This window comes from Mesorhizobium sp. CO1-1-7 (genome assembly GCF_020164885.1).
Lineage (GTDB): Bacteria > Pseudomonadota > Alphaproteobacteria > Rhizobiales > Rhizobiaceae > Mesorhizobium > Mesorhizobium australicum.
Genome location: NZ_JAIUHA010000008.1, coordinates 1 through 374,144, shown reverse-complemented (window position 1 = coordinate 374,144; position 374,144 = coordinate 1). Strand labels below are relative to the sequence as shown.

361 protein-coding genes, 3 tRNA genes, 2 pseudogenes and 2 riboswitches are annotated in these 374,144 nt (G+C 63.4%); of the genes and pseudogenes, 194 read left to right on the top strand and 172 right to left on the bottom strand.

Annotation, left to right across the window (positions count from 1 at the left end; genetic code table 11):
• Positions 1-206: 206 nt before the first annotated feature.
• The 3 genes from ybgF to ftsH all read left to right on the top strand — a co-directional run bounded on the left by ybgF (position 207) and on the right by ftsH (position 4,772).
• A complete protein-coding gene (gene ybgF, locus LB516_RS20075) occupies positions 207-1,295 on the top strand; it encodes a tol-pal system protein YbgF (protein WP_224720241.1) in 1,089 nt (362 codons plus the stop codon).
• A gap of 58 nt (positions 1,296-1,353) precedes the next feature.
• Positions 1,354-2,721, top strand: a complete 1,368-nt coding sequence (gene tilS, locus LB516_RS20070; protein ID WP_224720246.1) for a tRNA lysidine(34) synthetase TilS — start codon at positions 1,354-1,356, stop codon at positions 2,719-2,721.
• Between the two features lie 122 nt (positions 2,722-2,843).
• Entirely contained in the window at positions 2,844-4,772 is a 1,929-nt protein-coding gene (gene ftsH / locus LB516_RS20065) for an ATP-dependent zinc metalloprotease FtsH (RefSeq protein ID WP_015315275.1), read from the top strand.
• Positions 4,773-5,049: 277 nt separating this feature from the next.
• Here the strand turns inward: ftsH and LB516_RS20060 are convergent, their stop codons facing one another.
• Entirely contained in the window at positions 5,050-5,508 is a 459-nt protein-coding gene (locus LB516_RS20060) for a hypothetical protein (RefSeq protein WP_015315276.1), read from the bottom strand.
• 295 nt (positions 5,509-5,803) lie between these two features.
• Positions 5,804-6,661: a hypothetical protein gene (locus tag LB516_RS20055; RefSeq protein WP_224587058.1), complete on the bottom strand. Its 858-nt coding sequence runs from the start codon at positions 6,659-6,661 to the stop codon at positions 5,804-5,806.
• Positions 6,662-7,028: 367 nt separating this feature from the next.
• Here LB516_RS20055 and glmM point away from each other — a divergent pair, with 367 nt between their 5' ends.
• From glmM to LB516_RS20015, 8 genes are all read left to right on the top strand, one after another.
• On the top strand, positions 7,029-8,384 hold the full coding sequence (gene glmM, locus LB516_RS20050; protein ID WP_224720240.1) for a phosphoglucosamine mutase: 1,356 nt from the start codon (positions 7,029-7,031) through the stop codon (positions 8,382-8,384).
• 251 nt (positions 8,385-8,635) lie between these two features.
• A complete protein-coding gene (locus tag LB516_RS20045; RefSeq protein ID WP_015315279.1) occupies positions 8,636-9,496 on the top strand; it encodes an outer membrane protein in 861 nt (286 codons plus the stop codon).
• 208 nt (positions 9,497-9,704) lie between these two features.
• The gene (locus tag LB516_RS20040; RefSeq protein ID WP_224720239.1) at positions 9,705-10,562 is read left to right on the top strand and encodes an outer membrane protein; all 858 of its coding nucleotides are present in this window, start codon (positions 9,705-9,707) and stop codon (positions 10,560-10,562) included.
• Positions 10,563-10,819: 257 nt separating this feature from the next.
• A complete protein-coding gene (locus tag LB516_RS20035) occupies positions 10,820-11,995 on the top strand; it encodes a phosphoserine transaminase (protein ID WP_015315281.1) in 1,176 nt (391 codons plus the stop codon).
• A 65-nt stretch (positions 11,996-12,060) separates the two neighbouring features.
• Positions 12,061-13,662, top strand: coding sequence for a phosphoglycerate dehydrogenase (gene serA, locus LB516_RS20030; RefSeq protein WP_015315282.1), 1,602 nt, complete (start codon positions 12,061-12,063; stop codon positions 13,660-13,662).
• A gap of 514 nt (positions 13,663-14,176) precedes the next feature.
• On the top strand, positions 14,177-14,785 hold the full coding sequence (locus LB516_RS20025; protein ID WP_224526737.1) for a gluconate 2-dehydrogenase subunit 3 family protein: 609 nt from the start codon (positions 14,177-14,179) through the stop codon (positions 14,783-14,785).
• A gap of 2 nt (positions 14,786-14,787) precedes the next feature.
• On the top strand, positions 14,788-16,554 hold the full coding sequence (locus tag LB516_RS20020) for a GMC family oxidoreductase (protein ID WP_140791716.1): 1,767 nt from the start codon (positions 14,788-14,790) through the stop codon (positions 16,552-16,554).
• Positions 16,551-17,762: a c-type cytochrome gene (locus tag LB516_RS20015; RefSeq protein WP_224720238.1), complete on the top strand. Its 1,212-nt coding sequence runs from the start codon at positions 16,551-16,553 to the stop codon at positions 17,760-17,762. Before LB516_RS20020 ends, LB516_RS20015 begins: the two co-directional genes overlap by 4 nt.
• Before the next feature lie 13 nt (positions 17,763-17,775).
• Here LB516_RS20015 and LB516_RS20010 read toward each other — a convergent pair whose 3' ends face one another.
• A complete protein-coding gene (locus tag LB516_RS20010) occupies positions 17,776-18,672 on the bottom strand; it encodes a DMT family transporter (protein ID WP_224591618.1) in 897 nt (298 codons plus the stop codon).
• A gap of 211 nt (positions 18,673-18,883) precedes the next feature.
• On the opposite strand from LB516_RS20010, the gene LB516_RS20005 reads away from it, so the two are divergent.
• Both LB516_RS20005 and LB516_RS20000 read left to right on the top strand, forming a co-directional pair.
• On the top strand, positions 18,884-20,182 hold the full coding sequence (locus tag LB516_RS20005; protein WP_015315287.1) for an adenylosuccinate synthase: 1,299 nt from the start codon (positions 18,884-18,886) through the stop codon (positions 20,180-20,182).
• A gap of 76 nt (positions 20,183-20,258) precedes the next feature.
• The gene (locus LB516_RS20000; protein WP_224720237.1) at positions 20,259-22,016 is read left to right on the top strand and encodes a hypothetical protein; all 1,758 of its coding nucleotides are present in this window, start codon (positions 20,259-20,261) and stop codon (positions 22,014-22,016) included.
• Positions 22,017-22,056: 40 nt separating this feature from the next.
• Here the strand turns inward: LB516_RS20000 and LB516_RS19995 are convergent, their stop codons facing one another.
• From LB516_RS19995 to LB516_RS19980, 4 genes are all read right to left on the bottom strand, one after another.
• Positions 22,057-22,356 carry a CcdB family protein gene (locus tag LB516_RS19995; RefSeq protein WP_015315289.1) on the bottom strand — a complete coding sequence of 100 codons (300 nt, stop codon included), beginning with the start codon at positions 22,354-22,356 and terminating at the stop codon, positions 22,057-22,059.
• Positions 22,356-22,598: a type II toxin-antitoxin system CcdA family antitoxin gene (locus tag LB516_RS19990; RefSeq protein ID WP_140822558.1), complete on the bottom strand. Its 243-nt coding sequence runs from the start codon at positions 22,596-22,598 to the stop codon at positions 22,356-22,358. The genes LB516_RS19995 and LB516_RS19990 overlap by 1 nt, the downstream gene beginning before the upstream one ends.
• Before the next feature lie 151 nt (positions 22,599-22,749).
• Positions 22,750-24,570, bottom strand: coding sequence for an ABC-F family ATP-binding cassette domain-containing protein (locus LB516_RS19985; protein ID WP_141906743.1), 1,821 nt, complete (start codon positions 24,568-24,570; stop codon positions 22,750-22,752).
• Position 24,571: 1 nt separating this feature from the next.
• Positions 24,572-25,231, bottom strand: coding sequence for a thiamine diphosphokinase (locus LB516_RS19980; protein ID WP_140662666.1), 660 nt, complete (start codon positions 25,229-25,231; stop codon positions 24,572-24,574).
• Positions 25,232-25,317: 86 nt separating this feature from the next.
• Positions 25,318-25,432, top strand: a riboswitch (TPP riboswitch).
• Between the two features lie 43 nt (positions 25,433-25,475).
• Here LB516_RS19980 and thiB point away from each other — a divergent pair.
• The 4 genes from thiB to LB516_RS19960 all read left to right on the top strand — a co-directional run bounded on the left by thiB (position 25,476) and on the right by LB516_RS19960 (position 30,640).
• Positions 25,476-26,474, top strand: coding sequence for a thiamine ABC transporter substrate binding subunit (thiB, locus tag LB516_RS19975; protein ID WP_141906742.1), 999 nt, complete (start codon positions 25,476-25,478; stop codon positions 26,472-26,474).
• A gap of 78 nt (positions 26,475-26,552) precedes the next feature.
• The gene (gene thiP / locus LB516_RS19970) at positions 26,553-28,172 is read left to right on the top strand and encodes a thiamine/thiamine pyrophosphate ABC transporter permease (protein ID WP_224720236.1); all 1,620 of its coding nucleotides are present in this window, start codon (positions 26,553-26,555) and stop codon (positions 28,170-28,172) included.
• Positions 28,165-28,941 carry a thiamine ABC transporter ATP-binding protein gene (gene thiQ, locus LB516_RS19965; RefSeq protein WP_140720024.1) on the top strand — a complete coding sequence of 259 codons (777 nt, stop codon included), beginning with the start codon at positions 28,165-28,167 and terminating at the stop codon, positions 28,939-28,941. The genes thiP and thiQ overlap by 8 nt, the downstream gene beginning before the upstream one ends.
• A gap of 229 nt (positions 28,942-29,170) precedes the next feature.
• The gene (locus tag LB516_RS19960; protein ID WP_023784820.1) at positions 29,171-30,640 is read left to right on the top strand and encodes a M48 family metalloprotease; all 1,470 of its coding nucleotides are present in this window, start codon (positions 29,171-29,173) and stop codon (positions 30,638-30,640) included.
• A gap of 16 nt (positions 30,641-30,656) precedes the next feature.
• Here the strand turns inward: LB516_RS19960 and LB516_RS19955 are convergent, their stop codons facing one another.
• Positions 30,657-31,520 (bottom strand): RNA polymerase factor sigma-32, encoded by an 864-nt coding sequence (locus tag LB516_RS19955; protein WP_015315297.1) that lies wholly within the window; start codon positions 31,518-31,520, stop codon positions 30,657-30,659.
• Positions 31,521-31,821: 301 nt separating this feature from the next.
• On the opposite strand from LB516_RS19955, the gene LB516_RS19950 reads away from it, so the two are divergent.
• From LB516_RS19950 to LB516_RS19940, 3 genes are all read left to right on the top strand, one after another.
• A complete protein-coding gene (locus LB516_RS19950; RefSeq protein WP_140616657.1) occupies positions 31,822-32,595 on the top strand; it encodes an amino acid ABC transporter substrate-binding protein in 774 nt (257 codons plus the stop codon).
• A 135-nt stretch (positions 32,596-32,730) separates the two neighbouring features.
• Positions 32,731-33,411, top strand: a complete 681-nt coding sequence (locus LB516_RS19945; RefSeq protein WP_027141826.1) for an amino acid ABC transporter permease — start codon at positions 32,731-32,733, stop codon at positions 33,409-33,411.
• Positions 33,408-34,178 (top strand): amino acid ABC transporter ATP-binding protein, encoded by a 771-nt coding sequence (locus LB516_RS19940; RefSeq protein WP_015315300.1) that lies wholly within the window; start codon positions 33,408-33,410, stop codon positions 34,176-34,178. The genes LB516_RS19945 and LB516_RS19940 overlap by 4 nt, the downstream gene beginning before the upstream one ends.
• Before the next feature lie 78 nt (positions 34,179-34,256).
• Here LB516_RS19940 and LB516_RS19935 read toward each other — a convergent pair whose 3' ends face one another.
• The 7 genes from LB516_RS19935 to LB516_RS19905 all read right to left on the bottom strand — a co-directional run bounded on the left by LB516_RS19935 (position 34,257) and on the right by LB516_RS19905 (position 42,300).
• Positions 34,257-34,838 carry a CarD family transcriptional regulator gene (locus tag LB516_RS19935; RefSeq protein ID WP_015315301.1) on the bottom strand — a complete coding sequence of 194 codons (582 nt, stop codon included), beginning with the start codon at positions 34,836-34,838 and terminating at the stop codon, positions 34,257-34,259.
• Between the two features lie 369 nt (positions 34,839-35,207).
• Positions 35,208-35,546: a ferredoxin FdxA gene (fdxA, locus tag LB516_RS19930; protein WP_015315302.1), complete on the bottom strand. Its 339-nt coding sequence runs from the start codon at positions 35,544-35,546 to the stop codon at positions 35,208-35,210.
• A 229-nt stretch (positions 35,547-35,775) separates the two neighbouring features.
• Positions 35,776-36,162 carry an RNA-binding S4 domain-containing protein gene (locus LB516_RS19925; RefSeq protein ID WP_224526687.1) on the bottom strand — a complete coding sequence of 129 codons (387 nt, stop codon included), beginning with the start codon at positions 36,160-36,162 and terminating at the stop codon, positions 35,776-35,778.
• A 10-nt stretch (positions 36,163-36,172) separates the two neighbouring features.
• On the bottom strand, positions 36,173-39,547 hold the full coding sequence (locus tag LB516_RS19920) for a helicase-related protein (protein WP_224720235.1): 3,375 nt from the start codon (positions 39,545-39,547) through the stop codon (positions 36,173-36,175).
• A gap of 326 nt (positions 39,548-39,873) precedes the next feature.
• The gene (locus tag LB516_RS19915; RefSeq protein ID WP_140720034.1) at positions 39,874-40,092 is read right to left on the bottom strand and encodes a hypothetical protein; all 219 of its coding nucleotides are present in this window, start codon (positions 40,090-40,092) and stop codon (positions 39,874-39,876) included.
• A gap of 196 nt (positions 40,093-40,288) precedes the next feature.
• Positions 40,289-41,014, bottom strand: coding sequence for an acetoacetyl-CoA reductase (gene phbB, locus LB516_RS19910; RefSeq protein WP_015315305.1), 726 nt, complete (start codon positions 41,012-41,014; stop codon positions 40,289-40,291).
• Between the two features lie 107 nt (positions 41,015-41,121).
• Positions 41,122-42,300 carry an acetyl-CoA C-acetyltransferase gene (locus LB516_RS19905; protein ID WP_015315306.1) on the bottom strand — a complete coding sequence of 393 codons (1,179 nt, stop codon included), beginning with the start codon at positions 42,298-42,300 and terminating at the stop codon, positions 41,122-41,124.
• Here LB516_RS19905 and LB516_RS19900 point away from each other — a divergent pair.
• The gene (locus tag LB516_RS19900) at positions 42,287-42,514 is read left to right on the top strand and encodes a hypothetical protein (RefSeq protein WP_140662680.1); all 228 of its coding nucleotides are present in this window, start codon (positions 42,287-42,289) and stop codon (positions 42,512-42,514) included. The two genes, LB516_RS19905 and LB516_RS19900, sit on opposite strands and share 14 nt — an antisense overlap.
• 81 nt (positions 42,515-42,595) lie before the next feature.
• Complete coding sequence (gene phaR / locus LB516_RS19895; RefSeq protein ID WP_140662681.1) at positions 42,596-43,204, top strand: polyhydroxyalkanoate synthesis repressor PhaR; 609 nt, start codon at positions 42,596-42,598, stop codon at positions 43,202-43,204.
• Positions 43,205-43,224: 20 nt separating this feature from the next.
• Here the strand turns inward: phaR and LB516_RS19890 are convergent, their stop codons facing one another.
• Positions 43,225-44,367 carry a citrate synthase gene (locus tag LB516_RS19890; protein WP_224720234.1) on the bottom strand — a complete coding sequence of 381 codons (1,143 nt, stop codon included), beginning with the start codon at positions 44,365-44,367 and terminating at the stop codon, positions 43,225-43,227.
• 93 nt (positions 44,368-44,460) lie between these two features.
• On the opposite strand from LB516_RS19890, the gene LB516_RS19885 reads away from it, so the two are divergent.
• From LB516_RS19885 to LB516_RS19860, 6 genes are all read left to right on the top strand, one after another.
• Positions 44,461-45,549, top strand: coding sequence for a citrate synthase/methylcitrate synthase (locus LB516_RS19885; RefSeq protein ID WP_224720233.1), 1,089 nt, complete (start codon positions 44,461-44,463; stop codon positions 45,547-45,549).
• A gap of 218 nt (positions 45,550-45,767) precedes the next feature.
• Positions 45,768-46,898 carry a patatin-like phospholipase family protein gene (locus LB516_RS19880; RefSeq protein WP_140616664.1) on the top strand — a complete coding sequence of 377 codons (1,131 nt, stop codon included), beginning with the start codon at positions 45,768-45,770 and terminating at the stop codon, positions 46,896-46,898.
• Positions 46,899-46,990: 92 nt separating this feature from the next.
• Entirely contained in the window at positions 46,991-47,167 is a 177-nt protein-coding gene (locus tag LB516_RS19875) for a hypothetical protein (protein WP_181171150.1), read from the top strand.
• A gap of 536 nt (positions 47,168-47,703) precedes the next feature.
• Positions 47,704-48,879 (top strand): efflux RND transporter periplasmic adaptor subunit, encoded by a 1,176-nt coding sequence (locus tag LB516_RS19870; protein ID WP_224720232.1) that lies wholly within the window; start codon positions 47,704-47,706, stop codon positions 48,877-48,879.
• Positions 48,880-48,959: 80 nt separating this feature from the next.
• On the top strand, positions 48,960-52,136 hold the full coding sequence (locus LB516_RS19865; protein ID WP_224720231.1) for an efflux RND transporter permease subunit: 3,177 nt from the start codon (positions 48,960-48,962) through the stop codon (positions 52,134-52,136).
• Between the two features lie 96 nt (positions 52,137-52,232).
• Positions 52,233-52,391: a DUF3309 family protein gene (locus tag LB516_RS19860; RefSeq protein ID WP_015315312.1), complete on the top strand. Its 159-nt coding sequence runs from the start codon at positions 52,233-52,235 to the stop codon at positions 52,389-52,391.
• Positions 52,392-52,455: 64 nt separating this feature from the next.
• Here the strand turns inward: LB516_RS19860 and LB516_RS19855 are convergent, their stop codons facing one another.
• Positions 52,456-53,415 carry an SDR family oxidoreductase gene (locus LB516_RS19855; protein WP_015315313.1) on the bottom strand — a complete coding sequence of 320 codons (960 nt, stop codon included), beginning with the start codon at positions 53,413-53,415 and terminating at the stop codon, positions 52,456-52,458.
• Positions 53,416-53,504: 89 nt separating this feature from the next.
• The gene (locus LB516_RS19850; RefSeq protein ID WP_015315314.1) at positions 53,505-53,711 is read right to left on the bottom strand and encodes a DUF680 domain-containing protein; all 207 of its coding nucleotides are present in this window, start codon (positions 53,709-53,711) and stop codon (positions 53,505-53,507) included.
• Between the two features lie 109 nt (positions 53,712-53,820).
• On the opposite strand from LB516_RS19850, the gene LB516_RS19845 reads away from it, so the two are divergent.
• Positions 53,821-54,735 carry a LysR family transcriptional regulator gene (locus LB516_RS19845; RefSeq protein WP_224720230.1) on the top strand — a complete coding sequence of 305 codons (915 nt, stop codon included), beginning with the start codon at positions 53,821-53,823 and terminating at the stop codon, positions 54,733-54,735.
• Here LB516_RS19845 and LB516_RS19840 read toward each other — a convergent pair.
• The 3 genes from LB516_RS19840 to LB516_RS19830 all read right to left on the bottom strand — a co-directional run bounded on the left by LB516_RS19840 (position 54,693) and on the right by LB516_RS19830 (position 57,090).
• The gene (locus tag LB516_RS19840; RefSeq protein ID WP_224720229.1) at positions 54,693-55,874 is read right to left on the bottom strand and encodes an MFS transporter; all 1,182 of its coding nucleotides are present in this window, start codon (positions 55,872-55,874) and stop codon (positions 54,693-54,695) included. The two genes, LB516_RS19845 and LB516_RS19840, sit on opposite strands and share 43 nt — an antisense overlap.
• A gap of 98 nt (positions 55,875-55,972) precedes the next feature.
• Positions 55,973-56,281 (bottom strand): DUF1244 domain-containing protein, encoded by a 309-nt coding sequence (locus LB516_RS19835; RefSeq protein ID WP_224720228.1) that lies wholly within the window; start codon positions 56,279-56,281, stop codon positions 55,973-55,975.
• Positions 56,282-56,292: 11 nt separating this feature from the next.
• The gene (locus tag LB516_RS19830; protein WP_224720227.1) at positions 56,293-57,090 is read right to left on the bottom strand and encodes an N-formylglutamate amidohydrolase; all 798 of its coding nucleotides are present in this window, start codon (positions 57,088-57,090) and stop codon (positions 56,293-56,295) included.
• Between the two features lie 286 nt (positions 57,091-57,376).
• Here LB516_RS19830 and LB516_RS19825 point away from each other — a divergent pair, with 286 nt between their 5' ends.
• Both LB516_RS19825 and pyk read left to right on the top strand, forming a co-directional pair.
• Entirely contained in the window at positions 57,377-57,823 is a 447-nt protein-coding gene (locus LB516_RS19825; protein ID WP_174361986.1) for a DUF1036 domain-containing protein, read from the top strand.
• Positions 57,820-59,253, top strand: a complete 1,434-nt coding sequence (pyk, locus tag LB516_RS19820) for a pyruvate kinase (protein WP_023773940.1) — start codon at positions 57,820-57,822, stop codon at positions 59,251-59,253. The genes LB516_RS19825 and pyk overlap by 4 nt, the downstream gene beginning before the upstream one ends.
• Here the strand turns inward: pyk and LB516_RS19815 are convergent.
• The 4 genes and pseudogenes from LB516_RS19815 to ykgO form a co-directional block, all read right to left on the bottom strand.
• A pseudogene (locus LB516_RS19815) lies at positions 59,223-59,725 on the bottom strand (hypothetical protein). The gene pyk and the pseudogene LB516_RS19815 sit on opposite strands and share 31 nt — an antisense overlap.
• A 52-nt stretch (positions 59,726-59,777) precedes the next feature.
• Complete coding sequence (locus LB516_RS19810; protein ID WP_015315322.1) at positions 59,778-60,845, bottom strand: alpha/beta fold hydrolase; 1,068 nt, start codon at positions 60,843-60,845, stop codon at positions 59,778-59,780.
• 93 nt (positions 60,846-60,938) lie between these two features.
• Complete coding sequence (locus tag LB516_RS19805; RefSeq protein WP_224587025.1) at positions 60,939-61,586, bottom strand: tetratricopeptide repeat protein; 648 nt, start codon at positions 61,584-61,586, stop codon at positions 60,939-60,941.
• 109 nt (positions 61,587-61,695) lie between these two features.
• Positions 61,696-61,821 (bottom strand): type B 50S ribosomal protein L36, encoded by a 126-nt coding sequence (ykgO, locus tag LB516_RS19800; RefSeq protein WP_006327841.1) that lies wholly within the window; start codon positions 61,819-61,821, stop codon positions 61,696-61,698.
• A gap of 242 nt (positions 61,822-62,063) precedes the next feature.
• Between ykgO and LB516_RS19795 the strand changes: the two genes are divergently transcribed.
• Positions 62,064-62,483, top strand: a complete 420-nt coding sequence (locus LB516_RS19795; protein WP_015315324.1) for a lysozyme inhibitor LprI family protein — start codon at positions 62,064-62,066, stop codon at positions 62,481-62,483.
• A gap of 12 nt (positions 62,484-62,495) precedes the next feature.
• Here the strand turns inward: LB516_RS19795 and LB516_RS19790 are convergent, their stop codons facing one another.
• The 10 genes from LB516_RS19790 to LB516_RS19745 form a co-directional block, all read right to left on the bottom strand.
• Positions 62,496-63,572, bottom strand: a complete 1,077-nt coding sequence (locus LB516_RS19790; protein WP_140616675.1) for a 5-(carboxyamino)imidazole ribonucleotide synthase — start codon at positions 63,570-63,572, stop codon at positions 62,496-62,498.
• Positions 63,569-64,066: a 5-(carboxyamino)imidazole ribonucleotide mutase gene (gene purE, locus LB516_RS19785; protein WP_023773946.1), complete on the bottom strand. Its 498-nt coding sequence runs from the start codon at positions 64,064-64,066 to the stop codon at positions 63,569-63,571. Before purE ends, LB516_RS19790 begins: the two co-directional genes overlap by 4 nt.
• A 98-nt stretch (positions 64,067-64,164) precedes the next feature.
• Positions 64,165-65,076: an anti-sigma factor family protein gene (locus LB516_RS19780; RefSeq protein WP_224720226.1), complete on the bottom strand. Its 912-nt coding sequence runs from the start codon at positions 65,074-65,076 to the stop codon at positions 64,165-64,167.
• The gene (locus tag LB516_RS19775; RefSeq protein ID WP_041163301.1) at positions 65,073-65,612 is read right to left on the bottom strand and encodes a sigma-70 family RNA polymerase sigma factor; all 540 of its coding nucleotides are present in this window, start codon (positions 65,610-65,612) and stop codon (positions 65,073-65,075) included. The genes LB516_RS19780 and LB516_RS19775 overlap by 4 nt, the downstream gene beginning before the upstream one ends.
• Before the next feature lie 417 nt (positions 65,613-66,029).
• On the bottom strand, positions 66,030-67,235 hold the full coding sequence (locus LB516_RS19770) for an aminotransferase class V-fold PLP-dependent enzyme (protein ID WP_140662709.1): 1,206 nt from the start codon (positions 67,233-67,235) through the stop codon (positions 66,030-66,032).
• Between the two features lie 25 nt (positions 67,236-67,260).
• Positions 67,261-67,722 carry a RidA family protein gene (locus LB516_RS19765; protein WP_015315331.1) on the bottom strand — a complete coding sequence of 154 codons (462 nt, stop codon included), beginning with the start codon at positions 67,720-67,722 and terminating at the stop codon, positions 67,261-67,263.
• A gap of 37 nt (positions 67,723-67,759) precedes the next feature.
• Positions 67,760-68,554, bottom strand: coding sequence for an amino acid ABC transporter ATP-binding protein (locus tag LB516_RS19760; RefSeq protein ID WP_015315332.1), 795 nt, complete (start codon positions 68,552-68,554; stop codon positions 67,760-67,762).
• Positions 68,555-68,559: 5 nt separating this feature from the next.
• Entirely contained in the window at positions 68,560-69,210 is a 651-nt protein-coding gene (locus LB516_RS19755) for an amino acid ABC transporter permease (RefSeq protein ID WP_015315333.1), read from the bottom strand.
• Between the two features lies 1 nt (position 69,211).
• A complete protein-coding gene (locus tag LB516_RS19750) occupies positions 69,212-69,877 on the bottom strand; it encodes an amino acid ABC transporter permease (RefSeq protein ID WP_015315334.1) in 666 nt (221 codons plus the stop codon).
• A 73-nt stretch (positions 69,878-69,950) separates the two neighbouring features.
• Positions 69,951-70,781 carry a transporter substrate-binding domain-containing protein gene (locus LB516_RS19745; protein ID WP_174361987.1) on the bottom strand — a complete coding sequence of 277 codons (831 nt, stop codon included), beginning with the start codon at positions 70,779-70,781 and terminating at the stop codon, positions 69,951-69,953.
• A 170-nt stretch (positions 70,782-70,951) separates the two neighbouring features.
• On the opposite strand from LB516_RS19745, the gene LB516_RS19740 reads away from it, so the two are divergent.
• Complete coding sequence (locus LB516_RS19740; RefSeq protein WP_140662711.1) at positions 70,952-71,740, top strand: IclR family transcriptional regulator; 789 nt, start codon at positions 70,952-70,954, stop codon at positions 71,738-71,740.
• Positions 71,741-71,769: 29 nt separating this feature from the next.
• Here the strand turns inward: LB516_RS19740 and LB516_RS19735 are convergent, their stop codons facing one another.
• Entirely contained in the window at positions 71,770-71,973 is a 204-nt protein-coding gene (locus LB516_RS19735) for a YdcH family protein (RefSeq protein ID WP_015315337.1), read from the bottom strand.
• Between the two features lie 238 nt (positions 71,974-72,211).
• On the opposite strand from LB516_RS19735, the gene LB516_RS19730 reads away from it, so the two are divergent.
• The 4 genes from LB516_RS19730 to LB516_RS19715 all read left to right on the top strand — a co-directional run bounded on the left by LB516_RS19730 (position 72,212) and on the right by LB516_RS19715 (position 75,717).
• A complete protein-coding gene (locus tag LB516_RS19730) occupies positions 72,212-72,391 on the top strand; it encodes a YdcH family protein (protein WP_015315338.1) in 180 nt (59 codons plus the stop codon).
• Between the two features lie 333 nt (positions 72,392-72,724).
• Positions 72,725-73,978, top strand: a complete 1,254-nt coding sequence (gene ispG, locus LB516_RS19725) for a flavodoxin-dependent (E)-4-hydroxy-3-methylbut-2-enyl-diphosphate synthase (RefSeq protein ID WP_140616683.1) — start codon at positions 72,725-72,727, stop codon at positions 73,976-73,978.
• Between the two features lie 5 nt (positions 73,979-73,983).
• Entirely contained in the window at positions 73,984-74,838 is an 855-nt protein-coding gene (locus LB516_RS19720; protein ID WP_224720225.1) for a lytic transglycosylase domain-containing protein, read from the top strand.
• Positions 74,839-74,964: 126 nt separating this feature from the next.
• Positions 74,965-75,717 (top strand): Stf0 family sulfotransferase, encoded by a 753-nt coding sequence (locus LB516_RS19715; protein WP_224720224.1) that lies wholly within the window; start codon positions 74,965-74,967, stop codon positions 75,715-75,717.
• Positions 75,718-75,730: 13 nt separating this feature from the next.
• On the opposite strand, the gene LB516_RS19710 is transcribed toward LB516_RS19715, so the two are convergent.
• Entirely contained in the window at positions 75,731-78,070 is a 2,340-nt protein-coding gene (locus tag LB516_RS19710) for a response regulator (RefSeq protein ID WP_224720223.1), read from the bottom strand.
• 111 nt (positions 78,071-78,181) lie between these two features.
• Positions 78,182-79,099, bottom strand: a complete 918-nt coding sequence (locus tag LB516_RS19705) for a polyprenyl synthetase family protein (RefSeq protein WP_140712667.1) — start codon at positions 79,097-79,099, stop codon at positions 78,182-78,184.
• A gap of 222 nt (positions 79,100-79,321) precedes the next feature.
• Between LB516_RS19705 and LB516_RS19700 the strand changes: the two genes are divergently transcribed.
• From LB516_RS19700 to LB516_RS19690, 3 genes are all read left to right on the top strand, one after another.
• On the top strand, positions 79,322-80,083 hold the full coding sequence (locus tag LB516_RS19700; protein ID WP_224720222.1) for a biosynthetic peptidoglycan transglycosylase: 762 nt from the start codon (positions 79,322-79,324) through the stop codon (positions 80,081-80,083).
• A 141-nt stretch (positions 80,084-80,224) separates the two neighbouring features.
• Positions 80,225-80,407, top strand: coding sequence for a 50S ribosomal protein L32 (gene rpmF, locus LB516_RS19695; RefSeq protein WP_008834724.1), 183 nt, complete (start codon positions 80,225-80,227; stop codon positions 80,405-80,407).
• Between the two features lie 251 nt (positions 80,408-80,658).
• Entirely contained in the window at positions 80,659-81,060 is a 402-nt protein-coding gene (locus LB516_RS19690; protein ID WP_023773963.1) for a hypothetical protein, read from the top strand.
• 9 nt (positions 81,061-81,069) lie between these two features.
• Here LB516_RS19690 and LB516_RS19685 read toward each other — a convergent pair whose 3' ends face one another.
• From LB516_RS19685 to LB516_RS19675, 3 genes are all read right to left on the bottom strand, one after another.
• Positions 81,070-81,501, bottom strand: coding sequence for a GlcG/HbpS family heme-binding protein (locus tag LB516_RS19685; RefSeq protein WP_224720221.1), 432 nt, complete (start codon positions 81,499-81,501; stop codon positions 81,070-81,072).
• Between the two features lie 161 nt (positions 81,502-81,662).
• A complete protein-coding gene (locus LB516_RS19680) occupies positions 81,663-81,896 on the bottom strand; it encodes a hypothetical protein (RefSeq protein WP_023773965.1) in 234 nt (77 codons plus the stop codon).
• Positions 81,897-81,972: 76 nt separating this feature from the next.
• Positions 81,973-82,494, bottom strand: a complete 522-nt coding sequence (locus LB516_RS19675) for a winged helix-turn-helix transcriptional regulator (RefSeq protein WP_015315348.1) — start codon at positions 82,492-82,494, stop codon at positions 81,973-81,975.
• Positions 82,495-82,586: 92 nt separating this feature from the next.
• Between LB516_RS19675 and LB516_RS19670 the strand changes: the two genes are divergently transcribed.
• The 5 genes from LB516_RS19670 (at position 82,587) to LB516_RS19650 (ending at position 85,365) form a co-directional block, all read left to right on the top strand.
• The gene (locus LB516_RS19670; RefSeq protein ID WP_224720220.1) at positions 82,587-83,423 is read left to right on the top strand and encodes an alpha/beta fold hydrolase; all 837 of its coding nucleotides are present in this window, start codon (positions 82,587-82,589) and stop codon (positions 83,421-83,423) included.
• Positions 83,424-83,511: 88 nt separating this feature from the next.
• On the top strand, positions 83,512-84,168 hold the full coding sequence (locus tag LB516_RS19665; protein ID WP_140662725.1) for a glutathione S-transferase family protein: 657 nt from the start codon (positions 83,512-83,514) through the stop codon (positions 84,166-84,168).
• A 5-nt stretch (positions 84,169-84,173) separates the two neighbouring features.
• Positions 84,174-84,497: an ArsR/SmtB family transcription factor gene (locus tag LB516_RS19660; RefSeq protein ID WP_015315351.1), complete on the top strand. Its 324-nt coding sequence runs from the start codon at positions 84,174-84,176 to the stop codon at positions 84,495-84,497.
• A 13-nt stretch (positions 84,498-84,510) separates the two neighbouring features.
• Complete coding sequence (locus LB516_RS19655) at positions 84,511-84,882, top strand: nuclear transport factor 2 family protein (protein ID WP_140720079.1); 372 nt, start codon at positions 84,511-84,513, stop codon at positions 84,880-84,882.
• A gap of 18 nt (positions 84,883-84,900) precedes the next feature.
• Positions 84,901-85,365, top strand: coding sequence for an SRPBCC family protein (locus tag LB516_RS19650; protein ID WP_015315353.1), 465 nt, complete (start codon positions 84,901-84,903; stop codon positions 85,363-85,365).
• A 26-nt stretch (positions 85,366-85,391) separates the two neighbouring features.
• Here the strand turns inward: LB516_RS19650 and LB516_RS19645 are convergent, their stop codons facing one another.
• The 3 genes and pseudogenes from LB516_RS19645 to LB516_RS19635 all read right to left on the bottom strand — a co-directional run bounded on the left by LB516_RS19645 (position 85,392) and on the right by LB516_RS19635 (position 87,217).
• A complete protein-coding gene (locus LB516_RS19645; RefSeq protein ID WP_010911936.1) occupies positions 85,392-85,655 on the bottom strand; it encodes an ArsR/SmtB family transcription factor in 264 nt (87 codons plus the stop codon).
• A 31-nt stretch (positions 85,656-85,686) separates the two neighbouring features.
• Positions 85,687-86,946: pseudogene (locus LB516_RS19640) on the bottom strand (MFS transporter); the annotation flags it as partial.
• 76 nt (positions 86,947-87,022) lie between these two features.
• Positions 87,023-87,217 (bottom strand): DUF1192 domain-containing protein, encoded by a 195-nt coding sequence (locus LB516_RS19635; protein WP_015315356.1) that lies wholly within the window; start codon positions 87,215-87,217, stop codon positions 87,023-87,025.
• A gap of 122 nt (positions 87,218-87,339) precedes the next feature.
• On the opposite strand from LB516_RS19635, the gene LB516_RS19630 reads away from it, so the two are divergent.
• From LB516_RS19630 to LB516_RS19620, 3 genes are all read left to right on the top strand, one after another.
• Positions 87,340-88,350, top strand: coding sequence for an NAD(P)H-quinone oxidoreductase (locus LB516_RS19630; protein WP_224720219.1), 1,011 nt, complete (start codon positions 87,340-87,342; stop codon positions 88,348-88,350).
• A gap of 199 nt (positions 88,351-88,549) precedes the next feature.
• Positions 88,550-88,690, top strand: a complete 141-nt coding sequence (locus LB516_RS19625; RefSeq protein WP_013892619.1) for a DUF1127 domain-containing protein — start codon at positions 88,550-88,552, stop codon at positions 88,688-88,690.
• Between the two features lie 359 nt (positions 88,691-89,049).
• A complete protein-coding gene (locus LB516_RS19620) occupies positions 89,050-89,745 on the top strand; it encodes a DUF1013 domain-containing protein (RefSeq protein ID WP_015315358.1) in 696 nt (231 codons plus the stop codon).
• Between the two features lie 64 nt (positions 89,746-89,809).
• Here LB516_RS19620 and LB516_RS19615 read toward each other — a convergent pair whose 3' ends face one another.
• From LB516_RS19615 to LB516_RS19600, 4 genes are all read right to left on the bottom strand, one after another.
• The gene (locus LB516_RS19615) at positions 89,810-90,529 is read right to left on the bottom strand and encodes a helix-turn-helix transcriptional regulator (protein WP_224720218.1); all 720 of its coding nucleotides are present in this window, start codon (positions 90,527-90,529) and stop codon (positions 89,810-89,812) included.
• A 72-nt stretch (positions 90,530-90,601) separates the two neighbouring features.
• Complete coding sequence (locus tag LB516_RS19610; protein ID WP_224720217.1) at positions 90,602-90,895, bottom strand: hypothetical protein; 294 nt, start codon at positions 90,893-90,895, stop codon at positions 90,602-90,604.
• A gap of 64 nt (positions 90,896-90,959) precedes the next feature.
• A complete protein-coding gene (locus LB516_RS19605) occupies positions 90,960-91,550 on the bottom strand; it encodes a DJ-1/PfpI family protein (RefSeq protein WP_224526626.1) in 591 nt (196 codons plus the stop codon).
• 84 nt (positions 91,551-91,634) lie between these two features.
• Positions 91,635-91,802 carry a hypothetical protein gene (locus LB516_RS19600; protein WP_015315361.1) on the bottom strand — a complete coding sequence of 56 codons (168 nt, stop codon included), beginning with the start codon at positions 91,800-91,802 and terminating at the stop codon, positions 91,635-91,637.
• A gap of 265 nt (positions 91,803-92,067) precedes the next feature.
• Here LB516_RS19600 and LB516_RS19595 point away from each other — a divergent pair, with 265 nt between their 5' ends.
• Together LB516_RS19595 and LB516_RS19590 are read left to right on the top strand one after the other, a co-directional pair.
• The gene (locus LB516_RS19595; protein WP_140663007.1) at positions 92,068-93,021 is read left to right on the top strand and encodes a ring-cleaving dioxygenase; all 954 of its coding nucleotides are present in this window, start codon (positions 92,068-92,070) and stop codon (positions 93,019-93,021) included.
• 116 nt (positions 93,022-93,137) lie between these two features.
• Complete coding sequence (locus tag LB516_RS19590) at positions 93,138-93,299, top strand: hypothetical protein (protein ID WP_015315363.1); 162 nt, start codon at positions 93,138-93,140, stop codon at positions 93,297-93,299.
• A 26-nt stretch (positions 93,300-93,325) separates the two neighbouring features.
• On the opposite strand, the gene LB516_RS19585 is transcribed toward LB516_RS19590, so the two are convergent.
• The 7 genes from LB516_RS19585 to tkt all read right to left on the bottom strand — a co-directional run bounded on the left by LB516_RS19585 (position 93,326) and on the right by tkt (position 102,909).
• Positions 93,326-94,042, bottom strand: a complete 717-nt coding sequence (locus tag LB516_RS19585) for an SGNH/GDSL hydrolase family protein (RefSeq protein WP_015315364.1) — start codon at positions 94,040-94,042, stop codon at positions 93,326-93,328.
• 146 nt (positions 94,043-94,188) lie between these two features.
• Positions 94,189-94,932 (bottom strand): DUF899 domain-containing protein, encoded by a 744-nt coding sequence (locus LB516_RS19580; protein WP_224526624.1) that lies wholly within the window; start codon positions 94,930-94,932, stop codon positions 94,189-94,191.
• Between the two features lie 172 nt (positions 94,933-95,104).
• A complete protein-coding gene (locus LB516_RS19575; RefSeq protein ID WP_140663001.1) occupies positions 95,105-96,130 on the bottom strand; it encodes a class I fructose-bisphosphate aldolase in 1,026 nt (341 codons plus the stop codon).
• Positions 96,131-96,275: 145 nt separating this feature from the next.
• Positions 96,276-97,472, bottom strand: coding sequence for a phosphoglycerate kinase (locus LB516_RS19570; RefSeq protein WP_140616701.1), 1,197 nt, complete (start codon positions 97,470-97,472; stop codon positions 96,276-96,278).
• A 154-nt stretch (positions 97,473-97,626) separates the two neighbouring features.
• A complete protein-coding gene (locus tag LB516_RS19565; RefSeq protein WP_140616702.1) occupies positions 97,627-99,507 on the bottom strand; it encodes a potassium/proton antiporter in 1,881 nt (626 codons plus the stop codon).
• 186 nt (positions 99,508-99,693) lie between these two features.
• Entirely contained in the window at positions 99,694-100,704 is a 1,011-nt protein-coding gene (gene gap, locus LB516_RS19560; RefSeq protein WP_015315369.1) for a type I glyceraldehyde-3-phosphate dehydrogenase, read from the bottom strand.
• Positions 100,705-100,917: 213 nt separating this feature from the next.
• On the bottom strand, positions 100,918-102,909 hold the full coding sequence (gene tkt, locus LB516_RS19555) for a transketolase (RefSeq protein ID WP_224720216.1): 1,992 nt from the start codon (positions 102,907-102,909) through the stop codon (positions 100,918-100,920).
• 261 nt (positions 102,910-103,170) lie between these two features.
• Here tkt and LB516_RS19550 point away from each other — a divergent pair, with 261 nt between their 5' ends.
• The 4 genes from LB516_RS19550 to LB516_RS19535 all read left to right on the top strand — a co-directional run bounded on the left by LB516_RS19550 (position 103,171) and on the right by LB516_RS19535 (position 105,706).
• Positions 103,171-103,443: a DUF4164 domain-containing protein gene (locus tag LB516_RS19550; RefSeq protein WP_015315371.1), complete on the top strand. Its 273-nt coding sequence runs from the start codon at positions 103,171-103,173 to the stop codon at positions 103,441-103,443.
• Between the two features lie 11 nt (positions 103,444-103,454).
• Complete coding sequence (locus LB516_RS19545) at positions 103,455-103,820, top strand: cell division protein ZapA (RefSeq protein ID WP_015315372.1); 366 nt, start codon at positions 103,455-103,457, stop codon at positions 103,818-103,820.
• 208 nt (positions 103,821-104,028) lie between these two features.
• Complete coding sequence (locus LB516_RS19540; RefSeq protein WP_015315373.1) at positions 104,029-104,688, top strand: peroxiredoxin; 660 nt, start codon at positions 104,029-104,031, stop codon at positions 104,686-104,688.
• A gap of 145 nt (positions 104,689-104,833) precedes the next feature.
• Positions 104,834-105,706 carry an MBL fold metallo-hydrolase gene (locus LB516_RS19535; protein WP_140616705.1) on the top strand — a complete coding sequence of 291 codons (873 nt, stop codon included), beginning with the start codon at positions 104,834-104,836 and terminating at the stop codon, positions 105,704-105,706.
• Between the two features lie 85 nt (positions 105,707-105,791).
• On the opposite strand, the gene rpoH is transcribed toward LB516_RS19535, so the two are convergent.
• Together rpoH and LB516_RS19525 are read right to left on the bottom strand one after the other, a co-directional pair.
• Entirely contained in the window at positions 105,792-106,703 is a 912-nt protein-coding gene (gene rpoH / locus LB516_RS19530; protein WP_015315375.1) for an RNA polymerase sigma factor RpoH, read from the bottom strand.
• 189 nt (positions 106,704-106,892) lie between these two features.
• A complete protein-coding gene (locus LB516_RS19525) occupies positions 106,893-107,948 on the bottom strand; it encodes an RluA family pseudouridine synthase (RefSeq protein ID WP_224526620.1) in 1,056 nt (351 codons plus the stop codon).
• Between the two features lie 26 nt (positions 107,949-107,974).
• On the opposite strand from LB516_RS19525, the gene LB516_RS19520 reads away from it, so the two are divergent.
• The 4 genes from LB516_RS19520 (at position 107,975) to LB516_RS19505 (ending at position 110,129) form a co-directional block, all read left to right on the top strand.
• The gene (locus tag LB516_RS19520) at positions 107,975-108,358 is read left to right on the top strand and encodes a fimbrial protein (RefSeq protein ID WP_224526617.1); all 384 of its coding nucleotides are present in this window, start codon (positions 107,975-107,977) and stop codon (positions 108,356-108,358) included.
• A 36-nt stretch (positions 108,359-108,394) separates the two neighbouring features.
• Positions 108,395-108,802 carry a VOC family protein gene (locus LB516_RS19515; RefSeq protein WP_224526614.1) on the top strand — a complete coding sequence of 136 codons (408 nt, stop codon included), beginning with the start codon at positions 108,395-108,397 and terminating at the stop codon, positions 108,800-108,802.
• Positions 108,803-108,891: 89 nt separating this feature from the next.
• Positions 108,892-108,966, top strand: a tRNA-Glu gene (locus LB516_RS19510).
• A gap of 797 nt (positions 108,967-109,763) precedes the next feature.
• Positions 109,764-110,129 carry a hypothetical protein gene (locus tag LB516_RS19505; protein WP_224526611.1) on the top strand — a complete coding sequence of 122 codons (366 nt, stop codon included), beginning with the start codon at positions 109,764-109,766 and terminating at the stop codon, positions 110,127-110,129.
• 101 nt (positions 110,130-110,230) lie between these two features.
• Here the strand turns inward: LB516_RS19505 and LB516_RS19500 are convergent, their stop codons facing one another.
• Positions 110,231-110,446, bottom strand: coding sequence for a hypothetical protein (locus LB516_RS19500; protein ID WP_140720378.1), 216 nt, complete (start codon positions 110,444-110,446; stop codon positions 110,231-110,233).
• 273 nt (positions 110,447-110,719) lie between these two features.
• Here LB516_RS19500 and LB516_RS19495 point away from each other — a divergent pair, with 273 nt between their 5' ends.
• The 8 genes from LB516_RS19495 (at position 110,720) to phoB (ending at position 121,847) form a co-directional block, all read left to right on the top strand.
• The gene (locus LB516_RS19495) at positions 110,720-110,956 is read left to right on the top strand and encodes a hypothetical protein (RefSeq protein WP_140712703.1); all 237 of its coding nucleotides are present in this window, start codon (positions 110,720-110,722) and stop codon (positions 110,954-110,956) included.
• Positions 110,957-111,563: 607 nt separating this feature from the next.
• Positions 111,564-116,114, top strand: coding sequence for a PAS domain-containing protein (locus tag LB516_RS19490; protein ID WP_224720215.1), 4,551 nt, complete (start codon positions 111,564-111,566; stop codon positions 116,112-116,114).
• Positions 116,115-116,644: 530 nt separating this feature from the next.
• Complete coding sequence (gene pstS / locus LB516_RS19485; protein WP_224720214.1) at positions 116,645-117,700, top strand: phosphate ABC transporter substrate-binding protein PstS; 1,056 nt, start codon at positions 116,645-116,647, stop codon at positions 117,698-117,700.
• A 66-nt stretch (positions 117,701-117,766) separates the two neighbouring features.
• Positions 117,767-118,750 carry a phosphate ABC transporter permease subunit PstC gene (pstC, locus tag LB516_RS19480; RefSeq protein WP_224720213.1) on the top strand — a complete coding sequence of 328 codons (984 nt, stop codon included), beginning with the start codon at positions 117,767-117,769 and terminating at the stop codon, positions 118,748-118,750.
• Between the two features lie 3 nt (positions 118,751-118,753).
• Positions 118,754-119,605 carry a phosphate ABC transporter permease PstA gene (gene pstA / locus LB516_RS19475; RefSeq protein WP_015315385.1) on the top strand — a complete coding sequence of 284 codons (852 nt, stop codon included), beginning with the start codon at positions 118,754-118,756 and terminating at the stop codon, positions 119,603-119,605.
• Positions 119,602-120,405, top strand: coding sequence for a phosphate ABC transporter ATP-binding protein PstB (pstB, locus tag LB516_RS19470; RefSeq protein WP_140509733.1), 804 nt, complete (start codon positions 119,602-119,604; stop codon positions 120,403-120,405). The genes pstA and pstB overlap by 4 nt, the downstream gene beginning before the upstream one ends.
• Before the next feature lie 25 nt (positions 120,406-120,430).
• Complete coding sequence (gene phoU, locus LB516_RS19465) at positions 120,431-121,138, top strand: phosphate signaling complex protein PhoU (RefSeq protein WP_224720212.1); 708 nt, start codon at positions 120,431-120,433, stop codon at positions 121,136-121,138.
• A 19-nt stretch (positions 121,139-121,157) separates the two neighbouring features.
• Positions 121,158-121,847 carry a phosphate regulon transcriptional regulator PhoB gene (phoB, locus tag LB516_RS19460; protein ID WP_010911896.1) on the top strand — a complete coding sequence of 230 codons (690 nt, stop codon included), beginning with the start codon at positions 121,158-121,160 and terminating at the stop codon, positions 121,845-121,847.
• A gap of 2 nt (positions 121,848-121,849) precedes the next feature.
• On the opposite strand, the gene LB516_RS19455 is transcribed toward phoB, so the two are convergent.
• Positions 121,850-123,085: an ROK family protein gene (locus tag LB516_RS19455; protein WP_140662981.1), complete on the bottom strand. Its 1,236-nt coding sequence runs from the start codon at positions 123,083-123,085 to the stop codon at positions 121,850-121,852.
• Positions 123,086-123,350: 265 nt separating this feature from the next.
• Between LB516_RS19455 and xylF the strand changes: the two genes are divergently transcribed.
• From xylF to LB516_RS19435, 4 genes are all read left to right on the top strand, one after another.
• Positions 123,351-124,391, top strand: a complete 1,041-nt coding sequence (gene xylF, locus LB516_RS19450; protein ID WP_224720211.1) for a D-xylose ABC transporter substrate-binding protein — start codon at positions 123,351-123,353, stop codon at positions 124,389-124,391.
• A 236-nt stretch (positions 124,392-124,627) separates the two neighbouring features.
• Positions 124,628-125,980, top strand: coding sequence for a sugar ABC transporter permease (locus tag LB516_RS19445; protein WP_224720210.1), 1,353 nt, complete (start codon positions 124,628-124,630; stop codon positions 125,978-125,980).
• A 10-nt stretch (positions 125,981-125,990) separates the two neighbouring features.
• On the top strand, positions 125,991-126,815 hold the full coding sequence (locus LB516_RS19440; RefSeq protein WP_224720209.1) for an ATP-binding cassette domain-containing protein: 825 nt from the start codon (positions 125,991-125,993) through the stop codon (positions 126,813-126,815).
• Positions 126,816-126,955: 140 nt separating this feature from the next.
• Complete coding sequence (locus LB516_RS19435; protein WP_140662975.1) at positions 126,956-128,578, top strand: CHASE domain-containing protein; 1,623 nt, start codon at positions 126,956-126,958, stop codon at positions 128,576-128,578.
• A 91-nt stretch (positions 128,579-128,669) separates the two neighbouring features.
• Here the strand turns inward: LB516_RS19435 and LB516_RS19430 are convergent, their stop codons facing one another.
• The 6 genes from LB516_RS19430 to LB516_RS19405 form a co-directional block, all read right to left on the bottom strand.
• Positions 128,670-128,915 (bottom strand): YMGG-like glycine zipper-containing protein, encoded by a 246-nt coding sequence (locus LB516_RS19430; protein WP_015315393.1) that lies wholly within the window; start codon positions 128,913-128,915, stop codon positions 128,670-128,672.
• A gap of 82 nt (positions 128,916-128,997) precedes the next feature.
• Entirely contained in the window at positions 128,998-129,324 is a 327-nt protein-coding gene (locus tag LB516_RS19425) for a hypothetical protein (RefSeq protein WP_015315394.1), read from the bottom strand.
• A 164-nt stretch (positions 129,325-129,488) separates the two neighbouring features.
• Positions 129,489-129,665, bottom strand: a complete 177-nt coding sequence (locus LB516_RS19420; protein ID WP_181171156.1) for a hypothetical protein — start codon at positions 129,663-129,665, stop codon at positions 129,489-129,491.
• A 133-nt stretch (positions 129,666-129,798) separates the two neighbouring features.
• Entirely contained in the window at positions 129,799-130,833 is a 1,035-nt protein-coding gene (locus LB516_RS19415; protein WP_224684102.1) for a sensor histidine kinase, read from the bottom strand.
• Positions 130,834-131,020: 187 nt separating this feature from the next.
• A complete protein-coding gene (locus tag LB516_RS19410) occupies positions 131,021-131,185 on the bottom strand; it encodes a DUF1328 domain-containing protein (RefSeq protein ID WP_010911886.1) in 165 nt (54 codons plus the stop codon).
• Positions 131,186-131,391: 206 nt separating this feature from the next.
• On the bottom strand, positions 131,392-132,186 hold the full coding sequence (locus tag LB516_RS19405; protein ID WP_015315397.1) for a response regulator: 795 nt from the start codon (positions 132,184-132,186) through the stop codon (positions 131,392-131,394).
• 216 nt (positions 132,187-132,402) lie between these two features.
• On the opposite strand from LB516_RS19405, the gene LB516_RS19400 reads away from it, so the two are divergent.
• Both LB516_RS19400 and LB516_RS19395 read left to right on the top strand, forming a co-directional pair.
• Positions 132,403-132,606, top strand: a complete 204-nt coding sequence (locus LB516_RS19400) for a NepR family anti-sigma factor (protein WP_140616734.1) — start codon at positions 132,403-132,405, stop codon at positions 132,604-132,606.
• Positions 132,607-132,610: 4 nt separating this feature from the next.
• Positions 132,611-133,162, top strand: a complete 552-nt coding sequence (locus tag LB516_RS19395; RefSeq protein WP_010911883.1) for an RNA polymerase sigma factor — start codon at positions 132,611-132,613, stop codon at positions 133,160-133,162.
• A gap of 45 nt (positions 133,163-133,207) precedes the next feature.
• On the opposite strand, the gene LB516_RS19390 is transcribed toward LB516_RS19395, so the two are convergent.
• A complete protein-coding gene (locus LB516_RS19390; RefSeq protein ID WP_140789866.1) occupies positions 133,208-133,657 on the bottom strand; it encodes a response regulator in 450 nt (149 codons plus the stop codon).
• 72 nt (positions 133,658-133,729) lie between these two features.
• Between LB516_RS19390 and LB516_RS19385 the strand changes: the two genes are divergently transcribed.
• The 3 genes from LB516_RS19385 (at position 133,730) to LB516_RS19375 (ending at position 135,425) form a co-directional block, all read left to right on the top strand.
• The gene (locus LB516_RS19385; RefSeq protein ID WP_140789810.1) at positions 133,730-134,491 is read left to right on the top strand and encodes a Crp/Fnr family transcriptional regulator; all 762 of its coding nucleotides are present in this window, start codon (positions 133,730-133,732) and stop codon (positions 134,489-134,491) included.
• Between the two features lie 120 nt (positions 134,492-134,611).
• A complete protein-coding gene (locus LB516_RS19380; RefSeq protein WP_015315401.1) occupies positions 134,612-134,938 on the top strand; it encodes a YqjD family protein in 327 nt (108 codons plus the stop codon).
• Positions 134,939-134,948: 10 nt separating this feature from the next.
• A complete protein-coding gene (locus LB516_RS19375; RefSeq protein ID WP_224720208.1) occupies positions 134,949-135,425 on the top strand; it encodes a hypothetical protein in 477 nt (158 codons plus the stop codon).
• A gap of 23 nt (positions 135,426-135,448) precedes the next feature.
• On the opposite strand, the gene LB516_RS19370 is transcribed toward LB516_RS19375, so the two are convergent.
• Positions 135,449-136,981, bottom strand: a complete 1,533-nt coding sequence (locus tag LB516_RS19370; protein WP_224720207.1) for a sensor histidine kinase — start codon at positions 136,979-136,981, stop codon at positions 135,449-135,451.
• Between the two features lie 145 nt (positions 136,982-137,126).
• Here LB516_RS19370 and LB516_RS19365 point away from each other — a divergent pair, with 145 nt between their 5' ends.
• Complete coding sequence (locus LB516_RS19365; RefSeq protein ID WP_015315404.1) at positions 137,127-137,327, top strand: hypothetical protein; 201 nt, start codon at positions 137,127-137,129, stop codon at positions 137,325-137,327.
• A gap of 29 nt (positions 137,328-137,356) precedes the next feature.
• Here the strand turns inward: LB516_RS19365 and LB516_RS19360 are convergent, their stop codons facing one another.
• On the bottom strand, positions 137,357-138,277 hold the full coding sequence (locus tag LB516_RS19360; protein ID WP_015315405.1) for a diacylglycerol/lipid kinase family protein: 921 nt from the start codon (positions 138,275-138,277) through the stop codon (positions 137,357-137,359).
• Positions 138,278-138,563: 286 nt separating this feature from the next.
• Here LB516_RS19360 and LB516_RS19355 point away from each other — a divergent pair, with 286 nt between their 5' ends.
• A complete protein-coding gene (locus tag LB516_RS19355) occupies positions 138,564-139,868 on the top strand; it encodes a PRC-barrel domain-containing protein (RefSeq protein WP_015315406.1) in 1,305 nt (434 codons plus the stop codon).
• A 65-nt stretch (positions 139,869-139,933) separates the two neighbouring features.
• On the opposite strand, the gene LB516_RS19350 is transcribed toward LB516_RS19355, so the two are convergent.
• Positions 139,934-141,493 carry an alkaline phosphatase family protein gene (locus LB516_RS19350; RefSeq protein WP_224720206.1) on the bottom strand — a complete coding sequence of 520 codons (1,560 nt, stop codon included), beginning with the start codon at positions 141,491-141,493 and terminating at the stop codon, positions 139,934-139,936.
• A gap of 226 nt (positions 141,494-141,719) precedes the next feature.
• Between LB516_RS19350 and LB516_RS19345 the strand changes: the two genes are divergently transcribed.
• The 4 genes from LB516_RS19345 to LB516_RS19330 all read left to right on the top strand — a co-directional run bounded on the left by LB516_RS19345 (position 141,720) and on the right by LB516_RS19330 (position 144,784).
• Positions 141,720-142,652 carry a VOC family protein gene (locus tag LB516_RS19345; RefSeq protein ID WP_224720205.1) on the top strand — a complete coding sequence of 311 codons (933 nt, stop codon included), beginning with the start codon at positions 141,720-141,722 and terminating at the stop codon, positions 142,650-142,652.
• A 4-nt stretch (positions 142,653-142,656) separates the two neighbouring features.
• Positions 142,657-143,277, top strand: a complete 621-nt coding sequence (locus LB516_RS19340; RefSeq protein ID WP_224720204.1) for an alpha/beta hydrolase — start codon at positions 142,657-142,659, stop codon at positions 143,275-143,277.
• Between the two features lie 2 nt (positions 143,278-143,279).
• On the top strand, positions 143,280-143,579 hold the full coding sequence (locus tag LB516_RS19335; RefSeq protein ID WP_015315410.1) for a GNAT family N-acetyltransferase: 300 nt from the start codon (positions 143,280-143,282) through the stop codon (positions 143,577-143,579).
• Positions 143,580-143,725: 146 nt separating this feature from the next.
• On the top strand, positions 143,726-144,784 hold the full coding sequence (locus LB516_RS19330; RefSeq protein WP_224587899.1) for a dipeptidase: 1,059 nt from the start codon (positions 143,726-143,728) through the stop codon (positions 144,782-144,784).
• Between the two features lie 6 nt (positions 144,785-144,790).
• Here LB516_RS19330 and LB516_RS19325 read toward each other — a convergent pair whose 3' ends face one another.
• The 4 genes from LB516_RS19325 to LB516_RS19310 are packed head-to-tail and all read right to left on the bottom strand — an operon-like array spanning position 144,791 to position 149,501.
• Positions 144,791-145,051, bottom strand: coding sequence for a hypothetical protein (locus tag LB516_RS19325; RefSeq protein WP_015315412.1), 261 nt, complete (start codon positions 145,049-145,051; stop codon positions 144,791-144,793).
• Positions 145,052-145,053: 2 nt separating this feature from the next.
• A complete protein-coding gene (locus LB516_RS19320) occupies positions 145,054-146,286 on the bottom strand; it encodes an aminomethyltransferase family protein (protein ID WP_224720245.1) in 1,233 nt (410 codons plus the stop codon).
• A 43-nt stretch (positions 146,287-146,329) separates the two neighbouring features.
• Positions 146,330-147,895 carry a phytoene desaturase family protein gene (locus LB516_RS19315; protein ID WP_224720203.1) on the bottom strand — a complete coding sequence of 522 codons (1,566 nt, stop codon included), beginning with the start codon at positions 147,893-147,895 and terminating at the stop codon, positions 146,330-146,332.
• Positions 147,882-149,501 (bottom strand): phytoene desaturase family protein, encoded by a 1,620-nt coding sequence (locus LB516_RS19310; protein WP_140874879.1) that lies wholly within the window; start codon positions 149,499-149,501, stop codon positions 147,882-147,884. Before LB516_RS19310 ends, LB516_RS19315 begins: the two co-directional genes overlap by 14 nt.
• Before the next feature lie 343 nt (positions 149,502-149,844).
• Between LB516_RS19310 and betI the strand changes: the two genes are divergently transcribed.
• The 3 genes from betI to LB516_RS19295 are packed head-to-tail and all read left to right on the top strand — an operon-like array spanning position 149,845 to position 152,990.
• Positions 149,845-150,558 (top strand): transcriptional regulator BetI, encoded by a 714-nt coding sequence (gene betI, locus LB516_RS19305; RefSeq protein ID WP_140662953.1) that lies wholly within the window; start codon positions 149,845-149,847, stop codon positions 150,556-150,558.
• A 42-nt stretch (positions 150,559-150,600) separates the two neighbouring features.
• A complete protein-coding gene (locus tag LB516_RS19300) occupies positions 150,601-151,683 on the top strand; it encodes an ABC transporter substrate-binding protein (RefSeq protein ID WP_140616746.1) in 1,083 nt (360 codons plus the stop codon).
• Complete coding sequence (locus LB516_RS19295) at positions 151,680-152,990, top strand: flavin monoamine oxidase family protein (protein WP_224720202.1); 1,311 nt, start codon at positions 151,680-151,682, stop codon at positions 152,988-152,990. The genes LB516_RS19300 and LB516_RS19295 overlap by 4 nt, the downstream gene beginning before the upstream one ends.
• Here LB516_RS19295 and LB516_RS19290 read toward each other — a convergent pair.
• The 3 genes from LB516_RS19290 to LB516_RS19280 are packed head-to-tail and all read right to left on the bottom strand — an operon-like array spanning position 152,954 to position 155,815.
• Positions 152,954-154,027, bottom strand: coding sequence for an ABC transporter ATP-binding protein (locus LB516_RS19290; protein ID WP_140874881.1), 1,074 nt, complete (start codon positions 154,025-154,027; stop codon positions 152,954-152,956). The genes LB516_RS19295 and LB516_RS19290 overlap by 37 nt on opposite strands.
• A gap of 52 nt (positions 154,028-154,079) precedes the next feature.
• The gene (locus tag LB516_RS19285; RefSeq protein WP_015315421.1) at positions 154,080-154,901 is read right to left on the bottom strand and encodes an ABC transporter permease; all 822 of its coding nucleotides are present in this window, start codon (positions 154,899-154,901) and stop codon (positions 154,080-154,082) included.
• Positions 154,898-155,815, bottom strand: coding sequence for an ABC transporter permease (locus tag LB516_RS19280; protein WP_140712737.1), 918 nt, complete (start codon positions 155,813-155,815; stop codon positions 154,898-154,900). The genes LB516_RS19285 and LB516_RS19280 overlap by 4 nt, the downstream gene beginning before the upstream one ends.
• A 268-nt stretch (positions 155,816-156,083) precedes the next feature.
• Between LB516_RS19280 and LB516_RS19275 the strand changes: the two genes are divergently transcribed.
• Positions 156,084-157,502 (top strand): aminotransferase, encoded by a 1,419-nt coding sequence (locus LB516_RS19275; protein ID WP_224720201.1) that lies wholly within the window; start codon positions 156,084-156,086, stop codon positions 157,500-157,502.
• A gap of 112 nt (positions 157,503-157,614) precedes the next feature.
• Here the strand turns inward: LB516_RS19275 and LB516_RS19270 are convergent, their stop codons facing one another.
• Positions 157,615-158,817: an aromatic ring-hydroxylating oxygenase subunit alpha gene (locus LB516_RS19270; RefSeq protein WP_224720200.1), complete on the bottom strand. Its 1,203-nt coding sequence runs from the start codon at positions 158,815-158,817 to the stop codon at positions 157,615-157,617.
• A 454-nt stretch (positions 158,818-159,271) separates the two neighbouring features.
• Here LB516_RS19270 and LB516_RS19265 point away from each other — a divergent pair, with 454 nt between their 5' ends.
• On the top strand, positions 159,272-159,679 hold the full coding sequence (locus LB516_RS19265) for a hypothetical protein (RefSeq protein ID WP_224720199.1): 408 nt from the start codon (positions 159,272-159,274) through the stop codon (positions 159,677-159,679).
• Between the two features lie 130 nt (positions 159,680-159,809).
• Here the strand turns inward: LB516_RS19265 and LB516_RS19260 are convergent, their stop codons facing one another.
• Positions 159,810-161,897, bottom strand: a complete 2,088-nt coding sequence (locus LB516_RS19260) for an ATP-binding protein (protein ID WP_224720198.1) — start codon at positions 161,895-161,897, stop codon at positions 159,810-159,812.
• Positions 161,898-161,975: 78 nt separating this feature from the next.
• Positions 161,976-162,749 (bottom strand): response regulator, encoded by a 774-nt coding sequence (locus LB516_RS19255; RefSeq protein ID WP_224684117.1) that lies wholly within the window; start codon positions 162,747-162,749, stop codon positions 161,976-161,978.
• A 45-nt stretch (positions 162,750-162,794) separates the two neighbouring features.
• Between LB516_RS19255 and LB516_RS19250 the strand changes: the two genes are divergently transcribed.
• Positions 162,795-163,496 carry a response regulator transcription factor gene (locus tag LB516_RS19250; protein WP_140874884.1) on the top strand — a complete coding sequence of 234 codons (702 nt, stop codon included), beginning with the start codon at positions 162,795-162,797 and terminating at the stop codon, positions 163,494-163,496.
• A 73-nt stretch (positions 163,497-163,569) separates the two neighbouring features.
• On the opposite strand, the gene LB516_RS19245 is transcribed toward LB516_RS19250, so the two are convergent.
• A complete protein-coding gene (locus tag LB516_RS19245) occupies positions 163,570-163,737 on the bottom strand; it encodes a hypothetical protein (RefSeq protein WP_015315429.1) in 168 nt (55 codons plus the stop codon).
• A 711-nt stretch (positions 163,738-164,448) separates the two neighbouring features.
• On the opposite strand from LB516_RS19245, the gene LB516_RS19240 reads away from it, so the two are divergent.
• Complete coding sequence (locus tag LB516_RS19240; RefSeq protein WP_224587925.1) at positions 164,449-164,904, top strand: L,D-transpeptidase; 456 nt, start codon at positions 164,449-164,451, stop codon at positions 164,902-164,904.
• Between the two features lie 103 nt (positions 164,905-165,007).
• Here the strand turns inward: LB516_RS19240 and LB516_RS19235 are convergent, their stop codons facing one another.
• Both LB516_RS19235 and LB516_RS19230 read right to left on the bottom strand, forming a co-directional pair.
• Positions 165,008-168,091, bottom strand: a complete 3,084-nt coding sequence (locus LB516_RS19235; protein ID WP_015315432.1) for an efflux RND transporter permease subunit — start codon at positions 168,089-168,091, stop codon at positions 165,008-165,010.
• Positions 168,088-169,467 carry an efflux RND transporter periplasmic adaptor subunit gene (locus tag LB516_RS19230; protein ID WP_140789826.1) on the bottom strand — a complete coding sequence of 460 codons (1,380 nt, stop codon included), beginning with the start codon at positions 169,465-169,467 and terminating at the stop codon, positions 168,088-168,090. Before LB516_RS19230 ends, LB516_RS19235 begins: the two co-directional genes overlap by 4 nt.
• A gap of 146 nt (positions 169,468-169,613) precedes the next feature.
• On the opposite strand from LB516_RS19230, the gene LB516_RS19225 reads away from it, so the two are divergent.
• Positions 169,614-170,147 carry a TetR/AcrR family transcriptional regulator gene (locus LB516_RS19225; protein WP_015315434.1) on the top strand — a complete coding sequence of 178 codons (534 nt, stop codon included), beginning with the start codon at positions 169,614-169,616 and terminating at the stop codon, positions 170,145-170,147.
• 54 nt (positions 170,148-170,201) lie between these two features.
• On the opposite strand, the gene LB516_RS19220 is transcribed toward LB516_RS19225, so the two are convergent.
• The 6 genes from LB516_RS19220 to LB516_RS19195 all read right to left on the bottom strand — a co-directional run bounded on the left by LB516_RS19220 (position 170,202) and on the right by LB516_RS19195 (position 176,378).
• Positions 170,202-171,278, bottom strand: a complete 1,077-nt coding sequence (locus LB516_RS19220) for an ABC transporter ATP-binding protein (RefSeq protein WP_224720197.1) — start codon at positions 171,276-171,278, stop codon at positions 170,202-170,204.
• Positions 171,275-172,204, bottom strand: a complete 930-nt coding sequence (locus LB516_RS19215; RefSeq protein WP_224720196.1) for a PfkB family carbohydrate kinase — start codon at positions 172,202-172,204, stop codon at positions 171,275-171,277. The genes LB516_RS19220 and LB516_RS19215 overlap by 4 nt, the downstream gene beginning before the upstream one ends.
• Positions 172,204-173,226 (bottom strand): SIS domain-containing protein, encoded by a 1,023-nt coding sequence (locus LB516_RS19210; protein ID WP_041163308.1) that lies wholly within the window; start codon positions 173,224-173,226, stop codon positions 172,204-172,206. Before LB516_RS19210 ends, LB516_RS19215 begins: the two co-directional genes overlap by 1 nt.
• The gene (locus LB516_RS19205; RefSeq protein ID WP_224720195.1) at positions 173,223-174,068 is read right to left on the bottom strand and encodes a carbohydrate ABC transporter permease; all 846 of its coding nucleotides are present in this window, start codon (positions 174,066-174,068) and stop codon (positions 173,223-173,225) included. Before LB516_RS19205 ends, LB516_RS19210 begins: the two co-directional genes overlap by 4 nt.
• A complete protein-coding gene (locus LB516_RS19200) occupies positions 174,068-174,952 on the bottom strand; it encodes a carbohydrate ABC transporter permease (protein WP_140720142.1) in 885 nt (294 codons plus the stop codon). The genes LB516_RS19205 and LB516_RS19200 overlap by 1 nt, the downstream gene beginning before the upstream one ends.
• 187 nt (positions 174,953-175,139) lie before the next feature.
• Positions 175,140-176,378, bottom strand: a complete 1,239-nt coding sequence (locus LB516_RS19195) for an extracellular solute-binding protein (protein ID WP_224720194.1) — start codon at positions 176,376-176,378, stop codon at positions 175,140-175,142.
• A 216-nt stretch (positions 176,379-176,594) separates the two neighbouring features.
• On the opposite strand from LB516_RS19195, the gene LB516_RS19190 reads away from it, so the two are divergent.
• From LB516_RS19190 to LB516_RS28905, 4 genes are all read left to right on the top strand, one after another.
• Positions 176,595-177,809 carry an ROK family transcriptional regulator gene (locus tag LB516_RS19190; RefSeq protein ID WP_224720193.1) on the top strand — a complete coding sequence of 405 codons (1,215 nt, stop codon included), beginning with the start codon at positions 176,595-176,597 and terminating at the stop codon, positions 177,807-177,809.
• Between the two features lie 105 nt (positions 177,810-177,914).
• Positions 177,915-179,525: an inorganic phosphate transporter gene (locus tag LB516_RS19185; protein WP_140662928.1), complete on the top strand. Its 1,611-nt coding sequence runs from the start codon at positions 177,915-177,917 to the stop codon at positions 179,523-179,525.
• Positions 179,526-179,614: 89 nt separating this feature from the next.
• Positions 179,615-180,448, top strand: a complete 834-nt coding sequence (locus LB516_RS19180) for a CorA family divalent cation transporter (RefSeq protein ID WP_263492585.1) — start codon at positions 179,615-179,617, stop codon at positions 180,446-180,448.
• 13 nt (positions 180,449-180,461) lie between these two features.
• Positions 180,462-180,638 carry a CorA family divalent cation transporter gene (locus LB516_RS28905; protein WP_263492584.1) on the top strand — a complete coding sequence of 59 codons (177 nt, stop codon included), beginning with the start codon at positions 180,462-180,464 and terminating at the stop codon, positions 180,636-180,638.
• 63 nt (positions 180,639-180,701) lie between these two features.
• On the opposite strand, the gene LB516_RS19175 is transcribed toward LB516_RS28905, so the two are convergent.
• Together LB516_RS19175 and LB516_RS19170 are read right to left on the bottom strand one after the other, a co-directional pair.
• Positions 180,702-181,862, bottom strand: a complete 1,161-nt coding sequence (locus tag LB516_RS19175) for a patatin-like phospholipase family protein (RefSeq protein WP_140616764.1) — start codon at positions 181,860-181,862, stop codon at positions 180,702-180,704.
• Positions 181,855-182,643, bottom strand: a complete 789-nt coding sequence (locus LB516_RS19170; RefSeq protein WP_224720192.1) for an acetoacetate decarboxylase — start codon at positions 182,641-182,643, stop codon at positions 181,855-181,857. Before LB516_RS19170 ends, LB516_RS19175 begins: the two co-directional genes overlap by 8 nt.
• A gap of 244 nt (positions 182,644-182,887) precedes the next feature.
• Between LB516_RS19170 and LB516_RS19165 the strand changes: the two genes are divergently transcribed.
• Together LB516_RS19165 and LB516_RS19160 are read left to right on the top strand one after the other, a co-directional pair.
• On the top strand, positions 182,888-183,676 hold the full coding sequence (locus LB516_RS19165; protein WP_224720191.1) for a 3-hydroxybutyrate dehydrogenase: 789 nt from the start codon (positions 182,888-182,890) through the stop codon (positions 183,674-183,676).
• A gap of 65 nt (positions 183,677-183,741) precedes the next feature.
• Complete coding sequence (locus tag LB516_RS19160) at positions 183,742-184,521, top strand: phosphodiesterase (RefSeq protein ID WP_140712769.1); 780 nt, start codon at positions 183,742-183,744, stop codon at positions 184,519-184,521.
• Here LB516_RS19160 and LB516_RS19155 read toward each other — a convergent pair.
• Both LB516_RS19155 and LB516_RS19150 read right to left on the bottom strand, forming a co-directional pair.
• Positions 184,508-185,152 (bottom strand): hypothetical protein, encoded by a 645-nt coding sequence (locus tag LB516_RS19155; protein WP_224720190.1) that lies wholly within the window; start codon positions 185,150-185,152, stop codon positions 184,508-184,510. The genes LB516_RS19160 and LB516_RS19155 overlap by 14 nt on opposite strands.
• A gap of 27 nt (positions 185,153-185,179) precedes the next feature.
• Positions 185,180-185,527 (bottom strand): hypothetical protein, encoded by a 348-nt coding sequence (locus tag LB516_RS19150; protein ID WP_224720189.1) that lies wholly within the window; start codon positions 185,525-185,527, stop codon positions 185,180-185,182.
• An 88-nt stretch (positions 185,528-185,615) separates the two neighbouring features.
• Between LB516_RS19150 and LB516_RS19145 the strand changes: the two genes are divergently transcribed.
• A complete protein-coding gene (locus tag LB516_RS19145; RefSeq protein ID WP_224526478.1) occupies positions 185,616-186,611 on the top strand; it encodes a Bug family tripartite tricarboxylate transporter substrate binding protein in 996 nt (331 codons plus the stop codon).
• A gap of 20 nt (positions 186,612-186,631) precedes the next feature.
• The gene (locus LB516_RS19140; RefSeq protein WP_224720188.1) at positions 186,632-188,605 is read left to right on the top strand and encodes a tripartite tricarboxylate transporter permease; all 1,974 of its coding nucleotides are present in this window, start codon (positions 186,632-186,634) and stop codon (positions 188,603-188,605) included.
• On the opposite strand, the gene LB516_RS19135 is transcribed toward LB516_RS19140, so the two are convergent.
• Positions 188,602-190,074, bottom strand: a complete 1,473-nt coding sequence (locus tag LB516_RS19135) for a class I adenylate-forming enzyme family protein (protein ID WP_224720187.1) — start codon at positions 190,072-190,074, stop codon at positions 188,602-188,604. The genes LB516_RS19140 and LB516_RS19135 overlap by 4 nt on opposite strands.
• Positions 190,071-191,126: a phosphopantetheine-binding protein gene (locus LB516_RS19130; RefSeq protein ID WP_224591452.1), complete on the bottom strand. Its 1,056-nt coding sequence runs from the start codon at positions 191,124-191,126 to the stop codon at positions 190,071-190,073. The genes LB516_RS19135 and LB516_RS19130 overlap by 4 nt, the downstream gene beginning before the upstream one ends.
• Before the next feature lie 283 nt (positions 191,127-191,409).
• On the opposite strand from LB516_RS19130, the gene LB516_RS19125 reads away from it, so the two are divergent.
• From LB516_RS19125 to LB516_RS19105, 5 genes are all read left to right on the top strand, one after another.
• On the top strand, positions 191,410-192,738 hold the full coding sequence (locus LB516_RS19125; protein WP_015315453.1) for an NAD(P)H-dependent oxidoreductase: 1,329 nt from the start codon (positions 191,410-191,412) through the stop codon (positions 192,736-192,738).
• A gap of 2 nt (positions 192,739-192,740) precedes the next feature.
• Entirely contained in the window at positions 192,741-193,769 is a 1,029-nt protein-coding gene (locus tag LB516_RS19120) for a thiamine pyrophosphate-dependent dehydrogenase E1 component subunit alpha (RefSeq protein ID WP_140616772.1), read from the top strand.
• Positions 193,769-194,767: an alpha-ketoacid dehydrogenase subunit beta gene (locus LB516_RS19115; protein ID WP_015315455.1), complete on the top strand. Its 999-nt coding sequence runs from the start codon at positions 193,769-193,771 to the stop codon at positions 194,765-194,767. The genes LB516_RS19120 and LB516_RS19115 overlap by 1 nt, the downstream gene beginning before the upstream one ends.
• A gap of 3 nt (positions 194,768-194,770) precedes the next feature.
• Positions 194,771-196,174, top strand: a complete 1,404-nt coding sequence (locus LB516_RS19110) for a pyruvate dehydrogenase complex dihydrolipoamide acetyltransferase (RefSeq protein ID WP_224720186.1) — start codon at positions 194,771-194,773, stop codon at positions 196,172-196,174.
• A 110-nt stretch (positions 196,175-196,284) separates the two neighbouring features.
• On the top strand, positions 196,285-196,653 hold the full coding sequence (locus LB516_RS19105) for a hypothetical protein (RefSeq protein ID WP_015315457.1): 369 nt from the start codon (positions 196,285-196,287) through the stop codon (positions 196,651-196,653).
• 11 nt (positions 196,654-196,664) lie between these two features.
• On the opposite strand, the gene LB516_RS19100 is transcribed toward LB516_RS19105, so the two are convergent.
• Positions 196,665-197,636, bottom strand: a complete 972-nt coding sequence (locus tag LB516_RS19100; protein ID WP_140720164.1) for a sugar-binding transcriptional regulator — start codon at positions 197,634-197,636, stop codon at positions 196,665-196,667.
• Between the two features lie 260 nt (positions 197,637-197,896).
• On the opposite strand from LB516_RS19100, the gene LB516_RS19095 reads away from it, so the two are divergent.
• From LB516_RS19095 to LB516_RS19070, 6 genes are all read left to right on the top strand, one after another.
• Complete coding sequence (locus LB516_RS19095; RefSeq protein ID WP_015315459.1) at positions 197,897-198,883, top strand: ABC transporter substrate-binding protein; 987 nt, start codon at positions 197,897-197,899, stop codon at positions 198,881-198,883.
• 92 nt (positions 198,884-198,975) lie between these two features.
• Positions 198,976-200,679 carry an ABC transporter permease gene (locus LB516_RS19090; protein ID WP_140720166.1) on the top strand — a complete coding sequence of 568 codons (1,704 nt, stop codon included), beginning with the start codon at positions 198,976-198,978 and terminating at the stop codon, positions 200,677-200,679.
• A complete protein-coding gene (locus LB516_RS19085; protein ID WP_140874912.1) occupies positions 200,667-201,746 on the top strand; it encodes an ABC transporter ATP-binding protein in 1,080 nt (359 codons plus the stop codon). The genes LB516_RS19090 and LB516_RS19085 overlap by 13 nt, the downstream gene beginning before the upstream one ends.
• Positions 201,746-202,912, top strand: coding sequence for an MBL fold metallo-hydrolase (locus LB516_RS19080; RefSeq protein WP_140720386.1), 1,167 nt, complete (start codon positions 201,746-201,748; stop codon positions 202,910-202,912). Before LB516_RS19085 ends, LB516_RS19080 begins: the two co-directional genes overlap by 1 nt.
• Positions 202,909-203,664 carry a 5'/3'-nucleotidase SurE gene (locus LB516_RS19075; RefSeq protein ID WP_224720185.1) on the top strand — a complete coding sequence of 252 codons (756 nt, stop codon included), beginning with the start codon at positions 202,909-202,911 and terminating at the stop codon, positions 203,662-203,664. The genes LB516_RS19080 and LB516_RS19075 overlap by 4 nt, the downstream gene beginning before the upstream one ends.
• Before the next feature lie 108 nt (positions 203,665-203,772).
• Positions 203,773-204,906 carry a DUF930 domain-containing protein gene (locus LB516_RS19070; RefSeq protein WP_224720184.1) on the top strand — a complete coding sequence of 378 codons (1,134 nt, stop codon included), beginning with the start codon at positions 203,773-203,775 and terminating at the stop codon, positions 204,904-204,906.
• A gap of 10 nt (positions 204,907-204,916) precedes the next feature.
• Here LB516_RS19070 and LB516_RS19065 read toward each other — a convergent pair whose 3' ends face one another.
• Positions 204,917-205,591: an HAD family hydrolase gene (locus LB516_RS19065; protein WP_140712791.1), complete on the bottom strand. Its 675-nt coding sequence runs from the start codon at positions 205,589-205,591 to the stop codon at positions 204,917-204,919.
• Positions 205,592-205,699: 108 nt separating this feature from the next.
• On the bottom strand, positions 205,700-206,341 hold the full coding sequence (locus LB516_RS19060; RefSeq protein WP_140616780.1) for a hypothetical protein: 642 nt from the start codon (positions 206,339-206,341) through the stop codon (positions 205,700-205,702).
• 192 nt (positions 206,342-206,533) lie between these two features.
• On the opposite strand from LB516_RS19060, the gene LB516_RS19055 reads away from it, so the two are divergent.
• From LB516_RS19055 to ptsP (LB516_RS19035), 5 genes are read left to right on the top strand one after another with little or no spacing between them, the layout of a single operon-like run.
• Positions 206,534-206,971 (top strand): transcriptional regulator GutM, encoded by a 438-nt coding sequence (locus LB516_RS19055; RefSeq protein WP_015315467.1) that lies wholly within the window; start codon positions 206,534-206,536, stop codon positions 206,969-206,971.
• A 53-nt stretch (positions 206,972-207,024) separates the two neighbouring features.
• A complete protein-coding gene (locus LB516_RS19050; RefSeq protein WP_015315468.1) occupies positions 207,025-207,792 on the top strand; it encodes a PTS glucitol/sorbitol transporter subunit IIC in 768 nt (255 codons plus the stop codon).
• Positions 207,793-207,808: 16 nt separating this feature from the next.
• Positions 207,809-208,807, top strand: coding sequence for a PTS glucitol/sorbitol transporter subunit IIB (locus tag LB516_RS19045; protein ID WP_015315469.1), 999 nt, complete (start codon positions 207,809-207,811; stop codon positions 208,805-208,807).
• A 26-nt stretch (positions 208,808-208,833) separates the two neighbouring features.
• Complete coding sequence (locus tag LB516_RS19040) at positions 208,834-209,214, top strand: PTS glucitol/sorbitol transporter subunit IIA (protein WP_140662903.1); 381 nt, start codon at positions 208,834-208,836, stop codon at positions 209,212-209,214.
• A 56-nt stretch (positions 209,215-209,270) separates the two neighbouring features.
• Positions 209,271-211,256 carry a phosphoenolpyruvate--protein phosphotransferase gene (ptsP, locus tag LB516_RS19035; RefSeq protein WP_224720183.1) on the top strand — a complete coding sequence of 662 codons (1,986 nt, stop codon included), beginning with the start codon at positions 209,271-209,273 and terminating at the stop codon, positions 211,254-211,256.
• Between the two features lie 22 nt (positions 211,257-211,278).
• Here the strand turns inward: ptsP (LB516_RS19035) and LB516_RS19030 are convergent, their stop codons facing one another.
• Positions 211,279-212,079 (bottom strand): hypothetical protein, encoded by an 801-nt coding sequence (locus LB516_RS19030; protein ID WP_015315472.1) that lies wholly within the window; start codon positions 212,077-212,079, stop codon positions 211,279-211,281.
• Positions 212,080-212,251: 172 nt separating this feature from the next.
• Here LB516_RS19030 and LB516_RS19025 point away from each other — a divergent pair, with 172 nt between their 5' ends.
• Positions 212,252-213,271 carry a sugar-binding transcriptional regulator gene (locus tag LB516_RS19025; protein WP_051041246.1) on the top strand — a complete coding sequence of 340 codons (1,020 nt, stop codon included), beginning with the start codon at positions 212,252-212,254 and terminating at the stop codon, positions 213,269-213,271.
• Here LB516_RS19025 and LB516_RS19020 read toward each other — a convergent pair.
• Genes LB516_RS19020 through LB516_RS19010 form a run of 3 tightly spaced genes read right to left on the bottom strand, consistent with a single transcriptional unit; the run spans position 213,258 to position 216,436 of the window.
• Positions 213,258-214,109, bottom strand: coding sequence for a TIGR01459 family HAD-type hydrolase (locus LB516_RS19020; protein WP_015315474.1), 852 nt, complete (start codon positions 214,107-214,109; stop codon positions 213,258-213,260). The genes LB516_RS19025 and LB516_RS19020 overlap by 14 nt on opposite strands.
• Positions 214,106-215,380 (bottom strand): FGGY-family carbohydrate kinase, encoded by a 1,275-nt coding sequence (locus LB516_RS19015; protein WP_224526437.1) that lies wholly within the window; start codon positions 215,378-215,380, stop codon positions 214,106-214,108. Before LB516_RS19015 ends, LB516_RS19020 begins: the two co-directional genes overlap by 4 nt.
• A 15-nt stretch (positions 215,381-215,395) precedes the next feature.
• On the bottom strand, positions 215,396-216,436 hold the full coding sequence (locus tag LB516_RS19010) for a class II aldolase/adducin family protein (protein ID WP_224720182.1): 1,041 nt from the start codon (positions 216,434-216,436) through the stop codon (positions 215,396-215,398).
• A 179-nt stretch (positions 216,437-216,615) separates the two neighbouring features.
• Here LB516_RS19010 and LB516_RS19005 point away from each other — a divergent pair, with 179 nt between their 5' ends.
• The 9 genes from LB516_RS19005 to LB516_RS18965 all read left to right on the top strand — a co-directional run bounded on the left by LB516_RS19005 (position 216,616) and on the right by LB516_RS18965 (position 225,699).
• Positions 216,616-217,398 carry a DeoR/GlpR family DNA-binding transcription regulator gene (locus LB516_RS19005; protein ID WP_224720181.1) on the top strand — a complete coding sequence of 261 codons (783 nt, stop codon included), beginning with the start codon at positions 216,616-216,618 and terminating at the stop codon, positions 217,396-217,398.
• Entirely contained in the window at positions 217,395-218,774 is a 1,380-nt protein-coding gene (locus LB516_RS19000; RefSeq protein ID WP_224720180.1) for an FGGY-family carbohydrate kinase, read from the top strand. The genes LB516_RS19005 and LB516_RS19000 overlap by 4 nt, the downstream gene beginning before the upstream one ends.
• On the top strand, positions 218,771-220,315 hold the full coding sequence (locus LB516_RS18995) for a sugar ABC transporter ATP-binding protein (protein ID WP_140616788.1): 1,545 nt from the start codon (positions 218,771-218,773) through the stop codon (positions 220,313-220,315). Before LB516_RS19000 ends, LB516_RS18995 begins: the two co-directional genes overlap by 4 nt.
• Positions 220,312-221,310: an ABC transporter permease subunit gene (locus LB516_RS18990; RefSeq protein WP_140712807.1), complete on the top strand. Its 999-nt coding sequence runs from the start codon at positions 220,312-220,314 to the stop codon at positions 221,308-221,310. The genes LB516_RS18995 and LB516_RS18990 overlap by 4 nt, the downstream gene beginning before the upstream one ends.
• 80 nt (positions 221,311-221,390) lie before the next feature.
• Positions 221,391-222,329: an ABC transporter substrate-binding protein gene (locus LB516_RS18985; RefSeq protein WP_015315481.1), complete on the top strand. Its 939-nt coding sequence runs from the start codon at positions 221,391-221,393 to the stop codon at positions 222,327-222,329.
• Between the two features lie 133 nt (positions 222,330-222,462).
• Positions 222,463-223,356 carry a sugar phosphate isomerase/epimerase family protein gene (locus LB516_RS18980; RefSeq protein ID WP_224720179.1) on the top strand — a complete coding sequence of 298 codons (894 nt, stop codon included), beginning with the start codon at positions 222,463-222,465 and terminating at the stop codon, positions 223,354-223,356.
• A 127-nt stretch (positions 223,357-223,483) separates the two neighbouring features.
• The gene (locus LB516_RS18975) at positions 223,484-223,837 is read left to right on the top strand and encodes a cupin domain-containing protein (protein WP_015315483.1); all 354 of its coding nucleotides are present in this window, start codon (positions 223,484-223,486) and stop codon (positions 223,835-223,837) included.
• A gap of 267 nt (positions 223,838-224,104) precedes the next feature.
• The gene (locus tag LB516_RS18970; RefSeq protein ID WP_224720244.1) at positions 224,105-224,575 is read left to right on the top strand and encodes a DUF2231 domain-containing protein; all 471 of its coding nucleotides are present in this window, start codon (positions 224,105-224,107) and stop codon (positions 224,573-224,575) included.
• Between the two features lie 239 nt (positions 224,576-224,814).
• Entirely contained in the window at positions 224,815-225,699 is an 885-nt protein-coding gene (locus LB516_RS18965; protein ID WP_224720178.1) for an MBL fold metallo-hydrolase, read from the top strand.
• Between the two features lie 59 nt (positions 225,700-225,758).
• Here LB516_RS18965 and LB516_RS18960 read toward each other — a convergent pair whose 3' ends face one another.
• On the bottom strand, positions 225,759-226,628 hold the full coding sequence (locus LB516_RS18960; RefSeq protein WP_224599241.1) for an SDR family oxidoreductase: 870 nt from the start codon (positions 226,626-226,628) through the stop codon (positions 225,759-225,761).
• Between the two features lie 103 nt (positions 226,629-226,731).
• Between LB516_RS18960 and LB516_RS18955 the strand changes: the two genes are divergently transcribed.
• Positions 226,732-227,622, top strand: a complete 891-nt coding sequence (locus LB516_RS18955) for a LysR family transcriptional regulator (RefSeq protein WP_224720177.1) — start codon at positions 226,732-226,734, stop codon at positions 227,620-227,622.
• A gap of 64 nt (positions 227,623-227,686) precedes the next feature.
• Here the strand turns inward: LB516_RS18955 and LB516_RS18950 are convergent.
• Both LB516_RS18950 and LB516_RS18945 read right to left on the bottom strand, forming a co-directional pair.
• Positions 227,687-227,763: transfer RNA gene (locus tag LB516_RS18950), tRNA-Arg, on the bottom strand.
• Positions 227,764-227,849: 86 nt separating this feature from the next.
• Positions 227,850-229,013 (bottom strand): M20 aminoacylase family protein, encoded by a 1,164-nt coding sequence (locus tag LB516_RS18945; protein ID WP_140616792.1) that lies wholly within the window; start codon positions 229,011-229,013, stop codon positions 227,850-227,852.
• 237 nt (positions 229,014-229,250) lie between these two features.
• On the opposite strand from LB516_RS18945, the gene LB516_RS18940 reads away from it, so the two are divergent.
• Both LB516_RS18940 and LB516_RS18935 read left to right on the top strand, forming a co-directional pair.
• Positions 229,251-230,417, top strand: a complete 1,167-nt coding sequence (locus LB516_RS18940) for a D-alanyl-D-alanine carboxypeptidase family protein (RefSeq protein ID WP_015315489.1) — start codon at positions 229,251-229,253, stop codon at positions 230,415-230,417.
• 67 nt (positions 230,418-230,484) lie between these two features.
• A complete protein-coding gene (locus LB516_RS18935; protein ID WP_224720176.1) occupies positions 230,485-231,594 on the top strand; it encodes a CobW family GTP-binding protein in 1,110 nt (369 codons plus the stop codon).
• Between the two features lie 4 nt (positions 231,595-231,598).
• Here LB516_RS18935 and LB516_RS18930 read toward each other — a convergent pair whose 3' ends face one another.
• From LB516_RS18930 to LB516_RS18910, 5 genes are all read right to left on the bottom strand, one after another.
• Entirely contained in the window at positions 231,599-231,841 is a 243-nt protein-coding gene (locus LB516_RS18930) for a sulfurtransferase TusA family protein (protein WP_015315491.1), read from the bottom strand.
• Positions 231,842-231,851: 10 nt separating this feature from the next.
• Positions 231,852-233,183 (bottom strand): murein L,D-transpeptidase family protein, encoded by a 1,332-nt coding sequence (locus tag LB516_RS18925; protein WP_140712819.1) that lies wholly within the window; start codon positions 233,181-233,183, stop codon positions 231,852-231,854.
• 243 nt (positions 233,184-233,426) lie between these two features.
• Positions 233,427-234,377 carry an acetyl-CoA carboxylase carboxyltransferase subunit alpha gene (locus LB516_RS18920; RefSeq protein WP_140616795.1) on the bottom strand — a complete coding sequence of 317 codons (951 nt, stop codon included), beginning with the start codon at positions 234,375-234,377 and terminating at the stop codon, positions 233,427-233,429.
• Between the two features lie 98 nt (positions 234,378-234,475).
• On the bottom strand, positions 234,476-235,393 hold the full coding sequence (locus LB516_RS18915) for a site-specific tyrosine recombinase XerD (protein WP_140712821.1): 918 nt from the start codon (positions 235,391-235,393) through the stop codon (positions 234,476-234,478).
• A gap of 36 nt (positions 235,394-235,429) precedes the next feature.
• Positions 235,430-235,582 carry a hypothetical protein gene (locus LB516_RS18910; protein ID WP_015315495.1) on the bottom strand — a complete coding sequence of 51 codons (153 nt, stop codon included), beginning with the start codon at positions 235,580-235,582 and terminating at the stop codon, positions 235,430-235,432.
• Between the two features lie 212 nt (positions 235,583-235,794).
• On the opposite strand from LB516_RS18910, the gene LB516_RS18905 reads away from it, so the two are divergent.
• The 4 genes from LB516_RS18905 to LB516_RS18890 all read left to right on the top strand — a co-directional run bounded on the left by LB516_RS18905 (position 235,795) and on the right by LB516_RS18890 (position 239,396).
• Positions 235,795-236,406 (top strand): shikimate kinase, encoded by a 612-nt coding sequence (locus LB516_RS18905; protein WP_140823989.1) that lies wholly within the window; start codon positions 235,795-235,797, stop codon positions 236,404-236,406.
• Positions 236,403-237,539 carry a 3-dehydroquinate synthase gene (gene aroB, locus LB516_RS18900; protein ID WP_224720175.1) on the top strand — a complete coding sequence of 379 codons (1,137 nt, stop codon included), beginning with the start codon at positions 236,403-236,405 and terminating at the stop codon, positions 237,537-237,539. Before LB516_RS18905 ends, aroB begins: the two co-directional genes overlap by 4 nt.
• A gap of 1 nt (position 237,540) precedes the next feature.
• Entirely contained in the window at positions 237,541-238,431 is an 891-nt protein-coding gene (locus LB516_RS18895) for an HlyC/CorC family transporter (protein WP_141906886.1), read from the top strand.
• A 161-nt stretch (positions 238,432-238,592) separates the two neighbouring features.
• Positions 238,593-239,396, top strand: a complete 804-nt coding sequence (locus LB516_RS18890; RefSeq protein ID WP_015315499.1) for an alpha/beta hydrolase — start codon at positions 238,593-238,595, stop codon at positions 239,394-239,396.
• Positions 239,397-239,465: 69 nt separating this feature from the next.
• Here the strand turns inward: LB516_RS18890 and LB516_RS18885 are convergent, their stop codons facing one another.
• The 3 genes from LB516_RS18885 to LB516_RS18875 are packed head-to-tail and all read right to left on the bottom strand — an operon-like array spanning position 239,466 to position 244,302.
• Positions 239,466-241,010 (bottom strand): SpoVR family protein, encoded by a 1,545-nt coding sequence (locus LB516_RS18885; RefSeq protein ID WP_140712827.1) that lies wholly within the window; start codon positions 241,008-241,010, stop codon positions 239,466-239,468.
• Positions 241,011-241,019: 9 nt separating this feature from the next.
• Positions 241,020-242,333: a YeaH/YhbH family protein gene (locus LB516_RS18880; protein WP_015315501.1), complete on the bottom strand. Its 1,314-nt coding sequence runs from the start codon at positions 242,331-242,333 to the stop codon at positions 241,020-241,022.
• Positions 242,334-242,352: 19 nt separating this feature from the next.
• Complete coding sequence (locus tag LB516_RS18875) at positions 242,353-244,302, bottom strand: PrkA family serine protein kinase (RefSeq protein WP_140720200.1); 1,950 nt, start codon at positions 244,300-244,302, stop codon at positions 242,353-242,355.
• 290 nt (positions 244,303-244,592) lie between these two features.
• Here LB516_RS18875 and LB516_RS18870 point away from each other — a divergent pair, with 290 nt between their 5' ends.
• Positions 244,593-246,146 carry an acetolactate synthase large subunit gene (locus LB516_RS18870; protein WP_224720174.1) on the top strand — a complete coding sequence of 518 codons (1,554 nt, stop codon included), beginning with the start codon at positions 244,593-244,595 and terminating at the stop codon, positions 246,144-246,146.
• A gap of 41 nt (positions 246,147-246,187) precedes the next feature.
• On the opposite strand, the gene LB516_RS18865 is transcribed toward LB516_RS18870, so the two are convergent.
• Complete coding sequence (locus LB516_RS18865) at positions 246,188-246,490, bottom strand: BolA family protein (RefSeq protein WP_015315504.1); 303 nt, start codon at positions 246,488-246,490, stop codon at positions 246,188-246,190.
• A gap of 179 nt (positions 246,491-246,669) precedes the next feature.
• Between LB516_RS18865 and LB516_RS18860 the strand changes: the two genes are divergently transcribed.
• The 4 genes from LB516_RS18860 to LB516_RS18845 all read left to right on the top strand — a co-directional run bounded on the left by LB516_RS18860 (position 246,670) and on the right by LB516_RS18845 (position 251,338).
• Positions 246,670-247,299, top strand: coding sequence for a J domain-containing protein (locus LB516_RS18860; RefSeq protein WP_032922426.1), 630 nt, complete (start codon positions 246,670-246,672; stop codon positions 247,297-247,299).
• A 123-nt stretch (positions 247,300-247,422) separates the two neighbouring features.
• Positions 247,423-248,409 carry a cobaltochelatase subunit CobS gene (gene cobS, locus LB516_RS18855; RefSeq protein WP_140616804.1) on the top strand — a complete coding sequence of 329 codons (987 nt, stop codon included), beginning with the start codon at positions 247,423-247,425 and terminating at the stop codon, positions 248,407-248,409.
• Between the two features lie 11 nt (positions 248,410-248,420).
• Positions 248,421-250,319: a cobaltochelatase subunit CobT gene (gene cobT / locus LB516_RS18850; RefSeq protein ID WP_140616805.1), complete on the top strand. Its 1,899-nt coding sequence runs from the start codon at positions 248,421-248,423 to the stop codon at positions 250,317-250,319.
• A complete protein-coding gene (locus LB516_RS18845) occupies positions 250,316-251,338 on the top strand; it encodes an esterase-like activity of phytase family protein (RefSeq protein ID WP_224684023.1) in 1,023 nt (340 codons plus the stop codon). The genes cobT and LB516_RS18845 overlap by 4 nt, the downstream gene beginning before the upstream one ends.
• A gap of 138 nt (positions 251,339-251,476) precedes the next feature.
• Here the strand turns inward: LB516_RS18845 and LB516_RS18840 are convergent, their stop codons facing one another.
• The 3 genes from LB516_RS18840 to rpmB all read right to left on the bottom strand — a co-directional run bounded on the left by LB516_RS18840 (position 251,477) and on the right by rpmB (position 253,296).
• The gene (locus LB516_RS18840; protein ID WP_224720173.1) at positions 251,477-252,157 is read right to left on the bottom strand and encodes a spermidine synthase; all 681 of its coding nucleotides are present in this window, start codon (positions 252,155-252,157) and stop codon (positions 251,477-251,479) included.
• 2 nt (positions 252,158-252,159) lie between these two features.
• Positions 252,160-252,843, bottom strand: coding sequence for a queuosine precursor transporter (locus tag LB516_RS18835; RefSeq protein WP_224720172.1), 684 nt, complete (start codon positions 252,841-252,843; stop codon positions 252,160-252,162).
• A gap of 156 nt (positions 252,844-252,999) precedes the next feature.
• Positions 253,000-253,296: a 50S ribosomal protein L28 gene (gene rpmB / locus LB516_RS18830; protein ID WP_010911765.1), complete on the bottom strand. Its 297-nt coding sequence runs from the start codon at positions 253,294-253,296 to the stop codon at positions 253,000-253,002.
• A gap of 257 nt (positions 253,297-253,553) precedes the next feature.
• Here rpmB and LB516_RS18825 point away from each other — a divergent pair, with 257 nt between their 5' ends.
• The 3 genes from LB516_RS18825 to LB516_RS18815 are packed head-to-tail and all read left to right on the top strand — an operon-like array spanning position 253,554 to position 255,989.
• Positions 253,554-254,342, top strand: a complete 789-nt coding sequence (locus LB516_RS18825) for a DUF3108 domain-containing protein (RefSeq protein ID WP_015315511.1) — start codon at positions 253,554-253,556, stop codon at positions 254,340-254,342.
• Between the two features lie 43 nt (positions 254,343-254,385).
• Positions 254,386-255,318: a DMT family transporter gene (locus tag LB516_RS18820; RefSeq protein WP_224720171.1), complete on the top strand. Its 933-nt coding sequence runs from the start codon at positions 254,386-254,388 to the stop codon at positions 255,316-255,318.
• Complete coding sequence (locus tag LB516_RS18815; protein ID WP_224720170.1) at positions 255,315-255,989, top strand: lysoplasmalogenase family protein; 675 nt, start codon at positions 255,315-255,317, stop codon at positions 255,987-255,989. The genes LB516_RS18820 and LB516_RS18815 overlap by 4 nt, the downstream gene beginning before the upstream one ends.
• Here the strand turns inward: LB516_RS18815 and LB516_RS18810 are convergent.
• Positions 255,986-256,414 carry a cupin domain-containing protein gene (locus LB516_RS18810; RefSeq protein ID WP_224720169.1) on the bottom strand — a complete coding sequence of 143 codons (429 nt, stop codon included), beginning with the start codon at positions 256,412-256,414 and terminating at the stop codon, positions 255,986-255,988. The genes LB516_RS18815 and LB516_RS18810 overlap by 4 nt on opposite strands.
• Positions 256,415-256,430: 16 nt before the next feature.
• The gene (gene gloB / locus LB516_RS18805) at positions 256,431-257,198 is read right to left on the bottom strand and encodes a hydroxyacylglutathione hydrolase (RefSeq protein ID WP_224684026.1); all 768 of its coding nucleotides are present in this window, start codon (positions 257,196-257,198) and stop codon (positions 256,431-256,433) included.
• A 189-nt stretch (positions 257,199-257,387) separates the two neighbouring features.
• Between gloB and LB516_RS18800 the strand changes: the two genes are divergently transcribed.
• Positions 257,388-258,173 carry a class I SAM-dependent methyltransferase gene (locus LB516_RS18800; RefSeq protein ID WP_015315516.1) on the top strand — a complete coding sequence of 262 codons (786 nt, stop codon included), beginning with the start codon at positions 257,388-257,390 and terminating at the stop codon, positions 258,171-258,173.
• A 137-nt stretch (positions 258,174-258,310) separates the two neighbouring features.
• The gene (locus LB516_RS18795; RefSeq protein ID WP_224720168.1) at positions 258,311-260,134 is read left to right on the top strand and encodes an ABC transporter ATP-binding protein/permease; all 1,824 of its coding nucleotides are present in this window, start codon (positions 258,311-258,313) and stop codon (positions 260,132-260,134) included.
• Positions 260,135-260,257: 123 nt separating this feature from the next.
• Here LB516_RS18795 and LB516_RS18790 read toward each other — a convergent pair whose 3' ends face one another.
• The 3 genes from LB516_RS18790 to metX all read right to left on the bottom strand — a co-directional run bounded on the left by LB516_RS18790 (position 260,258) and on the right by metX (position 263,382).
• The gene (locus LB516_RS18790; RefSeq protein WP_140616813.1) at positions 260,258-261,193 is read right to left on the bottom strand and encodes a glycosyltransferase family 2 protein; all 936 of its coding nucleotides are present in this window, start codon (positions 261,191-261,193) and stop codon (positions 260,258-260,260) included.
• A 283-nt stretch (positions 261,194-261,476) separates the two neighbouring features.
• On the bottom strand, positions 261,477-262,091 hold the full coding sequence (metW, locus tag LB516_RS18785) for a methionine biosynthesis protein MetW (protein WP_015315519.1): 615 nt from the start codon (positions 262,089-262,091) through the stop codon (positions 261,477-261,479).
• A 121-nt stretch (positions 262,092-262,212) separates the two neighbouring features.
• Positions 262,213-263,382, bottom strand: a complete 1,170-nt coding sequence (gene metX, locus LB516_RS18780) for a homoserine O-acetyltransferase MetX (protein ID WP_224599186.1) — start codon at positions 263,380-263,382, stop codon at positions 262,213-262,215.
• Between the two features lie 117 nt (positions 263,383-263,499).
• Positions 263,500-263,577: riboswitch (SAM riboswitch) on the bottom strand.
• Between the two features lie 137 nt (positions 263,578-263,714).
• On the opposite strand from metX, the gene hisC reads away from it, so the two are divergent.
• Both hisC and LB516_RS18770 read left to right on the top strand, forming a co-directional pair.
• Entirely contained in the window at positions 263,715-264,824 is a 1,110-nt protein-coding gene (hisC, locus tag LB516_RS18775; RefSeq protein WP_224720167.1) for a histidinol-phosphate transaminase, read from the top strand.
• A 23-nt stretch (positions 264,825-264,847) separates the two neighbouring features.
• On the top strand, positions 264,848-265,783 hold the full coding sequence (locus tag LB516_RS18770) for a prephenate/arogenate dehydrogenase family protein (protein ID WP_181166418.1): 936 nt from the start codon (positions 264,848-264,850) through the stop codon (positions 265,781-265,783).
• Here LB516_RS18770 and LB516_RS18765 read toward each other — a convergent pair.
• Together LB516_RS18765 and LB516_RS18760 are read right to left on the bottom strand one after the other, a co-directional pair.
• Positions 265,780-266,712, bottom strand: a complete 933-nt coding sequence (locus LB516_RS18765) for a sugar kinase (RefSeq protein WP_224642113.1) — start codon at positions 266,710-266,712, stop codon at positions 265,780-265,782. The two genes, LB516_RS18770 and LB516_RS18765, sit on opposite strands and share 4 nt — an antisense overlap.
• 3 nt (positions 266,713-266,715) lie before the next feature.
• The gene (locus tag LB516_RS18760) at positions 266,716-267,714 is read right to left on the bottom strand and encodes a DUF2125 domain-containing protein (protein WP_224720166.1); all 999 of its coding nucleotides are present in this window, start codon (positions 267,712-267,714) and stop codon (positions 266,716-266,718) included.
• Positions 267,715-267,849: 135 nt separating this feature from the next.
• Between LB516_RS18760 and LB516_RS18755 the strand changes: the two genes are divergently transcribed.
• Positions 267,850-268,371, top strand: a complete 522-nt coding sequence (locus LB516_RS18755) for a gamma-glutamylcyclotransferase (RefSeq protein WP_015315525.1) — start codon at positions 267,850-267,852, stop codon at positions 268,369-268,371.
• A 127-nt stretch (positions 268,372-268,498) separates the two neighbouring features.
• Entirely contained in the window at positions 268,499-269,446 is a 948-nt protein-coding gene (locus LB516_RS18750) for an aldo/keto reductase (protein ID WP_140823975.1), read from the top strand.
• Between the two features lie 66 nt (positions 269,447-269,512).
• On the opposite strand, the gene LB516_RS18745 is transcribed toward LB516_RS18750, so the two are convergent.
• Entirely contained in the window at positions 269,513-270,301 is a 789-nt protein-coding gene (locus LB516_RS18745) for a lysophospholipid acyltransferase family protein (RefSeq protein ID WP_015315527.1), read from the bottom strand.
• A gap of 77 nt (positions 270,302-270,378) precedes the next feature.
• Entirely contained in the window at positions 270,379-271,284 is a 906-nt protein-coding gene (locus LB516_RS18740) for a LysR family transcriptional regulator (RefSeq protein WP_015315528.1), read from the bottom strand.
• 103 nt (positions 271,285-271,387) lie between these two features.
• Here LB516_RS18740 and LB516_RS18735 point away from each other — a divergent pair, with 103 nt between their 5' ends.
• Genes LB516_RS18735 through LB516_RS18725 form a run of 3 tightly spaced genes read left to right on the top strand, consistent with a single transcriptional unit; the run spans position 271,388 to position 273,126 of the window.
• Entirely contained in the window at positions 271,388-271,939 is a 552-nt protein-coding gene (locus tag LB516_RS18735) for a carboxymuconolactone decarboxylase family protein (RefSeq protein WP_015315529.1), read from the top strand.
• 58 nt (positions 271,940-271,997) lie between these two features.
• Positions 271,998-272,468 (top strand): DUF1348 family protein, encoded by a 471-nt coding sequence (locus tag LB516_RS18730; protein WP_140616821.1) that lies wholly within the window; start codon positions 271,998-272,000, stop codon positions 272,466-272,468.
• 25 nt (positions 272,469-272,493) lie between these two features.
• On the top strand, positions 272,494-273,126 hold the full coding sequence (locus LB516_RS18725) for a pyridoxamine 5'-phosphate oxidase family protein (RefSeq protein WP_140712857.1): 633 nt from the start codon (positions 272,494-272,496) through the stop codon (positions 273,124-273,126).
• Positions 273,127-273,132: 6 nt separating this feature from the next.
• Here LB516_RS18725 and LB516_RS18720 read toward each other — a convergent pair whose 3' ends face one another.
• From LB516_RS18720 to ftsE, 3 genes are all read right to left on the bottom strand, one after another.
• Positions 273,133-273,858, bottom strand: a complete 726-nt coding sequence (locus LB516_RS18720) for a YdcF family protein (protein ID WP_140616823.1) — start codon at positions 273,856-273,858, stop codon at positions 273,133-273,135.
• Between the two features lie 109 nt (positions 273,859-273,967).
• The gene (locus LB516_RS18715; RefSeq protein ID WP_140712859.1) at positions 273,968-274,954 is read right to left on the bottom strand and encodes a cell division protein FtsX; all 987 of its coding nucleotides are present in this window, start codon (positions 274,952-274,954) and stop codon (positions 273,968-273,970) included.
• Entirely contained in the window at positions 274,947-275,606 is a 660-nt protein-coding gene (ftsE, locus tag LB516_RS18710; protein WP_010911739.1) for a cell division ATP-binding protein FtsE, read from the bottom strand. The genes LB516_RS18715 and ftsE overlap by 8 nt, the downstream gene beginning before the upstream one ends.
• 189 nt (positions 275,607-275,795) lie before the next feature.
• On the opposite strand from ftsE, the gene LB516_RS18705 reads away from it, so the two are divergent.
• The 3 genes from LB516_RS18705 to LB516_RS18695 all read left to right on the top strand — a co-directional run bounded on the left by LB516_RS18705 (position 275,796) and on the right by LB516_RS18695 (position 277,649).
• The gene (locus LB516_RS18705; RefSeq protein ID WP_140712861.1) at positions 275,796-276,440 is read left to right on the top strand and encodes a cadherin-like beta sandwich domain-containing protein; all 645 of its coding nucleotides are present in this window, start codon (positions 275,796-275,798) and stop codon (positions 276,438-276,440) included.
• A gap of 175 nt (positions 276,441-276,615) precedes the next feature.
• Positions 276,616-277,158: a hypoxanthine phosphoribosyltransferase gene (gene hpt / locus LB516_RS18700; RefSeq protein ID WP_224720165.1), complete on the top strand. Its 543-nt coding sequence runs from the start codon at positions 276,616-276,618 to the stop codon at positions 277,156-277,158.
• Between the two features lie 119 nt (positions 277,159-277,277).
• Entirely contained in the window at positions 277,278-277,649 is a 372-nt protein-coding gene (locus tag LB516_RS18695; protein ID WP_224720164.1) for a response regulator, read from the top strand.
• On the opposite strand, the gene LB516_RS18690 is transcribed toward LB516_RS18695, so the two are convergent.
• Complete coding sequence (locus LB516_RS18690; RefSeq protein ID WP_140712863.1) at positions 277,650-278,597, bottom strand: DMT family transporter; 948 nt, start codon at positions 278,595-278,597, stop codon at positions 277,650-277,652.
• 219 nt (positions 278,598-278,816) lie between these two features.
• On the opposite strand from LB516_RS18690, the gene LB516_RS18685 reads away from it, so the two are divergent.
• Positions 278,817-279,674, top strand: coding sequence for a LysR family transcriptional regulator (locus LB516_RS18685; protein ID WP_015315538.1), 858 nt, complete (start codon positions 278,817-278,819; stop codon positions 279,672-279,674).
• Between the two features lie 40 nt (positions 279,675-279,714).
• Here the strand turns inward: LB516_RS18685 and LB516_RS18680 are convergent, their stop codons facing one another.
• Both LB516_RS18680 and LB516_RS18675 read right to left on the bottom strand, forming a co-directional pair.
• A complete protein-coding gene (locus LB516_RS18680; RefSeq protein WP_140616828.1) occupies positions 279,715-282,312 on the bottom strand; it encodes a TIGR02302 family protein in 2,598 nt (865 codons plus the stop codon).
• Between the two features lie 211 nt (positions 282,313-282,523).
• The gene (locus tag LB516_RS18675; protein ID WP_140662836.1) at positions 282,524-283,465 is read right to left on the bottom strand and encodes a threonine/serine dehydratase; all 942 of its coding nucleotides are present in this window, start codon (positions 283,463-283,465) and stop codon (positions 282,524-282,526) included.
• Positions 283,466-283,515: 50 nt separating this feature from the next.
• Here LB516_RS18675 and LB516_RS18670 point away from each other — a divergent pair, with 50 nt between their 5' ends.
• Positions 283,516-283,818 carry an ArsR/SmtB family transcription factor gene (locus LB516_RS18670; protein WP_015315541.1) on the top strand — a complete coding sequence of 101 codons (303 nt, stop codon included), beginning with the start codon at positions 283,516-283,518 and terminating at the stop codon, positions 283,816-283,818.
• A 17-nt stretch (positions 283,819-283,835) separates the two neighbouring features.
• On the opposite strand, the gene lysA is transcribed toward LB516_RS18670, so the two are convergent.
• From lysA to argH, 3 genes are all read right to left on the bottom strand, one after another.
• Positions 283,836-285,104: a diaminopimelate decarboxylase gene (gene lysA / locus LB516_RS18665; RefSeq protein ID WP_140662834.1), complete on the bottom strand. Its 1,269-nt coding sequence runs from the start codon at positions 285,102-285,104 to the stop codon at positions 283,836-283,838.
• A gap of 70 nt (positions 285,105-285,174) precedes the next feature.
• The gene (locus LB516_RS18660) at positions 285,175-285,381 is read right to left on the bottom strand and encodes a lipoprotein (RefSeq protein WP_023770782.1); all 207 of its coding nucleotides are present in this window, start codon (positions 285,379-285,381) and stop codon (positions 285,175-285,177) included.
• A 94-nt stretch (positions 285,382-285,475) separates the two neighbouring features.
• The gene (gene argH / locus LB516_RS18655; protein WP_015315544.1) at positions 285,476-286,876 is read right to left on the bottom strand and encodes an argininosuccinate lyase; all 1,401 of its coding nucleotides are present in this window, start codon (positions 286,874-286,876) and stop codon (positions 285,476-285,478) included.
• Between the two features lie 34 nt (positions 286,877-286,910).
• On the opposite strand from argH, the gene tlpA reads away from it, so the two are divergent.
• On the top strand, positions 286,911-287,588 hold the full coding sequence (gene tlpA / locus LB516_RS18650; RefSeq protein WP_140720238.1) for a thiol:disulfide interchange protein TlpA: 678 nt from the start codon (positions 286,911-286,913) through the stop codon (positions 287,586-287,588).
• A gap of 65 nt (positions 287,589-287,653) precedes the next feature.
• Here tlpA and LB516_RS18645 read toward each other — a convergent pair whose 3' ends face one another.
• Together LB516_RS18645 and LB516_RS18640 are read right to left on the bottom strand one after the other, a co-directional pair.
• Positions 287,654-290,107, bottom strand: a complete 2,454-nt coding sequence (locus LB516_RS18645; protein ID WP_224720163.1) for an EAL domain-containing protein — start codon at positions 290,105-290,107, stop codon at positions 287,654-287,656.
• A gap of 162 nt (positions 290,108-290,269) precedes the next feature.
• Positions 290,270-291,304, bottom strand: a complete 1,035-nt coding sequence (locus tag LB516_RS18640; RefSeq protein WP_224599169.1) for an endonuclease/exonuclease/phosphatase family protein — start codon at positions 291,302-291,304, stop codon at positions 290,270-290,272.
• Positions 291,305-291,540: 236 nt separating this feature from the next.
• Between LB516_RS18640 and LB516_RS18635 the strand changes: the two genes are divergently transcribed.
• From LB516_RS18635 to LB516_RS18615, 5 genes are all read left to right on the top strand, one after another.
• Positions 291,541-292,893 (top strand): extracellular solute-binding protein, encoded by a 1,353-nt coding sequence (locus LB516_RS18635; protein WP_224599160.1) that lies wholly within the window; start codon positions 291,541-291,543, stop codon positions 292,891-292,893.
• A gap of 155 nt (positions 292,894-293,048) precedes the next feature.
• On the top strand, positions 293,049-293,933 hold the full coding sequence (locus tag LB516_RS18630) for a carbohydrate ABC transporter permease (protein WP_015315549.1): 885 nt from the start codon (positions 293,049-293,051) through the stop codon (positions 293,931-293,933).
• Between the two features lie 7 nt (positions 293,934-293,940).
• Positions 293,941-294,855, top strand: coding sequence for an ABC transporter permease subunit (locus LB516_RS18625; protein ID WP_224720162.1), 915 nt, complete (start codon positions 293,941-293,943; stop codon positions 294,853-294,855).
• A 14-nt stretch (positions 294,856-294,869) separates the two neighbouring features.
• Positions 294,870-295,970 carry a sn-glycerol-3-phosphate import ATP-binding protein UgpC gene (locus LB516_RS18620; protein WP_015315551.1) on the top strand — a complete coding sequence of 367 codons (1,101 nt, stop codon included), beginning with the start codon at positions 294,870-294,872 and terminating at the stop codon, positions 295,968-295,970.
• A gap of 32 nt (positions 295,971-296,002) precedes the next feature.
• Positions 296,003-296,812, top strand: a complete 810-nt coding sequence (locus tag LB516_RS18615; RefSeq protein WP_224642096.1) for a phosphodiesterase — start codon at positions 296,003-296,005, stop codon at positions 296,810-296,812.
• 43 nt (positions 296,813-296,855) lie between these two features.
• Here the strand turns inward: LB516_RS18615 and LB516_RS18610 are convergent, their stop codons facing one another.
• From LB516_RS18610 to LB516_RS18590, 5 genes are all read right to left on the bottom strand, one after another.
• Positions 296,856-297,938, bottom strand: a complete 1,083-nt coding sequence (locus LB516_RS18610) for an ABC transporter ATP-binding protein (protein WP_224720161.1) — start codon at positions 297,936-297,938, stop codon at positions 296,856-296,858.
• On the bottom strand, positions 297,935-299,515 hold the full coding sequence (locus tag LB516_RS18605) for an ABC transporter permease (protein WP_224720160.1): 1,581 nt from the start codon (positions 299,513-299,515) through the stop codon (positions 297,935-297,937). The genes LB516_RS18610 and LB516_RS18605 overlap by 4 nt, the downstream gene beginning before the upstream one ends.
• A 171-nt stretch (positions 299,516-299,686) precedes the next feature.
• Entirely contained in the window at positions 299,687-300,694 is a 1,008-nt protein-coding gene (locus tag LB516_RS18600) for an iron ABC transporter substrate-binding protein (protein WP_224720159.1), read from the bottom strand.
• Between the two features lie 121 nt (positions 300,695-300,815).
• A complete protein-coding gene (locus tag LB516_RS18595) occupies positions 300,816-302,168 on the bottom strand; it encodes a hypothetical protein (RefSeq protein ID WP_224720158.1) in 1,353 nt (450 codons plus the stop codon).
• A 9-nt stretch (positions 302,169-302,177) separates the two neighbouring features.
• The gene (locus LB516_RS18590; RefSeq protein ID WP_015315557.1) at positions 302,178-303,227 is read right to left on the bottom strand and encodes a hypothetical protein; all 1,050 of its coding nucleotides are present in this window, start codon (positions 303,225-303,227) and stop codon (positions 302,178-302,180) included.
• Between the two features lie 443 nt (positions 303,228-303,670).
• Between LB516_RS18590 and LB516_RS18585 the strand changes: the two genes are divergently transcribed.
• From LB516_RS18585 to LB516_RS18575, 3 genes are all read left to right on the top strand, one after another.
• Positions 303,671-304,222, top strand: coding sequence for a sigma-70 family RNA polymerase sigma factor (locus LB516_RS18585; RefSeq protein ID WP_015315559.1), 552 nt, complete (start codon positions 303,671-303,673; stop codon positions 304,220-304,222).
• A 1-nt stretch (position 304,223) separates the two neighbouring features.
• Positions 304,224-304,862: an NrsF family protein gene (locus tag LB516_RS18580; protein WP_224720157.1), complete on the top strand. Its 639-nt coding sequence runs from the start codon at positions 304,224-304,226 to the stop codon at positions 304,860-304,862.
• A gap of 164 nt (positions 304,863-305,026) precedes the next feature.
• Positions 305,027-307,009, top strand: a complete 1,983-nt coding sequence (locus LB516_RS18575) for a PAS domain S-box protein (RefSeq protein WP_224720156.1) — start codon at positions 305,027-305,029, stop codon at positions 307,007-307,009.
• Positions 307,010-307,021: 12 nt separating this feature from the next.
• Here the strand turns inward: LB516_RS18575 and LB516_RS18570 are convergent, their stop codons facing one another.
• The 7 genes from LB516_RS18570 to LB516_RS18540 all read right to left on the bottom strand — a co-directional run bounded on the left by LB516_RS18570 (position 307,022) and on the right by LB516_RS18540 (position 312,559).
• Positions 307,022-307,900, bottom strand: a complete 879-nt coding sequence (locus tag LB516_RS18570) for a 3-hydroxybutyryl-CoA dehydrogenase (protein WP_015315562.1) — start codon at positions 307,898-307,900, stop codon at positions 307,022-307,024.
• Between the two features lie 209 nt (positions 307,901-308,109).
• On the bottom strand, positions 308,110-309,039 hold the full coding sequence (locus tag LB516_RS18565; protein WP_140662810.1) for an electron transfer flavoprotein subunit alpha/FixB family protein: 930 nt from the start codon (positions 309,037-309,039) through the stop codon (positions 308,110-308,112).
• 20 nt (positions 309,040-309,059) lie between these two features.
• On the bottom strand, positions 309,060-309,809 hold the full coding sequence (locus LB516_RS18560) for an electron transfer flavoprotein subunit beta/FixA family protein (protein ID WP_140787732.1): 750 nt from the start codon (positions 309,807-309,809) through the stop codon (positions 309,060-309,062).
• Positions 309,810-310,042: 233 nt separating this feature from the next.
• A complete protein-coding gene (locus tag LB516_RS18555) occupies positions 310,043-310,843 on the bottom strand; it encodes a rhomboid family intramembrane serine protease (RefSeq protein WP_140712902.1) in 801 nt (266 codons plus the stop codon).
• Between the two features lie 31 nt (positions 310,844-310,874).
• Positions 310,875-311,456 carry a cob(I)yrinic acid a,c-diamide adenosyltransferase gene (locus tag LB516_RS18550; protein ID WP_224720155.1) on the bottom strand — a complete coding sequence of 194 codons (582 nt, stop codon included), beginning with the start codon at positions 311,454-311,456 and terminating at the stop codon, positions 310,875-310,877.
• An 18-nt stretch (positions 311,457-311,474) separates the two neighbouring features.
• Positions 311,475-311,666 carry a twin transmembrane helix small protein gene (locus LB516_RS18545; RefSeq protein ID WP_015315567.1) on the bottom strand — a complete coding sequence of 64 codons (192 nt, stop codon included), beginning with the start codon at positions 311,664-311,666 and terminating at the stop codon, positions 311,475-311,477.
• A 26-nt stretch (positions 311,667-311,692) separates the two neighbouring features.
• Positions 311,693-312,559 carry an SDR family oxidoreductase gene (locus tag LB516_RS18540; RefSeq protein ID WP_224720154.1) on the bottom strand — a complete coding sequence of 289 codons (867 nt, stop codon included), beginning with the start codon at positions 312,557-312,559 and terminating at the stop codon, positions 311,693-311,695.
• 58 nt (positions 312,560-312,617) lie between these two features.
• Here LB516_RS18540 and LB516_RS18535 point away from each other — a divergent pair, with 58 nt between their 5' ends.
• Positions 312,618-313,469, top strand: a complete 852-nt coding sequence (locus LB516_RS18535) for a YihY/virulence factor BrkB family protein (protein ID WP_015315569.1) — start codon at positions 312,618-312,620, stop codon at positions 313,467-313,469.
• Here the strand turns inward: LB516_RS18535 and LB516_RS18530 are convergent.
• Together LB516_RS18530 and gluQRS are read right to left on the bottom strand one after the other, a co-directional pair.
• Positions 313,439-314,341 carry a DMT family transporter gene (locus LB516_RS18530; protein WP_140662803.1) on the bottom strand — a complete coding sequence of 301 codons (903 nt, stop codon included), beginning with the start codon at positions 314,339-314,341 and terminating at the stop codon, positions 313,439-313,441. The two genes, LB516_RS18535 and LB516_RS18530, sit on opposite strands and share 31 nt — an antisense overlap.
• 149 nt (positions 314,342-314,490) lie before the next feature.
• A complete protein-coding gene (gene gluQRS, locus LB516_RS18525) occupies positions 314,491-315,366 on the bottom strand; it encodes a tRNA glutamyl-Q(34) synthetase GluQRS (protein ID WP_224720153.1) in 876 nt (291 codons plus the stop codon).
• A gap of 75 nt (positions 315,367-315,441) precedes the next feature.
• Here gluQRS and LB516_RS18520 point away from each other — a divergent pair, with 75 nt between their 5' ends.
• Positions 315,442-316,083 (top strand): DNA-3-methyladenine glycosylase family protein, encoded by a 642-nt coding sequence (locus LB516_RS18520; RefSeq protein ID WP_224720152.1) that lies wholly within the window; start codon positions 315,442-315,444, stop codon positions 316,081-316,083.
• 128 nt (positions 316,084-316,211) lie between these two features.
• On the top strand, positions 316,212-316,769 hold the full coding sequence (locus LB516_RS18515; protein WP_008874122.1) for an HNH endonuclease: 558 nt from the start codon (positions 316,212-316,214) through the stop codon (positions 316,767-316,769).
• A 157-nt stretch (positions 316,770-316,926) separates the two neighbouring features.
• On the opposite strand, the gene LB516_RS18510 is transcribed toward LB516_RS18515, so the two are convergent.
• Complete coding sequence (locus LB516_RS18510) at positions 316,927-317,445, bottom strand: disulfide bond formation protein B (protein WP_140720265.1); 519 nt, start codon at positions 317,443-317,445, stop codon at positions 316,927-316,929.
• An 84-nt stretch (positions 317,446-317,529) separates the two neighbouring features.
• Complete coding sequence (locus LB516_RS18505) at positions 317,530-318,114, bottom strand: YqaA family protein (RefSeq protein WP_140720267.1); 585 nt, start codon at positions 318,112-318,114, stop codon at positions 317,530-317,532.
• 178 nt (positions 318,115-318,292) lie between these two features.
• Between LB516_RS18505 and LB516_RS18500 the strand changes: the two genes are divergently transcribed.
• The 3 genes from LB516_RS18500 (at position 318,293) to LB516_RS18495 (ending at position 319,867) form a co-directional block, all read left to right on the top strand.
• Positions 318,293-318,377: transfer RNA gene (locus LB516_RS18500), tRNA-Leu, on the top strand.
• A 93-nt stretch (positions 318,378-318,470) separates the two neighbouring features.
• Positions 318,471-318,824 carry a DUF6538 domain-containing protein gene (locus LB516_RS29160; protein WP_411969406.1) on the top strand — a complete coding sequence of 118 codons (354 nt, stop codon included), beginning with the start codon at positions 318,471-318,473 and terminating at the stop codon, positions 318,822-318,824.
• A complete protein-coding gene (locus tag LB516_RS18495) occupies positions 318,821-319,867 on the top strand; it encodes a tyrosine-type recombinase/integrase (RefSeq protein WP_224720151.1) in 1,047 nt (348 codons plus the stop codon). The genes LB516_RS29160 and LB516_RS18495 overlap by 4 nt, the downstream gene beginning before the upstream one ends.
• Before the next feature lie 2 nt (positions 319,868-319,869).
• Here the strand turns inward: LB516_RS18495 and LB516_RS18490 are convergent, their stop codons facing one another.
• From LB516_RS18490 to LB516_RS18480, 3 genes are read right to left on the bottom strand one after another with little or no spacing between them, the layout of a single operon-like run.
• A complete protein-coding gene (locus LB516_RS18490; RefSeq protein ID WP_224720150.1) occupies positions 319,870-320,940 on the bottom strand; it encodes a serine/threonine-protein kinase in 1,071 nt (356 codons plus the stop codon).
• Positions 320,937-322,007 carry a serine/threonine protein kinase gene (locus LB516_RS18485; protein WP_224720149.1) on the bottom strand — a complete coding sequence of 357 codons (1,071 nt, stop codon included), beginning with the start codon at positions 322,005-322,007 and terminating at the stop codon, positions 320,937-320,939. Before LB516_RS18485 ends, LB516_RS18490 begins: the two co-directional genes overlap by 4 nt.
• The gene (locus LB516_RS18480) at positions 322,000-323,046 is read right to left on the bottom strand and encodes a PP2C family protein-serine/threonine phosphatase (RefSeq protein ID WP_224720148.1); all 1,047 of its coding nucleotides are present in this window, start codon (positions 323,044-323,046) and stop codon (positions 322,000-322,002) included. The genes LB516_RS18485 and LB516_RS18480 overlap by 8 nt, the downstream gene beginning before the upstream one ends.
• A gap of 842 nt (positions 323,047-323,888) precedes the next feature.
• On the opposite strand from LB516_RS18480, the gene LB516_RS18475 reads away from it, so the two are divergent.
• A complete protein-coding gene (locus LB516_RS18475; protein WP_224720147.1) occupies positions 323,889-324,524 on the top strand; it encodes a recombinase family protein in 636 nt (211 codons plus the stop codon).
• A gap of 112 nt (positions 324,525-324,636) precedes the next feature.
• Here the strand turns inward: LB516_RS18475 and LB516_RS18470 are convergent, their stop codons facing one another.
• Positions 324,637-325,521 (bottom strand): DUF429 domain-containing protein, encoded by an 885-nt coding sequence (locus tag LB516_RS18470; protein WP_224720243.1) that lies wholly within the window; start codon positions 325,519-325,521, stop codon positions 324,637-324,639.
• Positions 325,522-326,418: 897 nt separating this feature from the next.
• On the opposite strand from LB516_RS18470, the gene LB516_RS18465 reads away from it, so the two are divergent.
• From LB516_RS18465 to LB516_RS18455, 3 genes are all read left to right on the top strand, one after another.
• Positions 326,419-326,781, top strand: a complete 363-nt coding sequence (locus LB516_RS18465; RefSeq protein WP_224720146.1) for a hypothetical protein — start codon at positions 326,419-326,421, stop codon at positions 326,779-326,781.
• A 29-nt stretch (positions 326,782-326,810) separates the two neighbouring features.
• On the top strand, positions 326,811-328,046 hold the full coding sequence (locus LB516_RS18460) for a hypothetical protein (protein WP_224720145.1): 1,236 nt from the start codon (positions 326,811-326,813) through the stop codon (positions 328,044-328,046).
• A 335-nt stretch (positions 328,047-328,381) separates the two neighbouring features.
• Positions 328,382-329,338: an SEL1-like repeat protein gene (locus tag LB516_RS18455; protein WP_224720144.1), complete on the top strand. Its 957-nt coding sequence runs from the start codon at positions 328,382-328,384 to the stop codon at positions 329,336-329,338.
• A gap of 1,216 nt (positions 329,339-330,554) precedes the next feature.
• Here the strand turns inward: LB516_RS18455 and LB516_RS18450 are convergent.
• From LB516_RS18450 to LB516_RS18440, 3 genes are all read right to left on the bottom strand, one after another.
• Positions 330,555-331,214 (bottom strand): hypothetical protein, encoded by a 660-nt coding sequence (locus LB516_RS18450; RefSeq protein ID WP_224720143.1) that lies wholly within the window; start codon positions 331,212-331,214, stop codon positions 330,555-330,557.
• A 432-nt stretch (positions 331,215-331,646) separates the two neighbouring features.
• Positions 331,647-331,979, bottom strand: coding sequence for a hypothetical protein (locus LB516_RS18445; protein ID WP_224720142.1), 333 nt, complete (start codon positions 331,977-331,979; stop codon positions 331,647-331,649).
• Between the two features lie 106 nt (positions 331,980-332,085).
• Positions 332,086-332,580 carry a MarR family transcriptional regulator gene (locus LB516_RS18440; protein WP_210161499.1) on the bottom strand — a complete coding sequence of 165 codons (495 nt, stop codon included), beginning with the start codon at positions 332,578-332,580 and terminating at the stop codon, positions 332,086-332,088.
• Positions 332,581-332,600: 20 nt separating this feature from the next.
• Between LB516_RS18440 and LB516_RS18435 the strand changes: the two genes are divergently transcribed.
• Positions 332,601-334,136, top strand: a complete 1,536-nt coding sequence (locus LB516_RS18435; RefSeq protein ID WP_224720141.1) for an FAD-dependent oxidoreductase — start codon at positions 332,601-332,603, stop codon at positions 334,134-334,136.
• Positions 334,137-334,337: 201 nt separating this feature from the next.
• Here the strand turns inward: LB516_RS18435 and LB516_RS18430 are convergent, their stop codons facing one another.
• The 5 genes from LB516_RS18430 to LB516_RS18410 form a co-directional block, all read right to left on the bottom strand.
• Entirely contained in the window at positions 334,338-335,618 is a 1,281-nt protein-coding gene (locus tag LB516_RS18430; RefSeq protein WP_140616852.1) for a GNAT family N-acetyltransferase, read from the bottom strand.
• On the bottom strand, positions 335,618-337,018 hold the full coding sequence (locus LB516_RS18425) for an oligosaccharide flippase family protein (protein ID WP_224720140.1): 1,401 nt from the start codon (positions 337,016-337,018) through the stop codon (positions 335,618-335,620). The genes LB516_RS18430 and LB516_RS18425 overlap by 1 nt, the downstream gene beginning before the upstream one ends.
• A 180-nt stretch (positions 337,019-337,198) precedes the next feature.
• Positions 337,199-337,396 (bottom strand): DUF1127 domain-containing protein, encoded by a 198-nt coding sequence (locus tag LB516_RS18420; RefSeq protein WP_140662794.1) that lies wholly within the window; start codon positions 337,394-337,396, stop codon positions 337,199-337,201.
• A 58-nt stretch (positions 337,397-337,454) separates the two neighbouring features.
• Positions 337,455-337,952 (bottom strand): hypothetical protein, encoded by a 498-nt coding sequence (locus LB516_RS18415; RefSeq protein WP_140616855.1) that lies wholly within the window; start codon positions 337,950-337,952, stop codon positions 337,455-337,457.
• A gap of 426 nt (positions 337,953-338,378) precedes the next feature.
• Positions 338,379-338,651, bottom strand: a complete 273-nt coding sequence (locus LB516_RS18410; RefSeq protein ID WP_023770749.1) for a DUF4242 domain-containing protein — start codon at positions 338,649-338,651, stop codon at positions 338,379-338,381.
• 214 nt (positions 338,652-338,865) lie between these two features.
• On the opposite strand from LB516_RS18410, the gene LB516_RS18405 reads away from it, so the two are divergent.
• Positions 338,866-341,451 carry a helix-turn-helix transcriptional regulator gene (locus tag LB516_RS18405; protein WP_224720139.1) on the top strand — a complete coding sequence of 862 codons (2,586 nt, stop codon included), beginning with the start codon at positions 338,866-338,868 and terminating at the stop codon, positions 341,449-341,451.
• A 56-nt stretch (positions 341,452-341,507) separates the two neighbouring features.
• On the opposite strand, the gene secA is transcribed toward LB516_RS18405, so the two are convergent.
• A complete protein-coding gene (gene secA, locus LB516_RS18400) occupies positions 341,508-344,240 on the bottom strand; it encodes a preprotein translocase subunit SecA (protein WP_140720276.1) in 2,733 nt (910 codons plus the stop codon).
• A 261-nt stretch (positions 344,241-344,501) separates the two neighbouring features.
• Here secA and LB516_RS18395 point away from each other — a divergent pair, with 261 nt between their 5' ends.
• Positions 344,502-345,437, top strand: coding sequence for a peptidylprolyl isomerase (locus LB516_RS18395; protein WP_140874999.1), 936 nt, complete (start codon positions 344,502-344,504; stop codon positions 345,435-345,437).
• A gap of 62 nt (positions 345,438-345,499) precedes the next feature.
• On the opposite strand, the gene LB516_RS18390 is transcribed toward LB516_RS18395, so the two are convergent.
• Positions 345,500-346,099, bottom strand: a complete 600-nt coding sequence (locus tag LB516_RS18390) for a TetR/AcrR family transcriptional regulator (RefSeq protein WP_224720138.1) — start codon at positions 346,097-346,099, stop codon at positions 345,500-345,502.
• 221 nt (positions 346,100-346,320) lie between these two features.
• On the opposite strand from LB516_RS18390, the gene argJ reads away from it, so the two are divergent.
• The 5 genes from argJ (at position 346,321) to LB516_RS18365 (ending at position 349,499) form a co-directional block, all read left to right on the top strand.
• Positions 346,321-347,562 carry a bifunctional glutamate N-acetyltransferase/amino-acid acetyltransferase ArgJ gene (gene argJ, locus LB516_RS18385; RefSeq protein ID WP_140662785.1) on the top strand — a complete coding sequence of 414 codons (1,242 nt, stop codon included), beginning with the start codon at positions 346,321-346,323 and terminating at the stop codon, positions 347,560-347,562.
• A 29-nt stretch (positions 347,563-347,591) separates the two neighbouring features.
• Entirely contained in the window at positions 347,592-348,344 is a 753-nt protein-coding gene (locus tag LB516_RS18380; RefSeq protein WP_224720242.1) for a GNAT family N-acetyltransferase, read from the top strand.
• 8 nt (positions 348,345-348,352) lie between these two features.
• On the top strand, positions 348,353-348,775 hold the full coding sequence (locus tag LB516_RS18375; protein ID WP_224586943.1) for a (deoxy)nucleoside triphosphate pyrophosphohydrolase: 423 nt from the start codon (positions 348,353-348,355) through the stop codon (positions 348,773-348,775).
• Positions 348,776-348,895: 120 nt separating this feature from the next.
• Positions 348,896-349,210, top strand: a complete 315-nt coding sequence (locus tag LB516_RS18370; RefSeq protein ID WP_140662782.1) for a hypothetical protein — start codon at positions 348,896-348,898, stop codon at positions 349,208-349,210.
• A 109-nt stretch (positions 349,211-349,319) separates the two neighbouring features.
• Positions 349,320-349,499 (top strand): Flp family type IVb pilin, encoded by a 180-nt coding sequence (locus tag LB516_RS18365; protein ID WP_140787759.1) that lies wholly within the window; start codon positions 349,320-349,322, stop codon positions 349,497-349,499.
• 20 nt (positions 349,500-349,519) lie between these two features.
• On the opposite strand, the gene LB516_RS18360 is transcribed toward LB516_RS18365, so the two are convergent.
• Positions 349,520-350,392 carry a methyltransferase domain-containing protein gene (locus LB516_RS18360; RefSeq protein ID WP_224586945.1) on the bottom strand — a complete coding sequence of 291 codons (873 nt, stop codon included), beginning with the start codon at positions 350,390-350,392 and terminating at the stop codon, positions 349,520-349,522.
• Positions 350,393-350,457: 65 nt separating this feature from the next.
• On the opposite strand from LB516_RS18360, the gene LB516_RS18355 reads away from it, so the two are divergent.
• The 4 genes from LB516_RS18355 to LB516_RS18340 are packed head-to-tail and all read left to right on the top strand — an operon-like array spanning position 350,458 to position 352,876.
• Entirely contained in the window at positions 350,458-351,270 is an 813-nt protein-coding gene (locus LB516_RS18355) for a ComF family protein (protein ID WP_140713097.1), read from the top strand.
• A 25-nt stretch (positions 351,271-351,295) separates the two neighbouring features.
• A complete protein-coding gene (grxC, locus tag LB516_RS18350) occupies positions 351,296-351,565 on the top strand; it encodes a glutaredoxin 3 (RefSeq protein ID WP_127280365.1) in 270 nt (89 codons plus the stop codon).
• Positions 351,566-351,575: 10 nt separating this feature from the next.
• Positions 351,576-352,454 (top strand): carbon-nitrogen hydrolase family protein, encoded by an 879-nt coding sequence (locus LB516_RS18345; RefSeq protein ID WP_015315594.1) that lies wholly within the window; start codon positions 351,576-351,578, stop codon positions 352,452-352,454.
• Complete coding sequence (locus LB516_RS18340; RefSeq protein WP_023770735.1) at positions 352,451-352,876, top strand: DUF1178 family protein; 426 nt, start codon at positions 352,451-352,453, stop codon at positions 352,874-352,876. The genes LB516_RS18345 and LB516_RS18340 overlap by 4 nt, the downstream gene beginning before the upstream one ends.
• A 4-nt stretch (positions 352,877-352,880) precedes the next feature.
• Here the strand turns inward: LB516_RS18340 and LB516_RS18335 are convergent, their stop codons facing one another.
• A complete protein-coding gene (locus LB516_RS18335; RefSeq protein ID WP_224720137.1) occupies positions 352,881-353,366 on the bottom strand; it encodes a MarR family winged helix-turn-helix transcriptional regulator in 486 nt (161 codons plus the stop codon).
• A gap of 100 nt (positions 353,367-353,466) precedes the next feature.
• Between LB516_RS18335 and LB516_RS18330 the strand changes: the two genes are divergently transcribed.
• A complete protein-coding gene (locus LB516_RS18330; protein ID WP_224586950.1) occupies positions 353,467-354,357 on the top strand; it encodes a DMT family transporter in 891 nt (296 codons plus the stop codon).
• Between the two features lie 76 nt (positions 354,358-354,433).
• Here the strand turns inward: LB516_RS18330 and ubiG are convergent, their stop codons facing one another.
• Both ubiG and LB516_RS18320 read right to left on the bottom strand, forming a co-directional pair.
• A complete protein-coding gene (gene ubiG / locus LB516_RS18325; protein WP_224720136.1) occupies positions 354,434-355,183 on the bottom strand; it encodes a bifunctional 2-polyprenyl-6-hydroxyphenol methylase/3-demethylubiquinol 3-O-methyltransferase UbiG in 750 nt (249 codons plus the stop codon).
• A gap of 202 nt (positions 355,184-355,385) precedes the next feature.
• Positions 355,386-357,224 (bottom strand): CHASE3 domain-containing protein, encoded by a 1,839-nt coding sequence (locus LB516_RS18320; RefSeq protein WP_224720135.1) that lies wholly within the window; start codon positions 357,222-357,224, stop codon positions 355,386-355,388.
• Between the two features lie 243 nt (positions 357,225-357,467).
• Between LB516_RS18320 and LB516_RS18315 the strand changes: the two genes are divergently transcribed.
• From LB516_RS18315 to LB516_RS18280, 8 genes are all read left to right on the top strand, one after another.
• Entirely contained in the window at positions 357,468-358,721 is a 1,254-nt protein-coding gene (locus tag LB516_RS18315; protein WP_015315600.1) for an aspartate kinase, read from the top strand.
• A gap of 81 nt (positions 358,722-358,802) precedes the next feature.
• The gene (ptsP, locus tag LB516_RS18310) at positions 358,803-361,073 is read left to right on the top strand and encodes a phosphoenolpyruvate--protein phosphotransferase (RefSeq protein WP_140662767.1); all 2,271 of its coding nucleotides are present in this window, start codon (positions 358,803-358,805) and stop codon (positions 361,071-361,073) included.
• A gap of 10 nt (positions 361,074-361,083) precedes the next feature.
• Complete coding sequence (gene prfA / locus LB516_RS18305; protein WP_015315602.1) at positions 361,084-362,163, top strand: peptide chain release factor 1; 1,080 nt, start codon at positions 361,084-361,086, stop codon at positions 362,161-362,163.
• Complete coding sequence (prmC, locus tag LB516_RS18300) at positions 362,156-363,034, top strand: peptide chain release factor N(5)-glutamine methyltransferase (protein ID WP_140787777.1); 879 nt, start codon at positions 362,156-362,158, stop codon at positions 363,032-363,034. The genes prfA and prmC overlap by 8 nt, the downstream gene beginning before the upstream one ends.
• Positions 363,035-363,337: 303 nt before the next feature.
• Positions 363,338-364,330: a DUF4167 domain-containing protein gene (locus tag LB516_RS18295; protein WP_015315604.1), complete on the top strand. Its 993-nt coding sequence runs from the start codon at positions 363,338-363,340 to the stop codon at positions 364,328-364,330.
• Between the two features lie 218 nt (positions 364,331-364,548).
• Positions 364,549-367,155 (top strand): ATP-dependent chaperone ClpB, encoded by a 2,607-nt coding sequence (clpB, locus tag LB516_RS18290; protein ID WP_224720134.1) that lies wholly within the window; start codon positions 364,549-364,551, stop codon positions 367,153-367,155.
• A 58-nt stretch (positions 367,156-367,213) separates the two neighbouring features.
• Entirely contained in the window at positions 367,214-367,579 is a 366-nt protein-coding gene (locus LB516_RS18285; protein WP_015315606.1) for an MmcQ/YjbR family DNA-binding protein, read from the top strand.
• Between the two features lie 147 nt (positions 367,580-367,726).
• A complete protein-coding gene (locus LB516_RS18280; RefSeq protein WP_224720133.1) occupies positions 367,727-369,211 on the top strand; it encodes a L,D-transpeptidase family protein in 1,485 nt (494 codons plus the stop codon).
• Positions 369,212-369,263: 52 nt separating this feature from the next.
• Here the strand turns inward: LB516_RS18280 and LB516_RS18275 are convergent, their stop codons facing one another.
• Positions 369,264-369,896, bottom strand: a complete 633-nt coding sequence (locus LB516_RS18275) for a TMEM175 family protein (protein ID WP_140616877.1) — start codon at positions 369,894-369,896, stop codon at positions 369,264-369,266.
• 254 nt (positions 369,897-370,150) lie between these two features.
• Between LB516_RS18275 and LB516_RS18270 the strand changes: the two genes are divergently transcribed.
• Positions 370,151-371,716, top strand: a complete 1,566-nt coding sequence (locus LB516_RS18270) for an MFS transporter (protein ID WP_224720132.1) — start codon at positions 370,151-370,153, stop codon at positions 371,714-371,716.
• 3 nt (positions 371,717-371,719) lie between these two features.
• Here the strand turns inward: LB516_RS18270 and LB516_RS18265 are convergent, their stop codons facing one another.
• Positions 371,720-373,690 (bottom strand): M23 family metallopeptidase, encoded by a 1,971-nt coding sequence (locus LB516_RS18265; RefSeq protein ID WP_015315610.1) that lies wholly within the window; start codon positions 373,688-373,690, stop codon positions 371,720-371,722.
• Positions 373,691-373,892: 202 nt separating this feature from the next.
• On the opposite strand from LB516_RS18265, the gene LB516_RS18260 reads away from it, so the two are divergent.
• A partial coding sequence (locus tag LB516_RS18260; protein ID WP_224644085.1) for a hypothetical protein occupies positions 373,893-374,144 on the top strand: 252 nt, incomplete at its 3' end.

The window sequence follows — 374,144 nt, the reverse complement described above, 5'->3', positions numbered from 1 at the left end:
CCCCCCCCCCCCCCCCCCACGGCACAGATGGCAAAAATACAACACATCTTTGCGAAAGGCGGTCCTCGGGCCGCCTTTTTCATATCCTGACACCCGAAACAAAATTTGGCCGAAGTCTCGCGCCCTGCTATGAGCCGAGGGCGCTTGGCTGGTCTCACATCGATTGGAAGGCGCGAACAAGCTAACGATTGGACGGCGAGAGACACATGCATTTGAGATCGGTTCTGAGCGGCACGCTGGCGCTGCTGCTCCTATCAGGCGTAACCGCTTCGGCGAGCGGTACAGGGCAATCAGCCGAGACCGGCTTTTCCTTTCATCTGCCGACACTCGAGTTGCCCAGCCTTTTCGGCGAGAAGAAAAAGCAAGATCAGGTCCAGCTCGCCCAGTCGAGCGGCGCCGGCGTGACCGGGCTCGAGGACCAAATGCGGCAGCTGACCGGCAAGGTCGAGGAACTCAATTTCCAGATCCTGCAGATGCAGGAGCAGATCCGCAAACAGCAGGAAGACAACGAGTTCCGCTTCCAGCAGCTTGAAGGCGGCTCGCAAGGTGGACAACCGCCGGCGCAGAAGAAATCAGATGCCACCACCGGGACCAACACCGACGTGGCCTCGGCCCCGGCAACCCAGGCGCCGGCCGATGCCGGCGCCGCGCCGGGCGGCGATCAAGGCGGCAAGACGGTCGAGGACGTCATCGTCGAATCACCCGACGGTGACCCCGGCAAGGTGATCCCCGGCAAGGGAGCGCCCGAAAAGACCTTTGGGTCCATCACTGTCGACAAGAACGGCAATGTGATCGATGCCGGCGGCAGCACGCAGGCAACCGCGCCGGCACAGGACACGGCACCAGCCGCCAGCGCGCCGGCCAAAGCCGGCAAGTCCGGCGGCACGGTGGTCGCCGCGCTGCCCGCGACCAACAATCCCGAAGAGCTCTATCGCAACTCCTACCAGTTCATCCTGTCGGGTGACTACGGCACCGCCGAACAGGGTTTCCGCGATCATATCTCGCGCTTCCCCAAGGACGCGAAGGCGGCGGACGCGCATTACTGGCTGGGGGAATCGCTGCTTGGCCAGCAGAAATACCGCGATGCGGCGGAAGTGTTCCTCGCCGCCAGCAAGGATTATCCCAAAGCCAAGAAGGCGCCCGACATGCTGTTGAAGCTGGGCGTGTCGCTGGTCGGTCTCAAGCAGCACGATGTTGCCTGCGCCACCTTCAGCGAGGTCGGCAAGCGCTATCCCGATATTTCCAGCACACTCAAGGAACGCGTCAAGCAGGAGAAGGCCCTGGCTGCGTGCTGATTTTTTCTGGGGGTCTCGTAGTCCCAAAACCGGGACCGCTTTTTGGCGACATGGATTGATGCTCGATACGGGGCCTGATCTTTCGACCGGACTCTTTTCGCATATCGATTTTTCCAACGGCGCCGTAGCGGCCGTATCCGGGGGCAGCGACTCGACTGCGCTCCTTCTCCTTCTCAAACAGCATCTCGACAAAACCGCGCCGTCCGCGAAGCTGCTCGCGGTCACAATCGACCACGGCTTGCGGCAAGGTTCGGCTGATGAGGCGCGGACCGTGGCGAAGCTTTGCGCGGATCGCGACATCGCCCACCGCATGCTGGCCTGGTCCGGCGCCAAGCCGTCGACCGGCCTGCCGGCGGCGGCGCGCGAGGCGCGCTACCAGCTGCTGGCCAGCGCCGCCCGGGCGGAAGGCATCGGCCTGATCGTGACCGGACATACAGCGGACGACCAGGCCGAGACGGTGCTGATGCGGCGCGATCGCAACGATGCGACCCGCGACGAGGGACGGGGCCTCGCCGGCATGGCGCCCGCCACCCTGCATGACTGGCGCGACTGGATCGTGCGACCGCTTCTTAGCGTGCGGCGCCATGCGCTGCGCGATTTCCTGCGGCGCCAACAGGTCGGTTGGGCCGAGGACCCGACCAATGCCGATGAAGCTTTCGAGCGCCCGCGCATGCGCGCAGCCCTTGCCGGGGAGGCCGGCGCGCAGCGCATGAACGACGCGCTGGCGTTGGCCGCGCGGCAGGCCGGCGACCGGACGCGGCTTGGCGGTGAGGCCGCCCGTCTGATCGAGCGCTTTGCCAGCCAGCCGGCGGCGGGCCTCATCCGGCTCGATCCGGCCCTGCTCGGCGCCGGCGCCGATCGGGCGGCGATATACGCACTGCGCGTTCTCCTGGCGACGTCAGGCGGGATTGCCTTCCTGCCGGACCAAGCCCGCGGCGAGGCGTTGTTCGCCCGGCTGAAAGCCGGATTTCTTTGCGCCACATTGTCGCGGACAGTGGTCGACTTTCGGCGCGCCGGCATCTTCCTGCGTCGGGAGATGCGCGATTTGCCGGCGGCGGCGGCAACGATCGACGGCGCCATCTGGGATGGGCGCCGCCAAATCACATTGAACGACGCCGGCGGCGCATTGTTGATCGCGCCATTCGGGGCAATGGCGGCGAAGCGGCTGGCTGTAGGCCGGGACGAAACCCCGCCAAGCCTGCTGCGCGCGGCATTGGCGGCGGAACCAGGCTGGCTGCAAGCCGCAGAGAAGGTGGGTGCGGAGCCCGATTGGCCGACATCGCAAGGGTTCGCGGCCTCGCCGGTCGTTGCTCCCTTTGCCCGCTTCCTGCCGTCCTTCGACCTGGCCCCGGCTCGCGCCGTCGCCGGGTTGATCGGCGCGGCACCGCTTCCCGCCCTGCCATTGCGTGGCCCTAGTGCCGGTTGATGCTGGGCGAAAGCTTAACCCAGACATGCTGTTCTGCTTGGCAAGGGGGTACGCTCTCCCTATGTTAGGCCCAAGTTTCCTCTCATGATGCTGTCCGCTCGCGGACGCCAACGGGACAATTGATGAATCCGAACTATCGCAACCTCGCGCTCTGGGCGATCATAGCGGTCCTGCTCATCGCCCTCTTCAATCTGTTCCAGACGCCGCAGACGCGCGGGGCTTCGAGCGATGTGCCTTATTCGCAGTTCCTGCAGGACGTCGCGGCCGGCCGGGTCAAGACGGTGACCATCGCGGGCGCCCGCATCACCGGCAACTACACCGACAATTCCAGCGGCTTCCAGACCTATTCGCCCGGCGATCCCCAGCTGGTCTCGCGGCTGCAGGACAAGAACGTCACCATCAATGCGCGGCCCGAGACCGACGGCTCCAATTCGCTGTTCGGCTATCTGATCTCGTGGCTGCCGATGATCCTCATCCTCGGCGTGTGGATATTCTTCATGCGCCAGATGCAGTCCGGCTCCGGGCGCGCCATGGGCTTCGGCAAGTCGAAGGCCAAGCTGCTTACCGAGGCGCATGGCCGCGTCACCTTCCAGGACGTCGCCGGCGTCGACGAGGCCAAGGAAGACCTCGAAGAGATCGTCGAATTCCTGCGCGATCCGCAGAAGTTCCAGCGCCTCGGCGGCAAGATTCCGCGCGGCGTGCTGCTGGTCGGCCCTCCCGGCACCGGCAAGACGCTGCTTGCCCGTTCGGTCGCCGGTGAAGCCAACGTGCCGTTCTTTACCATTTCGGGTTCGGATTTCGTCGAGATGTTCGTCGGCGTCGGCGCGTCCCGTGTCCGCGACATGTTCGACCAGGCCAAGAAGAATGCGCCCTGCATCATCTTCATCGACGAAATCGACGCCGTTGGCCGCCATCGCGGTGCCGGCCTCGGCGGCGGCAATGACGAGCGCGAGCAGACGCTGAACCAGCTGCTGGTCGAGATGGACGGCTTCGAGTCCAACGAAAGCATCATCCTGATCGCCGCCACCAACCGGCCCGACGTGCTCGATCCGGCGTTGCTGCGTCCAGGCCGTTTCGACCGCCAGGTGGTGGTGCCGAACCCAGACATCGTCGGCCGCGAGAAGATCCTCAAGGTGCATGTGCGCAACGTGCCGCTGGCGCCCAATGTCGACCTCAAGGTCGTCGCCCGTGGTACGCCCGGCTTCTCCGGCGCCGACCTGATGAACCTGGTCAACGAATCCGCGCTGATGGCGGCGCGGCGCAACAAGCGCCTCGTCACCATGGCCGAGTTCGAGGACGCCAAGGACAAGATCATGATGGGCGCCGAGCGCCGCTCGTCGGCCATGACCCAGGCCGAGAAGGAACTGACCGCCTATCACGAGGCCGGACACGCCATCCTGGCGCTCAACGTGCCGTCGGCCGATCCGCTGCACAAGGCGACCATCATCCCGCGCGGCCGCGCGCTCGGCATGGTCATGCAGTTGCCGGAAGGCGACCGCTATTCCATGAGCTACAAATACATGGTCTCGCGCCTCGCCATCATGATGGGCGGCCGCGTTGCCGAGGAGTTCAAGTTCGGCAAGGAGAACATCACGTCCGGTGCTTCCTCCGACATCGAGCAGGCGACCAAGCTGGCGCGCGCCATGGTCACGCGCTGGGGCTTCTCCGACAAGCTCGGCCATGTCGCCTATGGCGACAACCAGGAGGAAGTGTTCCTCGGCCATTCGGTGGCGCGCACGCAGAACATTTCGGAAGAGACCGCGCAGATCATCGACGGCGAGGTGCGCCGCCTGATCGACGAGGCCTATTCGACGGCGAAGTCGGTGCTGACCAAGAAGAAGAAGGAATGGATCGCGCTGGCGCAGGGCCTGCTCGAATACGAGACGCTGTCGGGCGAGGAGATCAAGCAGCTGATCGCGGGCAACAAGCCCTCGCGCGACCTCGGCGACGACACGCCGCCGAGCCGTGGCTCGGCCGTGCCGAAGTCCGGCGGCCGCCGCAAGAAGGGTCCCGAGCCCGAAGGCGGCATGGAGCCACAGCCGTCAAGCTAGACCAGAGCGGTTCACCGTTTCACGGAACGCAGAACCGCTCTGTTCTTTGACGCTATCCCCGACGCGCTTTAAGTCTTTGCTTCTAAGTATGTCGTCGCCCCCAAACCACCTTTGGGCGACATCGCATCAGGAGGCTGGCCGGACGTACATTTGGAACGTCAACCTCAGGCTAGCCCGAGGTCCAGATGTCGCCCGACAGCAGATCCTCGGGACAGCCTGAGGATAACGGCCACGTCTGCGGGAAAAACGGTGAACCGCTTTCCGCCGTTATCGCTTTTTATGATTCAGCTTTCAGCCGCGCATTGCACAGGCTGTAATAACCACCGCCCTTCTGGATCCAGCGAAGGCCGTTCAACGTACCTGCCTCCTTGTTGCCATGGTAACCCTGCAGGCAGGTCTTCATCCGTGCCTTCGCGGGCTTTTCGGTCTCGAACTCGGCGGCGAGGGTGGTCGGGAATGTTACGCCCGCTGGCGCTACAGTGGGGGCAAGTGCCGCGCTGGTTTCCTTTTTCGGCTGCGGTGCGGTTTCGACCTTATCCGCGCTGACACTCTCCGCAGCCGACGTCGCGCATTTCTCCTTGCGGAAAGCGGCCCAGTCCATGCCATTCAGAGTGCCGCTCTCCTTGGCTGTCCGATAGGTCTCGCCACATTCCTTCATCGTCAATGCGCTTGCAGGGGCGACGCCGCAAGCAACCAATGCCGTCACAGCCAATACCGCCAATTTTAAACTGGGCATAAGATCCTCCTGGTTGATGACAAGTTCAGACGTCTTTTGTATACTGTTTGTTCCTGATATGTTCAATCAGAATTTTCATGAGTTACCAATCAGCCTCGCGGCGAGAGTGTAAGCGAATTGATGATGCAGGCAGCTTCCGCGATATGCAGACGCGAGCAAGACCCTGGCGTCTTCGTGCGCAACAAAAGGCCCGCGAAGCAGATGCATCGCGGGCCTTTGCCTGGCCTTGCCAGATTTCATCTAATTCAATTCACCGTCATGCCCCATCGATCCCGGGGGGGATGCTATGCGCGGCTCAGCCCTTCAGCTTGGCATTGCAGAGGCTGTAGAAGCCGCCGCCCTTCTGGATCCACTTCAGACCGCCGAGTGCGTTGGCGTCCTTGAGGACATAGTACTGGTCAAGGCAGGTATGCATGCGGCCTTTTCCGGGGGTCTCGCTGGCATATTTCGCCGAGATCGCGGACGGGAAGGTGACGCCCTTGGGGGCAACCGTCGTCGGCTTTGCGGGTTCCTTGGTGTAGCTCGCCTCGCTTGGAGCGGGCACGCTGTCGTCATCCGAGGCACTGGCGCCGCATTCGGCCTTGCGGAAGTCGTTCCACTTCATGCCCTTCAGCGTGTTCGCCGTCTTGGCAGCCTGGTACTTGGTGCTGCATTCGGCCATGCTCAGGCCCTTGCCAGAAGCTGCGGCCGTCGTGGTCGCAGCCTTGGTGGTCGCCGGCTTGACGGTGTCGGCGGCGGCGGATGCGCCAGCGGCGCATTCGGCCTTGCGGAAGTCGTTCCACTTCATGCCGTTCAATGTGCCGGCGGCCTTGGCCGCCTGGTACTTGGTGCTGCATTCCTTGGCGGTCAGGCCCTTGGCCGTGCTGTCGCTGGCCGCTGCGGCGGCCTTGGTGGTCTTGGCCGGCTTGGCTTCGGCCGGCTTGCTTTCAGCAGCCTTGGTCGTGGCCGCCTTGGTGTCGGTGGTGGCGGCGGCGTCAGTGCCGCACTGTGCCTTGCGGAACTGGTTCCAGGTCGCCCCGGCAAGTGTCCCAGCGTCCTTGGCGGCGTTGTACTTCGTGCTGCACTCGGCCATCGTCAGCGCGTTGGCTGGCGCGGCCAGGAACAACGTCGCGACCGCGAGGCCGGTCAGAGTAGCAATTCGGTGGATGAGCATAGCGTTTCTCCGTGGCTGCAGCCCATTATACGTCCCAGCGAATCAATAACGCTCAACGGTCGGTTGCGCCAGATGCCAAGCGGCTTATATATCGCCGAAATCGCTTTCTAACGACAAGGTGATGAAATCATTCGGCCTGACTGCCGCCGAGGCAAGAATTCTCGGGATGTATCCGCGCCGAATGGCTGGCAAAACTGGTATATGTGACGCCACAGCGTCTCCGTGCTAGGCTGCGGCCATGTTGTGTGCAACGCACAACAATGATTTTCTAAGGATTGGTAACATATAATCACACAATGTGATCGAGGCACGACGGCCAATTGTGGCATGACGTGCCGGCTAAGGACAACCAAGGAAACTGACTGGCATGGCAGGGAATTACTTCGGCACGGACGGCATTCGCGGGCGCGCCAACAAGTTTCCGATGACCGCGGAAATCGCCATGCGGGTCGGCATGGCCGCCGGCCTTTCGTTCCAGCGCGGCAGCCATCGCCATCGTGTCGTGCTCGGCAAGGACACCAGGCTGTCCGGCTATATGATCGAAAACGCGATGGTGGCCGGCCTTTGCGCCGCCGGCATGGACGTGTTTCTGCTCGGACCGATCCCGACCCCGGCGGTTGCCATGCTGGTGCGCTCGCTGCGCGCCGACATTGGCGTCATGATCTCGGCCTCTCACAATCCCTACTACGACAACGGCATCAAGCTGTTCGGCCCAGACGGCTACAAGCTGTCCGACGAGATCGAAGAGCGCATCGAGAGCATGCTCGACAAGGATATCGAACTGGCGCTCGCCGATTCCGACGGGCTTGGCCGCGCCAAGCGCGTCGACGGCGTGCATGACCGTTACATCGAATTCGCCAAGCGCACCTTGCCGCGCTCGATGTCGCTTTCGGGTCTGCGGATCGTCGTCGACTGTGCCAATGGCGCGGCCTACAAGGTGGCGCCCGAGGCGCTGTGGGAACTGGGCGCCGAAGTCGTGGCCATCAATGTCGAACCCAATGGCTTCAACATCAACAAGGAATGCGGCTCGACCCATCCCGCCGATCTGCAGAAAAAGGTGCACGAAGTGCGCGCCGACATCGGCATCGCGCTTGATGGCGATGCGGACCGGGTCGTCATCGTCGACGAGAACGGCGCCATCGTCGACGGCGACCAGATCATGGCGCTGATTGCCGAGTCCTGGCACCAGAGCGGGCGGCTGGCTGGCGGTGGCGTCGTTTCGACGGTCATGTCCAATCTCGGCCTCGAGCGCTTTCTCGGCGACATGAAGCTGCAATTGCATCGCACCAAGGTCGGTGACCGCTATGTCGTGGAGCATATGCGCGCGCATGGGCTCAATGTCGGTGGTGAGCAGTCGGGCCACATCGTGCTGTCCGACTTCTCGACCACCGGCGACGGGCTGGTCTCGGCACTGCAGGTGCTGGCCTGCATCAAGCGGCAAGGCCGCCCGGTCAGCGAACTGTCGAAGAAGTTCGAGCCGGTGCCGCAACTGCTGAAGAACGTTCGCATCGCCGGCGGCAAACCGTTGGAGGAAGCCCCGGTCAAGGCCGCGATCGAGGACGCCCGCCATCGTCTCGGCAAGGCCGGGCGGCTGGTCATCCGTCCATCCGGCACCGAGCCGCTGATCCGTGTGATGGCCGAGGGCGACGATCCGCAACTGGTCGAGGCCGTCGTCAACGACATCGTCGAGGTCATCTCGGAAACCCGCAGCAGCGCCGCCTGATCCCCGCCAGCCTCGAAGGCGTCACGCCGCCGCCTTCATTGCATCGAAGCCCGCCCCTCCGGCGGGCTTTTTTGTTGGCAAAGGATCGGTCTCTTTCTGTCGAAATCCTTGCCAGATCTCCGGGATTCTGGAGATTCGTGGTTAATCGACAGGGTTAAACGCCTTTTAACTTTTGCAATTCATTATCCACGCCTGAAAGCCAATCTTATTCGGACGCGATCGCCGTTCCGAGGTTTCTAGGGGTGACAAGCATGTTCAATACAGCAAGAAAGGCCCTGTTCGCGCTGCTGTTCGCGGGCTTGGCCTGGCCGGTGTTCGCAGCTGACCTGCCCGAGCCGCAAGTCGAAGAAGCGCCGCCGCCGGTCTATGAGCAACCGGTCGATGTCGGCGGCTGGTATATCCGTGGCGACCTCGACTATCACAAGTCGAAGGTCGGTGACATCGACTACATCACCTACGGCGCCGCGCCTTGCCCGTGCGGGCCTCCTGTCGGGGTCGCCGGGAGCAAGTCCTTCGACTATGGCAAGCTCAAGGGCGGCTTCTCGCTTGGCGGCGGCGTCGGCTACAAGATCAATGAACACTTCCGCACCGACCTGACCGCCGACTACTGGTTCAAGTCGAACTTCAACGGCGGCACCTCGGATCTCACCACGGTCTCGGTCGAGTCGTCGAAGATGAGCGCCTTGCTGCTTCTGGCAAATGCCTATGTCGATATCGGCACCTGGCACGGCATCACGCCCTATGTCGGCGCCGGTATCGGCGGAGCGCGCGTCAAATGGGATACTGTCTACGACCCGACCCCGGGCGCAACCGAGTCCAACCCCGGAACATCCAGCTGGCGCTTCGCGTACGCGGTAATGGCCGGCGCCTCCTACTGCTTGACCGACAAAGTCATCCTCGATGCTGGTTACCGTTTCTCCCATATTCAAGGCGGTCGCATGTTCGAGTATGGTCCAGCCGGCGCCACGCCGGGCGCCGGGCCGGGCTTCGATCACGGCTTCAACACCCACGAGGTGCGCGGCGGTCTGCGTTACCAGTTCGGCGGCAACAACGGTTGCGCCGCGCCGGTGGTGGCCTATCAGCCGGAGCCCGAGCCGATCTACACCAAGTAATCGCTTCGAAGTTTCCAGGAATTCGTCGACCGCCCGGCATCAGCCGGGCGGTTTTCGTTTGAGATGAGCCGAGGTCAGCCCGTTCGAAATCAATTCGCTAACCCTCTGTTAGCCTTAACCGGCACTTAACCACTATGGCTAACAATGGCTCATGAAACGTTGGCCGCCGTTGCTTGTTTGACGGTGCCGAATTCGGGAGCCGGGGACCATGATACCAATATCGCGTATGGCGCTGGCGCTTGCCGCACTGCTGTTGCCGCTGGCGCCTGCAATCGCCGCCGACTACGATCCGCCGATCTATGTCGACCAGGCGCCGGATTATGTGCCGGTCGAGGTCGGCTCCGGCTGGTATTTGCGCGGCGATGTAGGATATGCGTTCAGCCATCCATTCGATCACGAGGAGGTCTCGAGCGGGCCTCTGAACAGCTTTACGTCCGAGAGCAGCCTTTTTACGGGCAGCGTCGGCATGGGCTATCACGTCAACGACTATCTTCGTGTGGAACTGAATGGCGGGATTCTGCCGACCAATAAATTCGCCGATCACCAGAAACTTTCCACCACCTGCAAAGGCACTACGCTCGTAGATGACGGTTTCGGAACGATCAATTCCGCGCCCGCATCGCAGTTGTGCGATCAGGTCGACAATGGCAATAACAAAGCGTACAGTCTCATGGCCAATGGCTATGTCGACCTTGGCACTTATGTTGGGATCACTCCCTATATCGGCGGCGGCATCGGCCTTGCGTACAACAAATATTACAAGAGCATCGGCGCGAAGGATTGCGTGGAAACACCGGTCAACTCCGCCGGAACTGGCGGGTTTTTCTGCAATGATCCCGCAGGGTATGATGGCCAAACCGATACGGCTGCCAAATTCAACTTCGCTTACTCGATCGGCGCCGGGCTATCTTATCAGGTTACCAAGAACGTTTCCGTCGATCTGGGCTATGAGTATTTCTCGGTGCCGGACGGCAAGTATGTCGCCTATGACAATGGCGCCTTCAACATTCACAAGGGCATAGACTACCAGACGGTCAAGCTCGGGCTACGCTACGACCTCTGGTAAGGTTTGGGAAAGACGGGGCTTTGACGGCGGATCCCTGTGGTCCGCCGTTTGCGTTTGAATCACGAAATACTGCTTGCGGGCCTTCTTCTCGATGCATGTCGTAGCCCCAAAACCGCCGCGCACTTTTGGGCGACATGCATCCGGTATCCCGGCAGCGACAAAAACTTTCCTCTTGACGCCCGATGCCTGAACGCATATCGCCGTCCGTGGGCCACCCCTCCCCAACGAGGGGCCACTATCTGGAAGGATAGACCACGATGACGACGCTTACGAAGCCCGGACTCCGTCCGGCAAATCCCAATTTTTCCTCTGGTCCCTGCGCAAAACGTCCCGGCTGGTCGGTCGAGGCGCTGAAAGCTGCCGCGCTCGGCCGTTCCCACCGCGCCAAGATCGGCAAGACCAAGCTCGAGCAGGCGATCGCGTTGACGCGCGAGATACTCAAGGTCCCGGCCGACTACCGGATCGGCATCGTGCCGGCTTCCGACACAGGTGCCGTCGAGATGGCGCTGTGGTCTCTTCTCGGCGAGCGCGGCGTCGACATGGTCGCCTGGGAAAGCTTCGGCTCCGGCTGGGTCACCGACGTGGTCAAGCAGCTGAAACTCGCCGATATCAGAAAGATCGAGGCCGGTTATGGCGCGCTGCCTGATCTGACCAAGATCGATTTCGATCGCGACGTGGTCTTCACTTGGAACGGCACGACCTCGGGCGTGCGCGTGCCGGACGGTGACTTCATTCCCGCCGATCGCAAGGGCCTGACCATTTGCGACGCTACTTCCGCGGCCTTCGCGCAAAGGCTCGACTTCGAGAAGCTCGATGTCGTGACCTTCTCCTGGCAGAAGGTGCTGGGCGGCGAGGGCGCGCATGGCATGCTGATCCTGTCGCCGCGTGCCGTAGCGCGGCTGGAGAGCTACAAGCCTTCATGGCCGCTGCCGAAAATCTTCCGCCTGACCTCGGGCGGCAAGCTGATCGAGGGCATTTTCAAGGGCGAAACCATCAACACGCCGTCGATGCTTTGCGTCGAGGATTATCTCGACGCGTTGAACTGGGCTAAGTCGGTCGGCGGCCTCGATGCGCTGATTGCCAGGGCGGATGCCAATGCCGCCGTGCTCGACCGGTTCGTGGAAAGATCATCCTGGCTCGGCCATCTTGCGGTGGCCCCGGCGACACGCTCGAACACGTCGGTCTGTCTGTCCTTCACCGACCCCGATATCGCGGCGCTCGACGCTGATGGACAGGCGGCGTTTGCCAAGGGCCTGGTCTCGACGCTCGACAAGGAAGGCGTCGCCTACGACATCGGTTCTTATCGCGATGCCCCGCCGGGATTGCGCATCTGGTGCGGCGCAACCGTCGAGACCTCCGATCTCGAAGCGCTGCTGCCTTGGCTCGACTGGGCCTTTGCCAGCCAGAAGGCGTCGCTCAAAGCGGCCGCCTGAGAGTTTCCGTGGCGGCCCCGAGGGCCGTCCGTTCCCGGGTCAATTTCATTTTCAAGGAGGCCGCCATGGCGCCCCGCGTTCTCGTCTCTGACAAACTCTCTCCCACCGCCGTGCAGATATTCAAGGATCGCGGCGTCGAGGTCGACTATCTGCCCGACCTCGGCAAGGACAAGGAAAAGCTGCTCGAAGTGATCGGCAAGTATGACGGTCTCGCCATCCGTTCGGCGACCAAGGTCACCGAGAAGCTGATCAACGCGGCCACCAATCTCAAGGTCGTCGGCCGCGCCGGCATCGGCGTCGACAATGTCGATATCCCGGCGGCAAGCCGCAAGGGTATCATCGTGATGAACACGCCCTTCGGCAATTCGATCACGACGGCCGAACACGCCGTGGCGATGATCTTCGCGCTCGCCCGCCAGATCCCGGAAGCCAACGCTTCGACCCATGCCGGCAAATGGGAGAAGAACCGCTTCATGGGCGTCGAGATCACCGGCAAGACGCTGGGCGTCATCGGCTGCGGCAATATCGGTTCGATCGTCGCCACACGCGGCGTCGGGCTGAAGATGCACGTCGTCGCCTTTGATCCGTTCCTGTCGGACAAGCGGGCCGAGGAGCTCGGCGTCGACAAGGTGGAACTGGACGAACTCTTCGCCCGCGCCGACTTCATCACGCTGCACACGCCGTTGACCGACAAGACCCGCAACATCATCGATGCGGCGGCGATCGCCAAGATGAAGAATGGCGTGCGTATCATCAACTGCGCGCGTGGCGGGCTGGTGGTCGAGGCCGACCTGGTCGCGGCGCTGAAGAGCGGCAAGGTGGCAGGCGCCGGCATCGATGTGTTCGAGGTCGAACCGGCGGAGCAGAATGCGCTGTTCGGCATGGAGAACGTGGTGGCGACACCACACCTTGGCGCCTCGACGGCGGAAGCGCAGGAGAATGTCGCGCTGCAGGTCGCCGAGCAGATGGCCGACTACCTGATCAAGGGCGCGGTCTCCAACGCCATCAACATGCCCTCGATCACGGCGGAAGAGGCACCGCGGCTGAAGCCTTTCGTCAAGCTCGCCGAAGTGCTGGGCGCCTTTGTCGGCCAGGTCACCGAGGATCCGATCAGCGAAGTCGAGATCCTGTTCGACGGCTCGACCGCGACGATGAACACGCGGGCGCTGATCAGTGCCGCCCTGGCCGGACTGATCCGGCCGCAGGTCGCCGACGTCAACATGGTGTCGGCGCCGATCATGGTGAAGGAGCGCGGCATCATCGTCGCCGAGGTCAAGCGCGACAAATCTGGCGTCTTCGACGGCTACATCAAGCTGACCGTCAAGACCGAGCACATGACGCGCTCGATCGCCGGTACCTGCTTTTCGGACGGCAAGCCGCGCTTCATTCAGATCAAGGGCATCAATCTCGACGCCGAGGTCGGCCAGCACATGCTGTATACGACCAATGCCGATGCGCCCGGCATTATTGGCCTGCTCGGCACTGTCTGCGGCGAGAACGACGTCAACATCGCCAACTTCCAGCTTGGCCGCAACCGGCCGGGCGGTGACGCTATCGCACTGCTCTATCTCGACGCCCCGTTCCCCGAGAAGGTGCTGGAGCAGGTGCGCGGCCACAAGTCGATCGATTCGGCAAAGCGGCTGCGGTTCGATGTGGGCGGGATCTAGCTCCCCCACGCCCTCTGAGGTGACAAGCCATACATCAGACGCCCCGTTTGCCGGCATGCATGCGGGGCGTCTCCACGACCGCTGGAGCCGCCCGAGGGCTTGCGTCGTTGCGGGCGCCGCCGCAGGCGTCGCGCCAACGGCGTCCTTGCGTCAAGCTGCTGCAAGATATCCTTTTTAGCCGTCAGTACATTAGCGGATGTAGATAAGCATAAGGTCTGGCCCAATCTAACGATTTTGTGATCTGCTTGACGATCCCGGTTTCTTTCCGCACGCTGCGGTCAATTGATGGATGCGATCTAAACTTAACTGAGTTGGTCATGATTTTGCGCGTAACATCCGGCGCGCCTCTGTTGCTGCCGGGGTGCCTTCGATGGATCATCGCAATACTGTCCGACTGAGCCGGCGTCTTTTTCTGTCTTCGGCTGCGATGTTTACAGTGACGGCAACATCGGCAGGTTTTGCCCGATCCTTGTCTGGCTCGCTGCCCTGGGCGCCGCTGTCTTCCGATCCTCCTATGCAGGTGGTGTCCGGCGGCTGGCAGTTCTTCACGCCGCAGGAAGCCGCGCTGGTCGAGGCTATCGTCGACCGCATCATCCCCGCCGACGATCTGTCGATGGGCGGCAAGGAGGCCGGCTGCGCCGTCTATATAGACCGTCAGTTGACGGGCGCGTTCGGAACGTCGAGCCGGCTCTACACAAAAGGACCGTTTCTGCCGGGATTGCCCACGCAGGGCTACCAGGGCGAGGCAAACCCCGCCCAGCGCTACCGCTCCGGCCTCGCCGCCATCGACGCTTTCCTGAAGCAGCGCGATGGCAAGACATTCGCCGAACTCCAGCCGGCCGATCAGGATACGTTCCTGGCCGCGATGGAAGCTGGAAAGGTCGACTTGCCCAATGGAGTCAAGGCTGCCGGCTTCTTCGGACTTCTGCTGCAGAACACGATGGAAGGGTTCTTTGCCGATCCGGTGTATGGCGGCAACAAGGACATGGTGTCGTGGCGCATGCTTGGTTTCCCCGGCGCGCGCTATGACTACCGGGATCACGTCAGCAAGCACAATCAGCCCTATCCGCGGCCGCCCGTCTCGATCGAGGGCAGCCCGGAATGGCTCGTAAAAAGGAGCTGACCATGACGACGATACTGCCCCGCAAGGACGTCGTGATCGTCGGCCTCGGCTGGACGGGGTCCATCCTTGCGCATGAACTGACCGATCAGGGCCTGGACGTGCTGGCCATCGAGCGTGGTCCCTGGCGCGACACGGCGACCGATTTCAACATCGGCTATGCGCAGGACGAGTTGCGCTACAGCGTGCGGCGCGACCTGTTCCTGCAGCCAGCAGTCGAAACCATGACGATGCGCAACGACCCTTCGCAGACGGCGCTGCCGATGCGCGATTTCGGCTCGTTCCTGCCCGGCAACGGCGTCGGCGGCGCAGGCGTCCATTGGAACGGCCACACCTGGCGGTTCTGGGACTCCGACTTCCAGATCAAGACCAACCTGACCAAGAAGTATGGCGCGGCGCGGATCGCCGATCTCCAGGTCGAGGACTGGGGCGTGACCGGCGCCGAGATGGAGCCGTATTACGACCAGTTCGAATATCTGGCGGGAATCTCGGGCAAGGCCGGCAATATCAAGGGACAGATACAGGAAGGTGGCAACCCGTTCGAGGATCCGAGGTCCCGGGACTACCCAAATCCGCCAATGGAGATGACCTACGCGCCGACCCTGTTCGCCAATGCCGGCAGGTCCATGGGACTGCACCCGTTCCCGACACCGTCCGCAAACATGTCGCGGCCCTATGTCAATCCGCTCGGCATCACCATGGGGCAGTGCACCTACTGCGGATTCTGCGAGCGGTTCGGCTGCGCCAACTATTCCAAATCCAGCGCCCAGACCACCATCCTTCCCGTGCTGATGAAGAAGGCCAATTTCGAGGTGCGCACCGACAGCGAGGTGCTGCATGTCGATCTCGCCGCCGGCGGCAAGTCCGCGCGAGGTGTCACTTACGTCGATACGTCGGGGCAGGAATTCTTCCAGCCGGCCGATCTCGTGCTTCTGTGCGCCTACGGCCTGCACAATGCCCGGCTGATGATGCTGTCGGGCATCGGCAAGATCTACGATCCCGCTACCGGCGAGGGCACCGTCGGGCGCAATTATTGCTACCAGACCAATGCCGGCGTGCAGGTGTTCTTCGACGATAAGAACTTCAACCCGTTCATTGCCGCGGGCGCGCTCGGACAGACGATCGACGACTATAATGGCGACGCCTTCGACCATGGCGGCCTCGATTTCGTCGGCGGCGCGGGCATCAACTGCATTCCCACCAATGGACGTCCGATCGGGACGAGGCCGACGCTGCCCGGCACGCCGAAATGGGGTAGCGCCTGGAAGAAGGCGACCGTCGCGGGCTACAAAAGCACGCTTGGCTTCTCCTCGCAGGGCAGCAGCTATGCGACGCGCACCAACTACCTCGACCTCGATCCGACCTACAAGGATCGCTTCGGCCGGCCGCTCATGCGCATGACCTTCGATTTTCCCGACAATGATATCCGAATGTCGAATTATCTCTGCGACCGGATGGAGGAGATCGCCAAGACGCTTGGGGGCAAGCAGTACAATGTCGGCCGCCGCAAGAAGGGCTGGGACAGCGTCCCTTATCAAAGCACCCATAATACGGGCGGCGCCATCATGGGAACGGACCCTAGGAAGAGTGCGGTCAACAGCTTCCTGCAAAGCTGGGATGTGCCCAACGTCTTCGTCATCGGCGCCTCGGCCTTTCCGCAGAATGCCGGCAAGAATCCGACGGGAACGGTCGGCGCGCTCGCCTACCGCGCCGCCGACGGCATCCGCAATCACTATTTGCGTAATCCCGGCGCGCCCTTGGTGCAGGCATGAGGACGCTCGCCGCCGCCGCCGGCGCCGCCGTGCTGGCGATCACGCCGGCGCTCGCCGCCGACCAGGCCGACCAGATCATCCGTGGCCAGTATCAGGCCGTGCTCGGCGATTGCGCGGGCTGTCATACCAGGCCGGGCGGCAAGCCGCTGGCCGGCGGCCTGCCGCTCGAAACGCCTTTCGGCACACTGGTGCCGCCCAACATCACGCCCGACCACGAGACGGGCATCGGCAATTGGTCCGAGGCAGATTTCCGCAACATGATGAAGACCGGCGTCGGCCACAATGGCGTGCGGCTCTATCCCGCCATGCCTTACCCCGCCTATACCAGGATGAACGAGCAGGACATTTCCGACCTGTGGGCCTACATGACCACGGTCGACCCGGTTTCGAACAAGGTCGAAGCCAACCAGCTGCCGTTCCCGCTGAACATCCGGCTGGCGATGTGGGGCTGGAACCTCCTCAACTTCAGCGAGGCAAGCTTCCAGGCCGACCCCTCCAAATCGGCGGAATGGAACCGCGGCGCCTATATCGTCCAGGGCGCCGGGCACTGCGGCACCTGCCACACGCCCAAATCGTTCCTTGGAGCGGACCAAGACAGCGGCTTCCTGCAAGGCGCCTCGCTGCAAGGCTGGTTTGCCCCCGACATCACCAACAATGCCCAATCCGGCTTGGGCAAATGGTCGCAAGACGATGTGGTCGCCTACCTCAGGACCGGCGTCAACGCGCATTCGATCGCATCCGGTCCGATGGCCGAGGCGATCGAGAACTCGACTTCCAAAATGACGGATCCCGACCTCAAGGCCGTGGCCGTCTATCTCAAGAGCCTGGGGCCGGACACCGGCAATGCGCAGGCGACCAAGCCCGACGAGGCGCGGATGGTGGCGGGCGCGGCGATCTATCATGACAATTGTTCGGCCTGCCATGGCGGCGATGGCGCCGGGGCCGGAGCGCTTTTCCCGGCGCTTGTCGGCAACTCGATCGTCGCGCAGGGCAATCCCGAGACCCTGGCCCGCATCGTTCTCGCCGGAAGCCAGGCCGTGCACACGGCCGGCGCGCCGACGACGCCTTCGATGCCCTCATTGGCATGGCGGCTGAAGGACCAGGAAATCGCCGACGTGCTGACCTATGTGCGCGGCAGCTGGGGCAATTCCGCTCCGGCGGTCTCGTCGGACGATATCGCGGCGGTGCGCAAGGAATTGGTGAAGTAATCCGGGGGCGACCTCAGAAGCCGGACGCCATCTTGCGCCCGCTGTACTCGGCGAGCCCGATGCCGCCCAGAACGAGGACCAGCGCCAGCGCCTGATAGAGCTGGAAGGTCTCGCCGACGATCAGCACCGAAAGCAGCGTGCCGAAGATCGGCACCAGATTGATGAACAAGCCGGCGCGGTTGGCGCCGATCAGTTCGTTGCCCCTGATATAGGTTATCTGCGAGATGACCGAAGCGCCGATCGCCGTGTAGACGATGACCGCCCAGCCGCGGGCGTCGGGCACGATCACCTTGCCGACGGCGGCTTCCCACAGGAAGAAGGGCAGTGAGGTGATGAGCGCGGCGAACGACATGGCCAGCATCAGGCTTTGCCAGCGCATCGCCGGCTTCAGCCGTAACCCGACCGAATAGCTGCTGTAGAGAACGACCGCGACGAGCATGATGGCGTCGCCGAAATTGAGCTCCAGCGTCAGCAGCCGGCGCGGATCGCCATGGCAGGCGGTCAGGATGACGCCCAAGACGGTCAGCACCACGCCGGCGATCTGCGCCCAGTTCACGCGCAGGCGGAAGAAAACGAAATTGGCTGTCATGATCAGGATCGGCATCGCCGCCTGTTCGATCGAGACATTGATCGCCGTGGTGTAGTTGAGGGCGGTGTAGAAGATGGTGTTGAACAGGGTGAAGCCGCTGGCGCCAAGCGCCGCCAGCACGAGCCAGTGCCGGCGCACGACGGGCCAATCCTCCTGGATCGTGCGCCAGCCGATCGGCAGCAGGATCGCCACGGCCAGCATCCAGCGCAGGAAGACCAGCGTCATCGGCGAGACGTGGCCGACCGCCAGCTTGCCGGCCACCGAATTGCCGCCCCACAGCAAGGTGGTGAGCAGCAGGAACATGTAGGCGTTTCGATGCATCGCTGGCTTCCGGCCGCGGGATGGGCCGCGGTGTTTGCCGGCCTATTGCCCCGGTCAGCCCAAGTAAATGATGTCAAAGCCGAAAATTGTTGTGCCTCAGGGCATTTTCGGCGGCAAAGAAAGGTCGCACTCGCGAGGTCTTGACGCTATAGAGGCCTGTCGTTTCGAACCATATTCAAGCCGCGCGGCGGCGTCTCAAGGGAAAAGAAACATGGCCAATGTGGTGGTCGTCGGCTCGCAGTGGGGCGACGAAGGCAAGGGCAAGATCGTCGACTGGCTGTCGGAGCGCGCCGATGTCGTGGTGCGTTTCCAGGGCGGCCACAATGCCGGCCACACGCTGGTCGTCGACGGCAAGGTCTACAAGCTGTCGCTGCTGCCTTCGGGCGTCGTGCGGGAAGGCAAGCTGTCCATCATCGGCAATGGCGTGGTCTTCGATCCGCATGCTTTCGTCGCCGAGGTGCAGAAACTGAAAGGCCAGGGCGTGGACGTGACGCCGGATCGCCTGAAAATAGCCGAAAACACGGCGCTTATCCTGTCCGTACACCGGGAGCTGGACGGGTTTCGCGAGGATGCCGCTTCGAATTCCGGAACAAAGATTGGCACGACCCGACGCGGGATCGGCCCCGCCTACGAGGACAAGGTGGGGCGGCGCGCGGTGCGGGTGATGGATCTGGCGGATTTGGAAACTTTGCCCCTGAAGGTCGACAGGCTGCTGACGCACCACAATGCGCTGCGTCGCGGGCTCGGCCATGACGAAGTCACGCATGATGCGATCATGCAGGAATTGACCTCGGTCGCGAACGACATCCTGCCCTACATGGACCGCGTCTGGAAGGTGCTCGACGACAAGCGCCGCGCCGGCGAGCGCATCCTGTTCGAGGGCGCGCAAGGCACGCTGCTCGACATCGACCACGGCACCTATCCCTTCGTCACCTCGTCCAACACGGTCGCCGGCCAGGCCGCCGCCGGCTCCGGCGTCGGCCCGGGCGCCATCGGCTATGTTCTCGGCATCACAAAGGCCTACACGACGCGTGTCGGCGAAGGTCCGTTCCCGACCGAGCAGAAGAACGAGATCGGCGAATTCCTCGGCACGCGCGGCCATGAATTCGGTGTCGTCACCGGGCGCAAGCGCCGCTGCGGCTGGTTCGACGCTGTGCTGGTGCGCCAGGCGGTTGCCGTCAACGGCATCAAAGGCATCGCGCTGACCAAGCTCGACGTGCTCGACGGGTTGGATGAGATCAAGGTGTGCACCGGCTACAGGCTGGACGGCGAGACGATCGACTATCTGCCGGCAAGCCAGGGCGCCCAGGCTCGCGTGGAACCCATCTACGAGACCTTGGAAGGCTGGAAGGGCACCACCGCCGGCGCACGCAGCTGGAACGACCTTCCGGCCCAGGCCGTCAAATATGTCCGATACATAGAGGAGTTGATCGGCGCGCCGGTCGCGCTCCTCTCCACCAGCCCGGAACGGGACGACACGATACTTGTGACTGATCCGTTTCAAGACTAGTTTCTGAAGCCTTTCCGGGCATCGCGGCTGATTTGCGGGGGCCGGCGCGGAGGCAAAAATACAGGTCGACTGAAGCATGGCAGATTTCGTTGCTGTTCTGAAAAACGCGTTCGAGAAGCACGGCGACGAGACGCCTGAGAAGCGTACGCGCATCTATAACAGCGTGCGCGCCATGCTGGCGAAGAAGCTGGCGGAATATTCGCCGCCGCTGGCTTCCGAGGCCATAGACAAACAGAAACGCGCGCTGGACGACGCCATCGCCGGCGTCGAGCGGGACTATGTCAAGAGCGTACCGGAGACCGATCCGCTTGCGGAACTGGAGCACATCTTTTCCTCCATCGACCGTAACAAGAACCAGTCGAACCACGTCAAGCAGCCGGTCAAGGCCGAACCGGCTCCCGCTCCGTCTCCGTATCGGCCCGCTCCTGCCGCGGCCAGTCCGGAGCCATACAAACCGGCGCAGCCCGTTGCCAATGCCGAGCCCCACCGGCCTGCTCCAGCCGCCAAGGTCGAGCCAGGCTGGCAAAGGCCGGCGCCGGTGCAGCCCGCTCCGGACTTTTCCGAGAAGACCTTGCCGGGGATGGACGCGGATCGGAACGACGACCAGGACGACGTCTTTGCCGATGACGAAGCGCCTGCCGCCACCGACACTTTCGAGCGTTTGCGGCCGGCCGAACGCAAGCGCAGCTATGGCGGGCTGATCGCCGCCGTGGTCGCACTGCTGGTCGTTGCCGGCGGCGGCTACGGCATCTGGCTGAACAAGGATGCCTTCGGCAAGATGCTGGGCCTGGAGAGCAGCAAGGTTGTTGCCAAAACCGAGCCGGTGAAAACGACGCCGGCCAAGCCGGCGACCGATGCCGCGGCCACGCCGCCGGCGCCCGCGACCGGCGCGGAAGGCACGAAGTTCACGCAGCGGCTGACGCCTGAAGGCGGCGAGACCGACCCCGGCCCAGCCGGCGGGCAAAGCGGCGTAGGCGAGGGCGAATCCGTCGCCGCGCTGACGACACCGCCAACGGCAACGAATGCGCCGGCCACGGCAGCGCCGGCGGTTCCCGCGCCGGCTGCCAATACGCCGGCTGCCAATACGCCTGCTGCCGGTACGCCCGCGGCAGGCGCGCCAGCCGCGACCACGCCCGCGGCGGGCACCCCGCCCGCGACACCGCCCACCAACGGAACCGTGCCCGCGGCCCCGGCCGATGCCGCCGCCACGCCGCCGCCCGCACCGGCAGCCGCAACGCCGCCGGCGGCACCGGCTCCGGCCGTGGCGCCAACCTCGGTTCCGGTCGGCCAGAAGGCGATCTTCTATGAGGAGCGCACCAGCACCGCGCAGGGTTCAGCCGAGCCCGGCAGCATCGTTTGGTCGCTGGTGCAGGAATCGCCCGGCGGCGACCTGCCGCCAGAGCCTGCGATCCGTGCCGAGGCGACCATTCCCGGCAAGGACATCCAGTTGCGCATGACCATCCGTCGCAACACCGACCAGACCCTGCCGGCCAGCCATATCATCGAGATGATCTTCCTGACCCCAGACGGGTTCGAGGGCGGCGGCGTCGACAATATATTGCGCGTTGCCATGAAGAGTTCGGAACAGGACGCCGGCAGCCCGCTGATCGGCATCCCGGCCAAGATCGCCGACGGCTTCTTCCTCGTCGCGCTCAACGACACCAAGGCCGACGAAGACGCCAACATGACCCTGTTGCGCGGCCAGGACTGGATCGACGTGCCGGTCGTCTACAAGACCGGACGGCGGGCACTGCTGACCATGGAAAAGGGCATTCCCGGCGAGAAGGTGTTCGACGAGGCGATCAAGGCCTGGCAGGCCAAGACGGCGGGCTGAGACGGCGGGTTGAGACGGGCGGCGTGACGGTCGCCTCCGTTCAGAATCCTTGGAACAGCATGTCGAGCGCGGCAACGATGTCATCGTGATGCTTCGCCAGGTTCAGCCGACTTTCAACCAATTCGCTTGCGGGAACGGTGGCGATCAGGTGTGTCGCCATGACCAGCTTCCGTCCATTGATCTCGAAGATCGGATGAAGCTTTCGCATTGGCGGCGGCACCGTTGCGACCGGCAGAAGCGGAACGACAACCCGCGTCTTGAAATTGTCGAGCAGGTCGGATTGGACGTCGAGCAAATAGTTGTCTTCAACGCGACCGGCGAAGACATCATAGCGGGGCATCAGAACTGCCGATACTCTTCCAATGGGATGCCGTTCTTGTCGATGTAGTCGTTCCACGCATCCATCGTGGTACGGTTCTCAAGCTTCCACAGCCGCCCCTTTTCAGCTGCCACCGCCTCCGCGATGCCGGCTTCCGCAGCGCGCGAGACATTCACGTTAAGCCCCTTGGCTTCCCGCATGAGGTTCGAGTCGATCGACAGATTTGCTGGCTGACGGATCGCATTCAAGGCAATCTTACGCATAATGGCCTCCGCAACATGCGCATAATGTATGCGCATTCCGATGTGGAGGCAATGCTCAGGCGCAGCAAGGAGCGCCCCACTATGGCTCCGGGCGCTCGTCGCTTCAGTCGACAAATCGTTGTCAATCGATCGGCCTACGGCCGACCGCTCTTCACCCTTCCATCTCCTCGCGCAGCATCTCCAGTTCCAGCCATTCTTCCTCGAGCGCGGCCAGCGTCGCACGCTCCTTGTCGAGGGCGGCGATCGTCTTCTGGAACGAGGCCGGGTCGCGTTCGTAATAGGCCGGGTCGGCGATGTTGTTCTCCAGCCGCGAGATCGACGCGGTCACTGCCTCGATCTTCTTGGGTAGGGACTCCAGCGCGAACTTCTGCTTGAACGACAATTTCTTCGCCGGCCCTTTTGGCGCCGCCGGATCGCTCTTGCCCGGTGCCGGCGCATCGCCGGCTTCCGCCTTGGCGCGCGCCTTGCGGTCGTCAAGCTTGGTGCCGCCGCGCTGCGCCAGCATGTCGGAATAGCCGCCGGCATATTCGACCCAGCGGCCGCCGCCGTCCGGCGCGATGATGCTGGTGACTGTGCGGTCGAGGAAATCGCGGTCGTGGCTGACCAGGATGACGGTGCCGGCAAAACCGGCGACCAGTTCCTGCAGCAGTTCCAGCGTCTCCATGTCGAGATCATTGGTCGGCTCATCGAGAACCAGGAGGTTTGCTGGCCGTGCCAGCACGCGCGCCAGGATCAGCCGCGCCCGTTCGCCGCCGGACAGCTCGCGCACCGGCGTGCGGGCCTGTTCCGGCTTGAACAGGAAATCCTTCATATAGGACACGACATGGCGCTGCTCGCCATTGATGACGAGGTTCTCGCCGCGCCCGTCGGTCAGATATTGCGCCAGCGTCTCTTGCGGGTCGACCGCCTCGCGCTTCTGGTCGAGCGTGGCGATCTCCAGATTGGTGCCAAGCCGTATCGAACCCGCGTCCGGCGCCAATTCGCCGGTCAGCATCTTCAGAAGTGTCGTCTTGCCGGCGCCGTTCGGCCCGACAAGGCCGACGCGGTCGCCGCGCTGGATGCGGGTCGAGAACCCCTTGACGACGGTGAGGTCGCCAAAGCTCTTCTCGATGTTCTTGGCCTCGATCACCAGCTTGCCGGATTCGGCGGCGTCGCTTGCCACCATTATCGCGGTGCCTTCGGCGCCGCGATGGCCGCGAAAACGCTGGCGCATGGTCTGCAACTCGCCTAGGCGCCGCATGTTGCGCTTGCGCCGCGCCGTCACCCCGTAGCGCAGCCAGTGCTCCTCGCGCACGATCTGGCGGCCGAGCTTGTGCTGTTCGCGCTCTTCCTCTTCCAGCACCAGGTCGCGCCATTCCTCGAAATGGCCAAAGCCCTTGTCCAGCCTGCGCGTCTGGCCGCGATCGAGCCAGACTGTGGCGCGCGACACGCGCTCGAGGAAGCGGCGGTCATGCGAGATGACGATGAGCGCCGAGGAGGTCCGGACGAGCTCTTCTTCCAGCCATTCGATGACAGATAAATCAAGATGGTTAGTCGGCTCATCAAGAAGCAGGATGTCGGGCTCCGGCGCCATGACGCGGGCAAGCGCGGCGCGCCTGGCCTCTCCGCCGGACAGGTCGCCAGGCCGTTCTTCGCCCGACAGGCCGAGATGCTCCATCAGATAGCTGGCGCGGTAGGGATCGTCGGCGGGCCCGAGCCCGGCCTCCACATAGGCGCGCACGGTTGCAAAGCCGTCCATGTCGGGCATTTGCGGCAGATAACGCACCGTCGCCGAAGGCTGGCGGAACACCTCGCCGTCCTGTGGTTCGATCAGGCCGGCGGCGATCTTGAGCAGCGTCGACTTGCCGGACCCGTTGCGGCCGACCAGCGCGATCTTGTCGCCGGCCGAAGCGGTCAAGGCGGCGCCGTCGAGCAGCGGCGCGCCGCCGAAGGTCAGTCTTATCCCGTCGAGATTGAGAAGAGGCGGGGCCATGTCAGCTTTCGGGCAATGGATAGGGATGGGCGAGCAGCAGCGCGCGGCCATGGCCGAGCGCGATGTCGAGGCGGCCCCCGGTCTTGCCGAACTTGACCTCGTTGGAAATGGTCAGCGACGAACCGAACGCCACCTCGACCTTGTCGAGCGGCCATTTGGCGCCGGTGACGGTCAGGCCGGAGAGTTCGGAGAAGCCGAGAATCGAGAACAGCGTGCCGTCGGCATAATCGAAGCCGGCCCTGCCGGGCAGCAAGGGAACACCTTCCTGGGCGCCGCTGGTCAGAAACACATCCATTCCGGCTTCGGCCAGCCGCAGGCCAAGCGCCAGATGCAGGAAGGCGTGGTCGGCGCGCTTGCCGCCGAAGGCGCCCGCCAGCACAAGGCGGGTCGCCCCGCGCTCCAGTGCGGCCGCGATCGCCAGTTCTCCGTCGGTCTTGTCCTTTTCCGCCGGGAAGGTTTGCCGCGGCACGGCGGCGAGGTCGGCGGGCAGATCAGCCGGGACCGAGTCGAAATCACCCACCCACAGTTCCGGCACGAGGCCCAGCATCCGCGCATGGCCGATGCCGGCGTCGGCGGCGATGACGCGCGAGCCTTCGACCTGGCGGTCGAGCCGAGGCGTGCGGATGAGGTCGCCGCCAAGCAGGATGGTGAATGTGCTCATATCCCGTCGCCTTACCAGCCCGGCACGGGAAACGGAAGGCGGCAAAGTCCCACTTGCGCGGGTCATCGGCCCGGCCTATGTGTCGAAACGCTCTAACGGGGTGCCGGACGCGAATTTCGCGGGCCGGCTGAGAGGCAGTGTCGCCAACCCGCTGAACCTGATCCGGTTTGTACCGGCGGAGGGATTAGACGTTTCGGACACTCCGACGCCTCAATTCCTTTCAACGCAAACGAAGGAGGCGCCGATGCGCACGCTTTTATATTTTCTGATCGCCGCCACGGCAGTGACCCTGTCCGGGCCGGCCTTGGCCAAGGATAAGCTCACCGTCTACACCTATGAGAGCTTCACCGCCGACTGGGGTCCAGGTCCCGTGGTGAAGAAGGAATTCGAGGCAGAATGCGGCTGCGATCTCGAGTTCGTCTCGGTCGCCGATGGCGTGGCGCTGCTCAACCGCGTCAAGCTGGAAGGCGCTTCGACCAAAGCCGACATCGTGCTCGGTCTCGACACCAATCTCACCGCCGATGCCAAGGCCTCGGGCCTGTTCGCGCCACATGGCGCAATAACGGACGTCAACGTGCCGGGTGGCTGGAGCGACGATACTTTTGTTCCCTTCGACTATGGCTACTTCGCCGTCGTCTACGATACCCAGAAGCTGAAATCGCCGCCGAAAAGCCTGAAGGATTTGGTCGAGGGTAGCGCCGACGACAAGATCGTCATCCAGGACCCGCGCACATCGACGCCCGGTCTTGGCCTGCTGTTGTGGGTGAAGTCGGTCTATGGCGACAAGGCGCCGGAGGCCTGGGCCAAGCTCAAGACCAAGGTGCTGACCGTGACGCCGGGCTGGAGCGAGGCCTATGGCCTGTTCACCAAGGGCGAGGCGCCGATGGTGCTGTCCTACACCACCTCGCCGGCCTACCACATGGTCGCCGAGAACACCGAGCGCTATCAGGCGGCGTCGTTCGAGGAAGGTGAATATCTGCAGATCGAGGTCGCGGGCATCACCACGGCCGGCGCCAAGAATCCGCTGGCGGAAAAGTTCATGGCCTTCATGACCGGGCCGAAATTCCAGGACGCCATCCCCGAGACCAACTGGATGTTCCCGGCCGGCAAGACCGACAAGCCGCTCAACCCCGCCTTCGACAAACTGGTCAAGCCGACCAAAACCTTGCTGTTCAGCCCGGAGGAGGTGGCGGCCAACCGCAAAGCCTGGGTCGATGAATGGCTGGCGGTGATGAGCAAGTAGGTTTTGTGGGCTAATCTCGTGAGATGAACGCTCTACGGCGACGCTCCACAAGCTTCACCCAATCGTTGACGGTGCGGCGTGCAAACCCGCTCTGATCCCCGCATCACAGCCGGCGTGATAGGGCTCGCCGCCATCGCCATTTTGATCGGCGGCGCGTTTGCGGGGCTGCTTGTCGAAGGCGCTCGCGATTTTTCCGGCGCTTGGGCTGCGTTCGATCCCTACCTGTTCCGGGTCGTGCGCTTCACGCTCTGGCAGGCGGCCCTGTCGACGCTGCTCTCGGTCGGGCCGGCCCTGTTCGTGGCGCGGGCGCTGTCGCGGCATCCACGGTTTTTCGGCCGTGCCTTCATCCTGCAGCTCTTCGCCGTGCCGCTGGCGCTGCCGGCGATCGTCGCGTCGCTCGGCATCCTGGCGCTCTATGGCCGCGCCGGCTATTTCTCCGGCTTTCTCAGCGCCGTCGGCGGCCAGGGTTGGCCGGGCATCTATGGCCTGTCCGGCATTCTCGTCGCCCATGTCTTCTTCAACCTGCCGCTGGCCACCCGCCTGTTCCTCGAGGCGCTGCAGACCATTCCCTCCGACCAGTGGCGGCTGGCGAGCCAGCTCGGCATGGGGGCGCCGCCGGCATTCCGGCTGATCGAGTGGCCGATGCTGCGTGCCGCGCTGCCCGGTGTCGCCGGACTTGTCTTCATGCTGTGCATCACATCCTTCACCATCGTGCTGACGCTCGGCGGCGGGCCGGCCGCGACGACGCTCGAAGTCGGCATCTATCAGGCATTGCGCTTCGATTTCGATCCCGCGAGGGCTGTCGCGCTGACAATGCTGCAGATCGCCTTGACCTTCATCGTGGTGCTGGCGTTGACCCGACTCGGAGCCGACGTCGTCGGCGACATCAACCTGCCGGTCGCGCCGCGCCGCTACCTCTCCGTCAACAGGACCGAAGCCTGGCTGAACGCGACGCTCATCGTGTTGGCCTTGCTGTTCGTTGCGGGGCCGATGGCGACAACCGTGGCGGCCGGCCTTGGCGCCGACCTCGGCCGGCTTGCAGGCGAGGCCACTGTCCGTCAGGCGACGCTGACCAGTGCCGTGCTCGCTTTCCTTTCGGCCTTGCTTTCGGTGATGCTTTCGCTGGCATTGACCATGGCGCGCAGGGCGCTGGCGTCGAACCGCCGCTTCGGGGCAAGGACACTGCTCGAACATGCCACCGATACGGGCGCCGGGTTTGTCCTGGTCGTGCCGCCGATCGTCGTCGGCGCCGGCTGGTTCCTGTTGCTGCGCCATGTCGGCGATGTCTTTGCCATCGCGCCGCTCATGGTCGTCACCGTCAACGCTGTCATGGCGATGCCTTTTGCGCTGCGCGCCATCCGTCCCGCCTATGACGCGGCAAGCGAGCGTCACGAGCGGCTTTGCGCGCAGCTCGGAATTTCCGGCTGGTCAAGACTGTGGCTGGTCGACTGGCCGACGTTGCGGCGCCCGCTCGCCACCGCTTTTGCCTTCGCCATGGCACTGTCGCTCGGCGATCTCGGCGTCATCGCCCTGTTCGGCAGTGATTCCGTGCAGACCTTGCCCTACCTTCTCCTGGCGCGCATGGGCAGCTACCGAACCGAGGACGCCGCCGGCTTGGCGCTGCTGCTCGGCCTTGTCTGCCTGGCACTGGTGCTGGCAGCGGACCGGCTGGGAAAGGAGACGGCCCGCAATGTCTGACGGGGCGGCTGGCGGCAAAGGGGTTTCGGTGCGGCTGGACAAGGTTTCGTTCAGCTATGGCGAGGCGTCGTTCGCCTTCGATGCCGAGTTCACGGCGGGGCAAATCACCGCCATCATGGGACCGAGCGGCTCCGGAAAGTCGACGCTGCTCAATCTGGTGGCCGGGTTCGAGCCGCCGCGATCCGGCCGCGTGCTGATCGGCGGGGCCGATGTCAGCACCGCGCCACCGGCGGCGCGGCCAGTGTCGATGGTTTTTCAGGAAAACAACCTTTTCGCGCATCTTTCCGTCGAGCAGAATGTCGGGCTCGGCCGTTCGCCATCGTTGCGGCTGGCCGAAGCCGATCGCGCTGCGATCGCCGATGCGCTTGCGCGCACCGGCCTTGCCGGCAAGGAGAAGCGGCTGCCGCGCGAACTTTCCGGCGGTGAGCGCCAGCGCGTCGCCCTGGCTCGCGTGCTGGTGCGTGACCGCCCGGTGCTGCTGCTCGACGAGCCCTTCGCTTCGCTTGGGCCCGCCTTGCGAGACGATATGCTCGACCTGGTTGCCGGCCTGCATGCCGAGCGTGGCATGACGGTGCTGTTCGTCACGCATCAGCCGCAAGATGCCCGCCGCATCGGTCAGAGGCTGGTGTTTCTCGAGAACGGCGCCGTCGCCGCTATCGGCACGGCGGATGATTTCTTTGCCGGGGCTGGTCCGGAGGCATTCCGGCGCTATATCGGAGCCGGTGCCGGGGATTCCTTATCACGAGATATTGCCCGGAAGCGGACATAATTTACGCTCAAACCGGCTCGATGCGATGTGGCGCTTGCTTGCCATGACTGGAGTAGTGTGGCTAGGTCCGCTCGATACCGGTCCGGCACAGGCCGTGATTTGCCTACAGCTTCCGTCGCATGCTCCGAGGGGCGCGTGACGGATACTGTAGCAGTTTGTTTTGCGCATGTGGTCATGCGCAGGGACCTGAAAGGAAGCCGTTCTGGCGATCGGCGTTGACAGGCTACGAATGAACCCGCTGGCGCGCTTTCTGGCGCTGGCCGGCTTTGCCGTGGCGCTGGCAAGCTGCCAGATGTTCACGCCTCCGGAAGTCCAGGAATCAGGCTTCCAGCCATCCGACAAGCCGATCACGGTCGACAATGTCGCCGCCAACAACAAGCTCGCGGAGCTCGCCAAGGCGCAGCATCCGCGCATCCTGGCGACCTATGGCGGCGAATATTCCGATCCCAAGCTCGAACGCATGGTCGCCAAGGTGGTCGGCAATCTGACCGTGGTGTCGGCGAACCCAACCCAGACCTATCGCATCACCATCCTCAATTCGCCCAACGTCAACGCCTTCGCGCTGCCGGGCGGCTATCTCTACATAACGCGCGGCCTCTTGGCGCTGGCCAATGATTCGTCCGAGCTCGCCGCCGTCATCGCGCATGAGATGGGCCACGTCACCGCCAATCATGGGCTGCAGCGCCAGCAGTTGGAGGCCGAGGAAGGTCTGGCGACCAAGGTCGTCTCCGATGTGCTTGGCGACAGCCCGACCGCCAAGGCTGCACTTATCCGCGGCAAGCTCAGGCTGGCGCAGTTCTCGCGCAACCAGGAGCTTGAGGCTGACGCCATCGGTATCAAGTCGATCGGCGAAGCCGGCTACGATCCCTATGCCGCCGGCCGCTTCCTGCAATCGATGTCGGCCTATACCGATTTCCGCTCGATCAGCGGCGCCACCGACGCCAGCCTCGACTTCCTGGCGACGCACCCGAACACGCCGCAACGCATCGATTTGGCACAGCGGCACGCCCGCCAGTTCGGTGCGCCAGGCTTCGGTACACGCGACCGCGATTCCTTCCTCGCCGGCATAGACGGCCTGCTTTACGGCGACACGCCGGAAGAAGGCTATGTGCGCGGCGAAACCTTCCTGCATCCAGGCTTGGGCGTGTCGTTCACGGTGCCGGACGGTTTCATCATCGACAATTCGGCGGCGGCCGTGACGGCGACCGGTCCCGGCGACATAGCGATCCGCTTCGACGGCGTTTCGATCGACAAGAACCGCGCCCTGACCGACTATATCAGAAGCGGCTGGGTGGCCGGGCTCGACGACAGCACCGTCAAGCAGGAAACCATCAACGGCAATGAGGCGGCGACCGCCCATGCAGGCGCCGAAGGCTGGCAGTTCGATATCGCTGTGATCCGCGCCGGCGGCCAGGTTTACCGATTGCTGACCGCGGCCCCCTCGGCCAGCACCTCGCTTGAAACGGTGGCGCGCTCGGTCAGCGGTTCCTTCCGTATCCTCAGCCCCGCCGAGAAGGCGGCACTGAAGCCACTGCATATTCGTGTGCTCACCGTGCAGCCGGGACAGACCATGGGATCGCTTGCCGCGCAGATGGTTGGCGTCGACCGCAAGCTCGACCTGTTCCGCGTGCTCAATGCGCTGTCGCCGGGGGCCGCGGTTTCGGCCGGCGACAAGGTCAAGATCGTCACCGACAAATAAAAGCCCGAGCGGGAGATCAGGCGGCGGTCGCCATGAATTCCGGATTCTGCTTCACCAGCGCGACCTTGAGCTTTTCCATGGCGCGCGCCTCGATCTGGCGGACACGTTCCTTGGAGATGCCGAGCGTCTCGCCGAGCGCCTCGAGCGTGGCCCCCTCGTCATTCAGCCGGCGTTCCTCGATGATCCTGAGTTCACGCGCGTTGAGTGCGTGAAGCGCTTCCTTCAGCCAGAGCGAGCGGCGCGCGACATCGATCTTGTCGCCGACAATTTCGTCCGGCAAGGGATCGTCCGAGACCAGGAAATCCATCCGCTCGGTGCCGCCCGCATCGTCGGCCAGCGGCACGTTCAGCGAAGAATCCGGAGCCGACAGCCGTGAATCCATCATCGCCACATCAGCCTCGGATACACCAAGCGCAACCGAAACCTCGCGGTAGAGATTTGTGTTGGAGAGCGGCTCGGCGCCGTTCGCGAGACGCGCACGCAAGCGTCTGAGATTGAAGAACAGGGCCTTTTGCGCCGAACTGGTGCCACCACGCACGATCGACCAGTTGCGCAGGATGTAGTCCTGCATCGAGGCGCGGATCCACCACGTCGCGTAGGTCGAGAAACGCACCTCGCGCTCCGGTTCGAAACGGGCGGCGGCCTCGAGCAGTCCGACATGGCCCTCTTGAACCAGATCGCCGAGCGGCAGTCCGTAATGGCGGAATTTCGAGGCCATGGAAATAACCAGCCGCATGTGGGCGACGGTGATGCTGTGCAGCGCGTTCTGGTCGTTGTCTTCCTTCCAGAGCAATGCCAGCCGATGCTCCTCCTCGCGCTCGAGATAGGGCGCCTTCATTGCCGCGCGGACCATGATCCGTCCTGCCGTGTCTTCCATCATAAGGCGCTCCGTGGCTCGGCGAGGCAAATGGCAGACACCGGCTTGAAATGACGGCGGCGTGCCCTACAACAGCCAAAACTGTCATGCGCGAGAAAGGTTCCGCCGGTGCGGGCAGGGCGAGCGCTAGCGTCCGCGCAGCTGTCTGCAACTTCCGAGCCTGCGAATGAATTCCTTCCGGAGAATTTGATTTCTGGAAGACGCTCTCTTTGAAATTTCATTCCTTATTTTTTCGACCTGCATCTGTCATTTTCCAGCCCTCACAACATGCCGGGTTACCGGCCAAGGACGGGATCACAGAAAAATGAAATGGCTCAAGTCACTCATCATCGCCGGAACGTTGCAGGCCCTGGCCGTCGCATCGGGCCACGCCGGCGCCAATCTCGACCAGATCAAGCAGGCCGGAATCATCAAGGTCGGTACGGAGGGCACCTACGCTCCCTTCACCTACCATGACGCTTCCGGCGCGCTGGTTGGCTTCGATGTCGAGATCGCCAAGGCGATCGCCGATAAGCTCGGCGTCAAGGCTGAGTTCCTCGAAGGCAAGTGGGACGGGCTGATCGCCGGCCTCGACGTCAACCGTTATGATGCCGTCATCAACGAAGTCGGCATCACCGACGCCCGCAAGGCCAAGTACGACTTTTCCGATCCCTATATCGCGTCCAAGGCAGTGCTGATCGTGCGCGGCGACAACACTGACATCAAAACCTTCGCCGACCTCAAGGGCAAGAAGTCGGCGCAGTCGCTGACATCCAATTTCGGCAAGCTGGCCGAGTCCAATGGCGCCGAACTGGTCGGCACCGACGGCTTCGACCAGTCGATCCAGCTGCTTTTGACCGGCCGTGCGGACGCTACCATCAATGACAGCCTGTCGTTCCTAGACTTCAAGAAGCACAAGCCCGACGCCAATGTGAAGATCGCCGCCCAGGAAGAGAATGCCGATTACTCCGGCGTCATCGTGCGCAAGGGCGATCCGGAGCTGGTCGCGGCCATCAACAAGGCGCTGGCCGACATCAAGGCGGACGGCACCTACCAGAAGATCGCCAACACCTATTTCGGCCAGGACGTCTCGAAGTAATTCACCAAGCGGGGCCGGCTGTCGCCCTGTGACGTATCCAGCGGCGAGTCGTCTTTGACGGCTCGCCGCTTTTGTCGTGATATGGCTGGGGCATTCGCTTCGATGACGCTCCCCGTCCATTCCGGAGGATCTTTCGTGCCGCACTGGCTGCAACTGATGCTGGACTCGCTGCCCTCGCTGCTGTGGGCAGCGTTGATCTTTACCGTGCCGCTGACGTTGCTGTCCTTCGTGCTCGGCCTGACGGTAGGGCTGGGCGCGGCGCTCGGCAGGCTGTTCGGCCCGAAGCCGCTGGTGGCGCTCGTGCGCTTCTATGTCTGGATCTTCCGCGGCACGCCGCTCCTGGTGCAGCTCTTCCTGATCTTCTACGGCCTGCCGTCGGTCGGCATCCTGCTTGACGCCTTCACGGCGGCGCTGATCGGCTTCACGCTCAACATCGGGGCCTACACGTCGGAAATCATCCGGGCGGCCATCGGCTCGGTGCCCAAGGGCCAGTGGGAGGCCGCCTATTCGATCGGGATGACCTGGAGCCAGGCGATGCGGCGCACCATTCTGCCGCAAGCCGGACGGGTGGCGGTGCCGCCGCTCTCCAACACCTTCATCTCGCTGGTCAAGGACACGTCGCTGGCCGCCGCCATCACCGTGCCGGAAATGTTCCAGGCGGCGCAACGCATCGTCGCCACCACCTATGAGCCGCTCATCCTCTATGTCGAGGCGGCGATCCTCTATCTGGCGATGAGTTCGGTACTGTCGGCCTTGCAGACGCGACTGGAGGAGCGGCTCAACCGCTATGGCGGCTTCCTGGAGGCACGCTCATGATCAGCCTCACCAACATCGAAAAGCGTTTCGGCGACAATCTCGTGCTGAAGGGGGTGACTGTCGCCATCGCCGAAGGCAGCGTCACCGCGCTTGTCGGCCCTTCCGGCGGGGGGAAAAGCACGCTGCTGCGCTGCATCAACCTGCTGGAGATCCCAACTTCGGGCACGGTGCGGATCGGCGACGAGACGCTTGAGTTCCGCCCGGGCGGGAAGGTGCCGGCGGCGGACATAAGGCGTCTGCGCCTGCAGACCGGCATGGTGTTCCAGAATTTCCAGTTGTTTCCGCATCGCACCGCCATCGAAAATGTCATGGAAGGCTTGGTTACGGTGCTCAAATGGTCGCCGCAGAAGGCACATGAGCGGGCACTCGCGCTGCTGGAGAAGGTCGGCATGGTGCATAAGGCCGATGCCTGGCCGGCGACGCTGTCGGGCGGCCAGCAGCAGCGCGTGGCGATCGCCCGTGCGCTGGCGCCGTCGCCGAAGGTGCTGCTGTGCGACGAACCGACTTCGGCGCTCGACCCGGAGCTGGCGCAGGAGGTGGTCGATGTGCTGGGTCAGCTCGCCAGCGAGGGAACGACCATGGTGATGGCGACGCATGATTTGCGCCTGGCCTCCAAGATCGCCCAGGAGGCGGTGTTCCTCGACGCCGGCGTCATCGTCGAGCAGGGGGCATCCGCCAAGCTGTTCGGCAATCCGGAGCGCGAACGCACCAAGCGGTTTATCGCCACGCTGAAGCAGGAGGCGGCGGAGGAAGAGGGAGGCGCATAGGCGCGACAATCGCGGCCTTCCCCAAAAACAAAAACCCGGCGCGAGGCCGGGTTTTCGTCAACTTGAATGCGAAAAAGCTCAGGCAGCTTCTTCCTGCTCGGCTTCCTCATTGTCGGCCTTGGCGCCACGCTTGGGGCCTTTGTTGAGGTTGACCTCGATCAGGCGCACGGCTTCGGTTTCCGACATGCGGTTGACGGCCGCGATCTCGCGGGCCATGCGGTCGAGTGCCGCCTCGTAGAGCTGGCGTTCGGAATAGGACTGCTCCGGCTGGTTGTCGGCGCGATAGAGGTCGCGCACGACTTCCGAGATCGAGATCAGGTCGCCCGAATTGATCTTGGCATCATATTCCTGGGCGCGGCGCGACCACATGGTGCGCTTGACGCGGGCGCGGCCCTGCACGACCTTCAGCGCGCGCTCGACATAATCCTCTTCCGACAGCTTGCGCATGCCGATAGAGGTCGCCTTGGCGACCGGCACTTTCAGGCGCATCTTGTCCTTCTGGAAGTCGATGACGAACAGTTCCAGCTTGTGGCCGGCCACTTCCTGCTCGTCGATCGAGACGATCTGGCCGACGCCATGCGCCGGATAGACGATAAACTCGCCGGTCTTGAAACCGTGACGTGCAGCTGTGGACTTCTTCTGCGGGGTGATCGTTGCCATTACGCCCTGAACTCCTTGTTGTGGGCCGGCGGCGGTGCCGGCTGAACTCACGTGATCGGGGTCACCGATCATTAGCCGCACAACAGATGAACCCACCGGAAAAGCCGGGACCGGCAAACCGCAAGAATTGCGACCGCCTGGCCCAGATCGCTCTGGTCCGGAATGGGATTTTCACCTTTCAGTGATTTGGGGCGTCTGCGCCATAAATCGACGTTGTGTCACCGGCATGTTTCGCTGATGTAACACAAAAAGTCGGAAGAATCAAGGTTTTGCTGCGTAAGCGAAGGCCACAACCAATCGCCGCCTGTCAAGGCGGTTAATCCGGCGTGCCTGTTACGCTGCGTCATACAAGCCTTTACAGCGGTGTTGTCAATCGCCTTCGCCGGGCTCGGCGGAGAAGTATTTCTCGAATTTGCCGGCCTCGCCGTCGAAGCTCTTGGCGTCGGCCGGCGGCTCCTTCTTGGCGGTGATGTTGGGCCATTTATCGGCATATTCGGTGTTGATCTGCAGCCATTTGTCGAGGCCGGACTCGGTGTCGGGCTTGATCGCGTCGGCCGGGCATTCCGGCTCGCAGACGCCGCAGTCGATGCACTCGTCGGGATGGATGACGAGCATGTTCTCGCCTTCGTAGAAGCAGTCGACCGGACAGACCTCGATGCAGTCCATGTATTTGCATTTGATGCAGTTGTCGGTCACGACATAGGTCATCGGTCGGCTCCGGGACGTCCCGTTTTTGTTGGCTTTTTCCGTGAGGTAACGCCTTTATCGGCTGCTTGCAAGGGTAGCCATTCCCAGTGGCGCCAGAGTTTGGGAATTGAATTTCAGATCGGCGGTGCCGCGACGGTCCCGCATCCCTCACCGACGTTGGTTTGCCGGTGCAAAATCCGCTTTTGGTTGCCGTTGCCGCGGGAGCGCACATCTGCGTCGATCGGCAGGCTCAATCTTCGTCGCGCAATCGGTCGGTCTGGCGACGCTCTTTTTTGGTGGGGCGGCCGCTGCCTGCCTCGCGCAGCGCCGCGATAGCATCGGGCGGGGCGTCGCCCTTCAGTGCGGTCGGGGGCGACATGTCTTGATAAAGGGTGCGGGCTTCCTCGGACGGGCCACGCCGCGCGCCAGCGCCGAGCACCTTCCAGACGAAAATACGCCGGTCGAGCGTGATGGTCAGCACGTCGCCTGGCTTGACCAGATCGGAGGCCTGCGCTGCTTTGTCGCGATTGATGCGCACGCGGCCGGCGACCACCAATTTGGCCGCCAGCGAGCGCGATTTCACCGCGCGCGAGAAGAACAGCCATTTGTCGATGCGCTGACGGCCTTCAGCAACCATCGAAGCGAGTTTACTTCTTCAATTGGTCGCGCAAGGCGGCGAGTTTGGCGAAGGGCGAGTCCGGATCGAAACGCACCGGGCGCTCCTCGCGCGGCTTGGGCTGGAAAGCGGGCTTTCCGCCGCGATCGGCACCCTTGCCTTCCGGCCTGCCGCCCTTCCAGTCTGGCCGGCCTTCGCGGCGCTCGGGACGCTCGCCCTGCGGGCGGCCGTCGCGGCGCTCAGCGCCCTCAGCTTGCGGCTTGGGCTTGTACTTCGAGCGGTCGAAGCGCGGCTTTCCGGCGCCGTCGAGGCGCCCTTCGTGCGCGGAACGGTCCGCGGGCGCGGCTGTTGCCTGTTCGCCGCCGGCCGGCGCGTTGCTTCGGCCGCGCGCCTGTCCGTTTTGCGGCCGGTTGTTGCGGCCGTCGCGATGACGCGGACGCTGATCGAAGCGACCTTGGCGCCACAGCAGGATCGGCTTTGGCGCTTCGGCTTCCGGCACGGGTTCGCCGGCGGCTTCCGCCACGGCAGCCCATTCGGCGGCTTCCGTCGACGCGGAGGCTTCGACGGCGGGCTCCGCCGCTGCGGTTTCCTCCGTGGGTGCCGCGTCTACCTCGGCAGTTTCAGGTTCGGCCCGCGGCTCAACCGGCGCCGGCTCGGCGGCTTCAACAGCGGCTTCTACAGGTTCCTCCGCAACTTCAGCGGTGGCTTCCGCCTGCTCTTGCGCGACAGCTTCCACCGGCGCATCGGCGGCGACTTCGGCTGGAACCTCCGTCTCCACGTCGGTTGCGGCATCCGGCACCAGTTCAACTCCCTCGGCGGCCGGCGAAGCCGCCTCTTCCGCCGCCTTGGTTTGTTCCGCGCGGGCTGCTTCTTCGGCTGCCTGCCTGGCCGCGGCGGCTTCCCGCGCGGCATTGTCCTGCGCTTCCAGCCGTGCCTTGACTTCCGTGGCCGGCTTCGGCTCGGCGCGATAGCCAAGACCCTTGAGGATCTCTTCCATGTCGTCGGCGGTGGCGCCAAGGATCGACATCATCGGCGGCGTCACCATGAAGGACTGGCCGTCATAGGCGCCGTCCGGACGCTGGCCAAGGCCGGGCTTCCAGTTGGTCGCCGGGCGGATCAGGTCGGCCAGCCGCTCCAGAATGTCGATGCGCACGGCGCGGCGGCCGAGATTGCGGTAGCCAGCGAGCTTGTAGAAGGCCTTGTCGAAGGCCGGGTCGATGACAACAGAGGTGCGGCCCGACGCCAGCGCGTGGACGACGTCGCCGAAGCCTGGCTTGTCCTTGCCGTCGTTCTTCAACGCCCACAGCAGCGTCACCAGCCCGGCGGGTGCCGGCTTGATCAGCGCGGGCACGAACACGTGGTAGGCGCCGAAGCGGACGCCAAGCCGGCGCAGCGCCGCGCGGCCTTCCTGGTCCAAGGATTTCATCTCTTCGGCGATGTCACGACGGTTGATGAGGCCGAAATTCTCGACCAGCTGGAAAGCGATGCCACGGCCGATGCCGGAAATCTGCTCGGCGTTTTTCAGATCGACCAGCGGCTTCAACAACGACTCGATCTGGAAATTGACGAAGCGTTCGGCGCGCGCCGCGACCTTGTCGCGCGCCGGGCCCGTCAGCTGTTCGTCAGCCAGCAACACCAGGCGCGGCTTCAGCGCGTCTTCGCCCGAGACCAGCGTGCCTATCGGCGCGCCGATCCAGCGCAGCGTGCCGTCCGAACCGAGCGCGAGATCGCCATTGGCGCAGGCGCCGAAGCGCTCCGCGCGTGCCTCGAACTCGGCGGCAAGCGCCTTTTGCGCGGCAGTGCGCACGGCCTTGGCGTCTTCGCCGCCGGCGGTCTGGTCGGCGGTGAAGCGGAACCCTTGCAACTCGCCGACATGATGGCCTTCGACAAGGACGGTTCCGGTAGGACTGATTTCGGCTTCAGGCATGGTATTTTCTCTAAGGCGCCGCATGAGGACGGAAGTCCTGCGGTCTACGAAGCGTTTCGTCAACCGCTCATGCAGCGCATCCGACAATCTGTCTTCGATTTCGCGCGTCTTTTCCTGCCAGTGTGCCTGATCGGCCAGCCAGCCGGGCCGGTTCGACACGAATGTCCAGGTGCGGATCTGGGCGATGCGGTGCGACAGCGTGTCGATGTCGCCCTCGGTGGTGTCGGCGCGGCGCACCTGTTCGGCCATGTAGTTCTCGTCGACATGGCCCTGCCGGGCGAGGTCCATGTAGATCGAGGCGATGAGGTCGGCATGCTGGGCAGGCGCGATCTTGCGATAGTCGGGCAGGGCGCAGGCTTCCCACAGCAGCGCCACGCGCTTGGCGTTGGTGGCGAGCGCGCGGATGTCTTCGTCGCGGGAGAGATGTTCGAGCGCTTGCGCATCGACGGCCGGCAGCGCGCGTGTCAGGCCCTCGACCGGGGCGTTGGTCTCGATCGAGCGCTTCAGCGCATCGAGGCTGGCGAAATCGAATTGGGCGGTGCGCCACTGCAGCACCTTCACCGGGTCGAAGTCATGGCCCTCGATCTTCTGGACGAGGTCCTCGTCCAGCGGATCGACCTGGCCGGTGACGCCGAACGTGCCATCGCGCAGATGCCGGCCGGCGCGGCCGGCGATCTGGCCGAGCTCCGCCGCCGTCAGATTGCGGTACTGGTAGCCGTCGAACTTGCGGTTCTGGGCGAAGGCGACATGGTCGAGGTCGAGGTTGAGGCCCATGCCGATCGCGTCGGTGGCAATGAGATAGTCGACATCGCCCGACTGGAACAGCGCCACCTGGGCGTTGCGGGTGCGGGGCGACAGCGCCCCGAGCACGACGGCCGCACCACCCTGCTGGCGGCGGATGAGTTCGGCGATGGCATAGACCTCGTCGGCGGAGAAGGCGACGATCGCGGTGCGCCTGGGCAAGCGGGTCAGTTTCTTGGAGCCGGCATAGGCCAGATGCGACAGCCGCGGCCGCGTCACTACCGAGACGCCTTTCAGCAAGCGCTGCAGGATACCGTGCATGGTGGCGGCACCAAGCAGCAGCGTCTCCTGACGGCCGCGCAGATGCAGGATGCGATCGGTGAAGATATGGCCGCGTTCGAGGTCGCCGGCCAGTTGCACCTCGTCGATGGCAACAAAGGCGGCGTCGGTTTCACGCGGCATGGCTTCGACGGTGCAGACCGAATATCTGGCGCCCGGCGGCTGGATCTTCTCCTCGCCGGTGATCAGCGCCACTTTGTTGGCACCGACCTTTTCGCAGACGCGCGTGTAGACCTCGCGGGCCAGCAGCCTCAGCGGCAGGCCGATGACACCGGTTTCGTGCGCCACCATGCGCTCGATGGCGAGATGGGTCTTGCCGGTATTGGTCGGCCCAAGCACGGCGGTCACGTCGCGGCCCGACAGGATCAGCGGCTCGGTGTGTTTCGGCTGGATGTTCATCGGCTCGGAAATAAGGCTTTCTGGCCTCTCGTGGTCGGGAGCGTGCCAGGACGGCGCGTATGACAGCCGACACATAGGGATTTCGGGCGCGAAGCGAAAGCAGAATGTTCCGGCAGGGTTCCGGAGACGCCCGCCTCACTCCGCAAATCAGCCCCTGCTTAACAGTTGGAACGAGTCTGGAACGAATCAGCGACGAATCGGCGACGAATCGGCGACTCCGTAAGATTCAGCTTTTGTTCACGGCTAGATATGGATTTCGTGACCAAGAGTCTCACCACATGCTGAATCACCGAACTGGCCCGTTTTATGCTGGGCGGGTCCTGCCGTTAACTTTCGCCGGGAACGATGAGGGCGATTCGGTGCGCGCCCGTTAAACTTATGAAACTGTTAATCTTTCTAAACTCGACGTTAAAGAATAGCAGCTTATCCCAGCCATTAATCTTAACATTGGGCTCAAAGCCGGAACGAATCGGCGACAAAGCAGCGCCGGCCGTATTTTCTCTTTTTGTTCCCTCAATATCTTGTCTTGTGAACAGCTTATCCACCGAGAATCCACAGGCTTAATCACAGGGTTCGCGCAGACGCGCCTACCGGCATTAACCTTTGCGTGCCGGATTGGGGCATTGCGTCACAGCGGCGTCTTCCAAGAGTCAGGCGCCATTTGGAAGCGGACCGATTTTCCGGTCCGCTTATCGCAGGGCACGCATGGATCCGCAGCGTTGGACTGCGCGAGCAGACGTCTCAGACGAAGTATTGGCCGCCATTGGCGGTGAGGGTCGAGCCGGTGATGAAGCCGGCATCTTGCGAAGCGAGGAAGACCACGCAGCGCGCGATCTCTTCCGGTTCGCCAAGGCGGCCGACCGGAATTTGCGGGATGATGCGCTCGTTGAGCACCTTTTCGTCGATTGCCTTGACCATCTCGGTGGCGATGTAGCCAGGGCAGATGACGTTGACGGTGATGCCCGCGCGGGCACCTTCCTGGGCGAGCGCCTTCGAGAAGCCGATGTCGCCGGCCTTGGCGGCGGAGTAATTGACCTGACCGGCCTGGCCCTTCTGGCCGTTGATCGAGGAGATGGTGATGACGCGGCCGAACTTGCGGTCGCGCATGCCGCCCCACAACGGATGGGTCATGTTGAAGACACCGGACAGATTGGTATCGATCACCTCTTTCCACTGCTCGCGGGTGATCTTGTGGAACATGGCGTCGCGGGTGATGCCGGCATTGTTGACCAGCACCGAGACAGGGCCGAGGTCGGCCTCGACTTGTTTGATACCGGCCGCGCAAGCGTCATAGTCGGCGACCGACCATTTGTAGACCGGAATGCCGGTCTGCGCCTTGAACTTCGCCGCCGCCTCGTCGTTGCCGGCGTAGTTCGCGGCAACCGAATAGCCGGCGTTCTTCAAAGCGATCGAGATCGCCGCGCCGATGCCACGCGATCCACCCGTGACGATTGCAACCTTGGTCATGCATTTCCCCTTTTTGAAATTGCCCTGTTGTCGGGCTTGGCAGGCACTGGATTTGCTACAGGCACCACATGTGAAACGGGCGGCTTGCGCCGCCCGTCCAAAGTCTATCAGAAAGCCTCCACGCACATGGCGACGCCCATGCCGCCGCCGATGCATAGGGTGGCCAGTCCCTTCTTGGCGCCGCGCCGGCGCATTTCGAAGACCAGCGTGTTGAAGATGCGGGCGCCCGAGGCGCCGATCGGGTGGCCGATGGCGATGGCGCCGCCATTGACGTTGACGATCGAGGGGTCCCAGCCCATGTCCTTGTTGACGGCGCAGGCCTGTGCGGCGAACGCCTCGTTGGCCTCGACAAGGTCGAGATCCCCTGCCGACCAACCGGCCCGTTCCAAGGCCTTGCGTGAAGCGGGAATGGGTCCGGTGCCCATGATCGCCGGATCGACGCCGGCGGTCGCCCAGGAGGCGATGCGCGCCAGCGGGGTGATGCCACGCCTTGCGGCTTCCGCTTCGCTCATCAGCAGCGCGCCGGCGGCACCGTCATTGATGCCGGAGGCATTGGCGGCGGTCACCGTGCCATCCTTGTCGAAGGCCGGCTTCAGCTTGGTCATGGCATCGATCGTGGCGCCGTGGCGGATGTATTCGTCCTGATCGACAACCGTATCGCCCTTCTTGCCCTTGATGGTGAAGGCGACGATCTCGTCCTTGAACTTGCCCGCCTTCTGCGCGGCCTCGGCCTTGTTCTGCGAGGCCAGTGCGAACTGGTCCTGGTCGTCGCGGGTGATCTGGAACTGGCGGGCGACGTTCTCGGCGGTGTTGCCCATGTGGTAGCCATTGAAGGCGTCCCACAGCCCGTCCTTGATCATGGTGTCGATCATCTTGTAGTCGCCCATCTTGACGCCGGCGCGCAGGTGCTCGGCGTGCGGCGACAGCGACATCGATTCCTGGCCGCCGGCAATGATCACCTTGGCGTCGCCGGTGGCGATCTGCTGCATGCCGAGCGCGATGGCGCGCAGGCCCGAACCGCAAACCTGGTTGAGGCCCCAGGCGGTGGTCTCCTTGGGCAGTCCGGCAAGGATCGAGGCCTGGCGGGCCGGGTTCTGGCCTTGCGCCGCGGTCAGCACCTGGCCGAGGATGACCTCGTCGATCTCGGCCGGTTCGACCCCGGCACGCGCCAAAAGTTCCTGCACGACGACGGCGCCGAGCTCATGCGCGGGCGTGGCGGCGAAGGCGCCGTTGAAGGAGCCTACAGCCGTGCGCGCGGCGCTGGCAATGACAATGGAAGCGGACATTTTCTTCTCCAGACTTCAAGGGTGTTGTTGTGCCGTTGAGGACTTTTTTGCCCTTTCCCAACCCCAAGTCAAACCGGAAATCGGCATGGCGCCGATGCGCCGCAAGCGGGCCGCGCATCGCGGTGTCGGCGGTCCGGTCGCTGCCGCGCAGCATATTTTGCCTGCTATGCAGCATTATGTGATCCCGCAGTGCACAAACTGCTTGGAATTATGAGGCTTTTGCGCATATCCTCGAAAAAGGCGCAATCGTTACCGGCTGCTTACTCAGGCGCGCCGGTGTCCGGGGAGGATGCAGATGGCCGCAAAAGACGACCCTATCATTATCAAGAAATACGCCAATCGCCGCCTCTATAATACGGGGACGAGTACGTATGTGACGCTCGAGGATCTGGCCGAGATGGTCAAGAAGGGCGAGGAGTTCACCGTCCAGGACGCCAAGACCGGCGACGACATCACGCATCCGGTGCTGACCCAGATCATCTTCGAGCTGGAGAACAAGGACGGGCAGAACATGCTGCCGATCCCGTTCCTGCGCCAGCTGATCGCCTTCTACGGCGACCAGATGCAAATGATCGTGCCGAGTTTCCTCGAGCAATCGATGATCGCCTTTTCCAAGGAACAAGAGCGGTTCCGCGAGCAGATGAAGGGCGCCATCGGCAAGTCGCCACTGGACGTTATGAAAATGGCGACACCGATCAAGGCGCTGGAAGAACAGACGCGCCGAAACATGGAAATGTTCCAGAACGCGATGCGGCTGTTCACGCCTTTTCCGCCCGCGGGCCCGGCACCGGCAGCGGCCCCCGCCGAGCCGGCCAGGAAGGACGCGCCGGAGAAGTCCGACGATCTGCAGCAGTTGAAGGACCAGATCGCGGCCATGCAGCGCAAGCTCGACACGATGTCATGAGCGCATAGCGCTCACGCGATTTACGGCAGCAATCCCTCATAGCGGCCGCGCGGCCGGATGATGCTGCCGCTCACGATCTGTTCGACCAGATGTGCCGCCCAGCCGACGCTGCGTCCAAGCGCGAAGAGGTGGAACGGTGCATCGCGCGGCAAGCCAAGGCTGCGCGCCAGCACGGCCAAGGCAAAATCGATATTCGGTTGGGCGCCGGTCGCCGCCATGGCGGCGGTTTCCAGCGACCGCAATGTTTCATCGGTGTTGTCGAAGGCCGCCAGAAGCGCCGTGGCCCGGGGATCGCCCTCGGGATAGAGCTGGTGGCCGAATCCCGGCAGTGGCCGGTCGTGGCCAAGCCAGCGCCGGATCGCGGCATCGGCACCATGCCGTCCCGCGTCTTCGGCGAGTTGCATTACCGCTTCGCCGGCGCCGCCGTGGCGGGGACCTGACAGTGTCGCCAGGCCGGCCAGCAGACAAGCGGCGGGCGAGGCTCCGGTCGAGGCGGCGACGCGGGCCGCGAAGGTCGACGCATTGAGTTCGTGATCGGCAAGCAGCACAAGCGCACGCCGGATCGCATCCGCGCCTTCATCGTCCACCGACCAGCCCCGCGCCAATCGCTGGTGCACCGGTTCCGGCCCCGCCTCGGCACCGAGAGCGCTGGCCAGCACACCGATCGCGCGTGCGGCATCAGTGCACAGCGAGGCAGCATTTCGTCCAAGCGAAGACCGCGCCTGGCCGGCAAGCAAAGCGAGTTGCACGAACGCCTGGGCGCGGCCGGTCGGGCGCGGCGCATCTGGTGGCGATGCTTCGAAATGGACCGGGCCGGACAGAGCCCAGAGCAGTCCAGCGGTTTCTTCCAGCGTGGCATGGTCGGACAGCGCAACGGCATTCCGGCCCCGATAGATGAGGTTGCCGTGCCAGACGGTCGAAATCGCGGTGACGAGCGACGGCTCCCCCCAGGCGATCGCGCTTTCGGCGATGGCCGAGGGGCTGCGCCCGCGCGCCCTTCGCGTTGCCAGCGCCGCGATGTCGTCGGCGCGGTACTGGCTGCGGCGCGGATCGGCCCGATCCGGGCGCATGCCGATGCGACCGCGGCTGACATAGGCATAGAGCGTCTGCGGCCTCACCCGGAGCCTTTCCAGCGCCTCTTCCCGCGACAACCATTCGGACATGTCGAGCTCAGATATTGATTCTATTGATCAAGATTGATGCTTATGGCGCCCATCCTTATCTCCCACCAGGAAAAGCTTCAAGGAGACAAGGCCATGGCGAACGGGCTCGATGATGTGGTGGCGGCCGAAACCGTGCTGTCCGACGTGGATGGCCTGGGCGGCCGCCTGACGATCCGAGGTCATTCGCTTGTGGACTTGGCTGGACGATGGAGTTACGCCCGGGTCGTCCGCCTGCTGCTGGACGGCTTTTTCGACGATCTGCCCGGTGACGCCGAACTGGCGGCAAGGTTGGGCGAGGCACGCGTCGAGGTCTTCGACCGGCTCGCGCCTTCGCTGCGCCTGCTGGCGCCACTCGAAATCTACAGCGCCATGCGCGCTGGCATGGCCTTGCTGCCGGATGGCGAAACGCTGGCGGACGCCTTGCGGCTGATCGCTGCGCCGGCGGTGCTGACGCCGGCCCTGCTGCGCCTGCGGCGCGGCGAGCAGCCGATCGCACCCGACGGCAAGGCGGATCATGCCACCGACATGTTGCGGATGCTCAGGGGATCGGTCCCGTCGCCGGCATTGGCAAACGCGCTCGACACCTATCTGGTGACCGTTTGCGATCATGGCCTCAATGCCTCGACCTTCGCCACCCGCGTCGTCGCTTCGACGCTGGCGGGCCTGACATCGTCGGTGCTAGCCGGGCTTGGCGCGCTCAAGGGGCCGCTGCATGGCGGCGCGCCCGGCCCGGTCATCGAGATGCTCGACGCCATCGCCGCGCATGGCGATGCGGCCACCTGGCTGCGCGACGAGATCGCGCATGGCGAACGCATCATGGGCTTCGGTCACCGCATCTACCGCGTGCGCGATCCGCGTGCCGATGTCCTGAAAGCGGTGGTGCGCAAGCTTGGCGGTGAGGGCGACACCGGCAGGCGGCTGGCTTTCGCCGAGACGGTCGAGCAAACCGCGCTCGACGTGCTCCGGGTCGCCAAGCCGCAGCGTTCGCTGCAGACCAATGTCGAATTCTACACCGCACTGGTGCTGGAAGCGGCAGGGTTTCCGCCCGAGGCGTTCAGCAATGTCTTCGCAGCCGGGCGCGTTGCCGGCTGGGTCGCGCACGCGCGCGAGCAGCAGACCACCGGACGGCTGATCCGTCCGCAGTCACGCTATATCGGGCCTGTGCCGGACCTCGTCGCCTAGCGCCCATTTGCCTGGCTTCATGCCTGTTTCGAAAGCCGCGGTCTCTCCGCATGCAGCGATTGGCTTTCGCATGACCGAAATTTCATGTGATCACGCGAGCGTGTTCGTGTTCTTGCCTTGGTCCATTCTTATATGCTGCACTGCAACATAAGCTGGCGATAGCTGCTTCCTTCGAACGATGTCGGGGCAGGCCGGCGAATCAGGATGACAGGAACGCCATGACGAAGAACGGCAAGGCGGAGGAAAAGAAGAAGATCAATATCGCTCTCCAGGGCGGCGGCTCGCATGGCGCCTTTTCCTGGGGCGTGCTCGATCGGCTGCTGGAGGATGGCAGGCTGGAGATATCGGCGGTGTCCGGTACCAGTGCCGGCGCGATGAACGCGGTGGCGCTGGCTGACGGTTTTGTCAGAGGCGGGGTCGAGGGCGCGCGCAAGAAGCTGGACGATTTCTGGCGCGCGGTGGCGGCGAAGGGACGGTTCAGCCCGGTGCAACGCATGCCGTGGGATGTCGCCTGGGGCAATTGGTCGATCGAGAACACGCCGGGCTATGTCTTCTTCGACACCATGTCGCGGGTATTCTCGCCCTATGTCGCCAACCCGCTCGGCCTCAATCCGCTGCGCGACGTCGTCGCGCGGGAGATCGATTTCGGGAATGTCCATGCCTGCAAGCCGATGGAACTGTTCATCTCCGCCACCAATGTCGAGACAGGGCAGTTGCGAGTGTTTTCCGATGGCGAGATCGATCTCGACACAGTGATGGCCTCGGCCTGCCTGCCGCAATTGTTCCGTGCTGTCGAGATCAAGGGCGTGCCCTATTGGGATGGTGGCTATGGCGGCAATCCGGCGCTCTATCCATTCTTCAAGACGGCGGCGACCGAGGACGTGCTTCTGGTGCAGATCAACCCGGTGGTGCGCGAGGGAACACCGAGAAGCGCCAACGAGATCCAGAACCGCATCGACGAGATCACCTTCAATGCCGGGCTGCTGCGCGAATTCCGCTCGATCGCCTTCGTCAAGGAACTGATCGCCGCCGGGCGTCTGCCGCATGGCGAATACCGGGACATCCGCATGCACCGCATCGATGCCGACGAGGCGTTCAAGGGCCTGTCGGCATCCTCGAAGGTCAATGCCGAATGGGCCTTCCTGACCTATCTGCGCGACCTCGGCCGCACCGCCGCCAGCGACTGGCTTGAAGAGAATTACGCTGCCGTCGGCAAGCATGCCACGCTCGATCTCTCGGGCGAACTCGACGACGGTTTCAAGCCGGTCCGCGGTCCAGCACCGGGCCGTCGCGTGAAGGAGTTTCTCGCCGTTCGCAAGAATCCGGAGGCAGAGCGCCGTCGGGCCTGAGCCCGCCGGCGGCATGGCGGGGTCTCCGCAGCAGCGCGTAGTCCAGCGCTGCTGGCGTGACAGCAACCTTGGCGTGCGGAAGAGCCGTCATCATGCTGACGCCTGTTGCCACCAACGGTCAGATGACGCCGGGCGGAAGACGTCCGAAGGGATCGGGCGCAATGCTCGACCCGAATTGCGAATGGGACGAAACACACCCGGTGTTCCCGCACCTGTCTCGTGCCGAGCCCTATGTCGCGCGTATCGCGACGCGATGGTCCAAGGCGTAAGAATGCGGGCGCGTTGAGTTTTTCAGCATCAGGTTCGACCTCGGGGCCTTGGCGGCGGCAAACCTGACCTGAAAGGTTGCCGTGCCTTTTTTCGAACAATTCCAGCCGTTTAGTCGAGTGTTATGGTGTCTCGACCATTGCCCCTCGCCGATCACACTGACGCGGATCGTCGGTTTGTGCCTGCACTTCGATCGGCGACGCAATGCGGATCGCGGCTATATTTCGGAGACGGCCGGACGGGCCTGTGGCGAGCCGCGCTGGTCTCCGGTGGACGATGTTTCAGAGCCGGATCGTGAGCCGGCGGCCGGCTTCACCAAGTAGCCTGGCAAGTGACGAAGTACCGTTTCATGGCGGCCACACCTTGTTCGGCTACGCAATGCTGCTGCAACTTTGGGGCTATATTGCGATGCAACTTTGATGTAGAAGCGCGCTCGCCGATCACGGCAATTTGAACACGGTCGAGCGCGCACCCATATCGGCGACGCGCCCGCGTCATCAGACGCGGTGCTGGCCGAACCCGCAGTGGAAAAATGACGATGCCTAAAATCAGGTTTCACAAGCTTGCAGCCATTGTTGTGCTCATCGGTTTCGCGGCGTGGATGGCGACAGGCGAGTTCTCGTCGGTCGGCAGCGTAGCGGCGAACAAGGCCAAGGCAGCCGAAGCCGAGCAGGGCAAGACGCCGGACGCGAGCAAGCCGAAGACGGCGGAAGCCGAACCGAAGGCCCCGCTGCGTACCGTCGCTGTGGTGACGCCGCCGCGAAAGACCTATGCGCGCGCCATCCGCATTTCCGGGCTGACCGAAGCCGACAAGCGCGCGGTGCTGGCAACCCGCGTCGCCGGCGTCATCGACAAGCTGCCGGTCAAGCAGGGCGACCACGTCAAGACCGGCGACCTGGTGCTGATGCTCGCCGCCGAGGAAAAGATCTCGATGGTCGACAACGCCAAGCAGCTTGTGGCGCAGCGCAAGGCCGAACTCGACGCCGCCGAGCGTCTGGCCAAGACAGGCAATTTGCCGAAGCTGCAGCTCGACACCGCCCGCTCCAACCTGACCCAGGCGCAATCCCAGCTGGACACCGCACAGGCCGAGCTCGACCGCAACGAAGTGAAGGCACCGTTCGATGGCGTCATCGACCGGGTGCCGGTGGAACTCGGCAGCTCCGTCATGCAGGGCGGCGAGGTGGCGACGATCCTCAAGCTCGACCCGGTGATCGCGCGCGGCGAAATCAGCGAGCGCGACCTCGGCTATCTCAAGATCGGCGACAAGGCCAGCGTTCGGCTGGTCAGCGGCCAGACCGTCGAAGGCACCGTGCGCTATATCAGCCGCGACGCCTCGTCGGCGACCCGCACCTTCCGTGTCGAGATTGCCATCCCCAATGCCGATGGCTCGGTGCCGGCCGGCATGACGGCCGAAATCCGGCTCAGCGCGCTGCCGACCGACGCGGTGCTTTTGCCGCGCTCGGTGGTGACGCTCGGCGACAAGGGCGACCTCGGCATCCGCGCCGTCGGAAACGACAACAAGGTGGCGTTCTTCCCGATCGATTTGGTCGACGATACGCCGACCGGTCTCGTGCTTGGCGGCATCCCGGCCGATGCGCGCATCATCGTTGCCGGCCAGGAACTGGTGAAGGAAGGCGACGAGGTCCATCCGGTCGAGGCCGATCAGGCGACCATCAAAAAACTGATCGGCGAAGCCACCGCCGGGACGCAGTAGCGCATGGGCGCCGGCGCCGGGCCTTGTCCGGCGACAGCATGTCCGTTCGCCACTCCCGAAAGCAACAGCAGGCATAAGTCATGGATATCGTCAGACTCGCAATCAACAATGCCCGCCTGACCATCTCGGTCCTGGTCTTCCTGCTGATTGCAGGCTGGGTCGCCTATCAATCGACACCGAAGGAAGCGGAACCCGACGTTCCGATTCCGATGATGTATGTCAGCCTGATCTATCAAGGCATTTCGCCGGAGGATTCCGAGCGTCTTCTGCTGCGGCCGATGGAAAGCAAGTTGAAAAGCCTGAAGGGCCTCAAGGAGATGCGCTCGGCCGCCTTCCAGGGCGGCGGCTACGTTCTGGTCGAGTTCCAGCCGCAGACGAACCTGGCGACGGCACTGCAGGACACACGCTCCAAGGTGCAGGACGGCAAGGCCGACCTGCCGCAGGCGGCCGAGGAGCCTGTCGTCACGGAGGTCAACATTTCCGAATTTCCGGTGCTCGTCGTCACGCTGTCCGGCGAATTGCCCGAACGCGTGCTGGCGGCCGCGGCGCGCGAACTGCGTGATCGCATCGAGGAAGTGCCCGGCGTGCTCGAAGGCTCGTTGCAGGGCTCGCGCGACGATCTGGTCGAGGTCGTCATCGATCCGATGAAGCTGTCGTCCTATGGCCTGCAGCTCGACCAGCTGATCGGCGCGGTCGGTGCTTCCAACAGCCTGGTCGCCGCCGGCAACATCGAGGGCTCTGAAGGCAAATATGCCGTCAAGGTGCCGTCGCTGATCGAGACACCCGAGGATGTGGCGGCACTTCCCGTGGTCGCCGGGCCCAATGCCGTGGTGCAGGCCAAGGACATCGCGACGATACGCTCGACCTTCGCCGACGCGACGACAATCACGCGCCTCAACGGCAAGCCGGCCATCGCCATCGAAGTCAAGAAGCGCATCGGCGCCAATCTGATCGATACGCTGACCAAGGTCAGGGAGGTGTCCGATGCCTTCGTCAAGACCATGCCCGAGGGCATGCACGTCACCTACACGCAGGACAAGTCGGTCTTCGTCAACCAGCTGCTGGGGGACTTGCAGAACCATGTGATGATCGCCGTCATCCTGGTGTTCATCGTCATCCTCTACGCGCTGTCCGGCCGTGCCTCGCTGCTGATTGGCCTGGCCATTCCGTCGTCCTTCCTAATCGGTATCCTGCTGCTTGCCATGATGGGCTACACGATCAACATGATCGTGCTGTTCAGCCTCATCTTGGCTGTCGGCATGCTGGTCGACGACGCCATCATCGTCACCGAGTTCGCCGAACGAAGGATGAGCGAAGGCATGCCGAAGCAGGAAGCCTTCGCGCTTGCCGCCAAGCGCATGGCCGGCCCGGTCATCGCCGCGACGATGACGCGTATCGCCGCCTTCTCGCCGCTGTTGTTCTGGCCCGGCATCATCGGCGATTTCATGAAGTACATGCCGATCACGCTGATCGTCACGCTGTCGGCCTCGATGCTCTATGCGCTGGTCTTCGCGCCGACGCTGGGCGCTATATTCGCCAAGGCGCCGCAGCATCAAGAGGATGGCAATCGCGACGGCTGGTACATGGCTGTCGTCAAGCAGGCGGTGCGCTTTCCCATCACCGTGATGGTGCTCACCGTCGTCTTGCTGACCGGTATTTTCGTTGGCTATTCAAAGTACGGTGCCGGCGTCGAGTTTTTCCCGAGCGTCGAACCTGACTACGGCCTGCTTTACGTGCATGCCCGCGGCAACCTTTCGCTGGCCGAAATGGATACGGCGACCAAGATCGCCGAGAGCCGGTTGCTCGGGTGGCCTGGCGTGAAGTCGGTCTACACCCGCGTCGGCAAGACGCAGGGCGGCGGCCAGGACGTGCCCGAGGACGTCGTCGGCGTCATCCAGTACGAATTCATCGACTGGCGCGAACGCAAGTCCGCCAACCAGATCCTAAGCGATCTGCGCGGCGTGATGGCCGGCATTCCCGGGGTCGACGTGGAGGTGCGCGTGCCGGAAGCCGGTCCGCCGACCGGCAAACCGATCCAGATCAGGCTATCGGCCGTCGATCCAGCCGGCCTCGACGACAAGGCGCGCGCCGTCGCGGCGCGTATCGCCAAGGTGCCGGGCGTCATCGATATTTCCGATGGCCTGCCGCCGCCCGGCGTCGACTGGGCTCTCGAGGTCGACCGCGCCAAGGCCGCGCAATACGGCATCAGCCCGACTTCGGTCGGCACCGTGGTGCAGCTGGTGACGAACGGACTGAAGCTCTCCGAATACCGGCCTGCTGGTGCCGATGACGCCGTCGACATCCGCCTGCGTCTTCCGGAAGACCGGCGCACGCTGTCGACGCTGGACGAGCTCAGGGTGCAGACCTCGCAAGGGTCGGTGCCGATCTCAAACTTCGTCGTGCGCAAACCCGAGCCGACGGTCGGCATCCTCAACCGCATCGACGGTGCCCGAACCGTGGTGGTGCAGGCCAATGTTGCCGCCGGCCAACAGGTCGCGGCAGTCCAGCAGCAGGTCACTCGGGCCGTCACCGATATGAATCTGGGCAGCGGAATACGCTGGAAGCTCGCCGGATCGAACGAGGACAGCGCGGAAGCCAGCGCCTTCCTCAGCAAGGCCTTCGGCGCGGCGATCTTCCTGATCTTCCTGGTGCTGCTGGCGCAGTTCAACAAGTTCACCAGCGTATGGCTGGTGCTGTCCTGCGTGGTCATGGCGACAATCGGCGTGTTCCTTGGACTGCTGATCACGGGCGAGACGTTCGGCATCGTCATGTCGGGCATTGGCGTCATCGCGCTGGCCGGCGTGGTGGTGAACAACAACATCGTGTTGATCGACACCTACGACCGGTTGCGTGAGGAGGGCTGGGACAAGATGGACGCGGTGCTGCAGACCTGCCGCGAGCGTGCGCGACCGGTTGTGCTGACGGCGGTGTCGGCGATTCTCGGCGTGCTGCCGATCGCCTTCGGCCTTGGGCTCGAAATCTTCCATCACGAGACGACGATCAATGCGCCGTCGACGCAATGGTGGATTTCGCTGTCCTCGGCGATCGTCTTCGGCCTGTCCTTCGCCACCATTCTGACGCTGGTCGTGACGCCGTCGATGCTGATGGTGTTCACCCGCGCCAAGATCAAACCCGGCGCGCGACGCGGCTTAATCAGCCGTCTCTTCCGGCGCGGCAAGGGCGAGATCTCGTCCCAAGGGCCTCTGGCAGATGTCGGCGCCGAGCCGGCAGTCAGCTTCCCGAAGGCGGCGGAATAGAGCGTTTCGCAGGCCAAGCAACAAAGGCCGTCCGGGAACAACCGGGCGGCCTTTTGCATTGTTCCCTCGAATGCAACCAGACGGCGAGGGCTCAAAATGACGATCAGCACACTTCTCGTTATCATCCTGATCCTGATCCTGATCGGCGCTGTGCCGGCATGGCCGCACTCGCGCTCTTGGGGCTACGGACCATCGGGCATTGTCGGCGTCATACTGGTCGTGGTGCTGATCCTGCTTGTGCTGGGCAGGATCTGACCGGCAACGATCCGCCGTCGGACCCTTACCGAGCGCAGCTGTTCTCACCTGCCAGCAAGCTCGATCAGGCGGCCTGGCGACGGGCGGGCGCGACGGCGATGCCGATATCCTGCAAGGCTTTGTTCACCGCCTGATCGAGCGGCGTATGCGGGATTTCGCCGATGATGCCTGCCAGCCGCGTCGAGATCAGCCGGTGCGGCTCGAAGCGCAGGTATGACATCGAGACGATCTCGCGCCACATCGCCACGAACGGGCTGCCGGCGCGCAGCACCCACCAAGGCATGGAAGTCATCTTGAGTTGATGGCCGACGGCGTTCTCGGCGGCCACCTTGATCTCGAGATCGGTGACGGCATGGCCCGGAAAGTTCAGCGCCTCATAGAAGCCGAGCTTGTCGAGATTGCGGGCCAGCGCGACGAAACCGACGGCGAAATCCGGCAAATAGGCCCATTCATGCACGAGGTCGGCCGGACCGGGCGCGGTGTAGATGCCCTTGTTGATCTTGGCGGCGACGATCAGGTCAAACCAGGAGCCACTGCCGGTGCCGCCGAAGAAATCGCCGGCCCGCAGAACAATGGTGCGCACCCGTCTGGCCTCGGCCTCACGGCGGAACAGATCCTCCATGGCACAGCGGATGCGGCCCTTCTCGGTCGTCGGATGGAACGGCGTGTCTTCCGTGATCACCGCCGGCATGGGCGAGCCGTAATTGTAGACCGTGCCGGGGAAGAGATGCTGCGCATCGTTGGCATGGCAGGCGGCCATGACATTTTCGGCCATTGGCAGGCATTTGCCCCAGTCGGTGTAGATCGGGTTGAGGCCGTTGAAGATGATGTCGACGCCCTCGGTGGCCTGGATCAGCGATTGACGGTCCAGCGCATCGCCGGCAACCGCCGTGGCGCCCTCGAGCTCGGCCGGCACCATGCCGGTACGGGTGACGGCGCGGACGTCGAAGCCGGCGTCGATGAAGGCCTTGGCAACCACGCGACCGAGCCGGCCATTGGCGCCGAGAATTGCGATCTTGGTCATTCTTCGTCTCCTTATTCGTTTTCAAGTGCGGGATTTGCCTAGAAGCGACGGGACGAGCCCGCCGCTTCTGGATTTTCGAGGACCACCGTTCAGCGGCTGCCGAAGAGGTCGCGGTTGCTGCCCTGGACGACAGGCTTCTGATTGGTCGCCTCGGATTTGCTGATCGACGAGGTGGTCACATTGTCGGTGGTGGCGACGGTCTGGCTGGCATTGTCCGAGCCAAACTTGTCGCTGCCGGCGAAAGCCGTGTTGGCGGCGATGAAGAGGGCGGCGGTTGCGAGTGCGATCTTGGTCATTTGGATTGCTCCTGGTTGGTTGTTGCAGTCCGTGTTTGCAGGGTGAATATGATTGCTTCATCAATGAATTAAAATTGACTATGAATGCAGTTTCGATATTCATTATTGAATGGACGACATTGACTGGAACCTGATCAAGAGCTTTGTCACCGTGGCGGAAACCGGCAGCCTGTCGGCCGCGGCGCGAAAGCTGTCGGCAAGCCAGCCGACGCTTGGCCGTCACATCGGGGAGTTGGAACAGGCGCTCGGCGTCACGCTTTTCCGGCGCGGGCGAAGCGGCTATGCGCTGACCGAAGCGGGAGCCACGCTGTTCGAGCGCGGCAAGACGGTGAGCGAGCAGGCAAGCGCCTTTTCACGGCTCGCGCTGGGTTCGGTCGAGGCGATCGAAGGCACTGTGCGCATCGCGGCCAGTGAGGTGGTAGCGGCCTATGTGCTGCCCGACATGATGGCGCGGCTCGGCATCGACGAGCCCGGCATCGAGGTCGAGATCGTTGCCTCGAACCAGGTCGAAAACCTGCTGCGCAGGGATGCCGACATTGCCATCCGCATGGTCAAGCCGGCGCAGAACGAACTGGTGGCGCGCAAGGTCTGCGATATCGAACTCTGCGCCTGCGCGGCCATATCCTATCTCGACAGGTGCGGGCGCCCGCTGGGGCCGGCCGACCTCGTCAATCACGCCCTGATCGGCTTCGATCGCAGCGACGAGATGATCCGGGCCTTTTCCCGGTATGGCATCCCGGTCACCCGAAACAGCTTTCGTTTCAGGGCCGACAATCAGATCGTGCTCTGGGAAGCGGTGCGGGCGGGAAACGGCATTGGTCTTGGCCAGGAGCCGCTGGCAGACCTCGATCCGCTGGTGGAGAAGGTGTTGCCCGGCCTGCCCTTGCCTGCCCTGCCGGTATGGCTGGCCATGCATCGCGACGTGCGCACCAGCGTGCGCATCCGCCGCGTGGCTGATTTTCTCCACGAGGAATTGAAGCACTATTCGGCGGGCGCGGCATCCGGAGCGAATTCGGCGCGGTGAGCCAATCCGGCCATCAGCAAGACGACGATCAGCAGAGCCGACATGGCGATGAAGATCGGGCCGAAACTGGAATGCTCGGCGACGAAGCCGATCGCAGACGGCGCCACCAGAATGCCGGAATAGCCCATGGTGGTGACGACGCTCATGCCGGTGCCCGAGGACATGCCCTCCTGGTTGCCGCCGGCCGAAAAGATGATCGGCACCATGTTGGCGATGCCGAAGCCGCAAAGCGCAAAGGCTGATATGGCGAGCCAAGCCGAAGGCGACAGGCCGGCGATCAGCATGCCGGCGGCCGCGACGATGGCCGAGCCGCGCAGTGTCATCACCGCGCCGAAGCGGTTGCGGACGCCATCGCCGAAAAAGCGCATGATCGCCATGACGCCGGAGAAAGCCGCATAGGCAAGACCGGCGACGGCGAGGTCGGCGCCGAGTTCCTGCCGCAGATACAGCGCCGCCCAATCGAGCACCGCGCCCTCTGAAATCATCGTCAGCAGGGCCATCAGGCCGATGAGATAGACCAATGGGTTTGCCGGCAGAGAGAATTTATGATGCTCGGCCGCCTGCGGCTTGTTCTCGGCCACGATGTGGGGCACCGCCGCCGCGATTGCCGCGAAGGCAAGCGCGGTCACCACCGCGGCATGGGCGAGGTGGCCATAGGTCTGGATGGCGAAGCCGCCGAGGGCGCCGCCGGCGAAACCGCCGAGGCTCCAGAAGCCGTGCGACGAGGACATGATGGCACGCCCCAGCCGCCGTTCCACCACCACCGCATTGGCATTCATGGCGACATCCATGCCGCCGATCGAGCCGCCGAATATGAACATGGCGATGGCTGCCAGCGGCACGTTGGGCGCCAGCGCCACCACCAGCAGGCCGAGGCTGCCGCACAGGCCGAACCAGCGCAGCACGGTGCGCGAGCCGTGTTTGGAGATCAGGTGGCCGCACCATGTCATGGCGGTGACCGCGCCGGCGCCGAACAAAAGGATCAGCAGGCCGAGCGTGAATTTCGAGATGTCCAGCCGGGTCAGGAAGACAGGAATCTGCGGCGCCCAGCTGCCGGTCAGGAAACCATTGGCGAGGAAAATGGCCGCCACGGCCCATCGCCCGCGAATGGCAGTCTGCAGGGCGTTCGAAGCGTTCATGGGACGAATCCGGTCGGAAAATGGCTTTGCGCGGCAAATTAGATCGATTCAATTTCCAGTCAAGCGCCGTTGTGGGAAAGCATTTGGGCCAAACGGACTCAGTGATCCTTGGGGCGCCGCGCTTCGAATTCCGCCTTCTTGGCGTCCGAAGCCTCTGTCTGGTTGAGCGCCTGCCATTGCGCATAGGGCATGCCGTAGACGATCTCGCGCGATTGGTCCTTGTCGAGTTCGACGCCTTCGGCATTGGCTGCTTCGCGGTACCAGTTCGACAGGCAGTTGCGGCAGAAGCCGGCGAGGTTCATCAGATCGATGTTCTGCACGTCGCCCCGTTCACGCAAATGCTCGACCAGTCGCCGAAAGGCGGCGGCCTCGAAGTCGCGCTTCTGTTCGTCGCTGAGTTCGGTCATCGAAACCTCCGTCATAGCGGCCCGGTGCGCGAGCCGAACATCTTTACCGCATGTATATCGGGATGGCGGTCGATCGCGTCAACGATCGGTGCGAGCCGCCCGGCCCAGGCGAGAATGCCCTTCTGGTCCGCTATCAGATCCTGGCGGATTTCGATCAGCGCGTGGGCATAGCCATTGACGATGGCGTGCCTGAACATGGTGTCGCCGCGCAACGCGCCATCATACGGTTCGTTGTCGCCGACGACGAGTTGTTTGTCCTCAGCCAGCATATCGATCAGCGGTCGCGCCACCCGGTCGTCCTTGTCCCACAGGATACCGACATCCCACGGACGTTGCTTGCCCTGCATGGCAGGGGTGAAGGAATGCACCGAGAAGATGAAAGGCGCTTGCCCTGAAGCCTGCGCGACTGACGCAATCATGACGCCGACCGCGTCGTGATAAGGGCGGTAGAAGCGATCGAGCCGCCTTTCGCGTTCCTCCTGCGCCAGGGGATAATTTCCGGGAATGATGGTGCCGTCGTAAAGCTGGCGAATGAGTGTTGGATCGTCCTCGCCTCGGTTGGGGTCGATCAGCAGCCGCGAGAAATTGGCGAGCACCGCCGGCGCATCGAGCAGGGCCGCCAGTTCGCGCGTCACCGCTTCGACGCCAATGTCATAGGCGATATGGCGGTCGAATTCGGCCGCCGGCAGCCCCAGGCTGCCATATTCTTCCGGCAGGTCGCGGCGGGCGTGATCGGCCAGAAGCACGATGCCTCGCTTGCGGTCGCCCTCGACGATGTCGAAGGGCGCGAAAACTGTGGATCGGGTCATTGGCGGAAAATGGTCGTTCGCTGGCCTTCGGGGAGGATGCTATCGTCATTCCACGAAGACGACGTGTACGCAATGCCGTTGTTTAGCCAAGGTTTCCCGGGAAATCTGGCACGGGGCGACGGTCGTGCGCCGGGAGCCTTCCTAAATCGATTGGAATTGGTCAAAACGGCGCGTTGACATGCGCCCGGACTTTTCCGAAAAGGGGCGCAGAGAGATGCTGATGTGGTTCTTGAGGGGTTTTAGGATGGGTTCCGACGGCGGGCAGCGCGCGCGCTTTGCCTTAGCCATGCCGCTCCTGACGCTCGCCGTGGGACTGTCAGCGATGGTCACAGCTTCACCGGCGCGCGCCGACTTTCGCGTCTGCAACGCCACGCAGAACCTGGTCGGCGTCGGTATCGGCTATCGGGCCAAGGCCGGCTGGATCACCGAGGGCTGGTGGCACATCGAGGGATCGAGTTGCAAGACGTTGATCGAAGGACCGCTGTCATCAAGGTTTTACTATCTTTATGCAGAAGACGCCGAGCGCGGTGGACGCTGGGACGGCCCGATCAACATGTGCGTGGCTGAAAAAGAGTTCAAGATTGCCGGCGTAAGCGACTGCGTCGCCAGGGGCTTTCAGCGCGCCGGATTCCAGGAATATGACACGGGCGAGCAGGCAAGCTGGATGGTCCAGCTCACCGACGAGCCCGCAACGGGAGGCGCTCCAGCCGCCCCGGGAACGAACAGTCAATGAGACGTAGCCGCAAGGTCAAGATCCTAGCCACAATCGGTCCGGCATCTTCCTCCGAGGAGATGCTGAAAAAGCTGTTCGAAGCCGGCGCCGATGTGTTCCGCATCAATATGAGCCATACCGATCATGAGCTGATGCGCACGCTGGTCGCCCGCATCCGCGCCGTCGAGGAAAAAGTTGGCAGGCCGATCGGCATCCTGGCCGACCTGCAGGGCCCGAAGCTGCGCGTCGGCAAGTTCGCCAATGGCAAGGAAGTCTTGACGCTGGGCCAGACCTTCACGCTCGACGACAATCCCGAGCCCGGCACCTCGACAAGGGTCTACCTGCCGCATCCTGAAATCCTGAGCTCGGTCGAGGCTGGCCATCGCCTCCTGATCGACGACGGCAAGCTCGAACTGAAGGCGGTAAAGAGCGACGGCAAGTCGATCGTCTGCACCGTTATTGCCGGCACCACCATTTCCGACAAGAAGGGCGTCAGCCTGCCAGATACCGACCTGCCGGTCGGCGCGCTGACCGAGAAGGACCGCAAGGATCTCGACGCGGTGCTCGCCACAGGCGTCGACTGGGTCGCGCTGTCCTTCGTGCAGCGGCCGGAAGATCTGGCCGAGGCGCGCAAGATCGCCCGTGGCCGCGCGCTGATCATGGCCAAGATCGAAAAACCGCAGGCCGTGGCCCGGCTGGCCGAGATCATCGAACTGTCCGACGCGCTGATGGTCGCCCGCGGCGATCTCGGCGTCGAAATGCCGTTGGAAGCGGTGCCCGGCATCCAGAAGCAGATCACGCGCGCCGCGCGCCGCGCCGGCAAGCCGGTGGTGGTCGCCACGCAGATGCTGGAATCGATGATCACCGCCCCTGTGCCGACCCGCGCCGAAGTGTCCGACGTTTCGATCGCCGTCTTCGAAGGCGCCGACGCGATCATGCTGTCGGCGGAATCGGCAGCGGGCGCTTATCCGGTCGAGGCGGTGGCGATGATGAACCGCATCGCCGCCAAGGTCGAAACCGATCCGACGTATGCCGGCATTATCAACGCGCAACGCTCCGAGCCGGAAGCGACCGGCGCCGATGCCATTTCGCTGGCCGCCCGCGAAATCGCCGAAACGCTGAAACTGTCGGCGATCATCACCTACACGGCATCGGGCACCACCGGCCTGCGCGCCGCGCGCGAGCGTCCGCAGGTGCCGATCATCGCGCTGTCGCCGATCCTCAACACGGCGCGACGGCTGTCGCTTTTGTGGGGCACGCATTGCGTCGTCTCGCCCGATGCCACCGATCTCGATGACATGGTCAACCGCGCCTGCCGCATCGCGCTGGAAGAAGACTTCGGCAAGCCGGGCGACCGGGTCATCATCACCGCAGGCGTGCCGCTGCGGACTCCGGGATCGACCAACATGCTGCGCATCGCCTATGTCGGATCGGAAACAGCCGGCCGGTAGTCGGCCGCCAGCGTCGTTGCAGTCCCCAGCGCTCTTACCGCGGCTTCCGCGTGGTTTCTTCGCTGGAGGAACCGTCGCGCGCGAGGAATGGGGTCATGCAGATACTGATCCGGGCCGAGCATCTTTCGCCGGTTGAGTTCGGTCTTATCGAGCAGATCGAAATCCACTTTCGCAATCGTGCAACGCCATCCGGCGTTGCGCGAAGCCCAGCTTCTTTCATGGTGTCGAGCAACCGCTCTCGGGCGCAATAGCCATGATAGTCGAAAGCGATCAGGCCGTTCGTCACATAGATATGGTTTCCTGAAAAACCTTCGTCAGGAATGATCCGTTCGCCGTAAAATCCCTCCAAAGGCGGATGCTTGAGGAAGGTGCCGGCGAGAATGGCGCATGCGCCGTGACCGAAGAAGATGCGATCCGGCAGCGCCCATCGCTTTTCCGGATTTTTCTTTATGCCGTGTTTCAGGACGTACATGCCGCTCTGATCCCAATGGCGGGCTGCGATAGCCGTTTTCGGATGGCACGCATCAGGTCGGCGCGAGCTCCGCTTCAGGTTCCTTGATGTCGGCGCATTTGCCCGTGCCATATGTGTCGCTGGCAATCCGTGCCTCCACCGTCCTGGCGATTGCTTCCAGATCGATATCCTTGCCGCCGACTTTCTCGATGGCGCCGACGACGAGGTCGGAAGCGATCCAGTCCGGCTTATGACCGAGATTATGCACCCAGACGAGCTCGGCACCCGGGATGTCGCGCACTAGGCCGACGGAGTGGATCCGGGCATAGACGACCTTGTCGCGGTCGCCGGAGATGACCACGGTCGGGGCCGTGATCTCTTTGTAGTGCGGTGCGGCGGCGAGCGCATAGCGATAGAGGCCGGCAACGTCGGTGGCGTTGGCACGAAAGGCCGACGGCCTCAGCACCAGCGGGATCGAGGTTGCGGCGAGATAATTGTCGGGCACCTTGTTGGGTGAGAAGACGCAGGTCGTGGCGTCCGCCATCCACAGCGTCCCGGCAGGATAGGTCAGCGTCTCGGAAAACAGCCGGCCGATCACCGGAATGGTGGTCAGGTCGTAGTACCAGGACGTCGCGCCGCCCGGCCAGGGATGGGTCGCCGGCGCCAGGAAGACCAGCCCGAGCGTCTTGTCCGCATGCTCGCGGCCGAAAGCCGCCGTCACCACGCCGCCGAAGGAATGGCCGACGATGATTGCCTTCTTGATGCCGAGACGGTCCATTAGGGCGGCGATGGTTGCGGCTTGCGCCGATGGGTCCTCATTGTTGCCTGGACCGCGGCCGGACCAGCCAAAACCAGGCCGGTCGAAGAACAGCATTTCGGCGCGGCCTTCAAGCAGCGGCCTGAGTGGCAGCATCTGGTCTTTCAAATTGGCGCTGGCGCCATGGATGAAGACGATCGGCGGCAGATCCGCACTGGCTGGGGCGGGGAGGTGGACGTAGTGGATGCGGGCACCGTCGATGTCGGCGAACGCCCCGACCGAAGGACCGCGGCGCTCGATCAGCCACGAGCCGGCGCGGGTGACGCCGACCAGGGCAAGGACAAGCGCCATCAGGAAGGCGAGCGCGGCATAGATCAGGTTCATGCAGGGATATACGGGGATGGAGGGGGATAAGTTGTGGGGTAGGGCAGTAGGGCTGGCTCCAGCGCCAGCGCCTAATGGCTATTTCCTGATCTATCAAATGCCTTCGCCGGCAAGCTCTTCCGACAGGGTCGCGACCTGGTTCTGGGCGCTGCGCATCATCGGGTAGATGGCCAGCACCTTCTGCCAGGCCTCGAGCGCCGATTGCTTGTGGCCGGTCTCGGCCATGATCTGGGCCAGGCCCGACAGCGCGCCAAAATGGCGTGGCTCGAGCTGCAGCGTGCGGTCGATGTCGGCCATCGACTTGCCGTAGTTCTTCATCATGAAATGCACGGTGGCGCGACGGTTCCAGCCTTCGGCGTAGCTAGGCTGCAAGGTCACCACCTGGTCCAGGAAATCGAGCGCGACGTCGAATTTCTGATCATTCATCGCTTTTTGCGACCACTGCATCATCAGGTCGATCGAGGCGCTGCCGGACTGGAACCATTCGTTCCAGATGCTGCCGGCAATGCGCTCGGCGGCCTTTTCGTTGCGCTCGCGCTTCAGGTCGGAGAACAGTTTGTCGAGCCGGGCCTGTTTCGTCATCGGCGTGGCCGGAGTGTCCGGAGCCGCTGGCTGGGCATCGGCGGGCGCCGGCTGACCATCCGCGGCCGCCACCGCGATCGGCCGATCACCGGCTTGGGCCGGCAGGGGGATGACGCCGGAAACCAGCAAAGTCGTCAAGAATACAAAAACAATCCGCATCGCCCGAGTTTAATCCCGGGCGGCGGAACATCAAAGTGATTTTAGCGTGGGAAGGTCGGCTGGCCGACAAGCATCAATGGGCGGAGACGAGAAGCCTCCGGCCGAAAACTCAACCCTGGCGCGCCTTGTAGCGCGGGGCGGTCTTGTTGATGATGTAAACGCGGCCCTTGCGGCGAACCAGCTGGTTGTCGCGGTGACGCGCCTTCAACGCCTTGAGCGAATTCTTGATCTTCATGGTCTTGCCTGTCGGTCTGGACCCGGTTCGGGGTCGAATTTTTAAGGCGCGCCAGAAGACGCGCCTTTTGAACGGTGGGTGGCTCATAAACGAGGAGACTTGCCCATGTCAACCGTAAGTCAACCGCAAGCGCGCTCCGCGTCCCGATATCATCAAATATCCGCCATGTCGGCCCCGTGGCATTGCGCGGCCATGAGCCGGCTGGGATGATGTCGTCCATCGCAAGCGATTTGGGAACGACCATGCGCCGAATATTCCTCTCCTCCTGCCTCGTCATCCTGGCGGCGAGCTCGGCTGCCCGAGGGCAAGAATGCGACCGCTCCGACGACAGCCAGCAGATGATGAATATCTGTGCCGGCGAGGACTATCAGGCGGCCGACGCCAGGCTCAATGCGGCCTATCAGGCGCTGATTGGCTCCGATGATGCCGACGGCAAGAGATTGCTTCAGGTGGCACAACGCGCCTGGATCAGCTTCCGGGATGCCGAATGCGCGCATAACACCGCCGCCAGCCAGGGCGGGTCCATCCATGCGATGGAGGTCTCGCAATGCCTGACCAGGCTGACCAATGATCGCATCAAGCAGCTCGCCGCCTCCGCCAATTGCGAGGAAGGCGACGCAAGTTGCGCCAGCCCCGACGCGGACAGCGACGAGGTGCAATAGGCGTGTCTGGTATCAGCCGCGGCGGCTGATGCGGGTGAAATGACCCATCTTGCGACCGGGCCGGGCCTCGGCCTTGCCGTAGAGGTGCAGCATCAGGTCGGGTTCGGCGAGCAAGGCGGGAACGCGCAGCACGTCGTCGCCGATCAGGTTCTCCATCACGCAATCGGAATGACGGTTCGAGCTTCCCAATGGCAGGCCGGCAATGGCGCGGATATGTTGCTCGAACTGCGAAACGATGCAGGCGGCTTCGGTCCAATGGCCGGAATTGTGGACGCGGGGCGCGATCTCGTTGGCCAGCAGGGAGCCGTCGGCTAGTACGAAGAACTCGACACCGATGACGCCGACATAGTCGAGCGCCGACAGGATTTTCGTCGCCGCGTCTTTCGCGGCCCGCGCGGTCGCCGGCGCAACGCCGGCCGGCAAGGTCGATGTGTGCAGAATACCGTCGCGGTGCACATTCCAGGCTGGATCGTAGGCGGCGACAGTGCCGTCCAGCCCTCGCGCGGCGATGACGGAAATCTCGCGCTCGAACTGCACGAAGCTTTCCAGGATCAGCGGCACATTGCCCATCGCCTCGCAGGTGCCGGCGAAACCGCCGGCTTCCATGTTACGGAAGACGCGCTGGCCCTTGCCATCGTAGCCCATGCGCCGCGTCTTGAGGATGCCGCTGCCGCCGAAGGCCTTCAGCGCCGCCGCCAGCTCGTCGTCGGTGCCGACTTGATGGAAAGCGGCGGTGGCGATGCCGATGCCGTTGAGGAATGTCTTTTCGCTCACCCGGTCCTGTGCAACGTCAAGCGCGCGCGGCGGCGGATAGACCGGCACTTTGGCGGCAAGCGCGGTTGCGGCGGCCACCGGCACGTTCTCGAACTCGTAGGTGACGACGGCGCTTGCCGCCGCTAGTTCGGCAAGCGCTGCCGGATCGTCATAGGCGGCCGTAATCTGCCGGTTGGCGACCTGTGCCGCCGGGCAATCCGGTTGAGGCTCCAGCACGATGGTGCGGTAGCCGAGCCGGGCGGCGGCCATTGCCAGCATGCGGCCAAGCTGGCCGCCGCCAATGATGCCGATGGTCGATCCGGCGGGCAGGCTCACGGCGTGTCCGTCGGTTCGGCCGCGACCTTGGCGGTCTGCGAGGCGCGCCACGCATCGAGGCGCTGGGCAAGCTTGTCGTCGTTGAGCGCCAGCACGGCGGCGGCCAGCAGGGCGGCGTTGGCCGCACCAGCCTTGCCGATGGCCAGCGTTCCCACAGGAATGCCGGCCGGCATCTGGACGATCGACAGCAGCGAATCCTGGCCCGACAGCGCCTTCGATTCCACCGGCACGCCGAACACCGGCAGTGGTGTCATCGCCGCCGTCATGCCGGGCAGATGCGCGGCGCCGCCGGCGCCGGCGATGATGACCTTGTAGCCGGCGGCCTTGGCGCCCTTGGCGAACTCATAGAGCCGGTCGGGCGTGCGGTGCGCCGAAATGATCAGCCGTTTGTGGGGAACACCAAGCGCCTCCAGCGTCTCCGCTGCCTGGCGCATCGTCGCCCAGTCGGATTGGCTGCCCATGATGATGGCGACATCGGCGCGTTGATCGTCCAAGCTTCTGCTCCCCGGCGACAAAGGCGCGCCTTAGCGGAATTCGCGCGGGGCCGCAAGGATTCAGGCCATCGGCGAGATGCCGACGGCCACATTCCGGCTCATACCGCCGCCTTGCGGAAGCGAGCGACGAAGTCGTCGAGTTCGGGGCGCTCCATGTCGGAGATCGCCCAATAGGAGAAGGCGCCCTCGCTCCAGTGCACCATCGAAAAACCACCGGAGGAAAGATCGTCCGGCTGGGTGGTCTTGCCGCCCTGCTGCGGTTCGGCGACCAGGGTGATCAGGTGCTCGCGGTGGCGGTAGACCAGTGCCGGTACCGGCCGGCCTGATATCACCTCGACCCGGCCGCCGATGAGGGCGAAGCCCTCCTGGGCAAGGTCCGGCGCCGGCGGCGAGACGCCGATGCGGGCGTCGAGCCACGGTTTGACCGTATGGCGGTCGGAGGAGACGATGTCGATCGGGCTCGCGGCGAGCAGGCTGCGGCGATGGCCGCTGGCGACGGCCGCGGCCAAGCCGTCTTCGGCGCCGTTGAACATTACCCATTGCGTCGCGCCGCTGGCCAGCACCGCGCTGATCATGATCGATGCCGCCATGGCGCGCCAGTCGAACGAGCCGAAGCGGCTTGCCCTCGGCGATCTCCGCGCCAGCGAAGGACGCGTCCCGGCTTCACGCCGCTGGCCGACGCCAGCGCCGGCGATCAAGCCCGGCAGCGCCGACGGCGTGCCGCGCTGCGGCTCTGCTGCCTCGGCTGTCGCCGGCTGCTCGGTGCTGGCCATGCCGATCGCCGCGATGCGGGCCCGAAAGGCGTCGCTCACGTCAGGGCGCGGCAAGCGGCTGACCGCGCCTCGCAGGGCAAGGATGCGGGCATGTTCGGCGGCAAGCCGGGGATCGGCGGCGATGCGACGCTCCACCGCAAGGGCCGCCGCCGCATCAAGCTCGCCATCAACAAGGGCGTGGATCATCAGTCTGACACCTTCGGGATCATTGGGCAGTCCATCGTCATGGCCGGTCATGGCGCTCTCCCCAGTTCGGACGCCAGCAGGCCGCGGGCGCGGGCCAGCCTAGACATCACCGTACCCATCGGCACGTCGAGCATGGCCGCTATCTCGCGATAGCTGAGGCCGTTAATGTCGCGCAGCACCAGCGTTTCGCGAAACGGCTGCGGCAGGGCAGCGATCGCAGCCTCCAGTGCCGCCGTGTCGGCCCTGGCGATCAGGCTCGCTTCCGGACCATCCTCGTCCGGCAGGCTGGTGCCATGGGCGGCCGCCATGTCGTCGAGATCGCCGAGGTCGCCGACGGCCATCATGCCGCGCGGCCGGTTGCGCGCCATCCAGGTGTAGGAGGTGTTGCGCACGATGGTGAGCAGCCAGGCACGCGCATTGCCGCCGGCGTAGCCTGATATGCCGGCATGCGCCTTGATGCAGGCGTCCTGAACGACATCCTCGGCGTCGGCGGCATTGCCGGTCAGCCAGCGGGCAAGCGCCAGCGCGTCGCCGAGATGCGGCAGCACTACGTCGTTGAAACGCTCTGCCAGGGCCCTGTCGCTCAAAGCAGCACCATGATCCTCTCCGGAGCGGACAGGCCGTGCCGCCTCAAGATGCGACAGCGATTTTGCCTGGCTTGCAGGAGCAAAGCCCCCGGAAACGGGCAAAGTCGTCTGCCTTGCTGAAAGTGAATTCATCTGCGTCACCAGTGTCAAGCGCTATGAAAGGAGGGGCGCTATGAAAAGGAGGGGCGCCATGGAGAAGGGATTGATGACGATCATGCTCGGCAGCGCATGACGGCGGCTGACGCCGCAGCCGTGTTCGCTGTGCTCGCGATGATGGGGCATGCCAGTCTCCTCAACGCCAGCCGTGGCGTATGTCGAGGAGACTTGTTGAAGAGAGGATTTATTCCCGCGTGGGCAAATTCCGGCTGTTCACAGTCGCGTGATCAGCCGATGCCTTCGGCATGGTCGGTTTAGCGATCAATCCGGCCAGCGCAAGACGCCTGACGAATCCTTGCGGGCGACCTTCATCGCGTCGGCCGGGCGCTCCTTCGCCGTCAGCACGGCGCGCAGACGTTCGGCGACAATCTCCGCCTCGCCGGGGTGAAGGTTGCAGGGGTCGAGGAAGAAATGGCCGCGCTCGACCTCGTGGTTGCGCACGATGATCGGCGGCGAGCCGGCGGCAAGGGCCGAGGCAAGACCGGCGGCGGTGAAGCGGCTCTCCGGCGTGACGAATATCTGCAGCCGGTCGAGCGGATTGGCGGTGGGGTCGGGAATGATGATGGCGGCGATGCCGGGCAGTCCCTGCAGCGCGTCCTTCCACAGGTTCAGTGCTGCTTCCTCGCGCCGGCGGATGCCGGCATGGTCGCGCTTCTCCCAGGCTTCGAGTGCCGCCATGGTGCCGGCGATGCTTTCCTTGCCGACCTTCATGGCGCGCGCAACGCCGCGGTTCTGCAGATAGGCGGCCCGCACCAGATCCTTGCGGCCGGTGACGATGCCGCTGGTCGGCCCGCTCAGGAATTTATGGCCGCTGTAGATGACGACATCGGCGCCGCGCGCCAGAAAACCGCGCAGATCATACTCGGACGCGGCGTCGACGATCACCGGCACGCCCTTGGCGTGGCAGATATCGCAGAATTCCTCCAGCGACAGCATGCCGTATTGCACCGTGTGGTGGGCCACGACGTAGAGGGCCGCCGCCGTGCGCTCGTTGATCGCCTCGCTTACATGATAGTCCTGGGTCACGCTGACCGTGCCGGCGGGCACCACCCTGGCGCCGGCGACGCGGACCGACTGGTCGATCGGGGCGCCGTAATTGACGATGTGGCCGAGCTGGATGACGACCTCCGACTTGAGGTCGCCAGTGTCGTCGGGCAGGCGCTCGATGGCGAGCAGGCTGGTTCCGGTCATCGCACCGGCGATCGCCATGGTGATGCCGCTGGCGCAGCAGGCGGTGATGAAGCCGGCCTCGCCGCCGGTGAGGCGTGCGACGACCGTGCTCGCGGCGCGCTGCAGATCGTCCATTTCCACCCATTGCGAGGCCATTTCAGCCATGGCGGAGATCGCTTCCGGGACGATGATCGAGGCGCCGAGCGCGGTCATGGTGCCCGAGACGTTGATGATCGGCCGCAATCCCAGCCGTTCGCGGATGGTGGTGTTGGAGCCGGTGTCGGAAGAGGTTTTCATGTGAGCTAATCCCGTGGGTGGCAGGTCAGGCGGCGATCTCGACGACCGCTTCGATTTCGACGGTGATGTTTCCAGGCAGCGAGCCGACGCCGATCGCCGAGCGGGCATGGCCGCCGATCTTGTCGAAGACATCGGCGAACAGGTCCGAGCAGCCATTGACCACTTTCGGGTGGTCGCTGAAGGTCGGCGTCGCGTTGACGAAGCCGAGCAGCTTGACGACGCGTACGATACGGCCGAGATCGCCGGCGGCGGCATGCATGACGGCAAGCAGGTTGAGCCCGGTCAGCCGGGCATGCTGATAGGCCTGCTCGACCGTCACGTCCTCGCCCACCTTGCCGGTGCAGAGCGTGCCGTCGGCGCGCAGGGGCCCCTGGCCGGAGAGGAAGATCAGCCGCCCGCTCTCGGCATGGGTGACGAAGTTGGCGATCGGCGTCGGCGGCTCGGGCAACGTCAGGCCGAGTTCGGCGAGCCTGATATAAGGCGTCATGGATGAAGGCTCCTTGGGCGGCTTTGGCCGCCTGAGTTTAGAAATGCGAGGCTCGGAAGCGCGCCAGGAAAGTACGGAGGCGTTCGTTGCTGGTCTCCGCCGCGAGGATCTCCTTCGGCGGCCCGACGGCGCTGACGCCGCCATCGGCCATGAAGACGATGCGGCTAGAAGCGTCGCGGGCAAAGGCCATTTCGTGGGTTACCATCAGCATGGTCATGCCATCCTCGGCGAGGCTGCGCACCACGGCCAGCACCTCGCCGACGAGTTCGGGATCGAGCGCGGAGGTGATCTCGTCGAGCAGCAGGATCTTCGGTTCCATGGCCACGGCGCGGGCTATGCCGACGCGCTGCTGCTGGCCGCCGGAGAGTTCGGCCGGCAGGCTGTCGGCCTTGTGGCCAAGGCCGACGCGCCCGAGCCAGTGTTCGGCGATCGATCGTGCCTCGGCGTCCTTTTTTCCGCGCACCTTGGTCAGACCCAGCATGATGTTGCCGGCCGCCGTCAGGTGAGGGAACAGGTTGAAGCTCTGGAACACCATGCCGGTCTCGGCGCGCATGGCGGCAAGATCGCGCTCGCTGCGGCGCTGACGCGTTCCGGCCTCGCGAAAACCGACCTCCTTGCCGTCGATGCGGATCGAGCCGCTGTCGTAGCTCTCCAGGAAGTTGACGCAGCGCAGCAGCGTGGTCTTGCCGCTGCCGGAAGGGCCGATGACGGTCACCACCTCGCCGCGCTTCACCTGAAGGCTGACGGAGCGCAGCACCTCGACGGCGCCGAAGGCCTTGGAGACATCGCGCACGTCGAGCAGTGCCGGACTGGCGTTTGGGGCTTCGGACATCGTTGCTATTCCCGGATGAAGGAGAAACGCCGCTCGAGCCGCCGGCTGGCGAGCGAGAGTGCGTAGTTGACCGCGAAATAGAGGAGCGCGCCCAGTATATAGAGCGGCATCGCTTCATAGGTGCGGCCGATGACCTGATTGATGGCTTGCATCAAATCGGTGATGCCGAGCAGCGACACCAGCGCGCTGCCCTTGACCGCGTCGGTGACGCCATTGATCCAGGGCGGCAGGAAGCGCCTGAAGGCCTGCGGAAAGATGACGTAGGTGAGCCTCTGGCGAAAGGTCAACCCGATCGCCATCGCGGCTTCGGACTGTCCCTTCGGGATCGAGCCGACCGCGCCCCTGAGGTATTCGATGACCTGCGCCGTCTTGAACAGGGTGAGCGCGGACACCGCGGCCCAGAACGATGGCAGATGCAGCCCGATCGCCGGCAGGCCGTAATAGACGAAGAACATCAGCACCAGGATCGGAATGCCGCGAATGGTGTCCGAGAAGATGCGCACCGCCCAGCGCAAAGGGGCGGGACCATAGATCAGGCCGACGCCCAGCAAGACGCCGGCGATAAGCGACAGCACCACCACCAGCAGCGAGACCCACAAGGTCACGGCGAAGCCCTGGGCAAGGAAGGGCAGTGCGTAGAGGATCTGGCTCAGCATGTCAGCGCGCCGCCCTGAACCGGCGCTCGACGAGCCGCAGCCCGAAAAGCAGCGCATAGCCGGTTACCAGATACATCGCCGTCGTGACCAGGTAGACCTCGACGATGCGGAATGTGTTGAAGTTGATCCATTGGGCGCCGAAGGTGAGTTCGGGCACCGAGATGACCGAGGCGATCGAGGTGTCCTTGAACAGCGAGATGAAGGTGTTGGAGAGCGCCGGCAGCGTGATGCGCAGCATTGTAGGCAGGCGCACGTGCAACAGCCTCTGCCATGGCGTTAGGCCGATCGCCTTGCCGGCATCGAGCTGGCCGCGCGGGACAGCCTCGAGCCCGGAGCGAAACACCTCGACCAGATAGGCGCCGCTATAGACCGACAGGGTCAATACAAACGAGGTCGGTGCACTGTAGGCCAGGTCGACCACGGTCGGCAGGCCGTAGAAGACGAGATAGACCAGCAGGATCAGCGGCACGTTGCGGATGAATTCGACATAGGCGGCGATCACCGCCCGCACCACGCGTCCGGCCGAGACGTACCAGACCGCGAGCACCAACCCGATGACGACGCCGATGGCGATCGAGATCACGGCAAGCTCGAGGCTGAGCAGCAGGCCGCCCCAGAGCTTGTCGAAATGCCGCCAGATCAGGTTGAAATTAAGGGCATAGCCCATGCATCCGCCTCGGTGTGAAGGACGTCGAGTCGATTACGGAAGGGCAACAACGCCACCCTTCCGTAATCCGGGATCAGATGACCGGGAAGCCGGGGTGACGCGCCGGCGGCTCCTGGCCGAAATAGTCCTTGAAGGCGGCGTCATAGAGCGCCGATTCGTGGCCGAACATGGCGATGGTGAAAGTCTGGTTGACGAAGGTCAGCCAGTCCAAATCGCCTTGCCGCAGCGCGGCGCCGTAAAGCATCGAATACCAGCTCTTGCCGGCATCGAAATACTTGTCTGGATTACGCGAGGCGAGCCAGCGCACGGTGGACAGGTCGACCGCGGCGGCGTCGGCACGCTTGGACTCCAGCGCCTGCAGCACGTTCGCCTGCGTGTCGATCTGCAACACCTGGGCCTGCGGCAGAGCATAGTGGACCGAGCTTTCGGCGTCGACATTCTGCAGGATGGAAATGCGTGTCGCTGAACCACCGGCCAGCAGCTTGTCGAAGGTCTTGTTCTCGGCGGTCGGCAGGGTCAGCAAGGCAACGCCTTCGACATAGTAGGGCCGGGAGAAATTGATCAGCTGCGAGCGCTGCGCCGTCATAGTCATGAACTGAATGGTGATGTCGACCTTGTTGGTGGTCACGTTGGGAATGCGCTGGGCCGGATCCTGCATGACGAACTCGACCTTGGTCGGGTCGTCGAAAAGGCCCTTGGCGAGAATGCGGCCCATGGTGATATCCATTCCGACCAGTTCGCCGGCATCGTTCTCGAAATGCCAGGGTGCGTTGGTGCTGCCGGTCCCGACAATCAGCTTGCCTCTGTCGAGCACGGTGCGCAGCAGGCTGTCGGATGCGGCCTGTGCGGCGGCCTTCTGCGCATCGACGGCTGCCAGCACGCCGGCCGTGGCAAGTCCCGCCATTCCCAATTTCAGAAAATCACGTCTTCCGGATGTGTCGTTCACGGCGACCTCCTTTCGTGTTGTGTTCCCCTATGCACAGGCCATACACGCGGCAGTGATTATCAAAGATTGTCTCTTACAAGAGACGCATGTATCCTGTACAAGACAGATACTAGCACCGGGAATCGACAATGCAAGATAGTAGTGTTTTGGCTGCTTCGGCCGACGAGAAGGCGCCGGGCTCCCGTGAGAAGGGCCTCAACCGGGTCCTGGAAATCCTAGAGTTCCTTCACACGACGCAGCGTGCGATCGGCATTGGCGATCTCGCCAAGGGCGTCAATGCGCCGCGTTCGACCACCTACACGCTGGTGCGGTCTCTGGTCGATGCCGGCCTCCTTGAAATGGCCGGCGACGGCAATCGCGTCTATTTCGGCAAGAAGCTCTACCTTTACGGAATGGACTATGTGCGCGGCAACGACCTGTTGCGGCGCGGGCGCCAGGAGGTCGACCATCTGTCGCGCGAGACGGGCGAGACCTCGGAATTGTGCATGCTGCAGAGCGGCCGCTATACGATCGTCCATTCCAGCCCTGGTACCAGGCCGTTCCGCATCAGTTCGGCCACCGGCCTGCAGATACCGCTGCCCTGGACCGCGTCTGGCCGGCTATTGCTTGCGGGGCTGGATAGAGTTGCGATCGAAGCCATGGTGTCTGATGACGATCTCGTGCTGCCTGACGGGCGCAAGCTGCGGCTCGACGATTTCATCGCCGACATCGCAAAGGCAGGGGTGACCGGCTACTGCGTCACCTCGGGCCTGGTCGACGCCTATACGAAATGCCTCGCCGTGCCGGTCTTTTCAGCGCCAGGCAAGGTCGAGGCGACGATGTGCCTGGTGGTTCCGATCGATACGTCGGAGGAGCGGACCGCCGATCTCATCGGCCTGCTGCGCGGCCGCGCCGCCGGGCTCTCGATCGGCGCATAGGCGGAAAGTGCCGGCGGCGCGATTCCGTCTCAGGCGATGATGTCTGGAATGATCCTGTCTTCCAGCTTCATCAGTCGGTCCTTGAGGAACAGCTTCTTCTTTTTCATGCGCTGGATCTGCAGCGGGTCGCAATTCATGGCGATCATCGCGTTGATCGCGGCATCGAAATCGGCGTGTTCCTGCTTCAGCCGGGAAAATTCGAGGCGAGTATCGGCCTGTTCCTGATCGGACATTCTCTACCGTCTGCACGTCTGCGGCGCCCAAAACTGGGCCTGGTTGGGCGGGGGCGGCAATTTCTGCCACCGGCGCGCAGCCCATATCACATTTCACGTTGTCGTGGAATGCTACCACGCAGCATTCGACATCGCTGCTCGATGGTGGCACACTGTCATTGTGCCGTCACAGATACGACCTGCGGTGGACGTGCCTTGGCGGCTGCAATCGAGGAAACCATGAAAGGGAGAACCAATCATGTCTCTTGCATCCCATCTTGATGAGTTGCAGCGGAAACACGGCGACATCGAACGCGAAATCGATGACGCGATGAATCACCCGTCGGTTGATGACCTCGAAATCGGGAATCTCAAGCGACGCAAGCTGGCACTCAAGGATGCGATTGAGAAACTGAGGGCGCAACCAACCACGCATTGATCCTCACCTGACATAGCCGCTCACCACTGGCGGTCTTCCTTGCCGGCGGCGCCAGCCGCCGGTGCAGTGATTGCGATTTTCAGCGCTGCACCATAAGCGGAAACTAATATCCTTCGGACCCATCTTGCCCGCTTGGCCGCTGCCAGCTCGTGTGCTGTTTCAGGTCCCGGCCGGGACCAATTGCTGCCAGTGGCGACCTGTCGCCATTGACAAGCCATCTTTGCTCCTCCACCTCATGCCGGACTTCAACGCATCGGCCCCGGCTTGTGCGTCCAGGTGGACGCACGCGCTTCAGAGAGACGCATAGCGCTCCAGAGACAAAAGGCTGCCGGCATGACCGGATATTTTTCTTCTCCCTTCCCCCGCCGCACCTCGGTCGGCGTCGATGTCGGCGGCGTGGTCGTCGGCGGCGGCGCGCCGGTGGTCGTTCAGTCGATGACCAACACCGACACGGCCGATATCGACCAGACAGTCGCGCAGGTCGCGGCGCTGCACCGCGCCGGCTCCGAGATCGTGCGCATCACCGTCGACCGCGATGAAAGTGCCGCCGCCGTGCCGCGCATTCATGAGCGGCTGCAGCGGCTTGGCATCAACGTGCCGCTGGTCGGCGATTTCCACTATATCGGACATAAGCTCCTGGCCGATCATCCGGCTTGCGCCGAGGCGCTGGCCAAGTACCGCATCAATCCCGGCAATGTCGGCTTCAAGGACAAGAAGGACCGGCAGTTCGCGGCGATCGTCGAGATGGCGATCAAACATGACAAGCCGGTGCGCATCGGCGTCAACTGGGGCTCGCTTGACCAGGAGCTTCTGACGCGGCTGATGGACGACAACCAGGACAAGGGTTTCCCGCTGACGGCGCAGGAAGTGACGCGCGAGGCAATCGTGCAGTCGGCGATCCTGTCGGCCGAGATGGCCGAGGAAATCGGTCTTGGCCGCGAAAAAATCATCCTGTCGGCCAAGGTCAGCGGCGTGCAGGACCTGATCGCCGTCTACACCGAGCTTGCAACCCGTTCCAATCATGCGCTGCATCTCGGCCTCACCGAGGCCGGCATGGGCTCCAAAGGCATCGTCGCGTCTTCCGCGGCCATGGGCATCCTCTTGCAGCAAGGCATTGGCGATACCATCCGCATCTCGCTGACGCCGGAGCCCAATGGCGATCGCACCCGCGAGGTGCAGGTGTCGCAGGAACTGCTGCAGACCATGGGTTTTCGGCAGTTCGTGCCGATCGTCGCGGCCTGCCCGGGCTGCGGCCGCACCACCTCCACCGTGTTCCAGGAACTGGCGCAGAACATCCAGGCGGACCTGCGCAAGAACATGCCGGTGTGGCGGGAGAAATACCCGGGCGTCGAGAACCTCAAGGTCGCGGTGATGGGGTGCATCGTCAACGGTCCCGGTGAATCCAAGCATGCCGATATCGGCATTTCGCTGCCCGGCACCGGCGAGACGCCGACCGCGCCGGTCTTCGTCGACGGCAAGAAGGCGGCGACGCTGCGCGGGCCGTCGATCGCGGCGGATTTCGAGAAAATGGTCGCCGACTATATTGACCAGCGCTTCGGTCGGGGCGGCAAAGCCGCGGCAGAGTAAGCCAGATGCGGCGTTTCCCGTGGGTGGCGCTGATTTTCCTGTGTGGTATGGCCTGGTCGACGCTTGCCCAGGCGGATCCACCGCAATCGGCCAAGCAGCGGCTGATCGACAAGGTCTGTAACCTGATCCAGGCGCATGCCGACCAGAACGGCCTGCCCCGGGATTTCTTCGCCCGCCTGATCTGGAAGGAAAGCCGGTTCGATCCCAACGCCGTGAGCCCTGTCGGCGCCGAAGGCATTGCCCAGTTCATGCCGAGCACCGCCAAGATGCGGGGGCTGGAAAATTCCTTCGACATCAACCAGGCAATTCCGGCGTCGGCCAGATATCTCGCCGAAATGAAGGCCGGCTATGGCAATCTCGGTCTGGCGGCCGCTGCCTACAATGCCGGCGAGAGCCGGGTGTCGCGCTGGCTGAATTCCGGTGGCTTCCTGCCGATGGAGACGGAAAGCTATGTCTTCGACGTGATGGGCGAGCCGGTCGACAAGTTCACCGACCGGGCCTATGCCGGCAAAGTCGAGCCACTCGACGCCAAGCTGGATTTCGCGGTCGCCTGCCGCAAGCTGCCGGTGATCATGTCCAGAACCGTGGCGATGGCCTCAATCAATATCAAGCCATGGGGCATTCAGGTGGCGGGCAATTTCCGCCGCAGCGCCGCGATCAGCCAATGGCTCAGGGTACGGGGCCGTTTTCCGGCCCTGCTTGCCGGGCATGATCCGGTGGTCAGCCGAGTGCGTACGCCGATCGGCCGGCGCGGCATCTACGCGGTCCGGATCGGCGTCGACGACCGCGCCGCCGCCAATGTCATCTGCCAGAAACTGCAAAGCATCGGTGGCGCCTGCGTGGTGGTGCGCAACCGGTAGCCGAGGAGGGTTGGGCTGCACGGGGCACACGCCGTTGGAATGTGCCCATCGTATCCAGCAACGATTTCAGCTATAGCGGCGCCGGGCCGGTGGGCTGGCCCGCCTTCGACAGCTACTGGGACAGCGATGTTCGACGCGTACATTATCTGCGGCACGCCCAGAACCGGCAGCACCTTGCTGTGCAAATTGCTGGCGGCCACTGGAACGACCGGCGATCCACACTCATTCTATCGGCGGGAGGATGTGTTGGAGTGGGCCGAAGAATGGAACCTGCCGCCTCGCGACACGATGGGCGAGCTTGAATTCCAGCTTGCCTATCTCAATGCGGCGATCGATGCCGGCAAGGGTGGTACGGAAATCTTCGGTCTTCGCCTGATGCGAGAAAACCTGGACGAGCTTTCAGCGATCCTCGACCGGATTTTTCCGGGGCTTGTGTCGGACAAAGCGCGTTTCGAAAGGGCTTTCGGTCGCGTTCTCTACGTGCATCTGTCGCGTGAGAACAAGCTTGCGCAGGCTGTCTCCCTGGTCAAGGCGGAGCAGACCGGCCTTTGGCACGTCGCTCCCGATGGAACGGAGATCGAAAGGGTCGGATCGCCAGGAGAACCGCGGTACGATTTCCAGCGTATCAGGGACGAAGTCGCCGAGCTTGAGGCCTATGACGCAGCGTGGAACACATGGTTCGCCGAGCAAGACATAACGCCACTGCGGATTGGCTACGAGCGGCTTTCAAGCAGCCCGGCGGCGACACTGATTTCCATCTGTCAGGCCTTGGGCGTACAGTCGCCGAACGCCGGGGATGTGAAACCGGGTGTCGCGAAGCTCGCCGACGCGACAAGCCTCGACTGGATGCGCCGCTACCATCTGGACGCAACCGTCTGACGCCGGACGGAGTTCAGGCCGTCTTGGCCACCACCGTTTCGCTGAGCCAGGTGCCGATCTTGGCGCCGAGGCGATCGGGCGAAACGGGCTTGGGCAGATAGTCGTCCATGCCGGCCTCGATGCACTTGTCGCGGTCGCCCTTCAGCGCATGCGCGGTGACGCCGATGATCGGAATGTGGCCGCCCGACGACGCCTCGATCGCCCGAATGGCGCGTGTCGCCTCGTAGCCGTTCATTTCCGGCATCGAGACGTCCATCAGAACCAGCCTCGGATGCAGCGACCGGTACATCTCGACCGCGGTGCGGCCATTGCCTGCGATGCGGTAGCTCAAGCCCAGCCCATTGAGGATTTGGCCGAACACCATCTGGTTCACGTCATTGTCCTCGGCGATGAGGATGTCGATCGGGCTGTTCGGCGCGGCATTCGATTCCGACACTGCCGCGATCGGCATGGCGGGGCCGCGGATAACCGTGAAGGCCGGCGGAGCCGGCTGAGGCATCGGTTGGATCGGTTCGCGAATGAAGTGCGCCTTGCCGACCTGCGAGCGCGCCTTCTGGATGACCGAGATGACGGTGCCGAGCAGGACCGCCGAGCGCGCCGGCTTGGTCAGATGCGCTGATATACCGAAGTCGATGATCATCTTGCCGAAATCGACCTGGTCGACCGAGGTCAGGATAACGACCGGAATGGTGGACAGCCGGCTGTCGGCGGCGATGGCCCGGGCGACATCGGCGCCGTTCATGCCGGGCATCTGATAATCGAGGATGATGCAGTCGACGCTGGCGCCGAGCTGGCAGGCGCGATCGAGGAAGGCGAGGCCAACCGCGCCGCTTTCGGCGGCGGCGCAGTCGAAGCTCCAGCTTCTGAGCTGTTCGAGCAGGATCTCGCGGTTGACCGGATTGTCGTCGATGACCAGCACACGCGCGCCGGTTACGTCGACCGGCACGATGGCGTCCCGCGCCTCGGCGCGGTGGACCGGCAGCGGCACGGCGAACCAGAAGACGGAGCCGCGGCCGATCTCGCTCTCGACGCCGATCTTGCCGGCCATCAGATCGACGAGGCGGGCGGCGATGGCCAGCCCAAGGCCGGTGCCTTCGTGACGACGGGTCGACGAGCCATCGACCTGGGCGAACTTCTCGAACACGTTCTGCAATTTCTCGGCCGGGATGCCGATGCCGGTGTCCTCGACGCGCAGCTTGAGCTGGACGACGTCGTTGACGGTTTCGCCGCCGACATCGATCAGCACATGGCCCTTCTCGGTGAATTTCACCGCATTGCCGATCAGGTTGGTGACGATCTGCCGGAAGCGGCCGGCGTCGCCGACGACATAGGCCGGCAGCCTGGGGTCGACGCGCACGATGAGTTCCAGGTTCTTCTCGGCGACGCGCGCCGAGACAAGCGTCGCCACGTCCTCCACCGCTTCCGAGAGGCGGAAGGGAGCGGGGTCGAGCGTCAATTGCCCGGCATTGATCTTCGAGAAGTCGAGGATGTCGTTGATGATGGTGAGCAGCGCGTTGCCCGACTTGACGATAACGTCGGTGAACGTCTTCTGGCGCGGGTTGAGCTCGGTCTTGGCCAGCAATTCGGCCATGCCGAGCACGCCGTTCATCGGTGTGCGGATCTCGTGGCTCATATTGGCCAGGAATTCCGACTTGGCGCGGTCGGCGGCCTCAGCCTTGAACAAGGATTCGGCCGACTGGGCAAAGGCGCGACGGATCGCCTGTTCCATCGGGCGGAAGATCCAGAAAGCGACGATGCCCAGGACGGCAAACAACAAGCCGCTTGCCCACAAAAGCAGCCGGTCGCTGGACGCGTCCGCCTGATGGCGTTCGTCGTCCATCGCGGTGCGGACACGCACCAGCATGGGCTGAACGAACAGGTCGTTCTGGTTGCGGATCTCGCGAGTGCTCCATTCATCGGTCTTTTGCGCCACCGACATCAGGTTGAAGTTGCGAACCATGTCACGCGGCGACCAGAACAGGTCGCCATTGACCGAAGCGGCTGCGAGCTCGCTGACGGTCTTGGCCGACAGGCGCGGGCGGATCGCGGCGAGCTGGGCGGTCAGGGTCTCGATCTCGCCGGTCAGCCGCTCGGAATGGTCGCGCGCCGAAGCCGTCAGCGCATCGCGCGTCTCGATCCGCCAGGCGGAACTGGTTGTCTCGGCGAAGCTGGTGGCGTTGCGCAGATCGCGGGTGAAAATGACGAGATTGCTGCTCAGCGCATCGATTTCATGGCGCAAGGAATTGACGCGATTGAGCGCAACCATGATGGCGGCTGAAGCCAGCGCGAAAACCAACAATCCTGAAAGATAACGTATCCGGACGGACCGGATAAAAGAAGAATATTCCGGCATGCGCAACCCCAACACATACGCATCATTCTAAGGATTGGGATTACGCTTCATTTACATTAAGATTTCGTTGGTGGACCGCAGGTGCGCCGCGCAACCGACATGAGCCTGCCGTCAGCTGTTACGGGTTGCGACGAAGATCGCCGCGGCTTTCAGCAGGGCAGCCTTTTCGCCATAAGGTTCGAGCAGCGCGTGCGCCTGGCCGACGAGGCCGTCGAGCTGCTTGCGTGCCCAATCCGCGCCGTGCAGGGCCACCAGCGTACCCTTGCCCGCGGCGGCATCCTTGCCGGTCGCCTTGCCCATCTGCTCGGCGTCGGCCGTCAGATCCAGCAGGTCGTCGGCGAGCTGGAAGGCCAAGCCGATCGCCGAACCGAACTCGGCAAGCCTTTCCAGGTCATCCGACTGTGCGCCGGCCAGGATCGCACCCGCCTCGCAGGCGAAGCGGATCAGCGCGCCAGTCTTCATCGCCTGCAGTGTTATGATGCCGGCCTCGTCCGGTCGCACCTGCTCGGCTTCGAGGTCTAGTTTCTGGCCGCCGACCATGCCACCGGCTCCTGCGGCGCGGGCGAGCGCCAGCACCAGGGCTGCGCGCCGTTTGGCCGGCAGCGCCGTCGCTTCGCCGGCGATGATGTCGAAGGCAAGCGTCAGCAAGGCGTCGCCCGCGAGGATGGCGGTGGCTTCGTCAAAGGCCTTGTGCACGGTCGGCTGGCCGCGGCGCAGGTCATCGTCGTCCATCGCCGGCAGGTCATCGTGGATCAGCGAATAGCAATGCACGCATTCGAGCGCCGCCGCGACGCGCAACGCCGCTTCGCCATCGGCGGAAAACAGGGCGGCACTTTCCATGACCAGGAAGGGGCGCAGGCGCTTGCCGCCGTTCAACACGCCATGGCGCATCGCCGCCATCAGACGATCGGGCCGAGCGATCTCACCCGAAAGCGGTCGGTCGTCGAGCAAGCGACGCAGCATCACCTCGACGGCGGCCGCGCGCCTGATGAGCGCCATTTCGAACGCCATTTCGTCGTCATTCGTCATGGCCGGGACCGGTAGCCGACACTCAGACGTTGCGCAAGAAGGCAAGCGCCATTATGCCGGGGCGGTAAGAGCCCGTTTGGAAACTCATCTCCTGCGGTCATCTGAAGGCGTTTTCCGCGCTTCCGGTGTTCACGTACTCGAATGTACGCTCCGCTCCGGTTCTCGAAAACACCCTCACATGACTCACGGGAGCCAGTTTCAAAGCGAGTTCTCTGGCATGGGTTGGGCGGCTTGGCGGAACCGATCGTCGATCATGAGACCGAAAAGCTGGACATGGCGACGAGATCGCGAGGCGTGAGCCGCCGCAGTCTCAGGCGCTGGGTCCGGCGCGGCATCGTCGTGGCCGCCGTGCTGGCGCTCATCCCGGTGGTGCTGACCTTTCTCTACCTGCCGTCCTTCGTGCATCCAGTGTCGACGCTGATGCTGAAGGATCTCGCGACATTCTCCGGCTACGACCGGCGCTGGGTGTCGATCGATGATGTCGCGCCTGTGCTCGCCCATTCCGTCATCATGTCGGAGGACGGGCAGTTCTGCTTTCATCGCGGCGTCGATCTTGGCGAGCTCAGGGGGGTCGTCGATGATGCGCTGGCCGGCGAGGCGACGCGTGGTGCCTCGACCATCACCATGCAGACGGTGAAGAACCTCTTCCTGTGGTCGCGGCCGCTGGGCTCGGTGCGCAAGGTCGTCGAACTGCCGCTGGCCGTCTATTTCGACGCGGTGATGTCGAAGCGGCGCATTATGGAGATCTATCTCAACATCGCCGAGTGGGGGCCCGGCATCTACGGCATCGAGGCGGCGGCGCGGCACCATTTCGGCATTTCGGCAAAGCAGCTGTCCAGACGGCAGGCGGCCCTTCTCGCCGTCACGCTGCCCAATCCGATCGCCCGCAATCCGGCAAAACCAGCGCCGGGCTTGAGAAGGCTCGCCAATCTGATCGAGCGGCGCGCCGGCCGCTCCGGCGCCTATGTCGGTTGCCTGGACTAGCCGGTATAAAAAAGATTCACCACAGTGCTGGCCAAAACGGTGTCAGGCGTGTATAGGCACCCGACTTTCTCAGATTTAGGCCCCGACATGGCCCTTTCACGAGGGCGGGCGGGGCTTTTGACCATGTAGTGGAGCATATCCATGGCCGTTCCGAAACGCAAAACCTCTCCGTCCAAGCGCGGCATGCGCCGCTCGGCCGACGCCCTCAAGGCCCCGACCTATGTCGAGGACAAGAACTCCGGCGAAATGCGCCGCCCGCACCACATCGACCTGAAGACCGGCATGTATCGCGGTCGCCAGGTGCTGACGCCCAAGGAAAGCTGAGACCAGCTTTTCCCAAGCAACCGAGTTACAAAAGACCGGCTTCTGGCCGGTCTTTTTGCGTTTTGGCCTTGCCGTGCGCGCTGGCTACTTCAAGCGCTGAGCTTTTTTGTCTCGTCTTTCATGTCGGCCGGGCAACCGGCTGACATGGTTGTTGCATCCGGTATTCGACCGTGTTTGCGGCCGCGCACGAAAAATCTTGACGCCGTGCCTGTGGGGCATTCTACAGAAGGTGCCCCATATGGAGACGCCAGATGTTCGGTGCCGTCCCGCTTTTGATCGTGCCTTTCGTGCTCTACAATCTCGGCCTGCTCGGTATATTCGGCGGCGGCGACGATCCGTGGGCGAGCGAGATGTTCTCGTTCCGCATGATGTCGGGCGGGGTGTTCTCGATGACGCTCGGCGACCTGATCGTGCTGATCGGGCTGATTTTTCTGTTCCTTGAAATGGTGAAGTCGGCGCGCACGACCACCGCCTCGATCATGGACCATCTGTTGTCGACGCTTGTCTTCGTTGCTTTCCTGGTCGAGTTCCTGCTGGTGAAGGGTGCCGCGCACTCCATCTTCTTCACCCTGATGATCATCGCGCTGTTCGACGTGCTGGCCGGGTTCGCGGTGTCGATGCGGTCGGCCAGCCGCGACATCAATTTGAATTAGACCGGAGCCTCAGCCCGGATCGGCGGCGAAGCCGGCGGCTTCGATGCCGGCAATCGCGGCCGCCTCGTCATTGTCAGACGTGTCGCCGGAAATGCCGACAGCGCCGATGACACTGCCTGCCTTGTCGCGGATCAGCACGCCGCCGACGACCGGCAGCACGCGTCCACCCGACACGTCGGAAATGCCGGCAACCAGATGCGGGCGCTCCTTGGCGAAGGCCTCGACCTTGCGCGAGCCCATGCCGATCGCCAGTGCGCCATAAGCCTTGCCGGCCGACATTTGCGGGCGCAGGAACGAGGCGCCGTCCTGGCGCTGGAAGGCGACCAGGTGCCCGCCGGCGTCGAGCACCGAGACGCCGAGCGGCTTGAGCTTGAGATCGGCGCCCCTGGCGAAGGCGGCATTGATGATCTCTACGGCTTTTTCGAGCGACAGCGCGGTCATGGCAATCTCCTGTTGAACAGCCCAATCATCGCCGGCCAGCCGGACCAGGCAATCCCGCTTTCGGTTGAAATTGCTTCCCGCGAAGCAGCGGGACGAAGGCGTGCCTGTCGGATGCGTTACGACCGCTCGATCCAGGACGAGGCATTGGCGGAGAGACGGGGCTATTTTTTCTTGGCGCGGGCCGGCTTCTTGGCAGGTGCGGCAGGCGCGTTGGCTAGATCTTCGGCTTCCTTGGCCAGCCGCAGCGCCCGCAGCTTGTCGGTCTTGGCCTTGCGGGCATCGCTCTCGGCGACGTATTCGGCCATGGCTTTCTGCCGGACCGTCGCCGCCTCTTCCTGCTTCTTGAAGCGCAGGTCGGCACGCGCGCGGGCAGTGTCCCTAGAGTTCTCAACCAAGAGCGTATCCAATCCCGTGAAGTGTGATTTCCGTCCTTTGTAGCAGAGCCGGCCTTTCAACGGGGAAAATAGTTGGTCAGACGGCCGGGCTGGCGTTGCGGGCCTTTTCGGCAACCACCGCTTCATAGGCGGCCTGCAGCGTCGCGCGGACGGAGGAGCCGGGCGCTGTGTCGAGGGGGGTGCCGAGATGCTCATGGCGCAATTCGTCCATGAATTTCTCCCACATTGGAGGTCCGCCCTTTTCCAGGAGTTCGGCGCGGATCGAGAGTTCCTCGCTTGTCGGCAGCCAGACGCGGCCCCAGGCGCCGAGATGGGCCAGGATGGGCACCAGCGTGATGGCCATCTCGGTCAGGCTGTAGATCGCCTTCTGCTTATGACTGGGGTCGTCCGCCTTGGTCAGCATGCCGAGCTCCATCAGCCGCTTCAAACGGTCGGCGAGGATGTTGGAGGCGATACCCTCCATCGAGCCGTTGAGCAGCTCGCGAAAATGGCGCCTGCCGCCGAAAATCATGTCGCGCAGGATGATCAGGCTCCAGCGGTCGCCGAACACCTCGAGTGAAAGGTTGATCGGGCAGCCGGACCGGCGATCGAGGGTCATTCCATTTTCTCCGCAAAACCGGTTGCATTATCGTATCGGTTTTATTATCGTGCAACCGATTGCAAAATGCAAGCAGATGAGGAGGCCATGAGATGACGAGCAAAGACCGTCCCGAGATCGTATCCGAAGCGTTTGGCGATCCGGCGGATCCGACGCTGCTGCTGATCATGGGCGCGATGGCCTCGATGCTGTGGTGGCCGGAGGCGTTTTGCCGGAAGCTCGCGAATGCCGGCCTTTACGTGATCCGCTACGACAATCGCGACACCGGTCGGTCGACCAAATATCAGGTGGGGCAGCCGTCCTACACTTTCGACGACATGGCTGACGACGCGATAGCCGTTCTCGACAGTTACGGCATCGGCAAGGCGCATGTCGCGGGCATGTCGATGGGCGGCATGATCGCGCAGTTCGTCGCGCTCCGGCACCCTTTGCGCGTCGCTTCGCTGACCGTGATCAGCAGTTCGCCCGTGGGGACCGACACGTCGCATCTGCCGCAAACGACCGATGCCTATATGGAGCATTCGGCCGATGGGGCCAAAGTCGACTGGGCGGACCGCCGCCAGGTCATCGACTTCATGGTCAGCGATGCACGCGCGATCGCCAGCACCGCGCATCGGTTCGACGAGGCCGGGATGAGGGCGTTCATCGCGCGGGATTATACCAGGTCCGGCGGCTTGCTCAGCGCCACCAATCATTTCATGCTCAAGGGCAATGACCAATGGAAGGGTCGCCTGCACGAACTGGCGGTGCCGCTTCTGGTCATCCACGGCACGTCGGATCCGATTTTTCCGGTCGAGCATGGCGAGGCCTTGGCCCAAGCAGTTACCGGCGCGAAACTCCTTCGTGTCGAAGGCGGCGGTCACGAACTGCATCCGGATGACTGGCCTGATATAGAAGCCGCCATTGTCGAGCATGTCCGATCCAGCTGAGACTTCGTGGGCGAGCCTTGACGAGCGAGGCCTGCCGCAATAGTTAAGTAAATGCTTCAGTGTTTCCACAGAACAGATGAGCACAAGAATGTCCCTGACGCTGCATTTCCATCCGCTGGCCTCCTTTTGCTGGAAGCCGCTGATCGCGCTCTACGAGAACGCCACGCCTTTTGCGCCCGTCATCGTCGACCTAGGCGATGAGCAATCGCGCGCGGCCTTTCTGAAGGTTTCGACGACCGGCAAGATGCCGGCGCTGCGCGACGACGCGCGTGACCGGACGGTGCTGGAATCGACCATCGTCGTGGAATATCTGGCCGCGCACTATCCGGGACCGATTGACCTCGTTCCCGAAGGCATCGACCTGGCGCTGGCGGTCCGCCAGGCCGACCGCTTCTATGATTTCTATGTGCAGGAGCCGATGCAGAAGATCGTCGGCGACAGGTTGCGGCCGCAGGACAAGACCGATCCATTCGGTGTCGAGCAGGCGCGGAGCCAGCTGCGCAATTCCTACGCCATCATCGAACGGGAGATGCTGTCGAGGGAATGGGCTGTGGGCGATATCTTCACCATGGCCGATTGCGCGGCGTCTCCGGCGCTCTTCTATGCCAACAAGGTCGAGCCGTTCGGCGACAGCTATCCCGCCGTGAAGCGCTATCACGACCGCCTGCTGCAGCGCGCCGCCTTCACCAGGGTGATCGAGGAGGCGCAGCCTTACTTCAAGTTCTTTCCCTACAACAACGGCTGATCGCGATGCTGCACGATCCCGCCCAACTCGACCTGATGTTCCAGGCGCTCGCCGATCCGGCGCGGCGGCAGATGGTCGACCGGCTATCACGCGGCCCGGCGTCGGTGAGCCAGTTGGCCGAGCCGCTGGCGATGTCGCTGTCGGCGGTCGTCCAGCACCTCAATCTCCTGGAGGCGAGCGGCCTCGTGCGCACGCAAAAGGTCGGACGGGTGCGCACCTGCCAGATCGAGCCGAAGGCGCTGCGCGCGGCCGAACACTGGATCAACGAGCGGCGCCTCTCATGGGAACGCCGGCTGGATCGGCTCGGCGATTTTCTTGCGGAGAATTGAAGAGGAGCATGCCATGTCAAAGAGCAAATCCGACCTCGTCCGCGGCAATTTCGCGGCCTTTCAGGCCAGCGACCGCGCCGTGATGGAGACAGCGCTGGCCGGCGACTTCACCTTCACCAGCCCCTATGACGACGCCATCGATCGCACGACCTATTTCGAGCGCTGCTGGCCGAATGGCAAGCTGTTCCGGTCGATGACGATTGAGCGGATTTGCGAAGACGGGGCTGCCGCCTTCGTTCTGTATGGCTGCGAAACGGTGGACGGAAAATCCTTCCGCAACACCGAGCTACACGTGTTTCGCGGCGACCGGCTGCGCAGTGTCGAGGTCTATTTCGGCGCTGCCTATCGCAACGGTGTCTTCATTCCGCCGAACCAATCGAGTTGACCAGCGAGGACCCAAGCCATGACCGAACGTTCCGTCGTCCACTCCACCTTCGTTATCGAGCGCCTCTATCCCGCGGCGCCATCGAAGGTCTTTTTCGCGCTCAGCAATCCGGACGCCAAGCGGCACTGGTTCACCGATCCGGGCAACCCGATGCCCAGCCGATACGAACTGGACTTTCGCGTCGGCGGCAAGGAGATCAATGCCGGAGGGCCGAAGGATGGGCCGATCCACGTCTACACCGCCACTTACTGGGATATCGTGCCCGACCAGCGCATCGTCTACAGCTACGACATGCTGTTTGGCGATATCAGAATTTCGGTGTCGCTGGCCACGATCGAACTTTTTGCCGAAGACAAGAGCACGCGCCTGGTGCTGACCGAGCAGGGCGCTTTCCTGGATGGCCATGACACGTCCGGCACACGCGAGCATGGGACCGGGGTGTTGCTCGATCTTCTCGGCAAGTTTTTGCGGATAGAAACCTGATCGTTGTGGCCGCTGACCGAAGAGGATCAGGCTTCCCAGAATTGATCGAGCCAGATGTTGAGTCTGAGGAAGCCGGCATTGCTCACCGTATAGACACGCCGCGTCCCTTCAGCCTTGGCATTGACCAGTCCGGCGTCGAGCAACACTTTCAGATGCTGTGATACCGCCGGGCGGGAGACTGGCAGCCCGGCCGCCAATTCGTTGACGGTCTTCGGACCGCGTCGAAGTTCTTCCAGAAGATGGCGCCGATTGGGATCGGCGATCGCCATGAAGGCGTCGGAAAACATCATGCCTCATTTGTGAGGCAAAGTTTTTCAAATCTCAACTGTTTGCTTCTGCTTTTCTTCTCGGATCGAGCCGCAATGCTTCGGGGGTCACCGAGCGGTCGGCCGGCTGCGTCTTGAAGGCATCGCGATCTCCGATCGGCACCGGCGCGCGGCGGCTGATGCGCAGCAGCGTGTAGCCGGCCAGCGACAGATGCGCGAAGGCTGTCGCCAGGAACAGGCCCTCCGGGCGCATCCAGCCCATCAGGGCGGCGGCCAGCAACGGCCCGATCATGGTGCCGAAGCCGTAAAGCAGCAGCAGCCCGCCCGACACCTTGACGAAATCTTCCGACCGGGCGTGGTCGTTGGCATGCGCTACGGCGATCGAATAGAGCGTGTAGGCGAAAGCGCCGTAGGCGGCGGTGAAGACGAGGACGAAGACCGCCGAGCGCGGCTCGAACAGGAAGATGAGCAGCGCAAACAGCGCCGCGCCGAAGGCGGCACCGGCCAGCACGAAACGCCGGTCGGTCTTGTCGGAGAGGCGCCCGGCCGGAAGTTGCATGGCGGCGCCGGCGACGACCACCAGGCTCATCATCAAGGCGATCTCGGCGGTGGAGATTCCGATGCGGGCGCCGTAGACGGCGCCGAGCGTGCCCCAGGCGCCGTTGGCGATGCCGATCAAAAGGCAAGCGATCGCCGACACCGGCGAGTTGGCGTAGAGTCCCTTGACGTCGAGCTTGACGTCCTGCAGCGGCTTGGGATGCGAGGCGGTCGACACGGCCGTCGGGATCAGTGACAGGCAAAACAGGATGCCGGTGATCATGAACAACGACGCCGATTTCACGTCGCCGCCGGCGACGATCATCTGGCCGCCCATGATCGAGGCATAGGTGACCATCATGTAAAGGCCGAAAACGGTGCCGCGGTTCTCGTTGGTGGCTTTCTCGTTCAGCCAGCTTTCGATGACCATGAAGGCGCCGGCCATGGTGAAGCCGGTAAAGGCACGCAGCAGGATCCAGACATACTCGTCGATGATCAGGCCGGTGAGCAGTGCCACGATCGCGCCGGACGCGGCAAAGGCGCCGAAGGCGCGCACATGTCCGGCGCGGCGCACGATGCGCGGCGCAAAGAAACAGCCGGTGACGAAGCCGCCGGCCCAAGCCGTGCCCATCAGGCCGAGCGAAGCGGTCGAGAACCCTTCCACCTGGCCGCGCAAGGGCAGCAGCAGCCCGTGCAGTCCCGATGCAGCCAGAAGAAAGGCGGTGCCGCGAAGCAGGGAAAGGATCGGTCTGTAGGCTGCGAGCATTTTTTGATCCGGCTGGGGACTGGGCGGGGACGCAGGTTTGAAGGCAGTCGCATTCGGTTTTCGGCGGCGGGCGGTTACCTCAGCGAACTTATCCGCGACGGAACAGCGCCTCGGCAGCCGACTTGGTGGTGTCCTTGGTCTTGAGTTCGGCCTCCAGCCGGGCGATCTCGTCGCGCAGGATGCCGATGCGCTCGGACAGTTCACCGACGGAAAGCAGCGACAGGTCTTGCCCGATCTCGTGCGGACGTGCCTTCTTCTTGGGTTCGTCGTCGAAGATCGCCATGGCTGCTCCTCCTCCGCCAGACCAGATTGGCCATTTGCCTGATTTGGCAATGAGCATACATAGGGCAAGGGCGTCGATGCAAACAGCCGGTAAGAGTGCGGCGAGGAAAGACGGAAAACTTCATGGCGAGCGGACAGAAAATTCCGGCACGGATGACGGCGATCGTTATCTCGGAGCCGGGTGGCCCACGGGTGCTGAAACCGGAAACGCGCGACGTACCGCAGCCCGGCCCCGGCGAAATCCTGATCAAGGTGCATGCCGCCGGCGTCAACCGGCCGGACGTGCAGCAGCGCAAGGGGGCCTACCCGCCTCCGCCCGGTGCATCGGACCTGCCGGGCCTCGAGGTGTCGGGAGAAGTGGCCGCTCTTGGCGACCAGATATCGCGCTGGCGCATCGGGGACAGGGTCTGCGCGCTCACGCCCGGCGGCGGCTATGCCGAATATGTCAGGGTTCATGCAGGCAGCGTTCTGCCACTGCCGGCGGGCTTCACCCACACGGAAGCGGCGGCGGTGCCGGAAAACTATTTCACCGTCTGGCACAATGTGTTCGAACGCGGCGGCCTGAAGAAGGCTGAGACACTGCTCGTCCATGGCGGCTCGTCCGGCATCGGCACCACGGCGATCCAGCTCGCCTCGGCCTTCGGCGCTTATGTGATCACCACCGCCGGATCCCAGGAGAAATGCGACGCCTGCCTGAAGATCGGTGCCGACCGTGCGATCAATTACCGCGAGCAGGATTTCGTCACCGCGGTCAAGGAGGCGACCGAAGGCCGAGGCGCCAACGTCATCCTCGACATGGTCGGCGGCGACTATGTCCAGCGAAACTACGAGGCTGCCGCTGTTGAGGGCCGGATCGTGCAGATCGCGGTTCAGGCAGGTGCTGTCGCCAGTGCCGATTTTTCCAAGGTCATGGTCAAGCGGCTGACCCATACGGGCTCGACGCTCAGGCCGCGCACAGTCGAATTCAAGGCGGCGATCGCGGCGGCGCTGGAGGCACAGGTGTGGCCTCTGCTGGGCACGCGCAAGGTGGCACCGGTGATGGACATGATCTACCCGCTTACCGACGCATGGCGCGCGCATGAGCGGATGGAGGAGGGGGAGCATATCGGCAAGATCGTGCTCGACGTCGGCTAGGGCGTCGGCATTTTCGACTTGGGCTGACCGGCTCGACACGGTCTGGCCAGCTCCCTTGTCTCCTGCTTACAAGATGAACAGAAGCTTAATGGTGCAATGCAGCATTTGCATCATTGCTATGCAAAATCGGCTGTTCAAGTCCCGCCCGATGATCACTATTTGAGCATCATCGAAACGAACCCAATTCAGGAGGACTACCATGAACCCGATCCGTGCTTTCCGTAACTGGCGCATGTACAACGAGACCGTTCGCGAACTGAACCGCCTCAACGCCCGTCAGCTCAGCGACCTCGGCATCAACCGCGGCGACATCGAGCGGATCGCCCGTCAGGCGATCTGATTGCAAGCGCGACCCGCCGCAAGGCAGGGTCGCAATGCAGAGCCGCCGCAGACGCTTGTCGTCGCCGGTTCCAAACCCGCTGGACCCTGTCCGGCGGGTTTTGTCTTTGGGGGATTGGATTCATCTCGGCTTCGGCGTGATATGCCATGGCGATCCGCGGCAAATGCGGTGGCAGGGTTTGGACCGCCGTGGCAAACGTTAGCCGCCACCGCGTGCCTTGGTTGGCCACGTCGTTCCCAGCTCTTCCAAAAACGTTGCGAAACGACCTGAGAGCAGTTATACAGGCCGCGAATTTCCCATTTTGGTGGCTCTAAACCACCGCCCGCGCGGGAACGCGGGCGAACGAGAAGGATTTGCACATGGCCAATACGCTGCTTATGCCCAAGGCGACCGCCGTCTGGCTGGTCGACAACACCGCGCTTTCCTTTGAGCAGATCGCGCAGTTCTGCGGGCTGCATCCGCTCGAGGTCAAGGCGATCGCCGACGGAGAATCAGCGCAAGGCATCAAGGGCATGGATCCGATCATGACCGGCCAGCTGACCCGCGACGAGATCGCGCGCGCCGAGAAGGATCCGAACCAGCGCCTGAAGCTTTCCGACCCCAAGGTGCGGGTACCCGAATCCAAGCGCAAGGGTCCGCGCTATACGCCGCTGTCGAAACGTCAGGACCGGCCGAACGCCATCCTGTGGCTGGTGCGCAATCATCCCGAACTGAAGGACGCGCAGATTTCGCGCCTCGTCGGCACCACCAAGTCGACGATCGAGCAGATCCGCGAACGCAAGCACTGGAATTCGGCCAATCTGCAGCCGATGGACCCGGTGACGCTGGGTCTCGCCTCGCAGATCGACCTCGACATGGAAGTCAACCGCGCCTCGCGCGGCCGCGAACAGGCTCAGCCGGTCGGCGACACGCTGCTGCCGGCGGCATTGACCGAGCGGTTGGTGCCTGCACCGGAGAAGCCGAAGGATGAGGACGCGGAGCTCGATGCAAACGCCGTCTTCGCCAAGCTGTCGGCGCTGAAGTCGAAGGACACCGATACGGACGACGAGGAATAGACTTTTCGCCAACGCAACAAAATAGCCCGCTTCGAGCGGGCTATTTTGCGCGGCCCGGCAAGTCTCAGCTTCGCGCCGCGCGGTCGGGCGCCATGCCGTAGTCCTCGCTGCGCTCCACCGCCCGGTAAAAATCGGCAAGCTGCTTGCCGCGCTCCGGCTTGAAGATCCGGCCGGCGATGACCACGGAGGCAATGCGGTCGATGCGGAAGGCGCGGAAATCATCGCGCATCTCGCACCAGGCGACCAGCGTCCACACCTTGCCCCAGAACCACAGGCCGAGCGGCCTGATATCGCGCGCGGTACCGCGGCCGGCTTCGTCCGAGTAGTCGATGGTCAGCACCTGGCGCTTTTCGACCGCGCGCTCGATCAGGTCGATCGCCTCGCGGGCGGCATCGCTGACCACCCACATCGGCGTGTGGATCTCGATGCGGGCGATGCGGTCTTTCTCGGCATCGGGCAGCACGGCACCGATCTTGACCAGTGCCTCGTCGGCGGCCCGCGCCATGGCGGCGCCGCCAAAGGCGCGCACCATGCGGGCGCCGGCTACCAGCGCCACGATCTCGTCACGCGTGAACATCAGCGGCGGAAGGTCGAAACCCTCCCTCATCATATAGCCAACGCCAGCCTCGCCGTCGATCGGCACTCCGGTCGACTGCAGGTCGGCTATGTCGCGGTAAATGGTTCGCTCGGAAACCTCGAGCCATGTGCCGAGCTTCTGGGCGGTGACAAGGCGGCCACCACGCAGATGCTGCACGATTTGAAAGAGCCTGTCGGCGCGGCGCATCGTTTGCTTCCCCAGTGTTTTTCCCATGCATGCCGTGGCTCCCTGACCGGATCCACTTCCACATGACATGCATTACGGCTTCAGCCCTTCGCGCTTGCGCTGCGCGGGGACGAATTCCGCGCCGAAGGACAGTTTCCTCGTTGTCGGCGTCTTCGCATCGAGAACGCGCCAGAAGGGAGCGACGTCGCTGAGCGTCATGCCGCGCTCGAGATCCTCCTTGGCAGCCTCGGCGACCGTGCGCAGATGATAGCCCATGGTGACCGGGCATGTCACTTCGGCGCCATGCTCGATGGCAAGGGCCGTGCGCAGCGTGGGCTTCACGCCGTTGATGCCAGGCGCGTTCAGCCTGTCGTTCCAGTTTTTCATCGATCGTCCTCGGCCGGCCATGCGCATTGTCCCACCATCGCACGCACCTCCTGACAGCATACTGTCAGGAGGCTTCAGCATACTCCTTGGCGAACAGCGTCCGCATCCGCGCGAGTTCGCTGCCTTTTTCCGGGTAGAGCGTCTGCAGGAAGGCAAGGGCGAAAGTGCCGGGCGCCGAACCTGGCGCGGACACGATTTTGCCGTCGGCCACGGCATGTGGCACATCCTGATAATTGCCGTCGCCGGCATAGCCGGACTCGTGACGGCTAATCCAGTCACGGCCATTGCTGGTATGCCTGGCGTTCTCGAACATGCCGGCTCGGGCCAGCGCCAGCGTTCCCGCACAGATGCCACCAACGATACCGCCGCGCGATGCGACAGCCATCAGCAGTTCGGCAGCATCCGGCGGCGCCTTGTCCGCCCAGTGGTCGGAACCGATGACCGCCACGGCATCGAGATCGGTATTCTCATTGATGCTGGCCGAGCGGTCTGGCATCAGCTTAAAACCGCTGATTCCGGTCACCGGCTTGCCGTCGGGCGTCAGCGACACGGCGCGAGCGCCGAACCATTCGACCGCCGAGGCCGCCAGCAGCCCATATTCCCAGTCGGCAAAACCTTCGATGAACAGAAAGCCGATTGTCTTCTGATCGGGCATGAGCTCGCTCCATCCCTCGCGCGCCGGACTTGATATCTGGGTGCTGACGCGTGAGCATCCAACCGCTGCGTTGAAAATTTCGTCTCAATTGCCGTGATGGCGACGCTCGGCATACATGTCCGGCCAGCCGATATCCTTGCGAATGTCTGCGGGCAGCGCGTTCATGAACCGCTGGGTCCGGATCTCGTTGCGCATCGTGCGGATCTTGCCGACATAATGCTGCATGCCGCGCAGAATGGTAAAACCGTTCATGACCAATCTCCTCTCTCTAACCGGAGACACTATCGCACACCCCTCCTGACAGCAGTCTGTCAGGAGGATGGCAGGTCGTGTGGCGACTGTTCCGTTCTTGTCGTGACGGGTCACGCGAGCGCGGATTGTTCACTAAGGCAGGGCTAATCGAGGCAGTATTGTTCATAGCTTGGCGACGGACTGTCGGGATAGGCGGCCTTCAGCGAAGTGACCGGAGTTCTGATATGAAAGGAGAAAATTCTTCCCCAAAAACAGGGAGACCACCATGAGCTTGCAACTGACAGGAATTCACCACCTGACCGCCATCACCGCCAATGCGCCCGGCAATCTTCACTTCTACACGAAGGTGCTGGGGCTGCGGCTGGTCAAGAAGACAGTGAACCAGGACGATACCTCGGCCTACCACCTCTTTTATGCCGACGGCGAGGCAACGCCGGGTACCGACCTCACCTTCTTCGACTGGCCGATCGGCCGCGAACGGCGCGGCACACACAGCATCGCGCGGACCAGCCTCAGGGTCGGCAGCCAGGAGAGCCTTGGCTGGTGGAAGCAGCACCTTGCCAGCGAGGGCATCGTGACAGGAGAGATTGCCGATATCGGCGGCTACAAGTCACTGGATTTCGAGGACCCCGAAGGCCAGCGCCTGCGGCTCGTCAGCGATGGCGGCAAGGGCGGCAGCCATCCCTGGGCGCAAAGCCCGGTGCCGGCCGAGCATCAGATCCGCGGACTGGGGCCGATCGTTATCAGTGTTCCCGACATCACCAACACCGAGGCGGTGCTGGCCGGGGTGATGAACATGCGCAAGGTCCGCGACTATGCCTCGCCTGATGGCGAGGGCCAGGTCCACGTCTTCGAAATGGGCGCGGGCGGGCCGGCGGCGGAGCTTCATGTGGCCGTGCAGCCCGGGCTGGCACCCGCGAGGCAAGGCGCCGGTGCGGTTCACCATGTCGCCTTCAGGGCGCCGGACGAGGAGACGCTGCATCAGTGGACGGCGCGCCTGGCCGAATTCCGGCTGCCGTCAAGCGGCGAGGTCGAGCGCTACTACTTCCGCTCGCTCTATTTCCGTGAGCCGAACGGCATCCTGTTCGAGATTGCCACCGACGGGCCAGGGTTCACAGCCGACGAGCCGCTGGAGACGCTGGGCGAAAGCCTTGCCCTGCCCCCGTTCCTGGAGGCAAAACGCGCATCGATCGAGGCTGGCCTCAAGCCGCTGAAGTAGATTGCTGCGCGGTCAAGGCGTGCGTCGCGTTCCGCTTCGGGTTCGCGGCGCCTTTTCTTCCCCGGAGACCGAACGAACCGCTTTGACAGGCGCAAGCGTTGCTGGTCAAAGGCAGCATGACGAAACTCCTCGCCCTTGTCATCGTCGGGTTCATGGTCATCCAGCTCATCAAGCCGCTCGGCTGGCCGGGGCTCAGGCGCCGCGGCGATTTCTGGAAATTGGCATTGCTCGCCATGGCGGCGATCTCACTGGCGGCCGTGCTCGGGCACCTGACATAAGGCCTGGCGACAGCTGCGGTCGCTCTTCAGCCGGCAAGCACTGGGCCGACGAGATGTTCCGCCCAGGCCCGGTAGCCGGCCTCCGAGGCATGAAACCCGTCGGAAGCAAAACCGGCCTCGGGGTTGGTGATCGGCAGGCGCGGCGCCGGCACCGCGCCGCGCTCCAGGCAGAGGCGCTCGCCCATCCGGTTCATCGCGGTGGCGCGGATCTCGAGGATCTTGCCGAGCAGCGATGGCATGGCTGGTGCACGCGTGAACTCCAGCACCGGCGACCATACCACGCGCGCCTCCGGCCATTTGGCGCGCAGCGCGTAGAGGAGGCCGCCGAACTCCTTCTTGAAGCGCGGCACGGAATGAAAATTCTTGGTGTCGTTGGTGCCGATGGCGAGCACGATATGCGTCCACGGATCAGCCGACAGATTGGGCAGGACATGGTCGCGGATCTGACCAGATGTCGCCGAATTGAAGCCGGCGGCACGCCAGCGCACAGCGCCGCCGGTGCGCTGCGCAATCATGACGGCAAGCTGCGCGGCAAGCCCGTTTTCGGAATTGCCGATGCCGACCGAGGCGGCGGAGGAATCGCCCAGCACCAACAGCGAGATCGCCGGAGCCTGGCCTGAGATCTCGTGCATGACCGGTCCCCGCGCCGGCAGCATGCGCGAGGTGCGGCGGCGGACACCCAAGCCCTGCCAGACATAGATCGGGAAGGCGAGCCAGGTGAGGAAAGTCGGAAAGCGTCGCATCGCTGGTCCATTGAACTGGTTTGCGACCAGCATTTAACGCATGTCGCGAGAGAGGTGAACGAGCATCTCCGGCCAAAACAGGATCGCCTCGAACGCTCTACCCGCTTGTTTTACGCAATTCCGAAGGCGCTCCGCACTTTTGCTGGTCAGCCATCGTGGCAATCGCGCTCCGCTTGCGGCTCGCCTGCATATTCGTCATGCAGCCGCACCCAATCCATCAGGTTGCGGTAGAGGCCGGTCTCATCGCGGCCCTTCGGCGTCAGGTCCAGATAGTGGTAGGCGCCGATCAGTTGTTCGCCGCCGCGGGCACGCGAAACGAAGGTCAGGAAAATGTCGCCGTTCTCGTCCCTGTAGAAAACGCTGGCGCCCGGAAGCTCCTTCGATGTCCGGGCTCGGGTCTCGAAATTGTATGTGGTGTCGCCAGCCGCGATCTGCCTGTCGGTGAAGGAAACCTGCATATCGAAGTTGAAATCAGACGCATAGGACGACACCCAGTCGAACTTCCAGCCCATGCGCTGCTTGTAGGCTACAAGCTCGTCCAGCGGCGCGCGCGAGATCACGACCAGCGATACGTCGTGGTGCATGAGGTGCTGGTTGGCACCGTCGATATGATCGGCAAGAAAGGAGCAGCCTTCGCAATGGTTCACGCAGCCCGGCCCGAACATGAAATGGTAGACGATCAGCTGGCTGTTGGCGCCAAACAGATCGGCAAGTTTCTTCGGCCCCCTTTCGGTCTCGAAGACGTAGTCCTTGCGAATTTTCAACCAGGGGAGTTCGCGCCGCTCGGCCGCGACGCGCTCGCGAAGCCGCGTCAGTTCCTTCTCGCGGGCCAGATGTGCCTTATGAGCCTCGAACCATTCTTCGCGCGAAACGACCTTGTTGCGATGCATGAACTTCTCCCTGTCTGCACCCCAAGGACGTACGGGATGGGCTCGCCCCGACATCGCCGCTGTCAGGAATGCTCAGAGAAAATAAGAATTCGAATGCCTTGACCCAAGGCCGGTGCGCCAAACAAAACCCGGGCACGTCTGCCCGGGTTCGAAGGGACGGATAGCAGGGGCTTCAGGCAGCCTGTTCCAGGCTCGCCTTCCATTTCCCAAGTGCCGCCAGGTGGTTCATGTGGGCGCGGTGGGTGAAGGCGGCCTGGCCGGCGGCGATGTTCGAGGCCTTGCCGCTCCATGCCTTCTGCGGGGCGGCCTGCAGCGCGCGGCCATAGGAGAAGGTCAGCTTCCACGGATGCGGGCCGATGGCGTTGATGGCATTGAGGTTGGCGGTCGCCTCCTCGTCCTCCTGACCGCCGGAGAGGAAGGCAATGCCCGGCACCGCGGCCGGCACCGTCTCGCGGAACAGCTTTATCGTCTTCTCCGCGACTTGCTCAGGACTGTCCACCGTGCCCGACTTCTTGCCAGAAAGCACCATGTTGGGCTTCAGGATCGTGCCTTCGAGGACAACACCGGCAGCGTGGAGCTCGTCATAGAGTTTTATCAGCGTCGCCTTGGAGACCTCAAAACAAGTGTCGATGTCGTGAGCGCCGTCCATCAGCACTTCGGGCTCGACGATCGGCACGATGCCGGCCTCCTGGCAAAGTGCGGCATAGCGGGCAAGCGCATGGGTGTTCGAGTTGATCGAATTGACCGAAGGCACGCCCTTGCCGGTGTCGATGTCGATCACCGCGCGCCATTTGGCGAAGCGGGCGCCGAGCTTGTAATAGTCGGCAAGCCGCTCGCGCAAGCCGTCGAGGCCTTCGGTAATGGTGTCGCCGGGAAAGCCGGCCAGCGGCTTGGCGCCGGCATCGACCTTGATGCCTGGAATTGCGCCCGCCGCCTTGATGATGTCGACCAGCGGCGTGCCGTCGGCGGCCTTCTGGCGAATGGTCTCGTCATAGAGGATGACGCCGGAAATGTATTTGGCCATCGCGTCCTTGGCGCGGAACATCATCTCGCGGTAGTCGCGGCGGCTGTCGGGGGTAGATTCGACGCCGATGACGTCGAAGCGCTTCTTGATCGTGCCGGAGCTTTCATCGGCGGCCAGCAGGCCCTTGCCGTTGGCCACAATCGCGGCGGCAATGTCTTCGAGACGTTCGCTCATCATGCTTCTCCTAACCGGTTGGTATCGGCCAGCAGGACACTACCGCCAAAGGAATGACGCCGGAAAGCTCGAATCGAGCGAAAGTGGCCGGCGCTGCCGCCAGCTCCCTTCGAGTTGATCGAATTGCCGGTGGGCCGTCGTGCCCTCAGCGCTTCAGCACGTCCACGCCGGGCAATGGCTTGCCTTCCATCCATTCCAGGAAGGCGCCGCCGGCGGTCGAGACATAGGTGAAGTCGTCGGCGACACCGGCGTGGTTCAATGCAGCCACGGTATCGCCGCCGCCGGCGACCGAAACCAGCTTGCCCGCCTTTGTGCGCGCCGCGGCATGCTTGGCCGCCGCCACCGTGGCGTGATCGAACGGCTCGATCTCGAAGGCGCCGAGCGGTCCGTTCCAGACCAGCGTCGCGGCGCGGTCGATCCACTCGCCGATCGTCGTCACGGTCTTGGCGCCGACATCGAGGATCATGCCATCGGCCGGCACGTCGGAGATGGCGATGGTCTCGCAGGCCGCACCCGCCCTGAATTCCTTGGCCACGACGCCGTCGACCGGCAGGATGATGGCGCAGCCGGCCTCCGCCGCTTCGATCATGATCTGCTTGGCGGTCGGAGCCAGGTCGTGCTCGCACAGCGACTTGCCGACATCGGTGCCGCGCGCGGCGAGGAAGGTGTTGGCCATGCCGCCGCCGATGACGAGAGCATCGACCTTCTTCACCAGGTTCATCAACAGGTCGATCTTCGTCGAGACCTTGGCGCCGCCGACGATGGCAACGACCGGACGGACCGGGTTGCCCAGGCCCTTCTCCAGCGCCTCGAGTTCGGCCTGCATGGTGCGGCCGGCGAAGGAGGGCAAGAGGTGCGCCAGCCCTTCAGTCGACGAATGGGCGCGATGGGCGGCGGAAAAGGCATCGTTGACGAAGATGTCGCCATTGGCGGCGAGCCGTTCGGTAAAAGCGGGATCGTTCTTCTCTTCGGCCTTGTAGAAGCGGGTGTTTTCCAGGAGCAGCACGTCGCCCTTGTCCATTGCGGCGACAGCGCTGCCTGCCGTGTCGCCGATGCAGTCGGAGGCGAATCCAACGGGACGGCCGAGCACCTCAGCCGTCGCCCTGGCGATCGGCTCCAGCGAGAATTCAGGCGAGGGACCATCCTTGGGCCGACCGAAATGGGCGAGCAGGATGACCTTGGCGCCCTTGCCGGACAATTCGGCGATGGTCGGCGCGATGCGTTCAATGCGGGTGGCGTCGGTGACCTTGCCCTCAGCGACGGGAACGTTGAGGTCGACGCGCACCAGCACGCGCTTGCCGCTGATGTTGCCGATATCGTCCAGTGTCTTGAAGACAGCCATGCCGGTTCCCTTTCGTCTGAAATCGCCGGGACCATACCTCGCATCAATGACGATGCAAGGCTTGGCTGGGGCCGGGTGCGAAATTTTGAGGCGGACGGGGACATAGTCCGTGAAGACCGCCCGGCCTATGTCAGGGGGCGAACGGTCGCCCGCGTCAGCTTTCGGCCGACGCTTTCTCGACCGGGGGCTCAGGGGTGTCATCCGCCTGTGTGGCCCCCCGCGCCTCAGCCGGCTTGCGCCAGCTGCGGATAAAGGCGGCGAGACGGTCGCCGATCTCGCCGGCGCTCAGGAAGACAGGTACGCGCGCCACCGGCGCGGTCGGCTCGAAGGACAGGCCGAGCCCGGTGATTTTGCCCTTGTCGTCGACGTCGCGCACAATCAGCTCGATCGGACCAAGCAGCACGCGGTCCGCATATTCGGCATGGCCGCCGAGCCGCGCCGTGACCAAGGCACCGACGGTCTGTTTCTGCTCGGCCTCGCTGAGACCGGGCGCATAGGCGGCTTCCAGTTCGGCGGCGGATCGCGCCGGATCGACGGCGAATGCGCCGAAGAAATCGGCATCTTCCGGATCGACGACGGCGCGGCTGGCGAACAGCTTGTCGAGCAGGCGGGGATAGCGATCGGGCACGAAGATGTAGACTTGATCGCCGGCGGCGAGCCGGCCCATGTCCTGGAAACGCATCGAGCGGCCGTCACGCAGCACCAGCGAGGGCCGCGCCCAGCGCGGGATGCGTTCGCCGCGCGCCACCGGACTGCCCGGCGCCACACGATAGGCAAGGAGTTCGTGATGCGCGGAGCCGGGCAGTTCCAGTTCGACCTTGTCCAGCGGTCCGAGCCGGGCCGGCACGATTAGGCCGAGGCGCCGCGCCAGCGGGCCGACGGTCCAGCCCTGGATGACCAGGGACACCAGAACGATGATGAAGGCGGCGTTGAAGATGGTGCGGCCGTTTTCCAGCCCGCCGAGCAGCGGTGTGATGGCGAGCAGGATGGACACGGCGCCGCGCAGGCCGACCCAGGAGACGAAGGCGACTTCGGGACGCGGCAGGCGGAACGGGACCAGGCAGAGCCAAACCGCGACAGGACGGGCGACGAACATCAGGAACAGGCCAAGCGCTATCGCAGGCACCATGATCGCCGGGAACTGCGAGGGCGTCGCGAACAGGCCGAGGATGAGGAACATGATGATCTGCGCCAGCCACGACATGCCGTCCTGGAAGCGCTTGAGGATGGTGACAGCGCGGATGTCGGAATTGCCGGCGATGAGCCCGGCGATATAGACCGCCAGGAAGCCGGAGCCGCCGATGGCACCGGCGGCGGCAAAGACCATCAAGGACAGGGTCAGCACGAAGATCGGCAGCAGGCCATGGTCGAGGTTGAGCCGGTCGACAAGGCGCACGATGGCGAGGCCACCGAGCACGCCGACGATCGCGCCAAGCCCCATGTTGATGAGGAAGCCGAGGATGAGATTGGTGACCAGGACATTGGCTTCGGGGTTGGCGTGGGCGGCGATGATCTCGACCAGCGTGATGGTCAGGAAGATGGCGATCGGATCATTGGTGCCCGATTCCACCTCAAGCGTGGAGCGCACGCGCTCGCGCAGATTGATCTCGCCGGCGCGCAGCAGGAAGAACACCGCCGCCGCGTCGGTCGAGGCGACGGCTGCGCCAAGCAGGAAGGATTCCAGCCAGCTGAGGTCGAGCAGGTAGTAGGCGGCGGCGCCGAACAGGCCGGTGGTGAGAAGGACGCCGAAGGTCGCCAGCGACAGGGCTGGTCCTGCCGCCTGCCGCAGGGCGTTGAGCGGCGTGCCGAAACCGGAATCGAACAGGATGACGGCGAGCGCCAGTGAGCCGGCAAAATAAGCGATGCGGGCATTGTCAAACTGAATGCCGAGCCCGTCGGTTCCGGTGGCGAGCCCGATGCACAGAAACAGGAGCAGGAGCGGAGCGCCGAAGCGAAAGGCGATCAGGCTCGAAAACGCCGCGGCGACAACAAGCGCCGTGCCGACCAGCGTAACGAGATAGATCGCATGCTCCATCCGTGATTTGCCCCTCGAATTCCTCTGCCTCCTGGCTTCACGGCAGAGTGGGGCGAAGGCGTGACCAGTGCAAGGCGGGAGGGTGGTTTTTTGCCCGGCGCCGCCGATTTTCGCGTTGCTGCTCCGGCAAATGAAAACGCCCGGACGAGGCCGGGCGTTTCGAGTGTCGGGAAGATCGATCTTCGATCAGGCGATGGTCTTGCCGAAAGCGACCGCGGTGTCGCCCATGCGGTTGGAAAAGCCCCATTCATTGTCGTACCAGGACAGCACCGAAACGAAGTTGCCGTCCATCACCTTGGTCTGGTCGAGCGCCATGATCGAGGAGCGCGGATCGTGGTTGAAGTCGATCGACACGTTCGGGTGATGGGTGACGCCGAGGATGCCCTTCAGCTTGCCGTTGGAGGCGGCGATGACCGCCTCGTTGATTTCCTGCACCGTCGTCGAGCGCTTGGCGATGAACTTGAAGTCGACGACCGAGACGTTCGGCGTCGGCACGCGGATCGAGATGCCGTCGAGCTTGCCCTTGAGGTCGGGCAGGACGAGGCCGATCGCCTTGGCGGCACCGGTCGAGGTCGGGATCTGCGACAGGGCGGCGGCGCGGGCGCGGTAGAGATCCTTGTGCATGGTGTCCAGCGTCGGCTGGTCGCCCGTGTAGGAATGGATCGTCGTCATCATTCCCTTTTCGATGCCGACCGTCTCATGCAGGACGGCCGCCAGCGGCGCCAGGCAGTTGGTGGTGCAGGACGCATTCGAGATGACGATGTGGTCCTTGGTCAGCTTGTCGTGGTTGATGCCGTAGACGACGGTCAAGTCAGCGCCGTCGGCGGGCGCCGAGACCAGCACGCGCTTGGCGCCGGCGGTCAGGTGCGCGGCGGCCTTGTCGCGGGCGGTGAAGATGCCGGTGCATTCGAGCGCAATGTCGATGCCGAGTTCCTTCCACGGCAGCTGCGTCGGATCCTTGATCGCGGTGACCTTGAACTTCTCCTTGCCGACGCTGATCTGGTCGCCGTCGACCGACACTTCATGCGGAAAGCGGCCGTGCACGCTGTCAAAGCGCAGCAGGTGGGCGTTGGTCTCGACCGGACCGAGATCGTTGACGGCGACGACATCGATATCCTTGCGGCCGGACTCATGGATGGCGCGCAGGATGTTGCGGCCGATGCGGCCAAATCCGTTGATGGCAACTCTGACAGTCATTTTTCTCTCCCGGGGAGCTGGAGGGCAGACGATTGATCCGCAGCTTCATAGCGGCGGACGGGCAAAGAATCCAGCCGCAGCGGGCTGGATTTAAATCGATTAGGTTGGGCCAGCCTGGCAAAACCGCTTTTCACGCGATCTCGCCGGGTATTTTGTTTCGTGCATGTCGTTATCTCAAGACCGCGACACACTTTTGGGCGACATGCCGGGGCCTCATCCGCCGTGCAGGCGGGCTTCCGCCGCCTTGGCGGCCGCCTCGGCGGTGATGCCGAAATGCGGATAAAGCTGTTCGATCGTACCGCTCGCACCGAAGCCGGTCATGCCGATGAAGATGCCGTCCGAGCCAATGAGATGATCCCAGCCCTGGCGGATGCCGGCCTCGATCGCCATCTTGATCGGTGCGTCGCCGATCGTCTTCTTGCGATAGGCGTCGGTCTGCTTGTCGAACAGTTCGAAGCAAGGCACCGAGACGACACGGGTCGGATGGCCATGTTTTTCCAGAAGGTCGCGTGCGCCAAGCGCGATCTCGACCTCGGAACCGGTGGCGAAGATCGTCACGGCGGCCTCGCCGCTGGCGGCGGCGAGCTCATAGGCCCCTTGGCTGCTCAGGTTCTTTTCTGTGAACGCGGTGCGCACCGTCGGCAGGTTCTGGCGGGTCAGCGCCAGGGTCGACGGCGTCTTTTCGGATTCGAGCGCGATCTGCCAGCATTCGGCGGTTTCCACCGCGTCGGCCGGACGGAACACATTGTGGTTGGGAATGGCGCGCAGGGCCGCCATGTGCTCGACCGGCTGGTGGGTCGGCCCGTCTTCGCCCAGACCGATGGAATCATGGGTCATGACGAAGATCGAGCGGATGCCCATCAGCGAGGCAAGCCGCATCGAGGGGCGGGCGTAGTCGGAGAAGCACAGGAAGGTGCCGCCATAGGCGATAAGGCCGCCATGCAGCGTCAGGCCGTTGATCGCGGCAGCCATGCCGTGTTCGCGGATGCCGTAATGGACATAGCGCTGGCCGTAATCGTCCGGCGTGATGTTCTTGGTCTGGCTGGTCTTGGTGTTATTGGAGCCGGTCAGGTCGGCCGAGCCGCCGATGGTTTCCGGCACCGCGCCATTGATGACTTCCAGCGCCATTTCCGACGATTTGCGGGTCGCGACCTTCGGCTTGTCGGCTGAAAGCTTCTTCTTGTAGTCGGCGATGACGGCGTCGAAATTCGCCGGCAGCTTGCCACTGGTGCGGCGCTCGAACTCGGCCTTCAGCTTCGGATCGGCCTTGGCCAGACGGCCTTCCCAATCCGTGCGCGCCTTGACGCCGGCCTTGCCGGCGGTGCGCCAGGCATCGAGAATGTCAGCCGGGATCTCGAAGGGCGGCGAGTCCCAGTTGAAGAACTTGCGCGCGCCAGCGATCTCGTCTGGGCCGAGCGGCGAGCCGTGCGCCTTGTTGGTGCCGGCCTTGGTCGGAGCACCGAAGCCGATGGTCGTCTTGCAGGCGATCATCGTCGGCTTGTCGGAATGGCGGGCGGCCTCGATGGCATAGGCGATCGCTTCCGGATCGGTGCCGTCGATGTGGCTGGCGTTCCAGCCGGAGGCCTGGAAGCGCGCGACCTGGTCGGTGTTGTCGGCGAGCGACACCGGACCGTCGATCGAGATGTTGTTGTTGTCCCAGAAGACAATCAGCTTGTTGAGCTTGAGGTGACCGGCAAGGGCGATGGCTTCCTGGGAAACACCTTCCATCAGGCAGCCGTCGCCGGCCAGCACATAGGTGTAGTGGTCGACAAGGTCGTTGCCGAACGCGGCGTTCATGATGCGCTCGCCGAGCGCGAAGCCGACCGAATTGGCGAGGCCCTGGCCCAGCGGGCCGGTCGTGGTCTCGATGCCGGTGGCGTGGCCATATTCGGGGTGGCCGGCGGTTTTCGAGCCCAACTGGCGGAAGTGCTTGATCTGGTCGATGGTCATGTCTTCGTAGCCGGTCAGGTGCAGCAACGAATAGAGCAGCATCGAACCATGGCCCGCCGACAGGATGAAGCGGTCACGGTCGGCCCAATGCGGGGCCTTGGGATCGTATTTCAGGAAGCGGGTGAACAGCACTGTGGCAATGTCGGCGCAGCCCATGGGCAGGCCGGGATGGCCGGAATTCGCCTTCTCGACGGCATCCATGGAGAGAAAACGGATCGCATTGGCCATCCGGTCATGTTGTTCACGCGACGTCATGGTACCTCCAGGGTGGGGGTTTGGGGGCTTGGGAGAGCCCTTGAAAAGGGTGCGCGACACATAGCAGGCGCGGGCTTTTAGTCAACAAATCGGGTGCAGATTTGCCGGTCTTGTGATGTCGGCGGTGGACCTACTTTAGCGTTAGCGGGGGACAGTCGCGAGAGCTTTATTGACGTTGCCTTCACCCGGTGCCTAATGTTTCCGGGATAACGCGTTCTGAACGCGAACGATTCGGTGATGGGCAGGGCACAGGACGAAGCCATGACCGGGGAAACCACGCTCAAGGAAGTGATCGCCAGGCTGAGCAAGGCCATCGAAGGGCTGGAAAACGCCGTCGCGGCCAAGCTCGAGCATGAACGCGACTATTCGGAAGCCGAGGCCGAAGTACAGCGGATGAATGCCGACCGCTCGCGATTGGCGCAGGAACTCGACAATTCCGAAGCGCGCGCCGAACGGCTGGAAGACGCCAACAAGGAAGTGTCGCGACGGCTGGTGACCGCGATGGAAACCATCCGCGCCGTGTTGGACAGATAGGAGCTGGCCCGATGGCACAGGTCACGGTTTCAATCGACGGCAAGCAGTACCGCATGGCCTGCGACGAGGGCCAGGAAGAGCATCTGATTGATCTCGCCGAGCGTTTCGACCGCTATGTCTCGCACCTGAAGGATTCCTTCGGCGAGATCGGCGACCAGCGGCTGACCGTCATGGCCGGCATCATGGTGATGGACGAGCTTTCCGAGCTGCAGAAGCGCGTCAAGGGCATGGAAAGCGAAGTGCTGACCTTGCGCAAGACGCGCGACGAGGCGCTGACCAAGGCCGACAAGAGCGACAGCGTGCTGACCAGCGCGCTCGGCGCCCTGGCGCAGCGTATGGAAGATTTGTCGGCGACGCTGGCAATCAACAAGGCCTGAGGCGTCTTCGCTGATCCCTGCCGCTTGTCTCATGCCCGATACCACGACGTATTTTTGGCCTGATCCCGCGTGTGGGGAAAAATTTTTGCCCATCGAGTGAATGGCCGTCATCTCCAGCGTTTAATCAGTCGCGCTGCGGTGCTACGATCAGGTGCCGGGCGCCGGGCGGCGAAGATCCGGCCACATTCACAAGGGGTAGGGATAGGTCATGAGTCTTCGTATCAACGATATCGCGCCGGACTTCACCGCCGAGACCACGCAGGGAGCCATCAAATTCCATGACTGGATCGGCGACGGCTGGGCGATCCTGTTCAGCCATCCGAAGAATTTCACGCCGGTCTGCACGACCGAGCTTGGCACGATGGCCGGGCTCGAGGGCGAGTTCAAGAAGCGCAACGTCAAGATCATCGGCATTTCGGTCGACCCGGTCGAAAGCCATGGCAAATGGCAGGACGACATCAAGACGGCGACCGGCCATTCGGTGCATTACCCGCTGATCGGCGACAAGGACCTCAAGGTCGCCAAGCTTTATGACATGCTGCCAGGCGGTGCCGGCGAAACTTCGGAAGGCCGCACACCCGCCGACAACGCCACCGTGCGCTCGGTCTACGTCATCGGGCCGGACAAGAAGATCAAGCTTGTGCTGACCTATCCGATGACCACGGGGCGCAACTTCGACGAGATCCTGCGGGCGGTCGATTCCATGCAACTCACCGCCAAGCATCAAGTGGCGACGCCGGCGAACTGGAAACAGGGTGAGGACGTCATCATCACCGCCGCCGTTTCCAACGAGGATGCGATCAAGCGCTTCGGCGCCTACGAGACCATCCTGCCCTATCTCAGGAAGACCAAGCAGCCCTCCGCCTGAGCCAGCACGCCGGAATGGTTTCCGGCGTTTTCCGCTCCTGCGAACCAAGTCATGCTTGACTGGTTCGTCAGGGCGGACAACCATGCTCACGGTGGGTTCCGGCGGAGAAAATCGTTCCTGCCGGCTAGGTCTGGGGAAGCCGGACGTGCAGATAACTTTGGCGAAGCCGCTGGTCAGCGGCTTTTATGACAAGCCGACCGGGGCCATCCAGTATGTCGTCGCTGACCTGGCGACGAAGCGATGCGCCATTATCGATCCAATCCTCGACTTCGATGAAAAATCCGGCGCGACGAGTACGATGAGCGCGGATAGCTTGCTCGATTTCATTGGGGAAAACGGGCTGGAGCTCGAGTGGATCCTCGATACCCATCCCCACGCCGACCATTTCTCGGCGGCGCATTACCTGAAACAGAGGACCGGCGCGCCGATGGCCATCGGCGACAGGGTCGTCGACGTCCAGGCACTGTGGAAGGTGATCTATAACTGGCCGGACCTTCCGGCTGACGGCTCACAATGGGACAGGCTGTTCGCCGAGGGCGAGACCTTCCGGATCGGAACCCTTCCGGTCAAGGTGCTGTTCTCGCCTGGACATACATTGGCATCGATCACCTATGTGATCGGTGACGCCGGCTTCATCCACGACACCCTGTTCATGCCCGACAGCGGCACGGCAAGAACGGATTTTCCCGGTGGAAGCGCCGCGCGGTTGTGGCGCTCGATCCAGGGCATCCTGGCCTTGCCGGAGGAAACCCGGCTGTTCGTCGGCCATGATTACCAGGCCGGCGGGCGCGAACCGATGTGGGAAAGCACGGTCGCGGCGCAGAAGGCGACCAACATCCATCTTGTCGCCGCGCGTACAGAGGCCGAGTTCGTCGCGCTACGCGAGGCGCGCGATCGCACATTGCCGATGCCGCGGCTGATCCTGCATGCGCTGCAGGTCAACATCAATGGGGGGCGGCTGCCAGAGCCGGAAGCCAATGGTCGGCGCTACCTCAAATTTCCGCTGGATTCGCTTTGAGGCAACCGTGGCCCGGCTACGGCGTACAAAAAGGGCGGCGCCAGTTTCCTGACGCCGCCCTGCTATTTCTAGGCCGAAGCCGGCTTTAAGCCGCCGGCTGTGCCTCGATGGTGCGTAGCGCCTGCATCTGGCGCTTGGCGGCGGCCTTGACCGCATCCTGCACCTTCTCGAAGGCGCGTACCTCGATCTGCCGCACGCGCTCGCGGCTGATGTCGAACTCGGCCGACAGTTCCTCGAGCGTCAGCGGCTCCTCGGCGAGGCGGCGCGCCTCGAAGATGCGCCGCTCGCGATCGTTGAGCACGGCCAGAGCGCCCGACAGCATGCCGCGCCGGTTTTCCAGCTCGTCCTGCTCGATCAGCATCTCTTCCTGGCTTTCGTGGTCGTCGACTAGCCAGTCCTGCCATTCGCCGGACTCGCCTTCCGTCGCCCGGATCGGCGCGTTGAGTGACGCGTCGCCGGACAGACGGCGGTTCATCGACACCACTTCGGCCTCGGAAACGTTCAGCCGCGTGGCGATCTCGGCGATCTGGTCGGGCTTGAGGTCGCCATCGTCCAGCGCCTGGATCTTGCCCTTCACCTTGCGGAGATTGAAGAACAGACGCTTCTGGTTGGCGGTCGTGCCCATCTTGACCAGGCTCCACGAGCGCAGGATGTATTCCTGGATCGAGGCCTTGATCCACCACATGGCGTAGGTGGCGAGGCGGAAACCGCGCTCGGGTTCGAATTTCTTGACGGCCTGCATGAGGCCGACATTGCCTTCCGAGATCACTTCGCCGATCGGCAGGCCATAGCCGCGATAGCCCATGGCGATCTTGGCGACGAGCCTCAAATGGCTGGTGACGAGCTTGTGCGCGGCCGTGGTGTCTTCATGCTCGGCGTAACGCTTGGCGAGCATGTACTCTTCCTGCGGCTGAAGCATGGGAAAGCGGCGGATTTCTTCCAGATAGCGGCTGAGGCCGCCTTCACCGGAAACGATACTGGGTAATGACTGGGCCATGATAGCGCCCCCTCTCTATTGGAGTGATGCCCCCGAAACGCGGCAGGCATGTGACGCGAACACCAAAAGGCTCGCTCGCGACAACAGATCTTATACAGGAACAAACCAGAAAAGACAGGCATTTGTTCAACACGAAACAGTGTGTCACGCTGAAGTGAACAATGCCACTCAGGTTTTTTGATGGCAGGTTCAGAGCTTGCGAAAGCCGCCGACGAGTTCCTCCATGTCCCCCGGTAACGGCGCCTCGAACCTCATCGTTAGATGGGTAGTCGGGTGCCGAAATGCAAGGAGCCATGCATGCAAAGCTTGCCGGGAAAATGCCTCGACCTGGCGTTTCAGCGGTTCGGGCAGCCGATTGGCCTTGGTGCGGAAGGCTAGCCCGTAGTCCGGGTCGCCAATCACGGGATGGCCGATATGGGCCATGTGGACGCGGATCTGGTGGGTGCGACCGGTTTCCAGCCGGCATTCGACGAGGCTAGCGGCAGCGAATTCCCGCTGGCCCTCGCCGAAACGCTCCTGCACGGCAAAACGGGTGACCGCGTGGCGTGCGTCGTCGCGGCCTTCCGGCACCACGGCGCGGCGAACCCGGTCGGAGGCGCGGCCAAGCGGTGCATCGATCGTTCCGGTCGGCCTCTGCGGTATGCCCCAGACCAGCGCCAGGTAGGCGCGCTCGAGATCGCCGGTCAGGCCGTGGTCGGCGAACGCCTCCGACAGAGCCTTGTGGGCACGGTCGGTCTTGGCGACCACCATGACGCCGCTGGTCTCCTTGTCGAGGCGGTGGACGATGCCCGGGCGGCGCACCCCGCCAATGCCAGACAGGCTGTCGCCGCAATGATGAATCAGCGCATTGACCAGCGTGCCGGTCCAATTGCCGGCGCCGGGGTGCACGACGAGCCCCGCCGGCTTGTTGATGACGATCAACTCGTCGTCTTCGTAGAGCACGTCGAGCGCAATGTTCTCGCCCTGCGGCTGCGCCGGCTCCGGTTCCGGCATGGCTACGGACACATTTTCGCCCGCGCGCATCTTGCGCTTGGTTTCGTCGACCGGCTTGCCGTCGATGACGACGGCGCCTTGCCTGATCAGCATCTGCACGCGACTGCGTGACATGTCCGGGCCAAGGGCTGCCGCCAGCCACTGATCGAGCCGTTGGCCGGCCGCATCCGCGCCGGCGACCAGCAAGGTGGGCGCGGCCTCTATCAACAGGTCCTCTATCAATTCGGAGGCCTCTTCGCTATGAGCGCTCATCGAAAAACCATTCCGGAATGTTTGCCATGGCCCGGCCCGATGCCGATGAAGAGCAGGAAAAGCCGCTCGCCCCCGAAGTCGACAAGCTGCGCGGCAAGCTCATCCGCTTCATGGCCATCAATCTCGGCCTGCTCTTTCTGGCTCTTATGGTGGTGATCGCGGCGATTGTCTACAAATCACGCAAGGCAACGCCGGTGAGCCCGCCGCTGGCCGGCGACGTCCAGGTGCCCGCTGGCGAACCGCTCAGCGGAGACATCGTGCTGCCGGTTGGCGCCAGGGTGGCCGGTCAGTCACTGTCGGGCAACCGCCTTTCGATCGACGCCGAGCTTGCCGACGGCAGCCGTGCGATCTTCGTCTACGATATCGCCGAGCGCCGCCTGATCGGCCGTTTTGCGATCCGCAACAAATAGGCCGGCGCCAATGCGGCAAACACATTTGCCACGGACATGACCGGCTTCGCCGAACATCGTCGTGTCGCGACAGTGGCGCTGGTCGTCGCCAGCTATGACGAGGCGATCGCCTGGTATGTCGAGCGGCTGGGTTTTACGCTGACGGAGGATGTCGATCTCGGCGGCGGCAAGCGGTGGGTCACGGTCGCGCCGCCCGACGGGCAGGGCGCCAGGCTGCTGCTGGCCGAGGCGTCCGACGAGACGCAGAGGAAAAGCATCGGCAACCAGACCGGCGGCCGGGTTTTTCTCTTCCTCGAAACCGACGATTTTGCCGGCGACCATGCAGCGATGCTGGACAAGGGCGTCGAATTCCGCGAGGCGCCGCGTCACGAAGCCTATGGCACGGTGGCGGTTTTCGCCGATCTGCATGGCAATCTGTGGGACCTGATCCAGCCGAAACGGTAACGCGGGGCGGCTTTTCATTCGATGCGGCAAAGCCGCCGAACCCCAGTTGCTTTTTCCCGGCCGTCAGCCTATATGGCCCCTTCTTGAGCGCGCCCATCGTCTAGCGGTCAGGACACCGCCCTCTCACGGCGGGAACAGGGGTTCGATTCCCCTTGGGCGTACCAGGCAACGTTCCTGTCGTTGACCTACAGGCAATCCTGCAGTTTCGGACCCGTCCCGCATGGGCTCCGCATGCCTCGAAAGAGCGCGCAAAGCCTGCGAGAGCCCGGGGCTTCCCATACCCCGAATCCACCCAATTTAAGTCAAGCCGCGACGCTTGAAGGCACTGCGATCTCTGATACTTGCGGTGCGGGGATAGCTTTCGCGGCAACGCGGGTTTTGGTCGGGTAGAGTTTGGAATGGCCTCTGTTGGGACGACATGCACGCACTGCCATGGCGGTGGAAAGGTTTTCGACTGCTCGAGATGGCGTGCCTCAAAAGGGTATTGCTGCCCGCACGGGACACATCAAAGCGGTTGCCCGGGAAAGACCATGATATGCGCGCAGTGTGCCGGGCTTGGAACGATACCAGAAACCGAGTTCAGGGCCGTCGCGTAGGCCGTCCTATCGCGACAATCATGGACGTCGCGGCCATCTATTCCTAGCCTTGCGGGTGGGGACGGCAGGCAGGTTAAGGTTTGGTTTACCAATAGCCTGTCTACTGGGGACAATTCGCTTTCGGCCTGCGGCCACGGATGTACTGGCGCAGTTGTCGAGGCGGAAAGGAAAGGTCGGCTCTGTGCCGGCCTTTTTGCTTTTTCGGGCTACATGGCTCGCATCGGCCAGGCGCCAGGGCGGCTTCGCAGTCGGCTTTCTTCGAACAACTTTTTGGCAAGGGATATTGTCATTGCCCATGTCGGCTCTACCATCGATCCCAGCAGTCCGGCGGGTTGTTCGGACTGTCGTGACGATGAGGGCTTGCGATGAAACGTGTTGCAAAACTGGTGATTGCGGGTGTGATGTCGGCAGGTGTCGGATGCGCATCTGCCGCAACGCTCAACACCATGGACGATGTCGGGACCGCGATCCAGTCCTGCTGGACACCGCCTGCCGGTGCCGGAGATTCGACTGTAACCCTGAGTTTCAGTTTCAAGCGCGACGGCACTCTGATAGGGCCGCCGCGACCAACCGCCGCCAAGGTGGCTGGCGACGACAAGGCACGTAAGGCGTTCATCGATGCGGCAATAGCGGCGGTGAAGAATTGCACGCCGCTGAGTTTATCGCCGGAGCTGTCGCAAGGGATTGCCGGCAACGTGTTCACGCAGCAATTCGTTTCGCCCAAGCAATAGCGGTAACGCCCAAAGAACGCCTGCCATGGACCGGGCATCGGCACGGGTGTTCGTCGAACCGGAGAACCGGGTCGGGTGTCGTTTCCCCCGATCGCCGCGGATCAATGGCTCAGGCGCCGTGCTTCGGCATGCCGTGCCAGATCCGGGGTCTCGAAGACGTAGTCGCTCCAGGCCGATTCCGGAATCTGCCCGGCCAGATAGCACTCCAGTAACAGGTTTTGCTCGGGGTTGAGCGGCCGTGGGGCACGCCCGTGATCCAGCCCGAGGGAGTGAAAAAGGTTTCTTGTCAGCTCCGATACGGTGAAATGCATCGACATCGCGCGTTCTCCTTTGCGCCTCAACGCAGCAGTACGGGCAAAGGTTTCAGTGCCGGACACCGGTAACGCCTGATTGATCGCAGGCTCGACGCATCGGCCCGCCGACGGCCGCCCAGCTCCAGTCGATCGAGGCCGGCCAGCGGACGGTGCGTGTGCTCGGCCCCGCCTTTTTCCCGGCTGAATGACCCACGAGTGTTCTCGCGGGAACGGCCGTCTTCGGAACAGGGGCCCGCTTCCCGGCGTTGTGGTCGATATCAGGCAGGGAGGAGCGCCATGGCCACGTTCAGGGAAATGCGGGTACTGGAGATCGTCGAAGACGGCTCCCTGACTACCGACCAGAAGATCGGCGAATTGCGCAAGATCGAATCCGAGGCGCGCGGGCTGCAGCGGGCGGCGTCGGAGAGCCCGATGGGCGACGATGACGGCTGGCAGGACGATCTGCGCCAGGTTCGGCTTGCTCTCGACAAGCTCGGCGCCAAGGAACCGAGGAAGGGCGCGGCAACGCTATAGAGCCGAACCGTTCCAAAGCACGCCGCGTCGAAGCGGATTCAGGCGCCGCGCTTTAGGTCTTTGTTTTTATGCATTAGTCGCAAACCATGCGAACTCTTTGGCCGGGAGCGCTTACGTTCCTGCATGCCAATTGTTTTTCGGGGCCCGATGACGGAGGAGAGGACGTTGTCGCCCTGGTTTGAGACCGTCTGTGAGGCGCAGGCTTAACGACCCTGCGCTCGTAAAACCGCCCAGGAGGCTGGGGTGGACCCGGAAAGGCGCTGTTGTCGACCTGCGGCTGGTAGTCGACATTGGGCGGCGGCCGGTCCCAGATCCGCCTGGCGTCGAGCGGCCGCGGAATAACCACCGTGCCGTCATAGCTGCGAGAGCAGCCGCCGAAAAGCAGCGCCACGCCCAGCAAGAAAGGCCCTATCCGTCCGTACATTAGCAACACCCCTGTGCATGCTTATAGCGCGGCCTTGCTCCGCGCCACAACCGGACGGAATAACGCAGCAGGAACAGGCCGGTTGCGCCGTTAAGGTTAGCGGATCGTTAATGCTTCTGCGGCACATTCCGCCGACGGACCGCGGAGGGAGGGTTCGGCCTTGATTTTCGGGGTGGGGACAGCATGGCGGAATCGGACGAAGCAATCGGCGTGCGCGGCAAGCGCAAGCCCGGCAAGGCAGCCGCGCATGGCGGCGATGGGCCATCCGGCGTCGACATGGATTGCGCCGCCGCGCTGCGCCAACTCGTCGAAGCGGGCTCGGACTGGATTTGGGAAACCGACGCGGAGCTGCGCTTTTCCTGGCTTTCCCAAGATTACCAGGCGGCAACCGGTATCGATCCGGCAATGGTGCTTGGCCGGTTCCGCTTCGATTTTCTCAACCAGGTCCTGAAGGGCAACCGCGGTGCGGCGGCGCATCTGGAGGATTTGCAGGCGCACCGGCCGTTCCGCGACTTCGTCTACGAACTGAAGGGGGGCCGCCCCGACTGCCGCTGGGTGCTGACGTCAGGCTTCCCGCGTTTCGACAGCGAGGGAAAATTCGTCGGCTATCGCGGCCTGGGCCGCAACGTCACCGCGCTGGCCAGCGCCTTCGAGGCCATGCAGCCGGCGGCTGGCGGCGATGCCGTCCAGCATCTCGCCGATCTCGAGCGGACGATGGATGCCATGCATATGGGCGTCGTGCTTCTGGACGCCAGGCTCGATACGCTCATCGTCAACAAGGCCTATCGCGATCTCTCCAGGATTCCGGACGGGGCCGTGACGGTAGGCGCGCCGTTCAGCCTGCTGATGGAACTCAATCGCCGCAACGGCATCTATGGCGACATCGACGAAGAGCAATGGCAGCGCTACCTCGCCACGCGCATCGAAGAGATCAAGGCCGGCACCGTCGCACCTCGGGAGTTTGCCCACACCGACGGGCGCACCATGATGTTCTCCGTCACGGCTCTGTCGGGAGGCAAACGCCTGCTGACCTACTATGAGGTCACCGAGGTCAAGCGGCGGGACGCCGAGATCGAGAATGCCAACGCCAAGATAGCCGAGACTTTCGCCAATCTCCGCACCATGGTCGATCAGATGCCGATCGGTGTTCTTGTCCTCGATGCCGACATGCGTGCCGAGGTCATCAACCGCGCCTTTTACGATTTCTGGCAGATCGACGCCCGGCGCGCCGAGACCGGCTGCAGCTTCCGCGATCTGATGGAAGCCAGCCGCGACATCGACCCGTATGGTTCGGACGACGCGACATGGCACCGGCATGTCGCCGAACGCGAGGCTGAAATCAGAGCCGGCACAGCTGGAGCGAGGCAGTTCCCGCGCAATGACGGCAGGACGCTGATCTCGTCGATGGCGCCGCTGGCCGGCGGCAAGCGGTTCATTTCCTATGTCGATGTCACCGACATGAAGGATCGCGAGGCCGAACTTGCCGAAGCGCTGGAAAAGGCGCGGCTGGCGGAAGCAGTAATCAACGGGGTCAAGGATCCGATCTTCGTCAAGGACGACAATCTGCGCTTCGTCTTCGTCAACGAGGCCTTCGCGGCGCTGTTCAAGCAGGCGCCGCAAGCCATGCTTGGCAGGCCGGGAAGCGATTTCCTCGGGCCGGACGAGGTCGCGCTGTTCGAAAGCAGCGAACGCGAGGTGCTGGCCGGCGGACAGCAATACGAAGTGGAAGAAAGCTTCGAAGCCGGCGGCGCCAGCCGTTCGCGTATTGTCAGGAAGAACCGCGTCCGCATGGCAAGCGGCCGCGACTATGTCGCCGGCTTTCTGTTCGACATCTCCGACATGAAGCGGCGCGAGACCGAAGCCGAAGATGCGCGCAAGCATCTCGCCAGCGTGCTGGAATCGCTGCCGGCGGGGGTCATCATCTACGACCGCGACGACAAGTTCGTCTTCGCCAACCACAGGCTGCAGGATACATTGCCGGCGCTGAAGCCTTTCTGGCAGCCCGGCCGCACCTTCCGCGAAGCGCTGGAGTTCGGCCATTCGGTGGGTTATTTCCGTTCGAGCGGCGATCCTGGGATCGACAGCCTGTACGAAGGCGATTCCGAACGCTGGCTTGACGGCATCCTGGCGCGTTACCGTCTGCCGAATTCCTCCTATGAGCGCCTCAATGCCGATGGCCGCTGGTACCAGGTCTACGACATGCGCACAGGCGACGGCACGTTCATCGGGGTGCGCGTCGACATCACCGACCTCAAGAGCCGCGAGGCGGCGCTTCATGACTCGATGCGCCAGATCGATCTCTTCCGCCATGTCATGGACGAGTTGCCGGTAGCCGCCTTCATCAAGGCGCAGGACCTGAGCATCGAATTCGTCAACAAGGCCTGGTGCGCGCTGACCGGTCTCGCCAAGGACGACGTCATCGGCCGGACCGACCGTCAGCTGTTCAGCGGCGAGGAAGCAGAGGGCTTCAGCCAGGACGATACCGATGTCGTGACGAATGGCAATGTGCGCGAGGTCGAGGAGCCCGTCACTCATCGTGACGGAACGGTGCGGCAGTTGATGACGCGCAAGAGCCGCCTGGTCGCCACGGACGGATCGGTGCATCTGGTCGGCTCCAGCACCGACATCACCGATGTCAAGGCGCGCGAGCAAGCTCTGGAAGAGAGCATGCGCGAGAACGAGGTGTTCCGCAGCCTGATCGACAACGTACCGGTGTCGATCTACGCCAAGCGCTCCGATCTCAGGCAATTCTATGTCAACAAGGGCTGGTGCGATCTCACCGGCTTCAGCAAGCAGGAGGCGATCGGCAAGACCGACGTCGAGATCTTCGGGCCGGATGGCGAGGCCTTCGTGGCCAGCGATCTCGCCGTGCTGCGTACCGGCGAGACCCAGGAGATCGAGGAGACGGTGCGCCTTCCAGACGGCAGCGTCAGGCATCAGTTCGCCCGCAAGGGCGCAATGATCGCCTCTGACGGTTCGCTCTACCTGATCGGTTCGACCACAGATATTACGGAACTCAAGCAGCGCGAGGCAGAGCTCAGCGAGGCGCGCCGGCGCGCCGTGCTCGCCGACCGCGCCAAGTCGGAGTTCCTCGCCAATATGAGCCACGAGATCCGCACGCCGATGAACGGCGTGCTGGGCATGGCTGAACTCCTGGCCAAATCCAATCTCGATCCGAAGCAGAAGACATTCACCGACATCATCGTCAAATCGGGCAACGCGCTGTTGACCATCATCAACGACATCCTGGATTTCTCCAAGATCGATGCCGGCCAGCTGGTGCTCGACCCGGCGCCCTTCAATCTCGCCGAGGCGATCGAGGACGTGGCGACGTTGGTGTCGACACGGGCCAAGGAAAAGGATCTCGAGCTCATCGTGCGCATCGAGCCGCGGCTCGAAAGCCTGTTCATCGGGGATGTCGGCCGCATCCGGCAAATCGTCACCAACCTGCTCGGCAATGCGGTGAAGTTCACCGATGAAGGCCACGTGCTGGTCGACGTGACCGGCGAACGGGTTCCAACGGGAACCAGGCTGACGATCTCGGTCACCGATACCGGCATAGGCATCCCCGAGGAAAAACTGAAACTGGTGTTCGAGAAATTCAGCCAGGTCGATACGTCCTCGACAAGGCGCCACGAGGGCACCGGGCTTGGCCTTGCCATCACCTCGCGGTTGGTCGACCTGATGGGCGGCGACATTGGCGTCGAGAGCGCCGAAGGCAAGGGGTCAACCTTCTGGTTCACCGTAACGTTGCCAGGGGCCGGGCAGCAGAGCGGGCAGCGCATCACGCCGGTGGACGTGACGGGCGCACGCGTGCTGATCGTCGACGACAACGCCGTCAACCGCGCCATCCTGACCGAGCAGATGACCTCGTGGACGTTCGATTCCTGCGCGGCCGAAAGCGGCGCCGAAGGTCTCAAGGTGCTGATCGCCGCGGCAGCTTATGGCGTGGCGGTCGACTGCGTCGTGCTCGACTACCAGATGCCTGAAATGAGCGGCGCCGAAATGGCGCGTATCGTGCGCAACACCGAGGGCCTCGCGGACACGCCGATCATCATGCTGACATCGGTCGACCAGTCGCTTGCCAACACCAGCTACCGCGATCTTGGCATCGACGCCCAGCTGATCAAGCCGGCGCGCTCCTCGGTGCTCCTGGAAACGCTGGTCGCGACCATCCAGCGCCATCGCCACGCCACCAGCGGCCACGCCGTTCAACCGCTCGCGGGCGAGGCGCCCGAGGCGTCCCGGCCGCCGCCCCTGGCACCATCCGAGCAGCGCGCACAATTGCAGCCGCCACAGGTTCGCCCCAGGCTGCCTGCGACGGCCGGCGGGCACAGGCTGGATATCCTGGTAGCCGAGGACAATGAGGTGAACCAGATGGTGTTCACGCAAATCCTCGGCGAGACCGGCTATGGTTTCGAGATCGTCGGCAATGGCCGCAAGGCGCTCGACGCCTTCGGCACGCTCAATCCGTGCATGATCCTGATGGACGTCTCGATGCCGGAGATGAGCGGTCTCGAAGCGACGGCCGCGATCCGCCTGCTGGAGCAGGAGACCGGCACGCATGTGCCGATCGTCGGCGTCACCGCGCATGCGCTCAAGGGCGACCGCGAGCGCTGCCTGGAGGCAGGCATGGACGACTATCTGCCCAAGCCGATCAGCCCCAGGGCCCTGCTCGAGAAGGTCGAGCGCTGGGTCGGCGCCGGCCGTCAGGTCCACCGCAACGCGGGATAGAGCCCGCGTCGCCTGAATTGCAGGATCCGGGGAGGCAACAAGGAATCAGCGGAGATTCGCTGCTACCGCTGCGTGCAATGACTATGGTGCGATCGCGCCATATCAAAGGCCGTGTCCAGCCGGAACAATAGCGAAATCGAATTCCGCTCTTCTCAGTTACGGGCGGGAGCAGCGACCGCCTGCAAGAAACAGTGTCACTCTACCCCAACGGACCTGTTTTTGGCGATGGCCCGGCCATGACACGCTCTGGCTGCGAGCAACGCGCTCCCGTCCGGATTTTCTTCATTTGGGAAAAGCCTGGTCGAGTCCGGGGTGATTCCAGCCGTCGAACGGCTCAAGCCCCTGATTCCGGCGGCAAACTCGGACCGCGCCGCGAGCGCCCGAGATCAGCGTCTTTCGCGTTACCGGCAACGCGTTACCGGGCTGACATGAAACTGTCATGCGACTGTTATAATCGAAGGCTATTGGCCTCAGCGGGCGCCGGCAAGAAGTGGCGCCGAGAGACCATCTTCCGAACAGGAGCAGGCCACATGAGACATTTCATCCGCTCGGCGGCCGTTGCGATTGCAATGGCTGCGGCGTCCACCCTCACCCTTTCCGCAGCAATGGCAGCTGACCTTTCCGGCGCCGGCTCGACCTTCATCTATCCGGTGTTCGCCAAATGGGCCGACACCTACAAGAAGGATACCGGCATCGGCCTCAACTATCAGTCGATCGGCTCGGGCGGCGGCATCAAGCAGGTCATCGCCAAGACCGTGACCTTCGGCGCCACCGACAAGCCGATGTCCGACGCCGATCTGGAAAAGAACGGCCTCGTGCAGTTCCCGATGGTGATGGGCGGCATCGTGCCGATCGTCAACCTCACGGGCATCAAGCCGGGCGAACTCGTCCTCGACGGCAAGACGCTGGCCCAGATCTATCTCGGCGCGATCACCACATGGGACGATGCCGCGATCAAGGCCCTGAACCCGGACCTTAAGCTGCCGTCGACCGCTATCGCCGTCGTTCATCGTTCGGACGGCTCGGGCACGACCTTCAACTTCACTGACTACCTCGTGAAGCTCTCGCCCGACTGGAAGGACAAGGTCGGCTCGGATACGGCCGTCGAATGGCCGACCGGCGTCGGCGCCAAGGGCAGCGAAGGCGTTGCCAACACCGTCAAGCAGACCGACGGCGGCATCGGCTACGTCGAATATGCCTATGCCAAGCAGAACAATCTCTCCTACTCCAAGATGCTGAACGCCGCTGGCAAGGTCGTCGAGCCGTCGCTCGAATCCTTCGGCGCGGCTGCTTCGAACGCCGACTTCAAGGGCGCCAAGAACTTCAACGTCATCATCACCAACGAGCCCGGCGACGCCACCTGGCCGATCGCTGCCTCGACCTGGGTGCTGATCCACAAGACCCCGGACGATGCCGCGGCCACCGGCGAAGCGCTCAAGTTCTTTGCCTGGGCCTACAAGGACGGCAAGGAAACCGCCAAGGCGCTCGACTACGTGTCGATCCCCGACAGCGTCGTCGACCTGATCAAGGCTTCGTGGAAGGCCGACATCCAGGCCGGCGGCAAGCCTGTCTACGCCGGCGAGTAATATCTTTCTGGAGGAGCGCCGCCCCGCGGCGCTCCTTTTCATTCAACACAAAGAGCCGAGCTTGACATGAGCGCAGCCCAGGAAGCCTTGCCAGCCGTTCGAGGTTCACGTGACGCCACCGTCAGACGGTTCGCGTTGACCGATTCGATCTTCCATGGGCTGACCCGCGCCGCCGCCATTCTCGTGCTGGTGCTGCTCGGCGGCGTCGCCATCTCATTGTTCGCCGGTTCCTGGCAGGCCCTGTCGACCTTCGGCTTCTCCTTTCTGACCACCGAGAGCTGGAATCCCGTCACCGAGAAATTCGGCGCCTTGGCGCCCATCTATGGCACCATCATCACATCGGCCATCGCCATCCTGATCGCCGTGCCGCTCGGCATCGGCATCGCCATTTTTCTCACCGAGCTTTGCCCGCGCCCGCTTCGGCGCCCGATCGGCATGGCCGTGGAACTGCTGGCCGGGATCCCCTCGATCATCTACGGCATCTGGGGCCTTTTCGTGCTGGCACCGTTCCTGCAGACGACAGTGCAACCATTCATCATCAGCGTGTTCCATGGCATTCCCGGCCTTAGCAGCCTGTTTGCCGGTCCGCCCTACGGCATCGGCCTGCTGACCTCGTCGCTGATTCTCGCCATCATGGTGCTGCCCTTCATCACCTCGATCACCAAGGATGTGTTCGACACGGTGCCGCCGGTGCTGAAGGAGTCCGCCTACGGCATTGGCTGCACGACCTGGGAAGTGACACGCCGCGTCGTCATCCCCTACACCCGCATCGGCATCATGGGCGGCGTCATGCTTGCGCTCGGCCGTGCACTCGGTGAAACCATGGCGGTCACCTTCGTCATCGGCAACGCCCACCGGATCAGCGCCTCGCTGTTCGCGCCGGCAACGACGATCTCGGCAACCATCGCCAACGAATTCACCGAAGCCGTCGGCGATCTCTACACCTCCTCGTTGGTGGCGCTCGGTCTGATCCTGTTCGTCATCACCTTCCTCATCCTTGCCATCGCCCGCTACATGCTGATGCGCATCGATGCCCGTACCGGAGTCTGACCGATGTCGACAGCCGCATCGCTTCACCAGAGCCGCAAGCGCAAGAACGGTGTGATGATGACGCTCTGCGTCATCGCCGCCGGCATCGGCCTTGCCTGGCTGGCACTGATCCTCGGCGCGCTGCTCTATAAGGGCCTGTCGGGCGTTTCGCTCTCAGTGTTCACGGAAATGACCCCGCCGCCCGGTGATGCCGGTGGCCTGCTCAACGCCATCTACGGCAGCATCGTGATGACCATTATCGGCATCGTCGTCGGCACGCCGATCGGCGTGCTGGCCGGCACCTACATGGCCGAATATGGCCGCTTTTCGAAGCTCACCACCGTGGTGCGCTTTATCAACGACATCCTGCTGTCGGCGCCCTCAATCATCATCGGCCTGTTCGTCTACGAATTGATGGTGCGGCCGATGGGGCATTTCTCGGCCATCGCCGGTGCCGTGGCACTGGCCATCCTGGTCATTCCCGTCGTGGTGCGTACCACCGAGGACATGCTCAACCTTGTGCCGAACGCTTTGCGCGAGGCCGGCACGGCGATTGGCGCGCCGCGCTGGGTGGTGATTCGTTCGGTGGCCTACCGCGCGGCGATGTCCGGCATCGTCACCGGCATATTGCTGGCCATTGCCCGCATTTCCGGCGAGACGGCGCCGCTACTCTTCACAGCGCTCAACAACCAGTTCTGGTCGAGCAATCTCAATGCGCCGATGGCCAGCCTGCCGGTGACCATCTTCCAGTTCGCTCTCAGCCCTTACGAGGAGTGGCAGCAACTGGCGTGGACCGGCGCACTCATAATCACATTGACGGTTCTCGCGCTCAGCATCTTTGCGCGCAGCCTGACCGGACGCAGAGAGGACAAATGAGCCAGATGTTGTCTCCAGACATGACGATTGCGACAGAGGCAGCCGCCAAGGCGAAGATCGAGGTCAAGAACCTCAATTTCTACTACGGCCAGTCGAAGGCGCTGAAAGACATCACCTTGTCGCTGCCCGAGCGCAGCGTGACGGCCTTCATCGGACCGTCGGGTTGCGGAAAGTCGACGCTGCTGCGCGTCTTCAACCGCATCTACGAGCTCTACCCCAAGCAGACCGCCGAGGGTCAGGTGCTGCTCGACGGCCAGAACGTTCTCGACCGCTCGCAGGACCTCAACCTGTTGCGCACCAAGATCGGCATGGTGTTCCAGAAGCCGACGCCGTTCCCGATGTCGATCTATGAGAATATCGCGTTCGGCGTCCGGCTCTATGAGAAGATCGGCAAGGCCGAGATGGACGGCCGTGTCGAGCAGGCGTTGAAACGCGCCGCGCTGTGGAACGAGGTCAAGGACAAGCTCAATGCCAGCGGCCTCAGCCTGTCGGGCGGCCAGCAGCAGCGGCTTTGCATCGCCCGCACCGTGGCGGTCAAGCCGGAGGTCATCCTGCTCGACGAACCGGCCTCGGCGCTCGACCCATTGTCGACCGCCAAGATCGAGGAATTGATCGACGAGTTGCAGGCCGACTACACGATCGTCATCGTCACCCACAACATGCAGCAGGCCGCGCGCGTGTCGAAGCAGACGGCTTTCATGTATCTGGGCGAGCTGGTCGAATTCGACAAAACCGAGAAAATCTTCACGTCGCCTCGCGAGAAGCGCACGCAGGACTACATCACCGGCCGCTTCGGCTGATCTCACGCATACGAGGACCAGGATCATGGCCGAACACACAGTCGCAGCCTTCGACGAGGATCTCGGACAGATCAGCAGGCTGATCAGCGACATGGGCGATCTCGCCGGCACGATGGTCGGCGGCGCCACCAAGGCGCTGCTGAATTCCGACAACGCGCTGGCACAGCGCGTGGTCTCCGACGACGCCATCATGGACGCGCGCCAGCGCGAACTCGATGATCGCGCCATCACCCTGATCGCCAAGCGCCAGCCGATGGCCGACGATCTGCGTCATGTCGTCGGCTCGATCCGCATGGCGGGCGATCTCGAACGCATCGGCGACCTTGCCAAGAACATCGCCAAGCGCGTCGGCTCGGTCGGCCTCACCGCCACGCCGCGCGACCTGTCGCATTCCATCGACTCCATGGCGCAGCTGGTGCTGATCCAGGTGCAGGGCGTCGTCGAGGAATATGCGGCCGGCGATGCCGCCGCCCTCGCCAAGCTCAGGAATGACGACGAACGCATCGACGTCAAATACACTTCGGTCTTCCGCGAACTCCTGACCTACATGATGGAGGATCCCCGCAACATCACGGCTTGCACGCATCTTTTGTTCTCCGCCAAGAATCTCGAACGCATCGGCGACCATGTGACCAACATCGCCGAGAATGCGTATTATGTGCTGACCGGCACGCAACTGCCCGCCAACCGTCCGAAGCAGGACGAGACGGCGATGTCGGTGCCGGCGGCTTGACGGCAGGGATGATCGATCGATGATCGCGCCACGCATCATGGTGGTGGAGGACGAGGAGCCGCTGGGCGTGCTCCTCCGCTACAACCTGGAGTCCGAGGGTTACCAGGTCGAGGTGGTGACACGCGGCGACGAAGCCGAGATACGCCTCCAGGAAAACGTGCCCGACCTCCTGGTGCTCGACTGGATGGTGCCGGCGGTTTCCGGCATCGAACTCTGTCGGCGCCTGCGCATGCGGCCCGAGACGGAGCGATTGCCGATCATCATGCTGACGGCGCGCGGCGAGGAGAGCGACCGCGTGCGCGGCCTCTCGACCGGCGCCGACGACTATCTGGTCAAGCCGTTCTCGACGCCGGAATTCATGGCCCGGGTCAAGGCGCTGCTGCGCCGCGCCAAGCCGGAAGTGCTGTCCAGCGTGCTCAAGGTCGGTGACATCGTGCTCGACCGCGAATCGCACCGGGTCTATCGCAAGAAGAGCGAGATCCGGCTCGGACCGACCGAGTTCCGGCTGCTCGAATTCATGATGCGCCATCCCGGCCGCGTGTTCTCGCGCAGCCAGTTGCTCGACAATGTCTGGGGCGAGACGATCTACATCGACGAGCGCACCGTGGATGTGCATGTCGGCCGCCTGCGCAAGGCGGTCAACAATGGCCGCATGCCCGATGTGATACGCACCATCCGTGGCGCGGGCTACGCAATCCGCGAGGATTGAGATCAGGCCACGTTCTTGCCGGATCTCACCTGCACGCCCGGCGCGAAGATCTCCTGGTCGACGAAGGTGAGCGCGCGCATGGCGCAGCCCTCGCGGATCAGCGGCAATTCGTTCGGCTCTGTATCGAAGGAAATCGACGTCGAATGCTGGCCGCCGGCGGTCTGGGCGATGGCCTCACGCAAGGCCGGCTCGATCAGATCGAAGGCGGCGGCGCTGACGCCGACCATCGCAACCGGCGCCGGATCGATCAGCGCGAACAAGCTGCCAAGGCCATAGCCCAGCGCCTCGCCGGCCTTGCGATAGGCCTCGCGCTCCGGTCCGTCTCTTTCGCGCGCCGTGGCCGCCAATGCGCGCATGTCGGCGTCGCTGACGTCGACCGGTTTGGCGTCCTCACCCATCTGTCCTGCATTACGCCAGATGGCATAGTTGCCGGCATAGGCCTCGACGCAGCCGCGCCGCCCGCAGCGGCAGAGCGCGCCGCCGGGGCGATGGATCATGTGGCCGAACTCGCCGCCTGAGGAATGGGTGCCGGTGAACAGCTCGCCCTTCAGCACTAGGCCCATGCCGATGCCGTGCGAGAGCAGGATGGCGATGAAGTCGTCGCGGTAGCGCTCGGGGTCGCGCCAGCGCAGCGCCACAGCCATCATGTTGCAGTCGTTCTCCATGGTGGCGGGGATGCCGAATTCGGCTTCGAGTATATCGGCGAAGGCAATGTCCGTCTGCGGCGTGATCGGCGACCACAGCATGGCGCGCGCCTCGGTGTCGGTGATGCCCTGGATCGCCAGCGCGATGCGGGCAATGCTGGCGACATCGAGGTCGGGATCCTCGAGGCGGCGCCGGACGATGGCCACGCATTCGCCGATCAGCGCCTCGCGCGACATGGTCAGCGTGTCCAGCCGGCGCTGCTCCTCCGATATCACCTGGCCGGCGTAGTCGATGACGGCGACGGAGAGGAAATTCAGCGACAGCACCACGGTCATGACCGCCGCGGCCTCGGGGTTGAGACAAAGGCCCACCTGCGGCCGGCCGCGTTTCAGTGAGCCGGCCTCGTTCGGCTTGCCTTCGCTCAGGATACCTTCGCCGATCAGGTCGGCTGATATCGCCGATATGGTCGAGTGGCTCAGGGCGGTGGTGGCGGCGATCTCAGTGCGCGAGGGCTGGCCACCCCGGCGCACGGCTCCAATCACCATTGCGCGGTTGCGCCGGCGCAGATCGTCGTGGCGGATTCCGACCGACATGATTTCCCTCCCCGTCGCCGCGGTTCTTGACGCCCCCTCGAACACCTCCGGCACGGGTCGAATACTGGCAGAAGCGGCTGGGGCTGTCATTTATTTATTGCGGGGCTCGAAAAAAGGCTTCCGGCACCTCAAAATCCGTCAGAATCGATGTTGACAGTGTTCCGGCGATGGACCAGTGTTTTTTCGAGGCTCGAAAAAATTAGGGCCTTTGTGCCGGCCTTAGGGCCAGTTTGGTCGCGCCACACGCGGGCGCAGGGAGGATATCATGAAGAGATTCACAGTCGCCATTCTGGCGGGTGTCGCCATGTCGCTGACGCTGGCGTCGGTCGCGCAGGCAAAGGACAAGGTCATCGGCGTGTCGTGGTCCAACTTCCAGGAGGAGCGCTGGAAGACCGACGAGGCGGCCATGAAGAAGGCGATCGAGGCCGCGGGCGACAAGTACATTTCCGCCGATGCGCAGTCCAATCCCGGCAAGCAGCTGACCGATGTCGAGAGCCTGATTTCGCAGGGTGCCAATTCGCTGATCATCCTGGCGCAGGACGCGTCGGCCATCGGCCCGGCGGTACAGAAGGCGCTCGACGAGGGCATTCCGGTCGTCGGCTATGACCGCCTGATCGAGAACAAGGACGTCTTCTACCTGACCTTCGACAACAAGGAAGTTGGCCGCATGCAGGCCCGCGAAGTGTTCAAGGTGAAGCCTGAGGGCAATTACGTCTTCATCAAGGGCTCCGGCGCCGATCCGAATGCCGACTTCCTGTTCTCGGGCTCGATGGAATTGCTGAAGACGGCCATAGACAGCGGCAAGATCAAGAATGTCGGCGAAGCCTATACGGACGGCTGGCTGCCCGCCAACGCCCAGAAGAACATGGAACAGTTCCTCACCGCCAACGACAACAAGGTGGACGCCGTGGTCGCCGCCAATGACGGCACCGCCGGCGGCGTCGTCGCGGCGCTGACGGCGCAGGGGCTCGCCGGCACCGTGCCGGTCTCCGGCCAGGACGGCGACCACGCCGCGCTCAACCGCATCGCGCTCGGCACCCAGACCGTGTCGGTGTGGAAGGACGCGCGCGAACTCGGCAAGAACGCCGCCGAGATCGCCTCGCAACTCGCCGACGGCAAGAAGATGACCGACATCGCCGGCGTGAAGGACTTCACGACGCCTGGCGGCAACACCGTCAAGTCGCTGTTCCTGACCCCGGTGGCCATCACCAAGGACAATCTCAACCTCGTCATCGACGCCGGCTGGATCAAGAAGGACGAAGTCTGCACGGGCGTTGCCGCGGGCAGCGTCGCGGCCTGCAACTGAGCTTGATCGCCTGAAAAGTCGGAAACGCCGCGGCGTGGAACGGTCAGTGTTCTGAACACTGGCCGTTCCAATTTTCTTGTCTTCGCAATTCCGGACAAAAACCCTTACGCACTTTTCCTGGAATTGCTTCCAAGCCGCGGCGTTTTCCCGACAAGATTTGTGTTTCCGCCGCTGGCGGCTAACTTCTGGGCTCTGGTCCGGCTCCGCGTCAGACGGCAAGCCGCTGGGAGGACATCATGACCGACACGACCTCAACCTCGCAGGCCGATACGGCGCGTGCGTCGGAACTCGGCGCGGTCGCGCGTTTCCTGAAGGCGACCGAGATCGATACCCGCATGCTCGGCATGATCGGCGCGCTGCTGCTGATCTGGGTCGCGCTGCATATGATTTCGAGCCTGCGTCTTGGCGTCAATCCGCTCGATTTCGACAGCCGCACGTTCCTCACGCCACGCAATCTGTGGAACCTGTCGGTGCAGACGTCCGCGGTCGCCATCATGGCCTGCGGCATGGTGCTGGTCATCGTCATGCGCAACATCGACCTGTCCGTCGGTTCCGCCGAGGGCTTGATCGGCATGGTCATGGGCTTTGCGCAGGTACATTTCCTGGTTCGGTTCGTAGGACTTGAGCTCGGCAACCCATGGATCTGGGTCCTGGCACTGGTCATCGGTCTGGCGCTCGGGCTTTTGATCGGCGCCTTCCAGGGCTTCGTCATCGCCTATCTCGAAGTGCCGGCCTTCATCGTCACGCTGGGTGGCCTGCTGGTCTGGCGCGGCGCCGCCTGGTGGGTCACGTCAGGCCAGACGGTGGCACCGCTCGACGCCACGTTCCAGCTTATGGGCGGCGGACCGGCCGGATCGATCGGCGCCACCTGGAGCTGGGTCGTCGGCATCGTCGCCTGCCTGGCCGTCGTGTTCGCGCTGTTCAACGGGCGGGTCCAGCGCAAGCGCTTCCGCTTCCCCCTGCGGCCGATCTGGGCCGAGACGCTGCTCGGCGTCGTCACCTGCGCCGTCATCATGGGCGCGGTCTGGCTAGCCAACTCCTATCCATGGCCGATCGGGATCGTGAACCGGTACGCGGCCGCCAACAACATCACCGTGCCGGAGGGCGGGCTGTTCATCGCCCACGGCATCGCCATACCGGTGCTGATGGCGGTCGCCGTCGGTCTGGTCATGACCTTCATCACCAACCGCACCCGTTTCGGCCGTTATGTCTTTGCTATCGGCGGCAATCCGGAAGCGGCCAATCTCGCCGGCATCAACACGCGCTGGATCACCATGAAGGTGTTCATGATCATGGGCGTGCTGGCCACGATCGCCGCCGCCATTTCGTCGGCCCGGCAGAACTCGTCCACCAATGTGCTGGGAACATTGGATGAGCTGCTGGTCATTGCCGCGGCCGTCATCGGCGGCACCTCGCTTGCCGGCGGCTCGGGAACCATCATCGGCGCCATGCTCGGTGCATTGCTGATGCAGTCGCTGCAGTCGGGCATGGTGCTGCTCGGTGTCGATTCGCCGTTGCAGAGCATCGTCGTCGGCGCCGTGCTGGTCATCGCCGTCTGGCTCGACACCGTCTATCGTAAGCGGGTTTAGGGATACGACCATGGCTGACAAAACCGCTCCCGTAAGGGCCCTCACAACTGCGCCCACTGGCACGCCGCTGGTCGACATGCGCAACATCTCGATCGCCTTCGGCGGCATCCGCGCCGTCGACGACGCCTCGATCGATCTTTTCCCCGGCGAGGTCGTGGCACTGCTCGGCCACAACGGCGCCGGCAAGTCGACGCTGATCAAGATCCTGTCCGGCGCCTACAAGCGCGATGCGGGCCAGATCTTCGTCAATGGCGAGGAGGCAGCGATTTCCAACCCGCGCGACGCCAAGAAATACGGTATCGAGACGATCTACCAGACGCTGGCGCTGGCCGACAATGTCGATGCCGCCGCCAACCTGTTCCTCGGCCGCGAACTGATGACCGCCTGGGGCACGCTCGACGACCTCGCCATGGAGGCCGAGGCGCGCAAGGTGATGGGGCGGCTCAATCCCCGCTTCCAGCGCTTCAAGGAGCCGGTGATCAAGCTGTCAGGCGGTCAGCGGCAATCGGTGGCGATCGCCCGCGCGATCCTGTTCAATGCCCGCATCCTGATCATGGACGAGCCGACGGCGGCACTTGGGCCCCAGGAAACCGCCCAGGTCGGCGAGTTGGTCAGGCAGCTCAAATCCGATGGCATCGGCATCTTCCTGATCAGCCACGACATCCACGACGTGTTCGAGCTGGCCGACCGTGTCTGCGTGATGAAGAATGGCCAGGTGGTCGGTACCGCCCGCACGACTGACGTCACGCAGGACGAGGTGCTTGGGATGATCATCCTGGGCAAATGTCCTCCAGGTGCCATACCGGGGCCGGGCGCGCTGAAGATCGCCGCCTGAGGCCGGTCAGGCCGCTTCGGGCACGCCCCGTTGCCGGTCACGTGATATGCCAGTGATCACGATGGTGTGGCCTGACCATTGTGTTGGCCCGGCGACTTGCCCATAAAAGGTCCTGTTTTGCTCATGGACCGCATCATCCGTTGAAGAAGCTTTTTCCAATCGTCGCGTTCATTGCCGTTGCACTGATCAGCATGACCATGGCGGGGTTCGCTTATTTCGCGACGCAGGAAGCCGCCCGCATCAAGTTCGAAGGGGCGGCCGATGACGCCCTCAACCGGATCGAGAGCCGCATCGACCTGCACCTGTCGCTGCTGCGCTCGACACAGGCCCTGTTCGACGCACGCAACGGCGATATTTCCCAGAACGAGTTCAAGGCATTCTTCAAGGCGCTGGATGTCGACAACAATTTCGCCGGCCTGCGAGGCATCGGCTTCCTGCGGCTGGTCAGGACGGGCGACGAGGCAGCGGTGGAACGCGACACCCTCCACGATTTCGGCGCCAGTCATCCGGTCTATCCGGATACGACGCAGGCCTGGCGCACGCCGATCGCGCTTTTCGAGCCGCTCGATCCGTCCAACCAGACCATCATCGGCTACGACATGTTCAGTGAGCCGGTGCGGCGTGCGGCGATCGAAAAAGCCATGGCCGACGACCAGCAGCATGCGAGCGGGCTGGTCCAACTCGGCCAGGGCACGGGCGTGGCGCAGACTTTCACGGGCTTCCTGGTCTATGTGCGGCTCAATGTGGAAACCGCACCGGAGGTCATCAACGCATCGCGGTCCTCGACCGCCGGCTTTCTCTATGCGGCCTTTCGGGCCCGGGACCTGTTCCAGATCGCGCTCAGCCGTGCGCCGCTGCTGCCGGTCAACACCGAGATCTATGATGGAGCGGTGAACGGCGACAACCTGTTGTTCCGCTCGGAGACGCCACCGGCGTCATCCCTGGGAGACCGGCTGCTGGTCACCCGCAAGATGACCGTGGCGGGACGCCCTTGGACGGTATTGTTCAGGCCAACCAGCGCCTTCTCGCAACCCTCTTCGCGCGCCATCCCCGTGATGCTGGGGCTGTTCGGCCTGCTCCTGGCAGGCGCCATCGCGCTGGTGGCGCGCTATCAGGAGCGAGCCTATGACGCGGTGTCGGCCTTGCACGAGACGACGGAAAAAAGCCTGCTCGAAAAGGACCTGATGCTGCAGGAGATGAAGCATCGCATCAAGAACTCCATCACCAGGGTGCTGGCGATCGCGCGGCAGACGGCTTCGCGGGCAACCGACGTCAATGAGTTTTCCGCTTCCTTCTCGGCCAGGCTGCAGGCGATGGCCGCCTCGCAGGATATGTTGACGCGCTCGCGCTGGCAGAAAGCCGACCTTGCCGATCTGCTGCGCATCGAGCTTGGCCAGGTGTTCGGCAAGGAATTGCCGGACGGGCTCCTGTCAGGCCCGGAGGTGCTGCTCGATGAAACAACGACGCAGGCGCTTGGGCTGACCTTTCATGAACTCGCCACCAACGCGCTGAAATACGGCGAAGCCGGCAATTTCGTTGGCGCTCTCAAGGTGAACTGGTCGCTGGAAGGGCGGGGGCGCGAGCGGACGCTGGCGCTGAACTGGCGGGAGGCGGGGAAGAAGAGGGTAGAGGCGCCATCGCGGACGGGATTCGGCACCAAGCTGATCGATCTCAATGTCACGCGCGAGCTGCGCGGCACGATCAGACGCGATTTTCAGGCCGATGGCCTCAAGGTGGAAATCAAAATTCCACTGGCCGGCTGAAACCCACCCGTCAGCGGCCCTAGCGGCCGACTCCCAGCCACGAAAATCCGGAGGCCCAGGGGCCTCCGGATTTTGACTTGTTATCGCTGAATCAGTTGCAGCGGGCCGTGTAGATCCGGCCGCGATGGTCGCGATACTGGCAGTAGCCGTTGCGCAGGTTGCGAACCAGCAGGCCGGAACCGGCACCGACGGCCGCGCCGATCAAGGCACCCTTGCCGCCGCCGACCAACCCACCCACGCCCGCGCCGATCAAGCCGCCGCCGACGACGTCCTGCTCGGTCGAGGTACAGCCGCTGACGGCAACCACCGCAACCATGGCAATAAGTATTTTCCGCATAGAGTCACTCCTCACTTGTGTCCACACTTTGGTAAGCTCCAACCGCCATTTAGCACGAAACGACGGCCTTTGCTGCTGCAATTTATTGTTGGCTAAGGTCGTCTTTTTCTGGGCGGTTCGTGTTCGATGCCATGACGACGTTGGATACGGCCAACGAAGCGTCAAGACTACCATCTGGCCGCACCTTCCAGACAATCTGATCGTAGTCGTCCTCCAGGGCGGGATCGACCGCGAGGCATTTGGCGACGACATGCTGCGCCTGCCCCTGCACGTCGCCCATCGCGAAGGGGCGCTCAGCGGTGCATTCGTCAGCAGTCGCAAAAACACTGACAGGGACCTGCAATTCCCGACATTCGGCCATCGTGTTCGAGCAACCGATCACCAGCAGCAACGCGGCTATGTGTTCCATGACAGATGTTCCTCTGGCCGCATTAACGGCCGGCATCGTCAAAAAGTTCCTGTCATTCCAACAGCGTTACGCGAATAGTTCGGAGAAAACTGCGGCTCCTCACGCTGCGGCGTTAGCCTGCCCGGCGACTTCAATTGGCGCGACGGAGAGGAGAGCAGATTTAGTCAGGTCAACTGCCAGAAAATGGCCAGCACCATGATCGCGGCCGCGGCAAGAACGATCCCCTTCATCAACCCCCTACCTGCTTCAGGGAGTGCCTCCATGGAGGGTTCGGATTCCAGAAATTCGCCCATCGAAACACGGGCGGCTTGTTCCAATCTGTTCATGTCGGCAATCGTCAAGACATTCCTCCCGTACCGTGCTTCGAGCCTGCCAACAATCTCCGAAGGCGGGGCAGGTTCCGACGGTATCTGGGAAAAACAGCATCCGCGCTTATGGTGAACAGCCGGTTAAGGATTGTTGTTTGCCAGGCTCTCACTGCGTCTCGAAATTGCTGTGCGGCACGACAAGGCGATATTCGAGATGGCCCTCGCCGATATCCAGGTTCGCGGTTCCGTTCAGGGATGCCGGCACCACCCGCTCCAACGCAACGCTTCCGAAGCGCCGTTGACCGCCGCCACCGCGATTGGCTTCTATCGTTTCGGCCCATGTCAGCGACAGCGCAACCTCCCCCGTGGCAGCAGCGTCGAGTTGGGCGGTAACCTCGACGAAGCCATCCGGCCGGGACAGGGCACCGTAGCTCAACGAGTTGACGGCAAGTTCATGCATCGCCAGCCCGATATGCAGTGCGGCGTTGGGATTGAGGTAAGGATTGGCGCCACGAAAACGGAGGCTGTGCGACGGGTTCGCGCCATAGCGGCCGACCTGGCCCGCCACCAGTTCATGAAGGGCTGCCCCTCGCCAATTGGAGGATGTCACCAGATCCTGGGAGGAGGCCAGCGACTGCAGCCGGCCGCGGAAGCGCGTCAGGAAATCGCCGATGCCGTCGGAATAGCGGCCGGTCTGGGTCGCGATGCTCTGGATGATCGCCAGGAGGTTCTTCGAGCGATGGCTGACTTCCCGCAGCAGCGTCGTCAACGTCTGTTCACGCCGCTTTTGCTCGGTCGTCTCGACCATGGTGGTGACGACGCCCTGTACATCGCCATCGTCGCCTCGGTCGGCATCGACCCAAATCTGAAACCAGCGAACGCCATTCTCGACCGGAACACTGATTTCAAGGCGCTGGGGATTGCCGGTCGCGATCACATCGCGCTTGGCGGCGCCGATGCGGTCGGTCTGCGCCGTCGGCAAAATGCCGTTGCCATCGACATCGTCGGAGGCCCAAGGGGCGCGCATGTTGCGGGCCCATACGGTCTTCATCTCACGATCCTGATAGAGGACGGAAATGCCGGCATTGTGGAGCGCGTGGAGAAGAGCCCGGCCAAGCTGCATGCCGCTCTCGGCCGGATGCATGGCGATCACTTCATCGCCCCGTGCGCCTTCCTCTCTATCTGAAGTCCTCGAGCGCATCGGTCAACCTGTCCACCCCAACTCAGACTGAACCGCTCACCTGCCACATCGGTTCCAAATGAATCGGGACAACCACCCTTCCTAAAGCGGTCCGCCGGACGGCGTCCAGTAAAGGACACCGCCCGGCGGTGGCTGGAAACCGTTTGAGGGGTGCGGCTTCCAGTGTTCCTCTATTCAGCCGCCAGGCTCACGCCCGTCTGAAAAGGCCGGCCAAAAGCGAAATGACCAGGAACGCGAGGAAGATGAAGAACAATATCTGCGCGATACCGGCGGATGTGCCGGCGATGCCGCCGAAACCAAGCGCGCCGGCAATAATCGCCACGACGAGAAATACGAGCGCCCAGTAAAGCATGGTTCATCTCCTTCCAATGATACGGTGAAAACGTGGGTAAATGCGGTTTGTTCCACCATTCGCCGAAAAAGCCGATGCTTGCAAACCGTTCCAGGCAGCGCGGGCTGGAAATTCGCTGGCGGCCGATCCGGCTTGTCAAGAAGGCCACCGAATGCATCGCACCCAGTGGCCTTTTATGTCCTTGTCCGGCTCGCGGAGGCCGCGATTTATGCAGCGGCCTTGGCCTGCCGGTCGAAGAAGAGCGCCTGGCTGATCAGCGCCTTCACCATGTCGGGATTGAACGGCTTGGTCACGAGGAAAGCAGGCTCCGGACGCTCTCCGGTCAGCAGACGCTCGGGAAAAGCGGTGATGAAGATTACCGGCACCGATGTTGACGAGAGGATTTCGTTCACCGCCTCGATGCCCGAGCTGCCGTCGGCGAGCTGGATGTCGGCCAGCACCATCTTCGGTCGGGTCTTGCCGAACATCGTCACCGCTTCGGCATGGGTGCGCGCCGTGCCCACCACCCGATGGCCGAGGCTCTCGACCATCTCCTCTATATCCATGGCAATGAGCGGCTCATCCTCGATGATCAGCACGTCGGTCGCCACCTGACGGGAAATCTCGTTGCTTGCCTGGGCAAGCAGCTCGGAGAACTGCTGGTCGCCGACATCGAGGATCTCGGCCGCCTCGTCCTCGCTGAAACCTTCGACGGCAACCAGCAGGAAGGCCTGGCGGGGAAGCGGCGCGATCGCATTGAGATTGGCGGCCGCGCGCTGTTCCCAGCCCGCCTGTGTCTGCTCTTGCGGAACGCGGATGGCAACCGATGTGAAGAGCTTGGCGAAAACCTTGTATAGTGCGATCCGGTCACTCGACGCCTCGGGGAAGATGTCGACATCGGCAATGATCGCCTCAAGCATCGCGGCGACCAGCGCGTCGCCGCTCTCCTGCGATCCCGAGACGGCACGCGAAAAGCGCCGCAGGAACGGCAGATGCGGAGCGATGGTGGCGGACAAGCTCATAATAGACGTCTCCCTCAGATGACGCGTTGAACGGATTCCAGGCTATGCCGATTGCAAGCCCCGTGGGAACAACGCCGCTTTTCTGAAAAAGTTCCGCCGATATGGAACGAATCACCGGCAATGGCGTTTTAGTGCCGGGATGGGCAACCAGACGAGGGTGCCGCTTGCCTTGTGTTGTGTTGTGAGCGGCTTGAGTTCTGGGAAATAAAGGGCGAAATGAAGGACATGACCAAAGATATTCTGGCTGGCGTCACGGGCAGGCGCCGGAACGGCGACGGCGATCCGTTAGGGCCGAATTCCGAAATCGGACGCAAACTCAAACAATATTACGACGAGCTGGTCTCCGACAATGTGCCGGATCGCTTCGCCCAGTTGCTCAGCCAACTGGAACAGGCCGAACCCGCACAGAAGAAGGACTAGGGACATGGCAGCGGTCTCCCAAGGCTTCAAGACCGATCTGCTTGGGGCGATCCCGAGCTTGCGGGCCTTTGCCGTGTCGCTGACGCAGAATGCCGACAAGGCCGATGACCTCGTTCAGGAAACGTTGGTCAAGGCCTGGGACAAGCATGAAAGCTTCCAGCCCGGCACCAACCTCAAGGCATGGCTTTTCACGATACTGCGCAATGAATTCTATTCGCAAATGCGCAAGCGCGGTCGCGAGGTGCAGGACAGCGACGGCATCATGACGGCCCGGCTTGCAGTGCACCCGGCCCAGCACGGCCAGCTCGACCTCAAGGATTTTCGCGGGGCACTCGAGCAATTGCCGGAGGACCAGCGCGAAGCCATCATCCTGATCGGCGCATCGGGTTTTTCTTATGAGGAGGCCGCCGAAATCTGCGGGTGCGCGGTCGGAACGATCAAAAGCCGCGTCAGCAGGGCCCGCACGCGCCTGCAGGAAATCCTGAAAATCTCAGGTGAGGACGAGTATGGCCCCGACGCGATTTCGGCTCAGGTCACGGGAACGGCTGCGCATTGAAATGCGGGGCCGCATAACGGCGATTCGGACGTTGTCGCGTCAGTCTCAGCCAGGGGAGCCGCGACCATAGGCCAGCGCCACGGCCTCGACGAGGTCTTCGCCCGAATAGGGCTTGGTGACCAGCCTCACCCCCGGGAAGGACGCCTTGATCTCATCCGCATCCGAATAACCGGACGCAAACACGAACGGGACGCCGGTCTCACGAAGGCCTGCGGCAAATTCGAGCGTCGAGGCGCCACCCAGCATCAGGTCGACAATGGCCGCGTCGAAATCCTTCGCGACCTTCCGGCCATCGACCTCGGCCAAATCGCGGGCAACCACCACCTCGCCTGCACCGTGGTCACGGCAGAGTTGCTCGACATCCATGGCGATGAGGAACTCATCCTCCAGGACAAGAATGCGCAATCCATCAAGTAATTGGGGCACAGGCAATTGCTCCTTGAAACGCCGGGAGTCATGATCGCAATTTGGTGTGTTGTCATTTAAAAAAGACATCCGCCGACAGGCCGATCTCGGCAACACGCAAAAACAGACCTGCTCACGGCAGGCATTCGCAAGGGGGTCGAAATGCCGAGCCAGACCGGGCGCTCTTCCTCAAGCCGTCAATACCCCTGCGAGCAATGCCCGTTGCGGTCCCTGCCGGTGTTCCGGGAGTTCGAGAAGCCGGAGCTGGCCTTCATCAGCAAGTTCAAGAAGGGAGAACTCGCGGTCGACAAGGGTGCCACGGTTCTCGTGGAAGGAAGCCACAGCGCGCATCTCTACACTGTGCTGTCCGGCTGGGCGTTCCGCTACAAGCTGCTGCAGGACGGCCGCCGGCAGATCCTCAATTACCTCATGCCCGGCGATCTCATCGGTCTGCAAGGCAGCGTCATGGGGGAAATGCAGCATTCCGTCGAGGCGCTGTCGCCAATGCTGCTTTGCGTGTTCGAACGCGACAATCTGCTCGAGATCTACCGCAACCATCCGGGCCTCGCCTACGACATCACCTGGATCGCTTCGCGTGAAGAGCGGATGCTGGACGAGAACCTGCTCAGTGTCGGCCGCCGCAGCGCAATCGAACGCGCCGCCTATCTTGTCGCCTTCATCGCCAGCCGCGCCAAGGTCGTGGGCCTGAACGGCACGCAGTCCATCCAGATACCGATCACGCAGCAGCACATCGCCGATACGCTTGGCTTGTCGTTGGTTCACACCAACAAGACAATCCGCAAGCTGATGGACCGTCAGCTGATCGTCTGGCGCGACGGCGGTTGCGGTGTCGTCGACATTGAAGGTCTGAAACAGCTCGCCGGCTGGGAGGGGCTGTCCGAGGGCCGCCGGCCGCTGATCTGACCGACACCTTGCCGGGGCGGATCGGGTGCGCGTGACCGGGTTTTCGGGTAGTTTGTCCCGACATCGGAACCTTGAGACGCAAGGCGCGTTTGAAATCGAGCAATCACAAGGAGTTAAGCAATGGCCACCGTCGCAGGGAAGACAGCCAACGAAGCGCGGACGAATCCGGATCTGGAAGCCGACATCAGGCAGTTGAAGGCCGATATCGACAAGCTCACCAAGCAATTGGCCAAGACCGGTGAACACGGCTACGGCACGGCGCGGCGCGCGGCGGCCGAAGGCGTCGAACAGTTGCGCGCCCAAGGGGAGGCCGCCTTCGACAGCTTGCGCGGTAATGCCAGGGATATCGAGGCGCAGATGGTGGCAAGCGTACGCGAAAAGCCGGTGACGTCGCTGGCTATCGCCGCGGGCGTCGGCTTCCTGTTCGCGCTGCTCACGCGTCGCTAGTTCCGCCGAGATGGGACTGCTGGCATCGTTGCTCTCGGGTTTCGCCTCGGGCGAAACCGTGGCCGCCATACGTCGAGCACGGACGGCGGCCATCGTCTATATGCTTGCCGCGCTGGCGGTGTTTTGCGGTATCGGCTTCCTAGTCGGCGCGGCCTATATCTGGGCATCGGCCCGTTATGGATCGCTGGCGGCGGCGATTGGTTTCGGTGTCGGCTTTCTGGTCATCGCAGGCCTTGTTCTTTTGACCCATCGGCTGATGTCGGGCACGCGGATGCGCCGCGAGGCTAGGCGGCGCAAGACCGACATGAAAGCGATCGGCATTACGGCCGCGCTCGCTGTGATTCCGGCATTGCTCAAAGGTGGGCTCAAGGGAAAAGGTGGGCTCGGGGTTATTCTTGGTCCGGCCGTGGCACTCGCGGCCTATGCCATCTACCGCGAGAATGTGAAGTCCGACACCGACCACCACCCGGATGCCGGCGAGGGGTAGTCGCGCCGGCGGCCATGCTCACGTCATCTCGACAGATCTTCCAGCGGCATCGATATTTCGGCGAAGACCCCATCGCGCCGGAATTCATGAGTTACTTCGCTCGAAATCACCTTGGCCAGGCTGCGCCGGATGAGGATCGAGCCGAAGCCTTGCCGCTCGGGCGGCGCGACTTCAGGACCGCCGCTTTCGCGCCAGGTGAACACCAGGCGCCTGTCACCATTCTTGCCTTGGGCTTTCCAGTCGAGATCAACCTTGCCTGACGCAACCGACAGTGACCCATACTGCAGCGCGTTGCTGGCCAGTTCGTGCAAGATCAGCCCGAGGCCGACGGCCTGATCGGGCGACAGCAGCAGATCGGCGCCCGAGATTGCCAGCCGCGGCTGGGCGGCGTTGTCGAAAGGCCTGATCTCGATCTGGACGAGTTCGCGGATGCCGATACCGCGCCACTCGCGGTCGGACAGCAGACCATGGGCGATACCCAGGGCCTGAAGCCGCGCGCTGAAGGCTTCGAGGAATTCGCTCGGCTGGCGGGCATGGCGCACGGTCTGTGTCGCCAGCGCCTGGACCGTCGCCAGCGTGTTCTTGACCCGGTGGTTGAGTTCACGCAGCAGGAGCCGTTGCCGTTCGTCACCGAGCTTGCGTTCCGAAATGTCGTAGTTGACGCCGAAAATCAGCGTCGGCTTGCCTTCGCCATCGCGCTCGATGACACGGCCGCGCGTGGCCACCCATCGCGGTGGATGGAAGCCATTCACCCGGTATTCGCCAAAATAGTCGTCACTGCCGGTCAAGGCGTCACGAAAGCTGGTTTCGGTCTGGTGGACGTCGCGTGGATCGATGGCTGTCAGAACATCGCGGGCCCGCAACCTTGTCGAGCGCGGCAGGTTGAACAATTCCGGCAATCGGACGTCGCAGTCGATGACGTCGGTGCGGACGTCCCAGGCCCAACTTGCCAGCGAAGCAGCATCGAGGGCGACGGCGCGCCGCTTTTCCTCGCGCGCGAGCGCGGCTTCGGCGACAGCGCCGGTGCGGGTCGCGTGCTTCAGGGTGAACAGGCTGCCGGCGAGGCCGGCGAGCGTTTTCAACTGGTCCAGCTTGGACCGGGACGGGTGGGCACACGGCTTGCGGTGCATGACGCACAGGGTTCCGATCCGCGCTCCCGCGACAATGATCGGGACGCCGGCATAGAAGCGCACATGATGCTTGCCGGTCACCAGCGGATTGGCGTGGAAACGCTGGTCGGCCGCTGCGTCCGTCACCACCATCGGCTCATCGCCAGCGGCGATGGCGTGCGCACAGAAGGAAATGGCTGTCGTAATCTGTGTTTCTTCCATGCCAGAACAGGATTTGCACCATTGCCGATCGAGGTCGACAAGTGTGACCAGGGCGATTGGCGCGCGCATCACGGCGGCGGCAAAGCCGCCGATGCGGTCGAAATCCGGGTCGGCCGCCGTATCCAGCATCTCAAGCCAGTGCAGCACGGCCAGCCGGTGCTCGTCCTGCACGGCGCGCGCAACCTCGGCCGGCAGACCGGCTGCTGTTTCCACCCTGCTATTCAAACCAAGTTCCCGTGACTTGTCTTGATGTCCTTGCCGTCGCCGGCCCGGGACAGCCCTGCAGCCGGAACCATCCTTGCGAGGGACCGTTACCCGAGCGTGATTTGCCGATCGCGTCAGCCGACGCGAAACCAGACGAGGACCCGCCATGGCCAGGAACATTCCCGAAAACAAAGCGCGTCAGGGGCGGTGGGGCTGGCATGGGTTCCGAATCCTGATCGCCGGACTGCTCCTGGTGCTCGTCGCCTGGGGCGTCGCCGAGATCTACGGCGTGTTGATCAAGGCGCCGAACAGCGACGAGCAACATGTCCCCACGCCGCCGAGCACCGGTCCGGCGCCATCCGGCTGAAGTCAGCACCCTGATGGCTTCATACAGCATCAGGCGGCTTTCACCTGGGCGACGCTGGCCGGCACCAGCACATTGAGCGCTCCAGGTTTGATTTCGATCGTCGTCTCACGATCGAGCCTGACCAGTTCGCCGTCCATGACGGCACGGAATTTCCTGCCGCCGGAATGAATTTTGAGGGTCACCCTGTCGGCCTGGTGGATTTCGACATGTTCGTTGTCACGCCACTTGCCGCGCGCCACGTTGAACAAAAACTTGACCAGTTCGGCGCGCTGCTGCGCTACCGTGACGTAAATGCCGAGCACGCCACCGGCCGGATTGTCGGCATAGGGCAGGTGACCTTCGCCGAAGAGATTGTTGGTCACGCCGAGGCCGGATATGCGGGCAGTCATCTCCGCTTCACCGATGCCGAGCGTGACCTTCATTGCCGGCGGGTTCTTGATCGTCGCCCAGGCTGCCTTGGCGGAAGCGCCGATCTTGCCCAGGCGTGAGCCGAATTCCATGCCCTGGCGCAGCTGCACCATCTTGGCATGCATGCCGATCGAGAACTGATGAACGAAAGGCTGGCCATTGGCCGTAGCCATGTCGACCGCGATGACTTCGCCGTCGGCGAAGGATTTCAGCGCCGCATCGAGCGACTGCGGAATACCAAGGCCGCGCGCAAACAGGTTCATGGTGCCGGCCGGCAATATGGCGAGCGCCTTTTTCCTGCCCATCAGCCTGGCGGCCGCGGCCGAGATGGTGCCGTCACCGCCTCCGGCGAGCACGACGTCGACGGTGCGGCGCGACGCAGCGCTGTCGAGGGTGTCCACGACGTCCTTGCCGGCAACGATGTCGATGCTGAGAGAGTGGCCCGCCGATTCCAGCGTCTGACGCATCCGGTCCGAAAAGGCGGCGAGATCGGTGGTGCGCAAGGTGCCGCCGTCCCGGTTCAGCACCGCTGCGAATTTCATGCCCCGCTCCGCTGCTCACTTCAAACCGGCCGGGGTACCCCAGCCGACGGCTGAAACGCGTCAGACCGGGAATAGTTCCGGCAGGGCGGAAACTCCGGCCAGACCCAGGTTTTCGGCAATGGGCAGTCAGATCCGCTTCTTGGGTTTTGGCTTCGGCCATCGCGGTTTTTGTCGGAACAACAGCATGGTCACGACGTTGTGAACCTGCAGAGATGTCGCGTCCGATCCCCAGCGAGAGATTCAACCGGGCGCGGCATGACGAAATCAGGCACGAGGAGAGACTATCATGATCCGCACCCTTTTAGCGACGACCGCCCTTGCGACAATGGTTGCAACCGGCGCCTTCGCGCAGAGCGCTGCAACCCCAGCCCCCGCGAACCAGCCCGCCGCCCAGGAGCCGGCCGCGACGGCGCCGGTACCGCGCGCTGAAGGCAGCATCGTCACCAACATCATCGGCGAAACCGTCTACAATGGCACTGGCGACAATGCCGAGAATATCGGCAAGGTCACTGACGTGGTCTTCGACAAGGACGGCATGGCGAAATCCGTCGTCATCGGCGTAGGCGGTTTCCTTGGCGTGGGAACCAAGAATGTCGCCTTCGACTACGACAAGCTGCAATGGGCCGAGAAGAACGGCGATCGCTGGCTGGTGGCGCAGACCACCAAGGATGAACTGAAGGCGCATCCGGAGTTCGACAGCAAGGCTTACGCGCCGGCCCCGGCCGCAGCGACGACCGCACAGGCGCCGGCCACATCGACCGACACCGCGCAGCAGTCCACGAACGCCGAGCCGGTCAAACAGGCTGATGGCAACCTGGCCACAAACATCATCGGTGAAAATGTCTACAACGGCACCGGCGATGACGCCCAGAAGATCGGGGATGTGAACGACATCGTGCTGACCAAGGAAGGCAAGGCGCAGTCGCTGATTATTGGCGTCGGCGGGTTCCTGGGCATGGGCGAAAAGAACGTGGCTTATGATTTCGCCAAGGCGCAGTGGGCACAGAAGAACGGCGACCGCTGGCTGGTGGCGCAGACCACCAAGGAAGAGCTGCAGGCGCAGCCGGATTTCAACCGCAAGGCCTATGATCCGGCGCCGGCAACGACGGCATCCAATGAACCGGCGCCAACCGCGCCCGCAGCGGCGCCGTCCGCCGCGACAGCTCCCGCCGCCGCTCCGGCGGACAAGACCGCGGCGGCGCCGGCTGACGCCACGGCTCCTGACCAGACACAGACCGCGGCCATCGACAAGTCCAAGCTTACCGAGATGCCGGTTGGAGAGATCAGGGGCGACGACCTGAAGGGCACGACGGTCTATGGCGCCAACGACGCCAAGGTCGGTGAGATCGGCGATGTGGTGCTGACGCCCGACAAGAAACCCGACGCCGTGATCGTCGATGTCGGCGGCTTCCTCGGCATTGGCGAGAAGGAGGTCGCGGTCGGCATGGATAATTTGAAGTTCATGACCGACAAGAACGGCAAGAAGTACCTTTATACGACCTTCACCAAGGAGCAACTCGAGAAGCAAGCGGCTTACGACAAGGGCTCCTACGCCCAGAAGCGGGACGAGCAGCGTCTGATCGTCCGGTAGGCAAGGATTCTTCGTTAGGCAAGATGCTTCGATAGGCAAGGATCCAGGGCGGTAGGGTAATCCCCCTACCGCCCTGCTTGCGATCTGGAATATCCAGCCACCCCGTTTTCCGTCAGTTCCAAAAGGGCAAGCGACTGGTCGAGATGTTCGGCCCGCCAGGCGAGCAGCCTTTCGGCGAATTCCAGCCGGGTCGAACGATGTGCCGGGCTGCCGGCGAGGTTCTTCAATTCGCCAGGGTCGTCCTCCATGTCGAAAAGCAGCGGCGGCAGGCCGCCGCCAAAATGCACGTACTTGAATTTCTTCGTGCGGATGACAGCGAGGTTGCACTGGCGCGAGGTGATGCCGAAGTGCCGTTCGGCTTCACCGCCGGCGATCGAGCGAAAGTCGAACTCCCAGTGCGCGGCGTCGCGCCAAATGGCGGGCGTTCCACCGCTCAGGAAGGGTTTCAGCGAGCATCCGTCAAGGTGCGGTTCGGGAGCCACGCCGAGCAGGTCGATGAGCGTAGGCAAAATGTCCACCGCTTCGGTGAAGCGATCGACAGCGCTGCCGGCAGCCTTGCGGTGGCGTGGATCGCGGATGATCAGCGGGATATGGTAGCTGCCGTCGAAATAGCCGCCCTTGCCCAGCATGAAGTGGTCGCCCATCATTTCAGCATGGTCGGAGGTGAGCACGATGATGGTGTTGTCCCACGCGGCTTCGGTCTTCAGCGCTTGCCACAGGCGGCCGAGCTGCGCGTCCACCTCCGAGATCATGCCGTAATAGATCGCTCGGATGCGGCGGAAATCATCCTCGCTCCAGTCGTGCACTTTCCCCGTGGCGCCGGGGCGGAACTTCGCTCGTTTTTGGCGATCGAGATCATAGGCGACGTAGGGGTGGCCCTGAGATTCGGCGCGCCAACTTTCCGCGCGGTGAAAAGCGGGGCCGTCCGCGGGATCGTATTGAGTGTTGTACGGTTCCGGTACGATGAAGGGCGGATGCGGGCTGATAAAGGAAAGATGCGCAAACCACGGCGTGGCCTCGTCCTGCTCGCTCAGCCAGCGGATGAACTCGCCGGCAAGGAAGGCCGTCGGCGTCTGGTCCCTGGAGTAGACGGGTGGCGCTTCGGTCACCGCACCGTCGACCTCGCCCACCGGACGATGAATGTCAGGACTTCCAGCGCCGGCATCGATGCCTTGCTGCTTCAGCCAGGACAGCCACTGCTTCTGATGTTCGGGCAGCAATTGGCGCGCCGTGAAGCCGGGCAGAACACCCTCATAGCTGTGCAACCGCGGATCGGCCGGTGCAAGCTGGCGCGGATCGAGCGACACATCGGTATAGCCGAACAAGGTCGGATCGTAACCGACGCTGCGCGCGGCGAGCGCAATATTGCCATGGCGGGCGTCGAGCGGCGTGCCGTTGCGGCAGACACGATTGTTCATCTGATAGAGGCCGGTGTAGAGGCAGGCACGGGCCGGTGAGCAAGGCGCCGCGCCGCCGTAATGGCGCTTGAACAGCACGCCGTCGGCGGCCAGCGCATCGGCATTCGGCGTCTTCACCTGGGGATGCCCGACAGCCGACAGGCAATCGCCGCGCCACTGGTCGCAAGTGATGAGAAGGACATTTGGCCGCCTGCCTTTTCCAGTCACTTGCGCTTACCCCTCTCCAGCACGTCGAATGCGCACATGGAACCGATTCCATCCACCGCGCAAGACCAGGGCTGTTTGCTAAACGGTGAACAAGGATCTTGGGATTGTTCACTTTTAAGGCACAGTCCATCCTGTGTTTGCAGCCTTTGCCATACTCGCTCGTATCCTCATATTGGCCAGGAGAGCGGCGAGGGCCGCACAAACACCAAGGGAAGGAGCAGAGACCATGCTCGACCAGATCAAGGGCCTGCATCACGTCACCTCGATGGCCAGAGATGCACGGCAGAACAATGATTTCTTCACCCACAAGCTCGGCCTGCGCCGGGTCAAGAAGACCGTCAATTTCGACGCGCCCGACGTCTACCATCTCTATTATGGCGACGAGGCCGGCACACCCGGTTCGGTGATGACCTATTTCCCGTTTCCCAACATCGGCAAGGGCCGTCCTGGCGTCGGCGAAGTCGGCACCACGGTCTATTCCGTGCCGGAAGGCACGCTCGCCTCTTGGGAAAAACGCTTCACCGACGAAGGCGTAACCAATGTCGCCCGCGAGGAAAGCTTTGGCGAGAAGCGGCTCGCATTTGCCGGCCCGGACGGCGATGGCTTTGCACTGGTCGAGGACAAGGCCGACGGCAGAGCGCCCTGGGTGAAGGGCGGTATTGCCGCGGACGAGGCGATCCGCGGCTTTCACTCGGTTTCGCTGAGACTGAAGGATGGCGGCGCCACCGAGGAGCTGTTGAAGTTCATGGGTTACGAGGAGGTCGACAAGTCAGGCAATGTCAGGCGGCTCGCCGTCAAGAACGGCAATGGCGCCGATTTTGTCGATATCGAAACGCTGCCGACCGCACCCTTCGCCGATCTCGGCGCCGGCTCCGTTCATCATGTCGCCTTCGCCGTCGAGAGTCGCGCCAAGCAGCTCGAAGTGCGCAAGGCGCTGATGGATACGGGTTATGGCGTGACGCCGGTGATCGACCGCGACTATTTCTGGGCGATCTATTTCCGCACGCCGGGCGGCGTGCTGTTCGAAGTCGCCACCAATGAGCCGGGTTTCGACAAGGACGAGGACACCGCCCATCTTGGCGAGGCGCTGAAGCTGCCGACGCAGCATCAGCATCTGCGGCCGTATCTCGAACAGCATCTGCAGAAGCTGGAGGGCTGAGACGATGAGCAAGGACGCTTACGCCCACAGGGTGCTGCCTGGTTCGCCGGGTGGTCCGCTGCTTTTCGTCTTCCATGGCACAGGCGGCGACGAGAGCCAGCTCGTCTCGCTGGGGCGCGATCTCGCGCCCCAGGCCACCATCGTCTCGCCGCGCGGCGATGTGTCGGAGCAAGGTGCCGCGCGCTTCTTCCGCCGCACCGGCGAGGGCGTCTATGACATGGACGACCTGGCGCGGGCCACGGCCAAGATGGCGGGCTTCGTCCAGGCCCATGTCGAGGCGGCGAAGCCATCGGCCGTGCTGGGCCTCGGCTATTCCAATGGCGCCAACGTCCTGGCTTCGCTGGTGTTCGAAACCCCTGGCCTGTTCGACGCCACGGTGCTGATGCATCCGCTGATCCCGTTCGAGCCGCAGGTGAAGGGCAGTCTTGCCGGTCGTCACATCCTGGTGACCGCCGGCAGGCGCGATCCGGTCTGCCCGCCGAACCTGACGGCGCGGCTCGAAGCCTATTTGCGCGCCGACGGAGCCGATGTCACAGTGGAGTGGCACGAAGGCGGGCACGAGGTGCGGCCAAACGAAATCGAAGCGGCGCGGCGGCTTTTCGCCTCCATCGCCCAAGGAGTGTAGAGATGCCCGATCAATTGCCAGAGATCGAACTTGAAGATCGCGGCTCCAAGGGTCGCTACGTGCTGCGCGGCGCCGGCGGCGCCGAGGCGGAGATGACCTTCACCAAAATCGGCGAGCACCAGCTGATCATCGATCACACCGAAGTGCCGGACGCCTTTCGCGGCCAGGGCGCCGGGCTTCGGCTCGTCACCCGTGCCGTCGAGGACGCACGGGCGGCAGGCAAGAAGATCATCCCGCTCTGCCCGTTCGCCAACGCCCAGTTCCGCCGTCACCCGGAATGGGCGGATGTGCTGAAGCAGTAGCCCCGCAAGCACAAAGCGGATGTGTAGGAACAGAGCTAAACGGGCGGCCATTGCCGTCCCGTTGGCTTTGTAATTTGCCCCGGCGGCACATCTTGCCTAGATATGATATATCGCCCTGCCGACAAACAGACCGAATGATCCCCCATATGACCGAAACAGACCTCGTCCCCGTCTTTGACGGCCACAACGACACGCTGCTGCGTTTGCACCAGGCGAAAGACGCGGACGTCGAGAAGCTGTTCATCGAAGGGAAATCGGGCGGCCATATCGACTTGCCGCGCGCCAGGGCTGGCGGATTCGCCGGCGGCATGTTCGCCATCTTCCCGCCCCCGGTCGAGAAAGCGCGGCGCAGCGCCGTGCCTTCGGCGCCGAGCGACAGCGAGCCGCTGCCGCCCGAGGTGCCGCGCGCCGATGCGCTCAACTCGACGATTGCGATGGCGTCCATCCTCTTCCGGCTGGAGCGCGCCGGCGCATTGGCGATCTGCCGCAGCGCCGACGATGTGCGCAATGCCATGGCGCAAGGCACGATCGCCGCGGTGTTCCACATCGAAGGCGTCGAGGCGATCGATCCCGAACTCACCATGCTCGACGTACTGCATGCCGCGGGCCTGCGCTCGCTCGGCATCGTCTGGAGCCGGCCCAATGCGTTCGGTCACGGCGTGCCGTTTCGCTTTCCGTCCTCGCCGGACACCGGTCCGGGCCTGACCGATGCCGGCAAGGCGCTGGTCAAGGCCTGCAATGAACTGAGGATCATGATCGATCTCTCGCATCTCAACGAGAAGGGTTTTCGCGACGTCGCAGCGCTTAGCGATGCGCCGCTGGTCGCCACCCATTCCAACGTGCATGCGATCTGCGGCCATTCGCGCAACCTCACCGACTGGCAGCTCGGCGCGATCCGCGACTCCGGCGGCATGGTCGGGTTGAACTTCGCCACCGGCTTCCTGCGCGAGGACGGCCGTATGAATGCCGACACCAGCCTCGACATCATGGTGCGCCATATCGATTCCCTGCTGCAGGCTTTGGGCGAGGATGGCGTCGGTCTCGGTTCGGATTTCGACGGCGCCATGATCCCGGCGGTCATCGGCGACGTTGCCGGCCTGCCGAAACTCATCGATGCGCTGGCGGCGCGCGGTTTTGGCCGCGCGCTGATCGAAAAGATTGCCTACCGCAACTGGCTAAGCATGCTGGAAAGAACGATAGGTTAGGACGCCTTATTCGAAGCCCATGCGCTTCAGCCAGTCCTTGCCAACGCCGCGATCGCGAATGATCGGCAGCGGGTTTTCCGCATCGAGCCGAGCGCAAATGCGATAGACCTCCAGCGTCTCGGCGCTCATCTCGCCACGCTTATAGAAGAACATGGCGGCGGCATAGCGCGTGCGGCCAGACCATTTCTCGCCGAGCGGCGTGTTGACCAGCTCCCACTGTTCGGCGGCTTCACCTTCTTCCTGTTGCTTGCCCGCTTCCTCGGTCATGGTCAGAAATCCGCCGGCGGATTGGCGGTACGGCGGTCGAGCTTGATGAAGGGTCGCGCCACCACCTTGGCCCGTTTCATCAGCTTCTGGTACTGCAGTTCGCGCATGGCGTAGATCTCGACCCAGAGGTCTTCCACGACAGTATCGCCATAGGGCCGCGCCAGCGAGGCGATGGCGATGTTGCGCTTGGCCATCGGCGACCACATGGCGGCGCTGACCAGGCCGACCTCCTGGCTCTTCCTGTGATAGACGATCGCGTGTTCGGCTGGGACGTTGCCTTCGATCTCCAGTCCGACGAGGACATGCCGAAACTTGCGTTTGGCGCGGGCCTCGAGGATGGCGCGGCGGCCATTGAAATGGCCCTTGTCCAGATCGATCATGAAGCCGAGCCCGATCTCGTCGGGCATGCGCAAACGGTCGGCGCGGATGGCATGTTCGGCGGTGGTGAAATCGGCATTGGCGACGATCAGCCCAGCCTCGAGACGGGCACGGTTGAGGGCGGTGTAGCCGATCGCCCTGATGCCGTGCAGTTCCCCAGCTGTCATCAGCCGGTCCCACAGGCTCAGCGCCTTTTCGGCCGGAACGAACAGTTCGTAACCGAGATCACCGGTAAAGCCGGTGCGTGAAATTATGGCCGTGCCGCCGTCGTGGGGAAATTCGGCAAGGTCGAATATTTTCAGCCTCTCGACACCGGCAAAACCGGCGTCGCGCAGCACAGCGAAGGATGTGGGCCCCTGCAAGGCGAGCCCGGCGACGGCCTCGGTCTCTTCCTCGACGATGACGTCGAAACCAAGGGCGCTGTCCAGCAGCCACGGCAGATGCCGCTCCTGCGAACACAGCCGGAAGCGGGTCGGCGAAAGTCGGAACAGCGTCCCGTCGTCCAGCACAAAACCCTCGTCGTCACACCAAGCGGTGTAATGAACGCGGTCGGTCCTGAGCTTGGTGACATCGCGCAAGGTGACGCGGTCGAGGAAGGCCTGGGCATCCGGTCCTTCGATCCGGTATTTGGTCATCGGCGAGATGTCGAAGAGTGCTGCCTGGCTGCGGATGGCGAAGTATTCGAGCTCCTCGTCCCAAAGCGAATGCGGCGCGCGGTAGCCGGCCCAATTGTACCAGTCCTGGGTCTTGGCCAGCGCATCGAGGCGCGGCTGGAACGGCGTGCCGAGGCGCAGCGTGCGGAAGTGGGATTGGGCTGCGACGCGGGCTGTCAACGGAATGGAGGCTTGATGGGTCATGATGGCGCCATGGAGTGCAGCGTCGGCCAGTTGAGACATCAAGTCACCCCTTCATCGCAATGATGCGCCGCGCGGCATTCAATCCTGGCGTACCCGAAACACCACCACCAGGATGCGAACCCGCGCCGGCCAGGAACAGCCCGTCGAGCGGCGTGTCGTAGCCCGACCAGCCGGACACGGGACGCGAGATCAGCATCTGATCGGCCTGCAATTCACCGTGGTGCCAGTGGCCACCCGGCATGCGGTAGCGCTTCTCGATGTCCGCAGGGGTGAGCAGTTCGGCATGAATCACCGTCTTGCCGATGCCAGGCGCATAGGCTTCCAACTGGGCCATGATTGCCTCGAGGAATTTCGGCTTGCCGGCATCCCAGCTCTCTTTCAACCGATAGGGCGCGTATTGCACTACGGCGGACAGCACGCAGGCGCCGTCGGGCGCGAGCGACGGATCGGCGAGACTGGGCAGCGTGATTTCCATCACCGGCTCGGGCGAGAACTCGCCATATTTGGATGGATTGAAGGCACGTTCGACGTGGTCGGGAGAGGACGCGATCACCAGTCGGCCCTTATGGCCGGCGGCGTCGACACCGGCAAACCGCGGCGGCCGGTCGAGCGCCAGATGGAGCTTGGCGGCATCGCCCCTCATGCGGATGTTTTTCACTTTGCGCACGAAGCCGGTGTCGATCTCGCGCGGTCCGACGAGGTCGAGGAAGGTGGTCGTCGGATTGATGGCCGAGACGATCGTTCGGGCGCGAAGCTCCTCGCCATTGTCGAGGGCAACGCCGACGGCGCGGTCCTTCTCGACAATGATCCTGGCGACGGGCACCGATGCGCGGATCGTGACGCCAGCCTTTTCGGCAGCTGCGCGGATGGCGGCGACCACCGCGCCCATGCCGCCCTTTGGCAGCAATTGCGCTCCGGCCGCACCGCAGCTCTCTCCGCTCAGACGATAATAGAGGCCGAGCAGCGAGGTCGGCGAGCGCGGGCCGAGATGGCTGCCGAGCGTGGCGTCGAAGGCGAGCAGCCCCTTCAGCCTGTCGTCGGCGAGTTGTTCGTCAAGCAAGTCGGCAACGTTCATCAAAAGCACGCGCAGGAAGTCGCGCATGTCTTCCTTGCCAAGTTTCTTCAGCGCCACCGCGGTGTGGCCGAGCGAAGCGGCCTCCAGCAGCGACATGCCGCCGAGATCGGGCGGCCGGCGCGACAGGAAGGGTTTCAGGATGCCGGCATAGCGCAGCAGTTGTGCGCGTAGTTCCTTCCAGGCGGACTGTTCCGACGAACTGGCGCCGGTCAGCACCTCGCCATAAGCGCCATGCAGGACAAGCGGCGGTCCATCTTTCGACAATGCGACCGACGGCAGGAAGTCGGCGCGAGCGATCTGCAGCCCGTGCTTTTCCAGCTCCAGCGTTTTCACCACATCGGGATGCAGCCGGTTCAACACATGCGCGATGGACGAAGCGCGAAAACCGGGCGCAAATTCCTCGGTCCGCGCGGCGCCGCCGGGTTCGGCTCCTGCTTCCAGCACCAGCGCCTTGCGGCCGGCCTTCGCCAGCGTGGCGGCAGCGACAAGCCCGTTGTGGCCGCCGCCGATGACGATGGCATCAAATGACGTCATGGGCCGGGCTCATATGCGAGTTGGATTTTGCGAGATCGCGCAGGATTTCGGCGGCTGCGTTGCGGCCGGGCGCACCCATGACGCCGCCGCCGGGATGGGTCGAGGAGCCGCACATATAGAGGCCGCCAACCGGCGACCGATATTGCGCGTAACCGGGCACCGGACGGTTGAACAGCAACTGGTCGAAGGTCAGCTCGCCCTGAAAGATGTTGCCTTCCGTGAGGCCGACCTCGGCCTCGATCTCGCGTGGCGTGCGCACCTCCATATGGACGATGCGGTCGCGGAACCCGGGTGAATAATCCGATATCTGCGCAATCACGCTTTCAGCAAAACCGTCACGATCGGCGTCCGTCCACTCGCGACCAGCGATCTTGGGCGGAGCGTACTGAACGAAGCAGCTCATGAAATGCTTCCCTGGCGGCGCCATGGTCGGGTCGAGCGTCGTCGGGATGACCATGTCGAGGAACGGATCGGCGGACCAGCGGCCGGCCTTCCAGTTGTCATAGGCGCGTTCCATGCGCTCCATCGAATCGGTGAAATGCATGTCGCCGCGATAGACCGGCGAATCCTTCGGCAGCGCCGGGAATTCCGGCAGCGAATCGAGTGCTATGTTGACCTTTCCCGAGGATCCGCGAATCTTGAAGTTCTTCACCCGGCGCAGGAAGATGTCGGGCAGTTCCTTCTCTTCGACCAGCTTCAGGAAAGTGCGCTTCACGTCGGCATTGGAGACGACCAGCTTGCCGTAAATCTCCTCGCCGCTGGCCAGCACGACGCCCCTGGCCTTGCCACGGCTCACCAGCACATGGTCGACCTCGGCGCCGGTGCGTATGGTTCCACCCGAGGCCTTGAACGAGGCGGCCAGCGCCTTGGTCACGGCGCCCATGCCGCCGCGCGCATAGCCCCAGGCGCCAACCGATCCATCGACCTCGCCCATATAGTGGTGCAGCAGCACGTAAGCGGTGCCGGGCGACATCGGCCCGAGTGCCGTGCCGATGATGCCAGACAGGGCGAAGTTCGCCTTGATGACGTCGGTCTCGAAATATTCGTCGAGGAACTCAGAGATAGACATGGTCCAGAAGCGCAGCGTCAGTGCCATTTCCTCGGCGGAGAGACCCGCGAATTTCTTGCCGAGATAGAGCAGTTCGCCGAGGTCGCGCGGGCACAGGCTGGTTGGGTCCGGCGCGGTGCGCATCAACAGCGGCTGGATGAAGCGGCACTGCCGCGTCACGTCGCGGGCGTAGCGGTCATAGGCCTCGGCATCCCTTTTGGAGAAACGAGCGAATTCCCGCCGGTGCGCGTCGTGGTCGCGATAATTGGCGAGATAGTCGCCATCCCGGGTGAACACCGCGCCGCCCTCATAGGAGATGACTTGCAGGCCGAAGCGGGGGAGCTCCAGATCGCGCATGATCTCGGGTCGGAACAGCGAGCAGACGTAGGAGCAGTTGGAGTAGAGGAAGCCCGGCGTCAGTTCCCTGCTTGTGGCGGCGCCTCCGACCCAGTCGTTCTTCTCCGCAACCAGCACGTCGAGGCCGGCGCGCTGCAGGTAACAGGCGTTGACCAGGCCGTTGTGTCCGCCGCCGATGATGATCGCATCCCAAGCTTTCATTGTGGCCCAGTGCTCATCTGCGTCCCGCTCTTCATTTCTGCGTGAACTGTCCCCTAATGCGTGGAATTTGGCACGGCACCAGCCATTGTGTCCAGCTATACTGAATGAATGTTCAACAAATGATATTGCGTTTTTCCGGACATGAGTTACGCTTTGCCGACGTTCGAACCCAGTAATCCGTCCATTGGGAACCGAGGCTGATGATTGAAATGGCAGACGTCACCCCGGAATATGACGTGGCCGCCATCATGGGCTGGGAGGCCATGCAGAAGGTGCTTGACAGTGCGAGCACCGTCCCACTCATCTTCGCGGGTGGAAGCCGGATGCAAAGGGATAGCCGGCGATGCTGGAGACCATCACACGCATGAAAACGGCAGACGCCAGGGACGCGCTTCTTGAACCGGCGCGGAAAGCCGAATCCGAGAAGCGCGGGCGCAAGGCCTCCAAGGAGGTCAGGCAGCTTCAGCTCATCGAGGCGACGATCGATTCGCTCGCCAAGCGCGGCTATTCGGAAACGACGATGGCCGATGTCGCCGACGGCGCCGGCCTGTCGCGCGGCATCGTCAATTTCCATTTCGAGAGCAAGGAAAAGCTGCTCGTCGCGACGCTGCAATATATGTACGACGAGTATTCCGCGCACTGGCGCAATGCCTTGCAAAAGGCAGGAGACGATCCCGCGCGTCAACTCCAGGTTCTCGTCGCGGCCGATTTCGACCGCTCCATCTGCAACAAGCGCAAGCTTGCCGCATGGTGCGCCTTCTGGGGAGAGGCCAAGTCGCGGCCGACCTACCAGGCGCTGAGCAGCGCGCGGGATGCCGTTTACCAGAATATATTCATCGACCTGTGCGCGGCTCTGAAACAGAGCGGCGGCTACGCCTATGAGCCGCAGGTCATGGCGCTGGCGCTCAGCGCCATGCTGGAAGGCTTGTGGCTGCGGTTGATGATGGGAACCGAGGACACCACGCGGGAGACCTCCTTGCAGGCGGCCAATGAATTCCTGTCGGCGGCTTTTCCGAAACACTACCCGCTGAAGGCCGCCAGCCCAACGAGATCATAAGAAGAGACGAAACCATAAGAAACCGCAGAGGATGGAACAGCAATGAAGACACTGACAAGGCGCCTGACGCTGACGCTCGCGCTGGCGGGAACACTGGCGGCTTCGGCCGCGGCGCTGGCGATCGCGGCCGACAAGGATCTGATCGTGTTCGACTGGTCAGGCTATGAGGATCCGAGCTTCCACCCGAAATATGTCGAGAAGAACGGCGATTCGCCGACCTTCGCCTTCTTCGGCGACGAGGACGAGGCGTTCGAAAAGGTCCGTTCCGGCTTCAAGGCCGACCTTGGCCATCCCTGCTCGCAGAGCGTGACGAAGTGGCGCGAGGCGGGCCTGCTGCAACCGCTCGATACCTCGAAGATCACGGGCTGGAAAGACCTCAATCCCGGCATCATGGCGATGAAAAATCTCGCCACGACCGAGGACGGGAAAGCCTGGTTCATGCCTTGGGACTGGGGCAACACGCAGCTCACTTACAACTCCTCCAAGATCGACGAGAAGGACGTGCAGTCGCTGAAGGCGTTCGCCGATCCGAAGTTCAAGGGCCGCGTTTCGATCGGCGACAATGTCGACGATGCCTATGCGCTGGCGAGCCTCGCCATCGGCCTGAAGGACTGGACCAAGATGACCGACGACCAGTTCAAGCAGGCCTCCGACTTCCTGCGCCAGGTGCACAAGAACGTGCGCTCCTACTGGACTGATACCACCGACGTCGTCCAGCTTCTGAGCGGTGGCGAAGTCGATCTCGCCTGGGCCTGGAACGATGCGACCGTACAGTCGGTCGCTGCCGGCGTGCCGATCAAGTCTAAGAAGGACACGGCGGAAGGCATCTCGACCTGGGTGTGCGGCTACGTGCTGTTCAAGGATGCGCCCGGCAATACCGACAAGGCTTATGACTATCTCAACGCGGTCAACGATCCGGAGACCGCCAAGGTGCTGGTCAAGGACTGGGGCTACGGCCAGGCCAACGCCAAGGGCATGGCCGGCGTCGATCAGGCCATCCTGAAGGAAAAGGGCTATGACGACGTGCAGAAATTCGTCGACAAGACGCTGTTCCAGCAGCCGCTCCCGTCAGATCTCAAGCTCAAGATGATCGCCGAGTTCGAGAAGATCAAGGCTGGCTATTGAACGACAAGACAGAAAGAACCGACGTCGTCATCGTCGGCGCCGGCTTCACCGGGCTGTCGGCGGCGCTCGAGCTGAAGAGGGCCGGCGTCGGCTTCCTGCTGCTCGAGGCACGCGACCGCGTCGGCGGGCGGGTCGAGGCCATGTGGAACGGGCTTGGCGAGCGCATCGATAGCGGCGGCCAGTTCCTGTGCGAGGACATGCCGCAGCTGATGGAACTGGCCCAGGCTCGCGGCAAGACCTTCGTCGAGACTTATGTTGAGGGCGATTTCATCACTTGCCCGTCAATGTCGGTCGGTCGGGCCGAGCGGACCTATCACGCCTCGATGGCTATCCGCGAACGCATGAACAGCATCGAGCCCAACGATCCCGCCATTGCGGGATTGACCGTTGCCGAGTGGCTGGAGCGGCAGGATGACGTGGGCGAGGCCAAGGCGGCCTTCCGGTCGATGATCGAGGGCCTGTGGTGCCTGGCATTGGAGAAGGTGCCGCTCTGGTATCTGATCGACAATGACCGGCGTATCACCAATGAGGTGCCGGAGCTGCAATATTCCCTGCGCGAGACCATGCAGTCGTTGGCCGATGATCTGGCGGAGGACCTCGGCGACCGGGTGAGGCTCGGCGAACCTGTCACCCGCATCGAATACGGTCCGCCAGGGGTTCGTGTCGTCTCGAGCAATAGCGTGATCGAAGCGCGAGAAGTTCTGGTCGCCGTGCCGCCGGCGACAGCCGCGAAGCTCGATTTTACGCCCGCCTTGCCGGCAGCCCTGGAAGCGGCGCTCGGCGCCTGGGAAAGCGGCGCGGTGATCAAGGTCCTGGTGCGCTATCCCAAGCCATTTTGGCGCGAGCGGGATTTGAGCGGGATGATGATGTGGCGCGATCTGCCGGGGCTGTTTGCCTGCGACGCCAGCAGGGATCCCGATCATGCGGCGCTTGTCGTCTTCGTTGGCGGACCGCTGGCGCTGCGCTGGCACGAACTCGGCGAGTCGGATCTGCGGACACAGGTGACGACGAAGCTTGTGGAGGCGCTGGGTCCGGAGGCGGCGGATGTTCTCGATTTCAGCCGCCGTGACTGGACGCATGATCGCTGGAGCGGCGGTGCCTATAGCGACCTGATCGTCGATGTGTCGGCCAGGGATGCCGAGGCCACCATTCTTGCCGGCGCACCGCCGATGCATTTCGCGTCGTCGGAATTGTCGCCGTCATTCCCGGGCTATGTCGAGGGCGCGATCGTGGCCGGGCGTATCGCGGCGCGCAGGATCATCGCCGGAGTTCAGTCGGCCATCGCGACCAGCGCTTCCGGATCATAGGCGAGGCGAATCGAGGTGCCGACTGGAATATCATCGGCGCCGAAATCGTTGGTCTCGGTCACCGAGAGCGGCTTCTCCAGGCCAGGGATTTCGACGATCAGATGGGTGATCTCGCCGAAATAGTGGCGTTCCACCACCTTGCCGGCGACCTCGAACTTGGCCGTCGCATTGTCCCACAGCACGCGCAGGCGCTCCGGTCGGATGCCGAGCGTCGCGCCGCCGCCATTGCGCACGAAAGCCTTCGGCTTGTCGGTCTTGATACGGCCGAAACCCAGCGTGTCGACGATCAGCGAGGCGCCGTTCTCCTCGACGATCTCGGCCTTGACGAAATTCATGCCGCCAAGGAAGTCGGCGACCTGGCGGTTTACCGGGCGCTGGTAGATTTCCTTCGGGGAGGCGACCTGCGCGATCTTGCCGCCGAACATCACGGCGATGCGGTCGGACATTGCGAGCGCTTCATACTGATCGTGGGTGACCAGGACGAAGGTAATGCCGACGGCCTGCTGCAGGCGGCGCAGTTCGACCTGCATCTGCTCGCGCAGCTTCTTGTCGAGCGCCGACAGCGGCTCGTCGAGCAAAAGCACCTTAGGTTGCATCACCAGGGCGCGGGCGAGCGCCACACGCTGCCGCTGGCCGCCGGAAAGCTCGGTGGCAAGCCGCTTGCCGAGGCCGGTGAGCGAGACCTGCGCCAGCGCCTCCTCGACCCGGCGCTTCTCTTCGCCACCCTGCAGCTTCAACCGCTTCAGTCCGTAGGCGACGTTCTGCTCGACATTGAGGTGCGGGAAGATCGCGTAGCTCTGGAACACCATGTTTGTCGGCCGGCGATTGGCCGGTATGCCTTCCATGGGCTGGCCGCCAACCGCGATCGAGCCGCTGGTCGGATTGTCGAAGCCGGCGATCATGCGCAAAAGCGTGGTCTTGCCGCAGCCCGACGGGCCGAGCAGCGAGAAGAACTCGCCTTCCCTGATGGTCAGGGAGGCGTCGTCCAGCGCCTTGAACGCCCCATAGCTGCGGGTGACATTGCGGATCTCGATCATCGATCTTTCGGATTGGATCCTGTCCGCGTGAGGGCGCTCGATCCGCGGCTGCTCAGGCATAGAGGCCTCCCTCGTTCTGGGTGCGTCTGGCCGCGCGGCGACGCAGGATTTCAGCAATTGTCATCAACAGGAAAGAGGCAACCAAAAGCAGCGTGCCCAGCGCCAGCACACCAGGCAGTTTCGAGGCGAAACGCAACTGGCCCCAGATGTAGATCGGCAGCGTCGCCTCGGTGCCGGTGAGGAAGAAGGCGATGATGAATTCGTCCAGCGAGATGGTGAAGCAGACCAGCAGGCTGGAAATGATCGCCGGCGCCACCATCGGCAGCGTCACGCGCCGGAAAGTGCCGAAGGCGCTTTCGCCGAGATCGGCGGAGGCTTCCTCGAGGCTGCGGTCGAAACCCTCGAAGCCGGAAGTCAGCACCGTCATCGAATAGGGAATGCAGACCAGGACGTGGCCGAGCACGACGGTGAACAGCGAAAGACTGAGGCCCAACTGCAGCATCACCAGCAGCATCGAGATGGCGACGATCACTTCGGGCAGCACAAGCGGGGCCATGATCAGACCGTTGATGGCGCGGCGGCCGGGATAGCGGTAGCGGGTGATCGAGCGCGCGGCGAGGATGCCGAGTACGGTGGAGAGGATGGCTGCCGAGACGCCGACGATCAGGCTGTTCCAGGCGGCATCGAGCAGCGCCGGCGTGCGCGGCAGGTCTTCGTACCATTGCAGGGTGAAGCCGGTCAGCGGGAATTTCGGCGTCGCCGCCGTGTTGACCGAGAAGATCGGCAGGAAGATGACGGGCAGATAGAGGAAGACGATATAGAGGAACGCATAGGCCGACAGCCAGCCGCCCGGCAGGAAGCGCCGCGCCTTCATCGCGCCATCCTTTGCAAGCCGCGGATGATCAGCACCGTGCCGCCGGCCATCAGAGAGACGATCAGCATGGTGGTGACGGAAAGTGCGGCACCGAGCGGCCAGTTGGCGGCTTTGCCGAACTGCGCTTGGATGGCATTGGCGATCATGACGCCATCCTTGCCGCCGACGAGCTTTGGCGTGACATAGTCGCCGACAGTCGGGATCATGACGATCAGCGCCGCGGAAATGATGCCTGGCGCCGACAGCGGCAAGGTCACGCGCAGGAACGACCGGAAGGGTCCATCGCCAAGGTCGGTGGCCGCTTCGACCAGCGTGCGGTCGACCTTCTCCAGGGACACGAAAATCGGCAGGATGGCGAAGGCCGCCCAGGCATGGGTGAGCGTGATGATGACGGCGCTCGAATTGTAGAGCAGGGCGGTCGACGGTTCGTCGATGATGCCCAGACCCATCAGGCCGGAATTCAAGACGCCGTTATAGCCCAGGATGACCTTCCACGACATCACGCGCAAGAGATAGCTGGTCCAGAACGGGATGGTTATGAGGAACAGCCACAGGCTCTTGTGACGGCCGCCATGGAAGGAAATGAAATAGGCGATCGGGTAGGCGAGGACGACGGTGAACAGGCTGACCGTCAGCGAGATGTAGAGCGAGCGCCACAACAGATCGCGGTAGATCGGCTCGGTCAGTGCGACGCGATAGTTTTCCAGCGTGAAGGTGCGGTCGATGGTCAGGTAGTGCTGCGTCCAGAAGGAATGGGCGATGACCACCAGGATCGGCAGGACCAGAAGGATGAGAGCGTAGAGAAAGGTCGGGCTGATCAGGGCAAAGCCTTGTACAGGCTCGGATTGCAGAAGGGCATTTCGTCTGGCCCGCGTCAGGCCCAACGGGGGCGACCCTTCCGCAGCCACCGTCATTGCCAGACTCCGGGGGGACGGGCTCCGGGTGTGATCTCGATTGCTGGCCTGGACTGTCCCGCCATACGGCATCCCATTGGGCTGGCGCCGGCTATTGTTCCCCTTGCCGGCTTTCTTTCATCATGCGCGCATCCGCGGATTGAAATCAAGCGCTAATTCTGCAATATTGATTGAACGGACATTCAAAATCATGCGAGCGGGGCGGCGATTTCGGCCGTGGCGAACCGGATTGATGCCCGGAAAATTCGGGGATGATGTGGAGGCGATAATGGCGGCTGTGAGGGATCTGAAGGCACGCGAAACGGCTGGTTCTGGCGGCGACGATGCGGTCGAGCTGGCCAGGCGTCATCTCATCCAGCCCTGGCCCTACGCCGGCTCCGTCGGTTCGGAGGCGCGCGCGCTGATCGGCGAGGGCGATGGCATCTACATTACCGACAGCACCGGCAAGCGGCTGATCGACGGCCCGGCCGGCATGTGGTGCGTCAATGTCGGGCATCGTCGCGAGGAACTCGCCAAGGTGATGTACGACCAGGCGATGGCGCTGTCCTACAACACGCCCTGGTACACGATGAACGCGCCGTCGGCGGAGCTTGCCAAGCGCATCGCCGGCCATGCCCCAGGCGACCTCAGCCACGTCTTCTACACCACGGGCGGTTCCTCGGCGGTCGAGACGGCGCTGCGCTTCATGCAGTTTTACAACAATGTGCGCGGCCGGTCGGAAAAGAAGCTGATCCTAAGCCGTGGCGGCGCCTATCATGGCTCAACCTATCTCTCGGCCTCGCTCAACGGCCGCCCGCGCGACCGCGACTGGATGGATGGCGCCGACGAACTGGTGGTCAAGCTCGCCTCCCCCGACCCGTTCCGCCGGCCGAAAGGCATGAGCATCGCCGCCTTCACCGATTTCCTTGTCGACCAGTTCCGCGACACGGTCGCGCGTGTCGGCGCCGACAGAATAGGCGCGTTCGTCGGCGAACCCATACAGGCGTCCGGTGGCGTCATCATTCCGCCGGACGGCTACCTCAGGCGCATCCGCGAGATCTGCCGCGCCAAGGATATTCTTTATATCTCCGACGAGGTGGTGACGGGCTTCGGACGTCTGGGCCATGTCTTTGCCTCGGGCGACGTGTTCGGCATCGACCCCGACATGATCACTTTCGCGAAGGGCGTCACCTCGGGTTATTTCCCGCTTGGCGGCGTCATCATCTCGGAGCGGCTGCTGGAGGAATTACGCCGTTCCAACCATCCCGACGCGATGTTCGGCCATGGCCTGACCTACACCAGCCATCCGGTCGGCTGTGCCGTGGCCTTGAAGAATCTCGACCTGCTGGAAGAGAGCGTGCTTGCTCACACGCAGGCGGTCGCGCCCTATTTCCAGGCGCAATTGAAGACGCTGGAAGAGCTGCCGCTGGTCGGCGAAGTGCGCGGCGTCGGGCTGATGGGCTGTGTCGAATGCGTCGCCGATCGCGAAAGCAAGGATCCGCTGCAGCTCGACAAGGATGTCGGCAAACGCATCGACGCCCACTGCCACGAGCTTGGCCTGCTGGTGCGGCCGCTGATCAACATGTGCGTTATGTCGCCGCCGCTCGTCATCACGCGCGAGCAGATCGACGACATGGTCGGCATCCTGCGCGAGGGTATTTCACGCACGATGGAAGATCTCAGGAAAGAGGGTGTGTGGCAGGGGTGAGTTTCTCCTTCTCCCCGTTTTTACGGGGAGAAGGTGCTCGAAGGCGGATGAGGAGCAGCGCTGACGGGGAGAGGGGCGCTGTCATCGGCGGCTTCGCCAATCAGCAGGGTTGTTACGCCCGGCTCCGCAGCGCGTCGTTCAAATTCCACATGTCCTTTTCTTCCGGCGCTGTTTCCAGGCCGAGCACCGGAACCTGCTGGCGCAGGTGGTCGTGGTGGGTGCGCACGCCATATTCGAGGTCGGAGAGATAAAAGCCCTCGAAAGCCTCGGACAGCATGGATTCGTTCGACCAGACCGAGAGCTGCACATCTTCCGACATGGTGTCGCGATCGATGCGGAAGGAGAGGTAGCGGGCGGCGGCCTGCTCTCGGCTCTCGTCGCGGTAGCGATAGATGGCGCCGCGCAGCAGCGTCTCACCCGTCGACAGCGGGAACTCCTGATAGAACTGCACTGATTCCGGCATCACCGACAGAACGGCGTTGGGGAAGATGCCGTAATAGACCCAGGCCTTCCTGAGATGGTCAGGCAGATGCGTCGGCTCCGGCGCGATCTTGACGTAGTTCTTCACGCTCCAGCGGCGGCCGGCATGCGGGTTGTAGGTGGCGAAGGAGCGTGAGACGCCGTTGACGAAGGGCTCGTCGAAATAGGTGGCGCCATAGAGATCCTGCAAGGCCGGATGCGCCATGGCGACATGATAGCCTTCATTGTCGACGTCGCGCACCGACTTCCAGTTGACCGGCGTCTTCTGGGTCCAAATACCCCAGGAAGGCACCATGTCGGCGGCCTTGTAATGCGCGAATTCGGGTTCGATCGGCCTCAGCAGCTCGGCAACGGAGGGCTGTGGCCCGCCATTGCGGAAGCGGATGAAGATGAAGCCCATCCAGATTTCGAGATCGAGCGGCATCAGGCCAAACTCGGTCTTGTCGAGGTCGGGGAAAGAGCGCGGGCGGGCGGCGCCGCGCAGCGTGCCGTCGAGATTGTAGACCCAGCCGTGAAACGGACAGACCAGCGCGTTCTTGCAATTGCCCTGGCTGTCGGCGACGACGCGGCTGCCGCGATGGCGGCACATGTTGTTGAAACCGCGTACCACGCCGTCCTTGCCGCGCACGATCAGGGCGCGTTCGCCAATGACATCCATGGTGAGGTAATCGCCGGCGTCCGGTATGTCGCAGACATGCCCGACGATCTGCCAATGATTGCGGAACACATGCTCCTTCTCCAGTTCGAGAAGGGCGTCGGAATGGTAGCTCCAGCCCGGCAGTCCCCGCCGGTCCCAATCGTTCGGGATTGCCACGTCACGGAGGTGCGGGTGCATAAAACGTCTCTTCTTTTTATTGAATATGCATTCAATATAATCATATTTTGCATTGAAATGCAATGGCTTGTGGAAATACGACGATTCCACAGCGAAAACGTCAGCGCTGGTTTCATGGGAATCCTGCGCCGTTGCGGGCTTCGAAAACCCCGGAAAATCCGGATCTTAGCCAGAATCCGTAACTGCCACCGATCTCTGGCTCGCGCTACGAATCCTGTCCTTCGGACAAGGTCTTCCGCCGGCACGGAAATGCCCCGCCGTACGCTGCTCAACGACGGTGCAGCCCTGCAACCCGCTCCTCGGCCCAAAACAGCCAATGACCGACCTTGCCCGGTTTTGCCCGTATCGATGTTTCAATCCGGTTACATTGCCGGGCTCTCGTCACCTTTGCGCCGTTACAAGGCGCGATTAAATTCGTTTCATCGCAAAAAGAAAATCAACGAAGGGGATGACGATGCATGCGAAAGTCCAGATCACCAGCGGCAACCGCTTTCAAGCTCCAGAGCGCGCTGACCGCCGCCCGAAGCTGGCCCTTCGCCAGCGCGCCAGCGACCACCCGATGGGAATGTTCATGGCGCTGGCTGCTTGCGCCTTCGCCGGCATGGCGCTCACGCCGACGGTCGGCCCAGCCTTCGCTTCGTTGAACCCGCCCGCCAACGTCATCGAAGGCGCGCCGACCACGACCACGACCGCCCGCCTGCCTTTGCCGGCAATCGATTTCGCCTGCAGGGGGCAGGCCTGGGGCGCCGAGAGCGTGGATTGCCTGCGCGCCATTGCCGAGCAGTCCGGAACGCACAAGACCCGCGCGATCCGCATGATCGCCAACGCCGCGCCGCTGACCAGCACGCCCAACATCTTCTGATTTCTGCCTCTGCGTTTCTGCCGGGGCATGATCCCGAAACCGGTTCCCGTTTGGGGATCATGCCCTACCTCCCCGAGCGCTTCTCGGCGCTCGCTTAGGCTCCCGCCGCGATGTCGGCCGGGAGCCTTTTTTATGCTTTCAATGCGGCCTGCTCGGCGATGGTCGAAAGCACGCTGCGTACATCCAGCGTGCTGAACGGTTTTTCGAGGATCTGTGGCCGCTGCTGCGACGGCAAGGCTTCGACTTCCGCCTTCGCGCCGATCAGGTCGCCGGTGACGAGCACGAAACGCCGCGCCAGGTCGGGCCGTTCGGCGAGCAGTTCGCGGTAGATCGAAATGCCTGATATGCCGGGCATGCGCAGATCCGAAAAGACGATATCGGGGGGCATGTGGCCACCCAAGGTGGCGGCGCCCGATTCCCAGAGCGGCGCGATCCGCGACTTGATGCCCATCAGTTCGAGAATATCGGACAGGGAACCGGCGACGTCAGGCTCGTCATCGATGATCAGCGCATGGCGCAGGCCGCTTGATCGTGGCTGGCTTTCGCCGGCGGCGGCGATGCCCGCAGAGATCGCCGGCAACTGGACGACGAAACGCGCGCCTCTCGGCAACACCTCCTCGAACCAGACATTGCCGTTGTGCCGTTCGATGATCGATTTCGAGATCGACAGGCCAATGCCGGTGCCGACGCCGACCGGCTTGGTGGTGAAATAGGATTCGAAAATGCGCGAACGGATGGCTTCGGGAATGCCGGGCCCGTTGTCCTCGACCGAGAAGCCGGGATTGCCCCGATCGCTGCGGAAGCTCCGCACCTTGATCAGGCGGTCGCCGGCGACGCCGGCCAGGGCATGCTGGCTGTTGATGAGGAAATTGGCCACCACCTGTGTCACGTGGTCGGCATCGGCCATGGCGAGCAGCGGACCCGGCGCGAAATCGGTATCGATGACGATGCCGCTCGACCGCGCGCCGTAGGCGGTCACTTCGAGAGCGGCGCGGATCACCTGGTTGAGATCGGTCTCGGCCTGCGCCGCCGGATGGAGGCGGACCATCGACAGGAAGCTTTTGACGATACGTCCGCAGCGCTCGGCGGCGGCACGCACCTTTTCGGCCCGGACCTTGGTCTGCGGATCCGAGGCGAATTCATGCAGCAGCGTCGACTGGGCCACGACGACGGCCAGCGGATTGTTGAGTTCGTGCGAGACGCCGGCAAGCAGCGAGCCCATCGCCGCCATCTTCTCGTTCTGGTGCAGCTTCTCGCGCTGCCGGTTGATCTCTTCCTCTGCGCGCAGCCTGTCGCGCAGGTCGCGGATCGAGCCAAAGATCAGGCGGCGGTCGGCGACCCGCATCTCGGTCGCCGTCAGTTCGATCGGAAACACCTCGCCGGCGGCATTCTGCGTCACGGTCTCGAGCCGCTGGCCGACCATCGGGGCGCCACGGCCGGACATGTAGTCGGCGCCCGAGGCATAGCCCTTGCGGTAGTATTCAGGAACGACCGTGTCGAGCAGGTCTTTGCCGAGGATATCGCTGCGCAGGAAGCCGAACATCTTCTCGGCGGCCGGATTGAATTCGATGATCGACCCGGCCTCGTCGATGACGATAATGGCGTCGAGCGAGGCCTGCAGCATGGTGCGGCGGATCACTTCGCTGGCATGGGCGTCCGAGGGGGAGTGTTCGATGGCGTCGCCTATGGCGAGGGCGATGATGTGCAGCGTCGCCTCCTCCTCGTCGGTCCATTCCCGCTCTTCGACGCAGTCATTGACGGCCAGCGTGCCCCACAAATGGCCGTGCGCGAAGACCGACACCGACAGGAACGACTTGATGTTCTGCTTCTCGAAATCGGCCCTCAGGAATCCTTCGAGATCGCGCGTATGGCCAGCGAAAATCTTGCCCTGCCGCTCATCCTCGGCCAGCCGCTCAAGCAGCGGATCCGAATTGACGATCGACTGCATGATGACGGTCGGTGAGGCCAGTTCGCCGCCGAAGTCGGGATCGATCCAGTAGGCAGCGACCGACTGGGCGAAACCCTGGCCGGACAATTCGCGCAGGCGGAACAGGATGCCGCGCTGGCACTCCATGGCGTGGCACAGCGTCTCCAGTATGCCGTCCATTTCGCGCTGCCAGTCGCCGGCCTCGCGCAGCCGGCGCACGACACGCACGGCGGCCATCGCCGCGCCCTGCCTGAAACCCTGCATGTCCGTGCTTGCCGTGTCGCCCGTCATTGTCAGCCATTAGTCCAGAGTCACGCCAATCGATCGGCTGGCAACGGCTGCGGAGCGGAAACCTCCTCGGTCTGACGCTCAGTTGCCGTCGCCGGCCGACAGCGAGAAGATATAGCCTTCGCCACGCACCGTGCGCAGGAATTTCGGGTTGGCCGGGTCCGTCTCGATCTTCTTGCGCAGGCGCATGATGCGGATATCGACGGCGCGCGACGATTCCGGATCCTCGGTGAAGCCGATCGCCTCGGAGATCGCAGCCCTGGTCAGCAGCCGGTTGGCGCGGGTCAGGAAAACCTCCAGCACGTCGAATTCGCTCTTGGCCATGTCGATCACCGTGCCGTTGGCGCCGGTGACCATCCTGCCGTCGAGATCGGCCTGGAAGGGGCCGAAAGCGACGGAGCGGCGATCCGTGCTGGCTTTCCTGTCCCGCGGCTCCGTCGGCTGGGGAACACGGCGCAGCACGCTGCGCACCCTGGCCAGCACCTCGCGCAGTTCATACGGCTTGACGATATAGTCGTCGGCGCCGAGTTCCAGTCCGACGATGCGGTCGAGCGCGGTGCCGGCAGCGGTCGCATAGATGATGCCGATCGGCATTTTCGAGCGCAGCCAGCGGCCGAGCGACAAGCCATCCTCGCCCGGCATGGCGATGTCGAGGATAGCCAGATGGAAGGACTGCGTCTCGATCAGGCGGCGCGCGGCGGCCGCGGTTTCAGCGGTCGAAACATCATAGCCGGCGGCGCCGAGATATTCGGCGACCGCGTCCCTGAGGTCGGGCTCATCCTCGACGATGACAATTCTTGCCCGCACGATGCTCTCGCTCCCACTTTCAGTGGAAAGTAGATTGGGTATAAACATGATGTCCAGCACTCATATCCGGTTGCCAGGGAACGGTTGGAAAACATGGCCGCACGAGCCGTCATTGCGCTTGTTTCCGTCGCCGAGGTCGTCGCGAGCGAGCTTGCCGACCATCTCGAGCGGCGCGGCCACGACGTGCGCCGGGCGCGGCAGCCTTGGGAGGCGGAATCGCTGCTGGCGGGCGGCGGCATCGACGTTGTCGTCGTCGGGGACAGCCTCAGCCAGGCGGAAGGGCGGGATCTGCTCAGGCGTTTTGGCGGCCAAACTGGGGGTGGGGAGCATGGACCGGATTTCATCCTGATATGCCGGCCGGCCGATCTCCTCGACAAGGTGTTGGCGCTCGAGCTCGGCGCCGCCGACGTCGTCGAAAGTCCGCTCAATGTCAGGGAACTCGCCGCGCGTGTCGGTGGCCTGCTTTCGCGGCGCGGCAGGGGTACCCAGGAGCTGATCGTGCTGGAGAACGCAACCGTCGACCTGAGATCGGCGATGGTCATGCATCGCTCCGGTACGCAGGAGCAGCTCTCGCCCGGCCAGGTGGCGCTCCTCAGGCTGTTCCTGGCGAGCCCGCGCAAGGTACTGACGCGGGACGACATTATCGCAGCCGCGCCGGCCGAGAATGCCGACGCCTTCGATCGCTCGATCGACTCGCGCATCGTGCGGCTGCGCCGCAAGCTCGACACCGAGACCATCACCACCATACGCGGCGCCGGCTACAGGTTCGATCCGCCACGGCAATTCGCCGACTGACGGCTGTGTTTTTCTGCTGGTTCGTCGGATGAGCATCGGACTTTCCATTTTCCCGCGCCGATGCCCGCGAGGTTCAGCGCACCACCAGCAATGACGGGCCCGAGGCCATTTCGCCGCCGACGGCGAACTCGCTTGCGTGAGCGCGTTCCTTGAGCAGCACGCTGGCGAGTGCGGCAAAGCCGAGCAGGCCCTGCGCATAGAGCAGTGCGGAAAGCACGGAAGCCGCGAATTTTGTCTTCATGATCTGAATTCCCCAAAAAGATGACTGTGTAGCGGGTCGCTTCAGGAACTCCCGAAGTGCCCGCGCCGCCCACGGAGCCCCCCGTCGCGGCGCGGGCCTTCGGTCCTCTCGGCAGCAAGTTGCCGGAGGGGCCGCGCAATGCCAGCAGCCGAAGGCCAACCCGCCAGAGGGCCTTCAACCGGGCGATGCGCAGGCTGGAAACGATCCAGACCGTGGCGCAAACAGGGCGACTTAGGGTCGAAATCTCGCTCGAACTCATCGCCGCCACCCGTGCACAGGGCCGCCGGCAATGGTGCCGCCGCCGACAGCCGCCGCCGTGATGCTGATCCTGGAGAGCCAGGAGCGTATGTTCGTTTTCGTTCCCTTGGTCGTTGCCGTCTGCTTTCGTTGCGTCAACTTTTGCATCCGGTCGGTATCCGGATCATGCCGCCCAAAACCGCACTTTGTTGCAGATTGGTTTCGGATTGAGACAAACTCTTTCATGTAGGAGACAACTCGAACTTTCGTTTCAGGGTGAATACCTGTGTCCTTTATCCCTTGGTCCCATGTCCGGAATGGAGCGCACTCAAACAGGGTGATTACCCTGTTAACCAATGGAAACACATTCGAAACACAAACGAGCATTTCGCGAAATCTTTCCGAAACATGCCGCCGGGATAAGCCGCCTCATCGAATTGGAGCCGGCCGGACCGGCAGAGAGAGGGGACATTCATGCACACCACCATTTCCGCGAAGTTCATCAACATCACCGCCGCCGCGCTCATGGGCAGTGCGCTTCTGTTCGGCGCCAACGCCGCCCATGCCGCCAACAGCATCGTTGCCCGCGTTTCGCTGTCGCAGCAGGTCATGGAAGTCTCGGTCGACGGCCGGCCGACTTTCGCCTGGAAGGTTTCCACTGGCGACAGGGCGCACGTGACGCCGACCGGCTCGTTCAAGCCGACGCGCATGCATGAGATGTGGTATTCGAAGAAATACGACAACGCGCCGATGCCGCACTCGGTGTTTTTCAGCGGCGGCTACGCGGTCCACGCCACCTATGCCATCAAGCGCCTCGGCCAGCCCGCCTCGCATGGCTGCGTACGGCTGCACCCGGACAACGCCGCCGATTTCTACCAGCTCGTCGAGACGTTCGGAGCGGCCAACACCAGCATCGTCATCGTCAAGTAGCAGGCAGGTTGCCGCATTCGGCCATGTGCCGGAGTTGCTGGAGCGATCGCCAAAAAAAGGCCGGAGAAATCCCGGCCTCTTTTTGTGTCTTGCGCCCCGTGCCTCAGCTCGGCAGCGCCGGCATCAGCTTGGGATCCGGCTTTTCCGCCAGATGCGGCAGGTCCTTGCTGGCGATGAAAGTATAGAACATCGGCACGACGAACAGTGTGAACATGGTGCCGACCAGAATGCCGGTGAAGATGACCAGGCCCATCGAATAGCGGGCCGCGGCACCGGCGCCGCTGGAAACGATCAGCGGCACCACGCCCAGCGCCATCGCCGCCGTCGTCATCAGGATCGGCCGCAGGCGCACCTTGGCCGAGGCGATGATGGCGTCACGCCGCCGCATGCCATGCAGTTCACGCTGCTGGTTGGCGAATTCGACCAGCAGGATGCCGTGCTTGGTGATCAGGCCGATCAGCGTGATCAGTCCGACCTGGGTATAGATGTTGAGCGTGCCGAGGCCCAGATTGAGCGGCACGATCGCGCCGAAGATCGACAGTGGCACCGCCATCATGATGATCAGCGGATCGCGGAAGCTTTCGAACTGCGCCGCCAGCACCAGGTAGATGACGATGACGGCCGCGCCGAAAGCGATCAGGATCGTGTTGCCCTGTTCCTTCTCCTGCCGGGACTGACCGGAATAATCGATGAAGAAAGTGTCGGGCAGGCTCTCCCTGGCGATGTCCTCGAGCACTTTCAAACCGTCGCCCGTGGTGACGCCGGGCAGCGGCAGCGCCGAGATCGTCGACGAATTCAGCTGGTTGAACTGCTCGATCGCCGCCGGCGACGCATTGTTCGAAATCGTCACCACGGCCGACAACGGCACCATCTCTCCCGTCACGCTGCGCACGAAGTATTCGCCGAGCTTTTCAGGGTTGTCGCGGAATTCCTGCGGCACCTGCGGGATGATGTCATAGGAGTTGGAGTCGCGGTCGAATTGCGCCACTTCGGCACCGCCGACCAGCAGCGTCAGCGTCCGGCCGATATCGGCGATCGGCAGGTTGAGCGCGGCGGCGCGGTCGCGATCGATGGTCACCGTCACCTGCGGTGCGTCATAGGCCATCGAATTCTGCACGACGATGAAGCGGCCCGAGGCCTGCGCCTTGTTCTTGATTTTCTCGGCTTCCTCGTAGACCTGAGCAGAATCGCCGGTCGAGCGCACCACCATGGAAATCGGCAAGCCGCCGCCAGAGCCCGGCAGAGTCGGCGGCGCGAAGACGAAGGCCTGGACACCCGCCACCTTGGCGATACGAGCCGTAATGTCGGCCTGCAGCTCCTTCGAATTGCGCTTCCGCTCCGCCCAATCCTTGAAGGCAAAACCGACGAAGGCGCTGTTGGTCGTGCCGCCGAAGGCGACGGCCGAGAACTGCGCCCGGGTCTCGGGAATGTCCTTCACCAGGCCCAGGATCTGATTGACGTAAGTCTCGGTGTAATCGGAGGTCGCATAGCGCGGCCCCGTCACCAGCGAGAGCAGGAAGCCCTGATCCTCTTCCGGCGCCAGTTCCGTCGAGGTTTTGGTGAACATGAAGCCGGTCACACCGACAAGTGCCAGCACGATGAGCAGCGTCAGCGGGCGATAGTTCAGAGATCCGGTGACGGCGCGCTCGTAGACATGCTCGACGCGCGCGAAAGTGCCGTCGACGATACGCTGGAAACGGCCGGCATTGCCGGGCTTCAGGAGGCGCGCCGACATCATCGGCGTGATGGTGATGGCAATGATGCCAGACAGCACCACCGATCCGGCGAGCGTCACCGCGAATTCGCGGAACAGGGCGCCGGTCAGGCCGCCGGTGAAGGCCAGCGGCGCGAACACGGCGGCCAGCGTCATGGTCATGGCGACGATGGCCGACGCGATCTCGCGCATGCCGCTGAAGGCCGCCTGCATGGGTGGCATGTGATCCTCTTCCATGTGGCGGTGGATATTTTCCACCACCACGATGGCGTCGTCGACCACAAGGCCGATCGCCAGCACCATAGCCAGCAGCGACAGAAGGTTGATCGAATAGCCTACCGCGAACAAAAGGAAGCAGACGCCGATCAGCGACAGCGGGATGGTGATGATCGGCATCAGCACCGAGCGGAACGAACCGAGGAAGAGGAGGATGACGACAACGACGATGGCGACCGCCTCGCCGATGGTCTTGAACACTTCGTCGATCGAGGCGCTGATCTGTCCGGTCGCGTCGTAGACGACTTCGATCGTCATGCCCTTCGGCAGCGTCTCCTGAATCTGCGGGACGAGCTTGGTGAGTGCCGCCGCCGTGGTCAGCGGATTGGCTGCCGGGGTCGGGAAGATGGCGAGGAAGGTGCCGGGCTTGCCGTTGAAGGAAACCCTGGTGTCGGTGTTCGCGGCCGCCAGTTCGACGCGGGCCACGTCGCGCAGGCGCACGACATTGCCGTCGGTCGAGCGCAATGGCAGCGCGGCGAAGGCTTCCGGTGTCTGCAGCGTCGAGCGCACGGTGATCGACGAGACGACATATTCGTTCTGGGTGTTGCCGGGCGCCGACAGGAAGTTGGAATTGTTGATCGCCGCCAGCACTTCGGCCGCCGTCACGCCGCGCGCGGCAAGCCTGACCGGGTCGATCCAGACGCGCATCGAGTATTCCTGGGCGCCGAAGATCTGCACGTCGGCAACACCTTCGACCGTCGACATGCGGGGCCTGATGACGCGCTCGATATACTCGGTCAGCTGCTCCTTGGTCATGTTCGGATTCTGCATCGAGATGTACATCATCGCGAACTGCTGACCCGTACCCTTGACGATGACCGGGTCCTTGGAGGCGTCCGGCAAAGTGCCACGCACGCCCTGGACCTTGGACAGCACTTCGGTCAACGCGACGTCTGGGTTGGAACCGAGCTTCATCTGCACTGTCACGGTGCTGGAGGAGGGACGGCTGGACGAGGTGACGTAGTCGATGTTCTCGGTCGAGGCGACGGCGCGCGCGATCGGGGCGGAAATGAAGCCCTGGATCAGATCGGCGCTGGCGCCCGGATAGGCTGTCGTGATTGTGATCGCGGTCTCGTCGACCTTCGGATACTGCCGGATCGACAGGTTGAATATGCCCTGGAAACCGAGCAGCAGGATCATGCAGGCAAGAACCGTCGAAAGGACGGGCCGGCGGATGAAGAGATCGGAAAAGCTCATTGCTGGTCGGCCTGCTTGTTCGCCGATTTGGTCGGGTCGATCGTGTTGTCGACGTTGACGGTCATGCCGTTGAAGAGGCGGTTCTGGCCCGCGGTGACGACCTCGTCGCCGGCCTTCAGCCCTTCGACGATCTCGACCATGCCTTGATTGCGGCGGCCCGGCTTGACGAAGACCTGTGACAGCACAAGCGCCGGTTTGTCGCCTTCCGCCGCCGGCTTGGCCGGATCGGCCGCTGCTGGCTTGGCGGCATCGGCAGCGGCCTTGTCCGCTGGCTTGGCTGCGTCGGCGGCCGGCTTCATGGCATCGGCGGCGGGTTTCATGGCGTCTGCCGGCTTGGCGTCTGCCGCCTTGGCATCCGCAGGCTTGGCATCCGCAGGCTTGTCAGTGGCCGCCGCCGGCTTTTCGTCCGGCTTGGCTGGCTGCGCCGGGGCCGCCCCGGCGGGCTTCGCCGGCTGCACCACGAATATGTAGTCGCCATAGAGGCTGGTGGTCAGTGCCGTCTGCGGCAGTGACAGCACGTTCTGCTCCTCGGGCAGTTCGACACGCACCTGCACGAACTGACCTGGGGTCAATTTGCCTTCGGGATTGGCAACTTCCGCCCGGATGTTCACCAGCCGGCTGGAGGGGTCGATCTTGGGGTCGATGCCGCGAATGGCGCCGGCAAAGGGCATGTCGTCGCTGCCGCCAAGGCCCAGACGGACCGTCTGGCCAATCTTGAGCAGCGGCAGCTGCTGTTCGGGAACCGAGAAGTCGACCCGCATCGTGTCGAGGTCCTGCAGCGTCACCACCGCGGTGCCGGGTGCCAGATACTGGCCGAGGTCGATCCTCGGAATGCCGACCGTGCCGGCGAAAGGTGCGGTAAGCTGCTTCTGGTCGAGCACGGCCTGCAGCCTGGTCACCTGGGACGCCGAAGCGGAGGCCGCCGCACGCGCCGTGTCCAGCGTCGAGTCGGAGCCAACACCACGCCTTGTCAGTTCGACGGCGCGGGTCAGCGTGGTCTGATCGAGTGCCGCCTGCGCCTTCTGCGCATCGAGATCAGCGCGCTCGACGGCGTCGTCGAGTTGCAGCAGCACTGCGTTGGCCGCCACCTTCTGGTTGGCATGGAAGGGGATTTCCTTGACGATGCCGGCGGTCTCGACCGTCAGGTCGACACCGCGCACGGCCCGCACCGTACCGATCGCCTCGACGCCCGGTGTCCAGTTCGACGGCTTGGCGATGGTTGTCGACACGGTCGCCGCCGGCGGCTTCATGGTGGCGAAATACTGCTTGATGCCGTTGTCGCGCAGGAAGTTGAAACCGACTATCCCGCCGACCACGATGACGAGCACGGCAAGGACCACAATAACGATAAAGACACGGAGTATGCGCTTGAACAAGGAAGTCCCCTCAGTCGAAAATCCGGCGCGAAGCGCGGACATCGGGACACATATCGACTGCGGGTCCCGATTTCAAATAGTGGCGGTCTTACTGTACCGTCTGGACGGTCTTGTCAATTGGGCCTAAGCTTGCGATGGGAGGCGCCATGAGAGCCCAACGACCGAACTCGCGCGAGAAGATTCTCGCCGCGGCGGCTGATGTTGCCCGGGAATCCGGGCCCGGCAGCCTGTCGCTCGATGCCGTCGCCAACCGCGCCGGCGTGTCGAAGGGCGGGCTGCTCTACAACTTCCCCACCAAGGCGAAATTGATGCAAGGCTTGGTCGAAGGCTATCTGCGCGATTTCGAGCAAGCGCTGGAATCCGCCAACAGCAACGACAAGGGCAAAAATCCCCTCGCCGTCTATATCAGGCTGTCAGCCGAGGATTGCGAGGAGAAGCAGCCATCGGCATCCTGGATATTCTCGGCGATCGCCGAGGATCCCGATTTCATGATGCCGATCAAGACATTCAAGCGGCAGCTTTTCGAGCGGTTGAAGGGCGAGGCGCCGGACCTCAAATCGCTTCTGGTCTGCTATCTCGCCATCGAAGGGCTGCGCAGCATGAACCTGTTCGATTCCGACGTGCTGTCAAAGGACGAACGGGACCTGCTGGTGTCGTCACTTCTCGATATCGCCAAATAGGCTTGCCTGCGCGCGAGGAGGACGACGCTGCCGCGATCGTTCAATCGACGGCGCTTACAGGGCCTTGCCCGTCGAAGGATCGAACAAGCGAAGCGCGGCCTCGTCGAAGGCGAGGTTGCGCTGTTCGCCCTTGGCGAATTGGACGCGCGGCGGCAAGCTGGCCGTCAGCCGTTGCGTGCCGATCCGCGCCGTGGTGACCAGCTCGGGGCCGGTCAGTTCGACGACCTCGATCTCGACGGGCAGTGACAGCTCCGCGGCGGCTCCGGTCGCCGCACGCAGCGCTTCCGGCCTGATGCCGACGACCATTTGTGCACCCTCACGTGCCGCATTCGCATAGCGTGCCGGCACGGGGATCCATACATCGGATCCGGCAATGGCCAGCTTGCCGTCGGTGACGGTGGCCTGCAGCATGTTCATCGACGGCGCGCCGACAAAGCCGGCGACGTAGAGTGTCGCCGGGTCGTTGTAGATCTCCTCGGGGGTGCCGAGCTGCTCGATCCGGCCGTCGCGCATGACGGCGATGCGGCTGGCCAGCGTCATCGCCTCGATCTGGTCATGGGTGACGTAGACGACGGTCGTCCGCAGCATTTGGTGCAGGCGCTTCAATTCCGTGCGCATTTCCAGGCGCAGTTTGGCGTCGAGATTGGACAGCGGCTCGTCGAACAGGAAGACCTGTGGCTTGCGCACCAGGGCCCGGCCGATGGCGACGCGCTGGCGCTGGCCGCCGGAAAGCTGACTCGGCTTGCGGTCGAGCAGAGCCTCGATCTGCAGCAGCCTTGCCGCTTCGTTCACCGCCCTGTCGCGCTCGTCGGCCGCGACGCCGCGCATCTCCAGTCCGAAGCCGATGTTGCGGCGCACGGTCAGGTTCGGATAGAGCGCGTAAGACTGGAAGACCATGGCGATGTCGCGGTTCTTGGGGTGCACGCCAAGGATCGAGCGGCCACCGATCAGGACGTCGCCGCTGGTCGCTTCGGCAAGGCCGGCGATGATGTTGAGCAGCGTCGATTTTCCGCAGCCCGACGAGCCGAGCAGCACCAGGAATTCACCGCTCTGCAGCGCGATGTCGATGCCTTTCAGCGTCTCGACGCTGCCGTAGCTCTTGCGGATGCCATGGATTTCAAGCGCGCTCATGCATGGGACCCCTCAAACTGCATCGGCCCGCCATAGTTGCGGGGCAAGGTGGAAATGGCGCGCGAGGCGACGTGCGTAGCGGCGCGGAGGCAAGCGGACAGCGGCCGTTCCTGTGCCAATGCGGCCAGGAAGGCGGCATTGAAGACGTCGCCGGCACCGATCGTGTCGACCACCCTGACGTCGGGCGCGGCGGCTTCGACGAGAGTGCCGTCCGGGCCGATGGCGATGGCGCCTCGTGGCCCGCGCTTGACGACGAAGGTCGCGCCTTGCCTCATGCTGGATCGGATTTCACGCGCCGCTTCCGCCGGACTTGGCAACCCCGCCAGGGTCACCGTCTCAACCTCGTTGAACAGCGCCAGCGCGCAGCGCGACAGCCATGTCCTCGTCGCGGCGCAATTGGCCGCGGTCCAGCCATCGATCGGCCAGCCTGTATCGAGTGCCACGGCAACGCCGTGGCTGTCGGCCCAGTCGAAAAAAGCATTGTAGTCGCGCGTGAGGTCTTCCGTCAGGAAGGAGCCGCAGAGCAGGGCGTAGCCACCGGAGAGTACGGGGCCGTCGAGAACCGACAAGACATCGGCGAGGCCGAAGCGTGGCAAGTGCCCGCGTGTGGTGAAGAAGGTCCGTTCGCCATCGGGGTGGGTCATCCCGACCGACAATGTCGTGCCTTCGGGCCGGATAGCCCATTTCGCGGCGCGGACGCCAAAAGCCTCACCAAGCCAGCGGCCGAACTGGTCGTCACCGACATTGGCGGCAATCGCAAAGTCGACGCCCAGCGCTTGCCAGGCGAGCCCGGTGTTGCCGGCCTGGCCGCCGACGCGCAATTCGTCATGGTCGACGACGGTCTCGGTTCCCGCCTTCGGCCATGGCGCGACCGGGCCGACGATCAGGTCGACATTGACGTTGCCGATCACCGCGAGCGGGCGCATCACTCGCTCCTGGTGATCTTGGTGGTGCGCACCGGCGTGCCCGCATTGTCGACGCGACCGTCCGCGAAGGCGATCATCAGGCGCTGTGCCACCGGCAGCATTGCGAGGATAGCGGCCATCCCCGCGGCTGGTTTGAACGTGAGCGTGACGGCCCCGGCGACCGGCGCTTGTCCGGACGCGTCAAAGATGACCAGCGGCGCGCCGGTTTCGACCACCGAAAGTGCCATCGCGGTCACCAGCTCCGAAGTCGGGTCGGCGCCGCGAAACAGGACAACACCGATCTGCGGGCCAAGCATCTCCATCGGCCCGTGCCGCAACTGGCCGCCTTCGAGCGAAAAGCAGGGCAGCCGCGACAGTTCGGTCAAGCCAAGCGCCAGGGCTTCGGCCACGCCCTGCAGGCGGCGGCCGGAGGTGACGATCGTATCCACCTTGCCAATCGCGGCGAGTGCTTGGGCGATATCGCAATCCTGCGGAGCTTCGAGCATGGCAAGGGCAGGGGCCGGATCCTCCCCCAAAGCCGCCAGGATGGCCAGGTGCAGGGCCAGGGTCACGGTCAGGCTGCGGGTTGCGGCGAAAGCCAGCTCCGTGCCGCCGGCGCCGACCAGGCAAGGCGCGGTGCGGGCGAGAAATGAACCGCCTTCGAGCGTCAGGCCGAAAACGTCCGAGCTGCCGCCGGCCTGCGCAAACCATCTGACGACTTCGGCGCTCTCGCCGGATTGCGAAGTCACAAGCACCGTCCGGTCCGCCAGCGGCAATGGTTGGCCGAGCTGCTCGGACAGTGGCAGCGCCAGCGCATCGATGCCGAGTGCACGATAGAGCGGCTCGACGGCACGGCCGACCGCGTGCGAGCCGCCCATGCCAAGCAGAAGCAGGCGGCCGCTCTTCCTGATCGAAGCGGCGACGTCTGCCGCCATGGCAGCGTTGTTCTCGAACGAAGCACGCGCATCGGCGTGCTGGCGCGCCATTTCGCGGTCGATGGCGGTCAGTCCGGCCGGCCGTTCTTTATCTGCAGTCATGTTCATCCTTTCACACCGCCGCTGGTCAGGCCCGAGATCAGCGCCCGCTGCATGAGGAGGCCGATCAGCACCGGCGGCAAGGCGGCCAGCACGCCAGCCGTGGCAATCAATCCGTAGTCGGAAACACGGCCGCCGGCCAAATCGGCGATGGCGACGGTGAGCGTCTTGGCGCGCTGGTCGGAGGTAAACAGCAGCGCGTAGAAGAATTCGTCCCAGGCCAGCAGCACGGCGAATAGTGCCGATGTCGCCATCACGGGCGCGGCCAGCGGCAAGGTGATGATGCGCAATGTCTGGAACAGGCCGGCGCCGTCGATCATCGCCGCGGCCTCGATCTCGCGCGGGATGGAATCGAAGCCGGATTTCATCAGCCAGGTGGTGAAGGGCGCCAGTATGGTGAGATACACAAGCGCCAGGCCGAAGACATTGTTGAGCAGGCCAAGATGCGACAGGCCCATATAGAGCGGCACGGCGAGCGCCACCGGCGGCAGCATGTAGGTGGCGATGACCATCGACAGCGACCAGCCGATCGACGGTGTGCGCGAAACCGCCCAGCCGGCGGGGATGGCCAAGGCGAGTGCCGCCAGCGTCGCCATGGCGGCGATCTCAAGACTGTTGCGCAGCGACGAGGTGAAGGCGGCGCCGGCGCTGTTTTCGGCCGTCGACAGCAATTGCCGGTAGCGGGAGAAGTCGGCTGCCTGCGGCCACCAGCGCAGCGGCTTGGCCGCAAGATCGGCGGCCGGCGAAATGCTCATGATGAACAGCCAGGCGATAGGCGCCAGGATGATGGCGGCAAGCAGCAGCGCGCAGCCATAAATGAAGACGGTGAAGGCGAGGCTCTTGCGCTCCATCAGGCGGCGCTCCCGGCGGTCTTTCGCACCAGGGCGGCGTAGGCGACGGCGAGCAGCGTGACGAGCAAGGTGACGATCAGCGCCAGCGACGCGCCCGAACCGGCGCGCTGGAAGGAGAACGCTTCCTGGTAGACGAGGATCGAGAGTGTTCGCGTGGTGTTTGCCGGACCGCCGCGTGTCATCACCCAAATGATATCGAAGACCTTGAAGGCCTCGATGGTGCGCAGCACCAGCGCCACCATCAGCGGGCCGGCAAGATAGGGCAGGATGACGAAGCGGAAACGGTTGAACGGTCCTGCTCCATCAACCAGCGAGGCGGCGGTGATGTCACGCGGCACCGCTTGGAGGGCGGCGAGCGCGATCAGCGCCACCAGCGGAAAGTTCTTCCAGCAGTCCGCAACGATGAGGGCAGCCAGCGCCGTTCCCGGCTCGCCGAGCCAGGACCGATAGGCGTCGATGAGGTGCAACTGCGTCAAGGCGGCATTCAGCGCGCCATATTCGGGATTGTAGATCAGCCGCCACAGCGTGGCGTTGACCACCGTGGGCAATGCCCAGGGCAGGATCATCAGGGCGCGCAGGATTGCGCGGCCGCGAAAGTCCTGGTTGAGCAGCAGGGCGGCGAGGACGCCGATCACCATTTCGGCGGCAACCGAAATAATCGCGAACAGGGTCGTGGTGATCAGTGTGCGCGAGAAGTTGGTGCTCGACAGCATGTTGGAATAATTGTCGAAGCCGACAAAATTGCCAGCCGTGCCGACCAGCTTGGCATCGGTGAAGGAGAGCCCGACCGTATCGACCAGCGGCCAGCCGATGACGGCGACCATGACCACGAGCAAAGGCAGCATCAAGAGCCATGCGCGGGTCGTCATCCAGGTGCTCGACATCAGAGCAGCCTCTCTTCTCTCATCTGTGATCTGGACATAGCACGGGCGGCACTCGTGCATGACCCCGGAAATCGGAGGCCGATTTCCGGAAAGGATCATGCGCAAGATAGAAAGTGCTACAGCGTTTTTTACGCGTCATAAGGGACGCAACGCTGTAGTGCCGCCCGTATCGAACGACTGGCTTGTCTCAGAGGCCGCTGTTCTGCGCGGCGGTCTTCAGAGCGTCTTCCGGAGAAGACGTACCAAGCAGCGATTCCTGGATTGCCTGCTGCAGCGCGGTCGACAGCTCCTGGTATTTCGGCGTGGTCGGACGCGGATACATGGCGGCCAGGCCGAGCTTGGCGGCGGCGATCAGTTCTTCCTGGCCCTTGGTGACCGTAGGGTCGTCATAGGACGAGGCCCAGATCGGCAGCGAGAGCTTGGCGTACTGGTTCTGCGTCGCCTGCGAGGTCATGAAGGTGATGTACTTCCAGGCTTCGTCCGGATGCTTCGAGACCGCGGTGACGCCGAGACCCATCGAACCGTTGACGGCCGACACTTCGCTGGTGCCGGCAACGCCCGGCGCCGGCACGACGCCGACCTTGCCGGCCACCTTCGAGTCCTTCGGGTCGTTGGCCATGTTATACATGTAGGTCCAGTTCAGCGCGAAGGCGGCATCGCCGTTTTCGAAAACCTTGCGCACGTCCTCTTCGAGGAATTCCTTGGAATTGGGATTGGTGAGACCCGACTTGTAGCTGTCGACCATGTATTTCAGGGCCAGCAGGCCGCCGCCATTCTGGAAGTCCGGCTTGCCGTCCTTGAGGAAGTCGCCGCCATAGGCGCTGACCAGCGTGGTGTAGTCGCAGATGGCCGCTTCCGCCTGCGACCAGCTCCACGCGATCGGCGTCTTCAGCAGGCCCTTGTCCTGGATGATCTTGGCCTGTGCGCCGAGCTCCTCCCAGGTCTTCGGCGGGGCCTTGATGCCGGCCTTTTCCAGGATATCCTTGTTGTAAAACAGGTATTTGGTGTCGAGGATCCACGGCATGCCATAGGACTTGCCGTCATACTGCACCGTGGTCCAGGCGCCGGGCAACACGCCCTTTTTCATGTCGTCGGTGATCTTGGAAGACACATCGACCAGCACCTTGTTGGTGGCGTATTCGGCCGGCCAGATGACGTCGAAGAGGACGACGTCATAGCCTCCGCCCGACCCTTGGGCGAGCACGGTCTTGTCGTGCAGGCCCTCATAGGGGACGAATTCGAGATTGACCTTGACGTCCGGATTGGCCTTGGTGAAGGCATCCGTCATCGCACGCACGTCAGCCTCGCTGTAGGCAGCCTGCGCCATGAAAAGCGCGTTGAGGGTCGTCTCGGCGAAAGCGTGGGGGACGAACAGTCCTCCGGCAAAAATCGCGCCGACCAGTGTCTTGGTGATCGTCTTAAGCATTTTCTTCTCCCATTGCAGCGTTGACGGGCCGGCGCTGCCAGATGTTTGGCATCGTCTTCCCGGATCCATGTCGCGTGACCTGATGGTGCCGGCTGACCAGTGGCGACAGGCGGAAGCCTTTGCCTTCTTGTTTTGCGGTGCTCGGTTACATTAAGTCAACTCGCTTGACTTAATTAGTCGATCAATATTCTAATGGTGTCAAGAGGGGAAACGCCGGTGGACGACATCAGCCCGATTCGTGCCAAGAGCGGCACCAACCAGGAAGGCACGAGCGCGCATAACCGCCGTGTCATGGTCGAGGCGCTGCGTCTCAACGGCGCGCTGTCGCGGGCCGATCTGGCGCGAGCGACGCAGCTTACCAAGCAGGCGGTTTCCAACATCATCGAGGACCTGGAACGCGACGGCCTGGTCGTTGCGCTCGATGCGGTGCGCAAGGGCAGGGGGCAACCGTCGACCCCCTACAGGCTGGTGCCTGAAGGCGCTTTCGCCATCGGCCTTCAGATCGACCGTCACCTGACGCGGGCGGTCGCGGTCGACCTGATGGGCAGCGTGCTGGCGCGGGCCGAGGCGAACCTGCCTTTCGATGAGCCCTCCAGGGGCGTCGAGGTGATCCTCGGCCTGATCGATGGCGTCCGGCGCGAACTGGCCGGTATCTCGTCGCAGTCGGAAAAACGCCTCGTCGGTCTGGGTGTCGCCATGCCCGGACCGTTCGGCCTGAAAAATTCGGATGATAAATGGATGATGCCGGCCTGGCAGAAATTTCCGCTGCTGGACATGCTGGCCAAGGGCACGGGACTGAATGTCGGCCTGCAGAACGATGCCGCCGCCTGTGCGACGGCCGAGCGCATCGTCGGCGCCGCGCACGGCGTCGACCACGCAGTGTGTCTTTATGTCGGCTATGGCATTGGCGCCGGACTGATCCTCAACGGCGAACTGTACAGCGGCGGCCATGGCAATGCCGGCGAAATCGGCATGGCCTTGCTGTCGCCGGCCGGTCCCGGCTCGACACCGCTCGAACATCGCGCGTCGCTCGCCTCGCTTTACCAGCATCTTGGCCTCGATCCCGCCGACGAGGACCTCTACGGAAAGATCGGCGCGCTGGCCGCGGCGGGTGATGTGAAGATCATGCGCTGGATCGAGGGCGCGGCCCATGATCTGCGATGGAGCGTGCATCTCATCGAAACCATCTTCGACCCGCAGACAGTCATCCTGACCAGCGGCGCGCCGGAAGCGCTGGCGCGCCGGCTCGTCGAGGCCATGCATCCGCTGCTTTCGTCGATCGCCGACCGGCCAGGCCGGACCTTGCCGCGCCTGCAGCTCGGCACCACCGATCCCTGGTCGATTGCGTTGGGAGCCGCAGCGGCGCCGATCAGCCGCGCCTTCGATCCGCTGTTCTCGGCGATCCTGAAGACACGCTCCGGTCCCGCCTGAAGGCGACCGCGCGTAAGGCCAAGCCTCTCCCGGCGTCACACAGGGTTCATCGTCCGGACATAGCGTCTTTTCCAGTTCTTTGCTGCAATGCAATAGGAGTGGGACATGGTGGACATAGTTTCTAGTGAGGCGGGCATTCCAAGGCCGGATCATCCGCTGGATAGTTCGGGTGGCGCGAAGTGGTTCCTGCCGGTCTTCGGTGTGCTGGTGCTGGTCGGCGTGGTCTATGTCGGCTACGCACTTAGCCAGGACCTGGCGGTGGCCAAGACGGTGCCGTGGATCCTGCTCGGCATCGCCTTGCTGATCGCGCTCGGCTTCGAATTCGTCAACGGGTTCCATGACACCGCCAATGCGGTGGCGACGGTCATCTACACACGCTCGCTGCCGGCGGAGTTCGCCGTCATGTGGTCGGGCGCCTTCAATTTCCTCGGGGTTCTCACTTCCAGCGGCGCGGTCGCCTTCGGCATCCTGTCGCTGCTGCCGGTCGAGCTGATCCTGCAGGTCGGTTCTTCCTCCGGCTTTGCCATGGTGTTCGCACTGCTGGTGGCCGCCATCCTGTGGAACCTCGGCACCTGGTTCCTCGGCCTGCCGGCGTCGAGCTCGCACACGATGGTCGGTTCGATCATCGGCGTCGGCCTCGCCAACCAGTTCATGGCACCTGCCGGCAGCGCCACCAGCGGCGTCGACTGGTCGCAGGCGACCAATGTCGGCGTGACCCTGCTGGTGTCGCCGATCATCGGCTTCTTCGCCGCGGCGATCCTGCTCTACGCGATGAAGCTTCTCGTCCGCAATCCGGCGCTCTACGAGGCGCCCAAAGGCAATGCCCCGCCGCCCTGGTGGATCCGCGCGCTGCTGATCTTCACCTGCACCGGCGTCAGCTTTGCGCATGGCTCCAATGACGGCCAGAAGGGCATGGGCCTTATCATGCTGATCCTGATCGGCGTGGTGCCGACGGCCTACGCGCTCAACCGCACGCCCGACATCAACTATCTCGAAGCCTACAAGTCGGCCTCGGTCAGCGTGGAGACCGCGCTGGGCAAATATGTGAAGCCCGGTGTCACCGTCGCCGATGCGAAGGATGCCAAGGCGGCCGTGCAGGATGCCGTGCGCACCCGGAGCTGGAGCGACAAGACGACCGTCGCTCTGCAGAGCTACATCCACAACACAACGGCCGAGCTGCAGCCTTACGCTTCGGTCGACACCGTGCCGACAGATCTGGTCAGCAACGCCCGCAACGACATCTATCTGATCGGCGAGGCGCTGAAACTGATCGACAAGAAGCAGTTGCTGCCGATGGAGGCCGCCGATCTCAAGGCGGTCACCGACTATCACAAGGCCGTCGACAACGCGACGAAGTTCATCCCGATCTGGGTGAAGGTCGCGGTGGCCCTGGCGCTTGGCCTGGGCACCATGGTCGGCTGGAAACGCATCGTCGTCACGGTCGGCGAGAAGATCGGCAAGAGCCACCTGACCTATGGCCAGGGCGCTGCCGCCGAACTCGTGGCGATGGTCACCATCGGCATGGCCGACCGCCTGGGTCTGCCAGTGTCGACGACCCATGTGCTGTCGTCCGGCGTCGCCGGAACCATGGCTGCCAACGGCTCGGGCCTGCAATGGTCGACGGTGCGCAACCTGCTGCTCGCCTGGGTGCTGACCCTGCCCTGCTCTATCACCCTGGCCTTCGTGCTGTTCATCCTCTTCCGCCAGGTGTTCTGAGCGTCAGAAGCGACAACACTACCGACGGCGCCACATTGGCGCCGTCTCGTTTTCCGGCGACAGGTTCGCGACGATTTCGGGCGGCAGTCATGAACGACGCATCGCATCTGGCCCTGCTTGCCGTCGACGACCAGCATCCGGCGCCTGGCCTGGTCTGGGCTTATCACCGCTTGCCAGGCAAAACCCCGGTGGCGCTTGCTCCCCGCGATATCGGCGCGGCACTGGCGATGCGTGAAGGCTGGGTCTGGCTGCATGTCGATCTCGTCGACCAGCGCGCCCATTCCTGGGTCAGCCACGCCTGCGCCTTGCCGGCCTCTGCCCATGCAATCCTCGAAGGCCATGAGGACAGCCCCGCGCTGGCGCATGAGGATGGTGTCGTCCATGGCATTTCCGCCGACCTGCACAGCGAAATCGCGCGTCAGTCGACCACCATCGGGAGATTGCGCTTCGCGGTCTCGGAGCGGCTGCTGGTGACCGGCCGCCGCCATTCGCTGGCAGCGGTCGAGGAGGTGCACGAGGAGCTGGCCGCGGGGCTGCGGCCCGCCACCGCCTTCGAACTTTTCGAGGCGATCGTGCTGGCGTTCTGCAGCAGCACCAGCCTGCGGCTCGCTGCCGCCACCAAGCGGCTCGACGAAGTGGAAGATCATTTGGTGACCGAGCGGCTTGCCGACGAAAGGCGGCGGCTGAAAGATGTTCGCCGTCTGGCGGTCTCCCTGCACCGCCCGATCTCGGCGCAGGCGGCACTTTTCCAGGACGAGGACCGCTCGGACTGGAAGCTGTCGGCGGGGGCGCACGAGATCCTGCGCCGGCTTACCACGCGGCTGGAAAGGCTCGACCGCGAAGTCGTCATGGTCAACGACCGTGCACGGCTGTTGCAGGAGGAGGTCGCCGCCGAGCTCGGACGAATCCAACCGCAGCCTTAAGGCGCTGGCTGTGATGAGCGCGCTGCTTCTGCCGGGCTCGCTGATTGTCGGCATGTTCGGCATGAACACCGCCGGGCTGCCGCTTACGCAAACGCCGGGCGGATTCGAACTGGCGCTGTTGATCGCGGGGGGCGCGACCGGCCTGTTCTACTGGCTCCTGCTGAGAGCCGGCGCCAATCTTAGGTTCTGAGCCAAAATAGACAGCTAGAGCGGCTCTGCGTTCCGAGGAAACGGAGAACCGCTCTTGGGTCGCTCAGGTCGGATCTTCGCGATGCAGGTCGTGGATGGTGACGCCGTCGGCATTGGTCGGCAGCATCAGCCACTTCTTGTGACGCAGCGTGCGCTCGGTGTCCTCGAGGCCCATCTCCCAATGCTCGCGCATCGAGGTGCCCGAAAACTCATAGTCCTTGGCGTGGCCCTCATAGCCTTTGTGCTGGTAGATCAGGTGGACGATGTTGACGACGCCGGCGTTGGAATAGTCGGCGATCAACTCCTGCTCGCCTTCCCTTAGCTGCTCCGACGGCACGCGCTTCAGCGCATCGAGCAGCTTCATCTTCAGCGCATGGATGCGCTCGAAATTGTCGGTGTTCTGCCGCGTGCGGCTCGAATACATGATGTCCTTGTGGCGCGACAGCACGTCGGCCATGCCGCGCGGCAGCACGCCGCGGGCGCTGAACAGATCGACCTGGAAGACCAGCGAGGAACGGTCCTCTTCCTGGTCGAGCAGGTATTGCAGCGGCGTGTTGGAGACGATGCCACCATCCCAATAGTACTCGCCCTCGATGCGGATCGAAGGAAAGGCCGGCGGCAGCGCGCCGCTGGCCATGATGTGCTCCGGCTCGATACGCACCTTCTCGGTGTCGAAATAGACGAAGTTACCGGTCCTGACATTGACCGCGCCGACGCTCAGCCGCTTCTTGCCGTCGTTCAGCACGTCGAAGTCGATCAGGCTCTCCAGTGTGTCCTTCAATTCGGCGGTGTCGTAGAAGCTGGTGGCGCCTTCGGCGCCCGACAGCTGGAACCAGGGATTGGGATTGCGCGGCTTGAAGAAGCCGGGCTGGCCCATCGTCATCGTCATCAACGATGAGGTCTGGTTGCGAATATCGCGGTAGATGTCGCCTTCGGGCGTATAGGACCAGATCTTGCGGCCGGAAATCGTCTGCCAGAACTGTTCCAGCCGCTGCAGCCGGCGGCTCGGCTCGTTGCCTGCGATGATCGCGGCATTGATGGCGCCGATGGAGACGCCGGATAGCCAGGTCGGCTCGCAGCCGGCATCGGCCAGCGCCTGATAGACCCCGGCCTGATAGGCGCCGAGCGCGCCGCCGCCCTGAAAGACCAGCGCGATACGGTCATACTGCGCCGTGATTTCCTCGATGGTGGCGGCGGCTGCCTTGTTGCGGTTACGATCAAGCACTGACTTTCTCCAGCTGGGTTGCGCTGGCAGCGGATCGGCTGTGGTCAGCGAGGTAATCATGCACGACTTCGCCCAGGCCGAGCGTCAGATCGGCCTTGAAGTGAACCGCCGACACGATGTCGAGCACGGGCAGCTTCGCCACGTCGGCCATGACATGGGGCCGCAGATCGAGCGCCGCGGGCGCCGTCCAGGCTTCCTTCAGCGTGATATCGGTGAGGTAGTAGCGGACCAGCTCGCAGATGCGCGGCGTGCCGTCGACATGGGGAATGATCTTGATGAGGAAATTGGGGGCGGCGAGCGAGGCGAGTACCTGGTCATGATCAGCCTCACGATGCTTGTAGCCCATCGTGCCGGTGGCGCACAGAACGCTGCCATAGTGCAGCGTGCCGACGATCACCTCGCCTTCATGGACGATCTTGGGATTGGCGAGCTTCTTTGGAAACCCCCACAGCTCGCGACCGCCGGCAATCGGCGCGTCATCGTCGAGATACATCGAATGGACGTAGCCGCCATGCTGGCCCTTGTAGCGCACGGGAATGACCTGACCGGTCTCGGTGTAGTCGCCGAAGCCGGTGGAGTCCGGCATGCGGATGAATTCGTACTTGACCAGCGGCTCGTCGATTTCCAGCGGCGCCGGCACGACGGCATCGAGCGCCTCGCGTGTCGTGCGATAGGTGATGATGATGTATTCGCGGTCGAAGAAGCGATAGGGACCCGGCGGGAATGAGGGATTGGTGAGCGGCATCGCATAGGCGCGCTTCACGACATCGGCGATTTCCATGCTGGTGCCCCAAGGTTCTGTCGGACGAATTCATTCAGGAAGGACCGCGCGAATGCGCAACGGTTATGTTGCACGGCACCATGACAGTGCCGTGTCAGCCTAACGACCATGGTTTCCGAACCGGGCGAGGACAAGCAGGCGTTGTCGTCTGGCTGTAATCGCATCGACACATGGCTCTGCCATTGTCATGCTGCGACGCACAATTATATCGTCATGTTCCCTCCCACCTCGCGCGAGATTTCCCATGGGTTCCCTGTCTTCGAAGAATGCCCTCGTCACCGGCTCGACCAGCGGTATCGGCCTGGCAATCGCCCGCGCCTTTGCCGCCGAGGGCGCCAACGTTACCATCAACGGTCTTGGCGATACTGCCGCCATCGAGCGGGAGCGCGCCGGCATCGAGAAGGATTTCGGCGTCAAGTGCCGCTATTCCGATGCCAACATGATGGATGGCGCCGCGGTCACCGCCATGATCCATGACGCGGAAGAGGCGCTCGGCAGCCTCGACATACTGGTCAACAATGCGGGCATCCAGCATGTGGCGCCGATCGAGGAGTTTCCCGACGACAAATGGGAAGCCATCATCCGCATCAACCTTTTGGCCGCCTTCTACGCCATCAAGGCGGTGGTGCCCGGCATGAAGGCACGCAAATGGGGCCGCATCATCAACACGGCTTCCGCGCACGCGCTGGTCGCCTCGCCGTTCAAGTCGGCCTATGTCTCGGCCAAGCACGGCATAGCAGGCCTGACCAAGACGGTGGCGCTGGAAGTCGCGCAGGACGGCATCACCGTGAACGCGATCGCGCCTGGCTATGTCTGGACGCCGCTGGTCGAAAAGCAGATCCCCGACACGATGAAGGCGCGCGGCATGACCGAGGAACAGGTCAAGCACGACGTGCTGCTGGCGGCGCAGCCGACCAAGGAATTCGTTACTGTCGAAGAGCTTGCGGCACTGGCATTGTTCCTGTGCTCGGATGCGGCCAGGCAGATCACCGGCACGACGTTACCGATGGATGGCGGCTGGACGGCACAGTAAATTGGTCGAAACATGCCGCCTTCAGGCCAACGCCAGGGCGCCGGCAGGAAGGCAGTGCGCGGCCAATGAAAATAATCCAGCTCTCCGATCCGCATCTGATGGCGCCGGGTGGCCTTCTCTACGGTTCCGATCCGCTCGCGCGGCTGGAAGCCTGCCTGGCGGATATCGGCAGGAACCATGCCGATGCCGACCTGGTGGTGATATCAGGCGACCTGAGCAATGATGGCGAGCGCGCGGCCTATGCGGCGTTGCGAGGGGCGCTGGCGCGGTTCGTGCCGCCTTGCCGGCTGATGCTCGGCAACCACGACGACAGGGCGCTTTTTCTCGAAATGTTCCCGGAAGCGCCGGCCGAGCGCGGGTTTGTCCAGAGCGTTTTCGATGGCGGCGATGGCCGCCTGATCCTGCTCGACACGCTGGACAGCGGACATGTCGAGGGCAGGCTGTGCGCGGCCCGTCTCGACTGGCTGGACGAGAAGCTGCACGAAGCGCGCGACAGGCCGGTCTTCCTCTTCATGCACCACCCGCCGTTCCGCATTCACATGCCGGTGCTCGACGAGGTCAGGCTCGCCGACGCCGATGCCTTCCATGACATTCTCCGGCGCCACGGCAATGTCGGCCACATCTTTGCCGGCCATGTCCACAGGCTGATCGCCGGCAGCTGGCGCGGCATACCGGTCAGCACGCTGCGCAGCACCAATCATCAGAGCGCCCTCGATTTTTCGGACAGCTGGCGGCTGGGCCACGAGCCGCCCGCCTATGCCGTCATCTTCATCGATGCGGATGGAGTGGTCGTCCATTTCCACGATTTTGAGACGGGCCGGCCCGAGCCGGTCAAGGATCCTTGACGAGGCGGCTTTCGCCGCCGCCAAGATGGGTCTCCCACACATAATCGGAGATCAGCCGCCGATACTGTGGGGTCATGACCAATTTTCTGTGCGAGGCGCCGCCGACGTGGAAAAAGGCGCCGCCCAGCATCCGATGGTCCGCTTCCATCCCGTCAACATCGAGATCGGCTGCCGTCTTTTGCGCATCGGAAACATCGTTCTCGCCAAGTCCGCGATACAGCAGGCTCCAGTTTCCGCCGCCGGTGTCCATTCCGCTGACAAAACGCGGTGTGAAGTCCAGGTCCAGTCCTTGCACGGCGCTGAAGCGGAAGAAGCAGAACCCAGCCCACATGAACCAGGCCTCGGGGTCCGCTTGCGCTGGGCGCTTTGAGCCGTGGACGATTTTTCCCTCCATCGTCGCGGCGATGTCCACGGGGACGGTCGGAAAGCAGTCGTGATCCAGAAATCCGAAAAGCTCCGGCCGCAAAGGCCGAACGATGTTGTGGAAGATCCAGTTCATGGATATCCCGTGCGACCGGTTGGGATGGCTTTCCCGGTTCCGAGGCAAACCGAAATAGGCGGTTTTTCGCGCCCGGCAGATGTCCGTGATACGCACCCTTGCCGATCGATCGGATGAATTGTCGATGACCACCAGCGTCATCCCCGAGGAGTACAATTGCTAGGCTCGGGTGAGCGCATCGATGACCCAGGGGGTGTTGAAGGCAATGACAAAGCAGAAGCGCCGGGAGCCGGTTTGCAGCAGCTCCTCGGCGAATTTCAGGCCTTCGGGAACGCCGCGCCCGCGAAAATCGCGCTCAATCACGGCGTTGCGAAAAGCCTTGGCCTTTCTGACAGGCCAGTTGTGGTTCAGCAGATCAACAAGGCCCTTGGCAGGCTTCCAGCTCATTACAAACTTCGCCATTGCTCCAAATCGGATGCATGCTCCCATAAGACGAAGCTCATCTTCCCACAACCCCGGCCTGGAGCCGCGAGAATTTTTGCGACCACCGGCTTGTCGTACACGCATGCTGTATTTCAACCTGATCTGGTCGCGGGCGCTATCAATCGCGACATCGTAGCGCTAAAACGCCATCCGGGTTCTGCACGGGGTTGATATGTTGGTTGCGATCTTCCGCGCATTGCGCGCCATTCCCTTCGTTGCCGCCAGCATTATCTTTGCCACGGGCGCCCGGGCGCAAGCGGTCGAATTCAAGACAATCACGATCAAGGTCGGCTATGGCCCCGGCGGGGGCTATGACCAGACATCGCGGCTGATCGCCCGCCACTTCGGCCGGTTCCTTCCCGGCAATCCGGATATAGTCGTCCAGAATGTGCCCGGGGGCGGCAGCCTGAAGCTCACCAAGATGGTGTTGGGCAGCGAGCCGGCCGACGGCAGCGTCATCGCTTCCGTCAGCGAAGCCATGTCATATGCGCCGGTGCTCGATCCCCAGAACGCCAATTTCGATCCGCTTGCCCTGCAATGGATTGGCTCGCTCGTCAACGAGCCGGCCTATTGCCTGACGGCCAAGAGTTCCGGCATCGACACGATGGACAAGTTCCTGCAGTCCGATTTCCTGATTGGGGCGACCGGCAAGAGCAGCGTGACCTATATTTTCGCGGCGCTGGTCAAGAACGGCTTGAAGGCAAAGTTCAAGGTCGTCACCGGCTTTGAAGGCACGGCCGATATCGAACTGGCGATGCAGCGAGGCGAGATCGCCGGAATGTGCGGAGTCTCCAGTTACAACATCTCCGAAAACCGCGACGCGCTCAACCTCATTGGTACCTTCGGCCAGGGCATCGTTGCAGGCCAGGAGAAGTTCACTGCTAGGATCGACGACCCGAAGGTCCGGGAAGCGGCCGCGCTGATCGAGACGGCTTTGCAGTTCCATCATCCGTTGGTTGTCCCGCCGGGCACGCCCAAGGAGACGGTCGAAACGCTGCGCAAGGGATATATGGAGATGGTCAGGGATAAGGCGTTCCTGGCCGACATCGGCAAGCTTAGCGAAATGACCGTCAACGCCACCAGCGGCGAAGACATAAGCCGGCTTGTCTCGGAGCAGTTGAAGGTGGATCCGGATGTGTTCGAGACCGCCAGAAATCTGGTGAAGTAGATTCCCGGCGAGGCTCAACGGTGGATCTGATCCTCACCGCCGTCGTCGAGATGGCCCAGCCGTTTCGCATGCTGATGCTGGTGACCGGCGTTTTCGTCGGCCTCGTCGTCGGCGTTGTCCCGGGCGTTGGCGGGCTGTTCGCGATGGCCCTGCTCATCCCGATGACCTACAACATGGACGCCTATGCCGCCTTCGCGCTCCTGCTCGGTATGGGATCGGTCAATACCACCTCCGATACGATCCCGGCCATCCTGTTTGGGGTTCCGGGCTCGGTCGGAGCGGCGGCGACGGTGCTCGACGGCCATGCCATGGCCAAGAAAGGCGAAGCCGCGCGCGCCTTCGGCGCCTCCTATTCGGCGTCGCTGATTGGCGGCGTGTTTGGCGCTCTGGTGCTTGCCGCGGCTATTCCCATCATGCGACCGCTTGTCCTCTATCTAAAGACGCCGGACTTCTTCGCCATCTGCGCCTTCGGGCTCTCCATCGTCGCGATGCTGGCCGGGAGCCAGCCGCTGAAGGGGCTGGCCGCGGCCATGTTCGGCATGCTCGCCTCGTTTGTCGGCATCGATAAGATCGCCGGCATCGATCGGTGGACCTTTGGTGAAATCTATCTCTGGGACGGTCTGCCGGTGGCCCTGGTGTTTCTCGGCCTGTTCGGCCTACCGGAGCTGGCTTCGCTCCTGTTGCGAGGTTCCATCCAGGGCAATGCGGAGCGACCGACTTATGCGGGCATGTGGCAAGGCATCAGGGACACGCTGCGGGAGTGGCCGCTGGTGCTGCGATGCAGCAGCATCGGTTCGCTGCTGGGCGCAGTTCCCGGTGTCGGCATCGCGGTGCTGGACTGGATCGCCTATGGCCATGCGTCACGGCGGCCTGGCTCGGGACCGAAATTCGGCGAAGGCAATGTCAGGGGCGTCATCGCGCCCGAGAGCGCCAACAATGCCAAGGAAGGCGGCTCGCTCATCCCGACCATCGCCTTCGGCGTGCCGGGTTCGGCCTCGATGAGCATCCTGCTCGGCGCCTTTGTCGTCCATGGGCTCGTTCCCGGCCCCGACATGCTGGGCAAGAATGCCGCGCTCACCATGTCGATGGTGTTCAGCATCGCCGTGGCAAATATCGTAGGCGCGGTGACCTGCCTTGTGCTGACCCGGCCTCTGGCGCGCGTCGCGCAGGTTCCGGCCGCCATCCTGGTGCCGCTGGTGGTCACCTTCATCGTGGTTGGTGCATACCAGACCAATATGAGCGCCTTCGATTTCGCGCTGGTCATCGGCGTCGGCGCCGTCGGCATGGCGATGAAGGAACTCAACTGGCCGCGCTCGGCCTTTTCATTGGGATTCGTGCTCGGCCCGAGCCTCGAGAACTATTTCTTTCTCGCCTATCAGATTTCCGGCTGGTCGTGGCTTGCCCAGCCGCTGGTGCTCATCCTGCTTGGACTGGCCGTGGTCGGTCTCGTCAGGCAGACGCTGTCGTGGATCAGGGCCAGAAATCCCGGCGGGCCGCTGCCCCCCGCGCTGCCCGACATTGTCGCAGGCGCCACCATGACATTGCTGGCGTTCGCGGCGTTGGGGACGGCCGTGACCGGCTTTCCCTTCGAGGCCGCCATTTTCCCGGTCATCACGGCTGGATTCCTGTTGGTGTTTTCGCTGGTGACCACAGTGCAGGCGTCGCTGCGATGGCGCAGGCGGGCCACGCCTGTCCTATCCGTGCCTGCCGCGATACCAGGCGAATGGTCTCCGGTTTCGGAACCCACCATGAAAGGCAATCTCGCAATCATCGGCCTTTGTCTGGCCCTCGCCTTTCTCATCCTGTTGGTCGGTCACCTGGCAGCGACCTTCATCTTCGTTGCCGGCAGCATCATGGTGCTTGGGACGAAGTCGAGGCGGTCATCCCTGGTGATCGCTGCCGCCGCGACGGCCTTCGTCTATTCGGTCTTCGACATGCTGGCATCCCAGCCCTGGCCGACTCCGTGGCTCACAGGCATTAGCGGAATTTTCTAAGAACCCTTATGCGGCGCCAGCGTTTCGACCAGTTGGCGGCGTAGCAGCTTGCCGTTGCCGCTGTAAGGCAACGAGGCGACCAGCCTGATCTCGCGCGGCCGCCGGTCGGGCGCGATGTTGGTGCGCATGAAAGCCTGGAATTCCTCGACGGTTCCGCGGTCGGAGACGATGAAGGCGGCGATTTCCTGCCCCATGGTCTCATCTGGAAAGCCGGCCACGGCGACGTCCTGCACCTTGGCATGGGTGCGGATCAGTTTTTCAAGCTCCTGCGGCGCGACACTGACGCCGCCGCGAACGATCATATCGGCCTCCCGATCGACGATCGTGATAAATCCGTCGGCGTCCAGAAATCCGATATCACCGGGGATGCCCCAGTCGGAGCTCATGATCTGCGGATCGACGAACAGGCGGTTGCCGGGCATCAGGACCGCGGATGCCATGGTCGGCGTCCATGCCTTGATCAGCCCGCGCTCACCTTGCGGCAACACGCGGCCATCGGCACCGAGGATTTCGACCTGTGCGCCGGCGACCGGACGGCCTGCGCTTTCGGGCTTTGCCAGAATATCCTTACCCCATAGCGAGGATATGATGCCGGTAAGGCTCGATGAGTAGCTTATCCGGTATCCAGATGACAGATAGCGGTAGGCAGCGATCTTGTCTTCGCCTCTGGCCGGTCCGCCTACGCTGTAGAGAACGGAAAGTTGGGGAAGCAGGTGGGTTGCGCGTTCGCCCACCTCCTTGACCATCCGGGCAATGACTGATGGCGCCAGCACCGTGCCGCTTGCCTGGAACGAGAGCAGCGCCTCGATGAGCTCCGAGGGGGTGAACAAGGGAGGAAAGAACCGAACGATTCCCCCGTAAAGCAGATAGCCGAAGACCTGGTGACGCATTGCCGAGTATGACAGGGCCATCGGCGTCAGGAATCGTTTGGCGGTTCCCTCCACCACGCCGCGGCGCGCCGCGATGCGCCTGGCGAGTGCCTCATGCGACTGGGTGTAGGCCTTTGGATCGCCCGTCGTGCCGGACGAAAAGATCAAAAAGGCCGGGGCGGCATCGCTCGCCGGGGGGCGGATGTCGGATCCCGGCGCCGAAGCCGATTTCCAGCCAGCCTCGAAAAGGGCGTTCGGATAGACCTCATCGCCCGGCATGGCGCGGCTTTCAAAAACCATTCTCAGATCGAAGTCGCGGGCCTGCCTGGCTCGCTGACTCCTGGGCGTTCGAAAGTCGACGACAACAGGGGTCGCGCCGATTTTCCAGCAGGCGAGGATCGAAAGGATCACGTCGATGTTGTCGAGCATGGCGAGGCCGACGCGGTCGCCCGGTCGGATGCCCGATGCGCCGAAATTGGCTGCAAGATGTCCGCTCTGCGTCAGGGCCTGGGAATAGGTGATATCAGACCGGCCGCTGACCATCGCGACCTTGTCGCCATGGGCAGCGAAGGCCTCCAGTATCTGCCAACCAAAACTCATTGACGATGCGGGTTTTCGCGTGGGGCCTCGCTTCGGGCGGAGAGGAACGTCAAGATCTCCGCGTCGATCGCGTCCATGTTGGCCTTGCGGAATTTGTTGTGCGTACCCGGCATGACGACCGTTTTCACGCTGGCCTCGTTAGACGCCCAGCCCTTGTAGTCCTTCACGGTAGTGGCTCCCCATTCGGAACTGGCGAGGATGAGGATGTCGCAGGGGTAGGACGAGGGCACAAAACCGGCTGCGGCCTGCAGCAGCGCGCTCTTGTATGCCTTCTTGCGCAGATGGCGCCCCAGGCGTGTCTGTCCGAGACCGACCGCCTTCAGCGTGTCCCGCAACAGGCGCCAGTAGACCACCTTGCGCACGATATCGCGCCGCCTCCTCTCCGTGAGGCGATCGTCGGGCATCGGCTTCAGCCAGGCGGAACCTGGCGACGGCGGATCGATGAGCACGATCGCCGGCCGCTTGCCCGTCGCCTCATGGCTCAGCCGGCCGACCTCGATCGCGAGCAGGCCACCCACGCATATGCCGCCGATGACTTCGGGGTGCCTGCCTGTTACCGAGGTGAAGGCTTCAAAATAGTTGGTGCCAATTTCGGCCATGGTGGAATAGGGCGTCTCGCCGGGTTCCGTGCCCATGCCGCGCACCGCCATGATCGCGTACTTCTCTTTCAGACGCCTGCTGAAGCGATTGGCGAACAAAGCCGAGCCGGTGATGCCGTGGATCATCGCGATCGGCTCCTGGCCGACGCTGCCGGACACCGGCACGATCAGCTCACGGGCCGGATGCTCCGGCACCAGCGATGCGATCAAACGGCCGAATTCCCGCGGTGTCTGCGCTTCGAGCAGGACGGAAGTCTGCAATCTCACGCCGAACCGCTTCTGCACGGCAAGCACTAGAGTCTCCGCCATCAGCGAATCGCCGCCGAGATCGAAGAAATTGTCGTCGAAGCCGACGGCCGGCACCTTCAATTCCGCGGCGAAGATGCCGGCAATCGCATGGGCCGGTCCATCGCCCGGCGGTGGCACAGGTCTAACCCGTTGTAGGACGTTCATCGGAAAAGCCCCTAACCGACGGATGTTCACTGCTAACGCTTTTACGCAGGGTGAGAGCCCCTAACAAGTGTCCTGTGCGCCGCGCGTCGAGCCGCCGCTGGCGTGCTTGTCTCGCCACGGCAACGCGGAAAGTCGCGACTTGCCGGCTCCGCAACGGCCTTTTGTCCAGTTGTGTAAGTGTTGCAAAAGCACGCAGATTTGGACATTAGTCTTGACAGAAATACAGATGTTCAATACCCGTCAGGCAATTGAACAAGCCTGCATTATGGGAGGAATGAGCGGTATGGCGTCCAATGTTTCGTTGACGGGCCTTGCCCGCGATCTCGAGGAACGCGGCAAATCGGGCAAGCCGATCCGGATCGGGCTGATCGGCTCGGGCGAAATGGGAACCGACATCGTCACCCGCGTCGCCCATATGTCGGGCATAGAGATCGGCGCGATCTCCGAGCTGAACCTGCCCGCCGCCAGCAAGGCGGTGGATATCGCCTTCCAGGAAACCGGCCATGCGCGCGAGGTATCGAACGCCTCGGCGATGACGGCCGCCATGGAAGCCGGCAAGGTGGCGGTGACCAACGACGCCAGCCTGGTCATCAACAACGATCTTATCGACGTCGTCATCGATGCCACCGGCGTTCCCGCCGTCGGCGCCGAAATCGGCTTGCGCGCCATGGAGCATGGCAAGCATCTGGTGATGATGAATGTCGAGGCCGACGTCACCATCGGCGCCTATCTCAAGAGCGAAGCCGATCGGCTCGGCGTCACCTATTCGCTGGGCGCCGGCGACGAACCCTCCTCCTGCATGGAGCTGATCGAATTCGTTTCGGCCATGGGCCACCCGATCGTCGCCGCCGGCAAGGGCAAGAACAACCCGCTCAACATCGACGCCACGCCGCCCGCCTATGAGGAGGAGGCCAGGCGCCGGCACATGAATGTGCGCATGCTGGTGGAGTTCGTCGACGGCTCGAAGACCATGGTCGAGATGGCGGCGATCGCCAACGCCACCGGGCTGGTGCCCGACAAGGCCGGCATGCATGGCCCGGCCGCGACGCTCGGCGAATTGAACAAGGTGCTGGTGCCGCAGAAGGATGGCGGCGTGCTGTCGAGGGTCGGTGTCGTCGACTATTCGATCGGCAAGGGTGTCGCGCCCGGTGTCTTCGTCGTCGCCGACATGTCGCATCCGCGCATTTCGGAGCGCATGGAAGATTTGAAGATGGGCAAGGGCCCGTACTTCACGTTCCATCGTCCCTATCACCTGACCTCGCTCGAAGTGCCGCTGACCTGCGCCCGCGTCGTGCTCTACGGCAAGGCCGACATGGTGCCGCTGGCCAAGCCGGTAGCTGAAGTGGCCGCCGTGGCCAAGAAGGACATGCAGCCCGGCGAGAAGCTCGATGCGATCGGCGAATATTGCTACCGCGCCTGGATCATGACTGCACCGGAAGCGCATGCCGCGAGGGCCATTCCCTGCGGCCTGCTGCAGGGCGGGTCGGTTACGGCGCCGATCAAGAAGGGTGAGCTCATCACCTACGCCAATGCCGCCCCGGCAGCGGGCTCCAAGATCGCCGAACTGCGCGCCCGTCAGGACAAGCTCGTCTACGGAACCGTGGAGGCGTAACCATGGCCGGAGCCAGCAAAGCCGTCGCGGACAGCCGCGCCAACCTGCCCTTCGTCTATCGCCAGTACAGCGCCGAGCAGCTGAAGCAGGTGCTCTACAAGATGTACCTGATCCGCCGCTTCGAGGAGGGCGCGGAAGAAAGCTACACGCGCGGCCTCATCCACGGCACCATGCATCTGTCGATCGGCCAGGAGGCGAGCGCCATGGGCATCTGCATGCCGCTTGGCGAGGACGACCAGATCACCTCGACCCATCGCGGCCACGGCCACTGCATCGCCAAGGGCGCCGAGGTGAAGCGCATGTTCGCGGAATTCTTCGGCAAGACCACCGGCTATTGCAAGGGCCGCGGCGGTTCGATGCACATCGCCGATGTCGCCAAGGGAAATCTCGGCGCCAATGGCATTGTCGGCGGCGGCATTCCGATCGCCGTCGGCGCCGCGCTCTCCGCCAAGATGATGAAGACCGGCAAGGTTGTCGTCTCCTTCTTCGGCGACGGAGCCAACAATGAAGGCGCCTTCCACGAGGCGCTCAACATGGCGGCGGTCTGGAAACTGCCCGTTATTTTCGTCTGCGAGAACAATGGCTACGGCATGTCGACGTCGACTGCCCGGTCCACCGCGGTCAAGAACATCGCCGACCGCGCCGCCGCCTATTCGATGCCGGGCGTCATCGTCAACGGCAACATCTTCTCCGAGGTCGCCGAGGCTTCGTACAAGGCGGTCGAGCGGGCACGGGCGGGTGAGGGGCCGACGCTGATCGAGTCCAAGACCTATCGCCATCGCGGCCATTCCAAGAGCGACCGCAACCGCTACCGGACCAAGGAAGAAATAGAGGACTGGATGTCGAACCGCGATCCGATCACGCTGTTCGAGAACGAATTGCGGGAATTCGGATTCATCGACGACAAGGGCATCGAAGCCATCCGCGAGGTGGTGGCGCGGGAGATCGCCGACGGCATCGAGTTCGCCAAGGCGAGCCCGTCGCCTGACGTCAGCGAGACCGGCAATTACGTGTATACGGAGCAGGCGTGATGGACGCGATGGTGCGTGAACTGAGCTACGCCCAGGCGATCCAGGAAGCCATGGCGATCGCCATGGACATGGACGAGCGCGTCTTCCTGATGGGCGAGGACATCGGCGTCTATGGCGGCGCCTTCCAGGTGACCGGCGACCTCGTCGATCGTTACGGCGCGGACCGGGTGCTGGACACGCCGATTTCCGAACTGGGCGGTGCGGGGGTCGCTGTCGGCGCCGCGCTGACCGGCATGCGGCCGATCTTCGAATTCCAGTTCTCCGATTTCGCCACGCTGGCGATGGAGCAGATCGTCAACCAGGCTGCCAAGATGCGCTTCATGCTGGGCGGCGAGGTTTCGGTGCCCGTCGTGATGCGCTTTCCCGCCGGCTCCGGTACCGGTGCCGCCGCGCAGCACAGCCAGAGCCTGGAAGCTTGGCTTGGCCACGTGCCGGGCCTGAAGGTTATCCAGCCGGCGACGCCCCATGATGCCAAGGGCATGCTTCTGGCTGCGGTCGCCGATCCCGATCCGGTGATGATCTTCGAGCACAAGCTACTCTACAAGATGAAGGGCCCGGTGCCCGAAGGCTATTACACCGTGCCGATCGGCAAGGCAGATATCCGCCGCGAGGGCCGTGATCTCACCATCGTCGCCACCTCGATCATGGTGCAGAAGGCGCTCGACGCCGCTGCCGCGCTGGAGGCCGAAGGCATCGACGTCGAAGTCGTGGACCTCCGGACCATCCGGCCGATGGACAAGCAGACCGTTATCGACAGCGTCAAGAAGACCTCGCGGCTGATATGCGTCTATGAAGCGGTCAAGACGCTGGGCATCGGCGCCGAGGTCAGCGCCATGATCGCCGAAAGCGAGGCGTTCGACTATCTCGATGCGCCGATCGTGCGGCTGGGCGGTGCGGAAACGCCGATCCCCTACAATCCGGAGCTGGAAAAAGCGACGGTGCCGCAGGTTCCAGACATCGTCACCGCCGCGCGCGACCTCGTCAAAGGGGTTCGCTGATCCATGCCGACCGAAGTCATTCTTCCCAAGGTCGACATGGATATGGCGACCGGACAGATTTCGCGCTGGTTCGCCGAGGAAGGCGCCACGGTCAAGAAGGGCGACGTGCTGTTCGAGATCGAGACCGACAAGGCCGCGATGGAGATCGACGCCCCGGCCAGCGGTGTGTTGCGCGACGTGACCGGCAAGGAAGGAGTCGATATCGCGGTCGGATCGGCGGTGGCTTGGATTTATGCTGACGGCGAGGCTTATAAGGACAAGGCGCCAATCTCACCCCTTGAGGGGGAGATGTCGACGAAGTCGACAGAGGGGGTTGCCTCAGAAGGCACCGCCCTCGCGCTGAGTCCGGTCGAACCGACCCCACCCGACCGGCGTTTGGCCGGCCACCCTCCCCTCGAGGGGGAGGGGAAAACCCGCGCTACACCCTTGGCGCGTCGATTGGCTCGTGAAGCAGGACTGAATCTCTCCGGCATATCAGGCACAGGCCCACATGGCCGCGTCGTAAAGGCGGATATCGATGCGGTACTCTCCTCCCCCCTCGAGGGGGAGGTGTCCGCGAAGCGGACGGAGGGGGTCGCCTCAGGAGGCACCGCTTTTGCGCCGAGCCCCGTCGAAGCGACCCCACCCGACCGGCCTTCGGCCGGCCACCCTCCCCTCAAGGGAGAAGGGGACGTGATGAAACTGTTCGAGGAAGGCTCCTACGAACTCGTTCCGCACGACAATATGCGCAAGACCATCGCGCGGCGCCTGGTCGAAGCAAAAACCACCATCCCGCATTTCTATCTGACGCTCGACTGCGAACTCGACGCGCTGCTGGCTTTACGCACTCAGCTCAATGCCGCGGCACCGGTGAAAAAGACCGACAAGGGTGAGGCGCCCGTCTACAAGCTGTCGGTCAACGACATGGTGATCAAGGCGATGGCGATGGCCTTGAAGGCGGTGCCGGATGCCAATGCCTCATGGACCGAGAGCGCCATGGTCAAGCACAGGCATGCCGATGTCGGCGTCGCCGTTTCGATCCCCGGTGGCCTGATCACGCCGATCATCCGGCATGCCGATGAAAAGACGCTGTCGGTCATCTCCAACGAGATGAAGGACCTGGCCAGCCGCGCCCGCAGCCGCAAGCTGAAGCCGGAAGAATATCAAGGCGGCACGACGGCCGTTTCCAATCTCGGCATGTTCGGCATCAAGGACTTTGCCGCCGTCATCAACCCGCCGCATGCGACGATCCTGGCGGTCGGCGCCGGCGAGGAGCGGGCGGTGGTCAGGAACGGCGAGATCAAGATCGCCACCGTGATGTCGGTGACGCTGTCGACTGACCATCGTGCGGTTGATGGCGCGCTGGGGGCCGAACTGCTGGTCGCCTTCAAGAAGCTGATCGAGAATCCGATGGGCATGCTGGTCTAAGCTCCTGCCGTAAGCCGGCGCCAATGATGCGCCGGCTTATGATGAAACGACTTGTCAGGCACCGAACCTTGACCCATGTTCTCTGGTGATCGCGACCAAGGGAGGCCAACATGCCTGCATTCGACCCGTCTGACGTCAAAACCTTGTTCGGCAGGGTCATGGGCGCGTCGCCTTCCGACATCAAGCTGGTGGCGCAGCGCCTGCACGATCATGCTTTCGAGCCACGCATGTCGGCGGAAGAGACAAGGCAGCTTGTCGTCAGCCTCGGTTATGACAGCCTCGATGCGTTCTGCAGTGATATCGGCCTGCCCGCGCATATCGCCGAGCGCTGGAGCCGTTTTGGCGTTTCGGGCGAGATGAAGCAGGTGTTCACCCTGCTGGCGGGGCAGCGCAGACGCGTGGCCGAAGCGATCGCCGAATTCGAATCCATGACCCATGTCGGCGTCGAGGATTTTTTGCGCGAGCGCGGGTTGATTTAAACCCAGGCATCTCAGCCGGCCTTGGCCAGCAGCGCCATAGCGGTGTCGCTGTCGGTGATCAGCACATTGGTGTTGACAGCCTTGAGCGCGGCGAGGATTGCCGCCACCTTGCGCTTTCCGCCGGCGGCCAGCACGACATTCGGCACATGGGCGACAACATCGAGGTCGATCGCCATGACGCGCCGGTTGACTTCGTGATCGACGAGCCTGCCGGCGGCATCGACGAAATAGCATAGCATGTTGGCGACCGCGCCTTTTGCCTTCAAGGGTGTAATCAGCGATGACGGCACGATGCCATGCCGGAAGATGGTGGCATCGGGCGACATGTCGCCGACGGTGAGCAATGCGATGTCGGCCGCCGCGGCGCGCCGGCGCACATCCTGCAGCGTCGGCTGCGCCCACAGGAGATCGCGCAGCGAGGGGTCGTCCACCATCACCGGCGCCGTGATCTGATAGCTGTCCACCTCGAACACATCGGCGACCTTGGCGGCCACGATCGACGGGTTGATCCATTGCGAATGCGGCAGGCTGCCGACAAGCGCCACCACCGAGGCGCGCTTCAAGTGCCGGCGGGCGAGGAAACCCAGGCTGGCGTGCAGCGTGGCGCCACCGCCGATCGCCAGCGTCATGCCATCCTGCATCTGCTCGCCGAGATAGGCCGCCACGGCGTGGCCGATGGCCTTCTCCAGATGGTCGTGAACCGAAGGTGTCGGGATGACGACGGCGGCGTTGAGGCCCCAGCGTTTTTCCAGTTCCCGCTCAAGCGCCACCTGTTCGGCTGTCGGCGCGTTGATCATGGTAACGACGATGCCCTCGGCGGTACAGGCGGCCAGCGTACGCATGACCTTCACCCTGGAGACATCGAGCTTGTCGGCGATCTGCTCCTGCGTGAAGCCCTCGACATAATAGAGCCATGCCGTCTTGACGCTGAGGTCCGACGAGACCATCGGCAGGCGAGCCGGTGCGGGCTTTTGCGTGGGCATGGATGTCGTCCCTCATGTGTCATGGCCGACGGTTGTCCTCATCCGGGCAAGGCCGCTCTTACGTCAATCGGATGCCGGGTTCGCGGCAGGCCGATTATCGCACAGCTGTGATCATTTGTAATTGACATCGTACATATGAACATATTTTGTTGGTTTCACGCGCTGTGTCATCCACCAGTCATATGCGCCGTGCAGGGAGGAAGAGACGGGGTGCTGGCCAGGGGCCAGACCGGTCATGCACAGACAAGACAGGAGGTCTCATGAAGACGCTATTCATCCAGCTGCTGGCCAGTCAGCTGGCGCTCGCGGCAACTTTGTTTGCCGGCGTGGCAAATGCCGAAACACTGACGCTCTACACATCCCAGCCCGAGGCAGACGCAGCCAAGACCGTGGATGCCTTCAAGAAGGCACAGCCCGGCATCGACGTCACCATCTATCGCTCCGGAACCAGCGACATCCTGACCAAGATGGCGGCCGAGTTCGCCGCAGGCAGCCCGCAGCCCGACGTGCTGCTGATCGCCGACGCGGTGTCGATGGAACTGCTGAAGAAGGACGACCGGCTGCTGGCCTATCCCGAGGCCAAGCTCGACGGCATCGAGGCGGATGCCTATGACGCCGACAAGACTTATTTCGGCAGCAAGCTGATCACTACCGGCATCGTCTACAACACCGCTGCCGCCGAAAAGCCGCAGCATTGGGCGGACCTCGCCAAGCCGGCCTATGCCGATGGCTTGGTCATGCCGAGCCCGCTCTATTCCGGTGCCGCCGCCTACCTGCTTTCGGGCTTCGCCGGCGACAGCAATTATGGCTGGGATTTCTTCCAGAAGCTGAAGACCAACAACACCGTCAGCGTGCGCGGCAATGGCGCGGTGCTGAAGTCGGTGGCGTCGGGCGAGAAGCCCTATGGCATCCTCGTCGATTTCATGGCGATGAACGCCAAGAAGAAGGGTTCGCCCGTCGAATTCGTGTTCCCCTCGGAGGGCGTGCCCGCCGTGACCGAACCGGTGGCCATCATGAAGACCGCCAAGAACGTCGACGGCGCGAAAAAATTCGTCGACTTCATTCTGTCCGATGAAGGCCAGAAGCTGGCGCTGTCGATGGGTTACCTGCCGGCACGCGCCTCGGTCGGTCGTCCCGACTGGCTGCCGGAAGGCGTCAAGGTCAAGGTGATGCCGTTCGACACCAAGGCGATCGTCGCCGAGACCGACGCCGACAAGGCGAAGTTCCAGGACCTGTTCGGCGGCTGAGCCGTCGATCCCCGCGAGATGCCGTCTCGACGGCATCTCGTCAGTTCCGGTGAGCCCGGCCGCCCCGCTGACCGATCCCAGGAAACGCAATCATGCCGACACGTATCAGGGAGAGCCGGGGCCAGGAAATGGTCCTGACGGCGGTGGTGGCCGTCGTCATCGTCCTGCTTTCGCTGCTGCCCATGCTGCGCCTCGTCAAGGAGATCGTGGCACCCGGCGGTGTCTTGTCGACGGTGGCCGTGGAGGCCGGGCTGAGAAGCCCGGCAACCTGGATCGCGACATGGCATACGCTGGTCGTCGGCATCGGCGGCACTCTTCTGGCGGTGCTGTCGGGAACGTTGGTGGCCGTGCTTGTATCGCTGACCGACATACGCGGCCGAAGCGCCCTGGTGCTCTGCTACGTCATGCCGCTGATGATCGCGCCGCAGGTGACGGCGCTGGCCTGGCTGCAACTGTTCGGCCCTGCCAGCCCATTCCTCAAGCTTTTCGGAGCGGCGCCGCCGCTCGGCACGAAAAACCCGCTCTACTCGACCTCGGGCATCATCCTGCTGCTTGGCGTCCAATACGGGCCGCTGGTCTTCCTGCTGGTGCGTGCAGGCCTGCGCAAGCTGCCGCGCGAACTGGTCGAGGCGGCGCGCGCCGGCGGTGCGAATTGGTTCACCGTGCTGATCACCATCGTGCTGCCCTTGATGACGCCGTCGATCATGGCGGCGGCCGCGCTTGCCTTCGTCTCCTGCGTCGGCAATTTCGGCATTCCGGCCTTTCTCGGCATCCCCGCCAACTACCTGGTGCTGCCGACGCTCATCTATCAGAAGCTGGCCGGCGGGGGCCCGGCGGTACTCGGCGAGACCGCGTTCCTGTCGGTGCTGATCGGCATCATCGCCATGGCCGGCATTCTTGCCCAAGAGGTGATGAGCCGCCGCCGCGACTACCGCATCTCCTCGACGTCGCTGCTGGCCGAACCTTATGAACTGGGCCGCTGGCGGCCGGTCGTCCAGGCCGGCATGTGGCTGCTCATCGTGCTGGTGCTGGTCCTGCCGCTGTTCGGGCTGGTGCTGACGTCGCTGGTGCCGGGCTACGGCATCGCGCTCACCGCCAAGACGGCGACGCTCGACAATTACCGTTTCGTGCTGTTCGAGCATGATGCCGCCAGCCGCGCCTTCTTCAACAGTTTCTGGCTGTCGATCGCTGCCGCCTTCTTCGCGGTCCTCGTCGCCGTGCCGATCGGCTATCTCATCGCTTGGGGCAAGCAGCGCTGGGTGCGGCTGCTCAATCTTTCAGTCGAACTGCCCTACGCCTTGCCTGGCGTGGTGCTGGCGATCGCCTCGCTGCTCTTGTTCCTGCGCCCTATCCCGCTGACCGGCGTCCAGCTCTACAACACCGTCTGGATCATCCTCTATGCCTACCTCGCCCGCTTCCTGGTGCTGGCCTTGCGGCCGACCATCAGCGGCTATCACCAGATCGACCGGGCACTCGAAGAAGCTGCACAGGTGGCGGGCGCCGGCCTGTTCACGCGCATGCGCACCATCGTCTTTCCGCTGGTCGCGCCGGCGGCGATCGCCGGCGGCCTGCTGATCTTCATGACGGCCCTCAGCGAGCTCACCGTCTCGGCGCTGCTGTGGTCGTCGGGCTCGGAGACCATCGGCGTTGTCATGTTTTCCTTCGAGCAGGGCGGCGATTCCAACTACGCGGCGGCGATGTCGGTCATCACGGTCGCGGTCACCTTCGTGCTGATGCTGGTGACCAACCTGCTTGCCCCTCATCTTCCGAGCGGAGTTCTGCCATGGCGCGATTGACCCTGGACCATGTGACCAAGAGCTTCGCCGAGTTCGATGCGGTCAAGGACGTTTCGATCGATGTCGCTGACGGCGAATTTCTGGCGGTGCTCGGCCCCTCCGGCTGTGGCAAGACGACATTGCTGCGGCTGGTCGCCGGTTTCGAAAAGGTGACCTCGGGCGAAATCCGCATCGGCAGCGATGTCGTGTCGAACAGCGGCGGCAGCGTCGCGCCGGAAAAGCGGCGCGTCGGCATCGTCTTCCAGAATTACGCGCTGTGGCCGCATATGAGCGTCGCCGAGAATATCGGCTATGCGCTGAAGGTGGCCAAGCTCGACAAAGCGGTTGCGCGCCAAAAAGTGGAAGACGCGCTTGCCCTTGTCAATCTTCAGGGTCTGGGCGAGCGCCGGCCCGCCAATCTTTCCGGCGGCCAGCGCCAGCGGGTGGCCTTGGCGCGTTGCCTGGTGGCGACACCTTCGCTGGTGCTGTTCGACGAGCCACTCGCCAATCTCGACGTCCATCTCAGGGCCTCGATGGAGGACGAGTTCGCCGCCTTCCACAAGCGCACCGGCACGACCATCGTCTACATAACCCATGACCAGGCCGAGGCGATGGCGCTGGCCGACCGCATCGCGGTGATGGACCATGGACGCTTGGCGCAGCTCGCCACCCCGCGTGAACTCTATCATAAGCCGGCAAATGAGATGGTGGCCTCCTTCATTTCGCAAGGCATTCTGCTTCCGGCGGACGTGTTGGCCAGCGAGGACAACGGCCATTGCAAGGTCCGGGTTCTCGGAACCGAGCTGGTGGTCCGTTGCCGGCCTGGCGAGCGGCCGCGCGCCGGCGCCAAGATCTGCTGCCGCCCCGCCGATATCGAGCTTTCGGCCGATGCCTCGGGCTTCGATGGTCTCGTCAAGCGGGCGATCTACCAGGGCGGCGCGGCGCGGATTGAATTCGCGCCGACCGCTGGTCCCGACCTCACCTTGCATTTCGAGCAACCCGATCCGGTTGTGCTGGAGAACGGGGCGCAAGCGCGCCTGCGCATAAAATCCGGCTGGCTGATCCCGGCGGCGGGGACAGCCTCGTGATGATACTGGACCTTGCCGGCGGCTTCGGAGAAAAGGGCCGCACCAGCCTCGCCGTCAACAGCGGCGACGATCGCATCCTGCTCGATGTCGGCATCAAGGTCGGCGCTTCAGGGGCGGAATACTACCCAGCGCTCAACGGGTCGAGCGACGACATCGATGCTGTTTTTGTTTCGCATGCCCATGAGGATCATGTCGGCGCGCTGAGCTGGCTGTTGTCGCGCGGCTATAGCGGCCCGATCTTCATGACGGCGGAGACCCGTGCCGAGGCGCCGGCCACGCTTGCCGCCTATGCCGAGCCGGAGGATTTCAGGCGATTTCCCTTGCCTGAAAACCGCATCGAACTCTTCGAACCGGGCGACACACTGACAAGCGGCAATTTCACGGTCAGGACCGGGCGGTCCGGTCATGTCGTCGGCGGTGTCTGGTTCACCGTCGACGACGGGACAAGCCGCATCGCCTATTCAGCCGATGTGGTGCCTGACAGCAATGTGTTTGTCATGGACACGATCCCGCACTGCGATCTCCTGGTCTTCGATGCCTCCTACGGGGCGGATCCCGTGCCGGGGGCTGCCCGGGCGCAGGAAATTTCCGAATGGGTGGCGCGGCATCCGCAGGGATGCCTCTTGCCGACGCCGCTGTCTGGCCGATCGCTGGAACTGATCGCGGCCTTGCCGGGGTCGTTCGCCGTCCATGCCGGCATGCGTTCGTCGCTGGAAGCGCAGATCGGCGCGACCGCGTCCCTGTTGCCGGGCATTTCCGAGCTTTTGCTTGCCCGCCTGCGGAACGCGGCCGACTGGAGCGATGCCGACCCGCTGCCATTACTGCCATTGCTGGCCGATGACGGCATGGGCGAGGCTGGCCCGTCGTCGCGCCTTTTGCCTCGCGCCGACGATGCCGGGTTTCCGGTGTTGCTCACCGGGCATCTGCCTTTGGGCTCTCCGGCCGATCTCATGCACAAGGCCGGCCGGGCGGACTGGATACGCATGCCCACCCACCCGACACTGTCGGGCAATGTCGGCATCTGGGAGAAGGCGGGACGCCCCAGGGCGCTGGGCCATTCCTGCGCGCCCGATCTTCTTGGCGAGTTGAAAAGCCATATTCCGTCCTTGCTCACGCAATGCCGTACGGGGCAACGCATCACGGTGGGGCAAGGAAGCGCATCATGAGAATCCTGATCTGCAACGATGACGGCATCGAAGCGCCGGGTCTTGCCCGTCTGGTCAATGCCGCCCTCGGGTTGAGCGACGATGTCTGGGTGGTCGCGCCGGACGGCAAGCGCACCGCCGCCGGCTCGTCGCTGACCATCGCCAGGCCGCTGACGATGCGGCGCGTCAAGCCGAACTGGTATTCGTGCTCGGGCACGCCAGCCGATTGCGTGGTGAGCGCCATGACGTGGCTATTCGCTGATGAACCGAAGCCTGACCTCGTATTGTCGGGCATCAATGACGGCCGCAACGTCGCCGAGGATATCGCCTATTCCGGCACGCTGGGTATTGCCCGCGAAGCGAGTTTCTGGGGCGTACCGGCGATCGGCTTTTCGCGCGTGAAAAATCCTGACTTCGGCGCTGCCGACGACGAATGGCTTGGCAGGCTGATCGCCTCGCTCTGGCAATCGCGCGCCGATTGGGCGACAGAGGGCCATTGGCTGAGCGTCAACCTGCCGACCGCGCTGCCGGCCGAAATTTGCCAGCCGCGCATCGGCCGCGACAAGATCGGCCGCACGGCCGAGGTGGTGGAAACCGACGGGGATCGCACGATCATTACGGTGCCGCGTGGCCGGGCCCATGCAAGCGAACTGGGGGATGAAAACGCCGCGATCGATGCGGGTTTCGTCACCATCAACCGGCTGAACTGGTTTGGGGAAACGCGGCTGGACGACGGATTTCTGGACGGAATCCCACGCTGGCGGCAAAGCTAGCCGATCTCCCGCGCGGCATCCCCAGATCACCAAGCTGTCAGCGGCTAAATGGCGTCAATCCGGTGCTTATGCTTGAAGCCGCCGCTATTTCATTCCACATCGGAAGAGATGAAGGATGAGACACGCGAATGGCGCCGGAATCTGCTGTGGGCCTTGGCCGCATCGCTGGTCCTGCATGCGCTTGTCGCATCGTTCTTCATCTACGGCCTGTCAAAAGCCTCTCAAGAGCCGCAGCAGGAGCAACCGATAAGCGTCGCGCTCGTGCCTCCGCCCGACAAGCCAAAACCGCAGCCTCTCAAAGCCGAGAAACCGCCGGAACCGAAGGCTGATAAGCCCCCAGAGCAGAAGGTTGAAAAGCCACCCGAACAGCCGCGCAAACAACCTGATGACACCGCTTTGAAGCGCGTTTTTCAGTATGGCGACAAAGATACCGGACCGAAGAAATCCCTGGATGGGGGGGCGGCCAAGGACAATGCGCCGTCGCCTGCAAAGGATGAGGCCTCGAAGCCTCCGGTCGTGCCCAAGTCCGCCGAGAACAAGCCTGCAGCGACGGCAAACGCGGAGCAGCGGCCGGATGCGAGCAAAGCCGATGAGAATCCGCGAATCGAGCCGACCGTCACCAAGCCCACGCCGAGCGAGGAAAAGCAGGTCACGGAAGACGCTGATAAACAGCAAGCTGCGCCAAAAGCTTCCGATCAGCAAGCAGCCGTAGAGCCAAAGCCGTCGCCAGCCGAGAGCGACGCCAAGACCGGGGCCGCGGCCGAAAAGCCCAAGGCCAAAGTCGTCAAGACGATGAAGTTCAAGTCCGAAAAGGCCCTGAAGTCCCGGGCCGGAAAAGCCACCGCCTCAAATTCCACGAACGACGCAGGTGCTGGATCACCGATGTATTCCGGTCTTCCGGGGGTTCGGAAGCTCTACTCGCAGGGCGCTACCGGCGACGCGTTGGCCACGAGTTCCATGAGCGGCGTACCTCGTAGTCAGCGCGTTGCGACCCTTTGCGCCAACGTGCTGGACCAGGAGCTGCAGGGTGCCGACTATTCTCCCAAATGGCTGCCGACAATTCCGCTGAAAGCCGGCAATGTTCTCGACCGCCCCGAGGCGGCCTTCAGCACGACAACCACATGGTACCAACTGAGCTTCCGATGCGAGGTGGATGCCGATGCGACCAGGGTCCTGTCGTTCGGCTTCCGTGTCGGATCCGAGATTCCACGCAGCGAATGGCCGCCAAACCATCCACTTTAGCCTCTGCCACTTAGGCTGGCACACCAAGTCCAGCCAATTGCCGGCTAACTTCTTGCCAGTCGGCGCAGACGAAATCGGCGCCGGCCGCCGTCAGCCGTGCGGCATGCTCGGCATAAGTATGACCGCCGCCGGTATAGCCGATCGCCGTCATGCCGGCGGCAACCGCGCCCTGGATGCCGAAAGGCGAGTCCTCGATGACGATGCAGTCGGCTGGTTTGGCGCCCATCCTGGCAGCCGCGAAAAGGAAGATGTCCGGCGCCGGCTTGCCGTTCTTGACCATCGAAGAACTGTAGATCGCATCGCCGAAGAAGCGTGCCAGTCCGGTCACCGCCAGGCTGTGGTTTATACGCTCGATGGAGGATGAGGAGGCAACGCAGCGGTCGCCGGCAAGCGTTTCCAGAAACGAGCCTATTCCAGGCGTTGGCTTCAACTCTTCGGTGAAAAGCACCTTGGTCTCGGCCCAAATATCGCCGTCGGCCGACGCGGGAAACTGATGGCCGGTCAACTCCTTGATCCTGACGATGATGTCGGCCTGTTTCATGCCGACGCACTGGGCGATGATGCCGCCGTGAACGCCCGGCATGCCATGCTTATCGTAGACACGTTCATAGGCCTTGGCGGCCAGCGGCTCGCTGTCGACGAGAACGCCGTCGCAATCGAAAATGATCAGTCTTGACGGCGCCACGCGTTTCTCCCGGCCTCTGTCAGAATTCGCACATCGCTATCGACAAAAAGTCAAATGTTCAATAGCGGGCGCGCTCGGCCTCGTGGATAGGGGGTAATAGAGGCCAATTCAAAGCTGGCGCAAGACGTCGCTGGCGCGGGAGGACCCCAGCGCCCGCTGCATGGCCTGCCGCGACTGTGCGCGATCGGGCGTGATCCAGTTCGGTTCCGCCCCCAGGAAGCGGTCGAGGAAAGCCACGGCATAGGCCGGCATTTCGGTGACGTTCTCGCGATAGGACCACCAGGTGCGCAGGTCGTCGGCGCATTTGTCGATACTGGGCGCCGAGCCAAACTCCTGCTCGTAGATCGCCGAAATCACCGAGACACAGTAGTTGGTGTAGAGAAAGCCTTCCGGCCAGAAACGGATGATGTCCAGCGTGCCGGCATTCTGATCCGTTTCGATGAGCTGGGTGAGGCCGGAGATTTCCCTTGCCGGCGCCTGTTTTATCAGTTCGCGCAGCACGAGGCCGGCGGCAAAGACGATGAAATCGGCGCGGTCGATCGCGGCAAAGCGCTTCTGCGCTTCCATGACCTCGACCCAGTCGAGAAAAGCCCGGGTCAGCTTCGCCTCGTCGATTTCGAAGCGTACGCCGAATGTGTCCGAGACCACCTTGGCGCTGCCGCGGAAGGTGGCGCGAAACCAGCGCAACTGCCGCAGCCGGTGGCGCAGGTCGGGCATGAGGGCCAGTTCATCCCTGAAGGGCAGTTCCATTTCCTGTATCCCGTTTCCCCACAGGTTAGCACAGTCGTGCCCCCGCCGTAATCGCGCGGCGGCCCTGTGGATGACCGTGGTTGAGGTCAATATCATACATATTGACATTCGCGGAAACAAATGTTCTCACTTTGCTGTTGTCGTGCGCCGGTCCAAGGTGCGCCTCGACTGAGGCTTCGGGAGGAGAACCGAATGGCGATTTGGCAGTGGGGACTGCTTCTGCTGGTTATTGTGTGGGCGTTGCAGTCGCTCGGCGTCTGGCTGCAGATGCGGCACTATTCGGATGTCTTCCGGGGCGTCACCGACCAGTACAAGGACGGCTTCGTCGGAGCCGGCAATTTTCGCGGCCGATTTGCCAAGGGAACGATCGCGCTGGTCGTGGTTACGCCCGACTTGATCGTGCGCCGCATGATGGTGATGAGCGGCCGTTCCGTGTTCACCAAATTCAAACGACATGAAGAATTCGAGGGCGTTCCCCTCGATCGACTCCGGTCCAACCCTGCGATCATGGGAGAGGGGGAACCCGGTGTGGCCGAGGCCGTGAAGCGGGCGATCGAACAGATCGACAAAGCACGGTCGGAGCCGGGAAAGAAGCCGGGTTTGGCCGGCTTGAATGTAGCAAGGGCATAGAGGAGGCCGTGCGCCGACTGGGATCAACCGGCGGGCCGGCATAAGGAGGAGAAATGTCTGTATTTTCGTTGTTGGCGCAGCATGCCGACATGGCCGTGCACAATTTGCATGTCGCGGGTGCCATGGTCTCGGATGCTGCATTGCATGGCAGGCTCGCCGTCGAGCATGCTTCCGATCATCTCGTGGTCCTGGCGCAGGCGCAGACCGACAGCGGGCCGGTCACCGCCGATCAGCTGAAGGAGCAGCTGAAAAACGTGCAGCAGGAAGAGCAGCTTGGCTGGCTGACTGCCATCGGCAAGTACTTCATCGGCATTTTCCAGAAGGGCGGCGAGGTTTTCGCCGGCTTTGTCACCGGCATCATCCCGACGCTTGTGGTGCTGATGACCGCCTTTTACGCCGTCACCGAACTGGTCGGCGAAGAGCGGGTCCACGGTCTGGCGCGTGGCGCTGGCCGCATCGCGCTGACCCGCTACACCGTGCTGCCGCTGCTGGCGGTGTTCTTCCTCACCAACCCGATGGCTTACACCTTCGGCTCGTTCCTGGAAGAAAAGCACAAGCCGGCCTTCTATGACGCGGCCGTGTCCTACGTGCATCCGCCGCTCGGCCTCTTTCCGCACATCAACCCTGGCGAATATTTCGTCTGGGGAGGCATGCTCGTGGCCTTGCTCGATCTCGAGAAGCGCGGCGTCATCGCCGCCGGCTACCATGTCAAGGTTGCCATCTGGTACGCCATCGTCGGCCTCGTCGTCATCCTGCTCAAGGGCATGCTGACCGAGCGCATCACCGCCATCATGGCACGCCGCCAGGGCGTCGAGCTGTAAGGGCGGGGAGGACATCATGGCCAAGACATACAAAGCCGTACGGATCACCCGGGGCAAAACAGGGTGGGGCGGTCCGCTTGTGATCGAGCCGACCGAACAGCGCAGCAAGGTTGTTTCCGTCACCGGTGGCGGCATTCATCCGGTGGCGCAGCTCATCGCCGATATGACCGGCGCTGAAGCCGTCGACGGCTTCAAGGCGCCGCCGATCGAAAGCGAAATGGCGGTTGTCGTCGTCGACTGCGGCGGCACCGCACGATGCGGCGTCTATCCGCGCAAGCGTATCCCGACCGTCAACCTGACGCCGGTCGGACAGTCCGGGCCGCTCGCCCAGTTCATCACCGAGGATATCTATGTTTCGGGCGTCAAGCCGGCCGACGTCACAATGGCGGACGGGTCCGAGGCGGTCACGACTGCAGGGGGAGCAGCATCGATGGGTTCGACCAACAACACAGCGACGCCGACGGCGCTGCCCAGCGAGGGTGGCCTGATCGGTTTCATCAGCACGATCGGCCGCGTCATGGGGCGTGTCGTCGGCATCTTCTTCAACGCCGGCCGCCGCACCATCGACCAGGTCATCCGCAACGTGCTGCCGTTCATGGCCTTCGTGACCATGCTCATCGGTCTGATCCTGTATACCGGCGTCGGTGACGTGCTGGCGCAGCCGATGGGTCCGCTGGCCAACAATATCGTCGGCCTGCTGATCATCTCGGCTATTTGCGGCCTGCCGTTCCTGTCGCCCATCCTGGGGCCAGGCGCTGTTATCGCGCAGGTTATCGGCGTCGCCATCATCGGCCCGCAGATTGCCAACGGCACGATCTCTCCGGCGATGGCGCTGCCGGCTCTGTTTGCCTACAACACCCAGGTGGGCTGCGACTTCGTTCCCGTCGGCCTCGCACTGGGTGAAGCCAAGCCGAAAACCATCGAAATCGGCGTGCCGGCGGTGCTCATCAGCCGCCAAATCATGGGTCCGGTCTCGGTGCTGATCGCCTGGGTCGTCTCCCTGATCGTGTTCTAAACAGCAGAAATAACGAGGTTCGCCATATGTCGGTTCTTCTCAAGACACGGGTCACGGCAATAGGACCCGAAGTGGCGGACCTCGCCGAGGGCGGCGTGGTCATCCTGTTCGCGGATGGCTCGCCACCGGAGCTTGCCGAGGTCTCGGTGCTCCACAAGGCCGAGATCGGACCTAGCGACGGCGCGCCTGAAAAGGGCGCGTCGATCACCCTTGGCCCGGTTTCGGCTGTCATAACCGCCGTCGGCTCCAGCGCCTGGAGCAAGGTGCTCGAGATGGGCCACGTCGTCATCTCGTTCAACGGCGCCAGCGAGGCCGAAAGGCCGGGCGAGATCTGCGCATCGCAGGTCGATACGCAAGCCCTCGTGGCTGCGCTGAAGACAGGCGCGATCATCACCATCGCCGCCTGAAAGCATTCGCGCCCAGCCAGTCTGGCTTTGGCGCCCAAAAAAGCAGAGTATTTGCCATGGAACGCTCGACCATCGTCAGAGTGCATGAAGGTTTGCACGCCCGTCCCGCCACGCGCTTCGTCAAGCTCGCCAAGGCTTTCGAATCCGACGTCGAACTGGTCAAGGACGGCAAGGCGGTCAGTGCCAAGAGCTCGGTCAAGCTGATGCTGCTGGCGGTCAAGGAAAACCAGGAAGTCACTGTGCGGGCGAACGGCGCCGACGCCATCGAGGCGATCGAGGCTCTGATCGGCTATCTCGAGAACCCAAAGGCGGGTCTCGACGACGAAGACTCCCACGCTCCAGCCAATGACCAGGGCAAGGAAGCGGCGCCTGCGGCAGCGCCCCGGTCCGCGCCATCTGCATCAGGCGAAGCAAGCAGTGGTTTGCGCGGTGTCGCCGCAAGCGAGGGCGTCGCCATCGGGCCGGCTTTTGCACATTTCCCGCCTGACATCGCCGGGCAGGGCCGCATGCTGCAGGCCGATGAGATCGCCGGCGAGATCGACAGGTTTCGCGCCGCCGTCGCCGCCGTCCAGGCCCGCATGGACCGGGCTTTGGCACAGGATGGTCTGTCGGCCGGTGACCGCGGCATCGTCGCGGCGCTGAGAGATATCGCCGCCGACGACAGCCTGACCGGCGAGGCCGAGAAGGCAATCAAGGGCGGCAACGACGCGGTCTCGGCCACGATTACCGCCGCCTCCACCATCGCCGCCGATTTCAGCGCCGTCGACGATCATTATCTCAATGCGCGGGCGGACGATGTCCATGCGGTCGGACGGCAGATCAGCCTGGTGCTGCTTGGCCAGGACGACGTCAGTCTCGAAAACATCCCGCAAGGTGCGATCCTGATCGCCGATGATATCGGGGCCTGGGATCTGGCGCGGGCGCCGCTGAAACGCATCGGCGGCGTGGTGTGCGGCCATGGCGGCGCCACCTCGCACATCGCCATCATCGCCCGCTCGCATGGCATTCCGGCGGTGCTCGGCCTTGGCGACCGGATCCACCTCTTGCGCACGGCACAAGAGGTGGCGCTCGACGGCAACAGCGGCCAGGTGATCATCGACCCCGATGCGGCGACGCGCGCCGATTTCGCCGGTCGTGTCCAAGCGGCGGCGAAGGAGCGTGCCGGCCTTGCGGCTTTCAAGACGGTGACGCCGAAGCTGGCGGACGGCAGGGTCATCGAGGTCGCGGCCAATATCGGCTCGCTGGAAGAGATCGAGGCAGCGCAAGAGGCCGGCGCCATGGGTGTCGGCCTGTTCCGCACCGAGCTCCTGTTCATGCGCCATATGCACCTTCCGTCGGAGGACATGCAGGCCGAGACCTATGCGGCGCTGGCCAAGGCCTTCGCACCCTATCCGGTCATCGTGCGCACGCTCGACATCGGCGGCGACAAGCCGATCGCCGGCATCGAGTTCCCCGACGAGGAGAACCCCTTCCTCGGTTGGCGCGGCATCCGCATGTGCCTCGACCGGCCCGATATCTTCAAGCGCCAGCTCAGGGCGCTGCTGAGGGCGGCCGTGCACGGCAACATCAAGGTGATGCTGCCGATGGTCTCCGATCTTGGCGAGGTGCGGCAGACGCGCGTTCTTGTCGCCGAATGCGCCGCCGAACTCAAGGCCGAAGGCGTGCCGCATGCGACGTTCGATCTCGGCGTGATGATCGAAACCCCGGCCGCCGTGCTGATCGCCCCGGCACTGGCCAAGGAAGTGGCTTTCTTCTCGATCGGCACCAACGACCTGACCCAGTACATCATGGCGGCCGATCGGCTCAACCCGACCGTTGCGAAGCTCAACGACGTCACCAATCCGGCGGTCATGTCGGCGATCGGGCTGACGGCCAAGGCCGGCGTCGCCGCCGGCATCATGGTCGGCATGTGCGGCGAAGCGGCGGGCCGGCCGGATCTCATTCCGGCCTTCCTGGAGATGGGCCTGACCGAGCTGTCGATGAGCCCGGCCTCGATCCAGCGCGCCAAGAAGACGATCACGGCGATGGCAGCCGGGGAGTAGTTCCCGCAACCGCCGCTGGAGCTTACGGCAGATGCGCAAGCAAGGTGGCGAACACAGGTGCCAATTCGTCGACCGGGCTCGCCTTGGCGCAGGCCTGGGCAATGCGCTCATGACGTATGTCGGCCGCCAGAATCGCGATTTCCAGCATGTCGGGCTCCGGCGCGCCGTCACGACCGGTGGTCGCCAGGCCGCAGGCCAGGACGACCGGCGCCAGGCAGCTTACGTCGAGCGCCTGGCCGCCGGCAGCGCTCGTTTCCGGCGCGGCTTCGCCAAAGCGGACCGGACGCTGGTTGAGCAACTCGACCAGCAGTGCCGCGCAGATGGCCGCGATGGCCTGCAGTCCGGCACCCGGCGCGGCCAGCGCAGCCAACAATTCGCCATGGCGCTTGCGCATGGCCGCGTGGACGGCGGCGAACCCGGCTTCATGGATACGGGCGTGGTCGATCTTCAGCCCGGCAAGCACTGCCTTGGTCAGATAGTACATGTCGCGCCGGAACAGGCGCTCGGCGCTCAATTGCTGGTCTTCGTCACCGGCCGGGAAATAGGTGGCGAGGCCTTTTACGGTCGTTCCATCCACTCTTATCGGGCGCTCGTGCGGGACGAAGGATTCGGCGATCGACAGCGCTTCGTCGACGGCACTCGCGGCGTGGCTGAGCAGGCCTTCGATGCCTTTGCCCGGAAATGGCGGCAGATGGCTGGTTGCTTCGCGCAGCAGGCTGGCCTCGCTGGCGCCGTCATGGCGGCTCTGGCGGATGATGTCGCGGACTTCCCGCAGCCGGTCCTTGAGGTTGACGCGGACATCTTCGGAGATTTGTCGGAGCATCGCGGTTAGCCTCGAATGTGCCGTGCGGCGCCACCTGCGACGGGCACCACCGACTCTACATTGTTCCTATCGATTGGTAGATCAATAGGCGATACTAGACCAGCATGCAGAATCGGCGACGGCGCACTCGTCCGCCGCGGGGGAGGGATGATTGGCCAGGGGACGACAAATCGTGGAAAGACGGCCCGAGGAAAGGCGGACCGACGAAAGGCGGGCAGGAGCGGAAGCGACCGAGCAGATCGTCAGCGAGAGCCGCACGGACCGCCTCAGGATCCGCGCCGCCTGGATGTATTTCGTCGAGCAGATGACGCAGAACGAGATCGCCGATGTGCTCGGCGTCGGCCGCGTCACCATCGTGCGCATGCTGGCGGAGGCGCGGTCGCGCAACGAGGTCAAGATCACCATCGAGAGCGAGCTTCTAGAGATCGTGCGGCTGGAGCGCGCGCTGGAAAAGACCTTCGGCCTCCAGCAGGCGCTGGTGGCGCCGCTGACGGCGGCCAGTGCCGATCCGATCCCGGCAATAGCCGCCAAGACCGGCATGTTCCTGTCCGACGCTATGAAATCCGGCATGCAGGTCGGTGTCGGCTGGGGCAATACGCTGTTCCACACCTTGCCGTTCATCAGCGCCAAATCGCTGACCGATTTCAAGGTGATCTCGCTGCTTGGCGGCGTCGGCGTCGCGCGCCGGGTCAACCCGGCCGAGTTCGCCTGGCGCTTCGCCCAGATCTTCCAGGGCGACGGCTATCTGATGCCGACGCCAGCCGTCGTCGACAGCGTCGAGACCAAGATCGCGCTGATCGAACGCTGCGGCCTGCAGGAGGTTTTTGAAATGGCCGACGCGCTCGACGCCGTTCTGCTGAGTGTCGGCGGGATCGCTTCGGCCACCACCTTCTCGCGCGGCGGCTTCCTCAGGGAAGCGGACCGGGAGGCGCTGCTGGCGCGCGGCGCCGTCGGGGACCTCCTGTTCCACTTCTACGACCGCAATGGCGATCTGGTCGATCATCCCGTCAACAACCATGTGATGTCGGTGGATGTCGACCGGCTGCGCAAGGCGCCAATCCGCATTCTGACCTCCGGCGGCGCGGAGAAGACCGACGCCCTGCTCGGCGCAATGAACCTGATTGCGCCCACAATCCTGATCACCGACGAGGAGAGTGCAAGGCGGATTCTGGCGGCGGTCAGCGAAAGCTGAAGGACCCCATCGTATAGTCCGGCCAGGCCTTATGCTCATCGAAGACAGCGGCGAGGTCAGGCGTGTCGGCCAATATCCCACCCATCACCAGTGCCGTCGCGATGCCGACGCCATTGCCGCCTGCAATATCGTGTTCGACGCTGTCGCCGACGCAGACCACGCTGCCGCGCTTTGGTTCGCCGGCGAGCGCGAGCGCCGCTTCGAAGATCGCCGGGCCGGGCTTGCCGATGCGGGTGACGCTGCCGCCCAGGCTCTCGTAAAGATCGGCGATCTCGCCGGCGCCGAAGCGGGGCCCGACCGCCGTCAGCATGATCTTGTCGGGATTGGTGCAGAAGCATGGCACTTTTCGCGCCGCCGCCGGGGCCAGCAAGCGGCGATAATGCTCGAGGTCGTAGCGGTCGCCCTCGCTGGCCGCGATCAGTACCAGGTTGGCGGTATCGCCGGTTCCGGTCAATACAAAAGGCAGGCCCTCGATCGCTGTGCGGTCATTATCGCGGCTGATCAACAGGCAGTTCGTGCCGGGGCGCAACGCTCCGGTCGCCGCCATTTCGTGGAAGGATCGCCACGCCACCTCGCCGGAGGAAACGAAATGATCCCAGCTTCCGGGCTCGAAGCCGAGCCTCAGCAAACGGTCTTCGTTGGGCTTGGCGCGCCTGCCGGAGTTGGAGACCAGCACCACGGTCTTTCCGGCGCGCTTCAGTGCCGCCAAGGCCACCACCGCACCGGGATAGGGGGCCGACCCGTCATGCAGCACGCCGAACTGGTCGACCAGGAAGACCTGGTAGCGCTCCTCCAGCGGTCCGATGCCGTCGAGGCGTTCAGCCAGTTTCCCGCTCATAGCAGCCCCGCCTCGTTCGCACCCTTCAACGCCAGGCGCGCCGCTCCGGCAGCGGCCTCGTCCGACAAAGCCGGCAAGAACGCAACGCCGAGCTTACGCTGCCGGATCGCGCTCCACGCCGGATTTGCCGCGCCGCCGCCGACGCTGCGCACCGAAGTCAGCGCCGGCGCGCCGAGCTCGCCAAGCCGGCGATAGCCGAGCGCTTCGATCGCGGCCATGCCTTCGAACATCGCCTTGAGATAGTCGGCATCATCCGCCGGGCGCGGGACGAGGCGCGGGGGGAGCGCCGGATCGGCGATCGGGAAGCGTTCGCCCGATGTGGCGAGTGGATAATAGTCGAGGCCGGTCTCAGTTGCGGGGTCGATCATGGCACTGAGCTCGATGATCCGCGCGAGCGGAAAATGCCGCGCCAGCACCTTGCCACCGGAATTCGATGCGCCGCCGGCCAGCCAGGTGTCGCCAAGACGATGGCTGTAGATGCCGAAGCGCGGCGCCGAGATCGGCCGGTCGGACAGGATCTTGATGGTCAGCGAGGAACCCAATGCGGTGACGCCGTCGCCGGCTGCCGCAGCGCCCGTCGCCAGGAATGAGGCGCAGCCGTCCGTGGTGCCGGCAACCACAACCACATCGCGCGGCAGGCCGAAAAGCGCGGCGGCGGCCGTGGTAAGCGTGCCGCTGACCTCGCCCGGCTCGACGACATCAGGCAGTAAATTCATGCGCATGCCGGTGGCCGCGATCCAATCCGGCCAGCGGCGGGCCTCGACGTCATAGCCGGTCTTGAGCGCATTGTTCTCGTCGCTGACGTCGAAGCGTCCGGACAGGTTGCCGGCGATCCAGTCGGCCTGGTGGAGCACGGCCGCCATGCCGGGCAGACGCTGGAATCGGAGCGCCTTGGCGAGGCCTGAAGTCGGCCCGTGGGCGGCGCTCGTTTCCGGCGCCTCGCGGGCGACGATGGCCAGGATGTCTCCGTCATCGACCTTGTCGTTGTACATCAGCGGCTCGGCCAGGGGCCGCCCATCAGTGTCGACCGGCAGCAGCGTGCCCGATGTGCCGTCGACGGCGATGGCGCGGACCGTGGCACGGTCTATGCTTGAAAGCAGCCCGGCCAGCGCCGCCTGGACCGCTTGCCACCATGTGCGGGGATCGCGGGGGTTCGGGCCGAACCTGTCGAGAGGCACGGCAGATTGGGCGGCAATGGAAAAATCCCGGCGCATGGCGACCGCGCGGGCGCCGGAGGTGCCGATGTCGATGCCGACGACAAGTGGCGTCATGTCGTCCGTTCCTTGTCAGGCCGTGCCGGCGGCGTTGAGCTTCTGGCGATACTGCTCGGCGTCCCAGTTGACCAGTTCGTCATTCTCGGCGGCCGTGAGATAGTTCAGCCGCGCCTTGCCATCGACGCGCGCGGTCACGTCGGCCAGGCAACGCTGCATGGCGTCGGCACCGGCGCTGGCGTCGCCGCGCATCAGCACGCCGGCGCCGGGAAACAGGATGGCCGCGGGCGCCGCGCCGAGCCGCGCGACGACGCCGGCCACGTCCTCGCCCGGCCTCGCCACGACCGAGCCCTGGCCAAGGAATATGACATGGTCCGGATAGAGGCTGCCGGCCTCGGCCATGTGCAGGCTTTCCGCATCGATCGCGACAGCATGCGCTTCGATACCCGCCGGTAACCGGTAGTCGCCGGCTAGCGTCGTCAGGGCGGCGATGTCGGGTGCGGCGGTCGCGCGCGCCGGCCGCGCCAGCAGCGACCGGACGCGGTGCAGCAAGGCCTGTGCGTCGGGGACGGTTTCCGCGGCGACCACCAGTCCGTGATTGCCAAGGATCAGTACGTCGACGCCGGGTCGCAATCTCTCGGCAATGCCACGGGCGAGCGGCAAGCCCGGCCGGAAATAGGGCACCCAGGCCCATTCGATGCCGCCCAGCCGCTTGGCGACCTCGGCCTCGCCATCGGCTTGCACGGCCAGCGAAATCGTGTCGACGCAGTGGACGTGCAGAACCACGCGTTGCGGCATCAAGGCATGCACCGTGGTCTCGATCGACGGACGCAGGCCACGCGGATTGAGGTCTTCGATGGCGAAAGCCTGTGGCTTGTCGGCGGCCGGGTCGCGCCGGTCGACGGCCTCCAGCAACGGCGCCATCGCCACCGGCACCATGATGTCGTCGCTGAGCGCGTCCTTCAGCCAGGTGCCCGAAGCCTTGATCCACAGCGTGTCGCCGGCCTTCAGCGAGGTGTTTCCGCCCGCCGCCTGCGTCATATGCGGGTTCAGCCCGATGCTGGCCGAAAGCGCCCGCAAGGCAGCCAGTTCCTGTGCATCAGCTTGGGTTGCCATGGCCCTTTTCTCCAACGCTTGCACAAAATCCCGTCGTCGGGACCGGTGTTGACGTTGGTATCGCAGATGTGAGTGATCTGCGTCAATAGTGATCTACTATCGTCAAAAGCAGCTTGCAATCCAACTAATGTTGAGTAAGTTGCACCAATTGCCATAGAAATGGCGTCAGGGAGGAAAGGTTGAGCGACCTCGGCCGCCAGCGTCAGATCGTCGAATTGCTGCGGGATCGCCCGTTTGCCTCCGTGCGCGAGTTGCAGGAGCGGCTCGGCGTTTCGGCGGCGACGGTCAGGCGCGATATCGACCGGATCGACGAGGCCGGTGAGGCCCGCAAGGTCTATGGCGGCATTTCGGCGCTCGATGGCGCCTCGCATGCGGGCGTCGCCTATGCCCGGCCCTATGACGAGAACCGCGACCTTGCCGTCGAGGCCAAACGGCAGATCGCGGCGGTCGCCGCGACCATGGTGCGCGATGGCGACGCGGTCATCGTCCATGGCGGCTCGACCTGCTTCCATCTCGGCGTCAAGCTCGCCGACCGCAACATCCGGCTCTACACCAATTCGATGCCGCTCGCGGCCTATCTCAGCGACCATGGCCATTGCAGCCTGACGGTTGCCGGCGGCGACCTGCACCGTGAACCCGGCATCATCCATTCGCCGACCCAGGCGACGTCCTTCTATGCCTCGAAATTCTTTCTCGGCACACAGGGGCTCAACCAGGAAGGGCTGCTGGAATCGCATCCGCTGCTGGTGCGGTCCATCGTCGCGCTCAGCCTGTGCGCCGACCAGATCGTGGTGCTGGCCGACAGCCGCAAGCTGTCGATCCACGCGCGCAACGTCGCGCTGCCGCTGTCGCGCATCGGCACGCTGGTGACCGATGACGGGCTCTCCGATGCCGATGCGCGCATGCTGGAGGACGCCGGCGTCATGGTGCGGATCGCTTCAACCTCGGGAGCCCTCGCGTGAACGTGGCGGTGCTCGACTTCGGCAAGACCAATTCGAAGCTGTTCGTCTTCGGCAAGGACGGACGCATTCTCGATGAGCGCCGGACGCAACCGAAATGGGCGCGCCAAGGCGGCTTCAGCGTGCTCGACGAGGCCGCCCTCCATAACTGGGCGTTCGGTGCCGTCGCCGACGCGGTCGAAAACCATGGTGTCGAAGGGGTGATGGTGTCGGGCCATGGCTGTACCTTCGCTCTTGTCGGCGACAAGGCGCTGACCCATCCGATCCTCGACTACGAACAGGAGCCACCGGCCGAAATTGCCGCGCGGATCGACCGCCGCATCCCGGATTTCGGCGAGACGTTCTCTCCCCGCCTGCCGCTCGGCTTCAACTATGGCCGTCACATGCTATGGCTGCAGGAAGTCGATCCCGACGCGTTCGCGGCGGCGAAATGGATCCTCGGCTATCCCCAATACTGGAGCTGGCGCCTTGGCGGCCGGCCGGTCTGCGAGGTCTCCTATCTCGGCTGCCATTCGCATTTGTGGGCCCCGCGCAAACGTGATTTCTCCTCGCTGGTCGACGCCGAGGGCTGGCGTGGCCAGATGCCGGCTTTCGAACGTGCCGGCGCCGTCATCGGCGAGCAGCGCTTCGGTGGTGCCGGGCGCCCGGTCACCATCCACAACGGCGTTCACGACTCCAATGCGGCGCTGCATGCCTATCGCCGCCAGGAGTTCGGCCCGCTGACTGTCGTGTCGACCGGCACCTGGGTCGTCGTGCTCAACCCCGACTGTCCGCTCGAAGCGCTCGACCGTGAGCGCGACATGCTGGTCAATGTCGATGTCGACGGCGGCCCAGTGCCGACCATTCGCTTCATGGGCGGGCGTGAATTCGCCGCCATCAGCGACGGCTGGCAAGGCCCGATCCCGCATCGCTCGATCCAACAGGCGATCGATGCCGGCCTCATGGCGCTGCCGAGCTTCGCGGCGGGCGGGCCGATGCCGGATCGCCCCGGCCGGTTGGCCGGGCGCACGCCCGATGCCGGTGAACGCGCTGCCGTGGCGCTGCTCTATGTGGCGCTGATGATCGATCTCTGCCTCGACCTCATCCATTCCAACAATACTGTCATCGTCGATGGCGGGCTGAACACTGGCGGCTTGCTCGCCGGGCTGCTGGCGCAGCTGCGTCCCGGCCAGGGTTTCCTGCAAGGTGCTTCGCTCGAAGGCAGCGCCACGGGTGCCGCCGCGCTCGCCTTCGAGAGCGTGGGGCGCGACTTCGCCGCCGAGCCGCCGGAGCCGGTGCAGGCGACACGATTCGGCGGGCTTGCCGGCTATCGCGACGCCTGGCGCGATCTCATTGCCGGGCATGGTGCCGCCGCCAAGGCGGCGGGTGGTGCACGATGAGCGCGGCGGTGCGGACGCTAGCGGCGCGCCAGCCGGTGCTGGAGATGCGCCACATCTCGAAGACCTTCGGCGCGATCCGTGCCCTGCAGGACGTCTCGCTCAGCGTCCACGCCGGCGAACTGCATGCGCTGATGGGCGAGAACGGCGCCGGCAAGTCGACGCTGATGAAGGTGCTGTCCGGCGCCTATCGGCCGGATCCCGGCGGCGAGATCCTGATCGATGGCGCGCCCGCCGCGACCGGCGATCCGATCAAGGCGCGTGCCGCCGGCATCGCGGTGATCTACCAGGAGCTGTCGCTGGCGCCGAACCTGACGGTGGCGCAGAACATCTTCCTCGGCAACGAACCGCGCCGCTTCGGCATCGTCGACCGCGACCAGTGCAACCGGCGCGCCGCAGAGATCGTCGATCGGCTGGGTGTCTCGTTCTCGGCGCGTGCGCTGGTCTCCGGCCTGTCGCTCGGCGAGCGCCAACTGGTCGAGATCGCACGGGCGCTGTCGACCAATGCGCGCATCATCGTCATGGACGAGCCGACCACATCGCTGACCTCGCGCGAGACCGACCGCCTTTTCGAGGTGATCGCGACGCTGAAGGCGCAAGGCATCGCCATCATCTACATCAGCCATCGCATGGAAGAGGTCTACCAACTTGCCGACCGCGTCAGCGTGCTGCGCGACAGCGGCTATGTCGGTACGCTCGAGCGCGCCGACCTCAATGCCTCGCGCCTGGTGTCGATGATGGTCGGCCGCGATCTTTCCGCCTTCTACAAGAAGGATCATCGCCCTCCAGACGGAAAACGCGCCATCGCGCTCTCGGTGCGCGGCATGTCCGACGCGCATCTGCTGAAGAACTGTTCGTTCGATCTTCATCACGGCGAGGTGCTGGCATTGGCCGGCCTCGTCGGCTCGGGCCGCACGGAGCTTGCCCGGCTGATCTTCGGCGCCGACAAACGCAGCGCCGGCACGATGGAGCTCGATGGCAAGCCCATAACCATCGGCTCGCCGCGCGAGGCGCTCGATGCCGGCATCGCTTACCTCACCGAGGACCGCAAGGAACTCGGCCTGTTCCTCGATATGTCCATTTCGGACAACATCAGCATGGGCGTACTTGTCAGGGACGCGCGAGCCGGCGGCCTTCGCGATTTCACGGCCGCCGACAGGCGTGCGGCAAAGGCCATCGCCGACCTGTCGATCCGCACCAACTCGGCGCAGGCCAATGCCGGCTCGCTGTCGGGCGGCAACCAGCAGAAGGTGCTGCTCGCGCGCCTTCTGGAGACCGAGCCGAAGGTCGTCATCCTCGACGAGCCGACCCGCGGCGTCGATGTCGGGGCCAAGTCGGAAATCTATCGGCTGATCGACAATCTCGCCAACCGGGGCATCGCCATCCTGATGATATCAAGCGAATTGCCCGAGGTGATCGGCGTCGCCGACCGCGTGCTGGTGATGCGCGACGGCGCCATATCAGGCGAGGTGACGGCATCCGAAGGCGAGCCGCTTCGTCAGGAAGCGATCATGGAACTTGCGACGGGAGCGTCTCAGCGATGACAGACAGGACGACCGCGACGAAGAGTGCGGATCAGGCGGCGGTCAGGAGCCGGCGGCTGCGCACCACGCTTGCCGCCCTTGGCATGCTGCCCGTGCTGGTGCTGCTGGCGGCCGGCTTCCAGTTCATCAACCCGCGCTTCCTCACCGGCACCAACCTGCTCATCGTCACGCAGCAATCGTCGATCAACATCGTGCTTGCCGCCGGCATGACATTCGTCATCCTGACCGGCGGCATCGACCTGTCGGTCGGCTCTATCCTCGCAGCGGCCGCGATGGTGGCGGTGCTGGTGTCGCTGGTGCCGGACTGGGGCCTGCTCGGCGTGCCGGCGGCCATTCTGGCGGGGCTCGGCTTCGGGCTCATCAACGGGCTGCTCATCGCCTATATCAGGCTTCCGCCGTTCATCGTCACGCTGGGTTCGCTGACAGCCGTGCGCGGCATTGCCCGCCTGCTCGGGCAGGACACGACGGTGTTCAACTCCGACCTGCCGTTCGACTTCATCGGCAACGGCTCGGTACTCGGCATTCCCTGGCTCGTCGTCATTGCCCTGTCGGTGGTGGTGCTGTCCTGGCTGGTGCTGAAGCGGACGGTGCTCGGCACCTGGATTTATGCCGTCGGCGGCAACGCCGAGGCAGCTCGACTGACCGGCATCAAGGTGCCGCTGGTGCTGCTCTTCGTCTATGGCGTTTCCGGCCTGCTGGCCGGCCTTGGCGGCGCCATGTCGGCGGCAAGGCTCTACGCCGCCAACGGCCTGCAGCTCGGGCAAAGCTACGAACTCGACGCCATCGCCGCCGTCATTCTCGGCGGCACCAGTTTCGTCGGCGGCGTCGGCTCGATCTGGGGCACGCTGATCGGCGGCCTGATCATCGCGGTGCTCTCCAACGGCCTCATCTTGGCCGGTGTCTCTGACATCTGGCAGTACATCATCAAGGGATTGGTCATCATCGTGGCGGTCGCCCTCGACCGCTACCGGCTCCAGGCAGGGGCAAGAACGTGAGTGACCTAGTCGCCGGCATCAACGACCGGCTTGTGTAACGCACCGTGAGAGGCGCGGGGCATCAGGAGGAAGTAAGCGTAATGAAGACCATCGCCAAACTGCTCTGCGGCGCCGCCCTTGCGGCCGTCGCCATCGCGCCGGCATCGGCCAAGGACCTCAACAAGGTCGGCATCTCGGTCGGCCTGCTCGGCAACCCCTTCTTCGTCGCCACCATCAAGGGCATCGAGGACGCGGCCAGGAAGATCAATCCGAAGGTCGAGGTGACGTCGGTATCGGCCGACTACGACCTCAACAAGCAGGTCTCGCAGGTCGATTCCTTCATAGCCGCCGGCGTCGACGTGATCATGCTGAACGCGGTCGATGCCAAGGCGATCGCTCCGGCGGTGAAGAAGGCGCAGGCCGCCGGCATCATTGTCGCGGCCTTCGACGTTTCAGCGCCCGGTGCCGACGTCACGGTGATGACCAACAACGTCAAGGCCGGCGAGGAAGCCTGCCAATATCTGGTCGACCACACCGGCGGCAAGGGCGACTACGTCATCCTCAACGGGCCGGCATCGTCGTCGATCCTGGAACGGGTGAAAGGCTGCAAGAACGTGCTTGCCCAGCATCCCGACATCAAGATCCTGTCGGACGACCAGAACGCCGAAGGCTCCCGCGACGGCGGCTTGAAAGTGTTCCAGTCGCTGCTCACCCGTTTCGACAAGATCGACGCGGTGTTCGCCATCAACGATCCGACGGCGATCGGCGCGGAGCTCGCCGCCAAGCAGCTCAACCGTTCGGAGTTCATCTTCACCGCGGTCGACGGCGCGCCGGATATCGAGAAGGAACTTTCTTCCGGCAAATCGATGATCAAGGCCTCGGCCTCGCAGGATCCCTATGTGATGGCCGGCCAGTCGCTCACCATGGCGGCCGACCTGCTCGCCGGCAAGAAGCCGGCCGAGGCCACCGTACTGCTCGACCCGAAGCTGATCACGGCCGAGAACCTGAAGGACTACAAGGGCTGGACCGCAGCCCGCTAAGCCTCCCAAGGCCGGTGGGGCCGGAGCGATCCGGCCGCACCATTCTCCTCCCCGCTTAACTCTTTGTTTTACGCAATTCCGGACGGAAAACCGCCACACGCTTTTCGTGGAATTGCTTTAACCGGAGACGATCATGTCGCGCATCGGAATCCATTCCTTCGTCTGGTCGGCAAGCTCGGCGCAGAACGAGCTCGAACGCACGCTGGCCAATACCAGGGAGGCCGGTTTCGACCTGATCGAATTCTCCTATCTCGACCCCGCCAATGTCGATATCGGCGGGCTTGCCAAGCGCATCGCCGACCTCGGCCTCGGCGTGGCGATCAGCATCGGCCTGCCGGCCGATGGCGATATTTCGAGCGCCGACAAGGCGGTCGCCGCGCGCGGCGTCGGGATCCTCAACGACACCGTCGCGCTGACGCGCGACCTTGGCGGCAGCAAGGTCGCCGGCATTCTTTCGACCAGCCATGGCTTGCAGATCGAGGCACCGACACGCGATCAATGGAACCGCAGCGCGGCAACGCTGGCAAAGGTCGCCGAGACGGCGAAGGCAGCCGGCGTCACGCTCAACCTCGAAATCGTCAACCGCTTCGAAAGCAACCTGCTCAACACCGCCGCGCAAGGGTTGGCCTTCATCGAGGACACCGGGTCGGACAACATCTTCCTGCATCTCGACACGTTCCACATGAACATCGAGGAAGCCGATGTCGGGCTCGCCATCCGCCACGCCGCGGCCAAGATCGGCTATGTCCATATCGGCGAAAGCCATCGCGGCTTCCTCGGCACCGGCAACATCGATTTCGCAGGGATTTTCGATGCGCTGACCGCAATCGGCTATGCCGACGATCTCAGCTTCGAATCCTTCTCCTCGGAGATTGTCGACGAGAACCTGTCGAAGAAGACGGCGATCTGGCGCAATCTGTGGACCGACAACATGGCGCTCGCCAAGCACGCGCGCGCCTTCATCGGCCTCGGGCTGGAGACGGCGCAACGCAAGGCAGAGCTGGTCTCGGCACGGCACAAGCCATAACCACTCCAGCTCCGCGCCGGTCAGCCCGAAATGCGCGGCGGCGCCTGTTTCGCATGGCACGGCATTGCCCCCGTCATGTGCATCGGCTATCCGACCCGCAGCACACATGAAGCAAACGGAGCCCGGCATGACGAACAAGACCATCCTGAAATTCGGCGCGGTCGAGCACGCGGAAGCTGGCGATCTGCCTGGCTGGATCGCGGTCGAGGGCCAACCGACCATGCAGACCGCCGTCCAGCACACGACTTCGGATGGCAAGGTGATATCGGGAACCTGGCGTGCGTCGCCCGGCACCTATCATGCGACCTACACCGATTATGAGTTCGTGCACATGATCGCCGGCCGCATCATCATCACGCCCGACGGCGGCACGCCGGTCGAGGTCGGCCCCGGCGACGCCTTCGTGGTGGAAGCCGATTTCAAGGGCACCTGGAAGATCATCGAGCCGGTGACCAAGCATTTTGTCGTGCGGGTCGGCTGAGCCGGCCCGATCACAGCCGAAGCAAGCCCGCCATGATTAGCCATGGCGGGTAAGTACGGATTGCTTTGCGCCTATTACGGCAAGCTATGCGCCCACGACTTCACTCAACCAGCTCCGCCACCTGACCGGTTTGTTCCCGCGCGCCTCTCCGCTTCGGAGCTCTGCCGCTTCGGGTCGTGGAACATTCAGCTGCAGCCGGCGTTTTATTTCACACTGTCTTTCAGAGATGCACCGCAGTCGCGCGCGACTGCCTTTGGAGGCATTACCATGCCCCGCAACCCGCAAAGCACGGCAAGCATTGCCGGCCACCCGATCCATCCCATGCTGATCCCTTTCCCGATCGCTTTCTTCGTCGCCACCTTCGTTTGCGACCTGATCTTCTGGCGAACAGGCAATCCGGGATGGGTGAGCGCCAGTCTCTGGCTGCTTGGGGCTGGCCTGATAATGGCCGCCTTGGCAGCTCTTACCGGGCTGACCGATGTCCTGGGCGATGTTCAAATCCGCAATTTGCGTGACGCGTGGCTCCACGCCGGCGGCAATGTGCTCGTCGTCCTGATCGAACTCTACAACTGGTACTCTCGCTATGCCCATGGCGAGACGGCGGTGGTACCCACCGGCCTGGTCCTCTCGCTGATCGTGGTTCTCATTCTTCTGTTCACGGGCTGGAAGGGCTGGGAAATGGTCTACCGTCATCGCGTGGGCGTCGCCGATGGTCCCGGCGAAGTAAGCCGACACTGAGGCGCGGCCTATTCTTCGGTGCTCGGGAATGCTTTTGAGGACGAACAGGGCCCTCTGGGCTATGCGCCATGCCCAGCTTGCCGAGCCGTCCCAGCGGCTATCGGCAACGGGTCGCCATTGCCGGACCGCGCCCGAGACCTATATCCCTAGCGCATTTGCGATCGGCCCGACCCCGGAATTGTCCGCCGCACCAGCTGCCCTCCGGTACGGTAGCGCCTCCGCAGCCAGAGGATACCCGCATGACAAGGTTCAATTCCACCAGGCTGTTGGCCACAACGACCTTGATGCTGCTCCATCAGGGGCTGGCAATGGCGCAGATGCCGGCGCAGCAGCCGGATGCCAAGTCATTCAAACTTGGCACACTCGACATCGTCGCCCTGCACGACGCCCAGTTCGTCAAGCCCAACGACGGCAAGACCTTCGGCCTCGATCACAGCCCCGCGGAAGTCGGCGAGCTGCTCAAGGCGGCGGGAGCGCCGACCGATACCATCACGCTGAGCGTCGACGCCCTACTGGTCAAATCGAAGACCAGCGTCGTGTTGATCGACACGGGTGTCGGCGGCGCGCTGCAGGACAGCCTAGCCAAGGCCAGCATCAAACCCGCTGACGTCAGCGAGATATTGATCACCCATTCTCATCCTGACCACATTGGAGGGCTGGTCAAGGACGACAAACTGGCTTTTCCCAACGCCACGATAAGGATGTCTGACGTGGAGTGGGATTTTGCCAAGTCCAACAAGGATGCGGCCGATATCGTCAAGGTCATCGCCGACCATGTGAAACCGTTCAAGGCCGGCGCCCAGGTCGCGCCTGGCATCACCTCGGTGGCGCTCAAGGGACACACACCCGGTCATGTCGGCTATCAGATAAAGTCCGGAAAAGAACGGCTGTTCGATATCGGCGACACGGTGCACAGCTCAATCATCTCGCTCGCCAAGCCGGACTGGGCCGTGGCCTTCGACGGCGACAAGCCGGAAGGTGAGCAGAACAGGGCCAAGACCTTGGCCACGCTGGCCAAGGACCACGAGATGATCTTCGCACCGCACTTTCCGTTCCCCGGTATTGGGCAGATCGAGAAAGACGGCGACCACTTCAAATGGACGCCGAGCAACAAGCCCAAGTAGGATTGATTCCAGCCATAGAACTACCAGCTGCTTGAGGCTGAGTGCGAATGCGGTTGGCCTCAGACCGATGCTGCAAGCTCATTCGCGAAGTTGCGATAGGAGTGCAGCGGGCGGCCCAGGATCCCTGTCAAACGCTCGACGTCGCCGGCCCCAGGAAGCATGCCGTCGGCGACATAGCGCTCGGCCATCAGGCGCATTTCATAGGCCATCCACTTGGGCATGATGTTCGCCAGATTCTGCTCGAACCCGGTAGGATCATCGCCGCCATAGGCAATCGGGCGGCCCAGGACATCCGACCAGATCGCCGCTACATCCGAGCCAGTCAGCGTATCGGGGCCGACCAGATTGATGATTTCGATCGGCAGCTTGCCCGGGGCCTGGTCACGACGGACCAGCTCGACGGCTGCGACCTCGGCAATGTCGCGGGCGTCGACCATGGCGATGCCCTTGGCTCCGATCGGCATCGGATAGATCCCATGGTTGAAGATGACATCCTTGATCATGAGTTCATTGTCGATGAAGTAGGCCGGGCGCAGGATAGTGGCGCTGAAGCCCATCTGTTCGATCATCCGCTCCGCGCCGGACTTCACGGCGAAATGCGGCACGTTGACGAAACCATCGCTGTGGATCACCGACAGGTAGACAACCCGCTCGACGCCCGACTCGCGGGCAATGTTCAGGGTGATGAGCGCCTGGGTGAATTCGTCCCCCGACACCGCGTTGAGCAGGAACAGTGTGTTGACACCAGCAAACGCTTTGCGCAGCGAGTCGATATCGAGCAGTTCGCCTTGCACGACCTCTACAACGGCCGGAAAGTCAGCCTTCGAGATGTCACGAACGAGGACGCGCACATCGGCGCCGCGCTTGACGAGCTGCTGGACGACTTGGCGGCCGACACGGCCAGTGGCGCCGGTAACGAGGATAGTCATGATTGTTTCTCCGAGTTGGGTTGCTTGACGACCCCAATATGGGTGGTTCACACATGGGCCAATAGGTGTGATATTTGAACGCAGCGTATCACTGGTGGAACACATGGATCTGCTTGCTCTCGCTGATTTCGTCATCGTGGCGCGCCACGGCGGCTTCGGGCGTGCCGCCCGCGCTGCCGCTCGCCCTAAGGCGACGCTGTCGCGTCGGGTCGCGGAGCTTGAGGCCAGCCTTGGTCTGCGCCTGTTCGAACGCGGCGCACGCATGCTCAAGCTGACGGAGGAAGGACGCGCGCTGTACGAACGTGCGGGCCGGCTGCTTACCGAACTCGACGAGACAGCCGCAGCGATCTCCTCGGGAGGTGAAAGGCCGCGAGGCAGGTTGCGGATCAGCGCGCCACTGGTTTTTTCGCAGACCGCGATGGGAAAGATCGCCGCCGGGTTCGCGCTGAAGTATCCGGAAGTGAGGCTCGATGTGTCGACGGAAGACCGCTCCGTCGACATGATCGAGGAGGGATTTGATCTGGTGATCAGGGTCAATCCCGATCCGGATGACAGCCTTGTCGGACGAGTCTTCCTGCGCGATCGGCTGGTGGTCGTGGCAAGCCCTGACCTCGCGCGGCCGCCCGGACACCACCCCGCTCCCGCGGTCGTGCGCACGGCCGGCGATCGACCGATCTGGGCCGTGAAGACGCCCACTGGCCGGGCAACTATCGCGATCCAGCCAGTTCTGACCCTGTCATCGCTGATCATGGTCCGGGGTGCGGTGCGAGCGGGGGTCGGTGCGGGCCGCCTCCCCGTGTCGCTTGTCAGTCACGACATAGCCGACGGCTCGCTGATCCATTGGGGTGATGTCGAGGGAGGCGACATCACCTTGTGGGCGCTCTACCCGTCCAGGCGGCTGCTAAGCGCTAGGGTGTCCGCGTTCCTCGATTACCTCAAGCAGGCATTCCCGATCGGGACGCCCGATGAATTGGCCGCCTATGTCGGCAAGTGACGTGTAGAAAGCGGGTCGCCAACCGGGCAGCTTACTGCACGTAGCCATCGTAAAATTGAAAGCATGGTGATCCCGACAGGAATCGAACCTGTGACCTACAGATTAGGAATCTGCCGCTCTATCCTACTGAGCTACGGGACCACGCGGCCCGACACATAGCCGCTTCGGATCGTTTCGCCAAGAGGGCCGGCCGAACGCAATTCGGCCGGCGCTTTATAAGACCGGCCTCAGGCGGCTAGCGCCGTCTCCGCCAGTTTCACCCAATAGCTCATGCCGTGCGGGATGGCTTCGTCGTTGAAGTCGTAGGCCGGATTGTGGAGACCGGCGGTCTCGCCATTGCCGATGAAGATGAAGGCTCCAGGCCGGGCTTCCAGCATGTAGGAGAAATCCTCGCCGCCCATCACCGGCTGGATCTCGCGGTGCACCTGGGCATCGCCCGCCACGTCGGCGGCCACATCGCTGGCGAAGACCGTCTCATCCGCATGATTGAACGTCACTGGGTAGTTCGCGTCGTAGTCGACCTCGATCGTCGCGCCATAGGCGGTGGCAAGTCCCGCGCAGATGGCGCGGATACGCTCTTCCGATTTCCTGGCCACTTCCTTCTTCAGCGTGCGCACGGTGCCGGCGATCTCGGCCGATTCCGGGATGATGTTGTAGGCGTCGCCAGCGTGGAACTTGGTCACCGAGACCACCACCGCCTCGACCGGATCGGTGCTGCGCGAGGCGATCGTCTGCAAGGCGCCGACCAACTGGCTGGTGATGACGATCGGATCGATGGTGCCGTGCGGCATCGCCGCATGGCCGCCCCGGCCTTTCACGGTGATGGTGAATTCGGCCGTCGCCGCCATGATCGGGCCCGGACGGATGGCGAACTGGCCGACCGGCAGGCCGGGCATGTTGTGCATGCCGAACACTTTAGCGATGTCGAAACGCTCCATCATGCCGTCCTTGACCATCTCGTTGCCGCCGCCGCCGCCTTCTTCGGCCGGCTGGAAAATCACCGCCACGGAGCCCGTGAAATTGCGCGTCTCGGCGAGATATTTCGCCGCACCGAGCAGCATCGCGGTGTGGCCGTCATGGCCGCAGGCATGCATCTTGCCCGGAACGGTGGACGCGTAGGGCTTGCCGGTGATCTCCTTGAGCGGCAGTGCATCCATGTCGGCGCGCAATCCGATTGTGCGACCTTCCCCCTGACGGCCGCGAATGATGCCGACGACGCCCGTCTTGCCGAGGCCGGTCACCACATCGTCGCAGCCGAACTCTTTCAGCTTTTCGGTGACGAAGGCCGCCGTCTTGAAGACATCGAAGTTCAGTTCTGGCGTCTGGTGCAAATGCCGTCGCCAGCCGGCGACTTCGTCCTGCATTTCGGCGGCGCGGTTGAGGATTGGCATGATGGTTCCATTTCGTTGTTGGTGCAGCCGGCTTCAGCCTGGTGGTTTGCAATTGGGCCCGGGGTGCCTTGCAATTGTGATTGTCAGGCGCTTTGCCATGTTGGCGTCACATAGGGTAAATAGCACCGCAATAATGCGGTCCGGTTTTTGAGGGTCGGATCCTTATGCTGGCGGTCACGTAATGAAATCTTACGGAGCCAGGGGCAATCAGGGCAAGAGGCGATTTCGGATTCGATCATGCGGTACAGGCATTTCCTCAAACTATTCCCGGCTGGCGCAATCATGCTGTCCGTCCTGGCTGGGCCAGCGCTGGCCAATCCGGTGGTGGTCTTCGACCTGAAGAGCGGCCAGATCCTGCAGCACCAGGATGCCTTCAAGCGCTGGTATCCGGCCTCGCTCAGCAAGCTGATGACCGCCTATGTGACCTTCCGGGCGATCGCGGCCGGAGAAGTCCAGCTCGATTCGCCGATCAAGGTGACCAAACATTCCGCCGGCGAACCGCCAAGCAAGATGGGTTTCAAGCCCGGCTCGGTGATGCGGCTCGACAATGCGCTGAAGATGATGCTGGTCAAGTCGGCCAACGACATCGCCATGGCGGTCGGCGAGAATGTCGGCGGCTCGCAGGCCGCCTTCGCTGAAAGGATGAATGCCGAGGCGGCCAGGCTCGGCATGAACGGCACCCATTTCGTCAACCCGAACGGCCTTTACTCGCCCGACCAGTACACGACGGCACGCGACCTTTCGATCCTGGTGATGGCGATCCGCCGCGAGTTCCCGCAATATGCGCCGTGGTTCTCGATCGAGGGGCTCGCGGTCGGCAATAGGGCCATTCCGAACTACAATCTCCTGATCGGCCGGTATCCCGGCGCCGACGGCATGAAGACCGGCTTTGTCTGCCCGTCGGGCTTCAACATGATCGGGTCGGCGACCCGCAACGGACGTACGCTGGTGGCGGTCGTGCTTGGCGAGAAGTCGGCGGTCAGCCGCGCCGAAGCCGCGGCCAAATTGCTCGATCAGGGCTTTGACGCACCTGCCGCCGGGTCCACCACCGTCACCACGCTCGCTCCCTACGGTGATCTGATCTCGCCCAACGACATGCATGACGAAGTCTGCAAGAAGAAGAGGAAGGCGGAGCAGTCCGAGGCGCCGCCGCCGGCCGCCGCCAAGGACCAGCCTAAATCGCCCTATCGGGAGAAGCTCGACCATGTGCCGACACTGGTTGCCGTCGGCCTTGGCGGCGCCACGGGTCCGGCGCCGAAGGCGATTCTTGACGAGGGCGCGCAGGAATATGCCGACGTGCCAATCCCGACCTGGCGGCCCGACAAGCCGGTACCCGCCGGCACGGGCCCGAAAGTCGTGGGTGCCGCCGCCCAAGGCGACCAGCCGGCCAAGGTCGCGAATTAGAGCACGATCCAAAAAGTGAAATCCGGCTTTCGCGAGAGATCATGCCCAAATTAGAAGGCAGAACCAGATGAGCGGTTTCCCGATCCCAGTCTCGGTGCTAACCGGCTTTCTCGGCGCCGGCAAGACGACATTGCTCAACCGGCTGCTGAAGGATCGGGCGCTCGTCGACACCGCGGTCATCATCAACGAGCTCGGTGACGTGGCGATCGACCACCTGCTGGTCGAGCAGGCCTCCGACGGCATCATCCAGCTTTCCGACGGCTGTCTGTGCTGCACGGTGCGCGGCGAACTTGTCGACACGCTGGCCGACCTAGTCGACCGGCTGCAGACCGGCCGTATCGCCCGGCTTGGCCGCGTCATCGTCGAGACCACGGGATTGGCCGACCCGGCGCCGGTGCTGCAGTCGATCATGGCCCATCCGGCGCTGGTCCAGGCCTTTCGGCTCGACGGCGTCATCACCCTGGTGGATGCGGTCAACGGCAATGCTACGCTCGATGCGCATGTCGAGGCGGTCAAGCAGGTCGCCGTGGCCGACCGCATCGTCATCTCCAAGGCCGATCTGGCCACCGATCACGGCGACCTCGACACGCTGCGCGCGCGCTTGCGGCAGATCAATCCCGGGGCTCGACTGCTCGATGCCGGGGAGGCGAAAACCGGGGTGGCCGCATTGTTCGACTGCGGTCTCTACAATCCTGCGACCAAGTCCGCCGACGTGCGGCGCTGGCTCGGCGAAGAGGCCACGCATGATCATCACCACCATGACCATCATGACCATGACCATGAAGGGCATGACCATGCCCATCGCCACGATCAGCGCGTAAAAACCCATTCGCTGGTGCATGACGGGCCGGTGCCGTTTTCAGCCATCGAGATGTTCCTCGATCTCCTGCGTTCCACACATGGCGAGCATCTGCTACGGATGAAGGGCGTCATCGAATTGCAGGAGGATCCGTCGCGGCCCTTGGTCGTGCATGGTGTCCAGAAGATCCTGCATCCGCCGGTGCGATTGCCGTCCTGGCCGGACAGCCAGCGCGGCACGCGGCTGGTGCTGATTACGCTCGACATGCCGGAAGACTATGTGCGCCGGCTGTTCGCCGCCTTCACCAACCGGCCGTCGGTCGACACGCCCGACCGCGCGGCGCTGGAAAACAATCCGCTGGCGATCGCCGGACGTTAGCCTCCTACGATTGGTATTCGCCGCGTTCGACCAGAAAGCGGTGGCCACCGGACATCGCCGCCGTCTCGATCAATTGATGTCCGCTGTCGGCGCAGAAGGCAGGAATATCGATAACAGCCAGAGGGTCGGTGGTTTCGAGCCAGAGCCTGCTGCCGGGCTGCATCCCGGCCAGGCGCTTTTTCGCCTTGAGGACCGGCAAAGGGCAGTTCAGCCCCTTGAGGTCGTAGATAGCTATCAGTTCGGCCAAGGTAAAAACCTCAGCCGCCGAACATGCCGAGCAGCTTGTTCTTCAGCTTCGTAACCCGGCTTTCATCGGCGCTCGCAGCCTGCGTCTCGGCTGCCGGCGCGGCCTCCGCCGGAGCCGCGATGGTCGCGGTGGCAACCGGAGCTTCCTTGGCGGCCTTGGCCGCTTCCTTCGCAGCCACGGCTTGCGCCTTGGCAGCTTCCTTTTCGGCCAACGCTTGCGCCTTGGCGGCCTCCTTCGCCGCTTTTGCCGCTTCTATGGCCGCCACCCGCTCTCGCTCGGCCTTCTCCTTGGCGGCCTTTTCGGCCTCGAGCGCGGCCATCTTGCGACCGGCGGGCGAATCGATGCGGCCCATGCGCGCCGTCTCGGTGACCGAACCGTCGGTGTTGAGCGACGGCGGATCGATCGGCACGCGCTCGCCACGCGCCCGGCGCTTGGACCAGTCGGAGACGATGCTGGCTTCCTTGATGCCGGCAATCGTCGGCTTGGGTGGCGGCACGCTGGCCTTGAGCGCGCTGTTGAAGGCCGCGTCATAGGTGCTTTGATAGGCGTTATAGGCGCTCTTAAGCGACTCCGGCTGCGTGGTCGCCGGGCAGGGGCCGGTCGGATTGAAGGTCTGCCCATCGGGAGCGACCTGGTTGAAGACGTAGCGCTTCTCGCAGACGTCGACTTTCGGTGGCACCTTGGTGACCTCGAAATTGTCGTAGCCGACCTTGAGCATCTTCCAGAATTCGTAATTCGGGTCGTTGCGGTAGCGCGCCATGTTGGCGGCTGTCATGCGGAACGGAAAAGCCTGGATCTGGAACTCGGTCTGGCCACCCTGGAAGGCGTCGCGGCCGAAGGCGTAGATCTGCTCGATCTGGGCGTCGGTCATCGAATAGCAGCCCGATGAAGAGCAGGCGCCATGGACCATCAGGTTCTGGCCGGTGCGGCCATTGGCACGATCATAGGCGTTGGGAAAGCCGATGTTGAACGACAGATGGTAATTCGAGCGCGGATTCATCTGCGACGGGCGAACCGTGTAAAAACCTTCCGGCGCCTGGCGGTCGCCTTCGGTGTATTTCGGCCCGAGCTTGCCCGACCATTTGCAGATGTCGTAGCTCGCCACCATGTCGTAGCGACCGTTGGTCTTGGCCTTCCAGATCTCGAGCTTGCCTTCTTCCTTGAAGATGCGCGCCATTACCGAAGAGGTGCGGACCATGCCCTTGGCTCTCATATCGGCAAGGATCTTGTCGGGCAGCGGCTTGTTGGCTTCCGGGGCAAAGTCCTTCATCGACGAATCATTACAGCCCGCGACGGCAATCGAGGCGGCAAGAACTCCAGTACGAGCAAGCTTGGCAAACATGGATAAGGCTATGTCTTTTCTTTCGGGCCAATGGCTTCGAAACGGCCACACCCGCATGCTGAACACTGACGGACCGTAAGCCCGTTAACCTTGAAAATTCCTTACCGCAAGGCTCGGCCAATCTCTCGCGGTGATTTCATTGAACCGAATGGGGCGGCATTTTTGTGGCGAAACTGCTCATCGCCGCCACATTTGGGGTGGACAGACAGCTTCCGTCAGCCCTGTTCCGCCGCCCAAGCGGCGTCAGAGGCTGCGGCCCATCGCCAGATATTTCTCGCGGCGCTGTTCGCGGAAATCGATGTTGGCGCCGGCGAATTCCTTCATCGTCTTGGCGATGAGATCGCCGGTCGCGGCAATCACCGTTTCGGGCGCGCGCTGGGCGCCGCCCATCGGCTCGGGGATGATGGCGTCGATGACCTTCAGTTCCAAAAGATCCTGCGCGGTGATCTTCATGTTGGTCGCCGCGTCCTTGGAGCGCGTCGTGTCGCGCCACAGGATGGAGGCGGCACCTTCTGGCGAAATCACCGAATAGATGGCGTGTTCGAGCATGTAGACGCGGTTGGCGGTGGCAATCGCGATAGCGCCGCCCGAACCGCCTTCGCCGATAACCACCGAGATCGACGGTACTTTCAGGCCAAGGCAGGCCGAGGTCGATCGGGCAATGGCTTCGGCCTGGCCGCGCTCCTCGGCGCCAACGCCGGGATAGGCGCCGGCCGTGTCGACCAGTGTCAAAAGCGGGATCTTGAAACGATCGGCCAGTTCCATCAGCCGCACCGCCTTGCGATAGCCTTCGGGGCGCACCGAACCGAAATTGTGCTTCAGGCGACTCGCCGTGTCCGAACCCTTTTCCTGGCCGAGAATCGCGATGGGCTCGCCGCGGAAACGGGCAAAGCCGCCGACGATCGCCTGGTCCTCGCCGAAATTGCGGTCGCCGGCGAGTGGCGTGAAGTCGCTGAACAGGCCCTTGATGTAGTCGATGCAGTGCGGCCGGTCGGAGTGGCGCGCCACCTGCACCTTCTGCCACGGCGTCAGCGCCTTGTAGAGTTCGCGCAGCGCGTCGCGCGAGCGCTTCTCGAGCCTGGTGATCTCATCGGCGACATCGACCGCCTCGCCGTTCTCGGCAAGCTTCTTGAGCTCGAGGATCTTGAGCTCAAGATCCTGCACCGGCTTTTCGAAATCGAGGTAATTGTACATGCTTGGGCGGACCGATACGTCGGAAGGCAATGACCGCGGAACCGTTGAAACCAAGGCTCCGGGCGGTGAAATGTCGTCCTCACATAGCGATATGAGGCCTAGTCGGCAAGCGGATGATGATCGTTGACCAACCGCACCAGCCGCTCTTCCAGCACATGGGTGTAAATCTGTGTCGTCGATATGTCGGCATGGCCAAGCAGTTGCTGAACGGCTCTCAGGTCGGCGCCGTTCTGCAGGAGATGGCTGGCGAAAGCATGGCGCAGCACGTGCGGCGAGATCTTGGCCGAGGCGATGCCGGCGCGCGCCGCCAATCCTTTCAGGTCACGGGCAAAGACCTGGCGCGAGAGGTAGCCGCTGTCGGATGCCGCCGGAAACAGGAACGGGCTGGTGGCGAAGGCGGGCAGCTTGGCCCGGGCGTCAAGCCAGCTCCGCATCGCCGCGCGCGCCTTGGCCGACAGCGGCACCATGCGTTCCTTGTCGCCCTTGCCGCGTACCATGAAGAAACGGTCATCGCGCTGCGCCACCGTCACCGGCAGGCCGACCAGCTCGGAAACGCGCAGTCCGGTGGCGTAGAGCACTTCGACCAGCGCATGCAGGCGCAAGGCCGCCAGCCTGTCGGCGTGACCGAGCCCGGCATCGCCGGCTTCCTGCGCGGCGCGATCGATCAGCCGGCCGGTTTCGGCCTCGCTCATCGTCTTGGGCAGCGGACGGCCTTTTTTCGGGCTGTCCAGCGTGCCGGTGGGGTCATCCGCGCGCAGGCCCTCGGCGTAGAGGAACTTGAAGAACTGGCGGATCGCCGACAGTTTGCGCGCCTGCGAGGTCGGCGCGAAGCCGCGCGCGGCGATATCGTCAAGATAGGCCCTGATGTCGGCGGCGCCGGCGCGGGCAAGTCCGCCATCGATCCCGCCGGAAGCATCCTCGAGATCGCGGCGATAGGAGGAAAGCGTGTTCTCCGCCGCTCCCCGCTCGGCGCTCATCATTTCCAGGAAGGCCTCGATGCGAGCGGCGCTGTTCATGTCCTTGAGGCGGTTCCGAGTCGGTCTTCTTGGGGTTCAGTTTTTCTTCGGATTGAGCTTTTCCGGCGGAATACGCACGCTCATCTCGGCTTTTTTCGGCTCGACGAACATCACCAGCGCGAACATCGTACCATAGGCAATGCCGGCCAGAATCGCGAGGGTCACGACAAAGCGAAACAGTGTCGGCATTCAGTTCTCGCCCGTCTTCTTGTTCTGCGTTTCCAAACCCTGTGCCCTTATGGGACGCCAATCCGGCCAATTCAAGGAAGAAGCGGACCCCCTGTTAGCAACTTCCGATGCAAGCGTCGCTCTGTCCATATCGGCCCATGGCACTCGGCACGCTTGACGCAAACCGGCTTTTCATGTCGATACGCCGGCAAAGAGGCCCAAAGAAACAGCCGATGAACGCGCTACAGGCAAATCCCCCAGGCGAGACCCATGCCGCGCTGCTTGGCCGGCTGGGCAGCCGGTCCATCGTCTTTGTCGGGCTGATGGGCGCTGGCAAGACGGCGATCGGCCGCAAGGTGGCGACCATGCTTTCGCTGCCCTTCATCGACAGCGACCAGGAGATCGAAAGCGTATCGCGGATGACGGTTCCGGAGCTGTTCGAGCGCTATGGCGAAACCGAGTTCAGGGCCCTGGAACAGCGTGTCATCCTGCGCGTGCTGGAAAACGGCCCGCAGGTTCTGTCGACCGGCGGCGGTGCCTTCATGAACGCGCAGACGCGCGAGGCCATCGCCGCCCATGGCGTCTCGGTTTGGCTGAAGGCCGAGCTCGACCTTCTGATGGACCGCGTTTCCAAGAAGCAGAACCGGCCGCTCTTGAAAAGCGCCGATCCCCGCGCCGTGCTGGAGCGGCTGATGGCGGAACGCTATCCGGTCTATGCCACCTCTGACGTCACCGTGCCGACCCGCGACGATCGCAAGGAGGTCATCGCGGCCGAGGTGATCGAGGCGCTGTGCCGGCATTTCGGCATCGATGCGATAGCCGCGACGGGCGAGGTCGAATCATGAGCGCGGATCAGCCAGTCACAGTCGAAGTCGGTCTGGGCGACCGCGCCTACGACATAGTGATCGGCTCCGGCCTGCTGTCGCGCGCCGGCGCTGAGATTTCGCGCCGGTTGCCGGGCACGCGCGCCGCTGTGGTGACCGACGAGAACGTCGCCGCCGCGCATCTCGATACGCTGAGGGCCGGGCTCGAGAAGAGTGGCATCCAGCCCGCGATCATTACGATGCCGCCCGGCGAAAAGACCAAGAGCTTTGCCCATCTCGAGGCGGTGGTCGACGGCGTCCTGGCCGCCAGGCTGGAGCGCGGCGACATCGTCATCGCGCTTGGCGGCGGCGTCATCGGCGATCTCACCGGTTTTGCCGCCGGGATCGTGCGGCGTGGCATGAATTTCGTGCAGGTTCCGACATCGCTTCTGGCGCAGGTCGATTCCTCGGTCGGCGGCAAGACCGGCATCAACAGCCCGCGCGGCAAGAACCTCGTCGGCGTCTTCCTCCAGCCCAAGCTGGTGCTGGCCGATACCGAAGTGCTCGACACGCTGCCGATCCGCGAATTTCGCGCCGGCTATGCCGAGCTTGCCAAATACGGGCTGATCGACCGGCCGGATTTCTTCGCCTGGCTGGAAACGAATTGGGAAAAGGTGTTCGCCGGCGGACCGGAGCGGGTCGAGGCCATTGCCGAAGCCTGCCGTGCCAAGGCCGATGTCGTTGCCCGCGACGAGTTCGAGACCGGCGACCGCGCTCTGCTCAACCTCGGCCATACGTTCGGGCACGCGCTCGAAGCCGCCACGCAGTATGACGGGACGCGCCTCGTCCACGGCGAGGGGGTCGCCATCGGCATGGCGCTGGCGTACCGGTTCTCCTCTCGGCTCAATCTCGCCAGCCCCGACGACGCGGCCCGCGTCGAGGCGCATCTGCGTGCCGTCGGGCTGCCGTGGCGGATGGCCGACATTCCGGGCGACTTGCCCGATGCGGATGCGCTGCTTTCATTCATCACGCAGGACAAGAAAGTGTCGCGCGGCGCGCTGACCTTCATTCTGACGCGCGGCATCGGCGAGGCCTTCATCGCCAAGGATGTGCCGGCCTCGGAAGTGCTGGCGTTCCTCAGGGAAAACCATCCAGGCAACGGGAAAGCCGGCTGAGATGGACACTGGCTGGGTCGTCTTCGCCGTTCTTGCCATCCTCGTCATCCTGGTCGTTGCCGTGCGCACCCGCCTGCTTGCCATGTTCGGCTATGAACTGTCGCGCATCGAGCCGCAGCGGTCGAGCCAGGACGAGTTGCGCGGCGCGGTCGACGATTTTCGCCGCGACGGCCAGGTGGTGCGTGAGGATCGCGACCGCGTCGGCGGCCTGTTCGACCTCGAAGAGCTCGAAGTTTCCGACGTCATGGTCCACCGCACGAATATGCGCTCGGTCAATGCCGACAATGCGCCGGAAGCGGTGGTGCGCGAGATCCTGCAGAGCCCGCACACCCGCATGCCGCTTTGGAAAGGTTCACTCGACAACATCGTCGGCGTGCTGCACGCCAAGGATCTGCTGCGCGCGCTGAACGAAGTCGGCAATGATTTCTCGCGGATCGACGTGATGAAGATCGCGTCAAAACCGTGGTTCGTGCCCGACACCACGACTTTGCAGGAACAGCTCAACGCCTTCTTGCGCCGCAAGACGCATTTTGCCGTCGTCGTCGATGAATATGGTGAGGTCGAAGGGCTGGTGACGCTGGAGGACATTATCGAGGAGATTGTCGGCGAGATCGCCGACGAGCACGATGTCGACATCCAGGGCGTCAAGCAGGAGGCGGACGGCTCCGTCGTCGTCGAAGGCACGGTGCCGATCCGCGACCTCAACCGGGCGCTCGACTGGAACCTGCCGGACGAAGAGGCGACGACCATCGCCGGCCTCGTCATCCACGAGGCGCAATCGATCCCCGAGGAGAAGCAGGCTTTTACCTTCCACGGCAAGCGCTTCGTCGTCATGAAACGCGACAAGAACCGGATTGCCAGGGTCAGGATCCGGCCGGCCGGCGACAGTTAAAGCGTTTCAGTGTTGGTAGGATCTCCGAGCCGCTCTAACTCTTTGTTCTTACGCAATTCCAGACGGGAAACCGCTGCGCACTTTTCCTGGAATTGCCATCGAGCCGTCGCCTTGCCAATCCTTCGTTGGAACTCCCGCCCGCCGGGATGCATTCTTCGCCGATGACGATCGATCGGCGAACCTTGCTCCTGGCCTCGGTGGCTGCCTTGTTGCCAACCGGCACGAGAGCGGCGCGAGATACGCCATCCGCCGAAACTGTCGACTACGGTCCGGCCAAGCTCGATATCTATGCGCCCGATGGCGCGAAAGACCTGCCAGTGGTCTTCTTCGTCCATGGCGGCGCCTGGCGGACCGGCAAACGCAGCCAGGTGAACGCCAAGCCGGCCTTCCTGCTTGCCAACGGCTTCTGCTTCGTCTCCATCGACTACCGCATGCTGCCGCAGGCTGATGTCGCCACCCAGGCGGGCGACGTGGAAAAGGCCTATGCGTATGTCAGGACCAACATCGCCCAACATGGTGGCGATCCCAACCGCATCGTCGGCATGGGGCATTCGGCCGGCTGCCATCTGATCGCCCTGACCGGCATGCGCGGCGGATTGCCCGGCGTCGCTGGCCTGCTTCTCGACGATACAAGGGCTTACGATCTCGCCGCCCTTGCCGGAAGTGGCGGCATGGTGCGGGCCTATTCGCGTGTCTTTTCCGATCCTTCGCAGTGGGCGGCACTGTCACCGGCGAGCTATGTCGATGGCCGCAAGCATCCGCCGACCTTCATCGCCTATTCCCGCGCCGACGGTCGCGGCAAGCAGTCCACGGCCTTTGCCGAGCGCCTGCGCGCCAGCGGCACCGAGGTGACGCTGTTCGACGGCACCGCCTATACGCACATGTCGATCAACCGCGATTTCGGCGAGGACGGCGACGCGCTGACCGCTGCCGCGCTGGCGTTCCTGAAATCGACGGTCGGTTGAGCGCACCGGCTGTCCGTGGCGTGTTCCACTCGTTGTGCCTGGCAGCCGCCGATGCCGCCGGGCGGAAATTCAAAAGTCGTTGCTTGACCGTTCGCTGAGCGTCGCACCGGTTTCGGCGTCGACCGAAGCGAGGCTGACCTCATAGCCCCAGAGGCTTCGGACATGGCGCAGGGTCGCGTCGCGGCTGCCACTGTCGAGCAGTACGCCCTCCTTCACCTTGTGCTGCAGCCGCAAATGCCGGTTACCGAGCAGGTCGACATCCACCACCTGGATATCCGGCCGGCTCGCGCCGATGTCGTAGCTCTGGGCCAGCGCGGCACGTATCTTTTGGTAGCCGCGCTCATTGTGGATCGAGGCCACCTCGTAATGTGCGTCGTCGGCCTGATCGGCGAGGACAAACATCCGCCATTTCCGTATCAGGGCTGGGCTGAGGTGCTGGCGGATGAAGGATTCGTCGCGGTGGTTGGCCCAGGCGTCCAGGAGCACATCGCGCCAGTCACCGCGGCCCGCGATGTCGGGAAACCAGTCGCGGTCCTCCGCCGTCGGCGCGGTCGAAATGCGTTGTATGTCCTGCATCATGTCGAGGCCGAGCGCGTATGGGTTGATACCGGAGAACCGGGGGTCGTCGAAGGCCGGCTGGAAGATCACATTGGAATGGTTGCGCAGGACCTCGAGCATGGCGCCCTCGCTGATCTGGCCGCGGTCGAACAATGCGTTCATGAGGGTGTAGTGCACGAAGGTGGCGCAGCCTTCGTTCATCACCTGCGTTTGCCGCTGCGGATAGAAATACTGCGCGACGATACGCACGATGCGGATGATCTCGCGCTGCCAGGGCTCCAGGACAAGGCTGTTCTTCTCGAGGAAATAGAGCAGATTTTCCTCGGGCAGGTTGAGCGATTTCTTCCGCTCCGCCAAGCCTTCGTCCTTCTTCTCGGTCTTGCTGCTGTCCTGCGAGGGAGGCAGCGTGCGCCACAAGTCGTTGTAGGAGCGTTCTTCATATTCCAGGCGCTCGCGCAGCCCTTCACGCTGCCGCTCCGACGACAGCTTTGGCGGCCTGTGATATCGGAACACGCCTTGTTCCATCAGCGCGTGGGCGCAGTCGAGAATGCTTTCCACGGCCGACAGTCCGTGCCGCTCCTCGCATCGGGCAATGTAGCCCTTGGCGAACTCCAGATAGCTCAGAATCCCCCCGGCGTCGGTCCACTGCCGGAACAGATGATTGTTCTTGAAGAAATGATTGTGTCCGAGCGCAGCATGCGCCGTCACCAGGGCCTGCAAGGCCATGGTGTTTTCCTCCATCAGATAGACGATGCAGGGATTGGAGTTGATGACCAGTTCGTAAGCCAGGCCCCGTCCACCCTTGCGATAGAGAAAATCCTGGTACAGGAAATGCTTGCCGAACGACCAATGACGATACATCAGCGGCATGCCGACCGATGAATAGGCGTCGAGCATCTGTTGCGAGGAAATGATTTCCATCTGCACCGGGTAGGTGTCCAGCTTGAGTTCCTCGATGGCGATTGCCGCAATCGCGTCGTAGGCGTGCGACAATTTCTGGAAGTCCCAGTCGGATCCGGAAAAGAGCAAACCCGGTTTGCTGGCTGTCCTGGCCATGGTTTCCCCTCAGGCGCTCTTCCGGAGCGCGGGCTGTTTGGCGAAGAGCTGACGAAAGACAGGATAGATATCGGCGGCCGTGGCTATGCGGCTCATCTGGAAGTTCGGCCAGTTCGATTCGATGGCGCTGTAGGCTCGCCAGAGCGACGTCCCGTTTTCAGTCGCGCCGAAGATGTGACTCTCGCGTTCGTCGATGATCTCGACATAGGCGAAATACTGGCACAGGCGCATGAGCTTGCCGTTCAGCAGGGCGATGCAGCGCTCGGAATCGGTGGCGAAATTGTCGCCGTCCGAGGCCTGGGCGGCGTAGATGTTCCACTCGCTCGCGGGGTAACGCTGCTCGATGACGCGATGCATCTCCTCGAGCGCGGTGGAAACGACGGTGCCACCGCTTTGCGTGCAGTAGAAGAAGGTTTCCTCATCCACCTCCTGCGCCTCGTGCGTGTGGCGGATGAAGACGATTTCGGTGCGTTCATAACGTCGCTTCAGGAATAGGTGCAGCAGCACGAAGAAGCGCTTGGCCAGGTCCTTCTCGCGCTCGCCCATCGAGCCCGACACATCCATCAGGCAGAACATGACCGCTTTCGCATTCGGCACCGGGCGCTGGTCGAAGCGGTTGAACCGGATGTCGACCGGGTCGACGAAGGCAATCCGCCGGCGCCGGCGCTCCAGCCGCTCGATCTCTTCTTTGAGCGCCACGACGCGCTCGCGCGTTTGAGCATCAGGCGGAGCGGCCTCCAGCAAGGCGAGTTCCTGCATGATCGCGTCGACCGCCGCTTGCTTGGGGCGCCTGAGCGCAATGCGGCGGCCGTGGCTGTTGCGCATCGTGCGGCCGACATTGATATTGGTTGGCGAACCGGTGGCGGCGAAACCCGCCCGGCGCGGCTTGAAGGCAAGGATCTCCTTGAGGTTGAGCTTGACCAGGTCGGGCAGTTCGAGATCCTCGAAAAAGAGATCCAGCACCTCCTCGCGCGAAAGCACGAACCGGAAGTCGTCCTCGGACGCGGTTTTTCCCGGTGACGAACCGCCCATGCCTCCGCCCTGGCCGGGCTTGGGGATCAGGTCGCCTTGGGAGAATTGCCTGTTGCCCGGCAGGATGTGCCGGCGCCGGCCGGTGTCCCTGGCGTCGTTGAAGGTCGGCTCGCCAGTGCCTCTTTCGGGCATCGGCACGACGTGCTCCGCGTCCACGTCGGCGATCCGCCCAGCGCGGATCTGGTCGCGAATGCTGCGCTTGAGCTCCTCGCGGGCACGCCTGAGAAAGCGCTGGCGGTTGCCAAGGCTTTTGTCCTTCGGATTCAGGCGGCGGTCGATAAAGATCGGCATGCAACCATTCGGACTGCGCTCAGCCCGCCTTGTTCACCCGCATGTACCAATCGACCAGCCGGCGCACCTGCCGTTCCGTATAGCCGCGCTCCACCATCCGCTGGACGAATTCATTGTGCCGCTTTTCGGTGACGCTATCCTGCTTGGAGCCGAAGCTGATCACGGGCAGGAGGTCCTCGACCTGGCCGAACATGCGCTTTTCGATGACCTCGCGCAGCTTCTCGTAGCTCGTCCATGAAGGGTTGCGGCCATGGTTGCGTGCCCGGGCACGCAGCGTGAACTTCACCACCTCGTTGCGGAAGTCCTTCGGATTGGCGATGCCTGCCGGCTTTTCGACCTGCGACAGTTCGTTGTCCAACACCTCGCGGTTGAGGATCTGGCCGGTGTCCGGGTCCTTGTAGTCCTGGTCCTCGATCCAGGCATCGGCATAGGCGATGTAGCGGTCGAACAGGTTCTGGCCATATTCGCTATAGGATTCCAGATAGGCCTTCTGGATCTCATGGCCGATGAACTCGGCGTAACGGGCGGCCAGCTCCGACTTGATGAATTCGAGATAGGCGGCTTCCGTCTCCTTCGGAAACTGCTCCCGTTTGATCGCCTCTTCCAGGATATACATAAGATGCACGGGGTCCGCCGCGACCTCGTTGGTATCGTAATTGAACGTCTGCGACAGGATCTTGAAGGCGAAGCGCGTGCTGACGCCGGTCATGCCTTCGTCGACGCCGGCGGCGTCGCGATATTCCTGGACTGACTTCGCCCTCGGGTCGACTTCCTTGAGGTTCTCACCATCATAGGCGCGCATTTTGGTGTGCAGCGGCGAATTGTCGTGCTCGGCAAGGCGGGTCGAGACGCTGAACCGGCTGAGGATGTCCAACACCTCGGGCGCGCAAGGGCTGGCGGCCAATTCACTCTCGCGCAGCAGCTTCTCGTAGATTTGCCTCTCTTCGGTGATGCGCAGGCAATACGGCACCTTGACCACGAGGATGCGATCGAGAAACGCCTCATTGTTCTTGTTGTTCTTGAACTGTTGCCACTCGGATTCGTTGGAATGGGCAACGATGATGCCCTGGTAGGGAAAGGCACCAAAATTCTCGGTGCCGTTGTAACTGCCTTCCTGGGTCGCCGTCAGCAATGGATGCAGCACCTTGATGGGCGCCTTGAACATCTCGACGAATTCGAGCAGGCCTTGCGTCGTTCGGTTCAGCCCGCCGCTGTAGGAATAGGCGTCAGGGTCGGACTGGCTGAAATTTTCCAATTGCCTGATGTCGACCTTGCCAACCAGGGCCGAGACGTCCTGGTTGTTCTCGTCGCCAGGCTCGGTCTTGGCGATGGCGATCTGGCGCAGCCGCGACGGCATCAATTTGACGACGCTGAATTTGGAAATGTCGCCGGACAGTTCGTCGAGGCGCTTGGCCGCCCATGGTGAGATAAGTCCGTTCAGGCGGCGCCGGGCTATCCCGTATTTGTCCTCCAGGAGATCGCTCATGCGATCGGGATGGAACAGGCCAAGCGGCGATTCGAAAACCGGACTGATCTGGTTGCCGACCTTCAGCGTGTAGATGGGGCGCTCCTCCATCAATTTCTTCAACCGTTCGGCCAAGGAGGATTTGCCGCCCCCGACCGGACCCAGGAGGTAGAGGATCTGCTTGCGTTCCTCGAGGCCCTGGGAGGCATAGCGGAAATACCCGGCGATGCGCTCGATCGTATCTTCCATCCCGTAAAAGTCGGAGAAGGAGGGATATATCTTGACGGTCCGGTTCGAGAAAATACGGCCTAGCCGCTCGTCCTTGCTGGTGTCGACCAGGTTTGGCTCGCCGATCGCCTCGACCATTCGTTCCGGCGCCGAGGCATACATCGATTTGTCCTCGCGGCAGGCGAGCAGATATTGCTGGAGACTTATCTCTTCCTGGGCGGCGTTCGCATAAATTTCCGAAAAGAGATGGAAGACGTCGGATTGGTTCTCACGCATGATCGTTGCCTTCGGAGCCATTCTGATGGGGCTCGCATATTCAACTGCGGGAAGGCATTGTTTGTTCCGTCGCTCCGGCCCGAATGGCCGTCCATCAACCGCGATTTCGGCGGAGATGACGGCAATGCGCCGAACGCCGCCGCGCCAGCGTTCCTGAAATCGACGGTCGCCTGATCCTGCCGACCGTCGCTCGCCCATCCGTGGCTGGATCATGCCAAAAACGGCGGCGGGATATTGCCGTGCCGATATCCGCGGGTGCAATTGCTCTTCGTGAATGGGAGAAAATTCGCATGAATGGCGCCGATGTTCTGTGCGACGTGCTGTTGGCCAATGACGTGAACGTCTGCTTCGCCAATCCCGGCACATCCGAAATGCATTTTGTCGCGGCCCTCGACCGCAAGCCGTCGATGCGCTGCGTGCTCGGCCTGTTCGAGGGGGTGGTGACGGGTGCGGCCGACGGCTATGCGCGCATGACCGATCGTCCCGCCGCGACGCTGCTGCACACCGGCCCGGGCCTCGCCAATGGGCTGGCCAACATGCACAATGCAAGGCGCGCCTTCAGCCCGATGATCAACATCGTCGGGGACCATGCCTCCTACCATCTGCCGCTCGACGCGCCGCTCACCAGCGATATCGAGGGGCTGGCGGCGCCGATGTCGAAGTGGGTGCGCCGCATCGGAGGGCCCGCCGATGTCCAACCGGCCACGGAGGCGGCCTTTCGCGCCTCGCTGACACCGCCGGGTGTCACCACGCTGATCCTGCCGGCGGACGCGGCCTGGGGCGACGCCGACGCGGTTTCGCCCGGCACGGTGGAACTCGCATCGCCGCCAGCCATCGACATCGACGCCGTGCGAGCGGTGGCTACCGCGATCCGTGCCGCTCCCGGGCGCGCCGGCATGATCGTTCGGGGACGGGCGGCGCGGGCCGATGCCCTCGAGATCGCCGGCCAGATTTCAGCGGCATGCGAGGTCAGGCTGTTCAGCGAGGTTTTGATCGCGCGCATGCAGCGCGGGCGCGGGCGTGTCGCGCCGACGCGCATTCCCTATCCGGTCGACGCGGCGACGGCAGCGCTCAGGGATATCGATGTCCTTGTGCTGGTCGGCGGCAAGGAGCCGGTCGCCTTCTTCGCCTATCCGGGAAAACCGGGAAGGCTTGTCCGTGACGATTGCCAGGTGCTGACGCTCGCCGCCCATGGTCAGGATCTGCATGCGGCACTGGAGGCGCTTGGCGACGAACTGGGCGTCAGGCAATCGCAGCCGGCGTTGGTTGCAAGCGCCTTTCCCGAGGAAGCAACGCCAACCGGCAGCTTGACGGAAGATGCCATTGCACTCTCGGTGGCCAAAAAGCTGCCGGGCGACGCGATCGTCTGCGACGAGGCCGTCACCTCGGCGCGACGTTTCTTCGCGCTGTCGGCCTTTGCCGCGCCGCACGACTACATGATGGGCACGGGCGGGTCGATCGGCGGCGGCATTCCGCTGGCGACAGGCGCGGCGATCGCCTGTCCCGGCCGCAAGGTGATCAATCTGGAGGCCGACGGCAGCGGCATGTACACGGTGCAGGGCCTGTGGACGCAGGCGCGGGAAAATCTCGACGTGGTGACGATCGTCTTTTCCAACCGCACTTATGCGATCCTGCATGGCGAGATGCGCAATGTCGGGGTGAACGCGATCGGCGAAAATGCCAGGCGCATGCTCGACCTCGACCATCCGGCGCTGGACTGGGTTTCGCTGGCCAAAGGCATGGGCGTGGAGGCGGCGCGTGCCGACACCTGCGAGCGGTTCGACGCGCTGCTCGATGCCGCCTTGTCGCGGCCCGGGCCATTCCTGATCGAAGCGATAATCTGAGCAGCGCGAGACGAGCTACAGGACCAGCTCCGGGATTTGGCTTACCAGCGGGTCTGTTCGCCGGGCGCCGCGGGCTCGATAGCCAGCGCGTGAACGCCCGCCTTCAACTCGTCGGCCAGCAGTTCGTTGACGGCGCGGTGGCGCTCAACGCGGCTCATGCCAACGAAATTCGCCGAGACGATGCGGACCCGGAAATGTGTCTCGCCGGTACCATCGAACTCAGCGTGGTGACCGGATTCCACATGATGATGGCCGGCGTGGAGATGGCTTTCGTTGAGGATGACCAGCCGCTCGGGCGAAAATGCCTTGTTGAGCTTGTCTTCCATGGTCGCTTGTATGGACATCGTCTTCTCCCTTCACCACATATGGTCGGCGCGCCGCCATGAAAACCCGAAACAGGTTTCGCCGGGCCGCTGGTGCGCAACAAAATCGGTCATCCGCCTGCTTTAAGCCGCGATTCAGCGGTTAGGGCGATCATCGCGAAAATGTCAATTCTTGTTTCGCATCTGCGAACGCCCCATAAATGGGTGAGATGAAGCCGTATCCCAAATATTTCGAGAAGATTCGCGTCCGCCCCGACAAGGACGCGGAGGTGAAGGCGCACGCGCCGATCTGCCAGTGGGATGGCTGCAAGGAGGCGGGCACGCATCGCGCGCCGGTCGGCCGCATGAAGGAGGGCGAGTATTTCCGCTTCTGCTTCGACCATGTGCGTGAGTACAACAAGGGCTTCAACTACTTCTCCGGCGTGCCGGACACCGAGGTGGCGCGCTTCCAGAAGGAAGCGATGACCGGCCACCGGCCGACCTGGAAAATGGGCGTCAACGGCGCCTCGACGCGTTCCTCGCCCGACATGGCGCAGATGCGCTCCGGCCGCGCAGGCTATTACAACCGCATGCGCGACCCATTCGACCTGTTCAAGGGACCGAAGGATCCGCGCGAGGCGCGTGAGCGCAAGGCCAAGCCACTTGAGGCCAAGGCGCTGGAAACGCTTGGCCTTGATACAAAGGCGACTGGCAAGGACATCAAGGCGCGCTATAAGGAACTGGTGAAGCGTCACCATCCGGATGCGAATGGCGGCGACAGAGGTTCGGAAGACCGGTTCCGCGATGTGCTTCAGGCCTATCGCGTGCTCAAACAGGCGGGCCTGTGCTGAGCGACCCTATGGTTCGTGTCGTTTTCCAACTTTCATAAGGTTGGAAAAGGCTCTAAGACCGCCCCCGAACAAAATGGATTGCCGGCGAAACGCGACGTTTCGCCCGTGGAGACGTTGAGAGATATGAACAAGGTCGATCGCGACATCGCCAACCTGCCCGACGCGACGGTGTCGGTGAAGGAGAAATTCGGCTTCGAGTCCAAGATGGTGGTGCCAGCGTACTCGGTCACCAGCGAGCATGTGCCCGATGTCGATCCCGACTATCTGTTCGACAAGGCGACGACCTTGGCGATCCTCGCCGGCTTTGCCTACAACCGCCGCGTCATGGTGTCGGGCTATCACGGCACCGGCAAGTCGACCCATATCGAACAGGTCGCCGCCCGCCTCAACTGGCCTTGCGTGCGTGTCAATCTCGACAGCCATGTCAGCCGTATCGATCTCGTCGGCAAGGACGCGATCGTGGTCAAGGACGGCCTGCAGATCACCGAATTTCGCGACGGCATCCTGCCCTGGGCCTACCAGCACAATGTCGCGCTTTGCTTCGACGAGTATGACGCCGGCCGTCCGGACGTGATGTTCGTCATCCAGCGCGTGCTGGAATCGTCCGGCCGCCTGACGCTGCTCGACCAGAGCCGGGTCATCCGCCCGCATCCGGCGTTCCGGCTGTTTTCGACCGCAAATACGGTTGGTCTGGGCGACACCACCGGCCTTTATCACGGCACCCAGCAGATCAACCAGGCGCAGATGGACCGCTGGTCGATCGTTACCACGTTGAACTATCTGCCGCACGACAATGAAGTGAACATCGTGCTGGCCAAGGCCAAGCATTATCGCGACACCAAGGGCAAGGACATCGTCAACAAGATGGTGCGCGTCGCCGACATGACGCGCTCGGCCTTCATCAATGGCGACCTGTCGACGGTGATGAGCCCGCGTACCGTCATCACCTGGGCCGAGAATGCCGAGATCTTCGGCGATGTCGGCATGGCGTTCCGGCTGACCTTCCTCAACAAGTGCGACGAGCTGGAGCGTTCGGTGGTTGCCGAGTTCTACCAGCGCGCCTTCGGCCAGGATCTGCCCGAGAGCGCGGCCAATGTGGTGCTGGGCTAAGCAGAGCCTCGATGGCGGGTCCGGGCGACAATACGCGCAACAAGTCCAAGACGGGGTCTGAAGCCGACAGCTTCAAGCGCGCCGTCACCGTCTGCATGCGCGCCATTGCCGGCGACAAGGAAATGGAAGTCGGCTTCGCCAAGGACAGGCCGGCGCTGGCGGGCAGCCGTGCGCGGCTGCCCGAACTGCCCAAGAAGGCATCGAAGTCCGACATCGCGATTACCCGCGGGCTCGGCGATTCCATGGCGTTGAAGCGCGCCTGCCATGATGTGCGCATCCACAGCAGACTGGCGCCGGAAGGCAAGGCCGCCCGTGCCATCTACGACGCGGTCGAACAGGCCCGCGTGGAGGCGATCGGCAGCCGCGCCATGCAGGGCGTCGCCGACAATATCGGCTCGATGCTGGAGGACAAATACACCAAGGCCAACCTCGTCGACGTCAAGGACAAGGCCGACGCGCCCATCGAGGAGGCGCTGGCGCTGATGGTGCGCGAAAAGCTGACCGGCCGGCCGGTGCCGAAGAGCGGCGAGCGGCTGGTCGAACTCTGGCGGCCCTGGGTCGAGGAGAAGGCCAAGGCCGACCTCGACGGCCTGTCGGAAAAGCTCGAGGACCAGCAGGCCTTCGCCCGCGTCGTGCGCGAGATGCTTGCCTCCATGGAAATGGCCGAGGAACTCGGGGACGACCAGGAGACCGAAGATTCCGAGGACAATGACGACAACCAGCCGCAAGGCGAGGAACAGAGCGAGGAGGGCGGCGAAGACGATTCCGGCTCCGAGCAGTCCCAGTCCGAGGACGCCGAGGCATCGGCCGACGACGAGCAGGCGGCCGAGACCGAAGCCTCCGATGCCACCGCCGACGATCTGTCCGATGATGACGATGCCGATGCCGAGACGCCCGGCGAGGCTAGGCGCAACGACAATCCCTTTACCAATCTGCCGAAGGAAATCGACTACAAGGTTTACACGTCAGCTTTCGACGAGACGGTCGGCGCGGAGGAGCTCTGCGAAGAGGAAGAACTCGACCGGCTGCGCGCTTTCCTCGACAAGCAACTTGCCAATCTGTCGGGCGTGGTCGGACGGCTCGCCAACCGGCTGCAGCGCCGGCTGATGGCGCAGCAGAACCGGTCCTGGGATTTCGACCTGGAAGAGGGCTATCTCGACCCGGCGCGGCTGGTGCGCGTCGTCATCGATCCGATGCAGCCGTTGTCGTTCAAGCAGGAGCGCGACACCAAGTTCCGCGACACGGTGGTGACGCTGGTGCTCGACAATTCCGGCTCGATGCGTGGCCGGCCGATCACGGTCGCCGCCACCTGTGCCGACATTCTGGCGCGCACACTGGAGCGCTGCGGCGTCTCGGTCGAGATCCTCGGCTTCACCACGCGGGCCTGGAAGGGCGGACAAGCGCGCGAGAAGTGGCTGAAGGACGGCAAGCCGCCGAACCCCGGCCGCCTCAACGATCTGCGTCATATCATCTACAAATCCGCCGATCATCCATGGCGGCGGGCACGCCGCAACCTTGGCCTGATGATGCGTGAAGGCCTGCTCAAGGAGAATATCGACGGCGAGGCGCTGCTGTGGGCCCACAACCGGCTGATTGCCCGGCCCGAACAGCGCAAGATCCTGATGATGATCTCGGACGGCGCGCCGGTCGACGATTCCACGCTGTCGGTCAATCCGGGCAATTATCTCGAGCGGCATCTGCGCGCCGTCATCGAATTGATCGAGACGCGCTCACCGGTCGAGCTGCTGGCCATCGGCATAGGCCATGACGTCACGCGCTACTACAGGCGCGCCGTCACCATCGTCGATGCCGAGGAACTGGCCGGCGCCATGACCGAGCAACTGGCTTCGCTGTTTGCCGAGGAAAGCGCGAAGGATACGCGTCGCGGCGGCATGCGGCGCGCCGGATGATCTTTTCGCGAGGCGGGTTTAGGCAAACGCTTTTCGCCGCCATCGTCCTGCTCGCCGGTGTGGCTCCGGCAGGTTCGGCCGGCTCGGCTCCAGTCGAACCTGTCGCCGTCTCGGCACGCCCGATCACCGAATTCCACATTGGCCGCGCCGACAAGCAATTCGGTCCGCTCGAATTCGTCGGTGGGCTGGAAATGACCTCGCCATCGCGCGATTTCGGCGCGTTGTCGGCCTTTCGGTTTCTGAAAGCCGGCAGCGATTTCATCGGTGTTGCCGACACCGGTTACTGGTTCTTCGGCTCGGTGGCCCGCGACGCCGACAGGCGCCCCCTCGGCATCCAGAATTTTCGCATGCAGCAGATGGCCAACCAGAGCGGGCAGCCGATCGACGAAAAATGGGAAGTCGACGCCGAAGGCCTCGCGGTCAAGGACGGTATTGCCACTGTCGGTTTCGAGCGCAACCACCGCGTCTCCCAGTTCAAGATCGACCCGGACAACATGAAGGCGCCATTCAGGCAGCTGGATTTCCTGGTGCCGGCGTGGGAGTTGCGGCAGAACCGCGGCTTCGAGACAGTCACCCATTCAAATGCCAATGGCCAGCATGAAGGCGGCCTAGTCGTGGTCTCGGAGAAGAGCCTCGACAAATCAGGCAACATCTACGCCGCCATTATCGAAGGCCCGCATAGGGGCGTCTTCACTGTCAAGCGCAACGACGATTTCGACATCACCGACGGCGCCTTCCTGCCGGATGGCGACCTCTTGCTGCTGGAGCGCAGTTTCACGATGGCGGGGGGCCTCAAGATGCGGCTGCGGCGCATTTATGGAGAGAGCGTCGAGAAGGGCGCGGTCGCCGACGGGCCGGTGCTGCTGCAAGCCGACATGGGCTACCAGATCGACAATATGGAAGGGCTCGATGTCTGGAGCCGGGATGACGGCGCGTTGATGGTGTCGCTGATCTCCGACGACAACCACTCGATCCTGCAGCGCAATCTCTATCTGGAATTCATTCTGCACCAGGATTGAGGGGCAGCCCCTTCGCGACGCTCATTGGCGATGTTTTTATGCGTCGGCCATTTCCGAGAATCCTGCCCTGACAAGCCAAGGGTTGCGCGGGGCTCCAGAAGTCCAGATAGATCCAAACACTGCTGCTGACGGCTCTGGTCAGGACCGCGAGCTGTTGGTGGCGATCCAGATGACATGGCGCGCACCGCGTTTGCCGTTGGCGCGCGTGTTGACTTCCTCGACAGCGAAACCTGCCTGTTTCAACCGCCGCGTGAAGCCGGCATCCGGCCCTTGCGACCATACGGCCAGGACTCCACCCGGTCTTAGGGCGGTGCGTGCGGCGGCGAGGCCAGCCACGCTGTAGAGCGCGTCATTGCCCTTGTGGACGATGCCTTCGGGGCCATTGTCGACGTCGAGCAGGATCGCGTCCCAGGCAATGGGTGCGGACCGTACGAGCTGACCGACATCGGTTTCGTGGATGGTGACGCGGGGATCATCGAGCGAGCCGGCAAAAATCTCGGCCATCGGGCCGCGCGCCCAGGCGACGACAGCCGGCACCAGCTCCGCGACGACGATCTCGGCATTGTCGCCCAATTCGGCGAGGGCAGCGCGCAGCGTAAAACCCATGCCGAGCCCGCCGATCAGGATTCTCGACCGACGATGACCCGCAATCCGCTGGCAGGACAGTGTTGCCAGCGCTTCCTCGGAGCCGCTCAGCCGGCTGTTCATCAGCTCGTTGGTACCAAGCATGATCGAGAATTCAGAACCGCGCTGTTTCAGCCGCAGTTCCTGCCGGCCATCAGGCGTTTTCGCGGAGTCCAGCTGGATCCAGGGGATCACGGCTAGGCCGCGGCAACGGCCGGCTGGCTCCAGCGGGCGGCGAGCAGCCGGTAAGGGATCAGAGCCACGACAGCGATGATCAGTTTCACGCTGAGGTCGCCGAGCGCCCAGGACACCCAGCGCATGGCGTCGACATGAAACACGCCCATCAATGGGGCGCTCTCCAGCGCAAAACCGTCGCTTGGGCCGACGAAGGCAAAGGCGGCTGAAAAGGCGACGCCGAAGAACACGAGGGTGTCGAACACCGATCCGACCAGCGTGCCGACGATCGGCGCCCGCCACCAGCTCTGCCGGCGCAAACGGTTGAACGCGGTCACATCGAGCAATTGCGCGGACAGGAACGCCGCTCCGGAAGCCGCCGCGATGCGCACCAGCCGGTCGGCTGATGTCTCGAATTCGATCAGGCCATGGCGGAACAGGAAGGGCGGGACGAGGATCGAGCAGACCACCGCCGTCATGAAGCCGACAAAGACGATCCGGCGCGCCACGGCAGGCCCGTAACGGCGGTTGGCGAGGTCCGTGACCAGGAAAGAGAAGGGATAGGTGAAAGCGCCCCAGGTCAAAACGTCGGCGAGCGACAGGCCGCCGATGTTTCCCTGCATGGGAAACTGCACGAGGATGTTCGATGCCACGACGACAAGCGCCATGGCAGCCACGAAAGGCAGGTACCGCGAGAAAGAAGACATTTTTTTATCCTGGGTAATGGAACCAGCGGAGCATCATGCCGAGGCAGCGCTCGCTTCGTAATTGAGCATCGGAGTGTCGGCCTTGCGGAACTATCCGATGCTCAGCGGCCAGCAAGGAGGCTGGCCAGGCGGTCGTCCCCCGCCTTTATCTGGATGTTACGCAGCGACCTGCTCGGCAAGCTTCTTGGCGATCTGCTTCTTCAAGAGACGCGCGCGCTGCGACAGTTCCTTGACGTCGGCCTTGGCCAGGAAGGCATCGAGGCCGCCGCGATGTTCGACCGAACGCAGCGCGTTGGCCGAGATGCGCAGGCGTACATTCTGGTTCAGTGCTTCCGAAATGAGCGTCACATTGACGAGGTTCGGCAGGAAGCGACGCTTGGTCTTGTTGTTGGCGTGGCTCACATTGTTGCCGGTCTGGACTGCCTTGGCAGTGAGTTCGCAGGTGCGGGACATGGTTCTAACCTTCAGTTCTCTCGGGGCCTGCCAAACCTTTGTACCCGCGCCGGGTGGCGCGCGGTTCTGGTCTGGCGGCCTTATGGAAAAGTTGGCGTTCCATAGTTGCATTTCACCCGGGCGTCAAGCTCCGGCTTCCGCACGGAAGCGCCCGGCTTTTCATATTAAGGCCGGATTTCACCGTATAAGCGGTCTCATAGGGACACGCCAGACCGGAGTCGCCCGCCTCCGGCCGAAACCAAGGATCCGATCCCGCCATGCCTCGTTCGTCTCACGCGCTTGTTGCCGCGCTTGTCATCGCCTTGCCGACCGCTGCGTCCGCTGCCTCGCCGCAGTCGTTCAAGGGCGAATACACGGTGTCGTTCCTTGGTCTCTCGATCGCCAGATCGACCTTTTCCAGCCATTATGAGAACGGTGCCTACGCGATCGAAGGCAGTGTCTCGGCGGCGGGTCTGGCCAAGCTGTTCGACGACACGCGGGGCACGATCTCGTCAAAAGGCACGATTTCGGGGCAGAAAATGGTGCCGCAGGCGTTTCGGGCCGACTACACTTCCGGCAAGAAGGCGTCTTCGATCGACATTCGCTTTAGCAATGGCAACGTGACCTCGACGCGGGTGATCCCCGCTCCGGGCAAGCGCGATCCCAAGGCCTGGGTGCCGCTCGGCGCCGGCGACCTGGCATCGGTGCTCGATCCGATGGCGGCGACCGTCATCCATGCCGACAGCCTCGACCAGGTCTGTGGCCGCAAGGTCAAGTTCTACGATGGCGAGATGCGCGCCGACCTGACGCTGACCTACGCCTCGAAAGGAACGATCTCGGTGCCGGGCTACAAGGGCGACACCGTCACCTGCCAGATGGGTTTCGAGCCGGTGGCGGGTTATCGCAAGGGCCGCAAGGCGCTCAATTATCTCAAGAACAAAAGCCGCATGATGGTGACGTTTGCACCGCTCGGCCAAACCGGCGTATATGCGCCGATCCACGCCACGGTCGGAACGCAGATCGGCACCTTGACCATCAGCGCCAGACGGTTCGAAGCGGTACAATAAGGCACGCCACCGGAGACAGAACGGGCGCGCCACTGGAGACGAAATGGGGCGCGCAACACTGATCGGCTTTTCGGCGGTCGCCATGTGGGCATTGCTGGCGTTGCTGACGGATGCGTCCGGCAAGGTGCCGCCATTCCTGTTGTCGGCGATCACTTTCTCGATCGGCACAGGCGTGGGGTTTGTCGCGCGACTGTTCATGCCGGCCACCGACAGGAGCCAAAAGACCCCTCCTCAGGTCTGGGTGATCGGCATTGCCGGCCTGTTCGGCTACCATTTCTTCTACTTCACCGCGCTGCGCAACGCGCCGGCGGTCGAGGCGAGCCTGATTGCGTATCTCTGGCCGCTGCTGATCGTGCTGGGCTCGGCGCTGATGCCGGGCGAGAAGCTGGCCTGGAACCATGTCGTCGGCGCGCTGCTCGGCCTTGCCGGCACCGTGCTGATCGTCACCAAGGGCGGCGGCCTGGCTTTCGATGCGCGCTACGCCTTCGGTTACGCCATGGCCGCCGTCTGCGCCCTGCTATGGTCGTCCTATTCCTTGCTGTCTCGACGTTTCCCGTCGGTGCCGACCAGCATCGTCACCTGGTTCTGCGCGGCAACCGCCGTGCTGTCGCTCGTCTGCCACCTGGCGCTGGAACAAACGGTTCTGCCTGACGGCGCCGGCCAGTGGCTGGCCGTGCTCGGGCTCGGCCTGATGCCGGTGGGCGCGGCCTTCTATGCCTGGGACATCGGTGTCAAGCGCGGCAACATCCAGGTGCTGGGTGCCGCGAGCTACGCGGCGCCGCTGCTGTCGACGCTGGTGCTGATCGCGGCCGGCGTCGCCGAACCGTCGCTGCGCATTCTGGCCGCCTGTGTGCTCATCACCGGCGGCGCGGCGCTAGCGGCAAAATCGCTGTTCCTGCGCAAGCCGGCCACGGAGAGCGGAGTCAGGGCATCCGAAGACGGAGCCAGGGCATCCGAAGGCGAAGCCAGGGCATGACGATGCCGTTTGCTGGGGGCATCGACGCCAACGCCAATGCGACGCTGATCTTTTCGCTGGTGGCGGCGGTGATCTATGCCTTCACGCTTGGCATGCCGCCGACGCTGGCCCGCTCGGCGGCAAAGACAATTGCCGTTGCGATGCTCGCCGTACTCGCCGCAATACAAGGCGGGCCGCTGCTGCTGGTCGCCGCCCTTGCGCTGAGCGCCATTGGCGATGCCTTCTTATCGCGCGACGGCGAAAAAGCCTTTCTGGGTGGACTGGCCAGTTTTCTCGTCGCCCATATCGTCTATGTCGCGTTGTTGCTGCGCAGGGGTGCCGGATTGGAGTTGCTTGGCGCCGAGCCCTGGCGCAGCGCGATCGCGCTGGCCATGGCGGTGTTCGCGATCGTCATGCTGGCGGCGCTTTGGCGCCGCGTTGGTCCCGGCTTGCGTATACCGATTGCCGTCTATGTCGTGGCGATCCTGGCGATGGGCATGTCGGCGCTAACGACAAGCAATGTCTGGATGATCGGTGGCGCCGTGCTGTTCATGGCATCGGACGGGCTGCTCGCCATGGAGAAATTTTTAGTGGCGGCCGTCTCGCAGCATCGCGCCTGGATGCGTTTCACCGTGTGGGTTTTGTACTATGCCGCCCAACTGGCGGTCACGCTGGGATTCCTGCTGGGTTAAATCGGCTTCGGCTGCCAGCCCGGCTCGGCCAGTTCGAAGGCGGCGAAATCAAAACCCGGCGCCACCGTGCAGCCGACCAGTGTCCATTCGCCCAGTGTGCGCGCCGATTGCCACCAGCCCGCCGGCACGGCGATCTGCGGCCGTTCACCCGCCGCGAGCTCGATGCCGAGCACCTGCTCGATAATGGCGCCGCCTTCTTCCCACATCGACAGCGCCAGAGGCGCGCCGGCATAAAAGTGCCAAAGCTCGGCGGCATCCCTGACCCGATGCCAGGCCGAAACCTGATGCTGTTCCAGCAGGAAATAGATGGCGGTCGAATGGCCGCGCGCACCGCCGGCTTCGTCGCGAAAGGTTTCCGCGTACCAGCCGCCTTCCGGATGCGGCTTCAGGGCGAGTGTTGCGATGACTTCCGCGGAACTGGTCATCGGCAGAAAGCTGGCATCAAAAATTGTCCTTGCGCTTGCGGATCTCGGCGAAGACCTCGGCATCCCCAGCCTTTTCCATGCCAAGATGCTTGCGGATTGCCGGATCGTGCCAGCGCAGGAAGGGATTGGTCGACAGTTCCTCGCCGATCGTCGTCGGCAGCGTCGGCTTGTTGTCGACCCGCAGCGCCTCGATCCGCGCGGCGCGCTCCTTCAACGCCGAATTGGTGGGGTCGACGCTCAGCGCGAAACGGGCATTGGCGAGCGTGTATTCGTGGCCGCAATAGATTGTCGTCTCGGCGGGAAGGGCCGCGAGCTTCCGCAGCGATTCGTACATCACCGGCGGCTTGCATTCGAACAGCCGTCCACAACCCAGCGCAAACAGCGTATCCGCGGTGAACGCCACTTTCGACAACGGCAGATGGTAGGAGACATGGCCAGCGGTATGCCCGGGCGTGGCGATCACTTCGATGCGCTCATGGCCGAGATGCAGGACGGAGCCTTCTTCGACGGTTTCATCGATGCCGGGGATCTTGGCCTTTTCCGCCTCCGGGCCCACGATGCGCAGCTTGAAGCGCTCCTTGAGCGCCAGATTGGCCTCGACGTGATCCATATGATGGTGCGTGGTCAGGATCATCGTGGGCGTCCAGCCGGTGCGCTTGATCGCGGCCAGGATCGGCGCTTCCTCGGGCGCGTCGATAATCGCGGTCTGGCCGCTTTCGGGGTCATGCACCAGCACGCCGAAATTGTCGGTGCGGCACATGAACTGTTCGATTTCGACCGGCATCGCATTTCTCCATTTGCCGCCGCAGACATAGGGCGCCGCTGCGTGAATGTCATCCCGGATGAGAAAGCGAATGTCATCCCGGATGACAAGCAAAGCGAATGTTATCCTGGGATGTCAAATTGACATTCGCCGTGCCGGCGGCTTTGGCCTTTTGTTGAATCCGGCTGACATCACGGCTACATCCCTGACATGCATTCCGACATCGTCGACCTTCGTTCCTTCTATTCGACAACGCTCGGCCGGTTCGCCGAGCGCTCGATCACCATGGCACTGTCGTCGATATGGGCCGCGGTGCCCAATGAGCGGCTGGTCGGTCTGGGCTATACCTTGCCCTGGCTGGAACGCTTCGGCACCGACGCGGAGCGGGTCTTCGCCTTCATGCCGGCGACCCAGGGCGCCGTGGTCTGGCCGGCGGCCGGGCCGACGGCGACGGCCCTGGTGTTCGACGAAGAACTGCCACTGGTCGATTCCTGCATCGACCGCATGCTGCTCGTCCATTCGCTCGAACACGTCGAAAACCCGCGTGAAACGCTGAACGAGATCTGGCGGGTGCTGTCGCCGGCCGGGCGCGTCGTCATCGTCGTGCCAAACCGGCGCGGTGTCTGGGCGCGCTTCGAACATACGCCGTTCGGCAATGGGCGGCCCTTCTCACGCGGGCAGCTCACCGAATTGCTGCGTGAGGCGAATTTCACGCCCGCCGCCTGGTCGGATGCGCTGTTCTTCCCGCCATCGCGGCGGCGTTTCATGATGCGCTTCCACAATGTGCTGGAGCGCGCCGGCCGGAGGCTGTGGCCGATCTTTTCCGGCGTCATTGTCGTCGAAGCGCAGAAACGGCTCTATCAAGGCGTGCCGGTGGCCCAGCGTGCGTCCCGCCGCGTCTTCGTGCCGGTGCTGTCGCCGCATGGCGCGACACGGCTCGGCCGGCGGGCCGAGGCAAGGGGTGTGGCATCGCCCCGGCAAGTGACACCTTCGTGATCGCGATGGAAACTTGCATCGCGCCGCGTCTTTCCGACCTATCTGTCGTGCTGGGCTCGCGGAGTGGTTGAGGGGCTGCCGCCGTCGGCTCCCTTCATCCGGTTTCAGCTTCGCTACTGAACGCAAGGACCTCGGCCATGGCTGATCAATTGGACAATCAGGCCACCATTCAGTCGGTCGCCGTCGCCAGCAGCCTGCGCGATCAGGTGGTGACGATCAAGCGGGCGCTGATCGGATCACCGGTTCGCAAGTGGTTGCTGTGGACGTCGCTCGGCATCATGGGCGTCATTATCGCGACGTCGATCGGCCAGGTCTTGCTCAACCGCTGGAACCAGCCGTTCTACGATGCCCTCGCGCGCCGCGACATGGCGGCCTTCCTGCATCAGCTGATGGTCTTTGCCATGATCGCCGGCGGACTGCTGGTGCTCAATATCGGCCAGACCTGGCTCAACCAGATGATCCGGCTGAAGTTGCGCGAGGCGCTGACGCTGGACCTGATCGACCAATGGATGCGGCCGGCGCGCGCCTTCCGGCTGGCCAATGCCGGCGCCATCGGCGTCAATCCCGACCAGCGCATGCAACAGGATGCCGCGCATCTCTCGGACCTGTCGACCGATCTTGGTGTCGGCCTGCTGCAGTCGTTCATCCTGCTCGTGTCCTTTGTCGGTGTGCTGTGGGAACTGTCTTCGGGCTTCGTCTTCCACGTCAACGGCTGGTCGCTGGCGATACCGGGCTACATGGTTTGGGCCGCGTTCCTCTATGCCGGTACCGCCTCGTGGCTGAGCTGGCTGGTCGGGCGGCCGCTCATCAGCCTCAACAGCGACCGCTATACGCGCGAAGCGGAACTGCGCTCCTCGATGGTGCGCGTCAACGAGAATGTCGATGCCATCGCGCTGTACCGTGGGGAGGATGACGCCAAGCGACGGCTGCAACTCGACCTCGGCACGGTGCTGGGCGCCATGCGGCGCATCTACACCGCCCAGATCAATCTGTCCTGGGTAACCGATACCTATGGCTGGATCACGGTCGTGGCGCCGATCCTGGTCGCCTCGCCGGTCTATTTCTCGGGGGATATCAGCTTTGGCGGGCTGATGATGGCGGTCGGGGCCTTCAACCAGGTCCACTCCTCCCTGCGTTGGTTCATCAACAACATCGGCAGCATTGCCGACTGGCGCGCCACGCTGATGCGTGTCGCCGACTTCCGCATCGCGCTCGATGAAACCGATGTGCTGCACGACAAGGAGAAGCGCATCGAATTCGCCGACAACGCCAATGGCAACCTGACGTTCGAGAAGCTTCAGGTGGCATCGCCGGACGGATGCACCAAGCTCGCCGACCAGCATGTCGAAATCCATGCCGGCGAGCGCGTCATGATCACCGGTGAACCGGGCGCCGGCAAGACGCTGTTCTTCCGCGCCATTGCCGGGCTGTGGCCGTGGGGCAGCGGGCGGATCGGCCTGCCGGCGGGGGAAACCATCATCTTCGTGCCGCGTGTGCCCTATTTGCCGGCCGGCACGCTGCGCGAGGTCCTCAATCACCCGAACGGGCATGCGCCGGCGAACGACGCAGACATTTCAGCGGTGCTTGCCGAGGTCGGTCTTGGACGGCTGTCGTCGTCGCTCGACCGCGTCGGACGCTGGGACCATGAGTTGGGCGATGACGAACAGCGATTGCTGGGCGTGGCCAGGCTCGCCTTGCGACAGCCAAAATGGGTGATCATCGACGAAGCCATGGATGCGTTCGACGGACCCTCGCTGCGGCGCGTGCTGTCGCTGCTGGAGAAGCGCCTGCCCGGCGCCGCGATCATCAACATCGGTCGCGGCCAGCACAACAATCAGTTCTTCCCGCGTTCCCTGACGATCGTTAAGGATTCCGACGCGCCCGCGCTGAAACCTGCCCACGTCAGGGCGGGTGCCATCGAGCCGCCGCCAGCCGCGGCAAGCCTCCACCACAGGAAGTAGCAGTTTTTCCCCCGTTGCGGCCCGTTGCCTGGCCGCCAAGGCCCTGGCGGTCTCCATCTCGCTGCCGGACGAGAAGGAATGCGCCCTGCAACGCGCCGTGCTCGATCGCTGAGCTGTCGCCGGTCAGGCCGGTGGAATTCCAAACTTGCCACGAACTTCATCGTAGAGGTCGCGCCGCCAGCGGCGGCCGTGGAGATAACCGTTGATCAGTTCCGGCAATGAATAACCAAGCGCGTCAGACGAGCGGTTGGCCATGTATCCCGCAAATGCCTGTGGTATTCGCCCCCGGAGAATATCGGCGATGATCTGCCGCGTGATCATAAAGGGAGGGACATGGGGGTAGGAGCGAGCGATGTGCGGATGCTTACTCATCAGGATCGCGTAGGCTTCGACATAGCCGTCCCTGCGGCCTGAAATCGAATTCTGCGAATTGTGCTTCGTCCAGTCGATATCTTCCGATAATTGCGCGCCGAAGCGCTGTGCGAAGCGCAGCAGAAGCTCGCGGTCCTGCATCCGGGGAATGTCGCTGTCATAGCCGCCGATGGCCAGCAAAGCCTCGCGTCTGGCTGTTATCGCCGATCCGGCTATGAAGGCCGTCTGCGCGACCACCGCCCGCTCCAGCATTGGCGGGTTCAGGAAAGCGCCGCGGTTGACGCAGGCGGTGCCGCGGCCACCCTTCACCGAGACATATGAGGAGAGCAGGACTTCGAGCGCTGGATTGTCGTCGAACCATGCCAGCGTCCGTTCGAGCCGGTGCGGCAGGAAGAGATCGTCCGAATCAAGAAAAGTCACCACGGGCGCCCGGGCTAGCTCGATGCCGGCATTCCTGGCGGCATTGGCGCCGCGCCACTTCGCGCCGACATAGATCAGCCGGGGGTCATGGATGCGGGCGAGCGCCGCCTCGGTCCCGTCCGTCGAACCATCGTCGACGACGATATGTTCAAATCGCGGCATGCTCTGGGAAAGCACGCTTTCGACGGCGCGGAGCACTGTTTCGCGCCGGTTGTGAGTGGGCGTGATCACCGTGACGAGGGGCGCCTGTTCGGTCTTCCCGATCATATCACGTCGGTCGCCTCCAGCGCGTAAACACCCTTCGCGCCAGGTCCTTTGATCATCGGGATGGCTAAATGGATCGGACTTCCCCCTGGATGGGCCTCATCGGATTCGGTGCGACGCTACAAAAAACAACCTGCCATGTCACCCCGTCGTGCCGTCGTTCGACCGACCAGGCATGATGAATTCCAGCTCATGGCGCTTCAACTGCAACACTTTCGCACCTGCTGAAAGACGCGCGGCCACCCTCAAGGATTGGCAGTCGCGCCTGCGGGCGTCGCCCATTTCATTATCGCTTCAGCAGGAACACTGCTTGTTGGCCAAAGAAATTCCAGAACCACCATGGCATCGACAGGCCGATCTTCTGGCCGTTGGCGTCGAGCGCGGTCGCCTTCTCCACTGTCGCGCCAAGCTCTTCGCACAAATTGACGAAGTCTCGGATCGTGCAGAAGTGGATGTTGGGCGTGTCGTACCAGGAATAGGGCAGGTCACTGGTCACAGGCATGCGGCCCTTGACGAACAGCGACAGGCGCACCCGCCAGTGACCGAAATTGGGGAAAGACACGATCGCCCGGTTGCCGATCCTGAGCAGCTCGTCGAGCACCAGCTTCGGGTTGCGGGTGGCCTGCAGGGTCTGCGACAGGACAACGAAGTCAAAGCCCTTGTCGGGATAGAATTCGAGATCGGTGTCGGCGTCGCCCTGGATGACACTGAGACCGCGCGCCACGCATTCGTTGACGCCACGCTGCGACAGCTCGAGTCCGCGACCGTCGACCTGCTTGGTGTCCTGCAGCAATTCGAGCAATGAGCCGTCGCCCGAGCCGACGTCGAGCACACGCGATTGCGGCGGGATGAGGTTGGCGACGACCTCGAGGTCGACGCGTTGGCTGCCGTTGACGCTCATGGCTTCGCCTCGTGGACGGCGCATGGCCTTGGTCCGAAACGTCTGCAACTTTTCGGGGTCATGGCTTCGCCGTTCTGTTTGGCGCATGACCTTGATCCGAAACGTCTGCAACTTTTCGGGGTCATGCGCTGAGCCCCCTGGCGCGCGCGGCCGAGCCGATGAAGCCGTTGATGGCGGCAAACAGTTCCGGCTCGTCGAGCAGGAAGGCGTCGTGGCCGCGATCGGTCTCGATTTCGACGAAGGATACCGAGGCGCCGGCGGCGTTGAGTGCGTGGACGATGGAGCGGCTCTCTTCGGTCGGGAACAGCCAGTCCGATGTGAAGGACACCAAGCAAAAACGGGTTTTCGTGCCGGCGAAGGCGTCGGCCAGCCGGCCGCCATGGTCGGCGGCGAGGTCGAAATAATCCATCGACCGCGTCATGTAGAGATAGGAGTTGGCATCGAAGCGGTCGACGAAGGTCATGCCCTGGTGGCGCAGATAGCTCTCGATCTGGAAGTCGGCATCGAAGCCGAAGGTCAGCGCTTCGCGGTCCTGCAAATTGCGTCCGAATTTGCGGTGCAGGGCGGCTTCGGACAGATAGGTGATGTGGGCGGCCATGCGCGCCACCGCCAGCCCTTTCTCCGGGCGCTTGCCGTGTTCGAAATATTTGCCGCCATGCCAGTCCGGATCCGCCATCACGGCCTGCCTCCCGACTTCGTGGAAGGCGATGTTCTGTGACGAATGGCGCGCCCCGGTGGCGATCGGCAGCGCCGAGAACACGCGCTCGGGATAGCTCGACGCCCATTCCAGAACCTGCATGCCGCCCATCGAGCCGCCGAGCACGCAGAACAGTTTCTCGATGCCGAAATGGTCGATCAGCATCTGCTGCGCGCGCACCATGTCGCGGATGGTGATGACCGGCAGGTCGAGGCCATAGGCTTTACCCGTGGCCGGGTTGGTAGAGGCCGGACCGGTGGAACCCAGGCAGCCGCCGATGACATTGGAGCAGATGACGAAGAAACGGCTGGTATCGATGATCCTGCCCGGTCCGATCAGCACTTCCCACCAACCGGGCTTGCCGGTTACCGGATTGGTGCTGGCGACATGCTGGTCGCCGGTCAGCGCATGGCAGACGAGGATGGCATTGGAGCGGGCATCGTTCAGCGTGCCATAGGTCTGGTAAGCGATCTGGAACGGCGACAGCAACGTACCCGCATCCAGCTTGAGCGGCTTGTCGGGCCCGAACCGCAACACCGGGCTCGACGGTTGGTCGGCCTCGTTGTTGGTCTTTCCTGCACGCAGAGCGGCCATCACGTCTCTCTTGCTGCACCGTGCGCTCGTGGAAATCGCTGCCGATCTCCGCCGCCGATGCGTCCGTCCGGCCGGTCGCGGACAACAAAAAACCGGCATTGCCTTCGCAAAGCCGGTTACGTCACGCAAACGGCCCTTTAGCGAATTGTTTAACGTGGCTGCAAGCCGACCGGCCAAATCACCACGGAACTGTCAATCGTCTTTCTAGAACCCGCCTGCCTCGCCGTCAATGGCGGCGGCTGGCACCACTGCCACTCTCGACATTGCGTGCCATGGCTTGTATTTCCGCAGCGGCCTCCGGATGGAGGCGTTTTCGATGGATTTTGCAAGATATGAACCAGACACCGGATCAGGCACGTCCAACTCCGCGCGCGGGCATCATGGACATAGAGGCCTATGTGCCCGGCAAAAGCTCGGCGCCCGCCGGTGTCGCCAAGGTCTACAAGCTGTCGTCGAATGAGAATCCGCTTGGGCCTTCGCCGAAGGCGATCGAGGCCGCGCGCGAGGTCGCTGGCAAACTCGACATCTATCCCGACGGCAGCGCCAGGCGGTTGCGCGAGGCTATCGCCGAGGTGCATGGCCTCAACGCGCAAAACATCATCTGCTCCAACGGGTCGGACGAAATCCTCGGCCTGTTGGCGCAGACCTATCTCGCGCCCGGTGACGAGGCTATGTTCACCGAACACGCTTTCATGGTCTACAAGATCTACATCCAGTCGGCAGGCGCCACCCCGGTCGTGGTCAAGGAGACCGACGAGCGCGCCGACATCGACGCGATGCTGGCGGCCGTCACGCCGCGCACGAAAATCGTGTTCCTGGCCAATCCCAACAACCCGACCGGCACCTATGTGCCGTTCCAGGAGGTGCGCCGCCTTCATGCCGGACTGCCGGGAAACGTGCTGCTGGTGCTCGACGCGGCCTACGCCGAATATGTCCGCCGCAACGATTACGAAGCCGGCATCGAGCTGGCCGGCAGCGCCGAGAACGTGGTGATGACCCGCACCTTCTCCAAGATCGGGCTCGGCGGCGCGCGCATCGGCTGGATGTATGGTCCCCTGCATATCGTCGACGCCATCAATCGTGTACGCGGCCCCTTCAACGTCAATGCGACAGCGATCGAGGCCGGCATCGCCGCGATCCGCGACCGTGCCCATGTCGAGCGTAGCGTGGCGCATAACGAGACCTGGCTTACCTGGCTGAGCGGCGAAATGACTAGACTTGGGCTGCGCGTGACGCCGAGCGTCGGCAATTTCCTGCTCATTCATTTTCCCGACGATCAGAAGCATTCCGCGGCGGCGGCTGACGATTATCTGAGCGCGCGCGGCTATATTCTGCGGCGCGTTTCAGGTTACGGCTTTCCCAACGCGCTTCGCATGACCGTTGGCACTGAAGAGGCCAATCGCGGCGTTGTCGCCGCGCTCACCACATTCCTGAAAAGCTAGAACGTCTGAAGAGCTGGAACACCATGGCATCACCGATGTTCGAAAAGATCGCGCTGGTCGGCATCGGCCTGATCGGCTCGTCTCTGGCCCGCGTCATCCGACGCGAGGGCTTGGCTCGCCATGTCGCCATCTCGACGCGCAGTGCGGCAACGCTCAAGCGAGCCGAGGAACTGGGTCTCGGCGATTCCTACACCACCGATGCCGGGGACGCGGTGCGTGATGCCGATCTGGTCGTTGTCTCGGTGCCGGTCGGCTCATCCGGCGCTGTAGCGGAGGAAATCGCGCCGGCGCTGAAAAAGGGGGCGATCCTCACCGATGTCGGCTCGACCAAGGCCTCGGTCATCGCGCAGATGCAGCCGCATGTGCCTGAAGGCGTCCATTTCATTCCTGGCCATCCGCTGGCGGGCACCGAAAAATCCGGCCCGGATGCCGGGTTTGCCGACCTGTTCGACAACCGCTGGTGCATCTTCACGCCGGTGCCGGGCACCGATCCGGAAGCGCTGGAACGGCTGTCGGAATTCTGGCGCCGCTGCGGCGCCAACATCGACACGATGGACCCGCAGCATCACGACATGACGCTGGCCATCGTCTCGCATCTGCCGCACATCATCGCCTACAACATCGTCGGCACCGCCGACGATCTGGAATCGGTGACCAAGACGGAAGTGATCAAATATTCCGCCTCCGGTTTTCGCGATTTCACGCGTCTGGCTGCCTCCGATCCGACCATGTGGCGGGACGTGTGCCTGCACAACAAGGATGCCATCCTGGAAATGTTGGCGCGGTTCTCGGAAGACCTGGCGTTCCTGCAGCGCGCCATCCGCTGGGGCGACGGCGACAAGCTCTTCGACCTGTTCACCCGCACCCGCGCCGTGCGCCGCTCGATCATCGAGGCGGGCCAGGATATCGACGCGCCCGATTTTGGCCGCCAGGCGGTCGAGCATCCGGCAAAGAGCTAGGTGATTTCAACCGGCCAGGCCGTTGCCATCATGGCGAGCGTCTCCGCCCGATCCGGCGCGCCCAGCCGGCCGCCGAAGCGCAGGCACTTGAGCGCGGCGGCCGCGCTGGCAAAGCGCAGTGCGTGCTCGACCGCCATGGCTTCCGCCAGCCCGACGGCAAAGGCGCCATGAAAGACATCGCCGGCGGCCAGCGTGTCGACCGCCTTGACCCTCGGTGCCTCGACATGGCGGGATGATCCGGCGCTTCGGTCGAACCACCAGGTACCCGCCGCGCCGCCGGTGACCGCGACGAACGCATCGGTGCGGGACGCCAAATCGATGCAGGCGGTCTCCAGATCCAGCGCGTGGCCGCATATGATGCGGACCGCCGGCTCCGAGGCGACGATGTGCGAGGCCAGCGGCAATAATCGTTCCAGCACCGCCAGGGGCGCGGTATCGGCATCGAGTATGGCTGGGCGGCCGGCGGCCCGCGCCGTCTTAAGGGCAAGCGCCGCGGCGCCCGGCCAGCGCACGTCGGCCAGTACGGTGTCGAATGCCGTTATGTCGGTGAACGGCAAAACCTCGGGATCGGCCTGCGCGCGCGCGTCGTAGAAAGGCACGATGATCCGCTCGCCATGCGCATCGACCAGGATCGAGGCCAGTGCCGAGCGGGCGCCGCTGACGCGGCGTACATGGCTGCAATCGACGCCCTCGGCCTCTATCCCGGCAATCAGCAGATCGCCGACCGGATCGTCGCCGGCGCTAGCCCATAGCGACACCTCGGCACCCAGGCGATGCGCGGCGCAGGCCGCGCTCGTGGCCATGCCCGAGGCGATCTGGATGCCGTCCGAGGCGATGAATTTTCCCTGATGCGTGGGCAGTGATTCGACACGAAGAATGGTGTCAAGCGTCAGTGCGCCGACGCTCAGCAGCTTTGCCGGCCCCGCCATCCGTTAGTTGACCGGTTTGATCTTGCCCAGCGGAATGAAGCCGAGGGAAGCCTTGCCCTTGACCACTTTCAGCGGCATGGACGGTTCGCTGCCAAGCAGCGCCAGGGCGCCAAAACCCTGCTCGATCGCATTCTTCTGCTCGGGTATGGCGCCGGCAAGAATAGATGCCACCGCCTTGGGATCCTTGATCCTGATCATCAGGTCGGCGTCGACGAGACCCTCGGCATCGACCGACAGCGGCCCGGAAACGGTGACGCGCGCCGTGCCGGACGACAGATCGAGGTTGCGGATTTCGATCCGCTGGCCGCGCAGGCTTTTCACCTGCGTGCCGATCAGCGCCACGCCGTTCTTCAGTGTCACGTCGCCGCTGGCATCGAGCGCCGGCAACACCCGCCCGCCGATCGCGTCGGCATCGATCTCGAGATCGCCAAAGCTGCCGACATAATCGAGATCGCCGTTGTTGGGCTGCAATTGGCCTGACGCCTTGCCGGCACTGAACAGTTCCACCGGATCGGTGTCGTCGGCCGGGTCGGTCTGGCCCGACAGGCCCTCGGCCTGCAGCGCTACACGCCGGGGCAGCGGGTACCACAATTTGACGTTGGCCTGCAGATTGTCCCAGTCGATCCAGAGCGGCATCATGCCGGGGACGGAGGTCCGGAGTGGGCCGCGTAGATTGGCAACAGGCGACAAGGGCTGGACGATCTGGGCGACGGCGTTGAAGGAGCCGGCCGAGGCAGCAATGCTCTTGGCGTCGTCCTCGTAGGCGAGGTTGTCGCAAGAGACGGCAAAGCTCAGTGGATAGCCACCGACCTGGAGGTTGGCGCAACCGGCCCCGATGCCGCTCTTGTTGAGCGTGGCAACCGCCTTGTCGGCCTCGGACCGGACCCTGTTGGCCAGATAGAACCAGCCGGCGCTGTAAATGGCGAACAGCACGAGGATGAACGCGGCAAGCCACCAGAGGCGGCGACGGTTACCCGGTTGGCGTTCGTCACTTGACGTCATGCTTTGGCTCTCATTAACGCATGGATGGTGTGGACGGATTCTCAGGTTCCGAACACTAGGTAGACAGAGACGGATGGAAAAAACACCGGTTACCGGTGCGGTGCTGCCATTCTTTTTGCAATCAGGCGCGGTGATATGGGCGATTTTTGGGTGTTCGGCTACGGTTCGCTGATCTGGCGACCGGGTTTCGCTCATGTCGAGACACGACGCGCCCGCCTGCATGGCTATCGCCGCTCGCTCTGCGTCTATTCCTTCGTGCATCGCGGCACGCGCCAGCGGCCCGGACTGGTGCTTGGCCTCGACCATGGCGGCTCCTGCGTCGGCCTTGCGTACCGCGTCCCTGGCGAATTGCGCGACGAGGTCATTGCCTATCTGCGCGAGCGCGAACTCGTCACCAGCGTCTATCTCGAGCGGACGCTCAAGGTTCGCCTCGACGGCGGTGGCACGGTGGAAGCCGTGGCCTACGTCGTCGACCGCAAGCATGAGCAATATGCGGGCGCGCTGGACGCGGCGGAGGCGGCGGCCGTGGTGCGCGGCGCGGTCGGCCGATCCGGTGACAACGAGGATTATGTGCTGAGCACGCTGAAGCATCTGGAAGCGCTCGAGATTCGCGACCACTGGCTGGAGGATGTGGCGCACCGGATAGCGACTTTGTGAAGCGCTGGCTCCGCGGAAAAGGGTGGCCAGGCCTTTGACCTCGATGCGGCAAGACCTAGGTTAGGCTCCGAACCCAGCCAGCGGGCGGCATCCGTCCGGTCCCAATCAATCATCACGGAGATCCGTCTTGCAGAAACGCCGTCTCGGTCGCACCGACCTTTCCATCGCGCCGCTGGTTCTGGGTGGCAATGTCTTCGGCTGGACCGCCGACGAGAAGACTTCTTTCGATCTGCTCGATCGCTTTGTCGGGGCTGGCCTCAATGCCATCGACACGGCCGACGCCTATTCGCGCTGGGTTCCCGGCAACAAGGGCGGTGAATCGGAAACCATCATCGGCAAATGGATGAAGGATCGTGGCAATCGCGACAAGGTCGTGGTGGTCACCAAGGTCGGCTCGGACATGGGGCAGGGCCACAAGGACCTGTCGGCCGCCTATATCGAAAAGGCTGTCGATGCATCGCTGAAGCGGCTGCAGACCGAATTCATCGACCTTTACCTGTCGCACTGGCCGGATCCGACCACGCCCTATGAGGAAACCCTCGGCGCCTATGAGAAACTGCTCGCCAAGGGCAAGATCCGCTATGCCGGCTGTTCCAACCTCGACGCCGGCCAGTTGCGCGCGGCACTTGACGTGGCAAGCCTGCGCGGCCTGCCGCGCTACGAGGTGCTGCAGCCGGAATACAATCTCTATGACCGCTCCTCCTTCGATGGCCCGCTGCGCGATCTCTGCGTGGCGGAGGATATCGGCGTCATCACCTATTTCAGCCTGGCCAAGGGCTTTCTCAGCGGCAAGTACCGCAGCGAGGCCGATCTCGGCCAAAGCGAGCGCGGCGGCGGGGTGAAAGACTACCTCAATGCGCGTGGCATGCGCATCCTGGCGGCGCTGGACGCGGTGTCGGCCAGGCATTCGGCCAAACAGGCGGAAGTGGCGCTTGCTTGGGTTATCGCGCGGCCCGGCATCACCGCGCCGATCGCCAGCGCGACCAAGCCTGAGCAGATGGACAGCCTGATCCGCGCGGCGTCGCTGAAGCTGTCCGCGGACGATATGGCCGAACTCGACAAGGCCAGCGCCTGAGGCCGCGACGCTGGTGCTGACCAAGGTGCTGGCGGTATACGGCTGACGGCCGGTGGTCAGGACGCTTCAGGCCTTCGCGCCGAGCTCCCGAAGCCGCTTCACCGCCGTTGGCGGCAGGGCCGGCGGGTTTGATGCGCGGGATGCCTCGAGGAGAAGCTGGTCGCAGGCAGCTTCGGTCTCACCGATCAGCCGCGCCATGAACTCGTCCTTGCCCAGGCCAGGCGGTATAGGCGGCAGGAAGCGCGCCTTGACGGTGCCGGGATAGCGCAGGAACTTGCGGCGCGGCCAATAGAGGCCAGCGACATGGGCGACCGGCACGACCGGAACGCCAAGCTGCGAATAGATTTCGACGATGCCGTATTTGTAGGCTGGCTCGTCGCCCGGCGCCCGACGGGTGCCCTCGGGATAGATGATCAGCTGGCGCGGGTTGCGCGCCATTTCTTCCTTGGTCGCCGCAACCACCGCCTTCAAGGCCTTGGAGCGGCTGCCGCGATGCACCGGGATCATCCGCATCTTCAAGATGTACCAGCCGAAGAAGGGGATCCAGGTCAGCTCGCGCTTGAGGATGTAGAGCGGGTCCTGGAGGAAGGGGAAGAAGGCGATGGCGTCCCAGAACGACTGGTGCTTGGGCGCCAGGATGAAGGAGCCCTCGGGCAGGTTTTCCTGCCCGGTGATGTCGTTTTTGGTGCCGGCGATCTTGTCATAGAGCCACATCGAGGTGCGCGACCAGAATTTCGGCACGAACCAGGCGCGGTGGCGGGGCGACAGGAAATAGTACGGGGTCCAGAGGATCATCTGGACGATCAGATTGACGTAGAAGACGAAATTGAACGCCAGCGATCTGACATAGAGCATGGGGGAGGTCCGGTGAGGAAGTGTGCGTTGGTTACACCAAGCGCGGAGAAAAAGGAAACGGTGCGATACTGCCCGTCCTACCAGGTCGCCTGCGCCAGGCGTTCCCTCAGGCGGGGGGCGGCGAAGTCGAGGAAGGCGCGCAGTTTCACCGGCAGCCGGCCCTGGCCCGCATGCACCAGGTTTACCGGCCAAGGCTCGGGTTCGAAATCCCTGAGCACGGGGCGCAGTGTTCCCGAGCGTGCGGCGGCGACAATCTGGTAGGAAAGCACCCGTGTCACTCCGACACCGGCGATCGCCGCATCAATCGCCGCCTCGGCGGTGTTGACCCGGAGCCTTGATCGGACCGGCACGACAAAATCAGCCTTGTCCACGGTGAAGGTCCAGGTGGCGAGCGAGCCAAGGCCCTCGAAGGTAATGCAGCTGTGCGCCTCGAGATCTCCTGGAATTTCTGGAATGCCGCGTCCGGCCAGATAGGCAGGGCTCGCGCAGACAACATGACCGATCGAACCGACCCTGATGGCGACCATGCGCGAATCCGGCAGCCTGCCGATACGGACGGCGAGGTCGATATGATCCTCGGCCAACTGGCTTATCCTGTCGCCGAGCGTCAGGCGGATGTCCACCAGGGGATAGGCGGCGAGGAAGTCGGTGACGACCGGTAGCACGTGAAGGCGGCCGAAGACGATCGGCGCGGTGACGATCAATTCCCCTGTCGGGGCGCTGTATTCGCCGCCGGCGGTGCGTTCGGCGTCGCCGACCTCGTCGAGGATGCGGCGGCAGGCAGTGAGATAGGCATGGCCGGCGTCGGTCAGTGTCAGCCGCCGCGTCGAGCGGTTCAACAGGCGTGTCTTCAGGTACCGCTCCAGTTCGGAGACCTTGCGGCTGACTGTTGCCAACGGAACGTCCGAATGGCGCGCGGCGGCGGAAAGGCTGCCGCCCTCCGCCGCCGCGACGAAAAGGGACATGGCTTCGAGACGATCCATCATTTCTTCCAGAAAATGGAAGGGTTGGTTGCAAATATGGCATCTACATCCGCAACATGGAAGGCTGCATATAACGGGGGCACACCTCAACCAGGAAATCTCTATGCCCCGCATCGCTACGCCTTCGTCCATCGCTGCCGCTCCCGCCGCCGCGCAGCCCATGCTGCAAGTGGTGGAAAAACAGCTTGGTGTCGTGCCGAACCTGTTTCGGATGGTCGCCAACAGTCCGGCGGCGCTGGAAGGCTATCTCGGCATGATGGGCGCGCTGGCCAGGGGCCGGCTTCCGGCGCCGACGCGCGAGCGCATCGCGCTGGCGATCGCCGAGATCAATGGCTGCAACTACTGCCTGTGCGCGCACACCTATCTCGGCAAGACGCTCGCAAGCCTCGACGATGCCGAGATGATGGCCAATCGCCATGGCGGCTCCATGGACCCCAAGGCAGCCGCGGCGGTGGGTTTTGCCGCCCGGGTTGCGCAAAGCCGCGGACATGTCGCCCAGGAGGATATCGCCGCTGTCAGGCTCGCGGGCTATGACGACGGAGAGATCATCGAGATTGTCCAGCATGTCGCCCTGAACGTCTGGACCAACTATATCAATGAGGTTGCCCAGACCGAGATCGATTTTCCGGTTGTTTCCGCCCGCAATGCTGCCTGAATCCGGATAGGAGCGGCGATGCCCGCCGGTCCCCACCTCATGCCGCAGAGGAAATCCCATGTCTGAGAGCCGCCCGCCGCTTCCGCCCTTCACCGCCGAGACGTCAGCCCAGAAAGCGCGCATGGCCGAGGATGCCTGGAACTCGCGCGATCCGGCGCGGGTGGCGCTCGCCTATACGGCGGACAGCCGTTGGCGCAACCGCGCCGAGTTCCTGCAAGGCCGCGATGCCATCCAGGCGTTCCTGACGCGCAAATGGAGGCGCGAACTCGACTACCGGCTGATCAAGGAGGTCTGGGCCTTCCACGGCAACCGCATCGCCGTGCGCTTCGCCTATGAATGGCGCGACGACAGCGGCTCATGGTTCCGCAGCTACGGTAACGAGAACTGGGAATTCGACGAGCACGGGCTGATGCGGCTGCGCATCGCCAGTATCAACGACCTGCCGATCGCCGAGGCCGAGCGCAAATATCACTGGCCGCTCGGCCGGCGGCCGGACGACCATCCGACGCTGTCGGAGCTCGGTCTTTAGAAGCATTCAGGCAAAGGAGGTTTCGATGAACGCACACGCTTTTACCAGCGATGTCGCCTTCACGCCGACGGTCAAGGCGATCCAGGCGCGCAAGGGCTCGCGCCAGTCCTACGCCCGCGTCGAGGAGCGCGGCGGCTGGCAGTCGGCGATCACACCGGACCTCGCCGCATTCATCGAAATGCAGACCAGCATCTTCCTGTCGACGGCCAATGGCGACGGCCAGCCCTATATCCAGCACCGCGGCGGCCCTGCCGGCTTTCTCAAGGTGCTCGACGAGAAGACGATCGGCTTCGCGGATTTTTCCGGCAACAGGCAATTCATCACGCAGGGCAATCTGGCCGACAATCCGAGGGCCTTCCTGTTCCTGATCGACTACATGATGCGCCAGCGCATCAAGATCTGGGGTACGGCGCGCGTTGTCGAGGACGATGCCGAGTTGACGGCGAGGCTGATGCCGCCGGACTACAAGGCGCGTCCCGAGCAGATCATCCTGTTCACCGTCTCGGCATGGGATGCCAATTGCCCGCAACATATACCGCAGCGCTTCGAGGCGGCTGATGTGGCAGCCGCGCTTGGCGAGCGCGACCGGCGCATCCAAGACCTTGAACAAGAGATCGCGCGCCTCAAGGGCGTTTCAGGGGCTGTCGCCAAGCAATGACGCGGCTCAGCCGCCGGCGGCGGTCTCGGCCAGGGCGATTCCCTCAGGCGTCGGCTTCACCGGGATAAACCCGCGAGCCAGCGCCAGCAGGTACTTGGTGTATTCGGTGAACAGCACGCGCACTGCCCGTGGCTTGGTCAGCCAACTGCCATTATCCAGGTTGGAATTGACCACCGGGTAGGGTTCGAGCTTGGCGCCATGCAGCAGCCGGCCCATCTCCAAAAGGCTGCGCGGCATGTGATAATTGTTGGTCACCAGGATCACCGTGCCATAGGCATGGTTTTCCACCCATTTGGCGCTTTCCTCGGCATTGCCGATCGTGTCGAGCGCGGCGCGATCGATGTCGACGCAGCAGGAAAACAGTTTCTTGTCGCCGCCGGTCGCCGCCTGAAGCTGGCGCCGGCTGGCCGAGGGGTGCACGCCGCTGATCAAGAGCCGCTCGCCCTTGCCGGATGCGAGCAGCTCCATCGCGGCGTCGAGGCGCGACTGGCCGCCGGTCAGCACGATGATGGCGTCGGCCTTGGCCGGGTTGGCGGGCGTGGTCAGATGACTGACCTTGCTGGCGAACCAGCCAAAGCCGCCAGCGAACACTGTTGCAAGCACAAGCAGGGAGAGAGCGGAGAAGCGCAGGGCGGTCCTTAGATGGCTAACCCTGCCACGGCCGCGCCAACGGTCAACCACCACTGGCAACTGTCCAGCCGTCCCGGTCGAATCCCGCACGTCCATGGTCATATAGTTAATCCTCAAATGCGGCCTTTGATAGGTAAAAGACGCACTTTGCGTTACGCGAATTCTTTCTCCGTGATCGCCCTGTTTCCGTCCAAGCCAAGACGAGGTCCTTTCATGCATCGGGTTGGCGAACGTCGATGTCGCTGAGATAGGCAACGACGGTGACGTGCGAGGTTGCCGCCGTCAGCGCGCCAATCACCAGCACCATCAGGACGACACCTGCGTAACCCGCCGAGCCGATGGCGAAGTTACCGAACAAAGCAGTCGCCTGATCGGCCTGCGGCGTTGCTATGTTGCGTGACGACCACCAGGAAAACACGATGAAGACAAGCACCGCCGCCGCTCCGCCGGCGGCTGCGCCCTTCATGCCGGTGACCAAGAAATGCCGGCGAAATTCGCGTGCGATGAAGCGCGCCTCGGCGCCGACGAAATGCAGCACCTCGATGATGTGGCCGTTGCCGTCCATGGCGCCACGGGTCGCGAACACCACGGTCAGCACCGTCGCCGACAGCATCAAGGCCAGAACGGCAACGCCTATGGTCACCGTGGTACGGGCCATGGCCACCAGCCGGTCGACCCAGGTGCGGTGGTCGTCGAGCGATGCACTCGGCAGTTTCGGCGTGATCGCGGCGCGCATGGCGGCGAAGTCAGGCGGGCTGCTCTCGTCGATGGTGACGATGATCAGGCGCGGCACGGGCAGGTCGTCGATGTTGAGGCCCGAACCCAGCCAGGGCTCCAGCAGCCTTGCGGTCGCTTCGCGGTCGATGATCCGGGTCGACTTCACGCCAGGGAATTCACCGGCGATCCGTGACGCCTGGGTAAGCGCCGCCTCCATGTCGAGGCCGTCGGCCGGCTTGATCTGGATCGTCGCCTCGCGCGAGATCTGGTTTTCCCAAACCGAGGCTGTGTCGCGCACCAGGGTCACCGCGCCGAAGGTCAGGCAGGACAGGAAAGTCATGATGGCGATGACCAGCACCAGCGCGCGGCCGGCAATGTTTTGCGCCGGCACGATCGGCGCCATCTTGCGTTGCGCGCGCGGCCTCGCCTCCACCGCCTCGGCATCCTGCTCCTCGAAATGGTCGGCCGACAGCTCAGTCATAGATATCAAGCCTTCCGCCGGCCAGGATCATGCGGCGCGCGTCGACCTGCTCCATCAGGCCAAGGTCATGCGTGGCGATCACAACGGCGGTGCCAAGCCGGTTGAGCTCGATGAACAGCCGCAGCAGCCGCCGCGCCAGCGGCGGATCGACATTGCCGGTCGGCTCGTCGGCGAGCAGGATCTCCGGTTGCTCGATCAGGGCGCGCGCGATCGCGGCGCGCTGCTTCTCGCCTCCGGACAGGACCGGCGGCAGCACATGCATGCGCTCGCCCAGCCCCACCCATTTCAACAACTCGGTGACATCGGTGCGGTAGCTCGCTTCCTCGCGCCCGCGCACGCGCAGCGGCAGCGCGACATTCTCATAGGTGGTCATGTGGTCGAGCAGGCGAAAGTCCTGGAACACCACGCCGATGCGGCGGCGCAGATGCGGCAGTTCGGTGCGCGAGATGCGCGAGCGGTCCTTGCCGAAGATGGTGATCAGTCCACGCGTCGGTTTCAGCGACATGAACAAAAGGCGCAGCAATGTCGTCTTGCCGGCACCCGAAGGCCCGCTCAAGAACTGGAAGGAGCGCTCCGGTATGTGCAGGGAGATGTCGCGGAGGATTTCCGGACCCATGCCATAGCGGAGGCCGACATTTTCGAAGCGAATCAATTTCGACGACCTGAATTTCCTGGCCGCGGCGAACCGGCCTGTTTTGTGAAAAGACCATCGGCCGGCATGGTTAACCGGCGGTTAATTCCTGGCTCGTTTAGGCTCTTCAAGAGGGCTCCGGTGGGGAAGCGTTAACCATTTGTGTTTACGCAAAAGAAACGAAAAGCGAACACGCGCAATACTGGGGCCATGATGGCTGACGAACGAACCGCGCGCCCGGTTTCCGGCGAAATCATGACCGATCCCGCGGCAATTGCCGCGGCGGACCGGATCTTGCGCGCCCCGGCGGCTGATATCATCGATGCGGATTATATGGTGTTGCCGCGGCCGGCCCCACCAGTCGGAAATGTGACGCCGCTGCCGCGTGCGATTGTCCCCCCGGCCATCGAAGGCATGGACATGCTGCGCAAGCCGGAAATGCCAGCGGAACGGCCGCCGGCCTCGCGCGGCGGTCCGATCTTCTGGATCGCCGGCATCGGCGCCGCCCTTGCCGCCTTCTGGGTCTCGGGCGGCCATGCGCTGGTGCGCCAGGCACCGTTCCTGCCCGGCGCGCGAGCGTCGGCGCTGACCATTTCAGGCGTGACGTCACGCATCGATGCCTCCGGCGCCAATCCGGTGCTGTTCGTCGACGGCGAGGCCGCCAATGACGGGACGAGGCCCGCGACAATGCCGCCACTCGAAATCCGGGTGACGGGCAATGACGGCCGGACAACCCGCTATACGCTGGGGACATCTGGCCATTCGCTGGCATCGGGCGAAAGATTCGGCTTTGCCAGCCGGCTCGACGTGCCTAAGAACGGGGTAAGGACCGTTTTGGTCACCTTCGCCGAATAGCGTGTGTCGATATTCAGGTGAAGCCGGCCTGCAAACGGTGGTTCCCTGCGCTTCCGGTGCTCACGTACGCTCCGCTCCGGTTCTCGGAAACCACTGCTTTCGGCTCGGTCTGACCTGACTCTCAACACACGCTCGGTGTGAAGGCGTTTCGGAAAAAAACTGGAGGGGGCGAGAAATGCCAAACGTGCGCGGCAAGGACATCGAAGTCCTGTTTTCGGCATCGGCGATCGCGCGGCGCAATCTCGAACTTGCCAAGGAGATCGCCGGGCACGATTATCACGATCTCCTGGTGATTTCGGTGCTGAAAGGCTCGTTCATCTTCGCCGCCGACCTGATCCGCGCCATGCATGATGTCGGCCTGTCGCCGGAAGTCGAGTTCATCTTCATCTCCAGTTATGGCGCCGGCACAACCAGTGGCGAGGTGAGGGTGCTGCGCGACATCGACAACGAGATTGCAGGCCGTGACGTGCTGTTGATCGACGACATTCTGGAATCGGGCAAGACGCTGAGCTTCACGCGCGACCTGATGCTGTCGCGTGGCGCGAAAAGCTGTTCCATCGCCGTGCTGCTCGACAAGCGCATGCGCCGCCAGACCGCGCTCAATGCCGATTATGTCGGCTTCGACTGCCCCGATTATTTCGTCGTCGGCTATGGCATGGATGTGGCGCATGCTTTCCGTGAATTGCCGTTCGTGGGTGTGGTGAAAGGCGATGTGTAAGGCGAGTGCCTCGCACCGGTGAATCCTGAAAAAGGCCTTAACGGTGTCAGGAAAATTAGTCTGGGCGAGCGCCTGGGTTTTCAGGAAAAGTCAACGTTTCGCCACCAAATATGCCGGCCATGGCAAAGCTTTTGATCGTCGAGGACGATGAGTCCGTCCGCACCCTCGCAGCCCGCGCGCTCGAACGCGCCGGCCACGCAATCGATATCGCCGCCGATGGCGCGCAGGGGCTTTCGCTGATCCGCGCCGCAAAAGGCGGGTACGATCTCGTCGTCTCCGACATACGCATGCCCGAGATGGACGGCATCGAGATGGCGGTTGCGGCAGCCGCGCTTTTTCCCGCGATGAAGGTCATGCTGATGACCGGCTATGCCGACCAGCGCGAGCGCGCCGATGAATTGAACGGCATCATCCTCGATGTCGTGCAAAAGCCCTTCACGCTCGCCGAGATTCGCTCTCGCGTCGAACGGGCGCTGATCTGCTTCGCCTGATCAGGCTGGATCCCTGGCGACAAGCGCCGGTGCCGGGCTGGCGCGGCGCTCGGTGTTGAGTGCCAGCAGGCCGGCGCCGATGATGAGCGCCGCGCCGATCACCGTTGCTGACCTGGGCACCTCGGCGAAGAACAGGAAACCCCACAGCGGCGACCACAGGATACCGGTGTATTCGAAGGTGGCGACGCGGTTGGCCGGCGACAGCCGGTAGCCTTGCGAGAGCAGGATCATGCCGGCCGAGGCGACGAAACCGCAGGCGGCCATCTTGAGGAAATCCGGCAGCGTCGGCCAGATCCATGGTCGCACCAGGAATTCGAGGCTCGGGTGGACGGCGTGGGTTATGCCCGCAAGGTGAAACGTGCCGGCGACGACGGCCGCGCCGGTAAGATAGGCGCCGTTCTGGTAGAAGGCCATGACAGTGGACGATTCGGTATCGCCGATCTTGCGAGCCATCAGCTGCGAGAAGGCGTAGAGCACGGCCGAGCCCAGCGACAGCAAGGCCGCCCAGTCGAACAGTCCGGCGCCGGGGCGCAGCATCACCAGAACGCCAAGCATGCCGATCAGCACGGTCGACAGCGTCCGCCAGGAAACGCGCTCGCCGAGATAGGGGCCGGCCATCGCCATGATGCAGAGCGGCGCCATGAAATAAAGCGCCACGGCGTCGGCCAGCGGAAGGGCGGCGATGGCCAGGTAATAGACCGTGTAGGAGGTGAACTGGATGAAGGCGCGTATCGTCAGCAGGCCGAACCGTTTCGACAGGATTGCCCGCAGCCCGACATCGGCGTGAACCAGAACGATCAGGATCGGCAAGGCTACGATCGAGCGGATCGCCATCACCTCGGTCACCGGGTAGCCGCTCGACACGGCTTTGACGAGCGGATCCTGCAGCGAGAAGACCAGCACGCCCAGGCACAGGCTCAGGATGCCACGCACCATCCTATTCTGCATCCGTTCAGGCTCCCGCGCATCCGATCCGGCGACGCTCACCAGATCAAAAAGAACCCGCCACCGTTTTCGGGTAGCGGGCACGAGTGAGGACTCTTGATTGGTCCGCAGCCGATTTCGCGACTGCATATCCAATGGGTGAGGCGATTATCGTTCGGCGTTTGACATGTTGCAAACGAATTGAAATGATGCCAGCGATCAAATCTGCTTATGATGGATGCCATGCGGCCAACCCTCGACAGTGATCTCCTGCGTACCTTTGTCGCCATAGCCGAGGCCGGCAATTTCACGAGGGCCGCCGAGCAGGCCGGCCGCACGCAATCGGCCGTGTCGATGCAGATGAAGAAGCTCGAAGAGCTGGTCGGCGACAGCCTGTTCGAGCGAGGTTCACGCGGCGTCGCGCTGACGCGGCGTGGCGGCGAACTCATCGTCAATGCCCGCCGTATCGTTTCGCTGCTCGATGAAACGGCGGCGTCGATGGCGGCGGCGCCGCTCGGTGGGCCGGTTCGCATCGGCATTCCGGAGGAATATGGCCACGCCATCCTGTCGCGCGCGCTCGGCGCATTTTCGAAGCGTCACACCAAGGTCGAGGTCACCGTACGCTACGCGCATTCGGAGGCGCAGATCGCGGCGCTCGCCGCCGGCGAGCTGGATTTATGCGTGGTGTTCGAATGGCAGGATCCTTCCGGCGGCGAAGTGCTGATGCATGATCCGACTGTCTGGGTGACGTCGAACCTGCATCACATGCATGAGGAGCGCCCGGTGCCGATCGCGCTCTACAACCGCGCCGGCTGGTGTAAGGACTTCGCCATCAAATCGCTGGAGCAGCGCGGCCTTGCCTACCGCGTCGCCTATACAAGCGATACCAATGGCGGCCTGAAGCTTGCCGTCACCTCGGGGTTGGCGATCGCGCCGATCTCACGCAGCAACATTCCGGCGGACTGCCGAGAGCTGACGTCCGCGGACGGGTTCGGCGACATCGATTCCTCCAATGTGGTGATGCATCGCAACCCGAATGCGTCAGGCGAAGCAATCGACGGCATGCAGGAGGCAATCCGCGAGGCGTTCGTCAACAGGTAGACGGCTCCATGGAAATGAAGCTGGTCGCTCTCGCCGTTTCCTATTTCAGCTCCAGCAGCCGTTCCAGATAGCTGCGCTCGATGTCGGGGCTGAGCGCATTGCCGAGCCGCTTGCGGATCGCTTCCAGAATCTGGCGCGCGCGCTGAACGTCGATCTCGTCGGGCACTTTCACCGAATCGCCAAAATCGGGACCCTGGCTGGCGCGCGGCCGGCCGAGCGGGTCGCGGTCGGCATCCTGCTGGCGGCCGCCTTGCTGGCTGCCGCCCTGGTCGCCCTGCATGGCCTGCATCTGTTTCATCATGTCCTTGGCGCCCTTGCGCAGCGCCTCGAGCGCCCGGCCCTGGTGGCCGACGGCCTCGTCGCCCTGGCCCTCGCCAAGCGCCTGCTCGGCGCTGCCCATGGACTTGCCGGCCTCGCCAAATCCTTCATTGGGCTCCATGCCCATGCCCTCGAGGCCTTTCTTCAGCTGCTCCAGATCGCTCTTCAGCTGGCCCTGGCCCTCCTGCAGCTGCTTCAGCGCATCGGCGAATTCCTGCGGCGTCATAGGCTTTGGCTCGCCATTCTCGCCGGGCTTGCCGTTTTCGCCAGATTGACCTTGCTCATCGTTCTGGCCAAGCTGCTCGTCGCGGTTGCGGCCGCGCTGGCGCTCGCCGCGCTGCATCTGATCCATGCGGAAGGTGTCGTTCATCATCTCCTGCTGCCGCCGCAGGATCTCGCCAAGCTTGTCCATCTGCTGACGCATCTGGCTGTCCTGCTCGCCCCCCTGCTGCTGGCGGCCGGCCTGGAGGTTGTTCATCATGTCCTGCAACTGAGACAGCAATTGCTGGGCCTTGTCGCGATCGCCGGACTTCGCCAGATTTTCGATCTGGTCCATCATGCGGTCGATGTCGCTCTGGCGCAGCTCCTGGCCGTTCTGCTGCATCTGCGGCGCGTTCGGGTTCTGCTTGGCGCGTTCGGCGAACTCCTGCAGGAACTGGTTCATCGCCTCGCGCAGTTCCTTCATCGCCTTCTCGATCTCGGCATCGCTGGCGCCATTCTTGATGGCGTCCTGCAGTGCCTGCTGGGCCTGGCGCAGCCGCTTTTCGGCCGCCGAGAGGTTGCCCTCCTCGATACCAAGCGCGATCTCCCAGAGGTAGGCAACCTCGCTGCGCAATTGATCGTCGTTCACCGCCAGCTTCAGCCGGCTCATTGCGCTCATGATGGCGAGGTAGTGGGACATGGTATCGAACGTGTCTTCAGGCCGCAGCGTGATGGCCTCCATCAGGTCGAGCACGCGCGGCTTGGCATTGGCGTCGAGCGCAAGCAGGCGGCGCTGTTCGATCACCGCGCGTGCCAGCGGGTTGGTGAACGGCCGCTCGGGCATCGCGAGCGTCTTGGTTTCGCTTGAGGCGGTGTGGCCGGCGTCGTCGGTGGCGACTAGCGTCAGCTTGATGCTGCTGCCGGCCCAGACATGCTCGGTCAGGTCTTTCGTGGTCTTGGCGGCATTCAACTTGCCGCCGCGGCGCGGCAGTGTCAGCGGCATTTCCGGCGGACCATAGAGCGGATGCGCACCCGGCGGCTGCGGGTCGGCCAGCGCGAAGACCGCCTTGGCGGTGGCGGCGCCGTAATCGTCATCGATCTGATAGTTGAGCTCGAAGGCGCCGTTGGCGGCGCGCTTGGGCTCGCCGACGAAGCGGATCCGCGGCGGCTTGTCCGGGATGACGGCGAAAGCCCAGCGGCCAAGCTGATCCTCCCCCGATTTCAGCGTCAGCGTCCCGTCGCCGGTCAGCTTGCTGGCGAACTGGCGCACCTTCGAAGGCGAGGCGGACGACACCGCCGGGCTTGCTGCCGGCTTGGCGGCGGCTTGCGGGCTTGCGGGGTCGATGGCGCGCGCATTGCCGTCCTTGTCGGCATAGGCAAGCGTTTCCTCGCCCGAGCCTCCGGTAACGCGCAGGGAGACGTCGCTTCCCTCGGGGACATGAAAAGTCGGGGTCGCCTGGTTGGCGTCGGCAGTCAGGAAGATCGGCGGCTTGCCGGTATAGGCCGGCGGCGTCACCCATGCGTCGATGCGCGGCGGTACGGCGTCGAGCGTGCCATGTGCGCTGAACCCATCTGTCAGCCGGCCGCCGGTCGGCCCGAAGGAGAAGGCAAAGGCAGTGACCAGCAGGAGCGCCGCCACGGCGCGCAATCCCCACGGGTCGCGCTCCGGCACGCGCGTGCGCGGCAGATCGGCGCCGAGATTGTCGAGCTTTCCAGCCATTCGCTTCTGGTGCTCGCGCCAGAGCGCCTGCGAGAAACTGCTTTCCTGGCCGCTGGGCCGGTCGCTCTGCACCTGCACCGGGCTGTGCAGCAGTCTGTTGGCGGCTTCGATGCGGCGATCGATCTCGGCCGCGCCAGGTATGCGGAAAAAGCGCAGCGGATAAAGCGCCGCCAGACCTGCCAGGCAAAACATGGCGATAAGGCCGATGCGCACCACGTCCGGCAGCCGGGGAAAAATACCGAACCAGGAGACGCTGAGAAACAGGCCGACGACGACAATGAGCGGAAGCAGCAGCGGCCAGCCACGCTCGATCGCCATCGAGACCCGCGTCGCCAGCCGGCTCAAGGCCAGGCGTCCGGCCAGGCCGCGATTGCTGCTGAAGGTGGGTCGTTCGGTCATCGGCCCTTCCTGGAGCCCTGTTCCGTCCTGAAGGACCGCAATGGGCTCTATCTCTTTGGGCATGATCTGTTCCGAAACTTGGATTCTATTTTTCGGGATCATGCGGCGAGGCGGACGGGATAGCCCAAGCCTCACGACTCGAAGAATACCAGTAAACACGGCAAAGGCGAGGCAGTTTGAGAAAACGTGAAGCCTGCCGAAATGGTTGCAATCAGAAATTGGCGGGGTTTGCGTTGGCCCCACAGACCAGCACGGCGACCCGTTCGCCCGGTGTCGGCGCGTAGCGGCCGGACAGGATCGCGGCAAAGGCGGCGGCACCACCCGGCTCCGAGATGATGCGCACGCGGTTCCAGAGCGCCTTCTGGGCGGCGATGATGTCGTCGTCGCTGACCAGGATGGAGCGTTCGACGAAGGCTTCGGCGATCGGGAACATCATCTCGCCGACCCGCTTGGGCGCCAGCGAATCGGCGGCGATGCCTTCCGCCGGCGCGTCCACCGGATGGCCGGCCTCGAAGGCGCGATGAAGCGTCGGCGCACCCTCGGGCTCTACGGCGACGATGCGGATGCGGCCGGCATACCAGGCGGCGATGCCGCCGATCAGGCCGCCACCACCGACGGCGACCAGCAGCGTGTCGATCTCAGGCAGATCGCTTTCGATTTCGAGCCCGAGAGTGCCTTGGCCGACCAGCGTCTCCTCCTGGTTGAAGGCGTGGATCTGCAAGGCGCCGGTTTCCTCGGCGAACCGTTCGCTGGCGGCCAGCGCTTCGGCATAGCGGGCGCCGCCGACAACGAGGTCGGCGCCATAGGCCCGGATGCGGTCCAGCTTGGCCTGCGGGCTCACTTCGGGAACGAAGATGGTTGCTCTGTGGCCAAGCCGCATGGCGGCGTAGGCGACGGCAGCGCCATGATTGCCGCCCGATGCGGCGACGACGCCGGCCTCGGGAACCGGCCGCTCCAGGAGGTTGGTGAAGGCGCCGCGGGCTTTGAACGAGCCGGAATGCTGCAGGCATTCGAGCTTGAGGTCGATCGCCAATGGCCCCCGATCGAAGTCGGCCATGTCGACGCGCAGAACCGGTGTGTGCCTGATATAGGGGCGGATGCGCGGTTCCATCGCGGCGATGCGTCCGCGTGTGACGACGTTGCCCTGCGACATCAAAATCTCCTTGGGATTGACAGCAATTAGTAACTTGGCAAAATGGCTAAATGCAAGAGGTTGATGTCTTCAAGGCGATCGCCAACGAGCGCAGACTGCAGATTCTCGACTGGCTCAAGAATCCACGTGCGCATTTCCGGGCACAGGCGGATGGCGATCTGGTCGAGGACGGCGTCTGCGCGCTGCTGATCGCCGAGAAGCTCGGCATCACTCAGGCGACGCTTTCCGAGCATATGCGCGTGCTCGTCCAGGCCGGCCTGCTCAGAACCAAGCGCATCAGGCAATGGACCTTCTACCGCCGCGACGAGGACAGGATCGCCGACGCAAGGGCACTCATCCAGAACCGGTTATAGCGTCGCGGCAGGGCGGCTTACGCAAGCCAGTCCGGCACCGAATCCAGCCCGATCAGCTCGTCATAGGTCGGGCGCGGACGCACGACATGGAAACGGTCGCCGTCGACCAGCACCTCCGGCACCAGCAGGCGAGTGTTGTAGGTGCCGGCCTGGACCGCGCCATAGGCGCCGGCGGTGGAAACGGCGACGAGATCGCCCGCCATCAGCCGGGGCAGGTCGCGGTCGAGGCCGAGATAATCGCCGGTCTCGCAGACTTGGCCGACTACGTCGACCATCATGCGCGGCGCGTCGGCCGGCGGCTGCACGACCGGCCTGATCTCGTGGAAGGCATCATAGAGCGTCGGCCGGATCAGGTCATTCATGGCAGCGTCGACAACGAGGAAATTCTTGGCGTCGCCTTCCTTCACGAAAATCACTTCCGAGACCAGGATGCCGGCATTGCCAACGATCAGCCGGCCCGGCTCGAACATCACCTTGAGACCCAATTTGGTGACATGCTTGCGGACGATCTGGGCATAGGCGTCGGGCAAGGGGGGCGGGTTGTTGTCGACGCGGTAGGGAATGCCGAGACCGCCGCCGAGATCGACATGCTCGATGGCGTGGCCGTCGCCGCGCAGCGCTCCGACCAGGTCGACCAGCAGGGCGAAGGCGTCGTCGAAGGGCTGCAACTCGGTGATCTGGCTGCCGATATGGGTATCGATGCCGGTGACCTTAATGCCCGGAAGCGTTGCCGCGCGGGCATAGACCTGGCGCGCCCGCTGCCAGGGAATGCCGAACTTGTTTTCAGCCTTGCCGGTTGAGATTTTCTTGTGGGTCTTGGCGTCGACATCGGGATTGATGCGCAGCGAGATAGGCGCCACCTTGCCGAGCGCCACGGCACGTGCCGACAACAGCTCGAGTTCCGGCTCGGATTCGACGTTGAAGCAGAGAATGCCGGCTTGGAGCGCAAAGTCCATTTCGCGGGCGGTCTTGCCGACGCCCGAGAACAGGATCTTGCCGGCCGGGACTCCTGCGGCGAGAGCCCGGCGCAATTCGCCTTCCGAGACGACGTCGGCGCCGGCGCCGAGCTTGGCCAAGGTCCGCAGCACCGCCTGGTTGGAATTGGCCTTCATGGCGTAGCAGACCAGCGTATCGAGCCCGGCAAAGGCCTGGACGAAGACACGGTAGTGCCTAGTCAGGGTCGCCGTCGAATAGCAATAGAACGGCGTGCCGACCTGTGCGGCGATATCAGGGATCGCCACGTCCTCGGCATGCAGCACGCCATCGCGGTAGTCGAAATGGTTCACGAGTGTGGTTCCGGAAGTTGAGGCACGATGCGATCGGGTTTGGACAAGACCAATCCCGCCTTCATCGGCGCTAGATCAGCGGGTCGAGAATGAACTTCTTGTCCACGACCGGTTTTTCCGGTTCCGGCGGCACGGGCTGGTGGGCCTTCTCGGCATCCTTGCGTGCCTGGACAGCCGCCTCATAGGGCGTGTCCAGGCCCGCCTTGCGGCCGCAGGCGGTCACGAAGGCAAGCGCCGCAAGCAGCGTCAGCGTCACCAAAATCCTGCTTCCGGTCATCGATCCATCCGTCCGAAACTCTCTGTCCGCCGCTGCTTTTAGCCGAGTTCTCGGTGCATTGCACCCCGGATATTGCTGATCGCGATATCCGGCATTACGCCTTGGCGAGACGCTTTTTCCAATAGCGGATCTGCTTTCTCACTTCCGATGGCGCGGTGCCGCCGAAGCTGGTGCGACTCTTGACCGAGTTCTGCACCGCCAGCACCGAGAATATGTCGGAAGTGATGCCTGGGTTGATCGATTGCAGATCCTCCAGCGAAAGCTTTTCCAGGCTGACCTTCCTGTGTTCGGCCAGCGCCACCGCGCGGCCGGTGACATGATGGGCCTCGCGGAACGGCAGGCCCAAGGTACGCACCAGCCAGTCGGCGAGGTCGGTGGCGGTGGCGTGGCCGGAGCCGGCGGCCTTCTTCATCGCGGCGGCATTGACCGTCATGTCCGCAACCATGCCGGTCATCGCGGCCAGCATCAGGTCGAGCGTCTCGGCCGCGTCGAACACCGATTCCTTGTCCTCCTGCATGTCCTTGCCGTAGGTCAAAGGCATGCCCTTCATCACCGTCAGCAGGCCGACCAGATGGCCGTTGACGCGGCCTGTCTTGCCGCGAACCAGTTCGGCCGCGTCGGGGTTCTTCTTCTGCGGCATGATCGAGGAGCCGGTGGAAAAACTATCCGACAGCCTGATGAAGCCGAATTGTGGCGTCGACCAGATGATGATCTCCTCGGCCAGCCGCGACAGGTGAGTGGCGCAGATCGCCGCCATGGCAAGGAATTCCAGCGCGAAATCGCGGTCTGAGACGCTGTCCAGCGAATTGCGCATCGGCTCGCGAAAGCCGAGCGCGCTCGCGGTCTGGTGACGGTCGATCGGGAAGCTGGTGCCGGCAAGGGCGGCGGCACCGAGCGGGCTCTCGTCCATCCGTTCGATGGCGTCGCGCACGCGCGACAGGTCGCGCGAAAACATCTCGACATAGGCCATGCAATGATGGCCGAAAGTGACCGGCTGCGCCGCCTGCATGTGGGTGAAACCCGGCATGACGGTCGCCGCATGTTCCTCGGCTCGCGCCAGGAGGGCCATGATCAAGCCTTTCAACGCCTCGGCGACACGAAAGCATTCGTCCTTGACCCAGAGCCTCAGATCGACGGCCACCTGGTCGTTGCGCGAACGGGCGGTGTGCAGCCGGCCGGCCGCCGGACCGATGAGATCGGCAAGGCGGGCCTCTATGTTCATGTGGATGTCTTCCAGCCGCGTCGAAAACTCGAAGCTGCCGCCCTCGATCTCTTTCAGGATCGTGTTCAGACCGTGAGCGATTTTTTCTTGATCGGCCGCCGAAATAATGCCCGTTTGCGCCAGCATCTCGCTATGAGCGATCGAGCCTCTTATGTCCTGCGCGTAGAGTTTGCGGTCGAACGAGATCGACGCGTTGATCGCTTCCATGATCGCGGCCGGACCCGAGGCAAATCGTCCGCCCCACATCTGGTTGCTGGTCTTCTTGTCGCTCATGGCTATAACCCGTGCTTCGGAGCAGTTTGAGAATATGGCAGACGGAAACAGATTTTTCCCGGCCCGGCGCCTGATCCTCGCCGCCCTGGTGGCGGGAGCGCTGGCCGGCGCGGTCGCGGTATATGTCAGCGAGAGCCGGTCTGGCAACAGCGCCGCGCCCCAAGCAGCCGCCGGCGACAAGGACGATGTCGCCTGCGCCGCCAAGAGCGATCGCGCCAAGAAGGTCGCGGCCGCGGCCACCGGCGAGGTCGCGGCACTTTTGCCGGCCGATCCGCCGCAGTCGATGAGGAGCCTCGCCTTCCACGGTCCGGACGGCAAGCCGATGACGATCGCCGATCATGCCGGCAAGACGGTGCTGCTCAATCTCTGGGCCACATGGTGCGCGCCCTGCCGTGCCGAAATGCCGGCGCTCGATGCGCTGCAAAAGGAGAAAGGCAGCGACGCCTTTCAGGTCGTCGCCGTCAACGTCGATGCCGGCGACGACGTGAAACCGAAGAAGTTTCTCGCCGATACCGGTGTGCACACGCTCGGCTACTACCGCGATTCGACGATGACACTGTTCAACGACCTCAAGACGCGCGGTCTGGCGCTCGGCCTGCCCGTCACCATGCTGATCGACGGCGAAGGCTGCCTGATCGCCCACATGAACGGTCCAGCCGAATGGGCGGGCCCCGATGCAAAGCGGCTGGTCGAGACGGCGCTCGGGTCGTGAGCCAGAGCACTTCCAGGAAAGTGTGTAACGGTTCTCCGTCCGGAATTGCGTAAAAGCAAAGAGCTCTAGGCCGAGCGTACGCTCGGCTTGAGCAATACGAGGCTGCCATCCTGGCTGTCGGCGCTTCGGCCCCGAACACGCTTGCCGTGGCCGGTCAGGTCCCCGAACGCCTCGATCGGCGCCGGCTTGCCCAGATAATAGCCCTGGCCGATCTCGCAAGCCTCGGCGTCGAGGAACTTCAACTCGCCGAGCGTCTCGACGCCCTCCGCCAGCACCGGCAGACCCAGGCCGCGCCCCAGCCCGAGCACGGCGCGCACGATCGCCGCAACCTGGCCGTTGGTGTCGACGGACTTGATGAAGGAACCGTCGATCTTGATCTTGTCGAAAGGGAAGGCGCGAAGGTTGGAGAGGGAGGAATAGCCGGTTCCGAAATCATCCATGGCCACGCGCACGCCAAGCGCCTTGACCTGTCGCAAACTCGCCAACGCGCGCGGCATGTCCTTCACCAGAGCCGTCTCGGTGATTTCGAGTTCCAGCCTGGCTGCCGCGAGACCGGACTTGAGCAAGGTCTCGTGCACCTTTCGGCTGAAGTTCGGATTGTGCAACTGCACCGCGGAGACGTTGACGGCCACCGTCAGTGGATTTTCCCAGCTGGCGGCCTCCCGGCACGCTGCCGTCAGCACCCAATCTCCGATCTGGCCTATGGCGCCGCTGTCCTCCGCCAGCGGTATGAATATGGACGGCGGAACATCTCCGCGTTCGGGATGCCGCCAACGGATCAAGGCTTCGAAGCCGACCATTTTGCCGCTGCTGATCTCCTTCTGCGGCTGATAGACGAGATAGAATTCGTCGCGCGCGACTGCCTGGCGCAGTTCGTGCTCCATGACGCGCTTGTCGCGAGCCTCCGCGCCCATCGACGCCTCGAAATAGCGATAGGTGTCCCTGCCTTCGGTCTTGGCGCGATAGAGCGCGGTATCCGCATGGCTGATGAGGCTGGCCTGGTCTTCCGCGTCCAGCGGATAGAGCGCGATGCCGATGCTCCCCGATACCAGCCCGCCACCCGCCGAGAGCCGGTTCTCCTTGCGCATCGCGGCGAGCACCGCGTCGGCTATCCGGCTCGCCGCCTGCGGGTCGGGCAGGTTGGGGGCGATGATGGCGAATTCGTCGCCGCCCAGGCGCGCCAGCATCTGTCCGTGGCGAAGAACGCCGGAGACGCAGTTCGCCACCTTCTGAAGCATCGCGTCGCCTGCGCCATGCCCATAAAGATCGTTCACCTCCTTGAACCGGTCGAGGTCGAGCAGCAGAAGCGCAAGATGTCCGCCCCTCGCGCCCTTGCCGGCTTTTGCGTCTCGGCTCGTGGCGGCGATTTCGGTATCAAGCCGGCTGGAAAAGCTACGGCGGTTGGCGAGCCCCGTCAGCGGATCGAAATGAGCGAGGCGAAGGATTTCCTGTTCCGCCTTCTTGCGTTCGCGAATGTCGCGGACGGCGACGACATTGTGAGGCTTGCCGCAATAGTCGATGCTTCTGGCGATCAGTTCGACGGGAATTCTCATCCCGTCGCGATTGCTCAGTTCCGCCTCCCAGGGCTGTCCCTGGAAGTTGATCAGGTCGGATGCGGTGCGCTCATCGAAGAGGTCGCCAAGTTCCCTTCCGTTCAGTGTCGTGGCGACCATGCCGGTCAGCCTGGCCATGCTGTCGTTGACACTGACGATGCGATTGCCATCGCAGACGATCAGGCCTTCCACCGCGGCGTTGGCTAAACCGTGCATGCGGTCGACCTCAAGCTTTTGGCGGCGGAAGCGAAGGTCGATCCACAGCGCGGTGGCCGAAAGCACCAGGATCACCAGAGTGGCCGCAGCGGCGGCGAAGGCCTGCGAGGTCGGTGCGACGGTGTGTTGGGATATGGCGATCGAGGAATCCGGGAAGATCGAGACGGCAGCCATGGCGATGAAGTGCAGGCCGCAGATTGCCAGCGTCAGCAAGACCGCACCGGCAAGCGTCGCAGGCAGCGACGAGCCGCGCAGGACGACGCGCAAAGCCAGCGCCGCGAGCGTCACGCCGGCCAGCAAGGAGACGGCGACGAGGAGCAGGTTCCATTCGATCCGGCCCTCGACCTCGAATGCCGCCATGCCGATGTAGTGCATGGCGGCAATACCGCCGCCCAGAACGGCGCCGCCGACCAGATGGTAATCAAGCTCGTCGCGCAAGGTGGCGACCCACATGCCGGCCGCCGTAACCGCCACCGCGCCAGCGAGCGAGAGTACTGAAAGTCCGGGATCATAGGCGTTGGGGATTCCCGGCGTGAAGGCAAGCATGGCGATGAAGTGCGTTGCCCAGATGCCGAAACCGGTCGAGGTGGAGGCGATCGTCAGCCAGGCAAGCCGATTTCGATCCGTCGAGCGACCTATGTGATGAAGAAGATTGACGGCTGAAAAACAGGAAATTCCACAAATCAGCGCTGCCAGTGCAACCAGCCTCAGATCGTGCTGGTTCACGATGCAGTTATAGACCGTCAGCATCTTATTCCCCCTGGCCCGCAGGAAATAAAGAAAGAAATATGACTGATTAATGCTTGGCTGTTGAAGGATCGATAAAGCCGCCTGCAACCATAGCGTGCTTTTGCGGCGCAAGCTGACCGCAAGAGCACAGGCCAGGTCAGCCGCATCGATTGAAGACGACGGTTATTTCAGGCGGACGGTCACTGTCAGGGCGTCATGATCCGAGCTTGGGCTGCCATCCGGCAACACCGCCGGAAGAACCGCCGGCGCGCTGGCCGCGAGGCCCCGCGTGAAGAACCAGTCGATTCGGCCAACCGGCGTGCCGGCGGGCCGGCGCTGGGTGGGCAGGTCCAAATTGTTGGCGGCCTGCCAATCATAGCCGCGCTCGGCAAGGGCCGCGAACAGCGGCTCGTGACGCTCGGCATGGATCAGCCGGTCCGGTTCGGCCATGACCCGAGCCATCCACGCCCGTGGGTCGTCATGGCGCTCCTCGTGGCTTGCCGTCAGCGTGTTGAAATCGCCGCCGAGCAGTACCGGCGCTTGCGCATCATAGTTGTCGATCGCGTCGAGGAGTTTGCGTGTCTGAGCTGCCCTGCCAGCCGGATCGGTTCGGTTTTCAAGGTGCACCGAGACGACCGTCATCCTGCGGTCGCCGATGCGCACCTGGCCGCCGATCGCCATGCGTCCGCCGATGCGCGGTTGGCCGCGCTCCGGCCGAAACCAGCCGCCGGCGGCGTCCAGGCGCACCAGGAAGGGTCGCAGCAACGGCATGCCACTGGTCACGGCATTGCCGTGAAAGCCTTCCGCGTTGGCGGCTTCACCGGTTGCCATGCGCTCGGCCTCGTTGCCGCCAGCGAGTTCGACGAACTCGACACCATAGGCGAAGGCATGGCCGAGCCGGTCGGCAAGCACGCTGAGCGGATGGCCGTTGCCGGAGCGTGCCATGCCCTTGTCCACCTCGGACAACAGCACGATTTCGGGGGCCTGCCCGGCAAGCGTTCGTGCAATGGCATCGACATGACGGAGCCGCTCGACGTTCCAGGCCACCACCTTCAAGGCCTCGCCGACGTTCGCGCGCGACGCCTTGCCGCCGATTTCGATCTGGCCAAGAGCCGGAATGGCGGCTGCATGCCGCAAATGGGTGGCGCTGTCGCGCGGGCCTTCGCGCATCGCCTGCCTGTCGGTAATGGGCACGTGCGTCAGCTGCTTCACCAGCATTTTATCATCCCCTTTAGCCGGGTAACAATGACGGCCTTTACGTCCTTGGCAGTCGCCCTAGCTACCTAAGGCGCCGGTGTGACGTTTTCATGCCGCTGTAGCCGCCGGAGGGGAGGAAAGACCAGCTGTGCACAGGCCCGGGAGGCCACAACAGAACTGTCACATACCTTCTCTAAGAGAGCGGGCAAGGACTTGCGCAAGACCCTTGTCAACAGTCATTCAAGAGGGAAGAAATCATGACGATCATCAAGCGGGGCTTTGCTGCCCTTGCCGCTGGCGTGCTCAGCTCCGCGCTGGCGATGCCTGCCTTCGCGGAACCGGTAAAATTCGATTTCTGGTTCGGTCTTTCGGGCGATCTCGCCCGGGTCGTGGACACGCTGTGCAAGAACTTCAACGCCTCGCAGAAGGACTATGAAGTCGTCTGCACCAGCCAGGGCAATTACGACGCCACCTTGCAGAACACCATTGCCGCCTTCCGCGCCGGCAAGCAGCCCACCGTCGTTCAGGTCTATGACGTCGGCACCGCCACCATGATGCTGTCGGGTGCCTACAAGCCCGCCGACAAGCTCATGGAAGAAAACGGCTACAAGATCGACTACGCCGATTATTTCCCAGGCATCGCCCGCTATTACGCCACCTCGAAAGGCGAGATGCTGTCCTTCCCGTTCAACTCGTCTACGGCGTTGATGTACTGGAACAAGGACGCCTTCGCCAAGATCGGCAAGACCGAGGCGCCGAAGACCTGGGAAGACGTCGGCGCCGACCTCAAGGCAATGAAGGACGCCGGCTATGAATGCCCGATGGCGATCAACATCTCGGCCAATGAAAGCTGGCAGCTGATGGAGCAGTTCTCCGCCATTCACAACCAGCCGATCGCTACCAAGAACAATGGCTATGACGGCCTCGACGCCCGCCTCGAAGTCAACAAGACCAAGTTCGTGCAGTACGTCACCGACCTCAAGAAGTGGTATGATGCCGGCCTGATCAAGATCAAGTCGAAGGATCTCGGCCAGGATATGGTCCAGGCCTTTGCCACCGGCACCTGCCAGGTCATCCTGACCTCGGTCGGCGATCACGGCACGGTTGGCCGTACGCAGAAGGAAGGCATGAACTGGGACGTCGCCGAACTGCCCGTCTATGCCGGCACGGAGCGCAAGAACTCGCTCGTCGGCGGCGCATCGCTGTGGGTTCTCTCCGGCAAGTCGGATGCTGAATACAAGGGCGCGGCCGCGTTCCTCAACTTCATCCACGATCCGAAGACCGCCCTGTTCTGGTCGACCAACACCGGTTACATCCCGGTGACCAAGTCGGGCTTCGACTACATGAAGGGCCAGGGCTTTTACGACAAGGCGCCTTACAAGGGCCGCGAAGTCGCGATCGCCAGCCTGACCGCCTCCGAGCCGACCGAAATCACCCGCGGCATCCGCCTGGGCAATTTCACCCAGATCCGCGCCGAGTTCGGCACCCAGATGCAAGCGATCTTCGCCAACAAGGTCACCGTGCAGGAAGGTCTCGACACGCTGGTCAAGAACGGCGACGCCATCCTCGACCGCTTCCAGCAGACATATCCAGGCAAGACCCTGCCCTGATCCAGGGATTTCCCAGACCGCCCGCCGACCCATTTGAGCATGATCCCGAAGACCGGTTTCCAGTTTTCGGGATCATGCCTGGGTCGACGGGCGGGCATTTCGTTATTAATCTCTCGCTTGCTTTAAGCTGACCACCCTGCGGCAACGGCGGACCGATGGAAAAACGCGTCACTTTCGGCAGTTGGACAATCGGCATTCTTTTCGCGGTGCCGCAGCTCCTGCTGATCTTCACCTTCTTCTACTGGCCTGCCGGCCAGGCCGTATACTGGTCGCTGACGCTGCAGCAGCCCTGGGGCGGCGGCAACATCTGGGTCGGTCTCGACAATTTCCGCTCGATCCTGGCCAACGCCGATTACTGGAACTCGATCACCGCCAGCCTTGTCTTTGCCGGCATCAGCACCGGGCTTGCGATGTTCGTCGCGCTCGTGCTCGCCGCGCTCACCGACCGCCAGCTAGCCGGCTCATGGCTGTATCGCGTGGTGCTGATCTGGCCCTATGGCATCGCCGCGCCCGCCCTGGCGCTGGCATTCCGCTTCATCCTGGCGCCGGAAGCCGGCTTCATGGCCGTCGTCAACCAGGTCTGGCCCGGCTTCTGGGATCCCGGCCTGGACGGCGCCGACGCCATGGCTTCGATCATCATCGCCTTTTCCTGGAAGTATGTCGGCTACAACTTCATCTTCTTCCTCGCCGCGTTCCAGGCGATCCCGCGTTCCCTGATCGAAGCCGCCGCGATGGACGGCTCTGGTGTCATGAGGCGCTTCTGGGACATCCAGTTTCCGCTGATCACCCCCACCATCTTCTTCCTGCTTGTCATCAACATCACGGAAAGCTTCCAGGATTCCTTCGGCATCGTCGACATCATGACGTCCGGTGGGCCGGCGAATGCCACCAATCTGATGGTCTACAAGATCTACTCCGACGGCTTCAAAGGCCTCGATTACTCCGGTGCCGCCGCGCAGAGCATCATCCTGATGCTGCTCATCATCGTGCTGACCATTTTCCAGTTCCGCTTCATCGAGCGGCGCGTCCATTACAGGTGAGACTGATATGGTCGAGCGCACCCCGTTCCTCAATTTTTTCACGCACCTGATCTTGTTCGTCGGCTTCGTTTTCTGCGTGGCGCCGTTCGCCATCGTGGCGATCGCCGCCTCGCATAATCTCAGGGATGTCAACGACGTGCCGATGTCGCTGCTGCCGGGCAGCGATTTCTGGATCAACATCAAGACCGCCTGGGTGACGGCCGACCTTGGTCCCAAGCTGCTGAACAGCTTCATCGTTGCGACCGGCGTTGCCGCAGGCAAAGTGATCGTCTCGGCGCTCACCGCCTTCGCGATCGTCTATTTCCGATTTCCCGGCCGCACGCTGATCTTCTGGCTGATCTTCATCACTCTGATGCTGCCGCTTGAAGTGCGCATCGTGCCGACCTACGCAGTGGTCGCCAACGTGCTCGAGCCGTATCAGGCTATCCTGGACGTGACCGGCCTGAGCTGGCTGATCGAAACGGTTTCGGGCGTGCAGGTCCAGCTCAGCGTTGGGCTGCTCAACTCCTATCCCGGCCTAATTCTGCCGCTGGTCGCCACGGCGACCGGGACGTTCCTTTATCGCCAATTCTTCCTGACCGTGCCGGACGAATTGACGGAAGCCGCACGCATGGATGGCGCCGGGCCACTGCGCTTCTTCATCGATATCCTGTTGCCGCTGTCGCGCAACAACATGGCGGCGCTCGGGACCATCATGTTCCTGTGGGCATGGAACCAGTATCTATGGCCGCTGCTCATCACCACCGACCAGTCGCATGCGATGGCGGTGACCGAGCTCAAGCAGCTCATCCCCAATGTCGGCGGCACTCCGGAGTGGCATATCGCCATGGCCGGTACTCTCGTCATTATGCTGCCGCCGATGATCGTCGTGGTGCTGATGCAGCGCTGGTTCGTGCGCGGCCTGATCGCCACCGAGAAGTAACAAGGAGACAAAAAATGGCCTCCATCGCAATACGCGGCGTCAAGAAGAACTATGCCAAGACGCAGGTCGTGCACGGCGTGGATCTCGACTTTGCCTCGGGCGAATTCGTCGTCATCCTCGGGCCGTCCGGCTGCGGCAAGTCCACGCTGCTCAGGATGATCGCGGGGCTGGAAGAAATTTCCGACGGCACGATCGCCATCGACGGCACGGTGGTCAACAAACTCGAGCCGCGCGAGCGCGGCTGCGCCATGGTGTTCCAGAATTACGCGCTTTATCCGCATATGAGCGTGGCCCAGAACATCGGCTATTCGCTGAAAGTCGCCGGTGTTCCCTCGGCCGAGCGCAACCAGCGCATCCAGGCGGTGGCCCGCACGCTGGAACTCGAGCAACTGCTCGACCGCAAGCCGATGGCGCTTTCGGGTGGCCAGAGGCAGCGCGTCGCCATGGGCCGCGCCATGATCCGCGAGCCGAAGGTGTTCCTGTTCGACGAGCCTCTGTCCAATCTCGACGCCAAGCTGCGCGTGCAGATGCGCTCGGAGATCCGCAAGCTGCATCGCCGGCTGAATGCCACCTCCGTCTTCGTCACCCACGACCAGGTCGAGGCCATGACATTGGCCGACCGACTGGTGGTGATGAATGGGGGACGGGTCGAACAGGTCGGCACGCCAGGTGAAATCTACACCCGCCCGGCCAGCCGCTTCGTCGCCACGTTCGTCGGCGCGCCGGCCATGAACATCCTCGAAGGCACCGCCGAACTCGACGGATTGTCGCTGCTCGGCGGCAGCCGGCGCCTGGCGATGGCTCGCGCCGGCCTGCCGGTCGGCACGAAAGTGGCGATGGGCATCCGGCCGGAGGCGGTGCGGCTGGTGGCGCCGGGAACGCCGGGCGCGCTCGATGCGACTGTCGACCTAGTCGAGGAATTGGGCGCGGGGCGGGTGATCTATGTCGACCTCGACGGCGCGCCGTTTTCGGTGATGACCTCGGAGCCCGTTCACCCCGAGCCCGGCAGCACCGTCGGGCTGAAGATCTCGCCTGACGACATGCACTTCTTCTCGTCGGAGACAGGGACCCGTCTCGATGTCTTCAAGGCTTCGGTGCCAGAGCCAGCGCTTTGATTTCCAGCACGCGCGCCGCCAAAGAGACGTACATGAAAGTCATCCAGGTCACTGACGTGCATCTCGGTCGGCAAGGTGAGCGCCGCTATGGGGCCGACCTGCACCAGCGGCTGGATCAGTGCATCGCGCACATCAATGCGCATCACGCCGACGCCGCGCTTTGCGTCTTCACCGGCGACCTGACGGAGACCGGTGCGCCGCGGAGCTATGCCGATCTGCGCGCTGCCCTGACCACGCTGTCGGTGCCGTACAGGCTGCTGCCGGGCAACCATGACCGGCGGGCAAATCTCATCGCCGCGTTTCCCGACGTTCCGGTCGACGAAAACGGCTTCGTGCAGTCGGTCCACGATACCGGCAACGAAGTGCTGTTGTTTCTCGACTGCCTGGCGGAAGGGCGCATCGAGGGCGAACTGTGCGAGAGGCGGCTTGCCTGGCTCGAAGCCCGGCTGGAACGGTCGGGCGGCCGGCCCGCTTACGTGTTCCTGCATCATCCGCCGGTCGCGCTCGGCCTGCCTCAACTCGATCCGCTGGCGCTTCAGCAGCCCGAGCGGTTGCTCGACTTGTTGCGGGGCCATGGCAACGTCCGCCATATCTTCTTCGGCCATGTGCATCGCGACATTGCCGGCACCGTTGCCGGCATCCCGTTCTCGGCGCAGCGCGGCCTGCATGCCCGCTTCGAGCTCGCCCTCGAGCGATCGAGCGAGATCGTCGAACAAGCGCCGCCGTCCTACGCCGTCATCCTCATCGACAGCGCCAACGCGTGCGTGGTGGTGCACGGTTGCGATTTTATCGAGCAATGGCCGATCTATTCAGCCGAAACCGGCGAACGCATCACGGCGTAAGCTTGCCACTTCGCTTGGGTTCAGCGGCTTAAAATCGTCGGGCTCAAGCGAAGACGTGCGCCTTGCCCGATACGGTCAGCCGCACGATCTCGCCGACCGCCGGCGCGTCCATGCCGGATTTGCGCAGGATCAGCGGCGTGCCGCCGATGGCCGCGGCGTCGGGCGGATCGGAATTGTTCAGGAGCCGCACCGCGATCGTGCATGTCGAGCCGGCGAACTCCGATTCCGTTACCTCGCCGAAAGGCATGTCCGATGTGCCCGACATGCCCTCGCGCGAGGTGCGTTTCAGGCCGATCTGCTCCGGCCGCAGCATGATGCGGGCGACATCGCGGCTGTCCGGCGCGTCGACGGCGATGCGGCCCAGCGGCGAATTGGCGAAGCCGCCCGAAATGCTCGCCGGCAGGATGATGGCATCGCCGAGGAACTCGGCGATCATCCTGTCCTTCGGCTTGAGATAGAGCTCGCGCGGCGTACCGACCTGGGAAAATTTTCCATCGCGCATTACCGCCACCTGGCTGGCGAAGGAGAGTGCCTCGGCCTGATCGTGCGTCACCAGGATGGTGGTGATGCCAGCCGCCTCCAGAAGTTCGGCCACCGCCTTGCGCATCGAGGCGCGCAGGCCGGTGTCGAGTGCCGAGAACGGCTCGTCGAGCAGCATCAGCCGCGGCTTCATCGCCATGGCCCGGGCCAGCGCCACGCGCTGCTGCTGGCCGCCGGAGAGCTCGTGCGGGCGGCGTTTGAGGATCGCCTTGTCGAGTCCCACGATGTAGGCAAGTTCGACGATGCGCTCGGCGCGCTTGTCGTCGTCCCGTGCCATGCCGAAGCCGATATTGTCCGAGATGGTCAGATGCGGGAACAGGGCGCCGTCCTGCGCCACCACGCCGATGCCGCGGCGATGCGCCGGGACAGCGGCGCCGCCATTGGCCAGCACCTGCCCGTCGAGTACGATGCGGCCTTGGTCAGGCGCCTCGAAGCCGGCGATCAGCCGCAGCAAGGTCGTCTTGCCGCAGCCGGAAGGTCCCACGATCGCCGTGCGGCTGCCGCTGGCGACGTTCAGGTTGACGCCGGCCAGTGCGGCTACCGGGCCGTAGTGCTTGTGCAGATTGCCGAGTTCGAGAAAGCTCATCGTCCTGCCATCCGCTTCGACTGGACGTAGAGCAGCCAGGTCAGGGGCAGCGACATCGCCACCATGATGAAGGCGTAAGGAGCCGCCGAGGCGTAATCGATCTCGCTGCTGTAGGACCAGAACGCCATGGCCAGTGTGCGGGTGCCGTTCGGCGCCAGCATCTGGGTCGCGGTCAGTTCGTTCATGATGCCGAGCGCCACCAGCGCCATGCCAGCCGCCACACCGGGCGCCGACAGGCGGATCGTCGTCGACCACAGCGCATTGAGCGGCCGCCGGCCGAGGCTGGACGCGGCGCGTTCGAGCTCGACCGGCGCTTGCGCGATCGATGCACGCAGGCTGACCAGCGCGCGCGGCAGGAACATCAGTGCGTAGGCGACCAGGATAGTGAACAGGGTCTGGTAGAGCGGCAGTGCGATGCGCACCGTGATGGTGACCAGCGCCAGCGCGATCACGACCCCGGGCAGCGAGCCGACGATGTAATTGCATCCCTCGAGCAAGCGCTGCAACGGACCCGGCGCGCGGATAGAGATCCAGGCCATCGGCATGGCCGCGACAGTGGCAAGCAGGGCGCCAGCGAGGGACAGGAACAGCGTCTGGCCGAGTGCCAGGCCGATCTCGTCGAAGCGCCAGACATCGGCGCCGCCGGCGGCGAGCCAGCGCCCGATGGTCACGAACGGAACGCCAAGCGCCAGCAATGTGGTGACGGCGAGCAGCAGCAAGCTGGGCAGGGTGGCGCGGCCGAGGTTCATTCGTTGCTGGTATCGCGCGGCACCCGAGCCGACACGGGCATAACGTTCCTCGCCGCGGACCAGCACTTCGAGGCCGAGCAGCACGAAGCAGCAGGTCACCAGCACGCCGGCCAGCATGTTGGCGGCCGGACCGTTGAAGGTCGACTGGAACTGATCGACGATCGCGGTCGTGAAGGTGTCGAAGCGAATGAAGACATAGAGGCCATATTCGGCCAGCAGATGCAGGCCGACCAACAGCGAGCCGCCGCATATTGCGAGCCTGAGCTGCGGCAGCACGACGCGCCAGAACACGCGCCAGGGTCCATGGCCAAGTGCCGCGGCCGCGTCCTCGAGAGCGGGATCGAGACGGCGCAGGGCCGCCGACACCGGCAGATAGAGGAAAGGGAAATAGGCGATGACGGACACCAGCACGCCAGCCCACAGGCCGTGCAGCCCGGGCACCAGGGTGATCCAGGCATAGGAGTGCACGAAAGCGGGGATGGCGAGCGGCGCCACGCAGAGCCAGGACCAGAGCCGGGCACCGGGCAGGTCGCTGCGTTCCGTCAGCCAGGCCAGCGTCACCGACAAGGTGATGGCGATCGGCACCGCCAGCAGGACGAGCAGGCCGGTGTTGACCAGCAGTTCGCCGACACGCGGCCGAAAGACCAGTGCCGAGACCGTCTCCCAGCCGGTCTGCACCGCGATCCAGATGATGAAAGCGAGCGGCAGCAGCGCCAGCAGGGAGACAAATATGGCGGCGGCGACAAGCCAAGGCGCCGCCCGCCGCTGCGCCCGTCGACGCATCTTGGGCGGCAGGCCGGGACGCGCGAGATCGACCGCGGACTGCATCAGTTCAGGCGCCATACCGTTGCGACGCGGCAGCGGCAATCATGGGACCACGGTCGCGGTCAGGAACGAAGCGTGTCGTCATGGACGAATGCATCTCGAAACAAAACGCTCCCGCGAAAGGTGAATTCCCGCGGGAGCACGATCTGACGTCCTTATTAGGAAGAACGGCAACTAAAGCAAGCCGGCTGCCGTCATCAGGTCGGTGACCTTCCTGGAGTTCAGCGTCGTGGCATCGACCTTCGGCGCCTGCAGGTCGGCCAGTGGCACCAGCTTCGGATTGGACTGCGCGCCCTTGCCGACCGCGTATTCGAAGGAGGTTCCGTTCTTCAGCACGTCCTGGCCGTTCTTGCCGGTCACCCATTTCAGGAAGGCCTGGGCTTCCTTGGGATGCTTGCTCGAGGCCAGCACGCCGCCGCCGGAAACCGATACGAAAGCGCCCGGATCCTGGTTCTTGAAATAGTGCAGCGCGACGTTCTTGGAGTTTTCGCCGGTTTTGGCCTGATCGCCAAAGTAGTAGTAGTGGTAGATCACGCCGCCTTCGATCTCACCGGCATTGACCGCCTTCATCACGGTGCTGTTGCCCTTGTAGGCGGTGAAGTTCTCCTTCATCGCCTTCAGCCAGTCGGCCGTGGCGGGCTCGCCCTTGAGCTGCAGCAAAGCGCTCACGATGGCCTGGAAATCGGCGCCGGAAGGCGAAGCCGCCCAGCGGCCCTTCCAGCTCGGGTCGGCGAGATCGAGCATCGACTTGGGCAGCTGGTCTGCCTTGAGCTTGGTGGTGTTATAAGCAAACACGGTGCTGCGCGCGGCCACGCCCACCCATTTGCCGCTGGTGGCCTGATAGTCCTGCGGGACTTGAGCCAGCGTATCGGCGTCGACCGGCGCGAACAGGCCGGCATTCTCGACCAGCACCATGGCCGGCGAATTTTCCGTCAGGAACACGTCGGCGGGCGAGGCAGCACCTTCGGCGACGATCTGGTTGGAGAAGTCGCTGTCACCGCCGTTGCGCAAGGTGACCTTTATCCCCGTTTCCTTGGTGAACCCTTCCGCCCATTCCTTCGCCAGGCTTTCATGCTGGGCGTTATAGACGACGATGCCGGCATCTTCGGCCGTCGCCGGACCAGCGGCGAGGCTGATTGCAAGCGCGGCTGCGCTGGCAAGGGCAAGAAGGGGGGATTTCATAAGGGTACTCCTCGGGTTGTCCCGCACTGGGGTGCGTCCGAGTACCAATTCCTGAATGCACTAGTCAAGATTGAAAGACGACGGGCATCATCACGGTTTCGCGTGTCGGACGCCGATGGCATCACCCGATATGCGGGGCTGGTGGCTGCTCCTGCGGGATGCAGCCATCGACCATCGGATGAATGGTCCACCGCTGGTCCAGCCCCTGCTGTGTTCGTTTGGTCTCGGGATCGAACGCTTCGTTCAGCATGGCGCACCAGGTCCTGCGCAGATTGTCGCAGCGCGTCCGGAACGCCGCGCTGCCAAGCCCGTCACGGATATCCTGCGCGGTCAGGTCGGTGGTCTCGCCCGGCGGTTTGGGCGGAACCGTGCCCGTGTCGGCAAAGTCCGGATCCCACTGCAGATAGTGTTTCGCGTCGACACTGGCGGCCGCATCGAATTTGACCACCGCCATCAGCGGATGAAACTCGTGCCAGCCCTTGTGGTAGCCGTCATAGACATGTTCGCCGAGGACGGCGACATGATCGCCCATCCTGATGGGGCCGAGCGCCTTGTCGCCGACATTGGCGTCCTCGACATTGCCGGGGTTCCAGTTGAACAATCCCTGCAGGACCGGCTTGACCCCGCCGAAATAGGATGCCGCTCCGCCGATGGCGCCGCCAATGGCCGCTCCGAGCAATCCTCCCAGGAACGAGCCGATGGCGCAGCCCAGCGCACCCAGGAAGAACGATCCTATGGCGCAGCCGACAGCCGCTCCGGCACTGGCGCCGGCGGCCGCCGCGGCCACCGTGACGACCAGGGCCGCCGTCAGCAGGATGACGATGGCCGGCGCCCATTGGCGCATCTTGATCCAGAAGTCGCCCTCGGCCTCGCAGTGCAGGCCCCAGCGGGCATGATCGTCGGCCGGTGCGTAGCCCAGATCCGTCTTCAGGTCGTCGCGTGGCAGCAGCAGCTCATGACCCTGAAAGCCGTCATTGAGAATATCGTTGGCCGGATGGGCCGCGACGCTGGCGGCGAATTCCGCCGCGACGGTGCCGTCGGCATTGTAGCGATTGGCCGCCGCCAAGGCCGCCTCGTTGGTCTCGGCGTTGAGAATTTCCGTCGTCGGATGCGGCATCAGTATGACGTCGAAATACTGGTCGTTGTCGAAGGCGCCGAGATCGCTGCGGAACGGATTGTAGGAGACGATGCCGACGGCGCATTTCGGATTGTCCTTGTCGAGGCAGACCAGGCGGTGGTTGAGCCATTCCCCGGCGGCCTTGTCGATCGTCGCGGTGGCGGACGCCAGAAATGCGGTTGCCGCGGCAAGTGCCGCACCGACCGGCCCCAGCAGCAGGCCGAAGGCGGCCGCCAGCCCGGTGATCACGATGATCTGCAGCGCCTGGCCGGCGAGGAAAGCCAGTCGATCGTCCTCGTTGTAGGGCTTGCCACCGACCGGATAGAGAAAGCAGCTCGTATAGTGCTTGTACGCCATCGGAGCGCCTCAGCCTTTCGTGGCGGTGAGCGTCACGCCGCCGGTCATGGTGCGCGATCCACTCTCGCCGATCGTGAAGACGTGGACGTTGAAGGTCTTTGAGCCGCGGAACGCGGTGTCCTTCGGTTCGATTTCGACAGCGATCTCGGTCAGCTGGCGCGGCTGCAGCAAAAGCGTTCTTGGGACGATCCTGACCGACCAGTCGTCCGGCACGGGAAACCGGCCATACGCCTGTTCCTCGAGGGCCTCGGCCCAGCGCGCCTTGCTTTCGGCGAGCCGCGGCTGTGGGGTGTCCGTGCGCTCGTCTCGACCCTGGCCGCGTGGCGGGATACATGGCCGCAGCTTCGGCAGAGCGTAGCAGTCCGCCTCGATCTGGAAACGCCGGACGACCGAGGCCTCGTTGCGCACGCTGAAGACGAACTTCGCCGGTGAGCGCATCTCGGCAATGTTGACGTTCTTCTGGCCAAGGTTGTTGCTGGGGTTGGCGTCATCGCCCCAGGAAAGCTGTGCTTGAAGGCAGTAGTGGCCGCCGGTGGCGGGCGTGGTCCAACTGAACTCGGCATAGGCAGGGCAATCGATCGTGCCCTTGGCTCCGAGATTTATGGCGACGTTGGCGATCGGACGGGAAATGGTCTGGGCGCCGAATGACAGGTAGGACAGTGCCACCCCGACGCCCACCGCTGGGGCGTCATAGGACCCGTTCCAGACGCGCACGCGAACGCGATATGCATGTGCTGGCTGAAGCGCGCCGCTGACCGGCAAGGTGCCGTCGAAAATGTCGATGTCGGGATTGTCCCAGGTGACCGCGAGCCCCTGCGCCATCAGATAGTACTGGGCGTATAGAAGAGGATCGGCGCGCTTGTAGATGTCGGGCGGTAGCTGGATGCAGCAGTCGTTCTGCGCCGGGCTGGGCAGCCGCTGGTCCTTGGCCAGCCGGCACAGCAGCCTGCATATCGTGGCAAACAGCACCTTCAGCCCGGCGGCCAGACGCTTCCAGAATTCGGCGGCGAACAACAGCAAGGCCGCGGTTCTGATGTGGTTGACCAGAGATCCTGCCATGTCGTGTTTCCCACGCTGAGAGGACGCAACGGTAATGTTTTCCTGGCGGACCTGTCTCCGCCGGTTGTCCAGAGGCTATTTCTTCAGTGATCCCTGTCTTCTGTAGAAGTAGACGGCGGCGACAAGGACTATGGCCGCAATGACAAGGCTGCTCTCGAAAGTTCCCGAGCCATTGTCGGGAGAAAATCCAAAAATGCGTTCAATGAAATCCATTTCGGCCGCCCTCCGATCCCTTGACGCTACAGAAGGGTTTACCCTACGTCAATTGAAGGTTGGTCCCGCGCCGCTCCTCACGCATGAGCTGGGAACCAGAGAACCCGTCAGCGAATTTAGCGGGCCATCCCGCAAACTTTCGTGATTTGCCCGTAGTTTGGCTTGGACATTATTTCGCCGGCCACGTAACAAATCAGTGCCGAGGCGCGAAGATCGGGGAGTGAACTCTTGTGAGCGGCAAGGACGAGGCCGAGCTTTCCCGGCTGATGCGGGCCGCGATCGCGGGGGATGAAAAGGCCTATGCCGACTTTCTGCACCGGATTGCCGCGCTGGTCCGCGGTTTCGTCAGGCGCAAGATCGTGCAGGGCGGGGTCGATCCCGAGGATGTCGTGCAGGAAACCTTGCTGGCCATTCATGTGAAACGGCACACCTGGCGCCAGGACGCGCCGGTGCTGCCCTGGGTTTATGCGATTGCCCGTTTCAAGCTGATCGATGCGTTCCGGCGGCGCGGACGGCGCATCGAGATCGATGTCGACGACATTGCCGAGACGTTCGCCGAGCCCGAAACGGAAACCGTCAGCGAGCGCGACATCAACCGGGCGCTCGACGGGCTGCCGCCGGCACAGCGTTCCGTGGTTTCAGCCGTATCCGTTGAGGGCCGCTCGATCGGCGAGACGGCGGCTAAGTTCGGCATCAGCGAGACGGCGGTGCGGGTGTCGCTGCACCGGGGACTTACCGCCATAGCCAGGCGATTCGGGCAGGGGCGGTTCGGGCGGGAATGACATGAAGACCGACGATCTCATCAAGGCGCTCGACGCCGATGCCCGCAGCAAGGCGATGCCATTGCGCTCGGCCTGGTGGCTGGCGGCTGGCGCGGCCGCCTTGGTCGCGGCGGCTGTCTTCATGATGACGATCGGGCCGCGCCCCGATTTCATGGTGGCCGCGCACACGGTGCGTTTCCTGTCCAAATTCGTTTTCACCATCGTGCTCGCCATCAGCGCCTTTGCCCTGATCCGTGCCCTGTCGACGCCGGGCGCGGCGACAGGCCGGGCTATGGCGGCGATGATCGGGGCGCCGCTGCTGGTCGCGCTAGCCGTGGTGCTGGAGCTCTTCATGGTGCCGCAGGCCCTGTGGGGCACGCGCATGATCGGCTCGAACATGATGATCTGCATGGGCTTCATCCCGCTGATCGGCATCGGCCCGCTGGCCATCTTCCTGTGGATGCTGCGCTATGGCGCGCCGACACGGCCGGTGCTTGCCGGCGCGGTCGCGGGGCTGCTTGCCGGCGGGCTGGCGGCGACTTTCTACGCGGCGCACTGCTTCGACGATTCGCCGCTTTTCGTTGCCACCTGGTACACGATCGCCATCGCGGCTCTCGCTCTGCTTGGCGCGCTCGGCGGGCGGTTTTTCGTGCGCTGGTAGCAGGATACCCACGCCTACACCCCGTGAATACCGATCCTTAATCATGCCGGCAATTGTTTGCCGGTTTTCCATGTCGCCTATGCCCTTGGCGCAACCTTTCCTTAAAATCGATCCTTCAGGGTTTTAACGGGAAAAAGCGATTGCCCACGGGGGTGGCACGAATCGTGACATTGCGAGGTATCATCGGGCCGGGACGGCACAAGCATGCAGCTCTGGCGCTGCTTGTGGCCGGTCTGGCCGTAGTGGCCGCCTCGCTTGTGCTGTCAGGGCTGGACCTTGGCGCGCAAGCCCTCAGACTTTGCCTCCAAATATCGGTCGCGGTGACGGTCTGCGCGCTTTTCGCGGCCTATCTGTTCATCGGTCGAATCTCGGAGGATCGACGGCAGATCGCGGACAGCGAGCAGCGGTTCCGCCGGGCCATGGAGGACTCGGCGATCGGCATCGCTATCGTCGGTCTCGACGGGCGTATTCTCCAGACCAATCCGGCCTTTGCCGCCATGCTTGGCTACAGCCGCGACGAGATCGAGGCGCTGACCTTCTTCCAGCTCACGCATCCCGACGATGTGCAGATCGGCAGCGAAACGATGGCCGGCCTGAAGGCGGGCACCGTCGATGCCTTCCACTTCGAGAAGCGTTATCTCAAGAAGGACGGCACACCCGTCTGGGCTCATCTTGCCGGCTCGGTTATTCGCGACGAGAAAAGCGGCCGGCCGCTCTATCTCGTCTCGCAGATCGAGGACATCGACGCGCGCAAACAGGCCGAGGCGCGCATCACAGAGGCCGAAACGCGCTGGAACTTCGCGCTGGCCGGCGCCGGTCAAGGTGTCTGGGATTTCGACATGCGCAAGGGGGGCACCACCTATTCCTCCACCTGGGTCAAGATGCTGGGCTACGGGGATGGCGAGCTCGATGGCGACCCCGATCGCTGGCTGACGATGATCCATCCAGACGATCGCGCCACGGTCGCGGAGGCCGATCGCGCCCATCTCGCCGGCGAGACGGAATTTTTCGAAGCCGAGTTCCGGATGCGCCACAAGGACGGCCGCTGGATCTGGATCCTCGACCGCGGCAAGGCCATCGAGCGCGATGCGGACGGACACCTGGTCAGAGCGATCGGCAGCTTGATGGACATCACCCGGCGAAAGCAGGCCGAAGAACGGCTCATCGTCTCGGCGGCGATGCTGGCCGACGAGAAGGAGCGGCTGAGGGTGACGCTGCAATCGATCGGCGATGCCGTCATCTGCACCGATGCCGCGAACCGCGTCACTTTCATGAACCCGGTGGCCGAAAAGTTGACCGGCGTTTCCAGTGACGATGCGCTGGGCAAGACGCTGAGCCATGTCTACTGGGCAGTCGACGAGGAGACCGGCCACAGGATCGGGATGACGCGGCCGGTGACAGGCGAAGAGGCGCGCTCCGACCAGAACAGCCGCGCGGTCCTCATCCGCCGCGACGACACGCGCTGCAGCATCCGCCAGGTCGTGTCGCCGATCCTCAACGAACGCAACGAATTCTGCGGTCTGGTGATCGTCTTCCAGGACTTCACCGATGCGCGTGCCCTGCAGCGACAGCTTGCCCATGCCGCCGCGCATGATGCACTGACCGGCCTTGCCAACCGCTCGAGCTTCATCCGCGCCATGGAGGGGATGGTCGATCAGGCGCGCAAGGACGGCACGACGACAGGGGGCCGCCATCAGTTCATGTTCATCGATCTCGACCATTTCAAGCTGGTCAACGACACGGGAGGTCACGCTGCCGGAGACGCCCTGCTGAAGCGGGTCGCTGACGCCGTGCGCGGCGTGCTTGGTCCTGAAGACATCGTCGCGCGCCTGGGTGGCGACGAATTCGCCGTGATCCTGAAATCGGCTTCCACCACCGGCGCGAGGATCGCGGCGCGTTCCATCATCGATGCGATAGCGGGCCTGAACTTCACCTGGGATGGCCGGCCGCACGGGATCGGTGCCAGCATCGGGTTGACGGCGATCTGCGCCAATTGCGGCGAAGTCGACGAGATCATCGCAAGGGCCGACGCCGCTTGCTATGCAGCCAAGGCCGCCGGCCGGGGATGCGTTTCGGTGGCGCCGGACGGCAAGGTCAGCGACGACGACAGGTCAGAACCGCCCAAGCCACTCGCCGCGGCCTCGTGAGCGGCAATCACGTCAGCGCGTCGGAACGGGATGCTCGCCGCGATAATCGTAGAAGCCGCGCCCGGTCTTGCGGCCGAGCCAGCCGGCCTCGACATATTTGACCAGCAGCGGGCAAGGCCGGTACTTCGAATCCGACAGGCCGTCATGCAGCACCTGCATGATCGACAGGCAGGTATCCAGGCCGATGAAATCGGCAAGCTGCAGCGGTCCCATCGGATGGTTGGCGCCGAGCCGCATGGCGGTGTCGATGGCATCGACCGAGCCGACGCCCTCATAGAGCGTGTAGATCGCTTCGTTAATCATCGGCAGAAGGATGCGGTTTACGATGAAGGCCGGGAAATCTTCCGAGACGGTGATCGTCTTGTCGAGCTGCTTCACATAGGTCTTGGCCGCCTCGAAGGTCTGGTCCTCGGTGGCGATGCCGCGCACCAGTTCGACCAGCTTCATCAGCGGTACCGGGTTCATGAAATGTATGCCGATGAACCGCTCCGGCCGGTCGGTCTGGGCAGCTAGCCGTGTGATCGAAATCGACGAGGTGTTGGTCGCCAGGATCGCTTCGGGATTGAGCTGAGGACAGAGCTGCGCATAGATCTTGCGCTTGACGGTTTCGTCCTCGGTCGCCGCTTCGATCACCAGATCGGCGCCGGCGAGATCGGCCATCGTCGGTGCCGACGCGATGCGTGCCATGGCCTGATTGCGCAGCTTCTCGTCGAGCTTGCCGGACCCCACCTGACGGGCCATGTTGCCGCTGATTGTGGCAATGCCCTTCTCGATGCGGTCGGGCGATATATCGTAGATCAGCACCTTATAGCCCGAAAGCGCGGAGACGTGGGCGATGCCGCCGCCCATCTGGCCCGCACCAATGATGCCGATCGTCTCGATCTTGCTCATTACCCGATCCCGTCCGGAGCGTTTTTCGCTGGATCGCGAACCGCCCCATCTCTTTGTTTTCCCGCAATTCCCGGCGCAAAAACCACTGCGCACTGCTGCTGGAATTGCTTTCAGCCTTTGTGGCCTGCTTATTGTGCGGTGCAAACTAAAAGGGTGGGGCGACTTCGTCTACCCCACCCTTCGCAATTTAATACGGTTGCGCGGAAGCGTCAAAGCGCCTTCTGCAACTCCGGCAGGATGACGAAGAGGTCGCCGACGAGGCCGTAATCGGCAACCTGGAAGATCGGCGCTTCCTCGTCCTTGTTGATGGCGACGATGACCTTGGAATCCTTCATGCCGGCAAGGTGCTGGATGGCGCCGGAGATGCCGACCGCGATGTAGAGATCGGGGGCGACGACCTTGCCGGTCTGGCCGACCTGCCAGTCGTTCGGCGCGTACCCGGCATCGACGGCGGCGCGGGAGGCGCCGACGGCGGCACCGAGCTTGTCGGCGACCGGCAGGATGACCTCCTGGAATTTCTCCGAGGAACCGAGCGCGCGGCCGCCCGAGATGATGATCTTGGCCGAGGTCAACTCCGGACGGTCGGTCTCCGACAGCTTGTTCTCGACGAAGGTGGACAGGCCGGGATTGGCTGCCGCATTGACCGTCTCGACCGAAGCCGAGCCACCGTCGGGCGCGGCCTGGAAGGAGGCGGTGCGCACGGTGATGACCTTCTTGGCGTCGCTCGACTGCACCGTCTGGATGGCGTTGCCGGCATAGATCGGCCGCTTGAAGGTATCGGGCGAGACCACTTCGATGATCTCGGAGACCTGCGCGACATCGAGCAGGGCCGCCACGCGCGGCGCGATGTTCTTGCCGGCCGACGTCGCCGGCGCGATGACCGTGTCGTAGGCGCCAGCCAGCGAGACGACCAGTGCCGCCGTCGGCTCGGCCAGGCGCTCGGCGAGTTCGTCGGCTTCGGCGAGCAGCACCTTGCTCACGCCCTTCAGTTTCGCTGCTGCGTCGGCGGCAGCCTTGGCGCCTTTGCCGGCCACCAGCACATGAACGTCCGAGCCGATCTGCAGGGCGGCCGAAAGCGCCTTGGCGGTCTGGTCGGAAAGGGTGGCGTTGTCGTGTTCAGCGATGAGGAGAATTGCCATGTTGTCTGTTCCTTCCGATCTCAGAGCACGCCGGCTTCGTTCTTGAGCTTGTCGACCAGTTCGGCGACGCTCTTGACCTTGACACCCGCCTTGCGGCCGCTCGGCTCCTCGGTCTTGATGACCTTGAGGCGTGGCTTGACGTCGGCGCCGTAATCGGCCGGGCTCTTCTCGTCGAGCGGCTTCTTCTTGGCCTTCATGATATTGGGCAGGGAGGCATAGCGCGGCTGGTTGAGGCGAAGGTCGGCGGTGACGATCACCGGCATCTTCAGCTCCACCGTCTGCAGGCCGCCGTCGACTTCGCGCGTCACCTTGGCATGATCGCCCTCGATCACGACCTTGGAGGCGAAGGTGCCCTGCGCCCAGCCGAGCAGGGCCGCCAGCATCTGGCCGGTCTGGTTGGAATCGTCGTCGATCGCCTGCTTGCCGAGAATGACAAGGCCTGGCTGTTCCGCCTCGACGACGCCCTTCAGCACCTTGGCGACGCCCAGCGGCTCGGTCTGTTCGTCGGTCTTGACCAGGATGGCGCGGTCGGCGCCCATGGCGAGTGCGGTGCGCAAGGTTTCCTGCGCCTGCTGCGGACCGATCGACACGACGATGATCTCTTCGGCCTTGCCGGCTTCCTTGATCCGGATCGCCTCTTCCACCGCGATCTCGTCGAACGGGTTCATCGCCATCTTGACGTTGGCCAGCTCCACCGCCGAACCATCAGCCTTCACGCGCACCTTGACGTTCGCGTCCACAACCCGCTTCACGGGCACAAGGATCTTCATTTGCCTGTCACCTCTTCACGCTAGTTGGGCGCGCTATAGCAGCCTGCGCCCCTTCTGAGTTGTCGAAAGCCGACATTCCTGACTGAATTCCGGCCAGACGGAATTCTGGCCGGATGGAAATTCTGGTCTTTGCCCGCCCTGGCTGCTCCTTAAACGCCTTGGGCCGCGGCGGAGACGTTTCCGTAATTGTGGCAACCCGTGCCGTCAATACGCTGAAAGCCGCTCAAATCGGTTCAGTTTGGGCCAGAAGGGTTTCCACGTCCCCAGCGCGTCGTGGTGGCGGCCGTTTGGGGCGCCGCTGGTTCGCCGACCACCGGCGGCTGTTCAGGGGTCGGTACCACGGCATCCTCGTCGGCGGGTGCAAACAGCGGCACGCCGCGGCTGCGCAGGACCAGCACAAGAACCGCGCCGGCAATGATGCCGCCGATGTGGCAGGCCCAGGATATCTGATCCTCGCCGCCGGCCGCGAACATGACGATCTGGAACAGCACCCACAGGATGAGCGGGATAAAGGCTGGAATGCGCAAAGGGATGCGGGCGAAGGCAAGCACCCACACCTTCACCCTGGGATAGAGGATCAGGTAGGCGACGACCACGCCGGCGATGGCACCCGACGCGCCAATCAACGGCGCCTGCGAATCCCAGGCGACCAGCCCCTGGAAGGCGGCTCCGGCGATGGCGCACAGCAGATAGAAGATCAGGTAGCGGATGTGGCCGAGCGCGTCCTCGACATTGTCGCCGAAAACCCAAAGGAACAGCATGTTGCCGCCGAGATGGAAAATATCGGCATGCAGGAAGGAATAGGTGAGATAGCTCAGGCTCTCGGGGATGATGACAAAGCGGGGGTCGAGTTCGGCCGTGTCGTGAACGACGGACGGGATGAAGCCGAGACCAAGCACGGCGGCATTGGTGAAGTTCTCGCCGCCGAGCGCCGTGGCGCAATAGATCACGGCGTTGGCGACAATCAGACCGATCGTCACATATTGCAGCCTGATGTGGCGCAGCCTGTTGGTGTCGTAAAGCGGGATGAACATCGGTCGCCGGCCCCTCCCGCCTCTGGTCCGTTCAGCGGTTCTTGCCGGGAACCCATAGCACGTCGGCATTTCCGTTGTCATTGACCGCCCGGGCGGCGACAAACAGGAAATCCGAGACGCGGTTGATGTATTTCAGCCCGTCGCGGTTGACGTGTTCGGCCGGGTCCTGAGCCAGGGCGACCATCAGCCGCTCGGCGCGCCGTGCCACCGTGCGGGCGAGATGAAGCGCCGCCGCTGCCGGCGTGCCGCCGTTCAGCACGAAGGATTTCAGCGGGTGGAGCTTCCTGTTGAGGACGTCGATGTCGTGCTCGACACGGTCGGTCTGCGTGGCAACGATGCGCAACGGCTCGTAGCCAAGCGGCTTGCCGTCATCAGGCACGGCGAGGTCGGCGCCGAGGTCGAAGAGATCGTTCTGGATGCGCGAGAGCATGGCGTCGATCGCCTGGTCGCTCTGTGCGGTATGCACGCGAGCCATGCCGATGCAGGCATTGGCTTCGTCGACCGTGCCGTAGGCGTCCACCCTGAGATCGGATTTCAGCCGCCGCTCACCAGTGCCAAGGCCCGTAGTGCCATCATCGCCGGTGCGGGTGTAGATCTTGTTGAGCTTGACCACATCGCCTCCCGAAAAGCCTCACTTGCGGGTGAAATACACGGCCAGCAGGATCAGCGCCAGCGCCACGGCCTGCAGCAGGACGCGGGCCTGCATCAGCTTGTTGGAGGTCACACCGGAGCCGCCGCGCATCATGTTGATGAGCCCCCTGATCAGCACGACCACCACGGCGGCCATGACCAGAATGGCAAGAATGTTGAAGGCAGTGGCCATTTTTGCGTTTCCAGTTCTTTGCTTGTTCAGGCGCGCTTGGCGAGCAGGCGGTGGAGCATCGAGGCCGGCAGGATGCGTTTAAGCATGGCGCCGATCCTGGCCGACATTGTTACCACATAGTGCGGGCGCGGGCGCCGCGACAGAAGTGCATGGCGGAGCTCCTTGTGGACCACTTCAGGCCCGGGCTTCCGCGTCGATTGGCTGCCGCCGGCGCGCATGCGCTCCAGTTGCGCGGCATAGTCGGCGCGATGCTCGGAATTCTCATGGTCAATATTCCTTAGGAACCAGGGCAGGCCATTGCTGGCGATCTTCGATTTCACCGGCCCCGGCTCGATCAGCGAAACATGGATGCCGCTGCCGGCCAGTTCCTGGCGCTGGCACAGCATCAGCGCCTCCAAGGCATGCTTGGAGGCCGAATAGGCGCCGCGGAAGCGCACCGGCACGAGACCGAGGATCGACGAGCAGTGGACGAGGCGGCCGTGGCCCTGGCGTCGCATCACCGGAACCAGGCGGCGGGTCAGGTCGTGCCAGCCGAAGAAATTGGCCTCGAACTGCTCCCTGAGCGCCGCAACGGGCAGATCCTCGACGGCGCCTGCCTGCGCGTAGGCGCCGTTGTTGAACAGCGCGTCGAGCCTGCCGCCGGTGCGGTCGAGCACCGCCGTCACCAGGGCGGCTATTGAGTCCGGTTCGCTATAGTCGAGGTAAAAAGCCTCGACGCCGTCGGCTTCGAGGGCAGCGATGTCCTCCGGCCTGCGCGCCGTCGCGAACACCCGCCAGCCCTCAGCCTTCAATGCACGGGTGCAATAGGCGCCTATGCCGGAAGACGCGCCGGTGACGATGATGGTGCGCAACTCTGCCGCTGGAGAATTCGGGGTTTGACGAAGGGTTGCCATTTGCCGCATTCATTTCCCATATTCGCGGCGTCGAGACAATCGAGGGGAGCGCGCGTCCTTGCTGCGGAACATTGTCGCCCTGCGCCGCGTGCTCTACGACGCGCTCGGCCACTTCAACACCGATGACGGCTGGGCGATGGCCAGCCATCTGGCGATCACCTCGCTCATGGCGCTGTTTCCATTCCTGATCTTCGCCACGACGCTGGGCAGCTTCCTTGGTGCCCAGGCCTTTGCCGACACAGCCGTGCACCTGGTCTTCGACACCTGGCCGGACCAGATCGCCAAGCCGATCGCGCACGAGGTGCTGAACGTGCTGACCGTCAGGCGCAGTGATCTGTTGACTTATGGCGTGCTGCTTGCCGCCTACTTTGCCTCCAACGGCATCGAGGCGCTGCGCACCTCGCTGAACCGCGCCTATCGGGTCACGGAAACGCGCGGCATCATCTATCGCCGGGTGCAAAGCATCTTCTTCGTGCTGATCGCTACCGCCGGGTTCCTGGCGATAAGCGTGCTGCTGGTGTTCGCGCCCCTGCTGGCGCGGCTGGCGGAAGCCCATTTCGAATGGATCAAACCCTATACGGGCACGATCACGCTGTGGCGGTACGTCATCGCCTCAACCGTCATCATCGGCGGACTGTTTGCCGTCCATTACTGGCTGCCGGCCGGCAAGCGCCGTTTCGTCTCGCTGATACCCGGCATCATCTTCACACTGGCCGCATGGCTTATCGGCTCGACCATGTTCGCCACCTATCTCGACCATTTCTCGTCCTATGTGACGACCTATGCCGGTCTCGCCTCGATCATGATCGCGGTGGTCTTCCTCTACATCGTCTCGGCGATCTTCATCCTCGGCGGCGAGCTCAACGCCGCGATCAGCCGTTATCTAGAGGCGCGTGCCCGGGTCGGCTGAAGTTTGCCTGTTCGGGCGGTTGCCAGGCCCACGCCGAAAGTGGTGATGGCCATGCCGACGATCTGCAGCGCATTGAGCTGCTCGTTGAACAAGGCCCAGGCGATGACGGCCGTCACCGCCGGCACCAGGTAGAACAACGAGGCCACTTTCGACATCTCGCCGTCACGGATCATCACCATCAGGAGAAAGATGGCGCCGAGCGACAGCACCAGCAGCAGCCAGCCCATGGCGAAGACCAATTCGCCATTGATGACGACGGTTTGGGTTTCGAAGGCAAGCGAAGCCAGGATCATCAGCGAAGCGCCGCCGACATATTGCCACATGGTGGCCGCCACGAGGTCGCCTCCGGACGCAAAACGCTTTTGCCAGATCGTGCCGGCGCTCATGCCGAGCACCGAGACCAGCGAGGCGGCCAGCGTCGCCGCCGTCACGCCGCCACCGAGCGCCCCGAGTTTCGGCCACAGCACGATGACGATGCCGACCAGCCCGATAGCGAGGCCAAGCCAGTGGCGCGGCAGGATGGCCTCGCCCAGAAACTTGCCGGCAAGCACCGCGGTGATCAGCGGCTGCAGGCCGACGATCAGGGCCGAAAAACCGGCCGGCATGCCTCGATGGATGGCCCAGAAGACGGCGCCGAGATAGATGCCATGCATCAGCACGCCGGCGCCGGTGGCATGCAGAGCCTCCTCGCGGGTGGCTCGTTTCGAGCCCAGCACCAGCATCAGCACGGCCAGCAGGATGGCGGCGAGCACGAAACGCGCGGCGAGGAAGGTGAACGGCTCCGCCCATGGCATGGCGTAACGCGCGCCGATGAAGCCGGTCGCCCACAGGACAACGAAGGTGGCGGGGATGAACCGCTTGATGCTGGACATTTTCCGGGATCGCCGCGCTGGTGAGAATTAACCGTGAGGATGCTCTAGTCCTGTTCAACCCCGGGCGCAAAACGAAACGATTGATCCATGCGTCAAGGGGGTTGAACGGGTGGCGTGTCCGGAGAGCGTTTCTCCTGATATAATGCTGGTCAAAGCCCTACCATCCTTCTGATTTCTTCCGGCGAAGCGCCTGCGTCGCGCAAGGCGGCAAGGCCGGTATCCCTCAGGCTCTTCGACAGTTTTCGCCCATCCGGCCCGAGGATCAGCCGATGATGGAAATAGGCGGGTGGCTGCAATCCCAGAATCTCCTGCAGCAGGCGCTGCACCCCGGTCGCGGAAAACAGGTCCTGTCCGCGCACGACATGGCTGACGCCTTGCAGGGCATCGTCGATGACGACGGCGAGGTGGTAGCTGGTCGGGATGTCGCGGCGCGCCACGATAACGTCGCCCCAATCCTGCGGACGCGCCTCGACGGAGCGCGTCGTGGACAGCGTCCCGTCGCTGAATTCGGCCCATGAGAGGTTCTTGCCGGCACGCGCCATGGCGGCGCCGACGTCCAGCCGCCAGGCGAAGGGCGCATTCTCGGCAATCCGCCGCTTGCGTTCCTTCATCGAAAGCGCCTTGTCGGCCGGGGGATAGAGCGGCACACCGTCGGGATCGCGCGGCCAGTCGCGCCCGCGCTTTTCGCCGTCGGCGATGAAGGCACGTATCTCGCCGCGGCTCATGAAGGCGGGATAGACGAGTTCCTCGCGGATCAGGCGCCCGAGCACCGTTCCATATTCTGCAAAATGCTCGGACTGGCGGCGCACGGGCTTTTCCCAGTCGAGGCCCAGCCATTTCAGATCGGCGATCATGCCCGCCTCGAACTCCGGCGTGCAGCGCGTGGTGTCGATATCCTCGATGCGCAGCAGCAGGCGGCCGCCGCTGGTATTTGCGAGCTTCTTGTTGAGCAGCGCCGAATAGGCGTGGCCCAGATGCAGTTCGCCGTTGGGGCTGGGCGCGAAGCGGAATGTCAGGAGCGTCATGTCTCGAGCGGCAATCGGGTTGTGCTGTGGTTTTGGCGGTTGCTACCTTGCTGCACATCTTCGGACAAGGATACCATGCAGCGCATCGCGACACTGGACGACGTTGAGCGGGGGCTGGACGCGCTTTGCCTCATCGACCCGCGCCTGGGAAAAGTGCGCGGCATGGCCGGCGAGGTGCCGCTCAGGCTTTCGGAGCCGGGCTTCAGGAGCCTGGCCTCGATCATCGTCTCGCAGCAGGTGTCGCGGGCGAGCGCCGATGCGATCTTCGGCCGGTTGGCGAAACTCGTCGATCCGCTGACGCCGCGGGCGATCCTTGCCGCCGGTGAGGACATGTTTCGCGAGGCCGGCCTGTCGCGGCCCAAGCAGCGCGGCCTGATCGCGGTTGCGCAGGCCGTGGCCGATGGGCTCGACCTGCATCACCTCTGTTCGCTCGATGCCGTGGAGGCGATCGCCAGGATGACGGCGGTGCCCGGAATCGGTCCCTGGACGGCGGAAGTGTATCTGTTGTTTGCCGCCGGACACCCCGACATTTTCCCGGCGCGCGACGTCGCCCTGCAGAGCGCTGTCGGCCATGCCTTCGGCATCGACCCGCGTCCAGCGGAGAAAACACTGATCGCGCTGGCCGAATCATGGAGCCCGTGGCGAGGTGTCGCATCGCGGCTTTTCTGGTCTTATTATCGCGAAACCAGGGGCCGGGACGCCGCACCGCCGGCCTGAATCCGCAAGAAAGCCTAAAAATCATGTGTTTTTGGCGCTTCGTGCCAGCGACAATCCGCTTCACATCCCTGTCATGTCAGGCTTACAGTATCCACGCCGAACGGTTCTAGAACTAGGAGGTCAACAAGGTGACGGTTGCCGTATCTCCGGATGGGCTTCCAGCGCTGGTGCTGAATGCGGATTACCGTCCGCTCAGCTATTACCCCTTGTCGCTCTGGTCCTGGCAGGACGCCATCAAGGCGGTGTTCCTGGACCGGGTGAACATAGTGGCCGAATACGAGCACGCCGTATCCTCGCCGACCTTCTCGATGAAGCTGCCGAGCGTGGTCAGCCTGAAGGCCTATGTGAAGCCGTCCAGGCATCCGGCCTTCACCCGTTTCAACGTCTTCCTGCGCGACCGTTTCCAGTGCCAGTATTGCGGTACCCCCGAGGACCTGACCTTCGACCATGTCATCCCGCGTCACCGTGGCGGCGCCACGACATGGGAGAATGTCGTGGCCGCCTGTTCGCCCTGCAATCTGAGGAAGGGCGGTATGATGCCGGCTCACGCCAAGATGTGGCCGCTGCAGAAACCCTACCAGCCGACGGTGCATGATCTGCACAATAACGGCCGCCTGTTCCCGCCCAACCATCTGCATGAAAGCTGGATGGATTATCTCTACTGGGACGTCGAACTGGAGCCTTGAGTTCGTTCGAAGAATTCGGGAGGTTGGCCGTCTGGAGCAATTGTCTGCGCTTCCGATGTTCACGGACCAAATGTCCGCTGCGTTTCGGTTCTCGACAGTCACTCCATGCGACTCAGCCTGCCGAATTCTTTGAACGATCTCGCGTCGGCTCTGTAGCTCAATCGCGGGCCAGCGCGCCACGGAAGGCGACGGCGGCGAGGATAAGGCTGGCAATGGCGTTCCAGCCGGCCAGCGACAGGCCGAGAATGCGCAAGGCGGCCTTGTCGCAGGAGGGCGGCACGAATTTGTCGAGCGCGTCGAGGACGCCCTTGCCACCGGTGTCGACCGGTCCGGCGCCCGCCGTGCAATCGGCAGGACCCTGCCACCAGGCCCATTCGACGCCGGAGTGATAGACGCCGAGATAGAGCCCGTACAGCATCAGGAGGCCGCCAATGGCCAACAGGCCGCGCGTCAGCCATGCGGGTGCGCGCAGCATCGACGCTATCGCCGCCAGCACCATCAACGGCACGCCGATGTAATACGGCGTGCGCTGTTCCAGGCAGAGGTGGCAGGGGATGTAGCCGCCAATGTGCTGGAAGCCGAGCGCCGAGCCAACGGTCGCTGCCATCGCGACGGCGAGAAACAGGGCCGCGCGTGTCCGCTGGCGGCCGGTATCGGCATTCATGGTCGCTGTCATGGCGTCTTTCGTCCGTTGTGTTCGCCGTCCGCAAGGTCTGCTCGCCGCGCTGCCAAAACCGTTGCGCGGTTTAAGCATCAAACCTCAGAAGGCGTATTTGATCAGGATATAGAGCAAAATCAGGGCGACCGAGGCAGCGCCGACGATCAGGCCCAGACGCTTTTCGATGAATTCGCGGATCGGCTCGCCATAGCGGCGCAAAAGCCACGCCAACAGCAGGAAGCGGGCGCCGCGCGCGATGATGGCCGAGACGATGAAGACAACAAGGTTGATGTGGAGCGCGCCGGCCAGAATAGTGACCACCTTGATCGGCGGCAGGTGCGCAACGCCGGATGTGACGAGCAGCACCAGCATTAGCCCGGTGCCGGAAGACTGCCACTTCTCGAACGTGGCAAGGCCGCCGAAGTGCTCCAGGATCGGCCGTGCTATTGTGTCGTAGGCATAGTAGCCGATCAGCCAGCCGGCGATGCCGCCCAGCACGGACGCAACGGTGGCGGTCAGCGCGTAGCGATAGGCGCGTTCGGGGCGCGCCAGCGCCATGGGCAGGAACAGAACGTCTGCCGGTATGAAGAACACCGAGCTCTCGACGAAAGCGATGAAGGCCAGCCACCATTCGGCGGATTTGCGCGCCGCCAGCGACAGGGTCCAGTCGTACAGTCCGCGAAGCATCGGCTCTCCTATGGAACGGCCCGTCTGTCTAGAAAGGTTTTTCGCGCTGCACAATGGCTGCGGTCTTACAAATTGGAAAGGTGCCGTCTGGTCGCGGCAGAGGCTGGTTTGGAATTGGCCTGTTGACGAACAGGCCTCCGACCGTATAGTCCGCGCCCATCCAGGCCGCCCGGCCTGAGCCCCTATGGCGGAATTGGTAGACGCGCTCGACTCAAAATCGAGTTCCGCAAGGAGTGCTGGTTCGATCCCGGCTAGGGGCACCACTTCCCACTCGAGACACCTTGAAAGCCAAGGATCGCAAGGGGTCCCGCTTTCCCCGAGGTACACTTTTAGGTACACCAAGGGGTACAAATCGAATGAGACTTGTCTTGAAGCACGTCCAGAAACGCGGCCACAGGTGGCGCTATAGGCGCAAGGTGCCAGTTCCGCTCCGTGAGATACTCGGCAAGGGTGAACTGGTCGCGCCTTTAGGGGAAAGCGAGCAAGAGGCGATTAAGCGGTACGGTCGAGTGCATGGGCTTGCCGAGCAGACATTGACGGACGCGAAGCGCCGGCTCGCCGAGGACCGAGGCCAAATCACGGCTTGCATTGAGACCCCCTCGACCACTTCGCCAAAACGCGTGACGCAATCAAGGCTTTTGGCTTCGACCCGGACCCGCCTGGAAGTGAGGCCGAGTGGTTCGCCCGTTCCTCGGTGGCAGAAAGATTGACTGCCGGTCGCGCGGTTGACCCGGAAACAGGCCATCCTCTCGACGTTGCTCCTGCCGAGACCGCGCTTATCGCCGCCTTGCATTCGGGTCTTGGCCCGGCCCCTCTTCCGACGCTGGAGGACGCCAAGCGGCTCTATCTAAGGGATCGTGCCAAACGCTCTAGTTCAAGCGAACTGGCGAGAAAGAAGGACGAGCAGCGAGTCGAGCGGACAGTCGGCTATGTGAGAGACGCCCTTGGCAAGAACCCTCTTCTAACCGATCTCCGAAGAGCTGACGCCCGCGCAGTACTCGACCACATGCTCCGGGTCATCAACAGCCCAAACACCGTCGAACGCTACCTCAATGACACGCGAGCGGTCATCAACCACGCTCTCAAAGAAATGGACCTCGGGCACATTGCGAACCCCTTTATGGGCCTAGTGGTCGGCAGTGCCAACGAAGCCGAGACCGCGAAGGATCGGCGGCGGTCCCTGACGGACGCGGAGCTTGCCGCCATCCGCGTACGGATCGATACGCTATCGCGAGCCGACGACCTCAAGCACCTTTGGCGCATCCTTGAGGGCACCGGGTGCCGGCTTGCAGAGGTGACAGGCGCTCGGACTGTTGATGTGATAGTTGAGGGGGAGCTTCCCCATATCAGCGTCCAGTGGCACGAGGGGCGGCGTCTCAAGACCCACTCGTCGCGCCGGAGGGTCCCTTTGGTGGGAGAAGCCCTAAAGGCGGCTAAGGTCGCGCTGGAGGCGGCAGGACAGGGTGCTTTGTTGTTCTCTCGCTACGGCGGGGAGAGTGGACCCACGAGCGCGTCTGCGGCCCTCATGAAGCACGTTCGGGCTGTTGTGAAAGACCGCAAGGCGACGGTCCATTCCCTTCGCCACAACATGAAAGATCGCCTCCGCGTAGCGGGTGTACCGAAGGCCACCCAAGACATGATCCTTGGGCACGCAAGCGGAGGTGTGGGGGAGGCCTATGGGAGCGACGAAGCGCGGCTTAAGGTGGTCACTGACGCAATGAAGTCAGCTTTAGGAAGTGACGCGACTGGGTGACGCTAGTCACCGTAGTTCACGACCGGAAATGCGCGGTCGTTTCCGGTGCCGGGATGGCGTGCAAACCAGACGCGCTTACCAACCTTTATTGATGCCGTCCCGTAGAAGTTTGATCTGTGGTACATCAGGTCTGGCCCATCGTCGGCTCGAATGAAGCCCGTCGCTGGGTCTACGCGCGTAATCGTGCCCAGCTCATATTCATCCGGAGAATAGCAAAGCTCCTCGCAGGCTTGTACGAGAAACTCTGCTGTTGGGCGTTTCTGCGGGTCCTTTTGCAAGCACGATAAAATTATATCATAAACCTGACTCCCTAAGCTCCTGAATTGAGCTGCAGAGATTTGTATGGGGCGGGCCGGTGGCACGGCTTCAGTAATCTTCAAAATTGATTTCAATCCCCCGCCAAACGGCGGTAGGCCGGACAGCATTTCATATACGATCGCACCGATTGACCAGACATCCGACGGTTTCGTTGCGACCTTAAATTCAGTGATGCTCTCGGGCGACATGTACGGTATCGCGCCAAGGACGGTCTTTGAGGAGGTTGAGCCCTTTGATTCCGCCCACAATCCGATTTCTGCTTCGGCCAGTTTAGCGATTCCGAAATCAGTTATTTTCACCGCAGCGAAACGGAAACCGCCCACTACCATAATGTTGCTCGGCTTAAGGTCGCGGTGAACTACATTCGCGTGGTGCGAAGCCACCAGCCCCTTCGCCAACTGGTGAAGGACGCGGGCACATGTTGAGGGAGGGACACAGCGAAGCTTGTTAGACATGACCGATTCAAGATCGGCCCCGCTGACCAGCTCCTCAATCAGGTACGCTCGCCCCGCTGCATCTTCCAAATAGTCTAGCGTTTTTGCCACGTTCGGATGGTTTATCTTAGCGCTAACAGAGGCTGAATGCCGGAATCGACTGTTCCCCCCGTCGTCCTTTGGCGTCTTAAGAGCGACCTCTCGACCAAACAGGCTGTCTTTGGCCAGATAAACATGCTGCATTCCACCGGCGTTGATCCAAGAGAGAGCCTTGTATCGATCGCCCACAAGAGGCCCTGTCTCCGAAAGCGGGCCCTTCATAGCAACACCTCTGGATATGAAACATCAGCCGTGATCGAGGTGCGTCCCATCCTGTTTATAGGATCACCGAGCACAATGACTGCAGCCCCGGTTAGCTTGTCGCCAATTTTTAGTTGTTTGTTGTTCCTCAACGCAAAACCGGACACGCTCGTAACAATAAAGTCTAAGCCGTCATACTTTATCGATACCGAATCGTTGCCGCTGGAGAGCTTTACCGTCCTCGATGAGCTATTGACGCTAAACTCCTGTCCTTTGTGAGTCAGGAGCATGCGGTGCTTATCAAATAACAAGTATTTTCCAATCTGCTCTGCGACAGTTCGGGCGTTTGGTCGTTTTGACGGGTCCGCAGCTAGGCAGGCATTTAATAGCTGCGCAATGCTGGGGGGTAAGCTTGGCATGATTGCCGAGAAATCGGCCTGTGCGCACGGCAAGGTAGGAGGGACGTTCTCCAACTCGGTTGGAAGCTTCCCGTCGCAGAGAAGCCAAACAGCTATCGCCCCGAGTGCGAACACATCAACGGCGCTGGTGAAGTTGTGGTCACCCTTTGAATCTGCCTTGAATATTTCAGGAGCTGAATACCCTTGACTGTAAAAGAGTTGCTTTGTTTTGGCTGCGGCGTCAAGCTTGGCAAGTCCGAAGTCAAAAATCTTTAGCACGCCCTCCCCATCAACCTTCATATTGTCGGGCTTCAGATCGCGGTGAACTCTCCCATGGCTGTGAACGTGCGAAACTCCGGTGGCGATAGGGTAGAGGGCCCTTAGCGCCGCATTTGGAGTTGAGTTTGCCGGCAAAGGCATCAATGGCGACCCCGGTATATATTCCTCGACAAAACCAATGATCTCGCCCTCGTCGTATATTACGTCGAGAACTTGGACTACGTAATTCGAACGGATTGCCGACAGTGCAGAGAGTTCGTCCATCAAACGATGCTTAGCCATACCCGGCTTGAGCGATTTTATTACAACATTCCGCTCCAAGTGGGCGTCTTTGCAGACAAGAGTGTCTGACATGCCGCCGCCGGCAAGGTGTTGGATAATTTGGCTGTAGCGCGGAGGCAATTTAATCATCTGCCTCATCCTCGCCGCTGCCAAAGTCGATCTTCAATTGTGGTTTGGGGGGCGGAGACTGTTCGCCTATGACCTCACGCTTGACACGCTTTTGGGTCTTTTTGGCGGGTGCCTTTGTGGCCTGTTTTTCAATTCTCGCCGTTTGTTGTCTGGCCGGGGCAGTTGATCTTCCCTGAATGCCACCCAGCCAAATCTCTAACTTGTTTGTCGCGCTCCAGAGGGTCAGCGCTACCCCGCTGGGGTAGGACGGAGGCACCACGAAGTCGTCAATTGACAGCGCAACCGCAGAAGCATTGTCATCAACGCCTGTTGCGTCCGACACGAAGACTATCTTTCTAACTAAGTCAGCCGCACTGCTTGAATTGCTCGCTATTGCTTGAAGCACTTTTTTGCCCATGCCGTGCACTCCGTCAGACGCGAGGAGAAAACGGCGACCCATGCCCTTCAGTGGGATGATATGGGCTTCCAGATCCCCGCCCTGGCCGACAAATTGCAGAAGTCGATTGTCGCGGCTCTTCTCGTCCGCTTCTTCGCCCCCCACCAAGCCGGCGATGGTGTCATCTCTCGTCAACTGTTCAATCGCGAATTCCGAATTTGCGTCATACGCGCGGCTATCCCCGACGTGCGCTATCCAGCCCGATGCCGGTTCGATCATAACGATTGCGGTTAATGTCGTTCCGCCTTCCCCTTTGAGCGCTTCGAAGACCGCCCGGTCCGACTGACGGACAGCATCGACAAGCGTCTTCGCGCTCGGCTTGCCACCAGTAGAAAGTGCAAGGCAGGAGATAAATGTGCTCGCAGCAAGCGTTGCCGCGCGTCCGCCATCAGCCATTCCCCCCATTCCGTCGCAAACGATTGCAACTAGCAGGGCCTTCCCGCTTTGTGGAGATATGTAAGCTGCAACCACGCGATCCTGGTTGTCGTCACGTAGAGGGCCCTTGACCGTGCCAATTGCGATGCCGGGTACCGACTGTGTGCTGCGGACAATCGCGGGATCGTCTAAGAAAGCTACAATTCTGTTTGTTAGATCGCCGGACATAAAACTTCGCCTCTCTTACGGGCGCCCTAGTGTGCCGGCTCGCGGTACTTGATGAGGCCGACAAAAGCGCTTCTACAGCGATTCTCCCTTTGTTGCCGACTTATTAGGTCAGGCTACATCGAATTGCTGCCCGCTACTGCGCTGCGTTCAATTCGTTCGGCCGAAACGCCCATTACTTCGCGCTGAAATCGGAGGAAAAATCCGAGGATTCGAACTCCACAGGCGTCGTGCCGCGATACCCCCCGTGGCCTTTGATCTACGGCAGCGAGTTGCCTCGGATTGCCATACCCTCGACAAACGCCTCCCACATGGAATGGAGGGCGTACGCTCCGGCGTCGGGCTGCCTTTCCGTTTGCTTGTGCCACGCTGCGTGCCACTCATTGTCTGGCGAAGCAACAGCGACCGGCGGCATTCCATCCTCGAATTGGTCGGCGGTGATGTCCACGATTACGTCGTCCACACGAACCCAGGCGTGACTTTGCTGGCCGTCTCGGAGGCCGCATACATATCTGGCATCAAGGCCGTACGCCTGCCGGAGATATTGGCCCAAGAGGTCAGATACAGCACCACAAGTGCCTCCCGGGAAGAAGCGAAACGTGATTCCCCGTTGATGCAGCTTCTTCAAGCACATTTCTTGCATCCTGCGCGAGGCGGGCAAGCATTTCTCGGTCCATCTCGGTTACTCCAGTAGTCGCCACACCTCCGGGCACCGACAGCGGTCCGCAAGGGTATAGCCCAGCGTACAGAGTTCGCCGTGTCGGAAAGAGTGTCCGTTAGGGTTGACATGGCCCAACGGACAGGCTAGTCAGCGTACATCACGCTAACGGACACCGAGGAAGCCTATGTCCAAGACCATTCTTTATGCTCGCGTCTCCACCGTCGACCAGACGCTCGACCACCAACGGACCCACGCGGAGGCCGCCGGGTTCACCATTGACGATGTAGTGGCCGATCATGGGGTCTCCGGTGTGAGCACCACGCTTGCCGAGCGCCCCGAGGGCCGCAGGCTTCGGGACATGCTGCGCCGAGGGGATACGCTAGTGGTCCGCTGGGTGGACCGGCTGGGCCGCAACTATCAGGACGTCTGCGACACAATTCGGGAGCTGATGCGCAAGGGCGTAGTGGTCCGGACCGTTATCAACAACATGACCTTCGACGGAGCAACGAAAGACCCCATGCAGCAGGCCGTAAGGGACGCGCTCATAGCCTTCATGGCGGCAACGGCACAAGCGCAGGCCGAGGCCACGAAAGAGGCCCAGCGGGCCGGCATAGACGCTGCCCGGGCGCAGGAAGACCGCTATAGGGGCCGCAAGCCTAGCTATGACCGGATCGCGTTACAGGCCGTAACCGATATGCTGGCGCAGGGACAGGGCACGTCCATCGTTGCCAAGGCGTCGGGGCTTACGCGCCAGACTGTGCTGCGGATCAAGGAAGACCCTGCGGCGGCCGAGAAGGCGCTTGCAGCCTGGGGCATGTGAGGGGGCACCGAGATGGCTTACACGTTGGCAATGACCTTCATCGCGCTCTACGGCATATGCGGAGCGGTGGCAGTCGTGAGAATGTTCGTCGGTCGGTAAGCTCCGGCAGCCGTCACAGGAAGGGCCATTCCACCCCCGATTTCGCAGAGCCCGGCTTTGGTATCCAAATCGCAGACTGGTCATCGCCGAATGGCACCGCGCGTCCCTCCAACACGCAAATCCCGACCGCCGCGCAGACCACGGCGTCAAGCATGTCTTCGTAGGCTTTCCACTCTCGCCCGCTCGCTTTCGCATAGTCGAGTTCTGGCATCGCCGCCTCTACGCCCGAGATTTCGTTTTCCATCAGGGACGCAATACCCTTCATCTCGCGAAAGATGTTGAGGCTGCGGACCGTCGAGGGCTGGTCGGGCCAGTAACTGCGCCGGTTGCCAAACTTGTACGGAAGACGACGCTCGGCAGAAGCGAACTCGATGAGAGCTGGGTGGGGATAGACCTCAATTAGGCCGTGAGAGACGAGCCCAGATGTGCGCAGCTTGTAGCCTATGTGCTCAAGGGCGGCCCGCAGAGTGTCGCTTACGGCGCCGGGGCGGACGGCGCTCGGCGTATGTGTTCCGGCCCATCGCCCTCCGTACGCCCGAGACACAGCATCGTCGCTTGCGCGGCGAGATACGATGGGCGTTCGCGAAAGCGGCATGTCGACCGCGACCAGATCCACCGGGCGTCCCGCCAAGGCATGGGCTGCCTCTAATGCTCCGGAAGCACCTCCAATCAAGCCGGGTCGCGTCGTCGTGCTCTCTGGAAGCGCACAGAAGGCGCCGTAAGAGGACGCCGCTGCTCGTAGATGCCAGCCGCCGGGGACCTCAACCGCCAGTGCAACGCCGCTCGGCTGGGTCGACGTCCAGGCCGCATCTATTCCCAAGACCGTTCGCAAATTGTCCTCCCCCGAAGGGCAACTATGCGCAATGATGTCGCCGCTATCAACTTTTTTCAGGCACACTTCGGGCACAAGAGCCCGTGAATGCCTTGTGCTGCAAGGCTCCGCACTAGATTAGGGTTCTGGTGTCATATATCTAATTGAAATAACTGCATTATTGTCGTTGACGCCTTGTCAGAAGTGCACCATATTAGCGCCACGCATACCCGAGTGGTGGGCTAGACCCGACCACTGAACCACCCGAAGACCAACCCGCTCCCAAGCCTCCGGCCCCAAGAGCCTCCCTTCCAAAACCAGTTTGGCTGTACTGCGAACAGCCCGGTCGATTGCAGCCATGCCTGTCGTGCCTCTAGGGGCCGACAGCGGGACCGTCCGGGGCAAGACGATGATCCCGGCCGAACCATAGAATGGAAGCGGGCTTGCACCCGGGACCGGCACACTGCCGGACGTGTAAGTACCGCGTAAGCCGCCAATCCGGATTAGTCTCCGGAGCGGGAGCGGAACCAAGGGATTTACATGCCCAAGGGGGAACCGCGAACCGGGCAGGTCAGGACGACACCCGGCGGCAAATGACACAAATCAACAAACCAATAGTCGGGAAGTCCCGGCCGTTTTCAACTCATCCGTCCCTCTGTGCTTGGGGGCGGATACAAATATTAGGAGAAATGAATGCGAACATGTCGCGCTGCAAACTGCGGCGCACCTACGTCTTCCCGCTTCAGCCCGCACTGTCGGCGCCACAAGAGCCGACTACGGCGGCAGGGCGATGTCGAGCAGACCTCCATCAGGCGGAGTGAGCTTGCGCCATACGTCTCCCTCGTCCGGGAGCGTATCGCCAAGAACACCCATAGTCCCCTTTGGGGCCACTTGGAGGCCCGTTGGGCCGCTCTGGCGACCTCGGCAAAGGACACCGCAGGCAATCGGGTTCAGAGCCGATATCAGCGGCAAGCGGCGCATGAGGTGCTGAACCTCGACGCCGAATGCTCCGCACAGGACATAGCCGTCACTGCGATGGCGATGTTCCTGTTCTGGAGTGAGAGGCCGGAGCGGTTCCTGTCCGATGCCGCGTTCCGCCTCCAGCTCGTGAAGCGGGTGCGGTCGCTGTCCAGTAGGCACTCGGGCCTTCGCTACGACCACCGGACGGGCAGGCAAGAGCGCGTCTACCGGGAGCTTAGTCCCAAGGCGGGAATGATTGTCGCCCGTGACCTCGCCGCCGCCTTCGGAGGTGCCGGCCTACAACTCGCCGAACTCGAAAAACGTGACCAAGAAAGGAAACAAGCAATGACCGACGAGATCAACCAAGCTCTACGGGAGCTCGTGTGACGACGAGCCTCGTAGCACCACGAGACCAGATGTTCCGCTTCGAGCTGACCACTCAAGGCCCGCTTCAGGAACTTGCAGATGACGTCACGGAGCTGGTCTTGGCCTATGAAAAGCGCAGCGGGTCCCGCAAACGCCAGAGAAGGCCGGCAGATGCGAAGGCGTTCAAGAGTGCTGTAGACACTATCGTCGCCAATCTAGCTCACTACGCCCTGTTCCCGCCCGAGTTGGGCCGCATTACGCTGCCGCTGGGCCACCGCAAGCGGGCGACTGTGGGCAGGACGGTTGACGGCTTCGGCAAGCCTCTACCGGCGCTTTTAGGGGCACTGGAGGCCGTTGGGGTGGCAACAGTCACAAGGCCGCAGGAGGCGGGGTACGCCACTACAATCGCTCCTACGGCGGCGTTTGCAGGAGAGGTGAGGTCAAGGGCCATCAGCAGCCCGGACTTCGAGAGAAGGACGGACTTGCCGGCGCTGGTCCTGACGCGAAAGGATCAATGGGGCAGACGAGAGCACGTCCCAATCCCGCAGACCGACGACGCTGCATCGAAGGCGGCACAGGTACGGAGGTTCAATGAGCGGCTTGCGGTTGCCGAGGTGGCGTACGTGGGGAACCAGTCGACCGACACTCACGACCGAGCCTTGGTAAGGCGTTTCACGCTGCCTCCAAATGCAAGATCGCCGAGGCTTGCATACTGCGGCCGTCTCTTCGGAGGTTTCTGGCAGCAGATGAGGAGGACCGAACGGAGGCACATTCGGGTTGAAGGTCAGCGGATTGGGGAACTCGATTACGGGCAGATGTTTCCTCGGCTCGCTTATGCCAAGGTCGGAGCCGCTCCGCCCCAGGGCAGCCCTTACGACTTGCCTGGAACAGAGGAGTTCACCGACGAGCAAAGGCGTGCTGTCAAGAGTGGCTTCAACGCTTTCCTCTTCAAGGCCACGACGATGCGCAAGTGGCACCCGGACATCGAGCAGGGACTGCCTACAGGGTGGACAGTGGGCCGCTTCAAGCAAGCTATGTTGAGGAAGCACCCGCTGCTGGCACCGGTCCTGAACTGCGGGATCGGCTATGAGCTGATGTACAGCGAGAGCGAAATCCTATGCGGCGTGTTGGAAAGGACTTTGCTGGAGGGCTGCGCCGTCCTCCCAATCCACGATGCTGTCTTATCGCCAATCACGAAGACGCGGGCCATCGCGGAGATCATGGTGGAGGAGGCGGAACGAGTAGCCGGAACTCGCATAATGGTGGCTCTGAAGCCAAGCCACTAAGGTTGACCTACATGGGGGAGAGAGAGGGAGGAGCATCCTTCCTTCTCACCCCAACAACCTTCGCCCCCACCTCACCTATCTTCCATTGTGGGACCTGTAAGATGCCGAGGAGGCGAGGCCCGGTAATGCGTCCATTTCGAGCCGCTGGTGTCCGAGCTGCTCATGCCAGATCGCTTGTCGAAGGTCGCGCTTGTGGACCAACTGACCGCACGTGGGACAGGCGCAGAAGTGGTCGTCTTCCTTCTCGCCTTCCAGCTCTTCCCGGACCGCCCAGGCTTGACCGTGGCAAAAAGTCAGACCCTAATCCGAACTCCGGAGCTTAATCGGAGGTCACCATGCAGCCCCTGTCCAAGTTGCTTTGTTTCGTCTCCGGCATGCTGGTGGCCGGCGTCGCCCATGCTGGGCAAGCGGAACGGGCCTATAAAAGAGGAGACTACGCAGCGGCTGTCTTGTTGTGGAGTGTCCTGGCTAACACCGGTGATCCCAAAGCGGAGGACGCTCTTGGCACTGCTTACTTCGAAGGGCACGGTGTCACACAGGATTACCTCCAAGCTGCCGCTTGGTACCGTAAGGCAGCGGACCAAGGTGACGCCCAGGCAGAGCACAATCTCGCGTATCTTTACGACCGTGGGCTAGGCGTCAAGCAGGACTATGCCGAGGCCGTAATTTGGTATCGCAAAGCAGCCGATCAAGGATTGGCCGGCGCTCAAACCAATCTCGGGTTGCTTTACAGAGATGGAACAGGCGTCCCACAGAACTATAGAGAAGCCGCCACCTGGTTCCGCGAGGCCGCCGACCAAGGAACGGCCGTTGCCCAATACTTTCTGGGATTGGCCTACCTCAAAGGCCAAGGGGTCGCCCAGGATTATGCTGAAGCAATCGCATGGTATCGCAAAGGGGCAGAGCAGGGAAACGCCCTGGCGCAGCACGATCTTGGTGTAGTGTATGCGAAGGGCCTAGGAGTTACGCTCGACTATGCCCAAGCCGTCTCGTGGTTCCAGAAGGCTGCGGACCAGGGGAATGCTGGTGCTGAGTACGACCTTGGTGTTTCGTACTACAAGGGGCTGGGCGTTCCTTTAGACTATGTGCAGGCCGTCTCTTGGTTCCAGAAGGCTGCCGACCAGGGGAATGCGGGTGCTGAGTACAACCTTGGAGTGGCATACCTCGGTGGCTATGGCGTGAAGCAGGATACTGCCCAAGCCCTCATTTTGATACGCAAGGCCGCTGATCAAGGAGATGCCACTGCTAAGGCCTATCTTATCAAGTTGGAGCCGCCGGCAAAAAAGGCTTAAATGGCCTGCCGCCGTGCTCGATATTGTGATTGGTACGTCCTATCATCGGGATGCATGGTGGCCTTGGGTCAATCCGGGCCTACGGATCGTCTAGAGCTATGCCCCAAGACCCCATCAACATTGAACAGTTTTGGGATAAGAACCGACTGGTGATGCCATGGATGGAGAAATACCTCCTTCCCACAAATCGCATGTGGCAAGACGCGATGGGAACGGTTTTCTGGATATTTATTGTAGCTTGTGTCGGAATGGCGCTCTTGAAGTTCGTTCTTCCGAATAACGTCGTAACCGGAATAATGTGCGTGTTGCCCTGCGGCTATCTTTTAGGAAGTTTCAATAATAGAATGGCCCGTGCGCAGCGTAAGTTCTTCCACGCCAAGAGAGAAGCTAATCAAAACAGCTCTGTGTAAGGACTAACGTCTCTTGCCGTTGCCTGTCGCTTGGGAAAGCGACTTGGATGGACTAGCCTCTTTGAGAAGCCTCAAAGCTTCCTCACGAGTGAGGTCGCATCTGCGGGCGTAGAAGTCAGCCTCGGCCCATCGATAGGTCTTCTCCAACCCTCTATTCCTTGGTAGTCAATCTAGCAAATGTGGGTTTTGTGCGTGCCGGCCTGTCCCGATCACATTCCTATGATTAGGCTGGGTCTGTCCAGGTATATAATCGCTCATTGAGCAACAGTGAACGAAATGAGAACAAAACTGTCAAGCGGCCTCTTGACCGGAGCCACCGCCGCTCCTCATTTCAGGTCATGCCCGAGCAACCCGAGAAGTGGCCGAGAGGTGCCGCCTGGACACTGACGCATGCCCATCACGCGGGGCAGGTGGCCGGCATCCGCTGCGCCCGCTGTAGGGTTACGCGCTACTACAAGCCGGCAGAGCTTCGGGAGGTAATTGGGAACGTTACGATTGACGAGGTGCGGGACAAGGTGCGCTGCCAAGCATGCGGAAGCCGGGAGTGGATGGGCGCCCAGCTATTTCATCCTACCGGAGAGCAGGCGCATACAATCCGATATAGGCGGTTGGTGGAAATCCGCTGGGAAAAACGAGTGATCTGGAAGGACGAAAAATAGCCAGGGCTCCGGACACGCCTTTTCCGCTCGGGTACTTCCTGCCGTTCTCTGCACTCTTCGCCCACATGATTGAGCGCTTGCCGGAGCGGTCGCGGCGGTAGCATATCGGTAGAGGCCCCGGCCCCGGCTTTAGCGCCGGGGTCTTTCTTACCCGAGGGCCGTCCGCACGGTCAGAGAAGTGAAATGAGCCGCCGCAGCGTGATGAGCCCAGGTCTTCTCCAGAGCGGCGAAGGGGCCACGGATGGCTTCGATTTGCATTTTAGCTTGCTTTTGAATTGCATCGATCTCACCGAGGACGCCCTTGTAGGGAGCGAAAGCCTGGTTCTTGGCCTCCTCGAATTGTCTAAGCGTTTCGGCTGCTTGGTCTTTGAGAGATGCCCCTAGGGCGCCGAACTGCGCAAAGTCGCCCCGAACGGCCTCGAAGGTTTTGCGGACTTCCACAGCCTGTTCAAACAAGGGCGAATATACCGCCCGGATGGCGCCGATATGCCGCTGCAATTCTGCAACATGGTCCGGTATCCCGACATAATCCATGCGACTGGACCTGGGCGTCGACGTCTGTGCCGCTCTCTTGTGCGCTGCCGCAAGCTCCCTCGCACCCGCTACCTGCCATTTAGTCTGCAAGCGGCGGATCATGGCTTGCTGGCTTGCAGCCTTCCAGTCGTTGCGAGCTTTCATGACGTGCCTTGCCGCAGGAGTGAGTTTCAACCCTGGCGTCCTGACTAGAAGGTCAGCTATATCTGCAAGCAATGGCTCATCCTTCTCGCCACTGCCAACCGGGCGGCCCCGGCCACGTTTCTCTTTCATCGGAGTTTCCTTTCGATAAAGATGATATGGCCTAAAGATAGTCGATTTGGCGGGTTACGCCAGCGAGATGAAATTGCCGTCCCAAGTTTTTGGCGAGGCTTATTAGCCGCCAGAAGTGTTTCAGCGAGGATAAATGCAGAGCAGGTTATTTTTTCTCGTTCCCGTTGGAAAGCTATTTTGAAACGCTCAATTATCCTCGCTGACGGGCTAGGCTTAGCTCCAAACAAGCCTGTGTTGCACCGGCATTGAGCGGGAAGCCTTGACGACAGGTACACCGAGGGAATATGAACAGGTACACCGAGGGATCGGTGCCTCGGGAGCAAGTCTCTCGCAAGAGCTTGAATTTCAATGACAAAGTTCGAGTGGAAACGCTGGTTAGACATCCCCTGCCGTCCCGGCTAGGGGCACCATCCTTCAAAATCAGAGCAAAGCTTAGCCATGTTGGGGGCAGTTATCGCGGGAGGCGCTCAGCCCATGCTTGCCGCCGCCACTTAGCCACGGAACGAGAAGGCGGCATGGAAGAAGCTCGATATCCGAGAATCCGGTCTCGCAAACCAGATCCTCTTCGGCGCCGGAAAGCAGCGGCAAACGACCGGCCATTTCTGCCCAGGCCGCGGCCTTTCCCCAATCGACGTCGGCGAAGGCGGACGAACGCGCCAACCAGCGCTTCGCCGTTCCGTTCGGCACGCTGTGATGGGCGACAACAAGGCGCGCGCCGGTTTCAGCCGCTCGCTTCTGTCGAGAAAGTGCAGCGTAAGCAGACATGTCGCGCCTGCTGCACTTTTCATCAGGCGCGTGTATAACACACACATTGCTGAGTGAGAGCGCAGGTCGATCCTTGCAAAGTGCGACACTTGCTGTTGGTTATGGTCTAATCCTTCATCGTATCGACGAGCATTCGCATCAAGCGGACTAGATCGTCGAAGTCCTTGCGGTCCCAGTCGGCGAATTTGGCAACGGCTATTTGCTCCCGCGCCGCATCCAGCGCGTCCGTCGCCGCTTTTCCCTGCGGTGTGACAACGGCCTCGCGAACTCTCTTGTCAGCGGCGCTCAAGCGCCGCGTGACCAGTCCCAGCTCCTCCAGTCGTGACACCTGTCGACTGACGGTCGTGTAATCGCGACCGACGCGGCCAGCCAGATCGACAACGCCGATCGGGCCAAGTCTCTCGACAAGAACGAGCAGCGGGAAGAGGGCACGCTCGAGCGTGAGGCCCGCCTTGGTGAGCAATTCCACATCCCGCTCGGGTCGGTTCATGATGGTGACGATGTCAATCAGCGAGCGATGCAGCTCGGGCAACAACACTTTAATATGTGCGTTATGCACTTTCTTTATTGACACCGGCTTGGCTCCCTTTAATATGTGCATTATGCACATTGGAGCCGAAAATGGAAGAGCGAGCTGAAATTGACGTCCTGATCTGCGGCGCGGGAGCAGCCGGGCTGACGCTGGCAATCGACTTGGCGAGGCGAGGCGTGTTGTTCCGCATCGTTGAGCAGATGGAACGTCCCTTCGCCGGCTCGCGCGGCAAGGGCTTGCAGCCACGCACGCAGGAGGTGTTCGAGGATCTGGGCATAATCGACCGCATCATGGCAGCCGGCGGTGTCTATCCGCCGATGAGGGAGTATCGCAACGACGGCGGCTATGACGAAAAGGCAGTTTTCGAAGCGCCCGAACCTTCGCCCGACGTCCCCTATTTCATAGCGCTCATGATCCCGCAGTTCCTTACAGAGGGCGTGATGCGCGAGCGCCTCGCGGAGCTGGGCCATCGTGTCGAGTTCGGCACCGCATTGATCGACTTCGAGCAGGACGATGATGGCGTCAGCGCCCGCCTCAAGTCGTCTGGCGGCGAGGAGCGGGTCCATACGCGCTATCTGGTTGGTGCTGACGGTGGCCGCAGCTCGATCCGCAGTGCGCTCGGCATCGACTTTCCCGGTAAGACGCTGGGTGTCCGTGCTATCGTGGCGGATGCCCATCTGAGCGGACTCGACCGCGCTGCCTGGCACCAGTTCAATGACGGCGACATGGAGCGGCTCGTCATGATCTGCCCGCTCGCCGGCACGGACCTGTTCCAGGTGCAGGCGCCGATCCCGCTGGACGGCGAGCCTGACCTTTCCGCGGATGGATTGACGCGGATGATCGCCGAGCGGACTGGCCGTAGCGACATCGATGTTCAGTCGGTGGCCTGGGCGTCCGCCTACGCGATGAACGCGCGTCTGGCTGACCGCTACCGGGTCGGACGGGTTTTGCTAGCCGGCGACGCCGCGCATATCCATCCGCCAACGGGCGGACAGGGCCTCAACACCAGCGTTCAGGACGCCTACAATCTCGGTTGGAAATTGGCCGCAGTCTTGGCTGGCGCCCCCGAAGCGCTGCTAGACACCTATGAGGAGGAGCGACGCGCCGTTGCGGCGGATGTCCTGGGGCTTTCGACCCAGTTGCTCGACCGTCAGCGCGAACAAGGCGGCATGCGGCGCGGCCGCGACACACATCAGCTCGACATCGGCTATCCCCACTCATCACTTTCTCACGACGGAGGTGGTCGGACGATTGGCCCGCGGGCCGGTGAGCGCATGCCGGACGCGACCCTAACTGGCGCCGCTGGACAGCCCCGCCGTCTGTTCGACGTGGTGACCGGCACGCACTGGACTCTGCTTCTATCGAGCCCTGACTACTGGCCGATCGTGGCTGCGCGCGCGGGCCTGCGAGTGGTCACGGTGGGCGAAGGCGCGGAACTGCGCGACCCCTCCAATCAGCTCAGCTTGGCCGAGGGCGGCTGCCTGCTCATCCGGCCGGACGGCTACGTCGGCGCCACTTTCGATGCCGCGAGTTCCACCCTGGTCGGTGACTATCTGGCGAAGGTACTTCCTTCCGAGAACGCCTGCTCTCAGTCAAACGGGAGGGTCGACGTTGCACCAACATGACGGACTTGCGGGATCAGGACGGCCTGCGGAGGCCGTCCCCGGACACGACAGCCGCTGGAACGCATGTCGGCCGTTCGACTGTCCTAGGCCCGCCATGCCAGAGGACATTTCTGAATGGGATTGCAAGGCCGACCAGCAGCGCGACCCACCGGGCAGGTTGTCGCCAATCTACGGTTTTGCATCACCCACCCCAGCGCAGGTCTAGCGCCGTCTGAGCAAACTCTTCATCCGGTTGCGCAGCAGGCGCGCCATGTTGCGGGTTTCGCGGTAGAGATGCAGCTGCGAGGCGGCCTGGCGGGCGAGACGGTCGGCGTCCCTTGTCAACCCGATCACCAATGTGCCGACCGGCTTGCGCTCGCTCCACAGCCGGCTCATCACCGGGTGGTCGGGCACGGCGCAGGAATCGGTCATCATGATGTTGGGATCGTCGAGATGCTGCCTGGTGACCTCGATCATCAGCAGCGTGCCCGGCGAATAGGCGGCCAGCGTCTCGTCATAGGCCGTCTTCCAGGTGTAGGCGACGCCGGCCTCGACGAAGACGATCAGGCAAGCGATGGTGCGGCCGTCGAGCGTCAGCGAATGGATGCGGCACATGTCCTGTTCGGCGAGCCGGTGCACCGCCTCGCGGGCGAAGGCGGCGCGGAAGCGGTCGATCGCCATGGCGGTGCGCTCGCGGCCTTTCCAGCCGGACGCCTCCAGCGTCAGGAAGTGCTCGATGGCGTGGCGGATTTCCTCGGGGCCGCGTGCCACGACATGTTCGAGCTTGCCGAGATCGCCGAGGCGCCGCTTCAGGCGGCGGAATTCGCGATAGTGGTGCGCGCGCAGCGAAGCCTTGAGATAATCGTCGCCGTCGAGTTCGCTCTCCAGCACGGGGCGTGAAGTCTGGCCCGTGGTGACCAGCGCCAGGCCACGCGTCTCGGCCACGGTGGCGACCAGGCTCGACACCGGACCGTCGAGCCTGATGTCGGGCAGGACCAGAACTTTCGGCAGCTTGAGATGCGGGCGCGACAGCATCGAGAAGAAATCCTCGACCACGCCGACCGGATCGTCGCGGTCGATCAGCGGCGTGCCGAGCGGGCCGAATGGGCTCGACCAGGTGCGCATGACCGGCACGCCGAGCGGCACCACCGGCCGTTCCACCGAGATCGGCACCAGCAGCCGCAGCCGGTTGCGGTATTCATCGCCGTCGCGGATCACGGCAAGGCGCACCTCGCGATCTTCCAGCCGGGGCATGGCCGGCGCCAGGAAACGCGGGTTGAAGAAGACGTTCGGCTCGATCGTGCGGGCGCAGAGATAGTCCAGTTCCTCGACCAGGTCGAAGCCGGCCGACGCCGGGTAGATGGCGAGTTTGCGCTCGGGCCGGTTGTTGGCGAGGATCTCGATATGAGCGGGATCGGCGTCGCGCGCCAGCCCGGCAAGGCCGGACACCATGGCGCCGGCGGGACCGCCGCTGGTTTCCTCAAGCAGAGGGATGGCGGCCATCAGGCGGCTCCTTTGGCTGGCACGAAGATCGCCATGACGATGCCGAGCTTGCGCCAGACCGTGAAGGACAGTGCGCCGGCCTCGAAGATCATGGCAAAGGCGGTGGCCATGGCTGCGCCCCACAGGCCGAAAAGCGGGATCAGCACCACATTGAGCCCGATGTTGAAGGCCAGTGTCATGGCATAGACGGCGGCGCAGACATTCTGGTTGCCGCTCATGGTGAGCAGGCTTTCGCAGGGGCCAACGGCGGCGCGCGCCACGACGCCGAAGACGAGTAGGAACAGAAGCGGATAGCCCGATGTGAATTCGGGGCCGAACAGCACCAGCATCGGTTCGCCCAGCGCCAGCACCAGAAACGCCATCAGCAGCGAGGGCCAGAAGGTCCATGATACCGTCTCGCGGGCGAAGGTGGCAAGCTTTTGCGGCTCGCCATGGGTGAACTGCGCGTAGCGCTGGGCGACGCCGGCCTTGACCGCGAAATAGACGAAATGCACCAGCGCCAGCGTCTTGACCGTGGCGAAATAGACGGCGACGTCATTGGGATCCATATAGGCGCCGACCATCAGCACATCGGCGTTGGTGAGCAGGAAGAAGAAGCTCTCGACCAGGAAGATCGGCAGCGAGACGACGAACCATTGCGCGAAATGCACTTTCATCGGGCCGGCCGGAATTTGCCTTTCCATGCGCTGGGTGACCCCGATGAGCTGGGTCAGCGTGGTGGCGTAGGTAGCGGCGATCGAGGCGAAGATCGCCGTCCGCGCGTCGGCGGCGTAGCCCGCCCAAAGCATCAGCGCCATGAACAGCAGGATCAGCACCGGCCGGATCAGGTAGGTCGGCGACAGCGCGAACAACGCCCATGAATTGGCGCGCGCCAGCCCTTGCAGCAAATCCGACAGCGCGATCATCGGCAGGCAGATGACGCCGAGGATGAACGGTATCACGTAGTAGTTTTCGATCCAGGGCGCGGCCAGCCAGACGCCGAGGGCGCCGAGCCCGGCGATGACCGTCGAGGCGATCAGCACGAACAGGCGGCTTGCAACGACGATGCCGCGCAATTCATCCATCAGGCCGCGCTCGCGGTATTCGGGGATGAAGCGGATGACCGATGTGTGGAAGCCGAGGCAGGCGAGGTTGCCGACGATGACCATCGTCACCCAGACCAGCACGAAGATGCCGTATTCGAAGGAACCCATCCAACGCGCCATCAGCACCTGGCTGATGAAGGCGATGACGGCACTGACGATGCGGATGGAGAAGGCGATGACCGACATGCGCCCGGCCTCGCCGCGTTCGTCGGCGGTGAACAGCACGGCGTCGAGGCGGCCAAGCAAAGGCTCCACGCGCAGCGCCAAACGCTGCGGCAAGAACCGCCCGGCAGTCGTGGCCGCGGAAAAGCGCACCCCGATTTCTCTCCGTTTTCCGCCTCTTTTCAGGCTTTGGTGTAGCGAAGACACCTTAAGAAAGCGTGGGTGGGGAGGGCGTGCGTAGTAGCCGAGGGTCGAGCGACGACGAACGGGTGAGGGTGCCGCAAAGGCGACACAGGCGCAGCGCCGTTTGTCAATCAGTCAGGTCTACCGGCGTCACGTCTCGCCGTGCCTTGCAACATGGTCGATCGCGCAACGGCTGATACCGATGTCCTTCAGCATGAAACCGGGCATGGCCTCCAAGCGACGCCGGCCATGCCGCAGGTGCCATCCGTATGCAAGCCAAGCGATAACGGCCATCAGGCGCGAAGGCCGGGTGCGCGGCCTCGCCAGGACGATGTCGATTTCGGGCATGATTTCTCCTCGCGATGCGCGCGAAAAGCCTGCCGGCACGGGCCGGCAGGCGGCGCCGTCAGTCGGCCTTTTTCATGGCGTCGCACGAGACGTTCGGGTTCATGTCGGCGAAGGCGCCGGTCGGGTTCTGCTTCCAGGCCCAGACATGAAGTTCGTAGAAAGGGCCGAGGCCATAGCGGTTGGGAGCGCTGTTGAAGTTGAACAACTGGCCTCCGAGCGAGGCCGGACCCTTCGCGGTGATGTATTCGACGGCCACCAGCTTCAGCGTGCCATCGGACATCGGCTCGTACATCACGGCCTCCGGCTTGGCGAGGTCGATCGCATCGTCCTTCAGATAGGCGCCATTGACGTAATGAATGCCCATGGCGCCGCCAGTGATGCCACTGGCGCAAGGAATCGGCGCATAGCCCTCGGCGGTGGCCGCCGCGACGTTCGCGAAGCGGCTGTTGGCCGCCCGCACCTCGTCGGCAAGCGGATTGCCCTTCCCCGCCGATGCGGCGGTGGAAGCGATCGACGTGATGAACAGCGCGGCAAGGCGCCAGAAATTGACGTTCATTTTGTTCTCCATTGATTGTTGATGATCCGCAGGCGCCCAGGCCGGCCAGCAAGGCCAGGCCTGGCTGCAGACGCCCGCGGCATGGGATTGGCAGTACGGGACGGGTTCGATCCTCGTCCATCCCGTCTAACCGGACCGCGGTCTCATTGGTGCCACCACCAGTATTCCCAGTAGTCCCGCCGCATCTCGTGCTCCGGCAGACCGACGTCCCGTCTCAAATAATCGTCTTGCGGAGGCAGGCGCCCGCGCCGGCCTCGCAATGGCGATAGCAGCGCGGAGACAATCCGCGATGCGAGACCGCGCCGGTGGGGTGCAGGGTCGAACGCCATGCCGGCGGCCGTTTCGGGAGGGAACAACAGGGAAAACCGCCCACTATCATTGCCCAGGACAATTTCACGCTCATGGCTCCATCCTTGCTCCATTGGATCAGCGATAAAAGTAGGGGTCCAGGACCCTCACCTCCGTGATCTTGTCCACCGGCAGGGAATTCTTCTGCGCCGTGCTGCGGATGGCCTCCGGCGAGGGGGCGTCGTAGATGCAGAAACTCTTGCTCTTGTCGGGCGAGACGAAGGACTGCACCCAGGTGACCCCCTTCTCGGCATTGCGCATGATGATGCCGCCAAGCGCCGTTGCGCCGATGTCGTTCATCGGCAGGTTGAGTCCGTCGGGGAATGTCCGTTCGATCAGATAGCGAGGCATGGAATGGCTTCCTTTTACGATTGATTTCACGCTCGAAATGAGCGCGGTCGGAGAAAAACCATGGCCTTCGAAAGCGCGCATCGGAGCCTTTCCCCATATTTCGCGGGACGATTCCCTATGTTTTCGACGTTCGATCTTGGAGCCACACTGCGGATACCGAAGCGTGGGTATCCTGGGGGATGGGGCAGACGACGATACTCATGGGCCAGTAACGATGCTTCTGGAGCGGCAGGCGCAACTTGATCAGTTGGAGGAACTGCTCGCGGCGGCGGCGCGCGGTCGCGGCCGCGTGGCGGCATTGCTGGGTGAGGCCGGCGCCGGCAAGACGGCACTCGTCGAGGCGTTCGTAAGCGGTGTTGGGCAGCACGTTTCCATATTCCGCAGCGCCTGCGAGGATCTGTCGATCCCCGATCCGCTGGGACCGCTCTACGATCTGGCCCGGGATGCGCAGTGGGCACTGCCCCGGGCGATCGATGACCGGCAAGGCCAGCGGCTGCCCCTGTTTTCAGACGCTCTCGAGGTTTTCGAGGCGAGGTCTCGGCCGGGCCTGCTGGTCATCGAGGATATGCACTGGGCCGACGACGCGACCCTGGATTTCGTCCGTTTCCTGGGCCGACGCATCGCCAACACGCATATGCTGGTGCTGTTCACGGCACGCACCGACCGCAGCGAAGGGCAGATGCGCGCGCGTCGGGTGCTCGGTGAAATTCCGGCCGCCAACGTCCAGCGTATCGAAGTGCCGCTGCTTAGCGAAGCGGCGGTGTTGTCGCTTGCCGAAGCCGCCAACCGCGACGGCAGCGCAATCTATCGCGCCACCGCGGGCAACGCCTTCTTCGTCACCGAGTTGCTGGCTGCCGAAAGCGAGATGATCCCGCCGGCCAGCGTCCGCGACGCTGTGCTGGCGCGTGCCGAGCGCCTGTCGCCGGGCGGGCGCTCTATGCTCGACGCGGTGTCGGTGTTTCCACGCCGCGCCGATGTCTGGGCGCTGCGCGGCCTCTGTGGTGTCGCCAGCGCAGGCCAACTGGCGGAATGTGTCTCGAACGGCCTGCTCGACGATCTCGGCGATGGCTATGCCTTCCGCCACGAGATCGCCCGTCGCGCCGTCGAGATGGCGCTGACGCCAAGCCATCGGCGCGAATTCAACCAGCGCGCGCTTTCCGCACTGCAGGAAAACGCCGAGGTGGCTACGGCAAGACTTGTCCACCATGCGGTGGAGGCCCAGAATTTGGAAGCGGTGCGCGAGCTTGCCCCGCTTGCGGCGCGCGAGGCTTCCCGCGTCGGCGCGCATCGCGATGCGGCCGGCTATTACGAGGTCGCCCTGCGGCACGCCGACAGCCTGCCTATGGGCGACCGGGCGAGGCTTTACGAAGGCTATGCCTTTGAATGCCATCTGATCGGCCGCATCGATATGGCCATCGAGGCGCAGGGCCAGGCGCGGCGGTTGCAGCAGGCGTTGGGCGACACGCTCAGGGAGGGCGACAGCCTCAGATGCCTGTCGCGCTTCGCCTATCTGGTGGGTGACCGAGAACAGGCGGACCTGTTCGGGGCACAGGCGGTGGAATTGCTGGAACAGGCGCCGGCCAGTCCGGAGCTTGCCATGGCCTATTCCAATCTCTCGCAGCTGGCGATGCTGGCCGAGAAGCTCGACGAGACGCTGCTGCTCGGCTGCAAGGCAGTCGGTTTGGCCGAACGGTTGAACAAGCCGGAGATAGTCTGTCATGCGCTCAACAATCTTGGCTCCGCCGAGCAGTGGCTTGACCTGGCCAAGGGCCGTCTGCATCTCGCCCGCAGCCTTGACATCGCGCTCGGGCAGAATTACCAGGAGCACGCCGCACGCGGCTTCACCAATTGCGCCTGCGCCGAAATGAACCAGCTCGACCTTGTCCGGGCGCAATCCTTTCTCGACCGGGGCATTGCCTATTGCGTCGAGAATGACCTCGCGACCTGGCGCGACTATATGCGGGGCGTGCAGGCGCAATTGCTTTTGCGACGCGGCCTTTGGGACGATGCGGCCGCGATGGCTCACGACGTCATCGACGATAGTGCGACCACGGCCCTGGTGCGTTACCCATCCTTGGTCGCGCTGGCGAAATTGCGCATAAGACGAGGCGATCCGGCCGCGCCGTTGCTGGACGAAATGAAGCGGTTCCTAGACAAAGGAATGGAGCTGCAGCGGCTGGTCCCCTACACGGCGTCGATGGCCGAACTGGCATGGCTCGGGCAAGGCGACACCGAAGAGGCACTTCGCCTGATCGATCTGGCCGAAAGCCTGTCGCCGACGAGGGCGATGTTCGCCGAGTTGGCCGTCTGGCGGCTGCTCTTGTCACCTGAAAGCAGTCCTGGCGACACGACCGGCATGGCGGAGCCCTATCGCCTGCTGCTCACCGGCGACTGGCGTGGTGCCGCGATGCTGTGGGCCCGGCTGGGCGCTCCGTTCGAACGGGCGCTCGCCCTGTTGTACGGCGACGAGCCGGCGCTGCGCCTGGCCCTGGACATATTCGAAGGGCTCGGTGCCCGGCCGGTGGCCCAGCACGTCCGCGCCGTCATGCGGCAGAATGGCGTCCATAACATCGCCAGGGGACCGCGGCAGAGCACACGCGCCAATCACGCTGGCCTGACGCTTCGCCAAATGGAGGTTCTGCACCTGATCGAGCGCGGTTTCTCCAACAAGAGAATCGCCGAGCACCTAACCATCTCACCGAAGACCGTCGATCATCATGTCTCAGCGGTGCTGGGCAAGCTGGACGCCGTTTCGCGCGGCGAGGCAACCGCCGCGGCGCGCGATTCCGGGCTGATCTGACAATATGGGAGCGGCCCCCGGATCAGAAGTCCGGGGAACACCGATCCTGCAGGTCTTTACGCGAAAGTCCCGTGGCAGTGCTTGTATTTCTTGCCGGAGCCGCAGGGGCAGGCTTCGTTGCGGCCGACCTTGCCCCAGGTTGCGGGGTTGTTAGGGTCGCGGTCCTCGGGAGCGACGATGGCGGTGCTTTCCTGGCGTACCAGAAGGGCCGTTTCGCCGCCTTCGAAATCATTCTCGCCGGTGGTGCCGTCAATATGCGTGCCGAACATGTCGGGCGCTTCAGGCGGCGGCGCTTCGGCGGCCTGGCGGACCAGTTCGACGCGCATCAGCTGCGCGGTGACGGCCTGGCGCAGATTGCCGAGCATCGCCTGGAACAGCTCGAACGCCTCGCTCTTGTATTCCTGCAGCGGATCGCGCTGGGCGTAGCCGCGGAAGCCGACGACCGAACGCAGATGGTCGAGATTGACGATGTGTTCGCGCCACAGATGGTCGAGCGTCTGCAGCACCACGGAGCGCTCGACATAGTTCATCACCTCGGGACCGAAACGGTCTGCGCGTTCTTGTGCCGCGGCGTCGGCGGCTTGAGAGATGCGCTCGCGGATGTCGTCCTCGGCGATGCCTTCTTCCTTCACCCAATCCTCGATCGGCAGGTCTAGATTGAGGAATTCGGCGACCTCGGCCTTCAGGCCGGCGACGTCCCACTGTTCGGCATAGGCGTTTTCGGGAATGGCCTTGGCGACGATCTCGTCGATGACGCCCGCGCGCATCTCGCCGATGGTCTCCGAAAGGCCCTCGCCGTCCATCAGCTCGATGCGCTGCTCGAACACCACCTTGCGCTGGTCGTTGGAGACGTCGTCATATTTCAACAGGTTCTTGCGGATGTCGAAGTTGCGCGCCTCGACCTTCTTCTGCGCCTTTTCCAGCGCCTTGTTGATCCAGGGATGGATGATGGCCTCGTCTTCCTTGAGGCCGAGCTTCTGCAGCATGCCGTCCATGCGCTCGGAGCCGAAGATGCGCATCAGATCGTCCTGCAGCGACAGGAAGAATTTCGATCGGCCGGGGTCGCCCTGGCGGCCAGAGCGGCCTCTGAGCTGATTGTCGATGCGGCGCGATTCATGGCGCTCGGTGGCAAGCACGTAGAGGCCGCCGGCGGCCAGCGCCTTTTCCTTCAGGCGCTCGACGTCGGCATTGATTTCCTTTTCGCGCGCTTCGCGTTCGGGACCTTCCGGCATGTCGCCCAGCTCCTCGGCAATGCGCATCTCGGCATTGCCGCCAAGCTTGATGTCGGTACCGCGGCCGGCCATGTTGGTGGCGATGGTGATGGCGCCGGGCTTGCCCGCCTGGGCAACGATTGCCGCTTCCCGCTCGTGGTGGCGGGCGTTCAGAACCTCGAAATCCGTGAAGCCCTCCTTGCGCAGGCGCTCGGCCAACTGCTCGGACTTTTCGATCGAGGTCGTGCCGACCAGTGTCGGCTGACCCTTGGCGCTGGCTTCGCGGATCTCCCTGACGATCGCCTTGTACTTCTCCTCGACCGTCCGGTAGACCTCGTCGTCCTCGTCCTTGCGGATGACCGGCAGGTTGGTCGGAATCTCGGTGACTTCGAGACCGTAGATGTTGCCGAATTCCTCGGCTTCGGTCAGCGCCGTGCCGGTCATGCCGGAAAGCTTCTTGTAGAGGCGGAAGTAGTTCTGGAAGGTGACGGAAGCAAGCGTCTGGTTCTCCGGCTGGATCGCCACGTGTTCCTTGGCTTCAAGCGCCTGGTGCAGGCCTTCCGAATAGCGGCGGCCGGGCATCATGCGGCCGGTGAACTCGTCGATGATGACGATCTCGCCGTTGCGCACGATGTAGTCCTTGTCGCGCTGGAACAGCCGGTGCGCCTTCAGCGCGTTGTTGACGTGGTGGACGATGGCGACGTTCTCGACATCGTAGAGCGACTCGCCCTTGAGCAGGTCGGCATCGCGCAGCATGTTCTCCAGCTTCTCGGTGCCTTCCTCCGTAAAGATCGAGGTCTTCTGCTTCTCGTCGATCTCATAATCCTGCGGCTGCAGCTGGATGATGAAGGTATCGATGGTGTTGTACATTTCCGAACGGTCCTCGAGCGGACCGGAAATGATCAGCGGCGTGCGCGCTTCGTCGACCAGAATGGAATCGACCTCGTCGACGATCGCGTAATTGTGACCGCGCTGCACCATCTGGGCGCGCTCGTACTTCATGTTGTCGCGCAGATAGTCGAAGCCGAGCTCGTTGTTGGTGGCGTAGGTGACATCGGAGGCGTAGGCGACGCGACGCTCCTCGTCCGACAGGCCATGGACGATGACGCCGACCGAGAGGCCGAGGAATTTGTAGACGCGGCCCATCCATTCGGAGTCGCGGGTGGCGAGGTAGTCGTTGACGGTAACGACATGGACGCCGTTGCCGGCAAGTGCGTTGAGGTAGACCGGCAGCGTCGCGACCAGGGTCTTGCCCTCGCCGGTGCGCATCTCGGCGATGCCGCCATTGTGCAGCACCATACCGCCGATCAGCTGGACGTCGAAGGGGCGCATGCCAAGCACGCGGCGCGCGGCCTCGCGGGCGGTTGCGAAGGCTGGGATCAGCAGATCGTCGAGGCTGGCGCCGTTGGCGATGTCCTGGCGAAATTTTTCCGTGCGGCCGGCAAGCTCGGCATCGGAGAGCGCCCGCATCTCGTTTTCCATGGCGTTGATCGCCTCGACACGGGGGCGGGTCGATTTGACCCGACGGTCGTTGGAGGAACCGAAAACCTTACGGGCGAGACCGCCGAGACTGACCATCCAATGGTCCTTTCGATAGAATTCTCAATCTTGAGACAGGCGCCGGCCGGCCCCATCACATCCACGTGAACGCACCGCCTGAATACGGGCAAACACAAAAAACGCCCGGAAAACGGTTCTGGACGCCAAGTCGATGGACAGATAAGAGGGGGCTCAACTGATGTCAACGCCGCGCTGGCCCTGCCGGTCGCGCCAAATTCCGCCACAATCTGGCTGATCTGGAAGCCACCCTCCCTACAATCCCTGACCGGAGTCATCCTTATGTCCTTGTTGTTCAGCCGTGCGTCGCTTGCCAGCCTTGGCCTGGCCCTCGGCCTGTCGGCTCTTTGCTTGTCGCCTGTCACGGCGCAGGAGACCGCTCCCGCTCCGGCCGCCCCCGCCGCCCCGGCGGATGCGGCTGCCCCGGCCGCGGCGCCGGTCGACCCGAATACGGTGATCGCCACCGTCAACGGCCAGCCCTTGACCGAAGCCGATCTGGTGCTTGCCGAAGGCGAGCTGTCGCAGCAGTTCGCGCAGTTGCCGCCCGAGCAGCGCCGCGCCGCGGCACTTTCGGCGGCCATCGAAATCCGCGTCATGGCAGCCAAGGCGGTCACCGACGGTCTCGACAAGGATCCTGACTTCCAGCGCCGCATGGCTTTCCTGCAGCAGCGCGCCCTGCATGGCGAGATGGTCGAGAAGGGTGTGGTCGACAAGGTCACCGACGCCGAGGTTCGCGCCCGCTACGACCAGGAAATCGCCAACACGCCGCCAGTCAACGAGGTGCATGCCCGTCACATCCTCGTGAAGACGAAGGAAGAGGCCGAGGCGATCATCAAGCAGCTCGACGGCGGCGGCGATTTCCAGAAGCTCGCCAACGAGCACACCAGCGATCCCTCGGGCAAGTCCAATGGCGGCGATCTCGGCTGGTTCGGACCTGGCCAGATGGTGCCGGAGTTCGACAAGGCGGCCTTCGCGCTCGAGGTCGGCAAATACACCAAGGAGCCGGTGCAGACGCAGTTCGGCTGGCATGTCATCAAGCTCGAGGACAAGCGCGCCAAGCAGCCGCCGGCCTTCGACGACGTCAAGGACCAGGCCAAGCAGGCGGTCATCCGCGACAAGTATTTCGCGCTGGTCAAGTCGCTTCGCGCCGGCGCCAAGGTCGAGATTCCCGACGCCAATCTGAAGAAGGCCGTCGACACGCTGGAAAGCGCCAAGTAACACACGCAATCAGGAACGGCGCGGCGAGTGGTTGCTCGCCGCGCCTATTTTTTTGCCGTTTTTTAGCGCCTGGGCGTGACGATGCCTCGCGTGACATAGCCAACAGCGGTTCGTATCGTGGCTTCATCCACGTCGAGGCGGTTGGTCAAAAGATGCTTCCAGGCGAAGGACCCGATCAGATCGGCGACCACCTCTGAATCGATATCGTCGGCAATTTCACCCCTTGCCTTAGCGCGGTCCACGATCTGGCTGTTGTGAGTCCGGCGCCCGGTGGCATAGCCGGCGAGCGCCGCGCCGGCGGTCTCATCCGATTGCGCTTCGGCAATCAGCGACCTGTACACGCTGCCCGAAGGCGTGTCGCGCCAATGCGCGAACAGGTTTTTCAGGAAGCCGACGAGGTCTTCTTCCAAGCTTCCGCTGTCTGGGATGTCGACGCGCTTCTGGCGCTGATAGACTTCGAGCAGCAATGCCGCCTTGCTTGGCCACCAGCGATAGATGGTCGGTTTGCCGGCGCGCGCGCGGCGCGCCACGGCCTCGATCGAGAAGCCGGCATAGCCGCCTTCGACCAGCACTGCCTCGGCCGCCTCCAGAATGGCGTCCGCGCTGTCGGGATTGCGCCGCGCACCGATCGATCTGCGCGCCGTATCCACCTCCTCGGCCATGCCTGTCGTCCCCGTTTCAATTCGCCGGCAATGATAAGTGATCCCGCTTGCCAATGTGGAAGATCATAGCGCCACGGACCCCGGCGACGCCAACAGATTTGAAATGCAAGCTTGATCCTGAACGGGTTTGCCCTCCGCGGGAGCGACGAAAACGCGCTTGCACCGGCTCGCCGTATCGGGCAAACCGGCCTTCCCTTGCGATTTTCCCGCCCGAGGTCTGAATGTCCACGACGATTTCCCCGCTTGCGCCGAAGAAATACCCCAAAATGCCAGAAATCGAAGGGGTGCGCATCGCCACCGCCGAAGCAGGGATAAAGTACAAGGGCCGCACCGACCTGCTGGCCATGGTGTTCGATGCAGGCACCGCGGTCGCCGGCGTGTTCACCAGGTCGAAATGTCCCTCGGCGCCGGTTGATTTCTGCCGCCAGAACCTTGGCTCGGGCAAGGCGCGGGTGCTGGTCGTCAATTCCGGCAACGCCAACGCCTTCACCGGGCAGAAGGGCCGCGAATCCACCGCTCTGACGGGCGAAGCGGCGGCGAAGGCCGCGGGCTGCACGGCAGGCGAGGTTTTCCTGGCCTCGACCGGCGTCATTGGCGAACCGCTCGACACGGCCAAGTTCAGCCATCTGCTCGCCGGGCTGGTCAGCGACGGCAAGCCGGACCTGTGGACAGAGGCGGCAAAGGCCATCATGACCACGGATACGTATCCGAAAGTGGCGACGGCGACGGTCAAGCTCGGCGACGCCGATGTGACCATCAATGGCATTTCCAAAGGCGCCGGCATGATCGCGCCCGACATGGCGACGATGCTGTCCTTCATTGCCACCGACGCGCCGATCGCGGCTCCTGCCCTGCAGGACCTATTGTCGCGCGGCACGGCCAAGACGTTCAATGCTGTCACCGTGGACAGCGATACCTCGACCAGCGACACGCTGCTGTTGTTTGCCACCGGCAAGGCGGCAAAGCGCGGCGCGCCCGAGATCACCGATCCCAGGGACGCCCGCCTTGGCCAGTTCCGCCGGGCGCTCGGCAAGGTGCTGAAGTCGCTGGCGTTGCAGGTGGTGCGCGACGGCGAGGGCGCCCGCAAGCAGGTCGAGGTCACCGTCACCGGGGCCAAGTCGGCCCGCTCGGCCAAACGCATCGCGCTGTCGATCGCCAATTCGCCGCTGGTCAAGACGGCGGTCGCCGGCGAGGACGCCAATTGGGGCCGCGTCGTCATGGCCGTCGGCAAGGCCGGCGAGCCCGCGGATCGCGACCGGCTGTCGATCTGGTTCGGCGACAACAGGCTGGCGCACGAGGGTGAGCGCGACCCCAACTATTCGGAAGAAAAGACCTCGGCCTATATGAAGCGCGACGACATCCGCATCCGCGCCGATATCGGCATCGGCCGCGGCAAGGCGACAGTGTGGACCTGCGATCTCACCAAGGAATATGTCGCCATCAATGGCGACTACCGGAGCTGATCGCCTTGGTTTCGCGTCATCCCGCAAGCATGCTCGCGACCGTGCGCCGCTATGAGGCGGCCGGCTTTCGCGCCTGGCCCGCGGCCGCCGTCCACTATGACGGCACCTGGGTGGTGCGCCTGACCGCCGGTCATCCGGCCAAGCGGCTGAACTCGGTCAATCCGCTCGATCCCGGCGACATCCAGCACATCGCCGACCGCATCGGCCGCGCGAGCCGCCGTTTCGACGCGTACGGCCGGCCGCTGACGTTCCGCATGTTGCCATTGTCGGGTCCCGATCTTGCCAGTCATCTCGACAAGGAGGGCTGGAGCCGGTTCGACGAATCGCTGGTCATGCGACTGCCGCTGGCCGATGCGCAGCTCGACGCCGCCATGGACCAGATCCCGCTCAAGGACATCAGCCGCTTTATCGGCGCACTGCTCAAGGTCAGCAGCTCGGACGTGTCGCTGCGGCCGGGCCTGTCGGAGATCATCGGCGCTATCCAGCCTGAAGCCGGGCTGTTCGCACTCGAGGATGGGACGGAGCCGCTGGCGACGCTGATCTGCGTGCATGACGGCGATCTCGCCGGCCTGTTCGAGGTCGCTACCGATAAGGCGGCGCGCAACAAGGGCCACGGCCGCAACCTGATCCTGTCGGCGCTGAAATGGGCGAGGCTGCGCGGCGCACGGGAAGCCTGGCTGCAGGTCGAGGCCGGCAACGCGCCGGCGCTGGCGCTTTACCGCGCGCTCGGCTTCGAGGAAGTCTATCGCTACCACTACCGCCGGCCCGCTGTTCATGGGTGAAATCGGGCATGAATGATGTGCAATCCAGCGGCAAGCGCCTGCTTCTGGTCGCCGCTTGCGCGCTGGTCGATGCCGATGGTCGGGTGCTGCTGGCGCAGCGGCCGCAAGGCAAGCAACTCGCAGGCCTGTGGGAGTTTCCCGGCGGCAAGGTCGAGGCCGGCGAGACGCCGGAACAATGCCTTATCCGTGAACTGCAGGAGGAGATCGGTATCGAGACCGAGATCCCATGCCTGGCGCCGCTGACCTTCGCCAGCCATTCCTATGACGACTTCCACTTGCTGATGCCGCTTTTTGTCTGCCGCCGCTTCCGCGGCATCGCCCAGCCGAGGGAAGGGCAGGCGCTGAAATGGGTGCGGCCCAAACAGATGCGCGACTATCCGATGCCGCCGGCCGATGCGCCACTGATCCCCTTCCTGATCGATCTCCTTTGAGGATCTGGTTGGACCACCGTCCATATCAGCCAGCGTTAATGGAAGATTTATCTCATCATGAAAAATTGATGCATGGCCGTTTTTCGTGCGGCCGCCGCCATTTCGCTGGGGAGCGATAGAATGAGCCTGGACAGGGATTGGGATTCGATCCGGCCCGAGCGCGGCTTTCGTGTCGCTGATGCGGGCATGGGCGTCCTGCGCCTCACGCTGCTGTTCGGATCGGCCGCCGTGGCGCTGGCGTTGATCGCGACCCCTTTCCTCGACAACCAGGCGCGTTCGCAAACGGCCCGAGACGGTTTCCCCGGCCTGGACATGACGGCTACCGGTTCGATCAGGCATCGCAGCACCTATACGGTACGCCGCAGCGTGCTGCAGGCCGATCCGGGAGGCGTCTGCATTATCCGTTCCGATGGCAAAAGCAGTGGCGACTGCTGACCAGGCCAGGACATTTCCGACGGTCGGCGACTTCACCGCCTGTTAAGCCTTTGCCGTTAACCTTTCTTAACAGGTCCGCGGTAAAGTTTCCGCAACGGGGATCGAGGTCATGAAAACAGTGCTGCTGCGTTTTCTGAAGGACGAAAACGGCGCCACGGTCGTCGAATATGGTCTGATTATCGCCGTGCTGTCGCTGACGATCATCGGCGGTATCGGCCAGGTCTTCAACTCGCTGACCTGGCTGTTCAGCGACAACTCCAGCAGGCTTGCCAACGCCTTTGCGCAATGAGGCTGGTGCCTGCGAACAGGTCAATGCCCATCAGGTCCCTCCAGTATAGTCTTCAGCGAAACCTTGGCTGAACCGGGTTTCAGCGGCTTTTGCTGCGATGCATCGGGCGCCCAGCCGGACATCCAGACCGTCGAGAAGCTTGCCCTGATACGACCGTCGGGGTCGGAAAAGCGTTCGGCGTAGATTTCCGCGGCGCGGGCAAACAGCTGGCGCGTGCCCGGCCGCCGGCTGCGATCGGCCAGCGCGCTGGTTTCGCCCATGGCACGCAGATCCGCCATCAGGGCAAACAGGTTGGCATAGCGCACCGTCACCGTCTCGACGTCGGCGACCGGCAGCGCGAAACCGGCGCGCTGCAGCAACGCACCGGCATCGCGTACGTCGGTGAACGGGATGACGCGAGGGCTGACGCCGCCGTAGAGCTCTGTCTCGGCGGCAAGCAGGCTTTCGCGCAGTTCCGCAAGCGTGCCGGCGCCTGCGAAAGCGCCGAGAAAAAGTCCGTCCGGCCGCAGCGCGCGACGGATCTGGATCAACATGCCCGGGATGTCGTTCATCGCCTGCAGCGACAAAAGCGATACCACCAGATCAAGACTTTGCGGCTCGAACGGGACGGTCTCCGGCGGCGCAATCAGGCCGGCGGCACCGTTCAGGAAAGCCGCGGCCGTCTCGACACGGGCGAGATCCGCCACCTTGCCGCTCCGCGCAAGGACATCGGCCGCGGCCGATGTCTGGCAAAACAGCACCGCCGCCTTGGCGAACTTTCGCTCGACGGCGCCCAGCCGGTCGGCGAGATCCTCGGCGGCACGGCGCATGAGGAAGTCGGCGCCGTCAACCGGATGGATGAGCGCGCGCCGCTTGTGCGCCAGCCACAGAGAGGTGTCCATTATAGGCTGCAAGGGATTGATCCTTGTATGTCGGCGCCCTGATATGGTTGGTATGGTGGTGCCGAGCAACCAATCACGTGGCCGATCCGATGCCCAAGATCAAGTCCGTCGAGATCGGTAAGCTAGCCGGGTCTGCTGCCCGGTCGGCTCTGGGCTGGCCGGCGCGCATCCTGTTTCCGCCGGTCTGCGCCGGCTGCCGCCGGCAGGTCTCGCAGCCCGGTGTGTTGTGCGGCGACTGCTGGCCGAAGCTGCGGCTGCTGGAGCGGCCCTGGTGTCCGGTGATGGGCACGCCGTTCACCCATCACATGGGCGATGGTTTTCTGTCGGCGGAGGCTATCGCGGATCCGCCTCCCTTCGAACGGGCACGGGCCGCGGTCGTCTACTCCGGCGTTGCCCGCCAGATGGTGCAAGGGCTGAAATACCAGGACCGCACGGATCTCGCACCCTGGATGGCGCGCTGGATGGTCCGTGTGGGCGCCGAGCTCATCGCCGACGCGGATGTGGTGGTGCCGGTGCCGCTGCATTGGCGCCGTTTCTTCAGGCGGCGGTTCAACCAGTCGGCGGAACTGGCGCGCGCGGTTTGCGAGCTCAGCGGGCTGTCTTTCGCGCCCTCCGCCATGCGGCGCGTGAAACTCACCCGCCAGCAGGTCGGACTGGAGCGGCAGGAGCGCGAGGAAAACGTACGCGCCGCCTTTCGCGTGCCGGCAGAGGCCGAGATCGAGATTGCCGGCCGCAGGGTGCTTCTGATCGACGATGTCTACACCACCGGCGCCACCGTGCGTGCCGCCACCAAGGCGCTGAAAAGGGGAGGTGCGGCCGCCGTCGACGTGCTGACCTTTGCCCGCGTGTTGCCGGGGGACTTCCGGGCGGACGAGTCCGTGACTATATAAGTCGGCAACGGAAGCGGAACTCGTCATGGTCGATGTCACGATCTATACGCGCATGATGTGCGGCTACTGCACGGCGGCCAAGCGGTTGCTGGAGCGCAAAGGCGTCGCCTATACCGAGCACGACGCTTCCTTCTCCCCGGAACTGCGCCAAGAGATGATGTCGCGAGCGCACGGGCGCACGACCTTTCCGCAGATTTTCATAGGTGACACACATGTCGGTGGCTGCGACGACCTCCATGATCTGGAGGCAGAAGGCCGACTGGACAAACTGCTCGCCAACGGCTCGTCGATTTGAGGGTATGACAATGGGTGTTTTCAAGACGGCGGGTGTTTTCAAGGCGGCGGCAGTGCAGATGCGTTCAGGCGAGAGCCCCGAGCGCAATGCGGCCGATATGGAGCGGCTGGTGCGCGAGGCCGCGGGCCAGGGCGCGATCTATATCCAGACGCCGGAGATGACCGGCGCGCTGATCCGCGACAAGGAAGCGCGTGCCGCCTCCTTCACCTCGCAGGACAAGGACATCGTTGTCGCAACCGCGCGGAAGCTCGCCAGTGAGCTTGGCATCTTCCTGCACGTTGGCTCGACCGCCATACTGCGCGCCGACGGCAAGCTCGCCAACCGCGCGCTCCTGTTCGGACCCGATGGCGCGACGCTCGCCACCTACGACAAGATCCACATGTTCGACGTCGACCTCGATAACGGCGAAAGCTGGCGCGAATCCGCCGCCTATGAGCCGGGGACCGAAGCCGTCGTTATCCCGATCAACGATGCGAAACTAGGCTTTGCCGTCTGTTACGACCTGCGTTTTCCGCAATTGTTCCGTGCCGAAGCGATGGCCGGCGCCGAGGTGCTGACCGTGCCCGCGGCCTTCACCCGCCAGACCGGCGAAGCGCATTGGCATGTGCTGCTCAGGGCACGCGCCATTGAGAACGGCGCCTATGTCGTCGCCGCCGCGCAAGGCGGCCTGCACGAGGACGGCCGCGAGACCTATGGGCATTCGCTGATCGTCGATCCGTGGGGCCGCATCATCGCCGAAGCCGCGCATGACGAGCCAGCGGTGATTGTCGCGGAGATCGACCCGGCGCAGTCGCTTGCCGCGCGCAAGAAGATCCCCAATCTCAGGAATGCGCGGGATTTCACCATCAATACCGGCGAGGGGCCGCGTCTCAGGGGCGCCGCATCTTGATCCGCTTTTCCCTGATCTGCGAAAACGAGCATGAGTTCGAGGGTTGGTTTCGCAGCAATGACGATTTCGACACGCAGAAGAAGCGCGGTTTTGTCGATTGCCCCAGCTGCGGCTCGCACAAGGTCGAGAAGGCGCTGATGGCCCCGGCCGTTTCCACGGCCCGCAAGCAGGAAACCATAGCGCTTGCCATGGGCGAGGCGCAGAAGCAGGCGCTGGCGCAGCTGAAGGCGATGGCCGAGAAGGTGCGCGAAAACGCCGACTATGTCGGCGACAAGTTCGCCGAGGAAGCGCGCAAGATCCATTTCGGCGAAACCGATGCGCGCGGCATCTATGGCGAGGCGACGCTGGAGGAGGCCAAGGGCCTGGCCGAGGATGGCGTCGAGTTCATGCCGATCCCGGTGTTTCCGGACGACCGGAACTGAGCGATCAGCTCACGCTGCCGATCAACTTTTCCAGCAGGTGCGAAAGCGTTTCCCGTTCGGTCTGTGTCAGGCCGGACAGGATCTCATGCTCGTTCGCCACATGGGCCGCAACGGCCTCGTCGATCAAGGCGAGCCCCTTTTTGGTCAGCCGCACGACGATGCCGCGCCGATCGTTGGGGTGCGGTGCACGCAGGATCAATCCGGCCTTTTCCAACCGGTCGAGCCGGTTGGTCATGGCGCCTGATGTCACCATCGTCGCTTCATAGAGAGCGGTCGGCGTCAGCGCGTAAGGCGAGCCGGAGCGGCGCAGCGTCGCCAATACATCGAACTCTCCCGCCTGCAGTCCGAAATGGGCGAACAGCGGGGCGAGGCGATCGCGTGCTATCAGCGAGGAGACCTCATTCAGACGCCCGATCACGGCCATCGGCGATACATCCAGGTCCGGCCGTTCCCGCTGCCATTGCTCGATGGCTTTCCCAGCGCGGTCCATCTATCTCACCATAATGTATCTTGACGTTAAGAATCTTTCCATTATCTTATCTTAATATTCAACGCCGGCCAAGAGGCTGTGCCACCCATAGGGTTCCATCATGAAATATCTCTGGGATTCGGCGCTCGGCCTGCTGGTTGTCACCGGCGGCCTGCTGGGCCTGACGCTGCCCTTCGGCAAGCTCGCCACGGCGGCCGGCGTGCCGGCCATGGTCTGGGCCTTTGTCATCTCGCTCGGCGCTGGCGGCGTGCTTTTGGGGGTGCTGCTGGCGCGTGGTCAGCGCATCCGGCTCACCCCGCACAAACTGCGCTATTTCTTCGTCACCGCGGCAGTGTCCTATGCCGTCCCCAATCTCCTGATGTTTTCGGCCATTCCGCATCTGGGCGCCGGCTACACCGGCATCATGTTCACGCTGTCGCCGGTGATCACACTGGTGTTTTCGATCCTGCTCGGCGTCCGGCGCCCCAACATGCTGGGCATATCTGGCATCGCCGTCGGCTTTGTCGGCGCCGTCATGGTGGCGGTGACGCGCGGCGAGGCTGGCCAGCCGGCCGATCTGTTCTGGGTGGTGACGGGGCTGCTGATCCCGGTCAGCCTTGCCGCCGGCAACATCTACCGCACCATCGACTGGCCGGAAGGAACCGGTCCCATCGAACTCGCGGTCGGCAGCCATCTGGCGTCCGCGGCGATGCTGCTCGTCGGCATCCTGACCTTGCTCGGAGGCAAGGCCTTCGTCCAGCTTGGCGCCGTGCCGCTCATCGTCGTGGCGCAGATGGCCTCGGCATCGGCGATGTTTGCTTTCTTCTTCCGGCTGCAGGCGGTTGGCGGTCCGGTCTATCTCAGCCAGATCGGCTATGTCGCGGCAGCGGTCGGACTGTTTGCCGGCACGATCTTCCTTGGTGAACACTATCAACTGCTGACCTGGGTCGGCGCCGTCATCATCACCGCGGGCGTGTTCATCACCACCAAGGCGCAGAGCCAGAAAGCCTGATGGCTTCGAGGCGCACGCCGCACTGCCGTCAGCGTCACCGCCGGGCTCCGGCCTAGGCTGGCCGAGGATTGGCTGTTCAGACCGATCCCTTCTCCGCCAGCACCATGTAGTTGACGTCCATGTCCTTCGACCGCGCCCAGCGGTCGGCAAGCGGATTGTAGGTAACGCCGGTGCGGTCGATGATGATCAGGCCGGCGCCGCGCAGCGCCTTTTCCAGCTCTTCCGGGCGCACCAGCTTGCCGAATTGGTGGGTGCCGCGCGGCAGCCAGCGCAACACATATTCGGCGCCGATGATGGCGAGGCCGAGCGCCTTGAGCGTGCGGTTGATAGTGGCCACGAACATGATGCCGCCGGGTTTGACCATCTCGCCGCATTTGGCGACGAACAGGTCGATATCGGCGACATGTTCGACCACTTCCATGTTGAGGATGACATCGAATTTTTCACCGGCCTCGGCGAGATCTTCCGCCGTCGTGGCACGATAGTCGACGCTGACATTGCCCTCGGCGGCATGCAGTTTCGCCACTTCGATGTTTGTTTCGGACGCGTCCGCTCCGACCACCTCGGCACCGAGCCGCGCCATCGGCTCGCACAAAAGGCCACCGCCGCAGCCGATGTCGAGGATGCGCAGGCCCTCGAACGGCCGCGCCGCCCGTGGGTCGCGGCCGAAGCGCGCCGCGATCTGGTCGCGGATATAGGAAAGCCGGACCGGATTGAATTTGTGCAGCGGACGAAACTTGCCGTTCGGGTTCCACCATTCGGCGGCAAGGGCGGAAAAGCGTTCCACCTCTCCGGCATCGATCGTCGATCGTCGGGGCTCAGGCATCGGTTGGTCTCCTCGGACGCTACAGCGCCGCGCGTCCTTCGGACGCGCAAAGGACGCTGTAGCACTTTGATTCTGCGCATGATCCCTTTCCGAAATCGAAGTCGATTTCGGGGTCATGCGCTAGGAAGTCGGGCGTGAGGCATCGAATGTCAAGGCAACATTTTCCTCTGCTGACAAGTGGCTGGGCGATCAAAGGCCCGGCTTATTTCGTGTCCAGAACATCACGCAGCTTGGCCGCCAACTGCTCGATGGTGAACGGCTTGGCCAGGAAGTGCACGTCATGATCGAGCATGCCGTTGTGGACCACGGCGTTCCTGGTGAAGCCGGTGGTGAAGACCACTTCCAGCCCGGGCTGGCGCGCGAGCGCTTCCTCAGCGAGCTTGCGGCCATTCATCACCGGCATGACGATGTCGGTGAAAAGCAGGGCGATGCCTGGTGTCGCGGCGAGCTTCTGAAGGGCCTCCGGTCCGCTTCCCGCATGGATGACGATGTAGCCGAGTTCGCGCATGACATCCGTCGTGGAGGCCCGCACGCGGGGGTCATCCTCGACGACGAGGATCGTCTCGGTGACCTTGGCGGCGCTCTTGTCGCGCCCGACGGGCGCTGCCGGCTCCTCGGCTCCGAAAAACCGGGGCAGGTAGACCTTGATCGTCGTGCCTTCGCCGGGCTCGGAGTAGATCTTGACGTGGCCGCCCGATTGTTTGACGAAGCCGAACACCTGGCTCAGCCCAAGTCCCGTGCCCTTGTTGACCGGCTTGGTCGTGAAGAAGGGTTCGAAGGCCCTGGCGATGGTCTCGGGCGACATGCCCGCGCCGGTGTCGGTTACCGCGATCATCACATATTGGCCAGGCGTGACTTCGGCGTGCGTCGATGCATAGCCGTCGTCGAGGTGGCTGTTGACAGTCTCGATGGTCAGCTTGCCCTCATTGTCCATGGCGTCGCGGGAATTGACGGCCAGATTGAGGATCGCGTTCTCGATCTGGCTGGGATCGGCGTGGGTTTTCCACAGGCCGCCCGCTAATACTGTCTCGATGCGGATGCCTTCACCCAAGGTCCGGCGCAGAAGATCGGACATGCCGGTCAACAGCCCGTTGATGTCGACAACCTGCGGCGCCAGAGGCTGCAGGCGGGAGAAGGCAAGCAGGCGGGATGTCAGGTTGGCGGCGCGGCTGGCCGCGTCGGTCGCGGCCTCGACGAGTTTTTCGATGTCATGCTCGCCCCGCTTCAGCTTGCGCTGGGCAAGGTTCATGGCGCTGAGGATCACCGCCAGCATGTTGTTGAAGTCGTGGGCGATGCCGCCTGTCAGCTGTCCGACAGCCTCCATCTTCTGCATCTGGCGTATCTGGGATTCGGCGTTTTCACGCGTCTGGATCTCGTTGCCGAGTTCGATGTTCTTGCGCATCAGCTCTTGCTGGGCGACGACCACCTCGTGGAAGCGGCGACGGGATTGACGTATGGTGTAGGCGGCAAGCAGGAAAATCGCCAGCAACGCGGCCAATGAGCCGATCCGCAGCCAGGCCTCGACCCGGTCGGTACGCTCGTCGCGCGCGGCCACCGCGGCGGCGCCGATGCGTCGGATTGTGTCCATGCTGGCCCGCATCTCGTCCATGGCGGCCTTGCCCTGGCCACTGCGGACCAGTTGCAGGGCCTTTGCCGCATCGCCTCGCTCGTAAAGAGCTATGGTTTCGGCCAGGTCGGCCTGCTGTTGCGAAAGCGCGTCCTTGATGTGGCCGATCTGCTGGGCGATCTGATCGTCGGGAGCGGTCGCGCTGTCGACCCGCGCCAATTGTCCCGGAATTGCCTCGACGGCCTTCCGGTAAGGCTCCAGATACGATTTTTCACCGGTCAGCAGGTAGCCGCGCTGACCACTCTGGGCCTCCTGCGCCAATGAAAGCAGCCCGGAAAGCTGCTCCTGGTACTCGATTGTCTCACGTGCGGCGGCACGATTGGCCCTTTGGCTCTCGACGAGCACCGCACGGGTGCCGACGATCAGTGCCAGCACCGCAAAGCCCGCGACAAGCGGGAGCGATTGCAATCGCATGGCGCGCCGAAGCCGAGCAATCATCCGTTATGCCGAACCAAAAGCAATTTCCCGCGGGCAGCATTTGGTAAGCGGCGCCGGGCCGGAAGGCAATATGTCGTGCTGTTATGCAATCCGCCGTCAGCCTTGCGAAACCTTCCTCATTTGGCTATGGAGGCCGCGCATTCAGTGGCCGGCGGCAGCCGGACGCTTTTCTTCCATTTTCGGCCGCGGGCCGGCTCCAGTCAAAGGCATTTCGCTTCCATGGCGCGTATCGTGATGAAATTCGGCGGGACCTCCGTCGCCGACATCGCTCGCATCCGCAACGTGGCACGTCACGTCAAACGCGAGGTCGACGCCGGTCACGAGGTGGCTGTGGTGGTTTCGGCGATGGCCGGCAAGACCAACGAGCTGGTCGGCTGGACCCGCGAGGCCTCACCGATGCACGATGCCCGCGAATATGACGCGGTCGTCGCTTCCGGCGAACAGGTCACGGCTGGCCTTCTCGCCATCACCTTGCAGAACATGGGCGTGCATGCGCGCTCCTGGCAGGGCTGGCAGATTCCGATCAAGACCGACAACGCGCATGGCGCGGCGCGCATCCTCGACATCGACGGCGCCTTCCTGGTCAAGCGCTTCGGCGAAGGCCAGGTGGCTGTCATCGCCGGTTTCCAGGGCATCGGGCCGGACAACCGCATCGCCACGCTCGGACGTGGCGGCTCCGATACCAGCGCCGTGGCGATCGCCGCCGCGGTCAAGGCCGACCGCTGCGACATCTATACCGACGTCGACGGGGTCTACACCACCGATCCGCGCATCGAGCCCAAAGCGCGGCGGCTGGCCAAGATATCGTTCGAGGAAATGCTTGAAATGGCGTCGCTCGGCGCCAAGGTTCTGCAGGTGCGTTCGGTCGAGCTTGCCATGGTGCACAGGGTGCGTACCTTCGTGCGGTCGTCCTTCGACGATCCCGATGCGCCCGGAATGGGGGATTTGCTCAATCCTCCGGGAACGCTCATTTGCGACGAGGAAGAGATCGTGGAACAGCAGGTCGTCACCGGAATTGCCTATGCCAAGGACGAGGCCCAGATTTCGCTGCGCCGCGTCGGCGACCGGCCGGGCGTCGCCGCCGGCATTTTCGGACCGCTGGCCGAGGCCAACATCAATGTCGACATGATCGTCCAGAACATTTCCGAGGACGGCAAGCTGACCGACATGACCTTCACCGTGCCGTCGGGCGATGTGGACAAGGCGCTGGCCGTGCTCGACCGGCTGAAAGCCGAGATTGGCTACGATGTCGTACAGTCGGAAGCCGGCATGTCGAAGGTCTCGGTCATCGGCATCGGCATGCGGAGCCATGCCGGCGTCGCCGCCACCGCCTTCAAGGCGCTGGCCGACAAGGCGATCAACATCCGCGCCATCACCACCTCCGAGATCAAGATTTCGATACTGATCGACGGTCCCTATACGGAACTTGCGGTTCGCACTTTGCATTCCGTCTACGGTCTGGATAAGCAGTAGCAGGACTGAATCAGCTGTTGCGCACTTGCCGGGCGCGGCGGAAACTGCCCCGGCAAGAAGTCTATTGGAGAAGAAGCCGCGATGCGTGACACGGCCGTTGGCCCGCGCGTTTTGCTGAAACGGCTCCGCGAGCTCATGCAGGAGCCGCTGGAGCCGCAGGAGCGGCTCGACCGGATTGTGCGCGACATCGCCTCCAACATGGTCGCGGAAGTCTGCTCGCTCTACGTGCTGCGCGCCGATTCGGTGCTGGAGCTCTACGCCACCGAAGGTCTGAACCCGAACGCCGTCCATCTGGCGCAGCTGCGGCTAGGGCAAGGCCTGGTCGGCACCATTGCCGCGAGTGCCAGGCCGCTCAACCTGTCCAACGCGCAAGAACACCCGGCCTTCGCCTACCTGCCGGAGACCGGGGAGGAGATCTACAATTCCTTCCTCGGCGTGCCGGTGCTCAGGGCAGGGCGCACGCTGGGCGTCCTGGTCGTCCAGAACAAGACCATGCGCCACTACCGCGACGATGAGGTCGAGGCGCTGGAAACCACGGCCATGGTCATCGCCGAGATGATCGCCACCGGCGATCTGGCGCGGCTGACCCGGCCTGGCCTCGAACTCGACCTGCGCCGGCCTGTCAGCTTCACCGGCCTGTCCTTCAACGATGGCGTCGGGCTCGGTCATGTCGTGCTGCACGAGCCGCGTATCGTCGTCACCAATTTGTTCAACGAGGACAGCGAGGAGGAGGTCCGGCGGCTCGAAGCCTCGCTTGGTTCTCTGCGGCTTTCCATCGACGACATGCTGGAGCGCCGCGATGTCGCCTTCGAGGGCGAGCACCGCCAGGTGCTGGAAGCCTACCGCATGTTCGCCAACGACCGGGGCTGGGTACGGCGCCTGGAAGAGGCGATCCGTAACGGCCTGACTGCCGAGGCGGCGGTGGAAAAAGTTCAGAGCGACATGCGCGCCCGCATGCTGCACATGACCGATCCCTATCTGCGCGAGCGGATGAGCGATTTCGACGATCTCGCCAACCGGCTGTTGCGCCAGCTGATGGGACGTGGACCCGAGGATGTCGCGGCCTCGCTGCCCAAGGACGCCATCATCGTCGCCCGCTCGATGGGCGCTGCCGAACTGCTCGACTATCCTCGCGACAAGCTGCGCGGGCTGGTGCTGGAGGATGGCGCGGCGACCAGCCATGTCGTCATCGTCGCGCGCGCCATGGGCATTCCCGTCGCCGGCCAGATGAAAGGCGCCGTTTCCATGGCGGAAAACGGCGATGCCATCATCGTCGACGGCGAGGAAGGCGCGATCCATCTGCGGCCGCAATCCGATCTTGAAGCCGCCTATGCCGAGAAGGTGCGGTTCCGGGCGCGCCGGCAGGAGGTCTACCGCGAACTGCGCAAGAAGCCGTCGACGACTCGGGACGGGGTCCAGGTCGACCTGCTGATGAATGCCGGGCTTGCCGTCGACCTGCCGCAGTTGGCGGAGGCGGGCGCCGCCGGCATTGGCCTGTTCCGCACGGAACTGCAGTTCATGGTCGCGTCGACCTTTCCACGCGCCGAAGCCCAGGAAAAACTCTACCGCGACGTGCTCGAGGCAGCGCGCGGCAAGCCGGTCACCTTCCGCACCATCGACATTGGTGGCGACAAGGTGCTGCCCTATTTCAAGGGCGCGGTCCAGGAAGAGAATCCGGCGCTCGGCTGGCGGGCGATCCGCCTGACGCTCGATCGGCCGGGTTTGCTGCGCACCCAGATCCGCGCCTTGCTCAAGGCCAGCGGCGGGCGCGAGCTCAAGCTGATGCTGCCGATGGTGACCGAGCTCGGCGAAATCGCCCAGGCGCGCGAAATCATCGACCGCGAGGTGCGGCATCTCTCACGCTTCGCCCATCATCTGCCGACCAGTCTCAAGCTGGGCGCCATGCTGGAAGTGCCGTCGCTTCTGTTCCAGCTCGACGAACTGATGAAGGCGGTCGACTTCGTCTCGGTCGGATCGAACGACCTGTTCCAGTTCGTCATGGCGGTCGATCGCGGCAACACGCAACTGGCCAACCGCTTCGATACGTTGTCGGCGCCATTCCTGCGCGTGCTCAAGCAGATCGCCGACGCCGGCGCCCGCAATCATACGCCGGTCACCCTGTGTGGTGAACTCGCCGGCAAGCCGATCTCGGCGATGGCGCTGATCGGCCTCGGTTTCCGCTCGATCTCGATGTCGCCGGCCTCGATCGGTCCGGTCAAGGCCATGCTGACGGAGCTGCCGCTGGAGGAGCTGAAGGCTTTCTTCGACGACAATCTGATGGCGCCGGCGCAAGGGCTGCCGATGCGGGCATTGCTGCAGGCCTTCGCCGACGACCGCTCGATCCCGTTGTAGCACCCTCATCATGGTCAATTTGCCCCGCGATCGTATGGATCAAGTCGTCAAGCGTTTCGAGATGCTCGAAGCGCAGATGTCGGCCGGGCCGGCGCCGGATGCCTATGTGAGGATGGCATCGGAATATGCCGAGTTGCAGGAGATGGTGGCCAAGGTCAGGGAATTGCGCTCTGCCGAGCACGAGCAGGCCGACCTCGAAGCGATGCTCGCCGACAAGGGCACCGACGCTGAGATGCGAGCGCTTGCCGAAGCAGATCTGCCCGGCGTCGAGGAGCGCATCGAGACGCTGCAGAAAGACATCCAGATCCTGCTCCTGCCCAGGGATGCCGCCGACGACAAGAACGCCATTCTTGAAATTCGCGCCGGCACCGGCGGCGATGAGGCGGCACTCTTCGCCGGCGACCTGTTTCGCATGTATGAGCGCTATGCCGCCGAACGCGGCTGGCGGTTCGAAACGGTATCGGCCAGCGACGGCGATGCCGGCGGCTTCAAGGAAATCATCGCCACGATCTCCGGTAAAGGTGTGTTCGCCCATCTGAAATTCGAATCCGGGGTGCATCGCGTCCAGCGCGTGCCGGCCACCGAGGCCAGCGGGCGCATCCACACGTCAGCCGCCACAGTCGCCGTGCTGCCGGAAGCCGAAGAGGTTGACATCGATATCAGGGCCGAGGACATCCGCATCGACACGATGCGTGCCTCGGGCTCCGGCGGCCAGCACGTCAACACCACCGATTCCGCGGTCCGCATCACCCATCTGCCGACCGGCATCATGGTGGTGCAGGCGGAGAAGTCGCAGCACCAGAACCGGGCCAAGGCCATGCAGATCCTGCGCGCCCGGCTCTATGACATGGAGCGCAGCAAGGCGGATGAGGAGCGTTCCGAGTCGCGCAAGTCGCAGGTCGGTTCCGGCGACCGCTCCGAGCGCATCCGCACCTACAATTTTCCGCAGGGCCGGGTCACCGACCATCGCATCAACCTGACGCTCTACAAACTCGACCGGGTGATGATGGGTGAACTCGACGAAATCGTCGACGCGCTGATCGCCGATCATCAGTCGAAGCTGCTGGCCGATATCGGCATCGATGGCTGACCATCCGCCCGCGGCGCTGGGGCCGCTGCTGCGGGAAGCGCGGACCCGGCTTGCCGCAGCCGGCATCAATGATCCCGCGCTCGATGCGCGGCTGATCGTCGAACACTATTCCGGCACGACGCGCACCCAGGCGATCGCCGACCCCGCGTGCAAGATCGACGGGAACGCCATCGCCGCGATCGACGGCGCCCTGAGACGGCGAGCCCGTGGCGAGCCGGTGCATCGCATCCTCGGCTATCGCGAGTTCTACGGTTTGCGCTTGTCGCTGTCGCCGGAGACGCTGGAGCCGCGACCGGACACCGAAACGCTGGTCGAGGCGGTGCTGCCCTTCGTCAAGGCAATGGCCGCGCGGGAGGGCACATGCCGCATCCTCGATCTCGGCACCGGCACGGGCGCGATCGCCCTGGCGTTGCTGAGCGTCGTGCCGGCCGCGACCGCCACCGGTGTCGACATCTCCGCCGGCGCTCTGGCCACGGCGGCCCGCAATGCCGGGCAATTCGGCCTCGGCGGCCGGTTCACGGCGGTTCAGTCGGACTGGTTTGAAAAAGTTTCCGGCCGGTACCATGTAATTGCCGCAAACCCTCCCTATATACCAACACAAGAGATTGGAAATCTGCAGGACGAAGTCCGCGATTTCGACCCGCGCCTTGCCCTTGATGGCGGTGTGGATGGGCTGAACCCCTACAGGATCATCGCCGCCGAGGCGGCAAGGTTTCTGGAAGCCGAAGGCAGGATTGCGGTCGAGATCGGCCACACGCAAAGCAACGACGTCAACGATATATTTCGCGCAGCCGGTTACGCGGCTGGCGAGGTTTTTAGCGATCTCGGCGGAAACGACAGGGTTCTTGTTTTTCAACGGGCAACGTCTTGACGCAGTGCAAAAAAAGGCTTGGCAATACCGGGGAATGCGGCTAGGGTCGCCTAACCGGATGAGACGAAGCAGGCAGTGCTCTTAGCGATTCGGTTTTTCCTTGGAAATAGCTGCCTTCTTGCGCAAACGACGCCCAAGCTTCGTGCGGGAATCGTCCGGCAAGTGATGTAACCGGAAACAGGATGACACGTGGCGCCAACGCAATCGATGCGGGCGAACGCCGGTGAAGAAACGAAACGGCTGGCTGCATGAGCGCCTCCGTTCGTGAAGAGTTTTTCAAAATTTCAAGATGAAGAGAGTCGAATGAGGCCACAACAGCAGAACAGGCGCATGCGCGGTCGCAACAACAATGGCGGCGGCGGTGGCAATAACAATAACAACAACAATAACAACAACCGCAAGGGGCCGAATCCGCTTACGCGCAATTACGAGAGCAACGGCCCGGACGTGAAAATCCGTGGATCGGCTCAGCAGATTGCCGAAAAATACGCCACGCTTGCCCGTGACTCGCACAGCTCCGGCGACCGGGTGATGGCGGAGAACTACCTCCAGCACGCTGAACACTACAATCGCATCATTGCCGCCGCGCAGGCGCAGATGCCGATCCAGAACGTCCAGCAGGCACGCGACGAGTTCGACGAGGACGGCGACGACGATCGCGACGAGTTCGACAATGCCGGCAGTGGGGCCGGCAACAGTGGGGCGGGAAATAGCAGCGGCAATGCCGGTTCCGATCCACAGCTCCCCGTGATCAACCATGGCGCAGGTCCGCAGCCGGTGATCGAGGGCATGCCTGCGGAGGTTGCGCTGAACCGGGAAAACGGTCGCGACAATCGCGACAATAGCGGGCGCGACAACAGCGGGCGTGACAATAACGGTCGCAACAATGGCGGCCGCGACAACAGTGGCGGGCGCCATCGCGATCGCCGCCCCAATGGCGGCTACGGCCAGCGCGACTACGCTTCACCCGAACAGGGCGGCCAGCAACAGCGCAACGAGGCCCCGGGGCAGACAGAAGGCCAGGCAGAGGCCGCTTCGCCGCCCGAGACCGTCGCGGCGGCCGAGCCGGCTCCACGGTTCGAGAATTTTTCACCGGCAGGTCTGGCCGCCCAGGCCGAACTCAATGAGGCGGCCGCCGAAAGCGGTGCTGCCCGCCGTCCACGGCGTCCGCGCCGTCCGCGCACCAATGCCGATCAGGTCGAGAGCGGCAGCGAAAATGGGGATGCGGCCGAGACAGCGGCGGCTCCGGTCGACAGCGGCGGTGCCGAACCCGTGGTTTCCGACATCGACAACTGAGCGAACGGCATTCAAGGCCTTGAGCGGCGGAGAGAAATCTCCGCCGTTTTCGTTTGGGCTGACGTGGAATATTATGCGCCTGCCATATTGCGACATCTTGAGGGGCAAGGGTCCATGCACCATATCTGGCCTGAACAGGATCCGGCTCGAATGGGCGGGTCCGTCACCGCAATCTGATCCGGTGCCGCAAAGCGGGCCGGTGATGGAAGGAGACAAATATGAACCTTGAGAAATACTCAGAGCGCGTGCGCGGCTTTATCCAGTCCGCGCAGACCATGGCGCTCTCGCGCAACCACCAGCAATTCACCCCCGAACACATTCTGAAAGTGCTCGTCGACGATGACGAAGGCCTGGCCGCGTCGTTGATCGAGCGCGCCGGCGGCAATGTCCGCGATGTCAAGCTCGGCGTCGAGACGGCGCTCGAGGCGATGCCCAAGGTGGAGGGCGGCAATGGCCAGCTCTATCTGGCACAGCCGCTGGCCAAGGTGTTCTCGACCGCCGAAGAACTGGCCAAGAAGGCCGGCGACAGCTTTGTCACCGTCGAGCGGCTGCTGCAGGCGCTTGCCATGGAGAAATCGGCCAAGACGGCCGAAATCCTGGCCAAGGCCGGTGTCACCGCGCAGGCGCTGAACCAGGTCATCAACGACGTCCGCAAGGGCCGCACCGCCGATTCGGCGAGTGCCGAACAGGGCTATGACGCGCTGAAGAAATACGCACGCGACCTCACCGCGGACGCACGCGCGGGCAAGCTCGACCCCGTGATTGGCCGCGACGACGAGATTCGACGCACCATCCAGGTGCTGTCGCGCCGCACCAAGAACAACCCGGTGCTGATCGGCGAGCCGGGCGTCGGCAAGACGGCGATCGCCGAAGGGCTGGCGCTGCGCATCGTCAATGGCGACGTGCCGGAATCGCTGAAGGACAAGCAGTTGATGGCGCTCGACATGGGCGCGCTGATTGCCGGTGCCAAATATCGCGGCGAATTCGAGGAGCGGCTGAAGGCTGTGCTTTCGGAGGTCACTTCGGCCAGTGGCAACATCATCCTGTTCATTGATGAGATGCACACGCTGGTCGGCGCCGGCAAGGCCGATGGTGCCATGGATGCGTCGAATCTCCTGAAGCCCGCGCTGGCGCGCGGCGAACTGCACTGCGTCGGCGCCACCACGCTCGATGAATACAGGAAGCATGTCGAGAAGGATCCCGCTCTTGCCCGCCGTTTCCAGCCCGTCTTCGTCGACGAGCCGACAGTGGAGGACACGGTCTCGATCCTGCGCGGCCTGAAGGAGAAATACGAGCAGCACCACAAGGTGCGTATCTCGGATTCGGCACTGGTGGCGGCGGCGACATTGTCCAACCGCTACATCGCCGACCGCTTCCTGCCGGACAAGGCGATCGACCTCGTCGACGAAGCCGCCTCGCGGCTCAGGATGCAGGTCGATTCCAAGCCCGAAGCGCTGGACGAGATCGACCGCCGCATCATGCAGCTCAAGATTGAACGCGAAGCGTTGAAGGTCGAGACGGACGATGCCTCGAAGGACCGGCTCGCCCGCCTGGAAAAGGAACTTGTCGGCCTGGAAGAGGAATCGACAGAGATCACCGCGAAGTGGCAGGCCGAGAAGCAGAAGCTCGGGCTAGCGGCCGACTTGAAGAAGCAGCTCGACGAAGCGCGCAACGACCTTGCCATTGCCCAGCGCAAGGGTGAGTTCCAGCGCGCCGGCGAGCTTGCCTATGGCAAGATCCCGGAACTGGAAAAGAAGCTGAAGGAGGCCGAAGCCCAGGACGGCAAGGCCGGCATGGTCGAGGAAGTGGTCACGCCCGACCACGTCGCCCATATCGTGTCGCGCTGGACCGGCATTCCGGTCGACAAGATGCTGCAGGGCGAGCGTGACAAGCTGCTGCGCATGGAAGACGAGATCGGCAAGCGTGTCGTCGGCCAGGGCGAAGCGGTGCAGGCCGTTTCCAAGGCGGTGCGGCGTGCCCGTGCGGGCCTTCAGGATCCGAACCGGCCGATCGGCTCGTTCATGTTCCTCGGGCCTACCGGCGTCGGCAAGACGGAACTGACCAAGGCTTTGGCCAATTTCCTGTTCGACGATGAGACGGCGCTGGCGCGCATCGATATGTCCGAATACATGGAGAAGCACTCCGTCGCCCGGCTGATCGGCGCGCCTCCCGGCTATGTCGGCTATGAGGAAGGCGGTGCGCTGACCGAAGCGGTGCGGCGCCGGCCCTATCAGGTCGTGCTGTTCGACGAGATCGAAAAGGCGCATCCGGATGTCTTCAACGTGCTGTTGCAGGTGCTCGATGACGGCCGGCTCACCGACGGGCAGGGCCGCACCGTCGACTTCCGCAACACACTGATCATCATGACGTCTAATTTGGGCGCCGAATATCTCGTCAATCTCGGCGAGGATCAGGATGTCGATGCCGTACGAGACGAAGTGATGGGCGTGGTCAGGGCATCGTTCCGGCCGGAGTTCCTCAATCGCGTCGACGAGGTGATCCTGTTCCACCGGCTGCGCCGCAAGGACATGGACCGTATCGTCGAGATCCAGCTCAAGCGGCTCGAGAGCCTGCTGACGGATCGCAAGATCATGCTGTCGCTGGATCCCGAGGCGATCGAGTGGCTGGCGGCCAAGGGTTACGACCCCGCTTATGGTGCCCGGCCGCTGAAGCGGGTGATGCAGAAGGAACTGCAGGATCCGCTGGCGGAAAAGATCCTGCTCGGCGAGATCCTGGACGGCTCGACTGTCAAGGTCACGGCCGGTTCCGACCGGCTGAATTTCCGCTCCAAGCCGGCGATCGTCGCGGCCGAGGTCGCGGCCTGATTCAAACGCCGCGCGTCCACCGGACGCGCGGCGTTTTCATGCAATTGGCGGGGGATTGATGACGCTGGACGACTACAACGGCTTCTGCGCTTCGTTGCCTGCAACGAACCACGTGGTGCAATGGGGCGGCGCCCATGTCTGGAAGGTCGGGACCAAGGTGTTTGCGATCGGTGGCTGGGATCAGGGTCGGCAGCTCTTCGTCACCTTCAAATGCTCCGACATCGCCTATGACGTGCTCAAGGAGCAGCCGGGCCTGCGCCCCGCGCCCTATCTTGCCTCCCGCGGCATGAAGTGGATCCAGCGTCAGACAAGCCAGAGCATGGATGATGGTGCGCTGGAGGACTATCTGCGCGAGAGCCACCGCCTTGTTGCCCTTAAGCTGACGAAGCAGGCGCGCAAGGAATTGGGGCTTGGCGCAAGCTAGCCAATATTCCCCGAGGCGCCGGAAAACCGCCATCTTCATGCCCGGTTCATGTTGGAACCATATGGTGGGTAACTGGTTTGCTGGCGAAGGGTTCGCCGAACTGAACAATGCCGGCGGCGGCACATACGGACCGGAGAGTTTCGCACGATGCTGCGCAGTATCTTCACCCTTTCGGCGCTTGCCGCGGGACTGGTGTTTTCCAGTGCGTTCGCCGCGCCGACGCATGACGGTGCCGCCCAGCCTGTCCGCACGTCCGGGAGCGGCGGCATTCTGCTCGCCCAGGACGGCAATCTCGACATTTATTACGATGCCAGGGGCAATCGCGTCATCGTCGATTCGGACACCGGCAAGGTGATCGCCATCCAGCCGCCACAGACACGGCTCGACCGGCGGGCGCTGCGCCGAGAGAGCCGGATGCGCGAACTTGGCCGCGCACCCGCCGACGATGACCGTTACTATCTCGACGATCCCCAGGACATGGCCCGCTTCCGCCGCAGACAGCTGGAAGAGGAAGGCCGGGTCATTCCACCGCCCGCCGACGAATACGATCCTGACGGAAATGGTTCAGTCGATGCCTATCCGCCGGCACCGCAGGACGACGGCAGCTACGACAACAATTATCCCGACGCGCCGCAGCCGGGTACAATCAAGCGCCAACCGCTGAACGAGGCGTCGATAGACCCCGTCCGGCCGGCAGACCCGACGGACCAGGCAGCGCCCTCCGACCAGGCGGCATCGCCGCCAAAGGCCGGCGGCAAGACGTCGGTCGACCCGTCGCTTTCGTTGGGCGCACGCCAGGATGTCGCGGCGCTGCAGGTGCTGCTCGACCGGGGCGGGGCTTCGCCTGGCGTCATCGACGGGCGCTTCGGTTCGAATGTCGACAAGGCGCTGGCGGCCTACAATCAGATCAACGGCAGCAGCCTCAAATCGACCGATTCGGTCGGCATCCAGGCCGCATTGTCGCAGTCCGGTGGCGACGCGTTCGCCAACTACACCATCACCGCGGAGGATGCGGCCGGCCCCTATGTCGCGTCGATCCCGGAAGACTACAGCCAGAAGGCGCAACTCGACCGCATGGGCTTCACCTCCGTCACCGAGGCGCTGGCCGAGCGCTTCCACATGGACGAGAACTATCTCAAGGCGCTCAATCCGGACGCCAACTTCAATCGTCCGGGCACGATCATCAAGGTCGCGAATTTCGGCAAACTGGTTTCTACCCCGGTTGCCCGCATCGTCGCCGACAAGGGCAAGAAGGAAGTCTTTGCCTATGACGGGTCGGGCAAGCTGGTCGCGGCCTACCCCGCCACCATCGGCTCATCGGACACGCCATCCCCGACCGGCATCCATGCCGTGTCGCGTGTTGCGCTCGATCCGAACTACACCTACAACCCCAACATCAACTTCAAGCAGGGCGAGAACAACAAGATCCTGACCATTCCGCCTGGGCCGAATGGCCCGGTCGGATCGGTGTGGATCGCCCTGGACAAGCCGACTTACGGCATCCACGGCACGCCAGAGCCCTCGAAGATAGGCAAGACCGAGAGCCATGGCTGCGTGCGCCTGACCAATTGGGACGCGCGTGAACTGGCCAAGCTGGTCTCGCCGGGCGTGCCTGTGGAGTTCGTCGAGTAGGGTATGTCGATATTCAGGCGATGCCGGCCTGACCTGAATCTCAACATAAATTTCAACCAATGATCCTGCGCACCCACTTCACATTCGGCGTTGCCGCGTAGATCAACTGCACCACCAGAATGAAGCCTACGCTCGCCAACGGGGTGATCAGGCAAAGTGCGGCGCCGACGGCCCACAGGATCTGCGCCTTGACGATGCGCAGGTAGACCGTGCGTTTCGTTTCCGCATCGACGTCCTCCGCGACAAGGCCGCTTTTCTCCGCATACCGCCAACTGACGAACAGCGTGATGCCGAGCATCAAGAGGTTGAGCCAGTAAACCAGCACCGCGGTCCTGAATTCCAGAAAATCGGCCAGAAGGTCGGTCGAGAACGGCAAGAGCGCGATGAAGGCGAGAAAGCAGAGGTTCAGCGTGGCCAGCCGTCTGTCGGATTTGGCGATCAGACCATGCTGGGCCTGCTGGCCGAACCAGAAGATGGTCAGGGTCAGAAAGCTCAAGGCATAGGTGAGGAAGCGTGGCGCGAGTGCCGCGATGGCGGCGAGCAGATCATATTCGGAGTGGATCGCCTCATGCGCCGGCACCCTGATCTCGAGCACGATCAGGGTGAGCGCGATTGCGAACACGCCATCGGTGATACCGACAATACGGCCGCGCCCCTCAACCGATGCTTCGAGCGGACGCTTCATCGATTTCTCCTGCCCGCGGGTCCTGGAAAACCTAAAGCGCGTCTCGTCGAAACGGATTCATGCGACGCGCTTTAAATCTTGCCTGATGCATGTCGTTGTCGCAAAAGCCGAGGTCACTTTTGCGCGACATGCATTAGCATGACTGCCGCGGTTTGCATCGGGGCAGATGCAATCCCTGGCAATATGGCTGGTTTCAAGGACAACAAGCCGCTGGCCGGTTGTTGCCGCCGCGCCGACGGTCTAATGAGGGTGGCATGCATGCGCCCAATCAAGCCGCCGCCGTTCCGCTGACCGCTCCGGTCGCGAATGGCACGTTCTGCCCGCAATCGCAGCGGCGTTATGTGTTGATCGCGGCGATCCTGGCCTCGGCGCTCGGCTTCATCGACGGATCGATCCTGGCGATAGCCATGCCGGCGATCCGCGTCGACCTCGGCGCCAGCCTTGCCGAGGCACAGTGGATTTCCAATGCCTATGCGCTGACACTCTCGGCGCTGATCCTTGCCGGCGGTGCCGCAGGCGATCGGTTCGGGCTGCGCCATGCTTTCGTGGCCGGCATTGCGCTGTTCGTCGTGACCTCGCTTGCCTGCGCGCTGGCGCCGAACGCTGTCGTGCTGATCGCATTTCGCGCGCTCCAGGGCATCGGCGCCGCGATCATGGTGCCGGGCAGTCTCGCGATTATCGCCAAGGCCTATCCGAAGAAGGAACGCGGCAGGGCGATCGGCATCTGGGCGGCGGCCTCGGCGCTGACCACCGCTCTCGGCCCCGTGCTCGGTGGCCTGGTGCTGTCGGCCTTCGGCGGCGGCATCTGGCGGGCGATCTTTGCCGTCAATCTGCCGCTCGGCCTGGTCTCGATCTATCTGCTGCTCGCCAAAATTCCGGCCGATGCGCCGACGGAGAAACGCAGTCTTGACCTTGCGGGCGGGGCGCTTGCGACTCTGGCCTTCGGCGCGCTTGCCTATGGGCTGACTTCAATGAGCGCCAGCGGCGAGAGCCAGATGGCCGGTCCAAGCATTGCCGCCGGCGCCGTGCTGCTTGTCGTCTTCATCCTCTTCGAGCGGCGGCAGCGCGAGCCGATGATAGATCTCAGCCTGTTTCGCATCGGTGCTTTCGCCGGCGCCAACGTCGCGACGTTCTTTCTCTATTTCGCACTGTCAGCCAATCTTTTTTATCTGCCGATGCTGCTGATCGCAGGCTGGGGACTGAGCACCGCCGAGGTCGGCTTCATCTTCCTGCCGCTGTCGGCGGCGATCGCGCTTCTGTCGGGGGCCGTCGGCAAGCTGTCGGACCGGATCGGGCCCCGTTTTCCCATTGCCTGCGGCAGCCTGATCGTGGCGGTTGCCTTCGCCGGGCTGGCCTTGCTCGCCTATGCCGGCTTTCACCATTTCTGGACCGGCATCTTCCCCTTGATGGCGCTGATGGGGCTTGGCATGGCGTTGGTCGTATCGCCATTGTCCACCGCCATCATGACGGCGGTGGAAGACAAGGACACCGGCGCGGCTTCCGGCATCAACAACGCCGTCTCACGCATCGGCGGTTTGATCGCGGTGGCAGCGATGGGGTCGCTCGCTGCCTGGATTTACGCCAATGGCCTGGAGGTAAATGCCGCGCCCGGCGTGCCTGGCTTCGGCGAACCGCCACCGGCAGGACTTTCGCCGGCACTCGATGCGGCGAGGATCGCCGCCAGCGACGCAGCCTTTTCCGCCATCTCCTTGGTGACGGCGCTGCTATGCCTGCTTTCCGCTGTCATTGCCTGGACGACGATTTCGGGCGAAGCGCTGCCGTGGTCGCGGCGCGCCGAACCTCGGCAGGGCGAAGGCTGAGTCTCAGCCTTCGATCTTGGCGCTGGCGACCTTCAGCGAATTGCCATCTTCCTGTTTCAGCAGATCGTCGATGCGCTCGCGCTCGCGCTTGAAGGCGACGAGATCGTCGCCCTTCAGCACCTTGCCGACCGGTAGACGGACGCGCATCGGATCGACTTTGGTGCCATTGACGATCAACTCGTAGTGCAGGTGCGGGCCTGTGGCCAGGCCGGTCTGGCCGAGATAGCCGATAGTCTGGCCCTGACGCACATGCATGCCCGGCTCCATACCTTTGGCAAAGGCACTCTGGTGATTGTACGAGGTCTCGTAGCCATTGGCATGGCGAATGATGATCTGCTTGCCATAGCCGCCGGCCCAGCCGACCTTCTCGATGACGCCATTGCCGGCGGCGATGATCGGTGTGCCGATCGGGGCTGCCCAGTCGACGCCTGTGTGCATGCGGACATAGCCGAGGATCGGATGCTTGCGGGCGCCGAAGCCGGAGCGGAACTTTCCGGCGGGCAGCGGATTGCGCAGCAGGAACTGCTGGGCGCTCGAGCCGTCTTCGTCGAAATAGTCCGTGCTGCCATCCTGCATCTGGAAGCGGTAGAAATTGCGCGTCGTGCCGCCGAAGGTCGCCGAGACATAGAGAAGCTCGGAATTGTCCGAGGTCTGGTCGTCGCCATCAGGCTGCGAGAACAGCACTTCAAGGCGGTCGGAGGGATTGAGGCGGGACTGGAAATCGACATCGGATGCCAGGAGCTTGATCAGCCGCTGGGTCATCGCCTTGGACATGCCGTAGGAATAGGCGGCGCGGTAGATGCCGTCATAGACGTTGGGCAGATTGCCGCGCACCACTACCGGCGCCGACGAATCGTCGAATGCGGTCAGCAATTCGGGATTGGGCTCGGGCTCCTGGGCCGGCACGTACTGGCCGCGGTCGTCGAGCGCGATGGTGACGATATGCGTGGTCTTGTCATAGACGCTTGTGCGCACGACCTTGGCGGCATCGCCGTGGACCTCGAGGCCAACACGCAGCACGGTACCTGCCTTGAGCGCCGGCGCGTTGAGCAACTTGGCGATCGCTTCGGCCATGCCGGTGGCATCATCGCCCGTGTAGCCCGAATCGGCGAAAGCCTCCGTGAGGTCGGTGTCTTTGGTGAAGGGGATGATTTCCTCGGCGAAAGCCGGTGCCTGGTCGTCCGCGTTGGCGCGTGGCGATACGGAGACATTTTCCGGCACGATCTTCACATCGTAGGAGCCGGCCATGCTCTCGGCAAAGGCTTCGCCGAATCGCTGCGGATCGACATAATGAAGCGAAGCCACCTGCACGGCGCCGTCGCTTAGGTCGGTGCCGGCTTCGCGTACCACTTTTTCGACTTCGTCGGCCGACAGGTCGCTCTTCTCGTCGAAGGAAGCCGTCGCGATGGGGAAATCCACGGTCTTCAGGCTCATTTCGCTTTCGACCTTGGCGCCGTAGATCTGGCCAGAGGCGGCCGACGCTGTCGCCGGCTGCGCCGATGCATCGTCGCCGTCGTCGCCGAACACCTGCATCGGGTCGAAAGGGGGGTAGGCCCGGCTGGTGGTGTGGCCTGCTGCGAGTGCCATCTTGATCTGCACGAAAGGCATGGTGTGGATGACATCGCGGTCGCCGACCTTGGTGACCATCGACACTTCCATGCGGCGGCGATCCTTTGCCTTGGCGATCTGGCGCGGCGCCACCAGCCTGGTGGTCTTTGCCACTTCGCCGGAATCGCCGTTGCTGGCAAGGCCGATCAGTTCGGCGATCTCGGGTGGGGTCGCCAGTTGCTGGCGACCATCGAGGGCGGCGAACAGCGCGACGCCCATCAGCACGCTCGAGGTTACACCGGTGAGGAATGTTCCCGACAGCCAGCGCGCAGAAACCTCACGCCGATCGGGCGGGCCGCTGCGGCCGTCCGCGATAAGCGGCGGCTCATTGCCGAGTTCGGCTATGACATCTTCCGTATCTGGCATCCAGAAAGGCTGCTTCTTCCCCGGGCGGAACGGCTTGTCGCTTTTGTTGTGGCCATGACATTTGCCTATCACGGCAGGTTAAGTCAACGAAGCCTCAGGCCCCGGTCGAATTCCCCTCGTGCACTTCATCTTATAGAGCACTTCTAAAAGCGGGCGGCGTGCCTTCATCCACAAGGCTCTCGCGCACGCCCTTACGGCGCTCTTGGAAGAGGGCATTGCACGGCTGTGCTCGCGCCCTCTTTTGCTGGCCCTGGTGTCGAACGGCAATGCGGCGGCAATAGGGCTCCTTCGTGGCCTCCTCCTCCTGTTGTCCCGTGTTCCCCTGGGGCAGCCGGCTATCGACAAAGCGCGCCCGAAATTTCTGTCGCAAAAAGTTCAAAAACATTTGGGAACGGTGTTGACAGTTTTGGTTGGTGGCGACTATATACGCCTCACGAACGAGGGCGGTGCGCCG

Bases quoted from the DNA above. Each gene is read 5' to 3' on its own strand.
- LB516_RS18985 (WP_015315481.1), top strand. From the start codon at position 221,391: ATGAAGACCATCGCCAAACTGCTCTGCGGCGCCGCCCTTGCGGCCGTC.
- LB516_RS19150 (WP_224720189.1), bottom strand. From the start codon at position 185,527: ATGCGTGTACGACAAGCCGGTGGTCGCAAAAATTCTCGCGGCTCCAGG.
- LB516_RS19010 (WP_224720182.1), bottom strand. From the start codon at position 216,436: ATGGCAACCCAAGCTGATGCACAGGAACTGGCTGCCTTGCGGGCGCTT.
- LB516_RS18530 (WP_140662803.1), bottom strand. From the start codon at position 314,341: ATGTCCAGCATCAAGCGGTTCATCCCCGCCACCTTCGTTGTCCTGTGG.
- LB516_RS20015 (WP_224720238.1), top strand. From the start codon at position 16,551: ATGAGGACGCTCGCCGCCGCCGCCGGCGCCGCCGTGCTGGCGATCACG.
- LB516_RS19955 (WP_015315297.1), bottom strand. From the start codon at position 31,520: ATGATGGAAGACACGGCAGGACGGATCATGGTCCGCGCGGCAATGAAG.
- LB516_RS18685 (WP_015315538.1), top strand. From the start codon at position 278,817: ATGCGGCCAACCCTCGACAGTGATCTCCTGCGTACCTTTGTCGCCATA.
- LB516_RS19610 (WP_224720217.1), bottom strand. From the start codon at position 90,895: ATGAAAAACTGGAACGACAGGCTGAACGCGCCTGGCATCAACGGCGTG.
- LB516_RS18560 (WP_140787732.1), bottom strand. From the start codon at position 309,809: ATGAAGATCCTTGTGCCCGTGAAGCGGGTTGTGGACGCGAACGTCAAG.
- LB516_RS19195 (WP_224720194.1), bottom strand. From the start codon at position 176,378: ATGCTTAAGACGATCACCAAGACACTGGTCGGCGCGATTTTTGCCGGA.
- hisC (WP_224720167.1), top strand. From the start codon at position 263,715: ATGAACCAGACACCGGATCAGGCACGTCCAACTCCGCGCGCGGGCATC.
- LB516_RS18920 (WP_140616795.1), bottom strand. From the start codon at position 234,377: ATGTACAATTACCTCGATTTCGAAAAGCCGGTGCAGGATCTTGAGCTC.
- LB516_RS19235 (WP_015315432.1), bottom strand. From the start codon at position 168,091: ATGAGCTTTTCCGATCTCTTCATCCGCCGGCCCGTCCTTTCGACGGTT.
- LB516_RS18720 (WP_140616823.1), bottom strand. From the start codon at position 273,858: ATGACCATGGACGTGCGGGATTCGACCGGGACGGCTGGACAGTTGCCA.
- LB516_RS18295 (WP_015315604.1), top strand. From the start codon at position 363,338: ATGAGGCCACAACAGCAGAACAGGCGCATGCGCGGTCGCAACAACAAT.
- LB516_RS18995 (WP_140616788.1), top strand. From the start codon at position 218,771: ATGAGCGCGGCGGTGCGGACGCTAGCGGCGCGCCAGCCGGTGCTGGAG.
- LB516_RS19170 (WP_224720192.1), bottom strand. From the start codon at position 182,643: ATGGAAATCGCCGATGTCGTGAAGCGCGCCTATGCGATGCCGCTCACC.
- LB516_RS19245 (WP_015315429.1), bottom strand. From the start codon at position 163,737: ATGAAGACAAAATTCGCGGCTTCCGTGCTTTCCGCACTGCTCTATGCG.
- LB516_RS19130 (WP_224591452.1), bottom strand. From the start codon at position 191,126: ATGAACGTCCTACAACGGGTTAGACCTGTGCCACCGCCGGGCGATGGA.
- LB516_RS19950 (WP_140616657.1), top strand. From the start codon at position 31,822: ATGAAATGGCTCAAGTCACTCATCATCGCCGGAACGTTGCAGGCCCTG.
- LB516_RS18590 (WP_015315557.1), bottom strand. From the start codon at position 303,227: ATGGCAGGATCTCTGGTCAACCACATCAGAACCGCGGCCTTGCTGTTG.
- LB516_RS19500 (WP_140720378.1), bottom strand. From the start codon at position 110,446: ATGTCGATGCATTTCACCGTATCGGAGCTGACAAGAAACCTTTTTCAC.
- aroB (WP_224720175.1), top strand. From the start codon at position 236,403: ATGAGCGCGGATCAGCCAGTCACAGTCGAAGTCGGTCTGGGCGACCGC.
- LB516_RS18945 (WP_140616792.1), bottom strand. From the start codon at position 229,013: ATGCCAATCCTCAACCGCGCCGCCGAAATGCAGGACGAAGTCGCCGGC.
- LB516_RS18795 (WP_224720168.1), top strand. From the start codon at position 258,311: ATGGCTGATCAATTGGACAATCAGGCCACCATTCAGTCGGTCGCCGTC.
- LB516_RS19625 (WP_013892619.1), top strand. From the start codon at position 88,550: ATGAACCCGATCCGTGCTTTCCGTAACTGGCGCATGTACAACGAGACC.
- LB516_RS18890 (WP_015315499.1), top strand. From the start codon at position 238,593: ATGACGATCGATCGGCGAACCTTGCTCCTGGCCTCGGTGGCTGCCTTG.
- LB516_RS19505 (WP_224526611.1), top strand. From the start codon at position 109,764: ATGAAACGTGTTGCAAAACTGGTGATTGCGGGTGTGATGTCGGCAGGT.
- LB516_RS19835 (WP_224720228.1), bottom strand. From the start codon at position 56,281: ATGACCGAACTCAGCGACGAACAGAAGCGCGACTTCGAGGCCGCCGCC.
- LB516_RS18475 (WP_224720147.1), top strand. From the start codon at position 323,889: ATGTCCAAGACCATTCTTTATGCTCGCGTCTCCACCGTCGACCAGACG.
- metX (WP_224599186.1), bottom strand. From the start codon at position 263,382: ATGGCCGCTCTGCGTGCAGGAAAGACCAACAACGAGGCCGACCAACCG.
- LB516_RS19240 (WP_224587925.1), top strand. From the start codon at position 164,449: ATGCACACCACCATTTCCGCGAAGTTCATCAACATCACCGCCGCCGCG.
- LB516_RS18345 (WP_015315594.1), top strand. From the start codon at position 351,576: ATGGGTGTTTTCAAGACGGCGGGTGTTTTCAAGGCGGCGGCAGTGCAG.
- LB516_RS19605 (WP_224526626.1), bottom strand. From the start codon at position 91,550: ATGCCCGATCAGAAGACAATCGGCTTTCTGTTCATCGAAGGTTTTGCC.
- LB516_RS18430 (WP_140616852.1), bottom strand. From the start codon at position 335,618: ATGGCCGCCATCCCTCTGCTTGAGGAAACCAGCGGCGGTCCCGCCGGC.
- cobT (WP_140616805.1), top strand. From the start codon at position 248,421: ATGGCGGGTCCGGGCGACAATACGCGCAACAAGTCCAAGACGGGGTCT.
- LB516_RS18790 (WP_140616813.1), bottom strand. From the start codon at position 261,193: ATGATCGGGAAGACCGAACAGGCGCCCCTCGTCACGGTGATCACGCCC.
- LB516_RS20020 (WP_140791716.1), top strand. From the start codon at position 14,788: ATGACGACGATACTGCCCCGCAAGGACGTCGTGATCGTCGGCCTCGGC.
- LB516_RS19540 (WP_015315373.1), top strand. From the start codon at position 104,029: ATGAGTCTTCGTATCAACGATATCGCGCCGGACTTCACCGCCGAGACC.
- phbB (WP_015315305.1), bottom strand. From the start codon at position 41,014: ATGACCAAGGTTGCAATCGTCACGGGTGGATCGCGTGGCATCGGCGCG.
- LB516_RS19715 (WP_224720224.1), top strand. From the start codon at position 74,965: ATGTTCGACGCGTACATTATCTGCGGCACGCCCAGAACCGGCAGCACC.
- LB516_RS19380 (WP_015315401.1), top strand. From the start codon at position 134,612: ATGGCCACCGTCGCAGGGAAGACAGCCAACGAAGCGCGGACGAATCCG.
- LB516_RS18595 (WP_224720158.1), bottom strand. From the start codon at position 302,168: ATGGCGTACAAGCACTATACGAGCTGCTTTCTCTATCCGGTCGGTGGC.
- LB516_RS19920 (WP_224720235.1), bottom strand. From the start codon at position 39,547: ATGAACATCCAGCCGAAACACACCGAGCCGCTGATCCTGTCGGGCCGC.
- LB516_RS19870 (WP_224720232.1), top strand. From the start codon at position 47,704: ATGCCTAAAATCAGGTTTCACAAGCTTGCAGCCATTGTTGTGCTCATC.
- LB516_RS19495 (WP_140712703.1), top strand. From the start codon at position 110,720: ATGGCCACGTTCAGGGAAATGCGGGTACTGGAGATCGTCGAAGACGGC.
- LB516_RS18605 (WP_224720160.1), bottom strand. From the start codon at position 299,515: ATGCAGTCCGCGGTCGATCTCGCGCGTCCCGGCCTGCCGCCCAAGATG.
- LB516_RS18460 (WP_224720145.1), top strand. From the start codon at position 326,811: ATGTTCCGCTTCGAGCTGACCACTCAAGGCCCGCTTCAGGAACTTGCA.
- grxC (WP_127280365.1), top strand. From the start codon at position 351,296: ATGGTCGATGTCACGATCTATACGCGCATGATGTGCGGCTACTGCACG.
- LB516_RS20055 (WP_224587058.1), bottom strand. From the start codon at position 6,661: ATGCTCATCCACCGAATTGCTACTCTGACCGGCCTCGCGGTCGCGACG.
- rpoH (WP_015315375.1), bottom strand. From the start codon at position 106,703: ATGGCCCAGTCATTACCCAGTATCGTTTCCGGTGAAGGCGGCCTCAGC.
- LB516_RS19320 (WP_224720245.1), bottom strand. From the start codon at position 146,286: ATGACCCATCAAGCCTCCATTCCGTTGACAGCCCGCGTCGCAGCCCAA.
- LB516_RS19825 (WP_174361986.1), top strand. From the start codon at position 57,377: ATGCCGCTCCTGACGCTCGCCGTGGGACTGTCAGCGATGGTCACAGCT.
- LB516_RS19210 (WP_041163308.1), bottom strand. From the start codon at position 173,226: ATGAACATGACTGCAGATAAAGAACGGCCGGCCGGACTGACCGCCATC.
- LB516_RS19515 (WP_224526614.1), top strand. From the start codon at position 108,395: ATGACCGGCTTCGCCGAACATCGTCGTGTCGCGACAGTGGCGCTGGTC.
- pstS (WP_224720214.1), top strand. From the start codon at position 116,645: ATGAGACATTTCATCCGCTCGGCGGCCGTTGCGATTGCAATGGCTGCG.
- tlpA (WP_140720238.1), top strand. From the start codon at position 286,911: ATGGCAGACGGAAACAGATTTTTCCCGGCCCGGCGCCTGATCCTCGCC.
- LB516_RS18445 (WP_224720142.1), bottom strand. From the start codon at position 331,979: ATGTCTGCTTACGCTGCACTTTCTCGACAGAAGCGAGCGGCTGAAACC.
- LB516_RS19810 (WP_015315322.1), bottom strand. From the start codon at position 60,845: ATGAACCTGATCTATGCCGCGCTCGCCTTCCTGATGGCGCTTGTCCTT.
- LB516_RS19985 (WP_141906743.1), bottom strand. From the start codon at position 24,570: ATGGCCCCGCCTCTTCTCAATCTCGACGGGATAAGACTGACCTTCGGC.
- LB516_RS19060 (WP_140616780.1), bottom strand. From the start codon at position 206,341: ATGGAACTGCCCTTCAGGGATGAACTGGCCCTCATGCCCGACCTGCGC.
- argJ (WP_140662785.1), top strand. From the start codon at position 346,321: ATGTCCACGACGATTTCCCCGCTTGCGCCGAAGAAATACCCCAAAATG.
- LB516_RS19755 (WP_015315333.1), bottom strand. From the start codon at position 69,210: ATGCTGAGCCAGATCCTCTACGCACTGCCCTTCCTTGCCCAGGGCTTC.
- LB516_RS19215 (WP_224720196.1), bottom strand. From the start codon at position 172,204: ATGCGCCCGCTCGCGGTGATCGGCAACGTCAATGTCGACCTGATCGTC.
- LB516_RS18280 (WP_224720133.1), top strand. From the start codon at position 367,727: ATGCTGCGCAGTATCTTCACCCTTTCGGCGCTTGCCGCGGGACTGGTG.
- LB516_RS18810 (WP_224720169.1), bottom strand. From the start codon at position 256,414: ATGACCAGTTCCGCGGAAGTCATCGCAACACTCGCCCTGAAGCCGCAT.
- ptsP (WP_224720183.1), top strand. From the start codon at position 209,271: ATGGAACGCTCGACCATCGTCAGAGTGCATGAAGGTTTGCACGCCCGT.
- LB516_RS19110 (WP_224720186.1), top strand. From the start codon at position 194,771: ATGCCGACCGAAGTCATTCTTCCCAAGGTCGACATGGATATGGCGACC.
- LB516_RS19490 (WP_224720215.1), top strand. From the start codon at position 111,564: ATGGCGGAATCGGACGAAGCAATCGGCGTGCGCGGCAAGCGCAAGCCC.
- LB516_RS18865 (WP_015315504.1), bottom strand. From the start codon at position 246,490: ATGTCCATACAAGCGACCATGGAAGACAAGCTCAACAAGGCATTTTCG.
- LB516_RS19550 (WP_015315371.1), top strand. From the start codon at position 103,171: ATGACCGGGGAAACCACGCTCAAGGAAGTGATCGCCAGGCTGAGCAAG.
- LB516_RS19900 (WP_140662680.1), top strand. From the start codon at position 42,287: ATGGAAGCGGACATTTTCTTCTCCAGACTTCAAGGGTGTTGTTGTGCC.
- prmC (WP_140787777.1), top strand. From the start codon at position 362,156: ATGGCTGACCATCCGCCCGCGGCGCTGGGGCCGCTGCTGCGGGAAGCG.
- LB516_RS20010 (WP_224591618.1), bottom strand. From the start codon at position 18,672: ATGCATCGAAACGCCTACATGTTCCTGCTGCTCACCACCTTGCTGTGG.
- LB516_RS18845 (WP_224684023.1), top strand. From the start codon at position 250,316: ATGATCTTTTCGCGAGGCGGGTTTAGGCAAACGCTTTTCGCCGCCATC.
- tkt (WP_224720216.1), bottom strand. From the start codon at position 102,909: ATGACGTCGCGTGAACAACATGACCGGATGGCCAATGCGATCCGTTTT.
- rpmB (WP_010911765.1), bottom strand. From the start codon at position 253,296: ATGTCCCGCACCTGCGAACTCACTGCCAAGGCAGTCCAGACCGGCAAC.
- LB516_RS18485 (WP_224720149.1), bottom strand. From the start codon at position 322,007: ATGATTAAATTGCCTCCGCGCTACAGCCAAATTATCCAACACCTTGCC.
- LB516_RS19340 (WP_224720204.1), top strand. From the start codon at position 142,657: ATGAGCAAGGACGCTTACGCCCACAGGGTGCTGCCTGGTTCGCCGGGT.
- LB516_RS18870 (WP_224720174.1), top strand. From the start codon at position 244,593: ATGAATGGCGCCGATGTTCTGTGCGACGTGCTGTTGGCCAATGACGTG.
- LB516_RS19875 (WP_181171150.1), top strand. From the start codon at position 46,991: ATGCTGACGCCTGTTGCCACCAACGGTCAGATGACGCCGGGCGGAAGA.
- LB516_RS18565 (WP_140662810.1), bottom strand. From the start codon at position 309,039: ATGGCAATTCTCCTCATCGCTGAACACGACAACGCCACCCTTTCCGAC.
- LB516_RS19545 (WP_015315372.1), top strand. From the start codon at position 103,455: ATGGCACAGGTCACGGTTTCAATCGACGGCAAGCAGTACCGCATGGCC.
- clpB (WP_224720134.1), top strand. From the start codon at position 364,549: ATGAACCTTGAGAAATACTCAGAGCGCGTGCGCGGCTTTATCCAGTCC.
- LB516_RS19575 (WP_140663001.1), bottom strand. From the start codon at position 96,130: ATGAGCGAACGTCTCGAAGACATTGCCGCCGCGATTGTGGCCAACGGC.
- LB516_RS18875 (WP_140720200.1), bottom strand. From the start codon at position 244,302: ATGCGTGAGAACCAATCCGACGTCTTCCATCTCTTTTCGGAAATTTAT.
- LB516_RS18625 (WP_224720162.1), top strand. From the start codon at position 293,941: ATGGTCGAGCGCACCCCGTTCCTCAATTTTTTCACGCACCTGATCTTG.
- glmM (WP_224720240.1), top strand. From the start codon at position 7,029: ATGGCAGGGAATTACTTCGGCACGGACGGCATTCGCGGGCGCGCCAAC.
- LB516_RS18695 (WP_224720164.1), top strand. From the start codon at position 277,278: ATGGCAAAGCTTTTGATCGTCGAGGACGATGAGTCCGTCCGCACCCTC.
- LB516_RS18320 (WP_224720135.1), bottom strand. From the start codon at position 357,224: ATGCGATTGCAATCGCTCCCGCTTGTCGCGGGCTTTGCGGTGCTGGCA.
- LB516_RS18490 (WP_224720150.1), bottom strand. From the start codon at position 320,940: ATGAAGGGCCCGCTTTCGGAGACAGGGCCTCTTGTGGGCGATCGATAC.
- LB516_RS18820 (WP_224720171.1), top strand. From the start codon at position 254,386: ATGGGGCGCGCAACACTGATCGGCTTTTCGGCGGTCGCCATGTGGGCA.
- LB516_RS19105 (WP_015315457.1), top strand. From the start codon at position 196,285: ATGCCTGCATTCGACCCGTCTGACGTCAAAACCTTGTTCGGCAGGGTC.
- ybgF (WP_224720241.1), top strand. From the start codon at position 207: ATGCATTTGAGATCGGTTCTGAGCGGCACGCTGGCGCTGCTGCTCCTA.
- LB516_RS19030 (WP_015315472.1), bottom strand. From the start codon at position 212,079: ATGCTCCGACAAATCTCCGAAGATGTCCGCGTCAACCTCAAGGACCGG.
- LB516_RS19520 (WP_224526617.1), top strand. From the start codon at position 107,975: ATGGCCCGGCCCGATGCCGATGAAGAGCAGGAAAAGCCGCTCGCCCCC.
- ptsP (WP_140662767.1), top strand. From the start codon at position 358,803: ATGCGTGACACGGCCGTTGGCCCGCGCGTTTTGCTGAAACGGCTCCGC.
- LB516_RS19710 (WP_224720223.1), bottom strand. From the start codon at position 78,070: ATGCCGGAATATTCTTCTTTTATCCGGTCCGTCCGGATACGTTATCTT.
- LB516_RS20060 (WP_015315276.1), bottom strand. From the start codon at position 5,508: ATGCCCAGTTTAAAATTGGCGGTATTGGCTGTGACGGCATTGGTTGCT.
- LB516_RS18455 (WP_224720144.1), top strand. From the start codon at position 328,382: ATGCAGCCCCTGTCCAAGTTGCTTTGTTTCGTCTCCGGCATGCTGGTG.
- LB516_RS19890 (WP_224720234.1), bottom strand. From the start codon at position 44,367: ATGTCCGAATGGTTGTCGCGGGAAGAGGCGCTGGAAAGGCTCCGGGTG.
- LB516_RS19580 (WP_224526624.1), bottom strand. From the start codon at position 94,932: ATGCATCGCAACAAGGTCGTTTCGCGCGAAGAATGGTTCGAGGCTCAT.
- LB516_RS18415 (WP_140616855.1), bottom strand. From the start codon at position 337,952: ATGAACGTCAATTTCTGGCGCCTTGCCGCGCTGTTCATCACGTCGATC.
- LB516_RS19225 (WP_015315434.1), top strand. From the start codon at position 169,614: ATGAGAGCCCAACGACCGAACTCGCGCGAGAAGATTCTCGCCGCGGCG.
- LB516_RS18615 (WP_224642096.1), top strand. From the start codon at position 296,003: ATGAAAGTCATCCAGGTCACTGACGTGCATCTCGGTCGGCAAGGTGAG.
- LB516_RS18505 (WP_140720267.1), bottom strand. From the start codon at position 318,114: ATGCTTCGCGGACTGTACGACTGGACCCTGTCGCTGGCGGCGCGCAAA.
- tilS (WP_224720246.1), top strand. From the start codon at position 1,354: ATGCTCGATACGGGGCCTGATCTTTCGACCGGACTCTTTTCGCATATC.
- LB516_RS19980 (WP_140662666.1), bottom strand. From the start codon at position 25,231: ATGAGCACATTCACCATCCTGCTTGGCGGCGACCTCATCCGCACGCCT.
- rpmF (WP_008834724.1), top strand. From the start codon at position 80,225: ATGGCCGTTCCGAAACGCAAAACCTCTCCGTCCAAGCGCGGCATGCGC.
- LB516_RS19165 (WP_224720191.1), top strand. From the start codon at position 182,888: ATGGGTTCCCTGTCTTCGAAGAATGCCCTCGTCACCGGCTCGACCAGC.
- secA (WP_140720276.1), bottom strand. From the start codon at position 344,240: ATGGTCAGTCTCGGCGGTCTCGCCCGTAAGGTTTTCGGTTCCTCCAAC.
- LB516_RS19090 (WP_140720166.1), top strand. From the start codon at position 198,976: ATGCCGACACGTATCAGGGAGAGCCGGGGCCAGGAAATGGTCCTGACG.
- LB516_RS19290 (WP_140874881.1), bottom strand. From the start codon at position 154,027: ATGATCGAGATCCGCAATGTCACCCGCAGCTATGGGGCGTTCAAGGCG.
- LB516_RS29160 (WP_411969406.1), top strand. From the start codon at position 318,471: ATGAGACTTGTCTTGAAGCACGTCCAGAAACGCGGCCACAGGTGGCGC.
- LB516_RS19830 (WP_224720227.1), bottom strand. From the start codon at position 57,090: ATGACCCGATCCACAGTTTTCGCGCCCTTCGACATCGTCGAGGGCGAC.
- LB516_RS18800 (WP_015315516.1), top strand. From the start codon at position 257,388: ATGCATTCCGACATCGTCGACCTTCGTTCCTTCTATTCGACAACGCTC.
- LB516_RS18825 (WP_015315511.1), top strand. From the start codon at position 253,554: ATGCCTCGTTCGTCTCACGCGCTTGTTGCCGCGCTTGTCATCGCCTTG.
- LB516_RS19125 (WP_015315453.1), top strand. From the start codon at position 191,410: ATGGCGTCCAATGTTTCGTTGACGGGCCTTGCCCGCGATCTCGAGGAA.
- LB516_RS20045 (WP_015315279.1), top strand. From the start codon at position 8,636: ATGTTCAATACAGCAAGAAAGGCCCTGTTCGCGCTGCTGTTCGCGGGC.
- LB516_RS18860 (WP_032922426.1), top strand. From the start codon at position 246,670: ATGGGTGAGATGAAGCCGTATCCCAAATATTTCGAGAAGATTCGCGTC.
- LB516_RS19990 (WP_140822558.1), bottom strand. From the start codon at position 22,598: ATGCGTAAGATTGCCTTGAATGCGATCCGTCAGCCAGCAAATCTGTCG.
- LB516_RS18925 (WP_140712819.1), bottom strand. From the start codon at position 233,183: ATGTTTGCCAAGCTTGCTCGTACTGGAGTTCTTGCCGCCTCGATTGCC.
- LB516_RS20005 (WP_015315287.1), top strand. From the start codon at position 18,884: ATGGCCAATGTGGTGGTCGTCGGCTCGCAGTGGGGCGACGAAGGCAAG.
- LB516_RS18960 (WP_224599241.1), bottom strand. From the start codon at position 226,628: ATGACTATCCTCGTTACCGGCGCCACTGGCCGTGTCGGCCGCCAAGTC.
- LB516_RS19325 (WP_015315412.1), bottom strand. From the start codon at position 145,051: ATGACCGAGGAAGCGGGCAAGCAACAGGAAGAAGGTGAAGCCGCCGAA.
- LB516_RS18520 (WP_224720152.1), top strand. From the start codon at position 315,442: ATGCAGCGCATCGCGACACTGGACGACGTTGAGCGGGGGCTGGACGCG.
- LB516_RS19735 (WP_015315337.1), bottom strand. From the start codon at position 71,973: ATGTCCGATCAGGAACAGGCCGATACTCGCCTCGAATTTTCCCGGCTG.
- LB516_RS19995 (WP_015315289.1), bottom strand. From the start codon at position 22,356: ATGCCCCGCTATGATGTCTTCGCCGGTCGCGTTGAAGACAACTATTTG.
- LB516_RS19705 (WP_140712667.1), bottom strand. From the start codon at position 79,099: ATGACGAATGACGACGAAATGGCGTTCGAAATGGCGCTCATCAGGCGC.
- LB516_RS19585 (WP_015315364.1), bottom strand. From the start codon at position 94,042: ATGCGACGCTTTCCGACTTTCCTCACCTGGCTCGCCTTCCCGATCTAT.
- LB516_RS19855 (WP_015315313.1), bottom strand. From the start codon at position 53,415: ATGACCAAGATCGCAATTCTCGGCGCCAATGGCCGGCTCGGTCGCGTG.
- LB516_RS19180 (WP_263492585.1), top strand. From the start codon at position 179,615: ATGAACGACGCATCGCATCTGGCCCTGCTTGCCGTCGACGACCAGCAT.
- prfA (WP_015315602.1), top strand. From the start codon at position 361,084: ATGGTCAATTTGCCCCGCGATCGTATGGATCAAGTCGTCAAGCGTTTC.
- LB516_RS19860 (WP_015315312.1), top strand. From the start codon at position 52,233: ATGACGATCAGCACACTTCTCGTTATCATCCTGATCCTGATCCTGATC.
- LB516_RS19590 (WP_015315363.1), top strand. From the start codon at position 93,138: ATGACGAAACTCCTCGCCCTTGTCATCGTCGGGTTCATGGTCATCCAG.
- LB516_RS18570 (WP_015315562.1), bottom strand. From the start codon at position 307,900: ATGAGCAAGATCGAGACGATCGGCATCATTGGTGCGGGCCAGATGGGC.
- LB516_RS19315 (WP_224720203.1), bottom strand. From the start codon at position 147,895: ATGACGTCATTTGATGCCATCGTCATCGGCGGCGGCCACAACGGGCTT.
- pstB (WP_140509733.1), top strand. From the start codon at position 119,602: ATGAGCCAGATGTTGTCTCCAGACATGACGATTGCGACAGAGGCAGCC.
- LB516_RS19415 (WP_224684102.1), bottom strand. From the start codon at position 130,833: ATGCGCTCGAGGACTTCAGATAGAGAGGAAGGCGCACGGGGCGATGAA.
- LB516_RS19095 (WP_015315459.1), top strand. From the start codon at position 197,897: ATGAAGACGCTATTCATCCAGCTGCTGGCCAGTCAGCTGGCGCTCGCG.
- LB516_RS19280 (WP_140712737.1), bottom strand. From the start codon at position 155,815: ATGACGGTGGCTGCGGAAGGGTCGCCCCCGTTGGGCCTGACGCGGGCC.
- LB516_RS19310 (WP_140874879.1), bottom strand. From the start codon at position 149,501: ATGAAAGCTTGGGATGCGATCATCATCGGCGGCGGACACAACGGCCTG.
- LB516_RS18760 (WP_224720166.1), bottom strand. From the start codon at position 267,714: ATGACGTCAAGTGACGAACGCCAACCGGGTAACCGTCGCCGCCTCTGG.
- pstC (WP_224720213.1), top strand. From the start codon at position 117,767: ATGAGCGCAGCCCAGGAAGCCTTGCCAGCCGTTCGAGGTTCACGTGAC.
- LB516_RS19050 (WP_015315468.1), top strand. From the start codon at position 207,025: ATGTCTGTATTTTCGTTGTTGGCGCAGCATGCCGACATGGCCGTGCAC.
- LB516_RS20040 (WP_224720239.1), top strand. From the start codon at position 9,705: ATGATACCAATATCGCGTATGGCGCTGGCGCTTGCCGCACTGCTGTTG.
- LB516_RS19630 (WP_224720219.1), top strand. From the start codon at position 87,340: ATGGCGAGCGGACAGAAAATTCCGGCACGGATGACGGCGATCGTTATC.
- LB516_RS18955 (WP_224720177.1), top strand. From the start codon at position 226,732: ATGGATCTGCTTGCTCTCGCTGATTTCGTCATCGTGGCGCGCCACGGC.
- LB516_RS19070 (WP_224720184.1), top strand. From the start codon at position 203,773: ATGAAGGATGAGACACGCGAATGGCGCCGGAATCTGCTGTGGGCCTTG.
- LB516_RS19655 (WP_140720079.1), top strand. From the start codon at position 84,511: ATGTCAAAGAGCAAATCCGACCTCGTCCGCGGCAATTTCGCGGCCTTT.
- LB516_RS19665 (WP_140662725.1), top strand. From the start codon at position 83,512: ATGTCCCTGACGCTGCATTTCCATCCGCTGGCCTCCTTTTGCTGGAAG.
- LB516_RS19045 (WP_015315469.1), top strand. From the start codon at position 207,809: ATGGCCAAGACATACAAAGCCGTACGGATCACCCGGGGCAAAACAGGG.
- LB516_RS18450 (WP_224720143.1), bottom strand. From the start codon at position 331,214: ATGAAAGAGAAACGTGGCCGGGGCCGCCCGGTTGGCAGTGGCGAGAAG.
- LB516_RS18380 (WP_224720242.1), top strand. From the start codon at position 347,592: ATGCTCGCGACCGTGCGCCGCTATGAGGCGGCCGGCTTTCGCGCCTGG.
- LB516_RS18440 (WP_210161499.1), bottom strand. From the start codon at position 332,580: ATGCACATATTAAAGGGAGCCAAGCCGGTGTCAATAAAGAAAGTGCAT.
- LB516_RS18270 (WP_224720132.1), top strand. From the start codon at position 370,151: ATGCATGCGCCCAATCAAGCCGCCGCCGTTCCGCTGACCGCTCCGGTC.
- LB516_RS18405 (WP_224720139.1), top strand. From the start codon at position 338,866: ATGCTTCTGGAGCGGCAGGCGCAACTTGATCAGTTGGAGGAACTGCTC.
- LB516_RS19745 (WP_174361987.1), bottom strand. From the start codon at position 70,781: ATGGCGGGACTTGCCACGGCCGGCGTGCTGGCAGCCGTCGATGCGCAG.
- LB516_RS19250 (WP_140874884.1), top strand. From the start codon at position 162,795: ATGGCCGCACGAGCCGTCATTGCGCTTGTTTCCGTCGCCGAGGTCGTC.
- LB516_RS19395 (WP_010911883.1), top strand. From the start codon at position 132,611: ATGGCAGCGGTCTCCCAAGGCTTCAAGACCGATCTGCTTGGGGCGATC.
- LB516_RS19100 (WP_140720164.1), bottom strand. From the start codon at position 197,636: ATGCCCACGCAAAAGCCCGCACCGGCTCGCCTGCCGATGGTCTCGTCG.
- LB516_RS20025 (WP_224526737.1), top strand. From the start codon at position 14,177: ATGCAGGTGGTGTCCGGCGGCTGGCAGTTCTTCACGCCGCAGGAAGCC.
- LB516_RS19430 (WP_015315393.1), bottom strand. From the start codon at position 128,915: ATGCGGAAAATACTTATTGCCATGGTTGCGGTGGTTGCCGTCAGCGGC.
- LB516_RS19405 (WP_015315397.1), bottom strand. From the start codon at position 132,186: ATGAGCTTGTCCGCCACCATCGCTCCGCATCTGCCGTTCCTGCGGCGC.
- LB516_RS19445 (WP_224720210.1), top strand. From the start codon at position 124,628: ATGACCGACACGACCTCAACCTCGCAGGCCGATACGGCGCGTGCGTCG.
- LB516_RS19880 (WP_140616664.1), top strand. From the start codon at position 45,768: ATGACGAAGAACGGCAAGGCGGAGGAAAAGAAGAAGATCAATATCGCT.
- argH (WP_015315544.1), bottom strand. From the start codon at position 286,876: ATGAGCGACAAGAAGACCAGCAACCAGATGTGGGGCGGACGATTTGCC.
- LB516_RS18915 (WP_140712821.1), bottom strand. From the start codon at position 235,393: ATGAACAGCGCCGCTCGCATCGAGGCCTTCCTGGAAATGATGAGCGCC.
- cobS (WP_140616804.1), top strand. From the start codon at position 247,423: ATGAACAAGGTCGATCGCGACATCGCCAACCTGCCCGACGCGACGGTG.
- LB516_RS18330 (WP_224586950.1), top strand. From the start codon at position 353,467: ATGAAATATCTCTGGGATTCGGCGCTCGGCCTGCTGGTTGTCACCGGC.
- LB516_RS19570 (WP_140616701.1), bottom strand. From the start codon at position 97,472: ATGGCTGTCTTCAAGACACTGGACGATATCGGCAACATCAGCGGCAAG.
- LB516_RS19075 (WP_224720185.1), top strand. From the start codon at position 202,909: ATGAGAATCCTGATCTGCAACGATGACGGCATCGAAGCGCCGGGTCTT.
- LB516_RS18395 (WP_140874999.1), top strand. From the start codon at position 344,502: ATGTCCTTGTTGTTCAGCCGTGCGTCGCTTGCCAGCCTTGGCCTGGCC.
- ispG (WP_140616683.1), top strand. From the start codon at position 72,725: ATGACCGGATATTTTTCTTCTCCCTTCCCCCGCCGCACCTCGGTCGGC.
- LB516_RS19200 (WP_140720142.1), bottom strand. From the start codon at position 174,952: ATGTCGAGCACCTGGATGACGACCCGCGCATGGCTCTTGATGCTGCCT.
- LB516_RS19345 (WP_224720205.1), top strand. From the start codon at position 141,720: ATGCTCGACCAGATCAAGGGCCTGCATCACGTCACCTCGATGGCCAGA.
- LB516_RS18730 (WP_140616821.1), top strand. From the start codon at position 271,998: ATGTCTGAGAGCCGCCCGCCGCTTCCGCCCTTCACCGCCGAGACGTCA.
- LB516_RS20035 (WP_015315281.1), top strand. From the start codon at position 10,820: ATGACGACGCTTACGAAGCCCGGACTCCGTCCGGCAAATCCCAATTTT.
- LB516_RS20000 (WP_224720237.1), top strand. From the start codon at position 20,259: ATGGCAGATTTCGTTGCTGTTCTGAAAAACGCGTTCGAGAAGCACGGC.
- LB516_RS18390 (WP_224720138.1), bottom strand. From the start codon at position 346,099: ATGGCCGAGGAGGTGGATACGGCGCGCAGATCGATCGGTGCGCGGCGC.
- LB516_RS18765 (WP_224642113.1), bottom strand. From the start codon at position 266,712: ATGGCGGGGCCGGCAAAGCTGCTGAGCGTCGGCGCACTGACGCTTGAC.
- LB516_RS18690 (WP_140712863.1), bottom strand. From the start codon at position 278,597: ATGCAGAATAGGATGGTGCGTGGCATCCTGAGCCTGTGCCTGGGCGTG.
- LB516_RS19205 (WP_224720195.1), bottom strand. From the start codon at position 174,068: ATGGAGCGCAAGAGCCTCGCCTTCACCGTCTTCATTTATGGCTGCGCG.
- betI (WP_140662953.1), top strand. From the start codon at position 149,845: ATGCTGGAGACCATCACACGCATGAAAACGGCAGACGCCAGGGACGCG.
- LB516_RS19765 (WP_015315331.1), bottom strand. From the start codon at position 67,722: ATGACGCCTTATATCAGGCTCGCCGAACTCGGCCTGACGTTGCCCGAG.
- LB516_RS18420 (WP_140662794.1), bottom strand. From the start codon at position 337,396: ATGCCCGAAATCGACATCGTCCTGGCGAGGCCGCGCACCCGGCCTTCG.
- LB516_RS18335 (WP_224720137.1), bottom strand. From the start codon at position 353,366: ATGGACCGCGCTGGGAAAGCCATCGAGCAATGGCAGCGGGAACGGCCG.
- LB516_RS19040 (WP_140662903.1), top strand. From the start codon at position 208,834: ATGTCGGTTCTTCTCAAGACACGGGTCACGGCAATAGGACCCGAAGTG.
- LB516_RS19770 (WP_140662709.1), bottom strand. From the start codon at position 67,235: ATGAAAACCTCTTCCGACACCGGCTCCAACACCACCATCCGCGAACGG.
- LB516_RS19375 (WP_224720208.1), top strand. From the start codon at position 134,949: ATGGGACTGCTGGCATCGTTGCTCTCGGGTTTCGCCTCGGGCGAAACC.
- LB516_RS19805 (WP_224587025.1), bottom strand. From the start codon at position 61,586: ATGCGGATTGTTTTTGTATTCTTGACGACTTTGCTGGTTTCCGGCGTC.
- ykgO (WP_006327841.1), bottom strand. From the start codon at position 61,821: ATGAAGATCAAGAATTCGCTCAAGGCGTTGAAGGCGCGTCACCGCGAC.
- LB516_RS18640 (WP_224599169.1), bottom strand. From the start codon at position 291,304: ATGCTGGTGAAGCAGCTGACGCACGTGCCCATTACCGACAGGCAGGCG.
- LB516_RS19020 (WP_015315474.1), bottom strand. From the start codon at position 214,109: ATGAGCGGGAAACTGGCTGAACGCCTCGACGGCATCGGACCGCTGGAG.
- LB516_RS18375 (WP_224586943.1), top strand. From the start codon at position 348,353: ATGAATGATGTGCAATCCAGCGGCAAGCGCCTGCTTCTGGTCGCCGCT.
- LB516_RS19085 (WP_140874912.1), top strand. From the start codon at position 200,667: ATGGCGCGATTGACCCTGGACCATGTGACCAAGAGCTTCGCCGAGTTC.
- LB516_RS19600 (WP_015315361.1), bottom strand. From the start codon at position 91,802: ATGAACGGTTTTACCATTCTGCGCGGCATGCAGCATTATGTCGGCAAG.
- LB516_RS18725 (WP_140712857.1), top strand. From the start codon at position 272,494: ATGAACGCACACGCTTTTACCAGCGATGTCGCCTTCACGCCGACGGTC.
- LB516_RS19390 (WP_140789866.1), bottom strand. From the start codon at position 133,657: ATGTCTTTTTTAAATGACAACACACCAAATTGCGATCATGACTCCCGG.
- LB516_RS19365 (WP_015315404.1), top strand. From the start codon at position 137,127: ATGGCCAGGAACATTCCCGAAAACAAAGCGCGTCAGGGGCGGTGGGGC.
- xylF (WP_224720211.1), top strand. From the start codon at position 123,351: ATGAAGAGATTCACAGTCGCCATTCTGGCGGGTGTCGCCATGTCGCTG.
- LB516_RS19960 (WP_023784820.1), top strand. From the start codon at position 29,171: ATGAACCCGCTGGCGCGCTTTCTGGCGCTGGCCGGCTTTGCCGTGGCG.
- LB516_RS19360 (WP_015315405.1), bottom strand. From the start codon at position 138,277: ATGAAATTCGCAGCGGTGCTGAACCGGGACGGCGGCACCTTGCGCACC.
- LB516_RS18675 (WP_140662836.1), bottom strand. From the start codon at position 283,465: ATGTCGCAGGGCAACGTCGTCACACGCGGACGCATCGCCGCGATGGAA.
- LB516_RS19615 (WP_224720218.1), bottom strand. From the start codon at position 90,529: ATGCGCCGCGCCGACAGGCTCTTTCAAATCGTGCAGCATCTGCGTGGT.
- LB516_RS18435 (WP_224720141.1), top strand. From the start codon at position 332,601: ATGGAAGAGCGAGCTGAAATTGACGTCCTGATCTGCGGCGCGGGAGCA.
- LB516_RS19795 (WP_015315324.1), top strand. From the start codon at position 62,064: ATGCGCCGAATATTCCTCTCCTCCTGCCTCGTCATCCTGGCGGCGAGC.
- LB516_RS18965 (WP_224720178.1), top strand. From the start codon at position 224,815: ATGACAAGGTTCAATTCCACCAGGCTGTTGGCCACAACGACCTTGATG.
- LB516_RS19925 (WP_224526687.1), bottom strand. From the start codon at position 36,162: ATGGTTGCTGAAGGCCGTCAGCGCATCGACAAATGGCTGTTCTTCTCG.
- LB516_RS18610 (WP_224720161.1), bottom strand. From the start codon at position 297,938: ATGAGCTTTCTCGAACTCGGCAATCTGCACAAGCACTACGGCCCGGTA.
- LB516_RS18745 (WP_015315527.1), bottom strand. From the start codon at position 270,301: ATGCTCTATGTCAGATCGCTGGCGTTCAATTTCGTCTTCTACGTCAAT.
- LB516_RS19055 (WP_015315467.1), top strand. From the start codon at position 206,534: ATGGCGATTTGGCAGTGGGGACTGCTTCTGCTGGTTATTGTGTGGGCG.
- LB516_RS18815 (WP_224720170.1), top strand. From the start codon at position 255,315: ATGACGATGCCGTTTGCTGGGGGCATCGACGCCAACGCCAATGCGACG.
- LB516_RS19270 (WP_224720200.1), bottom strand. From the start codon at position 158,817: ATGCACCCGCACCTCCGTGACGTGGCAATCCCGAACGATTGGGACCGG.
- LB516_RS18735 (WP_015315529.1), top strand. From the start codon at position 271,388: ATGCCCCGCATCGCTACGCCTTCGTCCATCGCTGCCGCTCCCGCCGCC.
- LB516_RS18770 (WP_181166418.1), top strand. From the start codon at position 264,848: ATGGCATCACCGATGTTCGAAAAGATCGCGCTGGTCGGCATCGGCCTG.
- LB516_RS18705 (WP_140712861.1), top strand. From the start codon at position 275,796: ATGATGGCTGACGAACGAACCGCGCGCCCGGTTTCCGGCGAAATCATG.
- LB516_RS18755 (WP_015315525.1), top strand. From the start codon at position 267,850: ATGGGCGATTTTTGGGTGTTCGGCTACGGTTCGCTGATCTGGCGACCG.
- LB516_RS19275 (WP_224720201.1), top strand. From the start codon at position 156,084: ATGGCGGCTGTGAGGGATCTGAAGGCACGCGAAACGGCTGGTTCTGGC.
- LB516_RS19650 (WP_015315353.1), top strand. From the start codon at position 84,901: ATGACCGAACGTTCCGTCGTCCACTCCACCTTCGTTATCGAGCGCCTC.
- LB516_RS19865 (WP_224720231.1), top strand. From the start codon at position 48,960: ATGGATATCGTCAGACTCGCAATCAACAATGCCCGCCTGACCATCTCG.
- LB516_RS19845 (WP_224720230.1), top strand. From the start codon at position 53,821: ATGGACGACATTGACTGGAACCTGATCAAGAGCTTTGTCACCGTGGCG.
- ubiG (WP_224720136.1), bottom strand. From the start codon at position 355,183: ATGCCTGAGCCCCGACGATCGACGATCGATGCCGGAGAGGTGGAACGC.
- LB516_RS19300 (WP_140616746.1), top strand. From the start codon at position 150,601: ATGAAGACACTGACAAGGCGCCTGACGCTGACGCTCGCGCTGGCGGGA.
- LB516_RS19410 (WP_010911886.1), bottom strand. From the start codon at position 131,185: ATGCTTTACTGGGCGCTCGTATTTCTCGTCGTGGCGATTATTGCCGGC.
- LB516_RS18975 (WP_015315483.1), top strand. From the start codon at position 223,484: ATGACGAACAAGACCATCCTGAAATTCGGCGCGGTCGAGCACGCGGAA.
- LB516_RS18620 (WP_015315551.1), top strand. From the start codon at position 294,870: ATGGCCTCCATCGCAATACGCGGCGTCAAGAAGAACTATGCCAAGACG.
- LB516_RS19335 (WP_015315410.1), top strand. From the start codon at position 143,280: ATGCCCGATCAATTGCCAGAGATCGAACTTGAAGATCGCGGCTCCAAG.
- LB516_RS18370 (WP_140662782.1), top strand. From the start codon at position 348,896: ATGAGCCTGGACAGGGATTGGGATTCGATCCGGCCCGAGCGCGGCTTT.
- LB516_RS19850 (WP_015315314.1), bottom strand. From the start codon at position 53,711: ATGACCAAGATCGCACTCGCAACCGCCGCCCTCTTCATCGCCGCCAAC.
- LB516_RS19120 (WP_140616772.1), top strand. From the start codon at position 192,741: ATGGCCGGAGCCAGCAAAGCCGTCGCGGACAGCCGCGCCAACCTGCCC.
- LB516_RS18880 (WP_015315501.1), bottom strand. From the start codon at position 242,333: ATGCCGATCTTTATCGACCGCCGCCTGAATCCGAAGGACAAAAGCCTT.
- LB516_RS18715 (WP_140712859.1), bottom strand. From the start codon at position 274,954: ATGACTGAGCTGTCGGCCGACCATTTCGAGGAGCAGGATGCCGAGGCG.
- LB516_RS18670 (WP_015315541.1), top strand. From the start codon at position 283,516: ATGCAAGAGGTTGATGTCTTCAAGGCGATCGCCAACGAGCGCAGACTG.
- LB516_RS19135 (WP_224720187.1), bottom strand. From the start codon at position 190,074: ATGAGTTTTGGTTGGCAGATACTGGAGGCCTTCGCTGCCCATGGCGAC.
- LB516_RS18265 (WP_015315610.1), bottom strand. From the start codon at position 373,690: ATGCCAGATACGGAAGATGTCATAGCCGAACTCGGCAATGAGCCGCCG.
- LB516_RS18545 (WP_015315567.1), bottom strand. From the start codon at position 311,666: ATGGCCACTGCCTTCAACATTCTTGCCATTCTGGTCATGGCCGCCGTG.
- LB516_RS19265 (WP_224720199.1), top strand. From the start codon at position 159,272: ATGCATGCGAAAGTCCAGATCACCAGCGGCAACCGCTTTCAAGCTCCA.
- LB516_RS18635 (WP_224599160.1), top strand. From the start codon at position 291,541: ATGACGATCATCAAGCGGGGCTTTGCTGCCCTTGCCGCTGGCGTGCTC.
- LB516_RS19330 (WP_224587899.1), top strand. From the start codon at position 143,726: ATGACCGAAACAGACCTCGTCCCCGTCTTTGACGGCCACAACGACACG.
- LB516_RS19255 (WP_224684117.1), bottom strand. From the start codon at position 162,749: ATGTTTATACCCAATCTACTTTCCACTGAAAGTGGGAGCGAGAGCATC.
- LB516_RS18740 (WP_015315528.1), bottom strand. From the start codon at position 271,284: ATGGATCGTCTCGAAGCCATGTCCCTTTTCGTCGCGGCGGCGGAGGGC.
- gluQRS (WP_224720153.1), bottom strand. From the start codon at position 315,366: ATGACGCTCCTGACATTCCGCTTCGCGCCCAGCCCCAACGGCGAACTG.
- LB516_RS18990 (WP_140712807.1), top strand. From the start codon at position 220,312: ATGACAGACAGGACGACCGCGACGAAGAGTGCGGATCAGGCGGCGGTC.
- LB516_RS18275 (WP_140616877.1), bottom strand. From the start codon at position 369,896: ATGAAGCGTCCGCTCGAAGCATCGGTTGAGGGGCGCGGCCGTATTGTC.
- LB516_RS18885 (WP_140712827.1), bottom strand. From the start codon at position 241,010: ATGGCCAGGACAGCCAGCAAACCGGGTTTGCTCTTTTCCGGATCCGAC.
- LB516_RS19780 (WP_224720226.1), bottom strand. From the start codon at position 65,076: ATGACCGGCCATGACGATGGACTGCCCAATGATCCCGAAGGTGTCAGA.
- LB516_RS19160 (WP_140712769.1), top strand. From the start codon at position 183,742: ATGAAAATAATCCAGCTCTCCGATCCGCATCTGATGGCGCCGGGTGGC.
- LB516_RS19525 (WP_224526620.1), bottom strand. From the start codon at position 107,948: ATGAGCGCTCATAGCGAAGAGGCCTCCGAATTGATAGAGGACCTGTTG.
- LB516_RS19400 (WP_140616734.1), top strand. From the start codon at position 132,403: ATGAAGGACATGACCAAAGATATTCTGGCTGGCGTCACGGGCAGGCGC.
- LB516_RS18895 (WP_141906886.1), top strand. From the start codon at position 237,541: ATGGACACTGGCTGGGTCGTCTTCGCCGTTCTTGCCATCCTCGTCATC.
- fdxA (WP_015315302.1), bottom strand. From the start codon at position 35,546: ATGACCTATGTCGTGACCGACAACTGCATCAAATGCAAATACATGGAC.
- LB516_RS18365 (WP_140787759.1), top strand. From the start codon at position 349,320: ATGAAAACAGTGCTGCTGCGTTTTCTGAAGGACGAAAACGGCGCCACG.
- LB516_RS18970 (WP_224720244.1), top strand. From the start codon at position 224,105: ATGCCCCGCAACCCGCAAAGCACGGCAAGCATTGCCGGCCACCCGATC.
- phoU (WP_224720212.1), top strand. From the start codon at position 120,431: ATGGCCGAACACACAGTCGCAGCCTTCGACGAGGATCTCGGACAGATC.
- LB516_RS18905 (WP_140823989.1), top strand. From the start codon at position 235,795: ATGAACGCGCTACAGGCAAATCCCCCAGGCGAGACCCATGCCGCGCTG.
- LB516_RS18645 (WP_224720163.1), bottom strand. From the start codon at position 290,107: ATGCTGACGGTCTATAACTGCATCGTGAACCAGCACGATCTGAGGCTG.
- pstA (WP_015315385.1), top strand. From the start codon at position 118,754: ATGTCGACAGCCGCATCGCTTCACCAGAGCCGCAAGCGCAAGAACGGT.
- LB516_RS18410 (WP_023770749.1), bottom strand. From the start codon at position 338,651: ATGCCTCGCTATCTGATCGAACGGACATTCCCCGACGGACTCAACCTG.
- LB516_RS18555 (WP_140712902.1), bottom strand. From the start codon at position 310,843: ATGTTCATCCCGCTTTACGACACCAACAGGCTGCGCCACATCAGGCTG.
- LB516_RS19840 (WP_224720229.1), bottom strand. From the start codon at position 55,874: ATGAACGCTTCGAACGCCCTGCAGACTGCCATTCGCGGGCGATGGGCC.
- LB516_RS19685 (WP_224720221.1), bottom strand. From the start codon at position 81,501: ATGACCGCGCTGTCGCTCGAAAAAGCCGTAGAGATCATCAATGCCGCC.
- LB516_RS19885 (WP_224720233.1), top strand. From the start codon at position 44,461: ATGGCGAACGGGCTCGATGATGTGGTGGCGGCCGAAACCGTGCTGTCC.
- serA (WP_015315282.1), top strand. From the start codon at position 12,061: ATGGCGCCCCGCGTTCTCGTCTCTGACAAACTCTCTCCCACCGCCGTG.
- LB516_RS19595 (WP_140663007.1), top strand. From the start codon at position 92,068: ATGAGCTTGCAACTGACAGGAATTCACCACCTGACCGCCATCACCGCC.
- LB516_RS18540 (WP_224720154.1), bottom strand. From the start codon at position 312,559: ATGGCAACCCTTCGTCAAACCCCGAATTCTCCAGCGGCAGAGTTGCGC.
- LB516_RS19220 (WP_224720197.1), bottom strand. From the start codon at position 171,278: ATGAGCGCGCTTGAAATCCATGGCATCCGCAAGAGCTACGGCAGCGTC.
- LB516_RS28905 (WP_263492584.1), top strand. From the start codon at position 180,462: ATGAGCGCGCTGCTTCTGCCGGGCTCGCTGATTGTCGGCATGTTCGGC.
- LB516_RS18600 (WP_224720159.1), bottom strand. From the start codon at position 300,694: ATGAAATCCCCCCTTCTTGCCCTTGCCAGCGCAGCCGCGCTTGCAATC.
- LB516_RS19940 (WP_015315300.1), top strand. From the start codon at position 33,408: ATGATCAGCCTCACCAACATCGAAAAGCGTTTCGGCGACAATCTCGTG.
- LB516_RS19660 (WP_015315351.1), top strand. From the start codon at position 84,174: ATGCTGCACGATCCCGCCCAACTCGACCTGATGTTCCAGGCGCTCGCC.
- thiQ (WP_140720024.1), top strand. From the start codon at position 28,165: ATGTCTGACGGGGCGGCTGGCGGCAAAGGGGTTTCGGTGCGGCTGGAC.
- LB516_RS18580 (WP_224720157.1), top strand. From the start codon at position 304,224: ATGAAGACCGACGATCTCATCAAGGCGCTCGACGCCGATGCCCGCAGC.
- thiB (WP_141906742.1), top strand. From the start codon at position 25,476: ATGCGCACGCTTTTATATTTTCTGATCGCCGCCACGGCAGTGACCCTG.
- LB516_RS19015 (WP_224526437.1), bottom strand. From the start codon at position 215,380: ATGACGCCACTTGTCGTCGGCATCGACATCGGCACCTCCGGCGCCCGC.
- LB516_RS19455 (WP_140662981.1), bottom strand. From the start codon at position 123,085: ATGTCGGTCGGAATCCGCCACGACGATCTGCGCCGGCGCAACCGCGCA.
- phaR (WP_140662681.1), top strand. From the start codon at position 42,596: ATGGCCGCAAAAGACGACCCTATCATTATCAAGAAATACGCCAATCGC.
- metW (WP_015315519.1), bottom strand. From the start codon at position 262,091: ATGAGCGTCAACGGCAGCCAACGCGTCGACCTCGAGGTCGTCGCCAAC.
- LB516_RS19690 (WP_023773963.1), top strand. From the start codon at position 80,659: ATGTTCGGTGCCGTCCCGCTTTTGATCGTGCCTTTCGTGCTCTACAAT.
- gap (WP_015315369.1), bottom strand. From the start codon at position 100,704: ATGACTGTCAGAGTTGCCATCAACGGATTTGGCCGCATCGGCCGCAAC.
- phoB (WP_010911896.1), top strand. From the start codon at position 121,158: ATGATCGCGCCACGCATCATGGTGGTGGAGGACGAGGAGCCGCTGGGC.
- LB516_RS19285 (WP_015315421.1), bottom strand. From the start codon at position 154,901: ATGAAGGCGCGGCGCTTCCTGCCGGGCGGCTGGCTGTCGGCCTATGCG.
- hpt (WP_224720165.1), top strand. From the start codon at position 276,616: ATGCCAAACGTGCGCGGCAAGGACATCGAAGTCCTGTTTTCGGCATCG.
- LB516_RS19080 (WP_140720386.1), top strand. From the start codon at position 201,746: ATGATACTGGACCTTGCCGGCGGCTTCGGAGAAAAGGGCCGCACCAGC.
- LB516_RS18630 (WP_015315549.1), top strand. From the start codon at position 293,049: ATGGAAAAACGCGTCACTTTCGGCAGTTGGACAATCGGCATTCTTTTC.
- LB516_RS18980 (WP_224720179.1), top strand. From the start codon at position 222,463: ATGTCGCGCATCGGAATCCATTCCTTCGTCTGGTCGGCAAGCTCGGCG.
- LB516_RS19905 (WP_015315306.1), bottom strand. From the start codon at position 42,300: ATGTCCGCTTCCATTGTCATTGCCAGCGCCGCGCGCACGGCTGTAGGC.
- LB516_RS19740 (WP_140662711.1), top strand. From the start codon at position 70,952: ATGCAAGATAGTAGTGTTTTGGCTGCTTCGGCCGACGAGAAGGCGCCG.
- LB516_RS19720 (WP_224720225.1), top strand. From the start codon at position 73,984: ATGCGGCGTTTCCCGTGGGTGGCGCTGATTTTCCTGTGTGGTATGGCC.
- LB516_RS19750 (WP_015315334.1), bottom strand. From the start codon at position 69,877: ATGGGCTATGCCCTTAATTTCAACCTGATCTGGCGGCATTTCGACAAG.
- gloB (WP_224684026.1), bottom strand. From the start codon at position 257,198: ATGCCGGTCGAAATCGAACAGTTCATGTGCCGCACCGACAATTTCGGC.
- LB516_RS19355 (WP_015315406.1), top strand. From the start codon at position 138,564: ATGATCCGCACCCTTTTAGCGACGACCGCCCTTGCGACAATGGTTGCA.
- LB516_RS18660 (WP_023770782.1), bottom strand. From the start codon at position 285,381: ATGACCGGAAGCAGGATTTTGGTGACGCTGACGCTGCTTGCGGCGCTT.
- LB516_RS19730 (WP_015315338.1), top strand. From the start codon at position 72,212: ATGTCTCTTGCATCCCATCTTGATGAGTTGCAGCGGAAACACGGCGAC.
- LB516_RS18315 (WP_015315600.1), top strand. From the start codon at position 357,468: ATGGCGCGTATCGTGATGAAATTCGGCGGGACCTCCGTCGCCGACATC.
- LB516_RS18835 (WP_224720172.1), bottom strand. From the start codon at position 252,843: ATGTCTTCTTTCTCGCGGTACCTGCCTTTCGTGGCTGCCATGGCGCTT.
- LB516_RS18510 (WP_140720265.1), bottom strand. From the start codon at position 317,445: ATGACAGCGACCATGAATGCCGATACCGGCCGCCAGCGGACACGCGCG.
- LB516_RS19185 (WP_140662928.1), top strand. From the start codon at position 177,915: ATGGTGGACATAGTTTCTAGTGAGGCGGGCATTCCAAGGCCGGATCAT.
- LB516_RS19145 (WP_224526478.1), top strand. From the start codon at position 185,616: ATGTTGGTTGCGATCTTCCGCGCATTGCGCGCCATTCCCTTCGTTGCC.
- ftsH (WP_015315275.1), top strand. From the start codon at position 2,844: ATGAATCCGAACTATCGCAACCTCGCGCTCTGGGCGATCATAGCGGTC.
- LB516_RS19645 (WP_010911936.1), bottom strand. From the start codon at position 85,655: ATGATGTTTTCCGACGCCTTCATGGCGATCGCCGATCCCAATCGGCGC.
- LB516_RS18680 (WP_140616828.1), bottom strand. From the start codon at position 282,312: ATGACCGAACGACCCACCTTCAGCAGCAATCGCGGCCTGGCCGGACGC.
- LB516_RS19260 (WP_224720198.1), bottom strand. From the start codon at position 161,897: ATGACGGGCGACACGGCAAGCACGGACATGCAGGGTTTCAGGCAGGGC.
- LB516_RS18285 (WP_015315606.1), top strand. From the start codon at position 367,214: ATGACGCTGGACGACTACAACGGCTTCTGCGCTTCGTTGCCTGCAACG.
- LB516_RS19635 (WP_015315356.1), bottom strand. From the start codon at position 87,217: ATGGCGATCTTCGACGACGAACCCAAGAAGAAGGCACGTCCGCACGAG.
- LB516_RS19440 (WP_224720209.1), top strand. From the start codon at position 125,991: ATGGCTGACAAAACCGCTCCCGTAAGGGCCCTCACAACTGCGCCCACT.
- LB516_RS18910 (WP_015315495.1), bottom strand. From the start codon at position 235,582: ATGCCGACACTGTTTCGCTTTGTCGTGACCCTCGCGATTCTGGCCGGC.
- LB516_RS19425 (WP_015315394.1), bottom strand. From the start codon at position 129,324: ATGGAACACATAGCCGCGTTGCTGCTGGTGATCGGTTGCTCGAACACG.
- LB516_RS19935 (WP_015315301.1), bottom strand. From the start codon at position 34,838: ATGGCAACGATCACCCCGCAGAAGAAGTCCACAGCTGCACGTCACGGT.
- LB516_RS19675 (WP_015315348.1), bottom strand. From the start codon at position 82,494: ATGACCCTCGATCGCCGGTCCGGCTGCCCGATCAACCTTTCACTCGAG.
- pyk (WP_023773940.1), top strand. From the start codon at position 57,820: ATGAGACGTAGCCGCAAGGTCAAGATCCTAGCCACAATCGGTCCGGCA.
- LB516_RS18480 (WP_224720148.1), bottom strand. From the start codon at position 323,046: ATGTCCGGCGATCTAACAAACAGAATTGTAGCTTTCTTAGACGATCCC.
- LB516_RS19385 (WP_140789810.1), top strand. From the start codon at position 133,730: ATGCCGAGCCAGACCGGGCGCTCTTCCTCAAGCCGTCAATACCCCTGC.
- LB516_RS19565 (WP_140616702.1), bottom strand. From the start codon at position 99,507: ATGGAGCATGCGATCTATCTCGTTACGCTGGTCGGCACGGCGCTTGTT.
- LB516_RS19760 (WP_015315332.1), bottom strand. From the start codon at position 68,554: ATGTCCGAAGCCCCAAACGCCAGTCCGGCACTGCTCGACGTGCGCGAT.
- LB516_RS18935 (WP_224720176.1), top strand. From the start codon at position 230,485: ATGAGCGGTTTCCCGATCCCAGTCTCGGTGCTAACCGGCTTTCTCGGC.
- LB516_RS19670 (WP_224720220.1), top strand. From the start codon at position 82,587: ATGACGAGCAAAGACCGTCCCGAGATCGTATCCGAAGCGTTTGGCGAT.
- LB516_RS18940 (WP_015315489.1), top strand. From the start codon at position 229,251: ATGCGGTACAGGCATTTCCTCAAACTATTCCCGGCTGGCGCAATCATG.
- LB516_RS19115 (WP_015315455.1), top strand. From the start codon at position 193,769: ATGGACGCGATGGTGCGTGAACTGAGCTACGCCCAGGCGATCCAGGAA.
- LB516_RS19620 (WP_015315358.1), top strand. From the start codon at position 89,050: ATGGCCAATACGCTGCTTATGCCCAAGGCGACCGCCGTCTGGCTGGTC.